Below are 455211 nucleotides of genomic sequence, written 5' to 3' on the forward strand. Positions count from 1 at the left end.
GAACCAGAACATGACGTCAACGGGGCATAACAAACTAATTCGTCGACTAATCAAACACACTGTTGAGTTCTCAAACATCAGACGCACCCGTTCCTCGCCGGCGTGGCCGGTCTGGTCGCGGGGCAACCTGGACTACGTTACCGGGCGCGGATCTCACCGTCAAACTCGTGAGCTCGGCGCTTCGGTGGTGGTCGCAGCTGGTCTCCGCTTCAGCTGACCTTCGGGCCAGGAGGCGGCGCCGCTTGCGGCGACAGGTGAAACATTAGACGGTCCTCGGCGACGATGCAAAACCGGGGGTGCCGTTGACGCATAACCGCAGGTCAGAGCCCTGTGCGGCGTCGCGGCGCGGCCGGACGGTAGGTGCTGACCGTCGGGTCGCCGGTGATCCAGTAGCGCCACGGAAGCTCCGCCGCGAGGCGAAGACCCACGCGCGGGCCGGTGCTGACGTGCGCCGGGGGGTCGCCGCGCTCGAGCCGCGGGATCGCGCCGTTGTCGGCGAGGTCGATGCCGAGCACGCGGCACAGCCGCGCGGGACCACGGGCCAGGTCGCGGTCGGGGCCGGCCGGGCGGCGCTCCCGGGCCACCTCGTGGCCCCCGACCACCTCGCCGGCGCGCAGCAGGACCGCCCCCGGCGAGCCCTCCGGCCCGGTGACGAGGTTGGCGCAGTGGTGCATCCCGTAGATGAAGTACACGTAGAGACGGCCGGGCGGACCGAACATCACGGCGTTGCGCGGCGTCGGGCCCCGGAAGGCGTGGGAGCCGGGGTCGTCGGGACCGGCGTACGCCTCCACCTCGGTGAGCCGCACCGAGACGCCTCCGTGGGTGAGCACCGCCCCGAGCAGTCGCGGCGCGACCTCGAGCGGGTCGCCCTCAGCCCAGTCGGGCACGGTGGCGGGCGCTGGTGGAGCGGAGCGCGTCCAGCTGCTCCTGGACGCGGACCGGTGCGGTGCCCCCGCGACCCGCCCGCGACGCGACCGAGCCGTCGACGGTCAGGACGGCGCGCACCGCGGGGGTCAGCGACGGCGAGAGCGCGGCGAGCTGCTCGTCGGTGAGGTCGGGCAGGTCGCAGCCGAGCTCCTCGCAGCGGCGGACGCAGGCACCGGCCAGCTCGTGGGCGTCGCGGAACGGGACGCCCTGACGCACCAGCCACTCGGCGACGTCGGTGGCGAGGGAGAACCCCTGGGGCGCGAGCTCGGCCATCCGGTCGGCGTTGAAGGTCAAGGTGGCGACCATCCCGGTCATCGCGGGAAGCAGGACCTCGAGGGTCTCGACCGAGTCGAAGACGGGCTCCTTGTCCTCCTGCAGGTCCCGGTTGTAGGCCAGCGGGAGGCCCTTCAAGGTGGTCATCAGGCCGGCCAGGTTGCCGACGAGGCGCCCGGCCTTGCCCCGCGCGAGCTCGGCGATGTCGGGGTTCTTCTTCTGCGGCATGATGCTCGACCCGGTGGACCACGAGTCGTGCAGCGTCGCGAAGTCGAACTCGCGCGTGGTCCAGAGGATGACCTCCTCCGCGAGGCGCGAGAGGTCGACCCCGACCTGCGCGGTGACGAACGCGAGCTCCGCGGCGAAGTCGCGCGCGGCCGTGCCGTCGATGGAGTTGGCGGACGACCCGGTGAAGCCGAGCTCGGCGGCGACGGCCTCCGGGTCGAGGCCCAGCGTCTGGCCGGCGAGCGCGCCGGACCCGTACGGCGAGTCCGACGCCACGCGGCTGTCCCAGTCGCGCAGCCGCTCGACGTCGCGCACCAGGGGCCAGGCGTGCGCCAGCAGGTGGTGCGAGAGAAGGACCGGCTGCGCGTGCTGGAGGTGCGTCCGCCCGGGCATCACCGTGCTGCTCCCGTCGGGGTCGAGGTGGGCGGCCGCCTGCTCGGCGAGCACGTCGACGAGGTCGAGCACCAGACGCGCGATGGTGCCGGCGTGCTCGCGGAGGTACGCGCGGAACAGGGTCGCCACCTGGTCGTTGCGTGAGCGCCCGGCGCGCAGCCGTCCCCCCACCTCGGGACCGACCTCCTCGAGAAGGAGCCGCTCGAGGGCACCGTGGACGTCCTCGTCGCCGGGTGCCGGCGACAGCTGGCCGGCGGCGTACCGCTCACCGAGCACCGCCAGGCCGCGCAGCAGCTCGGAGTGGTCGGCGTCAGAGAGCAGTCCCGCCCGTCGGAGGGCGTTGGCGTGCGCACGCGACCCGGCGAGGTCGTAGGGCGTCAGCTGCCAGTCGAAGTGGGTCGAGCGCGACAGCGCCTGGAGCTCGGGAGACGGTCCGCTCGCGAAGCGACCGCCCCACAGCGCGCCCTCGTTGGTGGTGCCAGCCTCAGCCATCAGTCGGTCCCGAACTCCATCGCCGCGCTGTCCAGCGCCCTCTCGTCGAACTCGTCGTCGTCCGCCTTCGGGCCGGACGTGCCGGAGATCCGGTCGAAGCCGCCGGACTCGATAGCACCGTAGAGGGTGCCGTTCTCGACGAGCACCTGGCCCTGGTCCAGCGGCTGGGCGGCGTACTGCTCGAGCTTGGCGCGCGAGTCGGCGATGTCGAGGTTGCGCATGGTGAGCTGGCCGATGCGGTCGGTGGGACCGAAGGCGGCGTTCTCCGTGCGCTCCATGGAGAGCTTGTCCGGGTGGTAGGAGAAGGCCGGCCCGTCCGTGCGCAGCACGGTGTAGTCCTCGCCGCGGCGCAGGCGGAGGGTGACCTCCCCCGTGACCAGGGAGGCGATCCACCGCTGGACGGACTCGCGGATCATCAGCGCCTGGGGGTCGAGCCAGCGGCCCTCGTAGAGCAGCCGGCCGAGCTTGCGGCCCTCGTTGTGGTACTGCGCGACCGTGTCCTCGTTGTGGATCGCGTTGAGGAGCCGCTCGTAGGCGACGAACAGCAGCGCCATCCCGGGGGCCTCGTAGATGCCGCGCGACTTCGCCTCGATGATGCGGTTCTCGATCTGGTCGGACATGCCGAGCCCGTGGCGTCCCCCGATCGCGTTGACCTCGTGCACCAGCGCCACCGGGTCGTCGTGGTGCACGCCGTTGACCGCGACCGGCCGGCCCTGCTCGAAGCGGACCGTGACGTCCTCCGGCTCGATGTCGACCGAGGGGTCCCAGAACCTCACGCCCATGATCGGCTCGACGGTCTCGAGCGAGACGTCGAGGTGCTCGAGGGTCTTGGCCTCGTGGGTGGCGCCCCAGATGTTGGCGTCGGTGGAGTACGCCTTCTCCTGGCTGTCCCGGTAGGGCAGGCCGTGCTCGGTGAGCCAGGCGCTCATCTCGTGGCGGCCGCCGAGCTCGGTGACGAACGCGGCGTCGAGCCACGGCTTGTAGATGCGCAGGTCGGGGTTCGCGAGCAGGCCGTAGCGGTAGAACCGCTCGATGTCGTTGCCCTTGAACGTCGAGCCGTCCCCCCAGATGTTGACGCCATCGTCGTGCATCGCGCGGACGAGCATGGTGCCGGTGACGGCGCGGCCGAGCGGCGTGGTGTTGAAGTAGGCACGGCCGCCGGAGCGGATGTGGAAGGCGCCGCACGCGAGCGCGGCGAGGCCCTCCTCGACCAGCTGCTGCTTGCAGTCGACCGCGCGCGCCAGCTCGGCGCCGTACTGCAGCGCCCGGGACGGTACGCCGGAGATGTCCGGCTCGTCGTACTGGCCGATGTCGGCGGTGTAGGTGCACGGCACCGCTCCCCTGTCGCGCATCCAGGCGACCGCCACCGAGGTGTCGAGGCCGCCGGAGAACGCGATGCCGACGCGCTCGCCGACCGGGAGGGAGGTGAGGACCTTGCTCACTGGGAGTCCTTTTCGGGTGGGGTGTGCGGGAGGGAGCCGGCGCTGCCGGCCACGTCGTGGGGGTGGTGGGCGTCGTGGGGGTGGTGGGGGTGGTTGGCGAGGTCGAGGAAGCGCTGGGCGAGCGCGTCGCCACCTCCGGGGTCGCGGCCGATGAGCAGCACGGTGTCGTCGCCGGCGATGGTGCCGAGCACGTCGCCGAGCTCGGCCTTGTCGAAGGCGGAGGCGAGGAACTGCGCCGCGCCGGGCGGCGTGCGCAGCACGACGAGGTTGGCGCTGGCCTCGGCGCTGACGAGGAGCTCGGCGCACAGCCGGGCCAGCCGGTCGCGGCCGGCTGCGGTCTCGCGGGGAGCCGCGACCGACCGGTCACCGCCCTCCCCCGGCACCGCGTAGACCAGGGCGCCGTCGGCGCTGCGCACCTTGACCGCGTCGAGCTCGACGAGGTCGCGGCTGAGGGTCGCCTGCGTGACCCGGACGCCGTGGTCGCCGAGGAGCTCGGCCAGCTCGGTCTGCGAGCGGACCGGGTGCGCCGTCACGATGTCGATGATCCGCTGGTGGCGGGCGCTCTTGGTCAGGGGGGACACGGCGGTCATGATCGCTCCAGCAGCCAGGCGAGCACGGCCTTCTGGGCGTGGCGGCGGTTCTCCGCCTCGTCCCAGACCACCGACTGTGGGCCCTCGATGACCTCCTCGGCGATCTCCTTGCCGCGGTAGGCCGGCAGGCAGTGCATCACGACGGCGTCGGGCGCGGCGTGCGCGAGCAGGTCGTCGGTCACGCCGTAGGGCGGGAAGACCCGCAGCCGCTCCTGCGCCTCCTCCTCGCGCCCCATGCTCACCCAGGAGTCGGTGACGACGACGTCGGCGCCCTTCACCGCCTCCACCGCGTCGGTGGTGAGCTCCACCGAGCCGCCGGTGTCCTCGGCGATCTCCCGGGCCCGCGCGACCACGTGGGCGTCGGGGCTGTAGCCGTCGGGTGCCCCGACGACGACGTGCATCCCGGCGGACGCGCCGGCCAGCGCCCACGAGTTGCCCATGTTGCAGGCGCCGTCACCGACGAAGGCGACGCGCACGCCGGCCAGCCGCCCTTTGTGCTCGCGCACCGTCTGCAGGTCCGCGAGCAGCTGGCAGGGGTGGAAGTCGTCGGTCAGCGCGTTGAGCACCGGCACGCCGGCGTACGCCGCCATGGTGACGACGTCGCCCTGGTGGGCGGTGCGCCAGACGATCGCGGCGGCCTGCCTGCCGAGGATGCGGGCGACGTCCTCGACGCCCTCGCGCGAGCCCATGGCCGCGAGGCCCCCGTCGACCGTCATCGGGTTGCCGCCCAGCTCGGCGATGCCGGCCGCGAAAGACACCTGGGTCCGCAGCGTGGGCCGGTCGAAGACCAGGGCGACGGTGCGCGGGCCGCGCAGCGGCTGGGCGTCGAAGGGCGCAGCCTTCATCCGGTCGGCCAGGTCGAGGACCTCGAGCAGCTCGGACGGCGAGAGGTCGTCGTCGCGGAGGAAGTGGCGCGTCATCGGGTGGTCTCCGGGTTCGTGTGGGCGACCGCGGCGCGGGCGGCGTCGAGGATCGCGGGCAGGGCGGCGTCGAGCGCGTCGAGGTCGGCCGCGCTGATCACCAGCGGTGGCACGAAGCGCAGGCGGCTCGGACCGGTGGCGTTGAGGATGAAGCCGGCCGAGCGGCCGGCCGCGACGACCTCGGCGGCGTACGGGCCGTCGAGCTCGGCGCCGCGCATCAGTCCGGCGCCGGTCACCTCGACGACGCCGACCTGCCCTCGCAGCACGGCGGCCAGCTGCTCGCCGCGGGCGACGGCGGCGCCGAGCAGGCCGTCGGCCTCGATCGTGCGGAGGACGGCGAGCGCGGCCGCGGCGGCGACGGGGTTCCCGCCAAAGGTGGTGCCGTGGTTGCCCGGCTGCAGCAATGCGCCCGCCGGTCCCCTGGCGACGGTGGCGCCGATGGGCATGCCGCCGCCGAGGCCCTTGGCCAGGGTGACCACGTCGGGCTCGACGCCCTCGAGGTGGTGGTGGGCGAACCAGGCTCCCGTGCGCCCGATGCCGGTCTGCACCTCGTCGAGCCACAGCAGCGCGCCGCTGCCGCGGGCGATCCGCTGGGCGGCGGCGAGGTAGTCCGGGGACGGGACGACGACGCCCGCCTCGCCCTGCACCGGCTCGAGCACGACCGCGGCGACCGTGTCGTCGACGGCCGCCTCGAGCGCGGCCACGTCGTCGTAGGGCACGAACGTGACCTCGCCGGGCAGCGGCGCGAACGGCTCGCGGTACGCGGCCTTGGAGGTGAGCGCGAGGGCTCCCATGGTGCGACCGTGGAACGAGCCCTCGGCTGCCACGAGCCGGGTGCGGCCGGTGCGGCGGGTCAGCTTGAGCGCCGCCTCGTTGGCCTCCGCGCCGGAGTTGCTGAGGAAGACGCGACCCTCGGACCAGCCGAGCAGGCCGAGCAGCTGCTCGGCGAGCGCCACCTGCGGCTCGGTGGCGAAGAAGTTGCTGACGTGCCCGAGCGTCGAGAGCTGGGTGGTGACCGCCTCGACGAGGGCGGGGTGGGCGTGCCCGAGGGAGTTCACGGCGATGCCGCCGAGCAGGTCGACGTACTCGCGGCCGTCGGCGTCCCAGACGTGGGCGCCCGCGCCGCGGACCAGCGCCAGCGCAGGCGGGCCGAAGGTGTTCATCACGGCGCCGGCGTAGCGCTCCTGGATGGTCGTGGCCGGTGCGTTCACGACGCGTCCTCCGTGGCGTAGGGCTTGCGCAGCCGGGTGGTGGCGCCGGGCAGCACCTGCGTGCCGACGCCCTCGTCGGTGAAGATCTCGAGCAGGACGGCGTGCGGCTCGCGTCCGTCGACGACGGTGGCGCGCGGGACTCCCCCGGTCACCGCCTCGTAGCAGGCCTGCATCTTCGGGACCATGCCGGCGTCGAGGCTGGGCAGCATCTCGCCCAACGCCTCCGGGCTGATCTCCTGGATGAGGTCGTCGGAGTTGCCGTAGTCGCGGTAGAGGCCCTCCACGTCGGTGAGCACCAGGAGCTTCTCGGCGCCGAGCGCGACGGCCAGCGCGGCGGCGGCCGTGTCGGCGTTGACGTTGTGGACCCGGCCGTGGACGTCGGGGGCGACGGAGCTCACGACCGGAACCCGCCCGGCCTCGATGAGGTCGAGGACGGCCTCGGGGCGCACGTCGGCCACCTCGCCCACCAGGCCGAGGTCGACCTCTTCGCCGTCGACCGTCGTGCTCGTGGGACGCGCGGTGAAGAGGCCGGCGTCCTCCCCGGACAGGCCGACGGCCAGCGCGCCGTGCTGGTTCACCAGGCCGACCAGCTCGCGCTGCACCTGGCCGACGAGCACCATCCGCACGACGTCCATCGCCTCGGGCGTGGTGACGCGCAGGCCGCCGCGGAACTCCGACTCGATGCCGAGCTTGTCGAGCATCCGGGAGATCTGCGGTCCGCCGCCGTGGACGACGACCGGCTTGAAGCCGGCGAACCGGAGGAAGGCGATGTCCTCGGCGAAGGCGACCTTGAGCGAGTCGTCGGTCATCGCGTTGCCGCCGTACTTCACCACGATGGTCCGGCCGTGGTAGCGCTTGAGCCACGGCAGGGCGGCGGCGAGCGTGCGGGCCTTGGCGGGGTCGGGCCGCCTGGGGTGCTGGTCGACGGTGGGCTCGGTGCTGGTCGGGCTCATGAGCTGTAGGCGCTGTTCTCGTGGACGTAGGCGTGGGTGAGGTCGTTGGTCCAGACGGTGGCGCGGGCGTCACCGGACTTGAGGTCGATGGTCACCGTGACCTCGCGCCCGGTCAGGTCGACGCCGGCTGGGTCCTCGGCCGGGGTGGACTGCCGGCAGACCCAGACGCCGTTCATCGCGACGTCGAGGTCCGCGGGGTCGAACTGCGCGCTGGTCGTGCCGATGGAGGCGAGCACGCGGCCCCAGTTGGGGTCGTTGCCGAAGATCGCGGCCTTGAACAGGTTGCTGCGCGCGACGCTGCGGCCTACCTCGACGGCGTCCTCCTCCGACGCCGCGTGGACGGTGGTGATCGCGATCTCGTGGTCGGCGCCCTCTGCGTCCTGGAGCAGCTGCATGGCCAGGTCGGCGCAGGCCTGGGTGAGGGCGGCGGTGAAGTCCTCGGGCGTCGGCGTGATGCCGCTGGCCCCGCTGGCCATGACGGTGACGGTGTCGTTGGTCGACATGCAGCCGTCGGAGTCGAGGCGGTCGAAGGTGACGCGGGTCGCGGCCCGGAGCGCGGCGTCGAGGTCGCTCGCGGGCACCACGGCGTCGGTGGTGAGCACGACGAGCATCGTGGCCAGCTGCGGGGCGAGCATCCCGGCGCCCTTGGCCATGCCCCCGATCGACCACCCGGCGCCCTCGACGACGGTGTTCTTGCTGACCGAGTCGGTGGTCATGATCGCCTCCGCCGCCGCTGCTCCCCCGTCGGCGGACAGCGCGGCGGTGGCGGCCTCGACCCCCTCGAGCAGGTCGTCGCGGTCGTTGGCGAGCCCGATGAGGCCGGTGGAGCACACCACGACGTCGATCGCGCCGATGCCGAGGCCCTCGGCGACCTTCTCGGCGACCGCGTGCGTGGTCTGGAAGCCGTCCGGACCGGTGTAGCAGTTGGCGCCGCCGGAGTTGAGGACGACGGCGCGCACGACGCCGTCCTTGACGACCTCCTGGCTCCACAGCACGGGGTTGGCCTTGCAGCGGTTGGTCGTGAAGACGGTGGCCGAGTCGTGGGCGGGGCCCTCGTTGACGACCAGGGCGAGGTCCGGGGCGCCGGTGGACTTGAGTCCGGCCGCGACGCCGGCGGCGGTGAAGCCGCTGGGGTGGGTGACGCTCATCAGGGGGCGAGTCCGATCGTGGAGAGCCCGGTGGCCTCGTCGAGGCCCAGGGCGAGGTTCATGCACTGGACGGCGGCGCCGGCGGTGCCCTTGGTCAGGTTGTCGACCACGGCCACCGCCACGAGTCGTCGGGCCCGCTCGTCGACGGCGACCTGGACCTGGACCGCGTTGGAGCCCAGCACGGACTGGGTCTGCGGCCACCGGCCCTCCGGGAGGAGGTGCACGAACGGCTCAGCGTCGTACGCCCCGGCGTAGGCGTCGCGGACCTGCTCCGGGCTGACGCCGTCCAGCAGCGGCGCCTGCACGGTCGCGAGGATGCCGCGCGACATCGGGACCAGGAGCGGCGTGAACCCGACCCGCACGGCCGCGCCGTGGACGCCGCTGAGGTTCTGCACGATCTCGGGGGTGTGCCGGTGCACGCCACCGACGCCGTACGCGCTGGCGTTGCCCATCACCTCGCTGCCGAGCAGGTGCGGCTTCGGCGCCTTGCCGGCACCGCTCGTGCCGGACGCGGCCACCACGGTGACGTCGGGCTGGACCAGGCCGGCGGCGAGCGCCGGCACGACGGCCAGCGTCGACACGGTCGGGTAGCAGCCCGGCACGGCAATCCGCCGTGCGGCGCGCAGCAGCTCGCGCTGGCCCGGCAGCTCGGGGAGGCCGTAGGGCCAGGACCCCGCGTGCTCACCGCCGTAGAACGCCCGCCACTCCTCGGGGTCCGTCAGCCGGAAGTCGGCGCCGCAGTCGACGACCACCGTGTCCTCGCCGAGCGCCTGTGCGATCGCCGCGGACTGGCCGTGCGGCAGGGCGAGGAACACGACGTCGTGACCCGAGAGGACGTCCACCGACGTGGCCTCGAGGACCCGGTCGGCCAGTGGCAGGAGGTGCGGCTGCAGCGCGCCGAGCCGCTCGCCCGCGTTCGAGCCCGCCGTGAGCGCGCCGACCTCGACGCCGGGGTGCCCGGCCAGCAGGCGCAGCACCTCGCCTCCGGCGTACCCGCTGGCTCCCGCGACGGCTACTGATGCGGTCATGTGCATGACTATACATGGCCCTGCATGGTCCCTCGATCGGGCCCCGAACTCGGAGGCACGGTCCGGCCGCCTCGCCTACGGTGCAGGGGTGAGCACACCTCCCACCCGCCTGTCCCCCGACGCCTACCTCGACCACCTCCGCAGGGAGTCCGCGCGCTTCCGCGAGGTGCTCACGGACTGCGACCCCGCCGCCGGTGTCCCGTCGTGCCCCGACTGGGACGCCGCGGACCTGCTGTGGCACCTCGCCACCGTGCAGAGGTGGTGGACCGAGGTGCTGCGCGCCCGACCCGCGCGACCCGACGAGATCGACCCGCCTCGTCCCGGGACGTACGACGAGCTGCTCACCACCTACGACGACTGGTCGCGCGGGCTGGCAGAGGTGCTCGAGGCCGCGGACTCCGCCGACGAGGCGTGGAACTGGTCCGACGACCACACGGTCGGCTTCATCCTGCGACGGCAGGCCCACGAGGCGCTGGTCCACCGGGTCGACGCCGAGCAGGCGGCGGGCGTGGCCAGCGAGCTCGACCCCGTGCTCGCCGCGGACGGCGTCCACGAGTGCCTCGACGTGATGTACGGCGGGATGCCCGCTTGGGGGTCGTGGGAGCCGGGCGAGGGCCTGGTCCGGGTGGACGTCACCGACACCGGGCACGGGTTCTGGCTGCGGCTGGGCACGTTCTCCGGCACCGACCCCGACAGCGGGACGTCGTACGCCGACGAGGAGGACTTCCACGTCGTGCCGGCGCCGGAGGACGAGGACACGGAGCCCGACGTGGTCGTCGACGGGACGGCGCAGGCGCTCGACCTGTGGCTCTGGAGCCGGGCCGACGACACGGAGGTCTCCGCCGCGGGCGACCCGGACGTCCTGGCGCGGTTCCGTGCGGTCGTGACCTCGCCGATCACCTGATCGCCCGCGCCTGCAACCTTCTGCTCCCGCACGACGTCTCCTCTGCCGACGCCACGAAGAGGGAGGCCGCACCATGACCCGCACCCGCACGACCACCGCTGCCCTGGCCTGCGCCCTGCTGGGCGCCACGCTGTCGGTGACCGCCACGCCGTCCGCCGGGGCGGCTGCGACGACGTGCCAGGGCAGGCCGGTCACGGTCGTGGGCACCGGCACGGAGGGGGATGACGTCCTCCTGGTCGAGGCCGTCCCGGACGCGGGCCCCACGGCGTACGACGGCAAGGGAGGCGACGACCTCATCTGCATCCGCTCGGGGCTGCAGGACGAGATCTACACGATCACGGTGAGCGCGGGAGCGGGCGACGACACGGTCGTCAACGAGGTGTCGGACGACGACGTGTGGGTCACCACGGTGCTGGGCGCGGGATCGGACACCTACGTCGGGCTCGATCGCGCCATCCCGGACGACCCGAAGGCCTCGCCGTTCCACGAGACGGTCTTCGCCGGCGAGCACGACCTTACCCACGCGGGCCTCGGCGAGACGCTCGACACCGAGCCGGACACGATCGACACCGGGGCGGGCGAGGACGTCGTCCACTCCGGTTCGACCGCGCCGGGCGCGACCAACGGCGACGTCGTCCGCCTCGGCCCGGGAGCCGACCGCCTGAGCTGGGGCGGCGAGCAGACCGGTGTCCTCGACACGGGTGCCGGTGGCGACCACCTGGAGGTCCACCCCGGCTGGCAGGGCACCGACGTGGCCGTCGACGCCGCGGCCGGCGTGGCGACCGTCGACGGCCGGTCGGTCCTGCGGTGGACGGGCGAGGTCGCCACCTACACCCTGATGCTGGACAACCCGGTCGTGTCGTTCGTCGGCTCCGACGCCGACGAGTCCCTCTACCTGTCCGCGGCGGCCTCCACCCCGCCTGCGGCGGGCACGGGCCGCCGTTCCGTGTCGATGGGCGCGGGCGACGACCACCTCCGTCTCGGCGTCCGTGGCTCCGGATCCGTCGACGGGGGGCCGGGACGGGACACGTACAGCTCCACCGGCTGCGGACGGGCGCACGTCACCTTCGGTGGGTCCTTCGTCTGCACGCCGTCCGACGAGCAGTCCACCTACGCGTTCGCGTTCGACCGGTGGGAGGACCTCCTCGTCGGGGGCGGCGCCGTGACGGTGGTCGGCAGCCCGCGCGCGGAGAAGGTCAAGGTCGTCGCCACCCGCATCCGGGTGCGTGGGCTCGGCGGGGACGACGTGCTCAACGCCAACGCCGTCCAGGGCCCCGGTCGGCCGGTGGTCCTGTCGGGCGGCCGTGGCGACGACCGCGTGGTCGGCAGCTACGCCCGGGACCGGCTCCTGGGCGGACGCGGTGACGACAAGCTGTTCGGCGACTCCCGTGGCGACGACATCCTGGGGGGACCGGGTCGTGACCGCGCCTTCGGACAGCACGGGCGCGACCGGTGCGTCGCGGAGGAGCGCCGCTCCTGCGAGCGGCGCTGACCACCGGCGGGACGAGCACCAGACGTGCGCACCGGGCCTCGAGTCCCAGGGGATTCGAGGCCCGCGGCCGTCGTCACGCGCGCTGCGTGGCGCCCGTCCGCTCGGCGGCGAGCGCGACGGCGGAGTCACGCGCCGCGGCCGCCTCGCCCTCCTTCAGCGTCCGGTCCGGCGCCCGGAACCGCAGGGCGTAGGCCAGCGACTTCCGGCCCGGCCCGACCTGCTCGCCGGTGTAGACGTCGAAGAGGCGGATCGACTCCAGCAGCTCGCCGGCGCCCTCGCGCAGCGCCTGCTCGACCTCCGCCGCGGGGACCCCGGTGTCGACCACGAGGGCGACGTCCTCCTTGGCGACCGGGTAGGAGGAGAAGCTCGGCGCCCGCCGGAGGTCGACGGCCCGCGCCATGAGCAGGTCGAGGTCGACCTCGGCTGCCACCGAGCGCTTCGGCAGGCCGAACGCCTGGCAGACCGTGGGGTGCACCTCGCCCGCGTGGCCGACGACCTCGCCGTCGACGGACAGCTCCGCGCAGCGGCCGGGGTGCCAGGGAGCGAGCTCGACGGCGGAGGCCGTGACCTCGAGGCCCAACGCCGCGGCGACGGAGCGGACCGCCTCGACGGCGTCGGCCCACGTGACCGGCCGGGACTCGCCCCACCAGCCGCCCGAGTCCGCGTCACCGGCCGCGACGACCGCCAGGTGGAGCGGCTGGGCCGGCAGGGCGGCGTCGAGCGCCGCGAACTCCTCGTCCGTGGGACGGCGGTCGACCGGGAGGATCGCCGCCGGACCGGCGTGCCGGGGCAGCGTGACGGTGGCGGTCTCGAAGATCGCCACGTCGTCGTTGCCGTGGCCGACGTTCTTGCCGGCCGTGCGGAGCAGGCCCGGGAGGAGCGTCGAGGTGAGGAAGCCGGCCTCGGCGTTGAGCGGGTTGGACAGCTCGAGCAGGTCGCGCCGCGGGTCGTCGGCGGTGAGGCCGAGGTCGTCGAGGTCCGACGCGCCGACGAACGGGAAGCTCACGACCTCCACGAAGCCCTCGCCCGCGAGCGTGCGCCCGATGCGGCGACGCAGCCGCTGCGCGCGCGTCAGGCCGCGACCGGACGGCGGGGTCGGCAGGACGGAGGGGATCGCGTCGTAGCCGACGAGTCGGATGACCTCCTCGGTGAGGTCCTGGGGGTCGGTGAGGTCGGGGCGCCACGGCGGCGGCACGACCTCGACGTCCGCTCCGTCGGCGTCGACGCGGCATCCCACCGCCTGCAGCGAGGCGACGACCGTCCGGGAGTCGATCGGTAGGCCGGCCACGCGCTGCGGCAGGTCGGCCGCCATCCGGATCGCGGGCACCGCGGGCGGGGAGCCGACGACGGTGACTCCGGGGTGGGCTTGGCCGCCGCCGTGCTCGACGAGGAGCTCGACGACGCGGTCGGCCGCGGCCTCGCAGATCGTCGGGTCGACGCCGCGCTCGTTGCGCCGGCCGGCCTCGGAGGTGATCTTGTGGCGACGACCGGTGCGGAACATCGACACGGCGTCCCAGTGGGCGGCCTCGACGAGGATCGAGGTCGTCGAGCCCGACATCTCCGTGGTCTCGCCACCCATGACGCCGCCGAGCCCGATGATGCCGGAGTCGTCGGTGACCACGAGGTCGGCGGGGTCCAGCTCGCGGGTCGTGCCGTCGAGGGTCGTCAGCCGCTCACCCTCGCGCGCCCGGCGTACGACGATCGCGCCCTGGACCTTGTCGGCGTCGTAGCCGTGGATGGGGCGGCCGGTCTCGAGCATCACGTAGTTGGTGACGTCGACGGCCAGGGAGATCGGCCGCATCCCGGCGGCGGTGATGCGCCGCACCATGAAGTCGGGCGTGGGTGCGGTCGGGTCGAATCCGGTGACCTTGCGGGCGACGAAGACCGGGCAGCCGGCGGGGTCCTCGACGACGACCGGGTGGCCGTCCGCGTTGGGCGCCGGGGTGTCGCGGACCGCTGGGTCGCGGAAGCGGTCGGCGCCCTCGACGGAGACCAGCGCCTCGCGCGCGATGCCCCGCAGCGACAGCGCGTAGGCGCGGTCGGGGTTGACCTCGAGCTCGATGACCTCCTCGTCGAGCCCGAGCACCGGGCGGACGTCCTGTCCCGGCTCGCCTGCGTCGGGGGGCAGCACGATGATGCCGTCGTGGTCCTCACCGAGGCCGAGCTCGCGGGCCGAGCAGATCATGCCGGCGGAGAGGTGGCCGTAGGTCTTGCGCGCACCGATCGCGAAGCCGCCGGGCAGCACGCCGCCGGGCAGCACGGTGACCACGAGGTCGCCGGGCGCGAAGTTGTGCGCTCCGCAGACGATGCCCTGCGGCTCGCCGGTCCCGTTGGCGTCGCCGACGTCGACGGTGCACCAGTTGATGGTCTTGCCGTTCTTCTGCGGCTCGGGCTCCATGGTGAGCACGCGCCCGATCACCAGCGGGCCGGTGATCTCGCGGCCCGGGCTCTCCACGGCCTCGAGCTTGAGGCCGGTGAGCGTGAGCCGACGGGTCAGCTCGTCGGTGGTGACGTGCGCGGGCACGTCGACGTAGTCCTTGATCCAGGACAGCGGCGCCTTCATCTCAGATCTCCGTCCCGAACGCCGAGTTCCACCGCACGTCGCCCTCGAAGAGCGGCCGCAGGTCCTCCAGGTGGTGGCGGAACATGAAGGAGCGGTCGATGCCCATGCCGAAGGCGAAGCCGGAGTAGACCTCCGGGTCGACTCCGCACGCCACGAGCACGCGCGGGTTGACCACGCCGCAGCCGCCCCACTCGATCCAGCCCTCGCCGCGGCACGTCCGGCACTCCGCCACGCCGTCGCCGCCGCGGCACACGAAGCAGCGGACGTCGACCTCCGCCGACGGCTCGGTGAAGGGGAAGTACGACGGGCGGAAGCGGGTGGTGATGCCGTCGCCGAAGAGCTGGGAGGCGAAGTGGTCGAGGGTGCCCTTGAGGTGGGCCATCGAGATGCCCTCGTCGACGACGAGGCCCTCGACCTGGTGGAACATCGGCGAGTGCGTGGCGTCGTACTCGTCGGTGCGGAAGACGCGACCCGGGCACACGACGTAGATCGGTGGCGTGCGGGTCAGCATGGTGCGGGCCTGCACCGGCGAGGTCTGGGTCCGCAGCACGACGTGGTCCTCGGCGGGCTCGGTCCAGAAGGTGTCCTGCATGGTGCGGGCCGGGTGGTCGGGCCCGAGGTTGAGCGCGTCGAAGTTGAGCCACTCGGCCTCCACCACGGGGCCCTCGGCGACCTCGTAGCCCATCGCCACGAAGAGGTCGGCGATCAGCTCGGACTGGAGGGTCAGCGGGTGGCGGCTGCCGCGCCGCCGGCGGGTGGTCGGCAGCGAGACGTCGACGGTCTCCTCGGCGAGCATCCGCTGCTCGTGCTCGGCCTCGAGCACGGCCTGGCGGGCCGCGAGCGCCTGGTTCACCGCCCCGCGGGCCTGGCCGACGCGCTGTCCGGCCTCCTTGCGCGCCTGCGGCGGCAGGGCGCCGATCTCGCGGTTGGCGAGCGCGAGCGGGGAGCGGTCCCCGGCGTGGTCGAGGCGCACCTGCTTCAGGGCGGCGAGGTCGGCGGCGCCGGCGATGGCGGCCAGGGCCGCCTCGCGCATCGCCTCGACCTCGTCGGCCTTGAGCGGGGTCACCTCGACAGGGTCGTAGTCGGTGTTGGGGCCGGACATGGCTCCCTTTCGAGCGGCGACGGAGGTTCGCCGCAGAGTCTAGAAGTGGACGGGCGTGGGGTCGCAGGGCACTCCCCGGACCCGGTGTGCGTCAGCTGCCCGACGGACCAGGTCCGGGGCGCAGAAATCGCAGGCTCGTGTCCACGGGCGCCATGGTACTCGTCGCTGCTCGTCGCTCGTCGTCACTGGTCGGGGTAGGCCGCCCACACGCCGCTGCAGCCGTCCTGCGCGTCGACCGGCGCCGCCGACAGGCCCAGGCCGGTCAGGGCGTCCTCCGCCCGCGAGCGCGACCAGTTCCACGCCCGCACGTCGCTGCGGACCTCGGGGTGCAGGCTGCCGGAGAGCAGGTCGGACAGCACGCAGCGAGCGACGTCCCGGGGCAGTCGCTCGGCGATCACCGGCGCCGCGTCGGCGGACAGTGTCCGGAGGTAGCGCAGGTCGAGGTGCCCCGTCGCCTCCCACCGGTCCAGGTTGCGCTCGGCCACCCACGCATCGGGGTTGACGGCCGCGAGCCCGACGAGCGCGACGGCGCCGGAGCCGAGCGCGATCCGGGGCAGCCATCGCCCGCGTCCGGCCGCGCCGGCCACCATGATCGCGAGCACCACGAAGCCGAGCCAGCCTTCGACGACGTCGACGAAGAGCCGCAGCGTGGTGAAGCCGTAGGCGTCCTGGTAGACGGCCATCCCGCGCAGCGCGGACGCGACGACGAGCAGGGTGAGGGTGCACAGCAGGCCGAGGGAGCCGAGCAGCCACCGGCGGTCCTCCGCGCTGTGGCCGGCCCGGCGGGCGGCGACCCACACCACCAGCACCGTCAGTGCGGTCGCGAGGGTGAGCTGGCCGAAGCCCTGGTGGACGAAGTCGGCGTAGGTCAGGCCGGTGGTGGCCTCGATGTAGTCGCGGCCGCCGATGAGCGCCCGGGCCTGGGCGGCCATGAACGCCACGAAGACGGCGTCCACGACGAGCACGGGCACCAGCCACTCGAACCGGTTCGCGAGGGCGGCAGGGCGGCGCCGGCTCAGCACCTCGACGTCGGCCGGGTTGAGCGCGAGGTACGCGGCGCCCAGGGTGGCGGCGAAGACGAAGCAGGCGAGGAACCCTCGCCCGACGACGTCGTTGAAGGTGAGGTTGGGCACGAGCCGGTCGACCCAGGAGCCGAAGACCGGGTTCGCGCTGGCGAAGATCGTGCCGAACACCGCGAGGCCGAGCAGGGACCACGCGGTCGTACGCACGACGGCGGGTGTGCGCGACTCCGGGCCGGCGAGCCGCAGCGTGCGCCCGAACCAGGGCAGGCCGCGGAGCGAGGCCAGCGGCCACGCGATGCCCGCGAGCACGGTGCCGCGCAGGGTGCGGGCACCCGTGACCCCGCTCAAGAACAGCGTCGCTGCGCAGAGGAGCCCGAGCATCTGGACCCACCAGGCGTCGAGCAGGGTCATCGGGAGCACGAGCAGGAGAGCCAGACCGGCGCAGGTGAGCGTCCAGGGGTCGTGCCGGTCGCGGGCGGTGAGGAGGGCCGCGGCGCCGCACACGACCGCGACGAGGGTCCAGGTCACTCCGACCTCGGTGAAGGACAGGGCGACGCCCGCGACGGCCCCCGCCACCGCGGCTGCCACGACCGTGCGCAGTCCCGACGGCGAGTCGGGCTCGGGCCAGAACCGGCCGAACAGCGCTTCCAGGCCCTGGGCGGGGCGCTCCGCCGGCGCCGGGACGGAGCGCGGCACCCGTGCCGGCGTAGCCCCGGCGGCGCGGGACCCGTCCGGAGGAGCGGCGTCGAGCGGCGTACGCCCCGACCCGTCCTGAACGGTCGCCGGCACGTGGAGCCGGAGGCGGGCACCCTGCCCGGATGCCGGGTCGAGGAAGCGCAGCGTGCCGCCGTGCAGCTGGGCCACCCACCGGGCCACCGCGAGCCCCAGGCCGGTGCCGCCCGCTCCGTCGGTGCCGAAGCGCTCGAAGACGCGCTCGCGGTCCTCCGGCGCGACTCCCCCGCCGTCGTCGGTCACCTCGAGCCACCAGCCCGCTCGCTCGCCGTGGTCCTGCCCGGCCACCACCCGGACGTCGGTGTCGGCCGGCGCGTGGCGGGCGGCGTTGTCGAGGACGTTGACGAGCAGCTGGCGCAGCCGGGTCGGGTCGGCGGTCACCACGAGCCGGTGCGGCACCCGGAGGTCGAAACCCCGGCTCCGGCCGGTCGCCCGGACCTGGCGGACGGACTCCTCGACCACGGTGCGCAGCGTGACGTCCTGGCGGTCGAGGTCGACCACGCCGGCCTCGAGGCGCGAGAGCTGCAGGAGGTCCTCGACGAGACCGCCGAGGCGCTGCGCCTCGTCGAGGGCGGCCCGGAGGTGCTCGGGGTCGGCGGGGACCACGCCGTCGGCGAGGTTCTCCAGCAGCGCGGTCATCGCCGTCAGCGGCGTGCGGAGCTCGTGGGACACGGTGGCGATCAGGTCCCGACGCTCCCGGTCGACCGTGGCGAGGTCCTCGGCCATGCGGTTGAAGGCGGCGGCGAGCTGCCCCACCTCGTCGGTGGCGTTCGTGCGCACGCGGCCCGAGTAGTCCCCCCGCGCCATCGCCCGCGAGACCTCGGTCATCCGGCGCAGTGGCGCCACCATGCCCGCCGCCAGCAGCTGGGTGACGCCGAGGGCCAGCGCGACACTGACCGGGAGGACGAGGACCGCCGGGACGTCGGCCGCGGAGCCGAGCAGGGTCAGCGCCACCGCGGTGACGACCGACGCCGCGACCAGCAGCCCGAGCTTGACCTTGAGGCTGGAGACGGTGTCGAGCCAGGCGCTCACGGGAGGTCCTCGAGCGCGTAGCCGACCCCGTGGACCGTGCGGATCCGCGCGGCGCCGACCTTGCTGCGCAGCGCCTTGACGTGGCTGTCGACGGTGCGGGTGGCACTCGCGCTGGCCCAGGCGTCGCCCCAGTCCCACACGTCGCGGAGCAGGCGCTCGCGGCTGAGCACCTGGCCCGGTGCACGGGCCAGGCAGTGCAGGAGGTCGAACTCGGTCGGGGTGAGGTGCACCGGCTCGCCCGCCACGGTCGTACGCCGGGCCCCGGGGTCGATCACCACGCCGCCGACCCCGATGACGGCCGGCCGCTCGTCGGCCAGGGCGGCCGCTCGCTCGACCCGTCGCAGCAGGGCGGCCACCCGCGCCACGACCTCGCGCATGGAGAACGGCTTGGTCAGGTAGTCGTCGGCGCCGACACCGAGGCCGACGAGCACGTCCGCCTCGTCGTCGCGGGCCGTCAGCATCAGCACGGGCACGGGCCGCGCCGCCTGGATGCGGCGGCACACCTCGAGACCGTCGAAGCCGGGCAGCATCACGTCCAGCAGCACCACGTCGGGACGGCTCGACGCAGCCAGGTCGACCGCGGACGGACCGTCGAAGGACTGCTCGACGACGTAGCCCTCGACGCGCAGGCGCTGGGCGAGGGCGTCGTTGATCGTGCGCTCGTCCTCGACCACGAGGACGGTCCGGGGGGCAGTCCACGAGGTGGTGCCCCGGGCGGCGCTCGACGTCATGCCCCGACCCTAGGAGCCCGAGCGGGTGGGAGCCGGGGACGACGCGTGAAGGTTGTGTGGAGGTCGGCCCTCACTCGGGCCGGAGGTCCTGGCACGGCCAGTCCACGTGGACCCGAGCGCCGCCGCCCGGGGCGTCGTCGATGGTGACCCAGCCGCCGTGCGCGCGGGCCAGCCCGCCCACGATGTACATCCCGAGACCGCTGCCGCCGGACTCGCCGGTGGTCCAGAACTTGGTGAACACCCGTCGGCGGAGCTCGGTCGGGATCCCCTCGCCCTCGTCGTCGACGGTGATCCGCACGCCGTCGAGCGCCTCGGATGCGGCGAGTCGCACGGTGACCTGGCCCTGGCCGTGGCGGACCGCGTTCTCGACGAGGTTGGTGACCACCTGGGTGAACTTGTCCGGATCCGCGAAGACGTCGGGCAGTCCCTCCTCCACCTCGACGCGGATCTCCCGGGCGGTGCCGGCCTCGATGGAGGCGACCACCCGTCGCACGAGGACCTCCGCGGACGACTCGCGCGGGTAGAGCTGGAGCCGGCCGGTGTCGATGCGGGCGACGTCGAGCAGCTCGGCGATGAGCCGGGCCAGCCGGTCGGCGTCGGCGTTCACCGTGGTGAGCATCAGCTTGCGCTGGTCGTCGTTGAGCTTGTCCCAGCGGTTGAGCAGCGCCTGCACGAAGCCCTTGACGCCGGTGAGCGGCGACCGCAGCTCGTGGGCGACCGTGGCGACGAGGTCGGAGCGGTCCCGGTCCAGCCGAGCGCGACCGCGCCCGCTGCGCAGGCCCACGGCGATGCCGACCACGGGTCCGAGCGGCACCTCGCGCACCAGGCGTGCGGTCGTGAGGACCTCGTGGCCCGACGCGTTGAGCCACGACTGCTCGGGGACGCCCCGGACGATCGAGATCGCGTCGAAGGGGCGGTTGACGTGGAGCCAGGTCCGCCCGTCCTGGTCGAGCAGCCGCAGCACGTCGGGGAGCGGCATGCCGAGCGCCTGCTCCGGGTCGACGCCCAGCAGCGCCGCCCCCTGGGCGTTGAGGATCGTCACGACGCCGTCGCGGCTCGCGCCGAGGACGCCGTCGGGGTAGAAGTCGGTCAGCGTGCGCAGCCGGCTCGGCCGGGCGCTCTCGACCCGGTGGCGCCTTGCATGGTCGTCCGACACGACCGCAACCCTAGTCGTGGGAGCGGTGGCGTGCGGCGGCCTTGGGCCGCCGCAGGCCGGCGGCGCGCAGCGCAGCCACCAGGTCGCGCGAGCTCACCGGGACGGCCCCCGCTGCCACGAGCGCCTCGTAGGCGTCCGCCGGCACGTCGTAGTGGTCACGGTCCCAGCCCCTGGCGGGGACGCCGTGCGCGGCGGCGAAGTCGTGCACCTCGTCGAAGGACGTGTCGCTCGCGAGGTGCGACCACAGCCGGTCCCAGCGCGGGACGGCCGGCGGGTCGATGAGGATCATGGTGCAGCGAGGCTAGCGCGGGCGGTGCGCCCGCGCCGTCGCGTAGAGGCAGACCGCCGCGGCGGTGGAGAGGTTCAGGCTCTCGGCACGACCGTGGATGGGGATGGCGACGCGGTGGTCGGCCAGTGCGGCGAGCTCGTCCGGCAGCCCCCAGGCCTCGTTGCCGAAGAGCCAGGCGGTCGGACCGCTGAGGTCGGCGTCGAAGAGGTCGACCTCGCCGGCGCCGTCGGCGGCGAGCACCGTCAGGCCGCGGCCCTGGGCGGCGCGGACGGCGACCGCCGGGTCGGGCTCCACGGCGATCGGGAGGTGGAACAGGCTGCCGACGGTGCTGCGGACGGTCTTGGGGTTGTAGGCGTCGACCGACTGGCCGGCCAGCACGACCGCGTCCGCACCGGCGGCGTCCGAGGTGCGGATGACGTTGCCGGCGTTGCCGGGGTCGCGCACGTCGGCGCAGATCGCGAGCAGGCGCGGGGACGACTCGAGCACGCGGTCGAGCGGGGCGTCGAGGTGGCGGCACAGCGCCACCAGTCCCGCCGGGGAGACCGAGTCGGACAGCGACGCGAGGGCCCGCTCGTCGACGAGGGTCACGGCGGCGCCGCCCAGGAGGTCGGCGTGCTGCTCGAGGGCGGTCGGCGTCGCGAAGACCTCGACGACGCAGCCCTCGACAGTCAGCGCCGCCTCGACGGCCTTCGGGCCGTCGGCGAGGAAGAGCCGCCGCTCGGTGCGTACCGAGCGGCGGCTCAGCTTGCGAGCCTCCTTGACGCGAGCGTTGCTCGCGGCGAGCGGAGTGCTCATTGTGCTCAGGCGGAGACCTTGGGCGCGTTGACGTCCTCGGGCAGCGCGGCCTTGGCGGCCTCGACGAGCGCGGCGAACGCCGGCGCGTCGTTGACGGCGAGCTCGGCGAGGATCTTGCGGTCGACCTCGATGCCGGCCAGGCCGAGGCCCTGGATGAACCGGTTGTAGGTGATGCCGTTGGCGCGGGCGGCAGCGTTGATGCGCTGGATCCACAGCTTGCGGAAGTTGCCCTTGTTCTTGCGGCGGTCGTTGTAGCTGTAGACCAGGGAGTGGGTGACCTGCTCCTTGGCCTTGCGGTAGAGCCGCGAGCGCTGGCCGCGGTAGCCGCTCGCGCGGTCGAGGGTGGTACGACGCTTCTTCTGGGCGTTCACTGCGCGCTTGACGCGTGCCATGGTGCTACTCCTTGATGCAGGGGAAATTCAGGCGGACGGGCGGCTGAGCCACCAGGTGGGGTCAGGCTCAGATGCCGAGCATCTTCTTGGCGCGAGCGACGTCGCCCTTCTCGAGCTCCACCATGCCGGCGTTGCGGCGGTGCTTCTTGCGGCTGCCGGTGGTGGGGGCGGACGCGAACGCAGCGCCGGACTTGCGGCCGGCCTGCAGACGCATGATCTTGCCCGAGCCGGTCACCTTGAAGCGCTTCTTGGCGCCCGAGTGGGTCTTGTTCTTCGGCATGTGTCTGCCTCAACTTCCTTGTGCGTGGTTCGGGGTTCTTGGGGGTCGTCACGGACCCGGCTGAGGTTGGTCGCGACGACGTCGTCGCCGCATGCTCGAGCGAGGCTCTCGCTCCGCTCGAGCCGTGCTCTCAGGCCTCGATCTCGGGATCCAGGTTCTCGGAGCGGCGGCGCTCCTTCTTCTGGGCGACCGGGCCGGCGGCGTGGGCCGCCTCGCGCTCGGCGTCCTCCTCGGCCTTGCGCTCGGCACGCGCCTGCTCCTTGGTCGCCCGGGCGGCCTCGGCGTCGATCTTGGCGTCGGCCTTCTTCTTGTGCGGGCCGATGACCATGGTCATGTTGCGGCCGTCCTGCTTGGGGGAGGACTCGACGAAGCCGAGGTCCTGCACGTCCTCGGCGAGCTTCTGCAGCAGGCGGAAGCCCAGCTCGGGACGGTGCTGCTCACGACCGCGGAACATGATCGTGATCTTGACCTTGTCGCCGGCGCCGAGGAACCGCACGACGTGACCCTTCTTGGTCTCGTAGTCGTGCGAGTCGATCTTCGGACGAAGCTTCATCTCCTTGATGATCACGTTCGTCTGGTTGCGGCGCGCCTCACGGGCCTTCTGGGCGTTCTCGTACTTGAACTTGCCGTAGTCCATGAGCTTGCAGACCGGGGGGCGACCCTGCGGGGCGATCTCGACGAGGTCGAGGTCGGCCTCCTGGGCCAGCTTGAGTGCCTGGTCGGTCGGCACGATGCCAACGGTCTCGCCGTTGGGTCCTACGAGCCGGACCTCGGGTACGCGGATCCGGTCGTTGATGCGCAGCTCGGTGCTGATGGGTCCTCCAGTGGTTCGGGTGGGTGGGAGTCCCCGTCCCACCGGTCCGTGCTCGGCCGGAAATGAACAAAGGCTCCCGCTGTCGCCAAGCGGGAGCCAGTCATGACACGCCTCCCCCGTCCGGGGAAGCTGAGATGTCCACGGCCGTCTCGCGACGACTGCGTCCACTGGACCGGACCCGACGATCTGTGGTGCTGGACGATCGGTGCGGGTGGGAGACGGGTGCTGCTCGGCTCCGCTTGGCTGGATCAGTGGCACCGGAAAGCGTGGTGTCACTGATCGGTCAACACAGGAGGTTAGCGGATCATTCCGCCGACGGGCCAATCCAGCCGTGGCCGCCCGAGCCGTCGCCGATCGCCACCAGCCGCCAGCCGGAGGCGAGCCGGGGGAGGTCGTCGCCGTCGACGACGTACGTCGCGGGGCCGGCGAGGTCCACCAGCAGGGCCTCGGCGCCGTCCTGGACCGCTGCCGTGGCGGCCGTCCGGGCCGGCACGGGGACCGGGCGGGCCTGCGGGTCCCACCGGGCCATCGAGGCGGTGGAGGTGAACGCCAGGAGGCCCGTGCTCCCGTCGGCGGCCTGCACCAGGACGGCCGCCATGTCGGACGACTTGTCGTGGGCCAGGCCCTGGTCGTCGACCTCGACCTCGCCGAGCACCGCGACCACCGGCACCAGCAGCCGGGCGTCCTGCAGGAGCGACAGCACCGCGCCCGAGGTCGCGGCGCCGCTCGCGTGGTCCGCGAGCACGCGGGCGAGCCGGGGGTCCGCCTCCCCCGCGTCGTCGCCGAACCCGGGGTCGGGGATGGTGCGCCCGGGCGGTTCGTCCTGCGGGGGTCGGGCGGTGTCGCGGTCGTCGTGCTGCACCTCGTCATCCTCCCGTAGGCATGGTGCGCTGTGGGACTCTGGGGCCGTGGAAGCGACAACCTGGGCCGCTCTGACCGCAGCACTCACGGTGGCGGGCGCCATCTGGACGTGGATCGCGTTCCGCCGGCGCGGAGCGGCGAACGGCCTCCGCGCGCTCGGCTTCACCCTGCTCCCGGCAGCGGCGTGGCTGACCGGGACGCTCGAGATGGTCGTCGAGATCGCCGGGTCGGTCACCGACTGGGCGACCGGCCTGGTCTTCGACGTCCGCACCTGGGCCGGGGTGGGGCTGGCCGGGCTGGCGCTGGTGCTGTGGGTCGTGAGCGGCTTCATCCGCGACCGCCAGCTCGCCCGCGGCCAGGCCGCGGGCGCCGGCCGCAGGGCTCGGCGCGGCGAGGCACTGCCGGAGGCGTCGTCCACCCGGACCCGCCCCGCCTCCGGCCCCACGGGCGCGACCCCCGGCCCCGCCGTGGACGACGAGATGGCCGACATCGAGGCGCTGCTGCGCAAGCGCGGCATCGAGTGAGCGTGCACCTCGTCGAGCGCAACCGGCTGTGGTCGCGGCTCGGGTCCGCAGTCGCCGGCCTGCCCGAGCCGCCCGCCACGCCGCTCGCCGTGGTCGACCTGGACCTCTTCGACGCCAACGCCGACGACCTGGTGCGCCGTGCCGGGGGCAAGCCGCTCCGGGTCGCGTCGAAGTCGCTGCGGGTCCCCGCGCTGATCGAGCGCGCGCTGGGTCGTCCCGGGTTCGCCGGCGTGCTGGCGTACACCCTCGCCGAGGCGCTCTGGCTGCACGAGCACGGCCTCAGCGACGACATCGTCGTCGCGTACCCGACCGTGGACGCCGCGGCGGTGCGGCGGCTGACCTCCTCCCCGTCCGCCGCGGCGGCGATCACCCTCATGGTGGACGACCCGGCCCACCTCGACGCCGTCGACGCGACCCGCAGCTCGCTCGCGGTCCCCGTGCGGGTCGCGCTGGACCTCGACGCCGGCCTGCGGCTCGGCGGTCAGCGCGTCGGACCGAGGCGGTCACCGCTCCTCGACACCGCCGACGTGGTCGCGATGGCACGTCGGGTCGCCGATCGCGACGGCTTCCGGCTCGTCGGCGTGATGACGTACGAGGGCCAGGTCGCCGGCGTGCCGGACGACGTCCCGGGGCAGCGAGCCCGGTCGCTGCTCGTCCGCCGGCTCAAGCAGGCGTCGATGGCGCAGCTCGCCTCCCGGCGGAGCGAGATCGCCGAGGCCCTGCGGCCGGTCGCCGAGCTCGAGTTCTGGAACGGCGGCGGCTCCGGCTCGGTCGAGTCCACCGCAGCCGACCCGGCCGTCACCGAGGTCGCGGCGGGCTCCGGCCTGCTGGTGCCCGGTCTGTTCGACCACTACACGTCGTTCGAGCCGCGCCCGGCGGCCTTCTTCGGCCTGCGCGTCACGCGCAGGCCCGGCCCCACCACGGTGACGGTCCACGGCGGCGGGCTCGTCGCCAGCGGCCCCACCGGCGCCGACCGCTCACCCCTCCCCTGGGCGCCGCCGGGACTGCGCCTCACCGCCCTCGAGGGGGCGGGCGAGGTGCAGACGCCGCTGACCGGCCATCCCGCCGCGTCGCTCGCGATCGGCGACCTCGTCTGGTTCCGTCACGCGAAGTCGGGCGAGCTCTTCGAGCACGTGCGCGAGGTGCACCTCGTCCGGGGCGATGCGGTGACCGCGGTGGTGCCGTCCTACCGCGGCTGCGAGGTCGCGTTCTGAGCCCTCGTGACAGCCGTCCGGACGAGGGCGGTCGGCTGGTGACCGCCGACCCCCACCACGTCGCCCGCACGGTCGCCGACCTCGTCCACGCGGGCCCGCCGACCCTCGGCACGGGACGCCTGGTGTGCATCGACGGCCCGGCGGGCTCGGGCAAGACCACGCTCGCGGCGGCGCTCGCCGAGCTCGTGCCGCGCGCTCACGTGGTGCACTCCGACGAGCTGCTCGAGGGCTGGCGCGGACTGCCCGGCCTGGCGGCCACCGTGACCCGTCTGCTCACCCCGCTCGCCGGCGGCGAGCCCGGACGCTGGCGGCGCTGGGACTGGCACGCCGACGGCTGGGCCGAGAGCCGGGAGGTGCGTCCCGGCGGGCTGCTGGTGCTCGAGGGTGTCGGGTGCTGGTCGCCGGCGATCGGCCACCTCGTCGGCGTGCTGGTGTGGCTGGAGGCCGACCCGGGCGTGCGGCTCGCGCGTGCCCTCGAGCGCGACGGCGACTACCTGCGCGCACACTGGGACCAGTGGCGCACCGACGAGTCGGAGCTCTTCGAGCGGTACCGCACCCGCTCGCGCGCCGACTTCGTGGTGCGCACCGACTGAGCCGGCCGGTTCCGCCGGCGACGCCGTGGAGGCGGCTCAGTCGTCGGCGGGTCCGGCGCGGGCGATCAGCGCCCGCAGTTGGCGCACGCCGTCGCGGGCCACCTTGCCGTCCGAGCCCTGGAAGGCCATGGCCGAGATCGTCGTGCCGTCGGCGAGGTCGAGGGTCGCCCACGGGGCGCCCGCGGGCAGGTGCACGGCCACCACCTGCTCCCAGGCGAGCCGGCGGGTGCGGAACCCGTTGACCACGACCAGGGCCGCCGACTCGGCCGTCACCCGTGACCGGCCGAGCGCCCATCCGATGGTGGCGAAGCCCGCGCCGAGGGCGAGCAGGGTGGCTCGCTGGAGGAAGGTGAACCTGGCGCGGGTCTCGTCGTCGAAGCCGAACCACGCCGCAGCGCACACGACGAGCAGCGTCAGGCCGAAGCCGACCACGGCCAGCCGCACGCCCATCGGCCGCCAGGTGTGCGGCAGCGAGGGCACCGCCCGGCCTGCCGGGCGCTCAGAGGCGGCAGGCATGGATGTCGGTCAGCAGGATCGCGCGGGCACCGATCGAGTACAGCTCGTCCATCAGCCGCTGCGCACCCGCGCGCGGCACCATGACCCGCACCGCCACCCATCCGGGCTTGCCGAGGGGCGAGATCGTCGGCCCCTCGCGACCGGGGGCGAGCTCGGTCGCTCGGTCGAGGTGGGCCTCCTCGATGTCGTAGTCCATCATCACGTAGCTGCGCGCCACCAGGACGCCCTCGACCCGCCGGCGGAAGATCTCGAAGTCGTCGGGGACCTGCCCGCCACGGGTGATCAGCACGGCCTCGGACTCGAGGATGACCTCGCCGAAGATGGCCAGGCCGGCGGCGCGCAGCGTCGAGCCGGTCTCCACGACGTCGGCGATGACGTCGGCCACGCCGAGCTGGATGCTGGTCTCGACCGCGCCGTCCAGGCGCGTGACGGTGGCGTCGATGCCGTGGCGGAACAGGTAGTCCTCCACCACCCCGACGTACGACGTCGCGACGCGCAGGCCGGCGAGGTCCTCCAGCGAGGAGTAGCGGCCGGCCGGGCCGGCGAAGTGGAAGCGCGAGCGGCCGAACCCGAGGCTCATCGTCTCGTCGGCCTTCGCCCCGGAGTCGAGCAGCAGGTCGCGACCGGTGATCCCGACGTCGAGGGTGCCCTCGCCGACGTAGAGCGCGATGTCGCGCGGGCGCAGGTAGAAGAACTCGACGCCGTTCTCGGAGTCGACGAGCGCGAGCTCCTTGGTGTCGGTGCGCTGGCGGTAGCCGGACTCGCGCAGGATGTCGGTGGCGGCCTGGGACAGCGACCCCTTGTTGGGGACGGCGATGCGGAGGGTCATGCGAGGTTCTCCGGGGCTCTCAGAGGTGTGCGTAGACGTCGTCGAGGGTCAGGCCGGAGGCCAGCATCAGGACCTGCGCGTGGTAGAGCAGCTGGCTGATCTCCAGCGCCGTGGCCTCCTTGCCCTCGTGCTCGGCGGCCATCCACGACTCGGCGGCCTCCTCGAGCAGCTTCTTGCCGATGGCATGGATCCCGGCGTCGAGCTGCTGCACGGTGCCGGACCCCTCGGGGCGCTCCGCGGCCTTGGTGGACAGCTCCGCCCACAGGTCCTCGAACGTCTTCACGAGGGACAACCCTACGGCGCCGTGACGACGCCGCCACCAGCGGTCCCGTGCGCGGACCGCCCCTGCGGGGGTTGTCCTGTCGGCACGGCGCGCTACCGTCGGGGCATGAGCAATTCGAACACGCATTCGGACCCCGAGCCCCGCGAGACGATCGGGGCCACCAGTGGCGACAGCACCCGCAAGGACCCCGAGGACTGGGTCACCGGCGACGAGCCCATGACGGGCGCGCAGCGCAGCTACCTCGACACCTTGGCCCGGGAGGCCGGCGAGGAGCTGCCGGCCGACCTGACCAAGGCGGAGGCGTCGGAGCACATCGACCGGCTGCAGGGAGCCAGCGACCGGACGAGCTAGCCGGCGCGCCGGGCCCGGAGCACCCGCGCGGTGTCGAGCGCCGCGGCCGTGGCCTCCCAGCCCTTGTCCTCCCTCGACCCGTCGAGGCCGGCCCGGTCGAGCGCCTGCTCCTCGGTGTTGCACGTGAGCACCCCGAAGCCGACCGGCATCACGTGCTCGACGCTGACCCGGGTCAGCCCCTCGGTCGCGGCGGAGCAGACGTAGTCGAAGTGCGGGGTGCCGCCCCGGATGACGACGCCGAGCGCCACCACCGCGTCGTACCCCTCACGTGCGAGCGCCGCGGCGACCACCGGCAGCTCGAACGTCCCCGGCACCCGGACGAGCTCCGGCTCGGTGATGCCGTAGGCGGCCAGCGCGCGCGCGGCGCCGGCCACGAGGCCGTCCATCACCTGGGTGTGCCAGCTCGCGGCGACGACGGCCACCTGCAGGTCGCTGGCGTCGAAGGGCTGGGACGTGGGGGCTCCGGCGCCGCTCATGGGGTTCCTCCGTGGCTGAGGTCTGGCAGGTCGTGGCCCATCCGGTCGCGCTTGGTGAGCAGGTAGGCCAGGTTGTGGTCGTTGGGGTGCGGCGTGAGCGGCACGCGCTCGGTGACGGTGATCCCGTAGTCCTCGAGGCTCGCCGTCTTGGCGGGGTTGTTCGTCATCAACCGGACCGATGAGATGCCGAGGTCGCGCAGGACCTGGGTCGCGGTGCCGTAGTGGCGTGCGTCGGCCGGCAGGCCGAGGTCGAGGTTGGCGTCGACGGTGTCCCGTCCGCCGTCCTGCAGCTGGTAGGCCTGCAGCTTGGCCACCAGGCCGATCCCTCGGCCCTCGTGGCCGCGGAGGTAGACGACCACTCCCCTGCCCTCGGCGACCACCCGGGCCAGCGCCTCGTCGAGCTGCGGGCCGCAGTCGCAGCGCTCGCTGCCGAACACGTCGCCGGTCAGGCACTCGCTGTGCACCCGGGTGAGCACCGGCTCGCCCCGCTCGACCGCCTCCGCGAGGTCGCCGTGCACGAGCGCGACGTGCTCAGAGTCGTCGATGGTGATGCGGTAGCCGTAGGCGGTGAACAGCCCGTGCCGGGTCGGCAGGCGGGTCTCCGCGACGCGCTCGACGTGCCGCTCGTGGCGCCGCCGGTACCTGACGAGGTCCTCGATCGAGATCATCGCCAGCCCGTGCTCGTCGGCGAACTCGCGCAGCTCGGGCGCCCGCTTCATCGTGCCGTCGTCGTTGACCACCTCGACCAGGACGCCGGCCGGCGTGAGACCGGCGAGCCGGGCCAGGTCGACGGCGGCCTCGGTGTGCCCGCGACGCACCAGGACCCCGCCCTCGCGGTAGCGCAGCGGGAAGACGTGGCCCGGACGGGTCAGCTCCCAGGGCTCGGTGGCCGAGTCGGCCAGCGTCCGGGCGGTGCGCGCCCGGTCCGCCGCGCTGATGCCGGTCGAGACGCCGTCGCGCGCGTCGACGGACACGGTGTACGCCGTGCGCAGCCGGTCCTTGTTGTGCGGCGTCATCAGCGGGATCTCCAGCCGCTCGAGCATGTCGCCCGGCATGGGCACGCAGATCACGCCGCTGGAGTGGCGGATCGTGAAGGCCATTAGCTCCGGCGTCGCCTTGGCGGCGGCGAAGATGATGTCGCCCTCGTTCTCGCGGTCCTCGTCGTCGACCACGACGACCGCATTGCCCGCCGCGATGTCGGCGATCGCGCGCTCGACGGTGTCGAGCCTGACGCTGCTGGTGCTCATGCCGGCACCGCCTGCTTCTCCTCGGCGGCGTCGACCACCGTGCGGCTCGCGCGCCACCACACGACGAAGCCGATGACGACGAAGACGGCGTAGAACAGGTACATCCCGGCCGTCGGGTAGTACTCCGCCTGGACGAGCGTGGTCACGCCGACGACGTCGACCAGGATCCACACCAGCCAGAACTCCACCCACCCGCGCGCCATCCCGTAGGTGGCCAGCATCGAGCCGGCGAGGATCCACGCCTCGGTGGTCGGGCCCCACGACCCCAGCACGCGGGTGAGCAGCAGGTACGCCGCGGCGTACCCCACGACGCCCAGCACCAGCAGCTGGCCGCGCTCGGCCCACGTCGCCCAGCGGGGCGCGATCGCGCCGCCGTCCGACGCCCCGCCGGCCCGGCGCGCCTGCGACCAGCGCCACCACCCGTAGAGCGAGACGGCGGCGAAGAAGACCTGGCGGCCCGCCTGCCCCCACAGCGGCTCCTCGATGTGACCGGAGAGCTCCCCTGTCGCGAAGACGGTGAAGAGCAGCACGTTGCCGACCAGGCCGACGGGCCAGGCCCACACCAGCCGGCGCATGCCGAGGACGGCGCTCGCCAGGCCGAACAGGTTGCCGATCACCTCGCGAGCACCGAGGGAGCCGCCGCCCGGCACGGGGATGGTGCCGTGGACGAGCCATTCGAGCAGGGTCATCATTCTTCCTCGTCGGTTCGGAGGGTCCGGGCGTCCCCGGCGTGGGCGTAGGCGCCGAGGAGCTTCTCGACGTGCTTGGCGATGACGTCGGCCTCGAGGTTGACGAGGTCGCCGACCCGGCGGGCGCCGAGGGTCGTCCGGGCGAGGGTCTCGGGGATGAGGCTGACGGTGAAGCTGCTCTCGAGCGCCTCGACGACGGTGAGGCTCACGCCGTCGACGGTGATGGACCCCTTGTCGACGAGGTAGCGCGCGAGGTGGGCGGGCAGCGAGACCTCCACGACGTCCCAGTGCTCGCTCGGCGAGCGGGAGACGATCTCGCCGACGCCGTCGACGTGGCCCTGGACGATGTGCCCGCCGAGCCGCTTCTCGACGGTGACCGCCCGCTCGAGGTTGACCCGGTCGCCCGGCGCGACCCCGCGCAGGGAGGTCCTGTCGAGCGTCTCCTGCATGAGGTCGGCCGTCCAGGTGCCGTCCCCGAGCTCGGCGACCGTGAGGCAGCAGCCGTTGACGGAGATGGAGTCGCCCAGTCCGGTGCCCTCGAGCACCGTGGCGGCCTCGATCGTGAGCCGGATGGCGTCGCCCTGGTCGGTGATTGCGGCGACCGTGCCGAGCTCCTCGACGATCCCGGTGAACATCAGTTCCTCCTCTGCTCGGCACCCGGCTGGGGCCGCATGGTGAGCCGTACGTTGGTGTCGTCGCCGTCGTGGCCGGGCAGCACGGCGACGTCGTCGACGGCGAGGTGCAGGGCGTCCGCGATGGTGCCGATGCCGAGGTCGGCGACGGCGTTCCTGCCCGCGCCGAGCAGCATCGGGGCGACGTAGGCGACGACCTCGTCGACCAGACCGGCCTGCAGGAAGGCGCGCGCGAGCGTCGGACCGCCCTCGAGGAACACGTGCCGGCGCTCCAGCTCGTGCAGCCGCGCCAGCGCCTCCTCCGGGTCGCGGGTGCGCAGGTGCACGGTCTCGGCCTCGCCGTCGAGGACCCGGCGGTCCGGTGGCAGGTCGCGCACCCCCATCACGGCGCGCAGCGGCTGGCGGGGCAGCGGCGTGTCGTCCTCGTCGCGCACGGTGAGCCGCGGGTCGTCGACCTCGACGGTGTTCGTCCCGACGAGCATCGTGTCGCACAGCGCGCGCAGGCGGTGGGTGTCGCGGCGCGCGGCCGGACTCGACACCCAGCGGCTGGTGCCGTCGGCGGCGGCGCTGCGGCCGTCGAGCGTGGTGGCGAACTTCCAGGTCACGAGGGGGCGTCCCTGGGTGACGGCGAAGGTCCAGGCCCGGTTCAGGGCCTCCGCCTCGGCGGCCATCGGCCCCCGCTCGACGTCGACGCCCGCACCGTGCAGGCGGCCGGCGCCGCCCCGGGCGACGGGGTTCGGGTCGGTCTGGGCGTACACCACGCGCCGTACGCCGGCGGCGATGAGCGCTTCGCTGCACGGCCCCGTGCGACCGGTGTGGTCGCACGGTTCGAGGGTCACCACGGCGGTCGCGCCGCGCGCGGCGGCGCCGGCCGCTGCGAGGGCGGCGGCCTCGGCGTGCGGCGTACCCGCGCCGCGGTGGAACCCCTCCGCGATCGTGGTGCCGTCGGGAGCCAGCAGCACGCAGCCGACGCGGGGGTTGGGGCCGAGGGGCACGCCGGGGGTGGCGGCGATCGCGAGCGCGCGCTGCATCGCGCGGCGCTCCGCCTCGGTGTTCGTCATCTCCGCCTCCGGTCCGTGTGCGGACTCCGGGGCGGGCGACGGTGCTCGCGCTCTGTCGAGGAGCGCGGAGCCGTCGGCGTGCACTTCTCATCCGGACTTTGACCGTCGGTCCAGGAGTTCCACCTGGTCAACCGGCCACTGGCTGTGGCCGGGTCGCGGACTTCCGAGGCGAGGCACGAAGCCCCGCTCGGTCACCGCCGGTGCGGAGTTCCACCGCCCCCAGAGCACGCGAGCTCTTACCGGCGCAACTGTGCCACAGCGCCGCGCATTCCCTCACCGGTGTCCGGGCGTGACCTGCGCAACACGGGTCCCTCCTGCCTCCTGTTCCCCCGCCTACGCGGGGGATCGCGAACTTCCGGTGGCCTGCACGCCCCGAGAAGTTCGCGACACGCCCACGAGGTTCAGACCTGGTCGAGGAACCGGTCGAAGACCCGCGCACCGAACTCCAGCGCGTCCACGGGCACCCGCTCGTCGACGCCGTGGAACAGCGCGGTGAAGTCGAGGTCCGCGGGCAGCCGCAGCGGCGCGAAGCCGTAGGACCGCATCCCGAGCTTGCGGAAGTGCTTGGCGTCGGTGCCGCCGCTCATCAGGTACGGCGCGACGACCGCGTCGGGGTCCTCGGCCAGCAGGCTGCGCGTCATCGCCGTGACGAGGTCGCCGTCGTACGGCGTCTCCCACGGGTCCTGCTTGGACTCGAAGGAGAAGTCGATGCCGCCGCCGGCGAGCTCGCGGAGCGTCGCGAAGAACTCGTCCTCGTAGCCGGGCAGGAAGCGCCCGTCCACGGTCGCCTGGGCGTCGGTCGGGATGACGTTGGTCTTGTAGCCGGCCCGCAGCATCGTCGGGTTGGCCGTGTTGCGGATGACGGCGCCGAGCATCCGGGCGGCGTCGCCGAACTCCTCGACCAGGGCCTCGGCGTTGTCCGGCGTCGCCTCGGTGCCGGCGAGCTCGCCGATGGTCGCGAGCAGCACCTCCATGGTCGGCGTCAGCCGCACCGGCCACTGGTGGGCGCCGATGCGGGCGACCGCCCCGGCGAGCCGGGTCACCGCGTTGTCGTCGTTGATCATCGAGCCGTGGCCCGCACGGCCGCGGGCGGTGAGGCGCATCCAGGCCATGCCCTTCTCGGCCGCCTCAATGAGGTAGACCCGGCGGCCCCGCACGGTCGCGGAGAAGCCGCCGACCTCCCCGACGGCCTCGGAGCAGTCGGCGAGCAGGTCGGCGTGGTCGTCGACCAGGATCCCGGCGCCGTGGTGCCCGCCGGCCTCCTCGTCGGCGGTGAAGCACAGCACCACCTCCCGGTCGGGCGCGGCACCCGCCGCCGCGCGGGCGCGCACGACGCTGAGCAGCATGGCGTCGAAGTCCTTCATGTCCACCGCGCCCCGGCCCCAGACGTGGCCGTCCTTGATCTCGCCGCTGAACGGGTCGACCTGCCAGTCCGACGCCTCGGCCGGTACGACGTCGAGGTGGCCGTGCAGCAGCAGCGGGGCGCGGCCGTCGCCACCGCCCCAGCGCGCGACGACGTTCGCCCGGCCCGGCCGGCCCTCGATGACCTCGCTCGCGATCCCCACCTCGTCGAGCAGTCCGGCCACCAGCTCGGCGGCCTTGCGCTCCCCGGGCCCGTCGTCGGTGCCGTAGTTCGAGGTGTCGATCCCGATGAGGTCCTGGCAGAGCTGCACCACCTCCGCGGCGGGGTCGTACGCGCGGTCCTGGGGAGTGTCGTGCGAGGGGTCCTGTGGCGCCTGGTCCATGCCGTCCATCCTGCCCCACGAGTGTGCAGCGGCCCCGATTCGTTGGCCGTGAACCCCTTTGCTACTGTTCTCCAGCACTCGTCCGGGTGGCGGAATTGGCAGACGCGCTAGCTTGAGGTGCTAGTGCCCGTATTAGGGCGTGGGGGTTCAAGTCCCCCCTCGGACACACGAGCAGAACCCCAGGTCGCAGACCTGGGGTTCTTCGCTTGTCCGGGCAGCCGGCCCCGGGGGGCGCTCAGTCGTCGAACGCGTTGACCACGTCGTGGTCGATCGTGGTCCTGGGCCCGGTGAACCACCGCTTGGCCGACACGTTCCACCAGATCGCGAGCACGAGCAGCGTGCCGATGGTGAGGACGGGGGCGTAGTTGACGCTGCTCCAGGCGAAGTCGTCGCTGAACGGCACGCCGGCCGGCGTGAACGGCAGGACGAAGTAGACCGAGATGATGAGGATCTCGAGCACCGCCACGAGGTTCATCCACTTGTACTTCGCGCCGTTGTTCCAGGTGCCCGCCTCGAACGCGTCACCCAAGCGCCAGCGCAGGAAGATCGGGATCACGAAGGACAGGTAGAGCCCGATCACCGCGACCGAGACGACGGCGTAGAAGGCCACCGGCACGCCGCCGATGCTCTTGAGCGCCGGGAGCGTGATCACGATGCCGACGACCGCCACGAACATCACGGCGTTGGCGGGGATGCGGGTGGTCTTGTTGACCCTGGACAGCCAGCGCGAGCCGGGGATCGCGCCGTCGCGGCTGAAGGCGAACGTCATCCGCGACGCGCTGGTCAGGCACGCGGTGGCGCAGAACAGCTGGCCGGCGGTGGAGATGAGCAGCACCAGGAAGTGCCATCCGTCCGGCAGCGCCTGGCCGAAGATGACGTCCACCGCCCCGAAGCCCTCGCTGACGCCCTGCGGGTCCTGCACGGCGAAGAGGAACGCCAGCAGGAGCACGTAGCCGCCGATCGCGGAGTAGAAGATCGAGCGCCAGATGCCCTTCGCCGCCCCCTCCGCCGCGCCCTGGGTCTCCTCGGAGAGGTGGGCGGAGGCGTCGAAGCCGGTGATCGTGTACTGGGTGAGCAGGAAGCCCAGCGGCAGCACCAGGAACCAGTAGGCACCGTTGCTGAAGCCGGAGTTGTTGATGCGCTCGGTGAAGACGAAGTCGAGGCTCTGGTGGGTGGGCGGGACGATGATCAGCACCGCGATGACGATCGCCGCTCCGGCGACGTGCCACCACACCGAGATGTTGTTGATGACCGCGAGCAGGTGGCCGCTGAAGATGTTGAGCACCGAGGCGAGCACGAGGATCGCCACGAAGAGCAGGAACACCCGGGTCAGCGAGTAGCTCTCGGCCCAGTCGGTGCTGATCGTGCTGATGGTCAGGTCGAGGAACGTCGCGGCGCCGTACGCCACGCTCGCCGTGACCGCCAGCAGCCCGATGAGGTTGAGCCACCCGGAGAAGAACCCGGCCGCCGGGCCGCCCAGCTTGGCCGCCCACCAGTAGATGCCGCCCGAGGTGGGATAGGCGGAGACCAGCTCGCTGAGCGTGAAGCCGATGATGAGGATGAACGCCGAGATGATCGGCCAGCCCCACGAGATGGCGATGGGCCCGCCGTTGTTCCACGCCTGGCCGAAGGTCGTGAAGCACCCGGCCAGGATCGAGATGATGGAGAACGAGATCGCGAAGTTGGAGAAGCTCGACCAGCTCCGGCTCAGCTCCTGGGAGTAGCCCAGCTTGGCGAGATGCTTCTCGTCGTCGGTCAGCTCGCGCTCTCGGGCGGTCTCTCCTGCGGATCCAGCAGCGGACTCAGCGGACATGGGCACACCTCTCGGGGCGTCGTCGGGTGCTCGGCACCGTAGACCCGGCCGCACCCGCCGTAAAGGGCCTCGCGGAGAACAGTCGAAAATTGGTATGAACTCCGACCATTGACCTGGACCCCGGACGTGCCCAGACTGGCCCGCATGACCGCGCAGCCGCACGAGCACCTCACCGCGGCGGTGCTCCGGCCGGTGCGCGGGCACCACGCGTTCGAGGGCTGCGTCGAGCAGCTCGCCACGGCCATCCGCCTCGGCGTCTACCCGGTGGGCAGCGTGCTGCCGCCCGAGCGGGAGCTCGCCGAGCGGCTCGCCGTCAGCCGGGCGACGCTCCGCGAGGCCATCGCCGCGTTGCGCCAGGCGGGCCTCGTCGAGACCCGGCGCGGCCGCGGGGGCGGCTCGACGGTGACCTCGCAGGCCCGCGCCCGGATCCGCGGCGGGCTGTCCCGGCTGTCCGCCGCCACGAAGTCCGAGTGGCTCGACGCGCTGGAGTTCCGGCGGGTCGTGGAGCCGGGCGCCGCGCACCTCGCCGCGAGCCACGAGCTCGCCGACCCCGACCGTGAGCGGCTCACGGCGACGGAGGCGGCGGTGCACGACGCGGCCGGGAAGCGCGCCCACCGGCAGGCCGACTCGCGGCTGCACCTCACGATCGCCGCGCTCAGCGGCTCGGCCCGCCTCCAGGAGGCGGTCACGTCGGTGCAGTCCACGCTCGACACGATGCTGGCCGCCATTCCCGCGCTCGACACCAACATCGGGCACTCGCACCACCAGCACCGGCTCATCTGCACGGCCATCCTCAACGGGCGCGCCGAGCGCGCCCGGAAGGTGATGGAGGACCACTGCGACGACACGGCCGCGCTGCTGCGCGGCCTGCTCGTCTGACCGGCACCGCCGCCCCCACAGGAGACCACGTGAGCACACGCAACGACCGGCACCTCAGCATGGACGACCTGCGCCGACGCATCGAGGCCGGCGACGTCGACACCGTCGTGGTCGCCTTCACCGACATGCAGGGCCGGCTGCAGGGCAAGCGGCTGCACGGGCGGTACTTCCTCGACCACGTCGTGGGCCACGGCACCGAGGGCTGCAACTACCTGCTGGCCGTGGACGTCGACATGAACACCGTCGACGGCTACGCGATGACGTCGTGGGAGCAGGGCTACGGCGACATGGAGCTCGTCATGGACGAGCGGACGATCCGGCTGCTCCCGTGGCTGCCGGCGACCGCGATGGTCCAGTGCGACCTCGAGTGGGCCGACCACCGGCCGGTGTCGGCGAGCCCGCGGGCGATCCTGCGTGCGCAGCTCGCGCGGCTCGAGGAGCGCGGCCTGGTCGCGATGGCGGGCACCGAGCTGGAGTTCGTCATCCACGAGGACACCTACGAGGAGGCGCGCCTCAAGGGCTACCGCGACCTCGTGCCCGCCAACCAGTACAACATCGACTACTCGATCCTCGGCACCACGCGGGTCGAGCCGCTGCTGCGCGACATCCGCAACCACATGTACGCCGCGGGGCTCGACGTGGAGGGCGCCAAGGGCGAGTGCAACTTCGGCCAGCACGAGATCGGCTTCCTGTTCGACGACGCGCTGACCACGGCCGACAACCACGTCGTCTACAAGAACGCCGCGAAGGAGATCGCCGCCCAGCACGGCAAGTCGATCACGTTCATGGCCAAGCCCAACCAGCGCGAGGGCAGCTCGTGCCACATCCACCTGTCGCTGCGCGGGGCCGACGGGGACCTCGTGTTCTGGGACGACGCCCGAGACGCGCGTACGCCGCTCTACGACAGGTTCGTCGCAGGCGTGCTGGCCACCGCCGCGGACTTCGCCCTGTTCTTCGCGCCCAACATCAACTCCTACAAGCGCTTCGCCGACGGCTCGTTCGCACCCACCACCCTCGCGTGGGGCCTCGACAACCGCACGTGTGCCGTGCGCCTGGTCGGGCGCGGCGCCGGCGCGCGGATGGAGAACCGCATCCCCGGAGCCGACGCGAATCCCTACCTCGCGCTGGCGGCGATGATCGCCGGCGGGCTGCACGGCATCGACCACGAGCTCGAGCTCGAGCCCGAGCTCACCGGCAACGCCTACGCCTCCGACCGGCCGCGCGTGCCGAGCACCATGGGTGCCGCACGTGAGCGGTTCCACACCTCCGAGGTGACCCGGGCGACCCTGGGCGACGACGTCGTCGACCACTACGCCAACATGGCCGACGTCGAGCTGGCGGCCTACAACGCCGCCGTCACCGACTGGGAGCTCGTCCGCGGGTTCGAGCGGCTCTGAGGAAGGCACCGGACACAGACATGAGCACGCTGATCAACCCCGCCACGGGCGTCGAGATCGACGCCTCCCCCGCCTCCGCGACGCTCGAGGAGGCCGACGCCGCGATCGAGCGGGCCGCCGACGCCTTCGCGGCCTGGCGCGACGTCGCGCCGGGCGAGCGCGCGCGGCTGCTGCGCACCTTCGCCGCCGTCGTCGACGAGCACCTCGAGGAGCTCGCCCGGCTCGAGGTCCTCAACGCCGGCCACACGATCGGCAACGCCCGCTGGGAGGCCGGCAACGTCCGCGACTGCCTGAACTACTACTCGGCTGCGCCGGAGCGGCTCTTCGGCCGGCAGATCCCGGTGCCGGGCGGCACCGACATCACGTTCCACGAGCCGCTGGGCGTGGTGGGCGTCATCGTGCCCTGGAACTTCCCGATGCCGATCGCGGCCTGGGGCTTCGCCCCCGCGCTCGCGGCCGGCAACACGGTCGTGCTGAAGCCGGCGGAGCTGACACCGCTGACCGCGATGCGGATTGGCGAGCTCGCGCTGGAGGCGGGCCTGCCCGAGGGCGTCCTCACCGTCGTCCCCGGCAAGGGCTCCGTCGTGGGCGAGCGCTTCGTCACCCACCCGCTGGTGCGCAAGGTCTGCTTCACCGGCTCCACGGCCGTCGGCAAGCAGATCATGGCCGGCTGCGCCGACCAGGTGAAGCGGGTGACCCTCGAGCTCGGCGGCAAGAGCGCGAACATCGTCTTCGCCGACGCCGACGTGGCCGCGGCCGCCGCGAGCGCGCCGTACGCCGTGTTCGACAACGCCGGGCAGGACTGCTGCGCGCGGTCGCGCATCCTCGTGCAGCGCGCGGCGTACGACGAGTTCGTCGGGCGGCTCGAGACCGCCGTCAAGGCCCTGCGCGTGCTCGACCCGGCCGACGAGCAGAGCGAGATGGGCCCGCTGGTCTCCGCGGGCCAGCGCGACGCCGTGCGGTCCTACGTCGAGGGCGCCAGCGTCGCGTTCACCGGCACCGCGCCCGACGGCCCCGGGTGGTGGCTGCCGCCGACGGTGGTCGAGTCGCGCGACACCGGCGAGGCGGTGTGGCGCGAGGAGGTCTTCGGCCCGGTGGTCGCGGTGATGGCCTTCGACGACGAGGAGGAGGCCGTGGCGCTGGCCAACGACACCGAGTACGGCCTGTCCGGCTCGATCTTCACCTCCGACGTCGGCCGGGCGCTGCGGGTCGCCCGCGCCGTCGAGGCCGGCAACCTGTCGGTCAACAGCCACTCCTCGGTGCGCTACTGGACGCCGTTCGGCGGCTACAAGCAGTCCGGACTCGGCCGCGAGCTCGGGCCGGACGCGCCCGACGCGTTCACCGAGGAGAAGAACGTCTTCATCGCGCACTGAGACCACGCGCGACCCCCTGATCGGCACCACGAGAGGAACAGGCATGGCAGGACGCATCGAGGGCCGCACGGCAGTCGTCACCGGCGGGTGCAGCGGCATCGGGCTGGCGACCGTGCGGCGCTTCGTCGAGGAGGGCGCGCGCGTCGTCGTCGGCGACATCGACGACGCCGCCGGGGAGGCGCTCGCCGCGGAGCTCGGCGGGCCCGACGCGGTGACGTACGTGCACGTCGACGTGACCTCCAAGGAGCAGGTCGACGCGCTGTTCCGGACGGCCAAGGACACCTACGGCTCGGTCGACATCGCGTTCAACAACGCCGGCATCTCGCCGCCGGAGGACGACTCGATCCTCGACACCGACCTCGACGCCTGGCGGCGCGTGCAGGAGGTCAACCTCACCAGCGTCTACCTGTGCTGCAAGGCGGCCCTGCCCTACATGCTCGAGCAGAAGCGGGGGTCGATCATCAACACCGCGTCGTTCGTCGCGGTCATGGGCGCGGCCACGTCGCAGATCTCCTACTCCGCGTCCAAGGGCGGTGTGCTGTCGATGTCGCGCGAGCTCGGGGTGCAGTTCGCGCGCGAGGGGGTGCGGGTCAACGCGCTCTGCCCGGGCCCGGTCAACACGCCGCTGCTGAAGGAGCTGTTCGCCAGCGACGCCGAGCGGGCGGCCCGCCGGCTGGTGCACGTGCCGATGGGCCGGTTCGGCGAGCCCGAGGAGATGGCCAACGCCGTGCTCTTCCTCGCCTCGGACGAGTCGAGCTTCATGACCGCCAACACCTTCCTGGTCGACGGCGGCATCTCCGGCGCCTACGTCACGCCGCTCTGAGCCGTGCCCGCCGACGCGCCCCTCGTCGGGCTCACGACCTACCGCCAGCAGGCCTCCTGGGGGGTCTGGGACACCCGCGCCGACCTCCTGCCGACGGAGTACGCCGTCGCGGTGGAGCTGGCCGGCGGGGTGCCCGTGCTGCTGCCGCCGGTCGCGCTGCCGGAGGCGGCCGGCCGCGTGGTGTCGCGCCTCGACGCGCTCGTCGTCTCGGGCGGCGCCGACGTCGACCCGGCGAGGTACGGCGCCGAGCCGCACCCGCGGACGGCGGCGTGGCAGCCGGACCGGGACGACTGGGAGCTGGCCCTGCTGGGCGCCGCCGCGGAGGCCGGGCTGCCGGTGCTCGGGATCTGCCGCGGCATGCAGCTCATGGCGGTCCACGCCGGCGGGACGCTGCACCAGCACGTGCCCGACCTGGTGGGCCACGACACCCACTCCCCCGGCGGTGACGCCTACGGCGACGTCGCGGTGACCACCGAACCGGGGTCGCGGCTCGCCGGCCTCGTCGGGCGCGAGCTGGAGGTCGGCTGCCACCACCACCAGTCGGTCGCCAGCCACCCCGGCTTCACGGCCGTGGCGCGGTCGGCGGACGGGACGCTGGAGGCGATGGAGGCCACCGGCGAGCGCTTCTGCCTCGCGGTGCAGTGGCACCCCGAGACGCGGGTGGAGGTGGGCCTGATGGCCGGGCTCGTGGCCGCCGCGCGGGAGCACGCAGCCCGTCAGCCGTGACGCGCCCGCTGCCGACGTCGGCGCACCGCGGCCGGCCAGGTGAGCACCATCGCGAGGACGATGCCGGCGAACATGCCGATCGAGTTCGCCGCGACGTCGCGCGGGTCTGACACGCGGCCCGGGACCTGGCGCTGGATGCCCTCGATCATCGACGTCAGCACGATGCCGGCGGCCAGCGCGACGAGCCAGAGCCGGGTGCCGACGAGGAGCAGCACGAACATCCCCAGCGGGACGAACAGGCCGATGTTGGCGAGGAACTCGACCCGCTCCACGCTCAGCCGGCTCGTCAGCGGGTCGAGGTCGGGGTAGCGCTGCAGCCGCGCCAGCACGCGGGCGGCCAGGCGTTGGTAGTCCGGCTGGGACCCCGCGGGCGTCAGCGTGACCAGCCCGACGAAACCGAGGTAGAGCAGCGTCAGCAGGCTGAGGAACGGGTGGCGGTGCAGCACGCGCCCATCATCCCCGCCGTCGCAGTCGTGCGAGAGGCTGTCCCCCATGACCCGCCTCCAGCTCTCCCGCCTGCCGGGCGAGCGGGTGCTGGTCACCGGGGACGGACCCGCCGAGACGCTTCCCGCCGCCGCGCTCGCGGCGTACGTCCGCGAGCGCGAGGCCGGGCCGACGCGGCACCGCTGGGTATGGGACGACACGGCTCGCTGGTATCCGCCGCTGCTGAAGGCGGGCGTGCGGGTGGAGCGCTGCCACGACCTGCGGCTCTGCCACCGGCTCCTCGCCCGGGCGCCGGCCGTCGACGACGTCCTGCTCCGGGGCGAGGACTCCGAGATCTGGGACCGGCTGCGTCCGGCCGCGCCGAGCGACCCGGTGCTGTTCACCGCGCACGACGCGGCCGACCACCTGCGCGCCGACCTCGAGGACGCACGACAGGTCGCCGCCGTCGCTGCGTCCCCCGAGGCCGCCCGGCTCACCCTCCTGCTGGCAGCCGAGTCGTCCGGCGCGCTGGCGGCCGCCGAGATGACGTACGCCGGGGTGCCGTGGCGGGTCGACGTCCACGAGGCCCTGCTCGCCGAGCGGCTCGGGCCACGACCGCCACGCGGTGCCCCGCCGCGGCTGCTGGCGGAGTGCGCGGACGAGGTGCGCCGCCTGCTCGACGCGCCGGGCCTCAACCCCGAGTCCCGCCCCGACCTCCTCGCCGCCCTGCGCCGCGCCGGCATCGACGTCCCGGACACCCGGGCCTCGACCCTGCGCCGGGTGGCGCACCCGGCGATCGAGCCCCTGCTGCGCTACAAGAAGCTGGCCCACCTGTTCCAGACCCACGGCTGGGCCTGGATCGACGAGTGGGTCGGCGGCGGCCGGTTCCGCCCGTCCTACCAGCCCGCCGGCTCGGCCACCGGCCGATGGTCCTCCAACGGCGGCGGGGCGCTCTCCTTCCCGGTGCAGGTGCGCTCCGCGGCCGTCGCCGACGAGGGCTGGGTCCTCGTCGTCGCCGACGTCGCCCAGCTCGAGCCGCGGGTCCTGGCCGGGATGAGCGGCGACCGCGAGCTCGCTCGCGCCGCGCGGGGCGCGGACCTCTACCAGGGGATGGTCGACGCGGGCGCCGTCGCGTCACGGCAGGACGCCAAGCTCGGCCTGCTCGGGGCGATGTACGGCGCCACGAGCGGCGAGAGCGGGCGGATGGTCGCCGGGCTGACGCGCCGCTACCCCCGGGCGTTCGGGCTGGTCGAGGAGGCCGCCCGGGCCGGTGAGCGGGGGCAGGTGGTGCGCACCCTGCTCGGGCGCGGCTGCCCGCCCCTCGGCGGGTCCTGGGACAAGTCGCCCGACGCACCGCCCGCGGACCTCGCCGACCAGGACCGGAACCGTCGGGCGTACGGCCGGTTCACCCGCAACTTCGTGGTGCAGGGCACCGGCGCGGAGTGGGCGCTGTGCTGGGTCTCCGAGCTGCGCAACCGGCTGTGGCGCCTGGGAGGCGAGGGCCCGCTCGAGACCCGGCCCCACCTCGTGTTCTTCCTCCACGACGAGGTCGTCGTCCATGCGCCCGCGAGCCTGGCGGACGCCGTGGCCGCCGAGGTCGGCGCCGCCGCGGCCGCCGCCGGCCGGCTGCTCTTCCGCGAGCTGCCCGTCGACTTCCCGCTCACGGTCTCGGTCGTGCGCTCGTACGCCGAGGCGGGCAAGCCGCATGCCGGGACTGCCGCGGACGCCGGGACCGGCGCCCGGGGTGGCCGGCGTGCCGACGGGGCACCTATCGTGGGCGAATGAGCCAGGACGCGCAGCCGGTCGGCGAGCCCGACGTCATGCAGATGTTCGACAGCGACGCGGGACCGGGACTGGCGTGCCGCGTGTGCGGGGCCCTGGTCAGTGACGCGGGGGGCTACCCACGCGCGCACTGGGACTGGCACGAGGCGTCCAACGGCGCCTGAGCCGCCGGCGTCACGCCCCCTGGCCGAGGGGCTCGATCTCGCCGCGCTCGACGAGGTCCTCGAGGGCCAGCCCACATCCCGACTGCCACTGGCCGTCGTCGTCCTCGAAGGAGACGACCGCCTCGCCCGAGCACTGGCCTCCCCCTCCCTGGTCGGCGTGGTAGGAGCATCGTCCCTCCGCGGCCGGGCTGCCCGGCGCGTGCAGGGACGGGTCGAACGTCTGCGATGGCTTCATGCCGCTCACCTCCGCTCCCACAGTGGCACTCCCACCCCTTGTGGCGCCCCACCCCTGTGGTCCTTGTCTCACCCGGCGCGCGGGCGCCCCGCGCGGGGTTGCCTCGGGCGGAGATTCTTGGTCTGGTCGGGGGATGGCCACCGGCATCGAACACCCGCGCGACCTGCCCACCCCTGACCGGAGCGAGGAGCCGCACCCGGCCCTGGAGGCCGCCATCGAGTCCAGGGTGCCCCGGGAGCGGGGCGTGGACAAGCTCGTCTTCGGCGTCACCGCGCTCGTCAGCCTGGCGTTCCTCACGTGGGGCTTCGTCAGCACCGGCAGCCTCGCCGACGCCTCGGCCGGCGGCCTGGCCTGGACGATGGAGAACACCGGCTGGCTGTTCGTCCTCACCTCCAGCGCCTTCGTGGTCTTCGTGATCTGGCTGGCGCTCGGCAAGTTCGGCAACATCCCGCTCGGTCGCGACGACGAGGACCCGGAGTTCGGGACCATCTCGTGGGTCGCGATGATGTTCAGCGCCGGGATGGGCATCGGCCTGATGTTCTACGGCGTCAGCGAGCCGATCTCGCACTTCGTCACGCCGCCGCCCGGGACCGGCGAGGCGGGCAACCCGGAGGCCGCGCAGAACGCCATGGCGACCACGCTCTTCCACTGGACGCTGCACCCGTGGGCGATCTACGCCGTGGTGGGCCTCGCGGTGGCGTACGGCGTCTACCGCAAGGGCCGCCTGCAGCTGATCAGCTCCGCCTTCGAGCCGATCCTGGGCCGCCACGCCCGCGGTGCCGGCGGCAAGGCGATCGACATGTTCGCGATCTTCGCGACCCTGTTCGGCTCCGCCACCTCCCTCGGGCTCGGCGCGCTCCAGATCCAGTCGGGACTGCAGATCGTCGCCGGGCTCGGCGACACCGGCAACGCCGTCCTGGTGGGCATCATCGCCGTGCTCACGGCTGCCTTCGTGCTGTCGGCGGTCTCCGGCGTCGCCAAGGGCATCCAGTGGCTGTCCAACGTCAACATGGTGCTGGCCATCGCCCTGGCACTGTTCCTGTTCGTCGTCGGTCCGACCGTCTTCATCCTCAACCTGCTGCCGACCTCGATCGGGAGCTACGTCGGCGACCTGCCCATGATGGCCGCGCGGACCGCGGCCGAGGGCCCGGAGACCAGCGACTGGCTCTCGACCTGGACGGTCTTCTACTGGGCGTGGTGGCTGTCCTGGACGCCGTTCGTCGGCATGTTCATCGCCCGCATCTCGCGCGGGCGCACGATCCGCCAGTTCGTCACGGGCGTGCTGCTCGTCCCCAGCCTGGTGAGCGTGGTCTGGTTCTGCATCTTCGGCGGCACCGCGATCGACCTGCAGATGGACGGCACGGACATCGCCGGTGCCGGCGGCCTCGAGGCGCAGCTCTTCAGCACCCTGGAGGCGTACCCGCTCGCGACCGTGTCGAGCATCGCCGTCATGGTGCTGGTCGGCATCTTCTTCGTCAGCGGGGCCGACGCCGCGTCGATCGTCATGGGGTCGCTCTCCGAGCGCGGCACGATCCACCCGAGCCGCCCGACCGTCGTCTTCTGGGGCGTGGCCACCGGCGCCGTCGCCGCGGTGATGCTGCTCGTCGGCGGCCAGGACGCCCTCAGCGGCCTGCAGACCATCACGGTGATCGCCGCCCTCCCGTTCGTCCTGATCATGGTCGGCCTCGCCGTGGCGCTGGTGAAGGACCTCGCCCAGGACCCGATGGTGGTGCGGCGCAGGTACGCCATCGAGGCGGTGGAGGCGGCGGTCATCACGGGCGTGACCGAGCACGGCGACGACTTCGTGCTGTCCGTCGAGAAGGGTCAGTCGGACACCGGCGAGGCCGGAGAGGCCGGCGAGGACCGGGCCGGGCACCCGCACGCCTGACGGCCTAGTGTCGGCGTCATGACCGACTCCCTTCGCATCGGCTTCGTCACCGGCGCCACGCCGGACAAGTGGGCGCGCCACTGGCGCGACCGCCGCCCCGAGCCCCTGGAGCTGGTGCCGGTGAGCGAGGAGGAGCAGCTCGCCGGCGTGCACGACGGCACCCTCGACATGGCGCTGGTCCGCCTGCCCGTGGACCGCGACGGCCTGCACTGCGTGCGCCTCTACGACGAGCTGCAGGTCGCGGTGGCCTCGCGCGAGCACGTGCTGGCCGCCGCCGACGAGGAGGTGACCACGGCCGACCTCGTCGACGAGCAGCTCGTGCGCCCGCACGCGAGCGGCTGGACGCCGACCGCCGAGCAGCTCGAGTGGCCGCCGATGAGCGAGCAGGAGGCGGTCGAGACGGTCGCGGCCGGCACGGGCATCGTGGTGCTGCCGATGTCGGTGGCCAGGCTGCACCAGCGCAAAGACGTCGTGAGCCGCGTCGTGGCCGACCTCGAGCCCACGACGATCGCCCTCGTGTGGCGCGTCGAGCGCGACGACGCCGTCACGCAGGCGTTCGTCGGGGTGACGAAGGGGCGCACCGCGAACAGCTCGCGCTGAGCCGCCACGCGCGACGCGGGTGCACAGGCCGCCTGCTGGGTACGGGTCGGACGAGCGGGCGTCGGTCGCCCGCCGCGAGGAGGAGACGACATGCGCATCGTGATCACCGGCGCCAGCGGGAACGTCGGGTCCGCCCTGCTCCGCAGGCTGGCGGACGGCGGCAGCCACGAGCTGGTCGGACTGGTCAGGCGTCCCCCCGGGAACGGCGACCCCTTCCCGGACACCGAGTGGATCCCGGTCGACCTCACCGACGACGACCCCTCCACGCTCCGCCTCGCGTGCGAGGGTGCGGACGCCGTCGTGCACCTCGCCTGGGGCTTCCAGCCGACCCACCGGGAGGACTACCTCGAGGAGCTCGGCGTCGGCGGCACCAGGCGCGTCATCGAGGCCGTCATCGCGGCCGGGGTGCCGCACCTGGTGCACATGTCCTCGGTCGGCGCGTACTCACCGAAGCGCGACGACGCCCGGGTCGACGAGGACTGGCCGACCGGCGGCGTGCGCAGCTCGATGTACAGCCGGCACAAGTCCGCCGCCGAGCGGCTCCTCGACGCGCTGGAGCGCGACCGTCCCGAGCTCGTGGTGAGCCGGATGCGTCCGGGCATCGTGGGGCAGGGACGAGCCGGCAGCGCCCTGCTGCGCTACGGCCTGCCGGCGCTCGTGCCGTCCGGCGTGATCGACCACCTGCCGGTGCTGCCGCTCGACCGCGGCCTCGCCGTCCCGATGGTCCACGCCGACGACGTCGCGGACGCCATCGCCCGCACCCTGGAGGCCCGGGCGCCCGGCGCCTTCAACCTCGCCGCGGAGCCCGTCATCACCGCCCAGCACATCGCGGACGCCCTGCAGGCGCGCCTCGTCCACGTCCCGTCGGCCGCGGTCCGCGCCGCGGTGTCCGCCAGCTGGCACGCCCGGCTCCAGCCGCTGGACCCCGGCTGGATCGACATGGCCTACGCGCTGCCGCTGCTCGACACGACCAGGGCGCTCACCGAGCTCGGGTGGTCGCCCACGAAGGACGCCACGGAGGTCCTGGCCGAGACCCTCGCCGGCATGCGGGACGCCGCCGCGGGCCGCACGCCGGTGCTCCGACCCCGCACGGTCGCCAGCGGCCTGCTCCGCGCCCTGCGGCGCGGACCGGTGAGCAGCCGTCGCGAGCCCTGAGGCCGGCCCGCCCATCGGCCGGCCGCCCCGGCGCGCGGCAGCGGGTCACGTGGGGCGCCGGCTCACCACGATCTCGGCACCCACACGGACGGCGCGCCCGACGCGCAGCCGCAGCACCTTGGCGTAGCCCCGCACGAACTGGGTGTACCCGGGGGTGGGGCCGTGGTAGCCGAGGAAGCCCTTGGGGCCGCTCACCATGTCGCCGGTCGTGACGTCGTAGCGCGACTGGTGCCAGGGGCAGACGAGGCAGCCGTCCGCGTCGATGGTGCCCTCCGACAGGTCGGCGAGCTGGTGGCGGCAGCGGCGCGAGACCGCGAACAGCTCGCCGTCCCGGTTGCCGACCGCCCAGGTGCCGGCGCGGGTCACGCTGCCCGGGGGCAGCTGGTCGGCAGGGACGCTCGAAGACTTGGTCATGGCACCAGCCTGCGGCGCGCTCGTCGCCGGGCCAACGCCCCGGGGGGTGAGCCCAGCGGCCGCCTCCGGCCTACCGACCGGCCAGCGGGGGCGCGCCGTCGCGCAGCCAGGTGCCGAGCGCCCGCGCTGACGCATCGACGAGGGTCGGCCAGTCCAGGGCGGACTCGTCGGCGGTGTCCGACACGTGCTTGACGAGGCGGACCGGGACGCCGGCCTCCCGGGCGGCCCACGCGACGGCGTAGCCCTCCATGTCCACGAGGTGGGCGCGCGCGGCGAGGGCGTCACGGACGGCCGGGTCGCTGACGAAGACGTCGCCGGTGGCCAGCACGACGTCGGACTCCCCCACCTCGAGGCGCTCCTGCGGGTCGTAGCCGAGCGCACGGACGACGTCAGCGCTGAGGTCGTGGTTGAGCACCACCCCGGGCTCGAACAGCCCGGCCAGTCCCGGACGCAGGGCACCGGCCGTGCCGACGTTGAGCACGGTGAGGCCGGCGAGGTCGTCGTACGACGCCAGGGCGCGGGCGGTCGCGGCCGCGGCGCGGGTCTTGCCGAGGCCCGTCACGAGCAGCGGCAGCCCGGGCGGCACGTGGGCGGCCTCGGCAGCCGTGGCGGAGACCACGAGCAGGCGCTCAGCCACGGTGCCTGCCCCGGCGCGAGTGCGGCGTGGCGAGGACCGACTCCACCGCGGTGAGGTCGAGCTCCTCGCCGAGCCAGTCGAACAGCCCGCGGAGCACCGTCGGGTCGGCGACGTAGTCGTCGTAGTGCACCCGGAAGACCGACTCGCCCAGGCCCTCGGCGGCGCTGAGCATCCGCTCCTCGATCCGCCGGACGCGACCGAGCGGGTCGTCCTTGTGCGTCCAGTAGTTGCTCGCGGCGACGTCCTCGAGCCGCCGGGTGTTGAGCACGAAGCGCGCACCCGGAAAGACCTGTCGCAGGAACTCGAGGTAGTCCGGCAGGTCCTCGTCGTACCAGCGGATCTCCTTGTAGCCGGTGACCCGGGTGCCGGGCTCGGGACGCAGCAGCGTTGCCTCGGCCAGCGCGCGGATGTGGGCGAGGGAGACGTCCTCGGGGAAGGCCTCGATGCCGAACCACGGGTGGGTCGGCTGGCTCGCCCGGGCCGCGTCGACGCGCGCCCTCTCGACCAGCCCGCTGCGGTGGAACTCGTAGAGGTGGCGCATCGCGTGCCGGTTCTCCCCCCGCAGCAGCCAGCCGGGAATGGAATTCAAGATGCCCATCAGCAGCGTGGAGCCCGACCGGCCGTAGGTCATCACGAAGACGTAGTCGCGCGGCGCCGTCTCAGCCACGGGTCACCAGGACCTGTCGAGCGGGCGGCCCTCGTGGAAGCCGGCCGCGGACTGGACGCCGACGAGCGCGCGCTCGTGCAGCTCGGCGAGGGTGGCGGCACCGGCATAGGTGCACGACGACCGGACGCCCGAGCAGATCTGGTCGATGAGGTCCTCCACGCCGGGGCGCTGCGGGTCGAGGTACATCCGCGAGGACGAGATGCCCTCCTCGTAGAGCCCCTTGCGGGCGCGGTCGTACGACGACTCCCCCGAGGTCCGGTTGGCCACCGCCCGGGCGGACGCCATGCCGAACGACACCTTGAACGCTCGCCCGTCGGCGTCGTGCATCAGGTCGCCCGGCGACTCGTGCGTGCCGGCGAACCAGGAGCCGATCATCACCGACGACGCGCCGGCGGCCAGCGCGAGGGCGACGTCGCGCGGGTGGCGCACTCCCCCGTCGGCCCAGACGTGCTTGCCCAGCTCGCGGGCGGCGGCCGCGCACTCGAGGACCGCCGAGAACTGCGGCCGGCCCACCCCGGTCATCATCCGCGTCGTGCACATCGCACCCGGCCCGACGCCGACCTTGACGATGTCGGCGCCGGCCTCCACCAGCGCCCGGGTGCCCTCGGCGGAGACCACGTTGCCGGCCGCCACGGGGACGGACGGGGAGAGGTCGCGCACCGCCTTCAGCGCGTGCAGCATCCGGTCCTGGTGGCCGTGCGCGGTGTCGACGACGAGGCAGTCGACGCCGGCGGCCAGCAGGTCCGCGGCACGGTCGGCGACCTCGCCGTTCACCCCGACGGCGGCGGCGATCCGCAGCCCGCCGGCGGCGTCCACGGCGGGGGTGTAGAGCGTGGCGCGCAGCGCGCCGAGCCGGGTCAGCACCCCGACGAGCTCGCCGGACTCCGACACCGCCACCGCCAGGGGCGCCTTCGCCCGCTCGATGGCGTCGTAGACCTCCCGCGGGTCGGTGCTCGCCGGGACGGTGACGACGGCGGGGTTCATCACGGTCGCGACCTGGGCGAAGCGGTCCACGTCCGCGCAGTCGGCCTCCGACACCACGCCGACGGGGCGGCCGTCCTGGACCACCACGGCGGCCTTGTGCGCCCGCTTGGGGATCAGCGAGAGCGCCTCGGCCACCGTCTGGTCGGGGCGCAGCTCGATGGGGGTGTCGAAGACCCGGTGGCGCTGCTTGACCCAGGCCACCACCTCGGCGACCACCGGGATCGGGATGTCCTGCGGGATGACCGTGATGCCGCCGCGTCGCGCGACGGTCTCGGCCATCCGCTTGCCGGCGATCGCCGTCATGTTGGCGACGACGAGCGGCAGGGTCGCGCCGGTGCCGTCGGAGGTCGCGAGGTCGACGTCGTAGCGGCTGGCGACCGAGGAGTGCCTCGGGACCATGAAGACGTCGTCGTAGGTCAGGTCGTGGGCCGGGGCCGCACCGGACTCTGCGTGGAGGAACTGCACGTGGGCATAGTCTACGCGGCCCGGCGGGCTCATCCGTGCACGGCCGCTGCCTCCTGCAGGGCGCGCCACGCACGGTCGACGTCCGCCTGCGTCGTGCGCCAGCTGCCGACGGCGAGCCGGATGGCCGCCCGGCCGCGGACCGTCGTGTGCGACAGGTAGGCCTCTCCCGAGGCGTTGACCGCCTCCATCGCCGCCATCGTCTCCTCGTCGCCCGCCACGAGGCGGAAGACCACGAGGGACAGCGACGGCTCGGTCACCATCTCGAAGCGCTCGTCGGCGGCCACCAGGCCCGCGACGTGCTGGGCCAGGGCGACGCCGCTGCGGACGTGCTCGCGCAGCCCGCTGAGGCCGTAGGTGCGCAGCACCGCCCACAGCTTGAGCGCGCGGAACCGCCGCCCCAGCTGCGGGTGCCAGTCGCGATAGTCCACGACCTCGCCCGACTCCGTCGCGGCGTTGCGGAGGTACTCGGGGAGGATCGACAGCGCTCCGGTGAGGGCCGTCCGGTCCCGCACCCAGAACGTGCTGCAGTCGAACGTGGTCAGCAGCCACTTGTGCGGGTTGGTCACGAACGAGTCGGCGGCCTCCACGCCGGCGAGGTGGCCGCGGAGCTCGGGACACACGGCGGCGACCCCTGCCCAAGCCGCGTCGACGTGGACCCACATGTCCGCCGTGCCCGCGACCTCGGCGACCGCGGCGATGTCGTCCATCGCGCCGGTGGAGGTGCTGCCGGCCGCGACGTGCACCATCAGCGGCCGCAGCCCGCCGGCGACGTCCTCGGCGACCGCCGAGCGCAGCGCCTCGACGTCGACGGCCTGGGTCGCCGGGTCCACGTCGACGACGCGGACGGCCTGCTCGCCGAGGCCCGCCATCACCGCGGCCTTCACCAGCGACGAGTGGGCCTGCGTGGAGCCGTAGACGCGCCACCGGCCGCCTCCGACCCCGCTCGCGCGGGCCTCGCCGCCGCTGGCGCGGTGCAGCGCGGCGAGCAGCGCGGTGAAGGTCGCCGTCGAGGCGGTGTCCTGAATGACCCCGCCCCCGGGGCCGTCGCTGCGGAACGCCGCGGGGAGGCCGAGCGCCTCGCCGAACCAGTCCAGGACGGCCTGCTCGACCTCGGTGACCGCCGGGCTGGTGGCCCAGATCATCCCCTGGGCGCCGATGCCGCTGGAGAGCAGGTCGCCGAGGATCGCCGCCGGCGAGGAGTTGGCCGGGAAGTAGGCGAAGAACCGCGGGTGCTGCCAGTGCGTCAGCCCTGGCACGACCACGCGGTCGAGGTCGGCGAGCAGCGCGTCGAACGGCTCGGCGTCCTCCGGCGCCGCCGGCGGGAGCATCCGGCGTACGTCGCCGGGCGCGACCGGCGAGCGCACCGGCAGGTCGTCGAGGGAGGCCCAGTAGTCGGCGATCCAGTCGATCGCGGCGTGCCCGTTCCGGCGGAACTCCTCGGGCGACATGTGCTCGGACATGGGGCGAAACGTACCGGCCCGGATCGGGTGCGCGTACTCAGGTGGGACGGGTAGTGCGACAGGTCCCCGCGGTCGCGGAGGGGAGCACGCTGCTGCCATGACCACCAAGCCCGACTCCACCGCCAAGAACACCACCGCCTTCGCCGCCCAGGCCGCGATCTCCTTCGGCGCCTCGCTCTTCGCGATGCTCGTCGCCGTCTACTTCATGGAGGCCGATCCGTGGGTCAAGGGGTTCCTCGCCCTCGGCACCCTCTACCTGACCACCTCGGCGTTCACGCTCGCGAAGGTCGTGCGCGACATGCAGGAGGACCAGCGCGTCTTCCACCGCATCGACCAGGCGCGCGTCGACAAGCTGCTCGCCGAGCACGACCCCTTCAAGGCCGTCTCCTGACCCGCGTCCGTCCACTGCCGGCACGAAGCCCCTCCCGGAGCCCGGGAGGGGCTTCCTCCACGCGTGGCCTCGTGGGTCGCCTCGTGGGTGGCCGCGTCGCGGCGCGGCTCAGCGCAGCTCGGCGCTGGTGAGCCCGAGGACCCTGCGGGCCACGATCAGCTGCTGGATCTGCTGGGTGCCCTCGAAGATGTCGAGGATCTTGGAGTCGCGGGCCCACTTCTCGAGCAGCTCGGCCTCGCTGTAGCCCAGGGTGCCGCACAGCTGCACGCACGACAGCGTCACGTCGGAGCCGACCCGCCCGGCCTTGGCCTTGGCCATCGATGCCTCCAGCGAGTTGGGCTTCCGGTTGTCCGCCATCCAGGCCGCCTGCATCATCAGCAGCCTCGCCCCCTCCCAGTCGGCCTCGAGCCGGAGGAAGGTCGCGGCGGCGGCCGACTGCGACTGGGCGGGCCGGTCGTGGTCGATGACCACGCCGGCCTGCTCGAGCAGGTCGCGGGTGAGGTCCAGGGCGGCCCGGGCGCAGCCGACGGCCATCGCCGCCACCAGCGGCCGGGTGTTGTCGAAGGTCGCCATCGCGCCGGCGAACCCGGAGCTGGTGTCGATCTCCGGCGAGCCGAGGAGGTCCTCGGCCGGCACCCGGCAGTCGGTGAAGGTGATCGCCGCGGTGTCGGAGGCGCGGATGCCCAGCTTGTGCTCGAGCCGCTCGACCTTGAGGCCCGGGTTGTCCTTGCGGACGAGGAACGACTTGATCGCCGCGCGGCCCAGGTCCTTGTCCAGGGTGGCCCACACCACGACGCTGTCGGCGCGGTCGCCGGAGGTGACGTAGATCTTCTCGCCGTTGATGACGTACTCGTCGCCGTCCCTGACCGCGGTGGTCGTGATGCTCGCCGAGTCCGACCCGGTCCCGGGCTCGGTGATCGCCATCGCCGCCCAGGTGCCGCGGTAGCGCTCGAGCTGCTCCTCGTTCGCCACCGAGGCGATCGCGGAGTTGCCCAGCCCCTGCCGGGGCATCGACAGGAGCAGCGCGGTGTCGCCCCAGCACATCTCCGCGATCGAGAGCACGGACGCGAGGTTCGCGCCGTTGCGGACCGTGCCCTCCCCGGCCGGCGCCGACTCCCTGCGGACGCCGCCGGCTCCGGCGCCGCCGGTCGCACCGGTCTCGGACACGCCGTCGATGAGCGCGGCGAGCATGTCGAGCTCCTTGGGGTACGCGTGCTCGGCGCGGTCGTACTTGCGCGAGATGGGGCGCAGCATGTTCATCGCCAGCTGGTGGGCCTGGTCGACCAGGCCCGCGTGCTTGCGGGGGACCTCGAGGTTGATCATCGCCGGGGCCCCCGTTCGGAGCGGAGCGAAGCGAGCATTCGAATGGGGTTGTTCATACCATCACCACGCCTTCCATCACGCCGACGGCCCGCAGGTCGCGGTACCACCGCTCGACCGGGTGCTCCTTGACGAACCCGTGGCCACCGAGCAGCTGCACGCCGTCGAGGCCGATCCGCATGCCCTTCTCCGTGCACAGCTGGCGGGCCAGGCCGACCTCGCGGGCGAAGTCCTCGCCGCGGGTGGCGCGGGAGGCGGCCTTCCACGTCAGCAGCCGCATCGCCTGGAGCTCGATGGCGATGTCGGCCACCATGAAGGCGACCGACTGCCGGTGGCTGATCGGCTCGCCGAAGGCCTCGCGCTCGTTGACGTAGTCCTTCACGTGGTCGAGGACCGCCTGGCCGGTGCCGACCGCGAGCGCGCACCACGCCAGGCGCGAGAGGCGGACGCACTCGGCGTACGCTTCGCCGGCGGTGTCGCCGAGCAGCGCGTCGGCACCCAGGCGCACGCCGGTGAGGTGCAGGCGCGAGAGCCCGGCGGCGCGCACGCCCATCGAGGGGTCGGCCTCGACCTCGAGCCCCTCCGTGCCGGACTCGACGAGGAAGAGCGCGGGAGTGCCGTCGAGCATCGCGGCGACCACGAACAGCTCGGCCTCCGCGCCCCGGACGACCGCCGACTTCAGGCCGTCGAGGACGTAGCCGTCGCCGTCGCGCAGGGCGGTCGTGGACAGCGTGAACGGGTCGAACAGCACGGTCGGCTCGGCGATCGTCAAGGCGGCGACGGGGACGCCCGATCCGTCGCCGTCCCCGGTGAACGCGGGGAGGTAGGTCTGCTGCTGGGCCTCGGTGCCCCAGAGCCCGATCGCCGTGGCGACCGCACCGGGCGCGAGCGTCGCGACGGCGAGGCCCATGTCGCCGTGCGCCAGCGCCTCGGCCACCAGCGTCCCCGCCATCGCCGAGCGCTCCTCCATGATCCCGCCGAGGGAGTCGGGGACGCCGAGCCCGGGGAGGCCGACGTCCTGCGCGGCGGCGAGCACCTCGGGTGGCGGCGCGCACGCCTCGTCGGCCGCCGACGCGGCGGGCCGCAGCACCTCCTCGGCGAGCTCGCGCGCGACGTCGAGGAGCATCGCCTCGTCCTCGGTCGGCGTGAGGTCGAAGACACCGCTGGACGCGGCGCTCGCGGGCCGGGTGCCGGCGGTGCGCCGGCCGGCCCGGGCGAACGTGCGGCCTGCGGCCGTCGCCACCCGGAAGCCGTTGCGCGTGGTGGAGTAGACGACGTGCTCGGCCTGGCGCCGCAGCCCGACGCGGTCGATGAGGTCGCTCTGCGCCAGCCGGTTCACCGCGGCGACGGCGAGGCCAATGGGGTCGCGCGTCTCCCGGGTCGACAACCCGTGCCGCCCGCCCGGTCGGAGGCTGCTCATGATGGACATGGCAAAACTGTAACTAGGAGTTACACGTCGCGCCAGTCGCTCACCCGTGGTGAGTGCCGCGCTCCGCCCCCTCGTTAGGATCCACGGCATGTCCGCCGACCGACCGACCGACGCCCCCGCCGAGCCCCGGGCGCCGCACGGCCCGCTCCCCGAGGGCGGGAGGGTGCGTCCCATCACGCGGTGGGGCACGCCGGTGATGCACCGCCCGCAGGCCGGCGTGACGACGTACGACGAGGCGCTGGCCGCGCTCGCCGCCGACATGGTCGCGACCATGTACGCCGCCGACGGCGTCGGGCTGGCGGCCTGCCAGGTCGGCGAGGACGTCGCGATGTTCGTCTTCGACTGCCCCGACGCCGACGGCGTGCGCACCGTCGGCGTGGTGTGCAACCCGGTGCTCACGCTGCCGGAGGGCAGGGACCGCCGGCTCGAGGACGACGACGAGGGCTGCCTCTCCTTCCCGGGCTCCTTCGAGTCCTGCCCGCGCCCCGACTGGGCGCGTGTCGACGGCCAGGGCCTCGACGGGCAGCCCGTGTCCTTCGAGGGGACCGGCCTGCTCGCGCGCTGCCTGCAGCACGAGACCGACCACACCCTCGGCACCGTCTTCGGTGACCGGCTCTCGGCGAAGGCCCGCAAGCGGCTCGAGCGGAAGCACCAGGCCGCCGCGGAGGACTACCCGCCCACCTGGCCCGCCGACGCCTCGGCGTGAGCGCGGCATGACGGACCTGCGGATCACCCGCGAGAACGCGCGCTTCCAGCAGTGGGAGGCGCTGCTGACCAACCGCGCCAAGCGGCACCGCAACCGCGAGCTGCTGGTGCAGGGCGTCCGCCCGATCACCCGCGCCGTCGAGGAGGGGTGGACGGTGCGCGCCTTGCTGCGGGCCGAGGGGGCGGCCTCCGCCTGGTCCGACCGGCTCTGGTCCAGCACCGGCGCCGAGCGCGTCGTCCTCTCCCCCGCGCTGCACGCGCGCCTCAGCGGCAAGGACGGCGCCGAGCTCGTCGCCGTGGTCGAGATGCCGGAGGACGGGGTGGAGCGGCTCGCCGACTCCTCCCGGCCCCACGGACCGGTCGTGGTCCTCGACCGGCCCACCAGCCCCGGCAACATCGGCACGCTGGCACGCTCGGCCGACGCGTTCGGCGCCTCCGCGCTCGTGGTCACCGGCCACGCGGCCGACCCCTACGACCCGCAGGCCGTGCGGGCCAGCACCGGCTCGCTGTTCGCGCTGACGGTCCTCCGCGTCCCGGGTCCGGGCCCGGTCGTCGAGTACGCGCACGCGCACGGCTACCGGATCGTCGGCACCGACGAGGAGGGCACCCCGCTGGCCGATGTCGCGCTCGGCGGCCGCGTGCTCGTCGTGGTCGGCAACGAGACCACCGGCCTCTCGTCGGGCTGGCGTGCGGCCTGCGACGACGTCGCGAGCATCCCGATGGTCGGCACCGCCTCGTCGCTCAACGCGGCCGTGGCCGGCTCCATCGTGCTCCACGAGGCGCTGCGGCAGCGCGGCTGACGGGGCCTCGGGGTGCAAGCGGTTCTCGACTGGGTCGTCCTCGTCATGCGCACGGTCGGCTCACCCGGCGTCGGGCTGGCCACCGCGCTGGAGACCGTCTTCCCGCCGGTGCCCAGCGAGCTGGTGCTGCCGCTCGCGGGCTACACGGCCAGCCAGGGCCACTACGGACTGCTCGCCGCGATCCTCTGGGCCACGGCGGGCTCGCTGGCGGGCGCGCTCGTCCTCTACTGGCTGGGCGCGGCGTGGGGGCTGGAGCGCACCTGCGCGCTGGCCGACCGCATCCCGCTCATGCGGGCGGACGACGTGCGCAAGGCCGTCGCGTGGTTCGGCGACCACGGCCGGGCCGCGGTCCTCCTCGGCCGGCTGGTGCCGGGGGTGCGCAGCCTCGTCTCGATCCCGGCGGGGGTGGACCGGATGCCGCTGGCGACGTTCTGCCTCTTCACCACGATCGGCAGCCTGGCGTGGAACTCCGCGCTCATCCTCGCCGGCTACGAGCTCGGCGCGCAGTGGCACCTCGTGGAGTCGTACGTCGGGCCGGCGAGCAACGTGGTCTACGTCCTGGTCGCGGTGGTGCTGGTCGTCGTGGTCGCCCGCCGGTGGCGGCACCGGGTCAGCGGCGGGCCGCGACGTAGCACGCGACGGCGCTCGCCGCGGCCACGTTGAGCGAGTCGATCCCCGCCGCCATCGGGATGATCGCCCGCCGGTCGGCCGACTGCTCCCACCGCTCCGACAGCCCGTGCCCCTCGGACCCCAGGACCAGGGCCAGCCGGTCCACGCCCGCCACCGCCTCCTCGATCGGCACGGAGTCGGGTCGCAGCGTCAGGGCGACCGTGGTGAAGCCGCGCGCCGCCAGGCCCGGCAGGGCGTCGTACCAGTCCGGCAGCCGCGTCCAGGGCGTGGTGAACACCGCGCCCATCCCGACCTTGATCGACCGCCGGTAGAGCGGGTCGGCGCACCGCGGGGCCAGCAGCACCGCGTCGAAGCCCAGGGCCGCCCCCGACCGGAAGATCGCGCCGACGTTGGTGTGGTCGACGACGTCCTCGAGGACCAGCACCGACCGCGCCCCCGCGAGGACGTCGTCGACCGACGGCAGGGGCCGCCGGCGCAGCGACGCGAGGGCACCGCGGTGCACGTGGAAGCCGGTGACCTGCTCGATGAGCGCCTCGGAGAGCACGTAGCACGGACCGGAGCCGCGGGCGACGACGTCGGCGAGGCCGTCGAGCCAGCGCGGCGCCATCAGGAACGACCGCGCGTCGTAGCCCGCCTCGACGGCGCGCCGCACCACCTTCTCCCCCTCGGCGAGGAACAGACCGTGCTCGGACTCGAGGTGCTTGCGCAGCTCCACGTCGCGCAGGTCGCGGTAGTCGGCGAGGCGCGGGTCGCCGGGGTCGGAGATCTCGACGACGTCCACGGGGCGCTCAGGCACGGGGGTAGTGCCCGGGGCGGGCGACGGCCACCACCTCGCCGACGACGATGATGGCCGGCGGCACCACCTCGTGGGCGGCGAGGTCGGCGGCCAGCGTGCCGAGCGTGGACAGCACCGTGCGCTCGGTCGGCATGGTGCCGTCGACGATCACGGCGACCGGGGTGTGGGCGGAGCGGCCGCCGTCGAGGAGCGCGGCGGCGATCGCGGGAGCGTTGTCGACCGCCATGAGCAGGACCAGCGTGCCGGAGAGCCCGGCGACCGCCGACCACTCGACCAGCGAGTCCGGGTGGCCGGGGGGCAGGTGCCCGGAGATGACGGTGAACTCGTGCGCGACGCCACGGTGGGTCACCGGGATGCCGACCCGCGCCGGGACGGCGATGGCCGAGCTCAGGCCGGGCACCACGGTGACCGGCACGTCGGCCGCCGCGCACGCCAGCAGCTCCTCGTAGCCACGACCGAAGACGAAGTTGTCGCCGCCCTTGAACCGCACGACGCGCTTCCCGGCGCGCGCCCGGTCGACGATGAGCTCGTTGATGCGCTCCTGCGAGGCGGAGCGCCCGCGCGGGAGCTTGGCGACGTCGATCAGCTCCACGTGCGGGCCGAGCTCGTCGAGCAGCTCGCGCGGTGCCAGTCGGTCGGCGACCACCACGTCGGCGGACGCCAGCGCGTGCCGGGCGGCGACCGTGACCAGCTCCGGCTCTCCGGGTCCGCCACCCACCAGCACCACGCCGGGGCTGCGGTCCAGCGCGTCCGAGGCGGTCAGGTGCCCGTCGCGCAGCGCGGTGACGATGTCGTCGCGGAGTGCGGCCGACCGGCGCGGCTCGCGGTTGCCCAGCACGCCCACGGTCACGCTGCCGTGGCGGCCGACGGCCGGGGTCCACGCCGTGCCGCCCAGGGCATCGTCGGCGCGGACGCAGAACGTGTGCCGCTCCTCGGCCGCCGCGACCACGCGCGCGTTGACGGCCGGGTCGTCGGTGGCGGCGACGACGTACCACGCACCGTCGAGGTCGCTCTCGGCGAAGTCGCGCAGGACCAGGGTGAGCTCGCCGGCGAGTCCCTCGATCGCCGGGGTGACCTCCGGGCTCACCACGAGCACGTCGGCACCGCTGGCGAGGAGCGCGGGCACCCGGCGCTGCGCCACGTGGCCGCCGCCGACGACGACCACCCGGCGGCCGGTGAGCACCAGTCCCGCGAGGTAGGGATGGGGGTCGGCCGAGCCCGGTTGCGCAGTGGTGGTGCCCATGCCTCATTGTCTCTGGCCCGAGCCGCGCCCCGGTGGCTAGGTTCGAGGTATGAGCATCGAGCGACCTGTCAGCCCCGATCCGTACGACTACCTGCCGGCGACGGCGTCCTTCACCGTCACCAGCGACGACGTCACCGACGGCGCACCCCTCAAGGACGACCAGGTGGCGGCGCTGGGCAACACCTCGCCGCAGCTGAGCTGGTCGGGCGCCCCCGAGGGGACCCGGTCCTACGTCGTCACCTGCTTCGACCCTGATGCGCCGACGCCGAGCGGCTTCTGGCACTGGTGCCTGGTCGACATCCCCGCGGAGGTGACCTCGCTCGACGCCGGCGCCGCCTCGGACACGCTGCCCGGCGCCGCGTTCCACGTCCGCAACGACGGCGGCGAGGCCGGATTCATGGGAGCCGCCCCGCCCGAGGGCGACCAGCCGCACCGCTACTACTTCGTCGTCCACGCCGTGAGGGACGACTCGCTGGGCGTCGACCCCGACGCCTCCCCCGCCGTCGTCTCGTTCAACCTCGCCTTCAAGACGCTCGGACGCGCGATCATCCACGGCACCTACCAGCACTGACGCCGGCGGTCGCCCGCCCGGGCGCTGCACCACGAGACCCGTGGTCGGACCGACAGGTCCAGACCACGGGTCTTTTTTCGCGATTTCGGTCATGGAGAAACGGTCAAGGCGCTTTGATCTCCCCCAGACGTCCCCGAGATTCGTGCCGAAACCTTGACGAACCACGACGCATACCGTCCTCGGCCAGGCGTCGAATCGACATCAGCAGGAGCGGCCGTTACGGTCGAGTCTCAGTTTCTGAAAGATTTCGTCAAGACGCGCATACTTTTGGCGCCGTCCGATTCCCGGAGGACCCCCGTGCAGCACCCCCGACTCATCACCCGCCTCGCGATCGCCGTCACAGCCGCGGTGCTGTGCGGCGTCCCGGGCACCGCCGGGGCCCACGCCGACTCCCCGAAGCTCGACTCCAGGGTCGCGAAGGTCGCGTCCAAGACCTGGCCGGTCCCCCGGACCGTCTCGGCCAAGGACCTCGAGGAGGCGTCCAGCAACGACCTCGAGGACGCGCTGATGGTGCAGATCAACGAGGCGCGAGCCGCCCACGGACTGCGCAAGATCTGGAGCTTCGACGGCTGCACCGACCAGCTGGCCGAGCAGTGGGGCGAGCGCATCGCGCGCACGGGCCGCTTCGAGCACCGCGACCAGGGCGAGGTCATCCGCAGGTGCGACAACGCCTGGGCCGGCGAGACGCTGGTGCGCGGCACCGGCCTCCGCCCGACGGACATGGTCGAGCTCTGGCTCGACTCCCCCGGCCACCGCGAGATCCTGCTCAGCCCGCGTGCGCGCCGTGCCGGCGTCGCGATCACCCGCGACGCCCAGGGACGCACGATCGGCGTCGTCAACCTCGTCAAGCACAGCTGAGGTGCGCCGCACCCCGGCCGTGTGAGCCGATCCCCGGCCCCCTCGTCGGGCGGGCCGGGGACCGAACGCGTTGAGGGCGTGGCGGATGCTGCACGTCGCGGTCGCGACCTCCAGGACATCGAGGCGCTCTGCGACCGGGTCGTCGTCATCGACCGCGGCACCTCGGTGTACGACGGCTCGCTCGCCGGGCTGCGCACGCCCAGGGCGGCTCGATGAGGACCCTCGTGGTGGACCTCGTCGACAGGCGCCGCCCGTCGTGGTGCCGGGCGCGACGGCCTACGACGTGGCGGACCTGTCGATCCAGGAGCCCGCGATCGAGGACGTCATCCGCGACCTCTACTCCCGCGGCGCCTGAGCCGGCGTCCCCAGGGCGCGGTCAGCCGCCGACCCGCAGGGCGCGTTCGGCGTCGAGCTCCGGCGAGGTGAGCGGCTGGCGCTCCAGCAGCAGCAGCGCCCGGTCGTCGTCGCCGCGCGGCACCTTCTTGAGCACGCGTCGCGGCATGCCGGTGAAGCCGCGCGCGTCGACGGCCTGCAGGGCGACCTGCCGCAGCCAGTCGATGCCCGCGTCGAGGTCGCGGTCCGCTGCCTCGATGACGCCGTCGGTGTAGAACATCAGCGCCTCGCCGGGGCGGAGCCGGCCCGTGCTCGGGGTGAACTCCGCCTCGTCGATGACACCGAGCGCCATGCCCCGCGCGTTGTCGATGGACCAGCCGCGGCGGTCCAGGTGCCAGTGAAGGGCGGGCGGGTGGCCCGCGCTGGTGATCGTGTAGTCGCCGGTGACGAGGTCGACCTTGATGTGCACGGCGGTCGCGAGCGACTCGTCGGACTCCTGCCGCAGCAGGAACGCGTTGGCCGCGGCCATCATCTGGGCCGGCGGCAGCGCGCCGATGAGGCCGCCGAGCGCGCCCGCGAACTGCAGCGCCTGCGGTCCCACCGAGGTGCCCTTGCCGCACACGTCGACGAGCGCCATCTCCAGCCAGCGTCCCTCACGCAGGTCGGCCACGAGGAAGTCGCCGGCGTAGCTCGGGCCGTTGGCGGTGATTGTCGCCGACTGCGAGCGCCAGCCGTTGGGCAGCGGCGGCACGACGCCCTGGCGCTGGAGCCGGTCGCGCAGCTGGGTCAGCACCGCCTCGCTCAGCGCCATCGGCAGGCCGGAGCGCTGCCGGCTGGACTGGTAGATCGCCAGCAGCAGGGCCAGGCCGAAGATCGTCAGCGCCGACGTGCGGCTCGCGGTGGCGAAGTCGGTGTCCAGGGAGGTCCACACCGAGACGGCGCCCAGCACGAGCGCCAGGACCAGCAGCGGCACGAACCGCAGCAGCATCGTGCCGACCATGAGGAAGAGGAACCACATGGCGACCGGGACCACGACCTGCACGGCCGCGCCGAGGAGCGTCGTCGTCGCGACCATCGCGACGAGGACGACGAGCAGGAACCCCTGGCTCCCCCGGGACCCGGTGCGCCACCCGGCGACACGCTGCCGGACGTACGACGAGACGCCGCCCAGCACGGTCCCCACAGCACTCGACACGGCCAAAGGGTAGGTCCGGTCGGCCACGCGCCGAGGCCGAACCGGCAAAGTCGCGGCGGCTGGATAGGCTCCCGCCCATGCCCCTGGTCCCGCTGCAGGCAGACATCCTCGGGCCTGACTACCGGGTGGAGACCATCTCGCTCCCGCCCGACGACGAGGGGCCGGTCGTCGCCACCCTCGTGAAGCTCGAGCCGGCCCGTCCGACCGGTCGTGCCGTGCTGCACGTGCACGGGTTCGCCGACTACTTCTTCCACACCGAGTACGCCCAGTGGTGGGCCGCGCGCGGCTACACCTTCTACGCCCTCGACCTGCGCAAGTACGGCCGCTCCCTCCGCGAGCACCAGACTCCCCACTACGTCGCCGACCTCGCCGAGTACTTCGCCGAGATCGACCTCGCCTGGTGGCGGATCACCACGCGCGACGGTCACCGGCGCGTCATCGCGTCCGGCCACTCCACCGGCGGCCTGACCGTGCCGCTGTGGGCGCACGAGCGGCGACCCGACGAGCTCGCCGCGCTCGTGCTGAACTCGCCGTGGTTCGACATGCAGGGCGCCGCGTGGCTGCGCAGCCCCGCGGCCCGCGTCGCGATCGAGCGGATCGGCACGAGCCGGCCCAGGCAGCAGATCCCCCGGCGGATCAGCGGGGTCTACGGCCGCTCCCTGCACCGCGACCACGGCGGCGAGTGGGACTACGACCTCACCTGGAAGCCGCTCGAGTCGCGGCCGGTCCACGTCGGGTGGCTGCGCGCCGTGCGGCGCGGCCACGCCATGCTGCACGCAGGGCTCGACATCGCCTGCCCGACGCTCGTGCTGTCCTCGGCGCGGTCGCACTTCGGCCAGCAGACCGTGGAGACCGCGGCGACGCACGACATCGTGCTGGACGTGCAGCAGATCCGGCACTGGGCGTCGTCGGTCGGGCGGCACGTCACCTCGGTCGCGATCGAGGACGCGATCCACGACGTGGTGCTCTCCCGGCCCCACGTGCGCGCCCGGGCGTACGACGCGTTGGCGACGTGGCTGGACGCCTGGGTGCGGCCCGACGCGGACCGCGCGGGCTCAGACGAGGAGGACGGCGAGGGCCACGATCCCGACCACGGCGATCACGGCGCGTAGCAGCACCGGCGGGAGCCGGCGGCCGACGCCGGCGCCGAGCTGACCTCCGACCACCGAGCCGAGGGCGATCAGGCCGGCCACCGCCCAGTCGATGTCGGCGACCCCGATGAACACGGCCGCGGCCACGGCGTTGACGAGCAGGGCCAGCACGTTCTTGGTGGCGGTGTGGCGCTGCATGGTGTCGGCGACGCCGATGCCGAGGACGGCCATCAGCAGGACGCCCTGGGCCGCGCCGAAGTACCCGCCGTAGACGCCGGTGGCCGCGACGGCCGGCCAGACCCACCACACCCCGTGGTCGGGGATGCCGCCGCGTGACTCGGCGCGGGCGGCGACGGAGCGCTGGATCCGCGGCCCGAGCAGGACGAGCAGCACGCCGAGGGCGATCAGCACGGGGACGATCGCGTCGAAGGCGGACGACGGCAGCCACAGCAGGAGCAGCGCGCCGGCGATCCCGCCGAGCAGGGACGCCGAGCCCAGCCGCACGATCCGGGCGCGTTGGCCGGCGAGCTCGCGGCGGTAGCCGACGACCCCGGACAGGCTGCCGGGCACGAGCCCGACGGTGTTGCTGACGTTGGCGGTCACCGGCGGCACGCCGAACGCCAGCAGGGTCGGGAACGTGATCAACGTTCCCGACCCCACCACGGTGTTGATGGTGCCGGCCGCGACCCCCGCGAGGGCGACCAGCACGGCTTCGGTCGGACTCACTGGCCGGCGGACGCCCCCGGGTCGGTGGGCTCGCCTGCCGGACCGCTCGGACCCTGGAGCCCGTCGGTCTCGGTCGCGGTCGCCGCGGGGTCGATGGAGCGCGCCGTGCGGCCCGGGTTGGCGGCGTTGGCCGCCTCGGCGATGGCCGCCTGCACGGCCTCGCTCGTGGCCCGGGTCTCCGGGTCGTCCGACGACCTCGGCAGCTGCGGCTCCGAGGGGCCCATGTCCACGCGCGTGCGCGGCGTGGCGTCACGGGGGATGCCCGCGACCTCGTGGATGGAGGAGCCCAGGCCCTCGAGCGCCTTGGTGATCTCCGAGGGGATCACCCACACCTTGTTGGCGTCGCCCTCGGCGATCTTCGGCATCATCTGGAGGTACTGGTAGGCCAGCAGCGACTGGTCGGGCTGGCCGTCGTGGATGGCCTGGAAGACCGTCTGGATGGCCTGTCCCTCACCCTGGGCCCGCAGGATCGCGGCCTCGCGGTCGGCCTGCGCACGGAGGATCTGCGACTCGCGCTCGCCCTCCGCGTTGAGGATCGCGGACTGCTTGTTGCCCTCGGCGGTGAGGATCGCGGACTGTCGCTGGCCCTCGGCGCTGAGGATCAGGGCGCGCTTGTCGCGGTCGGCGCGCATCTGCTTCTCCATCGCGTCCTTGATCGACGGCGGCGGGTCGATGCCCTTGATCTCGACGCGGTTGACGCGGATGCCCCACTTGCCGGTCGCCTCGTCGAGCACCCCGCGCAGGCCGTTGTTGATCTCCTCGCGGGAGGTCAGCGTCTGCTCGAGGTCCATGCCACCGACGATGTTGCGCAGGGTGGTCATGGTGAGCTGCTCGACGGCCTGGATGTAGTTGGCGATCTCGTAGGTCGCCGCCACCGGGTCGGTGACCTGGAAGTAGATGACGGTGTCGATCGACACCACCAGGTTGTCCTCGGTGATCACCGGCTGCGGCGGGAAGCTCACGACCTGCTCGCGCAGGTCGATGAGGTAACGCACCTTGTCGATGAACGGCACGACGATGTTGAGTCCCGCCGGCAGCGTCCCCTTGTACTTGCCGAAGCGCTCGACGATCGCCGCTCGTGCCTGGGGCACGATCCGGACCGTCTTGGCGAGCATGACGACGACGAACAGGATGACGAGCAGGAACAGGACGAGCAATGCGGTCGGCACTGGTCTCCCCCGATCTCGTGTGGGCTGTGTGTGCTGGTGGTTGCGTGGGCAGTGGGTTGTCGCGTGGGTCGGGCGTGACCCCTGGGGTCGACCCTCGTGGCTGGCCGGAGGTCCGGTCAGGGCTCCAGCGTCGCCACCGGGTGGACGTAGGCCGTGGCGCCCCTGATCTCCAGGATCTCGACGGTCTCGCCCGGGGCGATCCGGAGGTTCTCGTCGTAGGGCAGGGCCGTCCAGATCTCGCCGGCCGCCTTGATGCGACCCGGCGCGAGGCCGGTGATCTCCTCGGTCACCATCCCGCGGGTCCCGACGAGCTTGCCGTGCCCGAGGGCCAGCTCGGGGCCGGAGTGCAGCCGCTTGACGAACGCGGGTCGCACGAGGGCCAGCATGGCGACCGACGCGCCGAGCGCCGCGAGGACCTGCACGAAGATCGGGAGGCCCAGGAGGGCGGTGACCATGCCGATCACGGCGCCGGCTGCGAGCATCGCCAGGATCAGGTCCAGGCTGAACATCTCGGCCACGCCCAGCGCGATCGAGAGAGCCAGCCAGGTCTCCCAGAGGTGGTCACGGATCCAGTCCATGACACGACCCTATCCAGTGCCCGATCCACTGCCCGCAGGCGTCAGGGCCCCGTGACCCGGTCGCCGGGTCGTCGGCGCGCGGCGAAGCGGTCGTCGGCACGGCTCAGCAGCAGCGGCATGCCGAAGGTCTCCGACAGCGTCTCGGCCGTGACGACGTCCTCCACGGGACCGGCGTCGACGACCCGGCCCTCGCGCAGCAGCAGCGCGTGGGTGAAGCCGGGCGGGATCTCCTCGACGTGGTGGGAGACCAGGACCGTGGCGGGTGAGTCCGGGTCGAGGGCCAGCCGCGACAACGTCGCCACGAGGTCCTCCCGGCCGCCGAGGTCGAGGCCCGCGGCCGGCTCGTCGAGCAGCAGCAGCTCGGGGTCGGTCATCAGGGCACGCGCGATCTGCACCCGCTTGCGCTCGCCCTCGCTGAGGGTGCCGAACGTCCTGTCCAGCAGGTGGGCCGCGCCCACCTCGGCCAGCAGGCCGGCGGCGCGGTCGTGGTCGAGGTCGGCGTACTGCTCGCGCCAACGGCCCACGACACCGTAGGACGCCGAGACGACGACGTCGCGGACGAGCTCGCTGCGCGGGATCCTGTCGGCGAGCGCGGCACTGGTCAGCCCGATGCGCGGACGCAGCTCGAACACGTCGGTGGTGCCGAGCACCTCGTCGAGGATGCCGGCGACCCCGGACGTCGGGTGCAGCTGGGCGGCCGCGACCTGCAGCAGCGTCGTCTTGCCGGCGCCGTTGGGCCCGAGGACCACCCAGCGCTCGTCCTCCTCGACCAGCCAGCTGACGTCGTCGAGCAGGAGCGTCGTGCCACGGCGGACCGTGACCCCGGCGAGCTCGATGACGGCGACCACGTCGCTCACCCTATCCAGCCGCGTCCGTGGCGCCGGTCCTGACACGGCGGTGGCGGGACGACGGGTAGCCTCGCCGGCGATGTCGCCCTCTCCCGCGTCCCCGGCCGCGACCCTGCCGCACGCGGCCCGGCTCGCGTGGTGGCTGACCGCATGGCTGCGCGGCCACGAGCAGACCGACCACGTGCTCGACGTCCTCGCCGACGACACCCACCTGCTCGCCGGCGGCTCGGCGCTCGACCTGCTGGCGCGCTCGCGCGCGACGGGGGCGACGCACGCCGGTGTGGCCCTGCCGGTCGACGGCGACCTGCTCGGGCTCGGCGGGCCGCGCGACTTCAACGCCGCGGCCCTCGAGGCGGGCCAGGCCGTGGTGGTCGGGGACCTCGGCCTGGTGCCGGAGGAGCAGGGCGAGACGGTCCAGTGGCGGGTGTTCGCGGCGGCCCGCCGCCAGCTGCCGGACGTCGGGGAGGCCGACCGGTCCCTGCGGCAGACGCTGCTCTCCACGGCCGGCGACCTCGCCGACCTCGACGTCGCCCGGTGGCGTCCCGAGGCCGCTGACGCGTTGATGAACCTCCACCACCGCCCGGAGCTCGACGCGCCGCTCGGCACGCCGCCCCGGTGCCTGGAGCTCGCCGCCCGCGGGCTGCAGGCCTGGGCGATCGTCGACCTGGCCCTCGCCGACGACGGCGGTGCGCTGTCGTCCTACGAGATCGAGCGGCGTCGCGGCCTGCTGCAGCCGCTCGGGCGGGCGGCGCGTGGGGCGGTCGTCGCGGCGTGCTCGGCCGAGGTGTGGCCCGAGCACTGACGGACCGCCCGAGGCGCGGACCCCGCAGCGGGCTGCCGGGCCGCGAGGCTAGCCTTCGTCGCACCATGGAAGACGAGCCGAAGACCCTCCTCGTCACGCTCACGGGCAAGGACCGCCCGGGCGTCACCTCGACGATCTTCGCCGCGCTCGCCGGCGCGGGCGTCGAGGTCCTCGACATCGAGCAGATCGTGCTCCGGCGCCGGCTCGTGCTCGGCATCCTGGTCACCGCGCCGCGCGACTGGAAGAAGCTGCGCGACGTCGTCGAGCGCACCGCCGCGGAGCTCGAGATGAGCGTCGAGGTCGACCGCGGCGCGGGCGACAACCGCAGCCGCCCCGGCGACCGGTCGCACATCACGATCATCGGCAGCCCGCTGAAGGCGTCCGCGATGGCCGCCGTCGCCGGGCGCATCGCCGACTCCGGTGCCAACATCGACAGGATCGAGCGGATGGCGCGCTACCCCGTCACGGCCATCGAGCTCCACGTCTCGGGCGCCCCGGCAGACACGCTGCGCCCGCTGCTCGCCGTCGAGGCCGTCAAGCAGGGCATCGACCTCGCGGTGCAACGTGACTCGCTGCACCGGCGTGGCATCCGGCTCATCGTCATGGACGTCGACTCCACGCTCGTCCAGGGCGAGGTGATCGAGATGCTGGCCGCGCACGCCGGGCAGGAGGCCGAGGTCGCGCGGGTCACCGAGGCGGCGATGCGGGGCGAGCTGGACTTCGAGGAGTCGCTACGCGAGCGGGTCGCGCTCCTCGAGGGGGTGCCCGCCTCGGCGCTCGACGAGGTGTATGACTCCATCGTGCTGGCCCCCGGAGCGCGCACCATGGTGCGCACCCTGCGTCGCCTCGGCTACCGCTTCGCGATCGTCTCGGGGGGCTTCACCCAGGTCACCGACCGCCTCGCTGCCGATCTCGGCATCCACTTCGCCCGGGCCAACGAGCTCGAGATCGTCGACGGCCGCCTGACGGGGCGCATCGTGGGCGACGTCGTCGACCGCGCCGGCAAGGCGGAGGCGCTGCGCGAGTTCGCCCGCGAGGTCGGCGTCCCGCTCGACGCGGTGATCGCCATCGGTGACGGCGCGAACGACCTGGACATGCTCAACGCCGCAGGGCTGGGCATCGCCTACAACGCCAAGCCCATGGTCCGCGACGCCGCCGACACGTCCGTCAACGTCCCCTACCTCGACGCGATCCTCTACCTCCTCGGCATCTCGCGGGAGCAGATCGAGGACGCCGACGCCGCGGTCGGCATCGTCACCCCCGCTCCGCCCCTCCTGGGCTGACCCCGACCGCGACGCAGCCGCCGATCTCCTCGTCCACGACGACGTGGGCGGCCAGGCCCGCGCGCTCCATGGCAGCGGTCGTCAGGGCGGCCTGGGCAGGACTGGTCTCGATGAGGAGCACCCCATCCGGCGCGAGCCACGCGGGTGCGCCCGCAGCCAGCCGCCGGTGCACGTCGACGCCGTCGGGACCGCCGTCCAGCGCCTCGCGCGGCTCGTGGTCGCGGGCCTCCGGGGGCATCCGGGCGACGGCGTCGCTCGGCACGTAGGGCGCGTTGGCCGCGACGACGTCGATGCGCCCCGCCAGGTCGCGCGGCAGGGCGTCGTAGAGGTCGCCCAGGTGCAGCGCCGCCTCGGGCGCGTTCCGTCGGGCGCACGCGAGAGCGGCGCGGCTCAGGTCGGCGGCGTGCACCTCCGTGCCGGCCCCGTCGCCGGCGCCGACGTCGGTCTCGAGGCAGGCTGCGACCGGCGCGACCCCGCTGCACATCTCCACCACCACGAGCGCCCCACCGCCGCGGGGTGCGGCCCGTGCTGCCACCTCGGCGAGGGTCGTGCGGGCGAGCAGCTCCGTGCGGCGGCGCGGCACGAAGACCCCCGGCGCCACCACGAGCCGGCGCCCGAGGAACTCCACCCAGCCGAGCACCAGCTCGAGGGGCTCACCCGCGACCCGGCGCGCCACCAGGTCGTCGAGCTGCGCCGACGACCCGGCCGCGGCCGTCAGCAGCGCTGCCTCCTCCTCGGCCCACACGCACCCGGCCGCGCGCAGCAGCCCTGCCACCTCGACCGGCCCGTGCCGAGCGCTCATCCGGCCCCGACGTGGAAGGCCTCGAGCCGACCGGTGCCCGGACCGAGGCCGCTCCACGGGACGGCCACCGAGAACACCGCCAGGGCGGCGGGCGGGAAGCCGCGGGTCAGCATGCTGGTCGTCGCGTCGGCGTCGCCCTCGCCGTCGTCGACCAGCTCGGCGAGCGTCGCCATCGTCGGGTTGTGGCCGACCACGACGAGGCACCCGACCCCGGCGTCGGTGTCGCGGAGCAGGTCGAACGCCGAGTCGGCACCGGCGGCGTAGAGTCCGGCGGAGTGCGCGGCCGGACAGCTCCAGCCGGCGCCGGCGGCGACCTGCTCCCACGTCTGCACGGCCCGCGTCGCGTCGGAGACCAGCGCGGCGTCGGGACGTACGCCCCGGTCGTGCAGCCAGCGTCCGGCCTCCGCGGCGTCCGCGCGCCCCTGCGACGTCAGGGTCCGGGCGTGGTCGGAGGGCGCCGTGGCCGCGGCCGTGGCATGGCGCACCAGCACCAGCCGTCGTACGTCCTCGCCCGTCACGTCGCTCCCCTACCCCGCTCACGGCTCCTGCATCCCCGCACCTTTGCAGCCGCTAGCCTGCCTGTCATGCCCAAGGGTCCACTCATGATCATCGGTGGCGCCGAGGACAAGGTCCGCAAGCCGACCATCCTCGAGCACTTCGTGGCCCTCAGCGGGGGTCCGGACGCCCGCATCGCCGTGGTCCCCACCGCGTCCTCGCTGGGTCGCGAGGTCGTCGAGGTCTACGACGCGCTGTTCAGCAAGTTCGGGGCGGCCCGCGTCGACGCCGTACGCCCCGAGTCGCGCGAGGAGGCCCACGACGCGTCCCTGGTGGAGGTCCTCGACGAGGCCACCGGGGTGTTCATGACCGGTGGCAACCAGCTGAAGCTGTCGTCGATCGTGTGCGGCACGCCCGTCGGTGAGGCGATCCTGCGCGCCCACGAGCGCGGCGCGGTGGTCGCCGGCACGTCCGCGGGGGCGAGCATCCAGTCCTCGCACATGGTCGCCTTCGGCGTCGGCGGGTCGACGCCGAAGCAACGGATGACCCAGGTGGCGGCGGGGCTCGGGCTGGTCGACGCTGCCGTCATCGACCAGCACTTCGACCAGCGCAACCGCTACGGCCGGCTGCTGATGATCGTCGCGCAGAGCCCGCAGCTGCTCGGCATCGGCGTCGACGAGGACACCTGCGGTCTCGTGGAGGACGTCGACGGCGAGAGGGTGATGCGGGTGCTGGGCCGAGGGGCCGTCACCGTCTTCGACGGCTCCCGCATGGTCTCCAACGCCCACGAGGCGAAGCGGTCCGCGCCGCTGCTGGCCAGCGGCATCGTCTTCCACACGCTGCCCGAGGGGACGGTGTTCAACCTCTCGACACGCTCGCTCGTGCCGCAGGACGCGGTCGTGGACCCGGAGGACGCCGAGGAGCTCGCCGAGGCCAGCCGCGACCTGCGCCAGCTGGCGCGCGACATCGCCGCCGCCGACGCCGCGCCGGCCGCCATCCGGCGTCGCCTCCGGATGCGGCGCCCGCGGACCGCGTCCGTGGCCACCCGGCCCACCGAGCCCACCGAGCCCATCGAGCCCATCGAGCCCACCGAAGGAGATCCTGCATGAGCGAGCGCCCCACGCCGGACCTGGAGATCGTCGAGACGCGGGTCTACCGCGGTCCCAACGTGTGGTCCTACGACAAGTCGATCCACCTCGTGGTCGACCTCGGGTCGCTCGAGCAGTTCCCCACCAGCACCCTCCCTGGCTTCACCGACGCCCTCGTCGCGATGCTGCCCGGCCTGCGGGAGCACTCCTGCTCGCGGGGGCGCCGCGGCGGCTTCCTGGAGCGGCTCCACGAGGGGACGTGGCTCGGCCACGTCGCCGAGCACGTCGCGCTGGCGCTGCAGCAGCTGGTCGGCCACGACATCCGCCGCGGCAAGACCCGTCAGGTCGCGGGCGTCCCGGGGCGCTACAACATCGTCTACGGCTACATCGAGGAGAACGTCGGCCTGACCGCCGGCCGTCTCGCCGTGCGCCTGGTCAACCACCTCGTGGAGGGCGACCCCGACTTCGACTGGGAGACCGAGCGCGACGACTTCATCCGCCGGGCCGAGCGGACCGCGTTCGGCCCCTCGACGCAGGCGATCGTCGACGAGGCCGTCTCCCGCGACATCCCCTGGATCCGCCTCAACCAGTACTCCCTCGTCCAGCTCGGCCAGGGCGTCCACGCCAGGCGGATCCGGGCGACGATGACGTCGGAGACGTCCTCGATCGCCGTCGACATCGCCTCCGACAAGGACCTCACCACCACGCTGCTCGGCGCGGCCGGTCTGCCGGTGCCCAAGCAGGAGTCGGTCCGCACGGAGGAGGGCGCGGTGGCCGCCGCCCGCCGCATCGGCTACCCGGTCGTGCTCAAGCCGCTCGACGGCAACCACGGTCGCGGCGTGTGCCTCGACCTGCAGGACGAGGCCGACGTACGCGCTGCCTTCCCGGTCGCGCACGGGCAGTCTCGCCGCGGCAACGTCATCGTCGAGTCCTTCGTGACGGGCAAGGACTACCGGTGCCTGATCATCGACGGCCGGATGGTCGCCATCGCCGAGCGCGTCCCCGCGTCGGTGACCGGCGACGGCACGTCGACCGTGCAGGAGCTCGTGGACCTCACCAACGCCGACCCGCGTCGCGGGGTCGGCCACGAGAAGGTCCTGACCCGCATCAAGGTCGACGAGGCGGCCGTGGAGGTGCTCGCCGACCAGGGCCACACGCTCGACTCGGTGCCGGCCGAGGGCGAGATGGTCAAGCTCGCGCTCACCGGCAACATGTCCACCGGCGGCATCTCCATCGACCGCACGTTCGAGGCCCACCCCGAGAACGTCGAGATCGCGGAGGAGGCGGCGCAGATGGTCGGCCTCGACATCGCCGGCATCGACTTCATCTGCCCCGACATCACCCAGCCGGTGCGCGAGACCGGCGGCGCCATCTGCGAGGTCAACGCCGCCCCCGGCTTCCGGATGCACACGCACCCCACCATCGGGGAGCCGCAGTTCATCGCCAAGCCGGTGGTCGACATGCTCTTCCCGCCGGGCGCGACGTCGCGGATCCCGATCGTCGCGGTCACCGGCACCAACGGCAAGACCACGACGAGCCGGATGATCAGCCACATCTTCAAGGGCATGGGCCGCAAGGTCGGCATGACCTCCACGGACGGCGTCGTGATCGACGAGCGGCTGCTCATCCGCGCCGACGCGTCGGGGCCCCGCTCGGCCCGGATGGTCCTGCAGAACCCGCGCGTGGACTTCGCCGTCTTCGAGGTGGCCCGCGGCGGGATCCTGCGCGAGGGCCTCGGCTACGAGCGCAACGACGTCGCCGTCGTGCTCAACGTGCAGCCCGACCACCTCGGCCTGCGCGGCATCGACACCGTGGAGCAGCTCGCCGACGTGAAGGCGGTGATCGTCGAGGCGGTGCCGCGCGACGGCCACGCCGTCCTCAACGCCGACGACCCGCTCGTGCGGGAGATGCGGCGCAAGTGCTCCGGGCAGGTCGTGTGGTTCTCGATGGCCGAGCCTGGCAGCGAGGCGCGCGAGATGATCGACGCCCACTGCCGCCGCGGCGGCAAGGCGATCGTCCTGGACCCCAGCGACCGCGGCGAGATGATGGTCGTCCTGCACGGCCGCCGCGCGATGCAGCTGGCGTGGACCCACCTGCTGCCGGCGACCTTCAACGGCCGGGCCCGCATGAACGTCCAGAACGCGCTGGCCGCGGCAGCCGCGGCGTTCGCGGCCGGCGCGCCGCTGCACGACATCCGGCAGGGCCTGCGCACGTTCTCGACGAACTACTACCTCTCCCCCGGGCGCCTCAACGAGGTCGACGTCAACGGAGTCAACGTCATCGTCGACTACTGCCACAACGCACCGGGCATGCGGATGCTCGGCGACTTCGTCGACCGGGTCGGGGAGTCGCTCGAGTCCTCGCACGACCTCGCCCGGCCGTCGCGCATCGGCATCATCGCCACCGCCGGCGACCGCCGCGACGAGGACATGCGCGAGCTCGGCCGGATCGCCGCGCAGCACTTCGACGTGTGCATCGTGCGCGAGGACGTGGCGCTGCGCGGCCGTGAGCGCGGTGCAACGGCGGAGCTCGTGATGGACGGCGTGCGTGCCGCGATGGCCGAGGGGGCCCGCTGCAAGCAGGCCGAGCTGGTGCTGGAGGAGATCGAGGCGGTGCGCCACGCCATGAGCCGGGCCAACCGCGGCGACCTCGTCGTGGTCTGCGTCGACAAGCACGCCGAGGTCATGGCGGAGCTGGAGAACTGGTCCGACGTCGCGCAAGCGGGATCGGTGAGCAATCCCGACGCCCCGTCGGCGGACCCCGACTACACGCCCTCGACTGCCGGCGCCTGAGCCGCCGCTGCCGCCGCGGGCGGTGCGTGAGGCAGGTTCTGAGCCCTCGGAACATGCCTCACCCACCGCTCGGTCCCGCTGGCGGTGCGTGAGACAGGTTCTGAACCCCGGGAACATGCCTCATCCACCGCTGGCGCCGCGGGCGGTGCGTGAGGCAGGTTCTGACCCGCCGAAACCTGCCTCACCCACCGCTGCCGCCGGGCGGTGCGTGAGGCAGGTTCTGAGCCCCCGAAACCTGCCTCACCCACCGCTGCCGCCGCGGGCGGTGCGTGAGACAGGTTCTGAGCCCCCGAAACATGCCTCACTCACCGCTCGGTGCCGCTCAGGGCAGCGCGGACGCCGCCCGCACCTTGCCCGCCAGGGTCTCGGGCGAGTCGGGCGTTCCGCCGTGCGCGGCGATCCAGTCGTAGGCCTCCTGCCGCTCGGCGTGGCACATCAGCCCGACGACGTCGCCCGGCTCGGCGCGCCCCACCAGGGCGGCGAGGCACTCCACCTCGGTCCGGAAGGTGTCGATGTCGGTGACGCCGACGCGGGCGGCGCCGGCGCGCAGCAGGGCGTCGAGCTCGTCCATGGTCCGTCCCCTCAGGTACCACTCCTTGTGGCCGATCGCGACCACGTCGCTGCCCTTCGCACCGATCTCGCCGAGCGCCTCGATGAGCTCGTCGGTGCGGTCCCCCACCGCGCCGAGGCCGAGCAGCAGGCGGGCACCGGGACGGCGTACGCCGGCCATGACCTCCAGCAGCGCCTCGAGCCCCGCCTCGTTGTGGGCGAGGTCCATCACCACGGAGACGCCGCCGGGGAGGGAGAAGAAGTTCATCCGGCCGGGGTTGTGCTCGGCATCGGGCCGGAAGGACGTCAGGCCGGCCACCACGTGCTCGCGGGCCAGCCCGACCGCCAGGGCCGCCGACGCGGCGGCGAGCGCGTTCTCGATGTTGAAGCGCGAGAGACCGGCCAGGGTCATCGGCACGTCGACCAGCTCGACGAGGGGGTCGGGGTCCGCACCGGGCGCGAGCACCGTGATCCACCCGTCGATGACCGTTGTGGCGCGGCCGCCATGGCCGAGCACCTCGCGCACCGCCGGCGAGTCGGGGTCGCGGCTGAAGACCCACGGCTGCGCGGCGATCACCGCGCGCATGGCCAGCACGCGTGGGTCGTCGCCGTTGAGCACCGCCCAGCCGTCCTTGCGGGTGATCCGCGGGACGACGGACTTCACCTCGGCGAGCTGGTCGACGGTGTCGATGCCCTGCAGGCCGAGGTGGTCGGCGGTCACGTTGGTCACCACCGACACGTCGTTGCGGGTGACGCCGATCCCCTTGAGGAGGATGCCGCCGCGAGCGGTCTCGGTGACCGCGAGCTCGACGCCCTCGAGGCCCAGTGCCCGCCCGGCACCGGACGGACCCGAGTAGTCGCCGGCCTCGACCAGCACCCCGTCGCGGTAGATGCCGTCGGTGTTCGACCAGCCCACGACGAGCCCGCTGGTGCGGGCGATGTGGGCGATCATCCGGCTGGTCGTGGTCTTGCCGTTGGTGCCGGTGACCGCGACGACCGGGATCGTCGGCGTGACCGTGGTCGGCGGCGGGCCCGGCGGGGCGGCGGCGACCTCGCGGGCGGCGGTGGTGACAGCGGCCTCCACGTCCGGGGCGGGCAGCGCGTCCAGGGCGTGGGCCACCGCCTCGCCCAGGGCCCGGGCCCGGCCGCGGCGGCGCCAGGGGAACGCGACGACGACCACGTCGGGGGCCGCCGTCGGACGCACCCGCACCGCGAGCCGGCGGGTGCCCGCCTCGAGGGCGATCGCGCGGACCAGCCGCTCGACCGCCCGCAGGGCGAAGCGCTGGCGGAAGCCGGACCCGGGCGCGCCGGGGCGCGTGGTGCGCAGCCCGATGCGGCGGGCGAACCGCAGCACCGCCTCGTCCTCGGCTCCGGTGATCGTCGAGACGTCGAGGGTCAGCTTCACCGCGGCGCGCGGGAAGTAGAGGTTCGGGCCTTCGAGGACGCGCAGCTCGACGAGTGAGGTCACCGGGCGAAAACTACCCGGCACCGCCTCCGGGGGCACCAGCCCCCGCACCGGCGTCGCTGGTCACAGTCCCATCGCGTGGAAGCCGCCGTCGACGTGGACGATCTCGCCGGTGGTGGCCGGGAAGAAGTCGCTCAGCAGCGCGCACACGCCGCGGGCGGTCGGCTCGTGGTCGGACTCGTCCCAGCCCAGCGGGGCACGGTCCTTCCACGACGACTCGAGGGCCTCGAACCCCGGGATCGCCTTCGCGGCGAGCGTCTTCAGCGGGCCCGCCGACACGAGGTTGCAGCGGATGCCCTCGGGCCCGAGGTCGCGCGCGAGGTAGCGCGAGGTGTTCTCCAGCGCAGCCTTCGCGACGCCCATCCAGTCGTACGCCGGCCACGCGGTCGTCGCGTCGAAGGTCAGGCCGACGATGGAGGAGCCGGGCGACAGCAACGGCCTCGTCGCGACGGCGAGCGACTTCAACGAGTACGCCGAGACCTGCACGGCCTGGGCTACGTCGTCCCACGGGCCGTCCATGAACTTGCCGCCCAGCAGCGTCTCCGGGTTGCCGTAGGCGATCGAGTGGACGACGCCGTCGAGCCCGTCGACGTGCTCGCGCACCTGGTCGGCGAGGCCGGCGAGGTGGGCCTCGTCGGTGACGTCGAGCTCGAGCACCGGCGGCTCCTGCGGCAGCCGCTTCGCGATCCGCCTGGTGATGCCGAGCGCCCGGCCGAAGTTGGAGATCAGCACCGTGGCGCCCTGCTCCTGCGCGACCTTGGCGGTCGCGAAGCCGATCGAGCTGTCCATCGTGACGCCGGCGACGAGGATGCGCTTGCCGTCGAGGATTCCCATGTCGTTGTCGACCTTTCGTGTCTGGCGTGGAGGGGTCAGTGGCCCATGCCGAGGCCGCCGTCGACCGGGATCACGGCCCCGGTGACGTACGCCGCGCCGTCGGAGGCCAGCCAGGTGACGGCCGAGGCGACCTCGGCCGTCGAGGCGTAGCGCCCCAGCGGCACCTGCGCCCTGATCGTGGCCTTCTGGTCGTCGCTCAGCACCTCGGTCATGTCGGTCTCGACGAAGCCGGGCGCGACGACGTTGGTGGTGATCGACCGGCTGCCGAGCTCGCGTGCCAGCGAGCGGGCCATGCCCACGAGGCCGGCCTTCGACGCGGCGTAGTTGACCTGGCCGGCCGAGCCGAGCAGGCCGACGACCGACGAGATCAGGATGATCCGGCCTCGGCGCATGCGCAGCATGCCCTTGGCGGCGCGCTTGGCGAGCCGGAACGTGCCGGTCAGGTTGGTGTCGATGACCGAGGACCAGTCGTCCTCGCTCATCCGGAGCAGCAGGGTGTCCTTGGTGATGCCGGCGTTGGCGACCAGCACCTCGACCGGCCCGTGGGCCTGCTCCACCTGCGCGAACGCCGCCTCGACGGCCTCCGGGTCGGTGACGTCGCAGCGCACGTCGAGCGCACCCTCGGGAGCGCCGCCGTTGCGCGTGGTCACCGCGACCTTGTCGCCCTGGGCGATGAAGGCCTCGGCGATGGCGCGGCCGATGCCGCGGTTGCCGCCGGTCACCAGGACCGAACGGGGCTCGGACGGGGCGCTGGCTGCGGGAGTGTCGCTCACGCTCCCGACGCTAGTGATTACCGGGCGGTAGAGGCGAAACCTACTCGTCCTCGAGGCGGAAGCCGACCTTCATGCCGACCTGGAAGTGCTCGACCACGCCGTCCTTGGCCTGCCCGCGGACCTGGGTGACCTCGAACCAGTCGATGTGGCGCAGCGTGCGACCCGCGCGCTCGATGCCGTTGCGGATCGCCTGGTCGATGCCGTCCGGCGAGGTCCCGACGATCTCGGTGACGCGGTAGGTGCGGTTGGTCATGTGTCCTCCTGCTCGGGCGGCGGTCCGCGGACCGGCCGACCGGTCCGCGGCGTGGGTTCCCGAGCCTAGCGACGTAGACTGGGAGGCGTGGCAAGGTCCGACGCCGTACGCATCACCACGGCACGCAGCAGCGCCGCCGAGGACATGCGATCCCGGCAGCGCCGCTACGCCTGGTCGATGAGCATCCGCCTCGTCTGCTTCGTCGCCGCGGTCGCGGTCGGACCGGGCGTCCTGCGCTGGGTCCTCGTCGGCGCGGCCGTGTTCCTCCCGCTGTTCGCGGTGGTCATGGCCAACGCGAACGACCAGCGTGACGACGGATTCACCCTCCCCCACGGCGCCGGGGTGCACGAACTGACGGCACGTGACGACGAACACTGAGGAAACGCCGGGCGACGTGCGGGTGACGAAAGTTTGGTTTTCATCCGGTCCCATGGAATGATCAACCCCGCGAACGCAGCATCCCCCGTCTGCGTTGGCGCCGAAGTGCCGGACAGCTTCCCCCCGTGGCTGTCCGGCACTTCTCTTTGGTCCGCACGCCGCTCGCACGCCTCCGGGAGGACGCCATGGAGCCCGACCGCGACATCTGCTCGGCGAAGGGCTGCCAGGCCGACGCCGCCTGGGACCTGCAGTGGAACAACCCCAAGATCCACACGCCCGAGCGCCGCAAGTCGTGGCTCGCGTGCGATGAGCACCGGGCGTCGCTGTCGGACTTCCTCGGCTCGCGCGGGTTCCTGAGGGACGTCGTCCCGCACCGCCCCGCCGTGTGATCCGCCCCACCCGCGGAGGCGAGGCCCGGCACCGGTAGATCCGCGGGCGCGGGGAACTGGGGCCGCATGGACAACGGCTTGCGCGACTCGACCGACGCCTGGGGCATCCAGCACCGCTGGCTCGACGCCGACGACGTACCGCAGGAGGTCTCCGACGCGACGGTGGCCCGGCTGCGCGAGGTCATCGGGGAGGCACCCGACGACCTCGAGCAGCGGGCGCCGCTGGTGACGCGGCCCGGGCGCGACCTCGGCCTCGTCGCCGGACGCGTGCTCTGCGAGGACGGCACCGAGCGACGCATCGAGGGTCGCGTGCCCGACGACATGCCGCTCGGCTACCACCGGCTGCACGGCCCCGACGGCACCGACCGCCTGCTCGTGGTGTCCCCCGGCCGCTGCTGGCTCCCGTCGCGGCGGTCGTGGGGATGGGCGGTGCAGCTCTACGGCGCGCGCTCCGCCGCGAGCTGGGGCATCGGCGACCTCGGCGACCTGCGCACCCTGCGCGAGTGGACCGAGCGCGCGGGCGGCGGCTTCCTGCTGGTCAACCCGCTCCACGCGGTGGCCCCGACGGTCCCTCTCGAGCCCAGTCCCTACCTCCCGGCCACCCGGCGCTTCCGGAACCCGGTCTACCTCCGCGTGCAGGACGTGCCGGGTTGGTCCCCCGACGACGCCGAACCCGACGCCGTACGCCGGCTGGGTGACTCGCCGCTCGTCGACCGCGACGCCGCGTGGCAGCTCAAGCGCACCGTCCTGCAGGCGGCGTACGACCGCTTCCGCTCCGCCGGCGGCGATCCGGACTTCGACGACTGGCGCGAGCAGCGCGGTCCGGGGCTGCAGGAGTTCGCGACCTGGTGCGCCCTGGCCGAGGAGCACGGACCGGACTGGCACCAGTGGCCACCCGGCCTCCAGCGGCCCGACACCGAGGACGTGGCGAGTTTCGGGCGCACCCACGCGACCGAGGTCGGCTTCCACGCCTGGATGCAGTGGCAGCTGGACGTGCAGCTGCGCTCCGCCACCGGAGGGCTGACCGTCCTGCAGGACCTCCCGATCGGCGTCTCCGGAGGAGGCGCCGACGCCTGGGCGTGGCAGGAGGGCGTGGCGCAGGGCGTCACGGTCGGGGCGCCGCCCGACGCGCTCAACACGCTCGGCCAGGACTGGGGCTCGCCGCCGATGGTGCCGTGGCGCCTGCGGCTCGCCGAGTACGAGCCCTTCATCGAGTCGGTGCGCGGCACCATCGCGGGGGCGGGCGGTCTGCGGATCGACCACGTGATGGGGCTGTTCCGCCTGTGGTGGATCCCCGAGGGTGCCGACGCGACCGAGGGCGCCTACGTCCGCTACCCCAGCGACGACCTGCTCGACATCGTCGCCCTCGAGTCGCACCGTGCCGGGGCGGTCGTCGTCGGCGAGGACCTCGGCACCGTCGAGCCGGGCGTCCCCGAGGCCCTGTCCAGCCGGGCGCTGCTGTCCTACAAGGTGCTGTGGTTCGAGGAGGACGATCCGTCCGAGTGGCCCGCGGAGGCGCTGGCGACGGTCACCACGCACGACCTCCCTACGGTGGCCGGTCTCTGGACCGGGTCCGACGCCGAGGACCAGCTGGCCACGACCGGCATGCCGGAGGAGGACGTGCGCCAGGGCCGCGCCGACCTCGTGGCGAAGCTGACGCGCTCGGGTCTGCCCACCGACGCCACCCCCGAGCAGGCGGTCGACGCGGCCTACCGTGAGCTGTCGCGGGCGCCGTCGCTGCTGCTGTCGCTGTCGCTGGAGGACGCGGTGCTGGAGGAGCACCGGCCCAACGTCCCGGGCACGGTGGAGCGCGACAACTGGCGCCTACCGCTGCCCGTGCCGGTCGACGCGCTCGACGACGTGCCGTCGGCGAGGCGCCTCGTGCGGACCGTCACCGAGGCGCTGGCCGGCGACGCCTGACCCGCCGGTCGGCCGCCGGCCGGTTAGCCGCCGGCCCGTCGGCCGTCAGCCGCCGGCGCGTCAGCCGCCGATCGCCGACATCGGTCGGTCGGGCTGGAGGAAGGACTGGTCGTCGATGCCGTGGCCGGCACGCTTGCCGCGCATCGCGACGACCCACCTGTCGGCGACCTCCTGGTCGCTCGCGCCGGAGCGCAGCGCCGTACGCAGGTCGGACTCCTCACGCGCGAAGAGGCAGTTGCGCACCTGGCCGTCGGCGGTGAGCCGCACGCGGTCGCAGTCGCCGCAGAACGGGCGCGTCACCGACGCGATGATGCCGACGGTCGCCGGTCCCCCGTCGACGTCGAAGAGCTCGGCCGGAGCGCTCCCGCGCGGCGCACCGTGCGGCGTGAGCGTGAACTCGGCGGACAGCGCGGCGTGGATCTCGTCGGCGGTCACCATGGCCGCCCGGCTCCACTCGTGCTGGGCGTCGAGCGGCATCTGCTCGATGAAGCGCAGCTCGTAGCCCTGGGCGATGCTCCAGCGGAGCAGCTCGGCCGCCTGGTCGTCGTTGGTGCCGCGCAGCAGCACCGCGTTGAGCTTGATGGGCCCCAGCCCGGCCTCCCGGGCCGCCTCGAGCCCGGCGACGACGTCGCGCAACCGGTCCCGGCGGGTGATGGTGGCGAAGGTCTCGGGGCGGACGCTGTCGATGCTGGCGTTGATCCGGTCGAGCCCGGCGTCGGCGAGGGCCCGCGCGGTGCGGGACAGGCCCAGGGCGTTGGTGGTCAGGGAGGTCTCGACGCCGAGCGCGTGCGTCCGCGCCACGATGTCGACCAGTCCGCGGCGCAGCAGCGGCTCGCCGCCGGTGAAGCGCACCTCGCGGATCCCGAGCCGCTCGACGCCGATGGTGATGAGCCGCACGACCTCGTCGTCGGTCAGGGTCTGCTCGGTGGGCAGCCAGTCGAGGCCCTCGGCAGGCATGCAGTAGTTGCACCGCAGGTTGCAGCGGTCGGTGAGGGAGACGCGCAGGTCCGTGGCCACGCGGCCGAAGCGATCTGCCAGGAGTGTCGTCACGGTCACGAGTCTACGAGTGCCGTCGAGCCCCCCTCCGCCACCGAGGACGCGCCGGATAGCCTCGGTGGGTGCCCAAGCTGCGGTTCCTGCTCTCGCGCCGCTGGATCGTCTTCGCACTCGTGGTCGTCTTCCTCGCCTGGGTCGCCTGGCGGCTCGGCGAGTGGCAGTTCCACCGGCTCGAGGACCGCCAGGAGCGCAACGCGATCATCGAGCGGAACGAGAAGGCCGGTGCCGCCCCCGTCACCGAGGTGATGGCTCCCGGCCGCGACGTCGACGCCTCGGACGAGTGGCGGATCGTCGAGGCCCGCGGGACCTACGCGGTCGAGGACACGGTCATCGTGCGCTACCGCACCCGCGACGGCGAGGCCGGTGTCGACGTCGTCGTCCCGCTCGAGCTGCCCGGCGGCACGAGCGTGCTGGTCGACCGCGGCTGGTACGCCACCGACAACCGCGGCGCCACCACGGCGGACGTCCCGGCGCCGCCCGAGGGCGAGGTGACGATCACGGGGTGGGTGCGCCGCGACGCCGAGGGCGACAGCACGCAGGTCACCGACCAGTCGACCCGGGCGGTCGACAGCGAGCAGATCGGTGAGGCGCTGGACCGCCCGGTGCTGGGCGGCTGGCTCGACCTGCGCTCGGAGTCGCCTGCGCCCGAGACGGCGCTGCAGCCGGTGGAGCTGCCCGAGCTCGACAACGGCCCCCACTTCTTCTACGGGCTGCAGTGGTGGTTCTTCGGGGTGCTCGCCATCTTCGGCTTCCTCTACCTCATCTACGACGAGTGGCGCGGCGGCCGCGGTCCGTGGGGCCGCCCGGACGCCGCCGGGGGCCGACCCGCCGGCGGCCCTGCGGGTCCGCCGGCGCGTACGGCGGCCGCGAAGCCGCGCCGCACCTGGCGCGACCGGCTGGACCAGCCCGCGGACGAGGACGACGAGCCCCCGTCAGAGCGCGCGGAGCAGTCCCCCGTCGACCGGGAGCATCACGCCCGTCAGGAATGACGCGGCCGGCGAGAGCAGGAACGCCGCGACCGCGCCGAACTCCTCCGGCTCCCCGTAGCGGCCCAGCGGGATCGCGGCCTCGGCCGCGCGCCGTGCCGCCTCCGGGTCGCCCGTCGAGGCGTCGAGCTCGGCGACCCGCTCGGTGGCGAGGCGGCCGGGCAGCAGCCCGTTGACGCGCACCCCGCGCGGGCCGAGCTCGTCGGCCAGGGTCTTGGCGACCATCGCCAGGCCCGGTCGCAGCCCGTTGGAGATCGCCATGTCGGGCAGGGGCGCCCGGACGCTCGACGAGAGCACGAGCCCGAGGGAGCCGCCCGACGGGAGGGCGGCGCCGACCTCGCGCGCGAGGCGTACGGCGCCGAGGAACACCGAGTCGAACGCGCTGGTCCACTGCTCGTCGGTGATCGTGCCGACCGGGCCCTTGGGCGGACCGCCGACGCTGATGAGCGCGCCGTCGACGCGCCCCCAGGCGTCGTCGGCCGCGGCGAGCAGGCGGGCCGGGGTCTCGCGGTCGGCGTTGTCGGCGACCACCGTGACGGCGGCGTGACGGCCGGCCGCCTCGTCGAGCGTGGCGGCGGCCTGCTCGAGCGTCTCGCGGGAGCGGCCGGACAGGACGACGCGCGCGCCCTCGGCGACCAGCACGTCGGCGCTCGCCCGCCCGAGCCCCCGGGCTCCGCCGGTGACGAGGTAGACGCGATCGGTGAGCTGGAGGTCCATGTCGCGAGCCTAGCCGGGGTCGGCGGGGTCGCTGTGCGGGTGCCGGGGTGGCCGGACGCCCCCGCCCCGGCCCGGGCCAGCGTCATACGAACCCGCACGCATAGGCGCCGGTCCGCATGACGCACCCCCGCGCCCGCCCCCGGCGTCATACGAACCCGCACGTATTGGCGCCGGTCCGCATGACGCACGCAGGGCCCCGACCCGGCGTCATACGAACCCGCACCCATAGCCGCCGGTCCGTATGACGCACCCCGGCGCCCGCCCCCAGCGTCATACGAACCCGCACGTATAGCCGCCGGTCCGCATGACGCACCCCGGCGCCCGCCCCCAGCGTCATACGAACCCGCACGTATAGGCGCCAGTCCGCATGACGCACGCGGGCGCCGCCGGACGCACCCCGGCGCCGCCGGAAGCTCACCGCCGCGGCCGGGCGCACCGGGCGCGCCGCGGACGCCAGGCGAGTGACGCTCAGCCGCGCGCGGGGACCGCCGACTCCTCGCGGAACTGGGTCGCGTGGAGCGTGGCGTAGAGCCCGCCGGAGGCGAGGAGCTCGGCGTGCGTGCCCTGCTGGACGACCCGGCCGCCCTCGAGGACCAGGATGAGGTCGGCGTTGCGGACGGTGGAGAGCCGGTGCGCGATCACGAGGGACGTACGCCCCTCGAGCGCGGCGTCGAGCGCCTGCTGGACGGCGGCCTCGGACTCGCTGTCGAGATGCGCGGTCGCCTCGTCGAGGACGACGATCGAGGGCGCCTTGAGCAGCAACCGGGCGATCGCCAGCCGCTGGCGCTCGCCGCCGCTGAGGCGGTAGCCGCGGTCACCGACGACCGTGTCGAGGCCGTCGGGCAGGGCCCGGACGAGGGAGGCGATCTGCGCGGCCTCCAGCGCCGCCCAGACGTCGGCCTCGCTGGCATCCGGCCGCGCGTAGAGGAGGTTGGCGCGGATGGTGTCGTGGAACATGTGGGCGTCCTGCGTGACGTAGCCGACGACGTCCTCGAGGGACTCGAGGGTCACGTCGCGCACGTCGTGTCCGCCCACCCTGACGGCACCGGCCTCGACGTCGTAGAGCCGCGCGACGAGGTGGGTGACGGTCGTCTTGCCGGCACCGGACGGCCCGACCAGCGCGACCATCTGGCCCGGCTCGGCGGTGAAGGTGACGTCGTGCAGCACGCGTCCGCTGTCGCGCGACTCGGTGCGCGCGACGGTCTCGAGGGAGGCGAGCGAGATCTCGTCGGCGCGCGGGTAGGTGAACGCGACGTGGTCGAACTCCAGCCGGGAGGCCGACCTCGGCAGCGCGATCGCGTCGGGCTTCTCCTGGATCAGCGAGGGCAGGTCGAGCACCTCGAAGACCCGGTCGAAGCTCACCAGGGCGGTCATCACGTCGATGCGCACGTTGGAGAGCCCCTGCAGCGGACCGAGCAGTCTGGTCAGCAGCACGCCCAGCGCCACGATCGTGCCGACCGAGAGCTCGCCGCGGATCGCCAGCCAGCCGCCGATGCCGTAGACCAGGGCCGTCGCCAGGGACGGCACGAGGGTCATGGCGGCGAAGAAGATGCGGGTCAGCAGCGAGATCCGCACGCCGAGGTCGCGCACCACGGCGGCCTTCCGCGCGTACGTCGAGTCCTCGGCGTCGCGGCGTCCGAACAGCTTGAGCAGCATCGCGCCGCCCACGTTGAAGCGCTCGGTCATGGCGTTGCCGAGGTCGGCGTTGCCGTCCATCTGCTGCCGCGAGAGGTCCGCGAGGCGGTTGCCGACCACCCGGGAGGCCAGGAGCAGGATCGGGAACAGCGCGACGCACAGCAGCGTCACCGGCCAGCTCAGGAACAGCATGGTCACGCCGACCACGACGGCGGCGATGACGTTGGACACGGTGCCCTGCAGCGTCGAGGTGAACGCCCGCTGCGCGCCGATGACGTCGTTGTTGAGGCGGCTGACGAGCGCCCCGGTCTGCGTGCGCGTGAAAAAGGCGAGCGACTGCCGCTGCACGTGGGAGAAGACCTGCGTGCGCAGGTCGTAGATCAGGCCCTCGCCGATCCGGCTCGACAGCCAGCCGGTGACCAGGCCGAAGGCGGAGTCGACGACCGCCACCAGCGCGACCAGCGACGCCAGCCACACGACCAGCGAGGTGTCGCCGGTGCGCACGCCGTCGTCGATGATCGCCTTGAGCAGCAGCGGCGGCACCACGACGAGGGCCGCGTCGACGACGGTGACGGCGAGGAAGGCCGCGATCAGCCTGCGGTGCGGGCCGGCGAACGCGAGGACCCTGCGCACGGTGCGGCGCTCGATCTTGTTGTCGACCACGCTCCGGTCGCTGCGCAGGAAGCGCCACGGCGGGCCACCTGCGCCCGGTCCCATCGACATGCCTGCTCCTCCGTCCGTCCCCACGAGAACCCGCGAGTGGACCGGATTGTTCCTCCCGCCACCGACAGGCCGGTCACGCTGCTGCCTCGGGGGCGCCGGCCCGCGATCAGCCGAGCGCGGCGGCGACGGCGCGGAAGCGGCGTACCTGGGCCTCGCGCTCGAGGCGGCGCTGCTCGTCGAGGTCGCGGCCGGCGGCGCCCTGCAGCAGGCGCTTGGTCTCGGTCACGACGCCGGGCATCGGGGCGACGAGGGCGGCGACGAGGTCGCCGACGGCGGCGTCGAGGTCGGCCGAGGGGTACGACGCCGTGGCCAGGCCGATGCGGACGGCCTCCTCCGCCCCGACCGTGCGGGCCGTGGCGCAGATCTCGAGCGCCCGCGCGTAGCCCACGTGCTCCACCAGCGGCTTGGTGCCGGTGAGGTCCGGCACGAGCCCGAGCGCCGACTCCTTCATGGAGAACGAGGCGTCGTCCGCGACCACGCGCAGGTCGCAGGCGAGCGCGAGCTGGAAGCCGGCGCCGACCGCGTGGCCGCGGACCTTCGCGATGGAGACGAACCGCGGCTCGCGCAGCCACGTGAAGCCGCGCTGGAACTCCTCGACCCGGGCCGAGGCGTCCTGGTCGCTGAGGGCGAGCAGGCCGACGACGCTCTCCCGCGCGTCGGTGGACGGGTCGAGCATCGCCCGGTCGAGCCCGGCGGAGAACGTCGGTCCCTCCCCCGTCACCACGACGACGCGCACGTCGTCGGGCAGGGTGCGGCCGATCTCGGCCAGGGCGAGCCACATGGCCGGCGTCTGCGCGTTGCGGACGGCGGGCCGGTCGAGCGTCACGGTCGCGACGGGGCCGGCGAGGTCGAGGCGGAGACCGACGGCGGCGAGCTCTTCGGGAGTCATGCCGCGAGGTTACTACTCGTCAGTAACCTCAGGCGAGGGACACGAGGTCGGCGTACTCGTCGCTCCACAGGTCCTCGTCACCGTCCGGGAGCAGCAGCACCCGGTCGGGGTCGAGCGCCCGGACCGCCCCCTCGTCGTGGGTGACGAGGATGATCGCGCCGGTGTAGCTGCGGATGGCGTGCAGCACCTCCTCGCGGGAGGCAGGGTCGAGGTTGTTGGTCGGCTCGTCGAGGAGGAGCACGTTGGCGCTCGACACGACGAGGATCGCCAGGGCGAGGCGGGTCTTCTCCCCGCCGGACAGCACCCCCGCGGGCTTGTGCGCGTCGTCGCCGGAGAAGAGGAACGAGCCCAGCACTGATCGAGCCTGGGTGTCGGTGAGCTGCGGCGCCGCGCTGTGGAGGTTCTCCAGGACGGTCCGGCCGACGTCGAGCGTCTCGTGCTCCTGGGCGTAGTAGCCGAGCTTGAGGCCGTGGCCGGGCACGACCCGGCCGGTGTCGGGCTGGTCCACCCCGGCGAGGATCCGCAGCATCGTGGTCTTGCCGGCGCCGTTCAGGCCCAGGATCACCACCCGGCTCCCCCGGTCGATCGCGAGGTCGACGGCGGTGAAGACCTCGAGCGAGCCGTAGGACTTCGACAGGTCGGAGCCCATGAGGGGCGTCTTGCCGCACGGCGCCGGCTCGGGGAACGCGATGCGCGCGACCCGGTCGGCCTGGCGCTCGGTCTCGACGCCGGCCATCATCTTCTCGGCCCGCTTGAGCATCGACTGCGCGGCCTGCGCCTTGGTGGCCTTGGCCCGCATCTTGTTGGCCTGGTCGGTGAGCACCCTCGCCTTGTTCTCGGCGTTCTGGCGCTCGCGCCTGCGGCGCTTCTCGTCGTCCTCGCGCTGGGTGAGGTAGTTGTGCCAGCCCATGTTGTAGACGTCGATCACCGCGCGGTTGGCGTCGAGGTGGAACACCTTGTTGACCGTCGCCTCGAGCAGCGCGTTGTCGTGGCTGATGACCACGAAGCCGCCCCTGTGCGCCTTGAGGAAGTCGCGCAGCCAGATGATCGAGTCGGCGTCGAGGTGGTTGGTCGGCTCGTCGAGGAGCATGATCTCGGCGCCGGAGAACAGGATGCGCGCGAGCTCGACGCGGCGCCGCTGGCCGCCCGACAGCGTGCCGATCGGCTGGGCGAGGATGCGCTCCTCGATGCCCAGCGCGGCCGCCATCTGCGCCGCCTCGGACTCCGCGGCGTACCCGCCCCCGGCGTGCAGCTCGGCGTCGGCGCGCGCCCACCGGCGCATGCCGCGCTCGTGGACCTTCGGGTCCTCGCTCGCCATGTCGACCTCGGCCTCGCGCAGGCGGCGGACCACCTCGTCGAGGCCGCGGGCCGACAGGATCCGGTCGCGAGCGATGACCGCGGGGTCGCCGACCCGGGGGTCCTGGGGCAGGTAGCCGATGTCGCCGCTGCGGACGACCTGGCCGGAGGCCGGCTGCCCCTCGCCGGCGAGGATCCTGGTGAGGGTCGTCTTGCCGGCGCCGTTGCGCCCCACGAGGCCCACCTTGTCGCCCGCGGCGATCCGGAAGGTGACGTCCTCCATGAGGAGCCGCGCGCCGGCTCGGACCTCGAGCTTCTGGGCGGTGATCATCAGGGTGCACATCCTACGAAGGGGTGGCTCCCGGAGCCCCATCGGGAGCCGTTCGCGCTACTGTGCGCGAAGGCTCCTCGCCCGCCCCAGACCCCCGGAAAGGCACCCGCATGCGCTTCAACCCGAAGGCCGACATCAGCGGTGGCCGCGTCCGCGACGTGGGCGGCGGCGGTGGCGGCCCGATGCGCATCCCGCTGCCGGGCGGCACCCGTGCCGGCGGCGGCATCGGCGGCATCCTCATCATCATCCTGTTCGTGGTGCTGACCCAGTGCATGGGCGGGGGCACGGGACTGCCCAGCGGCGGCGGTGGGTCGCTGGGCCAGCCCCAGGGCATCGACAGCGACGACGAGCGCTACGCCAACTGCAGGACCGGCGCGGACGCCAACACCGACAGCGACTGCGCCCGCATGGGCGTGGCGGCCTCGCTCGAGGACTACTGGGCCACGGCGCTGCCCGAGCAGGGCGGCCCGCAGTTCACCCCGGCGGTGATCAACACCTTCGCCGGAGGCGTGCAGACCGGCTGCGGCCAGGCGACGTCGCAGGTCGGCCCCTTCTACTGCCCGGCCGACCAGCAGATCTACCTCGACACCACCTTCTTCGCCGACGTGCTCGAGGGCCAGCTCGGCGGCCAGGGCGGCGACTTCGTCGAGCCCTACGTCCTCGGTCACGAGTACGGCCACCACATCCAGAACCTGATGGGCACCATGGGCCGGGTGCGCACCCAGCAGGGCGCGAGCTCCGACGCCGTGCGCCTCGAGCTCCAGGCCGACTGCTACGCGGGCATGTGGACGCAGCACGCCGAGGACAGCGAGCTGTTGACCCTCGACGACGCCGACATCGCGGAGGCGCTCGACTCGGCCAAGGCGGTCGGCGACGACCGGATCCAGCAGCGGTCGGGCCAGGGCGTGAACCCCGAGGGCTGGACGCACGGCTCCTCCGAGCAGCGGATGGCGTGGTTCACCCGCGGCTACGAGGAGGGCACGCTCGAGGCGTGCGACACCTTCTCGGCGTCCTCGCTGTAGGCCCGGCGCCCACCGGGCTCAGGCCAGCAGGGCCTCGATCTGGCCCACCTGCCGCTGCATGGCGCGGATGTACGGCGCCACGCTGGGGTGGCGGAACTTCCCGGCGAGCGCGCCCTCGCCGTCGGCGATGCGGGCGAGGGCCCAGTCGAGCCGGGTGAGCGCCGTGTAGACGGCCATCACCCGGGCGCCGGTCAACGCCGCGTCGGGTGTGGCGAGGCCCGGCGGCAGCGCGGCGACGTAGGCGTCCACGAGCGGTTCGAGGTCCTCGCGGGCGGCCAGCGAGAGGTAGCCGAGGTCGGCGCCGACCGGGCCCCGCCCGAGGTGGGCCCAGTCGACGGCGACGGCACCGTCGCCGGCACGGCCGGGGATGTTGGCCGCCGACGGGTCGCCGTGCTGCGCCACCTGCGGGAGCGCGTCGCACCGGTCCAGCCACATCCCCCGGTGCGACCAGAGGTGCTCGGCGACGTCGGCCATGGGTGTGCGCGCCAGCGTGCGCCAGCCGCCGCGCCGCTCGACGAGCGCGAGGCGGGTGCGCAGCTGGTCGCGGGCCAGCCACGGGTGGCCGCCGAGGTCGGCGGCGGCGAAGCGGCCCAGGCAGGCGGCGAGCCACAGGCCGGGGGCGTCGCGCGCCTCCACGCGCTCGTGCACCAGCGTGACGCCCTCCTCGTCCTCGTCCACCCGCACCACGGGCGCCTCGCGGAGACCGGGCGCGCCGGCCACGATGCCGCTGAGGGCCACGTCGGCGGCGCGGCGCCAGTAGTTGACGTCGGACGGCCGCAGCGGGCCGGGCGCGTCGTACGGGTCGGGCCGGCGCAGGCGCTTGACGACCACGTCGCGGCCCCGGTGCGTCGCCGACCAGACACCGACCGTGGCCGGACCGGCGCCCGCGAGCGGCTGCCACCCCGGCTCGGGCTGCCAGACGGAGGCGTCCATGGGCGCGAACCTAGCGCACCCGCGGCCCCGCCGCCGGACCCGCGCGCCCCGAGCTGCCGCAGGCGTTGGAGACCTCCACCTGCACCGCCTGCGCGTCGGCGACCGCCGCGTCGAGCACCGCCCGGCGCGGGTCGGGGACGGGGAGCCACGGCTCGCACACGACGACCGACGCGAGCCGGGCGTCGGTGAGAACGGCCGCCACCGCCGCGTGGTCGCCGCCGGTGACGACCGGGCCGCTGGTCCCCAGCACGGCGGCCAGCACGCGGGCGGCGTGGTCGGCCGCGGCCTCGTAGGCCTGTCGCGCCTGGTTGTCGCGCCGCCGGGCGAAGCGCTGCTGGCTCTGACCGCCCGCCTTGGTGCGACCCTGCACGTGCCGCTGTCCCACCTTGTGCTCGACGAGGTCGGCGCCGCTCAGCCGCGCGACCGCGAACCCGCCCTTGCGCACGAGCAGCACCCCCCACGTGTCCGGCGGCACCGCCGCGGCGGCGAACGCGGCGGCCTCCGCGGGACCGTCGTACGACGTCGCGAAGGGCAGCACCGCCGTGAAGTGCGACCCGTCGGCGGCGCTGCCGCGGAGCGTGCCGTCGGCGACCGCGAGCTCGGCTCCGCCGTGGCCGGTGGCGAAGTTGGCGACCCAGCGCTCCCAGCGCGCGGCAGGGACGAGGACGCGGGGCACGGCACGGACGCTACCGCGTCAGGCCGGGCGGGCCGCCTCGTCGGAGACCCGCGGGAACGGGGTCGGCGAGATGACCGCTCCCGCCGCGGCGCGCCGGCCCTCGCCGGGCCGGCGCGTCAGAGGAAGTCGAGCGGGTCGAACTGGTCGATCGGGATGATCCGGATCCGGGGCAACGACGAGTTGAAGGCGCCGATGTCGTACTCGAGGTCCAGGATCCGCACGCCGGGAAGGGTGCGGAACTGCGAGTTGACGAACTCGCCGAACCCGACGACGCCGACCTGGCGGCTGCCGTCGCACAGGGCGGAGACCTGGTCGACGAAGTCACCGTCGTGGCTGACCAGCACCACGTCAGCCGGCCGGTCGACGAGCGCCTCAGCGGTGCGCTGGATCGCGATGTCGACGATCTTGCCCTCGCCGCTCAGCGGGATCGGCTTGAAGCCGATCGCCAGGAGCGCCTGCACGAAGCTCGTCGGGAGCTCGGTGCTCGCGGCGAGGAAGAAGAGCCCGGTGACGTCCTGGTCGAAGGCGCGCTCGGCCCACTCGAGGAGGCGGTCCCAGCGCGGCCGCTCCTCGGGGCGCGGACGCCGGCCCAGGATCGAGGTGCCCAGGGTGGCGTCGATGTTCTCCCCGTCGACGAGGAGGTAGGTCATCCGCTCGGCCATGCGAGGACTCTCCCACACCGCGGCGGCAGCCGTCGGACCGCTCAGGACCGGTAGACGACCTTGAAGGACTCGACCACCTCGTCGCCCGTGACCTCGACCGCGGTGACCTCCACCAGCGCCCGCGGCACGCCCGCCCCGTCGCACAGGATGGAGAGCACCCCCACCTCGGGGAGGCCGTCGGCGTAGTCGGCCGCCGCCGCGCTCGTCCGGCCCCGGTCGTCGGCCAGCACCTCGGCGACGAAGGCGTCGGACTCCTCGGCGGACTCGCCGTAGGCCCACGCCGGCGGCGGCACCGACTCCAGCGTGGTCGGCCCGAAGTACGTCGGCGCCGCGTTGAGCTTGGCGTGGTAGCGGGCGAGGTCCCAGAAGACCCGCAGCTCCTCGTGGTCGAACTCGATGTCGGACAGGTCGACCTGGGGCTGCTCCATGGCGGGAGCCTAGCCAGTCGGCCGCGCTCGCGCGGCGCCGACGCTCACGCGATGTCGGCGACGTACGACGCGAAGGCGCGCGCCGCCTCCATCGAGCCCGGGCGCGGGCGCGCCTCCCGGTCGAGGCCGAGGTCGCGGTCGGCCTGCACCTGCTGCAGCAGCGGTCGCCACCGGGGGTCCGCGTGCATCATCGCCCAGCGCAGGGCGTCGCGCTTGCTCGCGACCTCACCCGTGCGCACCGTGTAGAGGCTGCGGCAGGCCTGGACGACGAGGTACCGCTGGCACCACGCCACGTCGGGCGGACACCAGCCGAGGACGCCCTCGGTGAGGCCGGCGAGCCCGGCGCGCGCGTGCTCGCGCAGCACCCCCTCCGGCACCGGCTCCACCAGCTCGACCGGGCACGGCCCGAGGAGCGTGATGCCGTGCTCACGGAGGATCCAGCGGGTCCACGGCTGGTTGCAGTGCGTCGACCACGACATCTCGTCGGCGCCGTGGTCGACGTAGAGCCACTCGCGGCCGAGCCCGGCAGTGGTGCGCAGGTCGCCGGCGACGGCGTACGAGCCCTCGAGGTGGCGGTGCCAGGAGCCGCCGCGGTGCGGCAGGTCACCGTGCATCGCCCGCAGCGCGGCCTCCTGCGCCTCGTCGGGCCGCTCGCGCACGACGACCAGGAAGTCGCAGTCGCTGTGCCGGTCCCCCGCCCCGAGCGCGAACGAGCCCTGGAGGTAGGCGCCCACGAACAGCTCGCCGAGGACCGGCTGCGCCTCCGTGACGAGGTCGTGCAGCACGCCGTTGAGGTCGGCGTAGCGCGTGGGGTGGGGGTTGAGCACGGATGGAGTGTGCGCCCGCCCGCTCCCCCGCCGCCACGGGATATCGACGAGGTTTCGACGATCCCGCCCCTCGCGGTCCCAGCTGCTCGGGTAACGCCACCGAACGTGCACTCCCGCCCCCACCGGTGGGGGCGGGAGTGCACGTTCGGTGGCGTTACCGGACGACCCGGCGCGGGCTCAGGTGTCCGCTGCGGCCGGGCCTCGTGCGCGGCTCAGACGTTGAAGCCGAGGGCGCGCAGCTGCTCGCGGCCGTCGTCGGTGATCTTGTCCGGGCCCCACGGCGGCATCCAGACCCAGTTGATCGCCACGTCGTTGACCAGGCCCTCGAGGGCGGACTCCGTCTGGTCGGTGATCACGTCGGTCAGCGGGCACGCCGCGGAGGTGAGGGTCATGTCGAGGACGGCGTTGCTGCCCTCGTCGAGGTGGACGCCGTAGACGAGGCCGAGGTCGACCACGTTGATGCCGAGCTCGGGGTCGACGACGTCCTTCATGGCCTCGGTGACGTCCTCGACGGTCACCGTCGAGGTGCCGCCGGCGCCGAGGGTGGCCTCGGGAACCGCGGGCAGGTCGCCGTGGCGCTGCTGGTCGGTGGAGTCGGTCATCGGGTCTCTCCTTCTGTCTGGGCCTGGGTGGTCGCGTCCTTCCACGCCATCCAGGAGAGCAGGGCGCACTTCACGCGCGCCGGGAACTTGGCGACGCCGGCGAACGCGATCCCGTCCTCGAGGACGTCCTCGTCGGGCTCGACCTGGCCCTTGCCCTGCATGAGCTCGAGGAAGGTCGCGTGGATCGACATCGCCTCGTCGACCGGCTTGCCGATCACGAGGTCGGTGAGCACCGACGCCGACGCCTGCGAGATGGAGCAGCCGACGGCGTCGTAGGACACGTCCCCGACGACGGAGCCGTCGGGGCCGTCGGCGAGGTGCACCCGCAGGGTGACCTCGTCGCCGCAGGTCGGGTTGACGTGGTGCACCTCGGACTCGAACGGGTCGCGCAGGCCCTTGTGGTGCGGGTTCTTGTAGTGGTCCAGGATGATCTCCTGGTAGAGCGAGTCGAGGTCGGTGCTCACGTTCAGGCCACCTTGAAGTAGCTGCGGGTGTGGTGCAGGGCCTCGACCAGCGCGTCGACCTCCGCGGGCGTCGTGTAGAGGTAGGACGACATCCGGGTCGAGCTCTGCACGCCGAAGCGCGCGTGCGCCGGCTTGGCGCAGTGGTGCCCAGCGCGCACGGCGACGCCTCGCGAGTCCAGGACCTGGGCGATGTCGTGCGGGTGGACGCCGTCGAGCTCGAACGACACCGCCCCGCCGCGCTGGGTGGCGTCGAGCGGGCCGAGCACGGTGAGCCCCGGCACGGACTGCAGGCCCTCGAGGGCGTACGCGGTGATCGCCTGCTCGTGGCGGTGGATGGCCTCGAGCCCGATGTGCGAGAGGTAGTCCACCGCCGCACCGAGCCCGACGGCCTCCACGATGGGCGGGGTGCCGGCCTCGAAGCGGTGCGGCGCCCGGGCGTAGGTCGAGCGCGCCATGGTGACGGTCTCGATCATCTCGCCGCCGCCGTGGAACGGGGGCAGCTCGTCGAGCAGCTCCTGGCGCCCCCACAGCACGCCGATGCCCGTCGGGCCGCAGACCTTGTGTCCGGTGAACACGAGGAAGTCGCAGCCGACGGCCTGGACGTCGACCGGCAGCTGCGGTGCCGCCTGCGACGCGTCGATGACCGAGTACGCCCCGACGGCGCGGGCGCGGGCCACCAGGTCCTCGACCGGGTTGATCGTGCCCAGCATGTTCGACACCCAGGTGAAGGCGACGACCTTGGTGTTCTCGTCGACCAGCCGGTCGGCTTCGGTGAGGTCGAGCCGTCCGTCGTCGGTCAGGCCGAACCAGCGCAGCTCGGCGCCCGAGCGCTCGCACGCCAGCTGCCACGACACGATGTTGGAGTGGTGCTCCATCTCGGTGATCACGACGTTGTCGCCGGGGCCGAGCTCGATCGTGCGGGCCAGCAGGTTCAGCGCCTCGGTGGCGTTCTTGGTGAACACCACCTCGTTGCGCGAGGGCGCGTTGAGGAACGACGCGACCTTGTCGCGCGCCGACTCGTAGGCCTCGGTCGACTCCGCACCCAGCTGGTGCATCGCCCGCGCGATGTTGGCGTTGTGGCGCTCGAGGTGGTCGACCATCGTGTCGATGACCACCTGCGGCTTCTGCGAGGTGTTGGCGCTGTCGAGGTAGACCAGCGGCACCCCGCCCGCGAGCGTGCGCTCGAGGATCGGGAAGTCCTTGCGGATCACGTCGAGATCCGGCAGCAGACCGTCCATCGTGGTCGTCCTTTCGTGGCGCCCGGGGGTCAGGCGGAGGCGGGCTTCAGGTAGCGGTCGTAGCCCTCGGCCTCAAGGCGGTCGGCGAGCTCCTTGCCGCCGGACTCGGCGACCTTGCCGTCGACGAACACGTGGACGTAGTCGGGCTCGATGTAGCGCAGGATGCGCGTGTAGTGCGTGATCAGCAGGACGCCCTTGCCCTCGCGGGCGCGGAAGCGGTTGACGCCCTCGGAGACGATCTTGAGCGCGTCGATGTCGAGGCCGGAGTCGGTCTCGTCGAGCACCGCGACCTGGGGGTCGAGCAGCTCGAGCTGGGCGATCTCGTGGCGCTTCTTCTCGCCGCCGGAGAAGCCCTCGTTGACCGAGCGCTGCGAGAACGACGCGTCGAGGTTGAGCGCCTCGAGGGCGCCGTTGACGTCCTTGACCCAGGTGCGCAGCTTGGGCGCCTCGCCGTCGATGGCGGTCTTGGCGGTGCGGAGGAAGTTGGCCACGGACACACCGGGGACCTCGACCGGGTACTGCATGGCGAGGAAGAGGCCGGCGCGGGCGCGCTCGTCGACGGACAGCGCGAGCACGTCCTGGCCGTCCAGGGTCACCGAGCCTCCGGTGATCGTGTACTTCGGGCGGCCGGCGATGGAGTACGCCAGCGTGGACTTCCCGGAGCCGTTGGGACCCATGATCGCGTGGGTCTCGCCCTCCTTGATGGTGAGCGTGACGCCCTTGAGGATCTCCTTGGGGCCGTCCTCGGTGTCGACGGTGACGTGGAGGTCGGTGATGACGAGCTTGCTCATGCGGGGGTGACTCCGTTCAGGGTGGTCTCGGTGTCGACGTACACGTCGGTGCCGCGTACCTCGACCGGGAAGGTGGCGACCGGCTCGGTCGCGGGGAGGCTGGTGGGCTTGCCGGTGCGCAGGTCGAACATCGACCCGTGCAGCCAGCACTCGATCTGGCAGTCGGCCACCTCGCCCTCGCTGAGGGCGACGGTGGCGTGGCTGCACTCGTTCTGGAGGGCGAAGACCTCGTCGCCGTCGCGGGCGACCACGACCTCGAGGTCGCCGAGGGTGACGGCGAGGCCCTGGTCCGCGGGGACCTCGGACAGCGCGCAGGCGAGCTCGAAGGTCATGCCGACAGGTCCTTCAGCACGTTCTTGGCCAGCTCCGCCTCGACCGTGGTCATCAGGCGCTCCTCGATGGAGGGCACGCCGACCTTGCGGATCAGGTCGTTGAAGAAGCCGTGCACCACCAGCCGCTGGGCCTCCTGCTCGGAGACCCCGCGCGACTGGAGGTAGAAGAGCTGGTTGTCGTCGAAGCGCGCGGTCGCCGAGGCGTGCCCGGCGCCCTCGATCTCGCCCGTCTCAATCTCCAGGTTGGGGATCGAGTCGGCCTGGCAGCCGTCGGTCAGGACGAGGTTGCGGTTCTCCTCGTAGGTCTCGATGCCCTCGGCGACCTTGCGGATCAGCACGTTGCCGACCCACACGGTGTGCGCCTTCTCGCCCTGCAGCGCACCCTTGTAGATCGCGTTGGACTTGGTGCGCGGCGCGGTGTGGTCGGCGAAGATCCGGTGCTCGATGTGCTGGCCGGCGTCGGCGAAGTAGAGACCGAGCAGCTCCGCGGAGCCACCGGGTCCGTCGTAGGTCACGTTGGCGTCCATGCGCACCACGTCGCCGCCGAAGGAGATCGCGGCGTGCTTGTAGGTCGCGTCGCGACCGACCCGCGCCTGGTGGTGCGAGAGGTGGACGGCGTCGTCGGCCCAGTCCTGGATCGACACGACGCTCGCCTCGGCGCCGTCAGCGACGACCACCTCGACGACCGCGGCCACCGCGGCGGAGCCGGTGTGGTTGAGCACGACGACGGCCTTGCTGTGCCGGCCGAACCGCAGCACCACGTGGGCGCCGCTGGTCGCGTCGGCGTCGGTGCCGTCGACCTCGAGCACGATCGGCTCGTCCGCCTCGACCTCGGCGGGCACGTCGACCAGCAGGGTCGCGGGCACCTCGGCGAGGACGCGCGCGGTGAAGCGCGTGTTGGGCGCCCAGCCGCTCACGCCGCGCAGGTCAGCGGCCTCGTCGCCGCTCACCATGCCGACGGTCACGCCCTCCGGCGCTGCCCAGCTCGCGCGGACGTTGCGCCCGTCGAGCGGCGCGTCGGCGTGCAGGCCCTTGAGCCGCTTGAGCGGCGTGAAGCGCCAGATCTCCTCACGACCGGTGGGCACGGCGTGGTCGGCCACGTCGAACGAGCCCGCCGGGTGGAGGTGGCTCTCGACCTTGTCCAGCGCGGGTGCCTGCTCCAGAGCGGAGCGGACGGAATCAGTGATGGTCAACTGTCTACTTTCCTTGGTACTCGAAACGAGCGTCGTGCTGTCCGGGTCAGCCCGGACGGTCAGCCGACCGCGCCTTCCATCTGCAGCTCGATGAGGCGGTTGAGCTCGAGGGCGTACTCCATCGGCAGCTCCTTGGCGATCGGCTCGACGAAGCCGCGCACGATCATCGCCATCGCCTCGTCCTCCTCCATGCCGCGCGACATGAGGTAGAAGAGCTGGTCGTCGGAGACCTTGGAGACGCTCGCCTCGTGACCCATCGACACGTCGTCCTCGCGGATGTCGACGTACGGGTAGGTGTCGCTGCGGCTGATCTGGTCGACGAGCAGCGCGTCGCACAGCACGTTGGACTTCGAGCCGTGGGCGCCCTCGTTGACCTGGATCAGGCCGCGGTACGACGTCCGGCCGCCGCCGCGGGCCACCGACTTGCTCAGGATCGAGCTCGAGGTGTGCGGCGCAGCGTGCACCATCTTGGCGCCGGCGTCCTGGTGCTGGCCCTCGCCGGCGAACGCGATCGAGAGCGTCTCGCCCTTGGCGTGCTCGCCCATGAGGTACACGGCGGGGTACTTCATGGTCACCTTGGAGCCGATGTTGCCGTCGACCCACTCCATGGTCGCCCCGGCCTCGCACGTCGCGCGCTTGGTGACGAGGTTGTAGACGTTGTTCGACCAGTTCTGGATGGTCGTGTAGCGCACGCGGGCGCCCTTCTTCACCACGATCTCCACGACCGCCGAGTGCAGCGAGTCGGAGGAGTAGATCGGCGCGGTGCAGCCCTCGACGTAGTGCACGTAGGAGTCCTCGTCGGCGATGATCAGCGTCCGCTCGAACTGGCCCATGTTCTCGGTGTTGATGCGGAAGTACGCCTGGAGCGGGATGTCGACGTGGACGCCCTTGGGGACGTAGATGAACGACCCGCCCGACCACACCGAGGTGTTGAGCGCGGCGAACTTGTTGTCACCGACCGGGATGACGGTGCCGAAGTACTCCTTGAAGAGCTCCTCGTGCTCCTTCAGCGCCGTGTCGGTGTCGACGAAGATGACGCCCTTCTCCTCGAGGTCCTCGCGGATCGAGTGGTAGACGACCTCCGACTCGTACTGCGCGGCGACACCGGCGACGAGGCGCTGCTTCTCCGCCTCCGGGATGCCGAGCTTGTCGTAGGTGTTCTTGATGTCCTCGGGGAGCTCCTCCCACGAGGTGGCCTGCTTCTCGCTGGAGCGGACGAAGTACTTGATGTTGTCGAAGTCGATCGCCGAGAGGTCGGAGCCCCACGTCGGCATCGGCTTGCGGTGGAAGAGCTTCAGGCCCTTCAGGCGCAGGTCGAGCATCCACTGCGGCTCGGACTTCTTCGCCGAGATGTCGCGCACGACCTCCTCGTTGAGGCCACGGGTCGCGGTGGCGCCGGCGTCGTCGCGGTCGGCCCAGCCGAACTCGTAGCGGCCGATGCCCTTGAGCTCGGGGTTGAGGTCTTCGATGCTCAGGTTCTGGGTCATGCCTGCTGCTCCTTCGGGTGCGGCTTGTGGGTCTGGGGGATGCACGTGGTGCAGACGCCGTCGCCGTGGGCGATGGTCGCCAGGCGCTGGACGTGGGTGCCGAGGACGGAGGCGATCGCCTCGGTCTCGGCCTCGCAGAGCTGGGGGAACTCGTGGGCGACGTGGGAGACCGGGCAGTGCTGCTGGCACAGCTGCTCGCCCACGACGGGCAGGTCGCGCACGGACGCGGCGTAGCCGTTCTGGGTGAACACCCGCGCCAGGGCCTCGGCGGGGGTCAGGTCGGGGTCGAGCGCCATCACCGCGGCGTAGTCGCGCTCGACGAAGGCGACGCGGCGCCGGGCGAACTCCACCACGGCGTCCTCGCCCTGCGTCTCGGCCAGGAACCGCATCGCCTGCACCGCCAGGTCGTCGTACTGCTGGTCGAAGCTGTCGCGGCCGGCCTGGGTCAGCGCGAACACCTTCGCCGGACGGCCCCGGCCCCGCGTGCCGTAGACCTTCTGCTCGCGCGACTCCACGACCCCCTCCACGGCGAGGTGGTCGAGGTGGCGGCGCACGGCGGCCGGCGTGAGCACGAGCCGACGCGCGAGCTCGGCGGCGGTCGAGGGACCGTTCTCGAGGATTGCGCGGGCCACGCGGTCACGCGTGGGCCCATCGCCCTCACGCTGTGCCGTCGACGTCCCCACGAATTCCACAACACCAGTGTGTCGTTATTGCTTCCCGTGGTTCAAGCAAGGGTCGCCTAAGTGACGCGGGCCACCGCGGTCCGCACCGGCACCGCCCTCGGCGGCCGGCCGACCTAGACTTCCGATCGTGCCACCCGCCTCCCCCGCCGTCGTCATCGACGGCCTGGTGATGGCGTACGGCGACAAGGTGGCGGTGGACGGCCTGTCGCTGGAGGTCGCCCGTGGCTCGGTGACGGCGGTGCTCGGTCCCAACGGCGCGGGCAAGACCACGACGCTCGAGACCTGCGAGGGCTACCGCGTCCCGCAGCGAGGCACCGTCCGGGTCCTGGGGCTGGACCCGCAGCGTGACCGCGCCGCGCTGCTCCCCCGCATCGGGGTCATGCTCCAGGCCGGCGGTGCGTGGAGCGGCGTGCGGGCCGTCGAGATGCTGGAGCACATGGCGGCTCTGCACGCCCATCCCCTCGACACGGCGATGCTGGTGGAGCGGCTCGGGCTGGGGGACTGCGGCAGGACGCCCTACCGCCGGCTCTCGGGCGGGCAGAAGCAGCGGCTCGGGCTCGCGATCGCGCTGGTCGGGCGCCCCGAGCTGGTGTTCGTCGACGAGCCGACGGCGGGCATGGACCCGCAGGCACGGCGCACGACGTGGGAGCTGCTCGAGGAGATCCGGGCGGACGGCGTGACGGTCGTGCTCACCACCCACCACATGGACGAGGCCGAGCACCTCGCGGACCGGATCCACATCATCGACCGCGGCAGCGTCATCGCCAGCGGCACGCCCGCGGAGCTCACCCGCGGCGGACGGGCGGCCACGATCCGGCTCGTGGTCAACCGGCCCTTCCCCGACGGGGCACCGGAGTCCCTGCGCGCCGAGCTCGGCGCCGGCACCGAGGTGCGCCAGCTCGACGAGGTCAGCATGCTGATCCACGGGCCCGCCGACGGCACCACGCTCGGCCGCGTCTCGCGGTGGTGCGAGGAGCACGACGTCCTGCCGCAGACGCTGAGCCTCGGCCAGCGCACCCTCGAGGACGTCTTCCTCGACCTGACCGGACGCGAGCTGGCCTCGTGAGCGGCCCCGCTGCGACCCGAGCGTTCTCCCCCGCACCGGGCGGCGCCCCGCTGGCGCGCATGGTGCTCGCGCAGTCACGCATGGAGGCGCGGCTGATGCTGCGCAACGGCGAGCAGCTGCTGCTCGCCATCGTCATCCCGGTGATCGTGCTGGTGGGCGGCGTCGCCGCCGCGGGACGCATCGGCATCGACCTCGACGGCCACCGGGCCGTCGACGTCCTCACCCCCGGCGTGCTGGCGCTCGCAGTCATGTCGACGGCCTTCACGTCCGTGGCGATCGCGACGGGGTTCGAGCGCCGCTACGGCGTCATCAAGCTGCTGGGATCGTCGCCGCTGCCCCGCCACGGGCTGCTGCTCGGCAAGGTGCTCGCCCTGCTCAACGTGGTCGCGCTCCAGCTCGTGGTGCTCGTCGTCGTCGGGCTGGTGCTCGGCTGGGAGCCGACCCTCGCGGCCCCGCCGCGCACCCTGGCCGGCGTGGTCCTGGCGGTCGCGCTCGGCACCGCCGCCTTCGCCGCCCTCGGCCTCTTCGTGGCGGGGGCGTTGCGCGCCGAGGCGACGCTCGCGCTGGCGAACCTCGTCTACCTCCTCCTCATGGCCGGCGGCGGCGTCGTGCTGCCCGTCGGCACGTACGGCGCGGCGGGCGGCCTCATCCAGTGGCTGCCCTCGGGAGCCCTCGGCGAGGCGATGCGCTCCGCGCTCGTCGACGCCGTCGTCGACAGCCGCTCGCTGCTCGTCCTCGCCGGCTGGGCGCTGCTCGGCACGGCGATGACGGCCCGGACCTTCAAGTGGGAATGATGTCCTCCGTGCTCGCCCGGCTCGCCCGGCACCTGTGGCCCCTCGCGGTCGCCAACCTCCTGGCCAACATCGGCATCGTCGTCACCGGCGCCGCGGTGCGGCTCACCGGGTCGGGACTCGGGTGTCCCACCTGGCCGCGCTGCACCGAGGCGTCGTACGTCGCCCACGCCGAGCTCGGCGTCTACGGTGCCATCGAGTTCGGCAACCGGCTGCTGACGTTCCTGCTGGCCGCGGTCGCCGTGCTGTGCTTCCTGGCCGCGCTCGGCGCCCGGCACCGGCGCGCCACCAGGCTCGCGCTCGTCGTCGGGCTCGGCATCCCGCTCCAGGCCGGCCTCGGCGGCATCACGGTCCTCACCGACCTCAACCCGTGGGTCGTCGCCGGCCACTTCCTGCTGTCGATGGCGATCGTCATGGTGTGCGTCGCCCTGGTCGACGAGCTGCGCAGCCCCGACCGCGGGCTGGCTCCGCGGCTCCCCCGGGCACTCGCCTGGGGCACGCTGGGCTGGGGATGGCTCGTGCTCTACTTCGGCACGGTGGTGACCGGCGCCGGTCCGCACGCCGGCGACGCCGACGCACGGCGCAACGGCCTCGACCCCGCCACCGTGTCGCAGGTGCATGCGGTGTCGGTCTACGTCCTGGTCGCGCTCACGGTCGCGCTGCTGGTGGTCGCCGTGCGCGGCGGGCACGGCTGGCTCGCCCGCGTGACCGGCCTCGTGCTGGTCATCGAGCTGGCGCAGGGCGTGCTCGGCTGGGTGCAGTACTGGCTGGACCTGCCGGTCGCTCTGGTGGCCCTGCACATGCTGGGCGCTGCCCTCCTGGCAGCGGGCCTCGCCCGGATCGCGCTCGCGGTGCTGCCCCACCGGGCGGACCGGGAGGCCCGGGCCGGCGGCGAGTCGCAGCCCCACGCTGCGACTCGCCTGCCCTAGCCCTCCCGGTCCACCTGTCGGCGCCGTGCGCCTAGCCCTCGACCTTGCGGGCGAACACCACGGTGCGCTTGGCGTAGTCGTCGGCCTTGCAGGCCAGCAGGACGATGCGCGCGGGCCCGGACACGGAGTAGAGCGAGCCGATCCGGCGCTGGGCCGGCCAGAACTCGCGCTTCGTGACCCGGAACCTGCACCCCGCGACCGTGATCAGGTCCCCGCGGCGGAGCTGGCCCCACCGGTCGGCGACACCGTTGCCGGCCCGCCAGGCGTGCCCGGCGTAGACGGTGCTGCCGGTCGGGTCGCACGGTGGGTCGCCCTTCGACCAGGTGTAGACCGCTCCACGGAGGCGGGAGCCGACCGCCAGCGTGTCGTTGCGGGCCGGCACCTCGATGACGGCGGCGTCGGTGCCCAGCGTGGGGATGCGCAGCCGGTCAGGGGCGGCATGGGCTGCCACTCCCTGACCGGCCAGCACCGTCGCACCGAGCGCCACACCTGCGAGCAGGCGTGCGAGCACGGAGTGGCGCATCACATTCCGGTGTTGGGCGCGATCTCCGGGGCACTCGCGCAGGGCCGAGTGCTGAAGGTCATCCGCCACACCTGCTTGCCCTCGAGCCGGAAGGTCGCGTCGGCGGCGTAGGCACGGACGGTGATCGACCGGGTCGTCGCCCTGAGCCACGTGCCCTCGCGCAGGACCTTGCCGCGGGACTTGTAGATGACGCCGGAGCGCTCGGCGACCCTGAACCGGTCACCGCTGCGGCCGCACTTGTCGATCTTGCGCGCCTGCGCCCGCACCACCCGCACCTGCGCGGGCAGCACCTCCGGCGGAACGACCACCGGCGGGGTGAGCACCGGCGGGTTGACGGGCGGGTTCACCGGCGGCGTCACGGGGCAGGGCACGTTGCTGTCGCTCGGCGGAGGCAAGGTGACCGTCGTCGTGCCCCCGGGGAACTGGTGGCCCGGGTTCGCGGTGATCGTGATGCTGCCGTTGCCGTTGATCACGTACGTCCACGGGCCCGACGGCACCGGGCCGTAGGTCGCGTTGTTCGGGCCGCACGGGTCCACGACCGGCACGGTCGGGGGCTGGACCGTGGTCGGCGGGCACGGCTGGTTGCTGTCGGTCGGCGGAGGCAACGTCACCGTCGTCGTGCCACCGGGGAACTGGTGGCCCGGGTTCGCGGTGATCGTGATGCTGCCGTTGCCGTTGATCACGTACGTCCACGGGCCCGACGGCACCGAGCCGTAGGTCGCGTTGTTCGGGCCGCACGGGTCGAGCACCGGCACGGTCGGCGGCTCGACGATCTTGACGTCGCACTTGTCGGTGAACTTGGCGACAGCGACACTGCCGGAGTTGGTCCTGGTGTAGCCGTTGTCCCACTTCGCCGTCAGCCTCAGGGTCAGCGGCTCGGTGGGCTTGGTCGTCACCGTCTCGGTGAACGTGCGCGTCTGGTGACCGCTCAGCGTCGTGCCGGCGGGCACGACGCCCCGGCTGGAGTACGTGATCGTCTCGCTGATCGGCTCGCTGTTGACGACGGTCCAGGTGACGGCCCACCCGCCGCCGTCCTTGCACGCCACGGAGCCCGTGATGGTGTTGTGGTGCGCGTTGGCGGCGCCCGCGATCCCGACGACCGCGAAGCCGACCGCCAGGACCAGCGTGATCACTCTCGACACGGTGCGGTTCAGGGAGGACGTCCGTCCTGCGACCTGCCCCCGGGTCTCGTCGCCGAGACGGTGTTGCGGTGCTGATTTCATGCTGCCGAACCCCCACGTCCCTCGGGGGATGCCCACTGCCTCCCCATCCCGCGATTCAACGCCGTCCGGGAGGACCGAGCCCGGGAGGTTGCCTCAAGATGCTCTATGTATTCACCCGGTCGCCTGACGAATCCTTCGGGATGCGCTAGCGACCGAGCAGAGGATCCAGGGCAACAGCGACGAAAAGGAGGGAAAGGTAGAGGTTCGAGGTGTGGAACAGGCGCATCGGGTTGATCTCACCGAGCACGTCGGAGGCCTTCGTACGGCTCCACATGCGGTGCGCCTCGACGAGGAAGACGGCACCCAGCACGGCCGCCGCCACCGGGTAGACGAGGCTCGTGCCGGCGACCGGCCACAGCACCAGGGAGGTCGCCACCATCACCCAGCTGTAGAGGACCACCTGACGCCCCACCTCCGCGGCGGGCTTGACCACCGGGAGCATGGGCACGTCGACGTTGCGGTAGTCCTCCCGGTAGCGCAGCGCCAGCGCCCACGTGTGGGGCGGGGTCCAGAAGAACACCACGAGGAACAGCACGACCGGCGTCCATGCCAGCTCGCCGGTGACGGCCGTCCAGCCGATCAGGGCCGGGAAGCAGCCGGCCAGCCCACCCCAGACGATGTTCTGGGTGGTGCGGCGCTTGAGCACCATGGTGTAGACGACGACGTAGAACGCGTTGGCCAGCACCGACAGCCCCGCCGACAGCCAGTTGACCCACAGGCCCAGCACGATCGTCGACAGCACGGCGAGCACCGTCGCGAACACGAGCGCGGAGCTCGGCGAGACGATGTGTCGCGGGAGCGCGCGGCGCCGCGTCCGACGCATCTGCTCGTCGATGTCGCGGTCGTAGACGCAGTTGTAGGCCGAGGCGGAACCGGCCGAGAGCGCACCGCCCACGACCGTGGCGGCGACCAGTCCCAGGGCCGGGATGCCCCGCTCGGCGAAGAACATCACCGGCACCGTGGTCAGCAGCAGCAGCTCGATCACGCGCGGCTTGGTGAGGCCGACGTACGCCGCGACGACGTCCCGCCAGGTCTTCGGCCCCTCGAGCGCACCCTCGTCACCGGTCGACTGCCGGTCGGACGCAGCAGCGTGCGGGCCGGCGTGGGACACGTGGAAACCTCGGGTGGCGGAGCGGATGGGACGCGAGCGGGTGGGAACCGGAGGACATGAGCAGCCGGATTTCCGGCGTCCGGGACGACCCTCGGGCGTTGTCGAGTCTACTCGGCGACGGCGCTAGGCTCGCAGTCGAGGCCACCGACGCGCACCTGTGATCCTGGCTGCACCGCACCTGTGCTCCACCGGCGCTGCCTGGCACTCCTGGCTGCACCCCACCTGCATGACGTCCGAGAGGAACTGCGTTGACCGACAACCCCGCCCTGCCCGCCACGCTCGAGTGGGACGACGTCGACCGCCGGGCGGTCGACACGGCCAGGGTCCTGGCGATGGACGCGGTCCAGAAGGTCGGCAACGGCCACCCTGGCACGGCCATGAGCCTGGCGCCGGCCGCCTACCTGCTGTTCCAGAAGGTCATGCGGCACAACCCGGCGGACCCGCACTGGACCGGTCGGGACCGGTTCGTCCTCTCGGCCGGGCACAGCTCGATCACCCTCTACACCCAGCTGTTCCTCGGCGGGTTCGGCCTCGAGGTCGAGGACCTCCGCTCGCTGCGCACGTGGGGCAGCAAGACGCCCGGTCACCCCGAGCACGGCCACACGGCCGGCGTCGAGACCACGACCGGCCCGCTGGGACAGGGCGTCGCCAACGCCGTCGGCATGGCCATGGCGGCCCGCCGCGAGCGCGGCCTGCTCGACCCCAGCACCGCCGAGGCCGAGTCGCCTTTCACCCACCACGTCTACGCCATCTGCTCCGACGGCGACCTCGAGGAGGGCGTCAGCGCGGAGGCCTCGTCGCTCGCGGGCACGCAGCAGCTCGGCAACCTGACGATGATCTACGACGCCAACCAGATCTCCATCGAGGGCGACACCGACGTCGCCTTCACCGAGGACGTCGGTGCGCGCTACGAGGCCTACGGCTGGCACGTGCAGCACGTCGACTGGACCAATGGGGGCAGCGACTACGTCGAGGACGTCCCCGAGCTCTACGCCGCAGTCCGCGCCGCGGCCGAGGTCACCGACCGCCCCAGCCTGATCGTCCTCCACACGGTCATCGCCTGGCCGGCACCCAACGCCCAGGGCACGGGCAAGTCCCACGGCTCCGCGCTCGGCGCCGAGGAGGTCGCGGCCACCAAGCAGATCCTCGGGTTCGACCCGGAGCAGCACTTCGAGGTGCCCGACGAGGTCATCACCCGCACCCGGTCGCTGGTCGAGCGCGGGAAGGAGGCCCAGGCGGCCTGGCAGGAGCGCTTCGAGGCGTGGCAGGCCGCCGCCCCGGCCGACGTGCTGGCGACCTTCGAGCGCATGCAGACGCGGGCGCTCCCCGAGGGGCTGGCCGAGGCGCTGCCGACGTTCGAGGCGGACCCGAAGGGCGTCGCCACGCGCAAGGCCTCCGGCGCGGTGATCAACGCCGTCGCCGGCATCATGCCCGAGCTGTGGGGCGGCTCCGCCGACCTGGCCGAGTCCAACAACACCACCATCGAGGACGCCCCGTCCTTCATCCCCGCGAGCCGGTCGACCGACCAGTGGACCGGCGACCCGCTCGCCGGGCGCGTGCTCCACTTCGGCATCCGCGAGCACGGCATGGGCGGCATCCTCAACGGCATCGCGCTCCACGGCGGCACCCGGGTCTTCGGCGGCACGTTCCTCACGTTCTCCGACTACATGCGCGGCTCGGTGCGGCTCGCCGCGCTCATGGGGCTCCCGGTCACCTACGTGTGGACGCACGACTCCATCGGGCTCGGCGAGGACGGCCCGACCCACCAGCCGATCGAGCACCTCGCTGCCCTGCGCGCGATCCCGGGCCTCGACGTCGTGCGACCCGCGGACGCCAACGAGACCGCCGCTGCGTGGCACGCGGTGCTCCGGCGCACCGACCGCCCGGCCGGCATCGCCCTGACCCGCCAGAACGTCCCGGTCTTCCCCCGCGGGAAGGACCCCGAGACCGGTGAGCACTGGAGCGACACCTCCAACGTGCACCGCGGCGGCTACGTCCTCCTCGACGTCGACGGCGGCGACCCCGACGTGATCTTGATGGGCACCGGCTCGGAGGTGCAGGTGGCGGTCGCGGCCCGCGACCTGCTCGCCGCCGACGGCATCCGCGCCCGCGTGGTGTCGCTGCCCTGCCTGGAGTGGTTCGAGGAGCAGGAGGAGGCCTACCGGGAGACGGTGCTGCCGCCGGCGGTCAAGGCCCGCGTGTCCGTCGAGGCCGGCGTGAAGCTCGGCTGGCGCGAGTACGTCGGCGACCACGGCCGCATCGTGTCCATCGACCACTACGGGGCCTCGGCCGACTACGCCCGGATCTACCAGGAGTTCGACATCACCGGCGAGGCGGTGGCCAACGCCGCCCGCGACAGCCTGCGGACGCTCACCGACTGAGCCCCCGCGGCCCGACCGACCCACCACCAGGAGGCACACATGTCCGACCGTCTCAAGGCCCTGGCTGACGCCGGGGTGTCCATCTGGCTCGACGACCTGTCCCGCGAGCGGCTCGAGACCGGCAACCTCGCCGACCTGGTGCGGGACAAGCACGTCGTCGGCGTGACCTCCAACCCGGCGATCTTCCAGTCGGCGCTGGCCGACGGCGAGCGCTACGACGCGCAGGTGCGCCAGCTCGCCGCCGAGGGCGCCGACGTCGACCAGGCGACGCTGGTCATCACCACCGACGACGTCCGCGAGGCGTGCAAGGTCATGCGCCCGGTGTTCGACGCGACCGACGGCGTCGACGGCCGCGTGTCGATCGAGGTCTCCCCCGGCCTGGCCCACGACACCGCCGAGACGGTGAAGGAGGCGGCGGTCCTCCACGAGACCGTCGGCGAGCCCAACGTGATGATCAAGATCCCCGGCACCAAGGAGGGGTGGCCCGCCATCACCGAGACCCTCGCCGCCGGCATCTCGGTCAACGTCACGCTGATCTTCGGCCTCGAGCAGTACCGCAACGTCATGGAGGCCTACGTGACCGGGCTCGAGCGGGCCGCCGACAACGGCCACGACCTCGCCGGCATCCACTCCGTCGCCTCCTTCTTCGTCTCCCGCGTCGACACCGAGATCGACAAGCGCCTCGAGGCGGTCAGCGAGGGCCCGGGCACCGACCCCTCGCTGCGGGGCAAGGCCGGCGTCGCCAACGCGCGGCTGGCGTTCCAGATGTACGAGGAGTTCTTCACCGGCGAGCGCTGGGAGGCGCTGGCCGCCAAGGGCGCCCGCAGGCAGCGCCCGCTGTGGGCCTCGACCGGCGTCAAGAACCCCGACTACGACGACACGATGTACGTCGTCGACCTCGTCGTCGAGGGCACCGTCAACACGATGCCCGAGAAGACCCTGGACGCCGTCGCCGACCACGGCGAGGTGCGCGGCGACCGGGTGCGGCCCTTCTACGACGACGCCCACGCCCACATGCACGCGCTCGCCGAGGCGGGGATCGACTACGACGACGTGATCGAGGCCCTCATCAAGGAGGGTGTCGACAAGTTCGTCACCGCCTGGGACGAGCTGCAGTCGACGCTGTCGGCGTCCCTCGACTCCGCCCGCGCATGAGCACCGGGCCCGTCGACCCGACCACGACGACGGCCTGGACGCGGCTGGCGGGGCTCGCAGCGGCCCCTCGGCCGGACCTGCGCTCCACCCTGACCCCGGCCTGGGTCGAGCAGCAGACCCTGGTCGCCGCCGACCTCCACGTCGACCTGTCGAAGAACCTGTTCGACGACGAGGTGGAGGCGGCGCTGCTCGCGCTCGCCGAGGAGGTCGACCTCCACGGCCGCCGACGGGCGATGTTCGCCGGCGAGCACGTCAACGTCACCGAGGACCGGGCGGTGCTCCACACCGCGCTCCGGCTCCCGGCCGGCGCGTCGCTCGTCGTCGACGGCCACGACGTCGTCCCCGAGGTGCACGAGGTGCTCGCCCGCGCGTACGACTTCGCCGAGCGGGTGCGCTCCGGTGACTGGACGGGCGCCACCGGCAGGCGCATCGCGACGGTGGTCAACATCGGGATCGGCGGCTCGGACCTCGGGCCGGTGATGGCCTACGAGGCGCTCGAGCCCTACCGGCAGGAAGGACTCAGCTGCCGGTTCATCAGCAACATCGACCCGACCGACGCCGGGCAGGAGCTGAAGGGCCTCGACCCCGAGACCACCCTCTTCATCGTCTCGAGCAAGACCTTCGGGACCCTGGAGACGCTCACCAACGCGCGGCTGTGCAAGGCGTGGCTGCTGGAGCGGCTGCCCGCCGGCACCGACCCGTCCGCCGCGGTGGCGCAGCACTTCGTCGCCGTCTCCACCGCGCTCGACAAGGTCGCCGACTTCGGCATCGATCCCGACAACGCGTTCGGGTTCTGGGACTGGGTGGGTGGCCGCTACTCGATGGACTCCGCGATCGGGCTCTCGCTCATGGTCGCGATCGGACCCGAGCGGTTCACCGAGATGCTGGCCGGCTTCCACGCCATGGACGAGCACTTCCGCACCGCCCCCGACGCGGCCAACGTGCCGCTCAAGATGGGCCTGCTCAACGTCTGGTACACCAACTTCCTCGGTGCCCACACCCATGCTGTCCTCCCCTACGCCCAGCTCCTCCACCGCTTCCCCGCCTACCTCCAGCAGCTCACGATGGAGTCCAACGGCAAGGGCGTGCGCTGGGACGGCGAGGCGGTCGGCTACGACACCGGGGAGGTGTTCTGGGGCGAGCCCGGCACCAACGGCCAGCACGCCTTCTACCAGCTCATCCACCAGGGCACCCGGCTCGTGCCGGCCGACTTCATCGCCTTCGCGCGGCCGGCGTACGCCCTCACCGACGGTGACACCGACGTCCACGAGCTGTTCCTGGCGAACTTCCTCGCCCAGACCAAGGCGCTGGCCTTCGGCAGGACGGCGGACGAGGTGCGTGCCGAGGGCGTGGCCGAGGACCTGGTGTCCGCGCGGACCTTCCCCGGCAACCGGCCGACGACCTCGATCATGGCCCCCGAGCTCACGCCGGGCGTGCTGGGCCAGCTGGTGGCGCTCTACGAGCACATCACGTTCGTCGAGGGCGCGGTCTGGGGCATCGACAGCTTCGACCAGTGGGGCGTCGAGCTCGGCAAGCAGCTCGCCCAGGAGCTGCGGCCGGCCGTGGCCGGCGACGCGGAGGTCGCTGCCGAGCAGGACCCCTCCACCCAGTCCCTCATCCGCTACTACCAGGAGAACCGAGGCCGATGAGTCCCGCCAACCCCCTCCGCGACCCGCAGGACCGGCGGCTCCCGCGCATCGCCGGTCCCTGCGGCATGGTGCTGTTCGGCGTCACCGGGGACCTGTCGCGCAAGAAGGTGATGCCGGCGATCTACGACCTCGCGAACCGCGGGCTGCTGCCCCCGGGCTTCAGCCTGGTCGGCTTCGCCCGTCGTGACTGGGAGGACCAGGACTTCGCGCAGATCGTGCACGACGCGGTCAAGGAGCACGCGCGCACGCCGTTCCGCGAGGAGGTCTGGAAGCAGCTGTCCGAGGGCTTCCGCTTCGTCTCGGGCAACTTCGACGACGACGAGGCGTTCGACCAGCTGCGCCGCACCGTGCAGGAGCTCGACGAGCTGCGCGGCACCGGCGGCAACATGGCGTTCTACCTCGCGATCCCGCCGGCGTTCTTCGGCACCGTGGTGGGACAGCTCAAGGAGCACGGCCTCGCCGACCCGGGTCCCGAGCAGTGGCGCCGCGTCGTGGTCGAGAAGCCGTTCGGCCACGACCTGGAGTCCGCGCGCGAGCTCAACGAGACCCTCGCCGGGGTGTTCCCGTCCGGGTCGGTGTTCCGCATCGACCACTACCTCGGCAAGGAGACGGTGCAGAACATCCTGGCGATGCGCTTCGCCAACAACATGTTCGAGCCGATCTGGAACGCCAACTACGTCGACCACGTGCAGATCACCATGGCCGAGGACATCGGCATCGGCGGCCGCGCCGGCTACTACGACGGGATCGGCGCCGCTCGCGACGTCATCCAGAACCACCTGCTCCAGCTGATGGCCCTCGTCGCGATGGAGGAGCCGGTGGCCTTCGACGCAGAGAGCCTCCGGCTGGAGAAGCAGAAGGTGCTGGCCTCCGCCCAGCTGCCGGCGCGGCTCGACACCACCACGGCGCGCGGGCAGTACACCGCCGGCTGGGCCGGGGGCGAGAAGGTCATCGGCTTCACCGACGAGGAGGGCATCGCCAAGGACTCGGCGACCGAGACGTTCGCCGCGATCACCGTGCACGTGGAGACCCGGCGGTGGGCGGGCGTGCCGTTCTACCTGCGCACCGGCAAGCGGCTCGGCAGGCGGGTCACCGAGGTGGCCGTGGTCTTCAAGCGCGCGCCGCACCTGCCGTTCACCTCGACCGCCACCGAGGACCTCACGCAGAACGCCCTCGTCATCAGGGTGCAGCCCGACGAGGGCCTGACGATGCGGTTCGGCTCCAAGGTGCCCGGGACGGCGATGGAGATCCGCGACGTCAACATGGACTTCGCCTACGGCGGCTCGTTCACCGAGGCGAGCGCCGAGGCCTACGAGCGGCTGATCCTCGACGTGCTGCTCGGCGACCCGCCCCTGTTCCCGCGCCACGAGGAGGTCGAGCTGTCCTGGAAGCTGCTCGACCCGGTCATCGCCCACTGGGAGAAGGACGGCCGGCCCGAGCCGTACGAGTCCGGCACCTGGGGACCCGAGTCCGCCGTGGCGATGCTCGCCCGCGACGGGCGTACGTGGAGGAGGCCCTGACATGACCTCACCCCACGCTGCTCCTCGCCTCCGCCGCTCCGCTCCTCCGCCGAACACCACCGAGGGGATCCCGGCATGATCGAGCTCACCGACACCAACGCCTCGAAGATCGCCGCGGAGTTCGTCCGGGCGCGCACTCGCGCCGGGAGCCCGGCCATGGGGATGGTGATGACGCTGATCATCGTCGCCCCCGAGGAGGACGCCGAGGAGGCGATGTTCGCGGCGAAGCGTGCCTCCCGCGAGCACCCGTCCCGCGTGCTGGGCGTGATCCTGGGCGAGACGCGCGGCGCCGCCCGCGTCAGTGCGCAGGTGGGCAGCGGGGACGGATGGGGCGGCGAGACCGCGCTGATCCGCCTCGAGGGCGAGGTCGTCGACCACGCGGAGTCGGTCGTGCTGCCCCTGCTGCTCCCCGACTCCCCCGTCGCCATCTGGTGGCCCACGACGGCGCCGACCGACCCTGCGGCCGACCCCCTGGGCGCGCTGGCCCAGCGCCGCATCACCGACTCCGCCGCCGCCTCGCAGCGCAAGAGCACGGCGATGCTGAACCAGTGTCGCGCCTACGCGCCCGGGAACACCGACCTGAGCTGGACGCGGCTGACGCCGTGGCGCGCGCTCCTCGCCGCCGCGCTCGACCAGCACCCCCTCCACGTCACCGGCGCCAAGGTCACGGCCGAGCGGGTGAGCCCCAGCGCCGACCTGCTCGTCGCCTGGCTGACCGACCGGCTGGAGGTCGAGGTCGACCGCGGGCACTCCGACGGGCCCGGCATCACCGAGGTCAGCATGGACACCGAGGAGGGACCGATCCGCATCTCCCGTGCCGACGGCCGGCTGGCGACGTTCTCCTCCCCCCACCGCCCCGACCGTCCGGTGGCGCTCAAGCGCCGCGAGGTCCCGGCCCTGCTGGCCGAGGAGCTGCGGCGCCTCGACGAGGACGACGTCTACGCGGCCACGGCACGGCGCCTGGTCGAGCTGCGGGGGAACAAGTGAGCGGCGCCCCCGAGGTGCGGCGGCACCAGGACGCGGACGTCCTCGTCGGCGACGTGGCGTCCGCGCTCCTCGAGCGGCTCGAGGCGGCCCAGGCCCGTGGCGAGGTGCCCCACGTCGGCCTCACCGGCGGAACGATCGCCGAGGCGCTGCACCGCGAGCTGGCACGCCGCGCGCCGGACTCGTCCGTGGACTGGTCGCGCGTGGTGTTCTGGTGGGGCGACGAGCGCTTCGTGCCCGCCGGCTCGCCCGACCGCAACGCCGGTCAGGCGCGGGAGGCACTGCTCGTCCACGTCCCCGTCGACCCGGCCAACGTCCACGAGGTGCCCGCGAGCGACCAGGTGGCGACGGCCGAGGACGCCGCAGCCGCCTACGACGCCGCCCTGCGCGAGCACGGTGCTGGCTCCTTCGAGGTGATGATGCTCGGCATCGGCCCCGACGGTCACTGCGCCTCGCTCTTCCCGGGGCACCCGGCGCTCGAGGTCCGCGACGCCGTCGCGGTCGCCGTCCACGACTCGCCGAAGCCGCCCCCGGACCGCGTCTCGCTCACGTTCGAGGCGATCGCACGGTCGCGCTCGGTGTGGTTCATCGCGAGCGGCGCCGGCAAGGCCGAGGCGGTCGCGCAGGCGCTCGCGGAGGACGGTTCGGTCACCGAGACCCCGGCGCGCGGCGCGCGGGGCGAGGAGACCGTCTGGTGGCTCGACGAGGACGCCGCCTCCCGTCTGTGACGCTCGAGTAGGCGCGGGCATCCCGTCTCGGACCGCCGAGTGGGCGCGAGGGTCCCGCCCGGGCGCTCCGGAGTGGGCGCGAACGTCCCGCGTGCGCGCTCGAGTCGGCGCGAACGTTCCGCGTGACCGACCGAGTCGGCGCGGATGTCCCGGCGCGAGCGGCCGAGTCGGCGCGAACGTCGCGTCTGAGCGCACCGAGTCGGCGCGAACGTCCCGGCCTGTCCACAGGCAGTGACGGACCGGAGTGCCCGGCTTCCCCCGCGGGCAGGGATGTCGTCATGAACCTGCGCGCGTGGCTCGAGCTGCCGTACCTCGACGACAGCTTCCCTCTCCCGTTGGACGGTCCCTTCACCACGCGATCGGCGCTGGACGCCGGGCTCCCGCGGAAGTGGCTACCTGCGCTGACCGGCGCCGGGCTCCTCCGCAACCCGATCCGCAACTGCTTCGTCCCTGCCCAGCTGGCGGACGACATCGCCACGCGGATCGCCGTCCTTCGCCTGGTGGTGCCGCCTGACGCCGTGCTGGTCGACCGGCACGCCGGATGGGCGCACGGCGCCGACATGCTGCTGCTCCCGAACGAGCACCTCGGCACCCAGCCCATCGCCATGTACCTCCCGGACGGGCGGGGACGGCTGCGCAACAAGCTGGTCGCGAGCGGTCAGCGTACGTTCCGCGACGAGGACCTCGTCGTCGTACGAGGCGTCCGGATGACGACGCCGCTGCGGACGGCGCTCGACCTCGGCCGGCAGCGATGGCCGGAGCCCGCGCTCACCGCGCTGGATGCGCTCCACCGGCTCGGCACGTTCACCGTCCCCGAGCTCGTGCACGCCGTCGATCGCTTCGCCGGCATGCGGTGGGTCACCACGCTGCGTACGGTCGCTCCGCACACGGACGGCCGCTCGCAGTCCGGCGGCGAGACGGTCGTGCGATGGCGGTGGAAGCAACTGCCCGTGCCACCGCCCGAGCCGCAGGTCGAGGTGCGCTCAGGGACCAACGTCGCCCTCATCGACGTGGGCAACGAGGAGATCAGGTTCGGTGTCGAGTTCCAGGGGCGCGAGTGGCACACCGGAGCACGAGCCGAAGCGCGGGACGAGAAGCGCCTGCGTTGGCTCGACCGCGACGCCGGCTGGGAGATCGCTCCGGTCTGGACCCCGGACGTCTACGCGCGCAACTCGACGCTCGACGACATCATCCTGGCGGGCGTACGTCGAGCACGGGACCGGCGGTGACGCGCGGGACACTCGCGCCCACTCGGCGCCCTAGCGCGGGACACCCGCGCCCACTCGCGCTGTCGCGCGGGCGCGCGGGCGCGCGGTCAGAAGATGATCTCGCCGGCCTTGCGGCGGCTGCGCAGCAGCGCGACGGCCTCGTCGAGGATGTCGGCCGCCTCGGTCTCGCTGCGCCGCTCCTTCACGTAGGCGAGGTGCGTCTTGTAGGGCTCGATCTTCGGCGCCGGCGGCGGGTTCTCGCTGTCCAGGCTGGCCGGCAGACCGCACTTGGGGCAGTCCCACGACTCGGGCACGGCCGCCTCGATCGCGAAGGTCACGACCGAGCGGTGGTCGTGACTGCAGAAGTAGGTGACGGTCTGCCGCGGAGCGGCCTCGCCGCGCTCGGCCTCGCCCATGGGACCGGCCCCGACCCGGCTGCCCCGGATTGCGTTTCCTCCACCACCAGCCACGAGGGACTCCTTCGGTCGAACTTCAGAGGGGGGTCAGTTGCCCTGGTAGGCCATGAGCAGGCCCAGGGCGACGATGCAGGCGAACCAGATGACGCCGATGCCGATCGTGAACCGGTCGAGGTTGCGCTCCGCCACCGACGATCCCCCCAGGCTGCTCGAGACACCACCGCCGAACATGTCGGACAGGCCGCCTCCGCGGCCCTTGTGCAGCAGGACCAGCAGGATCATGATCGCGCTCGATGCGACGAGCAGGATGGTGAAGAGCAGAATCACGAGCGGAAGCCTACGTCACGTCGCCCGCGGATCGGCGAGCGCCTCACAGCACGGGCATGTCGTAGAACCGGCAGATGCCGCCGAACTCGTCGACCTGCAGGCTGGCGCCCCCGACGAGGCACCCGTCGACGTCCGGCTTCTCCATGATCCCGCCGACGTTCGCGGCCTTGACGGACCCGCCGTAGAGGATGCGGAGGCCGTCCGCGGCCGCGTCGCCGTGGACCTCGCGGACCCGCGCGCGGATGGCCGCACAGACCTCCTGCGCGTCGTCGGGGGTGGCCACCTCGCCGGTGCCGATGGCCCACACGGGCTCGTAGGCCACGACCAGGCCGGCGACCTGCTCGGCGGTGAACCCGTCGAGCGAGCCGTCCACCTGGGTCAGCGTGAACGGGACGTGCTCCCCGGCCTGGCGTACGTCGAGTCCCTCGCCGACGCACACGATTGGGGTCATCCCGGCGTGCAGCGCCTTGTGGGCCTTGGCGTTGACCAGCTCGTCGCTCTCGTTGTGGTACATCCGGCGCTCGGAGTGCCCGACCACGACGTAGGAGCAGCCCAGCTTGGCCAGCATCGCCGCCGAGATCTCGCCGGTGTACGCGCCCTCGTCGTGCACGGAGACGTCCTGCGCGCCGTAGCGGATCGCGAGGCGGTCGCCGTCGACGAGCGTCTGCACCGAGCGGATGTCGGTGAACGGCGGCACCACGACGACCTCGACCTTGCCGTAGTCGTGCCGCTTGTCCGACAACGTCCACGCGAGCTTCTGGACCAGCACCACCGCTTCCTGGTGGTTGAGGTTCATCTTCCAGTTGCCCGCCATCAGCGGGGTGCGCTCTGCCACGTGTCAGTCCTTCTCGAGTACGGCGATGCCCGGGAGCTGCTTGCCCTCCAGGAACTCCAGCGACGCGCCGCCGCCGGTGGAGATGTGGCCGAACGCGGCCTCGTCGAAGCCGAGCTGGCGCACGGCCGCGGCGGAGTCGCCGCCGCCGACCACGGACAGGCCGTCGACCTTCGTGAGCGCCTCGGCGACGGCGCGGGTGCCCTCGGCGAACGCCTCGACCTCGAACACGCCCATCGGACCGTTCCAGAACACGGTGCGGGCGTCGGCCAGCGCCGTCGCGAACGCGGCGGACGACTCGGGCCCGATGTCGAGCCCCAGCGCGTCGACCGGGATCTCCGAGGCGGGCACGACCCGGGGTCGCGGCTCGCGGTCGCCCGACGGGAACGCCGTGTCGACCACCACGTCGGTCGGGAGCACGATCTCCACGCCGCGGTCCGCCGCCTCGGTGAGATAGCGGGTGCAGGTGTCGAGCTGGTCGTCCTCGAGCAGGCTCCTGCCGACCTCGTGGCCCTGGGCCTTGAGGAAGGTGAACACCATGCCGCCGCCGATGAGCAGCCTGTCGGCCTTGTCGATCAGGTTGTCGATGACGCCGAGCTTGTCGGAGACCTTGGAGCCGCCGAGCACCACGACGTAGGGGCGGTCGGGGTGCTCGGTGAGCCGGCGCAGCACGTCGACCTCGGCCGCGACCAGCCCGCCCATGGCGGAGGGCAGCCGCTGCGCGACGTCGTACACGCTGGCCTGCTTGCGGTGGACCACGCCGAAGCCGTCGGAGACGAAGGCGTCGGCCAGGGCGGCGAGCTCGTCGGCGAACGCGCCCCGGGCCGCGTCGTCCTTGCTGGTCTCGCCGGCGTTGAACCGGACGTTCTCCAGCAGGGCGACGTCACCGTCGGCGAGGCCCTCGACCGTCTCGCTGGCGCTCGCGCCGACGGTGTCGGTCGCGAACGCGACCGGCCGCCCGAGCAGCTCGGAGAGCCGCTCGGCGACCGGGCGCAGCGAGTACCTCGGGTCGGGTGAGCCGTCCGGGCGGCCCAGGTGGGCGGTGACGATCACCCGGGCCCCCGCGTCGGACAGCTGCCGGAGCGTCGGCACGCTCGCCCGGATGCGGCCGTCGTCGGTGATGGAGGTGCCGTCGAGGGGCACGTTGAGGTCCGAGCGGACCAGGACGCGCCTGCCCCTCAGGTCACCCAGCGACTCGATGCCTGCGGTGTGGTCGACCATCGACGTCAGAGCGTCTCGCCGATGTAGGTGATCAGGTCGGCGAGGCGGTTGGAGTAGCCCCACTCGTTGTCGTACCACCCGGCGACCTTGACCTGGTTGCCGATGACCTTGGTCAGCGGCGCGTCGAAGATGCAGGACGCCGGGTCGGTGACGATGTCGGAGGAGACGATCGGGTCGGTGGAGTAGCGGAGGTACCTGCCGTCCGCGGCCGCCTTGACGATCTCGTTGACCTCGTCGACCGAGGTCTCGCGCGAGGCCTCGAACGAGAGGTCGGTGAGCGAGCCGGTCGGGGTCGGGACGCGCAGCGCGTAGCCGTCGAGCTTGCCCTTGAGCTCGGGCAGCACCAGGCCGATGGCCTTCGCGGCGCCGGTCGAGGTCGGCACGATGTTGAGGGCGGCGGCGCGGGCGCGGCGCGGGTCCTTGTGGATGTTGTCCTGGAGGTTCTGGTCGGCGGTGTAGGCGTGGATGGTGGTCATCAGGCCCTTGTTGATGCCGAGGCCGTCGTTGAGGGCCTTCGCCATGGGCGCCAGGCAGTTCGTGGTGCACGAGGCGTTCGAGATGACGGTGTGCGCGGACCCGTCGTAGAGCTCGTGGTTCACGCCCATCACGATGGTGATGTCCTCGTTGGAGGCCGGCGCGGAGATGATGACCTTCTTGGCTCCGGCGTCGACGTGGGCCTTCGCCTTGGTCGCGTCGGTGAAGAAGCCGGTGGACTCGACGACGACGTCGGCGCCGATGTCACCCCACTTGAGGGCGGACGGGTCGCGCTCGGCGAACGCGTGGATGGTCTGGTCGCCGACCTTGATCGAGGACTCGTCGCTCGACACGTCGGCGTCGAGACGTCCCAGGATCGAGTCGAACTTGAGCAGGTGCGCCAGGGACGCGTTGTCGGTCAGGTCGTTGACGCCGACGATCTCGATGTCGGCGCCGGAGGCGCGGACGGCGCGGAAGAAGTTGCGGCCGATGCGGCCGAAGCCGTTGATGCCTACGCGAACGGTCATGTGCATGTCTCCTAGGTGTGGGGCCTTCGGTGACCCCGTCGACGACTCTGGCCTTCGGTGACCGTCACCGACCCTATCGGTAGCCGCGAGGGCCCCGGCCCGGAGTCTCCCGCGGTACGGACGGGTAACCGGGGATCGCCGCGACGCCTCAGCGGGCGCGCCGGGGCGGCCGCGGGCGGCGATGCGTCGGTGGCGACCCGCTCGGCCGGGGGTGCATGATGTCCCCCGCACTCCGGCACGGGCGGGGTAGCGGACCGAGGCGGCTACGGGGGGACTCGCGTGCAGGACGGGGGCGGCATCGGCGTCCGGTGCTCGGGCGTGGTGCACCTGTACCGCACCTTCGAGGGGCACGACGTGGTGGCGCTGCAGGGCGTCGACCTCGAGATCGCGCCCGGGGAGCGGGTCGCGTTCCTCGGACCCAGCGGGTCGGGCAAGTCCACCCTCCTCGCGCTGCTCGGCGGCATCCAGCGACCCAGCGCCGGGCGCATCCTCCTCGGCGACGACGACATCTCCCGCATGGGCGAACGGCACCTCGCCCGGCTCCGCGCACGCCGCGTGGCCACGATGCTGCAGGGAGCCACGCGCAACCTCCTCCCCTACACGTCGGCGCGGCGCAACATCGAGTTCGCCCGGGTCGGGATGACCGCGGAGGAGGCCACCCGGGCGCCGGCCGTGTTCGACCTGCTCGACCGGGTCGGGCTGACCGACCAGGCCGACCAGGTGGTGAGCACGCTCTCCGGCGGCCAGCGCCAGCGCCTGGCCCTGGCGTGCGCCATCGCCACGACACCCGGTCTGCTCCTCGCCGACGAGCCCACCAGCCAGCTCTCGCACGCCGACCGCGACGCCGTGGTGGGGCTGCTCCACGACCTCAACCGCGACTTCGGCACCACCGTCGTGGTCGTCACCCACCAGCCGGAGGTCGCTGCGACGTTCCCCCGGACGGTGACGATGAAGGGCGGCCGCGTCGGCTCGGAGGGGCACCACGGCGCCGAGTACGCCGTCATCGGCACCGAGGGCGTGCTGCACCTGCCCTCGCACCTGTCCGCGCAGTGGCCCCCGGGCACGTTGGTCCGCGTCGAGGCCGAGCCGCGGAGGATCGTGATCTCCCATCCCGCGGACGAGACCGGCATCCCCCAGGACGGCGTGCGATGAGCGCCGCCGGCGACCTGGTCCTCGACCACGTGAGCTACCGGCCCGGGCCGATGCTCCTCGACGACGTCTCCGTGACGTTCCCGGCCGGGAAGGTCACGGCCCTCTCGGGACCGAGCGGGTCGGGGAAGACCACGCTGCTCTCGGTGGCGGGCGGCCTCGTCGCGCCGACCGCGGGCACGGCGACGTACCGCGGCCAGGAGACGTGGCAGGGCGACGGCGACCCGCCGCCCGAGATCGCGTTCGTGCTCCAGGTCTACGGCCTCGTCCCCATCCTCTCCGCGCGCGAGAACGTCGCCATCGCGCTGCGCGCCCGCGGCACGCCGTGGTCCGACGCCTCCGACCGCGCCGAGGCGGCGCTCGCCCGCTTCGACATCGCCGACCTCGGCGACCGGCAGGTCGAGGAGCTCTCCGGGGGCCAGATGCAGCGGGTGGCCTGCGCCCGCGGCCTCGTCGTCGGCGCTCCCGTGCTGCTCGCCGACGAGCCGACCAGCGAGCTCGACCAGGGCAACGTCGCGGTCGTCCTCGGCGCGCTGCGTGCGGAGGCGGAGCGCGGCTGCGTGGTGGTCATCGCCACCCACGACCCGGCCATCGTCGAGGCGGCCGACCACCACGTCGCGATCGACGAGGGCCGGCTCGCATGACCTCACGCGCGGTGGCCGGGTGGTGGACCCGGCGGGGGACGCACCTGCCCGTCGCCGCCGCGATCGCCCTCGTGACAGCCGCGTCGGTGCTCGCCGACGGCAGCGGCAGCCGGGCGCTCCTGGTCCCCCTCGCCGTGCTGGCCTCCGGGGTGCTCCCCGGCGCGGGCACGGCGCTCGGCGCCGCGCGCCGGCAGGAGGCGGCCCTGCTGCGGCTGCACGGCCGCCGGGGGCCCCGGTGGGCGAGCGCGCTGGTGGCCGAGCCGCTGCTGACCGCCGTCCTCGGCGGCGCCGCCGGGGTGGCCGTTCCCGTGGCCGCCGGCGCCGGGCGTCCCTCTCCGGGCCTGCTCCTCACGGTGTGGCTCGCCGCCACGGCCACCGTCGTCACCGCGATGCTGGTCGCCCTGCGCGGACCGCTGCCCTACCTGCTCCGACCCGCCGGCGGCGAGCGGGCCCGCCGGTCCGGCACCCTCGCGGCGCTGGTGCCCGTGACCGTCGCGGTGGCCGCGGTCGTGGCGCTGCTGCGCCGCTCCTCGACGGTGCCGGACGCCTGGGCGTTCACCGCCCCGGTCGTGGTCGGGCTCGCGGCCGGGCTGCTCGCGACCACGACGGTGCGGCTGGTCGCCCGCCGGCTCGCCGGACGCCCCGCGCTCGGCCCGTCGCTCGCGGGTCATCGACTCGCGCCGTCCCGCGCCACGGCCGGGCTGGCCGTCCTGGTCGGGTCGGCCGTGCTCCTCGGCTGCGCCGCGAACACCGCCCTGGCCGTCGGTGACTGGGCGCGCGACACCAGGCTCGTCACGTCCGCCGCACCCCTCGTCGTGCCCTTCGACGGATCCGCCGATGCGGTCCTGGAGGCGACCCGCACGGCGGACCCGGACGGCAGGTGGCTGATGGCGGCCGTCCGGGTCTTCGAGGACGACCGGCCGGTCTCGCGCCGGGTCTACCTCGACGCCACGCGCTACGAGCGGGTGGTCGGCGACCGCCTGGACGGGACCGTCGCGGCCGATGGCTCCCAGCAGGTGAGCGACCTCGCCGCCGCGGCCGCCGGGACCGAGCCCGAGCCCGCCACGAGTGGACGGCGCCTGACCGTCCGCCTCGCCCTCGACGGCCCGCGTCCGCGTCCGTTGCGGCTCGACGTGCTCACGGTGAGCCCCTCCGGTGCGGGCCGCCAGACCGTCTTCGCCCGCCCGGTGCCCGGCACGCCGACGACGGTGTCGGCCGCCCTGACCCGCTGCGAGACCGGGTGCCGCGTGACAGGCCTGGAGGTCGCCATCGGCGTCCCGTGCAACCCCGACACCTGGGCCCAGCCTCGGTGCCGGCGACCCGCGCTCGACGTGACCGCGCTCGACCTCGGGGGGCTCGACCTGCTCGCCCGTCCGTGGGTGCTCGCCGAGCCCGACGACCGGCCCCCGGGCGAGATCACCGCCTCGCCGGCGCGGCTCCGCGTCCGGCCGAGCAGCGCCGGCACCAGCTACCTCACCACCGACCGCTCGCCGTGGGCCGCTCCGCTCCTCGCCACCCAGACCGTGGAGTGGTCCGAGGCCCCCGAGGCGCCGACCACCGGCGGCATGGCGCGACCCGCACGGGTGCTCGACACCGCGGAGGCCCTCCCCGTCGTCGGGGCCGCGGGCAGCGTGCTCGACCTGCCGACCTCGCTGCTGCCGGGCACCGGCACCGTCGCCCGCGCCGAGCCGCTCGTGCTGGCGCGGGCCGACACCCCGGCCGACGTGCTGGCCGGGATCGGCGCGCCGCGAGTGGGCACCGAGCTCTCCCGCGACGTCGTCGAAGCGGCGGACCGGGGGGTCGCGACGCGGTTCACGCTGCTCGCCGCCGGCGGGACGCTGCTGGGGCTCCTGGCCGTCCTGCTCCCGGCCGCACGACTGCGGGGCGAGCGCGCGCACGAGCGCGCGGTCCTGCGCCTGGTCGGCGTCCGTCGGGCCGACCAGCGCGCAGCCGGCCGCCTGCAGGCCCTCGCGGTGGCCCTCGCCGCCGGGCTGGCCACCGTCGCCGCGACCCTGCTCGTGGTCGTGACCCTCTCCGGCGCGCTGCCCGTGCTCGCGACCGGTCCCGGGCAGCTGCCGCTCGACACCGGCCCCCGCGCCCTCGCCGTGCTCCTCGCCGGGGCCGTGGCGACGACGCTGGCGGGGGCCATCGCGTGGTGGACCGACCGCGTCCCCGACCGTGCGAGCCGCCCCGCGCGCCTGCGCGAGGAGGTGGCGCCGTGATCCGGGTAGCGCTCGACGGACTCCGGTCGCGCTCCCTGTTGTCGGTGGGCACCCTTCTGCTGCTGGTCGTGGCGCTCGGCTCGGCCGTGCTGGGCCCCGCCTTCGCCGCGGCCGTCGGCAACGCGTACGCCGTCACCCGCCTCGCCGAGGAGCGCAACGCCCTGACGGGGCGCACGTGGGAGGTGCGACCCAGCCGCGGCACCGACGACCCGGGCGCCCTCCTCGACGACACGCTGACCCAGCTGGTCCTGCCCGAGGACCAGCACGCGCCGTCGGCCCAGCTCGAGACCGCTCGCGTGCTCGCCCCCGGCGCGCTCGGCGAGGTGATGCTGATGGCGAAGCCGGACGCGTGCGCCCACCTCGACATCGAGGGTCGGTGCCCGTCGGGGCCGGGCGAGGTGGCGGTGCTGGCCGGTGACGCCGAGGAGGACGGCCACGCGCTCGGCGACCGGATCGACCTGGGCGAGCCGTTCGGCACGCTGACCCTCGTCGGCACCTACGCCTACCCGTCCGGTCCCGCCGTGGCCGCCGAGCGACGCGAGGCGCTGGAGGACTTCTGGTTCGAGCCGGGCCGGCTGGCCTCCGTGCCGGCGACCGTGCGCACCGGCACCGAGGTGCCGCGCCGGCCCGCGCCGTACCTCGTCGTGCCCGAGCAGCTCGCCGGCCTGCCGCCGCACCTGCTGCTCGTCCGGGCCGACAGCCGCATCGAGGTGCCGGCCGACCTCGACGCCGCCGACCTGCCCGAGCTGGCCCGCCGCGCCGCCCAGGACCCGGCTCCGCAGCAGCTCGGGGTCGGCACCGCCGCCGAGGTCTCCAACAACGACCTCGACGGCATCGTCACCGACGTCGACCGGGAGCGTCGCGCCGCGCTCCTCGCCGTCGCGCCCGCCGTGGTGTCGCTCGTCCTCGTCGCCCTCGCGCTGCTCGGCCGGCTCACGTCGGCCGCCGGCGAGCTGCGGGTGCCCGACCTCGCGCTCGCCTCGCTGCGCGGCGCCGACCGGCGCCGCACGTGGCTGCTGGCGCTGAGCGAGCCGCTGCTCCTCGTCGCCCTCGCGGTGCCGGCCGGGGTCGCGGCGGGCGCGGGACTCACGTGGGCGCTGGTGCGCGCCTGGCTGCCGCCGGGGGTCCCGGTGCCGGTGCCTGCGTACGCCGTGCTCGCGTGCGTGGCGGTCGTCGGCTGCGCCGTCGCGGTGTGCGTCGTGTCCACCCGGGCGGTCCTCGCCCGCACCCTCGCCGACCAGCTGAGCGGCCAGGCGCGGCCCCGTCCGGCCGGACGGCCGGCCGTGCTGGCCGCGCTCGTGCTGGTGGCACTCACCCTCGCCCTGGTCGTCGCCGCGCTCTCCCGGCCCTCCGGGGGCGCCACCGACGCCGCCGACCTGGTGCTCCCGCTGCTCGTCGCCGCCGTGCTCGGGCTGGCCGCCGCCGGCGGTGCACGCGCGGGCGCGGCCGCGCTCGCCCGGCGGCCTTCCCGCGGGGTCGCCGGCTTCCTGGCCGTGCGGGCGGTCGCGCGGCGTGCGGTCGGCACCCTCGTCGTCCTCCCGCTGACGATCGCGATCGCGGTCGTGACCTTCGGGGCCGGCACCTTCGACGCGGCTGCCGCCTGGCGGGCCAGCGTGGCCGCCACGCAGGCGCCGGCCAGCACGGTGTGGTCGAGCGAGCTGCCGATGCGCGAGGCGGTGGCGCTCACCCACCGCCTCGACCCGGACGGGCGATGGCTGATGGCGACCGGCACCTGGAACGCCCAGGACGGCACGTACGTCGTCGCCGACGTCCCCCGCCTGCCCGCCGCGTCGCTGTGGGACCCGTCCTGGACGCCGGGGCACGACGTCGACGACGTGGTCGCCCTCGTCACCCGGCCGTCGCCGCCCGCGCTGACGGGCTCCCGGCTGCGCCTGGGACTGACCGTGCCCCGCGCCGCGGAGGAGGTCACCGTCGAGGTGCGGCTGCGCACGTCCGGCGGCGACACCCTCAACGCCTACGTCGGGCCGTTCCCGCCGGGCGCCTCCTCGGCCACCGAGCGCGTCCCCTGCGGCGACGGCTGCACGGTCGAGGGACTCGCGCTCGCCGGACCGGCGGGCCTGCCGACCGAGCTCGTGGGCGACTACGTCGTCGGCCCGCTCGAGGTCGACGGCGCGGCCGCGTCCGAGGTGTTGACCGGCGGCGCCTGGCACCTGGTCGGCGAGGGCATCGCGCAGGCCGCCGACGGCCTGCGGGTCGCCGGCGACGGCCTCGTCGTCACGGCCGACGGCACCGGCAAGGCGGGGCTGACGTCCGGTGCCGGCGGCCTGCGCCCCGTGGTCGCCGGCCGCGAGGCCGTGGACCGGCTGGGCCGGGTCGCCGCGGGCGCCGCCACGTCGTCGGTGGGCGGTCCGCCGCCGTCCGAGGCCGTGCTGGTCGCGGACAGCGTCCCCTTCCTCGGTCCCGAGGGCGTGCTGATCGACTACGCCGTCCTCACGACCAACCGCACGGTCTACGAGGAGGAGTTCGAGGTGCGCGTCCTGGCGGCCGCCGACACGCCCGGCCGCGTGTCCACCGCGCTGGCCCGCGAGGGGCTCACCGTGGAGCGGCTGCACGCCCAGGAGCGCGAACGCCTCGACGGCACGGCGTACGCCCTGGCGCTGCGGCTCTACCTGGTCGCCGCGCTCCTCGTGCTGCTGATGGCCGTGGCCGGGCTCGCGGTCACCACCGCGATCCAGCTGCCCGGGCGCCGGATGGATGCCGCCGCGCTCAGCGTCGTGGGGGTCCGGCGCCGCTCGGTGCTGCTGTCCGTGGCGGTGGAGCAGGCCGTGGTGCTCGGCGCGGCCGCGGTCGCGGGCCTGCTCGCAGGTGCGGCGGCCCAGCTCATCGTGCTCGGCCGGATCACCCTGGGCCAGGTCGAGGAGGCGTCGTGGCCGCGGGTCGTCGCTCGCGTCGACCCGGCCCTGCTGAGCGCCACCGCGCTGCTGGTCGCCGTCCTGCTGGGCACGGTGGCGCTGCTGAGCGCCTGGGCGACCGTACGGCGTGCGCGCGGCGCGTCGTTGCGGGAGAAGGCCCGCTAGGCCGGTCGTTCCCGGCTCACGCCTCGTCGGCGAGCATCTCGGGGGTCAGCGACGCCTCGGTGTCGGGGATGCCCAGCTCCTCGGCACGCTTGTCGGCCATCGCCAGGAGCCGCCGGATGCGACCGGCGATGGCGTCCTTGGTCAGCACCGGCTCGTGCAGCTGGCCCAGCTCCTCGAGCGAGGCCTGCTTGTGCTCGAGCCGCAGGTGGCCGGCCTGGCGGAGGTGGTCGGGGATCTCCTCGCCCAGGATCTCCAGGGCGCGCTCGACGCGCGCGCCCGCAGCGACCGCGGCCCGCGCCGAACGGCGCAGGTTGGCGTCGTCGAAGTTCGCCAGCCGGTTGGCGGTGGCCCGGACCTCGCGACGCATCCGCCGCTCCTCCCAGGCCATCAGCGACTCGTGGGCACCGAGCCGGGTGAGCAGGGCCCCGATCGCGTCGCCGTCGCGGATGACGACCCGGTCGATCCCGCGGACCTCGCGCGCCTTCGCGGAGATGCCGAGGCGACGGGCGACGCCGACGATCGCCAGCGCGGCCTCGGGACCGGGGCAGGTGATCTCGAGCGAGGACGAGCGACCCGGCTCGGTGAGCGAGCCGTGCGCCAGGAACGCGCCCCGCCAGGCCGCGACGGCGTCGCAGCCGCCGCCGCTGACGACGGCGGGCGGGAGCCCGCGCACGGGCCGGCCGCGCTGGTCGAGGAGCCCGGTCTGGCGCGCCAGCGCCTCGCCGTCCTTGGTCACCCGGACGAGGTAGCGGCTGCCCTTGCGGATGCCGTTGCCCTGCACCATGACGACGTCGGACGGGTGGCCGTAGACCTCCGCGATGTCCTTGCGGAGGCGTCGGGCGGCAGCGCCCGTGTCGAGCTCGGCCTCGACGACGATGCGTCCGCTCACGATGTGCAGCCCGCCGGCGAACCGGAGCATCGACGCCACCTCGGCCTTGCGGCAGCAGGTCTTGGTGATCTGGGTCGAGGCGAGCTCCGCCTTGACCTGTGCCGTCATTGCCATGGGGCGAATCCTGCCATGCAGGTCAACGACCCTCGAACCGTCAGCTCAGGCCTCGGCCACGATCTCGCGGAACGCCGCGGCGAGACGTTCGGGGTCGTGACGCGGCTCACCGGGGACGGCGACGTCGGCGACGACCAGGCGGGCACCCCGGTCGGCGACGGCCTTCTCCAGCCGCGGGTGGTCGTCGGCCAGGGCGGAGGCGTCGACGAGGACGGCGTGCACGCTGAGGTCGGGGGCGTGCTCGAAGAGGACGGCGAGGTGGTCGGCGGGACCGAAGCCGGTGGTCTCCCCAGCCTGCGCCTCCAGGTTGAGAACGACCACGAGGCGCGCCGCGGTCTCGGCGAGCGCCCGGCGCAGCCCGGGGACCATGAGGTGCGGGATGACCGAGCTGAACCACGAGCCCGGCCCCAGCACCACCCACTCGGCGGCCAGGATCGCCTCCACCGCCTCGGCGCAGGCCTCCGGCGCCTCGGGCACCAGCGCCACGGACTCGATCCGCCCGGCGGTGGTGGCGACCTCGACCTGGCCGCGCACCACGCTGACCGACCCCGGCTCGGCCGGGTCGGCGCCCCGGACGCGGGCCGTGATGTCCATCGGGGTCGTCGCCATCGGCAGCACCCGTCCGTGGGCGCCCAGCAGCCGGCCCACCCAGTCCAGGGCGCGCACGGGGTCGCCCATCAGCTCCCAGAGGCCGACGATCAGGAGGTTGCCGACGACGTGGCCGTTCATCTCGCCCTCGCCGGCGAACCGGTGCTGGACGACGTCCGCCCACGTGCGGCCCCACTCGTCGTCGCCGCACAGCGCCGCGAGCGCCATCCGCAGGTCGCCGGGCGGGAGCACGCCGAACTCGCCGCGCAGGCGGCCCGAGGAGCCGCCGTTGTCGGCCACCGTCACCACGGCGGTGAGGTCGTCGATGGTCAGGTCGTCGTGGAGCCGTCGCAGCGCCGACAGGGTCGCGAACAACCCGTGCCCACCGCCGAGGGCCACCGCGGCCTGCGCGGTGTCGCGGGCCACGTCACTCCCTGCCGAGGTCGCGGTGGGTGGTGCTCACGTCGTAGCCCGCCTCCCGCAGCCGCCCGGCGATCGCCTCGGTCATCGCGACGCTCCGGTGCTTGCCGCCGGTGCAGCCGACGGCCACCTGCATGAAGCGCTTGCCCTCGGTGAGGTAGCCGCGGGCGACGGTCTCGAGCACCGGGAGGTACTGCTCGAGGAACGTCCCCGCAGCCGGCTGGGACAGCACGTAGGCCGAGACGTCGGGGTCGCGACCGTTCTGGGGGCGCAGGTCGGGGACCCAGTGCGGGTTGGGCAGGAAGCGCATGTCGACGACCCAGTCGGCGTCGACGGGGATGCCGTACTTGAAGCCGAAGCTGATCACGGTGATCTTCAGCCGGGTCGTGGCGGCCGTGCCGAACAGTTCCGCGATGCGGTCCTGTAGCTGGTGGACGTTGAAGTTCGAGGTGTCGAGGAGGACGTCGGCGTCGCCGCGGACGTCGGCCATCACCTCGCGCTCACGCCGCAGCCCGTGCAGCAGGCGGCCGCCGCCCTGGAGGGGGTGCGGCCGGCGTGCCGCCTCCTGCCGGCGCACGAGCACCTCGTCGCTGGCCTCGAGGAACAGCAGCGTCGTGGGGCGGCCGGTGACCTGCTGGTGGCGGTTGGCCTGGAGGGAGTCGAAGAACGAGCCGGAGCGCACGTCGACCACCACCGCGATGGGCTGGTGGATCCCGCGACTGTCGTCGACGAGGCGGACCACGTCGCGGACCAGTGTCGGCGGGAGGTTGTCGACGACGAAGTAGCCGAGGTCCTCGAGTTCCTTGGCTGCGGTGCTGCGGCCGGCGCCGGTCATGCCGGTGACGACCACCAGCTCGCCGGGGGTCGGCTCGTCCATCTAGTCCTCCATGATCTCGCCGGTGGCGGTGTTGACCGTCGGCGCCTTGGCAGCAGTCTTGCCGGTCGCGTCGACCTTCGCGACGGCGTCCTTGATGGCGGTCGCGGTGCGCGGCCCGATGCCGGGCACCAGGGCGATCTCGTCGACCTCCGCCTCGCGCAGCTTCTTGAGCGAGCCGAAGTGCTTGAGCAACGTCTTGCGCCGGACCTCGCCGAGCCCCGGGACGTCGTCGAGGGTGCTCTCGACCATCGACTTCGAGCGCCGGCCGCGGTGGTGGTTGATGGCGAAGCGGTGCGCCTCGTCACGGATGCGCTGCAGGAGGTAGAGCCCCTCGCTCGTGCGGGCCATGATGACCGGGTCCTCCTCGCCGGGCAGCCACACCTCCTCGAGCCGCTTGGCCAGCCCGCAGACCGGGACGTCGTTGATGCCCAGCTCGGCCAGCGCCTGCTGCGCGGCCGCGACCTGCGGCGGGCCGCCGTCGACGACGACCAGGGACGGGACGTAGGCGAACTTGCGGGGCCGGCCCGTCTCGGGGTCGACGAGGAGGGGCCTCTGGGAGTCGTCCGGACCGGCCTGCGCCGCCGCGCGACCCTCCGAGGCCGCCGGCGGAGCGTCGTGCGGCTCGACCCGGCTCTGCTCGTCGAGCAGCCGCTTGAAGCGCCGGGTGATCACCTCGTGCATCGACGCGACGTCGTTCTGCCCGTCGACGCCGCGGATCACGAACCGGCGGTACTCCGACTTGCGCGCCAGTCCGTCCTCGAAGACCACCATCGACGCCACGACCTCCGTGCCTTGGAGGTTGGACACGTCGTAGCACTCGATGCGCAGCGGCACCTCGTCGAGGCCGAGCGACTGCTGGATCTCCTCGAGCGCCCGGTTGCGGGTGGTCAGGTCGCTGGCGCGCTTGGTCTTGTGGAGCGCCAGCGCCTGCGCGGCGTTGGTCGCCACGGTCTGCTGGAGGTCGCGCTTGTCGCCGCGCTGCGGGACGCGGATGGCGACCCTGCTCCCCCGCCGCTCGGTGAGCAGCTCCTCGAGCACGTCGTGGTCGGGCGGGAGCGCGGGCACGAGCACCTCGCGCGGGATGGACTCGGTCTCGCCGCCGTAGAGCTGGAGCAGGAAGTCCTGGACCAGCTCGGGGGTGCCGCCCTCGTCGGTGCGGTCGGCGACCCAGCCGCGCTGGCCGCGGATGCGCCCGCCCCGCACGTAGAAGATCTGGACGGCGACCTCGAGCGGGTCCTCGGCCAGCGCGATGACGTCGGCGTCGGTGCCGTCGCGCAGCACGACCGCCTGCTTCTCGAGCGCCCGGTTGAGCGCGCCGAGGTCGTCGCGCAGGCGCGCGGCCTTCTCGAAGTCGAGCGCCTCGGAGGCGGCGTACATCTCCCGCTCGAGCCGCTTGGTGAACGCCGCGGTGTTGCCGGCCATGAAGTCGCAGAAGTCGTCGACGATCTCGCGGTGCTCCTCGGCGGTGACGGTGCCGACGCACGGCGCGGCGCACTTGTCGATGTAGCCCAGGAGGCAGGGGCGCCCGATCTGCGCCGAGCGCTTGAACACGCCGTTGCTGCACGAGCGCATCGGGAAGACGCGCAGCAGCAGGTCGACGGTCTCCCGGATCGCCCAGGCGTGGCTGTAGGGGCCGAAGTAGCGGGTGCCCTTGCGCTTGGCGCCCCGGCCGACCATCACGCGCGGGAACTCCTCGCCCACGGTGACGGCGAGCCAGGGGTAGGACTTGTCGTCGCGGTACTTGACGTTGAACCGCGGGTCGAACTCCTTGATCCAGCTGTACTCCAGCTGGAGCGCCTCGACTTCGGTGTCGACCACGGTCCACTCGACGCTCGCCCCGGTCGTGACCATGCTGGCGGTGCGGGGGTGCAGGTTGGCGATGTCCTGGAAGTAGGACGACAGCCGCGGCCGCAGGCTCTTGGCCTTGCCGACGTAGATGACGCGGCCCTTGGCGTCGCGGAACCGGTAGACCCCCGGCTTGGTGGGGATCGACCCTGGAGCGGGTCGATAGGAGCTCGGCGTGGCCACCCGACAACCCTACGGGCGGCCCCCGACAGGCAGCACGACCCGGTGCCGGCCCACCCGCGGCACCACCGTCCGGGACGTCGCGGTCACCGCCGCGTCGAGGGACGGGCCACGCTCAGGCCTGCGCGATGGAGTCGCCCTCGACCGTGATCGCGACGGTCTCGAGCGCCGCGGTCGCCGGCCCGGAGAGCGGGGAGCCGTCCTCCAGCGAGAACTTGCTGGCGTGGCACGGGCAGGGGATGTCGCCCTCGCTGCTGGACTCGACGAGGCATCCCTGGTGGGTGCACACGGCGGAGAACGCCTTGAAGTCCCCCTCCGTCGGCTGGGTCAGCACGATCTTGGCGCTCGCCACCACGAAGCACCCGCCGACCGGGACGTCGGCCGTGCTCGCCAGCGCGCCGGCGTCATCGCTCGGGGTCTGGGTCCCGTCCGGGGAGCTGGGTGAGGACGACGCGTCCGAGGGCGAGGCCGAGGCGTCGTCCGCGGGGTCGGTGGCCGTCGGCTCGTCGGAGCCGCAGGCGGCGAGCACGGGGGCGCCCACGGCGATCGCGGCGGAACCGGTCAGGGCACGACGTCTGTTGATGGCGGTCATGCCGCGACCCTAGCCACCCCGCCTGTGAGGAACCTGTGCGGCACGAGGGCTCAGGAGGTCTTCCTCGCCGGTGCCGTGCGCGCCGCGCCCGTCGTCGCGGCCTTCCTGGCCGGGGCCTTGGCGGCGGCCTTCTTCGCCGGCGCCTTCTTCGCCGGCGCCTTGGCGGTCGCGGTCCGGCGCGAGGGTCCGGCGGACGCGGCCGCCGGAGCGCGTCGTGGCGCGCCCGGCTGCTGGGCGCCGCGGCCCTCGAGGATCGGCGCCAGGAACGCGCCGGTGTGGCTCTCGGCCACCGCCGCCACTTCCTCGGGCGTGCCCTCGGCGACCACCGTGCCACCGCGCGAGCCGCCCTCGGGACCCATGTCGATGAGCCAGTCGGCGGTCTTGATGACGTCGAGGTTGTGCTCGATCACCAGCACCGTGTTGCCCTTGTCGACCAGGCTGGACAGCACCCCCAGCAGCTTGCGGATGTCCTCGAAGTGCAGGCCGGTCGTCGGCTCGTCGAGCACGTAGACGGTGCGTCCGGTGGACCGCTTCTGCAGCTCGCTGGCGAGCTTGACGCGCTGCGCCTCGCCGCCGGACAGCGTCGTCGCCGGCTGACCCAGGCGGACGTAGCCGAGGCCGACCTCCTCGAGGGTCTTCATGTGCCGGGCGATCGCGGGCACCGCGGCGAAGAACTCCGCGGCCTCCTCGATCGGCATGTCGAGGACCTCGGCGATGGTCTTGCCCTTGTAGTGGACCTCGAGCGTCTCGCGGTTGTAGCGGGCGCCGTGGCAGACCTCGCACGGGACGTAGACGTCCGGCAGGAAGTTCATCTCGATCTTGATCGTGCCGTCGCCGGAGCAGGCCTCGCAGCGCCCGCCCTTGACGTTGAAGGAGAACCGGCCCTGGAGGTAGCCGCGCATCTTGGCCTCGGGCGTCGAGGCGAAGAGCCGGCGGATGTGGTCGAAGACCCCCGTGTAGGTCGCGGGGTTGGAGCGCGGGGTGCGGCCGATCGGCGACTGGTCGACGTGGATCACCTTGTCGACGTGCTCGAGCCCGGTGATCTTCGTGTGCCGGCCCGGGACCGTCCGGGCGTTGTAGATCTGCTTGGCCAGCGAGGTGTAGAGGATGTCGTTGACGAGGGTGGACTTGCCCGAGCCCGACACCCCGGTGACCGCGCAGAAGACGCCGAGCGGGAAGCTGACGTCGACGTTCTGCAGGTTGTGCTCGCGCGCGCCGTGCACGGTGAGCTCACGGCCCCGGGTGCGCGGGCGGCGTACGGCCGGGACGGGGATCTCGCGCCGTCCGCTGAGGTACTGCCCGGTCATCGAGTCCGGGTGCGCCAGCAGGTCGGCGACGGTGCCTGAGTGCACCACCTGGCCGCCGTGCTCGCCGGCGCCCGGGCCGATGTCGACGACCCAGTCGGCCACCCGCACGGTGTCCTCGTCGTGCTCGACCACGATCAGGGTGTTGCCGAGGTCCTTGAGCCGGACGAGCGTCTCGATGAGGCGCTGGTTGTCGCGCTGGTGGAGGCCGATCGAGGGCTCGTCGAGGACGTAGAGCACGCCCACCAGGCCGGCGCCGATCTGCGTGGCCAGCCGGATGCGCTGCGCCTCGCCGCCCGACAGCGAGCCGCTCGGCCGGTCGAGCGAGAGGTAGTCGAGGCCGACGTCGAGCAGGAACTGCAGGCGCTCCTGGATCTCCTTGAGGACCCGCTCGCCGATCTGGCGCTCGCGCACCGACAGGTCGACGGTGCGCAGGTAGTGGGCCGCCTCGTTGATCGGCAGCGCGCAGACCTCGGCGATGTTCTTGCCGCCCTGGTCGCGGGCGCCGAGCGTCACCGACACCGACACCGGCTTGAGCCGGGTGCCGCGGCAGGCGGGGCAGGGCACCTCGCGCATGAAGCCCTCGAACCGCTCGCGGCTGGTGTCGGACTCCGCCTCCCGGTGGCGGCGCTCGACGTAGGGGCGCACGCCCTCGAACGCCGCGTAGTAGGCGCGCTGGCGCCCGTAGCGGTTGCGCGTGACGACGTGGACCTTGGTCTTGTGGCCCTCGAGCAGCGAGGTGCGGGCCTTGGCGGGGAGCTCCGACCACGGGGTGTTGAGGTCGAAGCCGAGCTCCTCGCCCAGCGCGTTGACCAGGCGCAGGAAGTAGTCGGCGACGTGGGCGCCGCTCCACGGGGCGATCGCGCCCTCGCCGAGGGTGGCGCCGGGGTCGGGGACCACGAGGTCGGGGTCGACCTCCATCCTCGTGCCGAGGCCCGAGCACACGGGGCAGGCGCCGAACGGGGAGTTGAAGGAGAACGAGCGGGGCTCGAGGTCGTCGGTGTCGATGGTGTGGTCGTTGGGGCACGCCATCTTCTCCGAGAACTTCATCTCGCGGCCGGCGTCCGAGGGGTCGAGGTCGACGAAGTCGAACACGACGAGCCCGCCGGCGAGCCCCAGCGCCGTCTCGACCGAGTCGGTCAGGCGGCGCTTGGACGACTCCTTGACGGCGAGGCGGTCGACCACGACCTCGATCGTGTGCTTGAGCTTCTTGTCGAGGGTCGGCGGGTCGTCGAGCGTGTGGGTCTGGCCGTCGACGCGCGCGCGGCTGAAGCCCTGCTGCTGCAGCTGGCGGAACAGCTCGACGTACTCGCCCTTGCGGCCGCGGATGACCGGCGCCAGCACCTGGAAGCGGCGGCCCTCCTCGAGCGAGAGGATCCGGTCGACGATCTGCTGCGGCGTCTGGCGCTCGATCGGCGCCCCGCACGTCGGGCAGTGCGCCCGACCGGCGCGGGCGTAGAGCAGGCGGAGGTAGTCGTAGACCTCCGTGATCGTGCCGACGGTCGAGCGAGGGTTCTTCGAGGTGGACTTCTGGTCGATGCTGACGGCCGGGCTGAGGCCCTCGATGAAGTCGACGTCGGGCTTGTCCATCTGGCCGAGGAACTGACGGGCGTAGGCCGACAGCGACTCGACGTAGCGACGCTGGCCCTCCGCGAAGATCGTGTCGAAGGCGAGGCTGGACTTGCCCGAGCCGGAGAGCCCGGTGAACACGATGAGCGAGTCACGCGGGAGGTCGAGGGAGACGTCCTTGAGGTTGTGCTCCCGGGCGCCCCGGATGATGAGCTGGTCGGCCACAGTTGATCCTCGATCTGGCATGCGGTGGAGTCGAACACGTGTTCGGCTCAGCGTACGCGGTCGGGTGCTCCGACTCGCCGTTCCACCCTCTCACGCAGCACCGACAGCGGATCCATCGATCACCCACGCGGGTGGACTCCGGAGAGGGCGGACGAGGTGGCACGATGGCAGCGTGACCGACGTCGCGGGCGCCCTGCCCGAGCTCATCGCCCAGGCCGACCAGGCGCTGGTGCGCACCGTGGACGGACTCTCCGACGACCAGTATGCGGAGCCGACCCAACTGCCCGGCTGGACCCGCGCCCACGTCGTCGCCCACCTCGCCCTCAACGCCGAGGGGCTCGGCGGAGTGCTGCACGGCGCCCACGTCGGCCGGCCGCGTCCGATGTACGCCTCCGTCGAGCGACGCGACGCCGACATCGCCGACCTCGCGACGGCGTCGCCCGCCGAGCTGCGCGAGCGGCTGCTCGCCGCGACGGCGCGGTTCACCGACGCGCTCGGCGCGATGCACGAGGCCGACTGGGACGGGCGGTTCGAGCGGGTGCCCGACGGACCGACGTACGCGCTCACCAGCGTCCCGCTCATGCGGTTGCGCGAGGTGGAGATCCACCACGCCGACCTCGGCGCGGGCTACACCCGGGCCGACTGGCCTGAGGGCTTCCGCAGGGTGCTGCTCGACTCCCTGCGCGCGTTCCGCACGGTGCCGCTGACCGTCCGGGCCACGGACCTCGACGGCACCTGGCGCTACGGCGACGGCGACGGCGGTCCGACCGTCACCGGCACCTCCGCCGACCTCGCCTGGTGGCTCACCGGCCGCGGCTCGGGCGAGGGTCTCACGTCCGACACCGGCGAGCTGCCGGAGATGGAGGCATGGTGAACGACCCGCAGCCCGACACCTACACCGGCGACGTCTCCCCCGGCGGCGCCGCGGACGTCCGCCGCCTCGGCCGACTCACGCTGACCAAGGTCGCGGTCGACCCGGAGATGTCCAACAACTGCTACCTGCTCCACTGCGGCGAGACCGGCGACCTCGTGCTGGTCGACGCCGCCGCGGAGCCCGAGCGCCTCCTCGAGCTCGTCGGCGACCGGCCGCTCACGGCGGTCGTCACCACGCACCGGCACTGGGACCACCACCGCGCCCTCGCGGCGGTCAAGGCCGCCCACCCGCACGCCGTGGTGGTCGCCGGCGAGCCCGACGCCGACGCGATCGAGGAGCAGACGGGGGTGAGGGTCGAGCGCCGGGTGGGCGAGGGCGACACGGTGCGCGTGGGCTCCTCCGACCTGGCGGTGATCCCGGTCGCGGGCCACACCCCCGGGTCCATCTGCCTGCTGCTCGACGACGCGGGAGCCTCGGCCACGCCGCACCTGTTCACGGGCGACTCCCTCTTCCCCGGCGGCGTGGGCGCGACGTTCGGCGACGCCGACGCCTTCACGCAGCTGATCGGCGAGGTGGAGACCAAGCTCTTCGGCCGGCTCCCCGACGAGACGTGGTTCTACCCGGGGCACGGCGGCGACGGCAGGCTGGGCGACGAGCGGCCCCACCTGGAGGAGTGGCGCGAGCGCGGCTGGTGAGGCGTGGCACGCTGGGAGCATGAGCACCCGTGCACTGACCCTGGCCGACTTCGAGCAGACCGTGAGCGGCGAGGGCATCGTCCTCGTCGACTTCTGGGCGGCGTGGTGCGGTCCGTGCCGGCAGTTCGCCCCCGTCTTCGAGAAGGCGTCGGAGGACAACCCGGACATCGTCTTCGGCAAGGTCGACACCGAGGCCGAGCAGCAGCTGGCGCAGATGGCGGCGATCACCTCCATCCCCACCCTCATGCTGTTCCGCGACGGCATCCTGCTGTTCAACCAGGCCGGCGCCCTGCCGCCGCAGGCCCTGGCGGGCGTGATCCAGCAGGCGCGCGAGCTCGACATGGACGCCGTGCGGCAGGAGGTCCAGGCCGCACAGCAGGCCGCTGAGCAGGCGCCGCAGGACGAGGTGGGCCTCGACGAGTTCGCCGCCGCGCACAGCCAGGGGGCGTACGTCCTCGACGTGCGGGAGGCCGACGAGGTGGCGAAGGGACGCGTGCCAGGTGCCGTGCACATCCCCATGAACGACGTGCCCGCACGGGTGGCGGAGCTCCCGCAGGACCGGCCGGTCTTCGTGGTCTGCCAGTCGGGGGGCCGCAGCCGCCAGGTGGTGGACCACCTGCGCTCGCGCGGCGTCGTGGCCGTCAACGTGTCCGGCGGCACGGGCGGCTGGGCGCAGCGCGGGTGGCCGCTCGAGGCCTGACCCGCCGAGCCGCGGGCGCCGTCCTCAGCCGCCGGGCAGCATCCGGCGCAGGATCGCCGGGCGCACGTTGGTGAACAGGTGCGCCGTGAGCGCCACGAAGAAGGCGACGTGCGCCGCGACGTGCAGCGGCAGCCAGGCGTCGTCCCCCGTGCCGACCAGCACCAGTCCCGACAGCGGCACGAGGACGAGCAGGAGCAGCAGCGCGCGCTCGGTCCAGTGGACGAGCCGCCGGTCCGCGTCGGAGAGGTGCTCCGACCACGGCGGCAGGCCCGCCACCTTGCGCCACAGCGGCCGCACCACGCCCAGCGCGAGCACCAGCAGCCCCAGCGCGAGGTGGAGCTCGGCGAGGTCGAACCCCCCGCCGAGCAGGTCGTAGCGGTCGGCGCGGTCCTCGCACCGCTCCTCGAGCCGGTCGAGCTGCTCCTCGAAGGCGTCGGTGGTGTCACCGCCGCTGAGGTCCTCGCCCGGAGGATCGCAGCCCTCGTCGAGGTCGAGGCGGTAGCCGACCGCGAACTGCGCGGCGATCGCCGCGACGGTGAGCCAGTGCAGGACCTTCTGCGACGGGCGGTAGCCGGGGGGCGACGACGTGGGCACCCGCCAACGCTAGGCGAGGGCCGTCAGGCGCACTGCTTGATGCCCGAGATGGCGTACGTGCCGCCGAGGTCAGTCGTGGTGACGACGGTACGGCGGTTGGTGGCCGAGTACTTGAGGGTGAAAGAGATCTGGCTGGCACTGAAGTTGCCGCACACGTCAAACGTGATGACGTTCGACGTCGCGGTCACTGCGAACTCACGGGGAGTCGTGGCGAGGAGCAGCTGCGCGCCGCCGATGCGGACATCGGTGAGCACGATGTCCCAAGTGTCGCTGGGCTGCACCGACAGCGCGAGCGTGAACCGGTACCCCTGGCAGCTCTGGCCCTCACCGGTGTTGCGGCAAACGCTGAAGGCGCCCGCGTTGGGGATGGCCGGCGCGTCGGTGGACGCGGCGTAGGCCGGGGCATGGGCAGCGGCGGCGACCACCGGGACGCTCCACGCGGCGCCGCGCACGACGGAGCGACGGTTGATCTGGGACATGCTGGTGACCCCCACGGTCCTCGGAGTACGCCATCCCCACGACGGCGATCCCGATCGTATGGCCGCCGCCCCGCGGGTCCGCCCCGGTGGAACACTTCTTGAGAGTTCCTGAGGAACACCTTGAGAAATAGGGGACATCTGGCCTGGACCACCATTCGGCGCGACGGGGCTCGGGGGGGAGGAGCCGGCCGGAGGAGGCGCCCCCGCCCTTGGGATAGCCTCGGCGCGTGCTGATCAGCGACTCCAAGCAGGTGCTCTTCGTCCACGTCCCCAAGACCGGGGGCGTGTCGGTCGAGGAGACCGTCAAGGAGGCGTGTCCCGACGCCCGCAAGGCACGGATCCCCATCGGCCGGCACGCGACGCTGGGCAAGATCATCAAGCACGAGCCGCAGGTCGTCGACTACTGGACCTTCGGGTTCGTGCGCAACCCGTGGGCCCGGATGGTCTCGTGGTACTCGATGATCTCGGCATGGGACCGCCGCCACGGCCCGCGGAGCGGCAAGCCGCAGGACGTCAAGCACAACTCCATGCGCGACGGCAACGACATGTGGCGCGCTGCGGCGGCGTACTCCGGGTTCGAGGAGTTCGTGCTCCGCGGCACCGAGGAGCTCCCCCGCGTCGGCGTCCCGCAGATCACCTACCTGCGCGCACCGAAGCTCGGCCGCGAGGTCGACTTCATCGGCCGCACCGAGAATTTCGTCGAGGACCTGCAGCGGGTCCAGGTGCAGCTCGGCCTCGAGCCGTCCACCCCACCGCACAAGAACAAGTCCCGCCACGGCAGCTACCGCGACTACTACACCGACGAGACGCGCCGCCGGGTCGCCGAGGTCTACGCCGAGGACATCGACCTCTTCGGCTACACCTACTAGGGCCCCTGACCTGCCCGGGACTAGGTGGACATGCCCGGGATGCGGGTGCCGCGCGCGCCCGCCCACTCCCCGGTCGCCTCGAGCCGGCGCCACACGTCGTACTCCGGCGTGAAGTGCGCGACCAGCGCCTCGCGGGTCGCGGGCTCCAGCTCGCCGTGCCCGGACCCCGAGGCGTTGCGCCGCTCGAAGTCCAGAGGCACGCCGATCCGCTCGCTGAACCAGCGCGACCACACGTCGGGGTGGCTGACGCTCAGGACGCGGTCCACCTCGACCGCGCCGCGGGCTTGGATGAACCGCGCCGGGCGGCCCCGGGGTACGGGTGCCTGCTCGTCGCCGGCGAGGTAATGCCGCGCGAACTGCTCGAAGGACATGTCCGCGGTCGACCTCCGGCTGTCCTCGCGGGCGCGGTAGCGCCACCACGACTCCAGCCACGAGATCGGCTCACGGAACATCGACACGAGCTCGTAGGACTCACGCGGATGGCCCTGCTCGGCCAGCTCGCGGGCCTTCGTGTGCACGAACCCCCGGGCGGGCAGGTGCTTGCGCGCGGGTGGTGAGCCGACGACCTCGGTGGCGTACGGCGACAGCGTGCGCTCGAGAGTCGTGCTGGCGGTCTTCGGCAGCGCGAGCAGCACGAAGTCGCGACCGGGCCCGAGCTCGAGGAACGTCATCACGCGCCGATCATCCCGCACGCCGCCGCTCGGGTCGCGCCCGCTCGGCGGCACCTGCCACGGGTGCGTGGGCTAGCCTCGCGCCCGTGCTGATCTCCGACGCGAAGCGGGCACTGTTCGTGCACGTGCCCAAGACGGGCGGCGTCTCCGTGGGGGTGGCGTTCGAGCGGTGCTGCCCCGACGCGCGCAGCAAGGCGCCCGGGGTGACTCCCCCGCTGGGCCGGCACGCGCCGTACGCCCGCATCCTCCGGGCCGAGCCGCAGACGGCCGACTACTGGTCCTTCGCCTTCGTGCGCAACCCGTGGGCCCGCATGGTGTCGTGGTGGTCGATGATCCACGACTGGGACCTCGCGCACGGCCCCTCGAGCGGCAAGCCGCAGGGCGTGGAGGCGAGCCGCATGCGCGGCAACGACATGTGGCGCGCGGCGGCCGCGTACTCGGGGTTCGAGGAGTTCGTGCTGCGCGGCACCGAGGAGCTGCCACGCGTGGGCCGCCCGCAGGTGGAGTACCTCCGGGCTCCGGGGCGCGAGGTCGACTTCGTCGGGCGCACCGAGTCGTTCGCGGAGGACCTGGCAGCGGTCGAGCGCCGGCTCGGCGGCGAGCCCGCCCGGGTGCCGCACCGCAACAAGTCCCCGCACGGGAGCTACCGCGAGTACTACACCGCCGCGACCCGCGCGAAGGTCGCCGAGGTGTACGCCGCCGACCTCGAGGCCTTCGGCTACACCTTCTGAGGGTCCGGGGCGGGTGCCGGGGTCGGCTCACCCGTCCAGCGAGGCCACGAGCTGCCGCACCGTGGCGAGGCCGAGGCGGGACTGCCGCGGCGTGCATCGCACTCACGCAGCGACGTTGTGTCGGCGCGCAGGCGGGGCACGCGAGCTTCCGACCGGCCGGGCCGCGACCGGCCTCGCGCACGGCACGACCGACGCTTCCCCGAACGCACTAGTCTCGTCGGTCGTGCCTCCCGAGACGATGCCCGCCGACCTGCTCGAGCACGCGCGTTCGGCGAAGGGGTTCATGCCCGAGGACGAGGGCGCCGTGCTGCACCGGTGGGCCCGCGAGCGGCTGCCCCACGGCCCGGCGCTCGAGGTCGGGACCTACTGCGGCAAGTCCGCGATCTGGCTGGGCGGCGCCGCCCGCGAGGTCGGCGGCACGGTGTTCACCGTCGACCACCATCGCGGCTCGGAGGAGAACCAGACGGGGTGGGAGCACCACGACGACAGCCTCGTGGACCCCGAGCTCGGGCTGATGGACACGCTGCCCACCTTCCGGCGCACGATCGCCGGCGCCGGCCTCGAGGAGCACGTCGTCGCGGTCGTGGGCCGCTCCGAGACGGTCGGGCGCTGGTGGCGCACCCCGCTGTCGCTGCTCTTCATCGACGGCGGGCACGGGGTCGAGCCGGCGCGCGCCGACTTCCGCACCTGGCCGCGCTGGGTGGCGGCCGGCGGCGTCCTGGCGATCCACGACGTGTTCCCGGACCCGGTCGACGGGGGCCGGCCCCCCTACGAGGACATCTACCTGCCGGCGCTGGCCACGGGCGCCTTCACCGAGGTCGAGGCGGTCGGCTCGATGCGGGTGCTACGCCGTACGTCGGGCGACGCCGGCGACGCCCTCGCCTGATCCGTCCGCGGACGTGCAGCCGCACTCCAGCCCGATCTCGGCGAAGTCGGGGGCCAGGGTGGTGCCGCGCATGATGTCGGCCCCCGGGGTCCCACCGGTCAGGGCGTCGACGGCCAGGATGACTGCCGCCGCGGTGTAGGTGGTCTGCTCCCCCGGCCAGTTCACCTCGTCCGGCCACACGTAGCCGGTCCAGTAGGAGCCGTCGTCGGTGCGCAGGTGCTGCATGTCGGCGAGCAGCTGGAGCGCCCGCCCGCGGTCGCCGACGGCGTCGAGCGCCAGCACGAGCTCGGCCGTCTCGGCGCCGGTCACCCAGGGGTTCGTCGACACGCACCGGATGCCGAGCCCGGGCACCACGAAGGTGTCCCACCGCTCGGCGAGGAGCTCGTGCGCCGCCGCGCCGCGCACGGCTCCACCGAGCACCGGGTAGTACCAGTCCATCGAGAACGTCGACTTGTCCAGGAAGAGGTCGCGGTGCTCGCGCAGCGCGTGGCCGAGCCGCCCACCGGCCAGCTCCCACTCGACCTGCGGCTCCCCCACGAGTCCGGCGAGAGCCACGCCCGCCCGGAGCGAGTGGTAGATGCTCGAGGAGCCCGCCAGCAGCGCCTCCGCGTTGACCGTCCCCGGCTCGCCGTCGTGCCACTCCTGCGACCAGGCGATGCCGCCGAACGGCAGCTGCAGGGCGACCACGAAGTCGAGCGCGCGACGCACGGTCGGCCACATCGACCGCACGAACGCTTCGTCCCGCGCGACGAGCCAGTGGTGCCACGTGGCGACCGCGACGTACGCCGACATGTTGGACTCGCCGGAGTGGTCCTCGACGTGGCCGGCGACGATCTTCATCGGCCACGAGCCGTCGCTCCGCTGGGTGGCGCGTGCCCAGGCGAAGGCCCGCTCGGCGGCCTCGCGCTGGTCGCCGACCATCAGCGCCATCGCGGACTCCAGGTGGTTCCAGACGTCGGTGTGCTGCCCGGGCGTCCACGGCACGGCGCCCGAGGGCTCCTGCATGGCCACGATCGTCGCCGCGGTCTGCTCGACCTGGGCGCGGTTCAGCACCTCGCCCGACGGTGGCACGTCGGCCGGCGGTCGGGTCACGCCGCCGCGCCGGGGCGCTCGGGCTTGCGGAAGTAGAGCACCATGCTCTTGCCGATCAGCGGGTCCAGCAGCCGCCCGGCGTACCGGAGCGGCTTCGGGTCCTGCAGGATCTCCCACACCAGCAGCCGGTGGTACGCCTTGGCGAGCGGGTGGTCGTCGTTGGTCACGCCGACCGCGCACTTGATCCACCAGTAGGGCGTGTGCAGGCCGTGGGCGTAGGCCTTGCCCGTGAACACCATGGCGTCACCCGGCGTCCCGTCGTTGGGCCGGCCCGCCTTGGTGACCTTGTCGACGAGCTCCTCGGCCGTGTAGATCCGCACGTGCCCGCCCTCGGCGTTGTGGTAGTCGTCGGACAGCTTCCAGTTCACCACCTCAGGCAGCCACCGCGGGACCGAGACCGCCAGCGTGCCGCCCGGACGCAGCACCCGGACCAGCTCCTTGATCGCGTCGACGTCGGCGTGGATGTGCTCGAGCACCTCGGCCGCGACGATGCGGTCGAACTCGCCGTCGGCGAAGGGCAGCGCGAGGGCGTCGCCCTCCTTCACGTCGGCCTCGGCGCCGTCAGGCACCTCGCCGGCCTCGCGCATGGCGGTGAACCACTCGCGCACGGTGGCCAGCTCGTCGGCGTCCTGGTCGAACGCCACGACGTCCGCACCGCGCTTGTACATCTCGAAGGCGTGCCGTCCGGCCCCGCAGCCCATGTCGAGCACCCGCTCGCCCGGACGGAGCCCGAGCCGGTCGAAGTCAACGGTCAGCACGGCGGCTCTCCTCCTGCTCGTGGCGGCCCCGTTCCTCGCGGAAGGCGGCGATGGTCTCCTCGTAGGCGGCCGCCGTGGCCTCGGCCACCGCGCGCCAGCTGAACATCCGCTCGACGCGGGCACGCCCGGCCGCGCCCATCGCCGTACGCCGCTCGGGGTCGTCGAGCAGGGCGGCGATCGCCTGCTCGAGCTCGCCGACGTCGCCGGGCGTGACGAGGTCGGCGCACTCGCCGTCGGGGCCGACGACCTCGGGGATCGCTCCGGCGCGGGACACCACGAGCGGCGTCGCGCAGGCCATCAGCTCGGCGGTCGGCAACGAGAAGCCCTCGTAGAGCGACGGCACGCACGCCACCTCGGCGGAGCCCATGACCTCGACGAGCTCGGCGTCGCTGACGCCGTTGACGAAGGTGACCCGGTCGGCGATGCCGAGCTGGTCGATGAGCCGCTCGGTGCGGCCACCGGGCTCGGGCCGGGTGACCAGCACGAGCGAGACGTCCCGCTCGACGGCGAGCTTCGCGAACGCCTCGAGCAGGGTGGCGATGCCCTTCATGGGGGCGTCGGCGCTGGCCATGGCGAGGATCCGGCCGGGGACGCGCGGGGTCGTCGGCGGTGCGAAGACGTCGTCGACGCCGAGCAGGATCGTCTGCATCCGGGCCGGGTCGACCCCGAAGTCGCGCGCGATGTCGCGACGCGAGGACTCCGAGGGCGTCAGCACCTTGCGCAGCCGCTTGGCCACCTTGGACTGCATCCGCAGGAAGCCGTACCACCGGCGCAGGGTCAGCCGCTTGCGCCACGTGGGCGCCGTCTGCAGGTCGATCCTGCGGTCCATCGTGATGGGGTGGTGGATGGTGGCGATCACCGGCAGCCCGCGGTCCTCGAGCTCGAGGATCCCCGTGCCGAGCACCTGGTTGTCGTGCGCGATGTCGAAGTCGCCGGCGCGGTCGCGCATGATGCGCGCGATGCGCGAGCTGAACGTCTTCGGCTCGGGAAACCCGGCCGTGCACATCGTGAGGAACTCCTCGACGTCGATGAGGTCGCGGAACTCCCGCAGCCGCGGCACCCGGAACGGGTCGGGCTCGCGGTAGAGGTCCAGGCTCGGCACCTTGGTGAGCACCACGCCCTCGTCGAGGTCGGGGTAGGGCTGGCCGGAGAACACCTCGACCTCGTGGCCGAGGCGGACGAGCTCGCGGCTCAGGTGCCGGACGTAGACGCCCTGTCCACCGCAGTGAGGCTTGCTCCGGTAGGACAGCATGGCGATGCGCACGCGCCCATTATGCCTACTCGCGGGTAGGCGTCCCGCCGGCCACCCCGGTCCCCGCTGCTCCGGCTCACGCCTCGCTGGAGTGCCCCGGGAAGACGTGGGCGGTCGGGTCGAGGACCACCGCGGCGTTGTTGACCGCGGTCGCGGCCTCGCCGAACCCGACCGCGATGAGGCGGACCTTGCCGGGATAGTCGGTGATGTCGCCGGCGGCGAAGACACGGGGCAGCGTCGTGCGCATGGACGAGTCGACCACCACGTGCCGCTTGCGGGTCTCCAGGCCCCACTGCTGGATCGCGCCGAGGTCGGCGATGAACCCGAGCGCCGCCACCAAGGCCTGCGCCTTGCGGACCTGCGGCTCCTGTCCGTCGACGCTGATCTCGACCTCCTCGAGGTGCCGCTCGCCGCGCAGCGCGGTGACCTGCGCGTTGGTGACGATCTCGACGCTCGACGCCCGCACCGCCGCGACCGTGCGCTCGTGCGCGCGGAAGGCGTCGCGCCGGTGCACCAGCGTCACCGACGCCGCGATCGGCTCGAGGTGCTGGGCCCAGTCGAAGGCGCTGTCCCCGCCGCCTACCACGACGACGTCCTTGCCGGCGTACGGCGCGAAGCTGGGCACGAAGAACTCCATGCCGCGCCCCACCCACCCCTCCCCCGCGGGCAGGGGTCGCGGGCTGAACTTGCCGATGCCCGAGGTGATGAGCACCGCTCCCGCGGTGACGCGGGTGCCGTCGTCGAGGGTGACGACGACCCGGTCCTCGCCGTGGTCGAGGGTGGTGGCCGTGCGATCGAGGAGGTACGTCGGGTCGGCGGTGGCAGCCTGCTCGACCAGTCCGGCGACGAGGTCGCGGCCCTTGACGCTGGGGAAGCCTGCGACGTCGAGGATCGCCTTCTCGGGGTACATGGCGGTGATCTGGCCGCCCAGCTCGGGCAGCGAGTCGACGACGGCGACGCTCAGGCCGCGGAACCCCGCGTAGTAGGCGGAGAACAGTCCGGTCGGGCCGGCGCCGATGATCAGGAGGTCGGTCGTCACGTCGTCCACGTCGCGGATCCTTCCGGTCGGACCGTCGGTCCACAAGGGTCGACGCGCGCTGTCACAGCGCGTCGAGCTCGCTGACCCTCCACCCGTCGTCGCCGCCGCCGGCGCGTTCCAGCGACACCAGCACGCGGTCGAGGTCGAGCCTCGGCTCGGCGAGGTCGGCGCCGGAGGTGCGCTGGTTGACGAACACCAGCACCCGGGCGGCCCGCGCCGTGGCGGTCACCAGCGCGGTGTCGACCACGTCGGCGGAGACGACCGTGCGGTCGCGCCGGCTCGTCGTCGCGACGCCGGCCATCGTCCGGTCGTAGCGGTCCCGCATCGCCGGCGTCATCAGGCGCCGGGCCGCGGCCTTGTCGTCCTCCAGGGTCTCCCACGAGTAGCTGTACGCCGCCCGCGTCGCCTCGGCGGCGACGTAGCGCACCTCGTCCTTGACCGCCGCCGACGCCACGGTCGCGTCCGCGGAGTCAGCGCTGCTCACCGCGCGACCCACGTCGCCGCCCGTACCTGTCAGCAGCCACGTGAGGGCGAGCGCTGCGGCGCACACCAGCACCGCCAGTCCCGCCACCCAGCGTCGCGACGTCATCGCACGAACTCCACGTCGCTGGTCAGCCACCGCCCACCCTCGCGCACCAGCCGCATCCGGAGCCGGTAGTACCGGACCTCGCCCCGGGCGTCGGTGCCGGTGTTGGTGACCGTGCTGTTCGCGGCGACCAGGACGGTGGCCGCGTCGTCGTCCTGGTCGCCCACGCCGAGGGCGACCACCTCGGGCGTGGAGACCGCCTCGGTGCGCTCGGCCTCGCTGACGAGGGTGTCGCGCTGGGACCGGTACTCCTCCGCGAACTCCCCCGTCGCGCCCGCCAGCACCGCCTCGACGAGCGGGTCCATGTCCTGGTGGTCGACGGTGAGGAAGGCGAGCGCCTCGGCCCGGGCCGCTGCCGCCACGTCCTGCTGGGCGGCCGTCAGCGGCTCGTCGACGGCGTCGCGCGACGACATGACCAGCCCGATGGCGACCAGCAGCCCGACGAGCACGACCGCCAGCGCCCCGCCCAGCCAGCTCCCAGACCGTCCGCCCACCCTGCGAACCTAGCCCAGCCGGACCTCCACCACGCGGCGCACCCGGCTCCCTAGACTCCGTTGTCGTGACCCGGCCGTTTCGACAACTGACAGCGCACCCGTCCGCGATGCTCCTGGGCGCCCAGCTGCTGCAGGTGCTGGCGTGGCCCTTCCTCGACGACTCCACGGTCGGGCGGGCCTTCCTGGGCGTCATCGGCATGCTCGCGGTGGGGTCGGCGGTGCTGGCCGTCCGGCGCACGCCCAACGTCAGCCGCGTCGTGCTCATCCTGGGCGCACCGGCGATGGTGCTGACCCTGCTGGAGGCGGTGTTCCCGGAGACGGACCCGATCGTGCTCACGTCGGGACTGCTGCACGCGCCGTTCTACTTCTACGTCTCCTACGCGATGCTGCGCTACCTGTTCCACGACGAGGAGGTCACCACGGACGAGTACTACGCCACGGGCGCCGCGTTCACCGTGGTGGCGTGGGGCTTCGCCTACGTGTTCTCCGTGGTCCAGGTCGTGTGGGCGGACTCGTTCAGCAACGCCGAGGGATTCGGCCGGGCGTGGTTCGAGCTGCTCTACCTGTCCTTCTCGGTGCTGACCAGCGTCGGGCTGTCCGACGTCGTCGCCGTCGGTGAGCAGGCCCGGGCCGTGGTGATGGTCGAGATGATGGTCGGGGTCTTCTACATCGCCATGGTCGTCTCGCGGATGGTCGGCCTCACCATGATGCGGCGGCGCTAGCCGCCCGAGCGGCCGGCGCCGCCCGGCGAGCTCAGTCGTCCGAGTCCTCGTCGTCCTCGTCGTCGAGGAGTCCCTCGCGCTCGGCCGCCTCGACGAGGCGACGGACGTTGTCGATGCTGCCGCAGTCGGCGTCGAGCTGGGCGTTGCGCTCGGCGGCGAACTCGGCGCCGAGCTGGTCGAGGACCTTCTCGGAGATCTCCTCGCGCGCCGGGTTGAGGATCGTCAGCTCCTCCTCGGTGAGGTGGTGGTTGAGCGCGGTCGCGAGCTCCTCGACGGCGTCGTCGAAGGCCTGCGTGTCGGTGCGCTTGAGCTCGAGCACCTTGAGCATCGCCTCGTGGCCCTCGGCGTGCTCCTCCTCGCCGTGCTCCGCCTCGTGCGCGGTGATCGCGTGCTTGCGCCGCAGCTTGGGGTAGACGTGCTTCTCCTCCGCCTCGGCGTGCGCGACGTGCAGCGCGGCGAGGCCCTTGCGCACGGCGTCGCGGTCGGAGCTGCTGTCGCGCAGCTGGCGCATCAGGGACTCGAACCGGCGGTGGTCCTCGAGGATGAGGTCGATGACGTTGCCGGAGACGGGGCGGCCGAGGTCGATGGGAGTGCTCATGGGCCAGACGGTAGCGACTCCGGCAGCACGCCGCCTCGCCACGCGCCGACGCTCACCTGGTGGCCTCCATCATCTGCCGCAGCTCCTTCTTGAGCTCCGAGATCTCGTCGCGCAGCCGCGCCGCCACCTCGAACTGCAGCTCTGCCGCGGCCGCCTTCATCTGGTCGGTCAGGCCCTGGATGAGCTCGGCGAGGTCGCTGCTCGGGATGGCCGCGGTGTCGGGGGCTTCGGAGTGGATCTTCGACAGCGCGGGCGTCGGCGACTTGCCCGCCTTGACGCCGCCAGCGCGCCCCTTCTGCCCGACGTCGGCCCAGGTCTTCAGCAGCTCCTGGGTGGTCTCGTCCTCGCGCGCGAGCATCTCGGTGATGTCGGCGATCTTCTTGCGCAGCGGCTGCGGGTCGATGCCGTGCTCGGCGTTGTAGGCGACCTGGATGGCACGACGACGGTTGGTCTCGTCGATGGCCGACTCCATCGACGGCGTGATCTTGTCGGCGTACATGTGGACCTGGCCGGACACGTTGCGCGCGGCACGGCCGATGGTCTGGATGAGCGACTTGTCGGAGCGCAGGAAGCCCTCCTTGTCGGCGTCGAGGATCGACACCAGCGACACCTCGGGGAGGTCGAGGCCCTCGCGCAGGAGGTTGATGCCGACGAGCACGTCGTACTCGCCGAGGCGCAGGTCGCGGAGCAGCTCGATGCGCTTGAGGGTGTCGACCTCGGAGTGGAGGTAGCGGGTGCGGATGCCGGCGTCGAGGAGGTAGTCGGTGAGGTCCTCCGACATCTTCTTGGTCAGCGTCGTGACCAGCACCCGCTCGCCCTTGTCGGCGCGGGTGCGGATCTCGTGGATCAGGTCGTCGATCTGGCCCTTGGTCGGCTTCACCACGACCTCGGGGTCGACCAGGCCGGTCGGGCGGATGATCTGCTGGACCGTGTTGTCCACGCCCCCCACCCGGTCGAGCTCGTAGTTGCCCGGCGTGGCCGACAGGTAGACCGTCTGGCCGATCCGGTCGACGAACTCCTCCCACCGCAGCGGGCGGTTGTCCATCGCGCTCGGGAGCCGGAACCCGTGGTCGACGAGGTTGCGCTTGCGCGACATGTCGCCTTCGTACATGCCGCCGATCTGCGGCACCGCGACGTGGGACTCGTCGATGACGAGCACGAAGTCCTCGGGGAAGTAGTCGAGGAGGGTGTTCGGGGCGCTGCCGCGCGTGCGGCCGTCCATGTGCATCGAGTAGTTCTCGATCCCGGAGCAGGAGCCGACCTGGCGCATCATCTCCACGTCGTAGGTCGTGCGCATTCGCAGGCGCTGCGCCTCGAGCAGCTTGCCCTGCTTCTCGAACGCCGCGAGCTGGTCGTCGAGCTCGAGCTCGATGCCCCGGATCGCCCGCTCCATCCGCTCCGGCCCGGCGACGTAGTGGGTGGCAGGGAACACGTGGAGCTCGGTGTCGTCCGAGACCACCTCGCCGGTGATCGGGTGCAGCGTCATCAGCCGCTCGACCTCGTCGCCGAAGAACTCCACGCGGATGGCGAGCTCCTCGTAGACCGGGAAGATCTCGAGGGTGTCGCCGCGCACCCGGAAGGTGCCGCGGGTGAAGGACATGTCGTTGCGGGTGTACTGGATCTCCACGAGCCGGCGCAGCACGGAGTCGCGGTCGTGCTCCTCGCCGACCTTGAGCCGCAGCATGCGGTCGACGTACTCCTGCGGGGTGCCGAGGCCGTAGATGCAGGACACCGTCGAGACCACGATCGTGTCGCGTCGCGTGAGGAGGCTGTTGGTGGCGCTGTGCCGCAGCCGCTCGACCTCCTCGTTGATCGAGGAGTCCTTCTCGATGTAGGTGTCGGTCTGGGGGACGTAGGCCTCGGGCTGGTAGTAGTCGTAGTAGGAGACGAAGTACTCGACGGCGTTGTGGGGGAACAGCTGGCGCAGCTCGTTGGCGAACTGCGCGGCCAGGGTCTTGTTGGGCTGGAGCACGAGGACCGGACGCTGCAGCTGCTCGGCCACCCACGCGACGGTGGCGGTCTTTCCCGTGCCGGTCGCGCCGAGGAGGACGACGTCCTTCTCGCCGCCCTGGATCCGGCCGACGATCTCCTTGATCGCCGCCGGCTGGTCGCCGGAGGGCTCGTAGTCGGACACCACCTTGAAGGGGGCCACCCGGCGCTGGAGATCGGTGACTGGACGCATGCCTCGAGCGTACGCGGAGCCACCGACAGCGGGTCCTCCCGTTCGGGTGCGCCCGGGGACCCGGCCCTCCGCCGGGCCTCGACGCCCCGGGCCGGGCCGCTGGCTACATTGTGCCCGTGACCGTCGCCCGAACGCTGACCGCTGTCCGGCGCACCCTGCTCACGCTGCTCGGGCTCCAGATCGGGTTCGCGGTCGCCCTGTCCCTGGTCGACTCATACCGCCGCCGCGGCAAGAGGCCGAAGCCGTTCCCCGTCACCGGGCCGCGGACCGTCCCGGTCGGCGACGGGGAGATCACGACGTACACGTTCGGCCGCGACCTCTACGACGACATGCTGGCCGCGATCGACGGCGCCAAGAAGCAGATCCTCTTCGAGACCTACATCTGGAAGGGCGACGAGATCGGGTGGAAGTTCAAGACCGCCCTGACCGCGGCCGCCGACCGCGGCGTGGACGTCCACTGCATCTACGACGGCTTCGCCAACATGGTCGTCTCCCCCGCCTTCAAGCGCTTCTCGCCGAAGCTCAAGGTGCTGCGCTACCCGGTCTGGACCGCGGGGCTGCGCTTCTGGAACCTGCGCGGCTACGGCCGCAACCACCGCAAGATGCTGGTCGTCGACGAGGAGGTCGGCTTCCTCGGCGGCTACAACGTCGGCTCCGCCTACGCCACCGAGTGGCGGGACACGCACGTCCGCATCACCGGGCCCGGGGTGTGGGACATGAAGCGCGCCTTCGCCGACTTCTGGAACCTCAACCGCCGGCACCGGATCCGTCGCAACGACCGGCCGCTGCTGCTGGAGACCGCCTCCGACTGGGACCCGCAGATCCGCATCCACAAGAACATCCCGCGGCAGTGGAGCTTCCCGATCCGCAGCATGTACCTCGAGGCGATCAGCCGGGCCAGCCGCAACGTCTGGCTCACCACCGCCTACTTCCTGCCCGACCAGGACTTCGTGGACTGTCTCGCCGACGCAGCGCGGCGGGGCGTCGACGTACGGATCCTGCTGCCGCTGAAGTCCAACCACGTCGTCGCCGACTGGATCTCGCGCGGCTACTTCGGCCAGCTGCTCGCGGCCGGGGTACGGATCCTGCGCTTCAAGGACGCGATGGTGCACGCCAAGACCGCCACCATCGACGGCAGCTGGGCGACGGTCGGCACCGCCAACATCGACCGGCTCAGCCTCCAGGGCAACTACGAGGTCAACCTCGAGGTCATCGACCCGGCGTTCGCGGAGGTGATGGAGGACGTGTTCCGCACCGACGAGGCCAACTGCCTCGAGCTGACCCTGTCGGAGTGGGAGGCACGCGACCTCAACCGCAAGTTCACCGAGAACTTCCTCGCACCGCTGCGCCCCCTCCTCTGAGCGCGAGGATCCACGCCGACACGACGGCGATCCACGCCAGCGCCGCGACGTACGCCGCCGCCTGCCAGCCGGTGCGGTCGAGCGCGTCACCGTGGCGGGCGAGGGCGACCACCTGCAGCACCACGAAGGCGGCGCCGGTCCAGCCGAGCGGGCGCACCTGGCCGGCGTCGTCGACCAGCCGGGCGTGCGCCGCCGCCCAGCCGAGCCCGACGAGCCAGGCACCGACGGCGCGTGCCGTCAGCGGGGTCAGCGGCCACGCCCACACCTCGCTCGCCCGCTCCGGTGCCGCGAGCAGGGCGACGCCCGTGCCGACGAGGACCAGCGCGAGCAGCACCAGCAGCCACTGCAGCGCCGCCGGCAGCGAGGTGCGTACGACGTCCGGGCCCCGCGGGACCCGCGCCTGCACTACCAGCCCGAGGACCATCGCCACCGGCACGCCGGCGTAGATCGCGAGCCACCCCCAGGTGACGAGCCGTGCGCTGGTCGGGTGCCCGGCTCCGAGGTGGAACCTCTCGAGGTGGACCAGCGTGACGACGAGCGTCAGGGTCGTGAAGACCAGCACCGTCCACACCGTCAGCCGCGCGCGGCCCCACCCGGGCGACCGGGCGCCGGCGACCTCGAGCACGGCGCTCGACCAGTAGGCCGCCCCCAGGAACACGGCGGTCATCGGCACGTCGATCGTCCAGGCGAACCAGTCCGCGGTCCGCGTGGTGAAGACGGTCAGCTGCAGCCCGGCGAGGAAGACGAGGAGGGCCGCGACCAGCAGCAGCGCCCGCATCGACGGCGCGACAGGGGCGTCGCGTCGCGCCCGCCGCCGGCTCACGGTGCGCCGGCGGGCGCCGGGTGCGCGGCGAGGTAGCCGTGGAGCAGCGCGATCACGGTCGCCCCGTCGCCGACGGCGGTCGCCACCCGCTTGATCGAGCCGGCGCGCACGTCGCCGACAGCGAAGACGCCGTCGATGGTGGTCTCCAGCGGCAGCCGTCCGTCCTCGCCCGTGCGGACGAAGCCGGCCTCGTCGCGCGCGACCTCCGCAGGCAGCCAGGAGGTCCGCGGGACCGACCCGATGAGCACGAACAGTCCGCCGGCCGCCACCTCCTCGGCGCCCGTCGCTCCGTGCGGGTCGCCCAGCGTCAGCCGGGCCAGGCAGCCGTCCTCCTCGCGCCCGTCGAGCACCGCCGTCCGGTAGCGGATGGCGACGTTGCGGGTCGCCTCCAGCTGGGAGACGAGGTACTCCGACATGCTGGCGGCGAGCGAGGACCCGCGTACCAGCAGCGTCACCTGCCGCGCGTAGCGGGCCAGGTGGAGCGCCGCCTGCCCGGCCGAGTTGCCGCCGCCCACGACGTACACCTCCTGCCCGGCCATCGACGGCGCCTCCGACACCGCAGCGCCGTAGAACACGCCGCGTCCGACGAGCGCGTCGAGGGAGGGCACGTCGAGGAGCCGGTAGTCGACGCCGGTGGCGACCACGACGCTGCGGGCGCGCACCACGCTGCCGTCGGACATCCCGACCGTGCGCAGCGGGCCGTCCGTGCCCAGCGCCTGGACCTGACGCAGGAAGAAGTACTCGCTGCCGAACGACCACGCCTGCTGGAAGGACCGGAACGCCAGGTGCGCGCCGCTGACGCCGCGGGAGAAGCCGGGATAGTTGCGGATCAGCGAGGACGTGCCGGCCTGGCCGCCCACGGCGGACTGCTCGACCACCATCGTCGACAGGCCCTCGGAGGAGGCGTAGACGGCGGCGGCGAGCCCGCTGGGGCCGGCGCCGACGACCACGACGTCGTAGACGCGGTCGTCGGACAGCGGCGACATCAGGCCGAACGCGTCGGCGATCTCGAGGTCGGTGGGCGCGACCAGCGTCGTCGGCGGATTCGTGAACGCGAGCTGCAGCACCGGGAGCTCGGGGTCGCGCAGGCCCAGCCCGTCGAGGAGCCGGGTGGCCGACTCCGTGCCGGCCTGGTGGAAGCCGACCGGGATGTGGTTGCGGCCGAACTGGTCGCGCAGCGCGTGAGTGCGCTCGTCGCGCTGCTCACCGATGATGCGCACCGCCTCGAACCCGATGCCCTGCGCCAGGTGCCAGTCGTCCAGCGCGTCCGTGATCGCGCCGTGGAACTCCTCGTCGCGGCGCCGCTCCGGCCGCAGCAGCACGAGCTCGGCGTGGCCGTGGCCGATGGCCGTGAAGACGTCGCGCGTGCTCGCGAAGTCGCCCCAGATCGCGGCGATGGCGCGCTTGGCCGAGGGGTGCAACGCGTACGCCCGGCGCAGGAAGTCGAGCCCGTCGCGGTCGTCCGGGCCGAAGCAGGCGATGACGAGCGCGACCTGGCGCTCCCACCGGCGCAGCCCCTCCAGGACCGCCCGCGCGTGCGCGTAGTCGGCGCAGACGACGACCTCGTAGTCGCCGCCGTAGCGGCGTCGCAGCTCCGAGCCGATCACCTCGCGCGAGGTCGCGTCGGTCGTGGCCAGCAGCAGGACAGGATCGACGTCGCCCATGGCGGCCTCCCTCACAGCCTTCACCCGTCCGCTCGACGCTACTCCCGCCGTCCGGACGGCGGCGACACCATTTGCGGGGGGTCTGGACCGCTCGAGCCGGCTCTCACTCACCGCCGCGAGGCCTGAGCGGTGCGTGGCGCAGGTTCTGCAGTCCCGGAAGCTGCCTCACGCACCGCCGCCAGCTCGAAGCCCGGCCGAGCGGTGCGTGGCGCAGGTTCTGCAGCCCCAGAAGCTGCCTCACGCACCGCCGCCAGCTCGAAGCCCGGCCGAGCGGTGCGTGGCGCAGGTTCTGCAGCCCCGAAAGCTGCCTCACGCACCGCCGCCAGAGCGAAACGAGGCCGAGCGGTGCGTGGCGCAGGTTCTGCAGCCCCGAAAGCTGCCTCACGCACCGCCGCCCGCCCGGGAGCGGGGCTCAGCGCGTCGGCAGGTGCGTCGGCACGCTCATCCGCGGGCCGCGCCGGGGGCGGGCACGGCCGCCCGCGATCGCCATCGCGGCAGCGCGCCCCCGCTGGGGGCGGTAGGGCTCGAGCATCTCGGCCATCTCGTCGTCGGTGATGTCGCGTCCGACCAGCGCCCACCCCACCCAGTTGGCGAGGTGGTAGTCACCGAAGCTCACCGCGTCGGGGTCGCCGAGCGCGCGCTGACGGACCTCGGCGCTGGTCCACACGCCGATGCCGCGGATCGAGCGCAGGCGCCGGTCTGCCTCCTCGACGGGCAGCTCGGCGACGCGCTCGATCGAGGCCGCCAGCCGGCAGGCGTTGACGACCGTGCGGGACTGCGCGGGCTGGACGCCGAGCCGCAGCCACTCCCACGACGGGATGGCGGCGATCGTCTCGGGCGTCGGCTGGACCATGAGCCGCAGCGACGCGACCGGGCCGGGCGCCGGCTCGCCGTGGCGACGCACGAGCTCGCGGAAGGAGCCGAAGGCCTGCTTGCCGGTCACCTTCTGCTCGAGGATCGAGGGCACCAGCGACTCCATCACCAGGCCCGTCGCGCCGAGGCGCCAGTGCCGGTGCGTCCGCCAACCGGCGGCCACCTCGGGGTGGTGGTGCGCCTCGAAGCCCTCCGGGTCGTCGTTCGCGCCGAGCAGGGCGGGCATCCGGTCGAGCGCCCACTCCGCGCCCGGCCCCCACGCCCGGCCCACGACCTCGCCGGCCGACGGCCGCGCCTCCACGCACAGCGACGCCGGCCCGAGCGGCGTACGCATCGCCCGCCAGATGCGGCCGGAGTCCTCGTGCCGCTGGGTCGGGTCGCCGGCCCCGCGCCGCTGCGGACGCAGCACCTGCGCGGGAGAGCACGGCCAGTCGGGCGCCCAGGTGCGGGTGAGCTCGGTGGTCGCGAGGGGCATGGGTGCGACGGTAGACGAGGACACCGACTACCGTCCCCTTCATGGGCGACTCACCGATCAAGCGCGACCTCGAGGAGGGCATCCAGCGGGACTTCTCGAAGGCGATGTCCTACGGCGACTACCTCCGCCTCGACGTGCTCCTCTCGGCCCAGCAGCCGCTCTCCGACCCGCCGCAGCACGACGAGCTGCTGTTCATCATCCAGCACCAGACGAGCGAGCTGTGGCTCAAGCTGATGATCCACGAGCTGCGCTCGGCACGCGCCCTGCTGCGCACCGACGACCTCTCCCCCGCGCTCAAGCGGATGGCGCGGATCAAGCACATCCAGCACACCCTCACCGACCAGTGGTCGGTGCTCGCGACGCTGACGCCCAGCGAGTACGCCGAGATCCGGCCCTTCCTCGCCACGAGCTCTGGCTTCCAGTCCGCGCAGTACCGCGAGGTCGAGTTCCTGCTCGGCAACAAGAACGCCGACATGGTGAAGGTGCACGCCCACGACGGCGCGGCCCGGGCGGCGCTCGAGGAGCTCCTGCACGAGCCGTCGCTCTACGACGAGTTCCTCGCGTACCTGTCGCGCCAGGGGTACGCCGTCCCCGGACGGCTCCTCGACCGCGACTGGTCGCAGCCCTACGCGACCGACCAGGAGCTGGTCGACCTCTTCGCCGGCGTCTACGCCGCCCCGGCGGAGCACTGGGGGGTCTACGAGACCTGCGAGGAGCTCGTCGACATCGAGGACGCCTTCCAGCAGTGGCGCTTCCGGCACCTGCAGGTCGTCCAGCGGGTGATCGGCCACAAGGTCGGCACCGGCGGGTCGTCCGGGGTCGACTTCCTCAGGCGGGCGCTGGACCTGACGTTCTTCCCCGAGCTCTACGAGGTGCGCACCCGCGTCGGCGAGTGAGCCGACGACAGCACGCACACCGCAGGCAGCTTGCCCCGGGTTCGCCCGCGCCCGCTCAGAGCAGCCGGCCGCAGGTGGGCCACGGGGAGCGCCCACGCTGCTTGTAGAGCAGCTTGGCGCGGTAGGTCTGCTCGCCGGCCGAGGCGGCGGTCGGGACACCGGTGCCGCCCACGCTGCGCCACGTCCCGAGGTCGAACTGGTACAGCCCGTAGTAGCCGGCCGGGTTCACCGCGCGCGGGTTGCCGCCCGACTCGCAGTTGGCGAGGGCGCCCCAGTTGAGTCCCGCGGTACCCGGGACGGCGTACGGCTCGCGGCCGACGAGGACCCGACGCGGCCGGGGGTCCTTCACGACCGTGCGCTTCACGACGCGGTACCTCACCGGCTCGCCGTTGTGGAGCGTCCTCACCGCGACGACGCGGCGGACGCCGGGCCGACCCTGGCGCACGACCTTCCGGCGGCCGGGCGCGAGCTTCGTGGTGTGCACCTCGACGGTGCCGGCGCGAACCCGCTCGCGCTTGGTCTTGCGCTCCTTGACCACGTCGGTCAGGCGTACGACGTCGCCCTGCCGCAGGCGCTTGCGCGGGCCGGACACCTCACGACCGTCGCGGACGACGTCCACCAGGTCGTTGCGGTCCACGGGGACGCCGTGGGCCTCGAGCAGCCGGCCGGGCCACGCCCGGGGAGCGCTCGCGACCTCGACGGCGGGCTGGTCCGCCACCTTCAGGCGCACGGCGACCGGGTCGGCGTCCGGCTGGGCGGCGGCGCTGCCGGGAACGAGGGTCAGGGCCAGGGCGGCCGCGGCGGTGCCGGCGGCGGCGCCTCGGAGCCGGGCGGACAGGGCGGGTGTGGTGGCACGCACGTGCTTCGGACCTCACAGGGAGTTCTGCGCCTCCGGGGCGCTCGGACGCGACGCCGTCGTGTCGGGCGTCGAGGCCGCGGCGCGTCTCACCTCGCGACGGGAGGCGCCTCGTCCCCGACGAGGGGCACTGCCTGCGGCCCATCCACCAGAACACGATCACGCGACCATGTCGAATCCGGGGCAGGCGCTGCGCCGGGCCCGAGCGAGGCGGCGTGAGCCGGTTCACGCCGGTTCCGCGGGGCCCCCGCGGTAGGGGACGCAGCCGGGAGCGGCGCCGGCTCGAGAGCGGTTCGCACTTTCTGAGCCGCCGGGTGCAACTTCTGTCGAAGGACCGCGCGAAGTGGCGCCACTTGTGTGTTGACGTCGACGAATCGCGGTACCTACTGTGACGTGCATCACGGGGCCGCCGGGACCCCTCGGGAGATGGGCGACCGACTCGATGGCCAGAGCCGCTCTGCTGCAGCCGCCGACGCGCCGCGCGAGCGCGCGTCCCCGGCCCCCGCATCGGCCCGCCGGGCCCGCCCGATGTCGCCACCGGCCGCCGCCGGCGCCCGACCCGGCCGGCCCGGCCGACCCGGCCGGCCCGGCCGACCCGGCCGGCCCGGCACCCACTCGCACTCGCCCCCACGCCCCCAGGTCACCAGAAGGCAGGACAGCATGAGCAGGTTCCGTTCACCCGCGGCACGCGTCAGGACCGTCGCGAGCTCGCTCGCCCTCGCCGTGGCCGGCGGAAGCCTGGCCGTCGCGCCGGCCGCCGCGTCCGCGGCCGGGCCCGACCCGGCCGACGCGCCGCCCGCAGACGCTCGCGCCGCCGCTCGGGACGCGGCCGCGAGCCTCGCGGCGCCGACGTACGACGTCCTGGTCTTCAGCAAGACGACCGGCTTCCGGCACGGCTCGATCGGGGCGGGGATCCGGGCCATCGAGCGCCTCGGCGCGCAGTACGGCTTCAACGTCGACGCCACCGAGGACGCCGCCCAGTTCACCGCGGCCAACCTGGCGCAGTACGAGGCCGTCGTGTGGCTCTCCACGACCAGCGACGTGCTCAACGCCAGCCAGCAGGCGGCGTTCGAGGACTACATCCAGGCCGGCGGCGGCTACGTCGGCGTGCACGCCGCCTCCGACACCGAGTACACCTGGCCGTGGTACGGCCAGCTGGTCGGCGCGTACTTCCAGAGCCACCCGGCCGGCACCCCGACCGCCACCATCGACGTGGAGGACCAGGAGCACCCCTCCTCGTGCGCGCTGCCGCAGAAGTGGACCCGCACCGACGAGTGGTACAACTTCCAGGCCCCGGAGAACCCGGTCGTCAACGGCGGCGGACCCGACTACAGCCCGCGCGTCGACCCCGACATCCACGTCCTGGCGACGCTCGACGAGTCGACGTACGTCGAGAACGACGGCAACGCCACCGACGACGACCACCCGATCGCGTGGTACCAGGAGTTCGACGGCGGCCGCAGCTTCTACACCGGCGGCGGCCACACCGACGCCTCGTTCTCCGAGCCGCTCTTCCGCACGCACCTGCTCGGCGGCATCCAGTACGCCGCCGGCCAGGCCCCGGACGCCTGCACGCCGGTGCCGCCCGGCGACGCCTCCTTCGAGCAGGTCACCCTCGCCAAGGGCGTCGACAAGGTCGGGGAGCCGATGAGCATCTCGGTCCTGCCCGACGGCCGGGTGCTGCACAACGCCCGTGACGGCCGCATCTTCCTCACCGACCTCGAGGGCAACACCACCCTCCTGCACGACGTGCCGATCTACTCCCACGACGAGGACGGCCTGCAGAGCGTCACGGTCAGCCCCGACTTCGAGGAGGACGGCTGGGTCTACCTCTACTACGCCCCGCCGCTGGACACCCCGAGCGGCGACGCCCCCAACGACGGCACGGCCGAGGACTTCGCGGCGTGGAAGGGCTACAACGTCCTGACCCGGATGAAGATGGTCGACGACGACCTCGACCCGTCGACCGAGCAGGAGCTGCTGCGCGTCGAGGCGGACCGGGGCATCTGCTGCCACGCGGGCGGTGCGATCGACTTCGACGCCGACGGCAACCTGTACCTGTCCACCGGCGACGACTCCAACCCGTTCGCCTCCGACGGCTACGCGCCGCTCGACGAACGACCCACCCGCAACCCCGCGTACGACGCCCAGCGCAGCTCGGCCAACACCAACGACCTCCGCGGCAAGGTGCTGCGCATCACCCCCGACCCGACGGCGGCGAGCTACACCGTGCCGGCGGGCAACCTCTTCCCCGAGGCGTCGGACACCCAGGGCAAGACCCGCCCCGAGATCTACGCGATGGGCTTCCGCAACCCCTTCCGCATGACCGTCGACAAGCGCACCGGCTACGTCTACCTCGGTGAGTACGGTCCGGACGCCGGCAGCGCCAACCCCAACCGCGGCCCCGGCGGCATCGTGGAGTTCAACCAGATCCGCGAGGCGGGCAACTTCGGGTGGCCCTACTGCACCGGGTCCAACACCGCGGCCGAGACCTACAACGACTGGAACTTCGCGACCGGCACCACCGGCCCGAAGTTCGACTGCTCGGCGCCGGTCAACAACAGCCCCCGCAACACCGGCCTCACCAACCTGCCCCCGGCCCAGCCCGCCTGGATCAAGTACGACGGCGGCAACGTCACCTACAACGGCGTCACCACCGGCGAGTTCGGCGGCGGCGGCGAGGGCCCCATGGCCGGCCCGGTGTACAACTTCGACCCCGAGCTCGACTCGGACGTGAAGTTCCCCGAGTACTTCGACAACCACTTCTTCGCCGGTGAGTGGACCCGCGGGTGGATCCGTGACATCGCGATGGACGCCGAGGGCGACGTGGCCGGCATCGACCCGTTCTTCGACTCCATGACGCTCTACGCGGCGATGGACATGGAGTTCGGTCCCGACGGCTCCCTCTACGTCCTCGACTACGGCAACGGTGGCTACTTCACCGGCAACGAGAACTCGGCCGTCTACAAGATCAACGCGATCAACGAGGGCGCCCGCTCCCCCTCGGCCTCGGCCACCGCCACGCCCGACTCCGGCGCGGCGCCGCTGGAGGTGCAGTTCTCCAGCGCGGGCTCGAGCGACCCCGACCAGGGCGACTCGATCGTGGGCTACGCCTGGGACTTCGACAACGACGGCACGGTCGACTCCACCGAGGCCAACCCGACGCACGTCTACACCCAGGTCGGGGTGTACGACGCCCGCCTGACGGTGACCGACTCCACCGGCCGCACCGGCGTCGCCACCGCGGTCGTCACGGTCGGCAACACCCGGCCGAGCGTCGAGATCGAGCTCCCGCCCAACGGCGGCTTCTTCGAGTTCGGCGACTCCGTGCGGGTGAAGGTCAACGTGAGCGACCCGGAGGACGGGACGATCGACTGCGACCGGGTCGAGATCGACTACGTCCTGGGCCACGACTCGCACGGCCACCCGCTCAGCTCGCGCACCGGCTGTGACGTCGTCCTGCCGACCGTGCAGGACGAGGGCCACGACGCCTCGGCCAACATCTTCGGCGTCATCAACGCCAGCTACACCGACGAGGGCGGCAACGGCGTCCGCACGCTGACCGGCGAGGACGAGGTCGTGCTGCAGCCCAAGCGCAAGCAGGCCGAGCACACCACCACCCGCCAGGGCGTCGAGACCGAGGCGACCACCGACCCGCTCGGCGGAGCGCGCAACCTGTCCAACATCGACGCCGGCGACCACGTGTCCTACGCGCCGATCAGCCTGTCGCAGGTGCCGCGCCTGCGCTTCCGGGTCGCCTCGGCCGGGGCCGGCGGCACGATCGAGGCCCGACTCGACAGCCCGACCGGACCCCTGGCGGGGTCGGTCGCGGTCCCCGTGACCGGCGGCTGGCAGCAGTGGCAGTTCGTCGACATGGACATCGCTGAGTCGGCGCAGCAGGGCTCGCACGAGCTGTTCCTGGTGTTCACCAACGCCAACCCCTCCGCGACGGGCCTGTTCAACGTGAACTTCTTCGACGCAGCCGGCAAGGGCGTCTCGGTCAACTCCAGGCCGCAGGTGGGCGCACAGGGCACCCCCACCCAGGGCACCGCGCCGCTGACCGTCGACTTCACCGGCTCCGCGTCGGACTTCGACGGCGACGAGCTGACCTACCGGTGGGACTTCGGGGTGCCCGGTGACGGCGACACCGCCACCAGCCTCGACGCCGAGTACACCTACACCGAGCCGGGCACCTACACCGCGCGCCTGACCGCGACCGACCCGTCCGGCGCCAGCGGCTACTCGACGGTCCCGATCCGCGTGCTCAACGCCTGCGGCGTGCAGCAGTCCGACGAGTTCGACGGCAGCTCGCTCGACGGCAAGTGGGACGTCATCCGCGACAGCGGCGAGTGGAGCGTGGCGGACGGCGGCCTGCAGCTGCCGATCAACAGCGGCAGCCTCTACGGTCCCGGCGGCAACGCCGAGGACATCATCGTCCAGCAGACGCCGGACGGCGCGTGGCAGGTCACCGCGAAGGTCACCGCCGTGGTCTCGGAGAACTACCAGCAGGCCGGCCTGCGGGTCTACTCCGACGACGAGAACTGGGCCTCGGTCCACCTCATCTCGGCGGGCGGGAACCGCGACGTCGAGTTCATCTACGAGGCGCAGGGCTCGCCCCGCAACAACGCCGAGGACAAGCTGGGAGGTGTCCCGGAGGGCTTCCCCACGACCTACTACGTGCGGCTCACCTCGGACGGCACGGACCTGCGGGCGTCGTACTCCACCGACGGCGAGACCTTCTCGCCGGTCGGCCGGCCGGCGCCGATGAGCTCGTTCGCGGACCCGAAGATCGGTCCGGCGGCGGTCTCCGGCGGCGCGCAGGGAACCCCGACGGCGACGTTCGACTGGATCCGCTTCGACCCGGACGGCACGTCCGGGGCCGCGGACCCGACCGACGAGTTCGACGGCACCGCCCTGGACACGTGCCGCTGGAACGCGATCGTGCGCGAGGACGCCTCGCTGTACGACGTGGAGAACGGTGCGCTGACGATCTCGGCGACGACGGGTGACCTGTACCAGGGATCCGACCCGTCGGGCACGAGGAACATCATCCTGCAGTCCGACACCAACACGACCGAGGACTACTCGATCGAGACGAAGATGTCGACGACGTTCACCGACGGCTACGCCCAGGGCGGGCTGATCATCTACGGCGACGACGACAACTACGTCAAGCTCGACCCGATCAGCGACACCAACGCGGGCCGGATCAACCGCATCGAGCTCCGCTCGGAGTCGAACGCCGCGATCCTCAACCCGCAGCCCGAGCTGGCGGCACCGGCCAACGTCACGTCGTACCGGCTGCGGCTGACCAAGACCGGGAACAGCTACACCGGTGAGGCGGCGTTCGACGGCGGCGAGTGGCAGACCGTCGGCACGGTCTCCAACCCGACGGCCGACATGGACTTCGGGGTCTTCGCCCTCGGCGTCCAGCAGGCCGGCCGGACGGCGACGTTCGACTACTTCCGCGTCGAGCCCGCCGACCAGAACCGGGCGCCCGTCGCCGACGACGACTCCGCCACGACGCTGGAGGGCACCCCGGTCGACGTGCCGGTCCTGGTGGGCGACACCGACCCGGACGGTGACGACCTCACCGTCGCCAGCGCCACCGACCCGGCGCACGGGACGACCGCCGTGAACGACGACGGCACCGTCCGCTACACGCCGGACGCCGGCTTCTCCGGCGCCGACTCGTTCAGCTACACGGTGGAGGACGGCAACGGCGGCAGCGACACCGCCTCGGTGGCCGTGACCGTGTTCGAGGACTGCGACCTCGAGAGCCCCGACGACACCTTCGAGGGCGCCGCCCTCGACGACTGCCGCTGGAACGCGATCGTGGCCGAGGACCCCGACCTGCTCGAGGTGGCCGACGGGCGCCTGCACCTCACCACCACGACGGGCGAGATCTACCAGAGCGGGACGAGCAAGTCGAACCTCGTCCTGCAGTCGCCCGACCACGCCGGCACGGACTGGACCATCGAGACGGTGGCCGACGTGAGGGGCCTCGACGGTGGGTGGAGCCAGGCCGGCCTGATGGCCTACGGCGACGACGCGAACTACGTCAAGCTCGTGGCCATCTCCGACGACGGCCGCTCGGCGCCGAACCGGTTCGAGCTGCGCTCGGAGGTCGGCGACGTCATCGTCGGGGCCAACCCGCAGCCCGAGATCGTGGTGCCGGCCGGCGCCGACCTGAGCGACGTGCGCCTGCGCCTGGTCAAGGCCGGGAGCACCTACACCGGCTCGGTCTCGTTCGACGACGGAGCGAGCTGGGCGGACATGCCCAGGACGGTCAGCAACCCGGTGGTGGCGCCGCGGTTCGGGGTCTTCGCCGCGGGCGTGCTGCAAAGCGGTGACGTCGTGTCGTTCGACAGCTTCACCGTCGACGGCGAGGACCCGGTCGCCCCGGTCAACACCGCGCCGGTGGCGACCGACGACCGGGCGACGACGCAGCGGGGCACGGCCGTCCGCGTCGACGTGCTGGCCAACGACAGCGACGCCGACGAGGGCGACGAGCTCTCCGTCGAGTCGGTGACGAAGCCGGCGCACGGCACGGCGGTCGTCGGCGCCGACGGCACCGTCACCTACACCCCGGACGCCGGGTACACCGGTGACGACGCGTTCGACTACGTCGTCACCGACAAGGCCGACACCGACACCGCCACGGTGACCGTCACGGTCACCAAGGCCGCCGAGCCCGTCGCGGACACCCGGATCACGGTCGCTCCGCGCGACACCACGCGCTCGAGGACGGCGACCATCGGGTTCACCGCGACCGGTCCGGGCGCTGCGGGAGCGACGTTCGAGTGCTCGCTCGACGGATCGGCGTTCCAGGCGTGCGCCTCGCCCCGCACCTACCGCGACCTGGCCGACGGTGCGCACGAGGTGCGGGTCCGGGCGGTCACCGCCGGCGGCGTCGACCCCACGCCCGCGACCGCCGCGTGGACGGTCGACCGGACCGGGCCGCGGGTCCGGAAGGTCACGCCGACGGGGGCGACCCGCGACCGCACGCCGAAGGTCGGCGCGCTCGTCACGGACAGGCACTCCGAGGTCCGCCCGGCCGGCCTGCGGCTGTTCGTCGACGGCACGCGGGTGCGCGGCGTGCGCTACGACGCGCGACGCGGCCGGCTGAGCTGGACGCCGGACCGGGTCCTGTCCCGCGGCCGCCACACCGTGCGCCTCGTCGCGGAGGACGCACTCGGCAACCGGACCGTCGAGAAGTGGCGGTTCACCGTCCGCCGGTGACGCGGGGCGCCGCCGAGGCGTCCGTCGTCAGACGGTCGTCCTCGGCGGCGCTACCCGGGCAGTTCGATCGTGGTCACCACGCGTGTCACCGAGGGCCGCCTCGGCGTGCTGGAGAAGCCGAACCGGCAGGGCGGGTCGACGGACGCGAGAACACCCAGGCCGGTCCCCCGCCAGGCCCCGGTGATCCTGGTGACCGCTGCGACCGACGTCGCGCCGTACCACTCGCGCCGGTCGTTGCCGGCCGTCCCCCGCGTCCGGACGCCGCGCAGCACGACGCGCGCGAGGGGGTCGGCCAGCGTGCAGAACCACGGTGCCGTCGCGACGCGCGCGGGCACGAGGCCGAGCAGCAGGCCCAGCGGCGTACGGCCGCCCACCTCGAGGCCGAGCGACAGCGACGGGGTCGTGACCTGCCAGCCGGCAGGGGTGTCCTCGACCGACACCGGCTCGATGACGTGCTCGTCGAAGGAGTAGGTCGACGCGACGAAGTGGCGCACGCGGTCGTCGGGGGCCAGCAGGACGCGGTGGCCCGAGGCGTCCTCGACCATGACGTCGGCGAAGGGGCCCCACGGCGAGTCGTCCCAGCGGCCGACGACCACGCGGACGCCGCTGCTGCTGCCGACCCCGGCGATCCGGCCGGTGAAGCGCTCCCGGACCCGGCCGGTCCTCACGGCTGCACCAGCCCCCCGGGCTCACGGCCCTCGGCGGCGAGGCCGCGGGCCACGCCGGCGCGGTCCTCCTCGGAGCGGTTCTGGCTCAGCTTGGCCTTCGCCTCCACGGACTCCACGACGAGCTCGACCCCGACGATGGGGCGGAGGTTCTTCTCGACGTAGTCGGCCGGCGCATCGGTGACCGCCCACGGCTCGGCGCGCGGCTGCTCGTGGCGGTCGGTCAGCCGCGTGACCATCCCCCGCACCCACTCCGGGTCGTCGTGGACCGAGACCTGGCCGCGCAGGTGGACGACGGAGTAGTTCCAGGTCGGGACGACCCGGCCGTGCTCCGCCTTGGTGGCGTACCAGGAGGGGCTGACGTAGGCGTCGGGACCGGTCACGACGGCCAGGGCCGGGGACCCGTCGACGATGCGCCGCCAATGGGGGTTCGCGCGGGCGAGGTGGCCGACGAGGAGCTCGTCCTCCCACAGCACCGGCAGGAACGTCGCGTCCGGTACGCCGTCCGCGCCGACCGTGACGAGCTGCGCGGTGCCGACGGCGCGGACGAACGGGCGCACGTCGTCGGCGTCCATCACGTTGAACCGCGGGACGTAGAGGGAGGCGGCCGGGGTGCTCACGCGACCATCCTGCCCGTCCGGGGGGCGCCGTTGTCGGCGGCGGGCGGCAGGATGGGCGCATGCTGCTGGCCGAGCTCGTCGCCACCTCCGCCGCGGTCGCCGCCACACGGTCCCGCAAGGCCAAGGTCGCCGCGCTCGCGGAGCTCCTCGGCCGGGTGTCGCCCGACGAGCTCGAGGTCGTCGTGTCCTACCTCGGCGGCACGCTGCGCCAGCGACGGACCGGGCTCGGCTGGCGCGGTGTCAGCGACCTGCCCGCCCCCGCCGACGCGCCGTCGCTGACGGTGCTCGAGGTGCACGAGGCGTTCGACGCGATGGCCGCCCTCGCCGGCGCCGGGTCGCAGCTGGCCCGCAGGGAGGCCGTGGTCGCCCTGTTCGGCCGCGCGACGGCCGCCGAGCAGGCCTGGCTGCGCGCCATCGTCACCGGCAACGTCCGTCAGGGGGCGCTCGACGCGGTCACCCAGGAGGCGGTGGCGCTGGTGGCGGGAGTGCCGCTCGCCGCCGTGCGCCGTGCCGCGATGCTGGCGGGCTCGACCGTCGCGGCGGCGGGGGCGGCGTTCGCGGGCGAGGAGGCGCTGGCCGCGATCCGGCTCGAGGTCGGCCGCCCGATCATGCCGATGCTCGCGTCCAGCGCGCCCGACGTCGCGACGGCGATGGCGGGTCTCTCCGCCGACGGGGCCACGGAGGTGGCCGTCGACGCCAAGCTCGACGGCATCCGGATCCAGGTGCACCGTGACGGCGACGACGTGCTCGTCGTGACCCGCAGCCTCGACGACATCACAGGTCGCCTGCCCGAGGTCGTCGAGGTCGCCCGGTCACTCGCGGCGGAGCGCTTCGTCCTCGACGGGGAGGCGCTCGCGCTGTCCGAGGACGGCCGGCCCCTGGCGTTCCAGGACACCGCGAGCCGGACCGCGCAGGACACGGGCGTCGCCGTCACTCCCCACTTCTTCGACCTGCTCCACGTCGACGGTCGCGACCTGCTCGATGCCCCGGGCCACGAGCGCCTCGCCGCGCTCGACGCGCTGGTGCCCGAGCGGCACCGGGTCCGCCGACTCGTCACCGCCGACTCGCGGGCCGCCGACGAGTTCGCCCGCGAGACCGTCGCGTCGGGGCACGAGGGCGTGGTGCTCAAGGACCTGTCCGCGCCGTACGCTGCCGGGCGTCGCGGCTCGGCCTGGGTGAAGGTCAAGCCCCGGCACACCCTCGACCTCGTCGTCCTCGCGGTCGAGTGGGGGTCGGGGCGGCGCGAGGGATGGCTCTCCAACATCCACCTCGGTGCGCGCGACGCGTCGTCGCCGACCGGGTTCGTGATGCTGGGCAAGACGTTCAAGGGCATGACCGACGAGATGCTGGCCTGGCAGACCGAGCGGTTCACCGAGCTGGCCGTCTCCCCCGGCACCGTCCGCGACCGCTACGTCGTCGAGGTGCGGCCGCTCCAGGTCGTCGAGATCGCCTTCGACGGCCTTCAGCGCTCGACGCGCTACCCCGGCGGCGTCGCGCTGCGGTTCGCCCGCGTGCTGCGCTACCGCGACGACAAGGGACCCGACGAGGCGGACACCATCGAGACCGTGCGCGCGCTCGCCGCGGGTTGACGCCCCGGCGCAGCAGTCAGGGCGGCGGCTTCGGCAGCCGGCACCCCGGCGTGTCCAGGTCGAACGTCCGCCCCGCGTCGAGGCAGGTGAGCAGGAGCCAGGTCTGCTGGCCGTAGTTCATGTCCCTCACCATCCGCACCCGGCCGCGCCGCCCCTCCTCGCACGCCGAGTCGACGCAGCGGCGGCCCCCGACGTAGGCGGTGTTCGCGATCCCGACCACGAGACCGGTGTCCTGCGACACGACGGGCGAGCCGGAGTAGCCGCCGCGGATCGCGCAGCCGTCGCGCGCCGGCAGCCGGATCGCGTGCCACCAGTCCCACGTCCGCTCGTGCAGCCGGTACGCCGTGCCGGCGGTCGCGCACGTGCGCTGCTCGGTCCAGTAGCCGGACGGGATGCGGACCCGCTCCCCGCGCGCCGGCCCGTCGCTCGCCAGGGTGAGCGGCGTGACGCCGTCGCCGGCGAGCTCGGCGTACGTCTCGCGCAGCGACAGCAGCGCGACGTCGGTGCGGTACATCGTGGCGTACTGCAGCCGGACGCCGCGGACGGTCCGGGCCACGTCGCCGTGGCCGTCGAGCAGCTCGACCCGGGTCCACCGCCTCTCGTCGACCAGGACCTCCCGGGCGCCGAGGAACGGGCGGCGCACGCAGTGGCCGTTGGTCAGGACGACAGCGGGATCCGTGTCGAGCGCGGCCGGCCAGCGCGCCACCGCGCCCGAGCACCCGGGCAACCGGGCCGTGCCTGCGAACCGTCCGACGCCGACGTCGGCGGCGACCGCAACGAGGGGCGACAGCACCGCGGCGAGGGCGGCGAGGACCCAGACGACGACGGCACGACGGGCTCCGGGCGACCGCATGCCCGCATCGAACCACACCCGGGCACCGGCCCGACCCTCCCTAGACTGGCGTCATGAGCACCGAGTCGACGCCCGAGACGGTCCCCGGGCGCGGCAGCACCGCGGCCGTCCGGCGTCGGCAGCGGGAGACGGAGATCATCTCGGCCACCCGGCGCCTCTTCGACGAGCGCGGCGTCCGCGACGCGCAGATCGAGGACATCGCCAAGGCGGTGGGCATCAACCGCGCGATCATCTACCGGCACTTCACGAGCAAGGAGGAGCTGTTCAGCCTCACCCTCGTGCAGTACCTCGACGAGCTGCGGGTGGCGCTCGAGGAGGCGGCCGCCGGCACGGTGGAGCCGCGCAGGCAGCTCGTACGCCTCGTGGAGGCGTTCGTCGACTACGGCCTCGCCCACCCCGCGTTCGTCGACTGCGCCCAGGCGATCATGCGGCGCCCCGGCGGCGACCTCCTCGAGGAGGTCAGCGAGTCCGCGATGTACCGCCTCGGGCAGGCCATCGGCGGTTGCCTGTCGGTCCTCACCCGGGCGATCACCGCCGGCGCGGAGAGCGGCGACTTCCACGTCGAGGACCCCGGGCTGCTCGCCAACATGCTGTACGCCAGCGGTCTCGGCACGCTCCAGCTCGGCCGCGTGGCGATGCTGGTCTCGGAGGAGGCCCCGGGCGTGCCGCGCATCAGCCGCATCACCGCCGAGCAGGTGCGCGACCACATGGTCGCCTCGGCCCTCGCGGTGGCCGCCGGCCCCGTCCGCTAGGCGGCGCTCAGCGGGACAGGTGCTTCGCGCGGGCGAAGCAGAACGCGCCGTAGGCGACGATGCCGACCGCGATCGCCGTCAGCAGCACCTGGCCGAAGGGCTGCTCGCGGACGGTCTGCAGCGCCTGGTCGAGGCCGCCGGACTTCTGGGGGTCGTGGGTGACCGCGGCATAGCCGAAGAGCCCGCCCACGATGGCGATCGCGACGCCCTTGGCGATGTAGCCGATCTTGCCGAGGCGGACGTACACCGAGCCGTCCGTGCCGGCCTGCCCCTGCGCGTCGAGGTGCTCGCGGAACTTCTCGGTCCACCCGCGCCACACCAGCGAGGCGCCGTAGCCGATGACCGCCAGCCCGACGGCGCCGACGATCAGCTGCCCGCCGGGGAGGTCCATGAGCTTGGCGGTGGTGGAGTCCGTGCCGCCGTTGCCGCCACCGGACCCCGTGGCGGTCTGCACCGCGCTCCAGCCGATGGCGCCGTAGATGACGGCCTTGCCGAGGGATCCTGCGCGCTTGCGCCACCGCTTGGTGTCGTCGGACTCCTCGCGGTGGCCGTAGCCGAACTCGAGCAGTCGCCACAGGACGAGGAGGAACATCCCGACCGCGACGAGCCACACCAGGACCTCGCCGAGCGGCTGCTGGACGAGGTACTGCATGGCGCCGGAGTTGGAGGCGCTGTCCTCCTTCTCGCCGAAGGCGAGCTGGAGCGCGAGCCACCCGACCAGCAGGTGGACGACGCCGTACGCCACCAGTCCGGCGCGGATCGCGTGGTCCATCCAGTCGCTGCCGCGGACCTGTGCGGCGGTGTCGGGGGCGTTCATGGGGTCAACCTAGGGGGCGCGCCCGTCCACCGGCGAACCGCCACAACCCCTGCGGGTGGGGCGGCGCGTGCAGATCCGGGTGGTGCCCCGACGAGGGTCTAGACCAGGGTCGCGCGGTCGCGCATGATCGAGCCGAGCAGGCCGTTGACGAACGTCGGGGACTCGTCCGTGGAGAGGTCCTGCACCAGGTGCATCGCCTCGCTCACCGCGACGCTCTCCGGGACGTCCTCGTCGCCCCACAGCAGCTCGTAGACGCCGATGCGCAGCACGTTGCGGTCCACGGCCGGCATCCGGCTGAGCGTCCAGCCCTTGCTGTAGGTCGTCAGCACCTCGTCGATGCGCGCCCGGTGCTCGGCGACACCGCGGACCAGCGTGCTGGTGTAGTCGTTGGTCGGGCCCTCGCCGGCCTCGATGGCCCGGTCCAGCGCCGTCACGGGGTCCTCGGAGCGCAGCTCGGAGGCGAAGAGGATGTCCAGCGCGCGCTTGCGCGCCTTCGAACGGGCAGCCACGCGGTGTCAGGCCTTGACGCGGCCGAGGTAGGACGAGTCGCGCGTGTCGACCTTGACCTTCTCGCCGGTGGTGATGAAGAGCGGTACCTGGATGGTGTGGCCGGTCTCGAGCGTGGCGGGCTTCGTGCCGCCGGTCGAGCGGTCGCCCTGCAGGCCCGGCTCGGTCTCGGCGATCAGCAGCTCGACGGAGGCGGGCAGCTCGATGAACAGCACGCGGCCCTCGTTGGTGGCGACGATCGCCTCCTGGTTCTCCAGCATGAAGTTCTTCGCGTCCCCGACGACCTCGGGGGCGACCTCGAGCTGCTCGTAGCTCTGGACGTCCATGAAGACGTAGGAGGAGCCGTCGTTGTAGAGGTACTGCATCGTGCGGCGGTCCACGTTGGCCGTCTCGACCTTGGTGCCGGCGTTGAAGGTCTTGTCGACGTTCTTGCCCGACTCGACGTTCTTGAGCTTGGTGCGCACGAAGGCCGGGCCCTTGCCGGGCTTGACGTGCTGGAACTCGACGACGGACCAGAGCTGCCCCTCGAGGTTGAGGACCATGCCGTTCTTCAGGTCGTTGGTGGTTGCCATGTGTCTGATGTCCGCCTTCGTCGAGTTGTCAAGGAGCACGGGCGCGCGGCCGGTGACGGGCGCGCCGACGGACCAGTCTAGTCGCGGGCCGCGAGAGCCAGGAAATGCTCGGCCTGCGACTCGGTGGTGCCGCGCGGGGCACGGCGCGACGGCGGGCGTGTCGGGACGGGGAACGGTAGCGTCGGGCCATGCGAGTCACCATCTTCGGCGGACACGGCAAGGTCGCGCTCCTCCTGGCCCCGATGCTCGTCGAGGCGGGGCACGACGTCACCTGCGTCGTGCGCAACCCCGACCACATCGAGGACGTCCAGGCGACCGGCGCGATCGCGCTGGTGTCCTCCGTGGAGGAAGCGGACGAGAGCGCGCTCGTCGACCTCCTGCAGGGGCAGGACGCCGTCGTCTGGTCCGCAGGCGCAGGCGGGGGCGACCCGGCCCGCACCTACGCCGTGGACCGCGACGCCGCGATCCGCTCGATGGACGCAGCCCTCGAGGCCGGCGCCCAGCGCTACGTCATGGTGTCGTTCTCGGGATCCGACCCCGACGTGCTGGTGCCCGAGGACGACCCGTTCCGGCACTACCAGCAGGCCAAGATCGCCGCCGACGAGCATCTCCGCGGCACCGACCTCGACTGGACCGTCCTCGGCCCGGGCCCCCTCACCCTCGAGCCCGGCACCGCGTCGGTGAACCCCCGGGCCCGCGCCGGCGACGGCGACCGCACGTCACGGGAGCTGGTCGCGCAGGTGATCCTCGCCGTGCTGGAGGACCCACGGTCCTTCGGGCGCACGCTGGTCCTCGGCGACGGCGACGTGCCGATCGACGACTGGCTCGCGTCCCTCTGACGCGCTCCCGCGCCTGCCGACCCGTACGCCGGGCGGGGACGCGTCCCCGGGCACGTCCGAGCACCCGTCCACAGGCGGCGTCGCGGGACACGCGTCGGTGTCGGTGGGCTCTGGTTGAGTGGATCCATGGAGGGCACGAGCACCGTCGGAGGAGCGCAGGTCGGCGACCTGACCGACCTCGCCGACGAGGCCCTGCTGTCCGAGGCGTCCGAGATCGAGGTCCTCCTCCGCGAGGGCGAGGTCCACAAGCTTCGCTTCGCCTACCAGTGGGCTGTCACCCATCCCCCACTGGACGCGTGCGAGACCCCGTCCGGGCCGGTCCTGCCGTCCGTGCTCGCTGAGCCCGAGACCCTCGGCGGCCACGGGACTCCCGCGGTCGCCGCATTCACTCCCGAGCCGCTGGCCGTCGCCCTCGGCTGCTCCCCGGCCTCCGCGTCCGCCCTCCTCGCCGACGCGCTCGACCTGAACCACCGGCTCCCCCTGCTGTGGGACGCCACACGTGCACTGCTGGTGCCGGACTGGAAGGCCCGGCGCGTCGCCGCTCGCACCCGCCACTTGCCGATCGACGCGGCGCGGTGGCTCGACCGCCGGGTCGCCGGGCCCATCTCGTCGCTCGGCGCGCCGGCGCTCGACCGGCTCATCGCCGAGGCCGCGGCTCGCTGCGACGGCGCCGGCACCGCCGAGCGGGAGGTCGCCGCCCGTGACGGCTGGGACGTCGTGCTGGTCCACCCGGACCCCGGCCGCTATGCCGGCACGTCCGAGCTCCGGGCGACCGGAGACACCCTCGACCTCATCCGGTTCCACGACGTGGTGTGCGCCGAGGCCGAGGCCATGGGAGCCCTCGGCGACACGGACGAGCTGCCGGTGCGCCGCGCCAAGGCCCTGGGGGTCATCGCGGACGCCCAGGCACGACTCGACCTCACGAGCCTCGTCGGCACCGCCGATCCCGACACCGGCCGGAGGGTGCGGCAGGCGGCCGTCGCGCGGCGAGACGCGAAGGTCCGGCTCTACCTCCATGCCTCGCTCGCCGACGTCGTCGTCGTGGACGATGCGCAGGCCACCGGCTCGGCCGAGTCGTTGGGACCAGTCAGTCTCGACCTGATCCGCGACTGGGTCGGCCGGTCACGCGTCACGATCCAGCCGGTGCTTCACGTCGCCACCGACGACCGCTGGTCCGTCGATCGCCACGACCCACCTCCGCGGATGGCCGAGCAGGTCCGGCTGCGGGACGAGACGTGCGTCTTCCCGTGGTGCGGGCGGGCCGCGCGTCAGTGCGACCTGGACCACCGCGAGCCCTTCGTGGACCCGGGTGACGGCGGTCCACCGGGGCAGACGTCGCCCGCGTCCCTGGCCCCGCTCTGCCGACGTCACCACCGGGCGAAGACCGCCGGGGAGTGGTCCTACGAACGCGCCGATCCCGGCACCTACCTCTGGACCGGGCCGGTGGGCATGTCGGCCCTGGTCACTGCACGCGGCACCATCGCCGTCCCCCGCGCCTAGGCGTCGACCAGGCGGGCACACCCGTCCGCGGTCCCGCCCTGTGCCCGCGAAGCCCACCCGGGCGCCCGCCGGTGCCAGGCGCGGCCTACGACTGGCCTACGACTGGTCGCTGCGACGTGCCAGCGCGATCGCTACGGACGCAAGCGCGGCGACACCGGCCAAGACCCATATCACCGCTGACAACGTCTGCCTCTGCGGCGACGGGAGGAAGAACGCCAGCGCTGCAGCGCCCAGCACACCCACCCAACCGAAGCGGCAGGCGAGGTTCCGCAAGCGCATCGTCGTCCCTCGCGCCACTCGTCCACCTCCGGTCGCCGATCGCGTGTCTCTGGAGGAAGGTAGCGTGCAGCGCGCCGGTCTTCGTCCGGCTCGCGAGCAGGAGCCACCGCTCAAGCCGAGCGGACGCACATGCCCGCGGTGCGGGCGGTTCCACCGATATCCCTGCGTGCCTGCTCGCCGACGCGGCATACTCCAGCACCACACGCTGCGGTCCCAGCGCAGCCCCACTTGATCGGACGTCCATGCCGTCTCTGCGACTCCTCGCTGCGTCGATCGCGACGTCATCGGTGCTGCTGGCGCCGACTGCCGCCCACGCCGAGCGCCTGGTGACCGAGGACGCCGTCGGCGACGCCCAGAGCATCAGGTCGGACGCGGAGGAGGAGATCTTCGACCCGGCACCGGAGCACACCGCCGCCGACATCACCAGGACCGTGGTGGTTCACGGCGCCCGCCGGGTGCGGGTGCAGGTGCGTTACCGCGACCTCGAGCGCACGTCTCCTCGCGCCGCGTACGTCAAGCTCCGCACCCCGGGTCGGCGGTTCGACCTGCGGACGTCCCGCAACGCCCCGGGTGCCGGCACGTGGCTGACTCGGGGACAGCGGGAGGACGACGTCCATTGTCCTGGACTGCGTTCGTCGGTGGACGGCGCCAGGGACCAGCTCACCGTCACCGTGCCGAGCGCATGCCTGGGCCGCCCCGCGTGGGTCCAGGTCGGCGTGCTCTCGGTCGTGGCGGAGGCGGATGCCGGCTCCGGGCTCGATGAGCCCCACCTCGCGTACGTCGACGACGCCCACATGGTGGGGGGCTTCGAGGACCACAGCGTGCGCCTGGGCCCCAAGGTCTTCCCCGGCTGACCGCTGGCCCGTCCGGTCCGGACCCGGCCGCGCGACCCGGTCGACCGTCAGCGCGAGACGCGCCGCGGCCGCAGCGTGCTGATGCTGTGCAGCACCGCGTCGCGGCGAGCCGCGCGTACCTCACCGAGCTTGACCTCGCAGGTCCAGCACCGGTCCGTCGCCACGCAGCACGTCGCGTCGCGGACCTCGGCCTCCAGCTGGTCCGCGTGGGCGCTCCTGCTGAGAACGCTTCGCATGACTTCCTCCCCCGACCCCGCACGGTGCGGCGTCTGCGTCGAGTCTGACCGCGGGCGCCGGTGCACCACATCCGCATTACTACCGATGTCTGGACCAGTGCTGTGCCGCGCTGGCGAGGTCGGGCGCGCCGGTCAGGCGTCCGAGCCGGCCAGCCGCGCCAGCAGCCCGGGCAGCTCCCCCGGCAGCTCGCGGGCGAGGTAGCCGACGGGACCGACCCGTCCCGCCAGCTCGTCACCCGCACCGGCGTGCAGGTGGGCGGCCCACACCGCGGCCTGGGCAGGCTCCGCCCCGCGGGCGAGCAGGCCCGCCACGATCCCCGCCTGCACGTCACCGGAGCCGGCGACCCCGAGCCCCGGGTTCCCGGCCTCGACACGCCAGAGGTCGTTCCCGGCCGCGACGACCTTCACCGACCCGCCGCACAGCACGACGGCGTCCGTCCGGCCGGCCAGCTGCGCCGCATGGCCCTCGAGGTCCGACTCGACGTCCTCCTCGTCGGCGCCGAGGCAGCGCGACAGCTCCGTCGGGTTCACCGTCAGCACCACGTCGGCCTCGAGGGCCGCGACGCCGTCGTGGTTGTCGGTGACGTACGCCGTGGCGAGGGCGTCGAGCACGACCCGCCCGCCGAGCCGGGGGACCACCCGCCCGACGAGGGCCGCCGCGGTGTCCGTGTCCGTGAAGCCGGGACCGAGCAGCGCCACACCGGCGCCGTCGGCGAGCTCGACGAGGCCCTCGGTCTCGCCGACGTCGATCGAACCGGACTCGTCCTCCCTCAGCCCGACCACCATCAGCTCGGGCGCGGCCACGGCCAGGGCCGTCGCGCAGGAGGCAGCCGTCGCGAGGCGCACCTTGCCCGCCCCCACGCGGAAGGCGCCCTCGACGGCGAGCAGTCCGGCCCCGGGCGTCGCCCGGCTGCCGGCGACCACGGCGAGGCGGCCGCGGGACTCCTTGTCCGAGCCCGGCTCCGGCAGCGCCCAGTCACGCAGCAGCGCGCCGTCGACCAGCGTCGCGTCAGGCATCGGGGGCCTCCCCCGCCTGGTCGTCCTCGTCGGTCCTCTCCGCCGGGCCGCGCGTCAGGTGCGAGTCGTCGGCAAAGGTCTCGAGCACGAGTCCCTCCGGCCCCCTGCGGTAGCGCGTCAGGGACGCGTTCGGGATCGGCGTGGTCCGGTCGATGTCGAGCAGCGCCGCCTCGTCGAGCCCCTCCAGGGCGTAGCGGAACGACATGATCACCGCCTGGTGCGTGAACAGCCACACCCGCTGGCCGTCGTACCCCTCCCGCAGGTCGGCCAGCAGGCTGCGGATCCGCAGCACCACGTCGGCCCAGCTCTCGCCGGAGGGCGGCTGGTAGTAGAACTTGCCGACGTGGGAGCGGCGCTCGGCCTCCTCGGGATACCTGCCGCGGATCCCCTTGCCGGTCAGCCCGTCGAAGAGACCGAGGTCGCGCTCGCGGAGCCGCTCGTCGAGGAGCAGGTCGATCCCCAGGTCGCCCAGCGCAGCGCGCGCGGTGTCCGCGGCGCGGCGGTAGGGCGAGCTCACCACGAGGTGCGGGCGCTCCTCCTCGGCGATCCCGGCGACCCACCGGCCGAGGGTGCGCGCCTGCTCCTCGCCGTTGGCCGACAGCTCGACGTCCGCGTCGCGCGCCGACAGCTCGAGCCGGTCGGCGTCGGCGTCGCGCGCCTCCGTGTCGGCGATGTTCCCCGCGCTCTCCCCGTGCCGGACCAGCACCAGCTGCTCCGGTCCGCGCCTGCCCTGCAGCACCGCCGTCAGCCCCATCCGCGCCTCCTCGCCGTCAGTCGCAGCCTCCCCGGGCGCGTCGCCCGGACCGTTACCCCGCCGGCCCGTCCCGGATGCGCCCGTCGCATGCCGCTGCGGGCAGGGGGAACAACAGGGCATGGCCGACCCGCTCGACACCTATCGCCGCATGCGGGACTTCGGCCGCACCCCCGAGCCCGCCGGCGAGGTCGCCGCCACGGACGGCGCGGCGAGGTTCGTCGTGCAGCGCCACCGGGCCAGCCGCCTGCACTACGACCTCCGCTTCGAGGTCGACGGCGTGCTGGTCAGCTGGGCGGTCCCCAAGGGACCGACCCTCGACCCGAAGGCGCGACGCCTGGCCATGCACGTCGAGGACCACCCGATCGAGTACCTGGACTTCGAGGGCGTCATCCCCGCCGGGGAGTACGGCGGCGGCGACGTGGTGGTGTGGGACATCGGCACCTGGGAGCCGGTGCGGACCGACGACCCCCGGGCAGCGGTCGAGTCCGGCGAGCTGCACGCGGAGGTCCACGGCCGCAAGCTCCGGGGCCGCCTCGTGCTCGTGCGCCGGGACGGCGACGCGGGCGAGAGCGGCGAGCCCTGGATGCTCCTGCACAAGCGCGACGAGCACGCGGTCGAGGGGTGGGACCCCGAGGACCACCCGCGGTCGGTCCTCAGCGGCCGCACGAACGACGAGGTCCTCGCGGACCCGCACCGGCTCTGGCGCTCGGACGTGCCGGCGGAGGTCGCGGCGATCTCCCTGCTGCCCGACCCGCTGCCCGACGCGGCGATCGACCGGTTGGCGTCGATGGGCACCTCGGGCACGTGGGACGTCTTCGGCCGCCGCCTGAAGGTGACCAACCTCGACAAGGTGCTGTTCCCGGGCGACCCGCCGGTGACCAAGCGCGAGCTGCTGGCCTACACCGCCCGGATCGCGCCGTTCGCGCTGCCCTACCTCGAGGGCCGCGCGCTGAACATGCACCGCTATCCCGACGGCGTGGAGGCCAAGGGCTTCTGGCACAAGGAGCGGCCCAACCACGCACCGGTCTGGCTGGGCGCGTGGGACAACGACGAGGCCGACGAGGGGGAGACGGAGACCTACGTCGTCGCCGACGAGCCGGCCGCCCTGGTGTGGGCCGCCAACTTCGGGGCCCTCGAGTGGCACCCGTGGACGTCGCGGACCGACGCTCCGCACGAGCCGACGTACGCCCTGGTGGACCTCGACCCCGGCACCGCCACGAGCTGGGAGGACCTGCTGGTGCTCGCGCGGCTGCACCGCACCGCGCTCGACCACCTCGGCGTCACGGCCCGCGCCAAGGTGACCGGCCGCCGCGGCATCCAGATCTGGGTGCCGGTCGTCCCCGGCTACACCTTCGACGACACCCGGGCGTGGGTCGAGAAGCTGTCGCGCACGGTCGGCAAGGTGGTGCCGGAGCTCGTCAGCTGGAAGTGGGAGGTCAAGGCGCGCAAGGGGCTCGCGCGGCTGGACTACACGCAGAACGCCATCAACAAGACCCTCGTCGCGCCCTGGTCACCGCGGCCGGCCCCCGAGGCGCCGGTGTCGGTGCCCATCGGGTGGGACGAGCTCGACGACCCGGACCTGCGGCCCGACCGCTGGACCGTGCGCACCGTGCTCGACCGGCTCGCCGAGAAGGGGGACCCGTTCCGGGCGCTGCTGGGCGCGGCGCAGGAGCTCCCGGAGATCAGCTGAGGGGGGTGCGCGCCCCGAGGTCGACCTGGCCCGTGATCCGGGTGACCGCGTCGCCGGACACCCACACGCGCCCCTCGGCCGCCTCGAGCCGGACGCGTCCTTCGCGACCGATCACGCTCCCCTGCCGGGACGTGTACGACGGCGGAAGTGCCCCGGTGCCCACCAGCCACTGCGCGAGGCCGGCGTTGGCGCTGCCCGTCACCGGGTCCTCGACGAAGTCCCGGCCGTCGGCGAAGAACGCGCGCACCTCGACGTCGGCGCCCAGGTCGGCGGCCGCGACGTCGCCCCACCGGCCCAGCACCGTCACCTTCAGGTCGGTGAAGGCGGCGACGTCGGGCACGACGTCCAGGACGGCCTCGGCCGAGCCGAGGTCGACGCCGACCCAGCCGGGACCGTTGTCGATCCACGCCATGTCCTCGACGGCACCGTCCTCGACCCCCAGTGCGTGGACGACCCGGGCCCGCAGCTCGACGTCGACGGGCCCCGAGCGTCGCAGCGGCGGTGCGGCGAAGCCGAGGCGGGGCGAGCGACGTACGTCGACGAGCCCGGCGCCGCACTCCTGCACGACGACCTCCCCGCGGGGCACTCCCCCGGCCTCGAGCCACGCGTGCGCGCTGCCGATGGTCGGGTGCCCCGCGAACGGGAGCTCGCCGCTGGTGGTCCAGATCCGCACGCGGTAGTCCGCCGCCGGGTCGGTCGGCGCGCAGAGGAACGTCGTCTCCGACAGGTTGGTCCAGCGCGCGAACCGCGCCATCTCCTCGTCGCTGACGCCGTCGGCGTCGTGCACGACCGCGAGCGGGTTGCCGAGCCACGGCTCGGCACTGAAGACGTCGACCTGGCGGAAGGGCAGCATCCCGCGATCCAAGCACACGGTCGGCGGCCCGCGGGCTCACCCGTCGGCGGCCACGACCTCGAGCGCCCGGCGGTAGCCGTCGATCCCCTGCCCCGCAATCGTCGTGACAGCGTGCGGCTCGACCACGGAGGTGTGGCGGAACTGCTCCGCCCGCTGCCGGGGGTCGGAGATGTGCACCTCGACCAGCGGCGCGGTCAGCTGGGCGCAGGCGTCCCAGAGCGCGAGCGAGTAGTGCGTCCACGCGCCGGCGTTGAGCACGACCGGCACCGCGTCGTCGGCGGCGGCGTTCAGCCAGTCGAGGAGGTCGCCCTCGTGGTTGGTCTGGCGCACCTCGACGTCGAGCCCGAGCCCGCGGCCCCACTCCACGCACAGGTGGGCGAGCTCGGCGTGGGTCGTCGAGCCGTAGATCTCGGGCTGGCGGCGACCGAGGCGCCCGAGGTTGGGACCGTTGAGGACCAGGACCTTCCTGGCCGGATCCGTGCTCACCGGACGCCCCCGATGGCGGCGTACGCAGCCCGCAGGTCGTCCTCGCTCGGGCCCGCCAGGATCCGCGGCGAGGCGAGGTCGTCGAGGACCACGAACCGCAGCTGCGAGCCGCGCGCCTTCTTGTCGACCTTCATCGCGGCGTGCAGCTCGTCGAACGACGCCGCGTCGTACGTGGTCGGCAGGCCCACGCGCGACAGTGCGGCCCGGTGTCGCTCCACGAGCGCGGGATCGAGCCCGGCGGCGCGGGCGGCCAGCTCCGCGACGTACACGCAGCCGATCGCGACGGCCTCGCCGTGCCGGACGGCGTAGTCGCTCGTGCGCTCGATGGCGTGGGCGAGCGTGTGGCCGTAGTTGAGCACCTCGCGACCCGGATGCCCGTCCCGGCCGCCGGTCTCCCGGAGGTCGCCGACGACGACGTCGACCTTGACCCGGACGGCGCGCTCCACCAGCTCCCGCAGCTCCGGCGAGGACGGCGTGAGGGCGTCGGGGTCGGTGCGCTCGACGACGTCGAGGATCACCGGGTCGGCGACGAAGCCGCACTTGACGACCTCGCCCAACCCGGCGACGAGCTCCGCGCGCGGGAGCGTGTCGAGCAGCGACAGGTCGCAGAGCACGCCGGCGGGCTCGTGGAAGGACCCGACGAGGTTCTTGCCGGCGCCGGTGTTGATGCCGGTCTTGCCGCCGACGGCGGCGTCCACCATGCCCAGGAGCGTCGTCGGCACGTGCACCACCCGTACGCCGCGCAGCCAGGTCGCGGCGACGAAGCCGCCGAGGTCGGTGGTCGCGCCGCCCCCGATGGTCACCACGGCGTCGGACCGGGTGAAGCCCGCCTCGCCGAGCGCCTCCCAGCAGTCGGCGGCGACCGGTGCGGTCTTGGCGCGCTCGCCGTCGGGGAGCCCGAGGGCGAGGACGTCGTAGTGCTCGACCAGCGCGTCGACGACGGGGTCGGCCAGGGCGCCCAGCGCGCCGGCGTACAGCACCGCGACCCGCTCGACGCTCTCCCCGAGCAGTGCGGGCAACCGCGCGCTGAGCCCGTGGCCGACGACGACGTCGTAGGGCGAGGCGCCGCCGACGTGGAGGACGGTGTCGGGTCCGGGCGCGCTCACGGCAGCAGCTCCTCGATGTCGGCGGCGACCTCGGCGGGGGTGCGGCCGTCGGTGTCCACGACGTGGGTGGCGACCGACTCGTAGACGGGGGTGCGCTCGTCGAGCAGCGCCTTGATCCGGGCGCGGACGTTGCCGAGCAGGAGCGGGCGGCCCACGCCGAGCCCGACCCGCTTCACCGCGTCGCCGAGCCCGACCCGCAGGAACACGACCGGCAGGCCCGCGAGCAGCTCGCGGGTCTCCGCCCGCAGCACCGCTCCCCCACCGAGCGCCAGGACGCCGTCGTGCTCCGCGACCGCGGCGGCGACGGCGGCCGCCTCGAACTCGCGGAAGTGCTCCTCGCCCGACTCCACGAAGATGTCGGAGATCTCCCGGCCCGTGCTCGCCTCGATGTCGGCGTCGGTGTCGCGGACGGGCACGCCCCAGGCCTGGCCGAGCAGGGCGGCGACGGTGGTCTTGCCCGCGCCCATCGGGCCGACGAGCACCACGCGCGGGCTCATCGGAACCGGAGGGTGTCGAGGTAGGACGCGGCGTTGCGGCGAGTCTCCTGCACCGAGTCGCCCCCGAACTTCTCCACGACGGCGTCCGCGAGCACCAGCGCGACCATCGCCTCCGCGACGATGCCCGCCGCGGGGACGGCGCACACGTCGGAGCGCTGGTGGTGCGCGACCGCGGCCTCGCCGGTCGCGACGTCGACGGTGCGCAGGGCCTTCGGCACCGTCGCGATCGGCTTCATCGCGGCACGGACGCGAAGCACCTCTCCCGTCGACATGCCTCCCTCGGTGCCCCCGGAGCGTCCCGACGCGCGACGCAACCCCGCGTCGGTCGCCACGATCTCGTCGTGCGCCTGCGAGCCCGGGGTGTCGGCCAGCTCGAAGCCGTCGCCGACCTCCACCCCCTTGATGGCCTGGATGCCCATCAGCGCGCCGGCGAGGCGCGCGTCGAGCCGGCGGTCCCAGTGGACGTGGGAGCCGAGGCCCGGCGGCAGTCCGTGGACGACGACCTCGACGACCCCGCCTAGCGTGTCGCCGTCCTTGTGCGCCTGGTCGATGCGCGCGACCATCGCGGCGCTCGCGCCGGGGTCGAGGCAGCGGACCTCGTCGGCGTCGAGCCGCTCGACGTCCTCGGGCCCGGGCACGAGCCCGGCCGGGGCCTTGACCCCGCCGAGCGCGACCACGTGGGACACGATGCGCGCGCCGACCGCCTGCTCGAGGAAGTTGGCGGCGACGCGGCCGAGCGCGACGCGGGCAGCCGTCTCGCGGGCGGAGGCCCGCTCGAGGATCGGGCGCGCCTCGTCGAAGGCGTACTTCTGCATCCCGACGAGGTCCGCGTGGCCGGGGCGCGGTCGGGTCAGGGGCGCGTTGCGCGCCAGCGCCTCGAGCTCCACCGGGTCGACGGGGTCGGCGGACATGACCTTCTCCCACTTCGGCCACTCGGTGTTGCCGACCTCGATGGCCACCGGCCCACCCTGGGTCTCGCCGTGGCGGACGCCGCCCAGCACGCGGACCTGGTCCTGCTCGAACTTCATCCGCGCCCCGCGTCCGTAGCCGAGGCGCCGACGGGCGAGCGAGTCGGCGAGGTCGTCCGACGTCACGCGCACGTGCGCGGGCAGGCCCTCGAGGATCGCCACCAGCGAGGGACCGTGGGACTCGCCTGCTGTCAGCCATCGGAGCATGGCGTCAGTCTCTCAGCCCCAGATCCGCCCGGCGAGCGCCGTCCCCCAGACGAGACCCACCAGCGCGCCGACGACCATGAAGGGGCCGAACGGGAACGACGTCTTCAGCAGCGTGCGGTCCCGCCGCAGCGCCAGCACCACCAGCGCGGGGACGGTGAAGGCCAGGAACCCCGCCCAGACCCCGATCACCACGGCACCCCAGCCGACCCAGCCGAGCACCAGCCCGACCGGCGCGGCGAGGCGCACGTCGCCGAAGCCGATGCCGCCAGAGCGCAGCGCCCACAGCAGCCAGTAGAACGAGCGGACCGCCACCATCGCCAGCAGCGCACGCACGAGGGCGTCGCGCTCACCGACGGCGACCCCCACGGCCACGACGGCCACGATCGCGGCGCCGGTGGCCGGCAGCACCAGCACCCTCGGCAGCAACCGGGTGTGCCAGTCGATGACCGACAGGGCGACGGCCACCGGGACCAGCGGGACCAGCCACAGCAGCGGCCAGTCCAGGCCGGTGGCGAGCCCGACGAGCGCACCGGCCACGGCCGCCACCAGCGCGCTCCGTGGACCCAGCCCCGGACGCGCGGCGAGGTCGGCGTAGCGCACCTTCGCCGGCTCGGCGTCCGGCTCGGTGTCCGGCTCGGGCACGCGGGCGACGAGCCGCGGCACCAGCAGGCCGCCGAGGCCGGCCAGCAGCGCGGCCAGGACGGCGGCGAGGACGGTGTCGTCCACCAGCCCGCTCACGAGCCGTGCCGCCCGGCGAGGGCCTGCTCGCCGGCCCGGCGCATCACCTCGACCGGCGCCGGCAGTCCGGTGAACAGCTCGAGCTGCAGCGCCGCCTGGTGGACGAGCAGGTCCAGGCCGCCGACGAGCACCCGGTCACCCGGCGCCGACAGCGCGGAGGCGGCCAGCGGGGTCGGCCACGGGTCGTAGAGCGCCTCGAAGACGACCGGGACCCCGGCGCAGCGCGCCACCAGCGCCGCCGTCTGCGCGGCGGCCGGGATGGTCGCGACGACCACGTCGGCGACGACCTCGTCGCCGGCGTCGAGCGGCGACGTGCGCACCTCGACACCGTCGGGGTGGGCGCCGAGCGCCTGCACGGTCTCCGCCGCCCGGGAGGCGTCGCGCACGAGGAGCTCGATCCGCCTGACGCCGAGGTCGGCCAGCGCCAGGCCCACCGACGTCGCGGTCGCTCCGCCGCCCAAGATCGCGGCCGACGCCAGCGGCGCCGACGTGCGCTCCCGGACGGCGGCCGCGGCCCCCGGGAGGTCGGTGTTGTCGCCGAGCCGGCCGCCGTCGTCGTCCAGCACCACGGTGTTGACCGCGCCGGCGAGTCGCGCGCGGTCGGTGAGCCGGTCGACCAGGGGCAGCACCTCACGCTTGAGCGGCATGGTCAGCGACAGGCCCCGCCAGCTGCCGTCGAGGCCGGCCAGGAACGCGGGGAGCCCGCCGGAGGCGACCCGGTGGGCGTCGTAGCCCCAGTCCAGGCCGAGCTCGGCGTACGCCGCCCGGTGCAGGACCGGCGAGAGCGAGTGGGCGATCGGGTCGCCCAGCACGCCGCAGCGCCGCCTCACCTCAGCACGTCTCCGGCGCGTTCTCGCACAGCTCCGCGTCGAACTCGAGGAACTCGTCGTAGGAGTCGGTGAACTTCGTCTCGCCGGTCTCGAGGTCGACGGTCACCCAGAACAGCCACGGACCCTCGGCGGGGTTGGCCGCAGCATCGATCGCGAGCTCGCCGGGCGCCTCGATCGGGGTCGGCGGCAGCCCGGGCCGGGTGTAGGTGTTGTACGGGGTGTCCTGCTGCAGCTGCTCGCTCGTCAGGCCCACGCCGAGGTCCTGGTTGAGGCCGTAGTTGACCGACGCGTCGATCTGCAGCAGCCCGTTGGTGATCCCGTTGTCGGGGTTCTCGAGTCGGTTGTAGATGGCGCGCGAGATCTTGTACATGTCCTCGCCGCGGCCCTCGGCCTCGACCAGCGAGGCGATGATCATCAGCTCGGCCGGCGTGCGACCCAGCTCGGCCGCCCGCTCCTCCAGGTTGGCCGCCTCGGCGGCCTCGCGCCAGCGGTTCACCATCATCTTGAGGATCGCGACCGGCTTCATCCCGGGCTTGATCTCGTAGGTCGCCGGGAAGAGGTAGCCCTCGGCGTTGCCCTCGGCGTAGTCCGGCAGGCCGAGCTTGTCGGGTTGCTGGAGCGCGCGGTTCCACGCGGCCTCCGGGTACTCGGTGTTCGCGCCGAGCGTCTCGACGATCTCCGTGACCCGCAGGCCCTCGGGGATGGTGACCGTGGGGAAGCCGATGAGGTTGTCGGGGTCGACGAGGACCTCGAGGGCGTCGGCGGCCCTCATCTCCTTCTGCAGCTCGTAGGCGCCGACCTGGATCCCGGCGGCGTCGGGCTCCTCGGCGGCGGCGTCGATGAACGCCTGGACCGACGCGGTGACCCCCTCGGCCTTGAGGTTGCGCCCGATCTGGGCGGTGGTGTCGCCCTCGTTGACCGTGAACTCGACCGAGCCGGTCCCGGGCCCCGGGTAGTCCTCGGGCCCCTGGAACTGGTCGGCGACCCACGAGACGCCCTGCGTCAGGGCGACGTAGAAGCCCCCGACCAGGACGACCAGGGCGACCAGCACGGCGACGCAGCCCTTGAGGCCGCGGCCCTTGCGCCGCCGGCCACCCGGGACGTAGTCGTAGTCGTCGAGCTCGTCGCGCTCGCCGGCACGCGCCTCGTGCTCACTCATGTGTCTCCGTCACCTCGACGATCTCTCCGGGCGGCTGTCCGCTCGAGCGTTCCGTGTCGAGCGCAGTCTGCAGGATCAGCACGGCGGCCGCCTGATCCACCACGGCGCGTCGCCTCGCCCCCCGTCGCCCCTGCTCGCGCAGGATCGACTCGGCCGAGACCGTGGTCAGTCGTTCGTCACACAGTCTGACGGGTACGGGCGCGACACGGCGAGCCAGCCTGGCCGCGAGCGCCCGCGCCTTGTCCGCCGCAGGGCCCTCCGAGCCGTCGAGCGAGCGGGGCAGCCCGACGACGACCTCGACCGCAGCCAACTCGTCCGTCAGCTGTGCGAGGCGGCGTACGTCGCCCCGCCCGGCGCGGACGGTCTCGACCGGCGTCGCCAGGAAGCCGGACGGGTCGCTGCTCGCGACGCCGATCCGGGCGTCACCCGGGTCGACCCCCAGCCGCACGCCGAACCGCATCGCCCCGCTCAGCCCTGACCCGCGCGCTCGGCGACCCGGCGCCTCACCAGCTCGAGCGCCTCGTCGATGCGGGAGGCGTCGGAGCCGCCGCCCTGCGCGACGTCGTCCTTGCCGCCGCCCTTGCCGCCGAGCAGCGGGCCGACCGCTCGGACCAGGTCGCCGGCCGACAGGCCACGCGAGCGGGCCTCCTCGTTGGTGGCGGCCACCACCGAGACCTTGCCGTCGGCCTGGCCGATGACGACGACGACCCCGGGCTCGCCGTGCGGGAGGCGACCGCGGACGTCCATGGCGAGGTTGCGCACGTCGCCGCCCCCGGCCCCGTCGGCGCGGTGGGCCACCAGCCGCACCGGGCCGACCTGCGCGGCGCCGGCGGCGAGGTCGGCGCTCGCGCCGAGCAGCTGGGCGAGGCGCGCCTTCTCCAGCTCCTTCTCCGCCGCCCGGAGCCGCTCCGTGAGGCCCTGGACCCGGCTGACCAGGTCGTCGGGCTGGGTCTTGAGCAGCCCGGTGAGCTGGGCCACGACGTCGCGCTCGCGGGCGAGGTAGCCGAAGCCCTCGAGGCCGGTCAGGGCCTCGATGCGCCGGTTGCCGGAGCCGACGCTGGTCTCGCCGGTCACCACCACGGTGCCGATCTGGGAGGAGTGGTCGACGTGGGTGCCGCCGCAGAGCTCGCGCGACCAGGGGCCACCGATCTCGACCACGCGCACCTTCGTGTTGTCGTAGGTCTCGCCGAACAGCGCGATGGCGCCCCACTCCTTGGCCTGGTCGAGGGTCATGTAGTCCCACGACACGGGGAGGTCCGCGCGCAGCGCCTGCTGCGAGACCTGCTCGATGTCACGGACCTGCTGGGGCGTCAGCGCCTGGGTCCAGCCGAAGTCGAGGCGGAGGTAGCCCGGCCGGTTGTAGGAGCCGGACTGCAGCGCGGTGGGGCCGAGCACCTCGCGGAGCGCGGCGTGCACGACGTGGGTGCCGGAGTGGGCCTGCCGGGCACCCGTCCGCCACTCCGGGTCGACCCGGGCGTGGACCTCGCGCGAGGCGTCGAGCTCGCCCTCGAGCACCCGGACCTGGTGCACGACGAGGCCCTTGACCGGGCGCTGCACGTCGATGACCTCGAGGCGGCCTCCGTCGAAGACGATGGTGCCGGCGTCGGCGACTTGGCCGCCGGACTCGGCGTAGAACGGCGTGCGGTCGAGGACCAGCTCGCCGATCTCGCCCTCGGCCAGCCGCGGCACCGACGCACCCCCGCTGAGCAGCGCGAGCGGGCGGGACTCGGTCTCCAGCGTCTCGTAGGCCAGCCACTCGGTCGGGCCGTGCTCGTCGAAGATCCCCCGGTAGACCGCCGTGTCGCCGTGGGCGCCCTTCTTGGCGCGGGCGTCGGCCTTGGCGCGCTCGCGCTGCTCGGCCATGAGGCCGCGGAACCCCTGCTCGTCGACCACGAGACCCTGCTCGGCGGCCATCTCCAGCGTGAGGTCGATCGGGAAGCCGTAGGTGTCGTGCAGCGCGAAGGCCCGCTCGCCCGACAGCGTCGAGCCGCCGGAACGCTTCACCTCGGACGCGGCGAGGTCGAAGATCTGCGTGCCCGCCTGCAGCGTCTTGCGGAAGGCGTCCTCCTCGGCGAAGGCGACCTGCGAGATGCGGGGCCAGTCGGTGAGGAGGTTGTCGTAGGTCTGCCCCATGACGTCGCGCGACACGGGCATCAGCTCGGGGAGCACCCGCTCCTCGCACCCGAGCAGCCGCATGGAGCGCACGGCGCGGCGCAGCAGCCGGCGCAGGACGTAGCCGCGGCCGTCGTTGCCGGGGGTGACGCCGTCGCCGATGAGCATCATGGACGACCGGACGTGGTCGGCGACCACGCGGAAGCGGACGTCGTCGGCCGGGTCGGCGCCGTACTTCCTGCCCGTCATCTCCTCGGCCCGCGCGATGACCGGGTAGACGACGTCGATCTCGTACATGTTCGCCTTGCCCTGCAGCAGCAGCGCGACGCGGTCGAGGCCCATGCCGGTGTCGATGTTCTTCTTCGGCAGGGAGCCGGAGATGTCGAAGTCGGACTTGGAGCGGACTGCGCTGAGCTCGTCCTGCATGAACACCAGGTTCCAGATCTCCAGCAGCCGGTCCTCGAGCTCGACCGGCATGTCGGGCCCGAGCGTCGCCGGGTCGAAGTCCGGACCCCAGTCCGGGCCGCGGTCGTAGAGGATCTCCGAGCACGGGCCACCGGGACCGGGCACGCCCATGGACCAGTAGTTCTCCTTCGGGCCGAGCTGGACGATGCGCTCGCGCGGCAGGCCGGTGACCTTCATCCAGTAGCCGATGGCCTCCTCGTCGCCGACCAGCACCGACGGGTACAGGCGGTCGACGTCGAGGCCGAACCCGCCCTCCTCGACCGGCGTGGTGATCAGGCTCCAGGCGAGCTCGACGGCACCTTCCTTGAAGTAGTCGCCGAACGAGAAGTTGCCGCACATCTCGAAGAACGTGCCGTGCCGGGTCGTCTTGCCGACGTCCTCGATGTCCGGGGTGCGCACGCACTTCTGGATGCTGGTCGCGCGGTCGTAGGGCGGCGTCTCCTGGCCGAGGAAGTAGGGCTTGAACGGCACCATGCCGGCCGGGACGAACAGGAGGTTCGGGTCGTCGGCGAGCAGCGAGGCGGAGGGCACCACGGCGTGTCCGGCGGCCTCGAAGTGCGCGAGGAAGCGGCGGCGGATCTCGGCGGTGTCCATCAGTGCGGGTCCTTCTGCGGGTCGTCGGTCGGGGTGCGAGCGGTGAGCTCGGGTAGTCCATGGGGCCGGAGGCCGAGCCGCTCGCGCAACTCGGTTTCGCGTTCGGCACGGCCCTGCTGGACCTCCTCGGCGAAGAGTCGTGCGCCGGCCCGCCAGCCACGGACGCGGTCGCGCACGCCGTCGGCGGTCAGCGCCTCGGCGGCGCGGCGGGCTCGGGCGGCGGCGTACACGCCGACTCCGGCGCCGGCGACGAACCAGAGTGGTCGACCCATCAGGCGACGTCCTCGTCGACCGCGGCGGGGCCGGCCTCGCCGCGCAGCGCCTCGCGCTCGCGCGCGCGGAACTCGCGCAGCGCCTGCTTCATCTCCGCGCGGCGCCCGCGGCCGGCCCGCTTGGCCTCCTGGCGGACCTCGAAGCGGATGCGGTTGCGCGTCTCCGGCGCGAGGGCGCGGCGCAGGCCGTGGGTCCAGGACGCGGCCTTGACGACGGTCTCGCGCGCCACGATGTCGGCGAACAGCCGGCCGTCGATCGGCGACGCGGGCGGCACTCCGGGGCGTGCGGCGCCGGGCTCGTCGCTCGCGACGGCGTCCGCGCCCACGCCGGTGATGACGTACGCGCTCGCCGCGGGCTCCGCGGCGGCCGTCGGGGACGGGCGCTCGGCCGGGGCCTCGACCGCCGCGAGCCGCTCGCTCACGGAGGCGGCGTGCGCCTCGGCGCGGCGGGCCCGGGCGTGCGAGCGCAGTGCGACGAGGAGCGCGACCAGCGCGACGCCGAGCGCTGCTGCGCACGCCGCGACCAGCCACACCTGCTCCGAAGTCACCGGGACACCCTATAAGTCGCCGCGCAGAGCATGGAGCGGTCGGTCGGGAGGTGGCCGGGGCGCCCCCTCGGCGGCATCCGGGGACGGCTGCCTCAGCGCCCGCGCAGGATCCGGCGGATGCGCTCCCAGCGCTCCTTGACGCCGCCCTCGGCGCCGAGGGTCGTCGGCTCGTAGTAGGTCGCGTCCTGCAGGACGTCGGGGAGGTACTGCTGCTCCACGACCCCGAAGGGATGGTCGTGGGGGTACCTGTAGCCCTTGCCGTGGCCGAGGCCCTCGGCCCCGCCGTAGTGGGCGTCGCGCAGGTGCGCGGGGACCTGACCGATCCTGCCCCGGCGGACGTCGGACAGCGCGGCGTCGATGGCCGTGATCACCGCGTTTGACTTGGGGGCGACCGCCAGGTGGATCGTCGCCTGCGCGAGGTTGATCCGCGCCTCCGGCATGCCGATCAGCTGCACGGCCTGAGCCGCGGCGACCGCGGCCTGCAGTGCGGTGGGATCGGCGAGACCGACGTCCTCGCTGGCGTGGACCACGAGCCGCCGGGCGATGAAGCGCGGGTCCTCGCCGGCCTCGATCATCCGCGCGAGGTAGTGCAGCGCGGCGTCGGGGTCGGACCCCCGTATCGACTTGATGAAGGCGGAGATGACGTCGTAGTGCTGGTCCCCCTGCCGGTCGTAGCGCACGGCCGCCTGGTCGACGGCGGTCTCCGCCGTGGCCAGGTCGATGGCGTCGAGACCGTTGCTGGCTGCGGCGCCGGCGGCCGCCTCGAGGTAGGTCAACGCCCGGCGCGCGTCCCCGCCGGCGAGGCGTACGAGGTGGGCGCGCGCGTCGTCGTCCAGCGCGGTCGTGCCGGCCAGGCCGCGCTCGTCCGCGAGCGCCTGGTCGATCACCTCGGCCACGTCGTCGTCGGTCAGCGACTGCAGCCGCAGCAGCAGGCTACGCGACAGCAGCGGGCTGATCACCGAGAAGAACGGGTTCTCCGTGGTGGCGGCGATCAGCGTCACCCAGCGGTTCTCCACGCCGGGCAGCAGCGCGTCCTGCTGCGCCTTGGTGAAGCGGTGCACCTCGTCGACGAAGAGCACCGTCTCCTGCCCGCCGCGGGCGAGCTCGGCGCGCGCGCCGTCGATCGCCGCGCGCACCTCCTTGACCCCCGCCGCCACCGCGGAGACCTCGACGAAGCGCCGCCGGGTCTGCTGGCTGACGATCGAGGCGATGGTGGTCTTGCCGGTGCCGGGCGGACCCCACAGCAGGAGCGACATCGACTGGTCACCCTCGACCAGCCGGCGCAGCGGCGAGCCGGCGGCGCGCAGCTGCTGCTGGCCGACGAGCTCGTCGATGGTGCGCGGTCGCATCCGCACCGCCAGCGGCGCCGACGCGTGCGTGTTGGCGCCCAGCGACCCGGCGCTGGGGACAGACGTGGCACCGGGCGCGGGTCGCCCCGCGCCCGGTATCTCGAACAGGCCGTCCACGTCGGTGAGTATCCCCCGCGGTGCGCGGGGACCCCCTCAGACCCCCGTCGTCTGCTTGCTGCGCAGGTCGTACCAGGTCTTCTCGTAGCCCGGACCCGTCAGCTGCGTGTTGCTCGGGGTCGCCCCCGGCACCGGGCTGCCCTGGTCGTCGACGCCGAGGAGGTCGGTCGTGACCGGCGTCGCGGGGTGGGCGCCGAGCTCGCCCGCGAAGTGGCACGCCACCTTGTGGCGCTTGCCGATCTGGAGCAGCGGCGGCTCGACCTTCGCGCAGATCTCCTGGGCGAACTGGCAGCGGGTGCGGAACCGGCACCCGGACGGCGGGTTGATCGGGCTCGGCACGTCGCCCTCGAGGCGGATGCGCTCGCGGCGCCCACCGATCGCGGCCTGCTTGACGTCGGGCACCGCGGACAGCAGCGCCTGCGTGTACGGGTGGTGCGCGTGGCCGTAGATCGTCTCCCGGTCACCGATCTCCACGATCTTGCCGAGGTACATCACCGCCACCTCGGGGCAGAAGTGGCGCACCACCGCGAGGTCGTGGGCGATGAACAGGAACGCGATGTCGAACTCGCGCTGCAGGTCCTGCAGGAGGTTGACCACCTGCGCCTGGATCGACACGTCGAGCGCGGACACCGGCTCGTCGGCCACGAGCAGCTTCGGGTTCAGCGTCAGCGCGCGGGCGATGCCGATGCGCTGGCGCTGGCCCCCGGAGAACTCGTTGGGGTAGCGGTTGTAGTGCTCGGGGTTCAGCCCCACGACCTCGAGCAGCTCCTGCACGCGCGGGAGGATCTTGTCCTTCGGCACGATGTTGTGCACCGCCAGGGGCGCGCCGACGATCGAGCCGACGGTGTGGCGGGGGTTCAGCGAGGTGTAGGGGTCCTGGAAGATCATCTGCACGTTGCGGCGCAGCGGCTTCATCTCCGAGGTCGACAGCTTGGCGAGGTCGTGGCCCTCGAACATCATCGACCCGCCGGTCGGCTTGTAGAGGCGGGTGATGAGCCGGCCGGTCGTGGACTTGCCGCACCCGGACTCGCCGACCAGGCCCAGCGAGCCGCCCCGCGGCACCTGGAACGACACCCCGTCGACGGCCTGCACGTGGCCGACGGTCCGCCGGACGAGGCCGGAGGACTTCACCGGGAAGTACATCTTCAGGTTGTCGACGGTGATGATCGGCTCGGCGTCCAGGTCGAGCTGGGTCGCGACGTGGCCGTGCTCGGCGAGGGCGTGGAAGTCCGGCGGCTCGTGGAACGCCTCGTGGTCGTCGACGACGTCGACGTGGTCGGAGAGGTCACGCTCCCCCGTCTCCGCCGCGTTGGCGCCGACCTCGCTGACGTCGATGCCGACCTTGGCGTTGGGGTCCTGGCTCATCGGATCTCCTCGGCGAGGTCGGGGGCGATCTCGGGCAGCACTTCGAGCTGGTAGATCTCCTGGGGGTTGGGCAGGTGGCACCGCTTGAGGTGGCCGGCTCGGTTGCTGGCCGGGGTGAGGGCGGGCAGCTCGGTGACGCACAGGTCGCCGGGCACCTTGTCGCGGTGGGCGCACCGCGGGTGGAACGGGCAGCCCGACGGCGGCTTCAGCAGGCTCGGCGGGTTGCCGGGGATGGGGATGAGCCGTGCGTCGGTGGACGCCGTCACGTCGGGGATGCTCGAGAGCAGGCCCCAGGAGTACGGCATCTCAGGACGCGTGAGGATCTCCTTGGTCGTCCCGTACTCCACGCAGCGGCCGGCGTACATCACGAGGACGTCGTCGGCCATCTCGGCGATCACGCCGAGGTCGTGGGTGATGATGATGACCGCGGAGTTGAACTCGCGCTGCAGGTCCTGCAGCAGGTCGAGGATCTGCGCCTGCACCGTCACGTCGAGCGCGGTGGTGGGCTCGTCGGCGATGAGCAGCGACGGGTCGTTGATCAGGCCCATCGCGATCATCGCGCGCTGCCGCATGCCGCCGGAGAACTGGTGGGGGAAGTCGTCCACGCGGCGGTCGGGCTGCGGGATGCCCACGCGGTCGAGCATCTCGATCGCCTTGCGGCGCGCGTCGCGCTTGGACGCCTTGGGGTGGTGCATCGCGTAGGCCTCGGCGAGCTGGTCGCCGACCCGGTAGAAGGGGTGCAGCGCGGCGAGGGCGTCCTGGAAGATCATCGCCATCGCGTTGCCGCGCAGCTTGCGCATGCGGCTCTCGCCCAGTCCGATGACCTCGGTGCCGCCGACGCGGATCGAGCCGGTGATCTCGCTCGACTTCGCGTCGTGCAGGCCCATCACCGCCATGCTGGAGACCGACTTGCCGGAGCCGGACTCGCCCACGATGCCGAGCGTCTTGCCGAGCTCGACCGAGTAGCTCAGCCCCTTCACGGCCTGGACGGGACCGTCCTGGGTGGGGAACGTCACCGTGAGGTCCTCCACCTGGAGGAACGGTCCGTCGACGTCGGCCTGCGACGCGGCGGAGGAGGGGGACGTGATGGTCAAGAGAGCCTCACTCGGGGATCGAGAATGCTGTAGATGACGTCGACGACGATGTTGGAGATGATCAGCACGGCCGCGCCGAACAGGGCCGTGGCCGAGACCACGGGCAGGTCACGCTGGGCGACCGCCTGGAGGCTCCACAACCCGATCCCGTCGATGTCGAAGATCGTCTCGGTGAAGATCGTACCTGCGAGCAGGGTGCCGAAGTCGATGCCGAAGATGGTGATCACGGGCACGAGGGCGGCACGCAGCCCGTGCTTGTAGACCACGGTGTTGGCGGCCAGGCCCTTGGCCTTCGCCGTGCGGATGTAGTCCTCGTTGAGCACCTCGACCATCGACCCGCGGGAGTAGCGGGTGTAGGAGGTGCAGCCGAAGGCACCGAGGGCCAGCCAGGCCAGCAGCATCCCGCTGAACCACTTGGCCGGGTTGTCGGTGATCGGGAAGTAGCCGGTGTCGGAGAACAGGGGTATCTCCCAGCTGATCGTGAGGAAGAGCCACGTCAGCAGGGCGAACAGGTAGTACGGGATGGACGAGATGACCAGGAAGCTCGACACGAGCGCCTTGTCGGCCACTGTCCCTCGTCTTCGGGCCGCGGCGACACCGATGGGGATGCCGAGGCTGAGGTAGAGGAACGCGCCGCCGAGCGCCACGGAGAACGTGGCGGGCATGCGGTCCTTCATCTCCTCGAACACCGGGGCCTTGGTCCGGTAGGAGTAGCCCAGGCACGGAGCCGGGCAGTCGAACTTGGTGGTGCTGCCGAACTGGATCTCGCGCCCGGCCACGACACCCTTCATGAACTTGCCGTACTCCTCGTACCACGCGTTGTTGAAGCCGAGGTTCTCGCGGAACACCTCGAGGCGCGCGGGGGTGCAGCGGTTGCTGGTGTCGTTGTCGCAGATCGTCTGGGCGGGCTCGGAGGGTCCGTACCAGAACAGCAGGAACACGCTCATCGAGATGAGGAACAGGACGACCACGCCCGAGAGCAGGCGCTTGACGACGTAGGCGAACACGAGGATTTCCCTCCGGGGTTGGAAGCAGCTGCCGGCGTTGCCGGCACACGGTGGTGTGGGGGCCCCGCGTGAACGGGGCCCCCACACCGAGGTGGAGCAGGGTCGACTGGGTCAGCCGACCTCAGGATCACTGAGCGACGTAGAGATCCTTGTAGTTCGGCGCACCGAGCGCACCGTCACCAGTCGGGTTCCCGATCTTCTCGCCGAAGGCGAAGAGGTCGTTGCGGAACGCGGTCGGGATGATCGGGTAGTACTCGGTCGCGATCTCCTCGTCGAGGGCACCCCAGGCGTCGGGCTGCTCCTCGAGCGGCAGGGTGCCGATCTCGTCCATCTTCTCGTCGATCTCCGGCTCGGAGAAGAACGCCGTGTTGTAGGTGGCGCCCGTACGGAGGAGGGCCGGGATCATCGTGGAGCCGGACGGCCAGTCCGAGCACCAGTTGACACCGCGGAGGTTGAGCTTCTTGTTGATCTTGTTGTCCGGGTCGGTCCAGATCGTGTACAGCGAGGTCTCGATCGGCACGGGGTAGGACTTGACCGTGAAGCCGGAGTCGGTGAGGCCCTTCTCGATCTGCTTCTGAGCAGCCTCGGTGGTCGGCGAGCCGGTGTTGTAGGCCATGTGGATCTCGAAGCCCTCCTCGCCGGCCTCGGCCAGGAGCTCCTTCGCCTTCTCGGGCTGGTAGGTGATCTGCTCGCCGTCGACCTGGTAGTCGGACTTGCCCGCCATGCCGGGAGGCATGATCGAGTTCGCCGGGACGCGGGTCACGCCGGGGACCTCACCGGAGGCCTGCCACACGCTCTCGTACGGGTAGGCGTACGCCAGGGCCTTGCGGATCTCCGGCGTCGTCTTCTCGTAGTCGGGCGCCCAGAAGCTGGTGCACTGCGCCGACTGCTGCACGAGGCGGTCGCCGAGCTCCTGGTTGAAGTTGGCGTAGTTCTCGGCGGTGATGCTGGCCGAGAGGGCCGTCTGCGACTCGGTGTTGCCGCTGAGCATCAGCTCGTCGGTCTGGGTCGGGTCGGCAGCGAACTTGAAGACCCACTTGTCGGCGTACTGGTGACGGGCCGGGTCGGACTCGGCAACCCAGGCGTCGTTCTTGACGAGCACGAGCTCCTCGCTCGGGCGGAACGACTCCACCTTGTAGGGGCCCGTCGAGAGCGGGCTGCGGCCGTACTCCGGCGGGTCGGAGACCTTGCCGAGCGGGGCCGGGCCCATCGCCATGAAGGCGCCCCAGTAGTCCATGTCGGGGAACGGCATGGACATCTTGATGGTCACCGTGCGGGCGGCCTCGTCGAAGGTGATGCCCTCGTAGTCCTTGCCCTTGTCGGTGTAGGGACCGTTGTACTTGTCGGCGTCGAGGAAGTAGTGCTTGGAGTACTCGGTGCCGGGACCGGACGGGAAGGCCTCGGAGTCGAGCGAGCGCTCGATGCCCCAGGCGACCTCCTCAGCGGTGATCGGCTTGCCGTCCTCCCACGTCGCGTCCTCACGGATGGTGAAGGTCCACTCCGTGAAGTCCTCGTTCGGGGAGCCGAGGTCGGTCGCGAGGTCCGGGACGAGCACCATCTCGCCGGTCTCGTTGTCACGGGCGTACTGGGTCAGCGACCGGTGCGTGAGCGCCTGCTGGATCGAGTTGCCCGTCACCGACCAGCCGTTGGTCGGGTCGAGGTCCTCGGGGCCCGGGTCGTCCGGCAGGTACACCGTGATGGTGCCGCCGGCGGATGCGCCCTCGACCTCGGGCGCGGGGCCCTGGCGCGATTCGTCCTTCGCGATGGTCTCCGCAGCGTTCTGGAAGCCGTCGTTGCCGTCGCTGCCGGTCTCGTCCTCGTTCCCGCCGCCGCCACCACAGGCAGCGAGGGTCACGAGCGCGGCACTGGTGGCGAGTGCTCCCGCCGCCTTGCTCCGTCTCATTGTCCAGCCTTTCGTTGTTGTTCGCACCACGGAAGCGCCCGGGTGACGTCTGGGTGACCCGCTCAGCGGCGGGTCTTGGGGTCGAACGCGTCGCGTACCGCGTCGCCGAGGAGGTTGAGCGCGAGGACGAGGGCCACCACGCCGATCAGCGGCTCCCACAGGTAGAGCGAGTAGTTGCTCCAGTAGGGCACCGCGTTGGCGATGGTCTGGCCCCACGACGCGCTGCCGGTGACGCCGATGCCGAGGAAGGCCAGGCCGGCCTCCGCCGCCACGAAGGCCGGCAGCATCAGCGAGATGCTGATGACGATCGGCGCGGTGAGGTTGGGCAGCAGCTCGCGGAAGAGGATGCGCTTGGTCGGCATGCCGAGCACCCGGGCCGCGTGGATGAACTCGCGCTCGCGCAGCGAGAGCACCTCACCGCGGATCAGGCGGGCCACCGTCATCCAGCCGAACAGCGACAGGATGCCGATCAGCGAGGCGATCTGCACCGTCTCGTAGCTGTCGCTGGTGCCGAAGCGGTCGATGATGATCGGGGCGATGGTCAGCGCCGCGAGCAGGAAGGGGATGGTGAGGAAGAAGTCGATGACGAAGGACAGCACCTTGTCGACGACGCCGCCGGCGAAGCCCGCCACCAGCCCGACGATGATGCCGAACACCGACGCGAACAGCGTCGCGGCACCCGCGATCAGCAGCGAGGTCCGGCAGCCGTAGATCCAGTGCGCGAGGTTGTCGGCACCGGTGCGGGGGGCGAGGCCGAAGGGGTGCGAGGGGTCGAAGTCGTTGAACGGCGGGCCCGTCTTGGGGTAGCCGACGCCCGGGTTGGCGAAGTTGCACTCGAGCACCTCGCACGCCGTGACCGTCTCCAGGTCGACACCGAAGGCCTTCGCGATGAGGTCGGCGAAGATCGCGACGAGCACGAAGAACAGGACGACGACGGCGCAGACGATCGCGATCTTGTCGCGCCGAAGGCGGGCGAACGCGATCTGCATCGGCGACTTGCCGGAGATCTCCTTGGCCTGCTTGCTGTTCGGGTCGGTGATCTGCGCTTCGTCGCTGAGCGAGCCCAGGGTCTCAGGCCCTGTCGCTTGTGCCGACATTCTCTCCCCATCGCGTCCGGGTTCAGTGGCGCCCTGCGGGTCCCTCCCGGGACCGCGCCGAACGGGACTCTATGTGACCCACGACGCGGGGACGATCACTGATGAGTAACGATCCCGTTACGACGCGTTCGGCGACCGGGTGCGCCGTTCGTCCGTCTGTTCGGTGACCGGACGTCGGTTCTTCCGCCGTCGGCGGCCCGCGCCGGGCGACCTTCCGGCGCGCGACAACCCCCTCGGCGCGCCGTCGTGCGGCTCGCCGAGGGGGCGGGGTCGTGAGGGTGCGGAATCGAGGGGCGGCTACTCCTCGTGGCTCCCCTGGCCGGAGGCGACGTCCGCCGGCACGGCGTCCACGCCGGCTTCCCTGCGCTGCTCCGGCGTGATGGGCGCAGGCGCCGCCGTGAGCGGGTCGTAGCCGCCCCCGGACTTCGGGAAGGCGATCACGTCGCGGATCGAGTCCGTGCCGGCGAGCAGCGCGACGATGCGGTCCATGCCGACGGCGATGCCGCCGTGCGGCGGTGCCCCGAACTTGAAGGCGTCGAGGAGGAAGCCGAACTTCTCCTGCGCCTCGTCCTCCGAGAGCCCCATCACCGCGAAGACGCGCTTCTGGATGTCGCTGCGGTGGATACGGATCGACCCACCGCCGAGCTCGTTGCCGTTGCAGACGATGTCGTAGGCGTAGGCCAGCGCGCTGCCCGGGTCGGTGTCGAAGGTGTCGAGGAACTCGGCCTTCGGGCTGGTGAAGGCGTGGTGCACGGCCGTCCAGGCGCCCGCGCCCACCGCGACGTCACCGCTCGCGACCGCCTCCGAGCTCGGCTCGAACAGCGGCGCGTCGACGACCCAGGTGAAGGCGAACCGCGAGTCGTCGAGCATGCCCCCGCGGCGGCCGATCTCCAGCCGGGCGGCGCCCAGCAGCGCGCGGCTGCTCTTGACCGGGCCGGCGGCGAAGAACACGCAGTCGCCGGGGCTCGCACCCACGTGGGCCGCGAGGCCCGCGCGCTCGGTGTCGCTGAGGTTCTTCGCGACCGGGCCGCCGAGCTCGCCGTCCTCGGCCACGGTGACGTACGCCAGGCCCTTCGCGCCACGCTGCTTGGCCCAGTCCTGCCACGCGTCGAACTGGCGACGCGGCTGGCTGCCGCCACCCGGCATGACCACCGCGCCGACGTAGTCGGCCTGGAAGACCCGGAAGGTGGTGTCCGCGAAGTACTCGGTGCAGTCGACGAGCTCGAGGCCCATCCGCAGGTCGGGCTTGTCCGAGCCGTACCTCGCCATCGCCTCGGCGTACGTCATCCGCGGCAGCGGCCGCTCGATCGTGTGGCCGGCCTGGGCCCACATCGCCTCGAGGACGTCCTCCATCAGCGTGATGACGTCCTCCTGGTCCACGAAGCTCATCTCGATGTCGAGCTGGGTGAACTCCGGCTGGCGGTCGGCGCGGAAGTCCTCGTCGCGGTAGCAGCGTGCGATCTGGTAGTAGCGCTCCATGCCGCCGACCATCAGCAGCTGCTTGAACAGCTGCGGGCTCTGCGGCAGGGCGTACCAGCTGCCCGGTGCCAGCCGGGCCGGCACCAGGAAGTCGCGTGCGCCCTCCGGCGTCGAGCGGGTCAGCGTCGGCGTCTCGACCTCGACGAAGCCGCGCGCGTCGAGGACGTCGCGGGCCGACTTGTTGATCCTGCTGCGCAGCCGCAGGGCGGCGTTGGGGCCCGCGCGGCGCAGGTCGAGGTAGCGGTGCTTGAGGCGGGCCTCCTCCCCGACCTCGCCGCCCTTGTGCCCGGACGCGTCGTCGATGGGGAACGGCAGCGGGTCGGAGGTCGAGAGCACCTCGAGGTCGGTGGCGACGACCTCGATCTCGCCGGTGGCGAGCTGGGAGTTCTCGTTGCCCTCCTTGCGCGCGACGACCTCGCCGGTCACCTTCAGGCAGTACTCGCTGCGCAGGCTGTGCGCGATCTCCTCGTCGCGGACGACGACCTGCACCACCCCGCTGGCCTCACGGAGGTCGAGGAACGCGACGCCGCCGTGGTCGCGACGGCGCGCCACCCACCCGGCGAGCGTGACGGTCTGGCCGACGTGCTCGGCACGCAGGGCGCCGGCGTCATGGGTGCGGATCACTGGATCTCCTCGGTCTCACTGATGGCTGTGCTGATGGTGGTGGGCCGGAGGTCGGCCTCGGGCGGGATCCAGGTCGACGGATCGGCCTCGACCTGGTCCCCCGTGCGGATGTCCTTCACCTGGCTGGTGCCGTCGGGCTGCACGAACCAGACGTAGGGGATGCCGCGACGCTCGGCGAAGCGGATCTGCTTGCCGAACCGCGCCGGCGACGGGGCGACCTCGCACGCGATGTCGCGGGCCCGCAGCGCAGCGGCGACCCGGGTGCTGGCCGCCCGCTCCTCCTCGGAGCTGACGGCCACGAGCACCGCGCTGGGCACCGGCCGGCTCCCGGAGAGGACGCCGTCGGTGATGAGCGGGACCAGGGTGCGGGAGACGCCGAAGGAGACGCCCACGCCCGGGTACGTCGTGCGGCCGTCGCTGGCGAGCGCGTCGTAGCGCCCTCCCCCGCCGACGGACTTCAGCCGCTCGTAGCCGGCCATGAAGATCTCCACGACCGTGCCCGTGTAGTAGTCGAGCCCACGAGCGATGCGCAGGTTGGCCTCCACGTCGACGCGGTCGCCGGCCACGGCCCGGCAGCCGTCGACGACCGCCGCGAGCTCCTCGAGGCCCTCGTCGAGCAGCGCGTCGGTGACGCCGAGCGCGCGCACCCGCTCGACGAGGGAGCCGTCCGCGACGCGGATGGTCGCCAGCTCCAGGCAGCGCTGCGCCTGCTCCGCCGTGGTGCCGACCCGCTCGACCAGCAGGGCGGCCACCTCCTCGGCGGGCAGCTTGTCGAGCTTGTCGATCACCCGGATCGCGTCGGTGACGTCGTCGATGCCGAGACCGCGGTAGAAGCCCTGGATCAGCTTGCGGTTGTTGAACTGGAAGGACAGGCGGGGCAGCGGCAGGCGGCCGAGCGCGTCCACCATCACCGACATGACCTCGACGTCGTGGTGGAACGGCAGCTCGTCGCGACCCACGATGTCGACGTCGGCCTGCGTGAACTGGCGGTAGCGGCCCTCCTGCGGCCGCTCCCCCCGCCAGACGGGCTGCACCTGGTAGCGGCGGAACGGGAACTCGAGGTGACCTGCGTGCTCGAGGACGTAGCGGGCGAACGGCACGGTGAGGTCGAAGTGCAGGCCGAGCTCGGCCTTCGCGTCCGGCTCGGCGGCGATGCGCTGCAGGACGTAGATCTCCTTGTCGATCTCGCCGCCCTTCGCGAGCCGGTCGATCGGCTCGACGACACGCGTCTCGATGTTGGCGAAGCCGTGCAGCTCGAAGGTGCGCGACAGCGACGCGACGACCTCGCGCTCGACGGTGCGCTGCGCGGGCAGCAGCTCGGGGAACCCGCTCAGCGGGCTGATCTTGCTCATCACACGTCCTGGACCAGGTCTCGGAGGAAGGGATTGGTGGCGCGCTCGCGCCCGATCGAGGTCTGCTCGCCGTGCCCGGGCAGCACCACGACGTCGTCGGCGAGGGGCAGCACCTTGGCGGCGAGGCTGCGCAGCATCGTCGCGTGGTCGCCGCCGGGCAGGTCCGTGCGGCCGATGGAGCCGGCGAAGAGCAGGTCGCCGGAGAACATCACCTCGGAGACGTCCTGCTGCGCGTACGGCGTGCGGAAGGTCACCGACCCCTCGGTGTGCCCGGGCGTGTGGTCGACGACGAACCGCAGGCCCGCCAGCTCGAGCTCGGTGAGGTCCGACAGCTCACGTACGTCGTCGGGCTCCGCCCAGGTGTGGTCACCCCCGAGGAGCATCCGCGTGGTCTCCGGGCTCATCCCGGCCATCGGGTCGGTCAGCAGGTGGCGGTCGTCGGGGTGGATCCAGGCCGTGGCGTCGTAGGTGCCGGCGACCGGGGCCACGCACCACATGTGGTCGACGTGTCCGTGGGTGACGAGCACGCTGACCGGCTTCAGCCGGTGCTCGCCCACCACCTCGGCCACCCCCGCGGCCGCGTCCTTGCCCGGGTCGACGACCACGCACTCGGTCCCCGGACCCGTCGCCACGACGTAGCAGTTGGTCCCCCAGGGTCCGGCGGGGAAGCCAGCGATGAACACAGGCGTCAGTCCTTGCAGTCGGGGGCTGTCGAGCGGGTGGCGAGCAGGTCGCACGCCGGTGGCGGGCCGGGGCGGCCGCGTGGCGGCCCGTTCGTCGGTGGGAAGCCTACCGAGGGCACTCCGGGCCATGACTACGATGGGCGACCATGAGCGCCGACAAGCAGTCACGGGACGACTCGACCCCCGGCGAGGTGGCCTGGGGTCGGGTGGCCGAGGACGGCACCGTCTATGTCCGCACCGCCGACGGGGAGCGTTCCGTCGGGTCCTACGAGGCCGGCACACCGGCCGAGGCACTGGAGTTCTTCACCAAGCGCTTCGACGAGCTGGAGGGCAAGGTCCGCCTGCTCGAGCAGCGTGTCGCCTCGGGTCGCCTGGCCCCCGAGGAGGCGGCCTCGGCGGCCAAGGCGCTGCGGGAGCAGGTGGTCGACGCCCACGCGGTCGGTGACCTGGTCTCGCTCGCGGCACGTCTCGACGCGCTCGCGCCGCTGATCGCGGCGCAGCGCTCGGCGCGCAAGGAGGAGCGCGCGCAGCGCAGCGCGGAGTCCAAGGCGGCGAAGGAGAAGCTCGTCGCCGAGGCCGAGCGCCTCGCGGAGGGCACCGACTGGCGCAACGGCGCCAACCGCCTGCGCGAGCTGCTGGCCACGTGGAAGGAGCTGCCGCGGCTCGACCGCGCGACCGACGACGCCCTGTGGCGACGCTTCTCGACCGCCCGCACGACGTACACGCGCCACCGCAAGGCGCACTTCGCCGAGGAGCACGAGCGCCGCGACGCCGCCCGCGTGGTGAAGGAGCGCCTGGTCAAGGAGGCCGAGGCGCTGTCCACCTCGACCGAGTGGGGACCGACGGCGGGCAGGTACCGCGACCTGATGCGCGAGTGGAAGGCCGCCGGGCCGGCGCCGCGCGACGTCGACGACCGGCTCTGGCAGCGGTTCCGCAGCGCGCAGGACACGTTCTTCGGCGCCCGCGACGCCGCCAACGCCGCGCTCGACCAGGAGTTCGCCGCCAACGCCGAGGTCAAGGAGGCGATCCTGGTCGAGGCCGAGGCGCTGGTGCCGTCCCTGCAGTCCGGCTCGGGCGACCTCGAGGCGACCAAGAAGGCCTTCCGCGACCTGGCCGACCGCTGGGACGCCGCCGGCAAGGTGCCGCGCGAGCGGATGAAGGAGCTCGAGGGCCGCATGCGCAAGGTGGAGCAGGCCATCCGCGCGGTCGAGGACGAGCAGTGGAGCCGCAGCGACCCGGAGAAGTCGGCGCGTGCCGACGACATGATCAGCAAGCTCGAGGCCGGCATCGCCGAGACGCAGGCGCGGCTCGACAAGGCCACCGCCGCGGGCGACGAGCGCAAGGTGAAGGACCTCGAGTCCGAGCTCGCCAACAAGCAGGCCTTCCTCGACATGGCCCGCAGGGCCGCCGCCGACTTCGGCTGAGGGGCGCGCGGGTCACGCGGTGACGCGGTAGGCGTCGAACACCCCGGGGACCGCGCGCACGGCGCGCAGCACGCCGTCGAGGTGGGCGGCGTCGGCCATCTCGAAGGAGAATCGGCTCTTCGCCACGCGGTCGCGCGTGGTGGAGAGGGTGGCGCTGAGGATGTTCACGTGGGCGTCGGAGAGCGCCATCGTGATGTCGGAGAGCAGGCGGGCCCGGTCGAGCGCCTCGACCTGGATGTTGACCAGGAAGGTGGACTGCGACGTCGGGGCCCACTCGACCTCGAGGACGCGCTCGGGCTGGCCGAGCAGGCTGCTGGCGTTCGTGCAGTCCTTGCGGTGGACCGACACTCCCCCGCCCTTGGTCACGAAGCCGAGGATCGGGTCGGGTGGCACCGGCGTGCAGCACTTGGCGAGCTTGACCCACAGGTCGTCGACGCCCTTGACGATGACGCCGGAGTCGGTGGGGCCGCGCTTCGCGCTGGTGCGGGAGCGACCCGTGATGGTGACGCCCTCGGCGAGGTCCTCCTGCGCCCCCTCGTCGCCGCCGTGGAGGTCGATGACCCGCCGCACCACCGCCTGGGCGCTGAGGTTGCCCTCCCCCACCGCGGCGTACAGCGCGGACACGTCGGCGTGGTGGAAGTGCTCGGCGACCAGGGCGAGGATGTCGTGCGTCATCAGGCGGGTGAGGGGCAGGCCCTCCTTGCGCATGAGCTTGGCGATCTGGTCCTTGCCGCGCTCGATCGCCTCCTCGCGGCGCTCCTTGGTGAACCACTGCCGGATCTTGGAGCGCGCGCGCGGCGACTGCACGAAGTTGAGCCAGTCGCGCGAGGGGCCCGACGTCGGCGACTTCGACGTGAACACCTCCACGACGTCGCCGTTGTCGAGCGTCGACTCCAGCGGCACCAGCCGCCCGTTGACCCGCGAGCCGATGGTGTGGTGGCCGACCTCGGTGTGCACGGCGTACGCGAAGTCGACCGGCGTGGACCCCATCGGAAGCGGGATGACGTCGCCGCGCGGGGTGAAGACGTAGACCTGCTGCTGGTTCATCTCGAACCGCAGCGACTCCAGGAACTCCCCCGGGTCCTCGACCTCGCTCTGCCAGTCGAGCAGCTGGCGCAACCAGGTGAGGTCGTCCTTGTCGCCGAGCCGGTCGGTGTCGACGCCGGCCTTGGAGTTCTCCTTGTACTTCCAGTGCGCCGCCACGCCGTACTCGGCCCGGCGGTGCTGGGCGAAGGTGCGGATCTGCACCTCGACCGGCTTGCCCTGTGGGCCGATGACCGTGGTGTGCAGCGACTGGTACATGTTGAACTTCGGCATCGCGACGTAGTCCTTGAACCGCCCGAGCACCGGGTTCCAGCGGGAGTGGATCACGCCGAGCGCGCTGTAGCAGTCGCGGTCCTCGTCGACGAGGATGCGGATGCCGACGAGGTCGTAGATGTCGGAGAAGTCGCGGCCGCCGACGATCATCTTCTGGTAGATCGAGTAGTAGTGCTTCGGTCGACCGGTCACCTTGGCGTTGATGCGGGCGGACTTGAGGTCCTGCTCGACCTCGGCGACGACCTCGGCGAGGAACTGGTCGCGCGAGGGGGCGCGCTCGGCGACCATCCGGACGATCTCGTCGTAGATCTTGGGGTGGAGCGTGGCGAAGGCGAGGTCCTCCAGCTCCCACTTGAGCGTGTTCATGCCGAGCCGGTGGGCCAGGGGGGCGTAGATGTCGAGCGTCTCGCGCGAGGACCGCTCCTGCGAGGCGGCCGGGACGTAGCGCAGGGTGCGCATGTTGTGGAGCCGGTCGGCGAGCTTGATCACCAGGACGCGGATGTCGCGCGACATCGCCACGATCATCTTGCGGATCGTCTCGGCCTGCGCCGAGTCGCCGTACTGCACCTTGTCGAGCTTGGTGACGCCGTCGACCAGCAGCGCCACCTCGTCACCGAAGTCGGCGCGCAGCTCGTCGAGGGTGTACGGCGTGTCCTCGACGGTGTCGTGCAGGAGAGCGGCGACGAGCGTCGGCTCGGTCATGCCGATGTCGGCGAGGATCGTGGTGACCGCGAGGGGGTGGGTGATGTAGGGGTCGCCGCTCTTGCGCATCTGGCCGGTGTGCCACTTGTCCGCGACGGCGTAGGCCCGCTCGAGCAGGGCGAGGTCGGCCTTCGGGTGGTTGGCGCGGACGGCCCGGAAGAGCGGCTCCAGGACCGGGTTCGACGAGGGCGGGCGGGTGCCCACGCGGGCCAGTCGTGCCCGCATGCCGCGCGCGGTCAGGGGAGCCTTCCCCTCCTGCGCGGGTGCCTGCTCCTCTGCCATTGCCCCAGTCTAGTGAGGGTGCGGGCAGGCTGGTGCGCCGACCGGGGGCGATCGCGGCGAGGCGGCTCAGATGGTGAGCAGCGTGGAGACGGGCAGGTCGCCGGTCACCGACCGCGGCTGGAGGAACGACAGCTCCAGCAGGACCGACGCGCCGGTGGCCACACCGCCGCAGGCCTCGATGAGCTGTCGCGTCGCCACGACGGTGCCGCCGGTCGCGAGCACGTCGTCGACCATCAGCACCCGCTCCCCGGGCGCGATGCCGTCGCGGTGCACCTCCAGCGTCGCCTCGCCGTACTCCAAGGCGTACGACACCGCGTGCGCCTCCCGCGGGAGCTTGCCGGCCTTGCGCACGGGGACGAACCCGACGCCCAGCGCCAGCGCCACCGGCGCGGCGAGGATGAAGCCGCGGGCCTCCATGCCGACGACCTTGTCGACGACGACGTCGCCGCGCTCGTCGCGGCCGGCGGCCGCCAGAGCGGTGATGACCGCCGAGAAGGCGTGGTGGTCGGCCAGGACGGGCGTGATGTCCTTGAACGTCACGCCCGGCTCGGGCCAGTCGGGGACGTCGACGGTGAGTCGGGCGAGCGCCTCCTGGGCCGTACGCCGGTCAGGCATCGCCGGGCTCGCCCGGCTGCTGCGAGACCGGCTCGTCGACCTTGGCGATGGCCGCACGGGCGATCTCGATCTGGGTCCCCGGCGCCACCTCGAGGCGGGCGCGCTCGTCGGTGAGGGAGACGACGGTGCCGAAGACGCCCGACGACATCATCACGCGCTGACCCACCTGGATGCTCTCCTGCAGGGCCACGACCTGCCGCTGCCGGCGCTGCTGCGGGCGGACCACCATGAACCAGAAGAGGGCCAGGATGGCGACCAGGGGAAGGAGGGCGGCGAGGTCGTTCACGGTGGGGGTCTCCTCGGGAGATCGTGGGTGATCGGTGGGTGTCGGCCCGAGGAGTCTACGGGTGCTCAGACGTCGTCGAAGAGCGTGGAGTCCACGCTCGGGACCGGCGGCGGGGTGAGCCCCAGGTGGTGCCAGGCGGCCGGGGTCGCGACGCGGCCGCGGGGCGTGCGGGCCAGCAGGCCGGTGCGGACCAGGAACGGCTCCGCGACCTCCTCGACGGTCTCCCGCTCCTCGCCGACCGCGACGGCGAGGGTCGAGACGCCGACCGGTCCACCGCCGAAGCGGCGGCAGAGCACGTCGAGCACCGCCCGGTCGAGGCGGTCGAGGCCGGACTCGTCGACCTCGAACAGCTCGAGCGCGGCCTGGGCGACAGCGAGGGTGAGCACGCCGTCGGCACGCACCTGGGCGTAGTCGCGGACCCGGCGCAGCAGCCGGTTGGCGATGCGCGGCGTGCCGCGCGAGCGCGAGGCGATCTCGCTCGAGCCCTCGGCCGTGAGGTGCACGCCGAGCAGCCCGGCGGAGCGGTGCACGATCCGGTCGAGCTCGTCGGGCTCGTAGAACTCCAGGTGGGCGGTGAAGCCGAACCGGTCGCGCAGCGGACCCGGCAGGAGCCCGGCCCGGGTGGTCGCGCCGACGAGGGTGAAGGGCGGGATGTCGAGCGGGATCGCGGTTGCGCCGGGGCCCTTGCCGATCACCACGTCGACGCGGAAGTCCTCCATCGCCATGTAGAGCATCTCCTCCGCCGGCCGTGACATCCGGTGGATCTCGTCGACGAAGAGGACGTCGCCCTCGTTGAGCCCCGACAGGATCGCGGCCAGGTCGCCGGCGTGGGTGATGGCCGGTCCGCTGGTGAGCCGCAGCGGCGTGCCCATCTCGGCGGCGATGATCATCGCGAGCGTGGTCTTGCCGAGCCCGGGCGGCCCGGACAGCAGGACGTGGTCGGGGGCGCGGCCGCGGCGGCGCGCCGCCTCGAGGACCAGGCCGAGCTGGTCGCGCACCCGCGCCTGCCCGACCACCTCGTCGAGCGTCTTCGGTCGCAGCGCGGCCTCGACGGCGCGCTCGTCGCCGTCGGCGTCGGCGTCGGTGAGCCGCTGGAGGTGGCTGAGCTCCGCGGCCGTGAGCTCGACCTCGTCCACGTCGGCGTCGTCGTCCCAGTTCATCGGTGTCCCGCCCCGGCTCAGGCCTTGCTCAGCGTCCGCAGCGCGGCGCGCAGCAGCGCGCCGACGTCGGGCGAGTCGCCCGCACCGGGTGCGACGGCCTCGACCGCCCTGTCGGCCTCCTTGGCCGACCAGCCGAGCCCGATGAGGCCCTGCTGCACCTGGTCGCGCCACGGTGCGGCCGCGGGCGCCGCGGCGGCGGGGTGGTGGACGCCGACCGGCGGGCCGATGCGGTCCTTGAGCTCCAGGATGATCCGCTGGGCGCCCTTCTGGCCGATCCCCGGCACCCGCGTGAGCGCCTTGACGTCCTCGGTGGTGATCGCGCGGCGGACCTCGTCGGGGCTCATCACCGCGACGATGGCCTGGGCCACCTTGGGACCCACGCCCGAGGCGGTCTGGACGATCTCGAACACCTGCTTCTCGTCCTCGTCGCGGAAGCCGAAGATCGTCAGGCTGTCCTCGCGCACGACCATGCTCGTCGGCAGCGTGGCGGCCGCGCCCACCCGGAGGGTCGCGAGCGTGCCGGGCGTGCACATGAGCTCCAGCCCGACGCCGCCGACCTCCAGCACGGCGCTCGACAGGGTCACGGCGGCGACCTCGCCGCGCACGAAGGCGATCATCGGGTCCTCACAGGGTTCGGGTGCTGGGCGCGGGCCCGGGCGACCGCGGCGTCGATGCGCGACGTCGCGGAGCCGCGCCACACGTGGGTGATGGCGAGCGCCAGCGCGTCGGCGGCGTCGGCGGGGCGGGGCGGCTCGGCGAGGCGCAGGATGCGCACGACCATCGCGCCCACCTGCGCCTTGTCGGCGCGGCCGTTGCCGGACACGGCGGCCTTGACCTCGCTCGGGGTGTGCATGGCGATGGGCAGGCCGCGGCGGGCGGCGACCACCAGGGCGATGCCGCTGGCCTGCGCGGTGCCCATGATCGTGCTGGAGTCGGAGCGGGCGAACACGCGCTCGACCGCGACGGCGTCGGGGCGGTGCTCCTCGATCCAGGCGTCGAGCCCGCGCTCGATGCTGACCAGCCGCTCGGCGATCGGCAGGGTGGAGCTGGTGCGGACCACGCCGACGTCCACCATGGACAACGGGCGGCCGACGCTGCCGTCGACGACGCCGACACCGCAGCGGGTCAGGCCGGGGTCGATGCCGAGCACCCGCATGCCGCCACCCCTTCCGCCGCCCGGCCCGTCCGAACACATGTTCGCCCGCCCACGCTAACCCGGGGGGCGCGCGGGACGGCGTACGACACGCGGCGGGTCAGGCGTCGGCGCCCTCGAGCTCGGCCATCACGTCGGCGGGGATGTCGACGTTGGTGAAGACGTCCTGCACGTCGTCGAGGTCCTCGAGGGCGTCGACGAGGCGCATCACCTTGCCGGCGGCCTCGGCGTCGACGGCGATCTCCAGGCTCGCCACGAACTCCACGTCGGCGGAGTCGTAGTCGATGCCGGCCTCCTGCAGGGCGGTGCGGACGGCCACGACGTCGGTGGCATCGCTCTGCACCTGGAACGCGTCGTCGAGGTCGTTGACCTCCTCGGCGCCCGCGTCGAGCGTCGCCTCCAGGACGTCGTCCTCGGTGACCTCGCGGCCCTCCTGGGACTTGGGCACGACCACGACGCCCTTGCGGTTGAACAGCCGCGAGACCGAGCCGGGGTCGGCCATCGTGCCGCCGTTGCGGGTCACGGCGGTGCGGACCTCCATGGCGGCACGGTTCTTGTTGTCGGTGAGGCACTCGACGAGGAAGGCGACGCCCTGCGGGCCGTAGACCTCGTAGGAGATGCCCTGGTAGTCGACGCCGCCGGACTCGGCGCCGGAGCCGCGCTTGACGGCCGAGTCGATGTTCTTGTTGGGGACCGAGCTCTTCTTGGCCTTCTGGATGGCGTCGTAGAGGGTCGGGTTGCCGGCGGGGTCGCCGCCGCCCTGCTTCGCCGCGACCTCGATGTTCTTGATCAGCTTGGCGAAGAGCTTGCCGCGCTTGGCGTCGATCGCGGCCTTCTTGTGCTTGGTCGTTGCCCACTTGGAGTGGCCTGACATGGATCCCTCTATCTGTCGCGGTTCGTGTGGTGCGTCACCGGGCCGAGCGCACCAGGTCCACGAACATGCCGTGGACCCGGTCGTCGCTGCCGACCTCGGGATGGAACGAGGTCGCCATCAGGGGGCCTTGACGGACCGCGACGATCCTACCCGCGGCGGGTCCGTCCTCCACCCGGGCCAGCACCTCGACGTCGTCCTCGACCGCCTCGACCCAGGGGGCGCGGATGAACACCGCGCGGACCGGCTCCGCGAGCCCGGCGACGTGCAGGTCCTCCTCGAAGGAGTCCACCTGGCGCCCGAAGGCGTTGCGGCGCACGGTGACGTGCAGGCCGCCGATCGTCTCCTGCCCCGCCGCGCCGTCCTCGATCCGGTCGGCGAGCATGATCATCCCGGCGCACGTGCCGAACGCGGGCAGCCCGCCACGCACGGCCTCGCGCAGCGGCCCGAGCAGACCGAAGATCGTGGCGAGCCTGCCCATCGTGGTGGACTCCCCGCCCGGGACGACGAGCCCGTCGCAGGCGGCGAGCTCGGCGGGACGGCGTACGGTGATCGCGTCGGCGCCCAGCGAGCGCAGCGCGACGAGGTGCTCGCGCACGTCGCCCTGCAGCGCCAGCACGCCGATGGTGGGGGTCACGGACGCGCGGGGTGCGTCACCAGCCGCGCTCGGCGAGGCGGTGCGGCTGGGGGATGTCGTCGACGTTGATGCCGACCATCGCCTCGCCGAGGCCGCGGGAGACCTTGGCGACCACGTCGGGGTCGTCGAAGAACGTCGTCGCCTTGACGATGGCCTCGGCGCGCTGGGCGGGGTTGCCGGACTTGAAGATGCCCGAGCCGACGAACACGCCCTCGGCGCCGAGCTGCATCATCATCGCGGCGTCGGCCGGGGTGGCGATGCCGCCGGCGGTGAAGAGCACGACCGGCAGCTTGCCGGCCGCGGCGACCTCCTTGACCAGCTCGTAGGGCGCCTGGAGCTCCTTGGCCGCGACGTAGAGCTCGTCGTCGGCCATGCCGTGCAGCCGGTTGAGCTCGGCGCGGATGGTGCGCATGTGGGTGACCGCGTTCGACACGTCCCCGGTGCCCGCCTCGCCCTTGGAGCGGATCATCGCCGCGCCCTCGGTGATCCGGCGCAGCGCCTCGCCGAGGTTGGTGGCGCCGCACACGAACGGCACGGTGAAGGCCCACTTGTCGATGTGGTGCGCGTAGTCCGCCGGGGTCAGCACCTCCGACTCGTCGATGTAGTCGACGCCGAGCGACTGCAGCACCTGGGCCTCGGCGAAGTGGCCGATGCGCGCCTTGGCCATCACCGGGATCGAGACGGCCTCGATGATGCCGTCGACCATGTCGGGGTCGCTCATGCGGGAGACGCCGCCCTGGGCACGGATGTCGGCCGGGACGCGCTCGAGCGCCATCACCGCCACCGCACCCGCGTCCTCGGCGATCCTCGCCTGCTCGGGGGTGACGACGTCCATGATGACGCCGCCCTTCAGCATCTCGGCCATGCCGCGCTTGACGCGGCTGGTGCCGCGCTCGATGGGGGTCTCGGGGGTGTGCTCAGCCATGCCTGGATCGTAGTGCGGACTCATCCCAAAGGATGCATCCGGGCGGCGACCGGAGGAGGACCGGACTAGGCCTGCGAGGCGGCGCGCGCCAGCGCCTGGCGGCGGACGACCCAGATGCGCTGGACCACCGTGACGGTCGCCGCGATCGCGAGCGCCCACAGGCTGACGTGGAGCAGGATCCAGAGGTCGAACAGGTCGGCGAAGAACGCCGGCACCAGCATGCCGACGAGGCGGTCGGGGCGCTCGGCGATCCCGACCTTGGCGTCGTAGCCGAGGTGGTCGGCCTTCGCGCGGGCGTACGACGTCACCGCGCCCATCACCAGCACGACGAGGCACAGCACGAGGTAGAGGCGGCTCTCGTGGTGCCAGGCGAAGAAGAGCGCCAGCCCGCCGAACAGCGCGCCGTCGGCGACCCGGTCGAGCGTGGAGTCGAGGAACGCGCCGAAGTCGTCCGTGCGGCCGACCTTGCGGGCCATCGCGCCGTCGACGAGGTCGCTGAAGACGAAGGCGGTGATGAACAGGACGCCCTGCCACACCATGCCGTTGGGGAAGAAGTAGAGGGCGCCGAAGCTGACGCCGAGCGTGCCGACCAGCGTCACCGCGTCGGGGCTGATGCCCAGACGGATGAAGAGGTTGACGAAGGGGGCGAGCACCACGCCCTGCCAGAACTGCTTGAACCTGTCGAGCACGGCCGCAGGCTATCGGGCCAGCAGCGCGGCGCGGACGTCCGCCACCGCGGCGGGCGCGCCGGTGACGGTCCAGTCCACGCCCGACGCCGGCACGACGAGGGACGCGCCGCCGGCGCCGCGGATGATCGCGGCTCCCGGCAGGCGGTCCCAGTCGGCGACGGAGTGCTGGAACAGCACGTCCCACTGCCCCGACGCGATCGCCATGACGTCCATCGTCCCCGACCCGAGCATGCGCAGGGTGCCGACCTGGCCGAGCGCCCGGGCGAACGCCTCCCCCACGCGGCCGCCGTAGAAGGGCGGGTGGAGGTAGGTCGCCGCGCAGCGCTCGTCACGGGGCGTGTCGGGCAGCGGCGCCAGCGGCGCGCCGTCGCAGGTGCTCGGCAGGTCGGGCCCGCCGACCCAGGTGCGCAGCGACGCGGCGTGGTGCACGGCGCCGAGCAGCACGTCGTCCTCGTCGTGGAGCGCGATCGCACTGCACCACCAGTCGCTGCCGCGGGTGAAGTTGTAGGTGCCGTCGACGGGGTCGATGACCCAGGTCCGGCCCGAGGTCCCGGGCCGCGACGTGCCCTCCTCCCCCACGATCGCGTCGTCGGGCCGCTCGGCCGCGAGCCGCTGCACGATCAGGCGCTCCGCGGCGGTGTCGGCCTGCGTCACGACGTCGGACCCGCTGGTCTTGCGCGAGACGTCGAGGCCCTCGACGCGGATCCGGGCCGCCAGCAGCGCCGCCTCGCGGACCACGTCGGCGGCGAGGTGGGCGTCCGCGGCGAGTCCGGAGGTCACGCCGGCGACCCTACCGAGGGGCGCCGGGCCAGGCGTCGGCGAGCAGGGCGCGCGTGTCCTCGAGGAGCTGGGGCAGCGTCTTGGTGCCGCCGACGACGGTGATGAAGTTGGCGTCGCCGGTCCACCGGGGCACGACGTGCTGGTGGAGGTGGTCGGCCAGCGAGCCGCCCGCGGCCCGGCCGAGGTTGAGCCCGACGTTGAACGAGTCCGGGCGGCTCACCGCGCGGATCGTGCGCAGCGCCTGCTGGGTCATCGACATCAGCTCGCCGGACTCCTCGGGCGTGAGGTCGGCGAGGTCGGCGACGTGGCGGTAGGGCAGCACCATGAGGTGGCCGGGGTTGTAGGGGTGCAGGTTGAGCACGGCGTACGCCACCTCGCCGCGCGCGACGACGAGCGACTCGCCGTCGGGGTGCCCCGGGATGGCGCACAGCGGGCAGCCCTCGTCGTCGACCGCGGTGCGGACGTAGGCCATGCGGTGGGGCGTCCAGATCCGCTCGAGCCCGTCGTCACTCATGGCGGCGATCCTAGGGTGGGGCCATGACGTCGATCCGCCCCGCCGTCCCCGCGGACATGGCCGCGGTCGCCGACGTGTGGCACGCCGGGTGGCACGACGGCCACGCCGGTCACGTGCCCGCCGGGCTCGCCGCCGCTCGCACGCTCGAGGCCTTCCACGAGCGGACGCCGTCCCGCGTCGGCGACACGGCGGTCGCGGTCTCGGACGACGGCACCGTGCTCGGGTTCGTGATGGTCGTCGGCGACGAGGTCGAGCAGCTGTTCGTCGCCAGGGACGCCCGCGGCACCGGGCTCGCCACCGTGCTGCTCGACGAGGGCGAGCGACGCGTGGCCGCCGGCGGGCACGAGGTGGCGTGGCTCGCCGTCGTGGTCGGCAACGCCCGCGCGCGGCGGTTCTACGAGAAGCGCGGCTGGTCCGACGCCGGCGACCTTCCCTACGAGGTCACCGCCGGTGGCGAGCGTTTCGTGTCGCCGTGCCGCAGGTACGTCAAGCACGTGCGCTGACCGCGAGCTCGCGCCCTCTGCGGCACGGAGGCGCGGTCCCGGTCATGTTGCAGAGATTGCTCGTGGTGCGTCGAAGGCGACCACGCCACCACCGTGCGCCCGCCATGCCGGTCAGCCGGGATGCGACCGGGGTCGAGTCCGCCGTGCCCGGTCACCGGGTCGCGACGCACGCGACTGCGGTGTGGTGAACCGGCTACGCGGCGCGGGCATGGGCGGAGCTCCGCCGACTCATGGCGGCGGGGTCCGGTGCGGGGTCATGGTCGGCGGGGTCGCGGGACGGTGGGCCGATCGGGTTGATCGGGTGGGTCGAGCGCTGTGGTGCCGGTGTGGTCGCGTCGGTAGTGGTGGCCGTGGGGGCTGGTCCACTCGAAGATGCCGTTCGAGGTCATGCGGTAGTGCCAGGCGGTGTGGGTCTTGAGGCGGTGGTGGGAGCGGCACAGGGCGGCGAGGTTGTGGGTCGCGGTCGGGCCGGGTTGGGGCCGGCCGTCTGCGTCGGCGTGGTGGTCGTAGGCGATGACGTGGTCGATGTCGCAGCTGCGGGCGGGGCGGGTGCACCAGGGGAAGACGCAGGTGCGGTCACGCAGGATGACGTGCTCCCTGATCCGGTCGGGGATGGCATAGCCCGGCGCGGTCAGGTCGGTGTTGAGGTCCATGACCGGCTTGACGGTGACCTTGGTGCGGCTGTCGCCGCACCAGCTCCTGACCTGGTCGAGCAGCAGCAGCCGCTGGCGCTCCTCGAGCCGGCCGGTCGGCCCGAACACCGTCTCGCCGTCCGGGGTGAGCGCCGTCTCGAAGTGGGCGTGCAGCACCACCTCCCGGGCGACGGGCAGCCCATCCCCGCCCCGCATGCCGGCAACTCCCGTCGTGCCGTGACCGACGGCGCTGTCGTGGGCGGGGGCGCTACGCATGCCTGAGGTGTGGAGGTCGAGGGCGGTCTGGGTGCGGGCCAGGTCGCCGAGGGCGGCGGCGCGGCGGGCGTCGAGCGACGCGTTGGAGCCGAGGGCCTTCAACGTCTCGGCGCCGTGGGCCAGGGCGCGGTCGAGGTCGAGGGCGTCGGCGATGTCGAGCTCGGCCTCGAGGCGCATGGTGCCGGCGTAGTGCACGTCCTCGTCGTGGACGGTGGCGTGGCGCCGGTCGATGGTGAGGTGGCCGTCCTCGGGGTCGGCGGTGGGGTCGGGTGTGGCGAGGTGGTGGCGGGTGATGGCTTCGGCCACGAGCCGGTCGAGCTGTGCGGGTCCGACCTTGCCGGCGACGGCGGCGACCTGGGTGTCGACCCAGCCTGCTGCGTCGACGGTGAGCGCCGGGGTGGCGTGGATGGTGGCCTCGGCGACGGCGCGGGCCCGCCATGGCGGGACCTGTCCGGCGTGGACCTGCGCCCACAGCCGCGGCAGGCGGTGCCGCAGCTCCAGGGCGTGCCCGACCAGCCGTTTGGCCGCGGTGGTCGAGACGCCCAGCACGGCGCCGAGCTCGGCGATGCAGAACTCCGCCACCAGCGGGCACCCGTCGCCGGCGATGGGCTCCTCGTGCTCACACGACGGCACAGTGAAGGTCGCGGCGGAGTGGATCGACTCCGGCGGGTGGAGGTCGGCCCAGCGGGCCGCGAGGTCGAGCTGGTCGGCGGCTGCGCGGTGCTCGGCCGCACGGCGCTCGCGGAGCAAGGACAGCAGCTCGGCGGCGGTGAGGTCCTCCACCTCAACCGCCTCGGATGCCGCCGATTGATCGATCATGTGTTCGATTCTAGGTGACACCACCGACATCTGACACGGCTCGAAGAACATCTGTGGACAAGACCGGACACGCATCGTCGCCTGCCGCGCAGCCGCCGGCACACCCGACCGCCACCACGGACGCCTAGACCCAGGCCGTCGCGAGCCTCTCGACGATCTGCGTGAGCCGCTCGGGCGAGGTGGCGAAGTTGAGCCGCACGTGGCCGATCGAGCCCGAGGCGCACGCGTGTCCCGGGCTAGGCTTGACCCGACCGCGCTCGAGCGCCACGGCGGCCGCGTCGTCGTGACCGTAGGCCGAGGCGTCGAGCCAGGCGAGGTACGTCGCCTCCTCCGGAAGCATCCGGACGTCGGGGAGGTGCTCGGCGAGGAGGTCGACGAGGAGCGTGCGCTGCTGGTCCAGCCGCTCGACGAGCGAGCCGGCACATCCCGCCGCCACCGCGGACGCCTAGACCCAGGCCGTCGCGAGCCTCTCGACGATCTGCGTGAGCCGCTCGGGCGAGGTGGCGAAGTTGAGCCGCACGTGGCCGGTCGAGCCCGGGGCGTACGCGTGACCCGGGCTGAGCTTGACCCGACCGCGCTCGAGGGCCACGGCGGCCGCGTCGTCGTGACCGTAGGCCGAGGCGTCGAGCCAGGCGAGGTAGGTCGCCTCCACGGGACGCATCCGGACCTCGGGAAGGTGCTCGGCGAGGAGGTCGACGAGGAGGGCGCGCTGCTGGTCCAGCCGCTCGACGAGCGAGGCGAGCCAGCCGTCGCCGTGCTCGTAGGCCGCGCGCGCCGCGACCGCTCCGAGCGGCGACCAGGAGTCGTTGCGCGACATGGGCTGCTCGGCCAGCCGTCGACGGGCAGCCGCGTCGGGCACGACGAGCTGGGCGCAGCGGAGACCGGCTGTGTTGAAGGCCTTGGACGCCGCCACCACCGCGACCGCGTGGTCGTGCGTTCCGTCGATGGACAGGTAGCTGACGTGCTCGGCACCGGGCAGCACGAGCGGGGCGTGGATCTCGTCGCTCACGACGCGGGCGCCGTGGCGCACGACGACGTCGCGGACGCCCTCGAGCTCGGCGCGGGTGAACGCACGGCCCCACGGGTTGTGCGGCTGGGTCAGCAGCAGCGTCCGCGCCCCGTCGGCGAGGAGCCGGTCCAGCCGGTCGAGGTCGATCTCCGCGCGGTCGGCCGTGGCGGGCACCTCGAGCAGGTGCTCCTCGCGTCCGGTGACGCGCGCGAGCCCGTGCTGCGCGTTGTAGCCCGGGGTCGGGAACACCACCCCGCCGGGGTCGCTCAGCACGTCGATCACGAGCCGGACCCCGGCGGTCACGTCGACGACCGGGTGCACGGCCTCCGGCTCGGGCGCCCAGCCGAAGTGCCGCGCCGACCACTCGGCGTACGACGTCGCGAGACCTGCGTCCCAGCCGTCCGGCGGGTAGCCGGTGATGCCGTCGGCGAGCATCCCACGGACGGCGTCCAGCACCACCGGGTCGACGGCGTAGTCCATCTCGGCGACCCACGCGGGGAGCACGCCCTCCGGGACCCCCCACTTCAGCGGCAGCCGGCGCCGCGCCTCCTCCTCGGAGAGGTCGACGACCGGACGGCGCCCGCCCGGGTCAGCCGTGGTCACACCTGCTCGCGCGACGCCACCGCGCGCGCCACCCGCTCGATCGCCTCCGCCAGAGGTACGCCGTTGTCCTGGCGCCCGTCGCGGTAGCGGAACGACACGGCGCCGGCCTCGACGTCGTTGTCGCCCGCGATCATCATGAACGGCACCTTGGCCAGCTGCGCGTTGCGGATCTTCTTCTGCATCCGGTCGTCGGAGTCGTCGACCTCCACCCGCAGCCCCTGGGCCTTCATCTGCCTCGCGATGTCGAAGAGGTAGTCCTCGTGCCGCTCGGCGATCGGGATCCCCTGGACCTGCACCGGCGCCAGCCAGGGCGGGAAGGCCCCGGCGTAGTGCTCCACGAGGACGCCGATGAACCGCTCGATCGAGCCGAACTTGGCGGAGTGGATCATCACCGGCTGCTGCCGGCTGCCGTCGGCGGCGACGTACTCCAGGTCGAACCGGTCGGTGGCGGGCTGGTTGAAGTCGTACTGGATCGTCGACATCTGCCAGGTGCGGCCGATCGCGTCCTTGGCCTGGACGGAGATCTTCGGGCCGTAGAACGCGGCACCGCCCGGGTCGGGCACGAGGTCCACGCCGAACTTGCGCGCCGCGGTCTCGAGCACCGAGGTGGCGGTCTCCCACTGGTCGTCGGAGCCGATGAACTTGTCGGGCTTGGAGTCGTCGCGGGTCGACAGCTCGAAGTAGTAGTCGTCGAGGCCGAAGTCCCGCAGCAGGCCGGTGACGAAGGTGAGCAGGTGCTCGACCTCGGCAGGTGCCTGCTCGGGGGTGACGTAGGAGTGGGAGTCGTCCTGGGTCATCGCCCGCACCCGCGTCAGTCCGTGGACGACGCCGGACTTCTCGTAGCGGTAGACCGAGCCGAACTCGAAGAACCGCAGCGGGAGCTCGCGGTAGGAGCGCTGCCGGGAGCGGTAGATGAGGTTGTGCATCGGGCAGTTCATCGCCTTGAGGCGGTACTCGGCGTGCTCCATCTCCATCGGCGGGAACATGGTGTCCGCGTAGTAGGGCAGGTGCCCGGAGGTGTGGAACAGCCCGTCCTTGCTGATGTGCGGCGTGCCGACGTAGTCGAAGCCCTCCTCGAGGTGCCGGCGCCGGACGTAGTCCTCCATCTCCCGCTTGATCACGCCACCGCGGGGGTGGAAGACCGCCATGCCCGAGCCGATCTCGTCGGGGAACGAGAAGAGGTCGAGCTCACGGCCGAGCTTGCGGTGGTCGCGCCGCTCCGCTTCCTCGATGCGGTGGAGGTGCTCCTCCAGCGCCTCCTTGCTCTCCCAGGCGGTGCCGTAGATGCGCTGGAGCTGCTTGTTCCGCTCGTCGCCGCGCCAGTACGCCGCTGCGCTGCGCATCAGCTTGAACGCCGGGATCCGCTTCGTGGTGGGCAGGTGCGGGCCGCGGCACAGGTCGGACCACTTCACCTCGCCGTTGCGGCCGACGTTGTCGTAGATCGTGAGCTCACCGCCGCCGACCTCCACGCTCGCGCCCTCGGCGGCGTCCTCCGCGCCGGCGCCGCCCTTGAGACCGATGAGCTCAATCTTGTAGGGCTCGTCCTTGAGCTCGGTGAGGGCGTCGGCGTCGGTGGTGACCCGCCGCTCGAAGCGCTGGTTCTCCTTGATGATCTTGCGCATCGCGGACTCGATCTTCACCAGGTCCTCGGGCACGAACGGGGTCTCGACGTCGAAGTCGTAGTAGAAGCCGTTCTCGACCGGCGGCCCGATGCCGAGCCGGGCCTCGGGCCAGATCTGCTGCACGGCCTGCGCCATCACGTGCGCGGTCGAGTGGCGCAGGATGTCGCGGCCGTCGGGGCTGTCGATGGCCACTCCCTCGACCTCGTCACCGTCGGCGAGCTCGTGGGCGAGGTCCTTCAGCGCGCCACCGACCCGGGCGGCGACGACGTCGGGCTCGTCGCGGAAGAGCTCCCAGGCCTTGGTGCCCGTCGTGACCGTGGTCTCCGCACGCTGATCGGCGTGGATGCGGACGACCGTGATGTCGGACACGAGGGCTCCTTCAGGGGCTGGACGGATGTCCCCGCGATGCTATCGGCCGCCCTCCGAGCGGCTCGCCCCGGTTTCGCCGCGTCAGCGGCCGTTCAGCCGCCGGCGCACCACCTCGGCGACGTTGGCGCCCATGGCGACGAGCGCGTTGGCGTGTCCCCCGCGCAGCCCGTTGTGCTCCTGGCGTGACTCCAGCACGTTGCCCGGGCCGGACCTCGGAGGGGTGGTGAGGTCCTGCGCGGCGATCGCGAAGAGCGGTCCCACGAGGCGATCGTAGGCCCACGGCAGGGCGGTGAAGCCGAACCGGATCACGTCGTTGGCGATCCCCACCTGGCCGCCGCGGCGCCGGCCGTCGGCCACGGCCAGGATGCGCGCGGCGACGTGCTCGGGGGTCGCGACCGGGAACGGCGGTCGGCCCTCGGAGTCGCCGTACGTCGCGGCCTGGCGGTAGATCGGGGTGTCGACGCCGCCCGGGGCGACGTACTCGATGCGGACGCCCTTGCGGTCGCGGTTGTCGAGCTGGAGCTGGCGGACGAGGCCGCGCACGCCCCACTTGCTGACGACGTACGGCGCCATGTCGGGGACGCCCAGGTGGCCCACGACCGAGCCGACGAGCACGATGCTGCCCTCGTCCTGGTCGCGCAGCACCGGCAGCACGTGGCGGGCGAGGTTGACCGAGCCGAGGAGGTTGGTGCGCACGACCTGGTCGAAGACGTCGACGGGGACCTCGTCGATGCGGCCGTACGCCACCACGCCGGCGCTGCCGACCACCACGTCGAGACGTCCGTGGCGGGCCATGGTCGTGGCCACCGCGGCGGCCACCTCGGCGTCGACGCTGACGTCGGTGGGCTGCACGGTGACGGAGGCCGCGCCGAGCTGCTCGCAGGACTCGGCGACGGTCTCCAGCGCCTCTCGTCCGCGGGCGAGCAGGACGACGTGGTCCCCACGGCTCGACGCCTGTTGGGCGACGGCCTGTCCGATGCCGCTGGACGCACCGGTGACCAGGACGACGCGAGGGGAGGGATCTGTGTCGGGCATGCGCACTGGTACCCCGGGGACGGGCGGATCAGTCAGCCCGGCTCGAGCGCTCCGGCCCGCACCCGCGGTCCGGGCGCGTCACCGCACGTCCCTGGCGTCGAGGTAGCCGACCACCCGGTCGAAGAGCTGCATCGCGCGGTGCAGGTCCTCGGACGCGGCCACCGGGTCGGGCTGGGGCGGCAGCGCCGGACCGCTGCGCCAGTCGGGGCGCAGCTCGTCGGCCAGCGACGAGGCGATCCGCCCGGCGTCGCGCACGACGACCGGGTCCACCGACCACACCGCCTCGAAGGAGCGGCCGGGACCGGCCGGCTGGCCGGGCCGCTCGACCGCCACGAGGCAGGCCGGCAGGTCCGCGGCGTCGCAGACCACGATCCACTCCCGGTTCAGCGGCGACTCGTGCGGCAGCGCCACCTCGACGAGCGCTCCCGGCTGCACCGGGGCGGGGTCGACGAGGTCGGCCAAGACGACCGCGCGCCGGGCCGTGCGGGCCAGCTCGCGCCACCGGTCGTAGGAGGACCGCAGGAAGTCCTCGCGCTGGAAGCCGCCGAACAGGAGGGGGTCCGCGGCCCGGGCGCAGCACTCGTCCTCGATGGCGTGGCTCATCGCGACCAGCGTGCGCCGGGTGAGCACCTGCGGCCGGAGCAGGGGGTGGCGTCGTCGCAGCTCGGCGAAGAGCGAGCCCGAGCGGGCGGCCGGGGCCTCGACCTGCTGCACCGCGCGCTGCACCGCCGCCGCAAGCGACAGGCCCGCACGCCGGCGCGCCTGCACCGCCAGCACGGCGTCCACGTCGGCCTCGCTGTACCGGCGGTGACCGCCCGCCCGGCGGCTGGGCCGTGGGAACCCGTAGCGCCGCTCCCAGCTCCGGAGGGTCGTGATCGGGACTCCGGTCCTCTGGGCGAGGTCGCCGATGGTCAGGGTGACACGTGAACCGGCAGCCATTCGCCCACTCCTTCACCTCACGCCTAGATTTGGTTGGAAGTGTTGCATAGGTTTGGTCGCATAGGTTGGGACGACCTGACATGACCTGGGGAGGACCAGATGATCGGGAGCGGGACGGACCTGGCGCTGCAGCGCCTGCTCGACGACGGGCGCAGGCGGGCGGCGGCGACCGACCCGCACCACGCCCTGCTGTGGGAGGCGCTCAGCGCCGCCGCCGAGGGCGGCAAGCGGTTCCGGCCCGCCCTGCTCGTCGCCACGCACGACGCCCTCGGCGGCACGTCGCCGGAGGCCGCCGCGGAGGTCGGTGCGGCCGTCGAGCTGCTGCACACCGCCTTCGTCATCCACGACGACGTCATCGACGGCGACCACGTGCGCCGCGGCCGCCCCAACGTCAGCGGGACGTTCCGCGCGCTGGCGGGCGTGGACGGCGCCGGCCCCCAGGCGGCCGCCGACTACGGACTGACCGCCGCCATCCTGGCCGGGGACCTCGCCCTCACCGCGGCCGTGCGTGCCGTCGCCACCTGCGGGGCCGCCCCCGCCGTCGTGGACCGCCTGCTCGACCTCTTCGACGACGCCCTCCACGCCACCGCTGCCGGCGAGCTGGCCGACGTCCGGCTCTCGATGGGCGTGGCCGACGCCTCGCTGGCGCAGAGCCTGGCCATGGAGGCGCAGAAGACCGGCGCCTACTCCTTCTCGCTCCCGCTCCAGGCCGGCGCCCTCCTCGCCGGTGCCGACGCGCGCACGACGGCCCGGCTCGGCGAGGCCGGCCGCGCGATGGGGGTCGCGTTCCAGCTCGCGGACGACCTCATCGGGGTGTTCGGCGACCCGGCGAGCTCGGGCAAGAGCGCGACGAGCGACCTGCGCACCCGCAAGCAGACCCCGCTCGTCGTGCACGCCCGCTCCACCGCCGAGTGGGACCGCATCCGGGGCTACCTCGGGCGCGACCTCGACCCCGGGGAGCTGGGCGAGGTGCGCGAGCTGCTCGTCGCGAGCGGATCGCGGCAGTTCGTCGAGGACCTGGCCGTGCGGCACCTCGCCGAGGCGCGGGCGGTGCTCGAGGCGCTGGGCGTCCCGCACGAGCTGCTCGACCAGGTGGGCGCGGCTCCCTTCGTCCTGGCCGACGGAAGCGGGGCGGCGGCATGACCTTCTTCGTGGGCCGCAGCGCCCCTCGCAGCCTCTACGACGCGGTCTCCGAGGCCAGCTCCGCGATCGTGATCCGGGAGTATTCCAGCTCCTTCGGGCTCGCCTCGCGGCTCCTCGGGGAGCCGGTGCGCACCCAGGTGCGCAACATCTACGCGCTCGTGCGGGTGGCCGACGAGATCGTCGACAACCCCGACCCCACGCTCGACCGGGCGGCCCGCTCGACCATGCTGGAGTGGCTCCAGGACGACGTCCGGCACGCGCTGCGCACGGGCTACAGCGGCAACCTCGTGGTCCACGCGTTCGCGCGCACGGCGCTCGGCGTCGGGATCGAGGACGACGTCGTGGCCCCGTTCTTCGCCTCCATGCGGATGGACCTCGACACCACCGCGCACACCCAGGACACCTTCGAGCGCTACGTCCACGGCTCCGCCGAGGTCGTCGGGCTGATGTGCCTGCGGGCGTTCCTGGCCGCCCCCGACGCGCGCAGCGGCACCCGCCCGTACGACGAGCTGGCGCCGGGCGCGCAGCGCCTGGGAGCGGCGTTCCAGAAGCTCAACTTCGTCCGCGACCTCGCCGACGACCACGACGTGCTGCGCCGTGACTACTTCCCCGGCCTCGACGTCGACGCGTTCTGCGACGCCGACCGCGACCGGATCCTCGACGACATCGACGCCGACCTGGCTGCTGCGGCCGCCGTCGTCCCCGACCTCCCGCCGAGCAGCAGGCGCGCGGTGCGCGCCGCCCACGCGACGTTCGCGGAGCTCGCCTGCCGGCTGCGCGCGACCCCGGCGCCGGAGATCCGCCGCACGCGCGTGCGCGTGCCCACCCCGGTGAAGCTCCGGCTCGTCGCCGGCGCCCTCCGCGGGGGTGGCTCGTGACCGCCGGTCCCGCCGGCGACGGCGCGTCGCTGCGCGTCGTGGTCGTCGGTGGTGGCATCGCCGGGCTGGCCACCGCGGCGCTCCTGGCGTCGCGTGGGCACAGCGTCGACCTGCTGGAGAAGAACGCCGACCTCGGCGGCCGCGTCGGGAGCGTCGAGCGCGGCGGCTTCCGGTTCGACACCGGCGCCTCGTGGTACCTCATGCCCGAGGTCTTCGACCACTTCTTCGACCTCCTCGGCACCTCGACGGAGGCCGAGCTGGACCTCACCGTGCTCGACCCGAGCTACCGCGTCTTCTTCGAGGGGTACCCCGACCCGGTGGACCTCCGCCCCGACCGGGCGCACAACCGCGCGCTCTTCGAGTCGCTCGAGCCCGGCGCGGGCGACCGCTTCGACGCCTACCTCCGCTCGGCCGACGAGACCTACGACATGGCGCTGCGCCGCTTCCTCTACAGCAGCTTCGACTCCCCCGGCGCCTTCCTGCACCCCGACGTGGTCCGCCGCACCCCGCGCCTGGGACGGCTGCTGACCCGGTCCCTGGAGAGGCACGTCGCCTCGTCCTTCCGCGACCGCCGGCTGCGCCAGGTCCTCGGCTACCCGGCGGTGTTCCTCGGGTCGTCCCCCAGCCGCACGCCGAGCATGTACCACCTGATGAGCCGCCTCGACCTCGGCGACCGCGTGCTCTACCCGCAGGGCGGGTTCACCCGGCTCGTCGAGGTCGTCGCGGCGCTCGCGCAGCGGCACGGCGCCCGCCTGCACACCGGCGCCCGGGTCACGCGCATCCTCACCCGTCCCGGCGCGCGCGGGCGCGCGGAGGTGCAGGGCGTGCAGCACGCCACGGCCGACGGTGGCAGCCGGACCATCGAGGCCGACGTCGTCGTCGGCGCCGCGGACCTGCACCACCTCGAGACCGCCCTGCTCGACCCCGGGCTGCAGACCCATCCCGCGCCGAGCTGGCGCAACCGCTCGCCCGGCCCGGGTGCGGTGCTGGCGATGCTCGGCGTGGAGGGCCGGCTGCCGGAGCTTACCCACCACTCCCTCTTCTTCACCTCCGACTGGCGGCAGAACTTCGGCGACATCTTCGGACCCGGCGCCCGCGTCCCCGACCCGGCCTCCATCTACGTGTGCAAGCCCTCCGCGACCGACCCCACGGTGGCCCCCGCCGGGTGCGAGAACCTCTTCGTCCTCGTGCCGGTGCCGGCGGACCCGGGCATCGGGGCCGGCGGCGACGACGGCAACGGCTCGTCCGTGGTGGAGCGCACGGCCGACGCCGCGATCGACCAGATCGCCTCCTGGGCAGGGGTCCCCGACCTCCGCGACCGGGTCCGGGTGCGCCACACGGTGGGGCCGCGCGACTTCGAGGTCCGCTACAACGCCTGGCGGGGCAGTGCCCTGGGGCTGGAGCACACGCTGCGGCAGAGCGCGTTCCTGCGCCCCGGGAACGCCTCGGCCAAGGTCGACGGCCTGCTCTACGCCGGCGCGAGCACCGTGCCGGGCGTGGGCCTCCCGATGTGCCTGATCAGTGCCGAGCTCGTGCTCAAGCGCCTCAGCGGCGACCGCTCGAGCACGCCGGTGCGCGCATGAGCCTCGCGCAGTGGTCGTACGTCGCGATGCTGGCGTTCTGCCTCGTCGGTACCCTTCCCCTCGTGCCCGCGTTCCGCCTGCGCGTGCTGCGGCAGCCGCGGCGCCTGCTGCTGACCATCGCGCTGGCCGGCACGCCGTTCCTGCTGTGGGACCTGTGGGCCACCCACGTCGGCCACTGGTGGTTCGACGAGCGGCAGACGCTGCCGTGGCGGGTCGCCGGCCTCCCCCCGGAGGAGATCGGCTTCTTCGTGGTGATCCCCCTGGTCTCGGTGCTGACGCTCGAGGGGGTCCGCGCCGCCCGGCGGGGCGTGCGGCCCGGGGCTCCGCGGCGCCGCGAGGAGGCCCGGTGACCTACACGTCGATCGCCGTCACCTGCGTGGTGCTCGCGCTGGTGCTCGACCGCTGGGTCGTGCGGACCCGCCTGACGTCGACCCGGGACTGGTGGTCGGCCTACGCCATCATCGTGTTCTTCCAGCTCCTCACCAACGGCTGGCTGACCGGCCGGGGCATCGTGAGCTACTCCGGTGACGCCATCCTCGGCAGCGGACGGGTGCAGTTCGTGGGCGACGGGCGACTGGTGTTCGCGCCCGTCGAGGACCTCGGTTTCGGCTTCGGCCTGGTGCTGCTCAGCTGCGTGGCCTGGACCCGTCTGGGTCGCCCACGGGACGGGGCGCGCGCATGAGCGTCGCCACCCGGCTCCAGGCGATGCAGCCCACCGACATCGGCGTCCCGGGCCCCACGTCGCTCGACATGGCCCGCGCCTTCCGATCGGTCCGGGCCGACCCGCTGTCGTTCCTCGTCGCGGTGTCGGCGCAGCACGGGGACACCGTCTCCTTCCCCGTGCCGGGGGCGCCGGCGCTGCTGCTCAACGACCCCGCCGACGTCCGGCACGTGCTGCAGGCCTCGGCGCGCACCTGGACCAAGGACACCGTCCAGTACGCCGCCCTCGCCCGGGTCACCGGCCCCGGGCTCCTCGCCTCCGCCGAGCCCGGCTGGATCGAGCACCGCAGGCTCGCCGCCCCGGCCTTCCACCACGAGCGGCTCGGGGCCGTCGGCGATGAGGTGCGCGCCGCGGCACGCACCGCGATCGACGCCCGGCTGGCCGGCCTGCGCGACGGTCCGCACGGCGAGGTGGTGGACGTCGCGTCGCTGACGCACGCCATCGGGCTCGACGCCGTCGGCCGGGCGCTCTTCAGCGCCGACCTCTCCGGGCTCGCCCACGACCTGCTCGAGGCGACCAGCGAGGCCGCCGAGCTCGTGGTGCGGCTGGGTCGCTCGATCCTCCCGACCGCCGCCTGGGCCCCGACCCGGACGAACCTGCGGCTGCGGGCGGCGCGCCGGCGCCTCGACGTCGGAGCGGCCGAGATCATCGCCGAGCGGCGCCGCCGAGCCGGCGCGGCCACCCACGGGGACGACCTCCTCGGCCTGCTGCTGGACAGCGGCATGGCTGACGACGCGATCCGCGACGAGCTGGTGACGATGGTCATCGCAGGGCACGAGACCGTCGCGGCCGCGCTCGCGTGGACGCTCATGCTCCTCGCCGAGCACCCGGCCGACCAGGAGCGGGTGCGCGCGGAGCTCGCCGGGCACCCCGGCCCCGTCCCCCTGGTCGGGCACCGCGAGCGGCTCCCGATGACCCGTGCCGTGGTCGACGAGGGGCTGCGCCTCTACCCGCCAGCGTGGGCCGTCTCGCGACGCGCCGGCGGCGCCGACGTGGTGGCCGGGCGCGAGGTCCCGGCCGGCACCCTGGCCATCGTCAGCCCGTGGCTGGTCCACCGGCGGCCGGACCTGTGGCCCGAGCCCCTGGCGTTCCGTCCCGAGCGGTTCCTCAAGGGCACGGTGCGCTCGGGCTACCTTCCCTTCGGCCAGGGTCCCCGGCTGTGCATCGGCCGCGACTTCGCGCTGGGCGAGATGGTGCTCGTGTTGGCCGAGCTCCTGCGCGAGCACCGCCTCGAGGTGCCGGCCGGATGGTCGCGGCCGCTCCCGCAGGCCCAGGTCGCGGTGCACCCGCGCGGCGGGATGCCGCTCCTCGTCCGGCGAGCGGCCCGCGCATGACGCCCGTCGACGTCGTCGTCGCCCTGCTCCTGCTCGCCGCGGCGGCCGGAGCGCACCGCTTGGTCGCCGACCTGCGCACGCTGCCGCCGCCCCCGTCCCTCGCGCCGTCCCTCGCCCCGTTCCTCGCCGAGCCCCTCCCGACGGTGTCGGTCGTCGTGCCGGCGCGCGACGAGGAGGGCACCCTCCCCCACCTGCTGGGCTCGCTGCGCGAGCAGACCTTCCCGCCCGCCGAGGTGGTCGTCGTCGACGACGCCTCGGCCGACGACACGGCCGGCGTGGCGCGGGCCGCCGGCGCGCGGGTCGTGCCCGCCGGGACACCGCCGGAAGGATGGACGGGCAAGGCGTGGGCCTGCCACGTCGGCGCGGGCGCCACCCGGGGGGAGCTCCTGCTGTTCCTCGACGCCGACACCGTCCTGGCACCCGACGCGCTGGCCGCCCTGGTCGCTGCCCGGGCGGAGCGGGGCGGGCTCGTGTCCGTGCAGCCGCACCACGTCGTCGTACGCGCCTACGAGCAGCTGTCGGCGTACTTCAACGTCGTCGCGGTGATGGCCAGCTCGGCGTTCACCCGCCGCCCCGCGACCGTACCCATGGCCTTCGGGCCGTGCCTGCTGACGTCGCGCGGCGACCTCGAGCGTGCTGGCGGCCACGAGGGAGTGCGCGGAGAGATCCTCGACGACGCAGCGCTGGCCGCCGCGTACTTCCGCGCCGGGCTGCCCGTCTGGTGCGCCGTCGGCGGGACCAGCCTGCGGATGCGGAGCTACCCGGGCGGGATCGGACAGCTCGCCGCGGGGTGGACGAAGAACATCGCCTCGGGTGCGTCGTCGGCGGCGCCCGGCGCGACGCTGGCGACCGTCGCGTGGGTCAGCGCCCACCACGCCGTCGCGGTCGGCGCGATCGTGTCCCTCGTGGCCGTCACGACCGGTGCCGGCGGCGCCCTGGTCGCGGGCAGCCCGCTGCTCTGGGCGCTGGCCTACCTCGGCACCGCACTGCACCTGCGCTGGCTGCTCCGGCGCGTCGGCACGTTCCGCTGGTGGGCGTGGCTGCTCTTCCCGCTGCCGCTGCTGGCCTTCGACCTCATCTTCGCCAGGTCGGCGGCCCTCACCGCCGTGCGCCGGGCCGTGCCGTGGCGCGGCAGGGAGGTGGACCTCGCCCGCGGCGGGTCCGCCGGGAGGGCGGCCTGATGCTGCGACTCGTGCTGCCCCAGACGGTGACCGTCGTGGTCGACGTGGTCGCCTGGGGTGTCTTCCACGCCGCCACCGGGTACGCCGCGCACCGCCTCGGGGAGCACCGGCTCGCCCGCGACGGCTGGGGCCTGCGTGAGCGGCGCTTCGAGCAGGGCGGCCGCTGGTACCGGCGCCGTCTGGGGATCCACCGCTGGAAGGACCGGCTCCCCGAGGCCGGGGCCCTGTTCGCCGGCGGCATCAGCAAGCGCGAGCTGCCCGCGCGCGACGTCGACGGCCTGCGGGTGTTCGTGCGCGAGACCCGGCGCGCGGAGCTGACGCACTGGTGGGCGATGTGGTGCGGCCCGCTGTTCGTGCTCTGGAACCCGCCGCTCGCGGCGACGCTGCTCGTCGCCTACGGGGTGCTCGTGAACATGCCGTTCATCCTCGTCCAGCGCTACAACCGCTTCCGCACGCAGGCGCTGATCAGCCGGCTCGAGCAGCCCCGGGGCACCGCATGACCGGGCGACCGACGGACCGGAGCGGCGAGGGACGCACCCTCGTCGACCGCGTGCCCGCGGCCGGCCCGCACGAGGACGAGCCGCAGCAGGGCCACGACTCCTCGCGGCACGGCCCCGTCGCGCAGCTCCTCATCGCGTGGTCGCCGCTGAGCGCCATCCTCGTCGCCTACTGGGTCGCGCAGTGGATCACCGCCCCGCTCGGCACCGGCGACGGCGCCGACACCAACCGCATCGGCGCCCGGCTCCACGTCCTCGGCCCGGCACGCGGGGACGAGGCACTCCTCGGCACGGTCCCGAGCGTCTGGCTCCAGGAGCGGCTCGTCGACGGGTCCACCCACTGGTGGGACGCGGTCGCCGCGGTCGTGTACATCACCCACTTCGTGACCATCCCGCTGATCACGGCGGTGGTGTGGTTCCGCCTGCGTGAGCGCTTCGGGGAGTGGCTCACCGCCGTGCTCACCATGTCGCTGCTCGGCATCGCGACCTACCTGGTCTACCCGGCCGCCCCGCCGTGGCTGGCCTCCGACCGCGGCGACATCGGCACCGTGGACCGGATTTCCCACGTCGGCTGGGAGCACCTGGGACTCGACGCGGTGGCCCGGCTGGTGGAGCTGGGACAGTCGGGCAGCAACCCGGTGGCCGCCATGCCGTCGCTCCACGCCGGAGCCGCCCTCCTCGCGGCGCTGTTCCTGTGGCGGTCGGTCCGGTTGGTCGGGCGCGCCCTGCTCGCGGCGTACGCGCTCGCCATGGCGGCGACCCTCGTCCACACCGGCGAGCACTACGTCGTCGACGTGCTGGCCGGCTGGCTGGTCGCGTCGCTGGGCGCGCTGGCGGCGCACGGCGTCCGGCGACGCCGCGACCGGTGCGCATGGACGTCCGTGGCCCGGGTACCTCCGGGCGACAGGACGGCCCGGCCGTCGGGAGCACGCCCGCCGGGTGGGCGCCGGATCGGGGAGGCGTCGTGACGGCGAGACCACTCGAGGGACGCACCCGGGGACCGGCCGGAACCGACGGAGGTCGCCGTGACTGCCGGCGTGGCGCCTGACCGGGTGCCGGACGCCTCCGCGCTGCGCGGCGTCGTCGTCGCCGCGCACCCCGGGCCGGCCCTCGCAGTCACCGTCCTGGTCGGGCTGCTGGTGCTCGCGCAGGGGCTGGCCGCCGGCCGCGGGATCCTCGTGGTGGCCGCCGTGCTGGCCGGGCAGCTCTCGATCGGCTGGAGCAACGACCTCGTCGACCGGGCCCGCGACCGCACGGCAGGCCGGACCGACAAGCCGCTGGCGACCGGGGCCGCGTCGGTCACCGCCGTGCGGGTCGCCTGCCTGGGCGCCGTGGCTGCGTGCATCCCTCTGTCGGTCGCGCTCGGCCCCCGCGCCGGACTGCTGCACCTGGTGTGCACGGCGTCGGGCTGGGCCTACAACCTCGGCCTCAAGGCCACCGTCTGGTCGTGGGTGCCCTACGCGGTCACCTTCGGCGGGCTGACGGCTGTCGTGACCCTCGCCGACGGCGAGGCGCCGCCGTGGTGGTGGCCCGTCGCCGCCGCGCTCCTCGGCGTGGGCGCCCACCTGCTGAACGTCCTGCCCGACCTCGACGACGACGCCGCCACGGGCGTGCGCGGCCTGCCCCACCGGCTGGGCCGCGGTCGCATCGCGCCGGTCGCCGCCGCGGTGCTCGTCGCGGCGTCCGCGGTCGCGCTGGTGGGCGCCGCTCCCCCGATCCCGGTCGCGGTGGGGGTCGGCGTCGTCGTCCTGGTGCTGGGCGCGGTCGTCGTCAGGAGCCGCGGCCGGACGCCGTTCGTGGCGGCCGTGGCGGTCGCGCTCGTCGACGCCCTGCTGCTGGTGGTCGCGCGATGACCGGGGGCGAGCGGCCCGAAGTGCCGCGGGAGCACTGGGACGTCGTGGTCGTGGGGGCCGGCCCCGCCGGCTCGTCGGCCGCGCTCGGTGCCCTCGCCGAGGACCCGTCCCTGCGGGTGCTGCTCCTGGACCGCGCCGACTTCCCGCGGGACAAGTCGTGCGGCGACGGCATCGCCCCCCACGTGCTCGACGCGCTCGCGGAGGTCGGTGCCGGGGACGTCGTCGACGGCTGGCGGCCGCTGCGCGACCTGGAGCTCTCGCGTGGCGACGTCACGGTCTCCGGTCCCATGCGGCGCGAGGTCCACGTGGTGCCGCGCCGCGTCCTCGACGCCCGGCTGGTCGAGCACGCCGTCGCCGCCGGTGCCGTCCTGCGCCGACACCGGGCCTCCTCGCTGTCGACCGGACCCGGCGCGCCGCTCGTGTCCGGCGAGATCGGCGCGGAGGTCGTCGTGGGCGCCGACGGCGCGCACTCCCTGGTCCGCAGCGTGCTGCTCGGCGGGCGCCGGCAGCCTCGCGCCATCGCCATCCGCGGCTACGCCCCGACCCCGCCGGAGCTGGCCGGGCGGCAGGTGATCCGCTACGGCCACCGCGGCCAGCCGTCGTACGCCTGGGCCTTCGACCGCGGCGACGGGCTGGCCAACGTCGGCTACGGCGAGCTGCTCCCGGGCGGGGGCGCCGGCTCGCCCGCGCCCAGCCGGCGGCTGCTGCTCGGCGAGCTCGAGCGGCTGGTGCCGGGCGCGGCGGCCACCGGCACGGACTGGCGCGGGCACCACCTGCCGCTGAGCACGTGGCGGTGGGACCAGCCCGACGGAGCCGTGCTCCTTGCCGGCGACGCGGCCGGGCTCGTCAACCCGATGACCGGCGAGGGCATCTACTACGCCGTCGCGACGGGCATCGCCGCGGGGCGCCACGCCGCGCGCGCGGTGGCGGCCGGCGACCCGGCGGGCGCGGGTGCGCGCCACCGCCGTGCCGTCCGCGGCATGCTCGGTGCCCACCTGCGGCACACGTGGGCCGCGTCGCGCCTGTCCCGCTCGCCGCGCGTGGTGGACGCCGGGATCCGGGCCGCCGGGCGTGACCGCCACGTGTTCGACACCCTCGTCGAGCTCGGCCTCGGCGCCGGCCGCATCGACGCCCGACTGGCCCGAGGGCTGGTCGGCGGCCTGCTGCGACCGACCGACCCACGCTTCGGCCGACCTGCTCCCGACCGACCTGCTCCCGACCCCCAAACCCCGAGGTGGCTGACATGAGGATCCTCTCCGTGCGGGGCGCGCTGCCCGCGCACTCCCACTCGCAGGCGGAGATCACCGAGGCGTTCTCCGAGGTGGTCGGCACGCAGGGCGGCGTCGACCGGGCGCTGCTGCGCCGGTTCCACGCCAACGCGGGCGTCGAGCGACGCCACACGGTGCTCCCCCTCGAGGAGTACGCCGATCTCGGCGACTTCGGCCACGCCAACGACCGGTTCATCGAGCACGCCGTCGAGCTGGGCTCGCGCGCCCTCGAGGACGCCCTCAAGGCCGCCGACCTCACGCCGTCCGACGTCGACCTGGTGGTCACCGCCACCGTCACGGGGCTGGCGGTGCCCTCCCTCGACGCCCGCATCGCCGGGCAGGTCGGGCTGCGCGAGGACGTGCGCCGCATGCCGCTCGTCGGCCTCGGCTGCGTCGCCGGGGCCGCAGGCATCGCCCGCGTCCACGACTACCTGCTGGGCCACCCGGGGCACACCGCTGTCCTCGTGGCGGTGGAGCTGTGCTCGCTGACCGTGCAGCGCGACGACGTCTCCGTGCCGAACCTCGTCGCCAGCGGGCTCTTCGGCGACGGCGCGGCCGCCGTCGTGGCGGTCGGGGACTCCGTGCGCCCGGGGCCGGTGGAGGTGCTCGACTCCCGCAGCCGGCTCTACCCCCACAGCGAGCGCACGATGGGGTTCGACGTGACGGGCAACGGGCTGCGCATCGTGCTCGACGCCGAGGTGCCCACCCTCGTCGGGCGCTACCTCCGCCGCGACGTGGACGCCTTCCTGGCCGACCACGCGCTCACCCGCGCGGACATCGACTGGTGGGTGTGCCACCCGGGCGGACCCAAGGTCATCGAGGCGCTGGAGGAGGCGCTGGAGGTGCCCCGGGACGCCGTGCAGCTCACGTGGGACTCGCTGGCCCGGGTCGGCAACCTCTCGTCGGTCTCGGTGCTGCACGTCCTCGAGGACACGATGCGCGACCGCCCGCCGGCACCCGGCACCCGCGGCGTGCTCATGGCGATGGGCCCGGGGTTCTGCTCGGAGCTCGTGCTGCTGCGGGCGGCGTCGTGACCGGTCTGCTCGCCTTCACCGTCCTCGTCGCCCTCGTCGGGCTCGAGCGCGTCGCCGAGCTGGTCGTCTCCACGCGCAACGCCGCCTGGAGCCGCGAGCGGGGCGGCGTGGAGTCCGGGCTCGGGCACTTCCCCTTCATGGTCGTGCTCCACACCGGCCTGCTCGTCGGTGCGCTGGTCGAGGCCTGGGTCCGCCGTCCGGACGTGCCCCCGCTGCTCGCCTGGTCGATGCTCGCGCTGGTCGTCGCGTCGCAGGCCCTGCGGTGGTGGTGCATCGCCACCCTCGGGCGACGCTGGAACACCCGCGTCATCGTCGTGCCCGGGCTGGCCCCCGTCCGTTCCGGGCCGTACCGGCTGATGCGCCACCCCAACTACGTGGCCGTGGTCGTCGAGGGCGTCGCCCTGCCCCTCGTGCACGCCGCCTGGGTCACCGCGCTCGTCTTCACCGTGCTCAACGCCGTCCTGCTCGCCGTCCGCATCCGCGTCGAGGACGCCGCCCTCTCCACCCTGCCCTCGGGAGCCGGGGGTGCGTGACCTCGTCGTGGCCGGCGGCGGCCCGGTCGGGATGGCGGCGGCGCTGCACGCCCACCGGGCGGGCCTGTCCGTCGTGGTGCGCGAGCCACGCACCGGGCCCATCGACAAGGCGTGCGGCGAGGGGCTCATGCCCGGGGCCGTCGCCGAGTTGGCCCGGATCGGCGTGCACCCCCGCGGCCGGCACCTCGCCGGCATCCACTACCTCGACGGTACGGGGGCCGGGGCCACCGCGCGCTTCACCGCCGGTCCGGGCAGGGGCGTGCGCCGCACCGTCCTGCACGACGCCCTCGCCCAGCGGCTCGCCGAGGCGGGCATCGCCGTCGAGGCCCGCGCGGTCACCGACGTCGGCGACGCCGGCGACCACCTCCTCGTCGACGGCGAGCCGGTCCGCCACCTCATCGCCGCCGACGGGCTGCACTCCCCCGTGCGCCGCCTCGTGGGGCTCGACGGGCCGCCCGCGACCCGGCGGCGGTTCGGCCAGCGCTGCCACGTCCAGCAGGCGCCCTGGACCGAGCTGGTCGAGGTGCACTGGTCGCACCGCGCCGAGGCCTACGTCACGCCGGTCGACGACGACCTCGTCGGCGTGGCCGTGCTGGGTGAGGCCGGCTCGCGGTTCGACGACCTGCTCGACGACTTCCCGCGCCTGCGCGAGCGCCTCACCGGCGCCCGGACCCGGGTGCTCGGCGCCGGCCCGCTCCGCCAGCGGGCGCGCGCCCGGTCGGCCGGACGCGTGCTGCTGGTCGGCGACGCCGGCGGCTACGTCGACGCGCTCACCGGGGAGGGCATCGCCCTCGGCCTCGCGCAGGCGCGCGCGGCCGTCGCCTGCCTCGCCGCCGGCCGGCCCGACCACTACGAGGCGCAGGCGCGCCGCCTGGTGCGGCGGCACGAGCTGCTCACCCTCGCGCTGCTGCGCGCGACCGCGCACCCGCCGGTGCGCCGCGGCCTGGTGCCGGCGGCCACCCGGCTGCCCTGGCTCTTCTCCGCCGCCGTCAACCAGCTCGCCCGACCCGTGGGGAGGCCCGCATGACCGACACCCAGCCCGACACCCAGCCCGACACCCAGCCCGCCCGTGAGCTGGTGGTGCTGCTCGACGAGGAGGGACGCGCCGTCGGCACCGCCGACAAGGCCACGGTCCACCACGCCGAGACCCCGCTGCACCTGGCGTTCTCGTGCTACCTGTTCGACGGCGAGGGCCGGGTCCTCGTCACGCAGCGGGCGACCGACAAGGCGACGTTCCCCGGGGTGTGGACCAACAGCTGCTGCGGCCACCCCGGGCCCGGCGAGGCGCTCGACGAGGCCGTACGGCGACGGGTGCGGCAGGAGCTCGGCACCACCGTCACCGACCTCCGGCTGGTGCTGCCGCGGTTCCGCTACCGGGCCGAGCAGGCGGGGGTGGTGGAGAACGAGATCTGTCCCGTCTACGTGGGCACCGCCGAGGGTCCCGTCACCGCGGACCCGACGGAGGTGGGCGCCGCCGGCTGGGAGTCCTGGAGCGACTTCCGCGCCGCCGTGCTCGACGGGAGCAGGGAGGTGTCGGTGTGGTGCCGCGCCCAGGTGGAGCAGCTGCCCGAGGACCCGCTCGCGGCGACCGCTGCTCCCGAGGCCGACCTGCCGCCGGCCGCCCGGCCGCCGTCGGCGGGCGGCGCCGACGACTGAGCAGGGCGGGTTGCGCCGTTCGCCTGCCCGCGTGAGGACTGGTGTGACAGGCTGGGCACCGGCACCTCCATGACCCGGGCTGCCCCGACCGCCCGCTGGAGGACGACCCACGTGACCGACGACGCTGCGTCGCGACCCCGGGACCGCCAGCCCCTCGACGCCGAGAGCGACCGGGTGGCGTGGCGGCTGGCCGTCGACGCGGCCGGCGTCGGCGCCTTCGTGTGGGACCTCGTGAGCGGGCAGCTGCGGTGGGACGGCCGGCTGCTCGAGCTGTTCGGGCTGGACGAGGACACCTTCGGCGGGACCATCGAGGCCTTCAACCAGTGCGTCCACCCCGACGACCTGCCCCGCGTGAGCGCGGCGCTCGAGCGCGCCGTGTCGACCTGCGGCGACTACGACGCCGAGTACCGCGTCGTGCTCCCCGACGGCGGCGTGCGCTGGATCGAGGCTCGCGGACGCGCCCTGTCCGACCAGCCTGGCGGACCGGCCGCGCGGCTGGTGGGGGCGGCGTACGACACCACCGACGTCCGCGAGGGCGAGGCGCGGATCGCCCGGGTGCTCGAGTCGATGTCGTCCGCGTTCTTCCAGCTCGACCACGCCTGGCGCTTCACCTACGTCAACTCCGAGGCGGAGCGGCTGCTGGGGGCGACCAGGGTGCACCTGGTCGGCCGGAGCATCTGGGAGGCCTTCCCCGCCGCCGTGGGGAGCCCGTTCGAGCAGCACTACCGCGGCGCCGCCGACTCCGGCTCGCCGGTGTCGTTCGAGGCGTACTACCCCCCGCCGCTCGACGCCTGGTACGAGGTCCGCGCCTGGCCCTCGCCGGAGGGGCTCGCGGTCTACTTCGTCGACATCAGCGCGCGACGCGCCGCCCAGGACGCCCTCGATCGCTCCGCGCACCGGCTGGCCCTGCTGGCGTCGGTCTCCGAGGCCCTGACGGCGACGCTCGACCCCGTCGAGGGCGTCAGCCGCCTGGCCACCCACCTCGTCCCCGAGCTCGCCGACTGGTGCCTGGTCACCCTGGTCGAGGACCCGAACGCCGCCGACTGGCGTCGGGCGCTGCGCGACGTCGGCTGGGCGCACGCCGATCCCCACCTCGAGCCGGTGCTGCGCGAGTACGCGTCCCTGCGGCTCACGGCGATGACCGACGAGTCCTACCTCGCGCTCACCATCCGCGAGATGACGCCGGTGCTGATGGAGACCCACGCTGCGGAGCAGGTCGCCGCCGTGCTGGTCCCGGGACCGGCTCGCGACAGGCTGCGGCTGCTCGACCCGGCGTCGGCCGCCGTCGTGCCGCTGCGCGCCCGCGGCCGCACGGTCGGCGTCGTCAGCGTCTTCCGCGGGCCGGGGAGGCCCGCGTTCGGCGACGACGACGTGGTCCTCCTCCAGGACATCGGGTCCCGGGCCGCCCTCGCCCTGGACAACGCCCGCCTCTACGCCGGGCAGCGCGACGTGTCCGAGGCCTTGCAGCGCAGCATGCTCACCGAGCCGCCGCCGGCGGAGGACCTGGAGATCGCCACCCGCTACGCCCCTGCCGGGGACGTCGCCAGGATCGGCGGCGACTGGTACGACGCGTTCCTGCAGCCGGGCGACCCCGCCACCTCGCCCGACGTCGTCGTGGTGGTCGGCGACGTGGTCGGGCACGACGTGGAGGCGGCCGCCGCCATGGGACAGGTCCGCGGCCTGCTGCGCGGTGTGGCAGTGCACAGCGGCGACGCCCCCGCGGCGATCCTGTCCGGGGTCGACACCGTCATGGACTCGCTGCAGCTCGGCACGACCGCCACCGCCGTGGTGGCGCGGCTCGAGCGCGACGCAGGCCTCGCCGCGCAGCACGAGCGGGGCGTGTCCGTGCGCTGGGCCCACGCCGGGCACCCGCCGGCGCTCCTGCTCACGCCCGACGGGGCGGTGACCCTCCTCGCCGAGGTCGACGACAACGACCTCCTGCTCGGCTTCGACCCCGACGTCGCCCGCGCGGAGCAGGTGCGGCGGCTGGAGCCCGGGGCGACGCTGGTGTTCTACACCGACGGGCTCGTCGAGCGCCGGGACCGCGACATCGACGCAGGCGTGGAGGCGCTCGCCGACCTCCTGCGGATGCTGGCCGCCACGACCGAGGACATCGAGACCCTCTGCGACCGGCTGCTCGAGGGCATGATCGAGGACCGTCCCGAGGACGACGTGGCGCTGCTGGTCGTGCGGTGGTCGCCCGGCGGGTGAGCCGGCCGCCCGGTGAGGGCCGGGACCGCCGTACGATTCCGGTGCCCGCTTGACTCGTTCGAACACGTGTTCGATCATGGACCGGTGTCCACCAGCCGCTCCGTCGCCGCGCTCGACCAGCGCCGCGACGTCGTGGAGCAGCTGCGCCAGCGGGTCGCCGCCATGGAGCACAAGCCGGCGGGCCAGCCCGTCCCGACGCTGCCGGGGCTGGCCGGCCTGGTGCCGCTCCACGCCGGGGCGACCTACTCGGTGGACTCCGCCTCGCTCGCCCTGGCTCTCGCGGCGGGAGCGTCCCAGGCCGGCGAGTGGGTGGGGTTCGCCGGCTGCCCCGACTTCGGGGTGGAGGCCGCCGCCGAGCTGGGCGTCGAGCTCTCGCGCACCGTGCTGGTGCCCGACCCGGGTGAGCACTGGCTGGAGGTGACCGCCGCGTTGGTCGACGTGCTGCGGGTGGTGGTCCTGCGGCCTCCGGCGTCCGTGGACGAGAGGGCAGCGGGCATCCTCGACTCGCGGCTGCGCACCCGCTCGGCCGTGCTCGTGGTCCACGGCCAGTGGCCCCGCGTGGAGGCGCGGGTGAGCGTCGAGGAGACCGGCTGGACGGGGCCGGGGTCCGGCACCGGTCAGCTGGAGGAGCGTCGGGCGCGCGTCGTCGTGCGCCGGGGGGCGCGCCCGCCCGAGCGCGCCGACCTGTCGTGGCCCGGCGTGCACCGCCTCGACCGGCAGGTGCGCGAGATCCGCCGGGTCTCGGGATGACGGGTCAGGTGCGGCTCACATGCGCGTGATGGTCGTGTGGTGCCCCGACTGGTCGGTGGTCGCCGCACTCGACGAGGCCGAGCGGTCGCCCCGCTCCCCCGCGGCCGTGCTGTCGGCCAACGTGGTGGAGGTGTGCAACGGCCCGGCACGCGCCGAGGGCGTACGACGCGGACAGCGCCGTCGCGACGCGCAGTCCCGGTGTCCCGAGCTGGTCCTCCTGCCCGCGAACCCCGACCGCGACGCCCGGGCGTTCGAGCCGGTGCTCGCCGTCGTGGAGGACCTGCGTCCCGGCGTCGCGGCCCTGCGACCCGGCCTGCTCGCCGTCCGCGCCCCCGGGAGCTGGTACGGCACCGAGACCGACGCCGCCGCCACCGTGTGCCAGGCCCTGGTCGAGAGTGGCGTGTGGGACGTGCGCATCGGCATCGCCGACGACCTGTTCACCGCCGAGCGCGCCGCCCGCACGGCCGAGGTGCAGGCGTGGGCGGTCGTCCCCGAGGGCGGCTCGGCGACGTTCCTGCGCGGCCTGCCCGTGCACGTGCTGCAGGACGACGGGCCGCGCGGGCGCGAGCTGGTCAGCCTGCTGCAGCGGCTCGGACTGCGCACGCTGGGCGACCTCGCCGACCTCCCGGGCGACGCCGTCGAGCACCGGCTCGGCACCTACGGGGCCGAGGTCAGGCGCCGGGCGCGGGGCGAGGACCGCACGCTGTTCTCGGCCCGCACGCCCCCGCCCGAGCTCGACGCCGAGGTCGTGTTCGAGCCACCCCTGGACTCGGTCGAGGCCATCACCTTCAGCGTCCGCACGACCGCCGAGCGGCTCGTGTCCCAGCTGGCGCACCACCAGCTCGTCGCCACGGGGGTGCGCGTCGAGGCGGAGTCCGACGGCGTCGTCTGCTCGTCCCGCACCTGGCTGCACCCGCGCCACTTCGGCGCGCGAGACCTCGTCGACCGGGTGCACTGGCAGCTGCAGTCGGCCGGATCCACCAGCGGAGCCAGCGGCGCGCTGCGCTCGCGCAAGCAGACCGGCACGGTGCGTGCCCCCGTCGACCGGGTGCGGTTCGTGCCGGAGGTCGTCGAGCCGGCCGCGGCCCACGGCGAGGCGCTGTGGGGCGCGGCCTCCGACGACCTCGTCGAGCGCGGGGTGGCGCGGGTGCAGGGCATGGTGGGCTTCGATGCGGTCCGCCGACCGGTGCTGCAGGGCGGCCGCAGCCCCGGGGCGCGCCAGGCGCTCGTGCCGTGGGGCGAGCGGGCCGTCGACCTGCGCCCGGTCGACCGGCCGTGGCCCGGGCGGGTGCCGGGTCCGGCGCCGGTGCGGGTGTTCGCCTCACCTCCGGCCGCCGAGGTGGTCGACGACGCGGGGCGCGAGGTGCGCGTCACCGACCGCGGCGTCGTCACGGGCGAGCCCCGGCGCTTCCGCGTGGGAGGCGGGGTCCTGCCGTGGCAGCCCGTGACCGCCTGGGCCGGCCCGTGGCCCACCGACGAGGGGTGGTGGTCGGGTGGGTCCGGCCCGACGGCCCGGTTCCAGATGGTCGGCGCCGACGGTCGCGCCTGGCTGCTGGTGAGCGCGCCGGACGGCTGGTGCCTGGAGGCCGGCTATGACTGACCGCGACACCTCGTCCGGGGTGCGCTGATGGCCTGGAACAACCCCGCCATGCGCTGGAAGGAGCTCGAGCGGCGGCTGAGCGGCCTGCCGGGCGCCGACGACGCTCCCGTGTCGCGGCGCAAGCGCGCCGCCACCACCGCGCGCACCATCGAGCGCCCCGGCGCCGTCACGCCCTACGCCGAGCTGCACTGCCACAGCCACTTCAGCTTCCTCGACGGGGCCAGCTCCCCGGCCGAGCTCGTCGAGGAGGCCGTGCGGCTCGGCCTGCACGCCCTCGCGGTCACCGACCACGACGGGTTCTACGGCGCTCCGATGCTGGCGGAGGCGGCCGCGGCCTACGACCTCCCCACCGTCTTCGGCGCCGAGCTGTCCCTGGGGCTCACCGGTCCCCAGAACGGCGTACCCGACCCCGAGGGCAGCCACCTGCTGGTCCTGGCCCGGGGCGTGGAGGGCTACCACCGCCTCGCCGCCGCCATGACCGACGCCCACCTCAGGGGTGACGAGAAGGGGCGCCCGGTCTACGACCTCGACGAGCTCGGCGAGCGCGGGCGGGGCCACTGGGTCGTGCTGACGGGCTGTCGCAAGGGCGCGGTGCGCCAGGCGCTGGCGACGGGCGGCGAGGCCGCGGCCGCGGAGGCCCTCGACCGGCTCACGGCGCTGTTCGGGCTCGAGCACGTCCTCGTGGAGCTGTCGCCCCGCCCGGGCGCCGACGCGACCAACGCCGCCCTCGCGCGACTCGCCGGCGTCCACGGCCTCGACGTCGTCGCGGCCGGCAACGTCCACCACGCCACCCCCGAGCGGCACCGGCTCGCCTCGGCCATGGCGGCCGTGCGGGCCCGGCGCAGCCTGGCCGAGCTCGACGGCTGGCTCGACCTGTCGGGCTCGGCCCACCTGCGCAGCGGCGCGGAGGTCGCCGCGGCGCTCGCGGCGTACCCCGCGGCCGTGGCCCGCAGCGTCTCGCTGGCCGACGACCTCGCCTTCGACCTGCGCAAGGCCTCCCCCGCGCTGCCCAAGCGACAGATCCCCGAGGGGCACACCGCGGACTCGTGGTTGCGGGTGCTCGCCGAGCGCGGGTTCGCCGAGCGCTACGCCGGCGTCCCCCACGAGGCCGAGGCGCGCGAACGGCTCGAGCACGAGCTGCGCATCATCGGCGAGAAGGACTTCGCCGGCTACTTCGTCATCGTGCACGACATCGTCGCATTCGCGCGGGAGCGACGCATCCTCTGCCAGGGGCGCGGCTCGGCGGCCAGCTCAGCGGTCTGCTACGCGCTCGGCATCACCGCGGTCGACGCCGTGTTCTACCGCTTGCCGTTCGAGCGGTTCATCTCCGCGCACCGTGACGAGGAGCCCGACATCGACGTCGACTTCGACTCCGACCGCCGTGAGGAGGTCATCCAGTGGGTCTACGACACCTACGGGCGCCGCAACGCCGCGCAGGTGGCCAACGTGATCGCCTACCGGCCCCGGATGGCGGTGCGTGACGCCGCCAAGGCGCTGGGGCACTCCCCCGGCCAGCAGGACGCCTGGTCCAAGCAGATCGACGGGTGGAAGTCCGTGGTGGCCGGCGACATGGGCGACCCCACCGCGCACGACGTGCCGGCCCCGGTCGTCGCGCTGGCCGAGGAGCTCATGGGTGCGCCGCGGCACCTCGGGATCCACTCCGGCGGGATGGTCCTGACCGAGCGGCCCATCGGGGAGGTGTGCCCCATCGAGCGCGCGCGCATGGACCGGCGGACGGTGCTCCAGTGGGACAAGGACGCCTGCGAGACGATGGGGCTGGTCAAGTTCGACCTGCTGGGCCTGGGCATGCTCGGCGCGCTCGACCACATGATGCGCCTCGTCGAGGACCACCTCGGCGAGCGGTGGGACCTCGCCACGATGCCCAAGGAGGAGCCCGCCGTCTACGACATGCTGTGCCGTGCCGACTCGATCGGCGTGTTCCAGGTGGAGAGCCGGGCCCAGATCGGCACCCTGCCGCGGCTGCGGCCGCGCGAGTTCTACGACCTCGCGATCGAGATCGCGCTGATCCGGCCCGGCCCCATCCAGGGCGGTGCCGTGCACCCCTACGTCCGCCGGGCCACGGGGCAGGAGGCCATCACCTACGACCACCCCGAGCTGGTGCCGGTGCTCGAGCGCACCAAGGGCGTCCCGCTCTTCCAGGAGCAGCTCATGGCGATGGCGGTCACCCTCGGTGACTGCAGCCGCGACGACGCCGACCTGCTGCGCCGCGCCATGGGCTCCAAGCGCGGGGTCGAGCGCATCGAGTCGGTGAAGCAGAAGCTCTACGCCGGCATGCAGCGCCGCGGCATCACCGGCGAGCTGGCCGACTCGATCTACGTCAAGATCCTCTCGTTCGCCAACTTCGGGTTCGCCGAGTCGCACGCCCTGTCCTTCGCGCTGCTGGTCTATGCCTCGTCCTGGTTCAAGCTGCACTACCCCGCCGCGTTCCTGGCCGGCCTGCTGCGCAACCAGCCCATGGGCTTCTACTCTCCGCAGTCGCTGGTGGGCGACGCCCGGCGCCACGGCGTGGACGTACGCCGCCCCGACGTGACCCGCTCGGCGGCCCAGGCCGACCTCGAGCCCGTCGTCCCCGGCCCGGTCGCCGCCACGGGGCTCGAGGAGTGCTGCCGGCCCCGCTTCACCCGCACCGAGTGGGTGCCCGGCACCCCCGACCCGGTCCCCGCGCACCGGCGCGACGGGGCGCTCGCCGTCCGGCTCGGGCTCGACTCGGTGCGCGGCATCGGGCTCGACGTGGCCCGCCGGATCGTGGCAGCTCGTGACGAGGCGCCGTTCACCGGCGTGACCGACCTGTCGCGCCGGGCGGACCTGACGCCCGCCCAGCTGGAGGCGCTGGCCACCGCCGGGGCGTTCCAGCCCTGGGGGCTCGAGCGCCGCGAGGCGCTGTGGGCGGCCGGGTTCGCCGAGAGCGCCGAGCACCTCCCCGGCACCACGCCGGCACCGGCGGCGCCGACCCTGCCCGGCATGAGCGAGCCGGAGATCACCCTCGCCGACCTCTGGGCCACGGGGGTCTCGCCCGACGCGCACCCGGTGGAGCACCTGCGTGACGACCTCCGCCGCGCCGGGGTGCGCTCGGTCGCGGAGCTCGCGGACACCGAGGCCGGCCGGCGCGTCCACGTCGCCGGGCTCGTGACCCACCGCCAGCGGCCGGGGACCGCGATGGGCGTCACCTTCCTCAACCTCGAGGACGAGACCGGGATGCTCAACGTCGTGTGCTCGGTCGGCGTCATGCGGGCGCACCGGCAGGCGGCCCGCAACCGCGTCGCGGTGGTGGTGCGCGGACGTCTCGAGCGCAACGAGGGCGTCACCAACCTCGTCGCCGACCGGGTCGAGGGCATCGACGTCGTCGTCCCGGGCGCCGGCGACGTCCTGCAGGCCCGGGCGTCGTCGCGCGACTTCCGCTGACCGGCCCGCACCCGCCGTCTGCCCGCGCGCCCGCCCGTGCCCGCCGTCGCGGGTAACGCCACCGAAGGAGCACTCCCGCCCCCACTGGTGGGGGCGGGAGTGCTCAGGTCGGGGCGTTACCCGTCGAGGGGCGGCGGCTCGGGCTCAGGTGTTGTAGCGCAGGACCGAGACGACGATGAAGATCAGCGCGATCAGCGCGATCAGGCCCACGACCGCGAGCACCGGGGTCACCTTCGGCCGCGGACCGGGCGCGTTGAGGGGCTGGTTGGTGGTCGGGCGCTCTCGATCGTCCATGCCGTGCGGTACCCCGGCGCCCGGCGCAGCATGCCGCCCGAGGCGCTCGACGAGCCGCATCGCCGGGGGCGTAGCCCGCCGTCGCCTGCGTCGTTGTGCCGGTATGGAACGGCTGCTCGGTCCCGGTGGGCGGTACCGCGCGAACAGCAGAGCCGCGCTACGGGTAGCGCGGCTCCGGGGTCTCGGTGGGCGATACTGGGTTCGAACCAGTGACCTCTTCGGTGTGAACGAAGCGCGCTACCACTGCGCCAATCGCCCGGGACGCGGGAACGATATCCCATGCCCGGCCGGGACCGGCAATCGGGTCCTGATGACCCGGTCAGCCGCGCTGGCGGTCGGAGTCGCCGATGTCGCGACTGAGCGCCTCGACGGCCTCGGGGTTGCCATGGAAGCGGCGGTAGCTGTAGACGATCAGCGCCAGCGCGATGACGGCCGAGGCGATCTGGGTGACGCCGGTCCACACGCCACCGGGCAGCCACCACGCGTCGGAGAGCGGCCACCAGCCCGGTGCGGGCGGCTTGATGATCCAGTAGACGCCGCAGACGGCGAGCACCACGGCGCCGACGCAGGAGGCGATGATGCGCGGCCAGGTCTCGACGCCTTCGGCCGCGCCGCGCAGCGCCCGCAGCCGCACCGGCTCGACGCGACGCTCGGCCCAGTCGTACTGCTGGGAGAGCAGGGCGAGCCCGGCGAAGATGCCGAGCAGGCCGGGCCCGGGCAGGAAGATGGCCGCCACGCCGAGCAGCAGCAGCGTCCATCCCAGGACCTCGAGACCGATGCGCTTGGCTGCCCCCGTCATGAGGAGAACCTATCGGTCCCCACCAGAGGTCATCGAGGACCGATTTGCGGCGGTTACCGTCAAGTTCGTCACGAGTCACCATCAAGATCCGGTCTGGACCGGATCGAGTCCAATTTCGCCGTTTTGCATCACGGCGGCCCCCGGATGCCGTCTCATGAGCATCGCAACTCCGGGACCTGCGTCCCGGCGACCCCTAGGAGCCCTCGATGAAGGAGCCCTCGATGAACCTGTCCGGTAGCGGGCGCACCCTGGCCGACGTGGCACTGGACATCACCGTCGAGTGCATGGACGACCGCGGCATCCGCCACGAGATCGACACCGTGCTCAGCTACGCCGGCTCGGACCCCTTCGCCGTGGCGATGACCTTCGTGACCTCCGACGGCGACCTCGTGTGGACCTTCGGGCGCGACCTGCTCATGCGGGGCACCGAGGCCCCGGTCGGCGACGGCGACGTGCACGTGGCCCCGGCGACCGGCGTCAGCGGCCGCGCCATGGTCAGCATCGAGCTCAGCTCCCCCGACGGACACCTCGTGCTGCTCGCCCGCTCGTCGGACGTCGACCACTTCATCGCGCGCACCGTCGCGGTGGTCGCCCCCGGCGCCGAGTCGGAGGCGTTCGACGCCGACCTGCTGATCAGCCAGCTGCTCTCGTCCTGACGCGGATTCTGACGCAGTCCCCGACGCCGGCCCTGACGCGGGTCCGGGCCCGGCTCGTCAGGCGCGGGAGTGCTGGGCCACCCAGCTGGCGTGCAGCCCGGCGTAGACGCTGCCCTCCTGCGTGACCAGCTCGCGGTGCGGTCCGCGCTGCACCACGCGGCCCTTGTCGACGACGATCACCTCGTCGGCGCTCTCGGCCGTCGACAGCCGGTGGGCGATCGTCACCGAGGTCCGCGACTGCATGAGCCGCTCGAGCGCGCGGCCGATCTGCATCTCCAGCGCGGGGTCCACCGCACTCGTGGCCTCGTCGAGGACCAGCAGGTCGGGGTCGGCGAGGTGCGCGCGCAGGAGCGCGACCAGCTGCCGCTCCCCCGCCGACAGCGACTCACCGCGCTGGCCCACCTCGGTGTGCAGGCCGCGCGGCAGGCCGGCCAGCCAGTCGTCGATGCCGAGCTCCGCAGCCGAGGCGCGGATCTCGTCCTCGGTGGCCTCGAGCCGGCCGTAGCGCACGTTGGCGGCGATCGTGTCGTCGAACAGGAAGCCCTCCTGCGGCACCAGCACGACGCTGCGCCGCAGCGAGCGTGCGTCGATGCGGCGTACGTCGACGCCGTCGAGGAGCACGGCACCCTCGACCGGGTCCATCAGCCGGGTGAGCAGCTTGGCGAAGGTCGACTTGCCCGAACCGGTCTCACCGACGATCGCGACGCGCGTGCCGGCCTCGATCGCGAGGTCGACGTCGCGGAGCACCGGCGGACCTCCGGGGTAGGCGAAGGTGACGTCGACGAACCGGACGTCGATCGGCCCCCGCGGCAGCTGCTCGCCCTCCGGGCCGGGGTCGACGAGGTCGGCGGGCGTCTCCAGGATGCCGAGGACGCGGCGCCAGCTGGCGATCGCGTTCTGGGCGTCGGTGAGGATCTGGGTGCCCATCTGCACGGGACCGACGAACAGGGTGACCAGGAACGCGAAGGCCAGCACGCGCCCGGGCGTCATGTCGCCGGTGAAGCCCAGGAGGACGCCGATGACGATGACGCCGGCGTTGGCCAGGCCGGCGGAGATGCCGCCGAGGGAGAACGAGGTGACGGTGTAGGTCTGCGCGTGCGTGTAGGCGCTCTGCCAGTCGGAGATCGCCGAGTCGATGCGCGCCTGCGTGCGGGCCTCGACCCCGTAGGAGCGGACCACCGCGGCCCCGACCACCGGCTCGGAGATCGCCCCCAGCAGCACGCCGACCTGGTGGCGCACGACGGTGTAGGCGGCCGAGAGCTTCTTCTGGAACCAGCGGATCGACAAGAAGAGCGGCGCGAAGCAGAGCCACACCACCAGGGCGAGCTCCCAGCTGTAGACGAGCATGAGGACGGTCGCCACGAGCACCTGCCCCACGCTCACCACGAAGATGAGGCCGCCGAAGACGAGGAACTGGCTGACCTGGTCGACGTCGCTGGTCACGCGGGAGACGAGCGCGCCGCGGCGCTCGGTGTTCTGGGTCAGGAGCGGGAGGTCGTGGACGTGGCGGAAGGCCTTGGTGCGCAGCGTGGCCAGGCCGCGCTCGGAGGTGGCGAAGAGCCGGCTCGTCATGGCGTAGGAGGCCAGTCCGGTCACCACGATCGCCAACGCTGCGAGCACCCCCATCCAGGCGACGTAGTCGAGGCGGGGGCCGCCCGGCGCGCCGAGGCCCTTGTCGAGGGTCTGCTGCACCGCGATCGGCACGACGATCTGGCCGCACGAGGCGATCACGGCGAGGACGAGGGTGACCCCGAAGCCCTCGCGGAGCTCGGGCGAGTACTTCATGCCGAGCCGGAGGGTCGCGATCGCGCCGATGCCCTCGCCGGTCTCCATCCGGGTGCCGCTCGCTGCCGAGGGTGCGGTGGTGCTCATGCGGGGTCCCCTGCCGGGTCGACGTCCGTCTCGTAGGCGTTCACGAGCTGTGCGTAGGCCGGGCTGGTCTCGAGCAGCTCGGCGTGGGTGCCGCGGGCGACGATGCGCCCGCCGTCGAGGTGGACGACCTCGTCGGCCAGCGAGATGGTCGCCTTGCGGTAGGCGACGACCACGAGCGAGGCACCGGAGCCGTCGTCCTCGCGGTCCTCGCGCAGCGACGCCAGGATCCGCGCCTCCACCTCGGGGTCGACCGCGGAGGTGGCGTCGTCGAGGATCAGCAGCCGTGGCCGGCGCACGAGGGCCCGGGCGAGCGAGAGCCGCTGCCGCTGGCCGCCGGACAGCGACGTGCCGCGCTCCCCCAGCTGGGTGTCGAGGCCCTCGGGCAGGGCGGCGACGAACCCGTCGGCCTGTGCGGTCCGCAGCGCGGCCCAGACCTCGTCGTCGGGCACGTCGGCGCCCAGGGTGACGTTCCCGCGCACGGTGTCGTCGAACAGGAACGCCGTCTGCGGCACCAGCGCGACGGAGCCGGGCAGCTCCCCCTTGCGCAGGCCCTTGAGGTCGTGGCCGTCGATGCGGATCGAGCCGCTGTCGGGGTCGACCAGCCGGGTCATCAGGCTCGTCAGGGTGCTCTTGCCGGACGCGGTCGGCCCCACCAGGGCGACCGTGCGACCGGGCGGGACGTCGAAGTCCACGCCCTGCAGCAGCGGGGTGTCGGCGTCGTAGGAGTAGTGGAGGTCGTCGACCTCGAGCAGGGCGCCCGTGCCCTCGTCGGGCAGCCGGGCGTCGCCGTAGGCCATGGAGCCGCGGGCGTCGAGCACGGCCTTGGCGCGGCGGTAGCCCACGACCGAGCGGGGGAACTCGCCCAGCAGCCAGCCGATGGCCCGGATCGGGAAGGAGACGATCGTCAGCAGGTAGGCCACGGTGATGACGTCGCCGGCCTCGGTGGCGCCGCTCGCGACCCGCGAGACCCCGACCGCGAGCACCACGAGGACGCCGAGGCTGGGGAGGCTGGCCAGGGCGGGATCGAAGACGGCACGGTAGCGGCCCGCGCGGATGTTGACGTCGCGCAGCTCCTCCGCCTTGGCCCGGAACCGGTCGGTCTCCTCGACCTCGCGGCCGAGCGTCTTGACGACCATCGCCCCGTCGAAGGACTCGTGGGCGATCTCGCTGACCTCGGCGCGCAGGCCCTGCGCGCGGGTCATCAGGGGCGAGGAGTAGTGCTGGTAGAGCAGGTTGGCGACCACCACCGCCGGGAACACCAGGAGGCCCACGAGGGCCATCACCACGTCGGCGACGAACATCTGGACGACCGCGATGACCATCATCACGATCGTGCCGAGCGCCATCGGCAGCGGCATGATCGGCGCCCAGGCCGCCTCGACGTCGGAGTAGGCATTCGAGAGCAGCTGGCCGGTCGGGTGCCGCTGGTGCCACTCCATCGGCAGCGAGAGGTACTGCCGGGTCACGCCGCGCCTGGTGTGGGACTGCATCCGGTAGTACATGACGCCGCCGCCCAGGCGACGCGCGACGATGCCGACCGCGCGCAGGATCGCCACCGCCATGAAGAGCGCGACGACCCACACGAGCAGGTCGGTGCCGATCTCGCCGGTCTCGAAGGCCGGGATCAGGACGTGCTCGGTCGACCACCCGAGGACCCATGCGTCGGCCACGGTGAGCACCCCGAACAGGACCGCGCCCAGCGTGGCGACGGTGAAGATGCGCGGCTCCCGGCGGATGCCGACCCAGAGGACCCGGAAGCCGTCGAGTGTGGTGGTGCCTCGCAGCTCCGCGTCGTCAGCCACCGGTGTCGCCCGCCTCCTCGTCCCTGTCCCGCCATCGCGCCGTTCGGTTGTCGAGCGCAACCGACCGGCCGCATCAGGCTATTCCCCGGCACCGACAGCCGACGAATCCGAGGGGCGGCCCGGAGGTCGCCGTCCCGGACGTGGTGACTCCTCGGCGGCGCGATCAGGACGCGCGGATGCGGGACAGGAACGCGCGGGTGCGCTCCTGCTGCGGGTCGCCGAGCACCTGCTCCGGCCTGCCCCGCTCGTGGATGCGGCCGTCGTGCAGGAAGCACACCTGGTCGGCCACCTCGCGCGCGAAGCCCATCTCGTGGGTGTTGAGCAGCATCGTGACGCCCTCGCCCTTGAGCTCGGTGAGCAGGTCGAGCACCTCGCCGACGAGCTCGGGGTCGAGTGCGCTGGTCACCTCGTCGAGCAGCATCAGCCGCGGGTTCGCCACGAGGGCCCGGGCGATCGCGACGCGCTGCTGCTGGCCGCCGGAGAGGTCGTCGGGGCGCGCTTGGGCCCTGGCCGCGAGCCCGACGCGGTCGAGCATCGCGAGCCCGCGTGCCCGGGCCTCGTCGGCCGCGACGCCGTGCACGAGGCGCAGGGCGAGGGTGACGTTGCCGATGACGTCGAGGTGCGGGAAGAGGTTGTAGGCCTGGAAGACCATCCCCATCCGCGAGCGGACCTCGTCGCCGTCGACGCGGGGGTCGGTGATGTCGCGTCCCTCGAAGGTGATGACGCCGTCGTCGACGACCTCGAGCAGGTTCACGCAGCGCAGCAAGGTGGACTTCCCGGACCCCGAGGCGCCGATCAGCACCACGCACTGGCCGGGCTGGACGGTGAGGTCGACCTCGCGCAGCACCACGTGGTCGCCGAACGACTTCCGGACGCCGTCGAGGCGCAGGAGCTCGGGTCGCGGGGTCGTCACAGGTGTCCTCCGGCTCCGTGGTAGCCCTTCTTCCGGGCGTACCGGTCGGTGAGCCGCGCCATCGGGATGGTGAGGCAGCAGAACAGCACGCCCGCGACGACGTACGGCGTGTAGTTGAAGTCCAGCGCCGTCTCGATCTGCGCCTTGCGGATGGCGTCGGTGACGCCGAGGACGGCGATGAGGCCGGAGTCCTTCTGCAGGGAGACCAGGTCGTTCATCAGCGGCGGGATGACCCGGCGCCACGCCTGCGGCAGCACCACGTGGCGCAGGGTCTGCCCGTAGGACAGGCCCAGCGACCGCCCGGCGAGCCGCTGGCTGGGGTGCACCGACTCGATGCCGGCGCGGAAGACCTCGGCGACGTAGGCGGAGTAGGACAGCACGAGCGCCGCACCGCCCCAGAACAGCGGCGAGGTCGGCAGGCCCTGCAGGCTGAGGGCCGGTCCGCCGAACCCGAGCAGGAAGATGACGAGCAGCAGCGGCAGCCCGCGGAAGACGTCGACGTACGCCGTGCCGAGCAGCCGCAGCGGGAACGCGACGGGGCCGCGGAGCGTCCGGACCACCGCCACGGTCAGCGAGAGCAGCAGGATCAGCACCCAGCAGACCGCCATGACCCGGATGTTGAGCCACAGCCCTTCCAGGACCGCAGGGAAGGAGGAGACCGCCTTGTCCCAGTCGAAGTAGGTCTCACGGACCCGGTCCCAGCCCGGCGAGCTGACGACGGCGCCGCCGACCACGCCGAGCAGGAGCAGCGTGCTGAGGGCGGCGATGGCCGCGCTGCGCACGGTGCGGCGCCGCCGCCACTCGTCCCGTTCGCGCTGCACCGCCGAGGGTTGCCAGGCGGTGTCCGCCCGGCTCGCCTGGTCGGGCATCAGGACAGCTCGGGAGCGCCCTGCTGGGCCAGCCACTCCTGGCTGATCTGGTCGAGGACGCCGTCCTCGCGCAGCGCGTCGACGGCGGCCGACACGCAGCCGGTGAGCGGGCTGTCCTTGGCCAGCACCGCGCCGAACTGCTCGACCTCGCCGTCCGGGAGGGGCAGCTGACCGACGATCACGCCGTCGTCGAGCTGGACGGCGGTCATGAAGTAGGCGGTCGGCAGGTCGACGACGATGCCGTCGATCTGGCCGTTCTTGAGCGCCTGCACCGCCTGGTCGTTGGTGTCGAAGACGGCCGGCTCCTGCGAGGGCTGCACCTGCTCGGTGATCGCGGTGTAGCTCGTCGTGCCGACCTGCGCGCCGAGCTTGGCGTCGGCGAGGTCGGCCAGGCTGGTGGCGCCGTCGATGGCGCTGCCCTTGTTGGTGATGACGGTCTGCACGACGTCGTAGTAGCCGGAGGAGAAGTCGACGGCCTTGCGGCGGGCCTCGGTGATGGAGACCTGGTTGACGTCGAAGTCGAACTCCTTCGGCCCCGGCTGGACGACCTTGTTGAACGGCACCGTGACCCAGGTCACCTGCTCCTCGGTGTAGCCGAGCTGCTCGGCGATGGCGTACGCGACCGCGGACTCGTAGCCCTGGCCGTTGGTCGGGTCGTTGTCGACGAACCACGGCTCGTAGGCCGGGTCGTCGGTGGCGATGGTCAGCGTGCCGTCGGTGACGGTCTCCATCGCGTCGGGGGTGCACTCGTCGGCGGCGGGGCTCCCGGACTCGGACGCACCCGAGGACTCGGGGCCATCGCCCTCGTCGGTGGGAGCGCAGGCGGTGAGGGCGATCGTGGCGGTCGCGAGTGAGGCGGCGGCGAGGTGGCGCTTCGCCGGGCGCCGGGAGGTCGTGAGCATGGCGGGATCCTACGTCTCCGACCGGCCTCCGCGGACCGCGTGACCGGCCGTGGACAGACCGGTCTTGACCTCGCCGATGCTGAGCGTGCCGAAGTGGAAGACCGTGGCGGCCAGCACGGCGTCGGCACCGGCCTCCACGGCCGGCGGGAAGTGCTCGACGGCCCCCGCTCCCCCGCTGGCGATCACCGGCACGTGCACCTCGCGGCGCACGGCGCTGATCAGCTCGAGGTCGAAGCCGTCGGTGGTGCCGTCGGCGTCCATCGCGTTCAGCAGGATCTCGCCGGCGCCGAGCTCGGCGGCGCGGACCGCCCACTCGACGGCGTCGAGGCCGGCGCTGTGGCGGCCGCCGTGCGTGGTCACCTCGAAGCCGCTGGGCGTCGCCGGCTGGTCCGCGCGGACGCGCCGGGCGTCGACGCTGAGGACCAGCACCTGGTTGCCGAACCGGTCGGCGATCTCCGCGACGAGCGCGGGGCGGCGGATGGCGGCGGTGTTGACGGCGACCTTGTCGGCGCCGGCGCGCAGCAGCCGGTCGACGTCCTCGACGCTGCCCACCCCGCCACCGACGGTGAGCGGGATGAACACCTCCTCCGCGCAGCGGCTGACCACCTCCATCGTGGTCGCCCGGCCCTCGTGGGAGGCGGAGATGTCGAGGAAGGTCAGCTCGTCGGCGCCCTCGGCGTCGTAGAGCCGGGCCAGCTCCACCGGGTCGCCGGCGTCGCGCAGCTCGGTGAAGTTGACGCCCTTGACCACCCGGCCGCCGTCGACGTCGAGGCACGGGATGACGCGGACCGCGAGCGTCACGAGGCGCCCTCGGCGGTGCCCGTGCCTCGCGTCAGCGCGAGTGCGTCCTCGAGGGTGAAGCGGCCCTCGTAGAGCGCGGTGCCCGCGATCGCGCCTTCCACGCCCTCGTCGACCAGTCCCATGAGGGCGCGGATGTCGTCCAGGGTGGTGACGCCGCCGCTGGCGACCACGGGCCGGTCGGTCGCCGCGCAGACGTCGCGCAGCAGCTGGAGGTTCGGACCCTGCAGCATGCCGTCCTTGTTGACGTCGGTGACCACGTAGCGCGCGCACCCCTCGCCGTCGAGGCGCGCCAGCGTCTCGTAGAGGTCGCCGCCCTCGCGGGTCCAGCCGCGAGCCGCCAGCGTCGTCCCCCGTACGTCGAGGCCCACCGCCACGCGGTCGCCGTACGTCGCGATCGCGCGGGCGCACCACTCCGGCTGCTCGAGCGCCGCGGTGCCGATGTTGACGCGCCGGCAGCCGGTGGCCATGGCAGCCTCGAGCGACTCGTCGTCGCGGATGCCGCCGCTCATCTCCACCTGGATGTCGAGGGTGCCGACGATCCTCGCCTGCAGCTCCCGGTTGTGCCCGTGCCCGAACGCGGCGTCGAGGTCGACGAGGTGGATCCACTCGGCGCCGGCCTCCTGCCAGCGCAGCGCCGCCTCGATCGGGTCGCCGAACCGCTTCTCCGACCCGTCCACGCCCTGCACCAGCTGGACGGCCTGGCCGCCCTTGATGTCGACGGCGGGCAGGAGCTCGAGGTACGGCTGGTCAGGCGTGCTGGGCATGGGTCGATCCTAGGAGCGCCCGGGGCGCGTCGCGTCCCCCCGTGGTGTGGCGAGACGCCGTCACCACTGAGGGTCGTCGAACCAGTCGGCCAGGTCGGAGAACGCGCCGGCGCCCAAGGCGGGCGCCAGCATGAACGGCAGGGCGACGACGAGCACGACGAAGGCGAGCAGCCCCAGCCACGGACGGCCCTTCACACCGTGCGCGACCAGTCCGGCAGCCGCAGCCGGCACCACGAACGGCAGCGCCGCAGGAAGCTGCCGGGCGCACCAGGCGACCGCCCCGGCGTAGAGCGCGACGCCCACCAGACGCACACCGATTGCGCTGGTCCACGAGCGCGTCCTGCGCTTCGAGTCGTCGCCGGCATGCCGCCGGACGTCCGCGATCGGCAGGTGGCAGCCTCGGCAGGCGGACGCCGAGGCAGGCACGGCCGTCCCGCAGAGCGGGCAGGTCAGGCCGGCGTCGGTCATCGGTCGGACGGAACGCACGGATGCACCGTATGTGCGCACGGGCATCCGCGAGGGCGGAACGGAAGAACACCCGGGGACGGAGTCACATCGGGGGGTCGGGTGGTTGGGCTGGCTCGGGTGGTCCGGTCGGGCTGGTGCCGGTGTGGTCGCGTCGGTAGTGGTGGCCGTGGGGGCTGGTCCACTCGAACACTCCTGGTTCGACTGCTCGGTAGTGCCAGGCGGTGTGGGTCTTGAGGCGGTGGTGGGTGCGGCACAGGGCGGCGAGGTTGTGGGTCGCGGTCGGGCCGGGTTGGGGTCGGCCGTCTACGTCTGCGTCTGCGTCTGCGTCGGCGTGGTGGTCGTAGGCGATGACGTGGTCGATGTCGCAGCTGCGGGCGGGTCGGGTGCACCAGGGGAAGACGCAGGTGCGGTCGCGCAGGATGACTTGTTCGCGGATCCGGCCCGGGATGGCATAGCCCGGGGCGGTCAGGTCGGTGTTGAGGTCGATGACGGGTTTGACGGTGACCTTGGTGCGGGTGTCGCCGCACCAGCTCCTGACCTGGTCGAGCAGCAGCAGCCGCTGGCGCTCCTCGAGCCGGCCGGTGGGACCGAACACCGTCTCGCCGTCGGGCGTGAACGCCGCGTCGAAGTGGGCGTGCAGGACGACCTCCCGGGCGGCGGGCAGCCCGTCGCCGCCCCGGGTGCCTTCGACGCCACGCATGCCTGAGGTGTGGAGGTCGAGGGCGGTCTGGGTGCGGGCCAGGTCGCCCAGCGCGGCGGCGCGGCGGGCGTCGAGCGACGCGGTGGAGCCGAGGGCCTTCAACGTCTCGGCGCCGTGGGCCAGGGCGCGGTCGAGGTCGAGGGCGTCGGCGATGTCGAGCTCGGCCTCGAGGCGCATGGTGCCGGCGTAGTGCACGTCCTCGTCGTGGACGGTGGCGTGGCGGGGGTCGATGGTGGGGTGGCCGTCCTCGGGGTCGGCGGTGGGGTCCGGTGTGGCGAGGTGGTGGCGGGTGATGGCTTCGGCCACGAGCCGGTCCAGCTGTGCGGGTCCGACCTTCCCGGCGACGGCGGCGACCTGGGTGTCGACCCAGCCTGCTGCGTCGACGGTGAGCGCCGGGGTGGCGTGGATGGTGGCCTCAGCGACGGCGCGGGCCCGCCAAGCCGGGACGGCTCCGGCGTGGACCTGCGCCCACAGCCGTGGCAGGCGGTGCCGCAGCTCGAGGGCGTGCCCGACCAGCCGCTTGGCCGCGGTGGTCGAGACACCCAGCACCGCGCCGAGCTCGGCGATGCAGAACTCCGCCACCAGCGGGCAGCCGTCGCCGGCGATGGGCTCCTCGTGCTCACACGACGACACGGTGAACGTCGCGGCGGAGTGGATCGACTCCGGCGGGTGCAGGTCGGCCCACCGGGCCGCGAGGTCGAGCTGACGAGCCGCAGCGGCGTTCTCCGCCACACGCGCCTCACGCGCCGCGGACAGCAAACCAGCGGCGGTGAGGTCATCCACCCCACCTGGGTCCGCGCCAGCCAGCCGCTCGATCATGTGTTCGATTCTAGGTGCCACCACCGACAGCGGCACCGGTCCAGACAACTGTCGAGCGTCGACCCCCTCGTTCGTCTTGGTCCGGCCCGCGACGATCGACGGCGTGGGTCGCCCTCGACCGCCCGACCACGGAGGGCGACTAGCGCCAGACCGGCGCCACCTCGCGGCGGTAGCGGCGCGCCAGCAGCAGCGTGAGCACCGTCAGCACGGGACCCGGGATCATCGCGCGCAGCGAGGCCCGCTCGCGCTCCCCCGCACCGTCCTGCATCCACGCCAGGGCGTTGGCGGCGTCGACCGGGCTGGCCGGGCGCAGCTTCTTGGTCAGCTCCTTGAACTCCGCGTCGTCGTGCAGCGCGCCCATCGGACCCTCGACGTCACGCTCCTCGTGGTCGAGGTGCCGGTTGATCACCCCGCGGGCGCGGGCTACCTCGTCCGCCGCGGACGAGGCGCCGGCCGCGGTGGGCTCCGCGACGAGGGCGTCGAGGCACACCGACACCGACGACAGCGCCTGCTTCATCGCGACGTGCTCGGCCTCCATCTCCTCGAGCAGGGTGCGCTCGACCCCCCGGGACTGCAGGAACGGCCACACGTGCTCGTCCTCGGCCTCGTGGTGGTGGGTCAGCTCGCGCACGAGGTTGCGCCATGCCGTACGGACCTGGCGGGCGCGTCGCGTGTCACCCTCGGGCAGGGCGCGCAGCGCCTCCTCGGTCCGAACCACGTCGCGGCGGACCGCGGCATGGATGATCTGGTTCATGCTGAGCGGCTCGGTCATCCTCGGACGCTAGCGCCGGGGCCGAGGCCCGGCGACCTCAATTCTCAGGAGATCCGGCCAGCACCCGGGCGCAGCGACGCCACCCAGTTGCGCAGCAGCGCCGCCCCGGCGTCGCCGGACTTCTCCGGGTGGAACTGCGTCGCCCACAGCGGCCCGTTCTCGACAGCGGCCACGAACCTGTCCCCGCCGTGCTCGGCCCAGGTCACCAGCGGCGCCTCGGTCCGGTCGTTGGTGACCAGGTCCCACGACCGTGCGCCGTAGGAGTGGACGAAGTAGAACCGCTCGTCCTCGACGCCCGCGAACAGGCGGGACCCCGACGCCACCTCGACGGTGTTCCAGCCCATGTGGGGCACCACGTCGGCCTGGAGCCGCTCGACGGTCCCGGGCCACTCGTCGCAGCCGGCGCTCTCGACACCGCGCTCGACGCCGCGCGAGAACAGGATCTGCATGCCCACGCAGATGCCGAGGACCGGTCGACCGCCCGCGAGGCGACGCCCGATGATGCGGTCGCCCTTGATCGCGCGCAGGCCGTCCATGCACGCGGCGTACGCGCCCACGCCGGGAACCAGCAGGCCGTCGGCCGCCAGCGCGGCGTCGAAGTCGCCGGTCAGCGTCACCGACGCACCCGCGCGCTCGACGGCGCGGACCACCGACCGGAGGTTCCCCGAGCCGTAGTCGAGGACGACGACGTCGGGGCTCACAGGCTGCCCTTCGTCGACGGGACACCCGTCTCGCGGGGGTCGATGGCGACCGCGTCGCGGAACGCGCGGGCGAACGCCTTGAACTGCGCCTCCACGACGTGGTGCGGGTCGCGCCCGCCCAGCACCCGCACGTGCAGGGCCAGGTGGGCGTGGAAGGAGATCGTCTCGAAGACGTGGCGCGTCAGCGAGCCCATGTACGGCGCGCCGGTGCCGCCGATCGCGACGTAGGCCTGGCCGTCGGGCTCGCCGGTGTGCACGCAGTACGGGCGGCCCGAGACGTCGACGACCGCCTGGACGAGCGCCTCGTCGAGCGGCACGGTGGCGTCGCCGAAGCGGCGGATGCCCGCCTTGTCGCCCAGCGCCTCGCGCAGCCCCTGGCCGAGGACGATCGCGGTGTCCTCGACGGAGTGGTGCGCGTCGATGTGGGTGTCGCCGGTGGTGTGCACGACGAGGTCGACGAGCGAGTGGCGCGCGAACGCGTCGAGCATGTGGTCGTAGAAGCCCACGCCCGTGGACACGTCGGAGCGGCCGCTGCCGTCGAGGTCGACCTCGACGACGACCTGGGACTCCTTGGTGGTGCGCTCGATCTTCGCGGTGCGGCTCATGCCCGCTCCTCCGTCTTCCCGGTCGTCTGCTCAACTGTCTGCCCGGCTGCCTGCCCCACGGTGTCCAGCAGTGCCTGCCTGAATGCTGTCATCTCGCCCGCCGTGCCGATCGACACCCGCAGCCACCCCTCGGGGCCGGTCTCGCGGATCAGCACGCCGCGGTCGACCAGACCCTGCCAGACGGCGTGCCGGTCGGCGAACCGCCCGAACAGCACGAAGTTGGCGTCGGAGTCGGCGACCTCGAACCCCTGCACCCGCAGCCAGGTCACCGTCGCGTCGCGCTCGGCGCGCAGGTCGTCGACCCGCCCGAGCAGCTCCGGGGCGTGGCGGAGGGCCGCCAGCGCGGTCGCCTGCGTGACGGCGGAGAGGTGGTAGGGCAGCCGCACCACCCGTATCGCGTCGCAGACCGCGGGGTCGGCGGCGAGGTAGCCGACGCGGGCACCGGCCAGGGCGAACGCCTTGCTCATCGTGCGGGTCACCACGAGGTTGCGGTGCCGCGGCAGCAGCTCGAGGGCGCTCGGGGTGCCGGCGCGCCGGAACTCGCCGTAGGCCTCGTCCACCACCACCAGCCCGCCCGGCTCGTAGGAGCTCGCCGCCTCGCACAGCACGGTGACCGCGTCGTGGGGCAGCGCCGTGCCGGTGGGGTTGTTGGGGCTCGGCAGCAGCACGACCGCGGGCCGGCGCTCCTCGACCAGGCGGCGGGCGGCGTCGAGGTCGAGGGAGAAGTCCTCGGCCCGGTGCCCGGCGTACCACTCGGTGAGGCTGTTGCGGGCGTACTCGGGATACATCGAGTACGTCGGCGCGAAGGACAGCGCCACCCGGCCGGGGCCGCCGAAGGCCTGCAGCAGCTGCAGCATGACCTCGTTGGAGCCGTTGGCCGCCCACACCATCGCCGGGGTGATGCCGGACCCGCCCGAGCCGTTGAGGTACGCCGCCAGCGCGGACCGCAGCTCGACGAACTCGCGGTCGGGGTAGCGGTTGAGCGACACCGCGGCCGCGCCGACCGCGCGGGCGATGTCGGCCGCCGCCTCCGGTGAGGGACCGTAGGGGTTCTCGTTGACGTTGAGCTGCACCGGCGCCTGCTCGAGGGAGAGCTGGGGCGCGCCGTAGGGCTCGATCCCCCGCAGCTCCTCGCGCAGGGGTGGGAAGGCCGCGCTCATCGTGGCGACCGCTCCGCGAACCGGGCGCTGACGGCCTGCCCGTGGCCGGGCAGGTCCTCGGCCTCGGCGAGCGTCACGACGTGGTCGGCGACCTCGGCGAGTGCGGCTCGGGAGTAGTCGACGACGTGCACCGACTTGGTGAACGCGCGCACCGAGAGGCCGCTGGAGTGGCAGGCGCAGCCGGCCGTGGGCAGCACGTGGTTGGAGCCGGCGCAGTAGTCGCCCAGCGAGACCGGTGCCCACGGGCCGACGAAGATCGCGCCGGCGTTGCGGACGCGCGCGGCGTGCGCGGCGGCGTCCCGGGTGTGGATCTCGAGGTGCTCGGCGGCGTAGGCGTCGACCACGGCGACGCCCTGCTCCATGTCGTCGACGAGCACGATCCCGGACTGCCGTCCGCTCAGGGCGGTGCGGATCCGCTCGGTGTGGCGGGTCTCGAAGACCTGCTTCTCCAGCGCGGTCTCGACGGCGTCGGCGAGCTCGAGGGAGTCGGTGACGAGGACCGAGGCGGCCATCGGGTCGTGCTCGGCCTGGCTGATCAGGTCGGCCGCGACGAACGCGGGCTCGGCGCTGTCGTCGGCGAGGATGGCGATCTCGGTGGGGCCGGCCTCGGAGTCGATGCCGACGACGCCGCGCAGCAGCCGCTTGGCGGCGGCGACGTAGATGTTGCCGGGACCGGTGACGAGGTCCACCCGCGCGCAGGGTCCCGCGCCGTGGGCGAACATCGCGATGGCCTGCGCCCCACCGACGGCGTAGACCTCCTCGACGCCGAGGAGCGCGCAGGCGGCGAGGATGGTCGGCTCGGGGAGCCCACCATTGGTCCGCTGCGGCGGGCTCGCCAGCGCGATGGACCGCACGCCGGCGACCTGGGCCGGGACGACGTTCATCACGACGCTGCTGACCAGGGGCGCCAGCCCGCCGGGGACGTAGAGCCCGACGCGGTCGACGGGCACCTTGCGGTGGGTGACGGTGGCGCCGTCGGCGAGCCGGCTCGTCACGTCGTGCTCGAGCTCGGCCTCGCAGGTGGCACGGAGCCGGCGTACGGACTCCTCGAGCGCCGCGCGGACCGCCGCGTCGAGCCCCTCGAGGGCGGCGGTGAGGGCGGCGGGCGGGACGACGACGTCGTGGCTCTCGACGCCGTCGAAGCGGGCGGAGAGCTCGAGGATCGCCTCCACGCCGCGGGTGCGGACGGCGTCGATGATGGGCTGCACCTGGTGCGTGGCGGCCTCGACGTCGAACTCGGCGCGCGGAACGCTCGCGCGGTAGTCGACGGACGCCGCGTCGGCGCCCCTCAGGTCGATGCGACGGATCAGGGACATGCCTCGATTCTAGGTTCCGCCCCGGCACGCCCCCGCGTCGGCCGCGAGCGGTGGACAGGCGGCGCTAGGTTGGTCACGTGAGCGACACGCTGCCGATGTTCCCGTTGAGCACCGTGGTGTTCCCGGGGATGACCGTGCCGCTGCACGTCTTCGAGGACCGCTACCGCATGCTGGTGCGCCACCTGCTCACCGTCGACGACCCCGCCGCCCGGGTCTTCGGCACGGTCGCGATCCGCGAGGGCTACGAGGTGGGCGACCACGGGGCCCAGTCGGTCTACCGGGTCGGCTGCGTCCTCCAGCTCACCGAGGTCGACCGGCGCGAGGACGGCACCTACGACATCGTGGCGGTCGCGCGGGAGCGGATGATGCTCGAGGAGATGCGGAAGGGCGCCGACTTTCCGCAGGGCCGTGCCGCCGTGCTGCCGGAGCCCGAGGTCGACGTGCCCGCCGACCTGCTCCACCGGGCCCGCGCGACCTTCACCGCCTTCCGGGCCGCGATGACCGAGCTGCAGGGCGACCCGTTCAGCGGGACGCTCCCCCGCGACCCGGACTACCTCGCCTGGACGCTGTCCGCGCTGGCGCCGCTGCCGATGGCCGAGCGGCAGTCGCTGTTGGAGGCGGCCGACGCCACCGAGCGGCTCACCCTGGTGACCCGGCTGCTGACCGAGGAGCTGCGCGCCATCAACGTCATCCCGTCCCTGCCGGCGACGCAGGTCGCGCGGACGGCCTGGTCCCCCAACTGACGGCCCGGGCGATGGCGAAGAAGGCTCGAGCGGCGGGCGGCACGCCGGCCACCGTGGCCCTGACCAAGGCGGACGTCCCCTTCGAGGTGCGGCCCTACGAGCACGACCCTCGCGCGGAGTCCTACGGCGCCGAGGCCGCGCAGGCACTGGGCGTCGACCCCGCCCGGGTGTTCAAGACGCTGCTCGTCTCCCTCGACGGGAGCCTCGTGGTCGGCGTCGTGCCGGTCTCCGGCCAGCTCGACCTCAAGGCGCTGGCGCGAGCGCTCGGCGGCAGCAAGGCCGTCATGGCCGACGTCGCAGCGGCCGAACGGGCCACGGGCTACGTCGCGGGAGGCATCTCGCCCGTGGGGCAGAAGCGGCCGCACCCCACCGTGGTCGACGCCTCCGCCCTCGAGCACCGCACGATCCTGGTGTCGGGCGGGCGCCGCGGGCTCGACCTGGAGCTCGCGCCGCAGGACCTGGTGGCGGTCACCGGTGCGGTGACCGCCACCATCGGTCGCTGAGCGCTGTCAGTCGGTCGTCAGCTTGACCATGCCGTGGACGACGTCGTCCTCCACCCAGCCGCTGATCCCGAAGGACGAGAGCGGCCGGAGGTTGTCGCTGAGCTCGGGCTCGTCCTCGGTGAGCCGGACGAGCCAGTCGTCGTCGGCGTCGAAGTCGACGAACAGGACCGTCTGGGCGTCGCCGTCGATGACGTCCGAGTAGACCGCGCTGTCGCCGAGGCCGCTCTCCGACTCCAGCTCGGCCCGGTAGTCGTCCTGCAGGGCCAGCACGGCGTAGCCGTCGCCCTCGGTGACCTGGAGGTACTCCTCGGCCTCCGGGCCGGCGACCGCGCTGATCTTGTCGAGCACGGCCTGGATCTCCTCGGCGTCGCCCTTGACCTTGATGCCGGCCGGGACCTCCTGCGGGCCGCCGTTGGTGATGGCGTCAGGGTCGATGCCGCTGCCCACGGAGACCGTCACGCCCTCGCCGAGCAGCGTCTCGACGTCCTCGGGGAAGGAGAGGCCCGTCTCGGTCTCGAACTGGGCGACCTGGTCGTCGATCGTCGCGGCCTCGTCGGGCGCGAGCGTCTTGACGTAGTCGAGCAGCCCCTGCGCCCACCCCTCGCTGAGCGAGAAGCCGAGCGCCGCGACCGTGTCCTCGGGCAGGTCGGAGACCATGTCGACGCCCTCCTCGCTGGTGAGGAACCTCGTCAGGTCCTCCTGGTAGTTCGAGACGGCGTACTCGACCTCGACCGCGCCGTCGTCGAAGCGCACGGTGGCCGCCGCGCCGTCGAAGTCGTCGATCATCTGCTGGAGCTCCGGCGGCAGCTCCTCGGAGCCCTCCTCGGGGAGCGCCTCGTCGGACGAGCCGTCCGCGGACTCCTCCGGAGCGACGAAGCACGCGTCGATCTCCTCCGCCGTGGTCGCGTCGGCGAGGCAGTCCTCGTCGAACGACGCGCCGGCCGGCGCGTCGTCCGGCGCGGGCGCGAGCGCCATCGGGCCGCCGAGCAGGCCGGTCATCCCGGCCGCGTCCTCGAGGTACTTCGCGGCGGACTTGGCGACGTACATCGACATGAAGCCGCCGTCGCCCGCCTCGCCGGTCCACTGCCCGAAGGCCGCGTCGTCGGCGAGCGTGCCGTCGTCGGTGGCGTCGACCACCTGCTGCGCGATCTCCTCGGTCTCCGCCACGACCATCCAGTCACCGTCCACGACCCAGCCGCCGGTCTCGGCGTCCGAGGCGCCGCCGCAGGCCTCGACGAGCGTGGCCATGCCCTCGTCGGCCCGGTCGCCGTCGCTCACCTGGACGACACCGACGGCGGTCGGCTCCTCCTCGCCGAGGTCGAGGACGGCCATCGCGGCACGCGAGCCCAGCCACGGCTCCACGTCGTCGGCGTAGTCGAGGCCCTCGCACTCGCCGGAGGAGGTGACCTCCTCGAAGAGGCGCTCGCGCAGGTCGTCGTCGGTCTCGATGTCGACGTGGTCGGTGAACGCCGGGAACTTGCGCAGCGTCCTGACGGCCTCGATCTTCTGCCCACCGCTCGGGTCGAGGTCGACGCTGAGGTAGGCGACGGTCGAGGCTGGCAGCGCCTCGGCGGGCTGCGCCCCCGTGGCGAAGAAGCTCGTCGCCGCCCAGGCGCCACCCGCGACGACGGCGCCGCCCACGACGATGGCACCGAGCGCGATGAGGCGCTTCTTGTTGTCGTCGGCCGGCGCGGACGCGCCCGGGCCGGATGCGTCCAGGTAGTCGGGGCCGCTGCTCGGCCCGCCCGGTGTCATGCTCATGAAGTCCTGATCCCCCGTCGCACAGGCCCCGATGAGGGTCGGGACAGCCCTGAGATGGTCGGGCTCAGCCTACCCACGCGAGCGCCGGACGAACCCCGTTCCGCACAGGTACGTCACGACCAGACCTGTCATCGCTCCGGCCGGCAGCGCGACCAGCGCGGGCGAGTGCCACGGCACCCGGCCGGGGTCGGGCGCGGTGAGCCCGAGGCGGGCGTCGAGCGCGGTGTAGTCGGACAGCGCGGCGGCCAGCGCCTGGGGGTCCTCCGGGCCGAGCGCGTTGCCGACGGCGTACATCACCACCGCCGCCAGACAGGCGCCGGCGAGGACCGAGACCAGCGTCGCGCTCTCGTGGCCGCGCCACATCCCCGCGAGCACCGCGAGCACCAGACCGAGCGGGAACGCGATCAGCACGAACAGAGCGACACCCTCGAAAGAGACGTCGGGACCGGCGGGCTCGAGGTACCAGCGGCCTTCGTAGACCAGTCCGGACGGGGGCTCCCACAGCCACTCCCACAGCACCCCGGCCGCGGCGCCGCCACCGAGGAACAGCACGAGGACCGACAGCACGCGACCGAGCGGGGCGCGAGGGCCGGGCGCGGCCCCCCGGTCGGACAGCTCGCTCATCCGGTCAGGCACCCGGGCCCGAGCAGCTGCTTGAGGTCGGCGAAGAGGGCGGGGCTGGGGCTGACCCTGAGGTTGTCGTCGAGCCGCAGCACCTTCGTCGAGCTCCGGGTCAGCAGGCGCAGCTGCACCTCGGTCATGCCGGGGTGGGTGCCGAGGACGTCGCGCAGCTGGGCCACCACCGGCGGCGTGCACCGGGTGGACGGCAGGCTGATGACGACCGGGCCCGTCGGGCCCTGCGTGAGGTCGGGCGCCGTGACCTCCTGGGCGCGCAGCTCGGGCTGGTCCTTGTCGCGGGACAGCTGGCCCTTGATCCGGACGATGTTGTCCTCGACGAGCAGCGTCGAGGCGAGCGTGTAGGCGCTCGGGAACAGCAGCACGTCGATCGCGCCGTCGAGGTCCTCGAGGGTGATCGTGGCCCACGGGTCGCCGCGCTTGGTGATCTTGCGCTGCACGGAGGTGATGAGGCCGCTGACGGTGAGCGTCGAGTTGTGGGCGCGCTCCTCGTCGAGCATGAGCTGGCCGATGGTGCAGTCGGTGCCCTGGGAGAGCACGTGCTCGAGGCCGAGCAGCGGGTGGTCGGAGACGTAGAGGCCGAGCATCTCGCGCTCGTGGCCGAGCAGGGTGAGCTTGTCCCAGTCGTCGATGTCGGGGATGGCCACGCTCACCCCGAAGCCGGCGTCGTCGTCGCCGAGGCCGCCGAAGAGGGAGTCCTGGCCGATCGCCTCGTTCTTCTTGAGGTCGACGAACTGGTCCACGGCAGTCTCGTGGACGGCAGCGAGCGCACGGCGCTTGTGCTTCATGTCGTCGAAGGCGCCGGCCTTGATCAGCGACTCCACCACGCGCTTGTTGCAGACCAACGCCGGGACCTTCTCCATGAAGTCGTTGAAGTCGACGTAGCGCCCCTTCTCCTCGCGGGCCGCGACGATGCCGTCGACGACGTTGCCGCCGACGTTGCGCACCGCGGTGAGCCCGAAGCGGATGTCGTTGCCGACCGGGGTGAAGTCGGCGTGGGACTCGTTGACGTCGGGCGGCAGCACCTGGATCTTCATGCGGCGACACTCGTTGAGGTAGATCGCCATCTTGTCCTTGTCGTCCTTCACCGAGGTGAGGAGCGCGGCCATGTACTCCGTGGGGTAGTTGGCCTTGAGGTAGGCGGTCCAGTAGGTGATGACGCCGTAGGCCGCGGAGTGCGACTTGTTGAACGCGTAGTCGGAGAACGGGAGCAGGATCTCCCACAGCTTGTCGATCGCCTGCTGGGGGAAGCCCCGCTCGAGCATGCCGGACTGGAAGCCGGCGTACTGCTTGTCGAGCTCCTCCTTCTTCTTCTTGCCCATCGCGCGGCGCAGGTTGTCGGCGGCTCCGAGGGTGAAGCCGGCGAGCACCTGCGCGATCGCCATGACCTGCTCCTGGTAGACGATCAGGCCGTAGGTCTCCCCCAGCACCGGCTCGAGCGCCTCGGCGAGCGCGGGGTGGATGGGCTCGATCGGCTCCCGGCCGTTCTTGCGGCGGGCGTACTTGTTGTGCGAGTCGGCGCCCATCGGTCCGGGTCGGTAGAGGGCGCTGACGGCGGTGATGTCGGCGAACTGGTCGGGCTGCATCGACCGCAGCAGCGCGCGCATGCCCGAGCCGTCGAGCTGGAACACGCCCAGCGTGTCGCCGCGGCCCATCAGCTCGTAGGTCGGCCGGTCGTCGAACGGCAGGTCTTCGAGCACGACGTCGAGGTCGCGGTTGACCTTGATGTTGGCCAGCGCGTCCTCGAGGATGCGCAGGTTGGACAGGCCGAGGAAGTCCATCTTGACCAGCCCGAGCGACTCGCACATCGGGTAGTCGAACTGCGTGATGATCGCCCCGTCCTGGGGGCGGGCCATGATCGGCACGATGTCGATGAGCGGCTCGCTCGACATGATCACGCCGGCGGCGTGGACGCCCCAGTTGCGGATCTGCCCCTCGAGGCCGAGCGCCGTCTCGTAGATGGTGCGGACGTCGGGGTCCTGCTCGTGCAGGGCGCGGAACTCGCCGCCGTCGTTGTAGCGCTTGTGCTGGGCGTTGAAGATCTCCTTGAGCGGGACGCCCTTGCCCATCACGTCGGCCGGCAGCGCCTTCGTGATCCGGTCGGAGATGGCGAAGCCGTGGTCGAGCACCCGCGCGGCGTCCTTGATGGCGGCCTTGGCCTTGAGCCGGCCGAAGGTCGCGATCTGGGCGACGCGCTCGGCGCCGTACTTCTGGCTGACGTAGTGGATGACCTCGCCGCGGCGCGCGTCGTCGAAGTCGATGTCGAAGTCGGGCATCGAGGGGCGCTCGGGATTGAGGAAGCGCTCGAAGAACAGGCCGTGCTCGAGCGGGCACAGGTCGGTGATGCGCAGGGCGTAGGCGGCGATCGAGCCCGCTCCCGACCCACGACCGGGTCCGACGCGGATGCCGTTGTCCTTGGCCCAGTTGATGAAGTCGGCGACCACGAGGTAGTAGCCGCAGTAGCCCTTCTGCGTGATGACCGCGAGCTCCATCTCGACGCGGTCGCGGACCTCCTGCGTCGTGCGCTCGCCGGGGTAGCGCGCCTCGATGCCGCGCCACACCTCCTTGCGGAACCAGCTCTCCTCGGTCTCCCCCTCGGGGACGTCGGCGCGGGCCATGTAGCCACCGGTGGACTCGGTGAACTCCACCTCGCAGCGCTCGGCGATCGCGAGGGTGTTGTCGCACGCCTCCGGCATGCCGAACCGGTCGGCCCACAGCGCGCGCATCTCCGCCGCGGACTTGATGTAGTAGCCGCCGCCGTCGAACTTCAGGCGGTTGGTGTCGGAGAGCCGCTTGCCCGACGCGACGCAGATGAGCGCGTCGTGGGCGGCGGCGTCCTCGGGGTTGTTGTAGTGGGAGTCGTTGGTCGCGACGGGCGGGATGCCCATCTGCTTGCCGAGGCGCAGGAGGTCGTCACGGACCCGCTTCTCGATGTCGATGCCGTGGTCCATCAGCTCGAGGAACACGTTGTCGCGGCCGAAGATCTCCTGGAGCTCGCCGGCCTCGCGGACCGCCTCGTCGTACTGACCGAGTCGCAGGCGGGTCTGGACCGCGCCGCTCGGGCAGCCGGTGCTGACGATCAGCCCCTTGCTGTGCTCGGCGAGGATCTCCTTGTCCATCCGCGGCTTGTAGAAGTAGCCCTCCATGCTCGAGCGCGAGGACAGCCGGAACAGGTTGTGCATGCCCTCGGTGCTCTCGGCCCACATGGTCATGTGGGTGTAGGCGCCGCCGCCGGCGACGTCGTTGCCGCCCTCCTCGGCGAGGTCGCCCTGCCCCCACCGCACGCGGCGGCGCTCGCCGCGCTGGGTGCCGGGGGTGATGTAGGCCTCGATGCCGATGATCGGCTTCACGCCGTGCCGGCGGGCCTTGCTCCAGAAGTCGTACGCCCCGTGCAGGTTGCCGTGGTCGGTCATCGCGATGGCCGGCATGCCCAGGTCGCTGGTGCGGGCGAAGAGGCCGTCGAGCAGCGACGCCCCGTCGAGCATGGAGTACTCGGTGTGCACGTGCAGGTGCACGAAGCTGTCCGCGGAACTGGTGGAGGAGCCGGCCGACATGGAGGAGACTTCCGCGCCTTTCAGGAGTCGCTGACGGGGTCGTGCTGGGGACGTGCTGGCTGTGCAGCGCGAAGGGGGAAGAGCCGCAAGCCTACGTCAGTGTGCCGGGCCCCACCGACAGGACACGGACCGCGACGGGGGTCCGCTTCACACCCAGTCGACGGCGTGCCCGTGGCCGTGGCTCAGGGCCGTGGGCACCCCGTCCAGCGCGGTGACGAAGCGGCCCGGCGGCACCTCGAGGGAGCCGGTCACCTCGGGCAGGACCTGCGGCCCCTCGTTGCTGATCCACCGGCAGCGACCCGCCGCCACCAGGTCGCCCATGAGCTCGTGGAACCTGCGGCGCTGCGGCACCTCGAGGTAGGCGACCACCGCCGAGTGGAACACCACGGGCGTGCCGTGGGCGGCGGCCTCGTCGAGCAGGCCGGGCAGGTGGTCGAACAGGTCACCGCGGCGCAGCACCGGCGGTTCCCGACGCGTGACCTCGACGGCCGCCCGCAGGCGTGCGCGCCGCTCGTCCTGCTCCGGCCACACCAGGTTCTCCAGCCACGCCATGGCGTCGGCGTCGGCCACCTCGAGGGGGTTGAGGTCGACGCCGCCGCGCCAGGCCACGTCGGGATGTGCCGAGGGCACCGGCAGCGGACCGCCGGCGTCGGCGCGGAGCACCGGACCGCCGCTCCCCCGCAGCTCGCCGGCGCCGCGCCAGGCGTAGTCGTAGCGGTCGGGGTACAGGCACAGCCCGGCGCTGGCGCCCACCTCGACCAGCGCCAGCGGCCCCGGCAGGAGCGCCAGCACCGGCGTCAGCGTGGCCAGCCGGCCCACCTCGTTGGTCTGGGTGGCGCGGGTCATGATGGTCGCCCGCACGTCGGGCTCGCGCTCGAGCAGCACCCGGCGGAGGCCGGCGTACGGGCCCGGGGCGGGCGCACCGTGCCACCGCGCCGCGGCGAGGACGAGGTTGGGCTGCCGCTTGAGCGGCGGCAGCGTGCCGAGCCAGGCCACCACCTCCTCGTCCTCGGCGACGCCGAGCGCCCACTCCTCGAAGCAGGGCGAGTCGCCGGCCGCGTAGGTGGCGAAGTCGCGGTACTCGGTCACCACGTCGTCGTAGAGCAGCACCTGCCCATCATCTCGTGACCCAGGGGCCCCAGCGAGGCGCGGTGCGACAGCCGACCAGGGGCGTTGACCGTCGTGACATGTGTCACATACCGTTCTCCTACCGGCATTAGTTTGGGTTCCCAACAAACAAACCCCACCGCAGAGAAGGACGGAACCATGAGGAAACCGCTCAGCCTGATCACCACCGGCCTCGCCGCCGGCGCCCTGCTCCTCACGGGAGCGACCTACGCCTCCGCCGGAGCCGACTCCGACAGGGCCGCCGTCGGCCCCGCCGAGGCGGCCCAGCCGTACAAGGTGCTGGTCGTCGGCAAGACGCTCGGCTTCCGCCACTCCCACATCGACGACACCACCAACGCGGTCATCGAGCTGGGCAAGGAGCACGGCTTCACCGTCGACGTGTGGGACCCGCCGATCGGACGCTCTCCCGGCCAGCCCGCGCTGACCATGGCGACGACGCCCTTCACCAGCACCGAGGCGCTGTCGAAGTACGCCACGATCATGTTCGCCTCCCCCGTGGACGGCACCAACAACCAGGACCCGAACCGGCCGCGCACCCTGGACGACGCCGAGCTGGCCGCCTTCAAGGGCTACATCCGACAGGGCGGGGGCTTCGTGGGCCTCCACGCCGCCACGGACGAGATGCACGCCGTCCCGTGGTTCAGCCAGCTGACCGGCGGCTCGGCCCGGTTCCGCAACCACCCGGCCCAGCAGACCGCGACGATGGTGGTGGAGAGCCCCCACCACCCCTCGACCACCATGCTGCCGAAGAAGTGGGTGCGCTTCGACGAGTGGTACAACTTCACGTCCAACCCGCGCGAGGACGTGCACGTCCTGCTGACCCTGGACGAGTCGACCTACAACCCGGGCAACGGCGCCATGGGCGCCGACCACCCGATCGCGTGGTGCCACAACTTCGAGGGCGGCCGCTCCTGGTACGAGGGGGCCGGCCACGTGGACTCGTCCTACAGCGACCCGCTGTTCCTCGACCACCTCCTCGGCGGCATCGAGTGGACCGCCGGCGTCGTCGAGGGCGGCGGCAACTGCGTGACCTTCCCGGAGGTCGAGGAGATCACCGCCGACCTCGCTGACGGCGGCAACCGCAACGCCAAGCTGAGCGCCGACGTGGCCGACCACCTCGCCGCGGCGGAGGAGGCCGCCGAGGCCGGTGACCACGCGGCTGCGGCGCACATCCTCAAGAAGGCCAGGGGCAAGGCGCACGGCCTGCAGGACGACACCCTGGTCGCCAAGCTCGTCGACCTCGTCGAGTGGCAGGGCGGCCTGGTCGGCTGGTGACCGACCGCTGACCGTCACGCCTCGTCACACCCCGTCACGCCTCGGCCGACACAGCACCGACGACCGGTCGCGCCCACCCGGGCGCGGCCGGTCGTCCCACGCCGGGGCGAGGGTCAGCGCGCGGCGTCGAGCGACTCGGTGATGATGACGTCGACGATGCGGGCCACCCGCTCCGGGCCGAGCTCCGGCACCACCGCGGCCACCCGCTCGACGATCTCCGCCTCGCGGTCCGGGTCACGCTCGAGGGACGGCTTGACCCCCTGCACCACCCGGGTCAGCGCGGTACGACGCGCGAGCACGTCGCCCAGCACCAGGTCGGTCTCGTCGATCAGCCCGCGCAGGAAGGCCAGCGGGTCGGCGCCGGGCCACGCGACGCGGATGTCCGGCGCCCGCTCCTCGTTGGCCGACCCGTCCATCCGCTCGAGCTCGACGCAGCCGTGCCGGCGGTAGAACGCACGGGCGGGCTCGTTCGACTCGAAGACCCACAGGCAGAACCCGTCGGGACGGGTCGACGCCACGAGCTCGAACAGGGCGGTCCCCACGCCCTGGCCCTGGTGGTCGGGGTGGACGTAGAGGTCGTCGAGCCACGTCGCCGTCCAGCGGGCGTAGCCGGCCGGCTCGCCGTCGCGCTCGGCCAGCCAGACGTCGTACGACGCCAGGTCCCAGCCCGCGACCCAGGCCCGCGCCTCGTGGTCGGGGTGCACCGGCGGCGGGAAGGCGTCGGCGGCGCCGCGGCGCGCGGCGAGGTGCAGGTCGGCCACGGCCGGCAGGTCGTCGACGGTGACCGGGCGGAGCGTGAGCTCAGTGCTCATCGCGGATGACGTCGAGCGCGTGCGCGAGGTCGTCGGGGTAGGTGGACTCGTAGGTGACGTAGTCACCGGACTCGGGGTGCTCGAAGCCGAGCCGCACCGCGTGCAGCCACTGGCGCTGGAGCCCGACCCGCTCGGCGAGCCTCGGGTCGGCGCCGTAGGTGAGGTCGCCGACGCACGGGTGCTTCAGCGCGCTCATGTGCACCCGGATCTGGTGGGTGCGACCGGTCTCGAGGTGGACCTCGAGCAGGCTGGCGAACCGGTGGGCCTCCAGCGTCTCGTAGTGCGTGACGCTGTGCCGGCCGTCGGCCATGACCGCGAACTTGTAGTCGTGGTGGGGATGACGGCCGATCGGCGCGTCGACGGTGCCGGCGAGCGGGTCGGGGTGCCCCTGCACCAGCGCGTGGTAGGTCTTGTCGACGGTGCGGTGGCGGAACGCGTTCTTCAGCACGGAGTAGGCGTGCTCGGACTTGCAGATCACCATGACGCCGCTGGTGCCGACGTCGAGGCGCTGCACGATCCCCTGTCGCTCGCTGGCGCCGCTGGTGGAGATCCGGAAGCCGGCTCCGGCGAGGTGGCCCACGACGGTGGGGCCAGTCCAGCCCGGCGAGGGGTGCACGGCGACGCCGACCGGCTTGTCGATCACCACGATGGCGTCGTCGTCGTGGATGATCCGGATGCCCTCGACGAGCTCGGGGACCACCTCGAGCGGGTCGCTCTCGACCGGGATGGTGACGTCGAGCATCGCGCCGGCGTCGACCCGGTCGCTCTTGCCGACGTCGGCGCCGTCGACCTGCACCAGTCCCTGGGAGATGAGGTCGGCCGCCCGCGTGCGCGAGAGGCCGAACATCCGCGCCATCGCGGCGTCGACCCGCTCACCCGCGAGGCCGTCGGGCACGAAGACCGTGCGCTGGTCGGCGTGCGTGCTCACGCCCGCGACCCCGGCTGGGGATCGGGCTCCGCGTCGGACTCGCGGGTACCGTCGAGGGCGATGCCCCGGAACGTCTGGAGGATGATGAGCCCGGCGGCGACGTTGATGCAGACGTCGGCGACGTTGAAGACCGGCCAGCTGGGCAGCATGAGGAAGTCGACGACGTGGCCGTGGAACGGCTCCGGCGGCCGCACGATGCGGTCCGTGAGGTTGCCGCCCACGCCACCGAGGAGGATGCCGAGCGCCAGGGCCCAGCCCGTGCTCGCCAGCCGGCGGCTCAGCCACAGCACCACCACGACGGCCACCATCGCCAGGCAGGTGAACACGATGGTGAAGTCGGTGCCGGTGCTGAACGCCGCACCCGGGTTGAAGGTCAGGTGCAGGGTGAACCAGTCGCCGAGGACCGGGACGTCACCGTCGGCGAGCGCGGAGAGCGCCCACTGCTTGGTGCCGAGGTCGAGGGCGTAGGCCAGCAGCGCCACGCACGCGAAGACCAGCCGCGCGCCGGGACGACGACGAGCCGGTGGGGCATCGGCCGGGTCGCTGGGCTTCAGCGACGCTCCTCGCGCTGCTTGCATGACATGCACAGTGTGGCATGGGGCACCGCCATCAACCGATTCTTGCCGATGGCGTTGCCGCACGAGTCGCAGACGCCGTAGGTGCCGTCGTCGATGTGCGACAGCGCCCGCTCGATCTGGGCCAGCGCCTCGCGCTCCTTGGCCAGCACGGTGAGCTCGTGGTCGCGCTCGAAGCTGGTGGCACCGACGTCGGCCTGGTCGAGGCCGGCGCCGTCACCGGCGTCGCGCATCAGCCCGGCGAGCTCCTCGGCCGACCGGCCGACGATCGCGGTGAGCCGTTCCTGGTGCTCGGTGAGCTCCTTCACGACCTCGTTGAGCTCGCCGCGGGTCCAGGCGGACTCCCCGTCGAGGACCACGAGCGTGGAGGGGGTGGCCTTGCGGACCTTCTTCGTCGGCGTGGCCTTGGTGGCGGGGGTCGGAACAGCCTTCGTCACGGGAGCTGCCTTCTCGGTAGGCGCGGTGGTCTTCGCGCTGGACTTCGCGGGGGTCTTCGCCGCCGCCTTCTTCGCCGGAGCCTTCTTGGCCGCTGACTTCTCGGCCGCTGACTTCTCGGCCGCTGACTTCGGCGGCGCGGAGGAGGCCGGGCCCTCCTCGGCGGGGGCATCCGTGGCCGGGCCCTGACCGACCACCCGCTTCGCGGCCGCCGCAGCGGTGCCCGCCAGTGACTTGCGCGTACTGCCAGCCATCTCCGAGGGCCTCCAGCTGCTTCGGGTGTGGTGGGAACCACACGGTGGCAGGGAGGGTATCCGCTGCCGGGGGGCCAGCCAACAACGCGGCCGCGCAAATGCGAGAACGACCACCCCGAAGGGCGGCCGTTCTCGCGTGCGGACGTGTGCGCTGGAGGCTCAGCCCTCGTCGTCGCCGAGGACGGAGCGCAGGCGCTTGGGCGCCGTGCCGCTGTCGACCGGGGCCTGGGTCTCGCTGCCGGCGGAGAGCGCCTCGAGCTGCTGCGTGAAGTACGTCTTCAGGCGGCTGCGGTACTCGCGCTCGAACTGGCGGAGGGTCTCGACGTCGCTGTTGAGCTTGTCGCGCTCCTTCTCCAGGTCGCCGAACATCTGCTGGCGCCGCTCGGCGGTCTCGGAGTCGAGCATCTGCGCACGCTGGCGGGCGTCGGCCTCCATGCGGTCGGCCTTCGTCTTCGACTCGGCCTCGAGGCGCTCGGCCTTGGTGCGGGCGGCGCCGACGATGCGGTCGGCCTCGTTCTTGGCCTCCTCGACGAGCTCGTCGGCGTTGCGCGTCGCGATCTCGAGCAGGCGGGCCGCGGCGTTGGAGGCGTCGGCGACGGTCTCCACGCGCATCGTCTGCACCGGCGCGGCGGCCGCGACCGGCGCGGGGGCCGGCTCCGGCTCGGGCTCGGGCTCGGGCTCCGGCGTGGGCGCGAACGACGCCGCGGGAGCAGGTGCGGAGGAGCCACCGGCCTGGGCCGCGGACAGCTTGGCCCGCAGCTCGTCGTTCTCCCGGGTGAGCCGGGCGAGCTCGGCCTCGACCTCGTCGAGGAACTGGTCCACCTCGCCCATGTCGTAGCCCTCACGGAGACGGACAGGCGTAAAGCGCTTGTTGCTCACGTCCTCAGGCGTCAGCGGCATGACCTCACCCAAACTTTCCACGATCGATTCACGGTGGCTCTGCTGTCAGGAGACAATAGCGCCCGGGACGCCACAGGGCACAGTGACCCGTGTGACGGATGGTTCAGAGCCCGAAGATGGTCACGACCACGTTGAGCAGCAACCAGGCCGCCACCATGACGAGCAGGAAGCTCAGGTCGAGCGCCACCGAGCCGATGCGCAGCGGGGGCACGACGCGGCGGAGCGCCACGATCGGCGGGTCCGTCGTGCTGTACACCCCCTCGAGGGCGACGAGGAGCGCCCCGCGGGGCTCCCACTGGCGCGCGAAGACCTGGACCCAGTCCACGATGAACCGGATCCACAGCAGCCCGATGAAGACGAGCAGGATGATGTAGAGGATCTGACCGAAGGCTTGCACGAGTCGAGTATCTGTCAGCTCTGGTTGAAGAAGCCGTCCTCGGCGATGCGCTCCTTGTCCTCCGCGGACACCGCCACGTTGGGCGGCGAGAGCAGGAACACCTTGTTGGTGACGCGCTCGATGGAGCCGCGGGTGGCGAAGATGAGCCCGGCGGCGAAGTCGACGAGGCGCTTGGCGTCGTTGTCGTCCATCTCGCTGAGGTTCATGATCACGGGGGTGCCGTCGCGGTAGTTCTCCCCGACCAGGCGGGCCTCGTTGTAGTTGCGGGGGTGGAGGGTGGTGATGCGGCTCAACTCGGCCACGACTCCTGTCTGGACCGGGGCCGGACGTCGGCGCTCCGCAAGGTCGGACACCGGGGCTGGGCGGCGCTCGCGCGCGACCGGACGCTGGTCGACGGCGTCGTGGGTCGTGGTCTCGGCGTCGCTCTCGTAGTCGTCGTAGTGGCCGGTGTCCTCGAGCAGGCCGAGGTACTCGCCGATCCTGCGCATCGCGCCGCTCATGAGACTGTTCCTCCGCTAGACCTGGCGCCCCGTGCGGGACACCTGTTGACTGTTGTGGACATTACTGGACCGCAGGCCTCGGACCGAGGACCGCGGAGCCGACACGCACGTGTGTCGCGCCGTGGGCGATCGCCGCCTCGAGGTCGCCGCTCATGCCGGCCGACAGCACGGTGGCGTCGGGGTGCTCGCGCAGGAAGTCGGCGCGGACATCGGCGAGCCGCGCGAAGGCGGTCGCGGGGTCCTCGCCGAGGGGTGCGACCGCCATCAGCCCGCGCAGCCGCAGCGCGTCGGCGCCGGCCACCAGCCGGGCGAGCTCGTCGAGGTCGGCAGGATCGGCACCCGACCGGTGCGTGGCGCCGGGCGGGTCGAGGCTGACCTGCAGCAGCACGTCGACCCCGGTGCCCGGCGGGCCGGTGCGGGCGTGGGCACCGCGCGACAGGGGGCCGACCAGCTTGGGGCGGTCGAGCGACTCCACCACGTCGGCGTACGACGCCACTGCTGCGGCCTTGTTGGACTGGAGCCCCCCGATGAAGTGCCACCGGAGGCGGAGGTCGGCGCACTCGGCGGCCTTGGTCTGGGCCTCCTGGTGCCGGTTCTCCCCCACGTCGGTCACGCCGAGGTCGGCGAGCAGCCGGACGTCGGAGGCGGGGAAGAACTTGGTGACCACCACCAGCGCGACGTCGTCCTCGGGCCGACCGGCCTCCGCGCACGCAGCACGGATGCGGCCACGCACGGCGTCGAGGTTCGCCGCGACCTCGTCAGCGCGTCGCCCGGTCACCGGTGGCTCCAGATGACGCCGGCGAAGCGGGTGGCCTCGGCGCCGTCGCGGCGGTAGGACGGCCACGCCGGGTCCTCGCGGGTGCAGGCGTCGACGCCGCGCACGTCGGTGACGCCGCAGGACGCGAGCTGGGCGCGCACGCCTGCACCGAGGTCGAGCGCGGGCGTGCCCCACGACGTGGTGGAGCTCGCCTCCGGCACCACGGCGACGACCTCGTCGCGCAGGGCGGCGGGGACCTCGTAGCACGCGCCGCACACGTGCGGGCCGAGCCAGGCCACGCTCGGGTCGGCGCCGTGCTCGCGCAGGGCCGTGACGGCGGCGGGGACGACGCCGGCGGCGAGCCCCGGTCGCCCGCTGTGCGCCGCGGCGATCCAGCCGGTGGCCGGGTCCGCCAGGAGCACGGGCACGCAGTCGGCGGCCCGGGCGAGCAGCGCCACGCCGGGCCGCGCGGTGATCATCGCGTCGCAGCCCGTCGCGCTCGTGCGCCGGTCGTCGACGACCTCCACGTCGGCCCCGTGGACCTGCCGCATCAGCACCGGCGTGGCCCCTGTCGCGCCGGCCACCTGCGCCAGCGCGGCAGCGCGCACGTCGTCGCCGGCGGCGTCGCCGAGGCTGAGGGACACGTCGGTGAAGGCGACCTCGATCACGAGGTCGCCTCCGATCCGGTCACGGTGGTGCAGGAGCGGCACGGTCGCGGTCAGCTCACTTCAAGAAGTCGGGCACGTCGAGGTCGTCGTCCTCGAACTGCACCTGCCGGGCCGGGCGGGCCGGTGCCGACGGGGTGGTCGGCTGCTGCGCCTGAGCGGGGGTCGCGGACTGCACGCGCGCCGGCTGTGCCGGCGTCGGCGCCGCGCCCGACGTGCCGGCAGGGGCCGCGGCGGGCGCCGCGGCCCGGGTCGCGACCTGCTGCGCCGGCACCCGGGCCTGCTCCTGCGCCTGCACCGGCTGCGGGCGCAGGACCGCGCCCTCCTGGCGGCGCTTGGGCATGCCCCCGTCGAAGCCGGCGGCGATCACGGTCACGCGCACCTCGTCGCCGAGGGCGTCGTCGATGGTCGCACCGAAGATGATGTTGGCCTCGGCGTGCGCGGCCTGCGACACCAGCGCGGCGGCCTCGTTGATCTCGAAGAGGCCGAGGTCGGAGCCGCCGGCGATGGAGAGCAGCACGCCGTGCGCGCCCTCGATGCTCGCCTCGAGCAGCGGGCTGGAGACGGCCATCTCCGCGGCGGCCACCGCCCGGTCCTCACCGCGCGCCGAGCCGATGCCCATGAGCGCCGAGCCGGCGTTGGCCATCACGGACTTGACGTCGGCGAAGTCGAGGTTGATCAGCCCGGGGGTGGTGATCAGGTCGGTGATGCCGGAGACACCCTGCAGCAGCACCTGGTCGGCCTGCTTGAAGGCGTCGAGGATCGACACGTTGCGGTCGGAGATCGACAGCAGCCGGTCGTTGGGGATCACGATGAGGGTGTCGACCTCCTCGCGGAGCTGGCTGATGCCCTCCTCCGCGGAGTTCGCGCGCCGCCGGCCCTCGAAGGCGAACGGGCGGGTCACCACGCCGATGGTCAGGGCGCCGAGCGAGCGGGCGATGCGCGCCACGACGGGGGCGCCGCCGGTGCCGGTGCCGCCGCCCTCGCCAGCGGTCACGAAGACCATGTCGGCCCCCTTGAGGACCTCCTCGATCTCGTCGGCGTGGTCCTCGGCGGCCTTGGCGCCCACCTCGGGGTTCGCCCCCGCGCCGAGGCCCCGGGTGAGCTCCCGCCCGATGTCGAGCTTGACGTCGGCGTCGCTCATGAGGAGTGCCTGGGCGTCGGTGTTGATCGCGATGAACTCCACGCCCTTGAGTCCGACCTCGATCATCCGGTTGACGGCGTTGACGCCACCGCCACCGATGCCCACGACCTTGATGATCGCCAGGTAGTTCTGCGCTGCTGCCACGGCTCCGGGGCCTTTCGTGAAGGGGATGCGAGTTCTGGGTGGACGGGTCGATCCGTCGTGCGACCCCCGGGCCTCACGGAACCCTAACCGTGAGCCTGAGGGTTATAGTTATGTCAACCTCGCCTTTCGCACGACCATAGGCAGGCGTGCGTCCCGAACCCGGGCCGACACGCCGCGTTCAGGGCCGGTAGGTGGGATTCCCCGGCACGCTGACGTCGTAGTACGGCGCCTCCTGGGCTGCCAGGAGCTTGTCGACCACCTCGGCCTTGAGCGCGGACTCCTCCGCACTCCCCCAGAGCACCTGTCGCCGGTCGCGCAGGACCAGGGTGATCTGGTCGACCGTCGCCACCTCGACGTGGTCCACGCGGGTGACGAGGTCCCGGGGCAGGGCGGAGACCACCGTGGCGGCCTCCCGCAGCGCGTCGGTGCCCGCCGCCGCGCCGGGCCGGATCCGCGGCATGCCCGGCGGCACCTTGTCGTACTCCCGGAACACGACGCCGTCGGGGTCGAGCCCCCGGAGCCGCCCGGCCAGCTCGACGACCGCGACGGCGGTGCGCTCGACGACCGCGATCCGCACGGCGTCGGGCCAGGTGCGCGAGACGTCGACCGACTCCACCTCGGCGAGCGAGCCCACCCGGTCGTCGGCACGGCCGAGGTCGACCAGCGCGAGCTGGTCGCCGAGAGGGACGTCGGCGATCTCGCGGATGCGGGTGTCGCTCAGCTGCTCGTTGCCCACGACCTCGACCTTCTTGACCTGCAGGAGCGCGGAGAAGAAGACGAGGTGCACCGACGCACCGAGGACGGCGAGGACGAGGAGCAGGGCCACGACGTAGCGGAGGGACAGCCAGCGCCGCGCCCACTGCCGCCGCGCGAAGCGGCGGCGGGTGCGCAGCGCTGCGCGGTCCTGCTGCTCCTGCACCTGCTGCTCCACCTGCTGCACTCACGCACCTCCGAGCAGCCCGAGCACCTGCGGCCCGACGCTCGTGACGTCTCCCGCGCCGAGGGTGATCACGAGGTCGCCGGGCCGGGCACGCTGGGCGAGCGCCTGCGCCGCGGCGCCGAGGCCGTCGACGTAGGTCACGTGCTGTGCCGGGAGCGGGACGGCGTCGGCGACGAGGCGGCCGGTCACGTCGGGGTCGGGGTCCTCGCGGGCGACGTAGACGTCGAGCACGACGACCTCGTCGGCCGCGCCCAGCTCGACGCCCATGGCCTCCCCGAAGATGCGGGTGCGGGAGACGAGGTGCGGTTGGAAGGCGGCGACCACGCGACCGTCCCCGGCGAGGGCGCGTGCGGCCTCGAGGTCGCCGCGGATCTCCACCGGGTGGTGGGCGTAGGAGTCGTAGACGCGGACCCCCGCGGCCTCACCCTTGAGCTCCATCCGGCGACCGGTGCCGGTGAACCCGCCGAGGCCCTCGGCCAGTGCCTGGAACGGGAGCCCCAGCCGCAGCCCCATGGCGAGCGCGGCGACGGCGTCGAGGACGTAGTGGCGCCCGGGGATGCGCAGCCGCAGCACGCCGAGGTCGGCACCGTCCTGGGACACCCGGCAGCTGGAGGTGGTGCCCTCGAGGGCCAGGTCGTGGATGCGGAGGTCGGCGCCGGGCGACTCCCCCACCGTCACCACGTCGAGGCCGCGTGCCCGCGCCCGGTCGGCGAGGTCGGCAGCGCCCGGGTCGTCGACCACGCAGACGAGGAAGCCCGACCGGTCGACGGTGCCGACGAACTCCTCGAAGGCCCGGCGGTAGGCCTCCTCGGTGCCCCAGTTGTCGAGGTGGTCGGCCTCGACGTTGGTGACGATCGCCGCGAACGGGCGGTAGTGGAGGAACGCCCCGTCGCTCTCGTCGGCCTCGGCGACGAAGAGGTCGTCCGCGCCCGCGTCGGCGTTGCGGCCCGTCGCCGTCAGGACCCCGCCCACGGCGTACGACGGGTCGACGCCGGCCGCGAGCAGCGCCGAGGTGAGCAGCCCGGTCGTCGTCGTCTTGCCGTGGGTGCCCGCGACGGCCAGGACCCGCGAGCCAGCCATGACAGCGGCCAGGCCCGCCGAGCGCGGGAGGATGCGCAGCCCCCGGCGCCGCGCCTCGAGCACCTCCGGGTTGTCCTCGCGCGCCGCGGTCGTGACGACGAGGGTGTCGGCGTCCCCGACGTGCGCGGCGTCGTAGCCGAGGTGGCAGGTCACGCCGAGCTCGCGCAGGGCGGGCAGGAACGGGGTGTCGTGGTCGTCGCTGCCCGTCACGGCGACGCCCCGCTTCGCCATGATGCGCGCGATCGCCGAGATCCCGGCGCCGCCGATGCCGACGCAGTGCACCCGGCCGAGCTCTGCGGCGGGCAGGACCTCGCCCGGGACGGGGATCCTCACCGGCCCGGACCCCCGCTCGCGGCGCCGGCGTCGAGGACCATCCGCGCGAGCTTCTCGTCGGCGTCGAGCGGGATGACGCCCCGGGCGGCCGCGCCCATCTCGCGCAGCCGCGCCGCGTCGGTCAGCAGCCCGGGCACGCTCGCCGCGACCCACTCGGCGGTCAGCGCCTCGTCGGAGACCAGCAGGCCGCCGCCGGCGTTGACGACCGGGCGCGCGTTGAGCGCCTGCTCGCCGTTGCCGATCGGCAGCGGCACGTAGACGGCCGGCAGGCCGACCCCGGAGACCTCGGTGACGGTGTTGCTGCCCGATCGGCACAGCACCGCGTCGGCCGCGGCGTAGGCCAGGTCCATGCGGTCGACGTAGCGGCGCACGACGTAGGGCACCTCGCCGGAGGCGACGTCGAGGTCGTGCTTGGGACCCACGACGTGCAGCACCTGCACGCCGGCTGCCGCGAGCGCGGGCGCGGCGCCCGAGACGGCGGCGTTGATGCGCGCGGCGCCCTGCGAGCCGCCCGTGACGAGGAGCGTCGGCAGGTCGTCGCGCAGGCCGAACGCCGACAGCGCCTCCTCGCGCAGCGCCGCGCGGTCCATCGTGGAGATCAGCCGGCGGACCGGCAGGCCGGTGCACACCGCGTGCGGCAGCGCGGTGCCCGGGAAGCTGGTGGCGACGTGCCGGGTCATCCGCGCGCCCAGCCGGTTGGCGACGCCGGGGATGGCGTTGCCCTCGTGGACCACGATCGGCACCCCCCGCCGGCGCGCGGCGAGGTACGCCGGGACCGACACGTAGCCGCCGAAGCCGACGACGACGTCGGGCCGCACCCGGTCGACCACCGCGAGGGCCGCGGCACGTGCGGCGCGCAGGCGGGTCGGCGTACGCAGCAGGTCGGGGCCGGGACGGCGCGGCAGCGGCACCCGGGGCACGATCTCGAGCGGCAGACCGGCCTCCGGGACCAGTCGCGCCTCCAGGCCCTCGCGGGTGCCGAGACAGGTGACCTCGGTCGCGGGGTCCAGGCGGCGCAGGGCGTCGGCGGTGGCGAGCAGGGGCGAGGTGTGGCCGGCGGAGCCGCCGCCGGCGAGGAGTACGCGCATCAGGGTGAATCTATCGAGAGCGGTGGTAGGACGCGGCAGCGGCGAGGCCCGCGGAGCGGTCGCGACGGCGTGCCGCCAGCGCCGCAGCGGCCTCCGGCTCGCGGCGCGCGAAGCCGATCAGCAGGCCGAGGGCGACCAGCGAGGGCAGCAGCGCGGAGCCGCCGTAGGAGACGATCGGCAGCGGGATGCCGATCACGGGCAGCACCGCGAGCACCATGCCGACGTTGATGATCATCTGGCCGAGCAGCCACACGACGATGCCGAACGTGGCGTAGCGGACGAACGGGTCCTGGGTGGTCAGCGCGACCCGGATCGCGGCGTAGGCGATGGTGAAGAACAGCACGATCACCAGGAGGGTGCCGGCCAGGCCCAGCTCCTCGCCGAGCACGGCGAAGATGAAGTCGGTGTGGGCCTCGGGCAGGTCGCCCCACTTCTGGGTCGAGGCGCTGATGCCCTGGCCGAACCAGCCCCCGCTCGACAGGGCGTAGAGGCCGTGCGCCGGCTGCCAGCCGGCGTCGGTGTAGTCCTTGAACGGGTCGGTGAAGTGGGTGATGCGCTCGAGGCGCTCGGGGTCGGTGGCGGCCAGCGCCACCGCGGCGACGCCGAGCACCGAGAGGCTGAGGCCGAAGAGCCGCAGCGGCGCGCCGACGACCCACAGCATCCCGAGCAGGATGGCGGCGAGCACCATCGCGGTGCCGAGGTCACGACCGACGAGCACCAGGGCGATGACGGCGAACAGGCCGGGGACCACCGGGACGAGCAGGTGGTGCAGCTCGCGCAGGCGGCGCTCCTTGTGGGCGTAGATGTTCGCGGCCCAGAGCACGATGGCCAGCTTGGCGACCTCGGCCGGCTGCATCGTGAACGGACCGATGGCGAGCCAGTTCTTGTTGCCGTTGATCAGCACGCCGAAGCGCGCCACCAGGGCGAGCAGCACCAGCGCGAGCAGGAATCCGGGGTACGCCAGACGGCGGACGTGCCTGACCGGGATCCGCGAGGCCACCCAGGCGCACGGCAGGCCGATCGCGACCCACATCAGCTGCCGCTTCACCACGGCGTAGGAGTCGTCGTAGGTGAGGTAGGACCGGACGCTGGACGCGCTGAGGACCATGATGAGGCCGATGGTGAGCAGCAGCGCGGAGGCGCCGAGCAGCAGGTAGTAGGACGTCAGCGGCGTGTCGATCGCCTCGCGGGTGCGCCGCCCTGCGGAGGCGACGCGCTCGCGCGCCGAGCGCCACGCGGCGGGCAGGCCCGAGCCGAGCGGTGCGCGGGCCTCGGGGTCCGCGGTCGTCGCGGACACGTCGGGGTGGAGGCCGGGGTGGACGCCGGAATGGCCCTGCACGGCGACGTCCTCGGGGTTCGCGGTGGTCATCGGTCGCGCTCCCCTCGTCCAGTGGTTCAGTCGGTGCCGGCGATCCTGCGGTGCACGGCGGCGGCGAACGCGTCGCCGCGCGCGCCGTAGCTGGTGAACATGTCCATGGAGGCGCAGCCCGGCGCCAGCAGGACGGTGTCACCGGACCTGGCGAGCCCGGCGGCGGCGTCGACCACGCGCTCCATCGGGTCCCCAGTCTCGTCAACGCCCACATCGATGACCGGCACATCGGGCGCGTGTCGCGAAAGAGCGTCCGCGACGACCTGCCGGTCCCGCCCGAGCAGCACGACGCCGCGCAGGCGGTCGCGCACCGCGAGCACGAGGTCGTCGAAGCGGGCCCCCTTCGCCAGCCCGCCGGCCACCCACACCACGTGCTCGTACGCCGCCAGCGAGGACTGCGCGGCGTGGGGGTTGGTGGCCTTGGAGTCGTCGATCCAGGTGACGCCGCCCGCCTCGGCGACGTGGGCGATCCGGTGGCTGCCGGGCCGGAACGCCCGCAGCCCGTCGCGCACCGCCTGCTGGCTGACGCCGTGCGCGCGAGCCAGCGCGGCCGCGGCGAGGGCGTTGGCGACGACGTGCGGAGCGGGCGAGGCGAGGTCGGCGAGCGTGCACAGCTCCGCCGCGCTGGTGGCGCGCTCCTCGATGAAGGCCCGGTCGACCAGGATGTCCTCGACCACCCCGACGTCGCCCGAGGCGGGAGTGCCGAGGGTGAAGCCGATCGCCCGCGCGCCCTCGACGACCTCGGCCCCGCGCACCATCTCCTCGGTCGCGGGGTCGGCGAGGTTGTAGACGCACGCCCGCTGCACGCGCTCGTAGATGCGCGCCTTGTCGGCGGCGTACCGCTGCATCCCGGTGCGGGTGTCGTCGCCGCCCGCCGGGTCGTCGTCGTACCAGTCGAGGTGGTCCTCGGCCACGTTGAGCACGACGGCCGACTCCGCGGACATGGAGTAGGTGTAGTGCAGCTGGAAGCTCGAGAGCTCCACGGCCAGCACGTCGTAGGGCTCGGGGTCCATCACGGCCTCGACGATCGGCAGGCCGACGTTGCCGACGGCGGCGGCGCGGAGGCCGGCCGCGGTGAGGATGGACTCCAGCATCTGCACGGTCGTGGTCTTGCCGTTGGTGCCGGTGACCGCCAGCCAGGGTGCGGGGCGCTCGGGGTCGCGCAGCCGCCAGGCGAGCTCCACCTCGCCCCACACGGGCACCTCGCGCGCGACGGCCTGGGCGAGCAGCGGTGCGCTGGGCCGCCAGCCCGGCGAGGTGACGACCAGGTCGACGTCGTCGGGCAGCACGGCGGTGGCGCCCGGCTCGAGGCGCACCGTGGCGCCGAGCGTCTCGAGGAGGCGCGCCTTCTCGGCCTTCTCCTCGGTCGTCGCGTCGTCGAGCGCGGTGACCTGGGCGCCGAGGAAGAGCAGGTTGTCCGCGGCGGCGAAGCCGGAGACCCCGAAGCCGGCGACCACGACGCGTACGCCGGACCAGTCGCTGGTGCGGCCGAGCGACTCCACGTCGTGCCTCATCCGATGCCCGCGACCCACTCGGCGTAGAAGATGCCGATGCCGGTGGCCACCGCGAGGCCGGTCACGATCCAGAACCGGATCACGATGGTGACCTGCTCCCAGCCGAGCATCTCGAAGTGGTGGTGCAGCGGCGTCATCCGGAAGACGCGGTGGCCGGGCTGGACCCGGAAGACGCTGCGGAACAGCCCGCTGGCCCGGCTGGCCTTGAAGACCGAGACCTGGATGATCACCGACAGCGTGATGACGACGAACAGGCCGCCGATGATCAGCAGCAGCAGCTCGGTGCGGGTCATGATGGCGAAGCCGGCCATCGCGCCGCCGAGGGCGAGCGAGCCGGTGTCGCCCATGATGATCTGCGCGGGCGAGGCGTTCCACCAGAGGAACCCGAAGCAGGCACCGGTGATGGCCGCCGCCACCACGGCGAGGTCGAGCGGGTCGCGCACCTCGTAGCACTTGGGCCCGGCCTGGAGCGCGCACGACTGGCTGTTCTGCCAGATGTTGACCAGCGTGTAGGCGGCGAAGATGAGGATCGACGCGCCGGTGGCGAGGCCGTCGAGGCCGTCGGCGAGGTTCACCGCGTTGCTCGTGCCGGTCACGATCAGCCAGACCAGCAGGATCGCCAGGACCGTGGGCAGCGAGAAGCCCTCGTAGTCGCGGATGAAGGAGATGTGGTCGGAGGCCGGACGCCAGCCCCGATCGTCCTCCAGCACCGGCGAGAGCGCGAGGAAGCCGAACACCACGGCGACCAGCGTCTGCCCGATCATCTTCGCGCGGCTGCGCAGGCCGAGGTTGTGCTGCCGGCTGACCTTGAGGAAGTCGTCGAGGAAGCCGACCGCACCGAGCCCCACCAGCAGGAACAGGAGCAGGAGCGCCGAGGCGCTCGGCGCCTGGCCGGTGATGAGCTTCGCGGCGAGGTAGCCCACCACGCTCGCCAGCACGATCACGGCGCCGCCCATCGTCGGCGTGCCGCGCTTGGTGTGGTGCGTCGTCGGGCCGTCGTCGCGGATCGGCTGGCCGAAGCCCTGCCGGGTGAAGAACCGGATGGCGTAGCGCGTGCCGAGCAGCGAGATCAGCAGGGAGAGTCCTCCTCCGAACAGGATGGCTCTCATGTGGTGCTCCCTTCCTCCTCGGACACGAGGAGGTCCTCGGCGATCAGTTCCAGAGCCGCTCCCCGCGATGCCTTCACGAGGACGACATCAGCAGCCGAGACATTGTGCCGCAGCCACTCCGCCGCCGCGTCACGCCCCGCCGTGGGGATGCTCACTCCGCCGCGGCCGGCGCGCTCGAACCCCTCGGCGATGCCGTCCGCCTCGGGCCCGACGGTGACCAGCACGTCGACGCCCGACTCGGCGGCGTGGGCGCCGACGCCCCGGTGGGCGTCCCGGGCCCCGGCGCCCAGCTCGAGCATCTGGCCCAGGACGGCGACCGTGCGGCGGCCGCTGCGGGCGCCGATGCCGGCCAGCGTCTCCAGCGCGGCGCGCATCGACTCGGGGTTGGCGTTGTAGGCGTCGTTGACGACGACGAGGCCGTCGGCGCGCTCGCCCACCTCCATCCGCCACCTGCTGGCCGGGACCGCGTCGGCGAGGGAGTCGGCGACGGTGTCGAGGTCCAGACCCGCCGCCAGCGCCATCGCGGCGGCCGCTGCGGCGTTGCGCCACTGGTGCGTGCCGACCTGCGCGAGGTGGACGGTGGCGTGGGAGCCGCGGTGCGCGAGCTCGAAGGACTGCCGGCCGAGCTCGTCGGAGGTGATCTCGCTGACCGCGACGTCGGGCGGTGGGCCACCGGGTGGGCCGCTGCCGAACGTGGTGACGGCTGCGACGGTGCGCTGGGCCATCGCGGCCACGAGCTCGTCGTCGGCGTTGAGGACGGCGGTGCCGTCGGGCGGGAGCGCCTCCACGATCTCCCCCTTGGCCGCCGCGATCGCCTCCCGGCTGCCGAACTCGCCGATGTGGGCGGTGCCGACGTTGAGGACCGCGGCCACGCGCGGCGGCGCGATCGCGCACAGCTCCGCGATGTGCCCGACTCCACGGGCGCCCATCTCGACGACGAGGTAGCGCGTCTCAGGCGTGGCGCGCAGGACGGTGAGCGGCACCCCGAGCTCGTTGTTGAAGTTGCCGCGGGTGGCGACCGTCGGCCCCGCCTCGGCGAGCAGGTGCGCGAGGTAGTCCTTGGTGCCCGTCTTGCCCTGGGAGCCGGTCATCGCCAGCACCGTGACCTCGGGCAGCCGGTCGACGACGTGCCGGGCCAGCACGCCGAGCGCGGCCGTGACGTCGTCGACGACGACGGTGGGCAGGACGGTCGGGCGGCTGCCGAGCGCGGCGACCGCGCCGGCCTCGGCGGCCGCGCGCGCGAACTCGTGCCCGTCGGCCCGCTGCCCCGCGATCGCGACGAAGAGCCCGCCGGGCTCGGGGGTGCGGGTGTCGAGGAAGGCTCCTCCCGTGACGACGGCATCGCCGTGCGCCGTCCCGCCCACGACGTCGGCGATCTCCGCCAGGGACATCTCGATCACGCGCCACCTCCGCTCTCGCGCTCGGCACGCACGGCGCGGACCTCCTCGGCGGCGACCCGGCGGTCGTCGAAGGGGTGCACCACCCCGTCGACCTCCTGCCCGGACTCGTGCCCCTTGCCGGCCACCAGCACGACGTCGCCGGGGCGCGCCCGGCGTACGGCCTCCCGGATCGCCAGCCGCCGGTCGCCCACCTCGAGTACCTCCGCCGAGCCGCCCCGGGTCCCTGCCAGCACGGCCGCACGGATGGCGGCGGGGTCCTCGGTGCGCGGGTTGTCGTCGGTGACGATGACGACGTCGGCGAGCCGGGCGGCGATCTCGCCCATCACCGGGCGCTTGGTGGTGTCGCGGTCCCCGCCGGCGCCGACGACGACCACGACCTGGCCGTCGGTCAGGGGCCGGAGGGTGGCCAGCACGGCCTCGAGGGCATCGGGCTTGTGGGCGTAGTCCACGACGAGGGTGTGGTCCTGACCGGCTGCGACCTGCTCGAGCCGCCCGGGCACCCCGCCGACGCGGGCGATGCCCTGGGCGACGACCCGCGGGTCGAGGCCGGCGAGCGCTGCGGACGCGATCGCGGCCAGGGCGTTGGAGACGTTGAACTCCCCCGGGATGCCCACGGAGGCGCCGAGCTCGACCCCCGGCCCCACGACCGTGAAGGTGGCCCCGGCCGCGGTGAGGTCGACGTCCACGGCGCGCCAGTCGGCGTCGGCACCCCGGGAGGAGTAGGTCGACATCGGGACGGTGGCGACGTCGAGCAGGCGACAGCCGAACTCGTCGTCCACGTTGGTCAGTCCCCGGGCGGCGCGCTGGGGGGTGAAGAGGCTGGCCTTGGCGGCGAAGTAGTCGTCGAGGTCGGCGTGGAAGTCGAGGTGGTCGCGGCCGAGGTTGAGGAAGGTGGCGACGTCGAAGACGACGCCGTCGACGCGGCCGAGCACGAGCGCGTGGCTGGAGACCTCCATGGCGCAGGTGTCCACCCCCCGCTCGCGCATCACGGCGAACAGGCCGTGGAGGTCGGGCGCCTCGGGGGTGGTGAGCTGCGTCCTCACGTCCTCGCCCGCGATCCGCGTGCCGACCGTGCCGATCACCGCCGAGGTCACGCCCGACGCGGTGAGGCCCTGCTCCAGGACGCGGGTGGTGGTGGTCTTGCCCTGGGTGCCGGTGACTCCGATGACGCGCAGGTCGGCGGCGGGATCGCCGTAGACGTGGGCGGCGAGCCGGCCCAGGACGCGGCGGGGCTCCGGGACGACGATCGCCGGTGTCCCGGACGGCAGCCGGTCGAGCCCCGCCGGGTCGGTGAGCACGGCCACGGCGCCTGCGGCGAGCGCCCGGGCGGCGTGGTCGGCGCCGTGGGCCCGCGTGCCCGGGAGGGCGGCGTACAGGTCCCCGGGCCGCACCCGCGCGGTGCTCAGCGAGATGCCGGTGACCGCGACGTCCAGGTCGCCGTGCCGGGTCACGCCGACGGTCGGGGCGGCGTCGGCCCCGGGACGGCCGAGCCAGTCGGCCAGGGCTGCTGCGGAGGTCGGGTGGACGGTCCGGGGCCTGGTCGCTGCCGGGTCCTGGCGCGACGGGTCCGCTGACTGGTCCACCGACCGAGCGTATCGACTCACCACTCGACGGGCAGGCGCGACGGTGGTCCGTCGGTGGGCTCGACGCCGTAGCGGCCGAGGACGTAGCCCATGATCCGGGAGAACACCGGACCGGCGATCGAGCCGCCGCCGCCGTCGACGCGGGGGGCGTGGACCACGACGTAGACGGTGAACCGGGCGTCGTCGGCGGGCGCAAAGCCGCCGAACGAGACGGTGGTGCTGCCGTCGTAGCCGATGCCGTCCGGGGCCACCCGCTGTGCGGTGCCGGTCTTGCCCGCGACGAGGTAGCCGGGCACCTGCGCGCCGGGGGCGACGCCGTCCTCGGGGTCGACGACCTTCTCCATCATCCTGGCGGTGGCCCGGGCAGCCTGCCTGCTGACCACCCGCGTGCGGGTGGCGACGTCGGTGCCGACGGTGGTCCCGTCGTCGGTCACCGCGCTGCCGGCGATCACGCTGGGCGAGACCCGCACGCCGCCGTTGGCGATGGTGTTGACGGCGGCGGCCATCTGCACGACGTTGACCGACAGCGACTGGCCGAAGGCGACGCGGTCCTTGGTCTGCGACGTCATCGCCTCGCCCGGGGTGAGGATGCCCGGGGTCTCCCCGCGGACGCCGATGTCGGTGGTGCGGCCCAGCCCGAACCGCTGGAGGTACTCCACGAGCTGCACCGGCGAGAACGCGTCGGCCGCGAGCACGGTGCCGATGTTGGAGGACTTGGCGATGATGCCGGCGAGGGTCAGCCGGATGGTGCCGTGGTCGAACCAGTCACCGATGACGCGGTCCTGCCGAGCGAGGTTCGGCGGCACCTTGAACCGCTGGCGGGGGAACGCCTTGCCGGCGTCGATCAGCGACGCGGCCGTCAGCACCTTCTGCACCGATCCCGGCTCGTAGGTGTCGTTGAGCGCGCGCGAGCCCAGGTCGTCCTCGTCGGCGTCGGTCGGCTCGTTGGCGTCGAAGGTCGGCACGTCGGCGAGCGCCAGGATCTCGCCGGTGCGGGTGTCCATGACGACGGCGGCACCGCTCTCGGCGCGGTACTGCTGGACGGCCTGCGCGAGCACCCGCTGGGTGAACCACTGGAGGTCGCGGTCGAGCGTGGTGCGCAGGGCCGCGCCGTTGCGCGCGGCCCGCAGGGTGCTCTCCCGGAGCGGGATGCGGACGCCCTTGCCGGAGTTGGACTGCCAGGTGGCCTCGCCGTCGACGCCGGCGAGCTGCTCGTCGAAGGTGCGCTCGAAGCCGCCGAGGGGCTCGTCGGTGCCCATGTAGCCGAGCAGGTTGGCGGCCACGTCGCCGGCCGGGTAGTCGCGGATCGGGTCGTCCTGGAGGGAGATGCCCTCGAACCCCGCGTCGTCGAGCTCGGCGAGGGTGTCGGTGGCCAGGGTGCTCGGCACCCGGCGCGCGACGTACTCGTAGCGGCTTCCCTCCTTGCGCCCGCGCAGGGCGGTGAGGGTGCGGAAGTAGTCGATGGAGAGCCGCTCGGACAGCAGCCGGGCCAGCTCGGGCGCCTCGTCGGCGGTGAGGGCCGGGTCGGCGATGACCATCTTGCCCTTGATGGAGTCGGCCAACGGCACGCCGTTGCGGTCCAGGATGTCGCCGCGCTCGGCCACGAGCGGCACCCGTACGGCGCCCTCGGCGGCCGCGCGGACGGCGTACGACCCGGGGTCGACGCCCTGCAGCTGCACCAGCCGGGCGCAGAAGAACGAGAGGACCATCGCGATCAGGAGGAACCCCACGCGCAGGCGCACCATGGGTGCGCCTCGCGAGGCGCCGCGCGTGGTGCGGGTGCTCGGCACTGGTCTTCCTCCCCGGTCGGCCCCGGGGCGGGACGACCTGCTCGACAATCTAGGGCGGCTGCGGCGCGGATCCGCGCGTCCGCGCCGTCAGCGGTTGCGGTTCTTGCCCCGCTGGCGCGCGGCCGGCTGCTCAGCAGTGGCGGACGGGTCCGTGGTGGCGGGGTCCGTGGTCGCGGGGTCCGTGGTGGCGGGGACCTCGACGAGGATCGGGGCCGGCGCGAGGTTGGCCGGCTTGATCGGTGCGGGCGGCATCAGGTTGATGGCCTGCTCCCGGGTGGCCGGCGTGCGGACGCCGGTCGTCCGGCCGGTCTCGAGGTCGAGGAAGACCGGGGCGGCCGGGATGACCATGCCCATCTGCTGCGCCTGCGTCGCGACACGCTGCGGGTCGCGGAGCTCGTCGAGCTCCATGCGCAGCGTCTGCTCCCGGGCGGCCAGGGTGTCGGCCTCGGCCTCCAGCGCCGACGCGGCGAAGGACGCCTGCTGCATGGAGGTGTTGAAGAGCAGCAGCCCGACGATGCCGCCGAGGAGCACCACGCTGACCAGCGTCACGAACGGCACCCGCGGCGCGCGCGTGCGCACGCGGGGAACGACCGTGAGGCGCGCCCGGTCGACGGCCTCCTGGGCGATGCGGGTGACGCGGGTGCGGGGCTGCAGGGCGGGACTGCTCATCGAACGGCTCCTGGGGAAGAGGGGCGGGACGGGGGCGGGGCGGGGCGCACGCGCTCGACGGCGCGCAGCCGGACCGACGCGGCGCGGGGGTTCTCGGCGACCTCGTGCTCGTCGGCCTGCTCCGCACCGCGCGTCACCAGCCGCAGCGCGGGCTCGGCGCCCTCGGGCACGAACGGAAGGTCCGGCGGCACGTCGAGGCGGGTGGCCTCGGCGAAGGCGCGCTTGACGAGTCGGTCCTCGAGCGAGTGGTACGACTCCACCACGACGCGCCCGCCGACGCCGATGGCGGCGATCGAGGCGGGGATGGCGCGACGCAGGACCGCGAGCTCGTCGTTCACGGCTATCCGCAGCGCCTGGAACGTGCGCTTGGCGGGGTGGCCGCCCGTACGCCGCGCGGGTGCGGGGATCGTCGCGTAGAGCAGCTCGACGAGGTCGGCGCTCGTGCGGAACGGCGCCGTCTCGCGGCGCCGCACGACCTCCCGCGCGATGCGGCTCGCGAACTTCTCCTCGCCGTACTCGCGCAGGATGCGGGTGAGCTCCGAGGCGCTCGCGGTGTTGAGCAGGTCCGCGGCGGTCTGACCGGTCGTGGGGTCCATGCGCATGTCGAGCGGCGCGTCCTCCGCGTACGCGAAGCCGCGCTCGCGCACGTCGAGCTGCATCGACGACACCCCGAGGTCGAAGAAGACGGCGTCGGCGTGGTCGAGGCCGAGCGAGGCAAGCACGTCGGGGAGCTCGTCGTAGACGGCGTGGACCGCGGTGAACCGGTCGCCATGGCGGGCCAGCCGCTCGGTGGACATCCGCAGCGCGGTGGGGTCGCGGTCGATGCCGACGACCCGCGCCTCCGGGAGCCGCTCGAGGACCGCCTCGCTGTGGCCGCCGAGGCCGAGGGTGCAGTCGACGTAGACCGATCCGGGGGCTTGGAGGGCAGGCGCCAGCAGGGCGACGACCCGGTCGAGGAGCACCGGGGCGTGGCTGGGAGTGGCCATGTCTCAGCCCTGGGAGCCGAGGCGCGTCAGCAGCAGCAGCGCGAGGGCCAGGCCGCAGGCCGTGGCTGCGGAGAACGCGATGAGGGCAGCCGCCTCGCGCGCCTGGTCGCGCACCCGCGGCGACGGTGTCGCCGCCGCGCGTACCGGCTGGGTGGTGCTCATGGTCTCGACCCCACTGTGCTGGTGCTGCTGGCTGGTTGGCGGTGCGGCTGACACCCCCCGTCGTGTGGCACGGGGTGAGCCGCCGCACCAGGTCCCTGCCCGCTCCCCTGCGAAGGGGAAGGCCCTCTGGTGCCGGGGAAGTGCCCCAGATGACCACGCGGAGAGCGGGCTCGAGACCTCGTGCTGCGGGTCGCGATGTCAGCTGTGCTGTTGTGGGTGCTGCTGGTCAGATGCCGGGGAAGACCTCGTCGCTGAGCTCGGAGAACTTCTGCTCCTGCTCCTCGGAGTAGGTCGCCCACGCGGTCGGGTCCCAGATCTCGATCCGGTTCATCGACCCGATGACGACGCACTCCTTGCGGAGCGAGGCGTACTCCCGCAGCGGTGCCGGGATGTTGATGCGCCCCTGCTTGTCCGGCACCTCCTGGCTGGCGGCGGCGAACAGCATGCGGACGTAGTCACGGGTGTTCTTCTGCGTGACCGGCGCCTCGCGGAGCCGGTCGGTGAGCCTCCCGAAGTCCTCCAGCGACCAGACAGTGAGGCAGCGCTCCTGTCCCCTGGTCACCACGAGGCCCTCCGTCAGCTCGTCCCTGAACTTCGCCGGGAGGAAGAGCCGGCCCTTCTCGTCGAGCTTGGGCGTGTAGGTGCCGAAGAACATCCGGCACCCCCTTGCTCGGCGGGAAGATCGACCCTGTCCCCCACTTCGCCCCACACTACTCCACTTCACTCCACCGTCAACCAGATCGAGCGTGTTTCCCGCACGAATTCACCGTTTTCCCGCGGTGCCGGCGGCGGTGGCCGCGGGTGCCGGGACGCCCGGACGGGTGGCGAGCCACGCTCAGGAGGCCGCCGGTGGAGCGCCGGTGGGGGCTGCGACGCCCGGTGGTGGTGCGAAGTGGGGGACGTGGGTGCGCGGGTGCCAGGACCGCCGTACGCCCCGACCTGGTGACGTCCGTGCCGAACCGGCTCCCACGTCGTGAGCGGCGGGTATGTTGCGCGGACCACATACGGTGGTGCCAGCGGGGACGAGAGGCGCGAGGGGACGACGACGTGACGACTGGGCTTTCCGGGCAGGCGCCCGACCTGGACACCGTGCACCGGGTCACCGGTGCGGTCCGCCACAACATCGAGCGCGTGATCGCCGGCAAGCCCGACGTCGTCAACGCCGCCCTGGTCGTCCTGCTCGCCGAGGGACACCTGCTCATCGAGGACGTCCCCGGCGTCGGCAAGACCCAGCTGAGCAAGGCGCTGGCGCGCAGCATCGACTCCTCGGTCCGGCGCATCCAGTTCACGCCGGACCTGCTCCCCTCCGACGTCACCGGCGTCTCGGTGTTCAACCAGGACACCCGCGAGTTCGAGTTCCGACCCGGCGGCGTGTTCGCCAACATCGTGGTGGGCGACGAGATCAACCGTGCCTCGCCCAAGACGCAGTCGGCGCTGCTGGAGTGCATGGAGGAGCGCCAGGTCACCGTCGACAACGCGACCTACCAGCTCGAGAAGCCGTTCATGGTGATCGCGACGCAGAACCCGATCGAGATGGAGGGCACCTACGCCCTCCCGGAGGCGCAGCGCGACCGCTTCATGGCGCGCGTGTCGGTCGGCTACCCCGTCGAGGCGGCGGAGATCGCGATGCTCGAGGGGCACACCTCCCACAACCCGCTCGAGGACCTGGAGCCGGTCACGGACGCCGGGGAGATCCGCAAGGTCATCGAGATCGTCGGTCGGGTGCACGTCTCGCCGGCCGTGCAGCGCTACGCCGTCGCCCTGACCACCGCCACCCGCACCAGCCACGACCTGCACCTCGGTGCGTCGCCCCGGGCGACGCTGCACCTGGTGCGGGCCGCCAAGGCCGTCGCCGCGACCCAGGGCCGCGACTACGTCCTCCCCGACGACATCCACGGCATCACCTCGCCGGTCCTCGCGCACCGGCTGCTGCCCAATGTCGAGGCGACGATGAGCGGGCGCACCACCGCCGCGATCCTGTCCGGGATCGTGGAGTCGGTGCCCGTCCCCGACGCCAGTCGTGCGTGAGTCCCTCGCCGCGCTGACCGTCCGTGGACGGGCGTTCCTGGCTGCCGGGATCACCACGGTGGTCGCCGCGATCGTGGTCGGCCACTCCTCGGTCGTGCGCATCGGCGTGCTGGTCGCCGCGCTCCCGCTCCTGACCGCCTGGTGGGTCGGACGCTCGCGATACCGCCTGGCGCTCACCCGCACGGTGTCGCCCCAGCTCGTCGTCGCCGGCCAGCCCGCCACCGTCGAGCTCGTCATCTCCAACGAGTCGCGCACGCGGACCGGCGTGCTGCTGCTCGAGGAGCGGCTCCCCTACGTCCTCGGCACGCGGCCGCGCTTCGTGCTCGAGGGCCTCGGTCACGGCTGGCGCCGGCACGCCACCTACCAGGTGCGCTCGGAGCTGCGCGGGCAGTTCGACATCGGGCCCATGTCGGTGCGGGTCACCGATCCCTTCGGCCTCGTCGAGCTCGGCCGTACGTTCCACGCGACCTCGCGGCTCACGGTGACACCGCGCACCATCCCGCTGCCGAGCATCCCGCTGGGCGGGGCGTGGACCGGCTCGGGCGACAACCGGCCCCGCGCGTTCGCGACCGGCAGCGCGGAGGACGTCACGGTGCGCGAGTACCGCCGCGGCGACGACCTGCGACGGGTCCACTGGCGCAGCTCGGCACGCGTCGGCGAGCTGATGGTGCGTCGCGAGGAGCAGCCGTGGCAGTCCCGCGCCACCGTGTTCCTCGACAACCGCGCCATGGCGCACCGCGGGCAGGGGGCGGCGAGCTCGCTGGAGGGCGCGGTCTCCGCCGCCGCATCGATCGCGATCCACCTCTCCCACCACGGCTACACGGTGCGACTGGTCACCGCCTCCGGCGACTCCCGCGAGACTGAGTGGCACTCCCACACCGCCGAGGCCAGCACCATCCCGCTGCTGGAGGCGCTGGCGGTCGTGCAGCTCGACCACTCCCCCACCCCGGACACCCAGTGGCTCGCCGAGCCCGGCCACGGCGGCCTCACGATCGGCGTCTTCGGCGCCCTCGGCGAGGGCGACCTGCCGTTCCTGCGCCGGCTGCAGCACCACGCGTCCTCCAGCTTGGCGATCGCTCTGGAGGTCGACGCGTGGGCGCCGCACCTGCCGGCGCAGCCCGGTCCCGGTGCGGCGCCGCGGTTGACCGCGACCGGGTGGCGCTCGGTCACCCTCGGGCCGCGCGATCGGCTCGACACCGCGTGGCAGGAGCTCGGCCTGATGCAGAGCCGCGCCACCGCGTCGGCGGGAGCGGCACGATGAGGGCCGCGGGACAGCCGTCCTGGGGCTCGCTCACCCACCAGCTGGGCCTGGCCGCCACCGCCCTGCTGGCGGCGTGGACCACCGTGCTCTCGTGGGGCGTCCTCACCGAGGCCTTCGGCCGGGTGGCGGTCCCGCTGCTGCTCATCGGTGCCGTCGTCGCGGTCGCCGGCGCCCTGGGGCGCCGCAGCCGCCTGCCGGCCGTCGGCATCGTCGCCGCCCAGCTGGTGCTGGGCGGCCTGCTGGTCCTCGGCGCCACGACGGGCACACCGGTGCCGACGCCGGACAACGTCGACGCCTTCCTCGCCGCCCTCGACGACGCGCTGGCGACCTCGCGCAGCTACGCGGCGCCGGTCCAGCTCGGCGTCCCGCCGGTCCACCCGCTGCTGCTGATCGGCGGCACGCTCGTGGTCGTCCTCGTCGACGTCATCGCGTGCACCCTGCGCCGCGCGCCCGTGGCCGGCCTCGTGCTGCTGGCGGCGTACACCCTGCCGGTCGCCGTGACCGGCAACGGGGTGTCGTGGCTGCTCTTCATCGTCATCGCCGGCTTCTTCCTGGCCCTGGTCTTCCTGCAGCACAACGACCAGCTCACGAGCTGGGGCCGCTCCCCCGACGGCGACCGGGGCTCCTTCTCGGTCCGCACCGGCGCGATCGGCAACACCGCCCTCGCCCTCGGCGCGGGGGCCATCGCCCTCGCGGTCGTGGTCCCGGCAGCGGTGCCGACGATGAGCATGAGCGTCTTCGAGGGCAACGGCCCCGGCACCCGCGAGGTCGAGGTGCAGGACCCGATGGTGGACCTCCGACGCGACCTGCGTCGCGGTGAGGACATCCCGCTGCTGTGGGTCACCTCGTCGGGGCCCAAGCCGTCGTACCTCCGCATCTCGGTCCTCGCGCGCTTCAGCGGCTCGGAGTGGACGCCCGGCGACCGCGAGATCCCGGAGACGCAGACCGCCACCGGAGCCCTCCCCTCGCTCGACGGGGTGGGCCTCGAGGTCCCGCGCCGCGAGTCGAAGTACGACGTGCGCGTCGGCCCGGACTTCGCGTCCGCCTGGCTGCCCACGGCCCCGCAGACCACGCGCGTCGTCGCCGGCTCCGACTGGCGCTACGACGTCGACACCCGCGACGTCATCGCCGCCGAGGACGACGTCACCACCGCCGACCTCACCTACGACTACACCGGCGTGCAGCTGGAGTACGACGCGGAGTCGATGGACGCGGCCGTGTCGGGCGCCGGATCCGTGGCGGGCATCTTCACCGAGGTGCCGTCCTCGCTCAACAACGAGATCCGCCGGACGGCGGCCAGCGTGACGGCCGACGCACCCACGCGCTTCCAGAAGGCGCAGGTGCTGCAGCGGTGGTTCCGCGAGGACGGCGGCTTCCGCTACGACGACGGGGCCGTGCCGTCGGCAGGCGACGGCAGCGCCGACCTGCTGGCGTTCCTCGACGACCGGGTCGGCTACTGCGAGCAGTTCGCGGCGTCGATGGCGATCATGGCGCGGGTCATCGGGATCCCGAGCCGCGTCGCGGTCGGGTTCCTCGAGCCGGAGCGGGCCACCAACGGCTCGTGGGAGTTCTCCTCCCACGACCTCCACGCGTGGCCCGAGCTGTACTTCCCGGGCTCCGGCTGGGTGCGGTTCGAGCCCACCCCGCAGTCGCGGGGCACGCAGCCGCCCGACTACACCGAGGCCGAGTTCGAGGCGGTCCCCGAGGCGCCCGCCCCGAGCGCGAGCCGCTCGGCCGATCCCCTGCCCGAGCGCGGCGAGTCGGCGGACGCGGAGGCCGCCTCCGCCGAGGAGGACGCCTCGTCGATCCCCTGGGGCCCCATCGTCGCCGGCGTCCTCGGGCTCGGCGCGCTGGCGTTGCTGCTGCTGACACCCCGACTCGTGCGTCGCGCACGCCGGCAGCGCCGCCTCGCCGGCGACATCGAGGACGTCTGGACCGAGCTGCGGGACGTGGCCCGGGACCTCGGGCACGCGTTGCCCACCGGCCGCTCGCCCAGGCGTGCCGGTGACTGGCTCGGGCGGCTGCTCGCGGCGCCCCTGCACGACCGGTCCCGGCCGGACCGGCCACGACGCGGTCGCGAGCAGGCGCCCGAGGCGGCCCAGGCACTCGACCGGCTCGTCGTGGCGCTCGAGCGCAGCCGCTACGCCCGTGACCCGGAGACCTTCACCGCCGACCGCTTCGTCCCCGACCTCGCGCGGGTCGAGGAGGCGCTGGCCGCCGGGGCCACCCCTCGTGAGGAGCGCCGCGCCAGGTGGTGGCCGGCGTCGGTCGTCGGTCGGCGCCCGTCCCGGCGCCGGCGCTCCCGCGCCGGCCACGCCCCGACGGCGACGCCGGACCGCGAGACCAGCCGGACCGTCGACGAGCTCGTCGGCTGACCGAGCCGGCCCGCTCGCGCCGGGGGGATCCCCGGCGCCGCCACGGCGACCGGTCGTGGACGACCACCGCGCGCCGGCCTATCCGCGGCGATCGTCCGGCCCGGCTTCGACCGGTGGACGTCGACGGTCGACGTCGACCGGCTTGGCTGTGACGTCGCACGACCACGTCGCGCCCGGTCGCGATCGGACGCCACGCCGCTGCGAGCGGACGAAGGCGCCGGCCGTCAGGTCAGAAGCCGCGCTCGCGGCGGCGACGCCACCGCTCCTCCATGCGCTCCATGAAGGGAGCGCCGGAGCGCTGGCGGCTGGGGCGGTGCGGGCGACCGCCGTCGACCACGCCGAAGCCGGTGCGGCCGGAGGCGCGCACCTTCGGGGCGGAGTGACCGGGGCTGCGCGCAGACGTGAGCGCCAGGATCGCGCCGCCGAGCATCACCACGAACCCGAGGACGCCGACCACGGTCTGGAGGACGGCGCTGAGGTCGAGCAGCACGGCCACGACGAGCAGGCCGATGCCGGCGAGGAGGATGCTGCCACCCATGATCATCCGCCGGCGGGCGGCGCGCTGGAAGGAGGTGCCGCGGAGCGTGGAGGCGAGCTTCGGGTCCTCCTCGACGAGGGCGCGCTCCATCTGCTCGAGCAGTCGCAGTTCTTCCTCGGAGAGCTCCACGATTTCCTCCTTACCTCTGCGTCAAGTCTAGGCACGCTCCTGCCCCTACGGTAGGCGTCGCCCGAAATTTCCACCCCCACGCAGGGGTCCGGCTCGGCCGACGCTCAGACGAGGCTGCCCGGGCGGACCGCAGCGGCGCCGAACCGTCGGGTCGCCCGGTCCACGGCCCGGTCCGCCTCGGCCCAGCCCCGCTCGGGCTCACCGAGCACGAGCTGACGCTGCACGGTGCTGCGCGGCACCAGGCGCTCGACGCGGACGCCGACCAGCCGCAACCGGGCTCGCTGCAGCCCGAGCGCGTCGTAGAGCCGCGTCACCGCGCGATGGACCTCGACCGTGACGTCGGTGGCCTCGGGCAGCGTCCGCGAGCGCGTGATCGTGGTGAAGTCGGCGAACCTCACCTTGAGCGTCACCGTCCGGCCGGACACGCCGGCCGCGCGCATCCGTCCGGCGACCCGTGCCGACAGGCGCAGCAGCTCGCGCACGATCACGTCGCGGTCGTCGGTGTCGCGCGCGAAGGTCTCGTCCGCGCCCATCGACCGCTCCGGCTCGTGCGGCCCGGCCGTCGGTGCCAGCTCGCCGCGGTCGGTGCCCCAGGCCAGGTCGTGCAGGTGGCGGCCGAGGTGGTCGCCCACAGCACGCTGCAGGGTGCGCAGCGGGGTGTGGGCGACGTCGCCGACGGTCGTCAGGCCGAAGCGGTGGAGCAGGGCCTGCGTCTTCTCCCCCACGCCGTAGAGTTCACCGACGTCGAGCGGGTGCAGGAACGAGCTCACCTCGGCCGGCGGCACGACGACCACGCCGTCGGGCTTCGCGCGCCGGCTCGCCACCTTGGCCACCGACACCGACGCCGCCGCACCGACCGAGCAGGTGATGCCCTGCTCGTCGTGGATGGTCGAGCGCAGCCGCTCGGCGATGTCGCGCGGCGAGCCGAGCCGACGCGTGGATCCCCGGACGTCGAGGAACGCCTCGTCCAGCGAGACCGCCTCGACCACCGGCGTCACCTCGCGGAAGGTCTCCATCACCGAGGCCGAGACGCTGGAGAAGGTGGCGTAGTCGGGCTCGAGCACCACGACGTGGGGGCACAGCCGGCGGGCGCGGGTCATCGGGAGGGCGGAACGCACCCCGTAGCGGCGCGCGACGTAGTTGGCGGCCAGCATCACCCCTCGCCCGCTGCCGCCGACGACCACCGGCTGGTCGACGAGGTCCGGACGCTCCCGCAACCCCACCGAGGCGTAGAAGGCGTCCATGTCGACGTGGAGGATCGGCGTCAGGACCCGGGCGTCGGTCATCGCGGAGCGCCTCTCCCGCGGCCGGCGACGCCCGACCGGTCAGCGGCGCGCGAGGACGTGCAGCTGCGCAGCGAGGGGGAGGTACTCCGGGCGCGTGGCGACGGCCCGCTCGAGCTCGACGAGGGCCGCGGTCGCGCCCGGCTCCAGGTCGAGCAGGCTGCCGGGCACGAGGTCGGCGAACACCCGCACCGCCTGGACGGACACCGGCTCGAGACCGGCTCCGGTGAGGAGGTGGACGACCTCGTCGTGCGTGAACCGGTGACCACCGCCCCGGCTCGCGGGTGCCGGCACCGGGTCGCCGTCGAGCAGCTCGCGGGCAGCCTGGAAGTGACCGGCCATCGCGCGTGCGACGACGGCCGCGTGCCGCTGGGCCACGAGCAGGCTGAGGTGCCCGCCGGGACGCAGCACGTCGGCGATCGCCGCGACGGAGGCCGCGGGATCCTCGACCATCTCGAGAACCCCGTGGCACAGCACGAGGTCGGCCTGCTCGACCAGCCTCGGCAGGTCGGAGAGGTCGCCCTGCTGGCCGATGATCCGGTCGGCGACGCCGCGCTCGCGGGCGCGCCGGCCGAGGGAGGCCAGCGCGTCGGGGCTGGGGTCGATGACCTGGACGGTGTGGCCGAGCTCGGCCAGCGGCACGGCGAAGCCGCCGGTGCCGCCGCCGACGTCGACGATGCGCGCCTGCCGGTCCACCGGACCGCCGGACTCGAGCAGCCGGTGCACGCCCTCCCAGGCCACGCCGGTGCGGACGGACTGGCGGCGGTCGCTGGCGGAGGGCTGGGCCATGTCGGCAACCCTAGTGGCTGGGCGCGGCGCGTCCTCGGCGATGTCATCCGAGGCTCCCGGGGCTGCGGTACGACAGCTTCCGCGCGACGTCCCGGGGGGCGTCGCCGGGGGGCTCGACGTCGGCGTACGGGGACGTCCGGGAGCCGCTGCTGTGCACCCGGACCCGGCGCACCGCCGGGGCGTCACCCGCTGGCTGCTGGGTCGTCGCCAGCTCGGCACGGACGAGCGAGACGCCCTCCTCGCTCGTCCGGGCCTGCTGCCAGATGGCGTGCAGCGCCGGCAGCTCCCACGCCCCGGTGGCTCGTAGCGAGACGCCGCGCCGTCCCGTGCGGCGCAGCTCGCCGCGCACGAGGAGCAGCCACGACGAGAACACCGTCGTGGCGCACGTGCCCTGGGCGTCCTCGAAGAACGTCGCGTCGACCGGGCCCGTGCCGTCGTCGAGGGTCAGGAACACGACCCGGCGCCCGGACCTGACCGGCGGGGTCTGGGTGGCGACCTTCACCCCTGCGACGAGGAGCGCGGCGCGGCTGCGTCGGCGCAGCAGGTCGCGGCTGCGGGTCACGCCGAGCGCCTCGAGGAACGGCTCGTAGGCCGTGACGGCGTGCTGGCTGACGTCGAGGCCGAGGATCTCCAGCTCGGCAGCCATGCGTTCGTGCGGCGACATCTCGGGCAACCCCGTCGGACGCTCACCCGACTGCCCCGGCTCGTCACCCAGCCGCAGGGTCAGCTGGACCGAGCCCGGGCCCGTCACCGGACGGGCGGCGCGCGACTGCGCGGCGGCGCGTGCCCAGACACCGCCGTCGGCCAGGGCGTGCCGCTCGGTCGGCGGCGCGTCGCCGCGCACCGCGGGGTCGGTGCTGTTGCGCGCCGCGGCGTCCACGGCGGCGCTGGCGGCCGGCAGCGGCGCGTGCCGGCCGGCGGGGCCGCGGCCCCGGGCCCGTGCGGCACGGTCGAGCGAGCGGGCGTGCAGGTCGAGCTCGGCTGCCTGGAGCAGGAGGTCGCGCCGCGTCACCCGGCCGCGTCGCCGCACCGACTGCTCGCCCGCGCCGATGCCGTAGACGCCGTCGAAGGCCCCCGCGAGCACCAGTCGCTCGACGATCGGCCGCGAGACGCGTGCCCGGTGGAAGAAGTCGGACAGCGAGGCGTAGCGGCCGCCCCCGCGCGCCTGCACGATGCGTGCGACCTCCGCCTCGCTGATGCCCTTGACGTCGCTGAGCGAGAGCCGGATGGCATGGCCCTCGCCGTGCGCCCCGCGCTCCACGACGTAGGTCGCAGCGCTGGAGTTGACGTCGAGCCCCAGCACGCCCACCCCGAAGTGGCGTGCGTCGTCGAGGATCAGGCGCTTGGGGTACATGCCGGGGTCGTGGGTCAGCACGCCGGCGAGGAAGTGGGCAGGCCAGTGCGCCTTGAGCCAGGCCGACTGGTAGGTCGGGAGGGCGAACGCGGCGGCATGGGCCTTGCAGAAGCCGAACGAGGCGAACGCCGCGAGGACGTCCCAGACCTGCTCGACCACGGGCCGGTCGTAGCCGCGGCCGAGCGCGCGGGGGACGAACCAGGCCCTGGTCGCGGCCATGCCGTCGACGTCGCCGAGCGACCGGCGCTTCTCGTCGGCCTCGGCGTAGGACGTGCCGCCGAACAGGGCGATGATCTCGATGACCTGCTCGTGGAACACCACCACCCCCCGGGTGTCGCTCAGGACGGGCCGCAGGTCGTCGTGGAGGTAGCGGGCCTGCGACCACCCGTGCTTGACCTCGAGGTAGGGCGTGATCATGTCGCTCCTGACCGGCCCCGGTCGGAACAGCGAGATGTCGGTGATGATGTCGTCGAAGGTCTCGATCCCGGACTTGCCCACGAGCTCACGCTGCCCGGGCGACTCGATCTGGAAGACGCCGAGGGTCCTGGCGCTGCTGATGAGGTCGTAGGTGGCGGCGTCGTCGAAGGGCACCTGGGCCTCGTCGTCGAGATCGATGCGCACCCCGTCGACGCGCTCCACCTCGGCGACGGCGTGGGCCATCGCGGACTGCATCCGGATCCCGAGGACGTCGAGCTTGAGCAGCCCGAGCTGCTCCACGTCGTCCTTGTCGAACTGGCTCATCGGGAAGCCCGCCCAAGAGGCCTCGACCGGGGTGCGGTCGAGCAGCGTGGCGTCGGAGAGCAGCACGCCGCAGGGGTGCACCGCGATGTGGCGGGGCAGGCCGTCGAGCCGCTCGACGAGACCGAAGAAGTGGTCGAGCGCACCGTCGTCGAGGCCGCTGGCGCGCAGCTCGGGCAGGTCGCGCAGGGCCGCGCGGGCGTCGCGCGCCCGGACGTGCGGGAACGCCTTGGCGATGGCGTCGACCTCGCCCGGCGGCATGCCGAGCGCCGCGCCGACGTCGCGCACCGCGTGACGCACCCGGTAGGTGTCCATCATCGAGACGCACACGCAGCGCTCGCCGCCGAACCGGTCGAGGATCGCGCGGTAGACGTCCTCGCGACGGGCGGACTCCACGTCGATGTCGATGTCGGGCAGCGAGGCTCGCAGCGGCGAGAGGAACCGCTCCATGAGCAGTCCGTGGCGGATGGGGTCGACGCCGGAGATGCCGAGCAGGTAGTTGACGAGACTGCCGGCGCCCGAGCCGCGGGCGGCCCGCCGCACGCCCATGTCGCGGATGAGGTCGCTGACGTCGGCGACGGTGAGGAAGTAGGAAGCGTAGCCCAGCACCTCGATGGTCTCGAGCTCGTCGTCGAGGCGTTTCCAGATGCGCGCCCGGGGCGCGTCGCCGTAGCGCCGTCCGATCGCCCCCTCGCACCTGCGGCGGAGGGCCACGGCGGCCGACGGCGCCGAGGGGTCGGACAGGTCGAGCTCGGGGAAGTGCACCTCGCCGATGCCGAGGTCGGCCCTCGGGTCCAGCGCGCACCGGTCGGCGACGGCGCGGGTGCGTGCGAGCAGCCGTCGCGCCGCCTGCTCGCTGCCGACCGTCCCGGCGAGCCGGCAGATCTCCTCGGCGACCTCGTGCATCTGCTTGCCGGACTTGAGGAAGCCCTCGGCGTTGCCGCGGCTCGTGCCCGGGCCGATGTCGCGCAGGCCCGCCGAACCGAGTGGGACCAGCCGCCGCGCGGCGTCGAGGACGTCGATCGTCGGGGCGTCGAGGCGGTCGGCGTAGCGCACGACGTTGGTCAGCACCGTGCCGAGCCCGGCGGTGCGGGCGATGCCGGCCATCCGGGCGGCGTGCGGGGAGGTGCCCGGGCCCCAGTCGCCGTACCGGGCGCCGAGACGGTGCGAGACCAGCTCGACGAGCAGGCTCTCCGCGGGCACGACCTCGCGCCAGGGCGCGAGCGCCGCCACGGCGAGGTCGTCGCGGCGCCGGGTGGCGGCCGCGCCGACCTCCGACGACGGACCGAGCAGCACCAGCACGTCGCCCCCGGCCAGGTGGGGAGCCAGCACGTCGAGGGTGGCGACAGGGCGTCCGCGCTCCCCCGCGAGGTGCACGGCCGAGACCATCCGGCACAGCGCCGCCCAGCCGGACCTGCCGCTGGCCAGGAACGTCACCCGCGCACTGCCGCCCTGCTCGAGCGACAGGTCGCGGGCCGGGCCGCCGCGCGTCGGCGCGCGACGGCGGCCCGTACCGCCCGCGGGACCGCCCGCGGGACCGCCCGCGGGACCGTGGTGGAGCCCGTGACCGGGCGTCGGCGCGACCGCGAGGTCGACGCCCAGCACGGGGCGGATGCCCGCCCGGTCGGCTGCGCGGGCGAACTTCACCGCACCGTAGGTGCCGTCGCGGTCGGTGAGGGCGAGGGTGTCCATCCCCTGCTCGGCAGCGCGCTGCACCAGGACGTGCGGGTGGGACGCGCCGTACTGCATCGAGAAGCCGGAGGCGACGTGCAGGTGGACGAACGGGTCGGCGGGCACCTCAGGCCACGCTGGCGTGCGGGACGAGGCCCAACGCCTGCTCGACCACGGCCAGGAACCGGTCGGCGTCGCGCACGAGGTCGTCGGCCTCGCGCTCGGTCACCGCGCGGGTCGAGCCCGCCTCGGCCGCAGCCCGCTTCGCGGCACCCGCGGCGAAGAACGTCGCCCACTCGGAGAGCTCCGGCGCGACCTCGGCGAGCAGGACCCAGGCGTTCTTCTGCCGACGCGCGCGTGGCGCCGGGCGCGCCCGCGCCGCCAGCAGCGCGGCGGCCGCGCACAGGGCGGCGACGTGGGCACAGGCGTAGCGGGTCGGCACGTCGCGCGCGGTGATGGACTCCTGCAACGAGGTCGCCGACCGCTGGAGGTAGGAGTGGGCGGTGGCCGGGAGCAGGTGCGGGTGGGACGGAGGGTGGGACGGAGGGTGGGACGCGGGACGGGGTGCGGGGTGCGGACTGCGCGACGAGGTCATGGCGACCGCCCTCAGTCCAGGCAGCCGACGAGCTGCCAGCGCCCGTCGGACCAGTCGAAGGAGAGGTCGAACACGCCGTAGGACTCCTGCTCCTGGCCGGCGCGCAGGCCGCGGCCCGCCTCCACCCGCCACAGCTCGCGCTCGGCCACGAGGTCGGCGACCGGTCCGCCGCCCTGGTCCTCGGGACGCCCCTGCCACCACGGCCCGGTCTCCACCCAGTGGGCGACCACGGCCCGCACCTTCCACAGCCGGCCCCGCCACAGGAACTGGTCGGGGTCCTCCGCCTCGCCACGTCGCACCTCGACGGGGTCGTCGTACTGCCTCATCGCGCCTCCTCGCACAGTCGTCGACCCCGGGGCCGACCCGGCGGCGGGGGGGTCGAGGTCACCGCCGCCGGGTCGCATCGAACCTCTGTTCGAACACCGAGAACGGTACTACCCGCGACCGACACCGCGTCAAGGCCGCCGTGGGGGCGGGCCGACGGCGGGCTGACGAGACGGGCGCGCGAGGAGGCCGCGCGAGGAGGCGCCTGTCGCCGGCGCTCAGTGCCGTCGCAGGTAGTCCGTGGTCTCGCGCCGCCAGAGGAAGAACGAGAGCACGAGACCCTCGACGATCACCAGCGCCGAGAGCACGACGAAGATCGACGGGAGGTGGGAGTCCAGGCACACCACGCCGACCAGCACCCCGACGCCGGCCGTGGCGGTGAGCACGGGCCGGGTCCAGGCGTGCCCGCCGACGAAGAACGAGCCGAGCACCAGCACGAGAGCGGCGAAGCCGACGAAGGCCACCACCGACAGCGCGACGAACCCGGGCACGATCGGGCTGTCCCGCAGCAGCTCGATGCCGCCCTGGGCGAGGAGCTCCTGGGCCGACGGGTTGCCCTCGGCCCAGCCGAGGATCACCTCGTCGCGCATGAGCCAAGTCAGCAGCGTGATCACCGCCGCGGTCGCCACGATCAGGACCAGCACCCGCATGCTGTTGACCACCGACCCGGGCAGGTCACGCGCCATCTGGAATCCCCCTGAGACTCGTCGTCGTTCGTCGCTACGCTCGCATCATGTCGACGGAGCACGCGTCCATCACCTCATTTCGAGGCGACCTCGCCCGGCGCGGCGGCACGGGTGATGTGGTCATCCTGCCCGACAGCGCGCACACAGCGGCACTCGCCGCGGCGGCGCTCGGGTGCGAGGTCGGCGCCATCGCCAACAGCCTGCTCTTCGACGCCGACGGCGAGCCTGTCCTGATCCTGACCTCCGGCGCCCACCGCGTCGACACGTCGGCCGTCGCCGAGCGCATCGGCGTGGCCCGGCTCAGGCGCGCCGACCCCGACTTCGTGCGCCGGCACACGGGGCAGGTGATCGGTGGCGTCTCCCCCCTCGACCACCCCGCCCCGATCCGCACGTGGATCGACCCGTGGCTGCGCTGGCACGAGGTGGTGTGGGCCGCCGCCGGGCACCCGGCGGCGGTGTTCTCCACCACCTACGACGAGCTCGTGCGGATGACCGGCGCGGTCGAGGTGCAGGTCGACTGACGACGCACGCGAGGGAGTGGGGCGAGGTGGACCGATGGACGCGCTGGCACTGACCTTCTCGAGCGGCTGGGCGAGCGGGGTCAACGCCTACCTGGTGGTGCTCGTGCTCGGCATCGCGGACCGGCTGGGCCCGTTCGCCGACATCCCCGACGTGCTGGGCCGGTGGGACGTCCTGGCGGCGGCCGGCTTCCTCTACGCCATGGAGTTCGTCGCCGACAAGATCCCCTACGTCGACTCGACGTGGGACGCGGTCTCCACGGCGATCCGGCCCACGGCGGGCGCGGTCATCGGGGTCCTCCTCGCCGGTGACGCCTCGTCGCTCGACCAGGCCGTGCTCGGCGTCGTCGGCGGCGGCACCGCCCTGCTGAGCCACCTCGCGAAGGCCGGCGGCCGCCTGGCGATCAACGCCTCGCCGGAGCCGGCGTCCAACGTGCTGGCCAGCCTCACCGAGGACGCGGTGGTGCTCGGCGTGGTCTGGTTCTCCCTCGAGCACCCCCAGGCGGCCGCCGCGGTGGCGGGAGTCCTCCTGCTGCTCGGCCTCGTCGTGCTGCTCCTGGTCGGGCGGCTGGTCCGCCGGGGCTGGCGGCGGTGGCGGAGGGAGCCGGCCCGACAAGTCGCCTAGGGTTCCTCCGTGGCGCGTGTGGTGGTGGTCGGCGGCGGGTTCGGCGGGATGGCCGCGGCGGCCCGGCTGGCCCGGCTCGGGCACGACGTGACGCTCCTCGAGCGCTCCGACCGTCTGGGCGGCGCCCTGTCGACCGTCGAGCAGGACGGCTTCGCCTGGGACGCCGGCCCGACCAGCACGCTGCTCCCCGCGGTCGTGCGCGACCTGTTCCGGAAGTCCGGCCGGCCGCTCGAGCGTGAGATCGACCTCCGTCCGCTCGACCCCGTGCGCGAGCACCGCTTCGCCGACGGCTCGGTGCTCCGACTGCCCGGTGGCTCCCGAGCCGCCCAGCTCGAGGCGTTCGACACCCTGGGCGCGGGGCTCGGCCGCCAGTGGGTGGACCACGTCGCGTCGTACGGCGACACCTGGGAGCTGCTGCGCAAGGAGTGGTTCGAGCGGCCCTTCGACGACGACGTCGCTCCCCGGGAGCTCGTCGCGCTGCTCGGCCGCCGGGAGTCGCTGCACAGGCGGCTGCGCCGGGCCCTGCGCGACGAGCGGTTGCGGCTGGTCGCCGGGCACCGGCTGGTCATGGACGGCCACGACCTGCGCGAGGTGCCGGTCCTCGCCGGCGTCGAAATCTACCTCGAGCAGCGCTTCGGCTGCTGGACGGTCCCCGGCGGGCTCGCCGCGCTCGGCGTCGCGATGGCCGAGCGGCTGTCCCTGCGCGGGGTGACGACGCTGACCGGCACGGCCGCCACCGACCTCGTGGTCCGCGGCGGCCAGGTGGCGGCGGTGCAGACCGAGAGCGGTGCGGTGGACGCCGACCAGGTCGTGGTGGCGATCGACCCGCGTCGCCTGCCGACCCTGGCACCCCACGTCCGTCGCACCATGCCCGCCCTGCCGCCGGTGGTGTGCCACGTCGGGCTCGAGGGCGAGGTGCCCGACCTGCCGCACGAGGTGGTGCTCCACGGGGACCCGCTCCTGGTCGTGCGCACCGGAGGGCGCGCGCCGGCCGGCGGCGCGGCCTGGACCGTGCTGGCGCGTGGCCGCATCGCCGAGGACGTGCTGACGGCGCTCGCGCGGCACGGGCTCGACGTGCGCAGCCGGGTCGTCACGCGCGTCGACCGGTCGCCCCGCGAGCTCGTCGAGGAGTGGGGTGGCTCACCGCACGGGGTGCTCTGGCAGGGCCCTCGCACGGCCCGCAGCCGGCTCGGTCCGCGCACGCCCGTGGGTGGCGTGCTCGCCGCGGGGGCCCATGCGACCACCGGCTCCGGCCTGCCGTTCGCGGGCCTCAGCGCCGCGCTGGTGGCCGACCTGGTCGGACGCGCCGCACGTCGGTAGGTGCGCTCCCCACCCGTCGCCGCGGGCCGCCACCGGTGGTCGCCGTGGGACGACCGGTCAGACGGTGATGCGCAGGTTGGCGAAGATCTCACGCGTCGCCTTCGACCGGTTGAGCGTGTAGAAGTGCAGCCCGGGCGCCCCGGCGTCGAGCAGCGCGCGGCACAGCTCGGTCGCGATGGCGATGCCCTCGGCGCGCAGCCGCTGCGGGTCGTCGGCGTGCGGCTCGAGACGTGCCGTGACCTCCTCGGGCAGCCGGCGCCGGGAGAGCTCCACCATGCGCTCCATCGAGCGCAGGTTCAGGATCGGCATGATGCCCGGGATGATCGGGAGGTCCGCACCGACGGCCTCGGCCCGCTCGACGAGCGCGACGTAGTCGGAGGCGCGCAGCACCATCTCGGTGACCGCGAACTCGGCGCCCGCGTCGTACTTGGCCTTGAGGACCCGGGCGTCGTGGTCGAGGTCGGTGGCGTCGACGTGACCCTCGGGGAACGCCGCGACGCCGATCCGCATGTCCGCGCGCCGGCGGATCAGCGCGACCAGCTCGTTGGCGTAGGTGAGCCCACCGGCGGTGGGGGTCCAGGCGGCCCCGGGCCCGCCCGGCGGGTCGCCGCGCAACGCCATCACGTGCCGCACGCCCGCCTGGCTGAGGTCGTCGAGGATCGCGGAGAGCTCGTCGGTGGTGTGGCCGACGCACGTGAGGTGCGCGACCGGCAGGAGGGTGGTCTCACGGGCGATGCGCTCGGTGATCGCGACCGTGCGGTCCCGGGTCGTGCCTCCCGCGCCGTAGGTCACCGACACGAACGTCGGCCGGTAGGGCTCGAGCTCGGTGATGGCCTGCCAGAGCTGCTCCTCGCCTGCCTCGTCCTTGGGCGGGAAGAACTCGAAGGAGAAGGACCGTTCCCCCCGCTCGAGGAGCTCGCGCATGCTCAGCCCGCGTCCGGTCGTCATGGCCGCCAGCCTACGGAGCACCGCCGTGGCTGCGCGGCCCGTCCCACTGGCTAGGCTGCCCCGCGTGACGACCTGGGACCCCGCCGACTTCCGCGACCGGGTCCAGCAGGTGCTCGACGCGTTCCTCGACGAGCGCGCGGACGAGCTGCGCCCGCTCGGGCCCGACGCCGCGCGGCTCGTCACGGAGGCGCGTACGGCGCTGCGCGGGGGCAAGCGCTTCCGCGCGGCCTTCTGCCACTGGGGCTACCGCGCCGTGCGCCCCGAGGGGTCCGACGCCTCCTCCTGGGCGGCGCTGGCCCGCGCGTGCGCGTCGCTGGAGGTCCTGCACGCCAGCGCCCTGGTGCACGACGACCTGATGGACGCCTCCGACACCCGGCGCGGTCGCCCGGCGACGCACCGGGCGTTCGAGGCCGAGCACCGCGGCGCCGGGTGGCGCGGCGACCCCGAGCAGTACGGCGCTGCCGCCGCGATCCTGCTCGGCGACCTGCTGCTCGGCTGGTCCGGGGACCTCCTGCGCACCAGCGGCTTCGGCGTCGAGCAGGTCGCCTCCGGCCTGGCGATCTTCGAGCAGTGCCGCAGCGAGGTGATCGCCGGGCAGTTCCTCGACGTGTCGGTGCAGGCCCGCGGCCGCGCCGACGTCGACACCGCGATGACGGTGCTGCGCTACAAGTCCGCGAAGTACTCCATCGAGCGCCCGCTCCACATCGGCGCACGCCTCGCGGGGGCGACGCCGGTGCAGGTCGAGCAGCTGCGGCGCTTCGGGCTGCCGCTGGGCGAGGCCTTCCAGCTGCGCGACGACCTGCTGGGGGTCTTCGGCGACCCCGACGAGACCGGCAAGCCGGCCGGCGACGACCTGGTCGAGGGCAAGCGCACGGTGCTCGTGGCGCTGGCGCTCGACGCCGCACCGCCGGCCGCCGCCCGCCGCCTCGACGAGGCCCTCGGCACGCCGCTGGGTCCGGCCGACGTCGACGAGCTGCGCGGCATCATCGAGGACTCCGGCGCCCGGGCGCAGGTCGAGGACGTCATCGGCCGGCTCACCGACCGGGCCGTGGACTCACTGCGCGCGGCCGACGTCGACGACCGGGCGCGCGACGTGCTCGTCGAGCTGGCGGCCGCAGCGACGCAGCGGACCGTCTGAGCCGGGACACCGCCGTGGGACCCACCGCCCTGGGACACGCCGCGGCGGAGCGCGGCGAGGCACCGCTCAGTCGAGGCTGGTGAGGCCCGGCACCGTGGGACCCTCCCCGCGCAGCAGCACCGTGAAGGGCACGCCCCGCTCGTCGTTGACCCGTGAGCCGAGCACGCTGAGCGCGATGCTGAAGGACCGCTCGTCCTCGCGGGCGAGGGTGGCCCAGCCGTCCCACAGCAGGACCACCCCGTCCCGGCCGCTGCCGATGTCGTGGAGGCAGTCGGCGAGCGCGTCGAAGTTCCGGCCGTACCAGGCCGGGAAGTCCAGCGCCTCGCCCACCGCTGCGAGGAACGCCGGCTTGCTGCCGGCTCGCGTCCAGCCGTCGACGTACCCGAACGCCCACCCGGCGTGCTCCACGGCGTGGCGTACGTCGGCCACGTCGAAGGCGCCGTGCCACAGGTGGATGCCCGGTGCCTCGCGACCCGCCAGGACGGCCGCCAGTCCGCTCACGGCTCCCCCGCGATGCGCGAGAACGAGCTGTAGTGGTCGTCGGTCCAGTACAGCTCGCCGCCCGCCCCGGCGACGATCCGCCGGGCGCCCCGGTCGTCGGAGCCCGGGGTGGGCACCGTGTACTCCCGGTAGTAGCCGGACGGCCGGTCGGGGAGCAGGGCCTCGCGGTTGTAGAAGGTGCCGCCGTCGTGATCGGGCTCCGGGAAGGGTCCACCGGCGTCGATGAGGTCGACGGTCTCCGCGGCCTCGGGGGGCAGGTCGGCGAGGTCGACGAGCGGCAGCCCGCTGGCGGGGTCGGTGTCCTGCCGCACCGGCGTGCGGGTCCGGCTGGGCTCGTCCGAGGGCGCGGACGTCCAGTCGGACGTCGTGCCCCCGCCCCCGCTCGGCTGGGGGTCGTCCTGGTCCACCGGGACGAAGAACCAGGCCAGCAGGATGACCGCCGCGGCGAGGAGCACCAGCAGCCGGTAGCGCTGGCGACCGGTCGTCGCCGCGGCGGCCATCAGTACTCCAGCACCTGGGCGCGGCGCTTGACCTCGCTGCCGCGGTTCTCGCGCAGCGCGTCGATGGGACGGCCCGGCAGGTCGTCGTCGGTGAACAGCCACGCGATGCACTCGCGGTCGTCGAACCGGTGGTCGTGCAGCAGCGTCAGCAGGCCGGGCAGTCCCTTGACCACCACGCCGTCCTGGATGAAGTCGGCGGGCACCTTGGGGCCGCCGCCGGGCACCGGGACGGCTGCCGCGAGCTCGTGGTCGCGGATCATCGTGCGCACCTTGCCCGGCGTCACGCCGAGGCGCTCGGCGGCCTGGTTCCAGTCGAGCCACTCGGGGACGAGGGCGGTGAGGTCGCGCTCGGCAAGGGGGACGTCACTCATGGCCGCAGCCTAGGTGAGGGGGCGGTGGCACCGGGAGTCGAGCCGGTCCCCGCGCACGCCGCCGGAGTTGTCGGCCCGGCGGCCGGTCCGTAGCGTGTCCTGGATGCACCCCCTCAAGTCCGTCCTCGCCGCGGCCCTGGTGGGCCTCATGGCCTTCACGCTCTCGCCTGTGGTCGCCCCGGCGGCGGCCGACCACTACGACGGCGCTCCCGGCCCCGTCCACGCCGGCAACACCTTCGGCTGGTACCAGCACGGGGTGTTTCGCCAGGAGTTCATCGGCCCCAAGCCGGCGTACTGGAAGAAGCGCGGCCGCGGCGTCGTCCGCACGCAGAACGGCATGCTCACGCTGATGAGCACCAAGCGCGGCAGCGTGTCGGCCACCCTGGACCTGCCCGGCCACACCTACGGCCGCTGGGAGATCCGGATGCGCGCACGGACGATGTCCCGCGTCGAGGGCGGCAAGCCGTTCAAGGTGGTCACCGAGCTCGTCCCCGGGGGCACCCGCGACCAGCACTGCGGCGGCCGCGACATCGGCATCGAGAACTTCACCCTCGGCACGAACACCGTGAAGTCCTACGTCCACACGCTGCCCGACCGCTCCTACCGCGGGTTCCTCGGCCGCCACCTCCGCAACGACCGGTGGCACACCTACGCCGTGGAGGTGGCGAAGGACCACGTCTCCTGGTTCGTCGACGCGCACGTCATCCACACCGAGCGTCGCAAGGCGGCGCTCGACCCCGTGCCGCGGCAGCTGAAGTTCGAGCTGCGCGCCAAGGACGGCGCGACCATGGACCCGGCGCGGATGCAGATGGACTGGATGCGCTACTGGACGATGCGCGCCCCCAACGAGCGGTCCATCAAGGCCCCCCAGCTCGAGCTCAGCACCTTCAACGGCGCCTGCTGACCGGCGCCGCCGGGCCGGGGCTGGGGCTCACCCGGCGCCACGCCGGGGCGCCGCCTGAGCGTGGCTGCCGGCGCTGCTTCCGTACGATGATCGGGCCGGACCCTTCCCCGCTCGTTCCCCGTCCGGCACGGAGGTCGATCAGTGGAGCCACCCGAGCACGCCCGCGCAGCCGTGTCAGGGGCTGCCGGCGACCCCATGATCGGGCGGCTGCTCGATCGGCGCTACCGGATCCTCGCCCGCGTGGCGCGCGGTGGCATGGCGAGCGTCTACGAGGCCACCGACACCCGGCTCGACCGCACCGTCGCCGTCAAGGTGATGCATCCGGGTCTCGGTGACGACCAGGACTTCGCGCAGCGGTTCGTGCGCGAGGCCCGCGCGGCGGCCCGGTTGAACCACCCCCACGTCGTCGGGGTGTACGACCAAGGCGACGACACCTCGGACGGCACCGACACCGTCTTCCTCGTGATGGAGCACGTCCCGGGCCACACGCTGCGCGACGTCGTCCGCAAGGAGTCGCCGATGCCCCCGGGGCGGGCCGTGGCCCTGCTCGAGCCGGTCGTCTCGGCGCTGGCCGCGGCCCACCGGGCCGGCCTGGTGCACCGCGACGTCAAGCCGGAGAACGTGCTCATCGCCGACGAGGCCCACGGCGGCCGGGTGAAGGTCGCCGACTTCGGTCTCGCCAAGGCGGTCAGCGCCGACACCCAGCACACCGCGACGGGCGGCGTGCTCATCGGCACCGTCTCCTACCTCGCCCCCGAGCTCGTCGTCGACGGCCGGGCCGACGCACGCGCCGACGTGTACGCCGCAGGCGTCGTGCTCTACGAGCTGCTGACCGGCGCGAAGCCGCACGAGGGCGAGTCGCCGATCCAGGTGGCCTACCGCCACGTGCACCACGACGTGCCGATGCCCTCGCTCCTCGAGCCCGGCATCCCCGACTACGTCGACGCCCTCGTCGCCCGCGCCACCTCGCGCGACCGCGACCAGCGTCCCGCCGACGCCACCGTCCTGTTGCACCACCTCCACCGCGTCCAGCAGGCACTGCGCGAGGGCCTCGCGTCCGACCCGGAGCTGGCCGCCGACCTGCTCCCCCGGCGTGCGCCGGTGGCGCAGGAGGCCGAGCACGCGACCGCCGAGGACACGACCCCCGAGCCCTTCGACGCCGGGGCGCTGGCGCTGCTGACCGAGGTCGACCCCCGCGACTCGGGCCTGGTCGACGACGGCAGTCCCGACCGGACGACGGCGCTGGAACGCCATCCCGCGGCCGCAGCGCCCGTCGGCGGTCCGGTGACCGAGCCGATGCGCACGACCCTCCCCCCGGCCGCTCCGCCCGCAACCCCTGCCCGCGAGCGTGCGGGGGCCGGCCGGACGCCGACGCCCGCGGCGCCGGTGACGACGACCGCGCGACGACGTTCCCGCCGCGGACCCGTCGCGCTGGTGCTGGCCGTCCTGCTCGCCGCCGGCATCGGGCTCGGCGCCTACTGGTTCGGGTGGGAGCGCTACACGACCACGCCCGCCGTGCTGGGGCTGGACGAGTCCGCCGCGAACGCCGCGCTGGAGGACGCCGGCCTGCAGGCCGAGGCGGGCGAGCCGGCGTACTCGGAGAACGTGGCCCCCGGCCTCGTCATCGGGACCGACCCCGGCCCAGGCGACAATGTGCTCGACGGCGGCACCGTCACGCTGACGCTCTCCCTGGGGCCCGAGCGCTACGACGTCCCGCAGCTGCGCGGGCAGACGGAGGACCAGGCGCAGGACTCGCTCGCCGCGACCAACCTCGCGTTCGGCGAGAGCACCGGTCGCTGGAGCGAGACGGTGCCGGAGGGGCAGGTCATCCGTTCCCGGCCCGCGGCCGGCACCACGCTCAAGCCGGGCGCCAGCATCGACCTCGTGCTCAGCAAGGGCCGCCGGCCCATCGAGGTCGAGGACTGGACGGGCCGGTCCTACGACGCCGCCGAGGCGGCACTCGGGCGGCGCCTCGACGTGACGGTGTCCGGCGAGGAGCACAGCGACAGCGTCCCCGAGGGCGCGATCATCTCGCAGGACCCCCCTGCCGGCACCACGCTCTTCCGCGGCGACACCGTGTCGTTCGTGGTCTCGCTCGGCCCCGAGCTCGTGGAGGTGCCGCGGGTGCGCGCCATGGGCGTCGAGGCCGCCACCGACCTGCTCCAGGGCCTCGGCTTCGAGGTCCGCACCGAGGAGGCCGAGAACTACCTCGGACTGGGCTTCGTCTTCAGCTCGGACCCGGGCCAGGGCGAGCAGGTCGCGAAGGGCTCGACGATCACGCTGTTCCTCATCTGAGGTCCTAGCCTTCGTCCGTGCACAGCGAGCAGACCCGGCGTACGACCCTGCTCGCGTCCGCCGCCCTCCTCGCGCTGGCCGCGTGCTGGGGGTCGACGTTCTTCATGATCAAGGACCTGCTCGACCGCGTGCCGACGCTGGACTTCCTGGCCGTCCGGTTCGGCATCGCCGCGCTCGTGCTCGTGGCGGTGGCGCCGCGGGCGCTCGGCCGGCTCTCCCCGGTGGTGCGGCGGCACGCGGTGGTCCTCGGCGCGCTCTACGGGGTGGCGCAGATCCTCCAGACCGCCGGGCTGGCGCACACGCCGGCCAGCGTCAGCGGCTTCGTCACCGGGCTGTACGTCGTCTGCACGCCGCTCCTGGCCGCCGCGATCCTCCGTACCCGGATCCCGCCGGTGACCTGGGTCGCGGTCACCCTGGCCACGGCCGGGCTCGCCGTGCTCGCGCTCGACGGCTTCAGCATCGGCTACGGCGAGCTCGTCACGCTGACCTCCGCCGTCCTCTACGCGCTGCACATCGTCGGGCTCGGGGCGTGGTCGACCGCCCAGGACGCCGTCGGGATGACCATCCTGCAGATCATCGTGATCGCCGTCGTCTGCACCCTGGCGACCGCGCACGACGGGATCGTCCTGCCCGACCGGGCCGGCGACTGGGCGTCCGTGGCCTACATGGCCGTCGTCGTCGGTGCCCTCGGACTGCTCGGACAGACCTGGGCGCAGGCGCACCTGACGCCCACCCGGAGCGCGATCATCATGAGCATGGAGCCGGTGTTCGCCTCCTTCTTCGCCGTCTGGCTGGGCGGCGAGGACCTCACCACGCGGCTGCTGCTCGGCGGCGCGATGGTGCTCGTCGCGATGCTGACGGTCGAGCTCGCGCCGCGGCGCCCGGTCGAGGGCGAGGTCGCGCACATCGCCGTGTGAGCCGGCGCGGATGCCGCTTCCCCCGCGCGGTCGTGGCGGAGCCCCTATCGTGGCTGCGTGGACAGGTGCGTGGCGTGCGGGGCCGAGCTCGGCGTGGGCCGGTTCTGCCTCAACTGCGGGCACCCGATCGGCACACCGGCACCCACGTCGCCGGCGGCACCTGCCCCCTCGACCGATGCGGGGCCGGCGCCCCGGGGCGCCGAGCACCCGCCGATCGCCCCGCCGGTGCAGGCCGCCGACCCCACGCCCATCCCTCCGGCCGCCCGGTCCGGTCGGCCCGGTCGGACTGCCCGGTCGCGTGGGGCTGCCCCGTCCGGCCGGTCCGCGCCGTCCGGTCGGTCGTCCGGCCGCGCCGCGCCGTCCGGCCGGTCGGCCCCGTCCGCTCCGCCCGGCACCCGCGAGCGAGCGGATCCTCCACCCGGACCCGAGCCGACCGCTGCGCCGGCCTCGCGCCCGGCTGCGGCATCCCGCCCGCCGCGCCGGGAGTGGGACCCGCGCGAGGAGCTGCTGCCCTACGAGGTGGTCGACGACCCCGACGTCGACGCCCCGATCCGCGGTCGTGCCTGGATCGCCTGGGTGGGCGGCGCGGTGCTGCTGGTAGGCCTGGTCGTCGCGCTGCTGCGGATCCTCGGCTCCGACGGCGGGGACGCCGCCGACTTCTCCGGAGGCGACCCGGGCGGCGCGGGTCAGGAGCCCGCCCGGGCCACCGGGGCCGGCGAGGGCGGCGGGGCCGAAGGCTCCGGGACGGCCTCCGGCGTCGGGCGTCTGCGCGAGCTGGTCCCGGGTGCGACCTTCGAGGTGCCCGGCACCGCTCTCCCGACGACCGACCTCGACGGCGCCCTGGTGACCTACGGCGCCGCGCGGATGGGCGACGGAGACCCGGCCACGGCGTGGCGGGTCCCCGGCGACGCCACCGGGCAGACCGTCACCATCACGCTCCCCCGGCCTGCTGTCGTCACCCGCGTGGGCATCATCAACGGCTACGCCAAGCAGGTCGCGGGTGTCGACTGGTACCTCAACAACCGCCGCATCCTCGCTGCGACGTGGGGCTTCGACGACGGCACGACCGTGGAGCAGACGTTCGTGCAACGTCCGGCGGTGCAGCGACTGCAGGTGCCGCCGGTGGAGACCACGGCCCTGACCCTCACGCTCACCGCCGTCACGCCGCCCGGCACCGGCGACCTCGGCCGCGACTACACCGCGATCAGCGAGGTCTCCGTCACCGGGCGGCGAGCCGGCTGAGCACGACGGCGGCGCGCTCGGCGTCGCCCCGCGTCACGTCGAGGTGCGTCACGAGGCGTACGGTCCGAGGACCCACCGCGGCGATCCGGACGCCCTCCTCGGCGGCCCCCGCCACGAAGGCCGCGGCGTCGGGACGCTCGACCACGACGATGTTGGTGTCGACACCGGCCGGATCCACCCCGACCGCCTCGCCGAGGAGCCGGGCGTGAGCGTGGTCGTCGGCCAGCCGCTCGACGTGGTGGTCGAGGGCGTACGCCCCGGCCGCCGCGAGCACGCCGACCTGGCGCATCCCGCCGCCCATCCGCTTGCGCCGTACCCGCGCCTCGGCGATGGCGTCGGCCGAGCCGACCATCAATGAGCCGACCGGGGCTCCGAGGCCCTTGGACAGGCACACCGCGAGCACGTCGGCGATCCGGCCGTAGTCGGCGAACGGCGTCCCGGTCGCCACGTGGCCGTTCCAGATGCGGGCGCCGTCGAGGTGGACCCGCGTGCCCGTGTCGTCCGCCCACGCGCGCAGCGCGCGCAGGTCGTCGACCGGCAGGACCGCACCGCCCGCGAAGTTGTGGGTGTTCTCGACCGACACCGCAGCCGTGCGCACGAAGAACGGGCCCATGTCGGGCGCGTGCATCGCGTCGATCGCGGTCAGGTCGACCTGCCCGCGCGGACCCGTCCAGGTCCGCATGGTGAGGCCGGTGATCGCCCCGTGGGCGCCGAGCTCGGCGCGGGCGATGTGCGCCGAGGACTCGCACAGCACCTCCTCGCCCGGGGCGACGAGGCTCGCCACGGCCAGGACGTTCGCCATCGACCCGGTCGGGGTGAACAGGGCCGCCTCGTGCCCGAACATCGCGGCCACCCGCTCCTCGAGCGCCGCGACGGTCGGGTCCTCGCCGTAGACGTCGTCGCCGACCTCCGCGCGGGCCATCGCCTCGCGCATCGCGTCGGTCGGGCGGGTGAGGGTGTCGGAGCGCAGGTCGATCACCCGCAGAACCTACCCGCACCGCTCGCGCAGGCGTCGAGCGGTGCGTGAGGCATGTTTCCGCGGGTCAGAACCTGCACCACTCACCGCCCGGACGGGCGCTGCGTAGAACGCACGCACCAGCGGTGCGTGAGGCACGTTCTCGTGCGCCAGAACCTGCACCACTCACCGCCCGGACGGGCGCTGCGTACGACGCACCCACCAGCGGTGCGTGAGGCAGGTTTGCGCGGGTCAGAACCTGCACCACTCACCGCCCCGGCCGGACCGGCGTACAACCCACGCACCAGCGGTGCGTGAGGCAGGTTCTCGCCCGCCAGAACCTGCACCACCCACCGCCCGGACGAGGCAGAAGGTCAGGCCTTGCGCAGCATCTCGGCGACGAGGAACGCGAGCTCGAGCGACTGCACACGGTTGAGGCGCGGGTCGCAGACCGACTCGTAGCGATGGGCCAGGCCCACCTCGTCGATCTCCTCGCCGCCGCCGACGCACTCGGTGACGTCGTCGCCGGTGAGCTCGACGTGGACGCCGCCGGGCCACGTGCCCAGGCTGCGGTGCACGTCGAAGAAGCCCTGCACCTCGTCGATGACGTCGTCGAAGCGGCGGGTCTTGTAGCCGGAGGACGCCTCGAAGGTGTTGCCGTGCATCGGGTCGCACACCCAGGCGACGTTGAGGCCCTCGGCGGTGACCTTCTCGACGAGCGCCGGCAGGCCGTCGCGGATCTTCCCGGCGCCGAAGCGGGTGATGAAGGTCAGCCGGCCCGGCGTGTTGTCGGGGTTGAGCCGCGCCGCGTAGGCGAGAGCGTCGTCCGGCGTCGTGGTCGGGCCCAGCTTGATGCCGATGGGGTTCTTGATCCGCGACAGGAGCTCGACGTGCGGGCCGTCGAGCTGGCGGGTGCGCTCGCCGATCCACACGAAGTGCGCGGACACGTTGTAGGGCAGGTCGGTCCGCGAGTCGATGCGGGTGAGCGCCTGCTCGTACTCCAGCAGCAGCGCCTCGTGGCTGGAGTGGAAGTCGACGCGGTGGAACTCGTCGGGGTCGGCGCCGATGGCCTTCATGAACGTGAGCGCGCGCTCGATCTCGTCGGCCATCGCCTCGTAGCGCTGGCCGAACGGCGAGCTCTGCACGAAGTCGGTGTTCCAGGTGTGCACCTGGCGCAGGTCGGCGTAGCCGCCGGTCACGAAGGCGCGGACGAGGTTCAGCGTCGCGGCCGAGGAGTTGTAGACCTCCACGAGCCGCTGCGGGTCCGGGATGCGCGCCTCGGGCGTGAAGTCGTAGCCGTTGACGGCGTCGCCGCGGTACGCCGGCAGGGTCACGCCGTCGCGGGTCTCCTCGTCGGAGCTGCGCGGCTTGGCGTACTGCCCCGCGAGGCGGCCGAGCTTCACGACCGGCACCGAGGCGGCGTAGGTCAGCACGACGGCCATCTGGAGCAGCACCCGCAGCTTGTTGCGGACGTTGTCGGCGGTGACGCCGGCGAAGGTCTCGGCGCAGTCACCGCCCTGGAGCAGGAACGCCTCGCCGCGCGTGACCGCGGCGATCTTGGCGGTGAGGTCGTCGCACTCGCCCGCGAACACGAGAGGCGGCGCAGTCCTCAGCCGGGCCACGGCGGCGTCGACCGCCCCCGCGTCGGGGTAGGTCGGCTGCTGCTTCGGTCCGAGCGCGTGCAGCTGCTCGAGGGTGGGGATGGCACTCACCCGACAAGGGTACGGCGGCCGGGCCGTCGCGCCCGAACCCTGACCGACCCCTGAACGCCGACGACGGACCGGGTGCCCACCCGGCGGGGACGGCACGCTCAGTCGCGCGGTGCCAGCACACCGGCGGCGTCGGTCACGCGGAGCCCCCCGTCGCGGGTGCGACTGGCGACGAGGGTGCCGGTGACGACGGAGGCGTCCGGGTAGCTGAGGTGTCCTGGCGCGCCCTGGGTGGAGGTGGTCCACAGCCGGTCGTCGAAGCCGACCTCCCCGCGGAACTGGTGGTTCTCCAGGACCAGCTCGTCGGCCGTGGCCTGCCCGACGACGTACGACGCCTCGCCCCGGTAGAACAGCGAGCCGTGCGACACCTGGAGCACGCCGTCGCGCTGGTGGACGGTCTGGTCGTGCACCTCCCCGCTCAGGTAGACGTCGACGCCGCCCTCGACCATCGCCCGCCAGAGCTCGGAGCGCATGCCGCCCTCGTAGATGAGGCTGCTGGAGTTGCGGGTGCGGACGTCGCCCGTCATCGGGACGTGGCCCTGCACCACCACCCAGGGCACCTCGTCGCGACGGGCCTGGCGCAGCACCCGGCGCAGCCACCGCAGCTGCTCGGCGTCGACCGACACGTGCAGGTCGTTCCCGCGACGCTCGAAGACGTCGATCGTCACCAGGAGGACGTCGCGGTCGAGGCGCACGGCGTAGGCCGTGTGCCTCGCCGGCCCGCGGCGCGGCCGCTGCGGGAAGCGGTGCCGGCCGCGCGCGTTCCGCAGGACGTGGTCGACGTAGAGCCGCTTGAACTCGGGGACGTGGCGACGCTTGAAGTCGACCCAGGCTGTCCGGCGCCGCGAGCGCCACGGGTCGTCGCCGACCTCGTGGTCGCCGACGGCGGTGTACGTCGTGAGGCCCCGGTCGGTGAACCGCTGCAGCCAGGCCGGGTAGTAGACCGCGGCGGCGCGCCGGTAGGCCCGCAGCCGCTGCGCCGGCGTGCGCACGGGGCCGAAGACACCGGTGCGCGAGTCGTCGCGCCCCCAGCGGCCCTCGACGAGGTCGCCCGCGACGAGGACGTCGTCGGTGCCGTGCCCGGCCATCTCGTCGATGACGTGGTCGAGCGCGGCCTCGTAGTCGGCGTTGGTGGAGTTGGCGACCTCCCCGGTGGCCGCCACGACGTAGGTGCGTCGACCGCCGGCCGTGAGGTCGGCGACGTCCTGGTTGAGGAAGTCGGGCGCGGAGACGAAGCGGTAGGCGCCGGTCAGCTCGGGCGCGGGAGCCACGGCCGGGCGGTCACGCGGCCCGTGCCCGCCCTGCGGCACCCTCCAGTCGGGCTGCGGCACGTCGGGCGTCGCCGCCGGGTGCTCGCCCGCGGGTGTGGCGCCTGCCGACGGCGCGGGCGGGGTGGCCGTCGAGCAGCCGAGGGCGGAGGCGGTCAGCACCGCCACCGCCGGCCCGAGACGTCGTCGTGTCACCCGGCCAACCGTAGACGGACGGCCCGACGGACGCGGGAGCCCACCCGACGTGTCGACGCGCACGCCGCGTCAGCGGACGTCGTCCTCCATGTGGTCGATGTCGCGGAAGCCGGTCTTCTTCGCCCGGACCCCGCGGTTCGTCAGCCAGGTGAGGGCCCAGAGCACGATGCCCACGGCCAGCAGTCCCGCGGCGATCTTGTACTGCACCATGTCGGCCTCGAGGCGCGCCCACGGCCCCAGGAGGTAGGCGCAGCACAGCGCTCCCACGACCGGCAGGAACGACGGTGCGCGGAAGGCGCCCTCGGGGGCCGGGTCGCGACGCAGGACGAGGCAGGCGACGTTGACGATGGTGAAGACGGCGAGCAGCAGCAGGGCGGTCGTGCCCGAGAGCGCCACGACCACCGAGGACTCCGCCTCGAGCGTGACCAGGGTGATCAGTCCCAGCGCCAGCAGCGTGGTGAAGACGATCGCCGTCCAGGGCGAGCGGCGCCCCGGCAGGACCTTGCTCAGCGAGCGCGGCAGCACGTCCTGCTTGGCCATGCCGTAGACGAGCCGGCTCGCCATCAACATGTTGATGAGCGCGGTGTTGGCGACGGCGAAGACGGTCAGGAACGGGAAGATGGTGTCGATGGGCAGGTCGGGCGAGCCCACCTTGACCACGTCGAGCAGGATGCCCGCCTCGGCGTTGGTCGGCTCGGCGATCTGGCCGGGCGGGATGACGGCCACGACCGAGATGGCCACCAGCATGTAGATCACCACGGCGATGCCGAGCCCGGTGAACATCGTTCGCGGGAAGATCCGCCGCGGGTCCTTGGTCTCCTCGACCATGTTGACGGAGTCCTCGAAGCCGACCATCGAGAAGAACGCGATGGCGGTGGCGATGGTGACCGCCATGAACAGGCCCTTGTCGTCGGGGCTCTCGAAGACGGTGATCCGACCCAGGTCGCCCTCGCCGCGGCCGATCACCCACAGGCCGATGAGGATCACGATGGCCAGCGCGAGCATCTCCACGATCGTCAGCAGCACGTTGAACTTCACGCTCTCGCCGACGCCGCGCAGGTTGATCGCGGCCAGCACGAGCATGAACACGAGCGCCGTGACGAGCGTCGCGGCCGTGCTGGGCTCGTCGTTGCCGAAGCCGATCAGCAGGTTGGCGGCCAGCAGGTTCGAGGAGGTGGACGCGCTCGTGATGCCCGAGCACACGACCGTGAAGGCGACGAGGAAGGTGACGAAGTGGAGCCCGAACGCCTTGTGCGTGTAGAGCGCGGCGCCGGCGGCCTGCGGGTACTTGGTGACCAGCTCGAGGTAGGAGAAGGCGGTGACCGTCGCGATGGCGAAGGCCACGAGGAACGGCAGCCACGCGATGCCACCGACCTCGCCGGCGAGCTTGCCAGTGACGGCGTACACGCCCGCCCCGAGGATGTCGCCGACGATGAAGAGCAGGAGCAGCTTGGGCCCGAGCACGCGCTTGAGGTCGGCGTCCTTCGGCCCGTCGAGGTCCTGGTGCGTGGCTTCCGTCGCGCTCATCGAGACTCCCCTCGTCCGGTCCGTGCCCTGCACGGCGTCTCCTCACAATGGCCCTGCTGGCTGGCCGAGGCAACCACTGCCCCGTCCCCTCAACGCCGTGGCGGCGCGCGGGTCACGTCCCGGCGGTGGACGGGCGTCCACCGCTCGTCGGCTTTGATCGTTCCAAGCACCCGCCACTACCCTGCTGGGCATGCCGAAGCGTGTTGCGCTCCTGACCGCGGGCGGGTACGCCCCCTGCCTCTCCTCCGCCGTGGGCGCGCTCATCGAGACCTACGACGCGACCGACCCGGACATCGAGCTGATCGCCTACCGGCACGGCTACCACGGCCTGCTGACCGGCAGCAGCGTCACCATCGGCGCCGACGAGCGGGCCGGCGCGGCGCTGCTCCACCGCTACGGCGGCAGCCCGATCGGCAACAGCCGGGTCAAGCTGACCAACGACGCGGACTGCCGGCGCCGCGGGCTGATCGGTGAGGGCGAGACCGCCCTCGAGGTCGCCGCCGCCCGGCTGCAGGCCGACGGCGTGGACGTGCTGCACACCATCGGCGGCGACGACACCAACACGGCCGCTGCCGACCTGGCGGCGTACCTCGCCACCCAGGGCTCGGAGCTGACCGTCGTCGGGCTGCCCAAGACCATCGACAACGACATCGTCCCGATCCGGCAGAGCCTGGGGGCGCTGACCGCCGCGGAGCAGGCGTCGCGGTTCGCGCGCAACGTCCTGGCCGAGCACGGCTCGAACCCGCGGATGCTCATCGTGCACGAGGTGATGGGCCGCGCCAGCGGCTGGCTGACCGCGGCGGCGGCGCGCGACTACATGGCCTGGCACGCCGAGCAGGAGTGGCTGCCCGGCATCGGGCTCGACCCGCGCAGGTGGGCGATCCACGCGGTGTACGTCCCGGAGATCGCCATCGACCTCGCGGCCGAGGCGGCCCGGCTGCGGGCGGTGATGGACGAGATCGGCTGCATCAACATCTTCCTGGCCGAGGGTGCCGGCATCGACGACATCGTCGCCGACCTCGAGGCGGCCGGCGAGACCGTGGGGCGCGACCCCTTCGGCCACGTCAAGATCGACACCATCAACCCCGGGCGCTACTTCGCCGACCGCTTCTCCGAGGCCATCGGCGCGGAGAAGACGATGGTGCAGAAGTCGGGCTACTTCTCCCGCTCGGCGCCGGCCAACGACGCCGACCTCGCGCTGATCCGCGAGATGGCCGAGCTGGCCGTGCGGTCGGCGCTCGAGGGCCGCCCGGGCGTCATCGGGCACGACGAGGACCGCGGTGACGAGCTGCGCGCGATCGAGTTCGAGCGCATCGCCGGGCACAAGCCGTTCGACCCGACCCAGGAGTGGTTCACCCGGCTGCGGGCCGCCACCGGCCAGGCCTGACCCGCACGCCCCGCCGCCGCGCTCAGGCGGAGGCGTCGTCGGCCGACGGCTCCGCCTGAGGCACCCGGTGGGTGACGCGGAGACCGGCCGCGGGCAGGACCTTCGGGAGGGTCTGGAGGTACGCCGCCCCGGCGAGGGCGAGGACCGCCAGCACCCACCACAGCGTCGTCTCACCCCGGTCGAGCAGCCACGTGTAGGCGACCGGCGTCACCGCCCCGCCGATGCCCCAGCTGAGCTGGAACAGTCCGAGGTAGCGACCGCGGAGGTGGTCGGGGGCGGCCTCCGCCGCCGTCGCGCTGAACACGGGGCTGCCGACCAGCTCACCGCCGGTGTAGACCGCCGCGGCGACCAGCATGACCACGACGGCGAGCCACACCGGCAGCCAGCCGGCCACGACGAACATCGCGTAGCTCGCCACGAACACCACCTGCGCCAGCCCCATCATCCGGGCACGGACCTGCCCGGTCATGCGGCGTACGACGAGACCCTGCCCGAGCCCCACGAGCGCGGTGTTGAGGGTGAAGATCGCGCCGACCACCCAGCCCGGCAGGTCGATGTTCTCCGCGACGTACACCGGAAGCGCGAAGTTCAGCACCATCATCCCCGCCACGAAGCCGAACTGGCCCAGCACGAGCCGGAGGTAGGGCCGGTCGCGCAGCACGACGCCCCAGCCCTCCACCGGCGCGTCGTCGTCGCGCGCGACGCGGTGGTCGGGCACGTCGAGCAGCAGCACGAAGGCGACGACGAACGTGGCGACGTTGGCGACCACGACCGACCGGAACGCGGTGTCGGTCCCGACCTGCAGGGCGACGCCCGCCAGGACGCCGCCGACGGAGTAGCCGAGGTTGCGCACCGCCTGCAGGAACCCGAACCACAGCTCGCGCTCGCCCGGCGCCGAGATGGCGGTGACGACGTTGCCGAAGGACCCCCAGAACGACTGGCGACCCAGGTTGAGCAGCGCGGTCCACAGCGCGACCGCCAGCAACGAGTCGGCCCAGAGGTAGGCGACCATCCCGGCCGCCTGCAGCAGATTTCCCGCGAGCATCATCCGGCGGGGGCCGAACCGGTCGACCAGGCTGCCGATGACGAACGCCCCGGGCATGGTCAGCAGCGCCGAGATGGACAGCGCCGAGCCGACCTGCACCAGGGTGAGGTCGGTCATCGCGAGGAAGTAGAGCAGCGTGATCGGCATGAAGAGCCCGCTGCCCACGGTGTCGGCCACGATGGCCGTGACGAACCTGCGGTGCTCCCCCACGCGGGGGAATCCGAGTCGGGTCAGCACGTGCTCACACTAGGGTCGGGGCATGACGTTCTCGATCGTGGCCCGGTCCGATGACGGTGACTCCTGGGGAGTCGCCGTCGCCTCCAAGTTCCTGGCCGTGGGGTCGGCCGTCCCGGCGGCAGCCGCCGGGGTCGGCGCGATCGCCACGCAGGCCGACGCGAACCTCGCGTACAAGTACCTCGGGCTGGCCCACCTCGACGAGGGCGCCACCGCCCAGGTCGCCCTGGACCGCCTGGTCGAGGAGGACGAGGGGCGCGACCACCGGCAGGTCGGGATCGTCGACTCCGACGGCAACGCGGCCACGTGGACCGGCTCCCAGTGCTTCGCGTGGGCGGGCGGCGTGACCGGCCGCAGCGGCGAGCGCGGCGGCTACGCCATCCAGGGCAACATCCTCACCGGCCCCGAGGTCGTGGAGGCGATGGAGGCGGCCTGGCTGGCGTCCGCCGGGCAGCCCGTCGAGCGGCGCCTGCTCGCCGCGCTCACCGCCGGCGACGAGGCCGGTGGCGACAGCCGCGGGCGTCAGTCGGCGGCGCTGCTGGTGGTCCGTGACGGGGCCGGCTACGGCGGCCACGACGACGTCGCCGTCGACCTCCGCGTGGACGACCACGCCGCGCCGGTCACCGAGCTCGCGCGCTTGGTGGACCTCAACGAGCTCTACCTGACGGCGTCGACGGACGAGGAGAAGGTGCCCGTCGACGACGCGCTGATGATGGAGCTGGAGTCCCTGGCGAAGGCCGAGGGCAAGGAGAGCTTCCACATGTGGGTCGGCTCGGAGAACTACGAGATGCGGGTGGACTCCGGGGCCCGGCCGGCGTGGATCGACCGCCGCATCCTCGACATCATCCGTGGGGGCGGCGAGGACGGCCGCCGGTGAGCGTCCTGGCCATCGACGCCGGCACCACGGGCGTGACGGCGGTGGTGGTCACCGAGGACGGCCGCATCCGGGCCACGGGCTACCAGGAGTTCCGCCAGCACTTCCCCCGCCCCGGCTGGGTCGAGCACTCCCCGGAGGAGATCTGGCAGGCCACGCTCGAGGCCACCCGCGAGGTCCTCGGCAAGGTCGACCAGTCCGAGCTGACCGCGCTCGGCATCACCAACCAGCGTGAGACGGTCGTGCTGTGGGACCGGGAGACGCTCGGCTCGCCCCGCCGCGCCATCGTGTGGCAGGACCGGCGCAGCGCCGACATCTGCGAGCGACTGCGGTCCGAGGACCACGAGGACCGGGTCGCCGAGCTCACCGGGCTCCGGCTGGACCCCTACTTCTCCGGCACCAAGTTGATGTGGCTCGCCGAGCACGAGCCGCACACGTGGGCGCTGGTGCAGTCGGGACGCTACGCCGTGGGCACCGTGGACTCCTACCTCGTCGCCCGGATGACCCGCGGCACCTGGCACGTCACCGACGTGTCCAACGCCTGCCGCACCCTGCTCCTCGACCTCGCGACCGGGGACTGGTCCGACGAGCTGTGCGGCCTCTTCGGGGTGCCCCGCGACGCGCTGCCCGAGCTGGTGCCCAACTGGGGCGAGGTGGCGCCGACCGACCCGGCGGTGTTCCTCGGGCTGTCGCTGCCGATCGCCGGCATCGCCGGCGACCAGCAGTCGGCGCTGTTCGGGCAGACCTGCTTCGACGAGGGCGAGTCCAAGTGCACCTACGGCACCGGCTCGTTCATCCTGACCAACACCGGCGACCGCGTGGTCCGCAGCGGCGCCGGCCTGCTGTCCACCGCGGCGTGGCGCTCCCCCGACGGCGACATGACCTACGCGCTCGAGGGTGCGATCTTCGTGACCGGCTCGGCGGTGCAGTGGCTGCGCGACGGGCTGCAGGTCGTCGGCAGCGCGGCCGAGACGGCGGCGATCGCGGCCACCGTCGACGACACCGACGGCGTGGTGTTCGTGCCCGCCCTGACCGGCCTGGGCGCGCCGCACTGGGACCCGCACGCGCGCGGCACGATCATCGGCATCACCCGCGGCACGACCCGCGCGCACCTCGTGCGCGCGACCTTGGAGGCCATCGCCTTCGAGGTCCGTGACGTCGTGGAGACCCTCCCGGAGCTCTCCACCCTGCGGGTCGACGGCGGCGCGGCGGCCAACGACCTGCTCTGCCAGGTGCAGGCCGACCAGGTCGGCCGGGCCGTCGAGCGCCCGGAGATCGTGGAGACCACGGCGCTGGGCGCCGCGTTCCTGGCCGGCCTCGGCACGGGCGTGTGGGACTCCACGGACGACCTGCGTGACACCTGGTCGCTGGAGCGCCGGTTCGAGCCCGGCGGCGACCGCGCCGCGCTCGACGCGTCGTACGACCGCTGGCGGGACGCGGTCGAGCGCTCGAAGGGCTGGGCGGGCTAGAGCCGCTCCCGCGCCTCCCGGGCCGCCTCGACGGCGGCACGCGCCTCCTCCACCGCCTCCCCGGCCTCGGCCTCCTCGGCCTCGGCCTGGGCGAGGTCCTCGTCGACCTCCTCCAACGTGTCCTCGAGCGCGGCGATCCGGCTGCGCAGCTCGTCGATCTCGGACTGGATCTGCAGCGTCCTGGCCTGCAGCTTCTCCACCGCCCGGCGCGCGGCGCGCTGCTCCTTCTCGCTCTCCTTCAGCGCGGCCCTGGCGTCGGCGAGCCGCTCGTCCGCGGCGGCGCGGGCCTTCTCCTCGGCGTCCGGGTCGGGTACGACGCGCAGTTGGGGACGCGCGCTCGGCCCGGGTGCGGCGGCGGGCCGGGCCTTCGCGCTGAACCCGAGCGCGTCCGGCACCGCGACGGCCCCGCTGAGGTCGAGGTCACCGAGGCCGGTCGCCGCGATCGAGGTCACCAGGAGCCCGCTGCGCACCGCCTTGGCCGCGTCGGGATCGAGCATCGCGGCGGTCAGGGTCGCCTCGACCTGCTCGGCCACCGACTCGGTGGTGCGCACCCCCTCCTCGCGTGCCAGCCGGCGAGCGGCCGTGGTGACCGATGCGGTCAGCTGGCGGCGCTGCTTGGTGAACTCCCGCAGCTGGGCGGCGTCGAGGTTCTCCTGGGCCTCCCGCAGGGCCTCCCCGACCGCGAGCACCTGGTCGACCTGCTCGGGGTCGCGGCGCACCAGCAGGTTGACCACCCACGCAGCGACCGACGCCTTGCGCAGGCCCTTGATCGCGGCGCTGAGCGGCTTGTCGGCCTTGTGCTCCTTGGCGGCCGCGTCGCGCGCCGGCGTGAAGTCCGCGAGCGGCAGCGCGTAGAGGTCGTCGGCGATCTCCAGCAGCGGGTCGGACCTCGAGTCGGACATGGGGCGATCCTAGGGAGCGTCCGGCGCGGCGTACTCGACCTCGGTCGGGTACGGCGGCCACGGGCACTCCTGGGTGACGCCGCTCGGCGCCCAGCCGAGTGACTCGTAGAGGGCGCGTGCCCCGGTGTTGGCCTCGAGCACCCACAGCCGACGCGCGCCGGCGGCCTCGGCGCGCGCGAAGCCGGCCCGGCCCAGCCCGGTCCGCCAGTGGTCGGGGCGGACGGCTAGGTGCCGCAGGGTGGCGCCGTCGTGGGCGGCGAGCGCCACCAGCCCGCGGTCGTCCTCGACCACCTCCACGAGCACCGACGGGTCGTCGAGCAGCAGCACCCACCGCGCGAGGACGTCGTCGTCGGGGTAGGGCAGGTCGCCGAAGACGTGGGCCAGCCCGGCCCGGCTCGCGGCCCGCTCGAGGTCGCGCAGCGCGACGGCGTCGGCGGCGGTGGCGCGCCGCCACCCCCAGCGCGTCCCCGGTCCCGTGTGCGTCATGCGCCGACGTCACCCACCGTCGTCGAGGCCGTGCTCGATCGCCCAGCGGGTCAGCTGCACCCGGTTGTTCATCTGCAGCTTGCGCAGGGTGTTCTGCACGTGGTTCTGCACCGTGCGGTGCGACAGCACGAGCCGGGCGGCGATCTGCTTGTAGCTCATCCCGGTCGCGACCATCTTGAGGATCTCGGTCTCCCGCTCGGTGAGCTGGTCGCGCGGGTCGTCGGCGGGACCGTCCGCGATCCGCCGGAACTCACCCAGCACGAGCCCGGCGAGTCCGGGGGTGAAGACGGTGTCGCCGTCGGCCACGCGGGTGACCGCGCTGACGAGCTCGGCGCTCGAGGCGGACTTCACCAGGTAGCCCGTGGCGCCGGCCTTCACCGCGTCCAGCACGTCGTCCTGCTCGCCGCTGGCCGACAGGATCAGGACCCGGGCCGCGGGGTCGTGCTCGAGCATCATGCTCGTCACCTGGACGCCGCTGTGGTCCGGCAGCTGCAGGTCGAGCACCACCACCTGCGGTGCCGCCGCGGGGAACCGCGCCATCGCCTCGCGTCCGTTGGACGCGACCCCGACCACCTCGTGCCCGGCCGCCTGCAGGTCGCGCTCGACCGCGTCACGCCACATCGGGTGGTCGTCGACCACCATCACCCTCACCATGACCGTTCCCCCTTCCGAGACGGGGGAAGCGTAGACCCCTAGCCTGCCGGGGGCACGAAGCGTCCGCGCCGGTGCACCAGGGGCTCGTGCTCGTCCCCGACGACCAGCTGGTCGAGCCGGCACGTCACCAGCCGGGACCAGCCCACCTCGACGTCCGCCTCGACCTCCACCGCCGCCCACGTGGCGGCATGCGCGAGGCGCGGGCCGTGGGGCGTCGTGGTCCACCCGGCCATCCGCCACGGGCCTCCGGGGGCGGGTGTCGTCCCCGCGAAGGCCTCGGCCAGCCCGCGGTCCGCCCACGACAGCAGCTGCACCACGCCGCGTCCGGTCCCGAGCAGGGCCTCGGTGAGGTCGGCGTCGGGGTCGAGGAGACCGAGCAGCCGGCCGGGCGCCCCCGCCGCCACCATCCACGACGTCACCGTCAGGCCGGCCCGCGACGCGTCCGGACCGCCGGCGGTCCACAGGGACACCGCGCCGCCCAGCCGCCCGCGCAGGCGGCGGACGGGGTCGTCGGGAGTAGGGAACGGGTGGCCGGTGTGGATGGTCACCCGGTCACGCTAGCGGGACCGTGAGCTCCCACTCGGTGCCCCAGGGGCCGCTGTCGACCGTGGCGGCGCCTCCGAGCTCCTCGACCCGGCCGCGGATGGACGACGCCACGCCGAACCGGCCCTCCGCCTCCGCCTCGTCCAGCCGGCCGTCGGTGATGCCCGGCCCGTCGTCGCGCACCGAGACGGTGACCGAGTCGCCGCCCGCCTGGGCCAGCACCCAGGCGGTGGCATCGGGCCCGACGTGGGCGGCCACGTTGTCGAGACAGGCGCGCACGGCCGCGACGGTCTCCGTGGCCACGCGCTCGGGCACGAGCACGGAGCCGCCCGGCGTGGCCAGCTCCACGCGGACGGGATGGGCGGTCGCCATGGCCTCCAGGGCCCCGGCGAGGTCCACCCGGCCGCCGGGTGCCGTCGCCACCGTGTCCTGCTGCCGGATCAGCGAGCGGAGTCCGCGCTCCTGCTCGCCGGCGAGCCTGCCCAGCTCGGCCCACTCGCCGCCGGCGGCCTCCCCTCGCCGCTGCACCATGGCGAGCACCTGGAGCACGCCGTCGTGCACGGCGCGGGCGAGCCGGGTGCGCTCCTCGGCCGCCGCGGCCGCGCGCTCCGCCGCGTCGCGCTCGCGGGCCATCCGCTGCAGCGACTCGCAGAGGAAGCCGACCACGGGTCCCCCGACGAGCACGAGGAACACGTTGCCGTAGTTGCCCTGGTCGACCACCTCGCGCGGTGCCAGGTCCGTCGCCGAGAGCACGACGGCGGCGACCAGTCCGCCCTTCCAGTGCCAGTGGATCGCCCAGGCGAGCAGCGCGCCCATGACCCAGAACCCCGGCACGGTCGCGAGGAACGCCTCGGACTTCACCCACGGCGTCACCGCGATCGCGGCGACCGCGATCAGCAGGTCGGCGACGAGCAGCGCGGGCGTGCGCCGGGCCCGGCTCCGGTACAGCCAGACGGCCGCCCCCGTCCAGGCGACGCACGCCGAGACGACGGCGAGGCCCAGCTCGGGGTGCGAGAAGCTGTCGCGGCGGTAGACGTTGAGGCCGACCATGTTGACGGTGACGACCACCCGGACGATGGCCAGGGCCGTGTGGAGACGGTCCTCGACGGCGAGGGCCGAGTCGGCGCGCGGCGACGGCGCCGGCGCCGCGTGCTGGGCGCTCAGGACGCCTTCTGCTCCGGCCCGTCGCCGGTCCGGTCGGGCGACGCGCCGTCCCGGTCGGCCCGGTCGGTCCCGGAGCCGTCGCGAGCGTCCGCCTCGGACCGGTGGGCGGCCGCGGCCTGCTTGGCCTTCTCCTTGGCCTCCTTGTCGAGCTCCTTGGCCTTGGCGGCGTAGAGGTCGACGTACTCCTGGCCGGAGAGCCGCATGATCTCGTACATGATCTCGTCGGTGATCGAGCGCAGGATGTAGCGGTCGTTCTCCATGCCCGCGTAGCGCGAGAAGTCGAGCGGCTTGCCGAACCGCACGACCGGCCGGGTCCAGGTGCCGTAGACCTTGCCGTTCGGCGCGACCACGTCGGTGCCGACCACGGCGCAGGGCACCACGGGTGCCCCGGACTCCAGCGCCAGCCGGGCGACGCCCGTCTTGCCGCGGTAGAGCCGGCCGTCGTGGGAGCGCGTGCCCTCGGGGTAGATGCCGAACAGCTCCCCCTGGCCCAGGATCCTCATCGCCGACTTCATCGCCCCCTCGGCGGCGTTGGCCCCGGAGCGGTCGATCGGGACCTGGCCGGCGCCGGTGAAGAACTTCTTCTGGAACCAGCCCTTGATGCCCGGGGTGGTGAAGTACTCCGCCTTGGCGACGAAGGTCACCCGCCGGTTGAGCGTCAGCGGCATGAACAGCCAGTCGGCGTACGACAGGTGGTTGCTCGCCAGGATCGCGGGACCCACCTCGGGGACGTTGTCCACGCCGAAGGCCTTGGGCCGGAAGACGAGACGGAGCACCGGCCCGAGGGCGATCCACTTCAGGAACCAATAGAGCACGGGCCGAGCCTAGCCCTGCTCCGGCCCGGTGACCCTCTCGATGAACTCCGCGGACTCGGCGAAGATGCGCGGGGCGTCGTTGTCGAGCGTCGCCACGTGGTAGCTGTCCTCCAGGACCCGCTCCTCGAAGTCCTTCGACGACAGCCCGGCGTTGATCGCCCGCGAGCTCGAGATGTCGACCACGTGGTCCACGGCGGAGCGGAAGAACAGCACCGGGACGGTGATCCTCGGCAGGTCGCGGCGCAGGTCGGCGTACCCGGCGAACATTGACGCGGCGGCCCGCAGCGGGGTGGTCGGGTAGCCGTGCTCGTCGGCGCCCGGCTTCTTGATGTCGTTGGCGATCCCCGGCAGGCCGGGCACCACGAGCTTGAGGAGCGGGAGCAGCCGGACGTCCTTGCGCAGGGTGTCGACGGCCGCGTTGACGATGACGATGCCGGCGAGGTCCTCGCCGTGGTCCGCGGCGAGCCGCAGGCAGAGCGCGCCGCCCATCGACAGCCCGACCGCGACGACGGCGTCGTTCTCGGCCGCGAGCTTGTCGAGCGCTCCCTCGGCGGTCGCCACCCAGTCGGCCCACGTCACCTTGTTGAGGTCCTGCCAGCGCGTGCCGTGGCCGGGCAGCAACGGCATCTCGACGGCGTACCCGCGCGCGGCCAGGTCCTCGGCCCAGGGACGCATGGACGCGGGGTTGCCGGTGAAGCCGTGCTGCACGAGCACGCCGATCCGACGCCCGCCCGCCAGCTCCGGCCTCGCCGGCGTGGACATCGGCGCGACGAGGGCTGGGTCGAGGGACGCGCCCGAGGCTGCGCGGCGCAACGGGATCTTCACGCGCACAGTGTGCACCACCAGCACCCCCGTCGCGGGCCGAGCAGGACGGGTCGGGGAACCACCGAGCGGCTACCGTTGAGCACGTGAGCCGCCCCGAGGACGAGAGCCGCACCGAGCTGGCGTGGCGCGAGATCGTGGCGCACTACGGCGAGCGTCCGGCGCTGGACGACGAGCCGTCCGGGACGGCGTCCCGGGGCCCCGGTCCGGCGGCCACGGGCGGCGAGGGCGATCGCACACCCGGCGCGGGATCCGACGTGACCGCCGACCTCGCCGGCGAGCTGCCCGACCACCTCGTCGACGACGACGAGGTCGAGGTCCGGGAGCGCGCCGTCGTGGACTCGGAGCGGTTCCGGCCACCACCCGCGCCGCCGTTCCCGCTCCCGCGGACCTGGCAGCGCGGCATCGCCTGGGGCGGGGTCTTCGTCGCCCCGCTCCTGGCCCTGGTCATCGGGCTCCTGTCGGTCTACGTCCACCCCCTGGTCGGTTGGGCACTCGTGGCCTGGTTCGTCGGCGGCTTCGTCTACCTGGTGCGCGCGATGCCGCGCTCGCCGCGGGACCCCTGGGACGACGGCTCCCGCGTCTGACGCCTGTCACGGTCCGCGGGCGCGACGAGACAGTAGGGTCCCCCGCGTGGGTGCACGCGAGACGGTCGAAATCACGGGGCACCTCATGGACAGCGGCATCCTGTCGCGGGTCCTCGACGACATCCGTGACTACGGCGCCGACTTCGTCCTCGAGCAGTTCGACGTGGGTCACGAGGCGCACGACCCCAGCAGCGCCCGCATCACCGTGCAGGCCGACGACGACGCGTCGCTGCAGCGCCTGCTGATGCGGCTCCAGACGCGTGGGGTGAACCAGCTCGGGCACGCCGACGCCACGCTCGCGGTCGCCGACCGGGCCGGCGTCCTGCCCGACGGCTTCTACTCCACTACGGACCTCGAGACGCGCGTGCGGCTCGACGGCGAGTGGTACGACGTGGAGAACCCGGAGATGGACTGCGGCCTCGTCGTCGACGAGTCGCCGTCGGGCGGCCCGCGGGTGCGGACGGTGCCCATCTCCGACGTCGTGCGCGGCATGCGGGTCGTCGTCGGTGCGGCCGGTGTCCGGGTGACCCCGCCCGACTCCCGGCCGGCGGGCGGCTCGACGGCACTCCCCCAGGCGGGGACGGTGGCCGAGCGCCCGCAGGCGGTGCTCGTGCGCCAGGTCGCCGACGGGATGCGCGAGGCGCGGTCGAGCGGCAGGAGGCTGCTGTGGGTGGCGGGCGCCGCCGTGGTCCACGCCGGCGGGGTGCCGCCCTTGGCGGCCCTCGTCCGGGCGGGATGGGTCGACGTCCTCTTCGCCGGGAACGCGATGGCCACCACGGACATCGAGGCGGCGCTGCGGGGACCGGCCGCCGAGGGCGCCGTCTCGACGCCGGACGCCGAGCACGGCCACGAGCACCGGGTCAGGTCGGTCAACACGATCCGCCGGGCCGGCTCCGTCGCGGCCGCCGTGCGCGACGGCGTGCTGGTGAGCGGCGTGATGCACGCCCTGGTGACGCACGGCAAGCCGTTCGTCCTCGTCGGCTCGGTCCGCGACGACGGACTGCTCCCGGACGTCCACACCGACGTCGTCGAGGGGCGGCGGGCGATGCGGGCCGAGGTCCGCGACGTCGGCTACTGCCTGATGATGGCCGCGCAGCGCCACGCCGTCGCCACCTGCACCATCCTCCCCGCGAGCGTCCCGCTCGTGTGCGTCGACATCGACCCGGCCACCGTCACCCGGCTCACCGACAGGGGCGCGGGCCAAAGCCGCGGCATCGTGACCGACGTCGGGCTGTTCCTCGAGCAGCTCGCCCTCGAGCTGGTCGCGGACTACCGCCGGGGTTGAGCATTTCGCCTACGGGGACCGCCGGGGCCACCTAACCTTGCTGGCACGCAGCGCCGGGCAGGCGTGATTAGGAGCAGGGCGGTCATGACCAGGGAAGCCGACACGACGGCCCTCACGAAGAGTCACGTCGCAGACGAGACCCGTCGAGCGACTCGCCTGTTCGTCCGCATGTGGGCGTTGGCACACATCCTCCACCTGCTCATCGCGGACCGCAGCGCGCTGCACACTCCATGGAGCGCAGCCGTCGTAGGGCTGGCCCTCACCGTGCTGCTGCGGCCGGACAACGGACGGCTCCTCGCTGGCTTGCTCGTGGCACAGATCGTCGAGCACACGGTGGAGATGCCATTCAGTCCCGATCACTGGGCCCTGGTAGCGATGGTCAACCTGCTCGTCCTCCTGTCGATGGCGGCCTCACGCTCGACCGGGTGGCAGGCCGTGGCCCAGTCGTTCGCAGCCGCGCGGGCGATTCTCCTCATCGCCTACTGTGCGGCCGCGCTGTCGAAGTGGAACACCACCTTCCTCGACCCGGTGACCAGCTGCGCGAATGCCGTCGCCGATCTCATCACCTTCGGGGCTGCCGGACCTCTCGCCGGGAGCCACCTCGTCAATTGGGGCACGGTCGCCACCGAAAGCGCCATCTTCGTTCTCCTCGCCGTGCCGCGCACCCGGGCATGGGGCGTGCTGCTGGGTCTGACCTTCCACTTCACCCTCAGCATCAGCCCCGTCATCGTCGTTGGCGACTACACCTCGACCGTCTACGCGCTGTTCTTCCTCTTCCTGCCGCCGGAGACGGTCGGGCGCGTCCTGGACCGCGTGTCGGGGTGGGCGGCACGCTCGGCCGTGGTCCGCGACGCCAAGCGCCGTCCGCCGATCACCGCGGTCCTGGTGTTCGTGGTGCTCGGCTTCGGCGGCCACCTCCTCGGACAGGTTCCGGTGGCGACCGTGTATGTGCTCGAGCAGTTCTACTTCGTCCCTCTCCTACTGGCCACAGTGTTGGCCGTCAGGGAGCAGCGCTCGAGCGGGTCGTCATCAGGTGTACGCATCGGGCGCGTCCGTCTGCTGCACCTTCCCGTGCTGCTCATCGCGGTGCTGTGGGCCCTCAACCCTTACCTCGGACTCCGGACGACCGGGGTCAACACGATGTTTTCCAACCTGCGCACCGAGTCTCCCGACCCCAACCACCTGTTCATGCCGTCGTGGCGCTTGACCGACTGGCAGGACGACATGGTCGTCCTGCTCGCCTCCACAGATGCTGAGCTCCAGGCCGGCGCGGACAACGACCTCGCCCTCCCCCTGGTGGCCCTGCGTCGTATCGCGATGGACCGACCCAACCTCGAGGTGACCGGGGTGCTCGACGGCGAGACGGTGACCTTTGGCCCGGGCGAAGGGCAGCGCAAGCTGCAACCGCTGCCCGCTTGGCAGTACCGGTTGTTCCTGCTACGGCCCGTCGCGACCGGGGACGCCCCGTTCTGCCCGCAGGGTTGAGCCCACCAAGAGCGCAGCCCCCACCACCCCTGCGCGCGGCCCGAGCCGGGCGGCGATCAAGTCGGGAACCCGACGGTGCCCGGCACCAACAAGCGTACGGCTGAGGGCGTCGCGCGCAGGCGCCAGGAGCAGGTCGCCGGCGGCCGAGACGCCTCCGCCGATCACCACGACCTCCGGGTCCAGGGCCGCGACGAGGTTCGCCGCACCCATGCCGAGCCAGTCGCCCACCGACGTGAATGCCTCGCGCGCCACCCGGTCGCCCTGCTCCGCGGCGGCGGTGACCATTGGCCCGGTGACCCGGCCGGGATCGCCGCCGCTCATCTTCAGGAGGACCGAGGGCTGCTCGGTCATCAAGGACCGGGCCCGGCGGACGAGGGCGTTGCCGGAGGAGTACTGCTCCCAACAGCCGCGCCGGCCACACTCGCAGGGCCGTCCGGCCGGCACCACCTGCATGTGCCCGAACTCCCCCGCCATACCGCTGGCGCCCCGGACGACCTCGCCGCGGAGGAGCACCGCCCCGCCGATGCCGGTGCCCATGGTGATCATCACTGCATGGGCCGCCCCCCGGGCAGCGCCGTGGTGGGCCTCCGCGCGCGCTGCGCAGTTGGCGTCGTTGTCCAGCGCCACGGGGCAGCCGAGCCGCTCGGCCAGCAGCTCGCGAAGGGGTTCGCCCTGCCACGGCAGGTGCGGTGCGAACACCACCCGTTCGCCGGCCGAGTCGACGAACCCGGCGGCGGCAATCCCAACGGCCGCCACGGCTCGTCCTCCCGCGGCCTCGAGCACCGCCGACACCAAGGCGTCCTCCGCCTCACGGGTCACCCCGCGGCGGCCCGGGGTGGTCCGCGACGCGGTCCGCACCACGCGCCCGTCCGTGTCCACGGTGCCGGCCAGCACCTTCGTGCCTCCAATGTCGACACCGACAACCACGCCGCACTGGGACGGGGTCACTCGTCCTCCCGCCAGTCGTCGCCGAGGTCGATGTGCTCCACCTCGTCCCCGGGGGAGCCGGCGTCGCGCGGGTCGGCCGTCGCGATGAGCGCTGCTGCAGCCTGGACGAGCGAGCCCACAGCGGCGCCGAGGTGCCCAGTGACCTCCGGGCTGAGCCGGCGCACGGCGTGCAGGGTGCGGCAGAGCGGGCACACCGTGCACTCATCGGAGCCGGTGGCGAGGTGGGCGTCGAGGTCGTGCACCGAGGCGGCCGCCCGGTCCGCGAGGCCGCCGACCCCCTCCCCTGCCTCGCCGGCATGGTCGCGCGCCCACCCGGACAGAGCTCCTAGGAGCTTCGCGGCCTCCTCGCCGAGGCTGCCGACGTCGGAGGCCTCACCTGCGTCGGTCACAGCGCCTCCTGGCGGGTCTCGGTCGTCGCGGTCGCCGGCTCGGTGAACCGGACCTGGGGCTCGCCGTCCCGCACCCGGGCGCCCGCCACGCGGTGGCGGGCCAGCCCGGAGGGCAGCGTCAGGAGGCGACGATACGACGCGACGGTCACGGCGAGCTCGTCGCCCTTGCGCGCGAGCCGCACGTCGTCCTGCGCCGCCAGCGGCAGCGGCAGGACGAGCACCAGGTCGCTCCCCTGCTGCCGCACCGCCATCGGGAAGCCGACGGCGCCCGTCGCCAGGGGGTCCGAGTCGCCGTAGACGGCCCGCGCCAGCTCGAGCAGCTCGTCGCGGCCGACCGGCTCCACCGCGCGGTAGACCGAGGTGTGGACGTCCAGGCCGGCGAACGAGTCGGCGGCCTCGGCCAGGACCCGCTGCTGCGCCGCCACCCACGTCGCGCGCCACTCGTCGGCACCGCCCGAGGGGAACACCCGGTTGACGATCGCCGCGTCGACGCGGTAGCCGAACAGCGTGAGCAGCGTGTACGCCCTGCGGGCCTCGGCGAGCACCACCGACTCGGGCGTGAGCACGAGCCGGACCGAGGTGTCGGGACTGGTCAGCACGGCGCGCGCGTCCGCCAGCTCCGCGTGCAGCCGCTCGACGGCGTCGAAGACCGAGTCCTCGGGCATCGGCACCCCGGCCGCGCGGCTGAGCACGGGCTTGAGCGCCTTGACGACGCGCCGCTCGACGGGCAGCACGCGCTCCATGTACCACCCGAGCGCCTCGGGGAGCGCGAGAAGCCGCAAGGTCTCCGCCGTCGGTGCGCAGTCCACCACCAGGACGTCCCACGTGCCGGACCTCGCCTGCGCACGGACCTCGAGCAGCGCGAGCACCTCCTCGGCGCCGGGGATCACCGTGAGCTCCTCGGCGGCGACCTGGTCGACGCCCACCACGTCGAGGACGCTGAGCAGGTAGGCCTGGATGTCGGCCCACGACCGCTCGAACCGCTGCTGGGCGTCGACGTGCTGCACCCAGAGGTTCGCCGCGGCCTCGGTCGGCTCGGCGGTGGCGGGCACGTCGAGCGCGTCGGCCAGGGAGTGGGCGGCGTCCGTGGAAAGCACGAGCGTCCGGTGGCCCGCAGCAGCGCTCGCACAGGCCGTGGCCGCAGCGAGGGTCGACTTGCCGACGCCGCCCTTGCCGGTGAAGAGGAGGATCCGCACGTGGCAGGCGCGGATCAGAGCGACTCGACGCGCTTCTTGAGGCCCTTCAGCGCGGTGTCGATGAGGATCTTCTCGCCCTTGCGCTTGAGCATCCCGATGAGGGGGATGCTCACGTCGAGGGCGAGCCGGTAGGTCACCTCGGTGCTGCCGTCGCCCCGGTCGACCAGCGTGTAGGCCCCGTCCAGCGCCCGGAGCATGTTGCCCTCGACGAGCGTCCAGGTGACCTCCCGGTCGCCGTCCCAGTCGTAGGCGAGGGTGTACTCGTCCTTGATCGGCGAGACGTCGAGGGCGAAGTGGACCCGGTCGGCGCGACCGTCGGCTCCCTCCGCCCTGACCTCGACCTCCTTCATGCCCTTGGCCCACTCGGGGTAGGACTCGAAGTCGGCGATGACGGCCATCACGTCGGCCGGAGGGGCGTCGATCGTGATCGACGCGGAGGTCTGTTCGGCCATGGCCGGAGCCTAGCCGAACGCACCGGGCGTACGCGGGCGCGCGTCGCTGGCGATAGCCTCCTCACCGCAGTCGCCCACTCCCAGGGAGGTTCCACCGTGCGTGAGTTCGCCACGCCGCTCTCGATCACCGTCCCGACCACCGGGAACCTCACCGACGACGTCGTCACCAACGCCCGCGAGGCCCCGGACACGGCGGTGTTCAGCCGGGACACCGGCGACGGCTGGGTCGACGTCACGGCGGCGCAGTTCCACGCTGAGGTCCGCTCGGTCGCGAAGGGACTGGTCGCGGCCGGAGTGGAGCCGGGCGACCGCGTCGCGCTGCTGTCGAAGACGCGCTACGAGTGGACGCTGTTCGACTACGCGATCTGGTTCGCCGGCGCCGTCACGGTGCCGATCTACGAGACGTCCTCGGCCGAGCAGATCGGCTGGATCCTCCAGGACTCCGGCGCGAAGGCGGTCGTGGCCGAGGGACCCGACCACCTCGCGCGGGTCCGGGAGGCCCGCGGCGCGAGCGACCTCGTCGACCTGCAGCACGTGTGGTCGATCCAGGACAACGCCGTGGACGTGCTCGGTCGCCTGGGGTCCGACATCTCCGACGAGCTGCTCGAGGAGCGGCGGACGACGGCGACGCCGCGCGACCTCGCGACGCTGATCTACACCAGCGGCACCACGGGGAAGCCCAAGGGCTGCATGCTCACCCACGGCAACTTCATGTTCGAGCTCGGCGTGGCCGTCGACGAGCTGGCCGAGCTCTTCGAGACCGACGACGCCTCCACGCTGCTCTTCCTGCCGCTCGCCCACGTCTTTGCGCGGATCATCCAGGTCGGCTGCGTCAAGAGCCGCGCCCGCATGGGCCACAGCGCCGACATCAAGAACCTGGTGGCCGACCTGGGCGCGTTCCGGCCGACCTTCGTCCTCGCGGTCCCGCGCGTCTTCGAGAAGGTCTTCAACACCGCCTCCCAGCGCGCGACCGCCGACGGTCGCGGCCGCATCTTCAGCCGTGCCGCCGACACCGCGATCGCCTATTCGCGAGCCCTGGACGGCAAGCGGGTCCCCGTGCGCCTGCGGGCGAAGCACGCGCTGTTCGACCGGCTCGTCTACGGCAAGCTGCGCCAGGCGCTCGGGGGCAGCTGCACGTACGCCGTCTCGGGCGGCGCGCCGCTGGGCGACCGCCTCGGCCACTTCTACCGGGGCATCGGGCTGGTCGTGCTCGAGGGCTACGGGCTCACCGAGACCACGGCGGCCCTGACCGCGAACCTGCCCGATGCGCAGAAGATCGGCACCGTCGGTCGTCCGCTCCCCGGCACCGCGGTCCGGGTCGGCGACGACGGCGAGCTGCTGTTCCGCGGCGGCCAGGTCTTCGCCGGCTACTGGGGCGACGAGGCCGCCACCGCCGAGGCGCTCGACCCCGACGGCTGGTTCCACACCGGCGACGTCGGCGAGGTGGACGACGAGGGCTTCGTGCGCATCACCGGGCGCAAGAAGGAGATCCTCGTGACCGCGGGCGGCAAGAACGTCGCGCCGGCCGTCCTGGAGGACCGCCTGCGTGCGCACGCCCTGGTCGACCAGTGCCTCGTCGTGGGCGACGGACAGCCGTTCATCGGCGCGCTGGTGACCATCGACCGCGAGGCGTTCCCCGGGTGGGCCGCCCAGCACGGCAAGTCCGGTGACGTGGCCGACCTGCTCGACGACCCCGACCTGGTCGCGGCCGTCCAGGAGGCGGTCGACGAGGCCAACAAGGCGGTCTCGCAGGCCGAGTCGATCCGGAAGTTCGTCATCCTCGCGGACGAGTGGACGGAAGTGGGCGGCCAGCTCACCCCCAGCATGAAGCTGAAGCGTCGTGTGGTGATGGGCCAGGCCCGGGAGCAGGTCGAGGCGCTCTACCTCGGCTGAGGCGCAGCGAGTCCGGCGCGGCAACGGACCGGGCGGCGCCCGGTCTGACCAGGCCGGACTAGTCACATCGGGCCATGCCGGGACCACCTTCGGGTGGTTTGTCAGGTTTAGCCCGCGTTCTTCAACATCGCCGCACTAGGTTCTAGCCGCTGCCGAGGAATCGGGTCCTCGCAGACCTCGTCCGGCGGAAAGGGGTGCCAGGGATGCGTCGACGCATCAACCACGAATCGGGTGCCGCAGCGGTCGAGTTCGCCCTCGTCTCGCTCGTGCTGCTGACCCTCGTGGGTGTCGTCTTCCAGTTCGCCATCTACCTGTGGGCCTTCCAGGCGGCCTCCAACGGCGCTCGTGAAGGTGCCCGGGCCTGGGCAGTGAACCCTTGCAGCGCGGGCAACCAGGCCAAGGTCGTCACGGCGGTCTCGCCGGCGGCTCGCACCGGCTCCGTCAACGCGGTCGCTGCCTTCACCAAGGGCTCCGGGAACACAGCAGCCACCAGGGAGCCAGGCGACCAGGTCGTCGTGACCGTGACGATGCAGGCCAAGGCGCTCGGCTTCAACCTCGTCCCCGGCTGGGACTACGACGCCGTCATCACGAAGACCGCTACGGCTCGCGTCGAGGACGTGCAGGGATGCTGACCGCCGTCCCCAGCCTCCGGCCCGTCGTCGACAAGCGTCGTCGTGACGAGACCGGCACCGTCGCGGTGATGGTCGCTCTGATGGCCATGGTCATCCTCGGGATGGCCGCCGTGGCGATCGACGTCGGCCAGGTGTACGCCAAGCGTGCATCGCTGCAGAGCGCCGTTGACCAGGCCGTACTGGCCGCCGCAGCCGAGCTCGACGGCACGACCGTCTGCACCGCAGGGGCGGTCACGGCCGCCGAGGAGTACCTGGTCAGCAACTGGATCGACCAGGGCGGCGACCCCAAGGCGGTGGCCGACATCGATCTCGCGGCCGACAACACCCTCGCTGACGGCAGCAAGGACGGATACATGGTGTGCAACAAGTGGCGCGTCGACCTGTGGGCGCCCACCGCGAAGGTGAACCTCGGCCTCGCCAAGGCCGTGACCGACGAGACGAACGTCCAGGTTCCGGCCCACGCCGCTGCGGAGGTCCGCTCGCCACGGTTGGGCACCCTGCCGTACTACGCCACCCCGACCTGCAGCACCGGCCAGCAGGTCCTCTCGACGGACTCGAGCGGCCACGCCTCACCTCCCGTCATCCCGCTGACGCCCTCGACCACGACGCTCAACAGCTCGAACGTCACGGCGCTCGACCCGTCCACCACACCGGTCGGCACCCCCATCAGCAGCATGGTCGTCACCGGCACCAACTTCACCTCACCCACGTCAGTGACGGCCGTGGGTTTCACCAACGCCTCGGGTGACCACTACCAGGTCGCGATCGACTCGGGTGCCACGATCACCAGCTCCACCCGTATCGCCGTGAGCACGATCCCGTTTCCGGTCGCGTCCGAAGACGTCTGGTACGTGCGGGTGCTGAAGGGCGGCAACTGGTCCGCGAGCAACGGCAACGCCACCTCCGGCGTGCAGAAGTTCACGGTGGGCGACGAGAAGCTCTACTGCAACCTCTCCGACAAGGGCAACTTCGGTTCGCTGAAGATCGACCGCACTCCCTCGATCAGCAACCCGAACACCCTCATCTACTACAACACCGCGCTCGGCGTGGACCACGAGCTCGGCACCGCCCCGGGAGCTCCGTCCGCCCCGTCGTTCTGCACCGCTGGAAGCGGCTTCATCACCGCTCCCGTCGACGGGCAGAACTGCATGGCTACCGACACCGGCCTACCCGCCAACGCGCTGGAGGAGGGAATGATCACCGGCTCCGATCCCACGGGCCGTCTGCGCAAGCCCGCCACCTCGCCGTGCACTCGGCCCAACGTCACCGTCAGTTCCTACAGCCTGAACGACGACGTGCTGAGCTGCTTCTTCACCAACCCCACGATCCGCGTCGGCGACGTCACCAAATCCACGTACACCGGCGAGCCCGTAATCAGCCCGGCCATCTTCGACTCGCCGCGCTTCGTTTGGGTGCCGATCATCAACGAGCCTCCGAGCGGATCCAGCAAGAACGTCTCGATCCAGGGCTTCAAGCCGGGCTTCATCACCGACCAGCCGGCGTCCGGGACGAGGGGAGGCCACGGCACCACCACCGGGGTTCCCAACGGGCTCACGCTGTCGGGGACCAAGGTGCGCGAGGTGCGAATCTGGTTCATCCACCCGAACGCCTTGCCGTCCAGCTCCACCGCCGAGGGTCACGAAGTGGCCTACCGCGGCACCGGCGCCAAGGTCATTGTCCTAGTCGACTGAGCTCGCCCTCACGAACATCCTCCCTGCCCAGACTCGAGTGAAGGAACTTCTTCATGGCTCGCCGCTCCATGCTGCTCATCGTCGCCGTCCTCATCGCGGCACTCGGCACCGCGATAATCGTCCTCTACGTCCGCGGCATCGACGACCGCGCCACCCAGGGCCAGGAGCTCGTGGAGGTGCTCACCGCGACGTCCGTGATCGAGGCGGGCGAGACCGTGTCCGCCGCCCAGGAGGCCGGCAAGTTCCAGGCGAAGGAAGTGCGGCGCGACGACATGGTCGCGGGTGCGCTCGACAGCACCGAGGCGATCGCCGACCTTGTCGCACTGGGCACGATCTACCCCGGTGAGCAGGTCATCTCCGAGCGCTTCGGCACCTTCGGATCGATCGAGAACCTCGTGATCCCTGATGACAAGATGGCTGTCTCGATCGAGCTCACAGACTTCGAGCGCGTCGCGGGATTCGTCAACCCGGGCTCCGAGGTGGCGATCTTCGGCACCGCCGCAACACCCGTCCGGAGGCTCCCGGACGGCACCGAGCAGACCCTCTCTTCCGTGACCCGCATCATCATGTCGAGGATCCCGGTCATCGGCGTCGGCACCACGTCCGTCACCTCCCGCACGGTCACTGACGAGGGGGGCGCGCAGGTCACCGAGGAGGTACCGCGCACCATCCTCACCGTGGCCGTGACCCAAGAGGAGGCCGAGAAGCTGGTGCTTGCAGACCGCACGCTCGAGCTGACGTTCGCACTGCTCGGTGGCGAGACGAAGTCCCGCGACGAGGCTGGCGTCAACCCGGTCGACATCCTGCCCGAGACGTTCAGAGGGGCCGCTGGATGACAGCCATCGTGGAGACCGACCGGTCGCGGCTGAGCGTCCTCCAGGCGATGCTCCACGGGTCCGTCCCGCTCGAGTCGATGGAAGCCCTCGGCGAGCACGTGGCCTCCACGCCGCACGAGTTCGCAATCGTCATCGGACCCTCGATCCAGGTCGACGACGCAGCGGTGTTCGCCCAGTGGGCGCGCGTGCACAAGCCCGACCTCGGAGTGATTCTCCTCCGCGAGACCGTCGATGCCCACGCACTCTCCACCGCCCTACGCAGCGGCATGCGCGAGGTCGTCGAGTCCCGTGACTTGGCCGGCCTCACGACCGCGGTCAGTCGAGCCCGAGCGGTGTCCAATGCGATCGTCCAGAACCTCGAGGACGAGACGCAGGCCGCCGCGCGGGCCGCGCTCTCGGAGGCGCAGGCTCGGGCCGACGCCGCCCGCGAGGCCGCGGAGAGTCCCACCGGTCAGATGGTGACCGTCTTCTCGACGAAGGGTGGAGTGGGCAAGAGCCTGATGGCTGCCAACCTCGCCGTCGTGCTGTCCGAGCAGGGTCGGTCCGTCTGCATCGTCGATCTCGACGTCAACAACGGCGACATCGCCATCATGCTGCAGCTCACTCCCATGCGGACGCTCAACGACCTGTCCGCCTTCCACGGTGACGTGGACGTCGAGGCCGTCGAGACGCTCGTGACGCCGTACTCCAAGACGCTGGGCGTGGTCGCCGCACCGGTTCGCCTCGACGCGACCGAGCAGGCGACCAACGAGGACATCGGGAAGCTGCTGGACCTCCTGGTGCGGGTCTACGACCACGTGGTGGTCGACACGTCGGGAACGTTCGACGACTTCGCCCTCACGGCGCTCGACCGCACCGACACGCTGGTGCTCGTGGGGACGCTCGACATACCGGCGCTGAAGGGTCTCAAGCTCGCCACGCAAACCCTGGACCTCCTGAACTTCCCACGCGAGAAGTGGAGGTTCGTGCTGAACCGGGCCGACGCCAAGGTGGGGCTCTCGACGGAGGAATACGAGCAGACCCTCGGGCTCAAGGCTGACTGCTCCCTCGTCTCCAGCCGTGAAGTGCTCGCGGCCGTCAATCGCGGCGAGCCGTTGGTCAAGGCTTACTCCGGCCACCCGAACAGCAAGGCGATCAGGGCGCTCGCTCATTCCATCGCGGGCGCGACCCGCACCGAGAAGGCGGAAGTGGACGCGGACGACAGGTCCCGTTCCTCCGCCGGCCGTTTCCGACTGAGGAAGGCCTGACATGGGGCTCACCGACAGACTGGCCGCGGCCCAGCGCGCGCGGACCGAGGCACAGGACGTACCGCAGGAGAAGGCGCCGGCCGCGACGACACCCCACGCCATTGCCAAGGCCCGCCCGCAGGCTCGCGATCCCTTCGACGACGTGAAGCGGGCCGTGCACGCCCAGCTTGTCGCGTCGCTCGGCCCCAAGCTCTACGACGTCCACATGACGCAGAGCGAGCTGGAGAGCAACGTCCGGCTGGCGCTCCAGGGTGCCGTCGCGGCAACCGACGTGGTGATGTCGGGTGCCGACCGCACCCGGGTCACCCAGGAGATCTCCGACGACATCCTGGGGTACGGACCGCTGGAGCCTCTGCTGCGCGACGGCGACCTCTCCGAGGTCATGGTCAACGCCTACGACTCCATCTACGTCGAGCGCAGCGGCAAGCTGGTCAAGACCGGCACGAGCTTCTCCGACGAGGCGCACCTGCGCCGCACGATCGACAAGATCGTCGGGAAGATCGGGCGGCGCGTCGACGAGGCCAGCCCCATGGTCGACGCCCGCCTCCCCGACGGGTCGCGTGTGAACGCCATCATCCCGCCCCTTGCCCTGGACGGCTCAAAGCTGACCATCCGCAAGTTCTCCGAGGACCCCTACACAGTCGAGGATCTCATTAACTTCGGCAGCCTCACGCGCATGTCCGCGAGCCTGCTGGAGGCGTGCGTCAAGGGCCGGCTCAACATCCTCGTCTCCGGTGGCACGGGCGCCGGAAAGACGACCACCCTCAACGTGCTGTCGTCGTTCATCCCCGACGACGAGCGCATCGTGACCATCGAGGACGCCGCCGAGCTGAGGCTAGGCCAAGATCACGTCCTGCGCTTGGAATCGAGGCCACCCAACATCGAGGGCAAGGGCGCGGTCACGATCCGGGACCTGGTCAAGAACTCGCTGCGCATGCGGCCCGACCGCATCGTCGTCGGTGAGATCCGCGACGCCGCGGCCCTCGACATGCTCCAAGCGATGAACACCGGTCACGACGGCTCGATCTCCACCCTGCACGCCAACACGCCGCGCGACGCCCTCGCCCGCCTCGAGACCATGGTGCTGATGGCCGGCATGGACCTCCCCGTGCGAGCCATCCGCGAGCAGGTCTCGAGCGCCGTCGACCTGATCATCCAGCAGACCCGCCTGAAGGACGGGTCCCGCCGCATCACCGCGATTACCGAGATCGTCGGCATGGAGGGCGACATCATCACCACCCAGGACGTCTTCGTCTTCGACTACGCCGCAGGGATGAACGACCAGGGCAAGTTCCAGGGTGAGCTCGTCTCGACCGGCTTGCGCCCGCGCTTCCTCGAGCGCCTGTCGGATCACGGGGTCCACGTCGACCCATCCGTCTTCGCCACGCGCGGCGGTTTCCGATGAGGCGCGGTCCGACGCTCGCCTCCGTCGCGCTCGCCCTTGGCGCGGTGGCCGCGGCTCCTGCAGCCTTCGCGGCCGATGGGATCAACATCGACCACGTTCAGTCCGAGGGCGGCACCGTGTCCCTGCTGCTCGCGGTGGACCGGCTGCCGGGCGGCGCCGCTCCGGACCTGGACAGCATCGCCGTCAGCGTGGACGGCAGGACGGTCGATGCCTCGGCCGAGACCGTCGAGGGTGGTCAGGTCGAGCGCACCACCGTGCTCGTGCTCGACGCCAGCAACAGCATGGAGGGCGAGAAGCTCGTCGCCGCCACCGACGCCATCGACTCGTTCCTCGCAGCGGCTCCCGGCGACGTCCGGGTTGGCCTGGTGACCTTCGCCGGGACGGTGCAGCAGACGATCGAGCCGACCACGGACCACCAGTCGATCGTCGACGCGCTGGCCGAGGTGCAGCTCGAGCCCGGGACCAAGCTCTACGACGCCGTCCGGGCCGGCGCTGACGTGGCCGGCATGGAGGGAGCTCGCTCGCTTCTCGTCCTCTCCGACGGTGCCGACACCGGCAGCGCCGTCACCATCGACGGCCTCTCGGCCGCTGCGACCGACGCAGGCGTCGTGGTCGACGTCGTCGCGCTCGGACAATCGGCCGCCCAGGAGGCGACGCTCGACGGGCTCGCCTCCGCAGCGGGTGGTCAGGTGATCCCCGCTGACCCCGCCGCCCTAGGCGCGGTCTTCTCGGCGCAGGCGCGAGCCCTTGCCTCCCAGGTCCTCGTCACGTTCGACCTCCCAACAGGGGTCTCCGGCGAGCAGACCGTCGAGGCCTCGCTCGCTTCCGGCGGCACGACGTTCTCCGACTCTGCCTTCGTCACTCTCACCGGTGAGCGCGCTGCGGCTACACCCCAGCTCGTCGTGCGCGGCGACGCCCTGATCGGGCAGACCGGTCTCCTGCTCGGCGCCCTCGCGTTCGGGCTCGGCTTGGCCGGGGTCGTCGCCTTTGCACTCGGCGGCGGCGTCAGCAGGCCGCTCAGCGAGCAGCGCCTGAACGCCTACTTCAAGCAGGGCGGCTCCTCTACCGCCGGCGGCCGGCGCAACCGCGCGAAGGCCGAGGGCAGCTTGAAGGACGCGGCCGTCGGGCTGGCGGGGCAGGTTGTCAAGGGCGACTTCGAGGACCGGCTCACGAAGCGCCTCGCCGGCGCCGGATCGTCCCTCAAGCCCGCCGAGTGGCTGCTCCTGCACGCCGCCATCGCAATCGGCGCGGCCTTCGTCGGCCTCGTCCTCAGAGGCGGGATGCTGATGGTCATCGCCTTCATCGCCGGCGTCCTGGTGCCCTGGTGGTGGCTCAAGCGCAAGCACAGCAAACGGCTGGCGGCCTTCAACGCCCAGCTCGCCGAGACGCTGACACTGATGGCAGGTGGCTTGTCCGCCGGGCTGTCGCTTCCCCAGGCCGTCGACACCGTGGTGCGTGAGGGACACCAGCCCATGGCGGGCGAACTCGGCCGCGCCCTGATCGAGCAGCGTCTCGGCATCCCGATCGAGGAGACGCTGGAGAACGTGGCCGATCGGATGGAGTCGGAGGACTTCTCCTGGGTCGTCATGGCCATCCGCATCCAGCGCGAGGTCGGCGGCAACCTGGCCGAGCTCCTCAATACCGTCTCGGAGACGCTCCGCGACCGTGAGTACCTCCGACGGCAGGTCAAGGTGCTCAGTGCCGAAGGCCGCTTCTCCGGCTACGTCCTGACGGCCCTGCCCATCGGCCTCTTCATCTACATGCTGCTCTTCAAGGGCGACTTCGTGCGGCCGCTCTACACCACCGGTATGGGCTACGTGCTCCTCGGCATCGCCGTCACCATGCTCATGGGCGGTGGCTTCGTGATGTCCCGACTGACCAAGATCAAGGTGTGACCGACGATGCTGCTACTCCTCGGAGCCGGGCTCCTCTTCTCCTCCATCGTGATGGCACTGTGCATCGTTGGGGTGCTGACGAGTGAGCGGCGAGCCGTCGCCCGATCCGTCGCGGCGGTGCAGGCGATGAACGCGGCCCCCGCCGTCATCGCCGACGAGCTCGAGCGCCCGTTCATGGAGCGGGTCATCGCCCCGCTCGGTGGTCGGCTCGTCGGCGTGGGCCGCAAGATCACCCGTGCGGACACGGCGCAGAAGATCGCGCACCGCCTGGACATCGCCGGCAATCCGCCCGCATGGGACGTGAACCGCATCATCGGCCTCAAGGTCCTCGGCCTCGGCGTGCTGGGCGTCCTAGGTTTCCTGTTCGCCCTGTCCCGCGGCGAAGCGTTCGATCGCGTGGTGATCTACACAGCGGGTTTCGCCGCCTTCGGCTACGTCCTTCCCAACCTGCTCCTCAAGAACGCGGGCGACAAGCGAGAGACGCTCATGCGCAACGCGCTCCCGGACGCCATCGACCTGCTCACCATCTCCGTGGAGGCCGGGCTGGGCTTCGACGCCGCCGTGGCGCGCGTTGCGAAGAACACCTCTGGCCCTCTTGCCCAGGAGTTCTCGCGCCTGCTCCAGGAGATGCAGCTGGGCATTGGGCGCGCCGAGGCAATGCGCGCCATGGGCGAGCGCACCAGCCTGCCTGACCTCAAGTCGTTCTGCCTCGCAATGGTCCAAGCCGACAGCCTCGGCATCCCCATCGCCCGCGTGCTGCGCATCCAGAGTCACGAGATGCGCACCAAGCGGCGCCAGCGCGCGGAGGAGGCGGCGCAGAAGGTTCCGGTCAAGATTCTGTTCCCGGTGATCTTCTTCATTCTCCCGACCATCTTCATCGTCGTCATCGGACCGGTGTTCCTGTCAATGGGCGACCTGTTCGGCAGCCAGTGATCCTCGACCTGGTCGCGTCGTCCGAGCCGACCCACACGGCCCGGCGTACGTGGCGGATCACGACGGCCGTCCGAGTCTTCGCGATCTCGCTGTGCGCCGGGCGGGCATTGTCGTCGCAGGGAACGGGGGACATCGCCGTCCCCATCGTCGCGCTCGCGCTGGTCGCCACGCTCGCCAGCCTTGTCGAAGGGATGGGCACCGACCGCCTGCAGCGCTGGGTCCCCGTCGGCGAGGCCTTGTTGGTGGCCGCTGTCGTGGCGCCGAACCTTTCGCAGGCGGAGTCGGTCCTGCTCTACCTCGCGGTCCCTCCCCTGGTGGGCGGGGTCAGACACGGCTGGTTGTCAGCCAGCAACGCGTTCCTCGTCTCGGCGGTCGCACTGGCGCTGGGAGGCGGCCTGTCCGTCAAGCCGTTCGATGTCGCGCCTCTCCAGTCGGCAGCGTTCTGGCTCGTGACGGGACTAGGCATCGGCGTGCTGGCAGGCGTGCAGACGCGCAGCATCCGCGACCTCGAACAGCGGCAGGCACCCTACGTGGCCACCCACCAGCTCATGAGCCAGCTCCACGACTTGGCCAGTCGAGGTGAGGTCGGCCTCGACAGCATCAAGCTGTCCACGGAGCTCGTCGGTCGGCTGCGTGACGGAACGGGCGCCGCTGGGGTCGCCGTCTATGGGCACGCCTGGGGCCAACCACTGGTCCAGCTCGCCGGACACGGCGATACCGGCTCGCTGATCAGCCACGCCATCGGCAGCAGCCACACGCGCCGGAGCGACGTGCTTGTCGTCGGTCTCCGCGGCGCGGGTCACCAGCTGGGCAGCGTCGTCATCAGGAAGCCGGACGGCTGGACGGAGGAGTCCCGCGCCTCCGCGCAGGCCGTGGCCGACGAGTTCGCGCTCCGGCTGGACACCGCCATGCTGTTCGACGAGGTGCGTCGGCTCGCGACGGCCGAGGAGCGCAAGCGGATCGCCCGGGAGATGCACGACGGCGTCGCGCAGGAACTCGTTGCCCTGGGCTACCTCGTCGACGAGATCGCCTTTCTTACCGACGAGACAAGGACCGTCGAGCTGGCCGACACCCTTCGGGCAGAGATCAGCCGCATCGTGGCGGAGATCCGCTTCTCGATCCTCGACCTGCGGCACCACGTCACGGACCACAGGCTCTCCGGGGCGCTCGCGGACTACGTGCACCAGGTCACGCAGGACATGGACGTCCGGGTGAATCTCATGCTGGACGAGTCCGGCCCGGCGCTTCCCCCACGTACGGAGGCGGAACTGCTACGCGTAGCCCAGGAGGCGATCGGCAACGTCCGCAAGCACGCGCGCGCCGACAACCTCTGGGTGACACTGGTGTCTGACGGCACCACCTTGCTGCTCGAGGTCGCAGACGACGGCGTGGGCGACGCCCGACCGAAGTCGCGCCACTGGGGTCTGCAGAGCATGCAGGAGCGCGCCGCCGTCATCGAGGCGTCGCTCGAGGTCACCTCACGAGAGGGCGGTGGAACCATCGTCCGCCTTCACTCACCACCGCTTCCCCCTCCGGCCATCGCGACGAAGGAGTACGCATGACCACCCGTGTCCTGCTCATCGACGACCACGAGCTCATCCGTCAGGGCCTCGCGCGCGCCTTCGAACGTGACGAGGAGATGACCGTCGTGGGCCAGGCAGGCTCGACCGCCGAGGGGGTCAAGGCGTACGCCGAACTCGCGCCGGACGTCGTCGTCACCGACCTGCAGCTCCCTGACGGCCATGGCCTCGAGATCGTGCGAACGGTTCGTCGCGACACCGACGACGTCGGCCTCGTGGTGCTGACGATGCACGCGGGGGACGACCAGATCTTCGCCGCGATGGAAGCCGGCGCGTCCGCGTTCGTCGGCAAGGACAGCAAGGCCACGGACGTGGTGAGCGCCGCGCGCCATGCGGCTGTCGCGCCGCGGACGTTCCTGTGCGCCGGCCTGAGTGCGGCTATGATCCGCCGCGCGACGACCCCGGCACCACCAAAGCTCTCGGCACGGGAGAAGGAGGTCCTCGCCCTCCTCGCCGACGGCATGGGCACGGGTGAGATCGCCAGCAGCCTCTACATGAGCGAGTCCACGGCTAAGACCCACATCACGCACATCTACCAGAAGCTCGGCGCAGCGAACCGTGCGCAGGCGCTGGTGACCGCCATGCGGCTCGGATTGCTGGACCACGCCGCCTCGCAACGCTTCTAGTCCTCGCGGGCCGGGTCGCTCCGAGCCGGTGGGGCGTGCCGACAGCGGCGCCGGACCGGCCCGGGCCGGGCTTGGCCGTTGAAGCGTCGTGTAAGGCATGCTCGCGGACGGTTTGGCGGCTGCCCCTGAAGCGCAGGGATCCGCGACCGCCCGGCCATCCGCTTGGCGCGCTGGCACCTCCGCCGACGCACCGGCGTCCGCGCCGGCGTCATCAGGAGTGAGGCGAGGATTCGTGCATCCTCGCCCCTTGGAGGTCCCCGCCGCGCCAGCTCCGTCAAACGCGGCGGCACACGATCCGCGACCCCTGCCCGACCAGCGCACCTGCCCCCCCGGACGACCATTCGCGGGCGCAACAGGGTGGGCTCGAGATAGTCACAAGAGGCTAAGCATCGCGGGCCGATCACCCGATCCGGCAACCCGTGCGTACTTGGCAGAGTTGTCCTCGACGGGTCCTCGTGGGCTCGGAACCGAGAACTCATCACACTTTCAAGGGGAATCATTATGCTCGAGAAGTTCATCACCCTCATGCTCGTCGGCCGTGACGAGGAGAAGGGCGCCACCGCCACCGAGTACGGCCTGCTGGTCGGCCTCATCGCGCTCATCATCGTCGTCGGTGTCGGCTTCTTCGGCGACGCGCTCAACGACTTCTTCAACAGCCTCGGCGGCACCGTCGCGACCTGGGACGACGCGCCCGCGGCCGAGTGATCTAGCGCCAGGACCAAGAGGCTGGTCATTCCCGACCGGGAATGACCAGCCTCTTCGCTTGCAACGATGGAGGAAGACACGGTGATCCCAAGCACTAAGAGCGCCGCCCGCGACGAGCGTGGCGCCACCGCGACCGAGTACGGCCTTCTGGTCGGATTCGCTGCCATCGCGATCGTTGCGGGAGTCGGCTTCTTCGGGGAGTCACTCAACACGTACTTCGACGGTCTGGCCACGTGGTTGACGACCGTGATGTGACAGCAAGCCGCTGGGTGCAATCCGTGGGTCGCTGATTGACTGATTCACGACCCCAATCGCTCCCCCGGAACCTCGACAACACTGACGACGGACGACGTGCAATTCATCCGCGCGATGGTTCTGGAAGCATCACCATCAGTTGAGGATGAAGGCGCGCCGGTCGTCCTGGATGCACTTCTGGTCGGCTCTGCGTACTCAATCAGCTGACGTAGCGTCGCAAACGGGCCTGCCAGGCACGGATGAGCGTGTCCGGCGCCAATCCAGCACGCTGCAAGGACCAAGCGCTCGACACGCCACGTCTCGCCGCGCGATACACCTCCAGGAGCTTCCGCTCCCCCAGCCGCTCCGCGATCACACGACACGCGAGCCAGGCCTCCTCGTAGCGCGCCTGCAGGTCCGCGGCGCGGGTGTTGAGGTCGGCAGCCGTCGGCAGCGCCTTCGGGACGCCGTCGCGGCGCGCCGCCTCGATGGCCCGACCCAGTGCCGTGCGGTCCGGCAGGCGCGTGTCGCGCAGCGCCACGTAGTCGGCGAACCCTTCGCGCAGCCACGGCTCCACCGGGCTGCGGACGGCGTCCGTGGCGACGTGGACGAGCTCGTGGGTCATCACCACCTGCGCACCCGCTCGCCGAAGCCCGGCGGTGACCTCCGGGTTCACGAAGACGTGGGTAGGCGCGTCGTCCTCGGCGGTGCTGCCGGCGCTCGCCGTCACCGCCGCGATGCCGGAGTACGTACCCGGCGGGACGCCGAGGCTCGCGTCGAGGTCCGCTGCCGTGGCCGGAACCTCGACGACGACCGGACCGCGGAAGCGCGCGAGCACGCGCCGTACGACGTCGACGCCGCGGACAGCGCGGTCGACGAAGGCCTCCGCCACGTCCCGGTCCCCGTCGACCATGACCAGCACGCCCGGCGCGCGTGACACCGCCAGCCGGCCGCGCAGCCACAGCGGGACCCTGGTGGCCGGCGCCGCCGCGGTGCCGAAGCCGACGATCCCCAGTCCGTCCGCGTCGGGGGCGAACGTCACCGCGACGTCGGTGCGGGCGGCCTGGACCTCGAGCCCGCCGAGGCGCCAGGTGACCTCCGCGACCCCCGACCAGGAGCCGTCGTCCCCCACAACCCCCACCTGGTCGACGTAGCGGGCCGTCACGGCCCGCAGGTCGAGGGACGCGGCGTTCGCGGCGATCCCCGCCAGGAGGTCCTCCGACGCCGGCCGTCCAGCGGGCGCCAGCGACGCCAGGGCGGCCGCGTCGCGCGCCCGGACCCCCGCGACGAAGGCCGACAGGGCTGCTGTCGCCTCGGCCGGGCTGGCCCGCGCCACGTCCACCGGGCGCGGCGCCACCTCGTGACGGCCGTCGCGGGTCAGCACCGCCACGACCGCGACCACCAGGCACAGCGAAAGGCCGGCGGCCCACCGGAGTGGACGGCCGGCCTTCGAGGCCGGCTGGTCAGCCAGGGCGGACCGCGCCGACGAAGGGCATCGAGTAGAGGCCGGACACGGCGACACCGGTGCCGGGGTTGGCAGCGTGCACGATCATCCCGTTGCCGATGTACATGCCGACGTGGCTGATCGGGCTGTAGTAGAAGACCAGGTCGCCCGGCTGCAGGTCGCTGGCCGCGACGCGCGGGCCGCTGCTGAACTGCGCGCTGGAGGAGTGCGGCAGCGAGACGCCGGCCTGCGCCCAGGCACGCATCGTCAGGCCGCTGCAGTCGAAGGCGTTCTCGCCCATGGCGCCGTAGACGTAGGCGTCGCCCACCTGCGCCATCGCGTACTGCACGGCGGCCGCCGCGCGTCCCGATGCCGGCACGGAGCTGGGCATGCGCGGCGTGCTGCTGCGCGAGGCGAGCAGGCGCTCCCGCTCCTCGGCCTCGAGGTCCGCGAGGACGTCCTTCGCCTGCGCGAGCTTCTCGTCGACCGTCGACTTCTCGGCGCTGAGCTGCTCGGTGAGCTCAGCGATCTCGTCGGTGCGCTCGTCGGTGGCCTCGCGCCGGATCTCGAGGGCCTCGAGCTCGGTGTCGTAGTCGGCGAGGAGCGAGGACTGGAGGTCGTTGAACGACGACATCGTGGACAGCGAGTCCAGGAAGGAGCCCGGGTCCTCCGACACGACGATATGGCCGACGGTCGAGATTCCCTCTCCCTCGAGCTGGCGGACGACGGCGTCGGAGACCTGTGCCCGCACGGCGTCGAGACGCTCGTCCTGGCGCTCCTGGTCGGCCTGGAGCCCGGCGAGGTCGCGGCGCAGCTCGGCGAGGTCGAGGCGCGCGTCGTGGAGGCGCTCCTGAGCGGCCTCCGCCTCGTGGTAGAGGCGGTCGACGCGGGCCTTGACGTCCTCGATGTCGGGGTCGGCCTGGGCCGGGGTGGCAGGGACGAATGCGATGGCAGCGATCGCGGAGAGACCAAGAGCGGTCGCGCCGACTCGCCTGCGGGCGTGAGCCACGAGCGGGGGAACTCCTCGGGGTGTCGTACGCCTACCGGGTGAGCTGACGGGTTCGGCACGACGTGTCCTACCCCTGCTCCACGCACCGCTCGCGCAGTGCGCCTCACAGAGGATTCACCCCAGGGGGAAGTGTGGTTCCCCGGCTCGCGACCGCACCTGGTGCGGTCCACGACTCGGCGCGACGCCCGCGCGGGCCTGGTGACCCACTTCCACGGACGTCGGGCCCTACCCTAGACGCCTCGCGGAGGCGTCGCCAACATTCGGGACAATCTCCCCGGCTGCCTCCCCGGTTGCCTCCCGGCTGCCTCCGCATGTCGCTCAGGCGGACTCGATGACCGGTGCGGCCACCGGCTCCACGAGCCGCAGCGGGGGCACCAGGCCGCCCGTGGCCAGCACGTCGAGCGCGGCCATCTCGTCGTCGTCGATGGTCAGCTCGGGCGGCGGGCCGAGGAGCACCGTGACCACGCAGTCGTGGCAGTGCAGGCCGCGCACCACGCAGGTGTCGCAGTCGATCCGTGTCGTCATGCCCCGAACGGTGGCAGGAGGCACCGACAGCGGGCCCTGCGGTGCGTCGTTCAGGCGGTGATGACGCCCAGCAGCGCCGAGGCGGGCACGACGCGTGCGCCCTCGCGTCCCACGTCGCGTGCGACGGCCTGGTCGCCCGTCACGACCACGACGACCCGGCCGCGCGGCTCGGCGGCGACGAGCTGGCGGATCACGTCGTCGGCGATGACGCCCTCCGGGCTGAAGACGACGCGGACCCCGCGCGGGGCGGGCATGGCCGTCCGTGTCGTGGATCCGGCCGCGTCGAAGACGACCGTGGTCTCCGCCCCGGACCTGGCCACGAGGGGTCCGAGCGCGGAGACCAGCCGGCTGCGCTGGGCCTCGAGGCTGGCGGTGGGCCACGCCTCCTTCGTGACGTTGTAGCCGTCGATGACCAGGCGGGCGCGCGGCATGGCGAGGGTCTGCTCCAGCAGGGCGGGCGTCGCGGGCGCGCTCGAGGTCGGGGCGGCGTCGATGCCGGCGAGCTCGGCCTCGACGGCGTCCGCGGGCGCACCGCTCACGGCGGGGAGGGCGAGCTCACGGCGCAGGCCCGTCGCGGCGTCGACGACCGCGTCGAGCAGCAGCCGGGCCCGGATGCTGGCTGCCTCGCGCTCGGAGCGTGCGTCGCGACGGGTGGCGGCGAGACCGGACTCCGCCTCCTCGAGCTGCGCACGCAGCCGGCGTACGTCGGCCTCCGCGGTTCGGGTAGCGGTCTCGGCAGTGGCCAGCGCCGCGTCACGCGCGGCGCGGGCGGTGTCGCGCTCCTCCTCGGCGGCACGGAGCACGCCCCGCGCCTCCCCCAGTCGCTGCCGCAGCACCTTGTGCTCCGCCCGCACACGGTCGAGCTCCTCGCGGTGCTCCGCGCGCAGCGTCGCCAGCTCCGCCTGGAGCGAGGCGACCTGGGCGGCCAGCCTGGCCAGCTCGGCCTGGGCGCGGTCGTCGCGGACCTCGTCGTCGCCGAGCGAGTCCACGGCCTCCGAGACGACGGATTCCCAGCCCTCCTCCCTGGTCAGCCAGGCGCGGGCCGCGGCATCGAGGCTGTCGCCGGCGGCCGGCGGCACGGCGGCGACCTGCACGCCGGCGTGCTCGCGGAACACGTCGTCCTCCAGGGCGGCCCAGATCGCCGACGCGCCGAGCCGCGCGCGTCGCGCCGGCGCGAAGCCGGCGACCTTGCGCAGCGACGGCGGGACGGGCGTGACCGAGGGCAGCACGGCCGAGACCAGCGCGACCACCCGGAGGCGGAGCCGCTCCGGCAGGGGCGCGGGCTCGCTCACCGACGTGCCGTCATCCGGCGGCCGGGTCGCCGGCGGTGTCGGCCGAGGCCCGGTCGACGACCTCGATGGCGTCCGCGCGACCGCACCAGCGACACGAGACCGACTCCACGTCCTCGGAGCGCAGGGTCTCCTCCTCCACCTGGTGCTCCCCGGCGAGGTCGAAGTGCCAGTACTCGGTGGTGCGCCGGGTGCGCGTCACGTCGAAGCGGGTGAGGTTGCCGCAGCCGGCGCACCGCCACCGCTCGCCGGCGCCGGGAACGCGGGGGTCTGCGGTCTGGTCGGGCACGGGCGCTCCTGGGGGCTCGGGGGTCAGGGGTTGCGGGGGGGCTGGCGGGTCGGTGGCGCCCGCAGCGGGCAGGCGGTCAGCGTAGTCCGCGTGCCACCGCGCCGATGTCGGATCCCACGTCTAGCGTCGTCGGACATGAGCACCACCGCCCACCGACCAGCGCGCGGGACGTCCCGCTGGGAGGCCCAGCGCAGCTTCGACGAGCTGGGGCGGCCGCTGCGCGACCTCACCTTCTGCGTGGTGGACCTCGAGACGACGGGCGGATCGGCGCAGGGCGGGTCGATGATCACCGAGATCGGCGCGGTGAAGGTGCGCGGGGGCAAGGTGCTCGGTGAGTTCCAGACGCTCGTCAACCCGCACACCGAGATCCCGCCGTTCATCGCGGTGCTCACCGGCATCAGCAACTCGATGGTCCACGACGCACCGCCGATCGAGTCGGCCCTCCCGGCCTTCCTGGAGTTCGCCGCGGGCTGCGTGCTGGTCGCCCACAATGCGCCCTTCGATGTCGGGTTCCTCCAGCACTTCGCCCGTGAGCAGGGTCGCCCGTGGCCCCGGTTCGAGGTCCTCGACACCGCCAAGCTGGCCCGCCGCGTGATCACCCGTGACGACGCGCCCAACTGCAAGCTCGCCACGCTGGCCCGCGTCTTCAGCTCCGCGACCACCCCCGACCACCGCGCGCTGACCGACGCGCGCGCGACCGTCGACGTCCTCCACGGCCTGATGGAGCGGCTGGGCGGCCTGGGCGTGCACACGCTCGAGGAGCTGCAGACCTTTTCCGCGCGCGTCAGCACCGCCCAGCGGCGCAAGCGCCACCTCGCGGAGGGACTTCCGCACGCGCCGGGCGTCTACCTCTTCCGCGACGACCGCTCGCGCGTGCTCTACGTCGGCACCTCCCGCGACCTGCGCACCCGCGTGCGGACCTACTTCACCGCCTCGGAGACCCGCTCGCGGATGGGCGAGATGGTCGGACTGGCCAGCTCGGTCACCGGCATCGAGTGCGCGACCCCGCTCGAGGCGGAGGTGCGCGAGCTGCGGCTGATCGCCGAGCACAAGCCCAAGTACAACCGGCGCTCCCGGTTCCCCGAGAAGGTCCACTTCCTCAAGCTCACGCGGGAGGCCTGGCCCCGCCTGTCGCTCGTGCGCACCGTGCTCGACGACGATGCCGACTACCTCGGGCCCTTCTCGTCGAGGAAGACCGCGGAGAAGTGCTTGGCCGCGCTCCACGAGACCTTCCCGGTCCGGCAGTGCAGCGGCCGCCTCCCCCGGGTCCCGTCGGGCTCCGCTTGCGCGCTGGCCGAGATGGATCGCTGCCTCGCACCGTGCGACGGCTCGACCGACGCCTCCACCTATGCCGCCGTCGTGCGCCAGCTGCGCGACACGCTGCTGCGCAGCCCGCAGGAGGTGGTTGAGACGATCAACCGGCGGATGACCGCCCTGGCCGACCGGGAGCGCTTCGAGGAGGCGGGTGTCCACCGCGACCGGCTCGCCACCTTCGTCCGGGCCGCGGCCCGCACCCAGCGCCTCTCGGCGCTCACCCGCTGCCGGGAGATCGTCGCCGCACGGCGCGAGGACGACGGCCGGTGGTCGGTGCACGTGGTGCGCCACGGCCGGCTGGCCGCGGCAGGCGTCATCCCTCCCGGGGCGGACGCCCACCAGTACGTCCGCGAGCTCACCGCCGCCGCCGAGACCGTCGCCGGTGCCCCCGGCCCGGTCCCGGCCGCCACCGCCGAGGAGTCGGAGAAGATCCTGCGCTGGCTGGAGTCACCCGGCGTGCGCCTGGTCGACGTCGAGGGCGAGTGGACCTGCCCGCTGGGCGGCGCGGCGCGGCACCTCGCCGTCTACGACGCGGTGAACCAGTCCCGGCTCTCCCTGGTCCCCTTCGACGAGCACCGGCTGCCCTCCCCGGTGCACCGGCCGGTGCGGTGAAGGTCCCTCAGTCGAGGCCGATGCTGAACGCCGACTCCAGGTCGTGCTGGGAGTAGGTGCGGAAGGCGATGTGCGTTTCGGTCTCGGTGACGCCCGCCACCTTGTTCAGCCGGTCCGCCACCACCGATGCGACCTCCTCGTGCTCGCGCACCCGCACCAGCGCGATCAGGTCGATCTGGCCGGTCACCGAGTAGACCTCGCTGACCCCGTCGAGCGACGCGATCGCCTCGGCGACCTCGGGGATGCGCGCGACGTCGGCCTTGACGAAGACGATGGCGGTGATCATGACGTCACCGTAGCGCTCCGGGCCGGCTCCACCACCTCGTGACCGATCGGGCGCACCTCCTGGTCATTTCTGACCAAGCGGGGCCATTTCGGCACGGTGGGCGGGCTGCAGGCCATACCGTGGCGCGTCTGCGTCACACACGAGGGGACCGTCCGGATGTCACACACTGTTACTCGTATCGGGGTCGCCAGCGCGCTGGCTCTGGTCGTCACGACAATGACCGCGCCGGCGGCCGGCGCTGCCGTCGCTGCACCGTCCGGTCTGTCCGCCGGCCCAGAGGGAGCAAGCATCCCGGCACTGGCCTGGTCGCCCGTCGCCGGAGCGACCAGCTACCAGGTGCAGGTCGACAACGACAGCAGGTTCGGCTCGCCCGAGCTCAACCTCAGCACGGTGAACTATCGCGCGACTCCTACGACTGCACTCCGGTCCGGCACCCAGTTCTGGCGCGTGCGCGCCGTTAAGGGCACCGATACCTCACCCTGGCGCGAGGGCAACCCGATCGCTGTATCGCCAGTGAACGTGCCGGTTCCGGTGTCCCCCCCGCCGGGCGCCGACCTGGCGCAGCCGAGCAGCCCGCCGCTGCTTCAATGGCACGGCAGTCCCGGCGCCACGTCGTACACGGTCGAGGTGGACGGTGATTCGGACTTCGTCGGGTCGAAGTCCTACTCCACGAAGTCCACAAGCTTGGTAGTGCCTGACCCGCTCTTTGCGGGCGACTGGTTCTGGCGCGTCACCGCAGTCAAGAGATCGGGCCTGGTGTCACTGCCATCGCAGGCGATCACCTTCAACGTGCTCCCTCTGGCCCAGCCCGTTCTGATCCACCCGGCGGACAGCGTGGAGACCAAGGTCGGGGACGTGGTTGTGGACTGGGCCCCCGTCCCTGGCGCTCGGTCGTATGACGTGCAGATCTCCGACGGCCCGACCTTCGACCCGGCGACGACGACGTCGGCGACCGGCGTGCAGAGCACTCGCTACTCCCCCAGGACCACGCTCAACAACGACCAGTTCTGGTGGCGCGTGCGCGCCGTGGACCTCAACGGTCAGGCGACCGAGTGGTCCACCACCAACTTCGGATTCAACCGCGTGTGGGAGGACCAGGTGCAGCCTGTCTACCCGACGGGTTCGCCCAGGCTCCCACCCACGCTTAACGAGACGCAACAGAAGTACCAGTGGACGCCGGTGCCAAAGGCCACCAGCTACCAGCTGTGGGTGGGGAACAACGAGAACTTCTCGCCCGGGACCTTCACCATCTGTGAGGTCGTGGGTACCACATATGCGCCGAGGAGCTCCAGCGACTGCGGTTATCGTTCGTCGCCGGCCGTGACCTACTGGAAGGTGCGCCCGCTGGACAAGCCGTACGACCGCGACGGGCTGCCAGGACAGCTTTTCTCCCCGACTCAAGCATTCGTGTGGAGCGGCCCAGCACCCAACTCAGCGTTCGTCGACTTCGACGTGACTGGACTCAAGGTCTCCGTCAACGCCAACGGGTCCGGCTGCTCAACTGCGATCTGCGACGGCTTGCCTTCCAACCCGGTGCTGTCCTGGGATCCCAAGCCGGGCATCAGCAGGTACTTGGTTTACATCGGCCAGGACAGCAAGTTCACCACTTCTGTCTTGGCTTCGAGGAGCGTGCCGATCAGCACCAGCAACACGATGTTGACCCTCGAGGTGGGCGACCAGATGTCATCGCTTCCCGACAGCTCCGCCGGGCAGGCCTATCACTGGCACGTCCGCGCCTGTAGGACAACGTCCGACTGCGGTCCCGACCCCCTGTCGTCCGCCGTCCCGTTGCACACCAAGTCGTTCCGCAAGGTGTCACCACCGGTGACGTTCGACACCGTTCCGTACCCCGACACCGGGTCCGGCACTGAGGTCACCTTCAACTGGGACGACTACCACGCGGACAACCAAGCCATGGCCTGGCTCGGCGAGAAGTCCAACCAGTCCGCCAAGACCTACCGAATCCAGGTGGACAACGAGCCGTCGTTCCAGGCCCCACTTCTGGACGACCAAGTTGTCGACCAGACGACCTACACCGCGGTCGACCGGCTGTACCCGGAGGGCACCCTCTTCTGGCGCGTGCAGGCGCGGGATGACGAGGACAACGGGCTCACTTGGTCGGCCGTCCAAAGCCTCGTCAAGGCCAGCCCGCCGGTGCAGCCGGAGTCCCCGGACAACCGCGCGACCACTTCCGGGACGGTGCCACTCCGGTGGGCACCCCAGGCGTTCGCTGCCAGCTACACCGTTGAGGTCTACAAGAACAACGATCGGTCGTTCTCAGCTGCGAACCGCCTGTTCGCAGCCACCGTCAAGACACCCGCATACGCGTGGACCGAGCCGATCCCCGCAGACCCCACGCCCTACGTCTGGCGGGTGCGACGAACCGACGCGGACGGAAATCCTGGCCCGTGGTCTGCCCCCTCCCAGTTCACGTCGTTGGGCGCAGCACCCGTCCTCACGTCCCCCGCCAACGGATCCTGGCAGCCGGGTGCGGGCACCTTGTTCGCCTGGACCGACGTTCCCGGTGCGGGGAGCTACTCCCTCACCGCAACGAGCGGCAGTGGATCCCGCCTGGCGAGCGTCACGACGACCGGCAACGCCTATGCCACCACGAAGGCGATCCCCACCGGCAGCTACACCTGGAACGTCACTGCACTGGACGCAGCCGGCAGGACGCTGGGGACCAGCGCCACTGGGAGCTTCCGGGTCGACGGGACCGCTCCGAGGGTGACGTCGATGAGGCCGTCCGGCTCCAGCAAGCCGTCGTCGGTCTTCGTCGTGAAATTCAGTGAGCGCGTCACAGGCGTCAGTGGCAAGACGATCAAGCTGTACCTGAAAGGCAAGAAGAAGCCGCTCAAGGCGAGGGTGGTAGTCAAGGCGGGACTCAAGGCGACGATCAAACCGAAGACCAAGCTCCGGAACGGCAAGACCTATTCCCTCAAGTTCGCCGAGACCAGGATCAGGGACGAGGCCGGCAACGCCCTCGTCAAGCCGGGCCAGTGGACGGTGAAGGTCAAGTAGCTCGAGATGGCTGTGGCCCGGCCACGGTGGGGGATAGTCTCCCGCCGTGACCTGGCTCGCCGACCACTGGCTCGACCTCCTCGGGTGGGGCGGCAGCGCCCTCCTGGTCTACTCCCTGCTCCAGGCCAGCGTGCTGCGGCTGCGCGTGCTCAACGCGGTCGCGTGCGTCATCCTGATCGTGTTCAACGCGATGCTGTCGGTGTGGCCGATGGTCGGCATGAACGTCGTGCTGGTCGCGATCAACGCCTGGTTCATCGTGCGGCTGCTCCGCGAGCGCCACGACGACTCGGTCTTCGAGGTGCTCGAGGTGGGTCCCGCCGACGAGTACCTCCGGCACACCCTGCGCGTGCACGGCGCCGACATCCTGCGCTTCAACCCGGACTTCGTGCACGACCCGGCGGGCACGCACGACGCGTTCCTCGTGCAGAAGGGCGACGAGACCGTCGGCGTGGTGCTGCTGCACACGGAAGGCGACACCGCCGAGGTGCTCCTCGACTACGTCACCCCCCGCTACCGGGACTTCTCGCCCGGCGAGTTCGTTTGGCGACGCAGCAGCCTCCTCGGCGACCGGGGCATCCGGCGGGTGATCACCCCGCCCGGGATGGTGGGCGCCTACTACGACCGGCTCGGCTTCCGTCGCGAGGGCGAGTCCTACGTCCTCGAGGTCGCCTGACCGTCGGCTCAGGCCGAGCTGGCCGCCACCCACCGCTCGAGCACGGCGGCGGCGGCGCCGGAGTCGATCGACTCCTCCGCCCGCGCGAGCCCCACGGCCAGCGCGACGTCGACGTCGTCCTGAGGCGCACCGTGGACCGCGAGCGCGGCCCCGGCGTTGAGCACGACGGCGTCGCGGACCGGCCCCGTCTCGCCGGCCAGCACGTGACGTACGACGTCGGCGTTGTGCGACGCGTCCCCCCCGCGGAGGTCCTCGGTGGTCGCGCGGGCGAGGCCGAGCGACGCCGGGTCCACCGTGTGCTCCGTGACGTCGCCGCCGTAGACGCGCCACACGGTGGACGTGGTCGTCGTGGTCAGCTCGTCGAGGCCGTCGTCACCGCGGAAGACCCACGCGTCGACGCCGCGCTGGGCGAGCACGCCGGCCATGACCGGGGCCATCCGGGCGTCGGCGCAGCCGATGGCCTGCGCCTGCGGGCGGGCCGGGTTGGTCAGCGGACCGAGGACGTTGAACGTCGTGGCGATGCCGAGCTCGCGGCGCGGCACCGCCGCGTGACGCATCGCGGGGTGGAAGGCGGCGGAGAAGCAGAAGGTGATCCCGGCCTCCTCGGCGACCTGCGCGACGTGCGCCGGCGCGAGGTCGAGGCGGATGCCCAGCGCCTCCAGCACGTCCGCGGAGCCGGACTGCGAGGAGGCCGAGCGGTTGCCGTGCTTGACCACCCGGGCGCCCGCGCCCGCGGCGACGATCGCGGACATCGTGGAGATGTTGACCGACATCGAGCGGTCCCCACCGGTGCCCACGACGTCCAGCAGCCGTCCCGGGACGGAGATCGGGTTCGCTGCGGCCAGCATGGCCGCCGCGATGCCGGACACCTCCTCGACCGTCTCGCCCTTGGCGCGCAGGGCCACGACGAAGCCGGCGAGCTGGACGGGGGTCGCCGCACCGGCGAACACCTCGTCCATCGCCCATCGCGCCTGCTCGGTCGTCAGGTCGCGCCCGGCGACCAGCGTGGAGAGGACGTCGGGCCAGGTGTGGGACATGGGGTCAGGCTAGTGGCGCGGCGGCTGACCGCCCGCGGGGTGTCAGCTCGTGGCGGGGACCGTCGGGCGCAGCAGCGCGACGACCGCCTCGGCGAGCTGGATCGGGTCGATCGGGTGCGGGACCGCGGCCTCGGCGCGCGACCAGGTGGCGAGCCAGGCGTCCTGCGGCCGGCCGGTGAGCACGACGACCGGCGGGCACTTGTAGATCTCGTCCTTGAGCTGCTTGGCGATGCCCATGCCGCCGGCAGGGACCGCCTCGCCGTCGAGGATCGCGAGGCCGATGTCCCCGCGGTCCATGTTCTGCAGGACGACGGGCTCCGTGGCGACCTCGACGTACTGGAGCTCCGGGAGGTCGGGGTGCGGACGGCGACCGAGCGCGAGGATGACCTGCTGACGGGTGTTCACGTCGTCGCTGTAGACGAGGACCTTGATCGGACGGTCTGCGGGGGCGTCAGTCACGAAGGGCATCGTAACCGTGGTCACCCCGCGGCCGCTGCGAGGCACACGTCACACCCGCGACCGCCGCTCCGCGAGGTCGAGCCGCCGGTCCTCGCGCGCCGCCTCCTTCATCGAGGAGCGCACCCACTGGGTGAACAGGACGCCGAAGAACAGCACGCCGATCAGGTCGCCGCTGGCCCAGAGGATCCCGCCGGCCAGGTGCTGGTCCTCCAGCGCCGGGGGGAGCCACGCGCCCATCGGGCCCTCGCGGAGGGCGAGGTAGTGCTCGCCGCCGATGAGCGTGGTCTGCCCCATGATCGTGACGCCGAGGAACGCGTGGAACGGCAGCGTCATCAGCGTCAGCAGCACGCGGAAGGGGTGCCCGACCCGGCCGGGGACCGGGTCGATGCCCATGAGGGGCCAGAAGAACAGCGTGCCGACGAGCACCAGGTGGACGTGCATGACCTGGTGGACGTACGCCGAGCCGAGGCTGGCGTCGTACCACGGGGTGAAGTAGAGCGCCCAGGGCGAGGCGACGTAGAGCACGAAGGCCAACGGGGCGAAGGCCAGCACGGTGGCCACCCGTGAATGGACGACGGCGAGCAGCCACCGGCGCGGCGCCGGCGGCAGCGTGCGCAGGGCCAGGGTGACCGGCGCCCCGAGCGCCAGCGCGAGCGGCACGACCATCGACAGCAGCATGTGCTGGACCATGTGCACGCTCAGCAGCGTGGTGTCGTAGCGCCCCAGCCCGCTCATCGTGGCGAAGGCGAAGGAACCCATCCCGAGTCCCACGAAGGACAGCGTCCGGCCGACCGGCCAGCGGTCGCCCCGGCGGCGCAGCGTCGCGACGCCGAGGGCGTAGAGCCCGACCGCCCACACCGTCACCACGAACGGGATCGGGTCGATGCCCCAGTCGGTCAGAAGCCGGCCCAGGGTGAACCTCGGGAGGGTCTCCGCAGCGTCCTGGGAGGCGGCGGACAGGGGGATGAGCACCCTGTGAACTTTATGACGCCGCCCGAGAGGGGGTCGGGGTGCCCTCCGCTTCCGGCAGCAGCCATAATGAGGACGTGGCGACAGCAACCGCGATTCCGGCATCCCGTCTGCACGGGCACCACGACCGACCGAGCATGGTCAGCGTGGGCACGATCATCTGGCTCTCCAGCGAGCTGATGTTCTTCGCGGCGCTGTTCGCGGCCTACTTCACCATCCGTGCGGTGAGCCCCGAGCTGTGGGCGCAGGAGACGGCGCTGCTCAACGTCCCCTTCGCCACCGCGAACACCGCGATCCTGGTCGCGTCGTCGTTCACCTGCCAGTGGGGCGTCTTCGCCGCGGAGCGCGGCCAGGTCGGTCGCACCGGCTCGCTGCTCAACTTCACCAAGTGGGGCCTGCGCGAGTGGTTCATCCTCACCTACGTCATGGGCGCGATCTTCATCGGCGGCCAGGCGCTGGAGTACGCCGAGCTGGTCCACGAGGGCATGACCATGTCGAGCTCCGCCTACGGCTCGATGTTCTACCTGACCACCGGCTTCCACGGCCTGCACGTGACCGGCGGCCTGATCGCCTTCCTCTTCGTCCTGGGCCGCACCTACCTGGCCCGGCGCTTCACCCACGAGCAAGCCGTGACCGCGATCGTCGTGTCCTACTACTGGCACTTCGTCGACGTGGTGTGGATCGGTCTGTTCTTCACGATCTACGTCATCAAGTAAGCACCCAGACAGCCAACACCGTCGCAACCGGCAAGGACACAAACAGTGCGTCTGCTCAACCGAACCGCTGGTCGCCTCTCCCGGCACCGTCGGGGACCGCTCGCGGGTCTCGTCGTGCTCCTGATGGGGCTGCTGCTCAGCGGCTCCCTCTACGCGGCCTTCTCCCCTGCCCAGGCTGACACCCAGCCGAGCGAGACCGAGCAGGTCGCCAAGGGCAAGGAGCTCTTCCTCGCCAGCTGCTCGTTCTGCCACGGCAAGAACGGCGAGGGCATCCCGACGGTGCGCGAGGGCTACCAGGTCGGCCCGTCGCTCGTGGGCGTCGGCGCCGCCGCGGTCGACTTCCAGGTCGGCACCGGACGCATGCCGATGGTGCGGCCCAGCCAGCAGGCGCCGCGCAAGCCGGTCGTGTTCAGCCAGGAGGAGATCGACGCCCTCGCCGCCTACGTGGCCTCCCTCGGTCCCGGCCCGGCGATCCCCGACGAGTCGGACTACTCCATCGAGGGCCTCTCGGAGGAGGAGCGCGAGGAGGCGATCTCCCGCGGTGGCCAGATCTTCCTGACCAACTGCACCGCCTGCCACAACTTCAACGGCGCCGGGGGCGCGATGCCGCGCGGCGGCTACGCCCCGGACCTGCACGACGTGGACGGGCGCTACATCTACGAGGCGCTGCTGACCGGGCCGCAGCAGATGCCCAACTTCAGCAACGGCAACCTCACTCCCGAGGAGAAGCGCGACGTCATCGCCTACCTCTACAGCATCCGTGAGACCCCCGAGTACGCCGGCTTCTCGCTCGGCGGCCTGGGCCCGGTGTCGGAGGGCCTGTACGCGTGGATCGTCGGCATCGGTGGACTGGTCGTGGCCGCGGTGTGGATCGCCTCGCACACGACCCGGAGCAAGAAGACCAAGGTGAACGCGTGACCAACCAGACGCCCCCGCCGGACAACGCCGACGACGGCACGCCGGCAGAGTACGCCGGCTCGACGGCGGCGACGACCTCGTCCGCGGCCATCGACCCGCACGTCTCGACCCACCGGGCCGAGCCGATCCCCGACCCGGGCTTGCCGGAGCACACGTGGCGCCCGACGGACGTCGACCCCCGCGCGGAGAAGCGCGCCGAGCGGCAGGTCGCCGCGATGTTCGGCGCCGCCATGCTCTGCTCGGTGCTCTTCGTCGTCGCCTACTTCACCTTCGACATCGGCGACAACTGGGACACCGTCGCCGGGCTCGGCGCCTCGACGGTCACCCTCGGCCTGACCCTGGGCATGGCGCTGCTGCTCATCGGCATCGGCATCATCCACTGGGCCCGCAAGCTGATGTCCGACCACGAGCTGGTCGAGATGCGGCACCCGGCGGCCTCGCCCCCCGAGGACCGCGAGGCGACCGTCGCGGCCCTCAACGCCGGCCTCGATGAGTCCGGCATCGGCCGCCGGCCGCTCATCCGCAACACCATGATCGGCGCCGTCGGCTTCCTGGGACTGCCGGCCGTGGTCGCCCTGCGCGACCTGGCCCCCGGCGACGTCCTTGACATCGACAGGCTGGCCCACACGATCTGGGAGCCGGGCATGCGCCTGGTGCGCGACGTCGTCGGCACCCCGATCCTCGCGAGCGAGATGGAGATGGGCGACCTCATCAACGCCGCCCCCGAGGCGCTGTTCCCCTCCGAGGAGAACGGCTACCCCGAGCTCCACGGCGTGGAGGAGCAGGTCGAGAAGGCCAAGGGCGCGATCATCATCGTCCGCATGAACCCCGACGACATCACGCCCGCCGAGGGCCGGGAGAAGTGGACCGTCGACGGCATCATCTGCTACTCGAAGATCTGCACCCACGTCGGTTGCCCGATCTCCCTCTACGAGCGCACCACCCACCACGTGCTGTGCCCGTGCCACCAGTCGACCTTCGACCTCGCGGACTCCGCCAAGGTCGTCTTCGGTCCGGCTGCCCGCCCCCTCCCCCAGCTGCCGCTGGCGGTGGACGAGGAGGGGTACCTCGTCGCACAGAGCGACTTCACCGAGCCCATCGGGGCTAGCTACTGGGAGCGTGAGAAGCATGAGCAGCAGCTCCAGGATTGACACGAGCAAGGTCGCGACGACGAACGGCACCACCGCCGCGACCGCGTCGAAGCCGGGTCGCGCGGGCTCCCTGGCCTCGTGGGCCGACGAGCGCCTCGGCCTGGGCACGGCGATGAAGAAGAACCTCCGCAAGGTCTTCCCCGACCACTGGTCGTTCATGCTCGGCGAGATCGCGCTGTGGAGCTTCGTCGTGCTGCTCCTCACCGGCGTGTTCCTCACGCTCTGGTTCAACCCGTCGATGGGGCACGTGACCTACGAGGGCTCCTACGACCAGCTGCGCGGCATCGGCATGTCGGAGTCGATGGCCTCCACGCTGCACATCTCCTTCGACGTGCGCGGCGGCCTGCTGATGCGCCAGATGCACCACTGGGCCGCGATGATCTTCATCGCGTCGATGATGGTGCACCTGCTGCGCGTGTACTTCACCGGTGCGCACCGCAAGCCGCGCGAGCTCAACTGGGTGATCGGCTGCCTCCTGCTGCTCCTCGGCACCCTCGAGGGCTTCACCGGCTACTCGCTGCCCGACGACCTGCTCTCGGGCACCGGCGTCCGCGCCGCGGACGGGTTCCTGAAGGCCACGCCGGTGGTGGGCACCTACATGTCGTTCATGCTGTTCGGCGGCGAGTTCCCGGGCGAGGCGGTCATCCCGCGCCTCTACATCATCCACGTGCTGCTGATCCCCGGCATCCTGCTGGCGCTCATCGCCGCCCACATGCTGCTGCTCGTCTACCACAAGCACACGCAGTGGCCCGGCCCCGGCCGCACCGAGCAGAACGTCGTCGGCTTCCCGATGCTGCCCGTGTACGCCGCCAAGGCCGGCGGGTTCTTCTTCATGGTCTTCGGCGTCATCGCCATCATGGGCGGCCTGCTGACGATCAACCCCGTGTGGAAGTTCGGCCCCTACGACCCGACCAAGGTGACGGCCGGCTCGCAGCCCGACTGGTACATGGGCTGGCCCGACGGCCTGCTGCGGATCATCCCGAGCAACTGGGAGACGGTGCTCTTCGGCTACACGATCTCGTGGAACGTGATGATCCCGATCCTGATCGTCCCGCCGCTCATGCTCGTCCTGCTGATGCTGCTGCCCTTCATCGAGGGATGGATCACCGGTGACAAGCGCGAGCACCACCTGCTCCAGCGCCCGCGCAACGCCCCGACGCGCACCGCCGTCATGGTCGCCCTGATGACCTTCTACGGCCTCGCCTGGGCGGCCGGCGGCAACGACATCATCGCGATCAAGCTCGACCTGAGCATCAACCAGATCACGTACTTCATGCGGGTGGCCATCTTCCTCGGCCCGGTGCTCGCGTTCTGGATCACCCGGCGCTGGTGCATCTCGCTGCAGCGCCACGACAACGAGAAGCTGCTCCACGGCTACGAGACGGGCATCATCACCCGCTCCCCCGACGGGCAGTACTCCGAGCGGCACCTGCCGATCAGCGGCACGGCTGCCTACACGCTCACCGCGCGCGACCGCGACGAGGTGCTCTCCGTGGACGGCGGCCGCGACGCAGCCGGCGTCCCGGCGCCGAACTCGCGCTCGGAGAAGGTGCGGGCCAAGCTCTCGTCGTGGATGTTCAGCCACAACGTGCAGAAGCCCACGGCCGGTGAGCTCGAGGAGGCGCACCACCACGCGCAGCACGAGGCGGAGCTGCAGTCGGGGCTCGACCAGCCGGTCGACGGTCACCAGTTCGACGACCACCGCCAGCGCGACGCCGACCAGGTGCCGCTGCGCGACCACTGATCCGCCAGCACCACGCGAGAGGGCCCGCCGGGATTCGTCCCGGCGGGCCCTCCGCTCGTCCGGGCGGGGCCGGTCCGGGCTCAGTCGCCCTTGACGTTGACGAGCTGTCGGAGCACGTGGCGCACCTCGACGAGGTCGGCCGCGTCGGCCATCACCTGGTCGATGTCCTTGTACGCAGCGGGGATCTCGTCGACGAACGCGTCGGTGTCGCGGTACTCGATCCCCGCCATGGCGGCACGCAGGTCGTCGGCGGTGAACGTCCTCCTCGCCCGGGTCCGCGAGTACGCCCGCCCGGCGCCGTGCGGCGCGGAGTTCAGCGACTCCCGCAGCCCCTTGCCCACGACGACGTACGACGCGGTGCCCATCGACCCCGGGATCAGCCCCGGGCGGCCCGCCTCGGCGTTGATGGCGCCCTTCCGGGAGAGCCACACGTCGCGGCCGTAGTGGTGCTCCAGCTCGGTGTAGTTGTGGTGGCAGTTGATCTCCTCGACGCGCTCGACGTCGCCGTCGACCCACTCGGCGAGCTCGCGCACCACCCGGTCCATCATCTCCTCGCGGTTGAGCAGCGCGTAGGTCTGCGCCCACCGCATCTCGCGCAGGTAGGCGTCGAACTGCTCGGTGCCCTCGGCGAGGTGGGCGAGGTCCCGGTCGGGCAGGTCCATGTCGGCGCAGAGCTCGCGAGCGACCGCGATGTGCTCCTGCGCGATGCGGTTGCCGACACCGCGGGAGCCGGAGTGCAGGAACAGCCACACTCCCCCGCTCTCGTCGGTGGTCACCTCGATGAAGTGGTTGCCCGACCCCAGGGTGCCCAGCTGCAGCTCCCAGCGCGCGGCGTACGCCGCCGGGTCGAAGCCCGCGTCCTCCGCGAGCCCGCGGAGCCGCTCGAGCCGCTGCTCGGTGTGCTCGCGGTCGACCGTGCGGTTCGCCGCACCGGCGCTGAGCGGCACCGCCCTCTCGATCGCCTCACGCAGCCGCCGACGATCGCGCGGCAGCTCCTCGGCGCGGTACTGGGTGCGCACCGCGATCATGCCGCAGCCGATGTCCACGCCCACGGCAGCCGGGATGATCGCCCCGAGGGTCGGGATGACCGATCCCACGGTGGCGCCGAGGCCGAGGTGCGCATCGGGCATCAGCGCGACGTGGGGGTGGATGAACGGCATGCTCGCCGCCCGCTCCGCCTGGGCGCGGGTGGTGTCCTCGAGCAGGGACGCCCAGCTGACGAGCGTCGGGCTGAGCTCCTCCATGGTCCGGCGCCCTCAGGAGAGAGCGGATCCCTTCTGCCAGGCCCGCTCGCTCAGGTTCCAGTCGCCGTAGCCGTTCTCGAGGGTCATCTGCCGCGCCGACCCGACGACCTCGACGACGTCGCCGCGGTGGGTGCGGTCGTAGAGCCACTGGGCGTCGCTGAGGCTCATGCCGACGCAGCCGTGGGAGACGTTGGCGCTGCCCTGTGAGCCCGCCGACCACGGCGCGGCGTGCAGGAACTCGCCGGAGTAGGTGACGCGCAGCGCGTACTGCACGTCGGAGAGGTCGTAGTACTCGGGGTCGGACTCGTCGACGCCGATCGTGGCGGCGTCCATCCGCTTGCGACGGAACTTCTCGATGATGACCTTCGTGCCCGAGCGCGTCTCCCACCCCGCCTTGCCGGCACTGATCGCCATCGTCCGGGCGAGCCGGCCGTTGACGAAGGTGCGCATGGTGTGGCTGCGCACGTCGACCTTGCTCACCACCGACTCACCGACGTGGAAGTCGACGCGCCGCGACTCCTGGCCGTAGATGCCGTTGCCCGCGGGCAGGCTGTTCAGGTCGAGGTCCACCGAGACGTCGCTGCCCGCCCGCCAGTAGGTCGCCGGCCGCCAGTGCGCCTCGCGGTCGCTGAGCCAGTACCAGGAGCCGCGCTGCGCCGGCGTGCTGGTGACGTGCATGTGCTCCTCGAACAGGGCACGGTCCCGCACCGGCAGGTCGAACGACACCACGACCGGCATGCCGACCCCTACGGTCTCGCCGTCCAGCGGCGCGACGGCGGGGAAGGTCTGCTCGTCGAGGGTGAGGTCGACGGTGCGGAAGGTGCGGGTGCGATGCACGCGCTCGCCGTCGGACCGCGTGGCGGTCGCGGTGACGCGGTAGTCCGTCCCCGGCTCCATGAGCTGCTCCGACGTCCAGGTCCCGCCCGACACCCGGCCGGGGAGCGGGCCTGCGGCGGAGGTGACCCGTACGTCCTCGAGGGTGCCACCCTCGGCACCGACGACGAGCGGACGGTCGATCGGCACGCCCTGCGACCGGCGGAAGCCGGTGGTCAGGCGGACCGGGTCGGGCGCGCTGCTCGCGGGCGCGCCCGAGGCGCCGGAGCCGTCCTCGGGGCCGCCCGACCCGTCACCGGGCCCGGACGAGGAGGTGCAGGCCGCGAGGACGCCGCTCACCGTGAGCAGCGTGGCGGCGAGCGTCGTACGGCGGCGCACGGAGCGCACGGCGGGCGCGCGAAGGCGCATGCGAGGAACCCCCAGGGACACACGACGAGCAAGAGCCCGCCCAGCGTACGTGCTGGACGGGCTCTCCCGAAGTCGGCGGGGCTCAGTGGGCGTGCTCGCCCCGGTAGTACTCGAAGATGAACCCGCACGTCACCACGGCACCGACCGTGAAGCCGATGACGACCAGCCACCACTGCTCCATCGCCGTGCCGAACACGATGACGCCGAGGGCCGCGGCGCACCACAGCGGCCACCAGGAGTAGGGCGGGAAGAAGCCCAGCTCACCGGCGCCGTCGGCGATGTCGCCCTCCTTGCGGTCCTCCGGACGCGGGTCCATGCGCGCGGCGTGGAAGGCGAGGTAGAGGGTGACCATGCCGAAGAGCAGCGCGGTCATCACGAGGGCCGAGGTGCCCGTCGGGTCCTCGCTCAGGAACCAGTAGGCGGGCGACACGATCGCCACGAAGAGGGCCGTGATGCCGAAGACCCAGGACTCTGCCTTCATCGACGCTCTCCCTTGCTGTCGTCGTTGCCGTCGTTGCCGTCGCCCTCGACCCGGTCGCGCAGCAGCTCTTCGCGGCCGCGGACCTCGGGGGCGTCGGCCACGTCGCCGTCGCCCTCCGCCTCGTTGTCGTGCAGCTCGAGCAGCGCCACCTCCGGGTGGTGCAGGTCGAAGGCCGGCGACTCGGAGCGGATGCGCGGCAGGGTGGTGAAGTTGTGCCGCGGCGGCGGGCAGCTGGTGGCCCACTCGAGCGAGCGGCCCCAGCCCCACGGGTCGTCGACCGTCACCTTCGGCGCCCTCGCCGAGACGTAGACGTTGTAGAGGAACGGCAGCGTCGAGGCGGCCAGCAGGAACGAGCCCACCGTCGAGATCTGGTTCAGCGTGGTGAAGCCGTCCTCCGGCAGGTAGTCGGCGTAGCGGCGCGGCATGCCCTCCACGCCCAGCCAGTGCTGCACGAGGAAGGTGGTGTGGAAGCCGACGAAGAGGAGCCAGAAGTGCAGCTTGCCGAGGCGCTCGTCGAGCAGCCGGCCGGTCATCTTCGGCCACCAGAAGTAGAAGCCGGCGAACATCGCGAAGACCACGGTGCCGAACACGACGTAGTGGAAGTGCGCCACCACGAAGTAGGAGTCGGAGACGTGGAAGTCCAGCGGCGGGCTGGCGAGGATGATGCCGGTCAGTCCGCCGAACAGGAAGGTGACGAGGAAGCCGATCGACCAGAGCATCGGCGTGTCGAAGGACACCGACCCGCCCCACATCGTGCCGATCCAGTTGAAGAACTTCACGCCGGTCGGCACCGCGATGAGGAACGTCATGCCGGAGAAGAACGGCAGGTCGACGGCGCCAGTGACGAACATGTGGTGCGCCCACACCGCCACCGATAGCATGGCGATGCCGAGCGTGGCGGCCACGAGGCCGACGTAGCCGAAGATCGGCTTGCGGCTGAAGACGGGCAGGATCTCCGAGACGATGCCGAAGAACGGCAGGGCGATGATGTAGACCTCCGGGTGCCCGAAGAACCAGAAGAGGTGCTGCCACAGGATCGGCCCGCCGTGCGAGGGGTCGAAGACGTGGGCACCGAGGATGCGGTCGGCCTCCAGCGAGAGCAGCGCCCCCGCCAGGATCGGGAACACCATGATCACGAGCATGCTGGTGATCAGCGTGTTCCACACGAAGATCGGCATCCGGAACATCGTCATGCCGGGCGCGCGCATGCAGATGATCGTGGTGATGAAGTTGACGCCACCGAGGATCGAGCCGAGACCGGCCATCCACAGGCCCATGATCCACAGGTCGCCGCCCGCTCCCGGGCTGCGGACCGCGTCGGACAGCGGCGTGTAGGCGAACCAGCCGAAGTCGGCGGCACCGTCACGGGTGAGGAACCCGGAGGCGGTGATGAGGCCGCCGAAGAGGAACAGCCAGTAGCTGAACATGTTCAGGCGCGGGAACGCCACGTCGGGCGCGCCGATCTGCAGCGGCATGATCACGTTGGCGAAGCCGAAGAACAGCGGCGTCGCGAACAGCAGCAGCATGATCGTGCCGTGCATCGTGAACAGCTGGTTGTAGAGCTGCTCGCTGACGACCTGCATGCCCGGGTAGGCCAGCTCCGAGCGGATCAGCATGGCCATGATGCCGGCGATGAGGAACCACGCGAACGAGGTGCCGAGGTAGAGCTTGCCGATCAGCTTGTGGTCCGTGGTGGTGAGCAGGCGGACGACCTGCTCGCCCAGCGCCTTGCGGGGCGGCTCGCCGGGCGTCTCGTGCCCGGGGCGACTGATGGTAGGAGCGCTCACTCCTCGGTCCCTTCCTGGTTGTCGTCCTCGCCCAGACCGGCCTGCGTCTCGACGTTGGCACCGCCGGTGATCGGGCGCTCGTTCGTCTGACCGGCCGCCTCCAGCTCGGCGAGGTAGGCGTCGTAGTCGGCCTGGCTCACGACCTCGACCTGGAACAGCATCCGCTGGTGGTAGGTGCCGCAGAGCTCGTAGCACTTGCCGGCGTAGGTGCCGATGACGGTGGGCGTCACCTGCAGCTGGTTGACCCGGCCCGGGATGACGTCCATGCGGGTCAGGAACGACGGCACGCCGAAGTTGTGGATGACGTCGGGCGAGCGCAGGTTGAACTGCACGCGCTGGTCGACCGGGAGCACGAGTGTGGGGATCTCGCTGGCGTCGCCGACGGTGTAGGCGTACTCCTCGTAGGCGTAGTCGCCCTCGCGGCCCTCGGCGTCGGTGTTCTGCTCGCCGAGGCCGTGGTTGAAGGTCCACGACCACTGCTGTCCGGTCACCTCGATGGTCAGGTCGGGGTTCGGGTCGAGCTCGGTCATGACGTCCTGGACGCGGACGGTGTGAAAGAACAGCACCACGCACATCAGGACCGGGGCGATCGTGTAGAAGACCTCGAGCGGCAGGTTGTAGCGCGTCTGCCTCGGGACCTCGTCGTCGCTGCGGCGACGGAACTTCACCACGACGTAGAAGATCAGGCCCCAGACGATGACGCCGGTCGCGAGCGCGGCGACCCAGGCCCACTTCCACAGCTCGTAGGTGTAGGGGCCCTGTTCGCTGGCGCGGTCGGGCATGGCGAAGTTGGCGATCTGGTGGCTGTCGGCCTCGGAGCACCCGGCCAGCACCAGCATCGTCACGCCCAGCAGCGCGACCCTCAGGACGCGCCGCACCGGCGCGACTGAAGGCTTGGGGACTTGCAGACCCACTGACGAGCCTCTCTCTCGGTCCTTCTCGACGTGCCAAGGGTATCCCCAACCGGCGGTGCCGTGCCGGGCAGGGTGGGGCTGACCGGGGAACGCGTGAGCGCCCACGCGTGGGTGGCATAGGTTGCCCCTGTGACCGGGGCGGCGGCGGGGCAGCGTGACCTCGACGCTGCGTCCGCGCAGCCGCTCCACCCGGCGGCGCGAGAGGTCTTCCTGGCCGCGCTGGACCGGGGGTACGCCGACCCCCGGCGGCTGCACCGGGCCGGCCGCGAGGCGCGGCTGCTGCTCGACAACGCCCGCGAGGTGACGGCCGCCGCGCTGGGGGTGCGACCCGACGAGGTGACCTTCACCCCCAGCGGCACCCATGCGGTGCACCTCGGGCTGCTGGGGCTGGTGCGGGGCTCGCGCCGGGGCGACGTCGTCGTCCACGCCGCTGTCGAGCACTCTGCCGTCCGGCACGCGGTGGCGTGGGGCGCCCGGGCCGAGGAGGTGCCCGTCACGGGCGACGGCCGCGTGCACGGCCGCGACCTCGTCGAGCGCGCGGGCGGGCCGGGCGTCGGCGTGGTCGCCCTCCAGACCGCCAACCACGAGGTCGGCACCGTGCAGCCGGTCGGCGACCTCGAGCTCCCCGACGACGTCCCGCTGTTCACCGACGCCTGCGCGTCGATGGGCCGGCTGCCGCTGCCCGACGGCTGGGCCGCGGCGGCGGGATCGGCGCACAAGTGGGGAGGCCCGGCCGGTGTCGGCGTGCTGCTGGTCCGCAAGCGCGCCCGGTGGCGCAACCCGTTCCCCGGCGACGACCGCGTGGACGAGCGGTCGACGGGCTTCGAGAACGTCCCGGCGGTCCTCGCGGCCGCCGCCTCCCTGCAGGCCGTCGTGGCCGAGCGCGACGAGGTCAACGCCCGCCAGCACGACCTGGTCGAGGTGGTGCGCCGCCGCGTGGCCGCGGAGGTGCCGGACGTCGAGGTGGTCGGCGACCCGCGTGACCGGCTCCCCCACCTCGTGACGTTCTCCTGCCTCTACGTCGACGGCGAGGCGCTGGTCACCGAGCTGGACCGGCGCGGCCTCGGGGTCGCCAGCGGCTCCGCCTGCACCGCCTCCACGCTGACGCCCAGCCACGTCCTGGAGGCGATGGGCGTGCTCACCCACGGCAACGTCCGGCTGTCGCTGCAGCGCGACACGACCCGCGCCGACGTGGACGCCCTCTGCGACGTCCTGCCCTCGATCATCGCCGAGATCCGGTCTCGGGTGGGGCTGTGAGCTCCCACGACCCGGCGCTGGAGCTCGACTGCCGCGAGCTGCCCTGTCCGATGCCGGTCATCGAGCTCGCCCGGCACCTCACGGACGTGGCGGTCGGGCAGCTGCTCGCGGTGGTCGCCCGCGACCCGGCCGCCGCCGTCGACGTGCCGGCGTGGTGCCGGATGAAGGGGCAGGACTACGTCGGCGCGGACACCGCCGCCGACGGCGTCCCCCGCTACGTCGTACGACGTACCGGCTGACTCAGGGCCGGATGGTGCGCAGGTGGGGCTCGAAGTCGGCGACCGCGGCGTCGCCGTAGGTCGCCGCGCAGCGCTCGAGGAAGGCGCTCCGGCCGATCTCGTACTCCTGCGTGCCGATCTGCTCCACGACGTGGACGGCGAGGAGGCAGCCGAGCTGGGCGGCGCGCTCGTGGCCCAGGCCCCAGCTGAGCGCGGCGAGGAACCCGGCGCGGAAGGCGTCACCGACGCCGGTGGGCTCGACCTTCTCGATCTCGGGGACGGCACGGACGACGACCGACTCCTCGCCCTCGCGGTCGATGCGCACGCCGTCGGGGCCGAGGGTGACGACCCAGGTGCCGACGCGCGAGAGCACCTCCTCGCGGCTCCAGCCGGTCTTCTGGGTGATCAGGCTGGCCTCGTACTCGTTGGAGAAGAGGATCGCGGCGCCGTCGATCAGCGGTCGGATGAGGTCGCCGTCCCCGAAGGCGAGCTGCTGGGAGGGGTCGGCGACGAACCGGTACCCGCGCTGACGGCACTCCTCGGTGTGGCGCAGCATCCCCTGCGGGTCGTCGGGCCCGACGAGCACGTAGTCGGGCTCCCCCACGCGGTCGACGATCGGCTTGAGCTCGATCTCGCGCGACTCGCTCATCGCGCCGGCGTAGAAGCTGGCGATCTGGGCCATGGAGGAGTCGTTCGTGCACACGAAGCGCGCGGTGTGGCGCGTCTTCGAGACGTGCACGGAGTCGCAGTCGACGTTGTGGCGCTCGAGCCAGGACCGGTACTCGGCGAAGTCCTCGCCGACGGCCCCGACGAGCACCGGGCGCAGGCCGAGGTTGCCGAGGCCGAAGCAGATGTTGGCGGCGCAGCCGCCGCGGCGCATCTCCAGGTCCTCCACGAGGAACGACACCGACAGCTTGTCGAGCTGGTCGACGACCAGGCTGTCGGCGAACCTGCCGGAGAAGGACATCAGGTGGTCGGTCGCGATGGATCCGGCTACGAGGAGGGACACGCCGCGACACTACCGTCAGGTACGCCTCGGGATACGCATCAGTAGCCAATAGCGTCGTCGTCATGACGACGTCGCGACGCCCCTCCTACCTCGTCCGTGAGGACCTCGGGACCCCCGCCGAGATGGCCGCCGACGGCCGGGCGGCCGGGCGCAACCTCGGCCTGCAGGGCCGCCTCGAGCGTGCTGCGCACGCAGCCGTCGCACCTGCCCCGAGCCTCCGGTTCGAGGACTACCCCGACGAGGTGGGCAAGCGCGAGATCCGGGTCACCGACGCCGCTGCCCGCCTCGCCAACGCGCTCCACCTCCACCTGGACTGAGCACGGTCGTCCGCAGGGACGACGAAGGCCCCCGCCGGTGGCGGGGGCCTTCGAGGTGCGGTGCGGGGTGCGGGACGGCTCAGTGGAAGCTGTCGCCGCAGGCGCAGGAGCCGGTCGCGTTGGGGTTGTCGATCGTGAAGCCCTGCTTCTCGATGGTGTCGACGAAGTCGATCTCGGCGCCGTTGAGGTAGGGGACGCTCATCCGGTCGACCACCACGGTCACGCCGTCGAAGTCGGTGGTGACGTCGCCGTCGAGCGTGCGCTCGTCGAAGAACAGCTGGTAGCGCAGGCCCGAGCAGCCGCCCGGCTGCACGGAGATGCGCAGGGCCAGGTCGTCGCGACCCTCCTGCTCCAGGAGGCTCTTCACCTTGCTGGCGGCGACGGCGGAGAGGTTGATCTGGTCGGTGCGGCGCTCGGTGGTCTCGACCTGCTCGGTCATCTCATCACTCCAGGAAGTCTCGGGGTACTGCTTGCGTCAATGGTCGCACACCGCGGGTTATTCCCGAACGCTGCGAGGAGCCGGCGACGCAGTCGCCGGATCCGCTGCAGCGTGAAGCGGCGCAGCACGGCGTCAGCCGGGCCAGCCGACACTCGTGTCGGAGCCGGCGACGCAGTCGCCGGATCCGCTGCAGTGTGAAGCGGCGCAGCACGGCGCCAGCCGGGCCAGCCGACACCCGTGTCAGCGCCGAGGAGCCGGCGACGCAGTCCCCGGATCCGCTGCAGCGTGAAGCGGCGCAGCACGGCGCCAGCCGGGCCAGCCGACACTCGTGTCAGCGCGACCACGTGCGCGCCACCCGCGCCGCGAGGTCGGCCAGCGCCTCGGCGGGGGCGCACATCGCGCGCTCCTCCCCCACCAGCTCGACGAGGGAGTACGCCGACTCGATCCCGAGGGCGCGCATCTCGCGCGCGCCCACGAGGACCTGCCCGGCCAGCGCGATGCACGGGCGCAGCGCCTCGGAGGCGATCGAGGCCACGCCGTAGGGCACCTTGCCGGCACGGCTGGAGAAGTCGAAGGCGCCCTCGCCGGTCACGACGAGGTCCGCCCGGCCGGCGCGGGCCGCCAGGGAGACGGCGTCGGCGACCAGGCCGATGCCCGGCGCGCGGGTCCCGCCCAGCGCCAGCAGCGCATAGCCGATCCCGCCTCCGGCGCCGGCACCCTTCTCGAGGGACGTACGCCGGTCCGTGGCCGCAGCGAACGACTCGAGCCAGCCGTCGACCTCCGCGACCCGGTCCTCCGCGATGCCCTTCTGCGGCCCGAAGGTCTTCGTGGTGCCGAACAGCCCGGTGAGCGGGTTCTCGACGTCGCTCGCCGCGACCAGCGTGACGCCCTCGAGCCGCGAGCGCGCCGCCGTGAGGTCGACCGTGGTCACCGAGGCGAGGGCGGCGGGCCCCCCGTCGAGGTCGCCGTCGGCGACGGCACCCAGGGCCGAGAGCACCCCCGCGCCGCCGTCGTTGGTCCCCGAGCCGCCGAGACCCACCACGACCGTCGTCGCCCCGCTCCGCACCGCGTCGAGCACCAGCTCGCCGACACCTCGGCTCGACGCCGTCCCGACGGGGCCGGACACCAGGTGCAGCCCGGCGGCCTGCGCGCTCTCGACGTACGCCGTCTCGCCGACGCGCAGCACCACGGCAGGCACGGGCGCGCCGTGCGGGCCCGACACGGTCACCGCGGCGAGCTCGCCGCCGAGCGCGGCGTGGAGCACCTCGACGAAGCCGGCCCCCCCGTCGGCCATGGGCGCCAGGTCGAGCTCGTCGTGGGGCGCCTGCCGACGCCAGCCGGCGGCGATGGCCTCGGCCGCCTGCACCGCGGACAGGGTGCCGGCGAACTCGTCCGGGGCGATCAGCACGCGCATGGCTGCATCCTTGCAGTGCTCGCGTGGGGCATGCTGGGGGCATGACCCTGCCGCCCATCGTCGCGGAGGTCACCGTGCCGGTGACCCCGACCGAGGCCTTCGTCGGCTTCACCGCCCAGATGGGCGAGTGGTGGGACCCGATGCTGAGCCCCGACGGCGCCACGTTCACCGGCATCGCCATCGACCCCGACGGCCCGGTGGCGTCCGTGCACGGCGACGAGCAGTACGTCTGGGGCCGGGTCCTGGAGTGGGACCCGATCGGTCGCTACACCCAGGAGTTCTGGCTCGGGCACGCGGAGGAGGCGCCGACGAGGCTCGACGTCACGTTCACCGAGCACGCCGGCGGCACGCTCGTCCACCTCGAGCACGGCGGCTGGGCCGACGGCAGCGAGGACGTCCGGGCGAGGTACACCCACTGGGACGACCTGCTCAGGCGCTACGCCGCACACGTGTCATGAGCGCTGCCGTCGTCCGGCCGATGCGCCAGGAGGACGTGGAGGCCCTCGCCGAGATCACCGCGACGAGCTACTACGAGGTCGACGCCCGGACCTACCAGCGATCCTGGCCCGACCCCGTACGCCGTCCCGCCGCCCGCAACGGGCACTGGATCCGCCGCACCAGCCGGGCGCTCGTGACCGACCCGGGCGGCTGCTGGGTCGCCGAGGTCGAGGGCGAGGTGGTCGGCGGTGCGGTGTCGCGGGTGCGCGAGCTGATGTGGATCCTCGCCTCGTTCGCCGTCCGACCCGAGCACCAGGGCCGCGGGATCGGCGCCCAGCTGATGTCGGCGGCCCTGCACCACGGGCGGGGCTGCCTGCGCGGCATGTTCGCGGCGAGCGCCGACCCCGGCGCCGTGCGCCGCTACCGGCTCGCCGGCTTCGACCTGCACCCGCAGATGCTGGTGACCGGCGTCGTCGACCGCAGCGCGATCCCGGTCGTCGAGCGGGTCCGCGGCGGCTCGGCCGGCGACGTCGACCTCATGGACAGCATCGACCGGCGCACCCGCGGCGCCGCCCACCTGGGCGACCACCTGCTGCTGCTCGACCAGTTCCGGCTGGTCGTCACCGACCACACCACCGGCTCCGGCTACGCCTACGTGGACGACGACGGGGCGCCCGTCCTGCTGGCGGCCACCAACAGGCGCACGGCCGCCAGGCTGATGTGGGAGGCGCTGGCCTCCTCCGCTCCCGGCACGCAGGTGTCGGTGCACCACATCACCGCGGCCAACGCCTGGGCGCTCGACGTGGGGCTCGAGGCCCGGATGGCGATCCACACGAGCGGCTACCTGTGCCTGCGGCGGATGAAGCCCCCGGCGCCCTACCTGCACCACGGCTCGCTGCTCTGAGGGTCAGGCGTCCGAGCCGGGCTCGAGCCGTGCGCCTGCGGCCACCTCCCCCGACACGGTCGAGTCGCGGCCCACGAGGACGAGGTCCTCGTCGCGGACGACCCGGCCCGACGGCTCGCCGCCCACCCGGGCGCGTGCCACCACCTCGCAGCGCTCGTCGACCACGGACGTCCGCACCACGGCGCCCGCCCTGATCACGCAGTCCTCCATCACGATGCTGTCGTGGACCTCGGCCCCCTTCTCGACGACCACACCCGGGCCCAGGACGCTGCCCACCACCAGACCTGCCACGTCCGCCCCCGGCGAGAGGAGCGCGTCGCGGCACTCCCCCGACGCCCGCACCCGGGCCGCCGGACGGTCGGGCCAGTGCGAGATCACCGGGCGGCCCGGGTGGTCGAAGACGTCGACGGCGCCGGACAGCAGGTCGCGGTGCGACTGCAGGTAGAGGCTGGGCTGGCCGACGTCTCGCCAGTAGCCGGTGAGCGGCACGGCGACGGCCTTCCCGGTCTCCACCAGTCGCGGGAGCAGGTGCTCGCCGAAGTCGCCGATGCCGCTGTCGCCGTCGTCCTGCTCCCCGGACAGCTCCTTGCGCAGGTCGTAGAGCGTCGCCAGCAGCGCCTCGGTGTCGTAGAGGAAGATCTCCGTGGCGACGGTCCCCGACGAGGGACGCGCGGGCTTGCTCTCCACGCCCGTGATCGTGCCGTCGGGTCCGGCGAGCACCACGACGTTGTCGGAGGCGTCCTTCTTGCTCACCTCGCTTGTGAGCACCGTCGCCACCCGTCCCGCGGCGACGTGCTCCTCCACCACCGGGGCGAGGTCCATGTTGAAGACGTGGTCCGCGCTGCACACCGCGAGCGTGCGCGCACCGAAGGACTCGAGGTCGGCCGACATCCGCAGCAGCAGGTCGCCGTTGCCGTGGGCGAAGCCGCTCTCGGTCGCGGGTCCGGTGCCGGTCTGCGGCACGATGCGGCGGAAGCCGCCGCGGTTGCGGTCCAGGCTCCAGGGCCGGCCGCCGGAGAGGTAGTCGTCGATGGAGGTCACCTGGTACTCCAGCGACACCCACACGTCGTCGAGCCCCGCGTGCACCAGTCCCGAGAGCGCGAAGTCGACGAGGCGGTGCACCCCGCCGTAGGGCAGCGCGGGCTTGGCTCGCTCGCGGGTCAGCACGTCCATCCGCGACCCCTGGCCGCCGGCCTGGACCAGGGCGAGCACATCTCCGCGTCGTTGCATGTCCGACAGCCTGCCACCGCCGGGAGGGAGTCAGCGACCCCTCTTAGGATGACCGGCATGAGCATCGTCGACCTGCCGCTCCTGCCGCTCGGCAAGGGCCGCGACCTCGACGCCGAGCGCGGCGTGGAGTGCCCCGGCGACCTGCCGATGGCGTCCGACCCGTCGCTGGTCGCCCGCGTCCGGGCGGCGAAGGAGGCGCTGGGCGAGCGGGTCTTCGTGCTGGGACACCACTACCAGCGCGACGAGGTGATCCAGTTCGCCGACGTCACCGGCGACTCCTTCAAGCTCGCCCGGGACGCCGCCGCCCGGCCGGACGCCGAGTTCATCGTGTTCTGCGGCGTGCACTTCATGGCCGAGTCGGCCGACATCCTCACCTCGCCGTCGCAGCGGGTCGTGCTCCCCGACCTCGCGGCCGGCTGCTCGATGGCCGACATGGCCCGGCTCCGGCAGGTGGAGGACGCCTGGGACGCCCTCGCCGACGCAGGCGTGCAGGACACCGTCGTGCCGGTGACCTACATGAACTCCAGCGCCGACATCAAGGCGTTCTGCGGGCGCAACGGCGGCGTGGTCTGCACCTCCTCCAACGCCGACGTGGCCCTCGAGTGGGCCTTCGGGCAGAAGCCCGGTGCGAAAGTGCTCTTCCTCCCCGACCAGCACCTCGGGCGCAACACCGCCGTCCTGCAGATGGGCATCGGCCTCGACGAGTGCGTCGTGTGGGACCCGCGGCTCCCCGGCGGCGGCCTCAGCCCCGAGGAGCTCCGGCGCGCCCGGATGATCCTCTGGAAGGGCCACTGCTCGGTGCACGGCCGCTTCTCCGAGGACGTCGTCGACGAGCTGCGCGCGGCGCACCCCGGCATCAACGTCCTGGTGCACCCCGAGTGCCGGCACGAGGTCGTGCTCAAGGCCGACCTGGTCGGCTCGACCGAGTTCATCATCACGACGATCGAGGCCGCCGCGCCGGGCACCGTGTGGGCCGTCGGCACCGAGCTGAACCTCGTGAAGCGGCTCGCCGACGCCCACCCCGACAAGACGATCGTCTTCCTCGACCGCGACGTCTGCTACTGCTCCACGATGAACCGCATCGACCTGCCCCACCTCGTGTGGGCGCTGGAGAGCCTGGTCGCGGGCACGGTCGTCAACCAGGTCACCGTCGACCCCGAGACCGAGGCCGAGGCCCTGGTCGCGCTGCAGCGGATGCTCGCCCTGCCCGGCCGCTCGCACCGCGCCTGAGCCGGCGGGGGGCGCGGTGACCACACGTCCACGCATCGGCGACACCGAGCGGCGCCGCCGCATCGGCGTACGCCACGGCCTGGCGCCCGCCCACCGGTTGGACTCCGTCGAGGCGGTCACCCACGCCATGACCGCGCTGCACTCCACCGAGTACGCCTCGGTGCACCTGGCCGTCGCGGCGCGATCCAAGGGCCTCACGCCCGCCGACGTGGACGTCGCCCTCCACGACGCGCGCACGGTGGTGCGGCAGCTGGCCATGCGGCGCACCCTCTTCGTGTTCCCGCGTGAGCTGCTCCCCGCCGCCTGGGGCAGCGCGTCCGCGCGGGTGGCGGCCGCGGAGCGCAGGCGCATCGCCAAGGCGATCGTGGCAGCCGGCATCGCGGACGACGGCGCCGCCTGGCTGGACCGGGCGTGCGCGGCCACCCTCGAGCGGCTGGCGGCCGGCCCGGCGACCACGGCGGAGCTCCGCGCCACGGTGCCCGAGCTGGCCGGGAAGGTCGGCGGCGACACCGGCAAGCCGTGGGACCGTGCGGTCCCGGTCGCACCGTGGGTCCTCACCCAGCTCGGCCTGCAGGGCGCGGTCGTACGCGGTCGCAACGCCGGCCACTGGCGGGTGAACAAGCCGACGTGGACCCGCACCGAGGACTGGCTGGGCGCGGTGCCCGACGCGCTCGACGAGGCGGCCGGCTACGCCGAGCTGGTCCGCGGCTGGCTCGCGACGTTCGGTCCCGGCACGGCCGCGGACGTCCAGTGGTGGCTCGGCTCGACCAAGACCGCCGTCACTCGGGCCCTGGCCGACGTCGAGGCGGTGGAGGTGACCCTCGGCGACGGCACCACCGGCTGGGTGCTCCCGGGCGACACCGAGGACACGGGGCCGGTCGAGCCCTGGGCCGCGCTGCTGCCGACCCTCGACCCCACCGTCATGGGCTGGAAGGCCCGCGCGTTCCACCTCGACCCCGCCCACGTCCCCTTCCTGTTCGACACCAACGGCAACGCCGGCACCACTGCGTGGTGGGACGGCCGCATCGTCGGGTGCTGGGTGCAGGACGAGGCAGGCACGGTCCGGCTCTCCCTGCTCGAGGACGTCGGGACCGAGGCTCGCACCGCGCTCGAGCACGAGGCGGAACGGCTCACCGCGTGGCTGGACGGGACCGTCATCGGCAACGTCTACGCCTCGCAGCAGATGAAGCTCGCGCGGCTGCCCTGACCGGGTCGGTCAGTCCGCGGCCGCCGGCAGCTCGAACCAGAAGACCGAGCCGCCGCCCGGCCGCTCGTCGACTCCCATCGAGCCGCCGTGCGCCTCCACGATCCGACGGCAGGTGGCCAGCCCGATGCCCGTGCCGTCGACCGACTTGTCGAGGCGCGCGAGCGGCGCGAAGATCCGCTCGCGCTTGTCGGCGGGCACTCCCCGGCCCCGGTCGCGCACCTCCAGCCGGTGGTGCCCGTCGAGGGCCCGGGCGCCGACCTCGATCTGCGGCTCCTCGCCGTCGACGGTGAACTTCGCCGCGTTGTCGACGAGGTTCATCAGCACCGAGCGGAGCTGGACCGCGTCCCCGCGGACGGTCGGCAGCGCCTCGTGGCTCACGCTTTCGCGCGACACGCGCCCGGCGAGGTCGTCGAGCGCCGCCCCGAGCTCGACCTCGAGGTCGACCGCGTCGTCGCCGGGCGCGGCGCCCTGGGAGGCGAACTCCAGCAGGTTGCTGATCATGCCGGACATCCGGTCGACGCCGCGGCGCGCCCGGGCGACGGTGTCGACCTGGAAGGGGTCGCTGACCTCGAGCTCGAGTGACTCCAGCGACAGTGACACCGACGTCAGCGGGTTCTTCAGGTCGTGGCTGACCTGTCCGGCGAAGTGGACCAGCCGCTCGTTGGCGGTGCTGAGCCGGGCGTTGACCTCGCTGAGCCGCCGCGACGCGAGCTCGAGCTCGAGCACGTCGACGACGCGGTCGGCCAGTTGCGCCAGCCCGCGCTCCGCCGCAGGGGTCACCTCGTGCACCTGGTCGTCGAACACGCAGAGCGTGCCGATCACGACCCCGTCGGGGGTGCGCAGCGGCTGCGAGCCGTAGTAGCGGATGTCGGCGAGCTCCCCCGTGGTCCAGGGGTTCTCGGCGAAGCGGACGTCGAGGCCGGCGTCCTCGACGATGATCGGGCGTCCCGACTCGACCACGTGGCGGCACATCGACTGCTGCATCGGGGTGTCGCGTCCCTCGAAGCCCGAGGTGGCGACCTGGTGCTGGGTGTCGCCGCTGAAGAGGTTCACGGCCGCGAAGGGGACCCCGGCCACCTGGGCGGCGAGCTCCACCAGGGAGTCGAGCTCGCGCCGCGGCGGCCCGCGCAGGACGTCGTACGTCGCCAGCGCCCGCTCGCGCTGCCGGACGGTGTCGCGGTCGCGGTCGTGGGGGTGGTCGTGGGGGTGGTCGTGGGGGTCGGGGTGGAGGTCGCTCACAGACCGGGCGCCTTCCAGACGGCCAGCCAGCGCTGGGGATCGGGCTCCATGGGCAGCTCCTCGGCGAGCAGGTCGTTCACGGAGAGCTCGAGGAGCGTGTCCCGTGCCTGGTCGCCGCTGGGGGCGAACGGGTAGAAGGTGCCCTGCTTGTAGAGGTACGTGAGCCCGAACCGCTGCCCGGACGCGCTGGCGAACGGCACCATCGAGCAGAGCAGGCCGGACTCGAAGCCGTTGAGCTCGAGCGTGGTGTTGACCGCGTGCAGGTCGGTGCACAGCCCCGCCACGTCGTCCGGGTCGCCCTGCACGACCAGCCACGTGAAGCCGAAGTCGTCCTCGCTGAGCGTCACCTCCGGCGCCTCGGCGTCGTCGCGGATGAGCGCGAGGACGTCCTGCTGGGTCTGCGCGAACGCGGCGCCCGTCGCGGACCGGTAGCACACCGAGCCGGTGCCGGTCGGCGCGAAGCCCAGCGCGGTCTGGAGCGTGATCGCCGCGCTCGGCACGTGGAACAGCGCGTCGAGGTTGTTGCGCTTGGGCCGCGTCCGCGCGCGCATCGCCTCCCAGAGCCCCATCACGCCACCGTCAGCCGGCCGGCCGGCTGAGCTCGGCCTGGATGCGAGCCAGCTGCTCGAGCCGCTGCTGGAGGGGCGGGTGCGTGGCCACCAGGCCGCTCAGGCCGCCGCTGAACGCCGGGACGATGCACAGCGCGCTGGCCGCGCCCGCCCGGAGGTCGCGCTGCGGGGTCACGCCCGCCTCGCCGCTGATCTTCTGCAGGGCGCTCGCGAGCGCTCCCGGCTTGTAGGTCAGGTACGCGCCGGCGCGGTCGGCGCTCAGCTCGCGGTAGCGCGACAGGAGGCGCAGCAGCAGGAAGCTGACGGCGTACACCACGAGGCTGACGACGATCGAGACGAGGACGACCGGCAGCGCGCTGTTGTTGCGCGAGCGCCCCATCGCGCCGTACTGCGCGAAGCGCATCATCAGCCCGGCGGCGATGCCGGCCGAGGAGGCCACCGTCATCACCAGGACGTCACGGTGGGCGACGTGGCTCAGCTCGTGCGCCAGCACGGCCTCGAGCTCCTCGGCGTCGAGCGTCTGGAGGATGCCGGTCGTCACGCACACCACCGCGCGGTCGGGCGACCGGCCGGTCGCGAACGCGTTGGGCACCGACATGTCGGCGATGCCGACGCGCGGCTTCGGCATGTCAGCCAGGGCGCACAGCCGGTCGATCATGCCGTGCAGCTCGGGCGCCTCTCCCGGCGTCACCTCGCGGGCGCGCATGGCCCGCATCGCGACCTTGTCGGAGCTCCACCACTGCCAGAAGGCGATGCCGATGGCGACCACCGCCACGACCGGGGCGTAGCCGCTGCCGACGACGTTGATCAGCGCCACCACGAGGCCGACGAACAGTGCCCCGAGGAGGAACATGGTGAGGGTCATCCGGGCGGTGAGCCCGGTGTCCTTGATGAATCGCGAGGTGGCCACCTGGTGGTGCGCCTCACCCGGGGATCAGGCCGTCGTCGCCCAGGAGCTCGCGCACCTCGTCGATCGTCGCGTCGGGCGGCGGCAGGATCAGGTCGGACTCGTCGAGCGCGTCGAGGGCGTGGTGGGTCCCGCTGGAGCGCACGGCGGACAGCAGGCCGTGCAGCGCCGTGCGGAACATGGCCTCGTCACCGGACTCGATGGCGTGCTCGATCTGGCTGTCGAGCCCGTTGAGGGCGTCGAGCGCGTGGTCGTCGAGGTCGTACTGACCCTCGCCGAGGATGCGGACGATCATGCCCGGCCGCCCTCGTTCTCGCCCTCGACGCGCACGGCCTCGGGCGCGGCGGCGAGGATGTCGCCGCCGTCGGAGGCCTCGATGGCCTGCGGGGTGCTGGCGGCCTTGAGGCGGGCGAGCTCGGCCTCGACGTCAGAGCCCGAGCTCAGGGCGTCGAGCTCACGCGAGATGTCGTCGCCGGCGTTGAGCTGGGAGGCGTCGTCGAGCGCGCCCGAGGCGATCAGCTCGTCGATGGCCTGGCCGCGGGCCTGCATCTGCGCCGTCTTGTCCTCGGCCCGCTGGATCGCGAGGCCGACGTCGCCCATCTCCTCCCCGATGCCCGACATCGCCTCGCCGATGCGCGTCTGCGCCTCGGCGGCGGTGTAGGTGGCCTTGATGGTCTCCTTGCGGGTGCGGAAGGCCTCCACCTTGGCCTGGAGGCGCTGCTGGGCCAGGACGAGCTTCTCCTCCTCGCCCTGGAGCGTCGCCTGCTGCTCCTTGAGGGCCGTGATCTGCGACGAGAGCCCGGACTTGCGCGTCAGCGCCTCGCGGGCGAGGTCCTCACGACCGGCACCGATGGCCCTCTCGGCCTGTCCCTGCAGCTTGGCGGCCTGCTGCTCCAGCTGGTTGACCTGCAGCTCCACGCGCTTGCGGCTGGTGGCGACGTCGGCGACGCCGCGCCGCACCTTCGACAGGAGCTCGAGCTGGCGCTGGTAGCTGTAGTCGAGGGTCTCGCGGGGGTCCTCCGCCTTGTCCAGGGCCTTGTTGGCCTTGGAGCGGAAGATCAGGCTGATGCGCTTCATGAGGCTCATCGGGGTGGGAACCCTCTCTCGGTGTTGCGGTGCCGGGACGTCGTCCTCACCCTAGAACCAAACCCAAGCCGGAGGTAGGGCATCCGGTGAGGCCGCTCCGCAGCGGCGCGGCGATAGGCTGGCCCCAGCATCCGAACCATGTGAAGGCAGCTCCTGTGTTCCGTCGTACCAGCTCCGAGCCGGAGACCCCCACCACCTACGAGAAGGCGGGCGGCAAGGGCCGTCCCACCCCGACCCGCAAGGAGGCCGAGGCGGCGGCCCGGGCCCGGGCCAAGGTGCCGCGGACCCGCAAGGAGCAGGCGGCCGCCCAGCGTGCGGCGCGCGGGGAGGCCTCGCGCAGCATGCGCGAGGCGATGAAGACCGGCGACGACCGCTACCTGCCCAGCCGTGACCGCGGTCCGGTGCGCCGCTTCATCCGCGACTTCGTCGACTCGCGCTTCTCGTTCATCGAGCTGATGGTCCCGCTGCTGATCGTGTCGATGGTGCTCGGCTACTCCGGCAACAGGGACATGGTGCAGCTCGGCAACACCGTCCTGTTCACCACCCTGCTGGTGATCGTGGTCGACATCGTCATGCTCCGCTTCCGGCTGCGCCGCGAGCTGGCCCGCCGCTTCCCCGGCGAGCCCACCAAGGGCACCACGCTCTACGCCGCGATGCGCTCGCTGCAGATGAAGTTCCTCCGCCTGCCCAAGGCGCAGGTGAAGATCGGCGAGAAGCTCCCCGAGACCTACCGATGAGCCACCCGCACCCTCACCCGGGCGGCGGGGGTCCCGGTGCCGACGTGTCGGTGCGGGTGGCGTGGGCCGACGACGCCGAGGCCATCGCGGCGCTGCAGGTGCGGGCCTGGCCCGCGCTGTACGCCGGCGTGCTGCCGGCCGACGCGCTCCCCACCGACGCCGACGCGGTGGCCGCCCAGTGGCGCCGGGCGCTCACCCGACCGGCCGACGCGCGCAACCGCGTGCTGGTCGCCCTCGAGCGCAACCGGGTCGTCGGCTTCGCGCTGACCTCGCCGGCGACCGACCCCGACTGCGACCCGGTCGCCGACGGCGAGCTCGCCGAGGTGACCCTCGACCCCGACGAGCGGGCGAAGGGACACGGCTCCCGGCTGCTCCAGGCGGCGGTCGACACCCTCGCCGCCGACCGCTTCACCCGCGCCGTGACGTGGGTCAACGCCGGCGACGACGCGCTGCGCACCTTCCTCACGGACGCCGGCTGGGCGCCCGACACCGCCCACCGCGAGCTCGACCTCGACGGGTCCGGCACCACCACCGTCAAGCAGGTCCGCCTCCACACCGCGATCGGCTGACGCGGCCCGCCCCGCGGTGGAACCGCCGCTCGGGCTGCTTGTATTTCCCGCGCTGGGAGGCACCATGGAAGTCCGGCTACTCCGCCGGCCCACCAGGGGGGTCCAGGTGTTCGGTCCGCTTCCCGCTCTGCACAGGTTCGTCCTCGTCCTCGCTGCCGTCGTCGTGTGCGTCGGCATCGGCCTCTGGCTCGGCGCCGCGCCGGAGTTCCCGCTCGACGTGGGCATGGGGCTCGTGGTCGGTGCGGCGGCCGGCGCGGCCGCGGCGTTCGCGCTCGTCCACGACCACCGTCGCCGGGAGCGGACCGTGCGCGCCCGACGCCGGCACCTGTAGCGCGCAGCCGCGGGCCGTCCCGGACGCGCCCGGAGCCGGCGGCGGGGCGAGCCGCCCGATGACCTAGCCTCGGGGCGTGACCGACGCCGCCCTGACGCCGAACGAGCGCTCGGGGATCGTGCGCGACGGCCTCGCCGTCGGTGTCGCCACCGGCGCCTACGGGATCGGCTTCGGGGCCGTGTCGGTGGCCTCCGGGCTGAGCGTCGCGCAGACCTGCGTCCTCTCGCTGCTGATGTTCACCGGCGCGAGCCAGTTCGCCCTCGCCGGCGTGGTCGCGGCGGGCGGCGCGCCGATGTCGGGCGCGGCGACCGCCCTGCTGCTCGGCACCCGCAACACGCTCTACGGGCTGCGGATGGCGCCGCTGCTCGCATGGCGCGGGTGGCGCCGCCTGGCGGCGGCCCACGTGCTCATCGACGAGTCGACGGCCATGTCGGTCAACCGCGGTACGACCGAGGCTGCGCGCCTGGGGTTCCTCACGACCGGGTGGTCGGTCTTCGTGCTCTGGAACCTCGCCACCGTCGCCGGCGCGCTGGCCGGCGAGGCCGTCGGCGACCCGCGGACCTTCGGCCTGGACGCGGCCGTCGGGGCGGCGTTCCTCGCCCTGCTGTGGCCCCGCCTCGCGAGCCGGCGCAACGTGCTCGTCGCGATCCTGGCCGCGGCTGTGGCACTGTCGATGGTGCCGCTCACCGCTCCCGGCGTGCCGGTGCTGGCCGCCGGCGGCGTGGCGCTCCTCGTCGGGGTCCTGGCGAGGCGCCCGGACCGCACCGGCGCCCCGGCGGACGGCGCCCCGGCGGAGGGCGCTCCGGCGGACGGCGCCCCGGCGGACGACGCGGGACGCGAGGACTCGGCGGCGGGCGGTCACCGCTGATGTGGACCGCGGTGCTGCTCGCCTGCGTCGGCTGCTACCTGCTCAAGCTCGCGGGGCTGTCCCTGCCGGAGCGGGTGCTGCACCACCCGACGGTCGAGCGGGTGGCCGACCTCATCCCGGTCGCGCTCCTCGCCGCGCTCGTGGCGGTCCAGGCCTTCTCCGCGGGCACTTCGCTCACCGTCGACGCCCGCGCCCTCGGCCTCGGCTTCGCCGTGGTGGCGCTCCTGCTCCGGATGCCGTTCCTGGTCGTCGTGGTCGGGGCGTCGGTCGTCGCGGCCGTGGCGCGCCTGCTCTGACGCCCTCCGCCCGCGCTCAGCCGAGGTCGAGGAAGGCGTCCAGCCCGACCGTGAGCCCGGGGTGCTCCCCGATCGCGCGCACCCCCGCCAGCACGCCGGGGGTGAACGAGACGCGGTCGAGCGAGTCGTGGCGGATGGTGAGCGTCTCCCCCGGCGTGCCGAGCACGACCTCCTGGTGCGCCACCAGGCCGCGGACCCGCAGGCCGTGCACGCGTACGCCGTCGACGTCGGCGCCGCGGGCACCCGGGAGGGCGGTCGACGTGGCGTCCGGCATCGGGGGGCAGCCGGCCTCGCGGCGGGCGGCGGCGACGAGCTCGGCCGTGCGCCGTGCGGTGCCGGACGGGGCGTCGGCCTTGTCGGGGTGGTGCAGCTCGACGACCTCGACCGACTCGAAGAACGGCGCTGCCTGCGCGGCGAAGCGCATCATCAAGATGGCGCCGATCGAGAAGTTCGGGGCGATGAGCACGCCGACGCCCGGGGCGTCAGCCAGCCAGGCCTCGAGCCGGTCGAGGCGGGGCTGGTCGAAGCCCGTCGTCCCGACGACCGCGTGGATGCCGTGCTCGACGCAGAACCTGAGGTTGTCCATGACCACGTCGGGGTGGGTGAAGTCCACCACCACGTCCGCGCCGGCGCGGGCGAGCTCGGCGACGTCGTCGCCGGCGTCCACCGCGGCCACCAGCTCGGTGTCGGCGGCCTCCTCGACGGCCCGGCAGACCGCCGAGCCCACCTTGCCGCGTGCTCCGAGGACCCCGACCTTGATGCGCGCGACTCCAGTGCTCACCGGGCCAACCTATCGCTGCGCGCTTCCGCAGAGTGGCGGTGGCTGACTCGTGTTCCACCGTCTGGCAGGCTGTGCGCCATGCCCAGCCCGACCATCCCGCCGCGCATCAAGTGGGCCGTCGACCTCATGGACGTGCAGCCGAACGACCAGATCCTCGAGATCGGGTGCGGTCCCGGCGCCGGCGCTGAGGCGATCTGCAGCAAGCTCGAGACCGGCAAGCTGTTCGCGATCGACCGGTCCGAGTCCGGCGTCGACCGGACCAAGCGCCGCAACCAGAAGCACGTCGACGCCGGGCGTCTCGTCGTGCGCCAGATCGACCTCGCCACGCTGCGGGTGCCGGTCAAGCGGCTCACCAAGGTCTTCGCCTTCAACGTGAACCTGTTCTGGGTCCGCGACTGCGACGACGAGATCGCCCTGCTCCACGAGCGGGTCGTGCCGGGCGGCGCGGTGTACCTCTTCTACGAGGCGGCGCGCCCCGAGCTGGTGCCCAACATCGTCAAGAAGGCGTCGGAGAACCTGCTCCGCGGCGGCTTCCGGGTGAGCGTGGTGGAGCAGAAGGCTCCCCCGGTCATCGGCCTCATCGCCAAGCGCTGAGGCTCACCGCTCGGGGCCCACCACGGCGAGCAGCTCGGGCTGGCTGAAGAGCTCACGCGCCAGGGCGCTGACGTCCTCCGCGGTGACCGCCTCGATCCGGGCCACCACCTCGTCGATCGTCAGCAGCTCGTCGTGGACCAGCTCGGCCTTGCCGATGCGCGACATCCGCGACCCGGAGTCCTCGAGGCCCAGCACGAGGCCGCCCTTGAGCTGGCCCTTGCCGCGCTCGACCTCCTCCTCGGTCAGCCCCTCGGCCGCGACCTTGGCGAGCTCGCCGCGCACCGTCTCCAGCACGGCGTCGTACTTGCCGGGCAGGCAGCCCACGGACACCCCGACCACGCCGGCGTCGGCGTGGTGGGTGGCGAAGGAGTAGACCGAGTACGCCAGCCCGCGCAGCTCGCGCACCTCCTGGAACATGCGCGACGAAGTGCCGCCACCGAGCGCGGTGTTGAGCACGCCGAGGGTGTAGCGCCGAGGGTCGGTGCGGGTGAGGCCCTTGACCCCGACGACGAGGTTGACCTGCTCCTGCGGGCGGACCGTGCGCGAGGTGCCGGGGTGCACCTTGCGGGCCTGCTCGGACTGCTGCGACAGCGTCGGCTCGGCCTCGCCGTCGAGGAAGCCGCTGCGGCCGAACGCCCGCTTGACCTGGCGTACGACGCTCGCGTGGTCGACGTTGCCGGCGACCGACACGACCATGTTGTCGGCGCGGTAGTGGCGTCGGTAGAAGCGGTGGATCTGTGCCCGGGTCATCGCGGAGATCGAGGCCTCGGTGCCGGCGATCGGGCGGCCGAGCGGGGTGTCGCCCCACGCCTGGGCGGCGAAGAGGTTGTGCACCACGTCGTCGGGGTCGTCGTCGTGCATGGCGATCTCGTCGAGGATGACGTCGCGCTCGGCCTCGACGTCGGCCTCGCTCAGCGTGGACGCGGTCACCATGTCGCCGAGCACGTCCACCGCGGTGGCGAGGTCCTCGTCGAGGACGCGCGCGTGGAAGACGGTGTACTCCTTGGTGGTGAAGGCGTTGAACTCGCCGCCGACCGCGTCGAGCGCCACCGAGATGTCCATCGCGGTCCGCTCGGCGGTGCCCTTGAACAGCAGGTGCTCGAGGAAGTGCGAGCAGCCGTGCAGCGTGGGGGTCTCGTCGCGCGAGCCCACGTTGACCCACACGCCGATGCTGGCCGAGCGGGTGCCGGCCATCTGCTCGGTGACGATCCTCAGGCCGCTGGGCAGGACGGTGCGGCGTACGCGCGAGGTCACCGCGCCCTCGGCGTCCTTGACGGTGTGGAGGGTGCGGGTGGTGCCGTTGGTGTGCACGGGGGTCCTTCCGGGTGGAGCACGGGGGGTGGAGCGGGGTGCAGCCGGTGGCGCTGCGGTGGAGCGCCACGACCGGCCGGCGAGGGCCGCCGACCGGTCGTGGGTGTGGAGCTCGGTGTGAATCAGTGACCGATCAGGTCACTCGGCCTCGGCGGCCTCCGGGCTCGCGTTGGAGCCCGCCTCGGCCGGCTCCTCGGCGCCGCCCTCGGCCTCGTCCACGACGGGGACCAGCGAGAGCTTGCCGCGGTCGTCGATCTCGGCGATCTGGACCTGGACCTTCTGGCCCACGGCCAGGACGTCCTCGACCGCCTCGACACGCTTGCCGCCGGCGAGGGAGCGGAGCTTGCTGATGTGCAGCAGGCCGTCCTTGCCCGGGAGCAGCGACACGAAGGCGCCGAAGTTGGTCGTCTTCACCACGGTGCCGAGGTAGCGCTCGCCGACCTCGGGCATGGTCGGGTTGGCGATCGCGTTGACCGCGGCCTTGGCGGCCTCGGCGGCCTCCCCGTTGGTGGCACCGATGTAGACGGTGCCGTCGTCCTCGATGGACAGCGTCGCGCCCGTGTCGTCCTGGATCTGGTTGATGACCTTGCCCTTGGGACCGATCACCTCGCCGATCTTGTCGACCGGGACCCGGATGGTGATGATGCGCGGCGCGTGGACGGACATCTCCTCCGGCGCGTCGATCGCCTCTCCCATCACGTCGAGGATCGCCAGGCGCGCGTCGCGGGCCTGGGTCAGCGCGGCGGCCAGGACCTCGGCCGGGATGCCGTCGAGCTTGGTGTCGAGCTGGAGGGCGGTGACGAACTCGCGGGTGCCGGCGACCTTGAAGTCCATGTCGCCGAACGCGTCCTCGGCGCCGAGGATGTCGGTCAGCGCGACGTACTGCGTCTCACCGTCGACCTCGCCCGAGATCAGGCCCATCGCGATGCCCGCGACGGGCGCCTTGAGCGGCACGCCGGCCTGCAGCAGCGAGAGGGTCGAGGCGCAGACCGAGCCCATGGAGGTCGAGCCGTTGGAGCCCATGGCCTCGGAGAGCTGGCGGATCGCGTAGGGGAACTCCTCGCGCGAGGGCAGCACGGGCAGGAGCGCGCGGCGGGCGAGCGCGCCGTGGCCGATCTCGCGACGCTTGGGCGAGCCCACGCGGCCGGTCTCACCGGTGGAGAACGGCGGGAAGACGTACTTGTGCATGTAGCGGCGCGACTTCTCCGGGGAGAGGGTGTCGAGCTGCTGCTCCATCTTGAGCATGTCGAGGGTGGTGACGCCCAGGATCTGGGTCTCGCCGCGCTCGAACAGCGCGGAGCCGTGGACGCGCGGGATCACGTTGACCTCGGCGTGCAGCGGACGGATGTCCGCGAGGCCGCGGCCGTCGATGCGGACCTTGTCGCGCAGGACGCGCTCGCGCACGAGGTTCTTGTTGACCGAGCGGAACGCCGCGCCGATCTCCTTCTCGCGGCCCTCGAACTGGCCGGCGAGCTGCTCGAGCACCTGCGCCTTGAGCTCGTCGGTGCGGTCGTTGCGCTCCTCCTTGCCGGCGATGGTCATCGCGGCGGCGAGGTCGTCGCGCACGGCGGCCTCGACGGCGGCGTACACGTCGTCCTCGTAGTCGAGGAAGATCGGGAACTCCTCGACCGGCTTGGCGGCCTCGGCGGCGAGCTGCGACTGCGCCTCGCACAGCTGCTTGATGAAGGGCTTGGCGGCGTCGAGGCCACCGGCCACGACCTCCTCCGTCGGCGCCTGGGCGCCGCCCTGGACCAGCGCGATGGTCTCCTCGGTGGCCTCCGCCTCGACCATCATGATCGCGACGTCGCCGGTCTCGGTGACGCGGCCGGCGACGACCATGTCGAACACGGCCGACTCGAGCTGCTGGTGGGTGGGGAACGCGACCCACTGGCCGTCGATCAGAGCGACGCGAACGCCGCCGACCGGGCCGGAGAACGGCAGGCCGGAGAGCTGGGTCGACATCGACGCGGCGTTGATGGCCAGCACGTCGTAGGGCATGTTGGCGTCGAGCGCCAGCACGGTGATGACGACCTGGACCTCGTTGCGCAGGCCCTTCTTGAAGGTCGGGCGCAGCGGACGGTCGATGAGGCGGCAGGTGAGGATCGCGTCCTCACCAGGGCGGCCCTCGGAGCGGAAGAACGAGCCGGGGATCTGGCCCACGGCGTACATCCGCTCCTCGACGTCGATCGTCAGCGGGAAGAAGTCGAAGTGGTCCTTCGGCTGCTTGGAGGCGGTGGTCGCCGAGAGCAGCATGGTCTCGTCGTCGAGGTACGCCGTGACGGCGCCGGCCGCCTGGCGGGCCAGCAGGCCGGTCTCGAACTTGACCGTGCGCTGGCCGAACGTGCCGTTGTCGATGACGGTCTCGACAGCGGAGATGATGGGTTCACTCATGGAAGCAGGATCCTGCTTTCTCTTCGCGGAGCGATCCGCGACGCCGCATGAGTGCCGGTCTTCGATCGAGGCCCGCAGGGCTGCACCCGTGCGACGGGGCACCTGAAGGCCACTACCGAGGACCGAGCCGGGTGCGCGGGTCGCTCCTGGATCTTCGGATGTTCAGTTGTGGGTGCGTCCCGGCCGAGACTAGCGCGGCCGGCCCGGTGTGCGAGTCGGGCGGCCCTCCGGGTCCGGAGGGCCGCCCGGTTCGATCAGCGGCGGAGGCCGAGGCGCTCGACGATGGAGCGGTAGCGCTCGATCTCGGTCTTCTGCAGGTAGTTGAGCAGGCGACGGCGCTGGCCGACGAGCAGCAGGAGGCCACGACGGCTGTGGTGGTCGTGCTTGTGCTGCTTGAGGTGCTCGGTGAGGTGGGCGATGCGGTGGCTGAGCAGCGCGATCTGCACCTCGGGGGAACCGGTGTCGCCCTCGGTCAGGGCGTACTCGGCGATGATCTTCTTCTTGGTCTCCGCGTCGGTACCAATCGACATGGGGGCTCCTTCGGTTCTCGTTGCGCGGCGCGCCCGGGCCTGTTCACCGGGGCACTCTGGTTCCGCGGCCGTCGTGACGGCGTGTCGCCCTCGAGGGCAACCGCAGAAGCATATCGAGGCGCCGGACCGTGTCCCAATCCGCGCCGCGCACCGAGGAGGGGTCCCGACGGTGCCCGGGTCAGACCGCCGGCGGGGGCGGCGGGTCGGACTCGGTGGTGCGCTGCGAGGACGCCTGGCGGCCGTGCGCGTCGGTGGTGGTGGCGGTCGTGGTGTGGCGGCGCCGGGTGTTCTGCTGGACCAGCGTGAGCACCAGCCACAGTGCGCCGGCCAGCACGAGGATCCAGCCCAGCGTGGTGACGTCCAGCGGTCCCACCTGCTGCTGGTCGAAGGCCAGCGCGAGGATGAGTCCCACGACGATCAGGCCGATCGGCCCTCCGAATCCCATGACGTGCTCCGTTCTCTTCGGGGAACCCCGGGCACCGGCCCGGGGGCGCCGCAGAGTCTGGCGCGCTGCCGCGACGCTGTCATCCCCCTCCGGGGTGCCCTGCACCCGCGGGCGACCGGGGGGACGTGTGTCATCGCCAGCGGTGATCCGGACGCGCCGTCCGGCTCGTCGCGGACGCAGCAGAGCCCCCGCCGGACGTCCGGCGGGGGCTCCTGGGCTGGTGCGTCAGGCGCTGACGTCGCCCAGGACGGCGAGCACGTCGTCCGGGGTCCGGGCCGCGTCGAGGGCCGCGATGCTCGCGTCGTCGGTGAACGCGCCGGCGAGTGCCTGGAGGACCGTCAGGTGGTCGTCACCCGCGCCGGCGATGCCGACGACGTACCTGGCCGGGCTGCCCTTCCAGTCGATGGGCTCGTCGTAGCGGACGAACGAGATCGCCGTCTGCCGGATCAGGGCCTTCGCCTCGTTGGTGCCGTGCGGGATGGCCAGGCCGTTGCCCATGAAGGTCGAGACCGAGGTCTCGCGCTCGTGCATCGCCTCGACGTACGCCTCGTCGACCGCGCCGCTCGCCACCAGCAGCCGGCCGGCCTCGGTGATCGCCGCGTCCCTGTCGCGCGCCTGCCCGCCCAGCACGATCGCCTCGCGGCTCAGTACCTCGCCCATCTGCGCTCTCCTCACATGTGTCGGATTGGTTGCCGATGCCGGTGACGCCGCATCAGGCGCGGTTGTTGTCCTGCACCATCGTCACGATCTCGTCGTAGCGCGGGCTGCCCATGAAGTTGTCCACCGAGACGTGGATGGCGGACGGGCTCTTCTCGCGGGCCCGGTCGGTGAGGTCCTGGTGCGTGACCACCAGGTCCACGTCGTCGCTCAGGTTGGAGATGGCCTTGTTGACCACGGTGACCTCGGGGTGGCCGCTGGCCTCGATCTTCTTGCGGAGCACCGAGGCGCCCATCGCCGAGGAGCCCATGCCGGCGTCGCAGGCGAACACGATGTTCTTGATCTCCCGGGTGGTCGTGGCCGTGCCGGTGCCGCCCCCGGTCAGGGCGCTGGCGACCGAGGACTTCTTGCCCTTGTTGGCCTCCATCTGCGCGGTGGCCGCGGCGAGGTCGCCCTCGTCGTCGGACTTGTCGAGCTTGAGCAGCACCGCGGCGACGGCGAACGTCACGGCCGCGGAGGCGAGCACCGCGAGCGTCACCCCCAGGTAGCTGCCGCGAGCGGTCTGGGCGTAGACGGCGAAGATCGACCCCGGAGCGGCCGGAGCCCGCAGGCCCACGTCGAGGGCGACGTTCACGGCGACACCGGTCATGCCGCCGGCGATCATCGCCAGGATCAGCTTCGGCTTCATGAGGACGTAGGGGAAGTAGATCTCGTGGATGCCGCCGAGGAAGTGGATGATCGCCGCACCCGGGGCGGTCACCTTCGCGATGCCGCGGCCGAACACCGAGTAGGCCAGGAGCAGGCCCAGGCCCGGACCGGGGTTGGCCTCGAGCAGGAACAGCACGGACTTGCCGCTCTCGGCCGCCTCGGTCAGCCCGAGCGGGGTGAGCACGCCGTGGTTGATGGCGTTGTTGAGGAAGAACACCTTCGCCGGCTCGATGAGCAGCGAGGTCAGGGGCAGCAGGTTGTTGTCGACCAGCGTCTCCACGGCATTGCCGAGGACCTCCATGACCTCGTTGACGACGGGCGCGACGACCCAGAAGCCGACGATGGCCATCACGAACGCCACGATGCCCGCCGAGAACATGTTGACGAGCATCTCGAAGCCGGCCTTGATCCTGCCGTCCCACAGCGCGTCGACGCGCTTCATGACGTAGGCGGCCAACGGTCCCAGGATCATCGCGCCGATGAACATGTGCACCTGGCCGAGCTGCGAGGCGTCCTCGGGCAGCGTGGCGTTGAACTCCGCCACCAGCAGGTCGGAGCCGGCGATGGCGCCCATGACGGCGAAGGCGCCGACGACGGCGCCACGGTCGCCGTGGACCATGCGGCCGCCGGTCGCGGCGATGAGGATGGGGAGCAGGTAGTGGATGGTCGGTCCGACCATCGTCGCCAGGTCGGCGTTCGGCAGCCAGCCGACGTCGATGAAGAGGGCGGTGAGAAGACCCCAGGCGATCAGTGCCGGGATGTTCGGCATGATCATGTTGGAGAGGAACGTGCCGAACCTCTGCACGCGTACCCGCGCCGACGTGCCGGACGCGGGTGAGGAAGTCGTGGTCGCCATGCTGATGTCCTCCAGTTGAACGCGGGGGTGAGACCCCCATCACATGATGCCGGAATTAAACCTCACGTTCGGGCCCGTTGCCAAGCATTCGGGCACAAACGCACGCCCGAGTGTGTGGCTTTACCCGTCGAGGACCGCTAGCGTGAGGTGGCAGCACCAGCCGCCTGCGCTTCTCCCGCGCCCCGATCCGAGAGGTTCTGACATGAAGGCCCTTCGCTTCTTCGCCCCCGAGGACGTCCGACTCGTCGACGTGCCAGAGCCGGACTGCGGCCCCCGCGAGGTCAAGATCAAGGTCCGCAACTGCTCCACCTGCGGCACGGACGTGAAGATCAAGAAGAACGGCCACGTCAACATCACCGGCGAGACCACGATGGGACACGAGGTCGCCGGTGAGGTCGTGGAGGTCGGCGCCGACGCCCTCGGCGGGTTCGCGGTCGGTGACCGGGTGCAGTGCATCGCCGCGGTCCCGTGCGGCGAGTGCCACGAGTGCAGCAAGGGCTGGATGGAGGTCTGCCAGAACCAGACGTCCGTCGGCTACCAGTACGACGGCGGGTTCGCCGAGTACATGATCGTGCCCGAGCAGGTGCTCAAGGTCGACGGCCTCAACCGCATCCCCGACAACGTCGGCTTCGACGAGGCCTCGGCCGCCGAGCCCTTCGCCTGCGCGATCAACGCGCAGGAGCAGCTCGGGATCGAGGAGGGCGACTTCACCGTCGTCTTCGGCGCCGGCCCGATCGGCTGCATGCACATCCGCATCGCCCGCGGCGTGCACAAGGTCGGCACCGTGGTGCTCGTCGACATCAACGAGGAGCGCTTGAAGATGTCGGCCGAGGCCGTCCAGCCCGACCACGTCGTCAACGCCGCGGAGGTCGACGTCGTGGAGAAGGTCATGGAGCTGACCGGCGGCCGTGGCGCCGACGTGATCATCACCGCGACCCCGGCGAACATCACCCAGGAGCAGGCGATCTCGATGGCCGCGCGGCAGGGCCGGATCTCGTTCTTCGGCGGCCTGCCCAAGACCGACCCGTTCATCAAGGCCGACTCCAACCTCATCCACTACCGCCAGCTGCACGTCCACGGCGCCAACGGCTCCTCCCCCGCCCACAACAAGCGGGCGCTGGAGTACATCTCCACCGGCCAGGTCCCGGTCAAGGACCTGATCACCAGGCACGTCTCCCTCGACGACGTGATGAGCGTGTTCGACATCGTCGCCAAGGGCGAGGCCATCAAGGTCACCGTCGAGCCGTAGCCGCACGGGTCCGGGCGGGCGCGGCGGGCGCGGGCCGGCGCGGGCCGGCCGGCCGGCTGGCTGCAGCGAGGCGCGGGCCCGGGCGCCCGGGGCTCGGTGGCCGGAGCGTGTCGGACAGGACGAAGCCCACCCGACAGCCGGCTCGTACGGTCGCGCCCGCCGCCCGGTCGGACGTCGTCCTGCTCGACGCGCCGGGGACGCCGCCGGGGCGGGCGTCATCCGGCGTCATACGGACCCGCACCCATACGCACGCCTCCGCATGACGCAACCCCCGCCTCCCGCCGGACGTCATACCAACCCGCACCCATACGTACGCCTCCGCATGACGCAGCCCCGCCGCGCGGCCGGCCGTCATACGAACCCGCACCCATGCGTACGCCTCCGCATGACGCAACCCCCGCCCGACGCCCGGACGTCATACGAACCCGCGCCCATACGTACGCCTCCGCATGACGCAGCCCCGGCCGCAGAGCGCGGCCCGGAGCGCGAGGAACGCCGAGGCGCAGGACAGGCTCAGTGGCCGAGGAGCTCCCGGACCGCCGCGCGCCCGGCCATCGGGTCGGCAGCGCCCAGCGCCGCCTCGGCGGCGGCCTCGCACGTGGCGAAGTCGACCCGGCTCAGCTGCGCCCCGACGGGACGCACGGCGCGGGCGGCCATCGAGAGCGACGTGATGCCCATGCCGATGAGCGCCGTGGCGAGCAGCGGGTCGGCGGCCGCCTCGCCGCACACGCCGACGGGCTTGCCGGCCTCGGTGCCGGCGTGCGCGGTGATGGCGATGAGCTGCAGCACGGCCGGCTGCCACGGGTCGGTGAGATGGGCGAGGTCGGTGGCCATCCGGTCCGCGGCCATCGCGTACTGCGTGAGGTCGTTCGTGCCGATCGAGAGGAAGTCGACGACCTCGAGCATCCGGTGCGCGAGGAGGGCCGCGCTCGGGATCTCGACCATGACGCCGGCCTTGAGCCCGCGGTCGCGGACCTTCGCCGCGAACTCGGCTGCCTCCGACACGGTGGCGACCATCGGCGCCATCACCCAGGTCTCGGTGCCGGTGCGCTCGGCCGCTGCGGCGATGCCGTCGAGCTGGCGCTCCATGAGCCCGGGGTTGCCGAAGCTGAGCCGGAGCCCGCGCACGCCGAGCGCGGGGTTCTCCTCGCCCTCGTGCGTCGCGAACGCGATCGGCTTGTCCGAGCCGGCGTCGAGGGTGCGCACGACGACGAACCGCCCGTCGGAGTAGGGCTCGAGGACACCGGCGTAGATGTCGGCCTGCTCCTCGACGCTCGGCTCGTCCTTGCGGTCGAGGAAGCACAGCTCGGTGCGGAACAGGCCGACGCCCTGGACCGGCTCGGTGCCGGCTGACGCGGCGGAGGCGCCGTCGGCGACGTTGGCCAGCAGCTTGACCGGCAGGCCGTCGGACGTCGACGCGGGACCGCTCCAGGCGGCGAGCTCCTCGCGCAGGCGACGGCTCTCCGCGACACGGGCGTGTGCCTCGTCGGGGTCGGCGCCCAGCTCGATGGTGCCGGTCTCCCCGTCGACGACGACGAATGTCCCCGGTGCGATCCCCATGACGCCGGCCGCGCCCACCACGCAGGGGATGCCGAGCTGGCGCGCGATGATCGCCGTGTGGCTCGTCGCGCCGCCGCGCTCGGTGACGAGGGCCGTCACGAGCTCGGGGTCGAGGCCGGAGGTGTCGCTGGGCGCGAGGTCCTCGGCCACGAGGACCGACGGCTCGGACGGCGTCGGCACGCCGGGCGCCGGCTCCCCGACGAGGTGCGCCACGACCCGGCGCTCGATGTCGCGCAGGTCGGTCACCCGCTCGGCCATCAGGCCGCCCATGTTGGTGAAGATCGTGACGAACTGCTCGACCGCGCCCTGGACCGCCGCGACGGGCCCCTGACCGGCCTGGAGGTTCTTGTGCACGCCCGAGCGCAGGCCCTTGTCGCGCGCCAGGCCGGCGCTCGCGGTGAGCACCTCGGCGGCAGCCCCCTGCGCACCCGCGGCCTTGGCCGAGAAGGTGTCCGCGACGGCCGCGGCCGCCTCGTCGTACGCCGCCAGCGCGGCGTCCGCATCGGCGAAGTCGCCGTCGCCGTAGCGCGCGATCGCGTCGGGTGAGACCTCGCCGCGCACGTGCAGGACGGGGCCGGCGGCGACTCCCGGCACGACCGGGGTCCCGCTGTACGAGGTCGCGGGTGAGCTCACGGGTGTGGTCATGGACACACCGTAGAACAGGTCAATGTTGACAAGCAACACGTTCGGGACTAAAACAACACATACGCAGATCACCTCGGAGGTGGACCGATGTACGCGGAAGAGCGCCAGCAGGCGATGGCTCACCTGATCAGTCGGCGCGGCCGGCTGTCCGTGGTCCAGCTGGCCGACCAGTTCGAGGTGACCACCGAGACCGTCCGCCGCGACCTCTCCACCCTGGACCGGATGGGGCTGGTCCGTCGAGTGCACGGTGGCGCCGTGCCCGCAGGCTCCCTCTCGGTCATCGAATCAGGGATCGGCGAGCGTGACCAGTCCAACACGCAGGCCAAGGAGGCGATCGCCAACGCCGCGGTCGCGCTGCTCCCGCCTCCCGACTCGGTCGTGGTGATCGACGCCGGGAGCACCACCGCCCGCTTCGCCGCAGCCCTCCCCCGCGACCACCGCCTGACGGTCGTCACCCACGCCGTCCCCGTGGCCACCCGCCTGGCCGGCCTGCCGCAGATCGAGCTGCACCTGCTGCCCGGGAAGGTGCGCCCCACCACGCATGCCGCGGTGGGGGCCGACACCGTCGCCGCACTCGGCGACCTGCGCGCCGACGTCGCCTTCGTGGCCACCAACGGCCTGACCGTGGGCCACGGCCTGACCACGCCCGACAGCGACGAGGCGGCGAGCAAGCGGGCGATGATCGCGTGCGCCCGCAAGACCGTCGTGCTCGCCGACTCCACCAAGCTGGGCGTCGAGACGGCCGTGCGCTTCGCGACCCTCGACAGCCTCGACGTGCTCGTCACCGACCGCGACATCGAGGCGGCCGACCGACGCGCGCTCGAGGCCGCCGGGATCGACGTGGTGGTCGCGTGATCCTCACCCTCACCCCCAACCCGAGCATCGACCGCACGGTCGCCCTCGACGCCGCCCTCGCCCGGGGCCAGGTGCACCGGGTGGCGTCGGTGACCTCCCAGGCCGGCGGGAAGGGCGTGAACATCTCCCGGGCCGCGGTGAGCGCCGACATCCCCAGCATCGCCGTCGTCCCGGCCGCCAAGGACGACCCGTTCGTGCTCGAGCTGCTCGGCGCCGGCATCGACTGCCGTCCCGTACGACCTGCCGGCGACGTGCGCGTCAACCTGACGATCACCGAGCCGGACGGCACCACGACCAAGCTCAACTCACCCGGCGCCGAGGTCCTCCCGCTGCACCTCGAACTGCTCGCCCAGGCCGTCCTCGTCCGAGCCGCAGCAGCCGACTGGACCGTCCTGGCCGGGTCGCTCCCGGCCGGCGCGCCCGCGGGCTTCTACGCCGACCTCGTACGCCGGCTGCGGGAGGTGGGCGGCCGCGTCGCCGTCGACACCAGCGACGCACCGCTGCAGGCGCTCGTGGACGCACTGCCCGTCTGCGCGCCCGACCTGATGAAGCCCAACGGCGACGAGCTCGCCTCCTTCACCGGGAGCGATGCCGAGCTGCTCGAGGCCGACCCGTCGGCCGCCGCGTCCGCAGCCCGGCAGCTGCTCGAGCGTGGCGTCGGCGCGGTCCTGGCCACGCTGGGCGGCAACGGGGCGGTCCTCGTCACCCCCGAAGGGGCCTGGCACGCCACCCCTCCTCCCACGACAGTGGTCAGCACCGTCGGTGCCGGCGACTCCAGCCTCTTCGGCTACCTGCTGGGCGACATCCGGGGGCTCTCCGCCCCGGACCGCCTGGCACTGGCCGTGGCCTACGGCAGCGCCGCCGCAGGCCTTCCAGGCACGACCATCCCCCAGCCGTCGCAGCTCCGCACCGAGCTCGTCGGCGTCACCGCCCTCACCCCCTCAACGGGAGGCACACCATGACCGCACTCATCACCACCGACCTAGTTCGGCTGGGCGCCGACTGGGGGCCGGACAAGCACGACGTCATCCGCGCCCTCGCGGGGGTCGTCGACGACGCCGGCCGCGCCACCAGCCGGGACCAGCTCGTCGAGGACGCGTTCGCGCGCGAGTCGACGTCCTCGACCGGCCTCCCGGGCGGCATCGCGATCCCCCACTGCCGCACGAGCGGGGTGGACGCGCCGACGCTCGCCTTCGCCCGACTCGACCCGGGCGTGGACTTCGGCGCCAAGGACGGACCGGCCGACCTGGCGTTCCTGATCGCCGCGCCCGCCGGCGGGGACGCCGACCACCTCACGATCCTCACCAAGCTCGCCCGCGCCCTGGTGAAGCCGGCCTTCACCGACGCGCTGCGCGCCGCCGAGTCGCCCGAGGACGTCATCGACCTCGTGACGCACGAGCTCGGCGAGCCCGCGCCGGGCGCCACGAGGTCGGCCGCCCCGGCCTCCGGCACCCCGTCCGGCGCGGCCGTGCCCGGCGGCGGGGAGACGACCGCCCCCAGGGAGGCGGTCGAGGCCACGACCGGCACCACGGCCGGCGCGGACGCCCCTCGACCCACCGGCAGCTCCACCGACACCTCCACCGGCAGCTCCACCGGCACCGCCACCGCCGGCGCGTCCACCGGCACGCCGTCCGGCACCGGCACCGGCACCGACCAGCCCTCCCTCGTCGCGGTGACCGCCTGCCCGACGGGCATCGCCCACACCTACATGGCCGCGGAGGCCCTCGAGGCCGCGGCGGCGCGCGCCGGCGTCGCCCTGCAGGTCGAGACCCAGGGGTCCGCCGGGTCGACGCCGCTCTCCCCCGACGCCATCGCCGCCGCAGGCGCCGTGATCTTCGCCGTCGACGTGGGCGTGCGCGACCGCGGACGGTTCGCCGGCAAGCCCGTCGTCAGCTCGGGCGTCAAGCGACCGATCGACGACGCCGACGCGATGATCGCCGAGGCCCTGCGCTACGCCGCCGACCCGGCCGCGTCGCCGAGGGTCGAGGGCTCCGGGGCCTCCACCGACGGCGGCGCGAGCACCGGCCGGGAGACGTGGGGCGGTCGCACCCGACGCGTCCTGATGACCGGCGTCTCCTACATGATCCCCTTCGTCGCGGCGGGCGGCCTGATGATCGCCCTCGCGTTCCTCTTCGGCGGCTACGAGATCACCGACCACGCGCAGGCGATCCTGCTCGGGAACTCCTTCACCGACCTGCCCGACGCCCAGGCGCTGGGCCTCGACCACGCGCTCCTCGACTCCGGCTTCTTCGCCTACGTCGGCGCCCTGCTGCTGGTGATCGGCCAGACCGCGTTCGCCTTCTTCATCCCGGCGCTGGCCGGCTACATCGCGTACGCCATCGCCGACCGGCCCGGCATCGCCCCCGGCTTCGTCCTGGGCGGCCTGGCCTCCAACGTCATCGGCGTGAGCGGCGACTCCGCCTACCCGGCGACCGGCTTCCTCGGCGCGATCGTCGGCGGCGTCCTGGCGGGCGTCATCGCCCACTGGATCGCCGGCCGCAAGGTGCCGGCCTGGGCGCGCGGCCTCATGCCGGTGCTGGTCATCCCGCTCGTGACGAGCATCGTCGCGGGCTTCCTCATGCTCGTCGTGCTGGGCCGGCCGATCGCGTGGCTGATGGGCCAGCTCGAGGACGGGCTGAGCTCGCTGAGCGGCGGCAGCGCGGTGCTGCTCGGCGTCATCCTGGGCCTGATGATGGCCTTCGACATGGGCGGCCCGCTCAACAAGGTGGCCTACAGCTTCGCGGCCGCCGGCGTCGGCGGCGCCGCCCTCACGAGCGACGCCCCCGAGCTGCGGATCATGGCCGCGGTCATGCTCGCCGGGATGGTGCCCCCGATCGCCCTGGCACTGGCGACGGTCGTGCGGCCCGGCCTGTTCTCGATCCCGGAGCGGGAGAACGGCAAGGCGGGATGGCTGCTCGGCGCGTCCTTCATCACCGAGGGTGCGATCCCCTTCGCCGCGGCCGATCCGCTCCGCGTGATCCCGCCGATCATGGCCGGCAGCGCGGTCACCGGCGGGATCTCGATGGCGATGGACGTCGGCGTCCGCGCACCGCACGGCGGCATCTTCGTGCTGTTCGCCGTGGACGGGGTGGTGGGCTACCTGGTGGCGCTGGCCGTCGGCGTCGCCGTCGCCACCGCCCTCGTCGTCGTCCTGAAGAGCATCGGCCGCAAAGACGCCGACGTCGCCACCGTCTGAGCCCGCCCGACCACCCGTCAGCCCGACCAGCACGTCTCCAGCACGTCTCCAGCACTCTCCAGCCCGACCACACCAAAGGAGCACCATGCCCAGCAAGTCCGTCGTCGTCGGATCCGCCGTCGGCCTCCACGCCCGCCCCGCCGCGATCATCGCCGAGAAGGCCGCCGAGCTCGGCTCCGACGTCACGATCAACGGCGTCGACGCCAGCTCCTCGCTGATGATCATGACCCTCGGCGCCGGCAACGGCGACACCGTCGAGGTCGCGGGTGACGACCAGTCCGCGGTCGACACGATCGCCGCACTGGTCGAGCAGGACCTCGACGCCTGACCGGTCCCCATCCCGCTCCGAGGGCGGTGCGCCACCCACTCCGGTCGCCCGGAGCTGCCGTGGCGCACCGCCCTCGGCGCGTCAGCCGCGGTCGCGCAGGGCCAGGTAGACCGCCCGGATGCCCACGGCCCGCTCCATGTGGTGCAGCACGGCCCCGAAGAACTGCTCGCGGTAGGTCTCGTCGGTGACCGTCGAGACGGTCAGGTACAGCGCGGAGAACGCCGCCAGGAAGACCGAGACCTGGAACAGCTCGACGGTGAGGTTGGCGGTCGGCTCGCCGATCCAGGTCTCCACCACGTCGTCGCGCATGACCATCGAGCCGAACAGCATGAAGAACAAGAACACCGTGGCCGAGAGCAGGAGCACCTGGACGGCCTGGATCACCAGGAGGACCAGCACGAGGTTCCAGCGCTCGAAGCCGTGCACCTCGGCGTACGCCGCCGGGTCGGCGTCAGGGTCGTCGACGAGCTCCCGCGCAGCCTGCTCCAGCGGCGTGTCGCGGCAGGCCAGCAGCAGCAACGCGTCGTCGACCTGGTCGTCGGTGCGGTCGACCTCCTCCGGGAGCCGCACGAGCAGGAACAGGGTCGCGAGCACCGCGAAGAGCACGACCACCAGCCACAGCGCGGCCCCGTCCTGGCGCGAGGACACCTGCCACACCTCGGCGTTGATGAACAGGAACGTCACGAAGATCAGCAGCAGCGGCAACGCCCGCGTCATCATCGGCAGCACGGTGCGCAGGCTGCCGAAGGCGCGGTGCAGCGCCCACCGGACGATCGGGCTGGCGTTGAGCGCGGTCAGGGCGTACCACGTCGCGGCGAGCAGGCCCACCGTCACCAAGGTGGCGGGCGCGAGGGTCAGCTGCTCCGACACCACCGCCAGGGCCACCCCGGCGCCGGCCGCGGCCAGCCCGGTCAGGACCACGAGCGGGACGGTGCGTCCCAGCTTCAGCGCCCGCCGCGCCCCCTCACGCTGCTCGGGGACGAAGTAGGGCAGCCCGTGGGCGAGGAACCACTCGTCGGTCGCCGCCAGCCGCGGATCAGCCACCCAGCACCTCGCGCGCCCGGCGTACGTCGTCGGCCATCGTCTCCACCAGCTTCTCGACGCCCTCGAACTTCACCATGCCCCGCAGCCGGTCGGCGAACGCCACCTCGACCTCGACGCCGTAGAGCTCGAGGTCGTCGCGGTCGAGGACGTAGGACTCGACGCGGCGCTCGCGCTCGCCGTCGAAGGTGGGGTTGGTCCCGACGGAGATCGCGGCCGGGTAGCGCTCGCCGGTGTCGAGGCGGGTGAGCCAACCGGCGTAGACCCCGTCGGCGGGGGCCGCGTCGACCGGCGGGATCGGCACGTTGGCGGTCGGGTAGCCCAGCCCCCGGCCCCGCTTGTCGCCCTCGACGACGGTGCCGCGCACGACGAACGGGCGGCCGAGCGCCTCCGCCGCCCCGGCGACGTCACCGGTGGCCAGGCACTGCCGGACGTAGGTCGAGCTCCACACCTGCGGACCGCCGTCGAGCGTGACGCCCACGGTCTCGAAGTCGCGCGTCGCACCGGCGCCGACCAGGGTGGCGACCTCTCCGGCCGCCTTGGCGCCGAAGCGGAAGTTCGCGCCCACGACAACGGCGCGCGCGTGCAGCGTGTCCACGAGGACCCGGTCGATGAACTCCTCGGGCGACCAGCCGGCGATCTCGCGGTCGAAGGCGATCACGAGGATCGCGTCGACGCCTGCCGCCTCGAGCAGCCCGGCCCGGGTGTGGATGGAGGTCAGGGTCGGCGGAGCGTGCTCGGGCCGCAGCACCGCCATCGGGTGCGGGTCGAACGTCACCGCCACCACGGTGTCGATGCCGAGCCGCTCCGCGGCGGCCCGGGCCTCGCGGAGCACGTGCGCATGACCGAGGTGCACGCCGTCGAAGTTGCCGATGCTGACGACCGTGCGGCCGAGGTCGGCCGGCACGTCGTCGACGTCACGCCAGATCTGCACGGGCCGCAGCCTACTTGCGGGGCACCGCAGGCCCGCCCGGTCCCCGTACGGGTGCGGGGGGCGGCTCGTCAGACGAACACCGCGACGGGCTTCGCCAGCGCGCCCCGGGACTCGTAGAGCGCGAGGAACGCGCCGTCGGGCGCGAACACCGCGTGCGGTCCTCCGCCCGGCAGGGCGAGGTCGAGGGCACGGCCGACCCGCACGTGCGCCGCCTGCTCCTCGTCGAGGTCGACGGAGGCGAACGCCGCCCGTGCGGCCTCGGCGATCGGCAGCACGGCGAAGTCCTCGGCGAGCTGGTCGAGGGTCCGCGCGACGGACAGCTCGAAGGGGCCGACCGCCGTGCGCCGCAGTGCGGTGAGGTGACCGCCGACACCGAGCGCAGCGCCGAGGTCGCGCGCGATGGCGCGGACGTAGGTGCCGCTCGAGCACCGGACCGAGATGTCGACGTCGACCCGGTCGCCGACGACCCGGTGGTCCAGGACGTGCAGCGCGTGGACCGTCACCGGGCGCGCCGCCAGCTCCACCTGCTCGCCGTCGCGCACCCGGGCGTAGGCGCGCTTGCCGTCGACCTTGATCGCCGACACGGCGGTCGGCACCTGCATGATCTCGCCGACCTGCCGCTCGAGCTCGGCCGCCACCGTGCCGGGCTCGAGGGACCCGGCCGGGCGCTCGGCGACGACCTCGCCCTCGGCGTCGTCGGTCGTGGTGGCGACACCCAGCCGCACCGTGGCGTCGTAGGCCTTCTCGGTGAGCATCAGGTGGCCGAGCAGCCGGGTGGCGCGGTCGACGCCGAGCACCAGCACGCCGGTCGCCATCGGGTCCAGGGTGCCGGCATGGCCGACCTTGCGGGTGCCGGCGAGCCGGCGGACCCGGGCCACGACGTCGTGCGAGGTCATGCCCGGGTCCTTGTCGACGACGACCAGACCGGGGTCGACCATCAGGGGCGGTCGTCCTCGTCGAGGTCCGGCACGTCGCCGTCGAGGTCGTCGTCGAGGTCGTGGTCGAGGTCGTCCTCGGAGTCGTCGAGGTCGTCCTCGACCACGCGGGGCTTCTTGTAGGGGTCGGGCTCACCGGCGTAGGCCTCCACGCGGCGCGCGGCGACCTCCTCGTCCTGCTTGCGGGCGCGCTCGAGCACCTCGTCGAGCGCGCGGGCACTCTCCGGCAGCGCGTCGGGGATGAACGTCAGCGACGGCACGATGCGCATGCCGAGCTGCTTGGCGACCTCCGAGCGGATCACGCCCTTGGCCGACTCCAGCGCCGCGGCCGTGCTCGCGAGCTCGTCCTCGGTCCCGAGGACGGTGTAGAAGATCGACGCCTGCTGCGAGTCGCCGGTGACGCGCACGTCGGTCACCGTGACGAAGCCGAGGCGGGGGTCCTTGATCCGCCGCTCGAGCATCTCGGCGACGACCACCTGGATCCGGTCGGCGATCTTGCGGACGCGGGGGTTGCTCATGGTTGCTTCCTCTGGCTGGAGGGAGCCACCGGGTGACCGGTGGCTGGAATTCTCGGCCGTGCACCGACCCGACGCCCGCGGGACCACCGGGCGACCGGTGGTCCCGCGGGACCGTCGTGCGTCAGCTGCGCGGGACCTCGCGCATCTCGAAGGACTCGACGACGTCGCCGATCTTGATGTCCTGGAAGTTGCGGAGCACCAGACCGCACTCGAAGCCCTCGCGGACCTCCGACGCGTCGTCCTTCTCGCGGCGCAGCGAGGCGAGGTCGAGCATGTCGGCCACGACCGCGCCGTCGCGCAGGACGCGCACCTTGGCGTTGCGGCGGATGACCCCGGAGGTCACCATGCAGCCCGCGATGTTGCCGGCCTTGGACGAGCGGAAGATCTCGCGGATCTCCGCCTGGCCGAGGGTCGACTCCTCGTAGACGGGCTTGAGCATGCCCTTGAGCGCCGCCTCGATCTCCTCGATCGCCTGGTAGATGACCGAGTAGTAGCGGATCTCCACCCCTTCCTTCTCGGCCATCTGGCTCGCCTTGCCCTGGGGGCGGACGTTGAAGCCGATGATGATCGCGTCGGAGGCGGCGGCGAGGTCGACGTTGGTCTCGGTGATGGCACCGACACCGCGGTCGATCACGCGGAGCGACACCTCGTCGCCCACGTCGATCTGGGACAGGGCGTCCTCGAGCGCCTCGACCGAGCCGGACACGTCGCCCTTGAGGATGAGGTTGAGCTCCTGGCTCTCGCCCTTCTCCATGGAGGCCATGAAGTCCTCGAGGCTGCGGCGGACGCGACGCTTGGCCTGCATGGCCGCACGCTCGCGCGCCTCGCGCTTCTCGGCGATCTGGCGGGCCATGCGGTCGTCCTCGACCACGATGAAGTTCTGGCCCGCTCCCGGCACCGCCGACAGACCCAGCACCATGGCCGGGCGCGACGGGTCGGCCTCGGTGATCTCCTGGCCGTGCTCGTCGAGCATGGCGCGCACCCGGCCGTGGGCCGGACCGGCCACGATCGAGTCGCCGACCCGCAGCGTGCCGCGCTGGACCAGCACGGTCGCGACGGGGCCGCGGCCGCGGTCGAGGTGCGCCTCGACCACGAGGCCCTGGGCGTCCTGGTCGGGGTTGGCGCGCAGGTCGAGCGACGCGTCGGCGGTGAGGACGACGGCCTCGAGCAGCTTGTCGAGGTTGAGGCCGGCCTTGGCCGAGACGTCGACGAACATCGCGTCGCCGCCGTACTCCTCGGGGATCAGCCCGTACTCGGTGAGCTGGCCGCGGACCTTCGTCGCGTCGGCCTCCGGCTTGTCGATCTTGTTGACCGCGACCACGATCGGGACGCCGGCGGCCTTGGCGTGGTTGAGCGCCTCGACCGTCTGCGGCATCACGCCGTCGTCGGCCGCCACCACGAGGATCGCGATGTCGGTCGCCTGCGCACCGCGGGCACGCATGGCGGTGAACGCCTCGTGACCGGGGGTGTCGATGAGGGTGATGCGACGGTCGTCGCCGTCGACCTCGGTGTGGACCTGGTAGGCACCGATGTGCTGGGTGATGCCACCGGCCTCCTTGTCGACCACGTTGGCGTCACGCAGCGCGTCGAGGAGCTTGGTCTTTCCGTGGTCGACGTGACCCATGACCGTGACGACGGGCGGGCGCACGGCCAGGTCGGACTCCTCGCCCTCGTCCTCACCGAACTCGATGTCGAAGGACTCGAGCAGCTCGCGGTCCTCGTCCTCGGGCGAGACGACCTGGACGACGTAGTTGAGCTCCTCGCCGAGCAGCTCCAGGGTCTCGTCGCCCACGGACTGGGTGGCGGTCACCATCTCGCCGAGCGAGAACAGCATCTGCACCAGCTGGGCGGCGTCGACGTTGATGCGCTCGGCGAAGTCGGTCAGCGAGGCGCCACGCGGAAGACGCACGGTCTCCCCGTTGCCCTTGCGGACCCGCACGCCGCCGATCGTCGGGGCCTCCATGGCCTCGAACTCCTGGCGACGGGCGCGCTTGGACTTGCGACCGCGACGCGACGGACCTCCCGGGCGACCGAAGGCACCCTGGGTCTGGCCACGCTGACCGGGACGACCACCACCGGGTCGACCGCCACCGGCCGGGCCGAAGCCGCCGGGTGCGCCACCCGGGCCACCACGGCCCGGAGCGCCTGCGCCGGCACCGGGACGGCCCGGAGCGCCGCGGCCCGGGGCACCCGGACGGCCCGGAGCGCCTCCGCGCGCGGGACGGGCGCCGGGACCGTTGCCGAAGGCGGCCGGGGACTTGGGCATCATCGCCGGGTTCGGGCGCGGCATGCCCGGACGGGCGTCACCGCCGGCCGGCGGACGCGGCGGACGGGTGTCGTCGCCGCCGCCGCTGGTGCGGGGCGCGGGCCGCTGGCCCATGCCCTGGCTGGAGGCGAACGGGTTGTTGCCGGGACGCGGGGCGCCCGGCCGGCCGACCGGACGCGGTGCGGGGGACGGGGCCTTGGCGGCCGGCGCAGCCGGGGTGGCCGGAGCGGCCGGAGCCTCGGGTGCGGCGGCCGGGGCCTGCGGCTGGGCAGCAGGCGCCTTCGGGCCGGGCCTCGGACCGGGCCTGGCGGCGGGTGCCGTCGGCTCGGCGGCCGGCACGGGGGCCGGCGCAGCCTGCACGGGCGCGGGGGCCGGAGCCTCCGCTGCGGGAGCGGGGGCGGCGGCCGGCTTCGGGCCGGGCTTGGGCGCGGCCTTCTTCGCGGCGGGCGCGGGGGCGGCGGCCTTCTCGGCGGGCGCCGTCGTGTCGGCGGCGGGAGCCGTGGCCGCAGCGGCCTTCAGCTCGTCGCCGTACTGCTTCTTGAAGCGCATCTCGACGGGCGGCTCGACAGTCGACGACGCCGACTTGACGAACTCCCCCATCTCCTTGAGCTTCTCGAGAACGAACTTGCTCTCGACTCCGAACTCCTTGGCGAGCTCGTGGACTCGGGTCTTTGCCACGGTTGGTTTCTACTCCTCCTGGTCCGTGACCCCAGAAGGAGAGGGGGACGGATCAGCTAGTGGGTGTGCACACTCATCGCGAGTTACTCATCGAGTGCTCATGAGCTGCGTGCTCCAGTTCCTGGTCGGTGCTGCGGTGATCCGGACGTGTGGTGCTGGTCCTGCCGGTCGGAGGTGGGGGACGGTCCGCTGGTCGCTCGGATGTGGTCCTCCACCGGTGCGGCCGCCAGCGTCGCGCCCGAGCGGAGGGCCCGGGGGAAGGCGCGGCGTCGCACCGCGAGCTGCCAACACTCCAGCGTGGGGTGCACGTGTGCTCCCCGGCCGGGTGCCCGGCGGTCGGGATCGGGCACCAGGGCCGGTCGGCCCTCGGCGTCCGAGCCTGCGACCACCCGCAGCAGCTCGCTCGCAGTGGCCCTGGCCCGGCAACCCACGCACGTCCGGACGGGTCCGGGCGCAGGGGTGTCAGACGTGGTGGCCACTGCTGTCCAGTCTAGCCGGTGCCCCAGCCGTTGACGAACCGGCAGGCGCGGGTCAGTCGTCGCTCGCCTCGTCGGAGCGGATGTCGATGCGCCAGCCGGTCAGGCGCGCGGCGAGGCGGGCGTTCTGCCCCTCCTTGCCGATGGCCAGCGACAGCTGGAAGTCGGGCACGACGACACGGCACGAACGCGCCGCGAGGTCGACGATCTCCACCGACGTGACCCGCGCCGGCGACAGCGCGTGCGCGACCATCTCCGCAGGGTCCTCGGCCCAGTCGACGATGTCGATCTTCTCGCCGTGCAGCTCGCTCATCACGTTGCGCACCCGCTGCCCCATCGGTCCGATGCAGGCGCCCTTGGCGTTGACGCCCGGAACGGTGGAGTGCACGGCGATCTTGGTGCGGTGACCTGCCTCGCGCGCGATCGCGGCCACCTCGACGGTGCCGTCGGCGATCTCGGGGACCTCGAGCGCGAAGAGCTTCTTGACCAGCGTCGGGTGCGAGCGGGACAGCGTGACCTGCGGGCCGCGCATGCCCTTGCGCACCGATGTGACCAGGCACTTGATGCGCTCGCCGTGGACGTACTTCTCCCCCGGCACGCGCTCGCTCACGGGCAGCAGCGCCTCGAGCTTCCCGAGGTCGACCATCACGTCGTCGGGGTTGCGGCCCTGCTGGATGATGCCGGAGATGATGTCGCCCTCCTTGCCGGAGAACTCGCCGAACTTGATCTCGTCCTCGGCGTCGCGCAGCCGCTGCAGCATCACCTGCTTGGCGGTGGTCGCCGCGATGCGGCCGAAACCCTGCGGGGTGTCGTCGTACTCCGGGCCGGCGGTGCCGTCCTCGCCCACCTCGCGCGCCCAGACGGTCACGTGACCGGTCTTCCGGTCCAGCTCGACCCGGGCGGGGTGCTGGGACTCCGTCGCGCGCTGGTAGGCGATCAGCAGGGCCTGCTCGATGGCCTCGGCCAGCACCTCGAAGGAGATCTCCTTCTCCCGCTCCAGCATGCGCAGGATGCTCAGGTCGATGTCCATCAGTCGTCCTTCTTCTCGGTCTTGCGGTTGAACTCGATCTGCACGAGCGCCTTCGCCACGTCGGCGTAGGCGACCTCCTGCCGTGCCCCGGACACGTCGAGGGTCACCGACTCCTCCGTGGACGACAACACGCGACCGGTGAGGTCCGTGCCGTCGGTGAGGGTGACCTTCACCAGCCGGTCGGCGTTGCGGCGCCAGTGCCGGGGCAGGGTGAGCGGGCGGTCGACGCCGCGGGAGGTGACCTCGAGCGTGTAGGGCATCTCGCCCATCACGTCGGACTCGTCGAGCACCCGGGAGACCTCACGGGTGGCGTCGGCGACGTCGTCGAGCGTGACGCCCCCGTCCTTGTCGACGGCGACGCGCAGCACGCGACGCTTGCCGGCCGGGGTGACCTCCACGGCCTCGACGTCCAGGTCGAGCTCACGCAAGGGGTCGACCAGCTCGGCCTCGATGCGGTCCCGGGTGCCGTCCTGGCGGTGGGTGCTCATCGGATGCGACCTCCTTGTGCAGTTGTCCAGTCACCACCCTAGCCGCCACCTCCCGTGCTCCGACAACCGCGCCGGTCCCGTCCCGGGAGGGCCTCGCTGGCGCCCGGGCCGGTTAGGGTTCGGGGGTGCCCGGACGCCCGCTGACCCGTCGTACGGCGGTGGGCTCGGCCGTCGCGGCGCCGCTCGTCCTGGCCGCCTGCGACATCGACCCGCCGGCGCGGCAGGAGGGCCCGCGGGCCTCGCCCGAGCCGCCGGAGGACTCCGCGCTCGTGGCCACGGTGGTCGCCGAGCTCGTGCGTGCCCGCTCCGTGCTGGAGGCTGCAACCCTCTCCCTCCCCGCCCTGACGTCCCGGCTGCAGCCGGTGGCCGACGCCCACGCGGCGCACCTCGACCTCCTCGCCGACGCCGTCCCGGCCGCCGACGTCCCGGCGCCGGCACCGCCCACGATCCCCGCGCGGGACACCGCAGCGCTGGCGGCGGTGCGGCGCTCGGAGCAGCGGCTGCTGCGCGAGGTGCGGCACGGCTGCGTGGCCGCGTCGAGCGGCGACCTCGCGCGGGTGCTCGCGAGCATCGCGGGGTCCACCGCGCAGCACGCCGCCGCGATCACGGCCCGGCAGGTTCGGGAGGCGGGATCGTGACGGTCCTCGACGCACTGCAGTCGACGTTGGCCGACGAGCACGCGGCGCTCTACACCTACGGCGTGCTCGGTGCGCGGACCTCGCAGTCCGCGACGCCGGCCCTGTACGCCGCGCTGACCGTCGGCTACCGGCGCCACCGCGCGCGCCGCGACCAGCTCCGGCTCCTGGTGCGCGACGCCGGTGGGCAGCCGGTCGCCGCCGCTGCGGCGTACGAGCTCGACGGCGCGCTGCTCCGCGCGCCGCAGCTGCAGCGGGCCGCGCTCGCCCTCGAGGTCGCGAGCGCCGAGGCGCTCGCCGCGCTGGTCGCCCGGTCGTCCGGGGAGGTGCGCGAGTGGGCGCTCACCGAGGCGGTCTGGTCGGCGACCTGGCAGCTCGAGCTCGGCGGTGCGCCCTCGACCTGGCCCGGGGCACCGGAGCTCGGCTGATCCGTCGTACCCGTCGGCAGGCACGGCCGGCGGCGACGGTCGCTCGACCAGGAGCTCCAGGAGCGGGCAGTCCCTGGAACGCTGAGAGCGGCCCGCGGCCTCAGCCTCTGGGAGAGTCCCGAGATCTCTCCCAGAGGCCGAGGACGCGGACCGCTCGTGGGGTTGGTCAGCATCACCCTGTGTCGCGGACCTGTGGGGTGGCCGGAGCGACATGCACAATCATGCATTCGATTCGGGGGTAGTGAAAGCGATACGGAGTTGCACGTTCTTGCAACGCACAAACTTGCAGTACGGCCCGGTCGCGCGTCCTGGTCGCGGCGGCGCCGCTCGTGAAGCGTCGACCGGCAGGGTCGATCGCAGGGCGGATCGTGGAGGATCGGGGCCACGTGGTGACCCGGATCCTCCACGATCGCGAGGTGATCGCGTCGGTGCTGCACGGGTCGCGGCGAGGTGGTCGCCCCGACCCGCCGGAGGCGTCAGGCCCGGACGATCTCGGTGATGCGCGCCAGCGCCCCGTCCACGGCCACGTCCTCGCGCTCGCCGGTGCGGCGGTCGCGGACCTCCACGTTGCCGTCGGCGAGCCCGCGGCCGACGGTCACGATCGTGGGCACGCCGATCAGCTCGGCGTCCTTGAACTTCACGCCGGGGCTCACCTTGCCGGTGCGGTCGTCGAGGAGGACCTCCAGGCCGGCGCCCTTCAGCTGCTGGGCGAGCACCTCGGCGGCGGCGACGACCGCCTCGTCCTTGCCGGCGGCGACGACGTGGACGTCGGCGGGCGCGACGTTGCGCGGCCAGCACAGCCCGAGCTCGTCGAGGGTGCCCTCGGCGATGGCGGCGACGGCGCGCGAGGGACCGATGCCGTAGGAACCCATCGTGACGGTGACGAGCTTGCCGCTCTCGTCGAGCACCTGCAGGCCGAGCGCGTCGGCGTACTTGCGCCCGAGCTGGAAGATGTGGCCCATCTCGACGCCGCGAGCGGACTCGAGGGTGCCCTCGGCGCAGCTGGGGCAGGCGTCGCCGTCGCGCACGTCGGCGGCCTCGATGGTGCCGTCGGGCGTGAAGTCGCGGCCGGCCACGAGGTCGATGACGTGCGACCCGGGCACGTTGGCGCCGGTCACCCAGCGCGTCCCCTCCACCACCCGCGGGTCGACGAGGTAGCGGATGCCGGACTTCGAGTCCTCGCCGAGCACCTCCGGGCCGATGTAGCCCTTGACCAGCGCCGGGTGCCTGGCCAGCTCGGCCTCGTCCATGGGCGCGACCTCGATCGGCTCGAGCTGCCCCTCGAGACGCTTCTGGTCGACCTCGCGGTCACCGGGCACGCCGATCGCCAGCGGCTCGCGGGTGCCGTCGGGGTGCTTCAGCACGACCAGCACGTTCTTGAGGGTGTCGGCGGCCGTCCAGGGACGGTCCTCGCGCGGGAACGCCGCGTCGAGGTGGGCGACCAGCGTCTCGATGGTCGGCGTGTCGGGGGTGTCCTCGGCGTGCGCGGCCGGCACGTCGTCGTAGGGCAGCGGTGCGGGCGCCCGCACCGTGACGGCCTCGACGTTGGCGGCGTAGTCGCAGTGGGTGCAGCGGACGTAGGTGTCCTCGCCGACGTCGGCCTTGGCGAGGAACTCCTCGCTGGCCGAGCCCCCCATCGCGCCGGAGGTCGCCTTGACGATGACGTACTCGAAGCCGAGCCGGTCGAAGATGCGGATGTAGGCGTCGCGGTGCCGCTGGTAGGACTCCTCGAGCCCGGCGTCGTCGACGTCGAAGGAGTAGGAGTCCTTCATGACGAACTCACGACCGCGCAGCAGGCCGGCGCGGGGGCGCGCCTCGTCGCGGTACTTGGTCTGGATCTGGTAGATCGAGAGCGGCAGGTCCTTGTAGGAGGAGTAGAGGTCCTTGACCACGAGGGTGAACATCTCCTCGTGCGTCGGGCCGAGCAGGTAGTCGGCACCCTTGCGGTCCTTGAGCCGGAAGATGTTGTCGCCGTACTCGGTCCAGCGTCCGGTGGCCTCGTAGGGCTCCTTGGGCAGCAGCGCCGGGAACGACAGCTCCTGGGCGCCGATGTCGTCCATCTCCTCGCGGATGATGCCCTCGACCTTCCGCAGCACGCGCAGGCCGAGCGGCAGCCAGGTGTAGATGCCCGGCGCGTTGCGCCGGATGTAGCCCGCGCGCACCAGCAGCCTGTGGCTCGGCACCTCGGCGTCGTTGGGGTCGTCGCGCAGGGTGCGCACGAACAGGGTCGACATGCGGAGGAGGCGGCCGGTCATGCGCGCAAGGATAGGTGCGGGCGCGCGGGCACCGCGAACCAGATTGGCCCGGTGGTCGCGGCAACCACGCGCCGGCGTCGGACGTCTCCTCGACGACGACAGGCACTCACCCCCGGGGGGAACCGCGATGCGCCGCACACCGCTGACCGTCCTGACCGCCGTGCTGGCGACCGCCGCCGCCCTCGCCGCGCCCGCGGAGGCGGCCGCTCCGACGGTCGACCTCCAGCCGCAGCAGCTGCCGCGGGGCGCGGACGTCGCCGTCCCGCACGTCGACGACGGGGTCTTCGTCGACGGCGACCGGCGCATCGACCTGCCCGGCGACGACGCCCGGGTCCTGGGCGCGTCGGACGACGGAGCGTGGCTGGCAGCGACGTGGCGCACCACGAGGGTCGGCGAGCAGCGCGGCGCGCGCGTCGTACGCGTCCGGGCCGACGGCACCGTCGGCACCGTGCTCGTCGGCTTCGAGGCGCTCGACGCCCTCCTGAGCGAGGACGGGTCGCGCCTGGTGACGGTCGGGGACCTCGGGCGCCGCCGGGCGGCCGTGACCGTGCGGTCGGCCACCGACGGCGCCGAGGTCGCCTCGCGCACGTTCCGTGGCTACCCGGAGGTCCTGACAGCCGACGACCGCAGGGTCCTCGTGCGGACGGCCGGCCGCACCGCGTGGTGGCGTGTCGGGTCCGACCGCGTGCGGACGCTGACGCGCGGCCTGTCCGGACCCGCCAGCATCGAGCACGACCTGTTCGTGACCTACACCGAGGACCCGTACCTCGGCGGGTGCAGCCGGCTGGTCCGGCTCAGCGACCTCGCCACCACGCTGTGGAGGTCGTGCCGCCAGCGCGTGGCGGCCTTCTCCCCCGACGGCACGCAGGTGCTGAGCTTCCACATCCTCACCGACGGGGTCGGGCCCGGCGAGATCCACCTGCGCACCGTCCGCGGCACGAGGCTCGCGACGTGGACGACCGGCTGGTTCGGCGGGTGGGGGTGGGAGTCGCCCGGCACGGTGCTCCTGCGCGTCAACGGCAGGCGCACCGCGTCGGTGGTGCGCTGCACGCTCGCCCGGTGCGAGAACGCCACCGACCCGGTGAGGGTCGCCGCTCCCTGACGGGTCAGGTGCCCAGCACGGTGAACGACGCCGCGGTGGCGGTGAGGACGGGATCGGTGCCGGCCGCCTCGCGCGCCGCGAGCAGCGCGTCGCCGAGCCCGCCGCCCTCGCGCAGGCGGGCGTGCAGGGCGACCATGACCTCCACGGTCGCCGCGTCGTCCACCTCCGCCAGGCTCGAGACGACGCCCGCCGTGCCCATCGACAGCAACGCGGCCGCCAGGCCGAGCAACTCCTGGTCGCCGACCGGCTGCAGCACCCCCGACTCGCACGCCGACAGCACGATCCGGTGCGGCGGACGGTCGAGTCGCTGCAGGTCGTGCACCAGGAGCGGCCCGTCGGCCAGCGTGAGCGAGGAGAAGAGCGGGCTGTCCTCGCGGAAGTGCCCGTGCGCCGCGACGTGGGCGAGGGCGGCGCCGTCCAGGGCCTCCAGCGCCGCGGCCACCGTCGCGGCGTCACCGTCGAGCACCTCGGCACGCGGGTCCTCCGCGGCGACGGCCGGCACCTCCGCGCCGCCGCTGCCCAGCCCGGGCCCGACGACCATCACGCGGCGGTCGCCGGCGACGGGCTGCGCCGCCCGGGCTCGCAGCCACAGCCGCGCCGACGGCGTGCTGGTGACGGGTCGGTGGGCCAGGTCCGGCAGGAGCCCCCACGGCACGCCCTGCAGCGCGCTGGTCCCGGACACGACGACGCGGGACTCCCCCGCTCCGTCGAGGGCTGTCCCGAGCAGCGCCCGCTGCAGGCGGGCACCGGCGGCGTCGATCTGCGCACGGCGGCCCCGGGCCGCCTGGCGCAGCGTGAACAGCGAGAAGTCCACCGCTGTGGCGGCTGCGGCGGCCTCGCCGACGACGAGGTGCCGTACGCGACCACGCCCCGCCACGACCGCGTGCAGCAGGCCGTCGAGCTCGGTCAGCTCGACGAGGACCGCGTCGTCCTCGGCGAGCGCCGTGAGCAGCTCGCCCACGTCGAAGGCGAACACGCCGGTCCCCGACCCCCGTGCCTGCAGGAGCCGCTGCCGGACGCCCTGCTCGAGCCGGGCGGCCCGGGCCTCGGTGCGATCGGTCGGCTCGCCCGCGGCCCGCGCCTCGGCGAGGCGCTTGTGCTGGGTCCGCAGGGCGGCCAGGTCGGCCGCGGTCTGCGGGTCGTGCCCCGATGACGCCGGCGGCGCGGCGAGTGCCGTCGCGCGCCAGCGCTCGGACCAGCGCAGGAGGCGCCGCGCGTCGCGCGAGGCGAGCGCCGTCCTCGCCCCCAGCTCGGCGAGCTCGGCGCCGTGGCCCGACGAGACCGCCATCAGCTCTGGGCTGCCGAGGGTCGCGCGCTGCTCGTCGAGGGCCGCCAGCCCCCGGTCGCAGGCGCGCAGCACGGCGCCCGGGTCGCCCGCCAGCTCAGCGCGCCACGCCTGGCCCAGCCAGCCGAGCGCCCGCTCGGCCGACGTGCGGGCGTGCCGGAAGGACGCCGCCTCCGCCAGCCACGCCTCGGCCAGGGCGGCGGCGCGCGCCGAGCGCACCGAGCGGGCGATCCGGGCTCCGAGCATCAGGACCTGCGGCAGCTCGAGCGCGCGCACGGCCCGAGCCTGCTCGACGAGCCGCTCGGCGCGGCGCAGCAGCGGACTGCTCGTCCGTCCCTGCCGGACCCGTCCCGACAGGGCGAGCAGGTCGGCACGCACGCGGTGGGCGTCACGCCCCTGGCCACGCAGCAGCCGGGACGCCTCGTCGGCGGCCGTCACGGCCCGCTCGATGTCGCCCGCCGCGAGGGCCGCGTCGGCCAGCGACACCAGCAGGTCGGCGCGCTCGGGCAGGTGCAGCGGACGGGCCGCGAGTGCCTGCTCCGCCACCGCGAGGGCGTCGCGGGCCAGGCCCCCGGCCAGGAAGGCGTCGCACTGGTCGGTGACGAGCTCGACGCTCGTCATCCCGAGCGCGTCGTACCTCGCACCCGCCTCGGCGTAGCGCGCGAGGGCGACGGGCAGGTCGTCCGCGACCTGGGCGACCCAGCCCAGGTTGTGCACGGACGTCGCCTCCGCCCATCGGTCACCCAGCGACGCGGAGAGACGGCCGAACTCCTCGAAGGCGGACGTGGCGGCCCCCAGGTCACCGACGGAGACGTACGCGAGACCCTCGAGGTTGCGCGCGCGTGCCTCCCAGACCTGGTCGCCCTCGTGGGCGAAGATCGCGCGAGCCCGGCGCAGGTCGGCCATGCCGTCCTCGTAGCGGGCCAGGACGTAGCCGAGGATCCTGGCCCGTCGCACGAGGGCTCGGGCGAGGGAGAGGCCGGAGAGCTCCTCGACGGCGCGGTCCAGGTGCGACAGGCCCTCGTCCACGCGACCCAGCAGGGCGAGCGTCGCCCCCAGTGTCGCCCTCACGTCGCCGGCGCGTCCGCGGTCGAGCGAGCGCCGAGCCAGCCGCAGCGCGGTCCGCAGGTGCCCCAGCGCCTCCTCCGACTCCCCGCGGTCGCGCACCACGATGCCGATGACCTGGTGCCCGATGGAGCACACGAACGGATCGGGGTCCGGCACCAGCTCGTCCCACGCACGGCTGTGGGCGGCGTCGGGATCGGTGAAGAGCGTCCTGAGCAGCTCCTCGGCCTCGCCCCGCGTCATCATGGTCGGTCCATCTTCGCCGATGTGCGCACCGTTGTGCCCGAACCCGCCCCCGTGGCGACGCGGCGGGACTAGCGTCGGGCCATGGGCGACTGGAAGATCGGCGACGACCGACGACGACGCAGCACCGACCAGCTCCGTGCCTTCGCCGAGGCCAACGACGGCCAGGTGGCCTGGGACACCGAGGCGCCGGCGGACTTCACCTACCTGTTCCACCCCGACCGCGTGCTGGTGCGGGCCGCGGACGTCGAGGCGTTCGAGTCGACCGTGGCCCGGCTCGGCGACCGCGTGCTGAGCGGGGAGCTCCGACGTGACGACGTCTCCCTGCTCGACGACGAGCTCGTGCGCTACGTGCTGCCCGAGCGCCGCGAGGGCCAGTCCGTGCCGGAGGTGCTCGACCTCCTCGAGGAGGGCGGGCTCCGCCGCGGTGCCGCGTCGCCCGACCACTGGGTGCACGTCTCCCCCGGCGGTGGCGGCGGCACGACGTGCCCGGCCATCGAGCCGCAGGAGACCGGCCTCACCGAGCCGTGGCCGCCCCAGGCGCCGCAGCCCGAGGGGCAGGAGGTCAGCGTCGTGGTCGTCGACACCGGCTGGCACCCGCCGGCGGCGACCGACCCGCGGACGCCGTGGCTGGCCGGGGTGGAGGGCGACGACGAGCTCAATGGCCCGGACCTGCGCCCCTACGCCGGGCACGGCACCTTCATCGCGGGTGTCGTGCGCTGCCTGGCGCCGCTGACCAGGGTGTTCGTCGAGGGGTTCGCCGTCGGCGGCCTCGGCGGAGGCGGGGTCCTCGAGTCCGACCTCGTCGTGCAGCTCGAGGAGGCGCTCGCCCACGACCCGCAGGTGATCAACCTGTCGGCCGGCTGCCGCACCAGGCTCGACCTGCCCTCGATCGCGCTGGAGACCTTCCACCGCACCCGGTTGAGCAGGCGGGACTGCGTCCTCGTGGCGGCCGCCGGCAACGACTCCTGGGCCGCCCCGTTCTGGCCGGCCGCCTTCGACTGGTGCGTCGGCGTGGGCTCGCTCGACCGCGACGGCCGCGTGTCGGAGTTCTCCAACTTCGGGGTCTCCGCGGACGTCTACGCCCTCGGCCGCAACGTCGTCAACGCCTTCCCCGACGGCACGTTCGTGTGCCACGAGTCCCCCGACAAGGGCGACGTCCGCGTCTTCGGCACGGGCCTGGCGCGGTGGAGCGGGACGTCGTTCGCCGCTCCTGTCGTGGCCGGGCTCATCGCCCGGGAGATCAGCGCGACCGGCGCGTCCTCGGCCGACGCGCGCGACGCCGTGCTGGCGCGGGCGGTCCACGACTCCGACCCGATGGTCGGCCCCCTCCGGGAGCTGCGGCAGCCCTACGCCTGATCGGCCCTACGGCCTCACAGCTCGACCCAGCGGCTGCTGGCCGCGTGGTCACCGTGGCGGACGGTGAAGCGGAGCGACCCGGTCGGCTCGGCCCGCAACGCGAAGAAGCCGACCTCGTCGAGCGGCGTGACCCATCGTTGGCCGTCCGTGGTCTCGACCACGACCTCCACGGACCCCAGGTCGCCGTCGAAGTCCACCAACTGCCCGCGCACCTGGCCCTCGTCGAGCTCCGCGTCGAGGGACCAGCCCTCGGCCGCGGTGAAGTAGAGGATGCGCGACGTGCCGAGCCCCCGCACCGGGGCGGCCGGACCGTCGGCGGAGTCGCGCATCAGCACGAGCACCTCCCACTCGTCGTCGAGGCCGGCCGCGGCCACCGCGGCGATCATCGTCGCCACGAGGTCCGCCGGGGGCGAGTCGTGCGCCATCCACATCTCACGCAGCTCCTCGAGGAGGGCGGCGTCGTCGGCAGTCATCGCTCGCGTCCCTTCGTCAGGGCGGTCCGGACCTTGGCCAGGCAGCGGGCCCTGGTGGGACCGATGCTCCCCACGGGCATGTCGAGGTCCTGGCTGAGCGACTGGTAGTCGGGTCGGTCCATGAAGGCGACGACCCGCAACAGCCTGCGGCACCGCTCGTCGACGGACGCCACGGCACCCCAGAGCCGGGACGCCTCGTCGTCGAGCACGGCGAGGGCCTCGGCCGACTCCGCGTGCGGGAGCGCGGCGTGCAGCGTCTCGTCCTGCACCGGAGCCGCCCGGCGTGCGGTCCGGGCGTGGGCGGCTGCGCCGCGCCTGGCTGAGGTGATCAGCCAGGACGCGACCGCCTGCGGGTCCTTGATCGTCTCGTGGAGGCGTACGAAGCCCAACCAGGTCGCCTGGACCACGTCCTCGGCGGACTGGCGGTCGTGCCCGTAGGCCCGCACCACGTGCCAGAGCACCGGCGTCATCGCGGTCACCAGCTCGTCCATCGCGCCGGCGTCCCCCGAACGCCAGGCGATGAACGCCCCACTGGCCATGTCCCACGGTGACAGCACGGGCTGCCCCTCAGCCCTCCGGTCCTCCGACATGGCGACCATTGTCCCCATGTCTGCTCAGGTGCGCGCGCACCTCGGCGTGATACATCGGCCGGGAACTTCCCCGGAGTGCTCCTCGCGTGCGCCGGAGGGGCTAGAACATCAGGGTGGCGAAGGTCGCGGTCTGCTCGAACCCGACCCGGGCGTACGTCGCCCGCGCCGGCGCGTTCCAGTCGTTGACGTAGAGGGAGACCACCGGCGCCATCCCGGTGCCCAGGACGTGCGCCACGACCGCGGCCATGCCGCTCGCCGCGAGCCCCTCGCCCCGACGGTCCGGGCGCACCCACACGCCCTGCACCTGCGCGGCGTACGGCGTCAAGCAGGCCACCTCGGCCTTGAACACCACGCCGGAGTCGTCGAAGCTCGCCATCGACCAGCCGCGGCTGATCAGCTGCTGGACCCGCGCTCGGTAGAGGTCGCCGCCACCGGCGTCGTTCTCGGGCGAGACCCCGACCTCCTCGGTGTACATCGCCACGCACGCCGGGTAGAGCACGTCGAGGTCCTGCGGGGTCGTGAGCCGTACGTCCGGGGCGGGCGCGACCGTGGAGAGCCGGCGGATCTCCAGGTGCGGCTGGTGGGGCCGGACCTCCCGCGGCCTGGACCACCGCGCCTTGACGAGCTCCCACAGCGCCGCCACCACGTCGCTGGGTCCCACGATGGTGCCGACGGTGCTGCGGCGCCGCAGGGCGACGTCGGCGAAGACGCCGACGTCGTCGGGCGTGCACTGGACCGGCACGAGGTTCGCGCCGAGGTGGCAGCCCGCGACGAGCTCGTCGTCCTCGAAGCGCCCCCACACCTGGCCGCCGAGCCACCGCTCGTCGAGGTTGGTGAGCCGGGCACGGTAGTCGGCGAAGACGTTGACGACCGGGTCCTGCTCCGCGAGCGCGATGAAGGCGTCCCGGTCGCCCGGGCCCAGCACGCGCACCTGCTCGCGGGTCCTCAGCACCCTGCCGAGCCTAGTGGGATCGCCTCGCAAAGGCTCTCCGGGCGAGGTGCCCGCTCGGGTGGGAGCGGGCCGGTGCTCAGCTGACGCTGACGACCGGCTCCCCCTCGCCGAGGTCCATGCCCTCGGCGATGCGCATGGCCTCCTCGATCAGGGTCTCGACGATCTGCGACTCCGGGACGGTCTTGACGACCTCGCCCTTGACGAAGATCTGGCCCTTGCCGTTGCCGGACGCGACGCCGAGGTCGGCCTCCCGGGCCTCGCCGGGACCGTTGACGACGCAGCCCATCACCGCGACGCGCAGCGGCACCTCCAGCCCGTCGAGGCCGGCGGTGACCTCCTCGGCCAGCTTGTAGACGTCGACCTGCGCGCGACCGCACGAGGGGCAGGAGACGATCTCGAGGCGGCGCGGCTTGAGGTTGAGCGACTCGAGGATCTGCAGGCCGACCTTGACCTCCTCGACCGGCGGTGCGGACAGCGAGACCCGGATCGTGTCGCCGATCCCCTGGCTCAGCAGGTGGCCGAACGCGACGGCCGACTTGATCGTGCCCTGGAACGCCGGGCCCGCCTCGGTCACGCCGAGGTGCAGCGGCCAGTCACCGGCCTCGGCGAGCAGCTCGTAGGCCCGCACCATGACGACGGGGTCGTTGTGCTTGACGGAGATCTTGAAGTCGTGGAAGTCGTGCTCCTCGAACAGGCTCGCCTCCCACACCGCGGACTCCACGAGGGCCTCCGGCGTGGCCTTGCCGTACTTCTCGAGCAGCCTCTTGTCGAGCGAGCCGGCGTTGACGCCGATCCGGATCGAGGTGCCGCGGTCCTTCGCGGCCCTCGCGATCTCCTTGACCTGGTCGTCGAACTTCCGGATGTTGCCCGGGTTGACGCGGACGGCCGCGCAGCCGGCGTCGATGGCGGCGAAGACGTACTTGGGCTGGAAGTGGATGTCGGCGATGACCGGGATCTGCGAGTGCTTCGCGATCTCCGGCAGCGCGTCGGCGTCGTCCTGGCTCGGGCACGCCACCCGCACGATGTCGCAGCCGGTGGCCGTGAGCTCGGCGATCTGCTGCAGCGTCGCGTTGACGTCGGAGGTCAGCGTGGTGGTCATGGACTGGACCGAGATCGGCGAGTCGCTCCCGACGCCCACGGACCCCACCTTGATCTGGCGGGTCTTGCGGCGGGGCGCCAGGACGGGGGGCGGGAGGGCGGGCATGCCCAGCGAGACGGACGGGCCGGAGGTCATGGCGCCAGTCTAGGAGGCCGTGCCCCGTCTCCCCGAGTCGCCGGCCCCCGGTGTGAGCGGTGCCTCAGCGGCAGGTCAGACGCAGGTCGGGTTCAGGTCGGGAGCTCAGGTCAGGCGGAGGGGCACGACGATGTCGGCGACGATCAGGACCACGCCCATGACCAGCATCGCCAGCCCCACGACGTACGCCACCGGGAGCAGCCGGGCGACGTCGACGTGCCCGGGGTCGGGTCGTCCGAGGAGTCGCGCGAGACCGCGCTTGAGGCCCTCGTAGAGCGCACCGGCGATGTGGCCGCCGTCGAGCGGGAGCAGCGGCACGAAGTTGAACATGCCGATGAAGAAGTTGAAGCTCGCGATGAGGAAGAGCAGCGTGACGATCTTCTCCGTGAGCGGGAAGGCCTCGCTCGCCGCGGCCTCACCGGCGAACCGGCCGCCGCCGACGATCGAGACCGGGCTCTCGGGGTCCCGCTCCTGGAGCCCGACGATGGCCCGGCCGACCTCGTAGACCTTCACCGGGAGCTGGCCCAGCGCCTGGACGGTCTCCACCGTCATGGTGCCCATCTGGCGGGTCGTGTAGAGCAGGCCGCCTGTGCGCAGGTGCGACGCGGGTTGCACGCCGAGGAAGCCGACCTCGGTGAGTGTCTGGTCCTCGAGCGACGTCTGGCGCAGGGTGACGGTCGTGTTGGTGGTCAGGGTCAACCGGTCGTCGCCGCGGCGCACCTCGATGACGGCGTCGCCGTCGGCGTTGGCGCGGATCTGCGACTGCAGGCTCTCCCAGTCGCGGTAGGGCTCGCCGTTGAAGCTGAGGATCTCGTCGCCCGGGCGGATCCCGGCCTCGCTCGCGGGCGTCGGCGGGTCCTCGGGGGTGCAGTCGCGGGGCAGCTCCTCGACCGGGATCACGCACGCCGGGACCGAGGCCACGGTCGGCTCGACGACCTCGTCACGCGGGTTGCCGTAGGTCGCGAAGAGGATCGCGAAGAGCGAGAAGGCGATCGCGATGTTGACCATGGGCCCGCCCGCCATCACGACGACCTTCTTCCACCACGGCAGGCGGTAGAACAGCCGGTCGGTGTCGTGCTGCTTGACGTACTCCCACTCGGCGGCACGCGCGTCGGAGATCAGCTGGGTGAACAGGCCGGTGTTGGACCGGCGCACCTTGTGCACCGGCTCGCCGTCCTCGTCGTACGTCGTCTCCTCGACGAGGCCCTCGGCACCGGGGGGCAGCATCCCGACGATCTTCACGTAGCCGCCGAGCGGGATCGCCTTGACGCCGTACTCGGTGTCGCCGACCTGCTTGCTCCACACCGTGGGGCCGAAGCCGATGAACCACTGCGGCACCTTGCAGCCGAACCTCTTCGCCGGCACGAGGTGGCCGAACTCGTGCAGGCCGATCGAGACGAGGATCGCCAGGACGAAGGCGACGACACCCAGGGTGTAGAGCAGGGCGGTCATGGGCGGGAGGTCCTTGTCGCTGAGGGCTGGTGGGGTCGCTGGACGTCAGATGAGGGCCGCGGCCTCGGCGCGCGCCCAGGCGTCGGCGGCGAGGACGTCGTCGACCGTGACGTGCTCCGTCGATGGTACGTCGTGGCGCTCCAGGACCCGTGCCACCGTGGCCACGATGTCGGGGAACCGCAGCCGCCCGTCGTGGAACGCGTCCACCGCGACCTCGTTGGCGGCGTTGTACACCGCGGGCGCCGTGCCGCCGCGCTCGCCGGCGGACCGGGCCAGCGTGACCGCCGGGAACACCGCGTCGTCGAGCGGCTCGAACCGCCAGTCGGCAGCCTTCGTCCAGTCGATCGGCGTCTCGGCGTCGGGCACCCGGTCGGGCCAGGCCATGCCGAGCGCGATCGGCACGAGCATCGTGGGCAGCCCGAGCTGGGCGACCACCGCCCCGTCGACGAACTCCACCATCGAGTGGATCAGCTGCTGGGGGTGGACGACGACGTCGATGCGGTCGAACGGGACGTCGAAGAGCAGGTGCGCCTCGATCACCTCGAGCCCCTTGTTGACCAGCGTCGCCGAGTTGGTGGTGATCACCCGGCCCATCGCGAAGTTCGGGTGGGCCAGCGCCTGCTCCGGGGTCACGCCGGCCAGCTCCTCGGGCGTACGACCGCGGAACGGACCGCCTGACGCGGTGAGCACGAGCCGGCGCACCTCGCTGGCCGCTCCCGCGCGGAGGCACTGCGCGATGGCGCTGTGCTCGGAGTCCACCGGGACGATCTGGCCGGGCAGGGCGCGCTCCTTGACCAGCGGGCCGCCGATGATCAGCGACTCCTTGTTGGCCAGGGCGAGCGTGTTGCCCGCCTCGAGAGCGGCGAGCGTGGGCCGCAGCCCGACGGCACCGGTGATGCCGTTGAGCACGACGTCGCAGGTGCGACCGGCCGCCTCGACGGAGGCCGCCTCCCCCAGGCCCGACCACGCCGGCGCGAACTCGGCGACCTGCGCCTCGAAGAGCCGCGGGTTCGACCCGCCGGCGGTGAGGCCGACGACGCGGAAGCGATCCGGGTGCGCGCGGACGAGGTCGAGCGCCTGGGTGCCGATCGACCCGGTCGAGCCGAGGACCACGATGTCGCGCACTGTCACCGCGCCAGTCTGTCAGGCGGTCGCCGCGAGCGGTGCGCGGCGGTCGGTCACCACCCCGGGCGCTGCGGCGCGCCGCCGGTCAGGCCTGCGGCGCGCCGAACGACCACAGGGTGACGCCGCCGACCTCGACGAGCGTGGCCCCCCGCGGCGCGACCGGCTCGTGGTCGTCCGACGCGCCGACGGCGTCGAGCACCGTCAGCGTGTCGCCGGCGTGGCGGGCGAGCACCGCGTCACCCGGTACGTCGGCGCAGCCGGCCGGGTCGGTGCGCCCGGCGCGCATCGCGACGTCCCACGGGACCGCGTCGGCGTCCACGCTGAAGACGACTCCGTCGTCGGTGCTCCGCACGACGATCTTGCCCTCGGCGCCCGGTGAGTCGTCGTGCTGCACCACCGCACCGACGCGGGCGGCGGCGAGCACGACCAGCACACCGGTCTCGCGGGGCACGGCGCCGAGAGCCACCTGGTCGCCGAGCCCGACCCCGAACGCGCGGAGCACGCCGGCGCAGGCGGCGACCTCGGTCAGCAGCCAGGCGAAGCTCCGCTCGGTGCCGTCGAGGGACAGCGCGACGTCGTCGGCGCGGCCGCGGACCACGTGGATGTCGAGAGCGTCGTAGCACGCATTGAGGGTGCCGGGGTCGCCGTCGGACGGCGCGCGGAACCAGGTCACGGTCACGGGATCTGCCGGCCCGTCACGCGAGCCCGTTGCCGGCGGTGGCGGCGGGCCTGGTGGGTGTGCGCAGCCAGGCGGTGAAGAACGAGCCCAGGTCCTGACCGCTGACGCGAGCCGCCACCTCCTCGAACTCGGCCGACGAGCCGTTGCCGCCGCGCTGCTCGCGGATCCAGGTGCGGATGATCCTCCAGAACACCTCGTCGCCGACCCGGTTGCGCAGCGCCTGCAGGGTCATGGCGCCGCGGCCGTAGACCGCCGAGTCGAAGATCCGGGCGGCGCCGGGGTCGCCGATGCTCACCTTCCAGAACTCCGAGTCGGGTCCGACGTCGCCGTAGTAGCCGCGCAGGGTCGACGCGCCGGAGCGGCCGCCGTGGGTCTCGGCCCAGCGCCACTCCATGAACGTCGCGAAGCCCTCGTTGAGCCAGATGTCGGACCAGTGGTGGACCGCGATGTCATCGCCGAACCACTGGTGCGCGAGCTCGTGCACCACCAGGCTGGTGTAGCTGCCGCCGACGGCCGGGTAGGTCGGGCGGGTCTGGTTCTCGAGCGCGAACCCCGGGCCGAGCCCGGTGGTGATGCCGCCGACGACGGAGAACGGGTAGGGGCCGAGGTCCTCCTCCAGGCCGGCGACCACGTGCGGGGTCCTGCGCATGAGCCGCATGCTGGCCGCCTGGTCGCGCTCGCTGAGGCGCTCCGAGACCGCGACGAGCCACGGCAGCCCGCGGTGCCTGCCCTTCTCGATGGTGAAGTCGCCCGCGGCGAAGAACGCGAGGTAGGGCACCATCGGCTCGTCCGCGCGCCAGTGCCACTGCGTCGACCGCTTCCCGACCTCCCGCCCGCGCAGCCTGCCGTTGGAGACCACCTCACGGCCGTGGGGCACGCGGACCTTGACGTCGACGATCGCCTTGTCGAGCGGGTGGTCGTTGGCGGGGAACCACCACGGCGCCATGTGCGGCTCGTTCATCGTCACGACCTCGCGCCTGCTGGCCAGCCAGTTGCGCTCCCCGGCGTAGGCATGCCTCGCGGGCCGGTCGTCGTACGTCACCGTGACGCGGTGCTCGCTGCCGGCCGCCAGCGGACGGGCCGGGGTGATGCGCAGCTCGTGCCCGCCGTCGGTCCGCGTGAACTCGGCCGCCGCCCCGTCGACGGTCACCTTCGAGACCCGCAGCAGGAAGTCGAGCGAGAAGCTCGCGAGGTCCTGGGTGGCGGTCAGCTCGACCGTGGTCCGCCCGCTCAGCCGCTGGGTGGCGAACGCGTAGCGGTGGGAGATCCGGTACGCCGAGACGTCGATGCCGCCGTTGCCGTCGAGCGGCCAGTAGGGATCGCCGATGCCCGGGGCCCCGTCGACGGGTGCCGTCGCCCCCGGCCGGCCCGCCGACGGGGTGGGCGTCGCCGTGGCCGCGGCCGTGGTCAGCCCGAACGCCACCGCCGCGCTGAGCGCGGCGGCGACGAGGGATCGGTGCGCGGCTCGTGTGGTCACGGTCCGAACCTAGCGCGAACAATTGCGTTGCGGAGGCTCCAGCCGGTGTCCGACGATGGCCGTGGCGAACCGCCACACCCGTGCTGCTCCGGCGCCGGTGCCCCGTCCGAGAGGAGTCGTGACATGTCCATCGCTGTCCTCGGCCTGCCCGCCGACCACCTCTCGCACTCACGGAGCACCCACCTTGACGCACAGCCACCTCGATCGACCCCTGCCGGAGGGCCTCCGGCCTGACGACCGCTCGCCCCTCGAGGGCATCGACGACGCGTTCGTCTTCACCTACGACACCTACGCCGACGAGCTCGGCGAGAACCAACGCTGGTCCCGCTGGGAGGACCTCGAGGCCCTCATGAAGGGCCCCGAGCCCCGACCCGACTGGGTCGTGACCTCCAGCGGAGCCATCGACACCGACCTCGGCGTCCTCAAGACGGGCAAGGAGGCCGACGTCTTCCTCCTCGAGCGCGAGGACCCGCACCGGCCCGACGAGGCGGTCGTCATGGCCGCCAAGCGCTACCGCGACACCGACCACCGCACCTTCCACCGCGCCGCTGCCTACACCGAGGGCCGTTCGGTGAAGCGCTCCCGCGACGAGCGCGCCCTCAAGCGCAAGTCCACCTGGGGCCGGCAGGTCGCGGCCGGCGAGTGGGCGGTGTCGGAGTGGAACGCGCTGCGCCGATGCTGGGAGCTGGGACTGCCGGTCCCCTACCCGGTGCAGATCGACGACACCGAGATCCTCATGGAGTGGATCACCCACACCGTCGACGGGGAGGTCGAGACCGCCCCGCGGGTCGCGCAGGTGCGCCCCGAGCGGTCGGTCGTCGAGGGCTTCTACGAGCAGCTGCGCGAGGCCCTGGCGACGCTCGTGCAGGCCGGGCTCGTGCACGGGGACCTCTCGCCCTACAACACCCTCGCCGCCGGCGACCGGCTCGTGATCATCGACCTGCCACAGATGGTCGACCTGGTCGGCAACCCCCGCGGCATGGACTTCCTGCTGCGCGACTGCGCCAACATGTGCGCCTGGTTCCGCTCGCGGGGGCTCGAGGTCGACGAGCAGGAGCTGTTCGCCGAGCTGATGGCGCACGCCTTCTGAGCCTCGGAGGCCGGCCCCCCTAGGTTGGGCGGCGTGAAGCACTCCCACGGACGCGTCCTCGACGTCACCTCGCTGGCCGACCTGGACCGGCGGCTCTCCTCCGGGACCAGGTCGCTGGCGGGGTGGCGCGTCGTCGGCCTCGACCTCACCCACCGCGGCCCGGACCTGCTCGAGAGGTCGCTGGCGCAGTCGCTGTTCCTCGGCTGCACCTTCGCCGAGGGGGACGACGACGCCGTGCGACGGGCCGGTGGGATCGTGCTGCAGCGGATCCCCGGCACCCCGGTCGACCCCTACCGCGCCGCCCTCTACACCCCCGCGGAGCTCTACGACACCCCGCGCTACGAGGACACCCTCGACGCCCGGGCGTACGCCTGGTCGCAGCGCGGCACCAGTCCCGACGACACGCTGGCCATGGCGCTGCACGACCACCACGTCGACACCGCGCTCGAGACGTGGGTGTCCGGACGCCGGGTGGCCGGGCGCCCGGTGGTCGGTGTGATGGGTGGGCACGCGCTCGAGCGCGGCAGCGCGCCGTACGCCGAGGCCGCTCGCCTCGGCCACGCGCTCGGCACGAGGCTGACGGTCGCCACCGGCGGTGGTCCGGGCGCCATGGAGGCAGCCAACCTGGGGGCCTTCGTGCCCGCCGACGTCGCGGGTGCCCTCGACGACGCGCTCGACACGGTCGCCAGGGTGCCGTCGTTCCGTCCCGACATCGGCGCCTGGGCGCGAGCCGCGTTCGAGGTGGTCGAGGCGACCCGCGGCGGCCGGGTGTCGCTCGGCATCCCGACGTGGCACTACGGCCACGAGCCGCCGAACCCCTTCGCGACGTCGATCGCCAAGTACTTCCGCAACGCGCCGCGCGAGGCCATCCTGCTGGAGGTCTGCGACGCCGGCATCGTGTTCCTCCCGGGCGCCGGCGGCACCGTGCAGGAGGTCTTCCAGGACGCCTGCGAGAACTACTACGCCGACGAGTCCGCGGTCGCGCCGATGGTGCTGGTGGGGCGCCGCCACTGGACCGAGGTGCTGCCGGTCTGGCCGCTGCTGCGCGCGCTGGCCGCGGGCCGCGCGATGGAGCCGCACGTCCACCTGGTCGACACCGTCGAGGAGGCGCTCGACGTCGTGGGCGGCGGGGCGGCCCGGTGACGTCCGCGCCCGCCGCGCCGCCCGCCTGCCCCGGCGATCAACCGGCCCGGCGCCGCGTGCCGGCAGGGGCCGCCACGTCGCGGTAGTGGCTCACCAGCAGGTCGTTGACGGCCTGCCAGGTGCGGTCGCGCACGCTGTGCCGCGCGGCGACGGCCATCCGCCGCCGCAGGACCGGCCGGGTCCTGAGGCGCTCGACGTGCGCGACCAGCTCGCGTGCGTCGCCGGGCTCGTAGAGGTACCCGGCCACGGTGTCGTCGACCACGTCGACCGGTCCCCCCGCGCGCGGTGCCACGACCGGCACGCCGCTCGCCAGCGCCTCCTGGGCGGACTGGCAGTACGTCTCGTGGCGGCCGGTGTGCACGAAGACGTCGAGCGTGGCGTGGGCCCGGGCCAGCTCCTCGCCGTGCAGCACCCCGATGAACGCCGCGCGCGGGAGCAGGGCCCGCAGCCTGGGCTCCTCGGGGCCGCCGCCCACCAGCACCAGGCGCACGCCGGGCCGGTCGAGGTGTGCGAGGAGCCCGAGCTCCTTCTCGGGCGCGAGCCGGCCGACGTACCCGACGAGCAGCTCGCCGTGCGGCGCCAGCTCGGTGTGCAGCGCCTCGTCGCGCTTCCCGGGCTCGAACAGCACCTGGTCCACGCCTCGCGGCCACCGCGCCACGGCGTCGATGCCGAGCCGCTCGAGCTGCTCGATGCTCGCCGAGGACGGGGCGAGGGTGCGGTCGACGCCGAGGTGGATCCGGCGGGTGAGCGCCTCCATGGCACGCGCTCCCCCGGGCACGCCGTACCGGTCGGCGAACCCCACCAGGTCGGTCTGGTAGATCGCCACCGTCGGGACGCCGAGCGAGCGCGCCGCCCTCGCCGCCTGGTGGCCGAGCATGGCCGGGGAGGCGATGTGCACGACGTCGGGGCGGAACCGCTCCATCGCCGCCCGCAGCCGGCCACGGGTCTCCAGGCCGACGCGGAAGTCGCTGTAGAAGGGCAGGTCCGCCCCGCGGGCGCGGGTGACGCGGAACCCGGCGTACGTCGCAGGGCCGGTGGGCGCGATCAGCTCGGCCTCGTGGCCCTCGGCCGCGAGGTGCTCCAGCACGCGGCGGACGGAGTTGGTGACGCCGTTGACCTGGGGCAGGAAGGACTCCGAGACGACCAGCACGCGCAGCCGCGCGGCGCCGGCCGGTGGGGTGACCGGGAGCGTGAGGAGGGTGGCCGGTGCGGAGCGGCTGCGACGCCGCCTCTCGAGCAGGTCCATGCCACGGACGCTAGGAACCGCCCCGCAACGGACGACCCGGTCCGGGCAGACGACACGTGAACGGTCCCCGACGCTCCGGAGGCGACGTCGGCGACGTCGGGGACGGCGCGGCTACTCCTTGGCGGCGAGCTGTCCGCAGGCGCCGTCGATCTCGCGGCCGCGGGTGTCGCGGACGGTCGTCGGGATGCCCTTCGCCTCGAGGCGTCGGACGAACTCGCGCTCGTCGGCCGGGTCGGAGGCGGTCCACTTGGAGCCCTCGACGGGGTTGAGCGGGATCAGGTTGACGTGCACCCAGCCCCAGTCGCCGTAGGAGTTCAGGACGTCGGCGAGCAGGTCGGCGCGCTCGGCCTGGTCGTTGATGCCGCGCATCATGGCGTACTCGATCGAGACCCGGCGCTTGGTCCGCGCGGCGTAGTTCCACGCGGCCTCGACGGTCTCGGCGACCGAGAAGCGCGTGTTGATCGGCACCAGCTCGTTGCGAAGCTCGTCGTCGGGGGCGTGCAGGCTCAGCGCGAGCGTGACCGGGATGCCCTCGTCGGCGAGCTGGTTGATCCGCGGCACCAGGCCGACGGTGGAGACCGTGATGCCGCGCGCGCTCATGCCCAGGCCGGAGGGCGAGGGATCGGTGAGGCGGCGCACCGCTCCCACGACGGCCTTGTAGTTGGCCAGCGGCTCGCCCATGCCCATGAACACCACGTTGGAGACCCGGCCCGGACCGCCGGGGACCTCGCCGCGCGCGAGGGCGCGCGCGCCGGCGACGACCTGCTCGACGATCTCCGCGGTCGACATGTTGCGCTGGAGGCCGCCCATGCCGGTCGCGCAGAAGGGGCACGCCATGCCGCAGCCGGCTTGACTGGAGACGCACATCGTGGCCCGGTCGGGATAGCGCATCAGCACCGACTCGACGAGGGCGCCGTCGAAGAGCTTCCACAGGGTCTTGCGGGTGGTGCCCTTGTCGGCCTCCATGGTGCGCAGCGGCGTCATGAGGTCGGGCAGGAGCGCGGAGACCAGGTCGTCGCGCTGACCGGCGGGCAGGTCGGTCATCTCGGCCGGGTCGTCGACGAGGCGGCCGAAGTAGTGGTTGCTCAGCTGCTTGGCGCGGAACCCCGGCAGCCCCATCTCCTCGAGCAGCGCCTTGCGGCCCGCGTCGTCGAGGTCGGCGAGGTGCCGCGGCGGCTTCTTGCGGCCGCGCGGCTCACTGAGGACGAGGGGCAGCGAGGTGCCGGGCTGGGCGACGGGCTGCGCCTCGGGATGGGCGTCGGGCTGGGTCTGGGACATCCCTCCCATTGTCCCACCCCGGCGGGCGCGGGGACGATTCAGCGAGCCGCCGCTCAGGCGTCGACCATGAAGTACAGGACGAGCGAGGCCACGCCGAGGACGACGAGCGCGGTCACGACCATGCCGACGAACATGAACTGCGCGAACCGGCGCGTCTTGCGCTTGACCAGCAGGGCGATCGGCAGGGCCAGGGCGAGCAGGACGAACGGGAAGAGTCGCTCGGCGGTCTCGTAGGTGAAGAGCAGCCGCAGGATGCCGACAAACGCGCCCGGCACCGCTGTGACGAAGAGCATGCCGGCGAAGAAGCCGGTGATGCCGGCGAACGTCGGGTGGCTGTGGTGCCACCACTCGAAGTGCCGGTCCTGCGGCGCCTCGACATCCTGTGCCCGTTCGGTCTCCACACCCTCAGACTAGGCGGTCACGAGCGCGGGCCCGCGGGCGGCACGCGGTCCCGGGGGATTCGGTCCGGGAGCCGCTCAGCGCTCCACGACGAGCACGTCGGGCATGCCGAGCGTCTCCCAGCGCGCGAGGTCCGGAGCCTGCCCGGTGAGGTCGGCGACCACCAGCGTCCAGGCCGTCCCGTGGCCGACCAGCACGACGTCGTCGTCGCCGTGCACGTCCAGCACCCGACGCACGGCGGGGACCACCCGTCGCCGGCAGGCGTCGAGCGGCTCCCACCCCTCGACCGCCGCGACGTCCGGCCGCACGAAGGCCCGGCGCACCGCCGCGGGGAAGTCCTCGACCCACTCCCCCGTGCGCCCGTGCTCGCGCAGGTCGTCGAGCACCCCCACGTCGGCGTCGGTGAGCAGTTGCGCGGTCTGCACGGCCTTCGGCTCGGGCGAGGTGAACCACGCACCGCGCGCCGGCAGGCGGCCGGAGGCACGCAGCGCCCACACGTCGTCGTACGTCGCGGGGTCGAGCTCCCACTCCGCTGCCGGCACGGCGGGGTCGATCGCCGGGCGGCCGTGCCGCACGAGGTGGAGCGTCATGGCGCCAGGAACTCCCTCGCCCCGCGCAGGCGGGTGGTGAGCACCGTGGCCGCCAGCGTGGAGTCGAGGCGTACGTCGACGGGGCCGGGGTCGCTCAGCTCGGCCCTCAGGCCGCCGCGCAGCGCTGCGGGGTCGAGGCCGTCGCGTCGCGCGACCAGCCGGCCCAGCTCGAGCCGGCTCACCGCATCGGCGCCGCCGAGGTGCAGCACTCCGCGCACGTCGTTGCCGGCCAGCTCGACCAGGGCCGCGGCGAGGTCGCCGACGTGCACCGGGCACCTGCGCTCGTCCTCGAAGAGCACACCGTCCCGGCCGCGGGCCAGCGACCGGACGAGCTGCTCGTGCTTCGACTCGCCGTCGCCGAGGACCAGCGAGGTCCGGGCCGCCACGGCGTCGGGCGCCGACGCGAGCGTGGCGGCCTCGGCCGCGACCTTCGCCTCGCCGTACGCCGACACCGGGTCGGGCGGGGCCGACTCGTCGTAGGGCTCGTCGGAGCCGCCGAAGACGACGTCGGAGGACACCAGCACCATCCGGGCGCCGACGCGTGCCGCAGCCTCCGCGACGTGGGCCGCGCCGGCGGCCGTGACGTCGGGGTCGGACTGGACGTACGCCGTGTGGACGACGGCGTCGGGCCGGTGCCGCTCGAGGAGGGCGACCACGGCCGCGCGGTCGCGCACGTCGGCGTCGGCCGAGCCGACGGCCACGACGTCGTGGGCTTCGGCAGCGGCCACGACGTGGCGACCGAGGTAGCCCGTCCGGCCGCCGGTCACGAGCAGGCGCATCGGCGGGCGGTCAGAAGACCAGGTAGTAGAGGACCAGCCAGATCGGCGCGACCGTCGCGAGGAGCGAGTCGAGCCGGTCCATCAGGCCGCCGTGGCCCGGGATCACCTGGCTCATGTCCTTGATGCCGAGGTCACGCTTCATGACGGACTCGCAGAGGTCGCCGAGCGTGGCCATCACCGCGGCGATGAGGCCGAGGACCACGCCCACCCACCACTCGCCACCGAGGAAGGAGGTGACCAGCCAGACGCCGACGGCGACGGTCGCGACCACGGAGCCGGCGAACCCCTCCCAGGACTTCTTCGGCGAGATGACCTTGGCCATCGGGTGCCTGCCGAAGAGCACGCCGGCGACGTAGCCGCCGGTGTCGGAGGCGACGGTGATCGCGATGAAGGTGATGACGCCGCGCACGCCCGGGTCGTCGAGGTCGAGCCCGAGGGCCGGGGTCGTGCCGCCCTCGGAGAGCAGCAGGGCCACGAACGAGGCGAGGAACGGGACGTAGACGAGCGTGAAGACCGACGCGGTGGCGTTCTTCACGTAGCCGTCGACACCCCGGCGCAGCAGCCACAGCATCACGACGAGCGCCGTCACGGCGGTGGCCGTGACGAGGGCGGGGGCGCCCCAGAAGTAGGCGACCACGACCATCGCGACGCCGCCGACCATGAGGGGCTGCTCGGGGATGTCGACGTCCTTGGCCGACAGCCCGCGGTGCAGCTCCCAGACCGCGACGGCGACCGCGGCGGCGACGATGCCCATGAACGCGGTCTTCCAGAAGAAGAGCGACAGCAGGATCGCCCCCACCAGCACGGCGGCGGAGCCGACCGCGGCAGGCAGGTCCCGGCCGGCGCGGCCGTGGTCCTTCTGCTGGGGCTGGGGAGCCGGCGCCGCCGGACTGTCAGAGGTGGTCATCGATGGGGTGGCTCAGACCTCGAGCAGCTCGGCTTCCTTGTGCTTGAGCATCTCGTCGATCTTGTCGGTGTGGGTCTTGGTGAGCGCGTCGAGGCGCTTCTCCGCGCCCGTGACGTCGTCCTTGCCGACCTCGCCGTCCTTCTCGAGCTTCTCGAGGCCCTGCTTGGCGGTGCGGCGCACGTTGCGCACGGAGACGCGGCCCTCCTCGGCCTTGGAGCGGGCGAGCTTGATGAACTCCTTGCGGCGCTCCTCGGTCAGCTCGGGGAACACGCAGCGCAGCACCTTGCCGTCGTTGGCCGGGTTGACGCCGAGGTCGGAGTCGCGGATGGCCTTCTCGATGCTGCCCATCGCGCCGATGTCGAAGGGCTGGATGAGGATGGTGCGCGCGTCCTGGGAGGTGAAGCTCGCCAGCTGCTGCAGCGGCGTCTGGGTGCCGTAGTAGTCAGCCGTGATCTTGGCGAACATCGCGGGGTTGGCGCGGCCGGCGCGGATGGTGGCGAAGTCCTCGCGCGTCGCCTCGACGGACTTGGCCATCCTGGCGTCGGCATCGTTCATGACGTCGTTGATCACGGTTGCTCTCTCTCGTCGTACGTCGTGGTGCGGGTGGTCGGACGGCTCGGTCAGACCGAGCTGCTCACCAGCGTCCCGATCTTCTCACCCCGCACCGCGCGCACGATCGTGCCGGGGGTGGAGAGGTTGAAGAAGACCATGTCCATGCTGTTGTCGCGCGCCATCGCGATGCCCGTGGCGTCGGCGACCTTGAGGTCGCGGGCGAGGTACTCGTCGTAGGTCAGCCGGTCGAACTTCACCGCCGCTGGGTTGGTCTTGGGGTCGGAGTCGTACACGCCGTCGACGCCCTGCTTGCCCATGAGGATGACCTCGCAGCGCGTCTCCAGCGCCCGCTGCGCCGCGACGGTGTCGGTGGAGAAGAACGGCATGCCGGCCCCGGCGCCGAAGATCACGACGCGGCCCTTCTCCATGTGGCGGATCGCGCGGCGCGGGATGTAGGGCTCGGCGACCTGGCCCATGGTGATGGCGGTCTGCACGCGGGTCTCCACGCCGTGCTTCTCGATGAGGTCCTGGAGGGCCAGGCAGTTCATCACCGTGCCGAGCATGCCCATGTAGTCGGCGCGGGCACGCTCCATGCCGCGCTGCTGCAGCTCGGCCCCGCGGAAGAAGTTGCCGCCGCCGACGACGATGGCGATCTGCACGCCGGACGCGGCCACCTCGGCGACCTCACCGGCCGTCGCGTTGATGACGTCGAGGTCGAGGCCCACCTCACCTCCGCCGAACACCTCACCGGAGAGTTTGAGGAGGACTCGCTTGTACGCCACGTGCATCCCTTCGCGCGCCTGGGTGGTCCTGAGAAACCTACCGGCCGCGGGGGTCGGGGGTCGAACCCGCAGGCCGCAGGGTGGGCGGTCGCCCGCCTCCCGGCGGGCCGGGACGCGACCGGGGCCCGTACGCAGTGCGTACGGGCCCCGGTCGGTGCGCGGGTGGCGCGAGGCTCAGGCGCCGACCTCGAAGCGGGCGAACCGCTTCACGGTGGTGCCGGCCTCGTCCAGGACGGCCTTGACCGACTTCTTGGACTCGGTGACCGACTCCTGCTCGAGCAGGACGATCTCCTTGAAGAAGCCACCGAGGCGACCCTCGACGATCTTCGCGATCGCCTGCTCGGGCTTGCCCTCCTCGCGGGTCTTCTGCTCGGCGATCGAGCGCTCGGACTCGACGACGTCGGCCGGGACCTCGTCGCGGGTGAGGTACTGCGCGCGCATCGCGGCGATCTGCATCGCGGCGCCGCGGGCGGCGGCCTCGTCGCCCTCGAACTCGACGAGCACGCCGACGGCCGGCGGGAGGTCGGCGGCACGCTTGTGCATGTAGGTGACGGTGTTGCCCTCGAAGTAGGCGACCTCGCCCAGCTCGATCTTCTCGCCGATGGTGATGGCCAGGTCCTCGACGACCTCGCCGACCGTCTTGCCGTCGAGCTCGGCGGCCTTGAGGGCGGCGGTGTCGGTGGCCTTGACGGAGTTGGCGACGTCGGCGATCTGCTGCGCCTTGGCGATGAACTCCTCGTTCTTGGCGACGAAGTCGGTCTCGCTCTTGAGCTCGACCAGCGCGTTGCCCGAGGTCGCGACGAGCCCGGCGGCGGTCTCGCGCTCGGCACCGCGAGCGGCGGCCTTGGCGGCGCCCTTGACGCGGAGCAGCTCGACGGCCTTGTCGAAGTCGCCGTCGGTCTCGGTCAGCGCCTTCTTGCAGTCCATCATCCCGGCCTGGGTCAGCTCACGGAGCTTCTTGACGTCGGCAGCGGTGAAGTTGGCCATGGTCCTTCTTCCTTGGGTTCAGGGGGTGGTGATGCGGAGGGACGAGCGGAGCCGGCCGCGGGACTTCCCGCGGCCGGCGTCCGTCATCAGTCCTGCTCGGCGGCCTGCGCGGCGGGCTGCTCGTCGGCCGGAGCGTCGGCGCCGGCCTCGGCCGGAGCGTCGGCGGCCTCGGCCTGCGGGGCGTCGGTCGCGGCGTCGGCGGCGGCCTCGGCCTGCGGGGCCTCGGACGCGGCGCCGGTGGCCTCGGAGGCCGGGGTCTCCGCAGCGGCGTCGCCGGTGGCGGCGGCGGCGGTCTTCTCGGCGTCACCGGCGAGGAGCTCGCGCTCCCACTCGGCCAGGGGCTCCTCGGCGCCGACGGTCTCGTCGGTCCCGCCGGCCTTGACGCCGGAGCGGGCGATGAGGCCCTCCGCGACGGCGTCCGCGACCACGCGGGTCAGCAGGCCGACGGCGCGGATGGCGTCGTCGTTGCCCGGGATCGGGAAGTCCACGACGTCGGGGTCGCAGTTGGAGTCCAGGATGCCGATGATCGGGATGCGCAGCTTGCGCGCCTCCTCGACGGCGAGGTGCTCCTTGTTGGTGTCGACGATCCAGACCGCGGACGGCACCTTGGACATCTCGCGGATGCCACCGAGGGTCTTGTCGAGCTTGTCGCGCTCCCGCTTCATCTGCAGGAGCTCCTTCTTGGTGCGACCGGAGCCGGCGACGTTCTCGAAGTCGATCTCGTCGAGCTCCTTGAGGCGGTTGATCCGCTGGTGCACGGTCGAGAAGTTGGTGAGCATGCCGCCGAGCCAGCGCTGGTTGACGTAGGGCATGCCGACGCGGGTGGCCTGCTCCGCGATGGCCTCCTGGGCCTGCTTCTTCGTGCCGACGAACATGACGACGCCGCCCTTGGCGACGGTCTCCTTGACGAAGGCGAAGGAGCGGTCGATGTAGGCCAGCGACTGCTGCAGGTCGATGATGTAGATGCCGTTGCGCTCGGTCATGATGAAGCGCTTCATCTTCGGGTTCCAGCGACGGGTCTGGTGACCGAAGTGGACGCCGCTCTCGAGCAGCTGGCGCATGGTGACGACTGCCATGGGTTCTCCTGTTGTCTCGGAGTCCCGCTCCCCGACGGCGCGGGGCGCTGTGCCCGACCTTCAGCCAGGTCGAGCCGGGAGCGTGACTCCTGTTGTTTTCAGTTTCCGCGCCCGGCGGGTGCCGGGCGCCCTGACGCTCGCGCGTCGGTCCGATCCGCGCCAGTGGTGCGGAACTGAGGACCGACGCCCGCAGGCGATGCGGGACCGAGGAGCATCCCGACGCGGTCTGCGAGCGTGCGAAGTCAGTCCGGGTGGACTGCTCCGCACATCGTAGGCCAGGGGTTCCCGCCTCGGCGAATCCCTGAAGCCCGCCTCCACGGTCCCCTTCGGGCGCGCCGGGCCACCGCCCGTCCACAGGCGGTTGCGGGACGCGGTCGTCCCCAGGCCGCTCGGGCGCGCGGAGCGCGGCACGCCCGGCGCGACCACGATCGCAGGGTGCGCACCCTCCTCGGCCTCCTGCTGGTCCTGCTCGCCGGCCCTGCGTCCCCCGTGGCCGCGGCCGTGTCCCCCGCCGCGGCGTCTCCTGCCGCCGTGCCCCCCGCAGCGGCCGGGTCGGGCGCGTCCCCGGCCGGGTCTCCGATGGGGTCCGGCGTCCGGCCGGCCATCCGGTCGGCCATCCGGCCCGCCATGGGGCCGGCAACTGGGCCCGCAGTAGTCCCGGCCGTTGCGCGAGGCGGGGACGCCGACGACGGGGACGTCGCCGGGGTGTGGCCGCTCGATCCGCGGCCGGACGTCGTCCGCGGATTCGAGCCGCCGCCCCATCCGTACGCCTCGGGCCACCGCGGGGTCGATCTCGCCGGCGCACCGGGACAGGCCGTGCGCGCCGCCCTGCCGGGCACCGTCGGCTTCGCCGGCTCGATCGGCGGCAAGCCGGTGGTCACCGTCGTGCACGGCGGACGGCGTACGACCTACGAGCCGGTCGTGGCGTCGGTCGAGCCGGGCCAGCGGGTGGCCGCGGGCGACCTGCTGGGCCGGCTCGTGGTCCTCGACAGCCACTGCTTCCCCGGGGCGTGCCTGCACTGGGGCCTCATCGAGGGCACGGGCGACGACCAGGTGTACCTCGACCCGCTCACCCTCGTCGGCGGCGGTCCGGTGCGGCTGCTGCCGCTGTGGCGGGACGAGCCGGTCATCGTGCGGCTCCCGTGGGCTCCGCCGCTCGAGCGCTGGCGGCGGCTGCTCGACTGACTCGCCTGACGCTTTCGCTCACGGCGCCCCCATCGGGCCTTGCGTCATACGAACCCGCACCCATACGCCCCGATCCGCATGACGCCGCCGTCGGACCGCCCTCCACCGGGCCTTGCGTCATACGAACTCGCACCCATACGTCCCGATCCGCATGACGTCCCCACCCCAGCGGACGCGTACGCCGACCCTGCGTCATACGAACTCGCACCCATACGTCCCGATTCGCATGACGTCCGCCCTCCACCGGGCCTTGAGTCATACGAACCCGCACCCATACGTCCCGATCCGCATGACGTCCCCAGCCCAGCGGACGCGTACGCCGACCCTCCCGTCATACGAACCCGCACCCATCGCATCGGTTCGTATGACGCAGCGGCCGTGGCCGAGGGGTCAGGCGCGCGGGTGCGCCTGCTGGTACGCGCGGCGCAGCCGGTCGGTGGTGACGTGGGTGTAGAGCTGCGTGGTCGCGAGGGAGGCGTGGCCGAGGAGCTCCTGGACCGAGCGGAGGTCGGCGCCGCCCTCGAGCAGGTGGGTGGCGGCGGTGTGGCGCAGCCCGTGGGGACCGATGTCCGGGGCGCCGGGGACGTCGGCGATGCGCCGGTGCACCAGCTCGCGCACGGCCCGCTGGTCGATCCGCCGTCCGCGCACTCCGAGGAACAACGCCGGCCCCGAGCCGTCGACGCGCAGCGACGGCCGGCCGTTCGCGAGCCACCGGTCGAGTGCCCGGGCGGCTGGCGTGCCGTAGGGCACGGACCGCTCCTTGCGACCCTTGCCGAAGACCCGGACCACGCGACGCTCCGCGTCCACGTCGTCGACGTCGAGGCCGGCCAGCTCGCCGACGCGGATGCCCGTGGCGTAGAGGAGCTCGAGCATCGCGACGTCGCGGAGACCGACCGGGGTGCCGTCGTCGGCGAGGTCGGCCGCCGACCGGATCAGCGCCTCGGCCTCGTCGGTGCGGAGGACCGGCGGCAGGGTCTTGTGCTTCTTCGGCGAGCCCAGCGCGGCGCCGGGGTCGGCAGGCACCCGTCCGGTGCGGTGCAGCCAGGCGGTGAACACCCGGGCGGCCGTCGCGCGACGGGCGATGGTCGTCCGGCTGCGGCCCGTGGTCTGCAGCTTGGCCAGCCAGCTGCGGAGGGTGCGCAGGTCCAGCTCCGTCACGTCGTCGATCCCGAGCCGGCCGCAGTGGTCGAGCAGGCCGGCCACGTCGCCCAGGTAGGCGCGCACGGTATGGGGGGCGAGGTCGCGCTCGGAGACGAGGTGTCGCTCGTAGTCGCCGAGCAGTCGGACGAAGCCCTCGCCGAGCCCGGCCGCACCGGACCGGTCCTCGTCGCCGCCGGGGTCCGGCCCGGTCGCTCGCGTGTCGCCCACACCCGCAGCGTAGGTGGGCGGAGCCCGTTCACGCGCCAGACACGAGGCGCCAGCCGTCCTCCTCGAGCCGGACGAAGCGCTTCGCCTGGAGCCGCCGCAAGGCCCCTTCGGTGTCCCGGACGTGCAGCGAGGACAGGCGGGCGATGGAGTCGACCTTCGCGGGGGCGCTGACAGGCACCCACTCCAGCACCCGCTGCTCCACGGGAGTGAGCGAGTCGCGGGGACGCTCCTCCCCCCGCGGCTCCTCGACGAGGTGCTCCCCGGCTGCGCCGACGAGCTCGAGCACCTCGGAGCCGTGGGTCACCACCGTGCCGCGGCCCTGCCGGAGCCAGTTGTTGACGCCCTGCGAGGTGTAGCTGGTGACAGGGCCGGGCACGCACATCACCTGGCGGCTCAGCAGCTCGGCCCAGCCCGCCGTGTTGAGGGCGCCGCTGCGCAGGGCGGCCTCCACGAGGACGGTGCCGCGGGTGACGGCGGCGATCAACCGGTTGCGCGCGAGGAACCGCGGACGGGTCGGCGCGGAGCCCGGTGGCTGCTCGGACACCACGGCGAACTCCGCCGCGAGGTGGTGCAGCAGGCGTCGGTTGCGCGCGGGATAGACGCGGTCGACGCCGCACGCCAGCACCGCCACGGTCGCGCCGCCGGCCATCAGGGCGGCGTCGTGGGCCTGGAAGTCGATCCCGAGCGCCCCGCCCGAGACGACCGGCACCCGGGCGAGCGCCAGGTGGTCGGCGAGGGTTCGAGTCATCTCCACGCCGTAGACAGACGCTGCCCGCGACCCCACGATCGCCACCGACGCCGCGAGCTCGGTGAGCGGCATGGGCCCCTTGACCCACAGACCCGGTGGTGTGCCGCCGAAGCCTTCTGCGGTGACCACGTCGTCGAGCTGGTCGAGGGCGACCGGCCACTCCGGGTCGCCCGGGACGAGGAAGCGGGTGCCGCACCTGTCGGCCTGCTCGAGCTGGCGCACCGGGTCGACGGCGGCCAGCCGGTCGGGGAGTCGGCTGTCGGGCTTGGGCACCAGCGACTGCTCGAGGGTCTTCACGGCGCCGAGCTGGCGCAGGAGCGAGGAGGTCCTCCCGTCGCCGGGCTCGACAGCACAGCTCAGCGCCACGCGTGCCAGGCGCTCGGCCTCCGGCACGGCGCGGTCGGCAGCGCCGGCGGCGGGCGTGCTCATGACGCCGCCGCGGCGACCACGCGCGCCGGGAGCGTGCGCGCGGGGTCGTCCGAGCGGAGCGCCAGCGCGATCTCGGCCTCCGCGACGCCGGGACGCACCACCCCCGAGCAGTCGGCCACGGTCCACGCCAGTCGCTGGACGCGGGTGAGGCCACGCCGGGTGAGCCGCCCCTCGGCCAGCTGGACGTCGATCGCGTGCTGGGCGTCCGGGTCGAGCGGCCACCGTTCGGCGAGCACGGCCCCGGGGCAGGAGGCGTTCAGCAACCACGAGCAGTCGCGGTATCGACGGGCCTGGCGTCGGCGCGCCTCGGCGACGCGCACCAGGACGTCGGCGGACGACTCGGGCTCGGGTCCGAACGAGCGGCCGCGGCGCCTGCCCTGCGGCCGCACCTCCATCCAGATGTCGACCCGGTCGACGATCGGACCGGTGAGCTTGCGCCGGTAGTGGGCTCGCTGGACCTCGGTGCACTCGCACGTCGCACCCGACATGCCGTGGAAGTTGCCGCACGGACAGGGGTTGGCGGCCAGCACCACCAGGGACCGGGCGGGGTAGGTGGCCGACTCCTCGCCGCGGGCGATCGTCACCTCCCCCGACTCCAGGGGCTGGCGCATCGCCTCGACGACGTCGGCGCGGAAGTGCGGGAACTCGTCGAGGAACAGCACACCGTGGTGCGCCAGGCTCACCTGACCGGGACGCACCCGGCCCGTGCCGCCGCCCAGGACGCTCGCCGCACTGGCCGAGTGGTGCGGCGCGTACCACGGCGGTCGCCGCAGCAGGCCGCAGCCGTCCGGCAGCGTCCCTGCCACCGAGTGGAGGGCGGTCACCTCCAGCGCCTGCGCGTCGGTCAGGTCGGGGAGGATGGTCGGAATCCGCTCCGCGATGGAGGTCTTCCCCGTCCCGCGCGGCCCGATGAGCATCAGCGGGTGCCCACCGGCAGCGGCGACCTCCACGGCGTAGCGGACGTCCTCGAGACCGTCGAGGTCGCGCAGGTCGAGGTCGGCGAGCCGGTCCTCGCCCTGCCACGTGGCCAGCGGGCTGCCGGACGACGCCACCACCGGCTCGGCCTCGGGCACCTCCGCCCCTCGCAGCACCGCCGACACCTGCGCCAGCGACCGGACGCCGAACACGGTCATCCCGGGCACCAGGGCCGCCTCGGCCGCCTGCGGCTCGGGCACGAAGACCCGGGTGATCCCGTGCGCGGCCGCCGCGATGACCATGGGGAGCACGCCCGGCACCGGTCGCAGCCCGCCCGAGACCGAGAGCTCGCCGACGAACGCCCACCCGGCCAGCTGCTCGGGCAGCAGGTCGGTGTGCTGCTTGTCCGCCGCCAGGACGGCCACGGCGATGGCCAGGTCGTAGTGGGTGCCGCCCTTCGGCAGGTCGGCCGGGGACAGCAGGACGGTCACCCGCTTGGTCGCCGGCCAGCGGCCGCAGTCGTTGTTGATCGCCATCCGTACGCGCTCGCGGGCCTCCGAGAGGCTCCTGTCGACGCGCCCGACCAGGGTCGTGCCGACCATTCCGGGCGACACGTCGACCTGGACGTCGATGACGTGCCCGTCGGCGCCCTTCAGCGCCAGCGAGCGGGCGGTCGCGAAGGCCATCAGCCGACCCCCTCGACGTGCTCGACCTCCACCGGCCGACCCGGTGGCGCCAGCACGCCGACCAGGTCGATGCGGACGTCGTCGGGATGGCAGTCGTGGGCGCGCAGCCAGCGAGCGGCCAGTCGCCGCAACCGGGCGACCTTGCGCTGGTCGATCGCCTCCAGCGGGGCGCCGTAGTCGGTCGAGGTGCGGGTCTTCACCTCGCAGACCAGCACGGTCCCCTCGCGCAGCACGAGGTCGATCTCGCCGGCGTCGCACCGCCAGTTGCGGTCGAGCAGCTCCATCCCGCACGAGGTCAGGTGCCGGGCGGCGATGGACTCCCCGCGCTGGCCGAGCAGGCGCCGCCGCTCGGCGGCAGGGTCGCGGGCGAACGGCGAGGTCGTGGCGGGCCGGGCCATCGTGGTGCCTTCCGGTCGGTGGACGAGGAAGGCACCAGCAGACCGCGGCGTACCGACGGGTCCGGGACCTGTCGGAGACCGGCTGTGGACGACGGGCGGATCGGGCGTCCTGTGGACGGCTGACGGCCAGGTCGTGGCCGTGCCGGGCGGGGCCGCTCGGACGTGCGCCGGTCCGACGACCGGTCAGTCCTTGGGCGGGTCGATCTCCTGGGGCGCGAGCTCCTCGACGTTGACGTCCTTGAAGGTCAGCACCTTGACGTTCTTGGCGAAGCGCGCCGGCCGGTACATGTCCCACACCCAGGCGTCGCTCATCGACACCTCGAAGAACACGTCGCCGCTCTCCGAGCGCGCCTTCACGTCCACCTGGTTGCAGAGGTAGAACCGGCGGTCGGTCTCGACGACGTACTTGAAGATGCCCACGACGTCGCGGTACTCGCGATAGAGGGTGAGCTCCATCTCGGTCTCGTACTTCTCGAGGTCCTCGGCGCTCATCCGTCCTCCTGCGTCTCGTGCACGTCGTGCTCCGCACCGACACTAGTGGCCGGCTCCACCGCCGGGTCCGGCACGGGCTCGAGACCCGCCGCGCGACGCACGTTGACGAACCGCATGCGGTGCACCGGCGAGGGACCGTGCTCGGCGAGCGCCGCCTCGTGCTCGGAGGTGATGTAGCCCTTGTGGGTCTTGAAGTCGTACGCCGGCCAGTCGCCGTCGAGGCCGACCATCAGCCGGTCGCGCGTGACCTTGGCGACCACCGAGGCCGCGGCGATGCAGGCGGCGACCCGGTCCCCCTTCCAGACCGCGAGCCCGGGCACGCCGAGGCCGTCGACCGGGAAGCCGTCGGTGAGGACGTAGGACGGGCGGGTGGACAGCCGCGCGACGGCACGCCGCAGCGCCTCCACGTTGGCCACGTGCATCCCGAGCCGGTCGCACTCGTCGTGCCCGATCACCACGACCGACCACGCCAGCGCCCGGCGCACCACCTGGGCGTAGACGCGCTCACGGGCGGCCTCCGTGAGCAGCTTGCTGTCGGCGAGCCCGGGGACGATGCCGGCCTTGCCGGGGGGCAGCACCACGGCCCCGGCCACCAGCGGGCCGGCGCACGCGCCCCGCCCCGCCTCGTCGACGCCCGCGACGGGGTCGAGCCCGGCCCGTCGCAGGGCGCGCTCGTAGCCGTAGATCCCGGCGTCGCGGCGTACGGTCACCCCGCCCGGCAGCGGCGCGGGCGGCTGGGTCACGGGGACGGGTCCGGCACGTCCTCGAACGTGGCCGGACGGGTGTTCCAGCGGAAGCGGTCGGCGGGCCAGAGCAGGACGAAGACCTTGCCGACGACGAGGTCCACCGGCACGAACTCGTCGCCGGGGACGCACTCGGTCTCGTCGGACCGGCACATCTTCTGCGAGGAGTCGGCCGAGCGGGAGCGGTTGTCGCCCATCACGAAGATGTGGCCGTCGGGGATCGGGCCGACCTCCCACTTCTCGTCGCAGGCGCCGTTGGTCGGCATGGGTCCGTTGCACTCGGCCCCGCCGCGCTTGACGTAGCCGGACTCCTGGAGGGGCTTGCCGTTGACGAGCAGGCGCCCCCGGTCGTCGCAGCACTCGATCGTGTCGCCGGCGATGCCGACCACGCGCTTCACCAGGTGACCGCCGGTCGGGTACAGCCCGATCTTGGCCATGGCCTTCGCCACCGGGTTCGTGGGGCCGGCGGAGTCGATCGGCGGCAGCCAGCCGCCGGGGTCCTTGAAGACCACGACGTCGCCGCGCTCAGGCTCGTCGTCGCCCCAGTAGGAGACCTTCTGGATGAGGATCCGGTCGTTGAGGATCAGCCCCGGCTCCATGGACTCCGAGGGGATGTAGAAGGCCTGGACGAAGAACGTCTTGATGACGACCGCGAGGACCAGCGCGACGCCGAGCAGCAGGACGGTCTCCTGCCACAGCGGCAGCTGCTTGCGCTTGCTGCGGCCGGTCCTGCCCGTGCGGCCGCTCACCGGAGCCGCTCCCGGACGGTCACCGGCCGGGGTCCCCGAACGCGACGACCGCGGTTCCTCGTCCATCGAGAGGGACGAAGAACCGCGGTCATCGGAAGTCACTCGCAGAGACTAACCAGTCCCTGGTCGGCCCACGCCCCGTGGGGCGCGGTCCGCAGATCACGCCTCGCGGCGCTCCTTGATCTTGGCGGCCTTGCCGCGCAGGTTGCGCAGGTAGTAGAGCTTCGCGCGTCGGACGTCACCGCGGGTGACGACCTCGATCTTCTCGAAGATCGGGGAGTTGACCGGGAAGGTGCGCTCGACGCCGACGCCGAACGAGACCTTGCGGACGGTGAAGGTGCGGCCGATGCCGGAGCCGTGGACGCGGATCACGACGCCCTGGAAGACCTGGACGCGCGAGCGGCTGCCCTCGACGACCTTCACGTGGACCTTGACGGTGTCACCGGCGCGGAAGTCCGGGACGTCGTCACGCTTGAGGGAGTTGCCGATGTCGGCGATGACGTTGGTCATGACTGCTCCTCGCGAGTGCCACAGGTCAACCGCGGATGGTGGTGATGGGATCGGTTGGTGCTCGTGCGGCCAGCCGTCGCGCCCCCTGTGGCAGGTGCGGTGCGGCGGGTCCCCGGGGCGGAGCATCGGCGATGCGTCCGGGCGACCCTGGCCTCGAGCAGACCAAGGAGGAAGTCTGCCAGAGCGCGACGTTCAGCGTGAAATCCGCCGGGCCCGCTTGGTGAGCACGACCGCCCCCGGCGGGGCTGCCCGGTCGGGCCGCAGCCGGAAGCCGGCCTTCTTGTACATCCGCTGGTTGTCGGTGGAGCCGGCGCCGGTGAACAGCACGTAGGTCTCCACACCCGCGGGGGCGAGGCCCTCGACCAGCTCGAGCAGCGCGCGGCCGAGGCCACGACCCTGCAGGTCGGGGGCGACCATGATGCGCCCGATGTCCCACTCGCCGTGCGCGTCGAGGCGCCCGCGGACCGCGCCGACCAGGCGTCCCGAGGACGGCTCGCGCGCCACCATGACGGTCCACTCCCCCAGCCCGCGGCGCAGGTCGTCCAGCGACTCGCGCAGCGCCGGGATGTCCACGCCCGGGTTGGCCTCGAGCTCCTGCAGCCAGCAGGCGCGCTGGAGGGTGTAGATCTCGCCGGCGTCGGCGGGCACCGCGGGCCGTACGTCGAGGTCGGCGAGGCCCGACACCACACCCGACGCCGGCAGGAGGTCCGGCCGGCGCTCGGCGGTCCGGCGCTCCGCCTGCTCGCGGCGCCAGGCGGCGATGCGCGCGTGGTCGCCGGAGAGCAGGACGTCGGGGACGTCGAGACCGCGCCACGAGGCGGGCTTGGTGTAGACGGGGTACTCGAGGAGGCCCTCGGCGTGCGACTCCTCGACGAGGGACTCGGCGTTGCCCATGAAGCCCGGCAGCAGCCGGACCACCGCCTCGGTGACGGCCAGCGCGGCCACCTCGCCACCGTTGAGCACGTAGTCGCCCAGGGAGACCTCGCGGACGACGGCCCGCTCCCGGGCGTGGTCGAGCACGCGCTGGTCGATGCCCTCGTAGCGTCCGCAGGCGAAGACGATGTGCTCGGCTGTCGCCAGCTCGCCGGCCAGGCGCTGGTCGAAGCGCTCGCCCGACGGCGTGGTGAAGACGATCGTGGTGGCCGGGCCGGCGAGCTCGTCGAGCGCCTCGCCCCACGGCTCCGGCTTCATGACCATGCCGGCGCCGCCGCCGTAGGGCGTGTCGTCCACGCTCCGGTGCCGGTCGTGGGTCCAGCGGCGCAGGTCGTGCACGGTGAAGCTGACCAGCCCCCTGGCCGCGGCCTTCCCGGGCAGCGACAGCTCGAGGGGAGCGAAGAACCCGGGGAAGATCGAGACGTAGTCGAGCCTCACGCCGGGGCCTCGTCGGGGAACGGCGAGACCAGTCCCGGCCGGTCGGCCACGACCACCCGGCCGGCCGCGAGGTCGACCTCGGGCACCAGTGCGGCGACGAACGGCACCAGCGCGTCGCGGCCGTCGGCGGTCCGCACGGTCAGCAGGTCCTGCGCCGAGCCGTGGACCAGAGCGGTGACGGTGCCGAGCGGGGTCCCGTCGAGGTCCACGACGTCGAGCCCGACGAGCTGGTGGTCGTAGTACTCCTCGGGGTCCTCGGGGGTCTCGTCGTGCCCGATGGTCGCGTGCAGCACCGTGCCCCGGGCGGCCTCCGCCGCGTTGCGGTCGGACAGCTCCTCGAACGTGACGAGCAGCGTGCTCTGGTGCCAGCGGGCGCGGGCGACGGTGAGCGTTGCGGGGCGCCGGTCGGCGCCGGCCGGGGCCTCGGCGCGCAACGTCGTCCCCGGGGCGAAGCGCCGCTCGGGCTCGTCGGTGCGTACGTCGAGGGTCACCTCGCCGCGGATGCCGTGCGGCTTGCCGATGCGGCCGACCACGACCTCGATGTCCTCGCTCACGCGGCCAGCGTAGAGGGACTGGGCCGTGGGTCCCGCAGCGACTCGACACCCAGCGGGGTCCCGTGCCGACACTCGAGGCACCCCGGCGACGTCCGGCCGAGCGGAGCCGAGCCACCCGGGAAATGGCCGACGGGCGCCGCCCCGCGAGGGGTGGCGCCCGTCGGTCGAGCCGTACGGCAGGTCAGCGGCGGCGGTCGGTGTCCACGAAGTCCACCCGCGCGCCACCGCGGCCGGCGAGGGCCGACACGACGGTGCGGAAGGCGGTCGCGGTCCGGCCGTTGCGGCCGATCACCTTGCCGAGGTCGTCGGGGTGCACCCGGACCTCGAGGATCGAGCCACGACGCAGCTGCTTGTCGCGGACGGTGACGTCGTCGGGGTGGTCGACGATGCCACGCACCAGGTGCTCGAGCGCCTCGGCCAGCACGATCAGGCCTGCTTGTCCGCGTCGATGCCGGAGGTGTTCTTGCCGGCGTCCTCAGCGGTGACGTTCTCCAGGTCGGCAGCGGCGTCGGCGGCGCCCTCGGGCGTCTCGGCGTCGGGGACCGGGTGCGTCTCGGGCGCCTCGGCGGCGGGCTCGTCGGTCTTCTTCTCGGCCTTCTTGCGGGCGGTCACCGCAGCGCCCTTGGGCTCGGCGGCGGCCTCCTTCAGCGCCTCGTTGAAGATGTCGAGCTTGGAGCGCTTGGGCTCCTTGACCTGGAGGGTGCCCTCGGCGCCCGGCAGACCCTTGAACTTCTGCCAGTCACCGGTCACCTTGAGGATCGCCTCGACGGCCTCGGAGGGCTGGGCGCCCACGCCGAGCCAGTACTGGGCCCGCTCGGAGACGACGTCGATGTAGGACGGGTCCTCCTTCGGGTGGTACTTGCCGATCTCCTCGAGGACCCTGCCGTCGCGCTTCTTGCGGGAGTCGACGACGACGATGCGGTACTGCGGCACCCGGATCTTGCCCAGGCGCTTCAAGCGAATCTTGACGGCCACGTTTGTGGTGTCTCCTCAGAAATTGTCGTGGGTGAGCGGCCCTCGCCCAGGTGGGGCCACCGGGATCGGGTCACTCGACGGGCGCTGCGTCGTCCGGGTGAGAGGGCCCGGGCGCGCAGGACACGAGGGAAGATTCTGCCAGACGCGGGCCGCGCGCGACCAATCCGGCCGCTGACGGCCCCCGAGGCCGGGGCCGCGGCGCTCAGGCGGGAGCGAGGCCGAAGAAGGAGCGGACCGCACCGGCGCCCGTCACCTCGACCGGCACCTCGCCGCGCACGAAGGTCTCGGGGGTGAGCACCAGCCCCTGGTTGAGGGCGAGCTCGCCCTCGCGCCGCCGCCGCGTGACCGCGGTCGGGCGGTAGCCGACCTTGCGCGAGACCGCGAGCGAGGCGGGGTTGTCGAGGAAGGCCGCCGACGTGATCTCCTCGAAGCCGAGGTGGTCGAAGAGCAGCTCGCAGAACGCCCGGCGCACCGCCGTGCCGAGTCCGCGCCCCTGGTGCTCGCGCCCCAGCCACGACCCGGTCTCCCCGGTCCGGGTCACCGGGAAGTCCCTGGCGGCGACTCCCTGGGCGCCGATGACGCGACCGTCGAGGAGCACGGCGAGGTCGAGGCAGAAGTCGTCGGGGCTGAAGGTGGCTCGCTTGCCCCAGTGGTACGCCGCGGTGTTGCGCGAGAGCTGCCCCGCCGGCGCGGTCGACCACGGGACGTGGAACGGCATCTCGTCCGGGTCGTGGATGCCCGCCTCGGCGACCGCGCACAGCTCGAGCAGCAGCTCGTCGGTCAGGCCGCGCAGCTCCAGCGGACCCGCGACGACGCGCAGGCCGAAGGGTGGGTAGACGTCGGCGGCGGTGAGCACGGGCCCATCCTCGTCGAGCGCGCGGAGACGCCCCAAACCATGGGGCCGCAACCGGAGCCGCGCCGCGCGCGTCTCCCCCGTCGTGAACCCAGGCACGACCACCGCGCCCGTCGACCCGCTGGAGCTCCCGCCCCGCCTGAGCGCTCCCCCACGCCTGACGCAGCGGCACCCGTGGATGCTGCCCGTGGCGATGGTGGCGCACCGGGCGCGGCGTCGTACGCAGTGGGTGCGGGACGCGTGGTCGGGCGGGGTGGTCTGGGCGTCGCGCCACGACGCCTCCGACCTGCCGGTGCGGGTGAAGCAGCACGGCTCGCTCCTGCTGCGCGAGCTCGACCCCGCCCGGATGCACTTGCAGCACAACAAGGTCACCAACCTCCGCCTGGCCGCGCGGCGGCTCGACGGCATCGTGGTCGGTCCCGGCGAGACGTTCTCCTTCAACCGGGTCGTCGGCAGCTGCACGCGGCGCAAGGGGTACCTCGACGGGATGACGCTCGCCGACGGTGCCGCCGGCTCGGGTGTGGGCGGCGGGATCTGCCAGCTGGCCAACCTCGTCCACTGGATGGTGCTGCACTCCCCGCTGACCGTCGTCGAGCGCTCGGAGCACTCCTTCGACCCCTTCCCCGACCGCGGTCGGGTGCTGCCCTGGGGCGTCGGCTGCTCGATCGTCTACAACTACGTCGACCTCGTCGTCCGCAACGACACGGACCGTCCGTTCCAGCTCCGCGCGTGGGTGGGCGAGCGCTACCTGCACGGACAGCTGCGCACCGACGAGCGCCTCCCCCACTCCTACCGGGTGGAGGCGCGCGGCGAGCAGTTCCTCCGTCGCGACGGCCGGGTGTTCCGGCGCAACCAGGTCTGGCGCCGCGTGCTGGACCGCCGCTCCGGCGAGCAGGTCGGCGAGGAGCTGGTGAGGACCAACTGCGCGCTGGTCGTCTACGAGCCGGGTCCGGGCGTGGACGTCATCGACGTCGACTGACGCCGCGCAGCACGACGGCGGTGGGCGTGCGCAGCACGGACAGGTCCTCGACGGGGTCGCGGTCGTAGACCACGAAGTCGGCCGACGCGCCCTCGACCAGGCCGTCCACCCCCAGCCACTCGCGCGCGCGCCAGCTCGCGGCGCCCAGTGCGTCGTGGGCCGGCATCCCGATCCGCACGAGTGCCTCGATCTCCCCGGCGATGTTGCCGTGGCGGCTGATGCCGCCGCCGTCGGAGCCGGCGTAGATCGGCACTCCTGCCTCGTAGGCCGCCATGATCGTGGCGGGCATGCGCGCGTAGAGGTCGGTCATCGTCGCCGCGTAGGCCGGGAACTTGTCCTGCCCCGCCGCCGCGTGCTCGGGGAACTTGTCGAGCTGCATGACGGTGGGCACCAGCCGGGTGCCGTGCTGGACCATCGCGTCGATGAGGTCCTCGGTGAGCCCGGTGCCGTGCTCGATGCAGTCGATGCCGGCCTCGATCAGCCCGGGGAGGACGCCGTGGCCGAAGCAGTGCGCGGTCACCTTCGCCCCGTGGGCGTGCGCGGCCTGGATCGCCTCGGCGAACGCCTGCGCGGGGAACGACGGCGCGAGGTCGCCCTCCTCGCGCGAGATCCAGTCGCCCACCAGCTTGATCCAGCCGTCGCCGTTGCGTGCCTCCTGGGCGGCGTACGTCGCCAGCTCGCCCGCCTCGACCTCGTGGGCGTAGCCGCGGATGTAGCGCCTGGTCGCGGCGATGTGGCGGCCGCACCGGATCAGCCGCGGCAGGTCGTCACGGTCGTGGATCCACCGGGTGTCCGCGGCCGACCCGGCGTCGCGGATCAGCAGCGCTCCCCCGTCGCGGTCGGCGATCGCCTGCTGCTCGGTGGCCTCGTCGTCGGTCGCGCCGAAGTCGTCGAGCCCGAGGTGGCAGTGCGCGTCGACCAGGCCGGGCACGATCCACCCCTCGGCGACGGTGTCGGCGCCGGCCTGCGGCTCGTAGGTGACCCGGCCGTCGACGACGTAGAGGTCGCGCGGCTCGCCGTCGGGCAGGACCGGTCCGCGGAAGCGCTGCGCTGGCTCGGATGGCATGTCAGGGACGTTACAGCCGGTCCAGCAGCCACGACGGGCTGAGCACCTGCGCCGGCGACACGTTGGCGGCGAGCACCCGGTCGGCGGTCACCACGACCACGCTCCGACCGGCCGCGGCCGCGCGCCGTGCCTGCTCGCGGACCTCGGTGTCCCCGTCGCGCGCGGCGTGCACCGTGCGGACGTGCGCGTCGCGACCGGCACGGACACCGCCCTTGGCCTGTCCCTCGAGCACCAGGACGATCTCGTCGTAGGGCGTGTCGGCGACGAGGAGCCGCTCGTGGAGGCGGCGGGCGGCGCCGGCGCGGTCGCGCCACCAGCCGTCCGGCACCGAGCCGACCACGTTGGCGCCGTCGACGACGAGGGTGGAGCTCACCTCAGGAACTGCGAGAAGTCCTTCGGCAGGTTGAGCTGCTCGGCGGCCTTCTCGTAGTCGAGCTCGGCGCCGTCGGGGTTGCCGAACGGGTTGGCGCCCCGGTCCTTGGCCGCCGCCGACTGCTGCGCGGCCTTCTGCTGGGCGGCCTTGGCCGGGTTGCCGGACACGCGCTTCTTGCCCTTCTTGCCCTTGCCCTGGGGCGCCTGACGGGCCCCGGCGCGCTTGCCCCCGCCCATGCCGGGCATCCCCGGCATCCCCGGCATCCCGGGCATGCCGCCGCCGCGAGCCATCTGCTCCATCATCTTGCGCGCCTCGAAGAAGCGGTCCACGAGCTGGTTGACGTCGGAGACCTGGCGCCCGGAGCCCTTGGCGATGCGGGCGCGCCGGGAGCCGTCGATGATCTTGGGGTTCTCGCGCTCGGCGGGGGTCATCGACTGGATGATCGCCTGGATGCGGTCGATCTCGCGCTCGTCGAAGTTCTCCAGCTGCTCGCGGAACTGACCCATGCCGGGGAGCATCCCCATGATCTTGGTCATCGAGCCGAGCTTGCGGATCTGCATCATCTGCTGGAGGAAGTCCTCCAGCGTGAAGCCGCCCTTGGTGCCGAGCT

442 protein-coding genes, 2 tRNA genes, 1 pseudogene and 2 riboswitches (1 of these 447 only partly in view) are annotated in these 455211 nt (G+C 73.0%); of the genes and pseudogenes, 151 read left to right on the forward strand and 294 right to left on the reverse strand.

The window, feature by feature from the left end; all coding sequences use genetic code 11:
• Nucleotides 1-320: 320 nt before the first annotated feature.
• The 9 genes from J3P38_RS00005 to argC are packed head-to-tail and all read right to left on the reverse strand — an operon-like array spanning nt 321 to nt 9602.
• Entirely contained in the window at nt 321-887 is a 567-nt protein-coding gene (locus J3P38_RS00005; protein WP_210502280.1) for a DNA-3-methyladenine glycosylase, read from the reverse strand.
• Nucleotides 871-2310, reverse strand: a complete 1440-nt coding sequence (argH, locus tag J3P38_RS00010) for an argininosuccinate lyase (protein ID WP_210502281.1) — start codon at nt 2308-2310, stop codon at nt 871-873. Before argH ends, J3P38_RS00005 begins: the two co-directional genes overlap by 17 nt.
• Nucleotides 2310-3752: an argininosuccinate synthase gene (gene argG, locus J3P38_RS00015; protein WP_210437505.1), complete on the reverse strand. Its 1443-nt coding sequence runs from the start codon at nt 3750-3752 to the stop codon at nt 2310-2312. Before argG ends, argH begins: the two co-directional genes overlap by 1 nt.
• Entirely contained in the window at nt 3749-4342 is a 594-nt protein-coding gene (locus J3P38_RS00020; protein ID WP_210502282.1) for an arginine repressor, read from the reverse strand. Before J3P38_RS00020 ends, argG begins: the two co-directional genes overlap by 4 nt.
• Nucleotides 4339-5262, reverse strand: coding sequence for an ornithine carbamoyltransferase (gene argF, locus J3P38_RS00025; protein WP_210502283.1), 924 nt, complete (start codon nt 5260-5262; stop codon nt 4339-4341). The genes J3P38_RS00020 and argF overlap by 4 nt, the downstream gene beginning before the upstream one ends.
• Nucleotides 5259-6473, reverse strand: coding sequence for an acetylornithine transaminase (locus tag J3P38_RS00030; RefSeq protein WP_307807603.1), 1215 nt, complete (start codon nt 6471-6473; stop codon nt 5259-5261). Before J3P38_RS00030 ends, argF begins: the two co-directional genes overlap by 4 nt.
• Entirely contained in the window at nt 6470-7426 is a 957-nt protein-coding gene (argB, locus tag J3P38_RS00035; RefSeq protein ID WP_210502284.1) for an acetylglutamate kinase, read from the reverse strand. The genes J3P38_RS00030 and argB overlap by 4 nt, the downstream gene beginning before the upstream one ends.
• Entirely contained in the window at nt 7423-8574 is a 1152-nt protein-coding gene (gene argJ / locus J3P38_RS00040; protein WP_210502285.1) for a bifunctional glutamate N-acetyltransferase/amino-acid acetyltransferase ArgJ, read from the reverse strand. Before argJ ends, argB begins: the two co-directional genes overlap by 4 nt.
• Nucleotides 8574-9602 (reverse strand): N-acetyl-gamma-glutamyl-phosphate reductase, encoded by a 1029-nt coding sequence (argC, locus tag J3P38_RS00045; RefSeq protein WP_210502286.1) that lies wholly within the window; start codon nt 9600-9602, stop codon nt 8574-8576. Before argC ends, argJ begins: the two co-directional genes overlap by 1 nt.
• An 88-nt stretch (nt 9603-9690) precedes the next feature.
• On the opposite strand from argC, the gene J3P38_RS00050 reads away from it, so the two are divergent.
• Together J3P38_RS00050 and J3P38_RS00055 are read left to right on the forward strand one after the other, a co-directional pair.
• Nucleotides 9691-10506, forward strand: coding sequence for a maleylpyruvate isomerase family mycothiol-dependent enzyme (locus J3P38_RS00050; protein ID WP_307807604.1), 816 nt, complete (start codon nt 9691-9693; stop codon nt 10504-10506).
• Between the two features lie 73 nt (nt 10507-10579).
• Nucleotides 10580-11998, forward strand: coding sequence for a hypothetical protein (locus tag J3P38_RS00055; RefSeq protein ID WP_210502288.1), 1419 nt, complete (start codon nt 10580-10582; stop codon nt 11996-11998).
• A gap of 73 nt (nt 11999-12071) precedes the next feature.
• Here the strand turns inward: J3P38_RS00055 and pheT are convergent, their stop codons facing one another.
• The 11 genes from pheT to J3P38_RS00110 form a co-directional block, all read right to left on the reverse strand.
• Nucleotides 12072-14561, reverse strand: a complete 2490-nt coding sequence (gene pheT, locus J3P38_RS00060) for a phenylalanine--tRNA ligase subunit beta (RefSeq protein ID WP_210502289.1) — start codon at nt 14559-14561, stop codon at nt 12072-12074.
• A gap of 1 nt (nt 14562) precedes the next feature.
• Entirely contained in the window at nt 14563-15663 is a 1101-nt protein-coding gene (pheS, locus tag J3P38_RS00065; RefSeq protein WP_210502290.1) for a phenylalanine--tRNA ligase subunit alpha, read from the reverse strand.
• Nucleotides 15664-15845: 182 nt separating this feature from the next.
• The gene (locus tag J3P38_RS00070) at nt 15846-18449 is read right to left on the reverse strand and encodes a DUF4153 domain-containing protein (RefSeq protein ID WP_210437515.1); all 2604 of its coding nucleotides are present in this window, start codon (nt 18447-18449) and stop codon (nt 15846-15848) included.
• Complete coding sequence (locus J3P38_RS00075) at nt 18446-19180, reverse strand: response regulator transcription factor (protein ID WP_210502291.1); 735 nt, start codon at nt 19178-19180, stop codon at nt 18446-18448. The genes J3P38_RS00070 and J3P38_RS00075 overlap by 4 nt, the downstream gene beginning before the upstream one ends.
• A gap of 70 nt (nt 19181-19250) precedes the next feature.
• Nucleotides 19251-20336 carry a sensor histidine kinase gene (locus J3P38_RS00080; protein WP_307807605.1) on the reverse strand — a complete coding sequence of 362 codons (1086 nt, stop codon included), beginning with the start codon at nt 20334-20336 and terminating at the stop codon, nt 19251-19253.
• A gap of 10 nt (nt 20337-20346) precedes the next feature.
• A complete protein-coding gene (locus tag J3P38_RS00085; RefSeq protein WP_210437517.1) occupies nt 20347-20625 on the reverse strand; it encodes a DUF4031 domain-containing protein in 279 nt (92 codons plus the stop codon).
• Between the two features lie 12 nt (nt 20626-20637).
• On the reverse strand, nt 20638-21420 hold the full coding sequence (locus J3P38_RS00090) for a TrmH family RNA methyltransferase (RefSeq protein WP_210437518.1): 783 nt from the start codon (nt 21418-21420) through the stop codon (nt 20638-20640).
• A gap of 5 nt (nt 21421-21425) precedes the next feature.
• Complete coding sequence (gene rplT, locus J3P38_RS00095) at nt 21426-21812, reverse strand: 50S ribosomal protein L20 (RefSeq protein ID WP_210437519.1); 387 nt, start codon at nt 21810-21812, stop codon at nt 21426-21428.
• 67 nt (nt 21813-21879) lie between these two features.
• The gene (locus J3P38_RS00100) at nt 21880-22092 is read right to left on the reverse strand and encodes a large ribosomal subunit protein bL35 (RefSeq protein WP_090971167.1); all 213 of its coding nucleotides are present in this window, start codon (nt 22090-22092) and stop codon (nt 21880-21882) included.
• Between the two features lie 130 nt (nt 22093-22222).
• The gene (gene infC / locus J3P38_RS00105) at nt 22223-22948 is read right to left on the reverse strand and encodes a translation initiation factor IF-3 (protein ID WP_307807606.1); all 726 of its coding nucleotides are present in this window, start codon (nt 22946-22948) and stop codon (nt 22223-22225) included.
• 262 nt (nt 22949-23210) lie between these two features.
• Nucleotides 23211-23768, reverse strand: coding sequence for an SseB family protein (locus tag J3P38_RS00110; RefSeq protein WP_307807607.1), 558 nt, complete (start codon nt 23766-23768; stop codon nt 23211-23213).
• Between the two features lie 46 nt (nt 23769-23814).
• Between J3P38_RS00110 and J3P38_RS00115 the strand changes: the two genes are divergently transcribed.
• Genes J3P38_RS00115 through J3P38_RS00125 form a run of 3 tightly spaced genes read left to right on the forward strand, consistent with a single transcriptional unit; the run spans nt 23815 to nt 26098 of the window.
• Nucleotides 23815-24291, forward strand: coding sequence for a hypothetical protein (locus tag J3P38_RS00115; protein WP_210440840.1), 477 nt, complete (start codon nt 23815-23817; stop codon nt 24289-24291).
• Between the two features lie 2 nt (nt 24292-24293).
• Entirely contained in the window at nt 24294-25505 is a 1212-nt protein-coding gene (locus tag J3P38_RS00120) for an amino acid deaminase/aldolase (protein ID WP_210502293.1), read from the forward strand.
• A 38-nt stretch (nt 25506-25543) separates the two neighbouring features.
• Nucleotides 25544-26098, forward strand: coding sequence for a nucleoside/nucleotide kinase family protein (locus J3P38_RS00125; RefSeq protein ID WP_210502294.1), 555 nt, complete (start codon nt 25544-25546; stop codon nt 26096-26098).
• A gap of 36 nt (nt 26099-26134) precedes the next feature.
• Here the strand turns inward: J3P38_RS00125 and J3P38_RS00130 are convergent, their stop codons facing one another.
• The 3 genes from J3P38_RS00130 to J3P38_RS00140 are packed head-to-tail and all read right to left on the reverse strand — an operon-like array spanning nt 26135 to nt 27726.
• Nucleotides 26135-26614: a PH domain-containing protein gene (locus J3P38_RS00130; RefSeq protein ID WP_210437522.1), complete on the reverse strand. Its 480-nt coding sequence runs from the start codon at nt 26612-26614 to the stop codon at nt 26135-26137.
• The gene (gene hisG / locus J3P38_RS00135) at nt 26598-27443 is read right to left on the reverse strand and encodes an ATP phosphoribosyltransferase (RefSeq protein WP_210502295.1); all 846 of its coding nucleotides are present in this window, start codon (nt 27441-27443) and stop codon (nt 26598-26600) included. Before hisG ends, J3P38_RS00130 begins: the two co-directional genes overlap by 17 nt.
• A gap of 19 nt (nt 27444-27462) precedes the next feature.
• Nucleotides 27463-27726: a phosphoribosyl-ATP diphosphatase gene (locus tag J3P38_RS00140; protein ID WP_210437524.1), complete on the reverse strand. Its 264-nt coding sequence runs from the start codon at nt 27724-27726 to the stop codon at nt 27463-27465.
• A 105-nt stretch (nt 27727-27831) separates the two neighbouring features.
• Here J3P38_RS00140 and J3P38_RS00145 point away from each other — a divergent pair, with 105 nt between their 5' ends.
• Nucleotides 27832-28077, forward strand: coding sequence for a DUF3072 domain-containing protein (locus J3P38_RS00145; protein WP_210437525.1), 246 nt, complete (start codon nt 27832-27834; stop codon nt 28075-28077).
• Here the strand turns inward: J3P38_RS00145 and ribH are convergent.
• The 6 genes from ribH to J3P38_RS00175 all read right to left on the reverse strand — a co-directional run bounded on the left by ribH (nt 28074) and on the right by J3P38_RS00175 (nt 33927).
• On the reverse strand, nt 28074-28553 hold the full coding sequence (ribH, locus tag J3P38_RS00150) for a 6,7-dimethyl-8-ribityllumazine synthase (protein ID WP_210502296.1): 480 nt from the start codon (nt 28551-28553) through the stop codon (nt 28074-28076). The two genes, J3P38_RS00145 and ribH, sit on opposite strands and share 4 nt — an antisense overlap.
• Entirely contained in the window at nt 28550-29800 is a 1251-nt protein-coding gene (locus J3P38_RS00155) for a bifunctional 3,4-dihydroxy-2-butanone-4-phosphate synthase/GTP cyclohydrolase II (RefSeq protein ID WP_210502297.1), read from the reverse strand. The genes ribH and J3P38_RS00155 overlap by 4 nt, the downstream gene beginning before the upstream one ends.
• Complete coding sequence (gene pnuC / locus J3P38_RS00160; protein WP_210437528.1) at nt 29797-30492, reverse strand: nicotinamide riboside transporter PnuC; 696 nt, start codon at nt 30490-30492, stop codon at nt 29797-29799. The genes J3P38_RS00155 and pnuC overlap by 4 nt, the downstream gene beginning before the upstream one ends.
• Complete coding sequence (locus J3P38_RS00165; protein WP_210502298.1) at nt 30489-31124, reverse strand: riboflavin synthase; 636 nt, start codon at nt 31122-31124, stop codon at nt 30489-30491. Before J3P38_RS00165 ends, pnuC begins: the two co-directional genes overlap by 4 nt.
• On the reverse strand, nt 31124-32182 hold the full coding sequence (gene ribD / locus J3P38_RS00170; RefSeq protein WP_246855592.1) for a bifunctional diaminohydroxyphosphoribosylaminopyrimidine deaminase/5-amino-6-(5-phosphoribosylamino)uracil reductase RibD: 1059 nt from the start codon (nt 32180-32182) through the stop codon (nt 31124-31126). Before ribD ends, J3P38_RS00165 begins: the two co-directional genes overlap by 1 nt.
• Before the next feature lie 74 nt (nt 32183-32256).
• A riboswitch (FMN riboswitch) is annotated at nt 32257-32414 on the reverse strand.
• A gap of 169 nt (nt 32415-32583) precedes the next feature.
• Nucleotides 32584-33927, reverse strand: coding sequence for a M20/M25/M40 family metallo-hydrolase (locus J3P38_RS00175; protein ID WP_210502299.1), 1344 nt, complete (start codon nt 33925-33927; stop codon nt 32584-32586).
• Between the two features lie 80 nt (nt 33928-34007).
• On the opposite strand from J3P38_RS00175, the gene J3P38_RS00180 reads away from it, so the two are divergent.
• A tRNA-Leu gene (locus tag J3P38_RS00180) sits at nt 34008-34093 on the forward strand.
• Nucleotides 34094-34162: 69 nt separating this feature from the next.
• On the opposite strand, the gene J3P38_RS00185 is transcribed toward J3P38_RS00180, so the two are convergent.
• The gene (locus J3P38_RS00185; RefSeq protein ID WP_210502300.1) at nt 34163-35740 is read right to left on the reverse strand and encodes an amino acid permease; all 1578 of its coding nucleotides are present in this window, start codon (nt 35738-35740) and stop codon (nt 34163-34165) included.
• Nucleotides 35741-35884: 144 nt separating this feature from the next.
• On the opposite strand from J3P38_RS00185, the gene J3P38_RS00190 reads away from it, so the two are divergent.
• The 5 genes from J3P38_RS00190 to J3P38_RS00210 are packed head-to-tail and all read left to right on the forward strand — an operon-like array spanning nt 35885 to nt 40938.
• Nucleotides 35885-36619, forward strand: coding sequence for a FadR/GntR family transcriptional regulator (locus tag J3P38_RS00190; protein WP_210437532.1), 735 nt, complete (start codon nt 35885-35887; stop codon nt 36617-36619).
• 29 nt (nt 36620-36648) lie between these two features.
• Nucleotides 36649-38016, forward strand: a complete 1368-nt coding sequence (locus tag J3P38_RS00195) for a glutamine synthetase family protein (protein ID WP_307807608.1) — start codon at nt 36649-36651, stop codon at nt 38014-38016.
• A 20-nt stretch (nt 38017-38036) separates the two neighbouring features.
• Complete coding sequence (locus J3P38_RS00200) at nt 38037-39389, forward strand: aldehyde dehydrogenase family protein (RefSeq protein WP_210502301.1); 1353 nt, start codon at nt 38037-38039, stop codon at nt 39387-39389.
• Nucleotides 39390-39432: 43 nt separating this feature from the next.
• Entirely contained in the window at nt 39433-40212 is a 780-nt protein-coding gene (locus J3P38_RS00205) for a 3-oxoacyl-ACP reductase (protein WP_210437534.1), read from the forward strand.
• 3 nt (nt 40213-40215) lie between these two features.
• The gene (locus J3P38_RS00210) at nt 40216-40938 is read left to right on the forward strand and encodes a gamma-glutamyl-gamma-aminobutyrate hydrolase family protein (protein ID WP_210502302.1); all 723 of its coding nucleotides are present in this window, start codon (nt 40216-40218) and stop codon (nt 40936-40938) included.
• Here J3P38_RS00210 and J3P38_RS00215 read toward each other — a convergent pair.
• Nucleotides 40929-41384, reverse strand: a complete 456-nt coding sequence (locus J3P38_RS00215; protein WP_210502303.1) for a VanZ family protein — start codon at nt 41382-41384, stop codon at nt 40929-40931. The two genes, J3P38_RS00210 and J3P38_RS00215, sit on opposite strands and share 10 nt — an antisense overlap.
• Before the next feature lie 46 nt (nt 41385-41430).
• Here J3P38_RS00215 and J3P38_RS00220 point away from each other — a divergent pair, with 46 nt between their 5' ends.
• Together J3P38_RS00220 and J3P38_RS00225 are read left to right on the forward strand one after the other, a co-directional pair.
• Nucleotides 41431-43146, forward strand: coding sequence for a bifunctional 3'-5' exonuclease/DNA polymerase (locus J3P38_RS00220; protein ID WP_210502304.1), 1716 nt, complete (start codon nt 41431-41433; stop codon nt 43144-43146).
• Entirely contained in the window at nt 43143-43307 is a 165-nt protein-coding gene (locus tag J3P38_RS00225; protein WP_210437538.1) for a hypothetical protein, read from the forward strand. The genes J3P38_RS00220 and J3P38_RS00225 overlap by 4 nt, the downstream gene beginning before the upstream one ends.
• Before the next feature lie 10 nt (nt 43308-43317).
• On the opposite strand, the gene J3P38_RS00230 is transcribed toward J3P38_RS00225, so the two are convergent.
• Complete coding sequence (locus J3P38_RS00230) at nt 43318-43542, reverse strand: hypothetical protein (RefSeq protein WP_210437539.1); 225 nt, start codon at nt 43540-43542, stop codon at nt 43318-43320.
• Between the two features lie 133 nt (nt 43543-43675).
• Between J3P38_RS00230 and J3P38_RS00235 the strand changes: the two genes are divergently transcribed.
• The 3 genes from J3P38_RS00235 to J3P38_RS00245 all read left to right on the forward strand — a co-directional run bounded on the left by J3P38_RS00235 (nt 43676) and on the right by J3P38_RS00245 (nt 47185).
• Complete coding sequence (locus tag J3P38_RS00235) at nt 43676-45430, forward strand: BCCT family transporter (RefSeq protein WP_210502305.1); 1755 nt, start codon at nt 43676-43678, stop codon at nt 45428-45430.
• A gap of 18 nt (nt 45431-45448) precedes the next feature.
• Complete coding sequence (locus tag J3P38_RS00240; protein WP_210502306.1) at nt 45449-46030, forward strand: LysR family substrate-binding domain-containing protein; 582 nt, start codon at nt 45449-45451, stop codon at nt 46028-46030.
• Between the two features lie 90 nt (nt 46031-46120).
• A complete protein-coding gene (locus J3P38_RS00245) occupies nt 46121-47185 on the forward strand; it encodes an NAD-dependent epimerase/dehydratase family protein (RefSeq protein ID WP_210502307.1) in 1065 nt (354 codons plus the stop codon).
• A 45-nt stretch (nt 47186-47230) separates the two neighbouring features.
• Here the strand turns inward: J3P38_RS00245 and J3P38_RS00250 are convergent, their stop codons facing one another.
• The 5 genes from J3P38_RS00250 to J3P38_RS00270 all read right to left on the reverse strand — a co-directional run bounded on the left by J3P38_RS00250 (nt 47231) and on the right by J3P38_RS00270 (nt 51812).
• The gene (locus J3P38_RS00250) at nt 47231-47599 is read right to left on the reverse strand and encodes a Rieske (2Fe-2S) protein (protein WP_210437543.1); all 369 of its coding nucleotides are present in this window, start codon (nt 47597-47599) and stop codon (nt 47231-47233) included.
• A gap of 70 nt (nt 47600-47669) precedes the next feature.
• Complete coding sequence (locus J3P38_RS00255; RefSeq protein WP_210502308.1) at nt 47670-48236, reverse strand: nucleosidase; 567 nt, start codon at nt 48234-48236, stop codon at nt 47670-47672.
• On the reverse strand, nt 48229-48903 hold the full coding sequence (locus J3P38_RS00260) for a sulfotransferase (RefSeq protein WP_210502309.1): 675 nt from the start codon (nt 48901-48903) through the stop codon (nt 48229-48231). The genes J3P38_RS00255 and J3P38_RS00260 overlap by 8 nt, the downstream gene beginning before the upstream one ends.
• A 3-nt stretch (nt 48904-48906) precedes the next feature.
• Nucleotides 48907-50352: a GuaB1 family IMP dehydrogenase-related protein gene (locus tag J3P38_RS00265; RefSeq protein WP_307807610.1), complete on the reverse strand. Its 1446-nt coding sequence runs from the start codon at nt 50350-50352 to the stop codon at nt 48907-48909.
• A gap of 29 nt (nt 50353-50381) precedes the next feature.
• Nucleotides 50382-51812 carry a pyridoxal-dependent decarboxylase gene (locus J3P38_RS00270; protein WP_210502311.1) on the reverse strand — a complete coding sequence of 477 codons (1431 nt, stop codon included), beginning with the start codon at nt 51810-51812 and terminating at the stop codon, nt 50382-50384.
• A 97-nt stretch (nt 51813-51909) separates the two neighbouring features.
• Between J3P38_RS00270 and J3P38_RS00275 the strand changes: the two genes are divergently transcribed.
• Nucleotides 51910-52203, forward strand: coding sequence for a YiaA/YiaB family inner membrane protein (locus tag J3P38_RS00275; protein ID WP_210437548.1), 294 nt, complete (start codon nt 51910-51912; stop codon nt 52201-52203).
• 108 nt (nt 52204-52311) lie between these two features.
• On the opposite strand, the gene J3P38_RS00280 is transcribed toward J3P38_RS00275, so the two are convergent.
• Together J3P38_RS00280 and J3P38_RS00285 are read right to left on the reverse strand one after the other, a co-directional pair.
• Nucleotides 52312-53526, reverse strand: a complete 1215-nt coding sequence (locus tag J3P38_RS00280; protein WP_210437549.1) for an acyl-CoA dehydrogenase family protein — start codon at nt 53524-53526, stop codon at nt 52312-52314.
• 52 nt (nt 53527-53578) lie between these two features.
• The gene (locus tag J3P38_RS00285) at nt 53579-54952 is read right to left on the reverse strand and encodes an acyl-CoA dehydrogenase family protein (RefSeq protein ID WP_210502312.1); all 1374 of its coding nucleotides are present in this window, start codon (nt 54950-54952) and stop codon (nt 53579-53581) included.
• Between the two features lie 88 nt (nt 54953-55040).
• On the opposite strand from J3P38_RS00285, the gene def reads away from it, so the two are divergent.
• From def to J3P38_RS00300, 3 genes are read left to right on the forward strand one after another with little or no spacing between them, the layout of a single operon-like run.
• Complete coding sequence (gene def, locus J3P38_RS00290) at nt 55041-55658, forward strand: peptide deformylase (protein ID WP_210502313.1); 618 nt, start codon at nt 55041-55043, stop codon at nt 55656-55658.
• Nucleotides 55659-55665: 7 nt separating this feature from the next.
• Nucleotides 55666-56457: a TrmH family RNA methyltransferase gene (locus J3P38_RS00295; RefSeq protein ID WP_210502314.1), complete on the forward strand. Its 792-nt coding sequence runs from the start codon at nt 55666-55668 to the stop codon at nt 56455-56457.
• A 12-nt stretch (nt 56458-56469) separates the two neighbouring features.
• Entirely contained in the window at nt 56470-57120 is a 651-nt protein-coding gene (locus J3P38_RS00300; protein WP_307807612.1) for a DedA family protein, read from the forward strand.
• Here the strand turns inward: J3P38_RS00300 and J3P38_RS00305 are convergent.
• Both J3P38_RS00305 and cobA read right to left on the reverse strand, forming a co-directional pair.
• Entirely contained in the window at nt 57068-57883 is an 816-nt protein-coding gene (locus J3P38_RS00305) for a TrmH family RNA methyltransferase (protein ID WP_307807613.1), read from the reverse strand. The two genes, J3P38_RS00300 and J3P38_RS00305, sit on opposite strands and share 53 nt — an antisense overlap.
• Nucleotides 57876-59126 (reverse strand): uroporphyrinogen-III C-methyltransferase, encoded by a 1251-nt coding sequence (gene cobA / locus J3P38_RS00310; protein WP_210502315.1) that lies wholly within the window; start codon nt 59124-59126, stop codon nt 57876-57878. The genes J3P38_RS00305 and cobA overlap by 8 nt, the downstream gene beginning before the upstream one ends.
• A 49-nt stretch (nt 59127-59175) precedes the next feature.
• On the opposite strand from cobA, the gene J3P38_RS00315 reads away from it, so the two are divergent.
• From J3P38_RS00315 to J3P38_RS00325, 3 genes are all read left to right on the forward strand, one after another.
• A complete protein-coding gene (locus J3P38_RS00315) occupies nt 59176-59697 on the forward strand; it encodes a YbhB/YbcL family Raf kinase inhibitor-like protein (RefSeq protein WP_210502316.1) in 522 nt (173 codons plus the stop codon).
• Between the two features lie 297 nt (nt 59698-59994).
• A complete protein-coding gene (locus J3P38_RS18215) occupies nt 59995-60555 on the forward strand; it encodes a CAP domain-containing protein (protein ID WP_210502317.1) in 561 nt (186 codons plus the stop codon).
• Between the two features lie 78 nt (nt 60556-60633).
• Nucleotides 60634-60771, forward strand: a complete 138-nt coding sequence (locus J3P38_RS00325; protein WP_210502318.1) for a hypothetical protein — start codon at nt 60634-60636, stop codon at nt 60769-60771.
• Nucleotides 60772-60931: 160 nt separating this feature from the next.
• Here J3P38_RS00325 and J3P38_RS18220 read toward each other — a convergent pair whose 3' ends face one another.
• Nucleotides 60932-62083 (reverse strand): PP2C family protein-serine/threonine phosphatase, encoded by a 1152-nt coding sequence (locus J3P38_RS18220; protein ID WP_210502319.1) that lies wholly within the window; start codon nt 62081-62083, stop codon nt 60932-60934.
• Nucleotides 62084-62160: 77 nt separating this feature from the next.
• Between J3P38_RS18220 and J3P38_RS00335 the strand changes: the two genes are divergently transcribed.
• Entirely contained in the window at nt 62161-63195 is a 1035-nt protein-coding gene (locus J3P38_RS00335) for an alpha/beta hydrolase (RefSeq protein WP_246855597.1), read from the forward strand.
• Here J3P38_RS00335 and J3P38_RS00340 read toward each other — a convergent pair.
• The 4 genes from J3P38_RS00340 to J3P38_RS00355 all read right to left on the reverse strand — a co-directional run bounded on the left by J3P38_RS00340 (nt 63139) and on the right by J3P38_RS00355 (nt 66495).
• Nucleotides 63139-63900, reverse strand: a complete 762-nt coding sequence (locus J3P38_RS00340) for a sulfite exporter TauE/SafE family protein (RefSeq protein WP_210502320.1) — start codon at nt 63898-63900, stop codon at nt 63139-63141. The two genes, J3P38_RS00335 and J3P38_RS00340, sit on opposite strands and share 57 nt — an antisense overlap.
• Nucleotides 63897-65015, reverse strand: coding sequence for an SPFH domain-containing protein (locus J3P38_RS00345; RefSeq protein ID WP_246855668.1), 1119 nt, complete (start codon nt 65013-65015; stop codon nt 63897-63899). The genes J3P38_RS00340 and J3P38_RS00345 overlap by 4 nt, the downstream gene beginning before the upstream one ends.
• Nucleotides 65016-65185: 170 nt before the next feature.
• Entirely contained in the window at nt 65186-65647 is a 462-nt protein-coding gene (locus tag J3P38_RS00350) for an NfeD family protein (RefSeq protein ID WP_210502322.1), read from the reverse strand.
• Between the two features lie 41 nt (nt 65648-65688).
• On the reverse strand, nt 65689-66495 hold the full coding sequence (locus tag J3P38_RS00355) for an ABC transporter ATP-binding protein (protein WP_210437561.1): 807 nt from the start codon (nt 66493-66495) through the stop codon (nt 65689-65691).
• Nucleotides 66496-66574: 79 nt separating this feature from the next.
• On the opposite strand from J3P38_RS00355, the gene J3P38_RS00360 reads away from it, so the two are divergent.
• Both J3P38_RS00360 and serB read left to right on the forward strand, forming a co-directional pair.
• Nucleotides 66575-67297, forward strand: a complete 723-nt coding sequence (locus tag J3P38_RS00360; RefSeq protein ID WP_210502323.1) for a hypothetical protein — start codon at nt 66575-66577, stop codon at nt 67295-67297.
• A 65-nt stretch (nt 67298-67362) separates the two neighbouring features.
• A complete protein-coding gene (gene serB, locus J3P38_RS00365) occupies nt 67363-68580 on the forward strand; it encodes a phosphoserine phosphatase SerB (protein ID WP_210502324.1) in 1218 nt (405 codons plus the stop codon).
• Here serB and J3P38_RS00370 read toward each other — a convergent pair.
• Both J3P38_RS00370 and J3P38_RS00375 read right to left on the reverse strand, forming a co-directional pair.
• A complete protein-coding gene (locus tag J3P38_RS00370; RefSeq protein WP_210502325.1) occupies nt 68552-69382 on the reverse strand; it encodes a putative protein N(5)-glutamine methyltransferase in 831 nt (276 codons plus the stop codon). The two genes, serB and J3P38_RS00370, sit on opposite strands and share 29 nt — an antisense overlap.
• Nucleotides 69379-69900: a SixA phosphatase family protein gene (locus J3P38_RS00375; RefSeq protein ID WP_210502326.1), complete on the reverse strand. Its 522-nt coding sequence runs from the start codon at nt 69898-69900 to the stop codon at nt 69379-69381. Before J3P38_RS00375 ends, J3P38_RS00370 begins: the two co-directional genes overlap by 4 nt.
• 66 nt (nt 69901-69966) lie before the next feature.
• On the opposite strand from J3P38_RS00375, the gene J3P38_RS00380 reads away from it, so the two are divergent.
• Together J3P38_RS00380 and cphA are read left to right on the forward strand one after the other, a co-directional pair.
• Complete coding sequence (locus tag J3P38_RS00380) at nt 69967-70986, forward strand: cyanophycinase (protein ID WP_210502327.1); 1020 nt, start codon at nt 69967-69969, stop codon at nt 70984-70986.
• On the forward strand, nt 70983-73757 hold the full coding sequence (gene cphA / locus J3P38_RS00385; RefSeq protein ID WP_210502328.1) for a cyanophycin synthetase: 2775 nt from the start codon (nt 70983-70985) through the stop codon (nt 73755-73757). The genes J3P38_RS00380 and cphA overlap by 4 nt, the downstream gene beginning before the upstream one ends.
• 322 nt (nt 73758-74079) lie before the next feature.
• Here cphA and J3P38_RS00390 read toward each other — a convergent pair whose 3' ends face one another.
• The 4 genes from J3P38_RS00390 to J3P38_RS00405 are packed head-to-tail and all read right to left on the reverse strand — an operon-like array spanning nt 74080 to nt 77631.
• Nucleotides 74080-75774, reverse strand: coding sequence for a Mur ligase family protein (locus J3P38_RS00390; RefSeq protein ID WP_210502329.1), 1695 nt, complete (start codon nt 75772-75774; stop codon nt 74080-74082).
• Between the two features lie 60 nt (nt 75775-75834).
• Nucleotides 75835-76605 carry an enoyl-ACP reductase FabI gene (fabI, locus tag J3P38_RS00395; protein ID WP_210502330.1) on the reverse strand — a complete coding sequence of 257 codons (771 nt, stop codon included), beginning with the start codon at nt 76603-76605 and terminating at the stop codon, nt 75835-75837.
• 35 nt (nt 76606-76640) lie between these two features.
• The gene (fabG, locus tag J3P38_RS00400; RefSeq protein ID WP_210502331.1) at nt 76641-77378 is read right to left on the reverse strand and encodes a 3-oxoacyl-[acyl-carrier-protein] reductase; all 738 of its coding nucleotides are present in this window, start codon (nt 77376-77378) and stop codon (nt 76641-76643) included.
• A gap of 40 nt (nt 77379-77418) precedes the next feature.
• The gene (locus J3P38_RS00405; RefSeq protein ID WP_210437571.1) at nt 77419-77631 is read right to left on the reverse strand and encodes a dodecin; all 213 of its coding nucleotides are present in this window, start codon (nt 77629-77631) and stop codon (nt 77419-77421) included.
• An 87-nt stretch (nt 77632-77718) separates the two neighbouring features.
• On the opposite strand from J3P38_RS00405, the gene J3P38_RS00410 reads away from it, so the two are divergent.
• From J3P38_RS00410 to malQ, 3 genes are all read left to right on the forward strand, one after another.
• On the forward strand, nt 77719-78009 hold the full coding sequence (locus J3P38_RS00410) for a DUF3099 domain-containing protein (protein WP_307807615.1): 291 nt from the start codon (nt 77719-77721) through the stop codon (nt 78007-78009).
• A gap of 125 nt (nt 78010-78134) precedes the next feature.
• Nucleotides 78135-78398 carry a hypothetical protein gene (locus J3P38_RS00415; protein ID WP_307807616.1) on the forward strand — a complete coding sequence of 88 codons (264 nt, stop codon included), beginning with the start codon at nt 78135-78137 and terminating at the stop codon, nt 78396-78398.
• 66 nt (nt 78399-78464) lie between these two features.
• On the forward strand, nt 78465-80318 hold the full coding sequence (gene malQ / locus J3P38_RS00420) for a 4-alpha-glucanotransferase (protein ID WP_210502332.1): 1854 nt from the start codon (nt 78465-78467) through the stop codon (nt 80316-80318).
• 60 nt (nt 80319-80378) lie between these two features.
• Here malQ and moaA read toward each other — a convergent pair whose 3' ends face one another.
• Complete coding sequence (gene moaA, locus J3P38_RS00425) at nt 80379-81368, reverse strand: GTP 3',8-cyclase MoaA (RefSeq protein WP_210502333.1); 990 nt, start codon at nt 81366-81368, stop codon at nt 80379-80381.
• Between the two features lie 68 nt (nt 81369-81436).
• Between moaA and J3P38_RS00430 the strand changes: the two genes are divergently transcribed.
• On the forward strand, nt 81437-82363 hold the full coding sequence (locus J3P38_RS00430; protein ID WP_210502334.1) for an SURF1 family cytochrome oxidase biogenesis protein: 927 nt from the start codon (nt 81437-81439) through the stop codon (nt 82361-82363).
• Here J3P38_RS00430 and J3P38_RS00435 read toward each other — a convergent pair.
• The 4 genes from J3P38_RS00435 to J3P38_RS00450 all read right to left on the reverse strand — a co-directional run bounded on the left by J3P38_RS00435 (nt 82307) and on the right by J3P38_RS00450 (nt 87951).
• A complete protein-coding gene (locus tag J3P38_RS00435) occupies nt 82307-83077 on the reverse strand; it encodes an SDR family oxidoreductase (RefSeq protein ID WP_210502335.1) in 771 nt (256 codons plus the stop codon). The two genes, J3P38_RS00430 and J3P38_RS00435, sit on opposite strands and share 57 nt — an antisense overlap.
• Nucleotides 83078-83545: 468 nt before the next feature.
• The gene (locus J3P38_RS00440) at nt 83546-85429 is read right to left on the reverse strand and encodes an ABC transporter ATP-binding protein (protein ID WP_455430098.1); all 1884 of its coding nucleotides are present in this window, start codon (nt 85427-85429) and stop codon (nt 83546-83548) included.
• 112 nt (nt 85430-85541) lie between these two features.
• Complete coding sequence (locus tag J3P38_RS00445; protein ID WP_210502337.1) at nt 85542-86324, reverse strand: enoyl-CoA hydratase/isomerase family protein; 783 nt, start codon at nt 86322-86324, stop codon at nt 85542-85544.
• Between the two features lie 28 nt (nt 86325-86352).
• Entirely contained in the window at nt 86353-87951 is a 1599-nt protein-coding gene (locus J3P38_RS00450) for an ABC-F family ATP-binding cassette domain-containing protein (protein ID WP_210437590.1), read from the reverse strand.
• Between the two features lie 110 nt (nt 87952-88061).
• Between J3P38_RS00450 and ypfJ the strand changes: the two genes are divergently transcribed.
• Complete coding sequence (gene ypfJ / locus J3P38_RS00455; protein ID WP_210437592.1) at nt 88062-88973, forward strand: KPN_02809 family neutral zinc metallopeptidase; 912 nt, start codon at nt 88062-88064, stop codon at nt 88971-88973.
• An 18-nt stretch (nt 88974-88991) separates the two neighbouring features.
• On the opposite strand, the gene J3P38_RS00460 is transcribed toward ypfJ, so the two are convergent.
• From J3P38_RS00460 to J3P38_RS00520, 13 genes are all read right to left on the reverse strand, one after another.
• Entirely contained in the window at nt 88992-89906 is a 915-nt protein-coding gene (locus J3P38_RS00460; RefSeq protein WP_210502338.1) for a phosphotransferase, read from the reverse strand.
• A gap of 10 nt (nt 89907-89916) precedes the next feature.
• Nucleotides 89917-90582: an acVLRF1 family peptidyl-tRNA hydrolase gene (locus J3P38_RS00465; RefSeq protein WP_210502339.1), complete on the reverse strand. Its 666-nt coding sequence runs from the start codon at nt 90580-90582 to the stop codon at nt 89917-89919.
• A gap of 116 nt (nt 90583-90698) precedes the next feature.
• The gene (locus J3P38_RS00470) at nt 90699-91244 is read right to left on the reverse strand and encodes an NYN domain-containing protein (protein ID WP_210502340.1); all 546 of its coding nucleotides are present in this window, start codon (nt 91242-91244) and stop codon (nt 90699-90701) included.
• A 41-nt stretch (nt 91245-91285) separates the two neighbouring features.
• Nucleotides 91286-91672 carry an ASCH domain-containing protein gene (locus J3P38_RS00475; protein ID WP_210502341.1) on the reverse strand — a complete coding sequence of 129 codons (387 nt, stop codon included), beginning with the start codon at nt 91670-91672 and terminating at the stop codon, nt 91286-91288.
• A gap of 44 nt (nt 91673-91716) precedes the next feature.
• Nucleotides 91717-92499, reverse strand: a complete 783-nt coding sequence (locus J3P38_RS18225) for an aminoglycoside adenylyltransferase domain-containing protein (RefSeq protein WP_210502342.1) — start codon at nt 92497-92499, stop codon at nt 91717-91719.
• Nucleotides 92500-92711: 212 nt separating this feature from the next.
• Nucleotides 92712-93101, reverse strand: coding sequence for a metal-sulfur cluster assembly factor (locus J3P38_RS00485; RefSeq protein WP_210502343.1), 390 nt, complete (start codon nt 93099-93101; stop codon nt 92712-92714).
• Nucleotides 93098-93565, reverse strand: coding sequence for a Fe-S cluster assembly sulfur transfer protein SufU (gene sufU, locus J3P38_RS00490; protein WP_210437605.1), 468 nt, complete (start codon nt 93563-93565; stop codon nt 93098-93100). The genes J3P38_RS00485 and sufU overlap by 4 nt, the downstream gene beginning before the upstream one ends.
• Nucleotides 93566-93567: 2 nt before the next feature.
• Nucleotides 93568-94803 (reverse strand): cysteine desulfurase, encoded by a 1236-nt coding sequence (locus J3P38_RS00495; protein ID WP_210502344.1) that lies wholly within the window; start codon nt 94801-94803, stop codon nt 93568-93570.
• 29 nt (nt 94804-94832) lie between these two features.
• Entirely contained in the window at nt 94833-95594 is a 762-nt protein-coding gene (gene sufC, locus J3P38_RS00500; protein ID WP_210502345.1) for a Fe-S cluster assembly ATPase SufC, read from the reverse strand.
• Nucleotides 95591-95926, reverse strand: coding sequence for a non-heme iron oxygenase ferredoxin subunit (locus J3P38_RS00505; RefSeq protein ID WP_210437611.1), 336 nt, complete (start codon nt 95924-95926; stop codon nt 95591-95593). Before J3P38_RS00505 ends, sufC begins: the two co-directional genes overlap by 4 nt.
• On the reverse strand, nt 95923-97119 hold the full coding sequence (sufD, locus tag J3P38_RS00510) for a Fe-S cluster assembly protein SufD (protein WP_210437613.1): 1197 nt from the start codon (nt 97117-97119) through the stop codon (nt 95923-95925). Before sufD ends, J3P38_RS00505 begins: the two co-directional genes overlap by 4 nt.
• 59 nt (nt 97120-97178) lie before the next feature.
• Nucleotides 97179-98606: a Fe-S cluster assembly protein SufB gene (sufB, locus tag J3P38_RS00515; RefSeq protein WP_210437615.1), complete on the reverse strand. Its 1428-nt coding sequence runs from the start codon at nt 98604-98606 to the stop codon at nt 97179-97181.
• Nucleotides 98603-99238, reverse strand: a complete 636-nt coding sequence (locus J3P38_RS00520) for a helix-turn-helix transcriptional regulator (protein ID WP_307807617.1) — start codon at nt 99236-99238, stop codon at nt 98603-98605. The genes sufB and J3P38_RS00520 overlap by 4 nt, the downstream gene beginning before the upstream one ends.
• A gap of 178 nt (nt 99239-99416) precedes the next feature.
• Between J3P38_RS00520 and J3P38_RS00525 the strand changes: the two genes are divergently transcribed.
• From J3P38_RS00525 to J3P38_RS00535, 3 genes are read left to right on the forward strand one after another with little or no spacing between them, the layout of a single operon-like run.
• Nucleotides 99417-100355 (forward strand): ABC transporter ATP-binding protein, encoded by a 939-nt coding sequence (locus tag J3P38_RS00525; RefSeq protein WP_307807618.1) that lies wholly within the window; start codon nt 99417-99419, stop codon nt 100353-100355.
• On the forward strand, nt 100352-101149 hold the full coding sequence (locus tag J3P38_RS00530; RefSeq protein ID WP_307807619.1) for an ABC transporter permease: 798 nt from the start codon (nt 100352-100354) through the stop codon (nt 101147-101149). The genes J3P38_RS00525 and J3P38_RS00530 overlap by 4 nt, the downstream gene beginning before the upstream one ends.
• Nucleotides 101149-102075: a COX15/CtaA family protein gene (locus J3P38_RS00535; protein ID WP_246855598.1), complete on the forward strand. Its 927-nt coding sequence runs from the start codon at nt 101149-101151 to the stop codon at nt 102073-102075. Before J3P38_RS00530 ends, J3P38_RS00535 begins: the two co-directional genes overlap by 1 nt.
• Before the next feature lie 31 nt (nt 102076-102106).
• On the opposite strand, the gene J3P38_RS00540 is transcribed toward J3P38_RS00535, so the two are convergent.
• The 3 genes from J3P38_RS00540 to J3P38_RS00550 all read right to left on the reverse strand — a co-directional run bounded on the left by J3P38_RS00540 (nt 102107) and on the right by J3P38_RS00550 (nt 104932).
• The gene (locus J3P38_RS00540; protein WP_210437619.1) at nt 102107-102586 is read right to left on the reverse strand and encodes a class F sortase; all 480 of its coding nucleotides are present in this window, start codon (nt 102584-102586) and stop codon (nt 102107-102109) included.
• An 11-nt stretch (nt 102587-102597) separates the two neighbouring features.
• Nucleotides 102598-103731: a hypothetical protein gene (locus tag J3P38_RS00545; protein ID WP_210502347.1), complete on the reverse strand. Its 1134-nt coding sequence runs from the start codon at nt 103729-103731 to the stop codon at nt 102598-102600.
• A 235-nt stretch (nt 103732-103966) separates the two neighbouring features.
• The gene (locus J3P38_RS00550) at nt 103967-104932 is read right to left on the reverse strand and encodes a heme o synthase (RefSeq protein WP_210502348.1); all 966 of its coding nucleotides are present in this window, start codon (nt 104930-104932) and stop codon (nt 103967-103969) included.
• Nucleotides 104933-105198: 266 nt separating this feature from the next.
• Here J3P38_RS00550 and tkt point away from each other — a divergent pair, with 266 nt between their 5' ends.
• The 7 genes from tkt to J3P38_RS00585 all read left to right on the forward strand — a co-directional run bounded on the left by tkt (nt 105199) and on the right by J3P38_RS00585 (nt 114578).
• Complete coding sequence (tkt, locus tag J3P38_RS00555) at nt 105199-107313, forward strand: transketolase (protein ID WP_246855676.1); 2115 nt, start codon at nt 105199-105201, stop codon at nt 107311-107313.
• A gap of 39 nt (nt 107314-107352) precedes the next feature.
• Nucleotides 107353-108468: a transaldolase gene (gene tal / locus J3P38_RS00560; RefSeq protein WP_210502350.1), complete on the forward strand. Its 1116-nt coding sequence runs from the start codon at nt 107353-107355 to the stop codon at nt 108466-108468.
• Nucleotides 108465-110117: a glucose-6-phosphate isomerase gene (pgi, locus tag J3P38_RS00565; RefSeq protein ID WP_210502351.1), complete on the forward strand. Its 1653-nt coding sequence runs from the start codon at nt 108465-108467 to the stop codon at nt 110115-110117. The genes tal and pgi overlap by 4 nt, the downstream gene beginning before the upstream one ends.
• Entirely contained in the window at nt 110114-111637 is a 1524-nt protein-coding gene (zwf, locus tag J3P38_RS00570; RefSeq protein WP_210437631.1) for a glucose-6-phosphate dehydrogenase, read from the forward strand. Before pgi ends, zwf begins: the two co-directional genes overlap by 4 nt.
• 75 nt (nt 111638-111712) lie before the next feature.
• Nucleotides 111713-112624: a glucose-6-phosphate dehydrogenase assembly protein OpcA gene (locus J3P38_RS00575; RefSeq protein WP_210502352.1), complete on the forward strand. Its 912-nt coding sequence runs from the start codon at nt 111713-111715 to the stop codon at nt 112622-112624.
• Nucleotides 112621-113349: a 6-phosphogluconolactonase gene (pgl, locus tag J3P38_RS00580; RefSeq protein WP_210502353.1), complete on the forward strand. Its 729-nt coding sequence runs from the start codon at nt 112621-112623 to the stop codon at nt 113347-113349. Before J3P38_RS00575 ends, pgl begins: the two co-directional genes overlap by 4 nt.
• 278 nt (nt 113350-113627) lie before the next feature.
• Nucleotides 113628-114578: a hypothetical protein gene (locus J3P38_RS00585; protein ID WP_210437647.1), complete on the forward strand. Its 951-nt coding sequence runs from the start codon at nt 113628-113630 to the stop codon at nt 114576-114578.
• Between the two features lie 86 nt (nt 114579-114664).
• Here the strand turns inward: J3P38_RS00585 and J3P38_RS00590 are convergent, their stop codons facing one another.
• Genes J3P38_RS00590 through gap form a run of 5 tightly spaced genes read right to left on the reverse strand, consistent with a single transcriptional unit; the run spans nt 114665 to nt 118354 of the window.
• On the reverse strand, nt 114665-115027 hold the full coding sequence (locus tag J3P38_RS00590) for an RNA polymerase-binding protein RbpA (RefSeq protein WP_210437648.1): 363 nt from the start codon (nt 115025-115027) through the stop codon (nt 114665-114667).
• Between the two features lie 33 nt (nt 115028-115060).
• Nucleotides 115061-115300 (reverse strand): preprotein translocase subunit SecG, encoded by a 240-nt coding sequence (gene secG / locus J3P38_RS00595; protein WP_210437649.1) that lies wholly within the window; start codon nt 115298-115300, stop codon nt 115061-115063.
• A 43-nt stretch (nt 115301-115343) separates the two neighbouring features.
• Nucleotides 115344-116114, reverse strand: a complete 771-nt coding sequence (gene tpiA, locus J3P38_RS00600) for a triose-phosphate isomerase (protein WP_210440564.1) — start codon at nt 116112-116114, stop codon at nt 115344-115346.
• Nucleotides 116115-116138: 24 nt separating this feature from the next.
• Nucleotides 116139-117353 (reverse strand): phosphoglycerate kinase, encoded by a 1215-nt coding sequence (locus tag J3P38_RS00605; protein ID WP_210502354.1) that lies wholly within the window; start codon nt 117351-117353, stop codon nt 116139-116141.
• 5 nt (nt 117354-117358) lie between these two features.
• Nucleotides 117359-118354 (reverse strand): type I glyceraldehyde-3-phosphate dehydrogenase, encoded by a 996-nt coding sequence (gene gap, locus J3P38_RS00610; RefSeq protein WP_210437652.1) that lies wholly within the window; start codon nt 118352-118354, stop codon nt 117359-117361.
• A gap of 279 nt (nt 118355-118633) precedes the next feature.
• Between gap and J3P38_RS00615 the strand changes: the two genes are divergently transcribed.
• Genes J3P38_RS00615 through J3P38_RS00630 form a run of 4 tightly spaced genes read left to right on the forward strand, consistent with a single transcriptional unit; the run spans nt 118634 to nt 125407 of the window.
• Complete coding sequence (locus J3P38_RS00615; protein ID WP_307807620.1) at nt 118634-119506, forward strand: ABC transporter ATP-binding protein; 873 nt, start codon at nt 118634-118636, stop codon at nt 119504-119506.
• On the forward strand, nt 119503-120147 hold the full coding sequence (locus J3P38_RS00620) for an ABC transporter ATP-binding protein (RefSeq protein ID WP_210502355.1): 645 nt from the start codon (nt 119503-119505) through the stop codon (nt 120145-120147). Before J3P38_RS00615 ends, J3P38_RS00620 begins: the two co-directional genes overlap by 4 nt.
• The gene (locus J3P38_RS00625) at nt 120144-122369 is read left to right on the forward strand and encodes a hypothetical protein (RefSeq protein ID WP_210502356.1); all 2226 of its coding nucleotides are present in this window, start codon (nt 120144-120146) and stop codon (nt 122367-122369) included. The genes J3P38_RS00620 and J3P38_RS00625 overlap by 4 nt, the downstream gene beginning before the upstream one ends.
• Before the next feature lie 44 nt (nt 122370-122413).
• Entirely contained in the window at nt 122414-125407 is a 2994-nt protein-coding gene (locus tag J3P38_RS00630) for an FtsX-like permease family protein (protein WP_210502357.1), read from the forward strand.
• A gap of 16 nt (nt 125408-125423) precedes the next feature.
• On the opposite strand, the gene whiA is transcribed toward J3P38_RS00630, so the two are convergent.
• The 6 genes from whiA to uvrA all read right to left on the reverse strand — a co-directional run bounded on the left by whiA (nt 125424) and on the right by uvrA (nt 134010).
• The gene (whiA, locus tag J3P38_RS00635; protein ID WP_210502358.1) at nt 125424-126410 is read right to left on the reverse strand and encodes a DNA-binding protein WhiA; all 987 of its coding nucleotides are present in this window, start codon (nt 126408-126410) and stop codon (nt 125424-125426) included.
• 45 nt (nt 126411-126455) lie between these two features.
• The gene (locus J3P38_RS00640) at nt 126456-127424 is read right to left on the reverse strand and encodes a gluconeogenesis factor YvcK family protein (protein ID WP_210437665.1); all 969 of its coding nucleotides are present in this window, start codon (nt 127422-127424) and stop codon (nt 126456-126458) included.
• 1 nt (nt 127425) lies between these two features.
• Nucleotides 127426-128295, reverse strand: coding sequence for an RNase adapter RapZ (gene rapZ, locus J3P38_RS00645; RefSeq protein WP_210502359.1), 870 nt, complete (start codon nt 128293-128295; stop codon nt 127426-127428).
• Nucleotides 128296-130323, reverse strand: coding sequence for an excinuclease ABC subunit UvrC (uvrC, locus tag J3P38_RS00650; protein ID WP_210502360.1), 2028 nt, complete (start codon nt 130321-130323; stop codon nt 128296-128298).
• 112 nt (nt 130324-130435) lie between these two features.
• Entirely contained in the window at nt 130436-130912 is a 477-nt protein-coding gene (locus J3P38_RS00655; RefSeq protein WP_210502361.1) for a Rieske (2Fe-2S) protein, read from the reverse strand.
• A 50-nt stretch (nt 130913-130962) separates the two neighbouring features.
• Entirely contained in the window at nt 130963-134010 is a 3048-nt protein-coding gene (uvrA, locus tag J3P38_RS00660; protein ID WP_210502362.1) for an excinuclease ABC subunit UvrA, read from the reverse strand.
• 172 nt (nt 134011-134182) lie between these two features.
• Between uvrA and J3P38_RS00665 the strand changes: the two genes are divergently transcribed.
• The 3 genes from J3P38_RS00665 to trxA are packed head-to-tail and all read left to right on the forward strand — an operon-like array spanning nt 134183 to nt 136279.
• Nucleotides 134183-134884 carry a maleylpyruvate isomerase family mycothiol-dependent enzyme gene (locus J3P38_RS00665; protein WP_210502363.1) on the forward strand — a complete coding sequence of 234 codons (702 nt, stop codon included), beginning with the start codon at nt 134183-134185 and terminating at the stop codon, nt 134882-134884.
• On the forward strand, nt 134878-135579 hold the full coding sequence (locus J3P38_RS00670; protein ID WP_210502364.1) for an MBL fold metallo-hydrolase: 702 nt from the start codon (nt 134878-134880) through the stop codon (nt 135577-135579). Before J3P38_RS00665 ends, J3P38_RS00670 begins: the two co-directional genes overlap by 7 nt.
• A gap of 19 nt (nt 135580-135598) precedes the next feature.
• A complete protein-coding gene (gene trxA, locus J3P38_RS18230; RefSeq protein ID WP_210502365.1) occupies nt 135599-136279 on the forward strand; it encodes a thioredoxin in 681 nt (226 codons plus the stop codon).
• A 24-nt stretch (nt 136280-136303) separates the two neighbouring features.
• Here trxA and J3P38_RS00680 read toward each other — a convergent pair whose 3' ends face one another.
• Entirely contained in the window at nt 136304-136873 is a 570-nt protein-coding gene (locus J3P38_RS00680) for a cytochrome b/b6 domain-containing protein (protein WP_210502366.1), read from the reverse strand.
• A gap of 23 nt (nt 136874-136896) precedes the next feature.
• On the reverse strand, nt 136897-137352 hold the full coding sequence (locus J3P38_RS00685; protein WP_210502367.1) for a hypothetical protein: 456 nt from the start codon (nt 137350-137352) through the stop codon (nt 136897-136899).
• Between the two features lie 227 nt (nt 137353-137579).
• Here J3P38_RS00685 and J3P38_RS00690 point away from each other — a divergent pair, with 227 nt between their 5' ends.
• Nucleotides 137580-138221 (forward strand): sulfotransferase family 2 domain-containing protein, encoded by a 642-nt coding sequence (locus tag J3P38_RS00690; RefSeq protein ID WP_210502368.1) that lies wholly within the window; start codon nt 137580-137582, stop codon nt 138219-138221.
• Between the two features lie 20 nt (nt 138222-138241).
• On the opposite strand, the gene J3P38_RS00695 is transcribed toward J3P38_RS00690, so the two are convergent.
• Nucleotides 138242-138895: a hypothetical protein gene (locus J3P38_RS00695; RefSeq protein WP_210502369.1), complete on the reverse strand. Its 654-nt coding sequence runs from the start codon at nt 138893-138895 to the stop codon at nt 138242-138244.
• 83 nt (nt 138896-138978) lie between these two features.
• Here J3P38_RS00695 and J3P38_RS00700 point away from each other — a divergent pair, with 83 nt between their 5' ends.
• Nucleotides 138979-139623, forward strand: coding sequence for a sulfotransferase family 2 domain-containing protein (locus tag J3P38_RS00700; RefSeq protein WP_210502370.1), 645 nt, complete (start codon nt 138979-138981; stop codon nt 139621-139623).
• Between the two features lie 223 nt (nt 139624-139846).
• Complete coding sequence (locus J3P38_RS00705) at nt 139847-140509, forward strand: class I SAM-dependent methyltransferase (RefSeq protein WP_307807621.1); 663 nt, start codon at nt 139847-139849, stop codon at nt 140507-140509.
• Here the strand turns inward: J3P38_RS00705 and J3P38_RS00710 are convergent.
• The 6 genes from J3P38_RS00710 to J3P38_RS00735 form a co-directional block, all read right to left on the reverse strand.
• Nucleotides 140468-141601, reverse strand: a complete 1134-nt coding sequence (locus J3P38_RS00710; protein ID WP_210502371.1) for a prenyltransferase/squalene oxidase repeat-containing protein — start codon at nt 141599-141601, stop codon at nt 140468-140470. The two genes, J3P38_RS00705 and J3P38_RS00710, sit on opposite strands and share 42 nt — an antisense overlap.
• Nucleotides 141598-142359: a class I SAM-dependent methyltransferase gene (locus tag J3P38_RS00715; protein ID WP_210502372.1), complete on the reverse strand. Its 762-nt coding sequence runs from the start codon at nt 142357-142359 to the stop codon at nt 141598-141600. Before J3P38_RS00715 ends, J3P38_RS00710 begins: the two co-directional genes overlap by 4 nt.
• Nucleotides 142346-143623 carry a glycosyltransferase family 4 protein gene (locus tag J3P38_RS00720; protein WP_210502373.1) on the reverse strand — a complete coding sequence of 426 codons (1278 nt, stop codon included), beginning with the start codon at nt 143621-143623 and terminating at the stop codon, nt 142346-142348. Before J3P38_RS00720 ends, J3P38_RS00715 begins: the two co-directional genes overlap by 14 nt.
• A 64-nt stretch (nt 143624-143687) precedes the next feature.
• The gene (locus tag J3P38_RS00725; RefSeq protein ID WP_210437740.1) at nt 143688-144659 is read right to left on the reverse strand and encodes an NAD(P)/FAD-dependent oxidoreductase; all 972 of its coding nucleotides are present in this window, start codon (nt 144657-144659) and stop codon (nt 143688-143690) included.
• A 52-nt stretch (nt 144660-144711) separates the two neighbouring features.
• Nucleotides 144712-145239 (reverse strand): hypothetical protein, encoded by a 528-nt coding sequence (locus tag J3P38_RS00730; protein WP_210502374.1) that lies wholly within the window; start codon nt 145237-145239, stop codon nt 144712-144714.
• Nucleotides 145236-145730, reverse strand: a complete 495-nt coding sequence (locus J3P38_RS00735; protein ID WP_210502375.1) for a hypothetical protein — start codon at nt 145728-145730, stop codon at nt 145236-145238. The genes J3P38_RS00730 and J3P38_RS00735 overlap by 4 nt, the downstream gene beginning before the upstream one ends.
• 65 nt (nt 145731-145795) lie before the next feature.
• Between J3P38_RS00735 and J3P38_RS00740 the strand changes: the two genes are divergently transcribed.
• A complete protein-coding gene (locus tag J3P38_RS00740; RefSeq protein ID WP_307807623.1) occupies nt 145796-146452 on the forward strand; it encodes an ion channel in 657 nt (218 codons plus the stop codon).
• Nucleotides 146453-146483: 31 nt separating this feature from the next.
• Here J3P38_RS00740 and J3P38_RS00745 read toward each other — a convergent pair whose 3' ends face one another.
• Together J3P38_RS00745 and uvrB are read right to left on the reverse strand one after the other, a co-directional pair.
• Nucleotides 146484-147050 (reverse strand): hemerythrin domain-containing protein, encoded by a 567-nt coding sequence (locus J3P38_RS00745; RefSeq protein ID WP_210437748.1) that lies wholly within the window; start codon nt 147048-147050, stop codon nt 146484-146486.
• A gap of 52 nt (nt 147051-147102) precedes the next feature.
• Complete coding sequence (gene uvrB, locus J3P38_RS00750) at nt 147103-149232, reverse strand: excinuclease ABC subunit UvrB (protein ID WP_210502376.1); 2130 nt, start codon at nt 149230-149232, stop codon at nt 147103-147105.
• Nucleotides 149233-149348: 116 nt separating this feature from the next.
• Between uvrB and J3P38_RS00755 the strand changes: the two genes are divergently transcribed.
• A complete protein-coding gene (locus J3P38_RS00755) occupies nt 149349-150593 on the forward strand; it encodes a phospholipase D-like domain-containing protein (RefSeq protein WP_307807625.1) in 1245 nt (414 codons plus the stop codon).
• Here J3P38_RS00755 and J3P38_RS00760 read toward each other — a convergent pair.
• The 3 genes from J3P38_RS00760 to J3P38_RS00770 all read right to left on the reverse strand — a co-directional run bounded on the left by J3P38_RS00760 (nt 150553) and on the right by J3P38_RS00770 (nt 154428).
• Nucleotides 150553-151371, reverse strand: a complete 819-nt coding sequence (locus tag J3P38_RS00760) for a hypothetical protein (RefSeq protein ID WP_210437753.1) — start codon at nt 151369-151371, stop codon at nt 150553-150555. The genes J3P38_RS00755 and J3P38_RS00760 overlap by 41 nt on opposite strands.
• Before the next feature lie 41 nt (nt 151372-151412).
• Nucleotides 151413-153080, reverse strand: a complete 1668-nt coding sequence (locus J3P38_RS00765) for an FAD-dependent oxidoreductase (RefSeq protein ID WP_210502377.1) — start codon at nt 153078-153080, stop codon at nt 151413-151415.
• A 412-nt stretch (nt 153081-153492) separates the two neighbouring features.
• A complete protein-coding gene (locus J3P38_RS00770; RefSeq protein WP_210502378.1) occupies nt 153493-154428 on the reverse strand; it encodes a DNA-3-methyladenine glycosylase family protein in 936 nt (311 codons plus the stop codon).
• A 41-nt stretch (nt 154429-154469) separates the two neighbouring features.
• Here J3P38_RS00770 and kynA point away from each other — a divergent pair, with 41 nt between their 5' ends.
• Nucleotides 154470-155324 carry a tryptophan 2,3-dioxygenase gene (gene kynA / locus J3P38_RS00775; protein ID WP_210502379.1) on the forward strand — a complete coding sequence of 285 codons (855 nt, stop codon included), beginning with the start codon at nt 154470-154472 and terminating at the stop codon, nt 155322-155324.
• Nucleotides 155325-155379: 55 nt separating this feature from the next.
• Here the strand turns inward: kynA and J3P38_RS17975 are convergent, their stop codons facing one another.
• Nucleotides 155380-156183, reverse strand: a complete 804-nt coding sequence (locus tag J3P38_RS17975) for a resuscitation-promoting factor (protein ID WP_307807626.1) — start codon at nt 156181-156183, stop codon at nt 155380-155382.
• A gap of 657 nt (nt 156184-156840) precedes the next feature.
• On the opposite strand from J3P38_RS17975, the gene J3P38_RS00785 reads away from it, so the two are divergent.
• Complete coding sequence (locus J3P38_RS00785; protein WP_210502380.1) at nt 156841-163422, forward strand: ThuA domain-containing protein; 6582 nt, start codon at nt 156841-156843, stop codon at nt 163420-163422.
• A gap of 50 nt (nt 163423-163472) precedes the next feature.
• On the opposite strand, the gene J3P38_RS00790 is transcribed toward J3P38_RS00785, so the two are convergent.
• Together J3P38_RS00790 and J3P38_RS00795 are read right to left on the reverse strand one after the other, a co-directional pair.
• A complete protein-coding gene (locus J3P38_RS00790; RefSeq protein ID WP_210502381.1) occupies nt 163473-164090 on the reverse strand; it encodes a hypothetical protein in 618 nt (205 codons plus the stop codon).
• Complete coding sequence (locus tag J3P38_RS00795; RefSeq protein WP_307807627.1) at nt 164087-164707, reverse strand: FMN-binding negative transcriptional regulator; 621 nt, start codon at nt 164705-164707, stop codon at nt 164087-164089. The genes J3P38_RS00790 and J3P38_RS00795 overlap by 4 nt, the downstream gene beginning before the upstream one ends.
• 59 nt (nt 164708-164766) lie before the next feature.
• Between J3P38_RS00795 and J3P38_RS00800 the strand changes: the two genes are divergently transcribed.
• Nucleotides 164767-166296: an ATP-dependent DNA ligase gene (locus J3P38_RS00800; RefSeq protein WP_210502382.1), complete on the forward strand. Its 1530-nt coding sequence runs from the start codon at nt 164767-164769 to the stop codon at nt 166294-166296.
• A gap of 16 nt (nt 166297-166312) precedes the next feature.
• Here J3P38_RS00800 and J3P38_RS00805 read toward each other — a convergent pair whose 3' ends face one another.
• Nucleotides 166313-167149, reverse strand: a complete 837-nt coding sequence (locus J3P38_RS00805) for a S1 family peptidase (RefSeq protein ID WP_210502383.1) — start codon at nt 167147-167149, stop codon at nt 166313-166315.
• 53 nt (nt 167150-167202) lie between these two features.
• Between J3P38_RS00805 and J3P38_RS00810 the strand changes: the two genes are divergently transcribed.
• On the forward strand, nt 167203-167901 hold the full coding sequence (locus J3P38_RS00810) for a TetR/AcrR family transcriptional regulator (protein WP_210502384.1): 699 nt from the start codon (nt 167203-167205) through the stop codon (nt 167899-167901).
• Between the two features lie 7 nt (nt 167902-167908).
• Here J3P38_RS00810 and J3P38_RS00815 read toward each other — a convergent pair whose 3' ends face one another.
• The 3 genes from J3P38_RS00815 to efp form a co-directional block, all read right to left on the reverse strand.
• Nucleotides 167909-168718: a DUF1206 domain-containing protein gene (locus J3P38_RS00815; RefSeq protein ID WP_210437780.1), complete on the reverse strand. Its 810-nt coding sequence runs from the start codon at nt 168716-168718 to the stop codon at nt 167909-167911.
• 98 nt (nt 168719-168816) lie between these two features.
• Nucleotides 168817-169227: a transcription antitermination factor NusB gene (gene nusB / locus J3P38_RS00820; RefSeq protein WP_210502385.1), complete on the reverse strand. Its 411-nt coding sequence runs from the start codon at nt 169225-169227 to the stop codon at nt 168817-168819.
• 6 nt (nt 169228-169233) lie between these two features.
• Entirely contained in the window at nt 169234-169797 is a 564-nt protein-coding gene (gene efp / locus J3P38_RS00825; RefSeq protein ID WP_210437796.1) for an elongation factor P, read from the reverse strand.
• Between the two features lie 188 nt (nt 169798-169985).
• Here efp and J3P38_RS00830 point away from each other — a divergent pair, with 188 nt between their 5' ends.
• The 3 genes from J3P38_RS00830 (at nt 169986) to J3P38_RS00840 (ending at nt 173269) form a co-directional block, all read left to right on the forward strand.
• Nucleotides 169986-170636, forward strand: coding sequence for an SDR family oxidoreductase (locus tag J3P38_RS00830; RefSeq protein WP_210502386.1), 651 nt, complete (start codon nt 169986-169988; stop codon nt 170634-170636).
• Between the two features lie 126 nt (nt 170637-170762).
• Nucleotides 170763-172136, forward strand: a complete 1374-nt coding sequence (locus J3P38_RS00835; protein ID WP_210502387.1) for an HNH endonuclease signature motif containing protein — start codon at nt 170763-170765, stop codon at nt 172134-172136.
• A 521-nt stretch (nt 172137-172657) separates the two neighbouring features.
• Complete coding sequence (locus J3P38_RS00840) at nt 172658-173269, forward strand: hypothetical protein (RefSeq protein ID WP_210437804.1); 612 nt, start codon at nt 172658-172660, stop codon at nt 173267-173269.
• Nucleotides 173270-173316: 47 nt separating this feature from the next.
• Here the strand turns inward: J3P38_RS00840 and J3P38_RS00845 are convergent, their stop codons facing one another.
• The 3 genes from J3P38_RS00845 to J3P38_RS00855 all read right to left on the reverse strand — a co-directional run bounded on the left by J3P38_RS00845 (nt 173317) and on the right by J3P38_RS00855 (nt 175276).
• Nucleotides 173317-173505, reverse strand: a complete 189-nt coding sequence (locus J3P38_RS00845; protein WP_210437807.1) for a hypothetical protein — start codon at nt 173503-173505, stop codon at nt 173317-173319.
• Nucleotides 173506-173637: 132 nt separating this feature from the next.
• On the reverse strand, nt 173638-174522 hold the full coding sequence (locus J3P38_RS00850) for an NAD(P)H-hydrate dehydratase (RefSeq protein WP_210502388.1): 885 nt from the start codon (nt 174520-174522) through the stop codon (nt 173638-173640).
• Nucleotides 174515-175276, reverse strand: coding sequence for a histidine phosphatase family protein (locus J3P38_RS00855; RefSeq protein WP_210437813.1), 762 nt, complete (start codon nt 175274-175276; stop codon nt 174515-174517). Before J3P38_RS00855 ends, J3P38_RS00850 begins: the two co-directional genes overlap by 8 nt.
• A gap of 118 nt (nt 175277-175394) precedes the next feature.
• Between J3P38_RS00855 and ligD the strand changes: the two genes are divergently transcribed.
• On the forward strand, nt 175395-176966 hold the full coding sequence (ligD, locus tag J3P38_RS00860; protein WP_246855602.1) for a non-homologous end-joining DNA ligase LigD: 1572 nt from the start codon (nt 175395-175397) through the stop codon (nt 176964-176966).
• On the opposite strand, the gene J3P38_RS00865 is transcribed toward ligD, so the two are convergent.
• From J3P38_RS00865 to J3P38_RS00965, 21 genes are all read right to left on the reverse strand, one after another.
• Nucleotides 176959-177819, reverse strand: coding sequence for a PhzF family phenazine biosynthesis protein (locus tag J3P38_RS00865; protein WP_210502390.1), 861 nt, complete (start codon nt 177817-177819; stop codon nt 176959-176961). The two genes, ligD and J3P38_RS00865, sit on opposite strands and share 8 nt — an antisense overlap.
• Before the next feature lie 36 nt (nt 177820-177855).
• Nucleotides 177856-178305 carry a type II 3-dehydroquinate dehydratase gene (locus J3P38_RS00870; RefSeq protein ID WP_210502391.1) on the reverse strand — a complete coding sequence of 150 codons (450 nt, stop codon included), beginning with the start codon at nt 178303-178305 and terminating at the stop codon, nt 177856-177858.
• Nucleotides 178302-179411, reverse strand: a complete 1110-nt coding sequence (gene aroB / locus J3P38_RS00875) for a 3-dehydroquinate synthase (protein WP_210502392.1) — start codon at nt 179409-179411, stop codon at nt 178302-178304. Before aroB ends, J3P38_RS00870 begins: the two co-directional genes overlap by 4 nt.
• Nucleotides 179408-179908 (reverse strand): shikimate kinase, encoded by a 501-nt coding sequence (locus J3P38_RS00880; RefSeq protein ID WP_210502393.1) that lies wholly within the window; start codon nt 179906-179908, stop codon nt 179408-179410. Before J3P38_RS00880 ends, aroB begins: the two co-directional genes overlap by 4 nt.
• On the reverse strand, nt 179905-181083 hold the full coding sequence (aroC, locus tag J3P38_RS00885) for a chorismate synthase (RefSeq protein WP_210437824.1): 1179 nt from the start codon (nt 181081-181083) through the stop codon (nt 179905-179907). Before aroC ends, J3P38_RS00880 begins: the two co-directional genes overlap by 4 nt.
• Nucleotides 181084-181095: 12 nt before the next feature.
• On the reverse strand, nt 181096-181821 hold the full coding sequence (locus tag J3P38_RS00890; protein ID WP_210502394.1) for a prepilin peptidase: 726 nt from the start codon (nt 181819-181821) through the stop codon (nt 181096-181098).
• The gene (locus J3P38_RS00895; RefSeq protein ID WP_210502395.1) at nt 181818-182651 is read right to left on the reverse strand and encodes a shikimate dehydrogenase; all 834 of its coding nucleotides are present in this window, start codon (nt 182649-182651) and stop codon (nt 181818-181820) included. Before J3P38_RS00895 ends, J3P38_RS00890 begins: the two co-directional genes overlap by 4 nt.
• Nucleotide 182652: 1 nt before the next feature.
• A complete protein-coding gene (gene mltG, locus J3P38_RS00900; RefSeq protein WP_210502397.1) occupies nt 182653-183810 on the reverse strand; it encodes an endolytic transglycosylase MltG in 1158 nt (385 codons plus the stop codon).
• On the reverse strand, nt 183803-184270 hold the full coding sequence (ruvX, locus tag J3P38_RS00905) for a Holliday junction resolvase RuvX (protein WP_210502398.1): 468 nt from the start codon (nt 184268-184270) through the stop codon (nt 183803-183805). The genes mltG and ruvX overlap by 8 nt, the downstream gene beginning before the upstream one ends.
• 8 nt (nt 184271-184278) lie before the next feature.
• Nucleotides 184279-186981, reverse strand: coding sequence for an alanine--tRNA ligase (alaS, locus tag J3P38_RS00910; RefSeq protein WP_210502400.1), 2703 nt, complete (start codon nt 186979-186981; stop codon nt 184279-184281).
• Entirely contained in the window at nt 186981-187253 is a 273-nt protein-coding gene (locus J3P38_RS00915) for a DUF6167 family protein (protein WP_210502401.1), read from the reverse strand. Before J3P38_RS00915 ends, alaS begins: the two co-directional genes overlap by 1 nt.
• Nucleotides 187253-187801 (reverse strand): hypothetical protein, encoded by a 549-nt coding sequence (locus J3P38_RS00920; protein ID WP_210502402.1) that lies wholly within the window; start codon nt 187799-187801, stop codon nt 187253-187255. The genes J3P38_RS00915 and J3P38_RS00920 overlap by 1 nt, the downstream gene beginning before the upstream one ends.
• A gap of 92 nt (nt 187802-187893) precedes the next feature.
• A complete protein-coding gene (locus tag J3P38_RS00925) occupies nt 187894-189267 on the reverse strand; it encodes a replication-associated recombination protein A (RefSeq protein WP_374222607.1) in 1374 nt (457 codons plus the stop codon).
• Nucleotides 189268-189303: 36 nt separating this feature from the next.
• Nucleotides 189304-190410: an ABC transporter ATP-binding protein gene (locus tag J3P38_RS00930; protein WP_374222612.1), complete on the reverse strand. Its 1107-nt coding sequence runs from the start codon at nt 190408-190410 to the stop codon at nt 189304-189306.
• 218 nt (nt 190411-190628) lie between these two features.
• On the reverse strand, nt 190629-191726 hold the full coding sequence (locus J3P38_RS00935; RefSeq protein ID WP_210437843.1) for an ABC transporter ATP-binding protein: 1098 nt from the start codon (nt 191724-191726) through the stop codon (nt 190629-190631).
• Nucleotides 191723-192733 (reverse strand): ABC transporter permease, encoded by a 1011-nt coding sequence (locus J3P38_RS00940; protein ID WP_210437845.1) that lies wholly within the window; start codon nt 192731-192733, stop codon nt 191723-191725. The genes J3P38_RS00935 and J3P38_RS00940 overlap by 4 nt, the downstream gene beginning before the upstream one ends.
• A 127-nt stretch (nt 192734-192860) precedes the next feature.
• On the reverse strand, nt 192861-194636 hold the full coding sequence (locus J3P38_RS00945; protein WP_210437847.1) for an ABC transporter substrate-binding protein: 1776 nt from the start codon (nt 194634-194636) through the stop codon (nt 192861-192863).
• 62 nt (nt 194637-194698) lie between these two features.
• A complete protein-coding gene (locus J3P38_RS00950; RefSeq protein WP_210502404.1) occupies nt 194699-195733 on the reverse strand; it encodes an ABC transporter permease in 1035 nt (344 codons plus the stop codon).
• 297 nt (nt 195734-196030) lie between these two features.
• Entirely contained in the window at nt 196031-197836 is a 1806-nt protein-coding gene (aspS, locus tag J3P38_RS00955; RefSeq protein ID WP_210502405.1) for an aspartate--tRNA ligase, read from the reverse strand.
• On the reverse strand, nt 197833-199188 hold the full coding sequence (gene hisS / locus J3P38_RS00960; protein ID WP_210502406.1) for a histidine--tRNA ligase: 1356 nt from the start codon (nt 199186-199188) through the stop codon (nt 197833-197835). The genes aspS and hisS overlap by 4 nt, the downstream gene beginning before the upstream one ends.
• Nucleotides 199188-199871, reverse strand: a complete 684-nt coding sequence (locus J3P38_RS00965; protein WP_210502407.1) for an MBL fold metallo-hydrolase — start codon at nt 199869-199871, stop codon at nt 199188-199190. Before J3P38_RS00965 ends, hisS begins: the two co-directional genes overlap by 1 nt.
• A gap of 146 nt (nt 199872-200017) precedes the next feature.
• On the opposite strand from J3P38_RS00965, the gene J3P38_RS00970 reads away from it, so the two are divergent.
• On the forward strand, nt 200018-201295 hold the full coding sequence (locus J3P38_RS00970; RefSeq protein WP_210437863.1) for a DUF349 domain-containing protein: 1278 nt from the start codon (nt 200018-200020) through the stop codon (nt 201293-201295).
• A 12-nt stretch (nt 201296-201307) separates the two neighbouring features.
• Here the strand turns inward: J3P38_RS00970 and J3P38_RS00975 are convergent, their stop codons facing one another.
• From J3P38_RS00975 to J3P38_RS01030, 12 genes are all read right to left on the reverse strand, one after another.
• On the reverse strand, nt 201308-203596 hold the full coding sequence (locus J3P38_RS00975; RefSeq protein ID WP_246855603.1) for a RelA/SpoT family protein: 2289 nt from the start codon (nt 203594-203596) through the stop codon (nt 201308-201310).
• A gap of 66 nt (nt 203597-203662) precedes the next feature.
• Complete coding sequence (locus J3P38_RS00980; RefSeq protein ID WP_210502408.1) at nt 203663-204211, reverse strand: adenine phosphoribosyltransferase; 549 nt, start codon at nt 204209-204211, stop codon at nt 203663-203665.
• On the reverse strand, nt 204204-204497 hold the full coding sequence (yajC, locus tag J3P38_RS00985) for a preprotein translocase subunit YajC (RefSeq protein WP_210437867.1): 294 nt from the start codon (nt 204495-204497) through the stop codon (nt 204204-204206). The genes J3P38_RS00980 and yajC overlap by 8 nt, the downstream gene beginning before the upstream one ends.
• Before the next feature lie 65 nt (nt 204498-204562).
• Nucleotides 204563-205657 (reverse strand): Holliday junction branch migration DNA helicase RuvB, encoded by a 1095-nt coding sequence (ruvB, locus tag J3P38_RS00990; protein ID WP_210437882.1) that lies wholly within the window; start codon nt 205655-205657, stop codon nt 204563-204565.
• Between the two features lie 17 nt (nt 205658-205674).
• A complete protein-coding gene (gene ruvA, locus J3P38_RS00995; RefSeq protein ID WP_210502409.1) occupies nt 205675-206274 on the reverse strand; it encodes a Holliday junction branch migration protein RuvA in 600 nt (199 codons plus the stop codon).
• Nucleotides 206271-206813: a crossover junction endodeoxyribonuclease RuvC gene (gene ruvC, locus J3P38_RS01000; protein ID WP_210437886.1), complete on the reverse strand. Its 543-nt coding sequence runs from the start codon at nt 206811-206813 to the stop codon at nt 206271-206273. The genes ruvA and ruvC overlap by 4 nt, the downstream gene beginning before the upstream one ends.
• Nucleotides 206814-206910: 97 nt before the next feature.
• Complete coding sequence (locus tag J3P38_RS01005; RefSeq protein WP_210502410.1) at nt 206911-207684, reverse strand: YebC/PmpR family DNA-binding transcriptional regulator; 774 nt, start codon at nt 207682-207684, stop codon at nt 206911-206913.
• Nucleotides 207685-207718: 34 nt separating this feature from the next.
• Nucleotides 207719-208318, reverse strand: coding sequence for a pyridoxal 5'-phosphate synthase glutaminase subunit PdxT (pdxT, locus tag J3P38_RS01010; RefSeq protein WP_307807628.1), 600 nt, complete (start codon nt 208316-208318; stop codon nt 207719-207721).
• Between the two features lie 16 nt (nt 208319-208334).
• Complete coding sequence (gene pdxS, locus J3P38_RS01015) at nt 208335-209243, reverse strand: pyridoxal 5'-phosphate synthase lyase subunit PdxS (protein ID WP_210502411.1); 909 nt, start codon at nt 209241-209243, stop codon at nt 208335-208337.
• A 65-nt stretch (nt 209244-209308) separates the two neighbouring features.
• Nucleotides 209309-209932 (reverse strand): phosphatidylinositol phosphate synthase, encoded by a 624-nt coding sequence (gene pgsA / locus J3P38_RS01020; protein WP_210502412.1) that lies wholly within the window; start codon nt 209930-209932, stop codon nt 209309-209311.
• 9 nt (nt 209933-209941) lie between these two features.
• Nucleotides 209942-210712 (reverse strand): inositol monophosphatase family protein, encoded by a 771-nt coding sequence (locus tag J3P38_RS01025; RefSeq protein WP_210502413.1) that lies wholly within the window; start codon nt 210710-210712, stop codon nt 209942-209944.
• Between the two features lie 10 nt (nt 210713-210722).
• Nucleotides 210723-211226 carry an HIT family protein gene (locus tag J3P38_RS01030; RefSeq protein ID WP_210437896.1) on the reverse strand — a complete coding sequence of 168 codons (504 nt, stop codon included), beginning with the start codon at nt 211224-211226 and terminating at the stop codon, nt 210723-210725.
• A 23-nt stretch (nt 211227-211249) separates the two neighbouring features.
• Between J3P38_RS01030 and J3P38_RS01035 the strand changes: the two genes are divergently transcribed.
• A complete protein-coding gene (locus tag J3P38_RS01035) occupies nt 211250-211729 on the forward strand; it encodes a GNAT family N-acetyltransferase (RefSeq protein ID WP_210502414.1) in 480 nt (159 codons plus the stop codon).
• A 254-nt stretch (nt 211730-211983) separates the two neighbouring features.
• Here the strand turns inward: J3P38_RS01035 and J3P38_RS01040 are convergent, their stop codons facing one another.
• The 6 genes from J3P38_RS01040 to J3P38_RS17985 form a co-directional block, all read right to left on the reverse strand.
• Nucleotides 211984-213456, reverse strand: coding sequence for an HNH endonuclease signature motif containing protein (locus J3P38_RS01040; RefSeq protein WP_210502415.1), 1473 nt, complete (start codon nt 213454-213456; stop codon nt 211984-211986).
• Between the two features lie 124 nt (nt 213457-213580).
• Nucleotides 213581-213892 (reverse strand): aminotransferase class I/II-fold pyridoxal phosphate-dependent enzyme, encoded by a 312-nt coding sequence (locus J3P38_RS01045; protein ID WP_210437902.1) that lies wholly within the window; start codon nt 213890-213892, stop codon nt 213581-213583.
• A 9-nt stretch (nt 213893-213901) separates the two neighbouring features.
• Nucleotides 213902-215068, reverse strand: a complete 1167-nt coding sequence (locus J3P38_RS01050) for a MalY/PatB family protein (protein ID WP_210437904.1) — start codon at nt 215066-215068, stop codon at nt 213902-213904.
• Nucleotides 215065-217059: a threonine--tRNA ligase gene (thrS, locus tag J3P38_RS01055; protein ID WP_210437906.1), complete on the reverse strand. Its 1995-nt coding sequence runs from the start codon at nt 217057-217059 to the stop codon at nt 215065-215067. Before thrS ends, J3P38_RS01050 begins: the two co-directional genes overlap by 4 nt.
• 81 nt (nt 217060-217140) lie before the next feature.
• Nucleotides 217141-218094 carry an SDR family NAD(P)-dependent oxidoreductase gene (locus J3P38_RS01060; protein ID WP_210502416.1) on the reverse strand — a complete coding sequence of 318 codons (954 nt, stop codon included), beginning with the start codon at nt 218092-218094 and terminating at the stop codon, nt 217141-217143.
• A gap of 78 nt (nt 218095-218172) precedes the next feature.
• Nucleotides 218173-219033 (reverse strand): DICT sensory domain-containing protein, encoded by an 861-nt coding sequence (locus J3P38_RS17985; RefSeq protein ID WP_210502417.1) that lies wholly within the window; start codon nt 219031-219033, stop codon nt 218173-218175.
• Nucleotides 219034-219132: 99 nt separating this feature from the next.
• On the opposite strand from J3P38_RS17985, the gene J3P38_RS01070 reads away from it, so the two are divergent.
• The 19 genes from J3P38_RS01070 (at nt 219133) to J3P38_RS01160 (ending at nt 240698) form a co-directional block, all read left to right on the forward strand.
• The gene (locus J3P38_RS01070; RefSeq protein WP_210502418.1) at nt 219133-220176 is read left to right on the forward strand and encodes a polyprenyl synthetase family protein; all 1044 of its coding nucleotides are present in this window, start codon (nt 219133-219135) and stop codon (nt 220174-220176) included.
• Nucleotides 220173-221054 carry a phytoene/squalene synthase family protein gene (locus J3P38_RS01075; protein WP_210502419.1) on the forward strand — a complete coding sequence of 294 codons (882 nt, stop codon included), beginning with the start codon at nt 220173-220175 and terminating at the stop codon, nt 221052-221054. The genes J3P38_RS01070 and J3P38_RS01075 overlap by 4 nt, the downstream gene beginning before the upstream one ends.
• Complete coding sequence (gene crtI / locus J3P38_RS01080) at nt 221051-222637, forward strand: phytoene desaturase family protein (protein ID WP_210502420.1); 1587 nt, start codon at nt 221051-221053, stop codon at nt 222635-222637. The genes J3P38_RS01075 and crtI overlap by 4 nt, the downstream gene beginning before the upstream one ends.
• The gene (locus tag J3P38_RS01085; protein WP_210502421.1) at nt 222634-222987 is read left to right on the forward strand and encodes a lycopene cyclase domain-containing protein; all 354 of its coding nucleotides are present in this window, start codon (nt 222634-222636) and stop codon (nt 222985-222987) included. The genes crtI and J3P38_RS01085 overlap by 4 nt, the downstream gene beginning before the upstream one ends.
• Nucleotides 222984-223319, forward strand: a complete 336-nt coding sequence (locus tag J3P38_RS01090; protein ID WP_210502422.1) for a lycopene cyclase domain-containing protein — start codon at nt 222984-222986, stop codon at nt 223317-223319. The genes J3P38_RS01085 and J3P38_RS01090 overlap by 4 nt, the downstream gene beginning before the upstream one ends.
• A complete protein-coding gene (locus J3P38_RS01095) occupies nt 223316-224692 on the forward strand; it encodes a cytochrome P450 (protein WP_210502423.1) in 1377 nt (458 codons plus the stop codon). The genes J3P38_RS01090 and J3P38_RS01095 overlap by 4 nt, the downstream gene beginning before the upstream one ends.
• Nucleotides 224689-225873: a glycosyltransferase family 2 protein gene (locus tag J3P38_RS01100; RefSeq protein ID WP_210502424.1), complete on the forward strand. Its 1185-nt coding sequence runs from the start codon at nt 224689-224691 to the stop codon at nt 225871-225873. Before J3P38_RS01095 ends, J3P38_RS01100 begins: the two co-directional genes overlap by 4 nt.
• Complete coding sequence (locus J3P38_RS01105; RefSeq protein WP_210502425.1) at nt 225873-226373, forward strand: glycosyl-4,4'-diaponeurosporenoate acyltransferase CrtO family protein; 501 nt, start codon at nt 225873-225875, stop codon at nt 226371-226373. Before J3P38_RS01100 ends, J3P38_RS01105 begins: the two co-directional genes overlap by 1 nt.
• Nucleotides 226370-227338, forward strand: coding sequence for a phosphatase PAP2 family protein (locus tag J3P38_RS01110; RefSeq protein ID WP_210502426.1), 969 nt, complete (start codon nt 226370-226372; stop codon nt 227336-227338). The genes J3P38_RS01105 and J3P38_RS01110 overlap by 4 nt, the downstream gene beginning before the upstream one ends.
• Before the next feature lie 69 nt (nt 227339-227407).
• Nucleotides 227408-228223 carry a UbiA family prenyltransferase gene (locus tag J3P38_RS01115; protein ID WP_307807632.1) on the forward strand — a complete coding sequence of 272 codons (816 nt, stop codon included), beginning with the start codon at nt 227408-227410 and terminating at the stop codon, nt 228221-228223.
• On the forward strand, nt 228220-229470 hold the full coding sequence (locus tag J3P38_RS01120) for a geranylgeranyl reductase family protein (RefSeq protein WP_210502427.1): 1251 nt from the start codon (nt 228220-228222) through the stop codon (nt 229468-229470). Before J3P38_RS01115 ends, J3P38_RS01120 begins: the two co-directional genes overlap by 4 nt.
• The gene (locus tag J3P38_RS01125) at nt 229467-230525 is read left to right on the forward strand and encodes a type III polyketide synthase (protein WP_210502428.1); all 1059 of its coding nucleotides are present in this window, start codon (nt 229467-229469) and stop codon (nt 230523-230525) included. The genes J3P38_RS01120 and J3P38_RS01125 overlap by 4 nt, the downstream gene beginning before the upstream one ends.
• Nucleotides 230522-231058 (forward strand): isoprenylcysteine carboxyl methyltransferase family protein, encoded by a 537-nt coding sequence (locus tag J3P38_RS01130; RefSeq protein ID WP_307807634.1) that lies wholly within the window; start codon nt 230522-230524, stop codon nt 231056-231058. The genes J3P38_RS01125 and J3P38_RS01130 overlap by 4 nt, the downstream gene beginning before the upstream one ends.
• On the forward strand, nt 231051-232085 hold the full coding sequence (locus tag J3P38_RS01135; RefSeq protein WP_210502429.1) for an NAD(P)/FAD-dependent oxidoreductase: 1035 nt from the start codon (nt 231051-231053) through the stop codon (nt 232083-232085). The genes J3P38_RS01130 and J3P38_RS01135 overlap by 8 nt, the downstream gene beginning before the upstream one ends.
• Complete coding sequence (gene idi / locus J3P38_RS01140) at nt 232082-232714, forward strand: isopentenyl-diphosphate Delta-isomerase (protein WP_210502430.1); 633 nt, start codon at nt 232082-232084, stop codon at nt 232712-232714. The genes J3P38_RS01135 and idi overlap by 4 nt, the downstream gene beginning before the upstream one ends.
• Before the next feature lie 111 nt (nt 232715-232825).
• Nucleotides 232826-234925: a SpoIIE family protein phosphatase gene (locus J3P38_RS01145; protein ID WP_210502431.1), complete on the forward strand. Its 2100-nt coding sequence runs from the start codon at nt 232826-232828 to the stop codon at nt 234923-234925.
• An 84-nt stretch (nt 234926-235009) separates the two neighbouring features.
• Nucleotides 235010-235675, forward strand: a complete 666-nt coding sequence (locus J3P38_RS01150) for a hypothetical protein (protein WP_210502432.1) — start codon at nt 235010-235012, stop codon at nt 235673-235675.
• A 19-nt stretch (nt 235676-235694) separates the two neighbouring features.
• Complete coding sequence (locus J3P38_RS01155; protein WP_210502433.1) at nt 235695-237275, forward strand: Y-family DNA polymerase; 1581 nt, start codon at nt 235695-235697, stop codon at nt 237273-237275.
• A gap of 27 nt (nt 237276-237302) precedes the next feature.
• Entirely contained in the window at nt 237303-240698 is a 3396-nt protein-coding gene (locus J3P38_RS01160) for an error-prone DNA polymerase (RefSeq protein WP_210502434.1), read from the forward strand.
• Nucleotides 240699-240842: 144 nt separating this feature from the next.
• Here J3P38_RS01160 and J3P38_RS01165 read toward each other — a convergent pair whose 3' ends face one another.
• From J3P38_RS01165 to J3P38_RS01175, 3 genes are all read right to left on the reverse strand, one after another.
• The gene (locus tag J3P38_RS01165) at nt 240843-241052 is read right to left on the reverse strand and encodes a hypothetical protein (RefSeq protein WP_210502435.1); all 210 of its coding nucleotides are present in this window, start codon (nt 241050-241052) and stop codon (nt 240843-240845) included.
• A gap of 126 nt (nt 241053-241178) precedes the next feature.
• Nucleotides 241179-241250, reverse strand: a tRNA-Val gene (locus tag J3P38_RS01170).
• A gap of 61 nt (nt 241251-241311) precedes the next feature.
• A complete protein-coding gene (locus J3P38_RS01175) occupies nt 241312-241791 on the reverse strand; it encodes a PGPGW domain-containing protein (protein WP_210437955.1) in 480 nt (159 codons plus the stop codon).
• Nucleotides 241792-241997: 206 nt separating this feature from the next.
• Here J3P38_RS01175 and J3P38_RS01180 point away from each other — a divergent pair, with 206 nt between their 5' ends.
• A complete protein-coding gene (locus tag J3P38_RS01180) occupies nt 241998-242447 on the forward strand; it encodes an SsgA family sporulation/cell division regulator (protein WP_210502436.1) in 450 nt (149 codons plus the stop codon).
• A 57-nt stretch (nt 242448-242504) separates the two neighbouring features.
• On the opposite strand, the gene J3P38_RS01185 is transcribed toward J3P38_RS01180, so the two are convergent.
• The 14 genes from J3P38_RS01185 to hisD form a co-directional block, all read right to left on the reverse strand.
• Nucleotides 242505-244319, reverse strand: coding sequence for an ABC transporter ATP-binding protein (locus J3P38_RS01185; RefSeq protein ID WP_210502437.1), 1815 nt, complete (start codon nt 244317-244319; stop codon nt 242505-242507).
• Nucleotides 244316-246121, reverse strand: a complete 1806-nt coding sequence (locus J3P38_RS01190) for an ABC transporter ATP-binding protein (protein WP_210502438.1) — start codon at nt 246119-246121, stop codon at nt 244316-244318. The genes J3P38_RS01185 and J3P38_RS01190 overlap by 4 nt, the downstream gene beginning before the upstream one ends.
• A 163-nt stretch (nt 246122-246284) precedes the next feature.
• Complete coding sequence (locus tag J3P38_RS01195) at nt 246285-247034, reverse strand: amino acid ABC transporter ATP-binding protein (RefSeq protein ID WP_210437962.1); 750 nt, start codon at nt 247032-247034, stop codon at nt 246285-246287.
• The gene (locus tag J3P38_RS01200; RefSeq protein WP_210502439.1) at nt 247031-247903 is read right to left on the reverse strand and encodes an amino acid ABC transporter permease; all 873 of its coding nucleotides are present in this window, start codon (nt 247901-247903) and stop codon (nt 247031-247033) included. Before J3P38_RS01200 ends, J3P38_RS01195 begins: the two co-directional genes overlap by 4 nt.
• On the reverse strand, nt 247903-248805 hold the full coding sequence (locus J3P38_RS01205) for an ABC transporter substrate-binding protein (RefSeq protein WP_210502440.1): 903 nt from the start codon (nt 248803-248805) through the stop codon (nt 247903-247905). The genes J3P38_RS01200 and J3P38_RS01205 overlap by 1 nt, the downstream gene beginning before the upstream one ends.
• A gap of 9 nt (nt 248806-248814) precedes the next feature.
• On the reverse strand, nt 248815-249606 hold the full coding sequence (gene hisF, locus J3P38_RS01210) for an imidazole glycerol phosphate synthase subunit HisF (protein ID WP_210502441.1): 792 nt from the start codon (nt 249604-249606) through the stop codon (nt 248815-248817).
• Nucleotides 249603-250370, reverse strand: coding sequence for a bifunctional 1-(5-phosphoribosyl)-5-((5-phosphoribosylamino)methylideneamino)imidazole-4-carboxamide isomerase/phosphoribosylanthranilate isomerase PriA (gene priA, locus J3P38_RS01215; RefSeq protein WP_210502442.1), 768 nt, complete (start codon nt 250368-250370; stop codon nt 249603-249605). The genes hisF and priA overlap by 4 nt, the downstream gene beginning before the upstream one ends.
• A 60-nt stretch (nt 250371-250430) precedes the next feature.
• Nucleotides 250431-250856: a hypothetical protein gene (locus J3P38_RS01220; RefSeq protein ID WP_210502443.1), complete on the reverse strand. Its 426-nt coding sequence runs from the start codon at nt 250854-250856 to the stop codon at nt 250431-250433.
• Nucleotides 250857-250920: 64 nt separating this feature from the next.
• Nucleotides 250921-252357: an HNH endonuclease signature motif containing protein gene (locus J3P38_RS01225; RefSeq protein WP_210502444.1), complete on the reverse strand. Its 1437-nt coding sequence runs from the start codon at nt 252355-252357 to the stop codon at nt 250921-250923.
• Between the two features lie 139 nt (nt 252358-252496).
• Nucleotides 252497-253129 (reverse strand): hemerythrin domain-containing protein, encoded by a 633-nt coding sequence (locus tag J3P38_RS01230; protein ID WP_210437975.1) that lies wholly within the window; start codon nt 253127-253129, stop codon nt 252497-252499.
• A 44-nt stretch (nt 253130-253173) separates the two neighbouring features.
• Nucleotides 253174-253830 carry an imidazole glycerol phosphate synthase subunit HisH gene (hisH, locus tag J3P38_RS01235; RefSeq protein ID WP_210502445.1) on the reverse strand — a complete coding sequence of 219 codons (657 nt, stop codon included), beginning with the start codon at nt 253828-253830 and terminating at the stop codon, nt 253174-253176.
• Nucleotides 253827-254435 (reverse strand): imidazoleglycerol-phosphate dehydratase HisB, encoded by a 609-nt coding sequence (hisB, locus tag J3P38_RS01240; protein ID WP_210437988.1) that lies wholly within the window; start codon nt 254433-254435, stop codon nt 253827-253829. Before hisB ends, hisH begins: the two co-directional genes overlap by 4 nt.
• Complete coding sequence (locus tag J3P38_RS01245) at nt 254432-255595, reverse strand: histidinol-phosphate transaminase (RefSeq protein ID WP_210502446.1); 1164 nt, start codon at nt 255593-255595, stop codon at nt 254432-254434. The genes hisB and J3P38_RS01245 overlap by 4 nt, the downstream gene beginning before the upstream one ends.
• Entirely contained in the window at nt 255592-256905 is a 1314-nt protein-coding gene (hisD, locus tag J3P38_RS01250) for a histidinol dehydrogenase (RefSeq protein ID WP_210503577.1), read from the reverse strand. The genes J3P38_RS01245 and hisD overlap by 4 nt, the downstream gene beginning before the upstream one ends.
• Before the next feature lie 83 nt (nt 256906-256988).
• Between hisD and J3P38_RS01255 the strand changes: the two genes are divergently transcribed.
• Both J3P38_RS01255 and ybaK read left to right on the forward strand, forming a co-directional pair.
• Nucleotides 256989-257654 (forward strand): LON peptidase substrate-binding domain-containing protein, encoded by a 666-nt coding sequence (locus J3P38_RS01255; RefSeq protein ID WP_210437990.1) that lies wholly within the window; start codon nt 256989-256991, stop codon nt 257652-257654.
• Nucleotides 257655-257665: 11 nt separating this feature from the next.
• On the forward strand, nt 257666-258157 hold the full coding sequence (gene ybaK, locus J3P38_RS01260; RefSeq protein ID WP_210502447.1) for a Cys-tRNA(Pro) deacylase: 492 nt from the start codon (nt 257666-257668) through the stop codon (nt 258155-258157).
• Nucleotides 258158-258163: 6 nt separating this feature from the next.
• Here ybaK and J3P38_RS01265 read toward each other — a convergent pair whose 3' ends face one another.
• From J3P38_RS01265 to J3P38_RS01280, 4 genes are all read right to left on the reverse strand, one after another.
• A complete protein-coding gene (locus J3P38_RS01265) occupies nt 258164-259918 on the reverse strand; it encodes a DUF3352 domain-containing protein (RefSeq protein ID WP_210502448.1) in 1755 nt (584 codons plus the stop codon).
• Nucleotides 259919-259987: 69 nt separating this feature from the next.
• Nucleotides 259988-260542, reverse strand: a complete 555-nt coding sequence (locus tag J3P38_RS01270; RefSeq protein WP_210502449.1) for a hypothetical protein — start codon at nt 260540-260542, stop codon at nt 259988-259990.
• Entirely contained in the window at nt 260539-264108 is a 3570-nt protein-coding gene (gene dnaE, locus J3P38_RS01275) for a DNA polymerase III subunit alpha (RefSeq protein ID WP_210502450.1), read from the reverse strand. The genes J3P38_RS01270 and dnaE overlap by 4 nt, the downstream gene beginning before the upstream one ends.
• 147 nt (nt 264109-264255) lie before the next feature.
• The gene (locus J3P38_RS01280; protein ID WP_210502451.1) at nt 264256-265218 is read right to left on the reverse strand and encodes a DUF2332 domain-containing protein; all 963 of its coding nucleotides are present in this window, start codon (nt 265216-265218) and stop codon (nt 264256-264258) included.
• 156 nt (nt 265219-265374) lie between these two features.
• On the opposite strand from J3P38_RS01280, the gene J3P38_RS01285 reads away from it, so the two are divergent.
• Entirely contained in the window at nt 265375-266511 is a 1137-nt protein-coding gene (locus tag J3P38_RS01285; RefSeq protein ID WP_210502452.1) for a ThuA domain-containing protein, read from the forward strand.
• 113 nt (nt 266512-266624) lie between these two features.
• Here the strand turns inward: J3P38_RS01285 and J3P38_RS01290 are convergent, their stop codons facing one another.
• The 23 genes from J3P38_RS01290 to mraZ form a co-directional block, all read right to left on the reverse strand.
• Nucleotides 266625-267323 (reverse strand): GNAT family N-acetyltransferase, encoded by a 699-nt coding sequence (locus tag J3P38_RS01290; RefSeq protein ID WP_210502453.1) that lies wholly within the window; start codon nt 267321-267323, stop codon nt 266625-266627.
• Nucleotides 267313-268251, reverse strand: coding sequence for an RluA family pseudouridine synthase (locus J3P38_RS01295; protein ID WP_210438006.1), 939 nt, complete (start codon nt 268249-268251; stop codon nt 267313-267315). The genes J3P38_RS01290 and J3P38_RS01295 overlap by 11 nt, the downstream gene beginning before the upstream one ends.
• Nucleotides 268248-268829, reverse strand: coding sequence for a signal peptidase II (gene lspA, locus J3P38_RS01300; protein ID WP_210502454.1), 582 nt, complete (start codon nt 268827-268829; stop codon nt 268248-268250). The genes J3P38_RS01295 and lspA overlap by 4 nt, the downstream gene beginning before the upstream one ends.
• Nucleotides 268802-269515 carry a TraR/DksA family transcriptional regulator gene (locus J3P38_RS01305; protein WP_210502455.1) on the reverse strand — a complete coding sequence of 238 codons (714 nt, stop codon included), beginning with the start codon at nt 269513-269515 and terminating at the stop codon, nt 268802-268804. The genes lspA and J3P38_RS01305 overlap by 28 nt, the downstream gene beginning before the upstream one ends.
• A gap of 159 nt (nt 269516-269674) precedes the next feature.
• Complete coding sequence (locus J3P38_RS01310) at nt 269675-270415, reverse strand: DivIVA domain-containing protein (RefSeq protein WP_210438010.1); 741 nt, start codon at nt 270413-270415, stop codon at nt 269675-269677.
• 103 nt (nt 270416-270518) lie between these two features.
• Nucleotides 270519-270812: a YggT family protein gene (locus J3P38_RS01315; protein ID WP_210438012.1), complete on the reverse strand. Its 294-nt coding sequence runs from the start codon at nt 270810-270812 to the stop codon at nt 270519-270521.
• Nucleotides 270813-270826: 14 nt separating this feature from the next.
• On the reverse strand, nt 270827-271312 hold the full coding sequence (locus J3P38_RS01320) for a cell division protein SepF (RefSeq protein ID WP_210438020.1): 486 nt from the start codon (nt 271310-271312) through the stop codon (nt 270827-270829).
• A gap of 61 nt (nt 271313-271373) precedes the next feature.
• Entirely contained in the window at nt 271374-272090 is a 717-nt protein-coding gene (locus J3P38_RS01325) for a YggS family pyridoxal phosphate-dependent enzyme (RefSeq protein ID WP_210502456.1), read from the reverse strand.
• Nucleotides 272087-272779, reverse strand: coding sequence for a peptidoglycan editing factor PgeF (gene pgeF, locus J3P38_RS01330; protein ID WP_210502457.1), 693 nt, complete (start codon nt 272777-272779; stop codon nt 272087-272089). The genes J3P38_RS01325 and pgeF overlap by 4 nt, the downstream gene beginning before the upstream one ends.
• A 13-nt stretch (nt 272780-272792) precedes the next feature.
• The gene (gene ftsZ, locus J3P38_RS01335; RefSeq protein ID WP_210502458.1) at nt 272793-274022 is read right to left on the reverse strand and encodes a cell division protein FtsZ; all 1230 of its coding nucleotides are present in this window, start codon (nt 274020-274022) and stop codon (nt 272793-272795) included.
• Nucleotides 274023-274200: 178 nt separating this feature from the next.
• Entirely contained in the window at nt 274201-274962 is a 762-nt protein-coding gene (locus tag J3P38_RS01340; RefSeq protein ID WP_307807635.1) for a cell division protein FtsQ/DivIB, read from the reverse strand.
• On the reverse strand, nt 274963-276375 hold the full coding sequence (murC, locus tag J3P38_RS01345) for a UDP-N-acetylmuramate--L-alanine ligase (RefSeq protein WP_210502459.1): 1413 nt from the start codon (nt 276373-276375) through the stop codon (nt 274963-274965).
• Nucleotides 276372-277463, reverse strand: coding sequence for an undecaprenyldiphospho-muramoylpentapeptide beta-N-acetylglucosaminyltransferase (gene murG / locus J3P38_RS01350; RefSeq protein ID WP_210502460.1), 1092 nt, complete (start codon nt 277461-277463; stop codon nt 276372-276374). Before murG ends, murC begins: the two co-directional genes overlap by 4 nt.
• 10 nt (nt 277464-277473) lie before the next feature.
• The gene (ftsW, locus tag J3P38_RS01355) at nt 277474-278832 is read right to left on the reverse strand and encodes a putative lipid II flippase FtsW (protein ID WP_210502461.1); all 1359 of its coding nucleotides are present in this window, start codon (nt 278830-278832) and stop codon (nt 277474-277476) included.
• 26 nt (nt 278833-278858) lie between these two features.
• Nucleotides 278859-280346: a UDP-N-acetylmuramoyl-L-alanine--D-glutamate ligase gene (gene murD / locus J3P38_RS01360; RefSeq protein WP_210502462.1), complete on the reverse strand. Its 1488-nt coding sequence runs from the start codon at nt 280344-280346 to the stop codon at nt 278859-278861.
• Nucleotides 280343-281455, reverse strand: coding sequence for a phospho-N-acetylmuramoyl-pentapeptide-transferase (mraY, locus tag J3P38_RS01365; protein ID WP_210438043.1), 1113 nt, complete (start codon nt 281453-281455; stop codon nt 280343-280345). Before mraY ends, murD begins: the two co-directional genes overlap by 4 nt.
• On the reverse strand, nt 281452-282846 hold the full coding sequence (locus J3P38_RS01370; RefSeq protein WP_246855704.1) for a UDP-N-acetylmuramoyl-tripeptide--D-alanyl-D-alanine ligase: 1395 nt from the start codon (nt 282844-282846) through the stop codon (nt 281452-281454). Before J3P38_RS01370 ends, mraY begins: the two co-directional genes overlap by 4 nt.
• A 5-nt stretch (nt 282847-282851) precedes the next feature.
• The gene (locus tag J3P38_RS01375) at nt 282852-284438 is read right to left on the reverse strand and encodes a UDP-N-acetylmuramoyl-L-alanyl-D-glutamate--2,6-diaminopimelate ligase (RefSeq protein WP_374222608.1); all 1587 of its coding nucleotides are present in this window, start codon (nt 284436-284438) and stop codon (nt 282852-282854) included.
• A gap of 17 nt (nt 284439-284455) precedes the next feature.
• On the reverse strand, nt 284456-286183 hold the full coding sequence (locus J3P38_RS01380) for a peptidoglycan D,D-transpeptidase FtsI family protein (RefSeq protein WP_210438047.1): 1728 nt from the start codon (nt 286181-286183) through the stop codon (nt 284456-284458).
• Between the two features lie 132 nt (nt 286184-286315).
• The gene (locus J3P38_RS01385) at nt 286316-286897 is read right to left on the reverse strand and encodes a hypothetical protein (protein ID WP_210438049.1); all 582 of its coding nucleotides are present in this window, start codon (nt 286895-286897) and stop codon (nt 286316-286318) included.
• Nucleotides 286894-287883 carry a 16S rRNA (cytosine(1402)-N(4))-methyltransferase RsmH gene (gene rsmH / locus J3P38_RS01390; protein ID WP_210502464.1) on the reverse strand — a complete coding sequence of 330 codons (990 nt, stop codon included), beginning with the start codon at nt 287881-287883 and terminating at the stop codon, nt 286894-286896. Before rsmH ends, J3P38_RS01385 begins: the two co-directional genes overlap by 4 nt.
• 3 nt (nt 287884-287886) lie before the next feature.
• A complete protein-coding gene (locus tag J3P38_RS01395) occupies nt 287887-288045 on the reverse strand; it encodes a hypothetical protein (RefSeq protein WP_210438053.1) in 159 nt (52 codons plus the stop codon).
• A 226-nt stretch (nt 288046-288271) separates the two neighbouring features.
• Nucleotides 288272-288700 (reverse strand): division/cell wall cluster transcriptional repressor MraZ, encoded by a 429-nt coding sequence (gene mraZ, locus J3P38_RS01400; protein ID WP_056607086.1) that lies wholly within the window; start codon nt 288698-288700, stop codon nt 288272-288274.
• A gap of 392 nt (nt 288701-289092) precedes the next feature.
• Here mraZ and J3P38_RS01405 point away from each other — a divergent pair, with 392 nt between their 5' ends.
• The 3 genes from J3P38_RS01405 to J3P38_RS01415 are packed head-to-tail and all read left to right on the forward strand — an operon-like array spanning nt 289093 to nt 293709.
• Nucleotides 289093-290073, forward strand: a complete 981-nt coding sequence (locus J3P38_RS01405) for an AAA family ATPase (protein WP_210438055.1) — start codon at nt 289093-289095, stop codon at nt 290071-290073.
• On the forward strand, nt 290066-291334 hold the full coding sequence (locus J3P38_RS01410; RefSeq protein ID WP_210438063.1) for a DUF58 domain-containing protein: 1269 nt from the start codon (nt 290066-290068) through the stop codon (nt 291332-291334). The genes J3P38_RS01405 and J3P38_RS01410 overlap by 8 nt, the downstream gene beginning before the upstream one ends.
• Nucleotides 291331-293709 (forward strand): transglutaminase family protein, encoded by a 2379-nt coding sequence (locus tag J3P38_RS01415; RefSeq protein ID WP_210502465.1) that lies wholly within the window; start codon nt 291331-291333, stop codon nt 293707-293709. The genes J3P38_RS01410 and J3P38_RS01415 overlap by 4 nt, the downstream gene beginning before the upstream one ends.
• Nucleotides 293710-293938: 229 nt before the next feature.
• Here the strand turns inward: J3P38_RS01415 and J3P38_RS01420 are convergent, their stop codons facing one another.
• The 7 genes from J3P38_RS01420 to J3P38_RS01450 form a co-directional block, all read right to left on the reverse strand.
• Nucleotides 293939-294376 (reverse strand): DUF3040 domain-containing protein, encoded by a 438-nt coding sequence (locus tag J3P38_RS01420; RefSeq protein WP_210502466.1) that lies wholly within the window; start codon nt 294374-294376, stop codon nt 293939-293941.
• A gap of 104 nt (nt 294377-294480) precedes the next feature.
• Nucleotides 294481-295662 (reverse strand): DNA polymerase IV, encoded by a 1182-nt coding sequence (gene dinB, locus J3P38_RS01425; RefSeq protein WP_210502467.1) that lies wholly within the window; start codon nt 295660-295662, stop codon nt 294481-294483.
• Between the two features lie 39 nt (nt 295663-295701).
• On the reverse strand, nt 295702-296448 hold the full coding sequence (locus J3P38_RS01430) for a methyltransferase domain-containing protein (protein WP_210438076.1): 747 nt from the start codon (nt 296446-296448) through the stop codon (nt 295702-295704).
• Between the two features lie 43 nt (nt 296449-296491).
• Complete coding sequence (locus J3P38_RS01435) at nt 296492-300337, reverse strand: DNA polymerase III subunit alpha (RefSeq protein WP_210502468.1); 3846 nt, start codon at nt 300335-300337, stop codon at nt 296492-296494.
• A gap of 1 nt (nt 300338) precedes the next feature.
• Complete coding sequence (locus tag J3P38_RS01440; protein ID WP_210438079.1) at nt 300339-300806, reverse strand: SAV_6107 family HEPN domain-containing protein; 468 nt, start codon at nt 300804-300806, stop codon at nt 300339-300341.
• 11 nt (nt 300807-300817) lie between these two features.
• Entirely contained in the window at nt 300818-301132 is a 315-nt protein-coding gene (locus J3P38_RS01445; RefSeq protein ID WP_210438081.1) for a DUF6504 family protein, read from the reverse strand.
• A 216-nt stretch (nt 301133-301348) separates the two neighbouring features.
• Nucleotides 301349-301816 (reverse strand): hypothetical protein, encoded by a 468-nt coding sequence (locus J3P38_RS01450; RefSeq protein ID WP_210438083.1) that lies wholly within the window; start codon nt 301814-301816, stop codon nt 301349-301351.
• A gap of 47 nt (nt 301817-301863) precedes the next feature.
• Here J3P38_RS01450 and J3P38_RS01455 point away from each other — a divergent pair, with 47 nt between their 5' ends.
• From J3P38_RS01455 to J3P38_RS01465, 3 genes are read left to right on the forward strand one after another with little or no spacing between them, the layout of a single operon-like run.
• Nucleotides 301864-302337 carry a YbaK/EbsC family protein gene (locus J3P38_RS01455; protein WP_210502469.1) on the forward strand — a complete coding sequence of 158 codons (474 nt, stop codon included), beginning with the start codon at nt 301864-301866 and terminating at the stop codon, nt 302335-302337.
• 34 nt (nt 302338-302371) lie between these two features.
• Nucleotides 302372-302959 carry a DUF4126 domain-containing protein gene (locus J3P38_RS01460; protein ID WP_210438087.1) on the forward strand — a complete coding sequence of 196 codons (588 nt, stop codon included), beginning with the start codon at nt 302372-302374 and terminating at the stop codon, nt 302957-302959.
• A 9-nt stretch (nt 302960-302968) separates the two neighbouring features.
• On the forward strand, nt 302969-304279 hold the full coding sequence (locus J3P38_RS01465) for a phytoene desaturase family protein (protein WP_210438089.1): 1311 nt from the start codon (nt 302969-302971) through the stop codon (nt 304277-304279).
• A gap of 57 nt (nt 304280-304336) precedes the next feature.
• Here the strand turns inward: J3P38_RS01465 and metF are convergent, their stop codons facing one another.
• Nucleotides 304337-305227, reverse strand: a complete 891-nt coding sequence (gene metF, locus J3P38_RS01470) for a methylenetetrahydrofolate reductase [NAD(P)H] (protein ID WP_210502470.1) — start codon at nt 305225-305227, stop codon at nt 304337-304339.
• Nucleotides 305228-305291: 64 nt separating this feature from the next.
• Here metF and J3P38_RS01475 point away from each other — a divergent pair, with 64 nt between their 5' ends.
• The gene (locus tag J3P38_RS01475; RefSeq protein ID WP_307807637.1) at nt 305292-306365 is read left to right on the forward strand and encodes a polyprenyl synthetase family protein; all 1074 of its coding nucleotides are present in this window, start codon (nt 305292-305294) and stop codon (nt 306363-306365) included.
• Between the two features lie 66 nt (nt 306366-306431).
• Here the strand turns inward: J3P38_RS01475 and J3P38_RS01480 are convergent, their stop codons facing one another.
• Genes J3P38_RS01480 through J3P38_RS01490 form a run of 3 tightly spaced genes read right to left on the reverse strand, consistent with a single transcriptional unit; the run spans nt 306432 to nt 307737 of the window.
• A complete protein-coding gene (locus J3P38_RS01480; RefSeq protein ID WP_210502471.1) occupies nt 306432-306866 on the reverse strand; it encodes a barstar family protein in 435 nt (144 codons plus the stop codon).
• Complete coding sequence (locus tag J3P38_RS01485) at nt 306863-307366, reverse strand: ribonuclease domain-containing protein (protein WP_210502472.1); 504 nt, start codon at nt 307364-307366, stop codon at nt 306863-306865. The genes J3P38_RS01480 and J3P38_RS01485 overlap by 4 nt, the downstream gene beginning before the upstream one ends.
• Nucleotides 307366-307737, reverse strand: a complete 372-nt coding sequence (locus J3P38_RS01490; protein WP_210502473.1) for an Rv2175c family DNA-binding protein — start codon at nt 307735-307737, stop codon at nt 307366-307368. Before J3P38_RS01490 ends, J3P38_RS01485 begins: the two co-directional genes overlap by 1 nt.
• Before the next feature lie 103 nt (nt 307738-307840).
• Between J3P38_RS01490 and J3P38_RS01495 the strand changes: the two genes are divergently transcribed.
• The 4 genes from J3P38_RS01495 to J3P38_RS01510 all read left to right on the forward strand — a co-directional run bounded on the left by J3P38_RS01495 (nt 307841) and on the right by J3P38_RS01510 (nt 313095).
• Nucleotides 307841-308641 (forward strand): glycoside hydrolase family 16 protein, encoded by an 801-nt coding sequence (locus J3P38_RS01495; protein WP_210438099.1) that lies wholly within the window; start codon nt 307841-307843, stop codon nt 308639-308641.
• A 195-nt stretch (nt 308642-308836) separates the two neighbouring features.
• Complete coding sequence (pknB, locus tag J3P38_RS01500; RefSeq protein WP_210438101.1) at nt 308837-310936, forward strand: Stk1 family PASTA domain-containing Ser/Thr kinase; 2100 nt, start codon at nt 308837-308839, stop codon at nt 310934-310936.
• A 17-nt stretch (nt 310937-310953) separates the two neighbouring features.
• Nucleotides 310954-311853: a DMT family transporter gene (locus tag J3P38_RS01505; RefSeq protein WP_307807639.1), complete on the forward strand. Its 900-nt coding sequence runs from the start codon at nt 310954-310956 to the stop codon at nt 311851-311853.
• A 519-nt stretch (nt 311854-312372) separates the two neighbouring features.
• On the forward strand, nt 312373-313095 hold the full coding sequence (locus J3P38_RS01510) for an NADase-type glycan-binding domain-containing protein (RefSeq protein ID WP_210502474.1): 723 nt from the start codon (nt 312373-312375) through the stop codon (nt 313093-313095).
• Here J3P38_RS01510 and J3P38_RS01515 read toward each other — a convergent pair.
• The 4 genes from J3P38_RS01515 to J3P38_RS01530 all read right to left on the reverse strand — a co-directional run bounded on the left by J3P38_RS01515 (nt 313073) and on the right by J3P38_RS01530 (nt 318749).
• Nucleotides 313073-314074 (reverse strand): threonine aldolase family protein, encoded by a 1002-nt coding sequence (locus tag J3P38_RS01515; RefSeq protein ID WP_210502475.1) that lies wholly within the window; start codon nt 314072-314074, stop codon nt 313073-313075. The genes J3P38_RS01510 and J3P38_RS01515 overlap by 23 nt on opposite strands.
• A gap of 350 nt (nt 314075-314424) precedes the next feature.
• On the reverse strand, nt 314425-315762 hold the full coding sequence (locus J3P38_RS01520) for a class II 3-deoxy-7-phosphoheptulonate synthase (RefSeq protein ID WP_210438106.1): 1338 nt from the start codon (nt 315760-315762) through the stop codon (nt 314425-314427).
• 98 nt (nt 315763-315860) lie between these two features.
• Nucleotides 315861-317222 (reverse strand): metallophosphoesterase family protein, encoded by a 1362-nt coding sequence (locus J3P38_RS01525; RefSeq protein ID WP_210438108.1) that lies wholly within the window; start codon nt 317220-317222, stop codon nt 315861-315863.
• Between the two features lie 69 nt (nt 317223-317291).
• Complete coding sequence (locus J3P38_RS01530) at nt 317292-318749, reverse strand: APC family permease (RefSeq protein ID WP_210438110.1); 1458 nt, start codon at nt 318747-318749, stop codon at nt 317292-317294.
• 190 nt (nt 318750-318939) lie between these two features.
• Between J3P38_RS01530 and J3P38_RS01535 the strand changes: the two genes are divergently transcribed.
• Nucleotides 318940-320136, forward strand: coding sequence for a pyrophosphate--fructose-6-phosphate 1-phosphotransferase (locus tag J3P38_RS01535; RefSeq protein ID WP_210438112.1), 1197 nt, complete (start codon nt 318940-318942; stop codon nt 320134-320136).
• 22 nt (nt 320137-320158) lie between these two features.
• Here J3P38_RS01535 and J3P38_RS01540 read toward each other — a convergent pair whose 3' ends face one another.
• A complete protein-coding gene (locus J3P38_RS01540) occupies nt 320159-321418 on the reverse strand; it encodes an MFS transporter (RefSeq protein ID WP_210438114.1) in 1260 nt (419 codons plus the stop codon).
• Nucleotides 321419-321440: 22 nt separating this feature from the next.
• On the opposite strand from J3P38_RS01540, the gene J3P38_RS01545 reads away from it, so the two are divergent.
• Both J3P38_RS01545 and J3P38_RS01550 read left to right on the forward strand, forming a co-directional pair.
• The gene (locus tag J3P38_RS01545) at nt 321441-322292 is read left to right on the forward strand and encodes a DUF1028 domain-containing protein (RefSeq protein ID WP_210438115.1); all 852 of its coding nucleotides are present in this window, start codon (nt 321441-321443) and stop codon (nt 322290-322292) included.
• The gene (locus J3P38_RS01550) at nt 322289-323758 is read left to right on the forward strand and encodes an FGGY family carbohydrate kinase (RefSeq protein ID WP_210438117.1); all 1470 of its coding nucleotides are present in this window, start codon (nt 322289-322291) and stop codon (nt 323756-323758) included. Before J3P38_RS01545 ends, J3P38_RS01550 begins: the two co-directional genes overlap by 4 nt.
• Here the strand turns inward: J3P38_RS01550 and J3P38_RS01555 are convergent.
• The 7 genes from J3P38_RS01555 to J3P38_RS01585 are packed head-to-tail and all read right to left on the reverse strand — an operon-like array spanning nt 323755 to nt 329147.
• On the reverse strand, nt 323755-324660 hold the full coding sequence (locus J3P38_RS01555) for a coiled-coil domain-containing protein (protein WP_210438119.1): 906 nt from the start codon (nt 324658-324660) through the stop codon (nt 323755-323757). The genes J3P38_RS01550 and J3P38_RS01555 overlap by 4 nt on opposite strands.
• Nucleotides 324661-324669: 9 nt before the next feature.
• Nucleotides 324670-325146: a GNAT family N-acetyltransferase gene (locus tag J3P38_RS01560; RefSeq protein ID WP_210438121.1), complete on the reverse strand. Its 477-nt coding sequence runs from the start codon at nt 325144-325146 to the stop codon at nt 324670-324672.
• Nucleotides 325147-325155: 9 nt separating this feature from the next.
• Complete coding sequence (locus tag J3P38_RS01565) at nt 325156-325800, reverse strand: response regulator (RefSeq protein ID WP_210438123.1); 645 nt, start codon at nt 325798-325800, stop codon at nt 325156-325158.
• A gap of 38 nt (nt 325801-325838) precedes the next feature.
• Nucleotides 325839-326348, reverse strand: a complete 510-nt coding sequence (locus J3P38_RS01570; protein WP_210438125.1) for a flavin reductase family protein — start codon at nt 326346-326348, stop codon at nt 325839-325841.
• Between the two features lie 4 nt (nt 326349-326352).
• Nucleotides 326353-327507 carry a MacS family sensor histidine kinase gene (gene macS, locus J3P38_RS01575; RefSeq protein ID WP_210503581.1) on the reverse strand — a complete coding sequence of 385 codons (1155 nt, stop codon included), beginning with the start codon at nt 327505-327507 and terminating at the stop codon, nt 326353-326355.
• A complete protein-coding gene (locus tag J3P38_RS01580; protein ID WP_210502476.1) occupies nt 327504-328322 on the reverse strand; it encodes a lysophospholipid acyltransferase family protein in 819 nt (272 codons plus the stop codon). Before J3P38_RS01580 ends, macS begins: the two co-directional genes overlap by 4 nt.
• 9 nt (nt 328323-328331) lie before the next feature.
• Entirely contained in the window at nt 328332-329147 is an 816-nt protein-coding gene (locus J3P38_RS01585; protein ID WP_307807641.1) for an alpha/beta hydrolase, read from the reverse strand.
• Between the two features lie 83 nt (nt 329148-329230).
• Here J3P38_RS01585 and J3P38_RS01590 point away from each other — a divergent pair, with 83 nt between their 5' ends.
• The 3 genes from J3P38_RS01590 to J3P38_RS01600 all read left to right on the forward strand — a co-directional run bounded on the left by J3P38_RS01590 (nt 329231) and on the right by J3P38_RS01600 (nt 332501).
• On the forward strand, nt 329231-329731 hold the full coding sequence (locus tag J3P38_RS01590; RefSeq protein ID WP_210502477.1) for a hypothetical protein: 501 nt from the start codon (nt 329231-329233) through the stop codon (nt 329729-329731).
• 46 nt (nt 329732-329777) lie between these two features.
• The gene (locus tag J3P38_RS01595; protein WP_210502478.1) at nt 329778-331016 is read left to right on the forward strand and encodes an ornithine cyclodeaminase family domain; all 1239 of its coding nucleotides are present in this window, start codon (nt 329778-329780) and stop codon (nt 331014-331016) included.
• Nucleotides 331017-331100: 84 nt separating this feature from the next.
• Nucleotides 331101-332501 carry a hypothetical protein gene (locus J3P38_RS01600; protein WP_210502479.1) on the forward strand — a complete coding sequence of 467 codons (1401 nt, stop codon included), beginning with the start codon at nt 331101-331103 and terminating at the stop codon, nt 332499-332501.
• Here J3P38_RS01600 and J3P38_RS01605 read toward each other — a convergent pair.
• From J3P38_RS01605 to J3P38_RS01620, 4 genes are read right to left on the reverse strand one after another with little or no spacing between them, the layout of a single operon-like run.
• Nucleotides 332454-333449: an ROK family protein gene (locus J3P38_RS01605; RefSeq protein WP_307807642.1), complete on the reverse strand. Its 996-nt coding sequence runs from the start codon at nt 333447-333449 to the stop codon at nt 332454-332456. The two genes, J3P38_RS01600 and J3P38_RS01605, sit on opposite strands and share 48 nt — an antisense overlap.
• Entirely contained in the window at nt 333446-333838 is a 393-nt protein-coding gene (locus tag J3P38_RS01610) for a hypothetical protein (RefSeq protein WP_210502480.1), read from the reverse strand. Before J3P38_RS01610 ends, J3P38_RS01605 begins: the two co-directional genes overlap by 4 nt.
• Entirely contained in the window at nt 333835-335034 is a 1200-nt protein-coding gene (locus tag J3P38_RS01615; protein WP_210502481.1) for an ArsA family ATPase, read from the reverse strand. The genes J3P38_RS01610 and J3P38_RS01615 overlap by 4 nt, the downstream gene beginning before the upstream one ends.
• A 14-nt stretch (nt 335035-335048) precedes the next feature.
• Nucleotides 335049-335486 carry an SRPBCC family protein gene (locus J3P38_RS01620; protein ID WP_210438138.1) on the reverse strand — a complete coding sequence of 146 codons (438 nt, stop codon included), beginning with the start codon at nt 335484-335486 and terminating at the stop codon, nt 335049-335051.
• 96 nt (nt 335487-335582) lie between these two features.
• On the opposite strand from J3P38_RS01620, the gene J3P38_RS01625 reads away from it, so the two are divergent.
• The 12 genes from J3P38_RS01625 to J3P38_RS01680 all read left to right on the forward strand — a co-directional run bounded on the left by J3P38_RS01625 (nt 335583) and on the right by J3P38_RS01680 (nt 349184).
• A complete protein-coding gene (locus J3P38_RS01625; RefSeq protein ID WP_210502482.1) occupies nt 335583-337379 on the forward strand; it encodes an AMP-dependent synthetase/ligase in 1797 nt (598 codons plus the stop codon).
• Nucleotides 337380-337582: 203 nt separating this feature from the next.
• A complete protein-coding gene (locus tag J3P38_RS01630; RefSeq protein ID WP_210502483.1) occupies nt 337583-338011 on the forward strand; it encodes a TadE/TadG family type IV pilus assembly protein in 429 nt (142 codons plus the stop codon).
• Nucleotides 338005-339702 (forward strand): TadE/TadG family type IV pilus assembly protein, encoded by a 1698-nt coding sequence (locus J3P38_RS01635; protein ID WP_210502484.1) that lies wholly within the window; start codon nt 338005-338007, stop codon nt 339700-339702. Before J3P38_RS01630 ends, J3P38_RS01635 begins: the two co-directional genes overlap by 7 nt.
• A gap of 53 nt (nt 339703-339755) precedes the next feature.
• Complete coding sequence (gene cpaB, locus J3P38_RS01640) at nt 339756-340538, forward strand: Flp pilus assembly protein CpaB (protein ID WP_210502485.1); 783 nt, start codon at nt 339756-339758, stop codon at nt 340536-340538.
• Nucleotides 340535-341785, forward strand: coding sequence for an AAA family ATPase (locus J3P38_RS01645; RefSeq protein WP_210502486.1), 1251 nt, complete (start codon nt 340535-340537; stop codon nt 341783-341785). The genes cpaB and J3P38_RS01645 overlap by 4 nt, the downstream gene beginning before the upstream one ends.
• Nucleotide 341786: 1 nt before the next feature.
• Nucleotides 341787-343190: a CpaF family protein gene (locus J3P38_RS01650; protein ID WP_210502487.1), complete on the forward strand. Its 1404-nt coding sequence runs from the start codon at nt 341787-341789 to the stop codon at nt 343188-343190.
• Nucleotides 343187-345085: a type II secretion system F family protein gene (locus tag J3P38_RS01655; RefSeq protein WP_210502488.1), complete on the forward strand. Its 1899-nt coding sequence runs from the start codon at nt 343187-343189 to the stop codon at nt 345083-345085. The genes J3P38_RS01650 and J3P38_RS01655 overlap by 4 nt, the downstream gene beginning before the upstream one ends.
• Before the next feature lie 6 nt (nt 345086-345091).
• Nucleotides 345092-346018, forward strand: a complete 927-nt coding sequence (locus J3P38_RS01660) for a type II secretion system F family protein (protein ID WP_210502489.1) — start codon at nt 345092-345094, stop codon at nt 346016-346018.
• Complete coding sequence (locus tag J3P38_RS18235) at nt 346015-347580, forward strand: sensor histidine kinase (protein WP_210502490.1); 1566 nt, start codon at nt 346015-346017, stop codon at nt 347578-347580. Before J3P38_RS01660 ends, J3P38_RS18235 begins: the two co-directional genes overlap by 4 nt.
• Nucleotides 347577-348224: a response regulator transcription factor gene (locus J3P38_RS01670; protein WP_210502491.1), complete on the forward strand. Its 648-nt coding sequence runs from the start codon at nt 347577-347579 to the stop codon at nt 348222-348224. The genes J3P38_RS18235 and J3P38_RS01670 overlap by 4 nt, the downstream gene beginning before the upstream one ends.
• Before the next feature lie 501 nt (nt 348225-348725).
• Nucleotides 348726-348929, forward strand: coding sequence for a Flp family type IVb pilin (locus J3P38_RS01675; RefSeq protein ID WP_210502492.1), 204 nt, complete (start codon nt 348726-348728; stop codon nt 348927-348929).
• A 66-nt stretch (nt 348930-348995) separates the two neighbouring features.
• On the forward strand, nt 348996-349184 hold the full coding sequence (locus tag J3P38_RS01680) for a Flp family type IVb pilin (protein WP_210502493.1): 189 nt from the start codon (nt 348996-348998) through the stop codon (nt 349182-349184).
• Nucleotides 349185-349383: 199 nt separating this feature from the next.
• Here the strand turns inward: J3P38_RS01680 and J3P38_RS01685 are convergent, their stop codons facing one another.
• From J3P38_RS01685 to J3P38_RS01705, 5 genes are all read right to left on the reverse strand, one after another.
• A complete protein-coding gene (locus J3P38_RS01685; RefSeq protein WP_210502494.1) occupies nt 349384-350565 on the reverse strand; it encodes a hypothetical protein in 1182 nt (393 codons plus the stop codon).
• A 61-nt stretch (nt 350566-350626) separates the two neighbouring features.
• A complete protein-coding gene (locus J3P38_RS18240) occupies nt 350627-351616 on the reverse strand; it encodes a C40 family peptidase (protein ID WP_210502495.1) in 990 nt (329 codons plus the stop codon).
• 26 nt (nt 351617-351642) lie between these two features.
• A riboswitch (cyclic di-AMP (ydaO/yuaA leader) is annotated at nt 351643-351795 on the reverse strand.
• Between the two features lie 139 nt (nt 351796-351934).
• Nucleotides 351935-352141, reverse strand: coding sequence for a hypothetical protein (locus J3P38_RS01695; protein ID WP_210502496.1), 207 nt, complete (start codon nt 352139-352141; stop codon nt 351935-351937).
• 50 nt (nt 352142-352191) lie between these two features.
• Nucleotides 352192-353433 (reverse strand): NYN domain-containing protein, encoded by a 1242-nt coding sequence (locus J3P38_RS18245; protein ID WP_210502497.1) that lies wholly within the window; start codon nt 353431-353433, stop codon nt 352192-352194.
• 10 nt (nt 353434-353443) lie between these two features.
• The gene (locus J3P38_RS01705; protein WP_210502498.1) at nt 353444-353719 is read right to left on the reverse strand and encodes a hypothetical protein; all 276 of its coding nucleotides are present in this window, start codon (nt 353717-353719) and stop codon (nt 353444-353446) included.
• Nucleotides 353720-353854: 135 nt separating this feature from the next.
• On the opposite strand from J3P38_RS01705, the gene J3P38_RS01710 reads away from it, so the two are divergent.
• Entirely contained in the window at nt 353855-355645 is a 1791-nt protein-coding gene (locus J3P38_RS01710) for a DEDD exonuclease domain-containing protein (protein WP_210502499.1), read from the forward strand.
• A gap of 7 nt (nt 355646-355652) precedes the next feature.
• Here J3P38_RS01710 and J3P38_RS01715 read toward each other — a convergent pair whose 3' ends face one another.
• Entirely contained in the window at nt 355653-355931 is a 279-nt protein-coding gene (locus J3P38_RS01715; RefSeq protein WP_210502500.1) for an Lrp/AsnC family transcriptional regulator, read from the reverse strand.
• 156 nt (nt 355932-356087) lie between these two features.
• On the opposite strand from J3P38_RS01715, the gene J3P38_RS01720 reads away from it, so the two are divergent.
• Nucleotides 356088-358952 carry an Ig-like domain-containing protein gene (locus J3P38_RS01720; protein ID WP_210502501.1) on the forward strand — a complete coding sequence of 955 codons (2865 nt, stop codon included), beginning with the start codon at nt 356088-356090 and terminating at the stop codon, nt 358950-358952.
• Nucleotides 358953-358998: 46 nt separating this feature from the next.
• Complete coding sequence (locus J3P38_RS01725; protein ID WP_210502502.1) at nt 358999-359625, forward strand: YgjV family protein; 627 nt, start codon at nt 358999-359001, stop codon at nt 359623-359625.
• Between the two features lie 8 nt (nt 359626-359633).
• Here the strand turns inward: J3P38_RS01725 and trpD are convergent, their stop codons facing one another.
• Genes trpD through J3P38_RS01740 form a run of 3 tightly spaced genes read right to left on the reverse strand, consistent with a single transcriptional unit; the run spans nt 359634 to nt 362093 of the window.
• Entirely contained in the window at nt 359634-360662 is a 1029-nt protein-coding gene (gene trpD, locus J3P38_RS01730) for an anthranilate phosphoribosyltransferase (RefSeq protein WP_210502503.1), read from the reverse strand.
• 42 nt (nt 360663-360704) lie between these two features.
• Complete coding sequence (locus J3P38_RS01735) at nt 360705-361121, reverse strand: Rv3143 family two-component system response regulator (protein WP_307807644.1); 417 nt, start codon at nt 361119-361121, stop codon at nt 360705-360707.
• Between the two features lie 48 nt (nt 361122-361169).
• Nucleotides 361170-362093: a cytochrome c oxidase assembly protein gene (locus J3P38_RS01740; RefSeq protein WP_307807645.1), complete on the reverse strand. Its 924-nt coding sequence runs from the start codon at nt 362091-362093 to the stop codon at nt 361170-361172.
• Nucleotides 362094-362167: 74 nt separating this feature from the next.
• On the opposite strand from J3P38_RS01740, the gene ctaE reads away from it, so the two are divergent.
• Genes ctaE through qcrB form a run of 4 tightly spaced genes read left to right on the forward strand, consistent with a single transcriptional unit; the run spans nt 362168 to nt 366619 of the window.
• Nucleotides 362168-362806 (forward strand): aa3-type cytochrome oxidase subunit III, encoded by a 639-nt coding sequence (ctaE, locus tag J3P38_RS01745; RefSeq protein ID WP_210438163.1) that lies wholly within the window; start codon nt 362168-362170, stop codon nt 362804-362806.
• A 45-nt stretch (nt 362807-362851) separates the two neighbouring features.
• Nucleotides 362852-363724, forward strand: coding sequence for a cytochrome bc1 complex diheme cytochrome c subunit (gene qcrC, locus J3P38_RS01750; protein WP_455430089.1), 873 nt, complete (start codon nt 362852-362854; stop codon nt 363722-363724).
• On the forward strand, nt 363721-364875 hold the full coding sequence (gene qcrA / locus J3P38_RS01755) for a cytochrome bc1 complex Rieske iron-sulfur subunit (protein ID WP_307807646.1): 1155 nt from the start codon (nt 363721-363723) through the stop codon (nt 364873-364875). The genes qcrC and qcrA overlap by 4 nt, the downstream gene beginning before the upstream one ends.
• On the forward strand, nt 364853-366619 hold the full coding sequence (gene qcrB / locus J3P38_RS01760; protein ID WP_210438164.1) for a cytochrome bc1 complex cytochrome b subunit: 1767 nt from the start codon (nt 364853-364855) through the stop codon (nt 366617-366619). Before qcrA ends, qcrB begins: the two co-directional genes overlap by 23 nt.
• An 80-nt stretch (nt 366620-366699) precedes the next feature.
• Here the strand turns inward: qcrB and J3P38_RS01765 are convergent, their stop codons facing one another.
• The 5 genes from J3P38_RS01765 to ctaC form a co-directional block, all read right to left on the reverse strand.
• The gene (locus tag J3P38_RS01765; RefSeq protein ID WP_210438165.1) at nt 366700-367863 is read right to left on the reverse strand and encodes an RtcB family protein; all 1164 of its coding nucleotides are present in this window, start codon (nt 367861-367863) and stop codon (nt 366700-366702) included.
• Nucleotides 367864-367875: 12 nt separating this feature from the next.
• Entirely contained in the window at nt 367876-369105 is a 1230-nt protein-coding gene (locus J3P38_RS01770; RefSeq protein ID WP_246849851.1) for a L,D-transpeptidase, read from the reverse strand.
• 82 nt (nt 369106-369187) lie between these two features.
• Complete coding sequence (locus tag J3P38_RS01775) at nt 369188-369586, reverse strand: cytochrome c oxidase subunit 4 (RefSeq protein ID WP_210438166.1); 399 nt, start codon at nt 369584-369586, stop codon at nt 369188-369190.
• On the reverse strand, nt 369583-371373 hold the full coding sequence (gene ctaD / locus J3P38_RS01780) for an aa3-type cytochrome oxidase subunit I (protein WP_374222501.1): 1791 nt from the start codon (nt 371371-371373) through the stop codon (nt 369583-369585). Before ctaD ends, J3P38_RS01775 begins: the two co-directional genes overlap by 4 nt.
• Entirely contained in the window at nt 371370-372251 is an 882-nt protein-coding gene (gene ctaC, locus J3P38_RS01785) for an aa3-type cytochrome oxidase subunit II (protein ID WP_307807648.1), read from the reverse strand. Before ctaC ends, ctaD begins: the two co-directional genes overlap by 4 nt.
• 165 nt (nt 372252-372416) lie before the next feature.
• Between ctaC and J3P38_RS01790 the strand changes: the two genes are divergently transcribed.
• Together J3P38_RS01790 and J3P38_RS01795 are read left to right on the forward strand one after the other, a co-directional pair.
• Nucleotides 372417-373544, forward strand: a complete 1128-nt coding sequence (locus J3P38_RS01790) for a cysteine desulfurase family protein (RefSeq protein WP_210438167.1) — start codon at nt 372417-372419, stop codon at nt 373542-373544.
• A complete protein-coding gene (locus J3P38_RS01795) occupies nt 373541-373783 on the forward strand; it encodes a sulfurtransferase TusA family protein (RefSeq protein ID WP_307807649.1) in 243 nt (80 codons plus the stop codon). The genes J3P38_RS01790 and J3P38_RS01795 overlap by 4 nt, the downstream gene beginning before the upstream one ends.
• A 1-nt stretch (nt 373784) precedes the next feature.
• Here the strand turns inward: J3P38_RS01795 and J3P38_RS01800 are convergent, their stop codons facing one another.
• Nucleotides 373785-374771, reverse strand: a complete 987-nt coding sequence (locus tag J3P38_RS01800; protein ID WP_210438168.1) for a carbohydrate kinase family protein — start codon at nt 374769-374771, stop codon at nt 373785-373787.
• Between the two features lie 62 nt (nt 374772-374833).
• On the opposite strand from J3P38_RS01800, the gene J3P38_RS01805 reads away from it, so the two are divergent.
• Nucleotides 374834-375088 carry a hypothetical protein gene (locus J3P38_RS01805; protein WP_210502505.1) on the forward strand — a complete coding sequence of 85 codons (255 nt, stop codon included), beginning with the start codon at nt 374834-374836 and terminating at the stop codon, nt 375086-375088.
• A 79-nt stretch (nt 375089-375167) separates the two neighbouring features.
• Here J3P38_RS01805 and erpA read toward each other — a convergent pair whose 3' ends face one another.
• Together erpA and J3P38_RS01815 are read right to left on the reverse strand one after the other, a co-directional pair.
• Nucleotides 375168-375527, reverse strand: a complete 360-nt coding sequence (gene erpA / locus J3P38_RS01810) for an iron-sulfur cluster insertion protein ErpA (protein ID WP_210438170.1) — start codon at nt 375525-375527, stop codon at nt 375168-375170.
• Between the two features lie 331 nt (nt 375528-375858).
• Nucleotides 375859-376941 (reverse strand): glycerate kinase family protein, encoded by a 1083-nt coding sequence (locus tag J3P38_RS01815; RefSeq protein ID WP_210502506.1) that lies wholly within the window; start codon nt 376939-376941, stop codon nt 375859-375861.
• Between the two features lie 41 nt (nt 376942-376982).
• Here J3P38_RS01815 and J3P38_RS01820 point away from each other — a divergent pair, with 41 nt between their 5' ends.
• Both J3P38_RS01820 and J3P38_RS01825 read left to right on the forward strand, forming a co-directional pair.
• Nucleotides 376983-377399, forward strand: a complete 417-nt coding sequence (locus J3P38_RS01820) for an SRPBCC domain-containing protein (protein WP_210438172.1) — start codon at nt 376983-376985, stop codon at nt 377397-377399.
• Complete coding sequence (locus tag J3P38_RS01825) at nt 377396-378283, forward strand: GNAT family N-acetyltransferase (protein ID WP_210438173.1); 888 nt, start codon at nt 377396-377398, stop codon at nt 378281-378283. The genes J3P38_RS01820 and J3P38_RS01825 overlap by 4 nt, the downstream gene beginning before the upstream one ends.
• A gap of 3 nt (nt 378284-378286) precedes the next feature.
• Here the strand turns inward: J3P38_RS01825 and J3P38_RS01830 are convergent, their stop codons facing one another.
• Entirely contained in the window at nt 378287-379513 is a 1227-nt protein-coding gene (locus J3P38_RS01830) for a glucose-1-phosphate adenylyltransferase family protein (protein ID WP_210438174.1), read from the reverse strand.
• 57 nt (nt 379514-379570) lie between these two features.
• Between J3P38_RS01830 and nadA the strand changes: the two genes are divergently transcribed.
• Together nadA and J3P38_RS01840 are read left to right on the forward strand one after the other, a co-directional pair.
• Nucleotides 379571-380743: a quinolinate synthase NadA gene (nadA, locus tag J3P38_RS01835; RefSeq protein ID WP_210502507.1), complete on the forward strand. Its 1173-nt coding sequence runs from the start codon at nt 379571-379573 to the stop codon at nt 380741-380743.
• A gap of 16 nt (nt 380744-380759) precedes the next feature.
• Nucleotides 380760-381950 (forward strand): winged helix DNA-binding domain-containing protein, encoded by a 1191-nt coding sequence (locus J3P38_RS01840; RefSeq protein WP_307807651.1) that lies wholly within the window; start codon nt 380760-380762, stop codon nt 381948-381950.
• 9 nt (nt 381951-381959) lie between these two features.
• On the opposite strand, the gene J3P38_RS01845 is transcribed toward J3P38_RS01840, so the two are convergent.
• From J3P38_RS01845 to J3P38_RS01865, 5 genes are read right to left on the reverse strand one after another with little or no spacing between them, the layout of a single operon-like run.
• The gene (locus J3P38_RS01845) at nt 381960-383189 is read right to left on the reverse strand and encodes a sensor histidine kinase (RefSeq protein WP_210438176.1); all 1230 of its coding nucleotides are present in this window, start codon (nt 383187-383189) and stop codon (nt 381960-381962) included.
• The gene (gene pspAB / locus J3P38_RS01850; RefSeq protein ID WP_210438177.1) at nt 383186-383758 is read right to left on the reverse strand and encodes a PspA-associated protein PspAB; all 573 of its coding nucleotides are present in this window, start codon (nt 383756-383758) and stop codon (nt 383186-383188) included. The genes J3P38_RS01845 and pspAB overlap by 4 nt, the downstream gene beginning before the upstream one ends.
• Before the next feature lie 10 nt (nt 383759-383768).
• On the reverse strand, nt 383769-384668 hold the full coding sequence (htpX, locus tag J3P38_RS01855) for a zinc metalloprotease HtpX (protein ID WP_210438178.1): 900 nt from the start codon (nt 384666-384668) through the stop codon (nt 383769-383771).
• A gap of 13 nt (nt 384669-384681) precedes the next feature.
• Nucleotides 384682-384960 carry a PspA-associated protein PspAA gene (gene pspAA, locus J3P38_RS01860; protein WP_210438179.1) on the reverse strand — a complete coding sequence of 93 codons (279 nt, stop codon included), beginning with the start codon at nt 384958-384960 and terminating at the stop codon, nt 384682-384684.
• Nucleotides 384957-385751 (reverse strand): PspA/IM30 family protein, encoded by a 795-nt coding sequence (locus J3P38_RS01865; RefSeq protein WP_210438180.1) that lies wholly within the window; start codon nt 385749-385751, stop codon nt 384957-384959. Before J3P38_RS01865 ends, pspAA begins: the two co-directional genes overlap by 4 nt.
• A gap of 155 nt (nt 385752-385906) precedes the next feature.
• Here J3P38_RS01865 and J3P38_RS01870 point away from each other — a divergent pair, with 155 nt between their 5' ends.
• From J3P38_RS01870 to J3P38_RS01890, 5 genes are all read left to right on the forward strand, one after another.
• Complete coding sequence (locus J3P38_RS01870; RefSeq protein ID WP_210438181.1) at nt 385907-386488, forward strand: DUF3043 domain-containing protein; 582 nt, start codon at nt 385907-385909, stop codon at nt 386486-386488.
• A complete protein-coding gene (locus J3P38_RS01875) occupies nt 386485-387057 on the forward strand; it encodes a GNAT family N-acetyltransferase (protein ID WP_210438182.1) in 573 nt (190 codons plus the stop codon). Before J3P38_RS01870 ends, J3P38_RS01875 begins: the two co-directional genes overlap by 4 nt.
• A gap of 106 nt (nt 387058-387163) precedes the next feature.
• Nucleotides 387164-387388: a hypothetical protein gene (locus J3P38_RS01880; RefSeq protein ID WP_210438183.1), complete on the forward strand. Its 225-nt coding sequence runs from the start codon at nt 387164-387166 to the stop codon at nt 387386-387388.
• Between the two features lie 76 nt (nt 387389-387464).
• On the forward strand, nt 387465-388256 hold the full coding sequence (locus tag J3P38_RS01885; RefSeq protein ID WP_210502508.1) for an AzlC family ABC transporter permease: 792 nt from the start codon (nt 387465-387467) through the stop codon (nt 388254-388256).
• Nucleotides 388256-388552: an AzlD domain-containing protein gene (locus tag J3P38_RS01890; protein ID WP_246849852.1), complete on the forward strand. Its 297-nt coding sequence runs from the start codon at nt 388256-388258 to the stop codon at nt 388550-388552. The genes J3P38_RS01885 and J3P38_RS01890 overlap by 1 nt, the downstream gene beginning before the upstream one ends.
• Before the next feature lie 16 nt (nt 388553-388568).
• Here the strand turns inward: J3P38_RS01890 and dapB are convergent, their stop codons facing one another.
• The gene (gene dapB, locus J3P38_RS01895; RefSeq protein WP_210503583.1) at nt 388569-389312 is read right to left on the reverse strand and encodes a 4-hydroxy-tetrahydrodipicolinate reductase; all 744 of its coding nucleotides are present in this window, start codon (nt 389310-389312) and stop codon (nt 388569-388571) included.
• Between the two features lie 99 nt (nt 389313-389411).
• Here dapB and J3P38_RS01900 point away from each other — a divergent pair, with 99 nt between their 5' ends.
• Nucleotides 389412-389927, forward strand: coding sequence for a class I SAM-dependent methyltransferase (locus J3P38_RS01900; protein ID WP_210438185.1), 516 nt, complete (start codon nt 389412-389414; stop codon nt 389925-389927).
• Between the two features lie 3 nt (nt 389928-389930).
• Here J3P38_RS01900 and J3P38_RS01905 read toward each other — a convergent pair whose 3' ends face one another.
• From J3P38_RS01905 to J3P38_RS01930, 6 genes are all read right to left on the reverse strand, one after another.
• Complete coding sequence (locus J3P38_RS01905) at nt 389931-391238, reverse strand: M16 family metallopeptidase (protein WP_210502509.1); 1308 nt, start codon at nt 391236-391238, stop codon at nt 389931-389933.
• Between the two features lie 138 nt (nt 391239-391376).
• Nucleotides 391377-393629 (reverse strand): polyribonucleotide nucleotidyltransferase, encoded by a 2253-nt coding sequence (locus tag J3P38_RS01910; protein WP_210502510.1) that lies wholly within the window; start codon nt 393627-393629, stop codon nt 391377-391379.
• 254 nt (nt 393630-393883) lie between these two features.
• The gene (rpsO, locus tag J3P38_RS01915; RefSeq protein ID WP_211731327.1) at nt 393884-394159 is read right to left on the reverse strand and encodes a 30S ribosomal protein S15; all 276 of its coding nucleotides are present in this window, start codon (nt 394157-394159) and stop codon (nt 393884-393886) included.
• 178 nt (nt 394160-394337) lie between these two features.
• The gene (locus J3P38_RS01920; RefSeq protein ID WP_210502511.1) at nt 394338-394604 is read right to left on the reverse strand and encodes a DUF6458 family protein; all 267 of its coding nucleotides are present in this window, start codon (nt 394602-394604) and stop codon (nt 394338-394340) included.
• Between the two features lie 225 nt (nt 394605-394829).
• Entirely contained in the window at nt 394830-395264 is a 435-nt protein-coding gene (locus J3P38_RS01925; protein ID WP_210438189.1) for a PTS sugar transporter subunit IIA, read from the reverse strand.
• 52 nt (nt 395265-395316) lie between these two features.
• The gene (locus J3P38_RS01930) at nt 395317-396825 is read right to left on the reverse strand and encodes a PTS mannitol transporter subunit IICB (protein WP_210502512.1); all 1509 of its coding nucleotides are present in this window, start codon (nt 396823-396825) and stop codon (nt 395317-395319) included.
• 202 nt (nt 396826-397027) lie between these two features.
• Between J3P38_RS01930 and J3P38_RS01935 the strand changes: the two genes are divergently transcribed.
• Nucleotides 397028-398074 carry a zinc-dependent dehydrogenase gene (locus J3P38_RS01935; RefSeq protein ID WP_210502513.1) on the forward strand — a complete coding sequence of 349 codons (1047 nt, stop codon included), beginning with the start codon at nt 397028-397030 and terminating at the stop codon, nt 398072-398074.
• A gap of 513 nt (nt 398075-398587) precedes the next feature.
• On the opposite strand, the gene ptsP is transcribed toward J3P38_RS01935, so the two are convergent.
• Nucleotides 398588-400279 (reverse strand): phosphoenolpyruvate--protein phosphotransferase, encoded by a 1692-nt coding sequence (ptsP, locus tag J3P38_RS01940; protein ID WP_210502514.1) that lies wholly within the window; start codon nt 400277-400279, stop codon nt 398588-398590.
• 87 nt (nt 400280-400366) lie between these two features.
• On the opposite strand from ptsP, the gene J3P38_RS01945 reads away from it, so the two are divergent.
• The 4 genes from J3P38_RS01945 (at nt 400367) to J3P38_RS01960 (ending at nt 404658) form a co-directional block, all read left to right on the forward strand.
• On the forward strand, nt 400367-401134 hold the full coding sequence (locus J3P38_RS01945; RefSeq protein ID WP_210502515.1) for a DeoR/GlpR family DNA-binding transcription regulator: 768 nt from the start codon (nt 400367-400369) through the stop codon (nt 401132-401134).
• The gene (locus J3P38_RS01950; RefSeq protein WP_210502516.1) at nt 401131-402096 is read left to right on the forward strand and encodes a 1-phosphofructokinase family hexose kinase; all 966 of its coding nucleotides are present in this window, start codon (nt 401131-401133) and stop codon (nt 402094-402096) included. The genes J3P38_RS01945 and J3P38_RS01950 overlap by 4 nt, the downstream gene beginning before the upstream one ends.
• Nucleotides 402093-404330: a PTS fructose transporter subunit IIABC gene (locus J3P38_RS01955; protein ID WP_210502517.1), complete on the forward strand. Its 2238-nt coding sequence runs from the start codon at nt 402093-402095 to the stop codon at nt 404328-404330. Before J3P38_RS01950 ends, J3P38_RS01955 begins: the two co-directional genes overlap by 4 nt.
• Before the next feature lie 85 nt (nt 404331-404415).
• On the forward strand, nt 404416-404658 hold the full coding sequence (locus J3P38_RS01960) for an HPr family phosphocarrier protein (RefSeq protein ID WP_210438196.1): 243 nt from the start codon (nt 404416-404418) through the stop codon (nt 404656-404658).
• 81 nt (nt 404659-404739) lie between these two features.
• Here J3P38_RS01960 and J3P38_RS01965 read toward each other — a convergent pair whose 3' ends face one another.
• From J3P38_RS01965 to rimP, 8 genes are all read right to left on the reverse strand, one after another.
• On the reverse strand, nt 404740-405702 hold the full coding sequence (locus J3P38_RS01965) for a hypothetical protein (RefSeq protein ID WP_210438197.1): 963 nt from the start codon (nt 405700-405702) through the stop codon (nt 404740-404742).
• A complete protein-coding gene (locus J3P38_RS01970; protein ID WP_210502518.1) occupies nt 405695-406633 on the reverse strand; it encodes a bifunctional riboflavin kinase/FAD synthetase in 939 nt (312 codons plus the stop codon). Before J3P38_RS01970 ends, J3P38_RS01965 begins: the two co-directional genes overlap by 8 nt.
• Before the next feature lie 68 nt (nt 406634-406701).
• Complete coding sequence (gene truB, locus J3P38_RS01975) at nt 406702-407571, reverse strand: tRNA pseudouridine(55) synthase TruB (protein ID WP_210438199.1); 870 nt, start codon at nt 407569-407571, stop codon at nt 406702-406704.
• Nucleotides 407571-408086: a 30S ribosome-binding factor RbfA gene (gene rbfA, locus J3P38_RS01980; protein ID WP_210502519.1), complete on the reverse strand. Its 516-nt coding sequence runs from the start codon at nt 408084-408086 to the stop codon at nt 407571-407573. The genes truB and rbfA overlap by 1 nt, the downstream gene beginning before the upstream one ends.
• Before the next feature lie 121 nt (nt 408087-408207).
• Complete coding sequence (gene infB / locus J3P38_RS01985; protein ID WP_210502520.1) at nt 408208-411030, reverse strand: translation initiation factor IF-2; 2823 nt, start codon at nt 411028-411030, stop codon at nt 408208-408210.
• A 98-nt stretch (nt 411031-411128) separates the two neighbouring features.
• A complete protein-coding gene (locus J3P38_RS01990; protein WP_210438202.1) occupies nt 411129-411509 on the reverse strand; it encodes a YlxR family protein in 381 nt (126 codons plus the stop codon).
• A gap of 52 nt (nt 411510-411561) precedes the next feature.
• Nucleotides 411562-412536, reverse strand: coding sequence for a transcription termination factor NusA (gene nusA / locus J3P38_RS01995; RefSeq protein ID WP_210438203.1), 975 nt, complete (start codon nt 412534-412536; stop codon nt 411562-411564).
• Complete coding sequence (gene rimP / locus J3P38_RS02000; RefSeq protein ID WP_210438204.1) at nt 412536-413024, reverse strand: ribosome maturation factor RimP; 489 nt, start codon at nt 413022-413024, stop codon at nt 412536-412538. The genes nusA and rimP overlap by 1 nt, the downstream gene beginning before the upstream one ends.
• Nucleotides 413025-413149: 125 nt before the next feature.
• On the opposite strand from rimP, the gene J3P38_RS18250 reads away from it, so the two are divergent.
• Entirely contained in the window at nt 413150-413662 is a 513-nt protein-coding gene (locus J3P38_RS18250) for a hypothetical protein (RefSeq protein ID WP_210438205.1), read from the forward strand.
• Entirely contained in the window at nt 413659-414087 is a 429-nt protein-coding gene (locus tag J3P38_RS18255; protein ID WP_210438206.1) for a DUF4439 domain-containing protein, read from the forward strand. Before J3P38_RS18250 ends, J3P38_RS18255 begins: the two co-directional genes overlap by 4 nt.
• A gap of 476 nt (nt 414088-414563) precedes the next feature.
• On the opposite strand, the gene J3P38_RS02015 is transcribed toward J3P38_RS18255, so the two are convergent.
• Nucleotides 414564-416342, reverse strand: a complete 1779-nt coding sequence (locus J3P38_RS02015) for a proline--tRNA ligase (protein WP_246855606.1) — start codon at nt 416340-416342, stop codon at nt 414564-414566.
• A 127-nt stretch (nt 416343-416469) separates the two neighbouring features.
• Here J3P38_RS02015 and J3P38_RS02020 point away from each other — a divergent pair, with 127 nt between their 5' ends.
• Nucleotides 416470-417444: a hypothetical protein gene (locus J3P38_RS02020; RefSeq protein WP_210438207.1), complete on the forward strand. Its 975-nt coding sequence runs from the start codon at nt 416470-416472 to the stop codon at nt 417442-417444.
• A gap of 4 nt (nt 417445-417448) precedes the next feature.
• Here the strand turns inward: J3P38_RS02020 and J3P38_RS02025 are convergent, their stop codons facing one another.
• Entirely contained in the window at nt 417449-420040 is a 2592-nt protein-coding gene (locus tag J3P38_RS02025; RefSeq protein WP_210502521.1) for a CHAT domain-containing protein, read from the reverse strand.
• Between the two features lie 81 nt (nt 420041-420121).
• Between J3P38_RS02025 and J3P38_RS02030 the strand changes: the two genes are divergently transcribed.
• Nucleotides 420122-421396 carry a S8 family peptidase gene (locus tag J3P38_RS02030; RefSeq protein WP_210502522.1) on the forward strand — a complete coding sequence of 425 codons (1275 nt, stop codon included), beginning with the start codon at nt 420122-420124 and terminating at the stop codon, nt 421394-421396.
• 14 nt (nt 421397-421410) lie between these two features.
• Here J3P38_RS02030 and J3P38_RS02035 read toward each other — a convergent pair whose 3' ends face one another.
• The 8 genes from J3P38_RS02035 to J3P38_RS02070 all read right to left on the reverse strand — a co-directional run bounded on the left by J3P38_RS02035 (nt 421411) and on the right by J3P38_RS02070 (nt 429378).
• Nucleotides 421411-421869, reverse strand: a complete 459-nt coding sequence (locus tag J3P38_RS02035; protein WP_210502523.1) for a hypothetical protein — start codon at nt 421867-421869, stop codon at nt 421411-421413.
• Complete coding sequence (locus J3P38_RS02040; RefSeq protein WP_210502524.1) at nt 421866-422459, reverse strand: RNA polymerase sigma factor; 594 nt, start codon at nt 422457-422459, stop codon at nt 421866-421868. Before J3P38_RS02040 ends, J3P38_RS02035 begins: the two co-directional genes overlap by 4 nt.
• Nucleotides 422460-422559: 100 nt before the next feature.
• Complete coding sequence (locus J3P38_RS02045) at nt 422560-423411, reverse strand: GNAT family N-acetyltransferase (RefSeq protein WP_210438212.1); 852 nt, start codon at nt 423409-423411, stop codon at nt 422560-422562.
• Nucleotides 423412-423487: 76 nt separating this feature from the next.
• Nucleotides 423488-424645, reverse strand: a complete 1158-nt coding sequence (gene ispG / locus J3P38_RS02050; RefSeq protein ID WP_210438213.1) for a flavodoxin-dependent (E)-4-hydroxy-3-methylbut-2-enyl-diphosphate synthase — start codon at nt 424643-424645, stop codon at nt 423488-423490.
• Nucleotides 424646-424750: 105 nt separating this feature from the next.
• Nucleotides 424751-426097, reverse strand: coding sequence for a M50 family metallopeptidase (locus J3P38_RS02055; protein ID WP_210502525.1), 1347 nt, complete (start codon nt 426095-426097; stop codon nt 424751-424753).
• 45 nt (nt 426098-426142) lie between these two features.
• Nucleotides 426143-427222 carry a 1-deoxy-D-xylulose-5-phosphate reductoisomerase gene (dxr, locus tag J3P38_RS02060; RefSeq protein WP_210440592.1) on the reverse strand — a complete coding sequence of 360 codons (1080 nt, stop codon included), beginning with the start codon at nt 427220-427222 and terminating at the stop codon, nt 426143-426145.
• Nucleotides 427223-427307: 85 nt separating this feature from the next.
• Nucleotides 427308-427895 (reverse strand): hypothetical protein, encoded by a 588-nt coding sequence (locus J3P38_RS02065; protein WP_210502526.1) that lies wholly within the window; start codon nt 427893-427895, stop codon nt 427308-427310.
• Between the two features lie 22 nt (nt 427896-427917).
• Complete coding sequence (locus J3P38_RS02070) at nt 427918-429378, reverse strand: M1 family metallopeptidase (protein ID WP_210502527.1); 1461 nt, start codon at nt 429376-429378, stop codon at nt 427918-427920.
• A 184-nt stretch (nt 429379-429562) separates the two neighbouring features.
• On the opposite strand from J3P38_RS02070, the gene J3P38_RS02075 reads away from it, so the two are divergent.
• Complete coding sequence (locus J3P38_RS02075; protein WP_246855607.1) at nt 429563-430468, forward strand: serine protein kinase RIO; 906 nt, start codon at nt 429563-429565, stop codon at nt 430466-430468.
• A 33-nt stretch (nt 430469-430501) separates the two neighbouring features.
• A complete protein-coding gene (locus J3P38_RS02080; RefSeq protein ID WP_210502529.1) occupies nt 430502-431611 on the forward strand; it encodes an LOG family protein in 1110 nt (369 codons plus the stop codon).
• Between the two features lie 37 nt (nt 431612-431648).
• Here the strand turns inward: J3P38_RS02080 and J3P38_RS02085 are convergent, their stop codons facing one another.
• The 10 genes from J3P38_RS02085 to rpsB form a co-directional block, all read right to left on the reverse strand.
• Entirely contained in the window at nt 431649-432857 is a 1209-nt protein-coding gene (locus tag J3P38_RS02085) for a glycosyltransferase family 4 protein (RefSeq protein ID WP_246855608.1), read from the reverse strand.
• A 111-nt stretch (nt 432858-432968) separates the two neighbouring features.
• Nucleotides 432969-434135 (reverse strand): 23S rRNA (adenine(2503)-C(2))-methyltransferase RlmN, encoded by a 1167-nt coding sequence (gene rlmN / locus J3P38_RS02090; RefSeq protein WP_210438219.1) that lies wholly within the window; start codon nt 434133-434135, stop codon nt 432969-432971.
• 53 nt (nt 434136-434188) lie between these two features.
• Nucleotides 434189-434536: a hypothetical protein gene (locus J3P38_RS02095; protein ID WP_210502530.1), complete on the reverse strand. Its 348-nt coding sequence runs from the start codon at nt 434534-434536 to the stop codon at nt 434189-434191.
• 75 nt (nt 434537-434611) lie between these two features.
• Complete coding sequence (locus J3P38_RS02100) at nt 434612-435124, reverse strand: histidine phosphatase family protein (protein ID WP_210438221.1); 513 nt, start codon at nt 435122-435124, stop codon at nt 434612-434614.
• A complete protein-coding gene (locus tag J3P38_RS02105) occupies nt 435121-435903 on the reverse strand; it encodes an SDR family oxidoreductase (protein WP_210502531.1) in 783 nt (260 codons plus the stop codon). Before J3P38_RS02105 ends, J3P38_RS02100 begins: the two co-directional genes overlap by 4 nt.
• 10 nt (nt 435904-435913) lie before the next feature.
• Nucleotides 435914-436810 carry a phosphatidate cytidylyltransferase gene (locus tag J3P38_RS02110; protein WP_210502532.1) on the reverse strand — a complete coding sequence of 299 codons (897 nt, stop codon included), beginning with the start codon at nt 436808-436810 and terminating at the stop codon, nt 435914-435916.
• Between the two features lie 12 nt (nt 436811-436822).
• Nucleotides 436823-437377, reverse strand: coding sequence for a ribosome recycling factor (gene frr / locus J3P38_RS02115; protein WP_210440594.1), 555 nt, complete (start codon nt 437375-437377; stop codon nt 436823-436825).
• A 53-nt stretch (nt 437378-437430) separates the two neighbouring features.
• Nucleotides 437431-438150, reverse strand: coding sequence for a UMP kinase (gene pyrH, locus J3P38_RS02120; protein ID WP_210438224.1), 720 nt, complete (start codon nt 438148-438150; stop codon nt 437431-437433).
• Nucleotides 438151-438318: 168 nt separating this feature from the next.
• Nucleotides 438319-439131: a translation elongation factor Ts gene (gene tsf / locus J3P38_RS02125; RefSeq protein WP_210438225.1), complete on the reverse strand. Its 813-nt coding sequence runs from the start codon at nt 439129-439131 to the stop codon at nt 438319-438321.
• Nucleotides 439132-439217: 86 nt separating this feature from the next.
• Nucleotides 439218-440207 carry a 30S ribosomal protein S2 gene (gene rpsB / locus J3P38_RS02130; RefSeq protein WP_210502533.1) on the reverse strand — a complete coding sequence of 330 codons (990 nt, stop codon included), beginning with the start codon at nt 440205-440207 and terminating at the stop codon, nt 439218-439220.
• Nucleotides 440208-440642: 435 nt separating this feature from the next.
• Between rpsB and J3P38_RS02135 the strand changes: the two genes are divergently transcribed.
• Nucleotides 440643-441392: a M23 family metallopeptidase gene (locus J3P38_RS02135; protein ID WP_307807652.1), complete on the forward strand. Its 750-nt coding sequence runs from the start codon at nt 440643-440645 to the stop codon at nt 441390-441392.
• 390 nt (nt 441393-441782) lie between these two features.
• Here the strand turns inward: J3P38_RS02135 and J3P38_RS02140 are convergent, their stop codons facing one another.
• The 14 genes and pseudogenes from J3P38_RS02140 to J3P38_RS02200 all read right to left on the reverse strand — a co-directional run bounded on the left by J3P38_RS02140 (nt 441783) and on the right by J3P38_RS02200 (nt 452186).
• A complete protein-coding gene (locus J3P38_RS02140; RefSeq protein WP_210440595.1) occupies nt 441783-442673 on the reverse strand; it encodes a tyrosine recombinase XerC in 891 nt (296 codons plus the stop codon).
• Nucleotides 442674-442788: 115 nt separating this feature from the next.
• Nucleotides 442789-443937 carry a DNA-processing protein DprA gene (dprA, locus tag J3P38_RS02145; RefSeq protein ID WP_210502534.1) on the reverse strand — a complete coding sequence of 383 codons (1149 nt, stop codon included), beginning with the start codon at nt 443935-443937 and terminating at the stop codon, nt 442789-442791.
• Nucleotides 443934-445538, reverse strand: coding sequence for a YifB family Mg chelatase-like AAA ATPase (locus tag J3P38_RS02150; protein ID WP_210502535.1), 1605 nt, complete (start codon nt 445536-445538; stop codon nt 443934-443936). The genes dprA and J3P38_RS02150 overlap by 4 nt, the downstream gene beginning before the upstream one ends.
• The gene (locus J3P38_RS02155) at nt 445538-445936 is read right to left on the reverse strand and encodes a YraN family protein (RefSeq protein WP_210502536.1); all 399 of its coding nucleotides are present in this window, start codon (nt 445934-445936) and stop codon (nt 445538-445540) included. The genes J3P38_RS02150 and J3P38_RS02155 overlap by 1 nt, the downstream gene beginning before the upstream one ends.
• A gap of 183 nt (nt 445937-446119) precedes the next feature.
• Nucleotides 446120-446428, reverse strand: coding sequence for a DUF2469 domain-containing protein (locus J3P38_RS02160; protein WP_056906529.1), 309 nt, complete (start codon nt 446426-446428; stop codon nt 446120-446122).
• A complete protein-coding gene (locus tag J3P38_RS02165) occupies nt 446425-447138 on the reverse strand; it encodes a ribonuclease HII (protein WP_210440596.1) in 714 nt (237 codons plus the stop codon). Before J3P38_RS02165 ends, J3P38_RS02160 begins: the two co-directional genes overlap by 4 nt.
• A gap of 29 nt (nt 447139-447167) precedes the next feature.
• Complete coding sequence (gene lepB / locus J3P38_RS02170; protein ID WP_307807654.1) at nt 447168-447920, reverse strand: signal peptidase I; 753 nt, start codon at nt 447918-447920, stop codon at nt 447168-447170.
• 159 nt (nt 447921-448079) lie between these two features.
• Nucleotides 448080-448430: a 50S ribosomal protein L19 gene (gene rplS / locus J3P38_RS02175; RefSeq protein WP_210438232.1), complete on the reverse strand. Its 351-nt coding sequence runs from the start codon at nt 448428-448430 to the stop codon at nt 448080-448082.
• Nucleotides 448431-448622: 192 nt separating this feature from the next.
• On the reverse strand, nt 448623-449117 hold the full coding sequence (locus tag J3P38_RS17990) for a GNAT family N-acetyltransferase (RefSeq protein ID WP_307807855.1): 495 nt from the start codon (nt 449115-449117) through the stop codon (nt 448623-448625).
• A gap of 15 nt (nt 449118-449132) precedes the next feature.
• A pseudogene (trmD, locus tag J3P38_RS17530) lies at nt 449133-449801 on the reverse strand (tRNA (guanosine(37)-N1)-methyltransferase TrmD); the annotation flags it as partial.
• Entirely contained in the window at nt 449798-450355 is a 558-nt protein-coding gene (rimM, locus tag J3P38_RS02185; RefSeq protein WP_307807655.1) for a ribosome maturation factor RimM, read from the reverse strand. The pseudogene trmD and the gene rimM, both read right to left, overlap by 4 nt.
• Before the next feature lie 181 nt (nt 450356-450536).
• A complete protein-coding gene (locus tag J3P38_RS02190) occupies nt 450537-450779 on the reverse strand; it encodes an RNA-binding protein (protein ID WP_090973096.1) in 243 nt (80 codons plus the stop codon).
• 2 nt (nt 450780-450781) lie between these two features.
• A complete protein-coding gene (gene rpsP / locus J3P38_RS02195; RefSeq protein ID WP_210438234.1) occupies nt 450782-451330 on the reverse strand; it encodes a 30S ribosomal protein S16 in 549 nt (182 codons plus the stop codon).
• A gap of 202 nt (nt 451331-451532) precedes the next feature.
• A complete protein-coding gene (locus J3P38_RS02200; RefSeq protein WP_210502539.1) occupies nt 451533-452186 on the reverse strand; it encodes a GNAT family N-acetyltransferase in 654 nt (217 codons plus the stop codon).
• Nucleotides 452187-452268: 82 nt separating this feature from the next.
• On the opposite strand from J3P38_RS02200, the gene J3P38_RS02205 reads away from it, so the two are divergent.
• Nucleotides 452269-453162 (forward strand): VanW family protein, encoded by an 894-nt coding sequence (locus tag J3P38_RS02205; RefSeq protein ID WP_307807656.1) that lies wholly within the window; start codon nt 452269-452271, stop codon nt 453160-453162.
• Here the strand turns inward: J3P38_RS02205 and J3P38_RS02210 are convergent.
• The 3 genes in view from J3P38_RS02210 to ffh are tightly spaced (at most 10 nt apart) and all read right to left on the reverse strand, a layout consistent with a single transcriptional unit that may run on beyond the window.
• The gene (locus J3P38_RS02210; RefSeq protein WP_210438236.1) at nt 453146-454228 is read right to left on the reverse strand and encodes an amidohydrolase family protein; all 1083 of its coding nucleotides are present in this window, start codon (nt 454226-454228) and stop codon (nt 453146-453148) included. The two genes, J3P38_RS02205 and J3P38_RS02210, sit on opposite strands and share 17 nt — an antisense overlap.
• A gap of 10 nt (nt 454229-454238) precedes the next feature.
• Nucleotides 454239-454601, reverse strand: a complete 363-nt coding sequence (locus J3P38_RS02215; protein WP_210438237.1) for a hypothetical protein — start codon at nt 454599-454601, stop codon at nt 454239-454241.
• On the reverse strand, nt 454598-455211 hold the 3' end of the coding sequence (ffh, locus tag J3P38_RS02220; RefSeq protein ID WP_210438238.1) for a signal recognition particle protein. It continues 970 nt past the right edge of the window; the window shows 614 of its 1584 coding nt (coding positions 971-1584); its start codon lies beyond the right edge, outside the window; it ends in the stop codon at nt 454598-454600. The genes J3P38_RS02215 and ffh overlap by 4 nt, the downstream gene beginning before the upstream one ends.

The organism is Nocardioides xinjiangensis, assembly GCF_017916455.1.
Classification (GTDB): Bacteria; Actinomycetota; Actinomycetes; order Propionibacteriales; family Nocardioidaceae; genus Nocardioides; species Nocardioides xinjiangensis.

Coding starts and splice junctions, on each gene's coding strand:
- argH (WP_210502281.1), bottom strand. CDS start 2,310: ATGGCTGAGGCTGGCACCACCAACGAGGGCGCGCTGTGGGGCGGTCGC.
- J3P38_RS00020 (WP_210502282.1), bottom strand. CDS start 4,342: ATGACCGCCGTGTCCCCCCTGACCAAGAGCGCCCGCCACCAGCGGATC.
- argF (WP_210502283.1), bottom strand. CDS start 5,262: ATGACGCGCCACTTCCTCCGCGACGACGACCTCTCGCCGTCCGAGCTG.
- argB (WP_210502284.1), bottom strand. CDS start 7,426: ATGAGCCCGACCAGCACCGAGCCCACCGTCGACCAGCACCCCAGGCGG.
- argJ (WP_210502285.1), bottom strand. CDS start 8,574: ATGAGCGTCACCCACCCCAGCGGCTTCACCGCCGCCGGCGTCGCGGCC.
- argC (WP_210502286.1), bottom strand. CDS start 9,602: ATGACCGCATCAGTAGCCGTCGCGGGAGCCAGCGGGTACGCCGGAGGC.
- J3P38_RS00055 (WP_210502288.1), top strand. CDS start 10,580: ATGACCCGCACCCGCACGACCACCGCTGCCCTGGCCTGCGCCCTGCTG.
- pheT (WP_210502289.1), bottom strand. CDS start 14,561: ATGAAGGCGCCGCTGTCCTGGATCAAGGACTACGTCGACGTGCCCGCG.
- pheS (WP_210502290.1), bottom strand. CDS start 15,663: ATGTCCGGCCCCAACACCGACTACGACCCTGTCGAGGTGACCCCGCTC.
- J3P38_RS00075 (WP_210502291.1), bottom strand. CDS start 19,180: ATGACGTCGAGCGCCGCCCGGGGCACCACCTCGTGGACTGCCCCCCGG.
- J3P38_RS00085 (WP_210437517.1), bottom strand. CDS start 20,625: ATGATCCTCATCGACCCGCCGGCCGTCCCGCGCTGGGACCGGCTGTGG.
- J3P38_RS00090 (WP_210437518.1), bottom strand. CDS start 21,420: ATGAGCACTCCGCTCGCCGCGAGCAACGCTCGCGTCAAGGAGGCTCGC.
- rplT (WP_210437519.1), bottom strand. CDS start 21,812: ATGGCACGCGTCAAGCGCGCAGTGAACGCCCAGAAGAAGCGTCGTACC.
- J3P38_RS00100 (WP_090971167.1), bottom strand. CDS start 22,092: ATGCCGAAGAACAAGACCCACTCGGGCGCCAAGAAGCGCTTCAAGGTG.
- J3P38_RS00130 (WP_210437522.1), bottom strand. CDS start 26,614: ATGCCTGCCGCCTCTGAGCGCCCGGCAGGCCGGGCGGTGCCCTCGCTG.
- hisG (WP_210502295.1), bottom strand. CDS start 27,443: ATGACCCTCCGCATCGCCGTCCCCAACAAGGGGTCGCTGTCCCAGGCC.
- J3P38_RS00145 (WP_210437525.1), top strand. CDS start 27,832: ATGAGCAATTCGAACACGCATTCGGACCCCGAGCCCCGCGAGACGATC.
- ribH (WP_210502296.1), bottom strand. CDS start 28,553: ATGAGCGGCGCCGGAGCCCCCACGTCCCAGCCCTTCGACGCCAGCGAC.
- J3P38_RS00155 (WP_210502297.1), bottom strand. CDS start 29,800: ATGAGCACCAGCAGCGTCAGGCTCGACACCGTCGAGCGCGCGATCGCC.
- pnuC (WP_210437528.1), bottom strand. CDS start 30,492: ATGATGACCCTGCTCGAATGGCTCGTCCACGGCACCATCCCCGTGCCG.
- J3P38_RS00165 (WP_210502298.1), bottom strand. CDS start 31,124: ATGTTCACCGGGATCGTCGAGGAGCTCGGCACGGTCGCCGCAATCACC.
- ribD (WP_246855592.1), bottom strand. CDS start 32,182: ATGACGAACACCGAGGCGGAGCGCCGCGCGATGCAGCGCGCGCTCGCG.
- J3P38_RS00175 (WP_210502299.1), bottom strand. CDS start 33,927: ATGGACCAGGCGCCACAGGACCCCTCGCACGACACTCCCCAGGACCGC.
- J3P38_RS00185 (WP_210502300.1), bottom strand. CDS start 35,740: ATGTCCGCTGAGTCCGCTGCTGGATCCGCAGGAGAGACCGCCCGAGAG.
- J3P38_RS00190 (WP_210437532.1), top strand. CDS start 35,885: ATGACCGCGCAGCCGCACGAGCACCTCACCGCGGCGGTGCTCCGGCCG.
- J3P38_RS00200 (WP_210502301.1), top strand. CDS start 38,037: ATGAGCACGCTGATCAACCCCGCCACGGGCGTCGAGATCGACGCCTCC.
- J3P38_RS00205 (WP_210437534.1), top strand. CDS start 39,433: ATGGCAGGACGCATCGAGGGCCGCACGGCAGTCGTCACCGGCGGGTGC.
- J3P38_RS00220 (WP_210502304.1), top strand. CDS start 41,431: ATGACCCGCCTCCAGCTCTCCCGCCTGCCGGGCGAGCGGGTGCTGGTC.
- J3P38_RS00225 (WP_210437538.1), top strand. CDS start 43,143: ATGAGCCAGGACGCGCAGCCGGTCGGCGAGCCCGACGTCATGCAGATG.
- J3P38_RS00230 (WP_210437539.1), bottom strand. CDS start 43,542: ATGAAGCCATCGCAGACGTTCGACCCGTCCCTGCACGCGCCGGGCAGC.
- J3P38_RS00235 (WP_210502305.1), top strand. CDS start 43,676: ATGGCCACCGGCATCGAACACCCGCGCGACCTGCCCACCCCTGACCGG.
- J3P38_RS00240 (WP_210502306.1), top strand. CDS start 45,449: ATGACCGACTCCCTTCGCATCGGCTTCGTCACCGGCGCCACGCCGGAC.
- J3P38_RS00245 (WP_210502307.1), top strand. CDS start 46,121: ATGCGCATCGTGATCACCGGCGCCAGCGGGAACGTCGGGTCCGCCCTG.
- J3P38_RS00250 (WP_210437543.1), bottom strand. CDS start 47,599: ATGACCAAGTCTTCGAGCGTCCCTGCCGACCAGCTGCCCCCGGGCAGC.
- J3P38_RS00270 (WP_210502311.1), bottom strand. CDS start 51,812: ATGTCCGAGCACATGTCGCCCGAGGAGTTCCGCCGGAACGGGCACGCC.
- J3P38_RS00275 (WP_210437548.1), top strand. CDS start 51,910: ATGACCACCAAGCCCGACTCCACCGCCAAGAACACCACCGCCTTCGCC.
- J3P38_RS00280 (WP_210437549.1), bottom strand. CDS start 53,526: ATGATCAACCTCGAGGTCCCCCGCAAGCACGCGGGCCTGGTCGACCAG.
- J3P38_RS00285 (WP_210502312.1), bottom strand. CDS start 54,952: ATGTCCATCATGAGCAGCCTCCGACCGGGCGGGCGGCACGGGTTGTCG.
- def (WP_210502313.1), top strand. CDS start 55,041: ATGTCCGCCGACCGACCGACCGACGCCCCCGCCGAGCCCCGGGCGCCG.
- J3P38_RS00295 (WP_210502314.1), top strand. CDS start 55,666: ATGACGGACCTGCGGATCACCCGCGAGAACGCGCGCTTCCAGCAGTGG.
- cobA (WP_210502315.1), bottom strand. CDS start 59,126: ATGGGCACCACCACTGCGCAACCGGGCTCGGCCGACCCCCATCCCTAC.
- J3P38_RS00315 (WP_210502316.1), top strand. CDS start 59,176: ATGAGCATCGAGCGACCTGTCAGCCCCGATCCGTACGACTACCTGCCG.
- J3P38_RS00335 (WP_246855597.1), top strand. CDS start 62,161: ATGCCCCTGGTCCCGCTGCAGGCAGACATCCTCGGGCCTGACTACCGG.
- J3P38_RS00345 (WP_246855668.1), bottom strand. CDS start 65,015: ATGCTCGCCAAGACGGTCCGGATCGTGCCCCAGGCACGAGCGGCGATC.
- J3P38_RS00350 (WP_210502322.1), bottom strand. CDS start 65,647: ATGGACTGGATCCGTGACCACCTCTGGGAGACCTGGCTGGCTCTCTCG.
- J3P38_RS00360 (WP_210502323.1), top strand. CDS start 66,575: ATGTCGCCCTCTCCCGCGTCCCCGGCCGCGACCCTGCCGCACGCGGCC.
- serB (WP_210502324.1), top strand. CDS start 67,363: ATGGAAGACGAGCCGAAGACCCTCCTCGTCACGCTCACGGGCAAGGAC.
- J3P38_RS00370 (WP_210502325.1), bottom strand. CDS start 69,382: ATGAGCGCTCGGCACGGGCCGGTCGAGGTGGCAGGGCTGCTGCGCGCG.
- J3P38_RS00380 (WP_210502327.1), top strand. CDS start 69,967: ATGCCCAAGGGTCCACTCATGATCATCGGTGGCGCCGAGGACAAGGTC.
- cphA (WP_210502328.1), top strand. CDS start 70,983: ATGAGCGAGCGCCCCACGCCGGACCTGGAGATCGTCGAGACGCGGGTC.
- fabI (WP_210502330.1), bottom strand. CDS start 76,605: ATGGGAATCCTCGACGGCAAGCGCATCCTCGTCGCCGGCGTCACGATG.
- J3P38_RS00405 (WP_210437571.1), bottom strand. CDS start 77,631: ATGACCAACCGCACCTACCGCGTCACCGAGATCGTCGGGACCTCGCCG.
- malQ (WP_210502332.1), top strand. CDS start 78,465: ATGGACAACGGCTTGCGCGACTCGACCGACGCCTGGGGCATCCAGCAC.
- J3P38_RS00435 (WP_210502335.1), bottom strand. CDS start 83,077: ATGGACCTCCAGCTCACCGATCGCGTCTACCTCGTCACCGGCGGAGCC.
- J3P38_RS00440 (WP_455430098.1), bottom strand. CDS start 85,429: ATGGGACCGGGCGCAGGTGGCCCGCCGTGGCGCTTCCTGCGCAGCGAC.
- J3P38_RS00445 (WP_210502337.1), bottom strand. CDS start 86,324: ATGACTCCCGAAGAGCTCGCCGCCGTCGGTCTCCGCCTCGACCTCGCC.
- J3P38_RS00450 (WP_210437590.1), bottom strand. CDS start 87,951: ATGATCACCGCCCAGAAGCTCGAGGTCCGAGCCGGCGCGCGGCTCCTC.
- ypfJ (WP_210437592.1), top strand. CDS start 88,062: ATGCGCTTCAACCCGAAGGCCGACATCAGCGGTGGCCGCGTCCGCGAC.
- J3P38_RS00460 (WP_210502338.1), bottom strand. CDS start 89,906: ATGGACGCCTCCGTCTGGCAGCCCGAGCCGGGGTGGCAGCCGCTCGCG.
- J3P38_RS00470 (WP_210502340.1), bottom strand. CDS start 91,244: ATGGCCGAGCGGATGACCTACCTCCTCGTCGACGGGGAGAACATCGAC.
- J3P38_RS00475 (WP_210502341.1), bottom strand. CDS start 91,672: ATGGAGCAGCCCCAGGTCGACCTGTCCGACATCGAGTTCGACCACGAG.
- J3P38_RS00485 (WP_210502343.1), bottom strand. CDS start 93,101: ATGACCGACTCCACCGACCAGCAGCGCCACGGCGACCTGCCCGCGGTT.
- J3P38_RS00495 (WP_210502344.1), bottom strand. CDS start 94,803: ATGGACGGTCTGCTGCCGGATCTCGACGTGATCCGCAAGGACTTCCCG.
- sufC (WP_210502345.1), bottom strand. CDS start 95,594: ATGAGCAAGCTCGTCATCACCGACCTCCACGTCACCGTCGACACCGAG.
- J3P38_RS00505 (WP_210437611.1), bottom strand. CDS start 95,926: ATGACCTTCGAGCTCGCCTGCGCGCTGTCCGAGGTCCCCGCGGACCAG.
- sufB (WP_210437615.1), bottom strand. CDS start 98,606: ATGACCCAGAACCTGAGCATCGAAGACCTCAACCCCGAGCTCAAGGGC.
- J3P38_RS00535 (WP_246855598.1), top strand. CDS start 101,149: ATGTCCTCCGTGCTCGCCCGGCTCGCCCGGCACCTGTGGCCCCTCGCG.
- tal (WP_210502350.1), top strand. CDS start 107,353: ATGTCCGACCGTCTCAAGGCCCTGGCTGACGCCGGGGTGTCCATCTGG.
- pgi (WP_210502351.1), top strand. CDS start 108,465: ATGAGCACCGGGCCCGTCGACCCGACCACGACGACGGCCTGGACGCGG.
- zwf (WP_210437631.1), top strand. CDS start 110,114: ATGAGTCCCGCCAACCCCCTCCGCGACCCGCAGGACCGGCGGCTCCCG.
- J3P38_RS00575 (WP_210502352.1), top strand. CDS start 111,713: ATGATCGAGCTCACCGACACCAACGCCTCGAAGATCGCCGCGGAGTTC.
- J3P38_RS00585 (WP_210437647.1), top strand. CDS start 113,628: ATGAACCTGCGCGCGTGGCTCGAGCTGCCGTACCTCGACGACAGCTTC.
- tpiA (WP_210440564.1), bottom strand. CDS start 116,114: ATGGCGGGCAACTGGAAGATGAACCTCAACCACCAGGAAGCGGTGGTG.
- J3P38_RS00605 (WP_210502354.1), bottom strand. CDS start 117,353: ATGGTCGACCACACCGCAGGCATCGAGTCGCTGGGTGACCTGAGGGGC.
- gap (WP_210437652.1), bottom strand. CDS start 118,354: ATGACCGTTCGCGTAGGCATCAACGGCTTCGGCCGCATCGGCCGCAAC.
- J3P38_RS00620 (WP_210502355.1), top strand. CDS start 119,503: ATGAGCGCCGCCGGCGACCTGGTCCTCGACCACGTGAGCTACCGGCCC.
- J3P38_RS00625 (WP_210502356.1), top strand. CDS start 120,144: ATGACCTCACGCGCGGTGGCCGGGTGGTGGACCCGGCGGGGGACGCAC.
- whiA (WP_210502358.1), bottom strand. CDS start 126,410: ATGGCAATGACGGCACAGGTCAAGGCGGAGCTCGCCTCGACCCAGATC.
- rapZ (WP_210502359.1), bottom strand. CDS start 128,295: ATGGACGAGCCGACCCCCGGCGAGCTGGTGGTCGTCACCGGCATGACC.
- J3P38_RS00655 (WP_210502361.1), bottom strand. CDS start 130,912: ATGACCGCCATCAACAGACGTCGTGCCCTGACCGGTTCCGCCGCGATC.
- J3P38_RS00670 (WP_210502364.1), top strand. CDS start 134,878: ATGGTGAACGACCCGCAGCCCGACACCTACACCGGCGACGTCTCCCCC.
- trxA (WP_210502365.1), top strand. CDS start 135,599: ATGAGCACCCGTGCACTGACCCTGGCCGACTTCGAGCAGACCGTGAGC.
- J3P38_RS00685 (WP_210502367.1), bottom strand. CDS start 137,352: ATGTCCCAGATCAACCGTCGCTCCGTCGTGCGCGGCGCCGCGTGGAGC.
- J3P38_RS00730 (WP_210502374.1), bottom strand. CDS start 145,239: ATGACGTCGCGACGCTGGGTGGCGGGACTGGCGGTGCTGGTGTGCGCC.
- J3P38_RS00745 (WP_210437748.1), bottom strand. CDS start 147,050: ATGAGCACTCCCATCGACCTCGGCCGCCCCGTCTCCGGCAACGTCATC.
- uvrB (WP_210502376.1), bottom strand. CDS start 149,232: ATGCGTCCAGTCACCGATCTCCAGCGCCGGGTGGCCCCCTTCAAGGTG.
- J3P38_RS00760 (WP_210437753.1), bottom strand. CDS start 151,371: ATGCGGGCGCTGCTGCTGGTCGCGGCCCTCCTCGTCTTCCTCGCCGGG.
- J3P38_RS00765 (WP_210502377.1), bottom strand. CDS start 153,080: ATGGGCGACGTCGATCCTGTCCTGCTGCTGGCCACGACCGACGCGACC.
- J3P38_RS00770 (WP_210502378.1), bottom strand. CDS start 154,428: ATGCCCCTCGCGACCACCGAGCTCACCCGCACCTGGGCGCCCGACTGG.
- kynA (WP_210502379.1), top strand. CDS start 154,470: ATGGGCGACTCACCGATCAAGCGCGACCTCGAGGAGGGCATCCAGCGG.
- J3P38_RS00785 (WP_210502380.1), top strand. CDS start 156,841: ATGAGCAGGTTCCGTTCACCCGCGGCACGCGTCAGGACCGTCGCGAGC.
- J3P38_RS00800 (WP_210502382.1), top strand. CDS start 164,767: ATGCTGCTGGCCGAGCTCGTCGCCACCTCCGCCGCGGTCGCCGCCACA.
- J3P38_RS00805 (WP_210502383.1), bottom strand. CDS start 167,149: ATGCGGTCGCCCGGAGCCCGTCGTGCCGTCGTCGTCTGGGTCCTCGCC.
- J3P38_RS00810 (WP_210502384.1), top strand. CDS start 167,203: ATGAGCACCGAGTCGACGCCCGAGACGGTCCCCGGGCGCGGCAGCACC.
- J3P38_RS00815 (WP_210437780.1), bottom strand. CDS start 168,718: ATGAACGCCCCCGACACCGCCGCACAGGTCCGCGGCAGCGACTGGATG.
- efp (WP_210437796.1), bottom strand. CDS start 169,797: ATGGCAACCACCAACGACCTGAAGAACGGCATGGTCCTCAACCTCGAG.
- J3P38_RS00830 (WP_210502386.1), top strand. CDS start 169,986: ATGCGAGTCACCATCTTCGGCGGACACGGCAAGGTCGCGCTCCTCCTG.
- J3P38_RS00835 (WP_210502387.1), top strand. CDS start 170,763: ATGGAGGGCACGAGCACCGTCGGAGGAGCGCAGGTCGGCGACCTGACC.
- J3P38_RS00840 (WP_210437804.1), top strand. CDS start 172,658: ATGCCGTCTCTGCGACTCCTCGCTGCGTCGATCGCGACGTCATCGGTG.
- J3P38_RS00845 (WP_210437807.1), bottom strand. CDS start 173,505: ATGCGAAGCGTTCTCAGCAGGAGCGCCCACGCGGACCAGCTGGAGGCC.
- J3P38_RS00850 (WP_210502388.1), bottom strand. CDS start 174,522: ATGCCTGACGCGACGCTGGTCGACGGCGCGCTGCTGCGTGACTGGGCG.
- J3P38_RS00855 (WP_210437813.1), bottom strand. CDS start 175,276: ATGGGGCTGACGGCGGTGCTGCAGGGCAGGCGCGGACCGGAGCAGCTG.
- ligD (WP_246855602.1), top strand. CDS start 175,395: ATGGCCGACCCGCTCGACACCTATCGCCGCATGCGGGACTTCGGCCGC.
- J3P38_RS00865 (WP_210502390.1), bottom strand. CDS start 177,819: ATGCTGCCCTTCCGCCAGGTCGACGTCTTCAGTGCCGAGCCGTGGCTC.
- J3P38_RS00880 (WP_210502393.1), bottom strand. CDS start 179,908: ATGAGCCCGCGCGTGGTGCTCGTCGGCCCGATGGGCGCGGGCAAGACC.
- aroC (WP_210437824.1), bottom strand. CDS start 181,083: ATGCTCCGATGGCTGACAGCAGGCGAGTCCCACGGTCCCTCGCTGGTG.
- mltG (WP_210502397.1), bottom strand. CDS start 183,810: ATGAGTGAGCACGAGGCGCGTGCCGGCGAGCGCGACGAGCTCGACGAC.
- ruvX (WP_210502398.1), bottom strand. CDS start 184,270: ATGCGGTTCGGCGTGCGGCTGGGGGTCGACCCGGGTGACGCCCGGATC.
- alaS (WP_210502400.1), bottom strand. CDS start 186,981: ATGGACACCGCCGAGATCCGCCGCCGCTTCCTCGCGCACTTCGAGGCC.
- J3P38_RS00915 (WP_210502401.1), bottom strand. CDS start 187,253: ATGGGTCGACCACTCTGGTTCGTCGCCGGCGCCGGAGTCGGCGTGTAC.
- J3P38_RS00930 (WP_374222612.1), bottom strand. CDS start 190,410: ATGTACTTCCCGGTGAAGTCCTCCGGCCTCGTCCGGCGGACCGTCGGC.
- J3P38_RS00945 (WP_210437847.1), bottom strand. CDS start 194,636: ATGAGACGGAGCAAGGCGGCGGGAGCACTCGCCACCAGTGCCGCGCTC.
- J3P38_RS00950 (WP_210502404.1), bottom strand. CDS start 195,733: ATGTCGGCACAAGCGACAGGGCCTGAGACCCTGGGCTCGCTCAGCGAC.
- hisS (WP_210502406.1), bottom strand. CDS start 199,188: ATGAGCAAGATCAGCCCGCTGAGCGGGTTCCCCGAGCTGCTGCCCGCG.
- J3P38_RS00970 (WP_210437863.1), top strand. CDS start 200,018: ATGAGCGCCGACAAGCAGTCACGGGACGACTCGACCCCCGGCGAGGTG.
- J3P38_RS00975 (WP_246855603.1), bottom strand. CDS start 203,596: ATGGCAGAGGAGCAGGCACCCGCGCAGGAGGGGAAGGCTCCCCTGACC.
- J3P38_RS00980 (WP_210502408.1), bottom strand. CDS start 204,211: ATGCCTGACCGGCGTACGGCCCAGGAGGCGCTCGCCCGACTCACCGTC.
- ruvB (WP_210437882.1), bottom strand. CDS start 205,657: ATGAACTGGGACGACGACGCCGACGTGGACGAGGTCGAGCTCACGGCC.
- ruvA (WP_210502409.1), bottom strand. CDS start 206,274: ATGATCGCCTTCGTGCGCGGCGAGGTCGCCGCCGTGACCCTGTCGAGC.
- ruvC (WP_210437886.1), bottom strand. CDS start 206,813: ATGCGGGTGCTCGGCATCGACCCCGGCCTGACCCGCTGCGGTGTCGGC.
- J3P38_RS01005 (WP_210502410.1), bottom strand. CDS start 207,684: ATGTCAGGCCACTCCAAGTGGGCAACGACCAAGCACAAGAAGGCCGCG.
- pdxS (WP_210502411.1), bottom strand. CDS start 209,243: ATGGCTGAGCACACCCCCGAGACCCCCATCGAGCGCGGCACCAGCCGC.
- J3P38_RS01030 (WP_210437896.1), bottom strand. CDS start 211,226: ATGAGTGACGACGGGCTCGAGCGGATCTGGACGCCCCACCGCATGGCC.
- J3P38_RS01035 (WP_210502414.1), top strand. CDS start 211,250: ATGACGTCGATCCGCCCCGCCGTCCCCGCGGACATGGCCGCGGTCGCC.
- J3P38_RS01040 (WP_210502415.1), bottom strand. CDS start 213,456: ATGATCGATCAATCGGCGGCATCCGAGGCGGTTGAGGTGGAGGACCTC.
- J3P38_RS01060 (WP_210502416.1), bottom strand. CDS start 218,094: ATGCCCGACACAGATCCCTCCCCTCGCGTCGTCCTGGTCACCGGTGCG.
- J3P38_RS17985 (WP_210502417.1), bottom strand. CDS start 219,033: ATGGCTGCCGGTTCACGTGTCACCCTGACCATCGGCGACCTCGCCCAG.
- J3P38_RS01070 (WP_210502418.1), top strand. CDS start 219,133: ATGATCGGGAGCGGGACGGACCTGGCGCTGCAGCGCCTGCTCGACGAC.
- J3P38_RS01075 (WP_210502419.1), top strand. CDS start 220,173: ATGACCTTCTTCGTGGGCCGCAGCGCCCCTCGCAGCCTCTACGACGCG.
- J3P38_RS01085 (WP_210502421.1), top strand. CDS start 222,634: ATGAGCCTCGCGCAGTGGTCGTACGTCGCGATGCTGGCGTTCTGCCTC.
- J3P38_RS01095 (WP_210502423.1), top strand. CDS start 223,316: ATGAGCGTCGCCACCCGGCTCCAGGCGATGCAGCCCACCGACATCGGC.
- J3P38_RS01100 (WP_210502424.1), top strand. CDS start 224,689: ATGACGCCCGTCGACGTCGTCGTCGCCCTGCTCCTGCTCGCCGCGGCG.
- J3P38_RS01105 (WP_210502425.1), top strand. CDS start 225,873: ATGCTGCGACTCGTGCTGCCCCAGACGGTGACCGTCGTGGTCGACGTG.
- J3P38_RS01110 (WP_210502426.1), top strand. CDS start 226,370: ATGACCGGGCGACCGACGGACCGGAGCGGCGAGGGACGCACCCTCGTC.
- J3P38_RS01120 (WP_210502427.1), top strand. CDS start 228,220: ATGACCGGGGGCGAGCGGCCCGAAGTGCCGCGGGAGCACTGGGACGTC.
- J3P38_RS01125 (WP_210502428.1), top strand. CDS start 229,467: ATGAGGATCCTCTCCGTGCGGGGCGCGCTGCCCGCGCACTCCCACTCG.
- idi (WP_210502430.1), top strand. CDS start 232,082: ATGACCGACACCCAGCCCGACACCCAGCCCGACACCCAGCCCGCCCGT.
- J3P38_RS01155 (WP_210502433.1), top strand. CDS start 235,695: ATGCGCGTGATGGTCGTGTGGTGCCCCGACTGGTCGGTGGTCGCCGCA.
- J3P38_RS01160 (WP_210502434.1), top strand. CDS start 237,303: ATGGCCTGGAACAACCCCGCCATGCGCTGGAAGGAGCTCGAGCGGCGG.
- J3P38_RS01165 (WP_210502435.1), bottom strand. CDS start 241,052: ATGCGGCTCGTCGAGCGCCTCGGGCGGCATGCTGCGCCGGGCGCCGGG.
- J3P38_RS01175 (WP_210437955.1), bottom strand. CDS start 241,791: ATGACGGGGGCAGCCAAGCGCATCGGTCTCGAGGTCCTGGGATGGACG.
- J3P38_RS01180 (WP_210502436.1), top strand. CDS start 241,998: ATGAAGGAGCCCTCGATGAACCTGTCCGGTAGCGGGCGCACCCTGGCC.
- J3P38_RS01185 (WP_210502437.1), bottom strand. CDS start 244,319: ATGAGCACCACCGCACCCTCGGCAGCGAGCGGCACCCGGATGGAGACC.
- J3P38_RS01200 (WP_210502439.1), bottom strand. CDS start 247,903: ATGCCCGACCAGGCGAGCCGGGCGGACACCGCCTGGCAACCCTCGGCG.
- J3P38_RS01205 (WP_210502440.1), bottom strand. CDS start 248,805: ATGCTCACGACCTCCCGGCGCCCGGCGAAGCGCCACCTCGCCGCCGCC.
- priA (WP_210502442.1), bottom strand. CDS start 250,370: ATGCCCAGCACGCCTGACCAGCCGTACCTCGAGCTCCTGCCCGCCGTC.
- J3P38_RS01225 (WP_210502444.1), bottom strand. CDS start 252,357: ATGATCGAGCGGCTGGCTGGCGCGGACCCAGGTGGGGTGGATGACCTC.
- J3P38_RS01230 (WP_210437975.1), bottom strand. CDS start 253,129: ATGACCGAGCCGCTCAGCATGAACCAGATCATCCATGCCGCGGTCCGC.
- hisB (WP_210437988.1), bottom strand. CDS start 254,435: ATGAGCCGCACCGCGAAGATCGAGCGCACCACCAAGGAGTCCCAGGTC.
- J3P38_RS01245 (WP_210502446.1), bottom strand. CDS start 255,595: ATGAGCGCGGCCTTCCCACCCCTGCGCGAGGAGCTGCGGGGGATCGAG.
- ybaK (WP_210502447.1), top strand. CDS start 257,666: ATGGCGAAGAAGGCTCGAGCGGCGGGCGGCACGCCGGCCACCGTGGCC.
- J3P38_RS01265 (WP_210502448.1), bottom strand. CDS start 259,918: ATGAGCATGACACCGGGCGGGCCGAGCAGCGGCCCCGACTACCTGGAC.
- J3P38_RS01270 (WP_210502449.1), bottom strand. CDS start 260,542: ATGAGCGAGCTGTCCGACCGGGGGGCCGCGCCCGGCCCTCGCGCCCCG.
- dnaE (WP_210502450.1), bottom strand. CDS start 264,108: ATGTCGGCCGGCTCCTCCACCAGTTCCGCGGACAGCTTCGTGCACCTG.
- J3P38_RS01285 (WP_210502452.1), top strand. CDS start 265,375: ATGAGGAAACCGCTCAGCCTGATCACCACCGGCCTCGCCGCCGGCGCC.
- J3P38_RS01290 (WP_210502453.1), bottom strand. CDS start 267,323: ATGAGCACTGAGCTCACGCTCCGCCCGGTCACCGTCGACGACCTGCCG.
- lspA (WP_210502454.1), bottom strand. CDS start 268,829: ATGCAAGCAGCGCGAGGAGCGTCGCTGAAGCCCAGCGACCCGGCCGAT.
- J3P38_RS01305 (WP_210502455.1), bottom strand. CDS start 269,515: ATGGCTGGCAGTACGCGCAAGTCACTGGCGGGCACCGCTGCGGCGGCC.
- J3P38_RS01310 (WP_210438010.1), bottom strand. CDS start 270,415: ATGCCGCTGACGCCTGAGGACGTGAGCAACAAGCGCTTTACGCCTGTC.
- J3P38_RS01320 (WP_210438020.1), bottom strand. CDS start 271,312: ATGAGCGGCGCGATGCGCAGGATCGGCGAGTACCTCGGCCTGCTCGAG.
- murG (WP_210502460.1), bottom strand. CDS start 277,463: ATGCGCGTACTCCTCGCCGGCGGCGGCTCCGCCGGCCACACCTCGCCC.
- ftsW (WP_210502461.1), bottom strand. CDS start 278,832: ATGACCACCGCGAACCCCGAGGACGTCGCCGTGCAGGGCCATTCCGGC.
- murD (WP_210502462.1), bottom strand. CDS start 280,346: ATGAGGCACGACGTGGAGTCGCTCGGCCGCACCAGCGACTGGTCCGGC.
- mraY (WP_210438043.1), bottom strand. CDS start 281,455: ATGAGAGCCATCCTGTTCGGAGGAGGACTCTCCCTGCTGATCTCGCTG.
- J3P38_RS01370 (WP_246855704.1), bottom strand. CDS start 282,846: ATGTCCCTGGCGGAGATCGCCGACGTCGTGGGCGGGACGGCGCACGGC.
- J3P38_RS01380 (WP_210438047.1), bottom strand. CDS start 286,183: ATGGTGCGCCTGCGCGTGGGGTTCCTCCTGATCGCGATGGTCCTCTCG.
- J3P38_RS01385 (WP_210438049.1), bottom strand. CDS start 286,897: ATGAGCAGTCCCGCCCTGCAGCCCCGCACCCGCGTCACCCGCATCGCC.
- rsmH (WP_210502464.1), bottom strand. CDS start 287,883: ATGGCCACTCCCAGCCACGCCCCGGTGCTCCTCGACCGGGTCGTCGCC.
- J3P38_RS01395 (WP_210438053.1), bottom strand. CDS start 288,045: ATGAGCACCACCCAGCCGGTACGCGCGGCGGCGACACCGTCGCCGCGG.
- mraZ (WP_056607086.1), bottom strand. CDS start 288,700: ATGTTCTTCGGCACCTACACGCCCAAGCTCGACGAGAAGGGCCGGCTC.
- J3P38_RS01415 (WP_210502465.1), top strand. CDS start 291,331: ATGAGGGCCGCGGGACAGCCGTCCTGGGGCTCGCTCACCCACCAGCTG.
- dinB (WP_210502467.1), bottom strand. CDS start 295,662: ATGACCGACGCCCGGGTCCTGACGCCGATCCTCCACGTCGACATGGAC.
- J3P38_RS01430 (WP_210438076.1), bottom strand. CDS start 296,448: ATGGCCCAGCCCTCCGCCAGCGACCGCCGCCAGTCCGTCCGCACCGGC.
- J3P38_RS01440 (WP_210438079.1), bottom strand. CDS start 300,806: ATGACCTCGTCGCGCAGTCCGCACCCCGCACCCCGTCCCGCGTCCCAC.
- J3P38_RS01445 (WP_210438081.1), bottom strand. CDS start 301,132: ATGAGGCAGTACGACGACCCCGTCGAGGTGCGACGTGGCGAGGCGGAG.
- J3P38_RS01450 (WP_210438083.1), bottom strand. CDS start 301,816: ATGGCGCGTGACCTGCCCGGGTCGGTGGTCAACAGCATGCGGGTGCTG.
- J3P38_RS01455 (WP_210502469.1), top strand. CDS start 301,864: ATGTCGACGGAGCACGCGTCCATCACCTCATTTCGAGGCGACCTCGCC.
- J3P38_RS01460 (WP_210438087.1), top strand. CDS start 302,372: ATGGACGCGCTGGCACTGACCTTCTCGAGCGGCTGGGCGAGCGGGGTC.
- metF (WP_210502470.1), bottom strand. CDS start 305,227: ATGACGACCGGACGCGGGCTGAGCATGCGCGAGCTCCTCGAGCGGGGG.
- J3P38_RS01485 (WP_210502472.1), bottom strand. CDS start 307,366: ATGGCCGCCGCGGCGACGACCGGTCGCCAGCGCTACCGGCTGCTGGTG.
- J3P38_RS01490 (WP_210502473.1), bottom strand. CDS start 307,737: ATGAGTGACGTCCCCCTTGCCGAGCGCGACCTCACCGCCCTCGTCCCC.
- J3P38_RS01495 (WP_210438099.1), top strand. CDS start 307,841: ATGCACCCCCTCAAGTCCGTCCTCGCCGCGGCCCTGGTGGGCCTCATG.
- pknB (WP_210438101.1), top strand. CDS start 308,837: ATGATCGGGCGGCTGCTCGATCGGCGCTACCGGATCCTCGCCCGCGTG.
- J3P38_RS01530 (WP_210438110.1), bottom strand. CDS start 318,749: ATGAGCGCGACGGAAGCCACGCACCAGGACCTCGACGGGCCGAAGGAC.
- J3P38_RS01535 (WP_210438112.1), top strand. CDS start 318,940: ATGCCGAAGCGTGTTGCGCTCCTGACCGCGGGCGGGTACGCCCCCTGC.
- J3P38_RS01545 (WP_210438115.1), top strand. CDS start 321,441: ATGACGTTCTCGATCGTGGCCCGGTCCGATGACGGTGACTCCTGGGGA.
- J3P38_RS01555 (WP_210438119.1), bottom strand. CDS start 324,660: ATGTCCGACTCGAGGTCCGACCCGCTGCTGGAGATCGCCGACGACCTC.
- J3P38_RS01560 (WP_210438121.1), bottom strand. CDS start 325,146: ATGACGCACACGGGACCGGGGACGCGCTGGGGGTGGCGGCGCGCCACC.
- J3P38_RS01565 (WP_210438123.1), bottom strand. CDS start 325,800: ATGGTGAGGGTGATGGTGGTCGACGACCACCCGATGTGGCGTGACGCG.
- J3P38_RS01600 (WP_210502479.1), top strand. CDS start 331,101: ATGACCAGGGAAGCCGACACGACGGCCCTCACGAAGAGTCACGTCGCA.
- J3P38_RS01620 (WP_210438138.1), bottom strand. CDS start 335,486: ATGGCCGAACAGACCTCCGCGTCGATCACGATCGACGCCCCTCCGGCC.
- J3P38_RS01630 (WP_210502483.1), top strand. CDS start 337,583: ATGCGTCGACGCATCAACCACGAATCGGGTGCCGCAGCGGTCGAGTTC.
- J3P38_RS01635 (WP_210502484.1), top strand. CDS start 338,005: ATGCTGACCGCCGTCCCCAGCCTCCGGCCCGTCGTCGACAAGCGTCGT.
- cpaB (WP_210502485.1), top strand. CDS start 339,756: ATGGCTCGCCGCTCCATGCTGCTCATCGTCGCCGTCCTCATCGCGGCA.
- J3P38_RS01645 (WP_210502486.1), top strand. CDS start 340,535: ATGACAGCCATCGTGGAGACCGACCGGTCGCGGCTGAGCGTCCTCCAG.
- J3P38_RS01650 (WP_210502487.1), top strand. CDS start 341,787: ATGGGGCTCACCGACAGACTGGCCGCGGCCCAGCGCGCGCGGACCGAG.
- J3P38_RS01655 (WP_210502488.1), top strand. CDS start 343,187: ATGAGGCGCGGTCCGACGCTCGCCTCCGTCGCGCTCGCCCTTGGCGCG.
- J3P38_RS01660 (WP_210502489.1), top strand. CDS start 345,092: ATGCTGCTACTCCTCGGAGCCGGGCTCCTCTTCTCCTCCATCGTGATG.
- J3P38_RS01670 (WP_210502491.1), top strand. CDS start 347,577: ATGACCACCCGTGTCCTGCTCATCGACGACCACGAGCTCATCCGTCAG.
- J3P38_RS01675 (WP_210502492.1), top strand. CDS start 348,726: ATGCTCGAGAAGTTCATCACCCTCATGCTCGTCGGCCGTGACGAGGAG.
- J3P38_RS01680 (WP_210502493.1), top strand. CDS start 348,996: ATGGAGGAAGACACGGTGATCCCAAGCACTAAGAGCGCCGCCCGCGAC.
- J3P38_RS01695 (WP_210502496.1), bottom strand. CDS start 352,141: ATGACGACACGGATCGACTGCGACACCTGCGTGGTGCGCGGCCTGCAC.
- J3P38_RS01710 (WP_210502499.1), top strand. CDS start 353,855: ATGAGCACCACCGCCCACCGACCAGCGCGCGGGACGTCCCGCTGGGAG.
- J3P38_RS01715 (WP_210502500.1), bottom strand. CDS start 355,931: ATGATCACCGCCATCGTCTTCGTCAAGGCCGACGTCGCGCGCATCCCC.
- J3P38_RS01720 (WP_210502501.1), top strand. CDS start 356,088: ATGTCACACACTGTTACTCGTATCGGGGTCGCCAGCGCGCTGGCTCTG.
- trpD (WP_210502503.1), bottom strand. CDS start 360,662: ATGTCCCACACCTGGCCCGACGTCCTCTCCACGCTGGTCGCCGGGCGC.
- qcrB (WP_210438164.1), top strand. CDS start 364,853: ATGAGCAGCAGCTCCAGGATTGACACGAGCAAGGTCGCGACGACGAAC.
- J3P38_RS01765 (WP_210438165.1), bottom strand. CDS start 367,863: ATGGAGGAGCTCAGCCCGACGCTCGTCAGCTGGGCGTCCCTGCTCGAG.
- J3P38_RS01770 (WP_246849851.1), bottom strand. CDS start 369,105: ATGCGCCTTCGCGCGCCCGCCGTGCGCTCCGTGCGCCGCCGTACGACG.
- J3P38_RS01775 (WP_210438166.1), bottom strand. CDS start 369,586: ATGAAGGCAGAGTCCTGGGTCTTCGGCATCACGGCCCTCTTCGTGGCG.
- J3P38_RS01805 (WP_210502505.1), top strand. CDS start 374,834: ATGACGACGTCGCGACGCCCCTCCTACCTCGTCCGTGAGGACCTCGGG.
- erpA (WP_210438170.1), bottom strand. CDS start 375,527: ATGACCGAGCAGGTCGAGACCACCGAGCGCCGCACCGACCAGATCAAC.
- J3P38_RS01815 (WP_210502506.1), bottom strand. CDS start 376,941: ATGCGCGTGCTGATCGCCCCGGACGAGTTCGCCGGCACCCTGTCCGCG.
- J3P38_RS01820 (WP_210438172.1), top strand. CDS start 376,983: ATGACCCTGCCGCCCATCGTCGCGGAGGTCACCGTGCCGGTGACCCCG.
- J3P38_RS01825 (WP_210438173.1), top strand. CDS start 377,396: ATGAGCGCTGCCGTCGTCCGGCCGATGCGCCAGGAGGACGTGGAGGCC.
- J3P38_RS01830 (WP_210438174.1), bottom strand. CDS start 379,513: ATGCAACGACGCGGAGATGTGCTCGCCCTGGTCCAGGCCGGCGGCCAG.
- nadA (WP_210502507.1), top strand. CDS start 379,571: ATGAGCATCGTCGACCTGCCGCTCCTGCCGCTCGGCAAGGGCCGCGAC.
- pspAB (WP_210438177.1), bottom strand. CDS start 383,758: ATGGGGCTCTGGGAGGCGATGCGCGCGCGGACGCGGCCCAAGCGCAAC.
- pspAA (WP_210438179.1), bottom strand. CDS start 384,960: ATGATCGTCCGCATCCTCGGCGAGGGTCAGTACGACCTCGACGACCAC.
- J3P38_RS01865 (WP_210438180.1), bottom strand. CDS start 385,751: ATGAGCCTCATGAAGCGCATCAGCCTGATCTTCCGCTCCAAGGCCAAC.
- J3P38_RS01875 (WP_210438182.1), top strand. CDS start 386,485: ATGAGCCACCCGCACCCTCACCCGGGCGGCGGGGGTCCCGGTGCCGAC.
- J3P38_RS01890 (WP_246849852.1), top strand. CDS start 388,256: ATGTGGACCGCGGTGCTGCTCGCCTGCGTCGGCTGCTACCTGCTCAAG.
- J3P38_RS01900 (WP_210438185.1), top strand. CDS start 389,412: ATGCCCAGCCCGACCATCCCGCCGCGCATCAAGTGGGCCGTCGACCTC.
- J3P38_RS01910 (WP_210502510.1), bottom strand. CDS start 393,629: ATGAGTGAACCCATCATCTCCGCTGTCGAGACCGTCATCGACAACGGC.
- rpsO (WP_211731327.1), bottom strand. CDS start 394,159: ATGTCGATTGGTACCGACGCGGAGACCAAGAAGAAGATCATCGCCGAG.
- J3P38_RS01920 (WP_210502511.1), bottom strand. CDS start 394,604: ATGGGATTCGGAGGGCCGATCGGCCTGATCGTCGTGGGACTCATCCTC.
- J3P38_RS01925 (WP_210438189.1), bottom strand. CDS start 395,264: ATGGGCGAGGTACTGAGCCGCGAGGCGATCGTGCTGGGCGGGCAGGCG.
- J3P38_RS01930 (WP_210502512.1), bottom strand. CDS start 396,825: ATGGCGACCACGACTTCCTCACCCGCGTCCGGCACGTCGGCGCGGGTA.
- J3P38_RS01935 (WP_210502513.1), top strand. CDS start 397,028: ATGAAGGCCCTTCGCTTCTTCGCCCCCGAGGACGTCCGACTCGTCGAC.
- ptsP (WP_210502514.1), bottom strand. CDS start 400,279: ATGACCACACCCGTGAGCTCACCCGCGACCTCGTACAGCGGGACCCCG.
- J3P38_RS01945 (WP_210502515.1), top strand. CDS start 400,367: ATGTACGCGGAAGAGCGCCAGCAGGCGATGGCTCACCTGATCAGTCGG.
- J3P38_RS01955 (WP_210502517.1), top strand. CDS start 402,093: ATGACCGCACTCATCACCACCGACCTAGTTCGGCTGGGCGCCGACTGG.
- J3P38_RS01960 (WP_210438196.1), top strand. CDS start 404,416: ATGCCCAGCAAGTCCGTCGTCGTCGGATCCGCCGTCGGCCTCCACGCC.
- truB (WP_210438199.1), bottom strand. CDS start 407,571: ATGGTCGACCCCGGTCTGGTCGTCGTCGACAAGGACCCGGGCATGACC.
- rbfA (WP_210502519.1), bottom strand. CDS start 408,086: ATGAGCAACCCCCGCGTCCGCAAGATCGCCGACCGGATCCAGGTGGTC.
- nusA (WP_210438203.1), bottom strand. CDS start 412,536: ATGGACATCGACCTGAGCATCCTGCGCATGCTGGAGCGGGAGAAGGAG.
- rimP (WP_210438204.1), bottom strand. CDS start 413,024: ATGAGCACCCACCGCCAGGACGGCACCCGGGACCGCATCGAGGCCGAG.
- J3P38_RS02015 (WP_246855606.1), bottom strand. CDS start 416,342: ATGACCGGCCGCCTCCTCCGCATGTCGACCCTGTTCGTGCGCACCCTG.
- J3P38_RS02020 (WP_210438207.1), top strand. CDS start 416,470: ATGCGCCGCACACCGCTGACCGTCCTGACCGCCGTGCTGGCGACCGCC.
- J3P38_RS02025 (WP_210502521.1), bottom strand. CDS start 420,040: ATGATGACGCGGGGCGAGGCCGAGGAGCTGCTCAGGACGCTCTTCACC.
- J3P38_RS02030 (WP_210502522.1), top strand. CDS start 420,122: ATGGGCGACTGGAAGATCGGCGACGACCGACGACGACGCAGCACCGAC.
- J3P38_RS02035 (WP_210502523.1), bottom strand. CDS start 421,869: ATGACTGCCGACGACGCCGCCCTCCTCGAGGAGCTGCGTGAGATGTGG.
- J3P38_RS02040 (WP_210502524.1), bottom strand. CDS start 422,459: ATGTCGGAGGACCGGAGGGCTGAGGGGCAGCCCGTGCTGTCACCGTGG.
- ispG (WP_210438213.1), bottom strand. CDS start 424,645: ATGACCTCCGGCCCGTCCGTCTCGCTGGGCATGCCCGCCCTCCCGCCC.
- J3P38_RS02055 (WP_210502525.1), bottom strand. CDS start 426,097: ATGACCGCCCTGCTCTACACCCTGGGTGTCGTCGCCTTCGTCCTGGCG.
- J3P38_RS02085 (WP_246855608.1), bottom strand. CDS start 432,857: ATGGACCTGCTCGAGAGGCGGCGTCGCAGCCGCTCCGCACCGGCCACC.
- rlmN (WP_210438219.1), bottom strand. CDS start 434,135: ATGTCCCAGACCCAGCCCGACGCCCATCCCGAGGCGCAGCCCGTCGCC.
- J3P38_RS02100 (WP_210438221.1), bottom strand. CDS start 435,124: ATGACGCTCCACCTCGTGCGGCACGGCCGCCCGGCGATCGACCCCGCC.
- J3P38_RS02105 (WP_210502531.1), bottom strand. CDS start 435,903: ATGCGCCTGCTCGTGACCGGCGGCCGGACGGGCTACCTCGGTCGCCAC.
- J3P38_RS02110 (WP_210502532.1), bottom strand. CDS start 436,810: ATGACCACCTCTGACAGTCCGGCGGCGCCGGCTCCCCAGCCCCAGCAG.
- pyrH (WP_210438224.1), bottom strand. CDS start 438,150: ATGCACGTGGCGTACAAGCGAGTCCTCCTCAAACTCTCCGGTGAGGTG.
- tsf (WP_210438225.1), bottom strand. CDS start 439,131: ATGGCCAACTTCACCGCTGCCGACGTCAAGAAGCTCCGTGAGCTGACC.
- rpsB (WP_210502533.1), bottom strand. CDS start 440,207: ATGGCAGTCGTCACCATGCGCCAGCTGCTCGAGAGCGGCGTCCACTTC.
- dprA (WP_210502534.1), bottom strand. CDS start 443,937: ATGAGCACGCCCGCCGCCGGCGCTGCCGACCGCGCCGTGCCGGAGGCC.
- J3P38_RS02150 (WP_210502535.1), bottom strand. CDS start 445,538: ATGGCCTTCGCGACCGCCCGCTCGCTGGCGCTGAAGGGCGCCGACGGG.
- J3P38_RS02155 (WP_210502536.1), bottom strand. CDS start 445,936: ATGGCCCGGCCCGCCACGACCTCGCCGTTCGCCCGCGACCCTGCCGCC.
- J3P38_RS02160 (WP_056906529.1), bottom strand. CDS start 446,428: ATGAGCGCCGAGGACCTCGAGAAGTACGAGACCGAGATGGAGCTCACC.
- rplS (WP_210438232.1), bottom strand. CDS start 448,430: ATGACCAACGTCATCGCCGACATCGGCAACTCCCTCAAGCGTGACGAC.
- J3P38_RS02210 (WP_210438236.1), bottom strand. CDS start 454,228: ATGCCATCCGAGCCAGCGCAGCGCTTCCGCGGACCGGTCCTGCCCGAC.